The 453,967-nt window shown below is 72.3% G+C and carries 403 protein-coding genes, 9 pseudogenes and 2 riboswitches (2 of these 414 running past the window's edge); of the genes and pseudogenes, 212 read left to right on the top strand and 200 right to left on the bottom strand.

Annotated elements, in window-relative coordinates; translation table 11 throughout:
* A protein-coding gene (locus tag OHB01_RS29365) for an ATP-dependent RecD-like DNA helicase (protein ID WP_142651012.1) crosses the window boundary here: on the top strand, positions 1-1,805 show its 3' portion. 442 nt of this gene lie to the left of the window's left edge; the window shows 1,805 of its 2,247 coding nt (coding positions 443-2,247); the start codon falls outside the window, past its left edge; its stop codon occupies positions 1,803-1,805.
* Between the two features lie 53 nt (positions 1,806-1,858).
* On the opposite strand, the gene OHB01_RS29360 is transcribed toward OHB01_RS29365, so the two are convergent.
* The gene (locus tag OHB01_RS29360; protein WP_142651011.1) at positions 1,859-2,950 is read right to left on the bottom strand and encodes a hypothetical protein; all 1,092 of its coding nucleotides are present in this window, start codon (positions 2,948-2,950) and stop codon (positions 1,859-1,861) included.
* Between the two features lie 315 nt (positions 2,951-3,265).
* On the opposite strand from OHB01_RS29360, the gene OHB01_RS29355 reads away from it, so the two are divergent.
* The 5 genes from OHB01_RS29355 (at position 3,266) to OHB01_RS29335 (ending at position 7,940) form a co-directional block, all read left to right on the top strand.
* Entirely contained in the window at positions 3,266-4,393 is a 1,128-nt protein-coding gene (locus OHB01_RS29355; RefSeq protein WP_328854267.1) for a cytochrome P450, read from the top strand.
* Positions 4,390-5,178 carry an isocitrate lyase/phosphoenolpyruvate mutase family protein gene (locus OHB01_RS29350; protein ID WP_328854266.1) on the top strand — a complete coding sequence of 263 codons (789 nt, stop codon included), beginning with the start codon at positions 4,390-4,392 and terminating at the stop codon, positions 5,176-5,178. Before OHB01_RS29355 ends, OHB01_RS29350 begins: the two co-directional genes overlap by 4 nt.
* Positions 5,179-5,386: 208 nt before the next feature.
* On the top strand, positions 5,387-6,541 hold the full coding sequence (locus OHB01_RS29345; protein ID WP_260617479.1) for a L,D-transpeptidase: 1,155 nt from the start codon (positions 5,387-5,389) through the stop codon (positions 6,539-6,541).
* Between the two features lie 59 nt (positions 6,542-6,600).
* Positions 6,601-6,933 (top strand): ArsR/SmtB family transcription factor, encoded by a 333-nt coding sequence (locus OHB01_RS29340; RefSeq protein ID WP_142651008.1) that lies wholly within the window; start codon positions 6,601-6,603, stop codon positions 6,931-6,933.
* Positions 6,934-7,034: 101 nt separating this feature from the next.
* Positions 7,035-7,940 carry a TIGR03620 family F420-dependent LLM class oxidoreductase gene (locus tag OHB01_RS29335; RefSeq protein ID WP_142651007.1) on the top strand — a complete coding sequence of 302 codons (906 nt, stop codon included), beginning with the start codon at positions 7,035-7,037 and terminating at the stop codon, positions 7,938-7,940.
* A gap of 15 nt (positions 7,941-7,955) precedes the next feature.
* Here the strand turns inward: OHB01_RS29335 and OHB01_RS29330 are convergent, their stop codons facing one another.
* Positions 7,956-8,135, bottom strand: coding sequence for a hypothetical protein (locus OHB01_RS29330; RefSeq protein WP_142623945.1), 180 nt, complete (start codon positions 8,133-8,135; stop codon positions 7,956-7,958).
* 267 nt (positions 8,136-8,402) lie between these two features.
* On the opposite strand from OHB01_RS29330, the gene rox reads away from it, so the two are divergent.
* A complete protein-coding gene (gene rox, locus OHB01_RS29325; protein ID WP_147944902.1) occupies positions 8,403-9,902 on the top strand; it encodes a rifampin monooxygenase in 1,500 nt (499 codons plus the stop codon).
* On the opposite strand, the gene OHB01_RS29320 is transcribed toward rox, so the two are convergent.
* On the bottom strand, positions 9,897-10,517 hold the full coding sequence (locus tag OHB01_RS29320; protein WP_221890001.1) for a class I SAM-dependent methyltransferase: 621 nt from the start codon (positions 10,515-10,517) through the stop codon (positions 9,897-9,899). The two genes, rox and OHB01_RS29320, sit on opposite strands and share 6 nt — an antisense overlap.
* A gap of 70 nt (positions 10,518-10,587) precedes the next feature.
* Here OHB01_RS29320 and OHB01_RS29315 point away from each other — a divergent pair, with 70 nt between their 5' ends.
* Together OHB01_RS29315 and OHB01_RS29310 are read left to right on the top strand one after the other, a co-directional pair.
* Positions 10,588-11,025: a MerR family transcriptional regulator gene (locus OHB01_RS29315; RefSeq protein ID WP_142651003.1), complete on the top strand. Its 438-nt coding sequence runs from the start codon at positions 10,588-10,590 to the stop codon at positions 11,023-11,025.
* Positions 11,026-11,040: 15 nt separating this feature from the next.
* Positions 11,041-11,187 carry a hypothetical protein gene (locus OHB01_RS29310; RefSeq protein WP_328854265.1) on the top strand — a complete coding sequence of 49 codons (147 nt, stop codon included), beginning with the start codon at positions 11,041-11,043 and terminating at the stop codon, positions 11,185-11,187.
* A 113-nt stretch (positions 11,188-11,300) separates the two neighbouring features.
* Here the strand turns inward: OHB01_RS29310 and OHB01_RS29305 are convergent, their stop codons facing one another.
* The 4 genes from OHB01_RS29305 to OHB01_RS29290 form a co-directional block, all read right to left on the bottom strand.
* Positions 11,301-12,062, bottom strand: a complete 762-nt coding sequence (locus tag OHB01_RS29305) for a mitomycin antibiotics/polyketide fumonisin biosynthesis protein (RefSeq protein WP_142651002.1) — start codon at positions 12,060-12,062, stop codon at positions 11,301-11,303.
* A gap of 98 nt (positions 12,063-12,160) precedes the next feature.
* The gene (locus tag OHB01_RS29300; protein WP_142651001.1) at positions 12,161-12,478 is read right to left on the bottom strand and encodes a MerR family transcriptional regulator; all 318 of its coding nucleotides are present in this window, start codon (positions 12,476-12,478) and stop codon (positions 12,161-12,163) included.
* Between the two features lie 62 nt (positions 12,479-12,540).
* Complete coding sequence (locus tag OHB01_RS29295; RefSeq protein ID WP_142651000.1) at positions 12,541-12,981, bottom strand: Hsp20/alpha crystallin family protein; 441 nt, start codon at positions 12,979-12,981, stop codon at positions 12,541-12,543.
* A gap of 137 nt (positions 12,982-13,118) precedes the next feature.
* Entirely contained in the window at positions 13,119-13,568 is a 450-nt protein-coding gene (locus OHB01_RS29290) for a carboxymuconolactone decarboxylase family protein (RefSeq protein WP_142650999.1), read from the bottom strand.
* A gap of 82 nt (positions 13,569-13,650) precedes the next feature.
* Here OHB01_RS29290 and OHB01_RS29285 point away from each other — a divergent pair, with 82 nt between their 5' ends.
* Positions 13,651-14,535: a sigma-70 family RNA polymerase sigma factor gene (locus OHB01_RS29285; protein WP_142650998.1), complete on the top strand. Its 885-nt coding sequence runs from the start codon at positions 13,651-13,653 to the stop codon at positions 14,533-14,535.
* Positions 14,536-14,692: 157 nt separating this feature from the next.
* Here the strand turns inward: OHB01_RS29285 and OHB01_RS29280 are convergent, their stop codons facing one another.
* The 3 genes from OHB01_RS29280 to OHB01_RS29270 form a co-directional block, all read right to left on the bottom strand.
* Positions 14,693-15,841, bottom strand: coding sequence for an epoxide hydrolase family protein (locus OHB01_RS29280; protein WP_142650997.1), 1,149 nt, complete (start codon positions 15,839-15,841; stop codon positions 14,693-14,695).
* A gap of 290 nt (positions 15,842-16,131) precedes the next feature.
* Positions 16,132-17,208 (bottom strand): radical SAM protein, encoded by a 1,077-nt coding sequence (locus OHB01_RS29275; RefSeq protein ID WP_147944904.1) that lies wholly within the window; start codon positions 17,206-17,208, stop codon positions 16,132-16,134.
* A gap of 396 nt (positions 17,209-17,604) precedes the next feature.
* Positions 17,605-18,516: a hypothetical protein gene (locus tag OHB01_RS29270; protein ID WP_142650995.1), complete on the bottom strand. Its 912-nt coding sequence runs from the start codon at positions 18,514-18,516 to the stop codon at positions 17,605-17,607.
* 64 nt (positions 18,517-18,580) lie between these two features.
* On the opposite strand from OHB01_RS29270, the gene OHB01_RS29265 reads away from it, so the two are divergent.
* The 3 genes from OHB01_RS29265 (at position 18,581) to OHB01_RS29255 (ending at position 20,002) form a co-directional block, all read left to right on the top strand.
* Positions 18,581-18,904 (top strand): multidrug efflux SMR transporter, encoded by a 324-nt coding sequence (locus OHB01_RS29265; protein ID WP_328854264.1) that lies wholly within the window; start codon positions 18,581-18,583, stop codon positions 18,902-18,904.
* A 106-nt stretch (positions 18,905-19,010) separates the two neighbouring features.
* On the top strand, positions 19,011-19,688 hold the full coding sequence (locus tag OHB01_RS29260; protein WP_168066420.1) for a TetR/AcrR family transcriptional regulator: 678 nt from the start codon (positions 19,011-19,013) through the stop codon (positions 19,686-19,688).
* On the top strand, positions 19,685-20,002 hold the full coding sequence (locus OHB01_RS29255) for a DUF952 domain-containing protein (RefSeq protein ID WP_142650993.1): 318 nt from the start codon (positions 19,685-19,687) through the stop codon (positions 20,000-20,002). The genes OHB01_RS29260 and OHB01_RS29255 overlap by 4 nt, the downstream gene beginning before the upstream one ends.
* Before the next feature lie 118 nt (positions 20,003-20,120).
* Here OHB01_RS29255 and OHB01_RS29250 read toward each other — a convergent pair whose 3' ends face one another.
* Positions 20,121-20,426, bottom strand: a complete 306-nt coding sequence (locus OHB01_RS29250; protein ID WP_240971988.1) for a hypothetical protein — start codon at positions 20,424-20,426, stop codon at positions 20,121-20,123.
* On the opposite strand from OHB01_RS29250, the pseudogene OHB01_RS29240 reads away from it, so the two are divergent.
* Positions 20,425-21,806, top strand: a pseudogene (locus OHB01_RS29240) (MFS transporter). The gene OHB01_RS29250 and the pseudogene OHB01_RS29240 sit on opposite strands and share 2 nt — an antisense overlap.
* Positions 21,770-22,168: a VOC family protein gene (locus OHB01_RS29235; RefSeq protein ID WP_142650991.1), complete on the top strand. Its 399-nt coding sequence runs from the start codon at positions 21,770-21,772 to the stop codon at positions 22,166-22,168. The pseudogene OHB01_RS29240 and the gene OHB01_RS29235 overlap by 37 nt, the downstream one beginning before the upstream one ends.
* Positions 22,169-22,198: 30 nt before the next feature.
* Here OHB01_RS29235 and OHB01_RS29230 read toward each other — a convergent pair whose 3' ends face one another.
* Positions 22,199-22,906, bottom strand: a complete 708-nt coding sequence (locus OHB01_RS29230) for a helix-turn-helix domain-containing protein (protein ID WP_185949074.1) — start codon at positions 22,904-22,906, stop codon at positions 22,199-22,201.
* Between the two features lie 278 nt (positions 22,907-23,184).
* On the bottom strand, positions 23,185-23,679 hold the full coding sequence (locus tag OHB01_RS29225; protein WP_168066416.1) for a GNAT family N-acetyltransferase: 495 nt from the start codon (positions 23,677-23,679) through the stop codon (positions 23,185-23,187).
* Between the two features lie 112 nt (positions 23,680-23,791).
* Between OHB01_RS29225 and OHB01_RS29220 the strand changes: the two genes are divergently transcribed.
* Positions 23,792-24,115 (top strand): VOC family protein, encoded by a 324-nt coding sequence (locus OHB01_RS29220; RefSeq protein ID WP_142650989.1) that lies wholly within the window; start codon positions 23,792-23,794, stop codon positions 24,113-24,115.
* A gap of 20 nt (positions 24,116-24,135) precedes the next feature.
* Here the strand turns inward: OHB01_RS29220 and OHB01_RS29215 are convergent, their stop codons facing one another.
* Entirely contained in the window at positions 24,136-24,897 is a 762-nt protein-coding gene (locus OHB01_RS29215) for an SDR family oxidoreductase (protein WP_142650988.1), read from the bottom strand.
* A gap of 160 nt (positions 24,898-25,057) precedes the next feature.
* Here OHB01_RS29215 and OHB01_RS29210 point away from each other — a divergent pair, with 160 nt between their 5' ends.
* Positions 25,058-25,870 carry a helix-turn-helix domain-containing protein gene (locus OHB01_RS29210; RefSeq protein ID WP_142650987.1) on the top strand — a complete coding sequence of 271 codons (813 nt, stop codon included), beginning with the start codon at positions 25,058-25,060 and terminating at the stop codon, positions 25,868-25,870.
* A 292-nt stretch (positions 25,871-26,162) separates the two neighbouring features.
* Here the strand turns inward: OHB01_RS29210 and OHB01_RS29205 are convergent.
* Positions 26,163-27,164 (bottom strand): annotated as a pseudogene (locus OHB01_RS29205) (helix-turn-helix transcriptional regulator); the annotation flags it as partial.
* On the opposite strand from OHB01_RS29205, the gene OHB01_RS29200 reads away from it, so the two are divergent.
* Entirely contained in the window at positions 27,063-27,500 is a 438-nt protein-coding gene (locus tag OHB01_RS29200) for a carboxymuconolactone decarboxylase family protein (protein WP_328854263.1), read from the top strand. The pseudogene OHB01_RS29205 and the gene OHB01_RS29200 sit on opposite strands and share 102 nt — an antisense overlap.
* A gap of 31 nt (positions 27,501-27,531) precedes the next feature.
* A complete protein-coding gene (locus OHB01_RS29195; RefSeq protein ID WP_147945350.1) occupies positions 27,532-28,134 on the top strand; it encodes a YdeI/OmpD-associated family protein in 603 nt (200 codons plus the stop codon).
* A 123-nt stretch (positions 28,135-28,257) separates the two neighbouring features.
* Here the strand turns inward: OHB01_RS29195 and OHB01_RS29190 are convergent, their stop codons facing one another.
* Positions 28,258-29,295 (bottom strand): helix-turn-helix transcriptional regulator, encoded by a 1,038-nt coding sequence (locus OHB01_RS29190; protein ID WP_147945351.1) that lies wholly within the window; start codon positions 29,293-29,295, stop codon positions 28,258-28,260.
* Between the two features lie 135 nt (positions 29,296-29,430).
* Between OHB01_RS29190 and OHB01_RS29185 the strand changes: the two genes are divergently transcribed.
* Positions 29,431-29,853 carry a VOC family protein gene (locus tag OHB01_RS29185; protein ID WP_328854262.1) on the top strand — a complete coding sequence of 141 codons (423 nt, stop codon included), beginning with the start codon at positions 29,431-29,433 and terminating at the stop codon, positions 29,851-29,853.
* A 16-nt stretch (positions 29,854-29,869) separates the two neighbouring features.
* Positions 29,870-30,982, top strand: coding sequence for a winged helix DNA-binding domain-containing protein (locus tag OHB01_RS29180; protein WP_328854261.1), 1,113 nt, complete (start codon positions 29,870-29,872; stop codon positions 30,980-30,982).
* Between the two features lie 235 nt (positions 30,983-31,217).
* Here the strand turns inward: OHB01_RS29180 and OHB01_RS29175 are convergent, their stop codons facing one another.
* From OHB01_RS29175 to OHB01_RS29165, 3 genes are read right to left on the bottom strand one after another with little or no spacing between them, the layout of a single operon-like run.
* Entirely contained in the window at positions 31,218-32,018 is an 801-nt protein-coding gene (locus OHB01_RS29175; protein ID WP_328854260.1) for an ABC transporter permease, read from the bottom strand.
* Positions 32,018-32,791, bottom strand: coding sequence for an ABC transporter permease (locus tag OHB01_RS29170; protein ID WP_328854259.1), 774 nt, complete (start codon positions 32,789-32,791; stop codon positions 32,018-32,020). Before OHB01_RS29170 ends, OHB01_RS29175 begins: the two co-directional genes overlap by 1 nt.
* A 1-nt stretch (position 32,792) precedes the next feature.
* Positions 32,793-33,728 carry an ABC transporter ATP-binding protein gene (locus tag OHB01_RS29165; protein ID WP_221890000.1) on the bottom strand — a complete coding sequence of 312 codons (936 nt, stop codon included), beginning with the start codon at positions 33,726-33,728 and terminating at the stop codon, positions 32,793-32,795.
* Between the two features lie 197 nt (positions 33,729-33,925).
* Here OHB01_RS29165 and OHB01_RS29160 point away from each other — a divergent pair, with 197 nt between their 5' ends.
* On the top strand, positions 33,926-34,375 hold the full coding sequence (locus OHB01_RS29160; protein ID WP_142650978.1) for a universal stress protein: 450 nt from the start codon (positions 33,926-33,928) through the stop codon (positions 34,373-34,375).
* A gap of 110 nt (positions 34,376-34,485) precedes the next feature.
* Here OHB01_RS29160 and OHB01_RS29155 read toward each other — a convergent pair whose 3' ends face one another.
* The gene (locus OHB01_RS29155; RefSeq protein WP_142650977.1) at positions 34,486-35,229 is read right to left on the bottom strand and encodes an ATP-binding protein; all 744 of its coding nucleotides are present in this window, start codon (positions 35,227-35,229) and stop codon (positions 34,486-34,488) included.
* A gap of 200 nt (positions 35,230-35,429) precedes the next feature.
* Here OHB01_RS29155 and OHB01_RS29150 point away from each other — a divergent pair, with 200 nt between their 5' ends.
* A complete protein-coding gene (locus OHB01_RS29150) occupies positions 35,430-35,828 on the top strand; it encodes a DUF3224 domain-containing protein (RefSeq protein WP_142650976.1) in 399 nt (132 codons plus the stop codon).
* A gap of 100 nt (positions 35,829-35,928) precedes the next feature.
* On the opposite strand, the gene OHB01_RS29145 is transcribed toward OHB01_RS29150, so the two are convergent.
* Entirely contained in the window at positions 35,929-37,269 is a 1,341-nt protein-coding gene (locus tag OHB01_RS29145; RefSeq protein ID WP_328854258.1) for an FAD-binding oxidoreductase, read from the bottom strand.
* 269 nt (positions 37,270-37,538) lie between these two features.
* On the opposite strand from OHB01_RS29145, the gene OHB01_RS29140 reads away from it, so the two are divergent.
* The gene (locus OHB01_RS29140; RefSeq protein WP_328855872.1) at positions 37,539-38,429 is read left to right on the top strand and encodes an RNA polymerase sigma-70 factor; all 891 of its coding nucleotides are present in this window, start codon (positions 37,539-37,541) and stop codon (positions 38,427-38,429) included.
* Positions 38,430-38,937: 508 nt separating this feature from the next.
* Here OHB01_RS29140 and OHB01_RS29135 read toward each other — a convergent pair.
* Positions 38,938-39,363, bottom strand: a complete 426-nt coding sequence (locus OHB01_RS29135; RefSeq protein ID WP_168066530.1) for a VOC family protein — start codon at positions 39,361-39,363, stop codon at positions 38,938-38,940.
* Between the two features lie 258 nt (positions 39,364-39,621).
* On the opposite strand from OHB01_RS29135, the gene OHB01_RS29130 reads away from it, so the two are divergent.
* Positions 39,622-40,158, top strand: coding sequence for an HIT family protein (locus tag OHB01_RS29130; protein ID WP_328854257.1), 537 nt, complete (start codon positions 39,622-39,624; stop codon positions 40,156-40,158).
* Between the two features lie 75 nt (positions 40,159-40,233).
* On the opposite strand, the gene OHB01_RS29125 is transcribed toward OHB01_RS29130, so the two are convergent.
* Entirely contained in the window at positions 40,234-40,965 is a 732-nt protein-coding gene (locus OHB01_RS29125) for an alpha/beta hydrolase (protein WP_328854256.1), read from the bottom strand.
* A gap of 614 nt (positions 40,966-41,579) precedes the next feature.
* Here OHB01_RS29125 and OHB01_RS29120 point away from each other — a divergent pair.
* Positions 41,580-42,905 carry an ISL3 family transposase gene (locus OHB01_RS29120; RefSeq protein WP_328709300.1) on the top strand — a complete coding sequence of 442 codons (1,326 nt, stop codon included), beginning with the start codon at positions 41,580-41,582 and terminating at the stop codon, positions 42,903-42,905.
* Positions 42,906-42,986: 81 nt separating this feature from the next.
* Positions 42,987-44,336: a nitroreductase/quinone reductase family protein gene (locus OHB01_RS29115; RefSeq protein ID WP_328854255.1), complete on the top strand. Its 1,350-nt coding sequence runs from the start codon at positions 42,987-42,989 to the stop codon at positions 44,334-44,336.
* 87 nt (positions 44,337-44,423) lie between these two features.
* Here the strand turns inward: OHB01_RS29115 and OHB01_RS29110 are convergent, their stop codons facing one another.
* A complete protein-coding gene (locus tag OHB01_RS29110; RefSeq protein ID WP_142651733.1) occupies positions 44,424-44,900 on the bottom strand; it encodes a MarR family winged helix-turn-helix transcriptional regulator in 477 nt (158 codons plus the stop codon).
* Between the two features lie 41 nt (positions 44,901-44,941).
* On the opposite strand from OHB01_RS29110, the gene OHB01_RS29105 reads away from it, so the two are divergent.
* Positions 44,942-45,889, top strand: a complete 948-nt coding sequence (locus OHB01_RS29105; RefSeq protein WP_147944933.1) for an alpha/beta hydrolase — start codon at positions 44,942-44,944, stop codon at positions 45,887-45,889.
* A gap of 41 nt (positions 45,890-45,930) precedes the next feature.
* On the opposite strand, the gene OHB01_RS29100 is transcribed toward OHB01_RS29105, so the two are convergent.
* On the bottom strand, positions 45,931-47,166 hold the full coding sequence (locus OHB01_RS29100) for an MFS transporter (RefSeq protein WP_328710088.1): 1,236 nt from the start codon (positions 47,164-47,166) through the stop codon (positions 45,931-45,933).
* Positions 47,167-47,350: 184 nt separating this feature from the next.
* Here OHB01_RS29100 and OHB01_RS29095 point away from each other — a divergent pair, with 184 nt between their 5' ends.
* A complete protein-coding gene (locus tag OHB01_RS29095; protein WP_142651730.1) occupies positions 47,351-48,238 on the top strand; it encodes a LysR family transcriptional regulator in 888 nt (295 codons plus the stop codon).
* 210 nt (positions 48,239-48,448) lie between these two features.
* Here the strand turns inward: OHB01_RS29095 and OHB01_RS29090 are convergent, their stop codons facing one another.
* Positions 48,449-48,868, bottom strand: a complete 420-nt coding sequence (locus OHB01_RS29090) for an ester cyclase (RefSeq protein ID WP_168066528.1) — start codon at positions 48,866-48,868, stop codon at positions 48,449-48,451.
* Positions 48,869-48,949: 81 nt separating this feature from the next.
* Entirely contained in the window at positions 48,950-49,072 is a 123-nt protein-coding gene (locus OHB01_RS29085) for a hypothetical protein (protein ID WP_328710089.1), read from the bottom strand.
* A 281-nt stretch (positions 49,073-49,353) separates the two neighbouring features.
* On the opposite strand from OHB01_RS29085, the gene OHB01_RS29080 reads away from it, so the two are divergent.
* Both OHB01_RS29080 and OHB01_RS29075 read left to right on the top strand, forming a co-directional pair.
* On the top strand, positions 49,354-49,776 hold the full coding sequence (locus OHB01_RS29080; RefSeq protein ID WP_328854254.1) for a hypothetical protein: 423 nt from the start codon (positions 49,354-49,356) through the stop codon (positions 49,774-49,776).
* A 2-nt stretch (positions 49,777-49,778) separates the two neighbouring features.
* Positions 49,779-50,615, top strand: a complete 837-nt coding sequence (locus tag OHB01_RS29075; RefSeq protein ID WP_328855871.1) for an aminoglycoside phosphotransferase family protein — start codon at positions 49,779-49,781, stop codon at positions 50,613-50,615.
* On the opposite strand, the gene OHB01_RS29070 is transcribed toward OHB01_RS29075, so the two are convergent.
* Positions 50,534-51,133, bottom strand: a complete 600-nt coding sequence (locus OHB01_RS29070; RefSeq protein ID WP_328854253.1) for a helix-turn-helix domain-containing protein — start codon at positions 51,131-51,133, stop codon at positions 50,534-50,536. The two genes, OHB01_RS29075 and OHB01_RS29070, sit on opposite strands and share 82 nt — an antisense overlap.
* A gap of 112 nt (positions 51,134-51,245) precedes the next feature.
* Between OHB01_RS29070 and OHB01_RS29065 the strand changes: the two genes are divergently transcribed.
* Entirely contained in the window at positions 51,246-52,196 is a 951-nt protein-coding gene (locus OHB01_RS29065; protein ID WP_328854252.1) for a DUF2218 domain-containing protein, read from the top strand.
* Positions 52,197-52,217: 21 nt separating this feature from the next.
* On the opposite strand, the gene OHB01_RS29060 is transcribed toward OHB01_RS29065, so the two are convergent.
* Complete coding sequence (locus OHB01_RS29060) at positions 52,218-53,099, bottom strand: NmrA family NAD(P)-binding protein (RefSeq protein WP_328854251.1); 882 nt, start codon at positions 53,097-53,099, stop codon at positions 52,218-52,220.
* A gap of 441 nt (positions 53,100-53,540) precedes the next feature.
* On the opposite strand from OHB01_RS29060, the gene OHB01_RS29055 reads away from it, so the two are divergent.
* Both OHB01_RS29055 and OHB01_RS29050 read left to right on the top strand, forming a co-directional pair.
* Positions 53,541-54,005: a ribosomal protein L7/L12 gene (locus OHB01_RS29055; RefSeq protein ID WP_328854250.1), complete on the top strand. Its 465-nt coding sequence runs from the start codon at positions 53,541-53,543 to the stop codon at positions 54,003-54,005.
* 53 nt (positions 54,006-54,058) lie between these two features.
* The gene (locus tag OHB01_RS29050) at positions 54,059-55,138 is read left to right on the top strand and encodes a tyrosine-type recombinase/integrase (RefSeq protein ID WP_328854249.1); all 1,080 of its coding nucleotides are present in this window, start codon (positions 54,059-54,061) and stop codon (positions 55,136-55,138) included.
* Positions 55,139-55,239: 101 nt separating this feature from the next.
* Here OHB01_RS29050 and OHB01_RS29045 read toward each other — a convergent pair whose 3' ends face one another.
* Positions 55,240-56,061: a MerR family transcriptional regulator gene (locus OHB01_RS29045; protein WP_142651724.1), complete on the bottom strand. Its 822-nt coding sequence runs from the start codon at positions 56,059-56,061 to the stop codon at positions 55,240-55,242.
* Positions 56,062-56,198: 137 nt separating this feature from the next.
* Between OHB01_RS29045 and OHB01_RS29040 the strand changes: the two genes are divergently transcribed.
* The 3 genes from OHB01_RS29040 to OHB01_RS29030 all read left to right on the top strand — a co-directional run bounded on the left by OHB01_RS29040 (position 56,199) and on the right by OHB01_RS29030 (position 58,732).
* On the top strand, positions 56,199-56,606 hold the full coding sequence (locus tag OHB01_RS29040) for a YciI family protein (RefSeq protein ID WP_142651723.1): 408 nt from the start codon (positions 56,199-56,201) through the stop codon (positions 56,604-56,606).
* The gene (locus OHB01_RS29035; RefSeq protein WP_328854248.1) at positions 56,603-57,748 is read left to right on the top strand and encodes an RNA polymerase sigma factor; all 1,146 of its coding nucleotides are present in this window, start codon (positions 56,603-56,605) and stop codon (positions 57,746-57,748) included. Before OHB01_RS29040 ends, OHB01_RS29035 begins: the two co-directional genes overlap by 4 nt.
* A 225-nt stretch (positions 57,749-57,973) precedes the next feature.
* A complete protein-coding gene (locus tag OHB01_RS29030; protein WP_142651721.1) occupies positions 57,974-58,732 on the top strand; it encodes a MerR family transcriptional regulator in 759 nt (252 codons plus the stop codon).
* A gap of 97 nt (positions 58,733-58,829) precedes the next feature.
* Here OHB01_RS29030 and OHB01_RS29025 read toward each other — a convergent pair whose 3' ends face one another.
* Both OHB01_RS29025 and OHB01_RS29020 read right to left on the bottom strand, forming a co-directional pair.
* Positions 58,830-59,045, bottom strand: a complete 216-nt coding sequence (locus OHB01_RS29025) for an SRPBCC family protein (protein ID WP_260617525.1) — start codon at positions 59,043-59,045, stop codon at positions 58,830-58,832.
* A gap of 241 nt (positions 59,046-59,286) precedes the next feature.
* Positions 59,287-59,904, bottom strand: a complete 618-nt coding sequence (locus tag OHB01_RS29020) for a metalloregulator ArsR/SmtB family transcription factor (protein WP_328854247.1) — start codon at positions 59,902-59,904, stop codon at positions 59,287-59,289.
* A gap of 97 nt (positions 59,905-60,001) precedes the next feature.
* Between OHB01_RS29020 and OHB01_RS29015 the strand changes: the two genes are divergently transcribed.
* On the top strand, positions 60,002-60,739 hold the full coding sequence (locus OHB01_RS29015; protein ID WP_168066524.1) for an HAD family hydrolase: 738 nt from the start codon (positions 60,002-60,004) through the stop codon (positions 60,737-60,739).
* 64 nt (positions 60,740-60,803) lie between these two features.
* Here the strand turns inward: OHB01_RS29015 and OHB01_RS29010 are convergent, their stop codons facing one another.
* The 6 genes and pseudogenes from OHB01_RS29010 to OHB01_RS28985 all read right to left on the bottom strand — a co-directional run bounded on the left by OHB01_RS29010 (position 60,804) and on the right by OHB01_RS28985 (position 69,071).
* The gene (locus tag OHB01_RS29010) at positions 60,804-61,568 is read right to left on the bottom strand and encodes a GNAT family N-acetyltransferase (RefSeq protein ID WP_222709702.1); all 765 of its coding nucleotides are present in this window, start codon (positions 61,566-61,568) and stop codon (positions 60,804-60,806) included.
* A gap of 8 nt (positions 61,569-61,576) precedes the next feature.
* On the bottom strand, positions 61,577-63,004 hold the full coding sequence (gene purB, locus OHB01_RS29005) for an adenylosuccinate lyase (RefSeq protein ID WP_328710096.1): 1,428 nt from the start codon (positions 63,002-63,004) through the stop codon (positions 61,577-61,579).
* Positions 63,005-63,179: 175 nt separating this feature from the next.
* Positions 63,180-63,350 (bottom strand): annotated as a pseudogene (gene rpsO / locus OHB01_RS29000) (30S ribosomal protein S15); the annotation flags it as partial.
* A gap of 9 nt (positions 63,351-63,359) precedes the next feature.
* Positions 63,360-64,724 (bottom strand): MFS transporter, encoded by a 1,365-nt coding sequence (locus OHB01_RS28995; protein ID WP_142651717.1) that lies wholly within the window; start codon positions 64,722-64,724, stop codon positions 63,360-63,362.
* Positions 64,721-65,395 (bottom strand): ArsR/SmtB family transcription factor, encoded by a 675-nt coding sequence (locus tag OHB01_RS28990; RefSeq protein ID WP_142651716.1) that lies wholly within the window; start codon positions 65,393-65,395, stop codon positions 64,721-64,723. Before OHB01_RS28990 ends, OHB01_RS28995 begins: the two co-directional genes overlap by 4 nt.
* A gap of 367 nt (positions 65,396-65,762) precedes the next feature.
* On the bottom strand, positions 65,763-69,071 hold the full coding sequence (locus tag OHB01_RS28985) for an efflux RND transporter permease subunit (RefSeq protein WP_142651715.1): 3,309 nt from the start codon (positions 69,069-69,071) through the stop codon (positions 65,763-65,765).
* Between the two features lie 111 nt (positions 69,072-69,182).
* Between OHB01_RS28985 and OHB01_RS28980 the strand changes: the two genes are divergently transcribed.
* The 4 genes from OHB01_RS28980 (at position 69,183) to OHB01_RS28965 (ending at position 71,589) form a co-directional block, all read left to right on the top strand.
* Complete coding sequence (locus tag OHB01_RS28980; protein ID WP_260617523.1) at positions 69,183-69,752, top strand: MarR family winged helix-turn-helix transcriptional regulator; 570 nt, start codon at positions 69,183-69,185, stop codon at positions 69,750-69,752.
* An 81-nt stretch (positions 69,753-69,833) separates the two neighbouring features.
* Complete coding sequence (locus OHB01_RS28975) at positions 69,834-70,607, top strand: SDR family NAD(P)-dependent oxidoreductase (protein ID WP_142651714.1); 774 nt, start codon at positions 69,834-69,836, stop codon at positions 70,605-70,607.
* A 159-nt stretch (positions 70,608-70,766) separates the two neighbouring features.
* Entirely contained in the window at positions 70,767-71,312 is a 546-nt protein-coding gene (locus OHB01_RS28970) for a hypothetical protein (RefSeq protein WP_142651713.1), read from the top strand.
* Between the two features lie 106 nt (positions 71,313-71,418).
* Positions 71,419-71,589, top strand: coding sequence for a hypothetical protein (locus OHB01_RS28965; RefSeq protein WP_328710099.1), 171 nt, complete (start codon positions 71,419-71,421; stop codon positions 71,587-71,589).
* 62 nt (positions 71,590-71,651) lie between these two features.
* On the opposite strand, the gene OHB01_RS28960 is transcribed toward OHB01_RS28965, so the two are convergent.
* Positions 71,652-72,116 (bottom strand): MarR family winged helix-turn-helix transcriptional regulator, encoded by a 465-nt coding sequence (locus OHB01_RS28960; RefSeq protein ID WP_142651712.1) that lies wholly within the window; start codon positions 72,114-72,116, stop codon positions 71,652-71,654.
* Between the two features lie 78 nt (positions 72,117-72,194).
* On the opposite strand from OHB01_RS28960, the gene OHB01_RS28955 reads away from it, so the two are divergent.
* Positions 72,195-72,575 carry an ester cyclase gene (locus tag OHB01_RS28955; RefSeq protein WP_142651711.1) on the top strand — a complete coding sequence of 127 codons (381 nt, stop codon included), beginning with the start codon at positions 72,195-72,197 and terminating at the stop codon, positions 72,573-72,575.
* A gap of 77 nt (positions 72,576-72,652) precedes the next feature.
* On the opposite strand, the gene OHB01_RS28950 is transcribed toward OHB01_RS28955, so the two are convergent.
* Positions 72,653-73,465 (bottom strand): hypothetical protein, encoded by an 813-nt coding sequence (locus tag OHB01_RS28950; protein ID WP_328854246.1) that lies wholly within the window; start codon positions 73,463-73,465, stop codon positions 72,653-72,655.
* A gap of 117 nt (positions 73,466-73,582) precedes the next feature.
* Between OHB01_RS28950 and OHB01_RS28945 the strand changes: the two genes are divergently transcribed.
* The 4 genes from OHB01_RS28945 (at position 73,583) to OHB01_RS28930 (ending at position 77,915) form a co-directional block, all read left to right on the top strand.
* Positions 73,583-74,215, top strand: a complete 633-nt coding sequence (locus OHB01_RS28945; protein WP_142651709.1) for a TetR/AcrR family transcriptional regulator C-terminal domain-containing protein — start codon at positions 73,583-73,585, stop codon at positions 74,213-74,215.
* A 182-nt stretch (positions 74,216-74,397) separates the two neighbouring features.
* Positions 74,398-76,482: a cellulose binding domain-containing protein gene (locus OHB01_RS28940; RefSeq protein ID WP_142651708.1), complete on the top strand. Its 2,085-nt coding sequence runs from the start codon at positions 74,398-74,400 to the stop codon at positions 76,480-76,482.
* Positions 76,483-76,561: 79 nt separating this feature from the next.
* Complete coding sequence (locus OHB01_RS28935) at positions 76,562-77,023, top strand: MerR family transcriptional regulator (RefSeq protein ID WP_142651707.1); 462 nt, start codon at positions 76,562-76,564, stop codon at positions 77,021-77,023.
* Positions 76,935-77,915: an aldo/keto reductase gene (locus OHB01_RS28930; protein ID WP_142651706.1), complete on the top strand. Its 981-nt coding sequence runs from the start codon at positions 76,935-76,937 to the stop codon at positions 77,913-77,915. The genes OHB01_RS28935 and OHB01_RS28930 overlap by 89 nt, the downstream gene beginning before the upstream one ends.
* 164 nt (positions 77,916-78,079) lie before the next feature.
* On the opposite strand, the gene OHB01_RS28925 is transcribed toward OHB01_RS28930, so the two are convergent.
* Positions 78,080-78,907 (bottom strand): MarR family winged helix-turn-helix transcriptional regulator, encoded by an 828-nt coding sequence (locus tag OHB01_RS28925; RefSeq protein WP_205831113.1) that lies wholly within the window; start codon positions 78,905-78,907, stop codon positions 78,080-78,082.
* 340 nt (positions 78,908-79,247) lie between these two features.
* Between OHB01_RS28925 and OHB01_RS28920 the strand changes: the two genes are divergently transcribed.
* The 3 genes from OHB01_RS28920 (at position 79,248) to OHB01_RS28910 (ending at position 82,234) form a co-directional block, all read left to right on the top strand.
* Entirely contained in the window at positions 79,248-79,679 is a 432-nt protein-coding gene (locus tag OHB01_RS28920; RefSeq protein ID WP_142651705.1) for an Rrf2 family transcriptional regulator, read from the top strand.
* 405 nt (positions 79,680-80,084) lie between these two features.
* Positions 80,085-80,501 (top strand): nuclear transport factor 2 family protein, encoded by a 417-nt coding sequence (locus OHB01_RS28915; RefSeq protein WP_142651704.1) that lies wholly within the window; start codon positions 80,085-80,087, stop codon positions 80,499-80,501.
* A gap of 377 nt (positions 80,502-80,878) precedes the next feature.
* The gene (locus OHB01_RS28910; protein ID WP_328854245.1) at positions 80,879-82,234 is read left to right on the top strand and encodes an FAD-binding oxidoreductase; all 1,356 of its coding nucleotides are present in this window, start codon (positions 80,879-80,881) and stop codon (positions 82,232-82,234) included.
* Between the two features lie 22 nt (positions 82,235-82,256).
* Here the strand turns inward: OHB01_RS28910 and OHB01_RS28905 are convergent, their stop codons facing one another.
* From OHB01_RS28905 to OHB01_RS28895, 3 genes are all read right to left on the bottom strand, one after another.
* On the bottom strand, positions 82,257-83,696 hold the full coding sequence (locus OHB01_RS28905; protein ID WP_142651702.1) for a PLP-dependent aminotransferase family protein: 1,440 nt from the start codon (positions 83,694-83,696) through the stop codon (positions 82,257-82,259).
* 96 nt (positions 83,697-83,792) lie between these two features.
* Entirely contained in the window at positions 83,793-84,536 is a 744-nt protein-coding gene (locus tag OHB01_RS28900) for an alpha/beta fold hydrolase (RefSeq protein WP_142651701.1), read from the bottom strand.
* Positions 84,533-85,165, bottom strand: coding sequence for a LysE family translocator (locus OHB01_RS28895; RefSeq protein WP_142651700.1), 633 nt, complete (start codon positions 85,163-85,165; stop codon positions 84,533-84,535). Before OHB01_RS28895 ends, OHB01_RS28900 begins: the two co-directional genes overlap by 4 nt.
* A gap of 330 nt (positions 85,166-85,495) precedes the next feature.
* Here OHB01_RS28895 and helR point away from each other — a divergent pair.
* Positions 85,496-87,640 (top strand): annotated as a pseudogene (helR, locus tag OHB01_RS28890) (RNA polymerase recycling motor ATPase HelR).
* A 99-nt stretch (positions 87,641-87,739) separates the two neighbouring features.
* Here helR and OHB01_RS28885 read toward each other — a convergent pair.
* A complete protein-coding gene (locus OHB01_RS28885; RefSeq protein WP_142651699.1) occupies positions 87,740-88,552 on the bottom strand; it encodes a class I SAM-dependent methyltransferase in 813 nt (270 codons plus the stop codon).
* Between the two features lie 9 nt (positions 88,553-88,561).
* Positions 88,562-89,017, bottom strand: coding sequence for a GbsR/MarR family transcriptional regulator (locus tag OHB01_RS28880; protein ID WP_142651698.1), 456 nt, complete (start codon positions 89,015-89,017; stop codon positions 88,562-88,564).
* 415 nt (positions 89,018-89,432) lie between these two features.
* On the opposite strand from OHB01_RS28880, the gene OHB01_RS28875 reads away from it, so the two are divergent.
* The gene (locus tag OHB01_RS28875; RefSeq protein ID WP_328854244.1) at positions 89,433-90,965 is read left to right on the top strand and encodes an FAD-dependent oxidoreductase; all 1,533 of its coding nucleotides are present in this window, start codon (positions 89,433-89,435) and stop codon (positions 90,963-90,965) included.
* A 347-nt stretch (positions 90,966-91,312) separates the two neighbouring features.
* Here OHB01_RS28875 and OHB01_RS28870 read toward each other — a convergent pair whose 3' ends face one another.
* The gene (locus OHB01_RS28870; RefSeq protein WP_328854243.1) at positions 91,313-94,525 is read right to left on the bottom strand and encodes a DUF222 domain-containing protein; all 3,213 of its coding nucleotides are present in this window, start codon (positions 94,523-94,525) and stop codon (positions 91,313-91,315) included.
* Between the two features lie 1,131 nt (positions 94,526-95,656).
* Entirely contained in the window at positions 95,657-96,400 is a 744-nt protein-coding gene (locus OHB01_RS28865) for an SDR family NAD(P)-dependent oxidoreductase (protein WP_142652749.1), read from the bottom strand.
* 199 nt (positions 96,401-96,599) lie between these two features.
* Here OHB01_RS28865 and OHB01_RS28860 point away from each other — a divergent pair, with 199 nt between their 5' ends.
* Entirely contained in the window at positions 96,600-97,529 is a 930-nt protein-coding gene (locus tag OHB01_RS28860) for an RNA polymerase sigma-70 factor (RefSeq protein ID WP_328854242.1), read from the top strand.
* Between the two features lie 256 nt (positions 97,530-97,785).
* Here OHB01_RS28860 and OHB01_RS28855 read toward each other — a convergent pair whose 3' ends face one another.
* Positions 97,786-98,784, bottom strand: coding sequence for a helix-turn-helix transcriptional regulator (locus OHB01_RS28855; protein ID WP_142648535.1), 999 nt, complete (start codon positions 98,782-98,784; stop codon positions 97,786-97,788).
* Between the two features lie 71 nt (positions 98,785-98,855).
* Here OHB01_RS28855 and OHB01_RS28850 point away from each other — a divergent pair, with 71 nt between their 5' ends.
* From OHB01_RS28850 to OHB01_RS28840, 3 genes are all read left to right on the top strand, one after another.
* Positions 98,856-99,635, top strand: coding sequence for a DeoR/GlpR family DNA-binding transcription regulator (locus tag OHB01_RS28850; RefSeq protein ID WP_328854241.1), 780 nt, complete (start codon positions 98,856-98,858; stop codon positions 99,633-99,635).
* A gap of 773 nt (positions 99,636-100,408) precedes the next feature.
* The gene (locus tag OHB01_RS28845) at positions 100,409-101,617 is read left to right on the top strand and encodes an MFS transporter (protein ID WP_260617321.1); all 1,209 of its coding nucleotides are present in this window, start codon (positions 100,409-100,411) and stop codon (positions 101,615-101,617) included.
* 56 nt (positions 101,618-101,673) lie between these two features.
* A complete protein-coding gene (locus OHB01_RS28840) occupies positions 101,674-101,934 on the top strand; it encodes a winged helix-turn-helix domain-containing protein (protein WP_328854240.1) in 261 nt (86 codons plus the stop codon).
* Between the two features lie 24 nt (positions 101,935-101,958).
* Here OHB01_RS28840 and OHB01_RS28835 read toward each other — a convergent pair whose 3' ends face one another.
* Genes OHB01_RS28835 through OHB01_RS28825 form a run of 3 tightly spaced genes read right to left on the bottom strand, consistent with a single transcriptional unit; the run spans position 101,959 to position 104,705 of the window.
* A complete protein-coding gene (locus tag OHB01_RS28835) occupies positions 101,959-102,564 on the bottom strand; it encodes a GNAT family N-acetyltransferase (RefSeq protein WP_328854239.1) in 606 nt (201 codons plus the stop codon).
* Entirely contained in the window at positions 102,561-104,033 is a 1,473-nt protein-coding gene (locus OHB01_RS28830) for an APC family permease (protein WP_328854238.1), read from the bottom strand. Before OHB01_RS28830 ends, OHB01_RS28835 begins: the two co-directional genes overlap by 4 nt.
* Before the next feature lie 30 nt (positions 104,034-104,063).
* Positions 104,064-104,705 carry a GOLPH3/VPS74 family protein gene (locus OHB01_RS28825; protein ID WP_168066036.1) on the bottom strand — a complete coding sequence of 214 codons (642 nt, stop codon included), beginning with the start codon at positions 104,703-104,705 and terminating at the stop codon, positions 104,064-104,066.
* 604 nt (positions 104,706-105,309) lie between these two features.
* On the opposite strand from OHB01_RS28825, the gene OHB01_RS28820 reads away from it, so the two are divergent.
* Positions 105,310-105,849 carry a hypothetical protein gene (locus tag OHB01_RS28820; protein WP_205830400.1) on the top strand — a complete coding sequence of 180 codons (540 nt, stop codon included), beginning with the start codon at positions 105,310-105,312 and terminating at the stop codon, positions 105,847-105,849.
* A 70-nt stretch (positions 105,850-105,919) separates the two neighbouring features.
* Here OHB01_RS28820 and OHB01_RS28815 read toward each other — a convergent pair whose 3' ends face one another.
* On the bottom strand, positions 105,920-106,783 hold the full coding sequence (locus OHB01_RS28815; RefSeq protein ID WP_142648528.1) for an SDR family oxidoreductase: 864 nt from the start codon (positions 106,781-106,783) through the stop codon (positions 105,920-105,922).
* A gap of 146 nt (positions 106,784-106,929) precedes the next feature.
* On the opposite strand from OHB01_RS28815, the gene OHB01_RS28810 reads away from it, so the two are divergent.
* The 7 genes from OHB01_RS28810 to OHB01_RS28780 all read left to right on the top strand — a co-directional run bounded on the left by OHB01_RS28810 (position 106,930) and on the right by OHB01_RS28780 (position 114,723).
* Entirely contained in the window at positions 106,930-108,468 is a 1,539-nt protein-coding gene (locus tag OHB01_RS28810; protein WP_328854237.1) for a pentapeptide repeat-containing protein, read from the top strand.
* 118 nt (positions 108,469-108,586) lie between these two features.
* Positions 108,587-109,471 (top strand): ABC transporter substrate-binding protein, encoded by an 885-nt coding sequence (locus OHB01_RS28805; RefSeq protein ID WP_328854236.1) that lies wholly within the window; start codon positions 108,587-108,589, stop codon positions 109,469-109,471.
* Entirely contained in the window at positions 109,462-110,469 is a 1,008-nt protein-coding gene (locus tag OHB01_RS28800) for an amino acid ABC transporter permease (protein WP_328854235.1), read from the top strand. Before OHB01_RS28805 ends, OHB01_RS28800 begins: the two co-directional genes overlap by 10 nt.
* A gap of 17 nt (positions 110,470-110,486) precedes the next feature.
* The gene (locus tag OHB01_RS28795; protein ID WP_142648556.1) at positions 110,487-111,239 is read left to right on the top strand and encodes an amino acid ABC transporter ATP-binding protein; all 753 of its coding nucleotides are present in this window, start codon (positions 110,487-110,489) and stop codon (positions 111,237-111,239) included.
* On the top strand, positions 111,236-112,873 hold the full coding sequence (locus tag OHB01_RS28790) for an N-acyl-D-amino-acid deacylase family protein (RefSeq protein WP_142648525.1): 1,638 nt from the start codon (positions 111,236-111,238) through the stop codon (positions 112,871-112,873). Before OHB01_RS28795 ends, OHB01_RS28790 begins: the two co-directional genes overlap by 4 nt.
* Positions 112,870-113,718 (top strand): serine hydrolase, encoded by an 849-nt coding sequence (locus tag OHB01_RS28785; RefSeq protein WP_328854234.1) that lies wholly within the window; start codon positions 112,870-112,872, stop codon positions 113,716-113,718. Before OHB01_RS28790 ends, OHB01_RS28785 begins: the two co-directional genes overlap by 4 nt.
* 93 nt (positions 113,719-113,811) lie before the next feature.
* Positions 113,812-114,723, top strand: a complete 912-nt coding sequence (locus OHB01_RS28780; protein ID WP_142648524.1) for a LysR family transcriptional regulator — start codon at positions 113,812-113,814, stop codon at positions 114,721-114,723.
* A gap of 51 nt (positions 114,724-114,774) precedes the next feature.
* Here OHB01_RS28780 and OHB01_RS28775 read toward each other — a convergent pair whose 3' ends face one another.
* Positions 114,775-115,206 (bottom strand): SPW repeat protein, encoded by a 432-nt coding sequence (locus tag OHB01_RS28775; RefSeq protein WP_205830399.1) that lies wholly within the window; start codon positions 115,204-115,206, stop codon positions 114,775-114,777.
* A 264-nt stretch (positions 115,207-115,470) separates the two neighbouring features.
* Here OHB01_RS28775 and OHB01_RS28770 point away from each other — a divergent pair, with 264 nt between their 5' ends.
* A complete protein-coding gene (locus tag OHB01_RS28770; protein WP_142648523.1) occupies positions 115,471-116,388 on the top strand; it encodes a DMT family transporter in 918 nt (305 codons plus the stop codon).
* Here the strand turns inward: OHB01_RS28770 and OHB01_RS28765 are convergent.
* Positions 116,300-117,442, bottom strand: coding sequence for an MGDG synthase family glycosyltransferase (locus tag OHB01_RS28765; RefSeq protein WP_328855870.1), 1,143 nt, complete (start codon positions 117,440-117,442; stop codon positions 116,300-116,302). The two genes, OHB01_RS28770 and OHB01_RS28765, sit on opposite strands and share 89 nt — an antisense overlap.
* Positions 117,443-117,495: 53 nt before the next feature.
* Between OHB01_RS28765 and OHB01_RS28760 the strand changes: the two genes are divergently transcribed.
* The 7 genes from OHB01_RS28760 to hpnH all read left to right on the top strand — a co-directional run bounded on the left by OHB01_RS28760 (position 117,496) and on the right by hpnH (position 126,040).
* Positions 117,496-118,269, top strand: coding sequence for a polysaccharide deacetylase family protein (locus OHB01_RS28760; RefSeq protein WP_142648522.1), 774 nt, complete (start codon positions 117,496-117,498; stop codon positions 118,267-118,269).
* Positions 118,270-118,441: 172 nt separating this feature from the next.
* On the top strand, positions 118,442-119,293 hold the full coding sequence (gene hpnC / locus OHB01_RS28755) for a squalene synthase HpnC (RefSeq protein ID WP_142648521.1): 852 nt from the start codon (positions 118,442-118,444) through the stop codon (positions 119,291-119,293).
* A gap of 97 nt (positions 119,294-119,390) precedes the next feature.
* On the top strand, positions 119,391-120,284 hold the full coding sequence (locus OHB01_RS28750; RefSeq protein ID WP_328710114.1) for a phytoene/squalene synthase family protein: 894 nt from the start codon (positions 119,391-119,393) through the stop codon (positions 120,282-120,284).
* Positions 120,281-121,621 carry a hydroxysqualene dehydroxylase HpnE gene (hpnE, locus tag OHB01_RS28745; RefSeq protein WP_142648519.1) on the top strand — a complete coding sequence of 447 codons (1,341 nt, stop codon included), beginning with the start codon at positions 120,281-120,283 and terminating at the stop codon, positions 121,619-121,621. Before OHB01_RS28750 ends, hpnE begins: the two co-directional genes overlap by 4 nt.
* A complete protein-coding gene (shc, locus tag OHB01_RS28740) occupies positions 121,618-123,513 on the top strand; it encodes a squalene--hopene cyclase (protein WP_142648518.1) in 1,896 nt (631 codons plus the stop codon). The genes hpnE and shc overlap by 4 nt, the downstream gene beginning before the upstream one ends.
* Positions 123,510-125,036, top strand: a complete 1,527-nt coding sequence (ispH, locus tag OHB01_RS28735) for a 4-hydroxy-3-methylbut-2-enyl diphosphate reductase (protein WP_142648517.1) — start codon at positions 123,510-123,512, stop codon at positions 125,034-125,036. The genes shc and ispH overlap by 4 nt, the downstream gene beginning before the upstream one ends.
* Positions 125,036-126,040: an adenosyl-hopene transferase HpnH gene (gene hpnH / locus OHB01_RS28730; protein WP_142648516.1), complete on the top strand. Its 1,005-nt coding sequence runs from the start codon at positions 125,036-125,038 to the stop codon at positions 126,038-126,040. Before ispH ends, hpnH begins: the two co-directional genes overlap by 1 nt.
* Here hpnH and OHB01_RS28725 read toward each other — a convergent pair.
* Positions 125,968-126,570 (bottom strand): hypothetical protein, encoded by a 603-nt coding sequence (locus tag OHB01_RS28725; RefSeq protein ID WP_168066015.1) that lies wholly within the window; start codon positions 126,568-126,570, stop codon positions 125,968-125,970. The genes hpnH and OHB01_RS28725 overlap by 73 nt on opposite strands.
* 38 nt (positions 126,571-126,608) lie before the next feature.
* Between OHB01_RS28725 and OHB01_RS28720 the strand changes: the two genes are divergently transcribed.
* A complete protein-coding gene (locus tag OHB01_RS28720) occupies positions 126,609-126,887 on the top strand; it encodes a hypothetical protein (RefSeq protein WP_185948986.1) in 279 nt (92 codons plus the stop codon).
* A 56-nt stretch (positions 126,888-126,943) separates the two neighbouring features.
* Here the strand turns inward: OHB01_RS28720 and OHB01_RS28715 are convergent, their stop codons facing one another.
* Entirely contained in the window at positions 126,944-127,729 is a 786-nt protein-coding gene (locus OHB01_RS28715) for an SDR family NAD(P)-dependent oxidoreductase (protein ID WP_261985944.1), read from the bottom strand.
* Between the two features lie 102 nt (positions 127,730-127,831).
* On the opposite strand from OHB01_RS28715, the gene OHB01_RS28710 reads away from it, so the two are divergent.
* The 3 genes from OHB01_RS28710 to ligD all read left to right on the top strand — a co-directional run bounded on the left by OHB01_RS28710 (position 127,832) and on the right by ligD (position 129,634).
* Positions 127,832-128,065: a ribbon-helix-helix domain-containing protein gene (locus tag OHB01_RS28710; RefSeq protein WP_142648514.1), complete on the top strand. Its 234-nt coding sequence runs from the start codon at positions 127,832-127,834 to the stop codon at positions 128,063-128,065.
* The gene (locus tag OHB01_RS28705) at positions 128,062-128,511 is read left to right on the top strand and encodes a hypothetical protein (RefSeq protein ID WP_142648513.1); all 450 of its coding nucleotides are present in this window, start codon (positions 128,062-128,064) and stop codon (positions 128,509-128,511) included. The genes OHB01_RS28710 and OHB01_RS28705 overlap by 4 nt, the downstream gene beginning before the upstream one ends.
* Positions 128,512-128,665: 154 nt before the next feature.
* A complete protein-coding gene (ligD, locus tag OHB01_RS28700) occupies positions 128,666-129,634 on the top strand; it encodes a non-homologous end-joining DNA ligase (RefSeq protein WP_142648512.1) in 969 nt (322 codons plus the stop codon).
* Between the two features lie 49 nt (positions 129,635-129,683).
* On the opposite strand, the gene OHB01_RS28695 is transcribed toward ligD, so the two are convergent.
* Positions 129,684-129,917: a hypothetical protein gene (locus tag OHB01_RS28695; protein ID WP_142648511.1), complete on the bottom strand. Its 234-nt coding sequence runs from the start codon at positions 129,915-129,917 to the stop codon at positions 129,684-129,686.
* Positions 129,918-130,097: 180 nt separating this feature from the next.
* Between OHB01_RS28695 and OHB01_RS28690 the strand changes: the two genes are divergently transcribed.
* Positions 130,098-131,312 (top strand): sensor histidine kinase, encoded by a 1,215-nt coding sequence (locus OHB01_RS28690; protein WP_328854233.1) that lies wholly within the window; start codon positions 130,098-130,100, stop codon positions 131,310-131,312.
* The gene (locus tag OHB01_RS28685) at positions 131,309-132,073 is read left to right on the top strand and encodes a response regulator transcription factor (RefSeq protein WP_328854232.1); all 765 of its coding nucleotides are present in this window, start codon (positions 131,309-131,311) and stop codon (positions 132,071-132,073) included. The genes OHB01_RS28690 and OHB01_RS28685 overlap by 4 nt, the downstream gene beginning before the upstream one ends.
* Here the strand turns inward: OHB01_RS28685 and OHB01_RS28680 are convergent.
* The 3 genes from OHB01_RS28680 to OHB01_RS28670 are packed head-to-tail and all read right to left on the bottom strand — an operon-like array spanning position 131,988 to position 134,461.
* On the bottom strand, positions 131,988-132,710 hold the full coding sequence (locus OHB01_RS28680) for a haloacid dehalogenase-like hydrolase (protein ID WP_328854231.1): 723 nt from the start codon (positions 132,708-132,710) through the stop codon (positions 131,988-131,990). The genes OHB01_RS28685 and OHB01_RS28680 overlap by 86 nt on opposite strands.
* Positions 132,707-133,312 (bottom strand): TetR/AcrR family transcriptional regulator, encoded by a 606-nt coding sequence (locus tag OHB01_RS28675; RefSeq protein WP_328854230.1) that lies wholly within the window; start codon positions 133,310-133,312, stop codon positions 132,707-132,709. The genes OHB01_RS28680 and OHB01_RS28675 overlap by 4 nt, the downstream gene beginning before the upstream one ends.
* 45 nt (positions 133,313-133,357) lie before the next feature.
* Positions 133,358-134,461, bottom strand: a complete 1,104-nt coding sequence (locus OHB01_RS28670; RefSeq protein ID WP_328854229.1) for an enolase C-terminal domain-like protein — start codon at positions 134,459-134,461, stop codon at positions 133,358-133,360.
* Between the two features lie 103 nt (positions 134,462-134,564).
* Between OHB01_RS28670 and OHB01_RS28665 the strand changes: the two genes are divergently transcribed.
* Together OHB01_RS28665 and OHB01_RS28660 are read left to right on the top strand one after the other, a co-directional pair.
* A complete protein-coding gene (locus OHB01_RS28665) occupies positions 134,565-136,331 on the top strand; it encodes a thiamine pyrophosphate-dependent enzyme (RefSeq protein ID WP_328854228.1) in 1,767 nt (588 codons plus the stop codon).
* Between the two features lie 4 nt (positions 136,332-136,335).
* On the top strand, positions 136,336-139,338 hold the full coding sequence (locus tag OHB01_RS28660) for an FAD-binding and (Fe-S)-binding domain-containing protein (protein ID WP_142648504.1): 3,003 nt from the start codon (positions 136,336-136,338) through the stop codon (positions 139,336-139,338).
* Here OHB01_RS28660 and OHB01_RS28655 read toward each other — a convergent pair.
* Positions 139,335-140,378 carry a family 2 encapsulin nanocompartment cargo protein polyprenyl transferase gene (locus tag OHB01_RS28655; RefSeq protein WP_260617317.1) on the bottom strand — a complete coding sequence of 348 codons (1,044 nt, stop codon included), beginning with the start codon at positions 140,376-140,378 and terminating at the stop codon, positions 139,335-139,337. The two genes, OHB01_RS28660 and OHB01_RS28655, sit on opposite strands and share 4 nt — an antisense overlap.
* Positions 140,379-140,487: 109 nt before the next feature.
* On the opposite strand from OHB01_RS28655, the gene OHB01_RS28650 reads away from it, so the two are divergent.
* Positions 140,488-141,423: an aldo/keto reductase gene (locus OHB01_RS28650; protein WP_142648502.1), complete on the top strand. Its 936-nt coding sequence runs from the start codon at positions 140,488-140,490 to the stop codon at positions 141,421-141,423.
* 15 nt (positions 141,424-141,438) lie between these two features.
* Here OHB01_RS28650 and OHB01_RS28645 read toward each other — a convergent pair whose 3' ends face one another.
* From OHB01_RS28645 to OHB01_RS28630, 4 genes are read right to left on the bottom strand one after another with little or no spacing between them, the layout of a single operon-like run.
* A complete protein-coding gene (locus tag OHB01_RS28645; protein ID WP_240971535.1) occupies positions 141,439-142,107 on the bottom strand; it encodes an ABC transporter ATP-binding protein in 669 nt (222 codons plus the stop codon).
* Complete coding sequence (locus OHB01_RS28640; RefSeq protein ID WP_221889932.1) at positions 142,100-143,041, bottom strand: ABC transporter ATP-binding protein; 942 nt, start codon at positions 143,039-143,041, stop codon at positions 142,100-142,102. The genes OHB01_RS28645 and OHB01_RS28640 overlap by 8 nt, the downstream gene beginning before the upstream one ends.
* Complete coding sequence (locus OHB01_RS28635; protein WP_328854227.1) at positions 143,025-145,532, bottom strand: FtsX-like permease family protein; 2,508 nt, start codon at positions 145,530-145,532, stop codon at positions 143,025-143,027. Before OHB01_RS28635 ends, OHB01_RS28640 begins: the two co-directional genes overlap by 17 nt.
* Positions 145,529-148,231 (bottom strand): FtsX-like permease family protein, encoded by a 2,703-nt coding sequence (locus OHB01_RS28630; RefSeq protein WP_222709661.1) that lies wholly within the window; start codon positions 148,229-148,231, stop codon positions 145,529-145,531. Before OHB01_RS28630 ends, OHB01_RS28635 begins: the two co-directional genes overlap by 4 nt.
* Before the next feature lie 136 nt (positions 148,232-148,367).
* Positions 148,368-148,491: riboswitch (cobalamin riboswitch) on the top strand.
* Between the two features lie 113 nt (positions 148,492-148,604).
* Between OHB01_RS28630 and OHB01_RS28625 the strand changes: the two genes are divergently transcribed.
* From OHB01_RS28625 to OHB01_RS28560, 14 genes are read left to right on the top strand one after another with little or no spacing between them, the layout of a single operon-like run.
* Positions 148,605-150,107 (top strand): cobyric acid synthase, encoded by a 1,503-nt coding sequence (locus tag OHB01_RS28625; protein WP_328854226.1) that lies wholly within the window; start codon positions 148,605-148,607, stop codon positions 150,105-150,107.
* On the top strand, positions 150,104-153,655 hold the full coding sequence (gene cobN / locus OHB01_RS28620) for a cobaltochelatase subunit CobN (protein ID WP_328854225.1): 3,552 nt from the start codon (positions 150,104-150,106) through the stop codon (positions 153,653-153,655). Before OHB01_RS28625 ends, cobN begins: the two co-directional genes overlap by 4 nt.
* The gene (locus tag OHB01_RS28615) at positions 153,652-155,601 is read left to right on the top strand and encodes a putative cobaltochelatase (RefSeq protein WP_328854224.1); all 1,950 of its coding nucleotides are present in this window, start codon (positions 153,652-153,654) and stop codon (positions 155,599-155,601) included. Before cobN ends, OHB01_RS28615 begins: the two co-directional genes overlap by 4 nt.
* Positions 155,602-156,216, top strand: a complete 615-nt coding sequence (gene cobO / locus OHB01_RS28610) for a cob(I)yrinic acid a,c-diamide adenosyltransferase (RefSeq protein WP_147944620.1) — start codon at positions 155,602-155,604, stop codon at positions 156,214-156,216. It begins immediately after the preceding gene.
* Between the two features lie 7 nt (positions 156,217-156,223).
* Positions 156,224-157,546 (top strand): cobyrinate a,c-diamide synthase, encoded by a 1,323-nt coding sequence (locus tag OHB01_RS28605; RefSeq protein WP_328854223.1) that lies wholly within the window; start codon positions 156,224-156,226, stop codon positions 157,544-157,546.
* Positions 157,543-158,277: a precorrin-2 C(20)-methyltransferase gene (gene cobI / locus OHB01_RS28600; protein WP_142648494.1), complete on the top strand. Its 735-nt coding sequence runs from the start codon at positions 157,543-157,545 to the stop codon at positions 158,275-158,277. Before OHB01_RS28605 ends, cobI begins: the two co-directional genes overlap by 4 nt.
* Positions 158,274-159,083 (top strand): precorrin-4 C(11)-methyltransferase, encoded by an 810-nt coding sequence (cobM, locus tag OHB01_RS28595; RefSeq protein ID WP_328854222.1) that lies wholly within the window; start codon positions 158,274-158,276, stop codon positions 159,081-159,083. Before cobI ends, cobM begins: the two co-directional genes overlap by 4 nt.
* A complete protein-coding gene (locus tag OHB01_RS28590) occupies positions 159,080-160,225 on the top strand; it encodes a cobalt-precorrin-5B (C(1))-methyltransferase (protein WP_142648492.1) in 1,146 nt (381 codons plus the stop codon). The genes cobM and OHB01_RS28590 overlap by 4 nt, the downstream gene beginning before the upstream one ends.
* A 5-nt stretch (positions 160,226-160,230) precedes the next feature.
* Complete coding sequence (gene cbiE, locus OHB01_RS28585) at positions 160,231-161,430, top strand: precorrin-6y C5,15-methyltransferase (decarboxylating) subunit CbiE (protein ID WP_328854221.1); 1,200 nt, start codon at positions 160,231-160,233, stop codon at positions 161,428-161,430.
* Positions 161,427-163,112 (top strand): precorrin-3B C(17)-methyltransferase, encoded by a 1,686-nt coding sequence (cobJ, locus tag OHB01_RS28580; protein ID WP_142648490.1) that lies wholly within the window; start codon positions 161,427-161,429, stop codon positions 163,110-163,112. Before cbiE ends, cobJ begins: the two co-directional genes overlap by 4 nt.
* Complete coding sequence (locus OHB01_RS28575) at positions 163,091-163,321, top strand: 4Fe-4S binding protein (RefSeq protein WP_187280773.1); 231 nt, start codon at positions 163,091-163,093, stop codon at positions 163,319-163,321. The genes cobJ and OHB01_RS28575 overlap by 22 nt, the downstream gene beginning before the upstream one ends.
* Positions 163,318-164,424 (top strand): HoxN/HupN/NixA family nickel/cobalt transporter, encoded by a 1,107-nt coding sequence (locus tag OHB01_RS28570; RefSeq protein ID WP_222709662.1) that lies wholly within the window; start codon positions 163,318-163,320, stop codon positions 164,422-164,424. The genes OHB01_RS28575 and OHB01_RS28570 overlap by 4 nt, the downstream gene beginning before the upstream one ends.
* Entirely contained in the window at positions 164,421-165,008 is a 588-nt protein-coding gene (locus tag OHB01_RS28565) for a precorrin-8X methylmutase (RefSeq protein ID WP_142648487.1), read from the top strand. The genes OHB01_RS28570 and OHB01_RS28565 overlap by 4 nt, the downstream gene beginning before the upstream one ends.
* On the top strand, positions 165,005-165,874 hold the full coding sequence (locus OHB01_RS28560) for a sirohydrochlorin chelatase (RefSeq protein WP_142648486.1): 870 nt from the start codon (positions 165,005-165,007) through the stop codon (positions 165,872-165,874). The genes OHB01_RS28565 and OHB01_RS28560 overlap by 4 nt, the downstream gene beginning before the upstream one ends.
* A 9-nt stretch (positions 165,875-165,883) precedes the next feature.
* Here the strand turns inward: OHB01_RS28560 and OHB01_RS28555 are convergent, their stop codons facing one another.
* Entirely contained in the window at positions 165,884-166,729 is an 846-nt protein-coding gene (locus tag OHB01_RS28555; protein ID WP_328854220.1) for an NAD-dependent protein deacetylase, read from the bottom strand.
* Between the two features lie 30 nt (positions 166,730-166,759).
* Positions 166,760-167,368: a YceI family protein gene (locus OHB01_RS28550; protein ID WP_261985948.1), complete on the bottom strand. Its 609-nt coding sequence runs from the start codon at positions 167,366-167,368 to the stop codon at positions 166,760-166,762.
* A gap of 37 nt (positions 167,369-167,405) precedes the next feature.
* On the opposite strand from OHB01_RS28550, the gene tsaA reads away from it, so the two are divergent.
* Complete coding sequence (gene tsaA, locus OHB01_RS28545; protein WP_261985949.1) at positions 167,406-167,825, top strand: tRNA (N6-threonylcarbamoyladenosine(37)-N6)-methyltransferase TrmO; 420 nt, start codon at positions 167,406-167,408, stop codon at positions 167,823-167,825.
* A gap of 13 nt (positions 167,826-167,838) precedes the next feature.
* Here the strand turns inward: tsaA and OHB01_RS28540 are convergent, their stop codons facing one another.
* On the bottom strand, positions 167,839-169,818 hold the full coding sequence (locus OHB01_RS28540) for a DUF222 domain-containing protein (RefSeq protein ID WP_328854219.1): 1,980 nt from the start codon (positions 169,816-169,818) through the stop codon (positions 167,839-167,841).
* Complete coding sequence (locus OHB01_RS28535; protein ID WP_328854218.1) at positions 169,797-170,195, bottom strand: hypothetical protein; 399 nt, start codon at positions 170,193-170,195, stop codon at positions 169,797-169,799. Before OHB01_RS28535 ends, OHB01_RS28540 begins: the two co-directional genes overlap by 22 nt.
* A gap of 1,798 nt (positions 170,196-171,993) precedes the next feature.
* On the opposite strand from OHB01_RS28535, the gene OHB01_RS28530 reads away from it, so the two are divergent.
* Positions 171,994-174,822: a glycosyl hydrolase family 95 catalytic domain-containing protein gene (locus OHB01_RS28530; RefSeq protein ID WP_221889930.1), complete on the top strand. Its 2,829-nt coding sequence runs from the start codon at positions 171,994-171,996 to the stop codon at positions 174,820-174,822.
* Between the two features lie 85 nt (positions 174,823-174,907).
* On the opposite strand, the gene OHB01_RS28525 is transcribed toward OHB01_RS28530, so the two are convergent.
* The 3 genes from OHB01_RS28525 to OHB01_RS28515 form a co-directional block, all read right to left on the bottom strand.
* The gene (locus tag OHB01_RS28525) at positions 174,908-175,783 is read right to left on the bottom strand and encodes a universal stress protein (RefSeq protein WP_142648483.1); all 876 of its coding nucleotides are present in this window, start codon (positions 175,781-175,783) and stop codon (positions 174,908-174,910) included.
* Between the two features lie 152 nt (positions 175,784-175,935).
* On the bottom strand, positions 175,936-177,444 hold the full coding sequence (locus tag OHB01_RS28520) for an alpha-N-arabinofuranosidase (RefSeq protein ID WP_142648482.1): 1,509 nt from the start codon (positions 177,442-177,444) through the stop codon (positions 175,936-175,938).
* Positions 177,445-177,577: 133 nt separating this feature from the next.
* Complete coding sequence (locus OHB01_RS28515; protein ID WP_328710131.1) at positions 177,578-178,129, bottom strand: GNAT family N-acetyltransferase; 552 nt, start codon at positions 178,127-178,129, stop codon at positions 177,578-177,580.
* Between the two features lie 134 nt (positions 178,130-178,263).
* On the opposite strand from OHB01_RS28515, the gene OHB01_RS28510 reads away from it, so the two are divergent.
* Entirely contained in the window at positions 178,264-179,109 is an 846-nt protein-coding gene (locus tag OHB01_RS28510; RefSeq protein ID WP_328854217.1) for a hypothetical protein, read from the top strand.
* Between the two features lie 4 nt (positions 179,110-179,113).
* Here OHB01_RS28510 and OHB01_RS28505 read toward each other — a convergent pair whose 3' ends face one another.
* From OHB01_RS28505 to OHB01_RS28495, 3 genes are all read right to left on the bottom strand, one after another.
* Entirely contained in the window at positions 179,114-181,384 is a 2,271-nt protein-coding gene (locus tag OHB01_RS28505; RefSeq protein WP_142648480.1) for a family 43 glycosylhydrolase, read from the bottom strand.
* A 154-nt stretch (positions 181,385-181,538) separates the two neighbouring features.
* Positions 181,539-182,168: an MBL fold metallo-hydrolase gene (locus OHB01_RS28500; RefSeq protein ID WP_142648479.1), complete on the bottom strand. Its 630-nt coding sequence runs from the start codon at positions 182,166-182,168 to the stop codon at positions 181,539-181,541.
* A 69-nt stretch (positions 182,169-182,237) separates the two neighbouring features.
* Positions 182,238-182,744, bottom strand: a complete 507-nt coding sequence (locus OHB01_RS28495) for an HPP family protein (protein WP_142648478.1) — start codon at positions 182,742-182,744, stop codon at positions 182,238-182,240.
* A 115-nt stretch (positions 182,745-182,859) separates the two neighbouring features.
* Between OHB01_RS28495 and OHB01_RS28490 the strand changes: the two genes are divergently transcribed.
* A complete protein-coding gene (locus OHB01_RS28490; RefSeq protein ID WP_187280747.1) occupies positions 182,860-183,456 on the top strand; it encodes a CBS domain-containing protein in 597 nt (198 codons plus the stop codon).
* On the opposite strand, the gene OHB01_RS28485 is transcribed toward OHB01_RS28490, so the two are convergent.
* Complete coding sequence (locus OHB01_RS28485; RefSeq protein ID WP_328710134.1) at positions 183,457-184,347, bottom strand: universal stress protein; 891 nt, start codon at positions 184,345-184,347, stop codon at positions 183,457-183,459.
* A gap of 16 nt (positions 184,348-184,363) precedes the next feature.
* Positions 184,364-186,043: a GAF domain-containing protein gene (locus OHB01_RS28480; protein WP_142648475.1), complete on the bottom strand. Its 1,680-nt coding sequence runs from the start codon at positions 186,041-186,043 to the stop codon at positions 184,364-184,366.
* A gap of 176 nt (positions 186,044-186,219) precedes the next feature.
* Here OHB01_RS28480 and OHB01_RS28475 point away from each other — a divergent pair, with 176 nt between their 5' ends.
* The gene (locus OHB01_RS28475) at positions 186,220-186,678 is read left to right on the top strand and encodes an OsmC family protein (RefSeq protein WP_142648474.1); all 459 of its coding nucleotides are present in this window, start codon (positions 186,220-186,222) and stop codon (positions 186,676-186,678) included.
* On the opposite strand, the gene OHB01_RS28470 is transcribed toward OHB01_RS28475, so the two are convergent.
* Positions 186,645-187,448, bottom strand: a complete 804-nt coding sequence (locus tag OHB01_RS28470) for an SAM-dependent methyltransferase (RefSeq protein ID WP_260617314.1) — start codon at positions 187,446-187,448, stop codon at positions 186,645-186,647. The genes OHB01_RS28475 and OHB01_RS28470 overlap by 34 nt on opposite strands.
* Before the next feature lie 35 nt (positions 187,449-187,483).
* Positions 187,484-188,248, bottom strand: coding sequence for an IclR family transcriptional regulator (locus OHB01_RS28465; RefSeq protein ID WP_147944409.1), 765 nt, complete (start codon positions 188,246-188,248; stop codon positions 187,484-187,486).
* A 70-nt stretch (positions 188,249-188,318) separates the two neighbouring features.
* Between OHB01_RS28465 and pobA the strand changes: the two genes are divergently transcribed.
* From pobA to OHB01_RS28430, 7 genes are all read left to right on the top strand, one after another.
* The gene (gene pobA, locus OHB01_RS28460) at positions 188,319-189,509 is read left to right on the top strand and encodes a 4-hydroxybenzoate 3-monooxygenase (RefSeq protein ID WP_142648472.1); all 1,191 of its coding nucleotides are present in this window, start codon (positions 188,319-188,321) and stop codon (positions 189,507-189,509) included.
* Positions 189,506-190,174: a protocatechuate 3,4-dioxygenase subunit beta gene (pcaH, locus tag OHB01_RS28455; protein WP_142648471.1), complete on the top strand. Its 669-nt coding sequence runs from the start codon at positions 189,506-189,508 to the stop codon at positions 190,172-190,174. Before pobA ends, pcaH begins: the two co-directional genes overlap by 4 nt.
* On the top strand, positions 190,171-190,662 hold the full coding sequence (locus OHB01_RS28450) for a protocatechuate 3,4-dioxygenase subunit alpha (protein WP_142648470.1): 492 nt from the start codon (positions 190,171-190,173) through the stop codon (positions 190,660-190,662). The genes pcaH and OHB01_RS28450 overlap by 4 nt, the downstream gene beginning before the upstream one ends.
* Complete coding sequence (gene pcaB, locus OHB01_RS28445) at positions 190,652-191,821, top strand: 3-carboxy-cis,cis-muconate cycloisomerase (protein ID WP_205830394.1); 1,170 nt, start codon at positions 190,652-190,654, stop codon at positions 191,819-191,821. The genes OHB01_RS28450 and pcaB overlap by 11 nt, the downstream gene beginning before the upstream one ends.
* Positions 191,818-192,585 (top strand): 3-oxoadipate enol-lactonase, encoded by a 768-nt coding sequence (gene pcaD / locus OHB01_RS28440; RefSeq protein ID WP_142648469.1) that lies wholly within the window; start codon positions 191,818-191,820, stop codon positions 192,583-192,585. Before pcaB ends, pcaD begins: the two co-directional genes overlap by 4 nt.
* Positions 192,582-192,974 (top strand): 4-carboxymuconolactone decarboxylase, encoded by a 393-nt coding sequence (pcaC, locus tag OHB01_RS28435; protein WP_142648468.1) that lies wholly within the window; start codon positions 192,582-192,584, stop codon positions 192,972-192,974. The genes pcaD and pcaC overlap by 4 nt, the downstream gene beginning before the upstream one ends.
* Before the next feature lie 66 nt (positions 192,975-193,040).
* Complete coding sequence (locus tag OHB01_RS28430) at positions 193,041-194,381, top strand: MBL fold metallo-hydrolase (protein ID WP_142648467.1); 1,341 nt, start codon at positions 193,041-193,043, stop codon at positions 194,379-194,381.
* 83 nt (positions 194,382-194,464) lie between these two features.
* On the opposite strand, the gene OHB01_RS28425 is transcribed toward OHB01_RS28430, so the two are convergent.
* Both OHB01_RS28425 and polX read right to left on the bottom strand, forming a co-directional pair.
* Positions 194,465-195,568 (bottom strand): class I tRNA ligase family protein, encoded by a 1,104-nt coding sequence (locus OHB01_RS28425; RefSeq protein ID WP_328854216.1) that lies wholly within the window; start codon positions 195,566-195,568, stop codon positions 194,465-194,467.
* Between the two features lie 10 nt (positions 195,569-195,578).
* A complete protein-coding gene (gene polX / locus OHB01_RS28420) occupies positions 195,579-197,297 on the bottom strand; it encodes a DNA polymerase/3'-5' exonuclease PolX (RefSeq protein WP_328854215.1) in 1,719 nt (572 codons plus the stop codon).
* A gap of 176 nt (positions 197,298-197,473) precedes the next feature.
* On the opposite strand from polX, the gene OHB01_RS28415 reads away from it, so the two are divergent.
* Together OHB01_RS28415 and OHB01_RS28410 are read left to right on the top strand one after the other, a co-directional pair.
* Positions 197,474-198,622 (top strand): sensor histidine kinase, encoded by a 1,149-nt coding sequence (locus tag OHB01_RS28415; RefSeq protein ID WP_142648464.1) that lies wholly within the window; start codon positions 197,474-197,476, stop codon positions 198,620-198,622.
* Positions 198,619-199,224, top strand: coding sequence for a response regulator transcription factor (locus OHB01_RS28410; RefSeq protein WP_142648463.1), 606 nt, complete (start codon positions 198,619-198,621; stop codon positions 199,222-199,224). Before OHB01_RS28415 ends, OHB01_RS28410 begins: the two co-directional genes overlap by 4 nt.
* A gap of 14 nt (positions 199,225-199,238) precedes the next feature.
* Here OHB01_RS28410 and OHB01_RS28405 read toward each other — a convergent pair whose 3' ends face one another.
* The 3 genes from OHB01_RS28405 to OHB01_RS28395 all read right to left on the bottom strand — a co-directional run bounded on the left by OHB01_RS28405 (position 199,239) and on the right by OHB01_RS28395 (position 202,827).
* Positions 199,239-200,246, bottom strand: coding sequence for an acetamidase/formamidase family protein (locus tag OHB01_RS28405; RefSeq protein WP_142648462.1), 1,008 nt, complete (start codon positions 200,244-200,246; stop codon positions 199,239-199,241).
* On the bottom strand, positions 200,243-201,637 hold the full coding sequence (locus tag OHB01_RS28400) for an APC family permease (RefSeq protein ID WP_142648461.1): 1,395 nt from the start codon (positions 201,635-201,637) through the stop codon (positions 200,243-200,245). Before OHB01_RS28400 ends, OHB01_RS28405 begins: the two co-directional genes overlap by 4 nt.
* A gap of 83 nt (positions 201,638-201,720) precedes the next feature.
* Complete coding sequence (locus tag OHB01_RS28395; protein WP_328854214.1) at positions 201,721-202,827, bottom strand: substrate-binding domain-containing protein; 1,107 nt, start codon at positions 202,825-202,827, stop codon at positions 201,721-201,723.
* On the opposite strand from OHB01_RS28395, the gene OHB01_RS28390 reads away from it, so the two are divergent.
* On the top strand, positions 202,828-203,280 hold the full coding sequence (locus OHB01_RS28390; RefSeq protein WP_260617313.1) for a MarR family winged helix-turn-helix transcriptional regulator: 453 nt from the start codon (positions 202,828-202,830) through the stop codon (positions 203,278-203,280).
* A gap of 18 nt (positions 203,281-203,298) precedes the next feature.
* The gene (locus OHB01_RS28385) at positions 203,299-204,561 is read left to right on the top strand and encodes a cytochrome P450 (protein ID WP_328710137.1); all 1,263 of its coding nucleotides are present in this window, start codon (positions 203,299-203,301) and stop codon (positions 204,559-204,561) included.
* A gap of 7 nt (positions 204,562-204,568) precedes the next feature.
* Here the strand turns inward: OHB01_RS28385 and OHB01_RS28380 are convergent, their stop codons facing one another.
* The 4 genes from OHB01_RS28380 to OHB01_RS28365 all read right to left on the bottom strand — a co-directional run bounded on the left by OHB01_RS28380 (position 204,569) and on the right by OHB01_RS28365 (position 208,772).
* Positions 204,569-206,179 carry a peptide chain release factor 3 gene (locus OHB01_RS28380; protein WP_142648458.1) on the bottom strand — a complete coding sequence of 537 codons (1,611 nt, stop codon included), beginning with the start codon at positions 206,177-206,179 and terminating at the stop codon, positions 204,569-204,571.
* Positions 206,180-206,316: 137 nt separating this feature from the next.
* Positions 206,317-207,132 carry an MBL fold metallo-hydrolase gene (locus OHB01_RS28375; protein WP_147944402.1) on the bottom strand — a complete coding sequence of 272 codons (816 nt, stop codon included), beginning with the start codon at positions 207,130-207,132 and terminating at the stop codon, positions 206,317-206,319.
* Complete coding sequence (locus OHB01_RS28370) at positions 207,129-207,737, bottom strand: TetR/AcrR family transcriptional regulator (RefSeq protein ID WP_147944401.1); 609 nt, start codon at positions 207,735-207,737, stop codon at positions 207,129-207,131. Before OHB01_RS28370 ends, OHB01_RS28375 begins: the two co-directional genes overlap by 4 nt.
* Before the next feature lie 57 nt (positions 207,738-207,794).
* Positions 207,795-208,772, bottom strand: coding sequence for an ArsR/SmtB family transcription factor (locus OHB01_RS28365; RefSeq protein WP_328854213.1), 978 nt, complete (start codon positions 208,770-208,772; stop codon positions 207,795-207,797).
* 63 nt (positions 208,773-208,835) lie between these two features.
* Between OHB01_RS28365 and OHB01_RS28360 the strand changes: the two genes are divergently transcribed.
* Positions 208,836-209,816 carry an aldo/keto reductase gene (locus OHB01_RS28360; RefSeq protein ID WP_328854212.1) on the top strand — a complete coding sequence of 327 codons (981 nt, stop codon included), beginning with the start codon at positions 208,836-208,838 and terminating at the stop codon, positions 209,814-209,816.
* A 537-nt stretch (positions 209,817-210,353) separates the two neighbouring features.
* Entirely contained in the window at positions 210,354-212,636 is a 2,283-nt protein-coding gene (locus OHB01_RS28355; protein ID WP_328854211.1) for an HNH endonuclease signature motif containing protein, read from the top strand.
* On the opposite strand, the gene OHB01_RS28350 is transcribed toward OHB01_RS28355, so the two are convergent.
* The 6 genes from OHB01_RS28350 to OHB01_RS28325 form a co-directional block, all read right to left on the bottom strand.
* Positions 212,597-213,910, bottom strand: a complete 1,314-nt coding sequence (locus OHB01_RS28350; protein WP_328854210.1) for a hypothetical protein — start codon at positions 213,908-213,910, stop codon at positions 212,597-212,599. The two genes, OHB01_RS28355 and OHB01_RS28350, sit on opposite strands and share 40 nt — an antisense overlap.
* A gap of 261 nt (positions 213,911-214,171) precedes the next feature.
* Positions 214,172-215,347: a lipid-transfer protein gene (locus tag OHB01_RS28345; RefSeq protein ID WP_142648450.1), complete on the bottom strand. Its 1,176-nt coding sequence runs from the start codon at positions 215,345-215,347 to the stop codon at positions 214,172-214,174.
* Complete coding sequence (locus tag OHB01_RS28340) at positions 215,344-215,769, bottom strand: MaoC family dehydratase (protein WP_142648449.1); 426 nt, start codon at positions 215,767-215,769, stop codon at positions 215,344-215,346. Before OHB01_RS28340 ends, OHB01_RS28345 begins: the two co-directional genes overlap by 4 nt.
* The gene (locus OHB01_RS28335) at positions 215,766-216,710 is read right to left on the bottom strand and encodes a bifunctional MaoC family dehydratase N-terminal/OB-fold nucleic acid binding domain-containing protein (RefSeq protein ID WP_328854209.1); all 945 of its coding nucleotides are present in this window, start codon (positions 216,708-216,710) and stop codon (positions 215,766-215,768) included. Before OHB01_RS28335 ends, OHB01_RS28340 begins: the two co-directional genes overlap by 4 nt.
* A gap of 152 nt (positions 216,711-216,862) precedes the next feature.
* A complete protein-coding gene (locus OHB01_RS28330) occupies positions 216,863-217,693 on the bottom strand; it encodes a phosphoenolpyruvate hydrolase family protein (RefSeq protein WP_142648447.1) in 831 nt (276 codons plus the stop codon).
* Between the two features lie 13 nt (positions 217,694-217,706).
* A complete protein-coding gene (locus OHB01_RS28325; protein WP_142648446.1) occupies positions 217,707-218,948 on the bottom strand; it encodes a Tm-1-like ATP-binding domain-containing protein in 1,242 nt (413 codons plus the stop codon).
* Between the two features lie 113 nt (positions 218,949-219,061).
* Here OHB01_RS28325 and OHB01_RS28320 point away from each other — a divergent pair, with 113 nt between their 5' ends.
* Positions 219,062-220,456, top strand: coding sequence for a PLP-dependent aminotransferase family protein (locus OHB01_RS28320; RefSeq protein ID WP_328854208.1), 1,395 nt, complete (start codon positions 219,062-219,064; stop codon positions 220,454-220,456).
* A gap of 99 nt (positions 220,457-220,555) precedes the next feature.
* On the opposite strand, the gene OHB01_RS28315 is transcribed toward OHB01_RS28320, so the two are convergent.
* The 10 genes from OHB01_RS28315 to OHB01_RS28270 all read right to left on the bottom strand — a co-directional run bounded on the left by OHB01_RS28315 (position 220,556) and on the right by OHB01_RS28270 (position 232,348).
* On the bottom strand, positions 220,556-221,314 hold the full coding sequence (locus OHB01_RS28315) for an SIS domain-containing protein (RefSeq protein WP_328854207.1): 759 nt from the start codon (positions 221,312-221,314) through the stop codon (positions 220,556-220,558).
* Positions 221,315-221,326: 12 nt separating this feature from the next.
* Positions 221,327-222,070, bottom strand: coding sequence for a GntR family transcriptional regulator (locus tag OHB01_RS28310; protein WP_142648444.1), 744 nt, complete (start codon positions 222,068-222,070; stop codon positions 221,327-221,329).
* On the bottom strand, positions 222,064-222,930 hold the full coding sequence (locus tag OHB01_RS28305) for an ROK family protein (RefSeq protein ID WP_328854206.1): 867 nt from the start codon (positions 222,928-222,930) through the stop codon (positions 222,064-222,066). The genes OHB01_RS28310 and OHB01_RS28305 overlap by 7 nt, the downstream gene beginning before the upstream one ends.
* Positions 222,927-223,751 carry a carbohydrate ABC transporter permease gene (locus tag OHB01_RS28300; protein WP_142648442.1) on the bottom strand — a complete coding sequence of 275 codons (825 nt, stop codon included), beginning with the start codon at positions 223,749-223,751 and terminating at the stop codon, positions 222,927-222,929. The genes OHB01_RS28305 and OHB01_RS28300 overlap by 4 nt, the downstream gene beginning before the upstream one ends.
* Positions 223,748-224,650 (bottom strand): carbohydrate ABC transporter permease, encoded by a 903-nt coding sequence (locus OHB01_RS28295; protein ID WP_142648441.1) that lies wholly within the window; start codon positions 224,648-224,650, stop codon positions 223,748-223,750. The genes OHB01_RS28300 and OHB01_RS28295 overlap by 4 nt, the downstream gene beginning before the upstream one ends.
* A complete protein-coding gene (locus tag OHB01_RS28290) occupies positions 224,647-225,831 on the bottom strand; it encodes an extracellular solute-binding protein (RefSeq protein WP_328854205.1) in 1,185 nt (394 codons plus the stop codon). Before OHB01_RS28290 ends, OHB01_RS28295 begins: the two co-directional genes overlap by 4 nt.
* 300 nt (positions 225,832-226,131) lie before the next feature.
* Positions 226,132-227,757: a beta-1,3-glucanase family protein gene (locus OHB01_RS28285; protein ID WP_328854204.1), complete on the bottom strand. Its 1,626-nt coding sequence runs from the start codon at positions 227,755-227,757 to the stop codon at positions 226,132-226,134.
* 163 nt (positions 227,758-227,920) lie between these two features.
* Complete coding sequence (locus OHB01_RS28280; protein WP_142648439.1) at positions 227,921-229,102, bottom strand: steroid 3-ketoacyl-CoA thiolase; 1,182 nt, start codon at positions 229,100-229,102, stop codon at positions 227,921-227,923.
* Positions 229,103-229,190: 88 nt separating this feature from the next.
* Complete coding sequence (locus OHB01_RS28275) at positions 229,191-229,478, bottom strand: hypothetical protein (RefSeq protein ID WP_142648438.1); 288 nt, start codon at positions 229,476-229,478, stop codon at positions 229,191-229,193.
* Positions 229,479-229,552: 74 nt separating this feature from the next.
* Positions 229,553-232,348, bottom strand: coding sequence for a helix-turn-helix transcriptional regulator (locus OHB01_RS28270; protein ID WP_328854203.1), 2,796 nt, complete (start codon positions 232,346-232,348; stop codon positions 229,553-229,555).
* 153 nt (positions 232,349-232,501) lie between these two features.
* Between OHB01_RS28270 and OHB01_RS28265 the strand changes: the two genes are divergently transcribed.
* On the top strand, positions 232,502-232,849 hold the full coding sequence (locus OHB01_RS28265) for a hypothetical protein (protein ID WP_328854202.1): 348 nt from the start codon (positions 232,502-232,504) through the stop codon (positions 232,847-232,849).
* Between the two features lie 464 nt (positions 232,850-233,313).
* On the opposite strand, the gene OHB01_RS28260 is transcribed toward OHB01_RS28265, so the two are convergent.
* From OHB01_RS28260 to OHB01_RS28250, 3 genes are all read right to left on the bottom strand, one after another.
* The gene (locus OHB01_RS28260) at positions 233,314-233,943 is read right to left on the bottom strand and encodes a TetR family transcriptional regulator (protein WP_147944392.1); all 630 of its coding nucleotides are present in this window, start codon (positions 233,941-233,943) and stop codon (positions 233,314-233,316) included.
* Positions 233,944-234,061: 118 nt separating this feature from the next.
* Positions 234,062-235,228, bottom strand: a complete 1,167-nt coding sequence (hsaA, locus tag OHB01_RS28255; RefSeq protein ID WP_142648434.1) for a 3-hydroxy-9,10-secoandrosta-1,3,5(10)-triene-9,17-dione monooxygenase oxygenase subunit — start codon at positions 235,226-235,228, stop codon at positions 234,062-234,064.
* Between the two features lie 29 nt (positions 235,229-235,257).
* Positions 235,258-236,064, bottom strand: coding sequence for a TetR/AcrR family transcriptional regulator (locus OHB01_RS28250; protein ID WP_142648433.1), 807 nt, complete (start codon positions 236,062-236,064; stop codon positions 235,258-235,260).
* 111 nt (positions 236,065-236,175) lie between these two features.
* On the opposite strand from OHB01_RS28250, the gene OHB01_RS28245 reads away from it, so the two are divergent.
* The 3 genes from OHB01_RS28245 to OHB01_RS28235 are packed head-to-tail and all read left to right on the top strand — an operon-like array spanning position 236,176 to position 240,387.
* Positions 236,176-236,766 (top strand): NADPH-dependent FMN reductase, encoded by a 591-nt coding sequence (locus OHB01_RS28245; RefSeq protein WP_142648432.1) that lies wholly within the window; start codon positions 236,176-236,178, stop codon positions 236,764-236,766.
* Position 236,767: 1 nt separating this feature from the next.
* Positions 236,768-238,510 (top strand): ABC transporter ATP-binding protein, encoded by a 1,743-nt coding sequence (locus OHB01_RS28240; protein WP_142648431.1) that lies wholly within the window; start codon positions 236,768-236,770, stop codon positions 238,508-238,510.
* Positions 238,507-240,387 (top strand): ABC transporter ATP-binding protein, encoded by a 1,881-nt coding sequence (locus tag OHB01_RS28235; protein ID WP_328854201.1) that lies wholly within the window; start codon positions 238,507-238,509, stop codon positions 240,385-240,387. Before OHB01_RS28240 ends, OHB01_RS28235 begins: the two co-directional genes overlap by 4 nt.
* 183 nt (positions 240,388-240,570) lie before the next feature.
* Here the strand turns inward: OHB01_RS28235 and OHB01_RS28230 are convergent, their stop codons facing one another.
* From OHB01_RS28230 to OHB01_RS28220, 3 genes are all read right to left on the bottom strand, one after another.
* Positions 240,571-240,909 carry a TraR/DksA family transcriptional regulator gene (locus tag OHB01_RS28230; RefSeq protein WP_142648429.1) on the bottom strand — a complete coding sequence of 113 codons (339 nt, stop codon included), beginning with the start codon at positions 240,907-240,909 and terminating at the stop codon, positions 240,571-240,573.
* 37 nt (positions 240,910-240,946) lie between these two features.
* On the bottom strand, positions 240,947-241,231 hold the full coding sequence (locus OHB01_RS28225; protein ID WP_168066021.1) for a TraR/DksA family transcriptional regulator: 285 nt from the start codon (positions 241,229-241,231) through the stop codon (positions 240,947-240,949).
* 217 nt (positions 241,232-241,448) lie between these two features.
* The gene (locus OHB01_RS28220) at positions 241,449-241,814 is read right to left on the bottom strand and encodes a hypothetical protein (RefSeq protein WP_142648427.1); all 366 of its coding nucleotides are present in this window, start codon (positions 241,812-241,814) and stop codon (positions 241,449-241,451) included.
* A gap of 191 nt (positions 241,815-242,005) precedes the next feature.
* Between OHB01_RS28220 and OHB01_RS28215 the strand changes: the two genes are divergently transcribed.
* Complete coding sequence (locus tag OHB01_RS28215) at positions 242,006-242,428, top strand: hypothetical protein (protein ID WP_328854200.1); 423 nt, start codon at positions 242,006-242,008, stop codon at positions 242,426-242,428.
* A 42-nt stretch (positions 242,429-242,470) separates the two neighbouring features.
* Positions 242,471-244,717: a protein translocase subunit SecD gene (gene secD / locus OHB01_RS28210; protein WP_328710150.1), complete on the top strand. Its 2,247-nt coding sequence runs from the start codon at positions 242,471-242,473 to the stop codon at positions 244,715-244,717.
* A gap of 98 nt (positions 244,718-244,815) precedes the next feature.
* Here secD and OHB01_RS28205 read toward each other — a convergent pair whose 3' ends face one another.
* Positions 244,816-245,541 (bottom strand): glycoside hydrolase family 25 protein, encoded by a 726-nt coding sequence (locus tag OHB01_RS28205; RefSeq protein ID WP_142648424.1) that lies wholly within the window; start codon positions 245,539-245,541, stop codon positions 244,816-244,818.
* A gap of 12 nt (positions 245,542-245,553) precedes the next feature.
* Positions 245,554-245,699, bottom strand: a riboswitch (cyclic di-AMP (ydaO/yuaA leader).
* A 276-nt stretch (positions 245,700-245,975) separates the two neighbouring features.
* Between OHB01_RS28205 and OHB01_RS39980 the strand changes: the two are divergent.
* The 3 genes and pseudogenes from OHB01_RS39980 to OHB01_RS39970 all read left to right on the top strand — a co-directional run bounded on the left by OHB01_RS39980 (position 245,976) and on the right by OHB01_RS39970 (position 247,357).
* Positions 245,976-246,420: pseudogene (locus tag OHB01_RS39980) on the top strand (undecaprenyl diphosphate synthase family protein).
* Positions 246,417-246,791, top strand: a pseudogene (locus OHB01_RS39975) (oxygenase MpaB family protein); the annotation flags it as partial. The pseudogenes OHB01_RS39980 and OHB01_RS39975, both read left to right, overlap by 4 nt.
* 254 nt (positions 246,792-247,045) lie before the next feature.
* Complete coding sequence (locus tag OHB01_RS39970) at positions 247,046-247,357, top strand: hypothetical protein (protein ID WP_419197602.1); 312 nt, start codon at positions 247,046-247,048, stop codon at positions 247,355-247,357.
* 303 nt (positions 247,358-247,660) lie between these two features.
* Here the strand turns inward: OHB01_RS39970 and OHB01_RS28190 are convergent, their stop codons facing one another.
* Together OHB01_RS28190 and OHB01_RS28185 are read right to left on the bottom strand one after the other, a co-directional pair.
* Positions 247,661-247,915 carry a hypothetical protein gene (locus tag OHB01_RS28190; RefSeq protein WP_222709631.1) on the bottom strand — a complete coding sequence of 85 codons (255 nt, stop codon included), beginning with the start codon at positions 247,913-247,915 and terminating at the stop codon, positions 247,661-247,663.
* 9 nt (positions 247,916-247,924) lie between these two features.
* The gene (locus tag OHB01_RS28185) at positions 247,925-248,071 is read right to left on the bottom strand and encodes a hypothetical protein (protein WP_187280743.1); all 147 of its coding nucleotides are present in this window, start codon (positions 248,069-248,071) and stop codon (positions 247,925-247,927) included.
* Between the two features lie 231 nt (positions 248,072-248,302).
* Between OHB01_RS28185 and OHB01_RS28180 the strand changes: the two genes are divergently transcribed.
* From OHB01_RS28180 to OHB01_RS28170, 3 genes are all read left to right on the top strand, one after another.
* Positions 248,303-248,875, top strand: coding sequence for a flavin reductase family protein (locus tag OHB01_RS28180; protein WP_142648423.1), 573 nt, complete (start codon positions 248,303-248,305; stop codon positions 248,873-248,875).
* 1,273 nt (positions 248,876-250,148) lie between these two features.
* Entirely contained in the window at positions 250,149-250,328 is a 180-nt protein-coding gene (locus OHB01_RS28175) for a hypothetical protein (RefSeq protein WP_328710151.1), read from the top strand.
* On the top strand, positions 250,307-252,541 hold the full coding sequence (locus OHB01_RS28170; protein ID WP_328710152.1) for a DUF222 domain-containing protein: 2,235 nt from the start codon (positions 250,307-250,309) through the stop codon (positions 252,539-252,541). Before OHB01_RS28175 ends, OHB01_RS28170 begins: the two co-directional genes overlap by 22 nt.
* Positions 252,542-252,887: 346 nt before the next feature.
* On the opposite strand, the gene OHB01_RS28165 is transcribed toward OHB01_RS28170, so the two are convergent.
* Complete coding sequence (locus tag OHB01_RS28165) at positions 252,888-253,769, bottom strand: IclR family transcriptional regulator (protein ID WP_142648420.1); 882 nt, start codon at positions 253,767-253,769, stop codon at positions 252,888-252,890.
* A 334-nt stretch (positions 253,770-254,103) separates the two neighbouring features.
* On the opposite strand from OHB01_RS28165, the gene OHB01_RS28160 reads away from it, so the two are divergent.
* Both OHB01_RS28160 and OHB01_RS28155 read left to right on the top strand, forming a co-directional pair.
* On the top strand, positions 254,104-255,030 hold the full coding sequence (locus tag OHB01_RS28160; protein WP_142648419.1) for an aminoglycoside phosphotransferase family protein: 927 nt from the start codon (positions 254,104-254,106) through the stop codon (positions 255,028-255,030).
* A 208-nt stretch (positions 255,031-255,238) separates the two neighbouring features.
* Positions 255,239-256,924: an alpha/beta hydrolase gene (locus OHB01_RS28155; RefSeq protein WP_147945215.1), complete on the top strand. Its 1,686-nt coding sequence runs from the start codon at positions 255,239-255,241 to the stop codon at positions 256,922-256,924.
* Between the two features lie 61 nt (positions 256,925-256,985).
* Here OHB01_RS28155 and OHB01_RS28150 read toward each other — a convergent pair whose 3' ends face one another.
* Complete coding sequence (locus OHB01_RS28150; RefSeq protein ID WP_142648417.1) at positions 256,986-257,570, bottom strand: TetR/AcrR family transcriptional regulator; 585 nt, start codon at positions 257,568-257,570, stop codon at positions 256,986-256,988.
* Between the two features lie 48 nt (positions 257,571-257,618).
* Positions 257,619-258,905 (bottom strand): C39 family peptidase, encoded by a 1,287-nt coding sequence (locus OHB01_RS28145; RefSeq protein ID WP_142648416.1) that lies wholly within the window; start codon positions 258,903-258,905, stop codon positions 257,619-257,621.
* Positions 258,906-259,156: 251 nt separating this feature from the next.
* Here OHB01_RS28145 and OHB01_RS28140 point away from each other — a divergent pair, with 251 nt between their 5' ends.
* Entirely contained in the window at positions 259,157-260,044 is an 888-nt protein-coding gene (locus OHB01_RS28140; protein WP_142648415.1) for a D-alanyl-D-alanine carboxypeptidase family protein, read from the top strand.
* A gap of 162 nt (positions 260,045-260,206) precedes the next feature.
* A complete protein-coding gene (locus OHB01_RS28135; protein WP_328854199.1) occupies positions 260,207-261,763 on the top strand; it encodes a M28 family metallopeptidase in 1,557 nt (518 codons plus the stop codon).
* Between the two features lie 53 nt (positions 261,764-261,816).
* Here OHB01_RS28135 and OHB01_RS28130 read toward each other — a convergent pair.
* Both OHB01_RS28130 and OHB01_RS28125 read right to left on the bottom strand, forming a co-directional pair.
* Positions 261,817-262,086, bottom strand: a pseudogene (locus OHB01_RS28130) (lytic polysaccharide monooxygenase); the annotation flags it as partial.
* A gap of 33 nt (positions 262,087-262,119) precedes the next feature.
* Positions 262,120-263,001: a DMT family transporter gene (locus tag OHB01_RS28125; protein WP_205830385.1), complete on the bottom strand. Its 882-nt coding sequence runs from the start codon at positions 262,999-263,001 to the stop codon at positions 262,120-262,122.
* A 167-nt stretch (positions 263,002-263,168) separates the two neighbouring features.
* Here OHB01_RS28125 and OHB01_RS28120 point away from each other — a divergent pair, with 167 nt between their 5' ends.
* From OHB01_RS28120 to OHB01_RS28065, 12 genes are all read left to right on the top strand, one after another.
* A complete protein-coding gene (locus OHB01_RS28120) occupies positions 263,169-263,780 on the top strand; it encodes a TetR/AcrR family transcriptional regulator (protein WP_142648412.1) in 612 nt (203 codons plus the stop codon).
* Positions 263,777-264,928, top strand: a complete 1,152-nt coding sequence (locus OHB01_RS28115) for an FAD-dependent monooxygenase (protein ID WP_328854198.1) — start codon at positions 263,777-263,779, stop codon at positions 264,926-264,928. The genes OHB01_RS28120 and OHB01_RS28115 overlap by 4 nt, the downstream gene beginning before the upstream one ends.
* Positions 264,929-265,023: 95 nt before the next feature.
* Positions 265,024-266,367, top strand: coding sequence for an MSMEG_0569 family flavin-dependent oxidoreductase (locus OHB01_RS28110; protein WP_142648410.1), 1,344 nt, complete (start codon positions 265,024-265,026; stop codon positions 266,365-266,367).
* A 7-nt stretch (positions 266,368-266,374) separates the two neighbouring features.
* Positions 266,375-267,202: an amidohydrolase family protein gene (locus tag OHB01_RS28105; RefSeq protein ID WP_205830384.1), complete on the top strand. Its 828-nt coding sequence runs from the start codon at positions 266,375-266,377 to the stop codon at positions 267,200-267,202.
* 28 nt (positions 267,203-267,230) lie between these two features.
* A complete protein-coding gene (locus tag OHB01_RS28100; protein ID WP_142648409.1) occupies positions 267,231-267,746 on the top strand; it encodes an MSMEG_0572/Sll0783 family nitrogen starvation response protein in 516 nt (171 codons plus the stop codon).
* A 4-nt stretch (positions 267,747-267,750) separates the two neighbouring features.
* On the top strand, positions 267,751-268,815 hold the full coding sequence (locus tag OHB01_RS28095) for an MSMEG_0568 family radical SAM protein (RefSeq protein ID WP_205830383.1): 1,065 nt from the start codon (positions 267,751-267,753) through the stop codon (positions 268,813-268,815).
* Positions 268,816-268,822: 7 nt separating this feature from the next.
* Complete coding sequence (locus OHB01_RS28090; protein WP_147945209.1) at positions 268,823-270,268, top strand: MSMEG_0567/sll0787 family protein; 1,446 nt, start codon at positions 268,823-268,825, stop codon at positions 270,266-270,268.
* A complete protein-coding gene (locus OHB01_RS28085; RefSeq protein ID WP_328854197.1) occupies positions 270,265-271,119 on the top strand; it encodes a carbon-nitrogen hydrolase family protein in 855 nt (284 codons plus the stop codon). The genes OHB01_RS28090 and OHB01_RS28085 overlap by 4 nt, the downstream gene beginning before the upstream one ends.
* Positions 271,116-271,952: a carbon-nitrogen hydrolase family protein gene (locus OHB01_RS28080; RefSeq protein WP_142648406.1), complete on the top strand. Its 837-nt coding sequence runs from the start codon at positions 271,116-271,118 to the stop codon at positions 271,950-271,952. The genes OHB01_RS28085 and OHB01_RS28080 overlap by 4 nt, the downstream gene beginning before the upstream one ends.
* Positions 271,949-273,031 (top strand): MSMEG_0565 family glycosyltransferase, encoded by a 1,083-nt coding sequence (locus OHB01_RS28075; RefSeq protein ID WP_142648405.1) that lies wholly within the window; start codon positions 271,949-271,951, stop codon positions 273,029-273,031. Before OHB01_RS28080 ends, OHB01_RS28075 begins: the two co-directional genes overlap by 4 nt.
* A gap of 10 nt (positions 273,032-273,041) precedes the next feature.
* Positions 273,042-273,665 (top strand): HAD-IA family hydrolase, encoded by a 624-nt coding sequence (locus OHB01_RS28070; RefSeq protein ID WP_142648404.1) that lies wholly within the window; start codon positions 273,042-273,044, stop codon positions 273,663-273,665.
* 2 nt (positions 273,666-273,667) lie between these two features.
* Complete coding sequence (locus OHB01_RS28065; RefSeq protein WP_328855868.1) at positions 273,668-274,405, top strand: VOC family protein; 738 nt, start codon at positions 273,668-273,670, stop codon at positions 274,403-274,405.
* On the opposite strand, the gene OHB01_RS28060 is transcribed toward OHB01_RS28065, so the two are convergent.
* From OHB01_RS28060 to OHB01_RS28050, 3 genes are all read right to left on the bottom strand, one after another.
* Positions 274,406-274,981 carry an NADPH-dependent FMN reductase gene (locus OHB01_RS28060; protein ID WP_142648403.1) on the bottom strand — a complete coding sequence of 192 codons (576 nt, stop codon included), beginning with the start codon at positions 274,979-274,981 and terminating at the stop codon, positions 274,406-274,408.
* Between the two features lie 106 nt (positions 274,982-275,087).
* Positions 275,088-276,227, bottom strand: a complete 1,140-nt coding sequence (locus OHB01_RS28055) for an acyl-CoA dehydrogenase family protein (RefSeq protein ID WP_142648402.1) — start codon at positions 276,225-276,227, stop codon at positions 275,088-275,090.
* Complete coding sequence (locus tag OHB01_RS28050) at positions 276,224-279,733, bottom strand: indolepyruvate ferredoxin oxidoreductase family protein (RefSeq protein WP_260617311.1); 3,510 nt, start codon at positions 279,731-279,733, stop codon at positions 276,224-276,226. Before OHB01_RS28050 ends, OHB01_RS28055 begins: the two co-directional genes overlap by 4 nt.
* A gap of 163 nt (positions 279,734-279,896) precedes the next feature.
* On the opposite strand from OHB01_RS28050, the gene OHB01_RS28045 reads away from it, so the two are divergent.
* Positions 279,897-280,385: an Lrp/AsnC family transcriptional regulator gene (locus OHB01_RS28045; protein ID WP_142648401.1), complete on the top strand. Its 489-nt coding sequence runs from the start codon at positions 279,897-279,899 to the stop codon at positions 280,383-280,385.
* On the opposite strand, the gene OHB01_RS28040 is transcribed toward OHB01_RS28045, so the two are convergent.
* From OHB01_RS28040 to OHB01_RS28015, 6 genes are all read right to left on the bottom strand, one after another.
* A complete protein-coding gene (locus OHB01_RS28040) occupies positions 280,372-281,898 on the bottom strand; it encodes a serine/threonine-protein kinase (protein WP_328854196.1) in 1,527 nt (508 codons plus the stop codon). The two genes, OHB01_RS28045 and OHB01_RS28040, sit on opposite strands and share 14 nt — an antisense overlap.
* Before the next feature lie 126 nt (positions 281,899-282,024).
* On the bottom strand, positions 282,025-283,746 hold the full coding sequence (locus OHB01_RS28035; RefSeq protein ID WP_328854195.1) for an amylo-alpha-1,6-glucosidase: 1,722 nt from the start codon (positions 283,744-283,746) through the stop codon (positions 282,025-282,027).
* Between the two features lie 29 nt (positions 283,747-283,775).
* Positions 283,776-284,582, bottom strand: a complete 807-nt coding sequence (locus OHB01_RS28030) for a carbohydrate ABC transporter permease (protein WP_328710161.1) — start codon at positions 284,580-284,582, stop codon at positions 283,776-283,778.
* Positions 284,579-285,607: a sugar ABC transporter permease gene (locus OHB01_RS28025; RefSeq protein WP_328854194.1), complete on the bottom strand. Its 1,029-nt coding sequence runs from the start codon at positions 285,605-285,607 to the stop codon at positions 284,579-284,581. Before OHB01_RS28025 ends, OHB01_RS28030 begins: the two co-directional genes overlap by 4 nt.
* A 14-nt stretch (positions 285,608-285,621) precedes the next feature.
* Positions 285,622-286,899: a sugar ABC transporter substrate-binding protein gene (locus OHB01_RS28020; RefSeq protein ID WP_328854193.1), complete on the bottom strand. Its 1,278-nt coding sequence runs from the start codon at positions 286,897-286,899 to the stop codon at positions 285,622-285,624.
* Between the two features lie 814 nt (positions 286,900-287,713).
* Positions 287,714-288,292, bottom strand: a complete 579-nt coding sequence (locus OHB01_RS28015) for a TetR/AcrR family transcriptional regulator (protein ID WP_185948994.1) — start codon at positions 288,290-288,292, stop codon at positions 287,714-287,716.
* Positions 288,293-288,495: 203 nt separating this feature from the next.
* Between OHB01_RS28015 and OHB01_RS28010 the strand changes: the two genes are divergently transcribed.
* Entirely contained in the window at positions 288,496-289,929 is a 1,434-nt protein-coding gene (locus OHB01_RS28010) for an MFS transporter (RefSeq protein WP_142648725.1), read from the top strand.
* Positions 289,930-289,948: 19 nt separating this feature from the next.
* A complete protein-coding gene (locus OHB01_RS28005) occupies positions 289,949-290,851 on the top strand; it encodes an oxidoreductase (RefSeq protein ID WP_147945266.1) in 903 nt (300 codons plus the stop codon).
* Between the two features lie 17 nt (positions 290,852-290,868).
* On the opposite strand, the pseudogene OHB01_RS28000 reads toward OHB01_RS28005, so the two are convergent.
* The 7 genes and pseudogenes from OHB01_RS28000 to OHB01_RS27970 all read right to left on the bottom strand — a co-directional run bounded on the left by OHB01_RS28000 (position 290,869) and on the right by OHB01_RS27970 (position 303,878).
* Positions 290,869-292,553, bottom strand: a pseudogene (locus tag OHB01_RS28000) (AMP-binding protein).
* A gap of 58 nt (positions 292,554-292,611) precedes the next feature.
* Positions 292,612-293,883 carry a TIGR02679 family protein gene (locus OHB01_RS27995; RefSeq protein WP_142648728.1) on the bottom strand — a complete coding sequence of 424 codons (1,272 nt, stop codon included), beginning with the start codon at positions 293,881-293,883 and terminating at the stop codon, positions 292,612-292,614.
* Complete coding sequence (locus tag OHB01_RS27990; protein WP_328854192.1) at positions 293,880-298,463, bottom strand: SbcC/MukB-like Walker B domain-containing protein; 4,584 nt, start codon at positions 298,461-298,463, stop codon at positions 293,880-293,882. The genes OHB01_RS27995 and OHB01_RS27990 overlap by 4 nt, the downstream gene beginning before the upstream one ends.
* Positions 298,460-300,028, bottom strand: coding sequence for a DUF2398 family protein (locus OHB01_RS27985; RefSeq protein WP_328854191.1), 1,569 nt, complete (start codon positions 300,026-300,028; stop codon positions 298,460-298,462). The genes OHB01_RS27990 and OHB01_RS27985 overlap by 4 nt, the downstream gene beginning before the upstream one ends.
* Positions 300,025-301,659 carry a TIGR02677 family protein gene (locus OHB01_RS27980; protein WP_142648731.1) on the bottom strand — a complete coding sequence of 545 codons (1,635 nt, stop codon included), beginning with the start codon at positions 301,657-301,659 and terminating at the stop codon, positions 300,025-300,027. The genes OHB01_RS27985 and OHB01_RS27980 overlap by 4 nt, the downstream gene beginning before the upstream one ends.
* Positions 301,660-302,117: 458 nt before the next feature.
* On the bottom strand, positions 302,118-302,978 hold the full coding sequence (locus OHB01_RS27975) for a haloalkane dehalogenase (protein WP_142648732.1): 861 nt from the start codon (positions 302,976-302,978) through the stop codon (positions 302,118-302,120).
* 84 nt (positions 302,979-303,062) lie between these two features.
* Positions 303,063-303,878, bottom strand: a complete 816-nt coding sequence (locus tag OHB01_RS27970) for an SDR family oxidoreductase (protein ID WP_328854190.1) — start codon at positions 303,876-303,878, stop codon at positions 303,063-303,065.
* 529 nt (positions 303,879-304,407) lie between these two features.
* Between OHB01_RS27970 and OHB01_RS27965 the strand changes: the two genes are divergently transcribed.
* Both OHB01_RS27965 and OHB01_RS27960 read left to right on the top strand, forming a co-directional pair.
* Positions 304,408-305,865 carry a family 43 glycosylhydrolase gene (locus OHB01_RS27965; protein WP_328854189.1) on the top strand — a complete coding sequence of 486 codons (1,458 nt, stop codon included), beginning with the start codon at positions 304,408-304,410 and terminating at the stop codon, positions 305,863-305,865.
* Positions 305,866-306,046: 181 nt separating this feature from the next.
* The gene (locus OHB01_RS27960; protein WP_328854188.1) at positions 306,047-308,500 is read left to right on the top strand and encodes an N-acetylmuramoyl-L-alanine amidase; all 2,454 of its coding nucleotides are present in this window, start codon (positions 306,047-306,049) and stop codon (positions 308,498-308,500) included.
* Positions 308,501-308,555: 55 nt separating this feature from the next.
* Here the strand turns inward: OHB01_RS27960 and OHB01_RS27955 are convergent, their stop codons facing one another.
* Entirely contained in the window at positions 308,556-309,209 is a 654-nt protein-coding gene (locus OHB01_RS27955; protein ID WP_328854187.1) for a hypothetical protein, read from the bottom strand.
* Between the two features lie 251 nt (positions 309,210-309,460).
* Here OHB01_RS27955 and OHB01_RS27950 point away from each other — a divergent pair, with 251 nt between their 5' ends.
* From OHB01_RS27950 to OHB01_RS27940, 3 genes are all read left to right on the top strand, one after another.
* Positions 309,461-310,774 (top strand): hypothetical protein, encoded by a 1,314-nt coding sequence (locus OHB01_RS27950; protein WP_328854185.1) that lies wholly within the window; start codon positions 309,461-309,463, stop codon positions 310,772-310,774.
* A 117-nt stretch (positions 310,775-310,891) separates the two neighbouring features.
* Positions 310,892-311,473, top strand: a complete 582-nt coding sequence (locus OHB01_RS27945; RefSeq protein WP_328854184.1) for a hypothetical protein — start codon at positions 310,892-310,894, stop codon at positions 311,471-311,473.
* A 113-nt stretch (positions 311,474-311,586) separates the two neighbouring features.
* On the top strand, positions 311,587-311,814 hold the full coding sequence (locus OHB01_RS27940) for a hypothetical protein (protein ID WP_142617569.1): 228 nt from the start codon (positions 311,587-311,589) through the stop codon (positions 311,812-311,814).
* Positions 311,815-312,004: 190 nt separating this feature from the next.
* Here the strand turns inward: OHB01_RS27940 and OHB01_RS27935 are convergent, their stop codons facing one another.
* Entirely contained in the window at positions 312,005-313,042 is a 1,038-nt protein-coding gene (locus OHB01_RS27935) for a glycoside hydrolase family 11 protein (protein WP_328854183.1), read from the bottom strand.
* Positions 313,043-313,389: 347 nt separating this feature from the next.
* Positions 313,390-313,788 (bottom strand): ACT domain-containing protein, encoded by a 399-nt coding sequence (locus tag OHB01_RS27930; RefSeq protein ID WP_328854182.1) that lies wholly within the window; start codon positions 313,786-313,788, stop codon positions 313,390-313,392.
* 678 nt (positions 313,789-314,466) lie between these two features.
* On the opposite strand from OHB01_RS27930, the gene OHB01_RS27925 reads away from it, so the two are divergent.
* The gene (locus OHB01_RS27925) at positions 314,467-316,026 is read left to right on the top strand and encodes an alpha-L-arabinofuranosidase B (RefSeq protein ID WP_142648740.1); all 1,560 of its coding nucleotides are present in this window, start codon (positions 314,467-314,469) and stop codon (positions 316,024-316,026) included.
* On the opposite strand, the gene OHB01_RS27920 is transcribed toward OHB01_RS27925, so the two are convergent.
* The gene (locus OHB01_RS27920; protein ID WP_142648741.1) at positions 315,933-316,379 is read right to left on the bottom strand and encodes a hypothetical protein; all 447 of its coding nucleotides are present in this window, start codon (positions 316,377-316,379) and stop codon (positions 315,933-315,935) included. The genes OHB01_RS27925 and OHB01_RS27920 overlap by 94 nt on opposite strands.
* On the bottom strand, positions 316,376-316,762 hold the full coding sequence (locus tag OHB01_RS27915) for a PadR family transcriptional regulator (RefSeq protein WP_260617330.1): 387 nt from the start codon (positions 316,760-316,762) through the stop codon (positions 316,376-316,378). Before OHB01_RS27915 ends, OHB01_RS27920 begins: the two co-directional genes overlap by 4 nt.
* Before the next feature lie 115 nt (positions 316,763-316,877).
* On the opposite strand from OHB01_RS27915, the gene OHB01_RS27910 reads away from it, so the two are divergent.
* From OHB01_RS27910 to OHB01_RS27890, 5 genes are all read left to right on the top strand, one after another.
* The gene (locus tag OHB01_RS27910) at positions 316,878-317,447 is read left to right on the top strand and encodes a TetR/AcrR family transcriptional regulator (protein WP_142648742.1); all 570 of its coding nucleotides are present in this window, start codon (positions 316,878-316,880) and stop codon (positions 317,445-317,447) included.
* 19 nt (positions 317,448-317,466) lie between these two features.
* Complete coding sequence (locus tag OHB01_RS27905) at positions 317,467-318,642, top strand: GDSL-type esterase/lipase family protein (protein WP_142648743.1); 1,176 nt, start codon at positions 317,467-317,469, stop codon at positions 318,640-318,642.
* A 230-nt stretch (positions 318,643-318,872) separates the two neighbouring features.
* Positions 318,873-320,222: a TrkH family potassium uptake protein gene (locus OHB01_RS27900; protein ID WP_142648744.1), complete on the top strand. Its 1,350-nt coding sequence runs from the start codon at positions 318,873-318,875 to the stop codon at positions 320,220-320,222.
* 1 nt (position 320,223) lies between these two features.
* A complete protein-coding gene (locus OHB01_RS27895) occupies positions 320,224-320,877 on the top strand; it encodes a potassium channel family protein (RefSeq protein WP_240971594.1) in 654 nt (217 codons plus the stop codon).
* Positions 320,878-321,104: 227 nt separating this feature from the next.
* Positions 321,105-322,145 (top strand): PP2C family protein-serine/threonine phosphatase, encoded by a 1,041-nt coding sequence (locus tag OHB01_RS27890; RefSeq protein WP_147944220.1) that lies wholly within the window; start codon positions 321,105-321,107, stop codon positions 322,143-322,145.
* 29 nt (positions 322,146-322,174) lie between these two features.
* Here OHB01_RS27890 and OHB01_RS27885 read toward each other — a convergent pair whose 3' ends face one another.
* Positions 322,175-322,456 carry a MarR family transcriptional regulator gene (locus tag OHB01_RS27885; protein WP_419197553.1) on the bottom strand — a complete coding sequence of 94 codons (282 nt, stop codon included), beginning with the start codon at positions 322,454-322,456 and terminating at the stop codon, positions 322,175-322,177.
* Between the two features lie 123 nt (positions 322,457-322,579).
* Between OHB01_RS27885 and OHB01_RS27880 the strand changes: the two genes are divergently transcribed.
* The 8 genes and pseudogenes from OHB01_RS27880 to OHB01_RS27845 all read left to right on the top strand — a co-directional run bounded on the left by OHB01_RS27880 (position 322,580) and on the right by OHB01_RS27845 (position 330,602).
* Positions 322,580-324,091, top strand: a complete 1,512-nt coding sequence (locus tag OHB01_RS27880; protein ID WP_328854181.1) for an MFS transporter — start codon at positions 322,580-322,582, stop codon at positions 324,089-324,091.
* 160 nt (positions 324,092-324,251) lie between these two features.
* On the top strand, positions 324,252-324,461 hold the full coding sequence (locus tag OHB01_RS27875) for a hypothetical protein (protein ID WP_142648748.1): 210 nt from the start codon (positions 324,252-324,254) through the stop codon (positions 324,459-324,461).
* Between the two features lie 75 nt (positions 324,462-324,536).
* The gene (locus OHB01_RS27870) at positions 324,537-326,303 is read left to right on the top strand and encodes a thiamine pyrophosphate-dependent enzyme (protein WP_147944223.1); all 1,767 of its coding nucleotides are present in this window, start codon (positions 324,537-324,539) and stop codon (positions 326,301-326,303) included.
* Between the two features lie 209 nt (positions 326,304-326,512).
* Complete coding sequence (locus OHB01_RS27865) at positions 326,513-327,766, top strand: MFS transporter (protein ID WP_142648750.1); 1,254 nt, start codon at positions 326,513-326,515, stop codon at positions 327,764-327,766.
* Between the two features lie 135 nt (positions 327,767-327,901).
* A pseudogene (locus tag OHB01_RS27860) lies at positions 327,902-328,372 on the top strand (NAD(P)-dependent oxidoreductase); the annotation flags it as partial.
* Entirely contained in the window at positions 328,367-328,798 is a 432-nt protein-coding gene (locus tag OHB01_RS27855; protein WP_328710889.1) for an NAD-binding protein, read from the top strand. The pseudogene OHB01_RS27860 and the gene OHB01_RS27855, both read left to right, overlap by 6 nt.
* Entirely contained in the window at positions 328,795-329,592 is a 798-nt protein-coding gene (locus tag OHB01_RS27850) for an SDR family NAD(P)-dependent oxidoreductase (RefSeq protein WP_328854180.1), read from the top strand. Before OHB01_RS27855 ends, OHB01_RS27850 begins: the two co-directional genes overlap by 4 nt.
* 62 nt (positions 329,593-329,654) lie before the next feature.
* Positions 329,655-330,602, top strand: a complete 948-nt coding sequence (locus OHB01_RS27845) for a hypothetical protein (protein WP_147944226.1) — start codon at positions 329,655-329,657, stop codon at positions 330,600-330,602.
* 108 nt (positions 330,603-330,710) lie between these two features.
* Here the strand turns inward: OHB01_RS27845 and OHB01_RS27840 are convergent, their stop codons facing one another.
* Positions 330,711-331,568 carry an AraC family transcriptional regulator gene (locus OHB01_RS27840; protein ID WP_328854179.1) on the bottom strand — a complete coding sequence of 286 codons (858 nt, stop codon included), beginning with the start codon at positions 331,566-331,568 and terminating at the stop codon, positions 330,711-330,713.
* A gap of 106 nt (positions 331,569-331,674) precedes the next feature.
* On the opposite strand from OHB01_RS27840, the gene OHB01_RS27835 reads away from it, so the two are divergent.
* The 7 genes from OHB01_RS27835 to OHB01_RS27805 all read left to right on the top strand — a co-directional run bounded on the left by OHB01_RS27835 (position 331,675) and on the right by OHB01_RS27805 (position 342,994).
* Complete coding sequence (locus OHB01_RS27835) at positions 331,675-332,721, top strand: LacI family DNA-binding transcriptional regulator (protein WP_205830447.1); 1,047 nt, start codon at positions 331,675-331,677, stop codon at positions 332,719-332,721.
* A gap of 305 nt (positions 332,722-333,026) precedes the next feature.
* Complete coding sequence (locus OHB01_RS27830; protein WP_328710176.1) at positions 333,027-335,219, top strand: alpha-galactosidase; 2,193 nt, start codon at positions 333,027-333,029, stop codon at positions 335,217-335,219.
* Positions 335,220-335,265: 46 nt separating this feature from the next.
* Positions 335,266-336,621 carry an ABC transporter substrate-binding protein gene (locus OHB01_RS27825; protein WP_147944227.1) on the top strand — a complete coding sequence of 452 codons (1,356 nt, stop codon included), beginning with the start codon at positions 335,266-335,268 and terminating at the stop codon, positions 336,619-336,621.
* Positions 336,622-336,807: 186 nt separating this feature from the next.
* Complete coding sequence (locus tag OHB01_RS27820) at positions 336,808-337,761, top strand: carbohydrate ABC transporter permease (RefSeq protein WP_187280723.1); 954 nt, start codon at positions 336,808-336,810, stop codon at positions 337,759-337,761.
* A complete protein-coding gene (locus OHB01_RS27815; RefSeq protein WP_328710177.1) occupies positions 337,758-338,669 on the top strand; it encodes a carbohydrate ABC transporter permease in 912 nt (303 codons plus the stop codon). Before OHB01_RS27820 ends, OHB01_RS27815 begins: the two co-directional genes overlap by 4 nt.
* Positions 338,670-338,845: 176 nt before the next feature.
* Positions 338,846-341,527, top strand: a complete 2,682-nt coding sequence (locus tag OHB01_RS27810) for a hypothetical protein (protein WP_328854178.1) — start codon at positions 338,846-338,848, stop codon at positions 341,525-341,527.
* Positions 341,528-341,653: 126 nt separating this feature from the next.
* The gene (locus tag OHB01_RS27805) at positions 341,654-342,994 is read left to right on the top strand and encodes a glycosyltransferase family 4 protein (RefSeq protein ID WP_328854177.1); all 1,341 of its coding nucleotides are present in this window, start codon (positions 341,654-341,656) and stop codon (positions 342,992-342,994) included.
* On the opposite strand, the gene OHB01_RS27800 is transcribed toward OHB01_RS27805, so the two are convergent.
* The 3 genes from OHB01_RS27800 to OHB01_RS27790 are packed head-to-tail and all read right to left on the bottom strand — an operon-like array spanning position 342,952 to position 345,048.
* Positions 342,952-344,220, bottom strand: coding sequence for a cytochrome P450 (locus OHB01_RS27800; protein ID WP_142648758.1), 1,269 nt, complete (start codon positions 344,218-344,220; stop codon positions 342,952-342,954). The genes OHB01_RS27805 and OHB01_RS27800 overlap by 43 nt on opposite strands.
* Before the next feature lies 1 nt (position 344,221).
* Positions 344,222-344,422 carry a ferredoxin gene (locus tag OHB01_RS27795; RefSeq protein WP_142648759.1) on the bottom strand — a complete coding sequence of 67 codons (201 nt, stop codon included), beginning with the start codon at positions 344,420-344,422 and terminating at the stop codon, positions 344,222-344,224.
* Positions 344,419-345,048 (bottom strand): helix-turn-helix domain-containing protein, encoded by a 630-nt coding sequence (locus OHB01_RS27790; protein WP_328854176.1) that lies wholly within the window; start codon positions 345,046-345,048, stop codon positions 344,419-344,421. The genes OHB01_RS27795 and OHB01_RS27790 overlap by 4 nt, the downstream gene beginning before the upstream one ends.
* 125 nt (positions 345,049-345,173) lie before the next feature.
* On the opposite strand from OHB01_RS27790, the gene OHB01_RS27785 reads away from it, so the two are divergent.
* From OHB01_RS27785 to OHB01_RS27770, 4 genes are all read left to right on the top strand, one after another.
* Positions 345,174-346,304 carry a sensor histidine kinase gene (locus tag OHB01_RS27785; protein ID WP_328854175.1) on the top strand — a complete coding sequence of 377 codons (1,131 nt, stop codon included), beginning with the start codon at positions 345,174-345,176 and terminating at the stop codon, positions 346,302-346,304.
* A gap of 200 nt (positions 346,305-346,504) precedes the next feature.
* Complete coding sequence (locus OHB01_RS27780) at positions 346,505-347,656, top strand: glutathione-independent formaldehyde dehydrogenase (protein WP_328854174.1); 1,152 nt, start codon at positions 346,505-346,507, stop codon at positions 347,654-347,656.
* Positions 347,657-347,796: 140 nt separating this feature from the next.
* On the top strand, positions 347,797-348,702 hold the full coding sequence (locus OHB01_RS27775; RefSeq protein WP_328854173.1) for a D-isomer specific 2-hydroxyacid dehydrogenase family protein: 906 nt from the start codon (positions 347,797-347,799) through the stop codon (positions 348,700-348,702).
* A gap of 528 nt (positions 348,703-349,230) precedes the next feature.
* Positions 349,231-349,707 carry a hypothetical protein gene (locus OHB01_RS27770; RefSeq protein ID WP_328854172.1) on the top strand — a complete coding sequence of 159 codons (477 nt, stop codon included), beginning with the start codon at positions 349,231-349,233 and terminating at the stop codon, positions 349,705-349,707.
* 116 nt (positions 349,708-349,823) lie between these two features.
* On the opposite strand, the gene OHB01_RS27765 is transcribed toward OHB01_RS27770, so the two are convergent.
* The 5 genes from OHB01_RS27765 to OHB01_RS27745 all read right to left on the bottom strand — a co-directional run bounded on the left by OHB01_RS27765 (position 349,824) and on the right by OHB01_RS27745 (position 355,205).
* Positions 349,824-351,035: a fumarylacetoacetate hydrolase family protein gene (locus OHB01_RS27765; protein ID WP_142648765.1), complete on the bottom strand. Its 1,212-nt coding sequence runs from the start codon at positions 351,033-351,035 to the stop codon at positions 349,824-349,826.
* A complete protein-coding gene (locus tag OHB01_RS27760; RefSeq protein ID WP_142648766.1) occupies positions 351,032-352,213 on the bottom strand; it encodes a mandelate racemase/muconate lactonizing enzyme family protein in 1,182 nt (393 codons plus the stop codon). The genes OHB01_RS27765 and OHB01_RS27760 overlap by 4 nt, the downstream gene beginning before the upstream one ends.
* An 8-nt stretch (positions 352,214-352,221) precedes the next feature.
* Positions 352,222-353,052: a carbohydrate ABC transporter permease gene (locus OHB01_RS27755; RefSeq protein ID WP_142648767.1), complete on the bottom strand. Its 831-nt coding sequence runs from the start codon at positions 353,050-353,052 to the stop codon at positions 352,222-352,224.
* The gene (locus tag OHB01_RS27750) at positions 353,052-353,864 is read right to left on the bottom strand and encodes a carbohydrate ABC transporter permease (RefSeq protein ID WP_222709616.1); all 813 of its coding nucleotides are present in this window, start codon (positions 353,862-353,864) and stop codon (positions 353,052-353,054) included. Before OHB01_RS27750 ends, OHB01_RS27755 begins: the two co-directional genes overlap by 1 nt.
* Positions 353,865-354,065: 201 nt before the next feature.
* Positions 354,066-355,205, bottom strand: coding sequence for an ABC transporter substrate-binding protein (locus OHB01_RS27745; protein WP_168066064.1), 1,140 nt, complete (start codon positions 355,203-355,205; stop codon positions 354,066-354,068).
* Positions 355,206-355,468: 263 nt separating this feature from the next.
* Between OHB01_RS27745 and OHB01_RS27740 the strand changes: the two genes are divergently transcribed.
* Entirely contained in the window at positions 355,469-356,236 is a 768-nt protein-coding gene (locus OHB01_RS27740; RefSeq protein ID WP_142648770.1) for an IclR family transcriptional regulator, read from the top strand.
* A 171-nt stretch (positions 356,237-356,407) separates the two neighbouring features.
* Here OHB01_RS27740 and OHB01_RS27735 read toward each other — a convergent pair whose 3' ends face one another.
* Complete coding sequence (locus OHB01_RS27735) at positions 356,408-357,751, bottom strand: Ig-like domain repeat protein (RefSeq protein WP_168066066.1); 1,344 nt, start codon at positions 357,749-357,751, stop codon at positions 356,408-356,410.
* Between the two features lie 788 nt (positions 357,752-358,539).
* Here OHB01_RS27735 and OHB01_RS27730 point away from each other — a divergent pair.
* Positions 358,540-361,500 (top strand): immunoglobulin-like domain-containing protein, encoded by a 2,961-nt coding sequence (locus OHB01_RS27730; RefSeq protein WP_168066068.1) that lies wholly within the window; start codon positions 358,540-358,542, stop codon positions 361,498-361,500.
* Between the two features lie 90 nt (positions 361,501-361,590).
* Positions 361,591-362,283: an endonuclease V gene (locus OHB01_RS27725; RefSeq protein WP_142648773.1), complete on the top strand. Its 693-nt coding sequence runs from the start codon at positions 361,591-361,593 to the stop codon at positions 362,281-362,283.
* A gap of 24 nt (positions 362,284-362,307) precedes the next feature.
* Here OHB01_RS27725 and OHB01_RS27720 read toward each other — a convergent pair whose 3' ends face one another.
* The 6 genes from OHB01_RS27720 to OHB01_RS27695 form a co-directional block, all read right to left on the bottom strand.
* Positions 362,308-362,616, bottom strand: a complete 309-nt coding sequence (locus OHB01_RS27720) for an MTH1187 family thiamine-binding protein (RefSeq protein ID WP_142648774.1) — start codon at positions 362,614-362,616, stop codon at positions 362,308-362,310.
* A 69-nt stretch (positions 362,617-362,685) separates the two neighbouring features.
* On the bottom strand, positions 362,686-363,171 hold the full coding sequence (locus OHB01_RS27715; protein ID WP_142648775.1) for a DUF6194 family protein: 486 nt from the start codon (positions 363,169-363,171) through the stop codon (positions 362,686-362,688).
* Between the two features lie 124 nt (positions 363,172-363,295).
* A complete protein-coding gene (locus OHB01_RS27710) occupies positions 363,296-364,153 on the bottom strand; it encodes a universal stress protein (RefSeq protein ID WP_142648776.1) in 858 nt (285 codons plus the stop codon).
* A gap of 210 nt (positions 364,154-364,363) precedes the next feature.
* Positions 364,364-365,752 (bottom strand): cellulose binding domain-containing protein, encoded by a 1,389-nt coding sequence (locus OHB01_RS27705; protein WP_142648777.1) that lies wholly within the window; start codon positions 365,750-365,752, stop codon positions 364,364-364,366.
* 220 nt (positions 365,753-365,972) lie between these two features.
* Positions 365,973-366,182 (bottom strand): hypothetical protein, encoded by a 210-nt coding sequence (locus OHB01_RS27700; RefSeq protein ID WP_142648778.1) that lies wholly within the window; start codon positions 366,180-366,182, stop codon positions 365,973-365,975.
* Between the two features lie 152 nt (positions 366,183-366,334).
* Positions 366,335-367,027, bottom strand: coding sequence for a hypothetical protein (locus tag OHB01_RS27695; RefSeq protein ID WP_419197596.1), 693 nt, complete (start codon positions 367,025-367,027; stop codon positions 366,335-366,337).
* A 32-nt stretch (positions 367,028-367,059) separates the two neighbouring features.
* Here OHB01_RS27695 and OHB01_RS27690 point away from each other — a divergent pair, with 32 nt between their 5' ends.
* Entirely contained in the window at positions 367,060-367,251 is a 192-nt protein-coding gene (locus OHB01_RS27690) for a hypothetical protein (RefSeq protein ID WP_142648780.1), read from the top strand.
* Here the strand turns inward: OHB01_RS27690 and OHB01_RS27685 are convergent.
* From OHB01_RS27685 to OHB01_RS27675, 3 genes are all read right to left on the bottom strand, one after another.
* Positions 367,236-367,988, bottom strand: a complete 753-nt coding sequence (locus OHB01_RS27685; RefSeq protein ID WP_260617332.1) for a sulfite exporter TauE/SafE family protein — start codon at positions 367,986-367,988, stop codon at positions 367,236-367,238. The genes OHB01_RS27690 and OHB01_RS27685 overlap by 16 nt on opposite strands.
* Before the next feature lie 68 nt (positions 367,989-368,056).
* Positions 368,057-368,500: a protein-tyrosine phosphatase family protein gene (locus OHB01_RS27680; RefSeq protein ID WP_142648781.1), complete on the bottom strand. Its 444-nt coding sequence runs from the start codon at positions 368,498-368,500 to the stop codon at positions 368,057-368,059.
* Positions 368,501-368,570: 70 nt separating this feature from the next.
* Positions 368,571-368,822 (bottom strand): hypothetical protein, encoded by a 252-nt coding sequence (locus OHB01_RS27675; RefSeq protein ID WP_142648782.1) that lies wholly within the window; start codon positions 368,820-368,822, stop codon positions 368,571-368,573.
* A 163-nt stretch (positions 368,823-368,985) separates the two neighbouring features.
* Here OHB01_RS27675 and OHB01_RS27670 point away from each other — a divergent pair, with 163 nt between their 5' ends.
* The gene (locus tag OHB01_RS27670) at positions 368,986-370,035 is read left to right on the top strand and encodes a LacI family DNA-binding transcriptional regulator (RefSeq protein ID WP_142648783.1); all 1,050 of its coding nucleotides are present in this window, start codon (positions 368,986-368,988) and stop codon (positions 370,033-370,035) included.
* A 22-nt stretch (positions 370,036-370,057) separates the two neighbouring features.
* Here OHB01_RS27670 and OHB01_RS27665 read toward each other — a convergent pair whose 3' ends face one another.
* The 4 genes from OHB01_RS27665 to OHB01_RS27650 all read right to left on the bottom strand — a co-directional run bounded on the left by OHB01_RS27665 (position 370,058) and on the right by OHB01_RS27650 (position 375,029).
* Entirely contained in the window at positions 370,058-371,428 is a 1,371-nt protein-coding gene (locus OHB01_RS27665; RefSeq protein ID WP_142648784.1) for a GH1 family beta-glucosidase, read from the bottom strand.
* A gap of 85 nt (positions 371,429-371,513) precedes the next feature.
* Positions 371,514-372,353 (bottom strand): carbohydrate ABC transporter permease, encoded by an 840-nt coding sequence (locus OHB01_RS27660; protein ID WP_142648785.1) that lies wholly within the window; start codon positions 372,351-372,353, stop codon positions 371,514-371,516.
* The gene (locus OHB01_RS27655; RefSeq protein ID WP_260617333.1) at positions 372,346-373,251 is read right to left on the bottom strand and encodes a carbohydrate ABC transporter permease; all 906 of its coding nucleotides are present in this window, start codon (positions 373,249-373,251) and stop codon (positions 372,346-372,348) included. Before OHB01_RS27655 ends, OHB01_RS27660 begins: the two co-directional genes overlap by 8 nt.
* 458 nt (positions 373,252-373,709) lie before the next feature.
* On the bottom strand, positions 373,710-375,029 hold the full coding sequence (locus OHB01_RS27650) for a sugar ABC transporter substrate-binding protein (RefSeq protein ID WP_142648786.1): 1,320 nt from the start codon (positions 375,027-375,029) through the stop codon (positions 373,710-373,712).
* A 904-nt stretch (positions 375,030-375,933) separates the two neighbouring features.
* Here OHB01_RS27650 and OHB01_RS27645 point away from each other — a divergent pair.
* Positions 375,934-376,959: a zinc-dependent alcohol dehydrogenase gene (locus OHB01_RS27645; protein WP_142648787.1), complete on the top strand. Its 1,026-nt coding sequence runs from the start codon at positions 375,934-375,936 to the stop codon at positions 376,957-376,959.
* Positions 376,960-377,053: 94 nt separating this feature from the next.
* Here OHB01_RS27645 and OHB01_RS27640 read toward each other — a convergent pair whose 3' ends face one another.
* A complete protein-coding gene (locus OHB01_RS27640; RefSeq protein WP_142648788.1) occupies positions 377,054-377,821 on the bottom strand; it encodes a sulfite exporter TauE/SafE family protein in 768 nt (255 codons plus the stop codon).
* A gap of 150 nt (positions 377,822-377,971) precedes the next feature.
* Between OHB01_RS27640 and OHB01_RS27635 the strand changes: the two genes are divergently transcribed.
* The 3 genes from OHB01_RS27635 to OHB01_RS27625 all read left to right on the top strand — a co-directional run bounded on the left by OHB01_RS27635 (position 377,972) and on the right by OHB01_RS27625 (position 380,817).
* On the top strand, positions 377,972-379,285 hold the full coding sequence (locus OHB01_RS27635; protein ID WP_142648789.1) for an alpha-amylase family protein: 1,314 nt from the start codon (positions 377,972-377,974) through the stop codon (positions 379,283-379,285).
* Positions 379,286-379,409: 124 nt separating this feature from the next.
* Entirely contained in the window at positions 379,410-379,970 is a 561-nt protein-coding gene (locus OHB01_RS27630) for a hypothetical protein (protein WP_142648790.1), read from the top strand.
* Between the two features lie 340 nt (positions 379,971-380,310).
* Positions 380,311-380,817, top strand: coding sequence for a pyridoxamine 5'-phosphate oxidase family protein (locus tag OHB01_RS27625; RefSeq protein WP_142648791.1), 507 nt, complete (start codon positions 380,311-380,313; stop codon positions 380,815-380,817).
* A gap of 230 nt (positions 380,818-381,047) precedes the next feature.
* Here the strand turns inward: OHB01_RS27625 and OHB01_RS27620 are convergent, their stop codons facing one another.
* Positions 381,048-381,488 carry a GNAT family N-acetyltransferase gene (locus tag OHB01_RS27620; protein ID WP_260617339.1) on the bottom strand — a complete coding sequence of 147 codons (441 nt, stop codon included), beginning with the start codon at positions 381,486-381,488 and terminating at the stop codon, positions 381,048-381,050.
* Between the two features lie 280 nt (positions 381,489-381,768).
* On the opposite strand from OHB01_RS27620, the gene OHB01_RS27615 reads away from it, so the two are divergent.
* Positions 381,769-382,992 (top strand): beta-ketoacyl-[acyl-carrier-protein] synthase family protein, encoded by a 1,224-nt coding sequence (locus tag OHB01_RS27615; protein ID WP_142648856.1) that lies wholly within the window; start codon positions 381,769-381,771, stop codon positions 382,990-382,992.
* A gap of 8 nt (positions 382,993-383,000) precedes the next feature.
* Here OHB01_RS27615 and OHB01_RS27610 read toward each other — a convergent pair whose 3' ends face one another.
* Positions 383,001-383,777, bottom strand: coding sequence for a hypothetical protein (locus tag OHB01_RS27610; RefSeq protein ID WP_240971589.1), 777 nt, complete (start codon positions 383,775-383,777; stop codon positions 383,001-383,003).
* 106 nt (positions 383,778-383,883) lie between these two features.
* Here OHB01_RS27610 and OHB01_RS27605 point away from each other — a divergent pair, with 106 nt between their 5' ends.
* The 5 genes from OHB01_RS27605 to OHB01_RS27585 all read left to right on the top strand — a co-directional run bounded on the left by OHB01_RS27605 (position 383,884) and on the right by OHB01_RS27585 (position 388,042).
* Entirely contained in the window at positions 383,884-384,927 is a 1,044-nt protein-coding gene (locus tag OHB01_RS27605) for an AAA family ATPase (RefSeq protein ID WP_142648793.1), read from the top strand.
* Positions 384,924-385,844, top strand: coding sequence for a DUF58 domain-containing protein (locus OHB01_RS27600; protein WP_142648794.1), 921 nt, complete (start codon positions 384,924-384,926; stop codon positions 385,842-385,844). The genes OHB01_RS27605 and OHB01_RS27600 overlap by 4 nt, the downstream gene beginning before the upstream one ends.
* Positions 385,841-386,788, top strand: coding sequence for a VWA domain-containing protein (locus OHB01_RS27595; protein WP_328854170.1), 948 nt, complete (start codon positions 385,841-385,843; stop codon positions 386,786-386,788). The genes OHB01_RS27600 and OHB01_RS27595 overlap by 4 nt, the downstream gene beginning before the upstream one ends.
* A gap of 80 nt (positions 386,789-386,868) precedes the next feature.
* Positions 386,869-387,483 (top strand): class I SAM-dependent methyltransferase, encoded by a 615-nt coding sequence (locus tag OHB01_RS27590; RefSeq protein ID WP_147944249.1) that lies wholly within the window; start codon positions 386,869-386,871, stop codon positions 387,481-387,483.
* 7 nt (positions 387,484-387,490) lie between these two features.
* The gene (locus OHB01_RS27585) at positions 387,491-388,042 is read left to right on the top strand and encodes an RNA methyltransferase (RefSeq protein WP_142648797.1); all 552 of its coding nucleotides are present in this window, start codon (positions 387,491-387,493) and stop codon (positions 388,040-388,042) included.
* Between the two features lie 164 nt (positions 388,043-388,206).
* Here OHB01_RS27585 and OHB01_RS27580 read toward each other — a convergent pair whose 3' ends face one another.
* Entirely contained in the window at positions 388,207-388,770 is a 564-nt protein-coding gene (locus tag OHB01_RS27580) for an EF-hand domain-containing protein (RefSeq protein WP_142648798.1), read from the bottom strand.
* A gap of 71 nt (positions 388,771-388,841) precedes the next feature.
* Between OHB01_RS27580 and OHB01_RS27575 the strand changes: the two genes are divergently transcribed.
* The 6 genes from OHB01_RS27575 (at position 388,842) to OHB01_RS27550 (ending at position 394,733) form a co-directional block, all read left to right on the top strand.
* Complete coding sequence (locus OHB01_RS27575; protein WP_328854169.1) at positions 388,842-389,903, top strand: SDR family oxidoreductase; 1,062 nt, start codon at positions 388,842-388,844, stop codon at positions 389,901-389,903.
* A complete protein-coding gene (locus tag OHB01_RS27570; RefSeq protein WP_328854168.1) occupies positions 389,900-391,570 on the top strand; it encodes a fatty acyl-AMP ligase in 1,671 nt (556 codons plus the stop codon). Before OHB01_RS27575 ends, OHB01_RS27570 begins: the two co-directional genes overlap by 4 nt.
* Positions 391,567-391,863, top strand: coding sequence for an acyl carrier protein (locus tag OHB01_RS27565; protein WP_205830452.1), 297 nt, complete (start codon positions 391,567-391,569; stop codon positions 391,861-391,863). The genes OHB01_RS27570 and OHB01_RS27565 overlap by 4 nt, the downstream gene beginning before the upstream one ends.
* Positions 391,864-391,976: 113 nt before the next feature.
* Entirely contained in the window at positions 391,977-392,774 is a 798-nt protein-coding gene (locus OHB01_RS27560) for a glycerophosphodiester phosphodiesterase (protein WP_221889937.1), read from the top strand.
* Between the two features lie 138 nt (positions 392,775-392,912).
* Positions 392,913-394,262 carry an MFS transporter gene (locus tag OHB01_RS27555; RefSeq protein ID WP_328854167.1) on the top strand — a complete coding sequence of 450 codons (1,350 nt, stop codon included), beginning with the start codon at positions 392,913-392,915 and terminating at the stop codon, positions 394,260-394,262.
* Positions 394,263-394,388: 126 nt separating this feature from the next.
* Positions 394,389-394,733 carry an RNA polymerase-binding protein RbpA gene (locus tag OHB01_RS27550; RefSeq protein WP_030509898.1) on the top strand — a complete coding sequence of 115 codons (345 nt, stop codon included), beginning with the start codon at positions 394,389-394,391 and terminating at the stop codon, positions 394,731-394,733.
* Positions 394,734-394,900: 167 nt separating this feature from the next.
* Here the strand turns inward: OHB01_RS27550 and OHB01_RS27545 are convergent, their stop codons facing one another.
* The 3 genes from OHB01_RS27545 to OHB01_RS27535 form a co-directional block, all read right to left on the bottom strand.
* The gene (locus tag OHB01_RS27545) at positions 394,901-395,761 is read right to left on the bottom strand and encodes a universal stress protein (protein WP_328710195.1); all 861 of its coding nucleotides are present in this window, start codon (positions 395,759-395,761) and stop codon (positions 394,901-394,903) included.
* A 119-nt stretch (positions 395,762-395,880) separates the two neighbouring features.
* Positions 395,881-398,070 carry an MMPL family transporter gene (locus OHB01_RS27540; RefSeq protein WP_328854166.1) on the bottom strand — a complete coding sequence of 730 codons (2,190 nt, stop codon included), beginning with the start codon at positions 398,068-398,070 and terminating at the stop codon, positions 395,881-395,883.
* Between the two features lie 23 nt (positions 398,071-398,093).
* Entirely contained in the window at positions 398,094-398,642 is a 549-nt protein-coding gene (locus tag OHB01_RS27535; RefSeq protein ID WP_142648804.1) for a TetR/AcrR family transcriptional regulator, read from the bottom strand.
* An 872-nt stretch (positions 398,643-399,514) separates the two neighbouring features.
* On the opposite strand from OHB01_RS27535, the gene OHB01_RS27530 reads away from it, so the two are divergent.
* Both OHB01_RS27530 and OHB01_RS27525 read left to right on the top strand, forming a co-directional pair.
* Positions 399,515-399,679 carry a hypothetical protein gene (locus OHB01_RS27530; RefSeq protein WP_328710197.1) on the top strand — a complete coding sequence of 55 codons (165 nt, stop codon included), beginning with the start codon at positions 399,515-399,517 and terminating at the stop codon, positions 399,677-399,679.
* Positions 399,658-402,564, top strand: coding sequence for a DUF222 domain-containing protein (locus OHB01_RS27525; protein ID WP_328854165.1), 2,907 nt, complete (start codon positions 399,658-399,660; stop codon positions 402,562-402,564). The genes OHB01_RS27530 and OHB01_RS27525 overlap by 22 nt, the downstream gene beginning before the upstream one ends.
* Here OHB01_RS27525 and OHB01_RS27520 read toward each other — a convergent pair.
* Entirely contained in the window at positions 402,561-402,860 is a 300-nt protein-coding gene (locus OHB01_RS27520; protein WP_142648807.1) for a helix-turn-helix domain-containing protein, read from the bottom strand. The two genes, OHB01_RS27525 and OHB01_RS27520, sit on opposite strands and share 4 nt — an antisense overlap.
* A gap of 328 nt (positions 402,861-403,188) precedes the next feature.
* Positions 403,189-404,034, bottom strand: coding sequence for an SDR family NAD(P)-dependent oxidoreductase (locus OHB01_RS27515; protein ID WP_142648808.1), 846 nt, complete (start codon positions 404,032-404,034; stop codon positions 403,189-403,191).
* A 124-nt stretch (positions 404,035-404,158) separates the two neighbouring features.
* On the opposite strand from OHB01_RS27515, the gene OHB01_RS27510 reads away from it, so the two are divergent.
* A complete protein-coding gene (locus OHB01_RS27510) occupies positions 404,159-405,094 on the top strand; it encodes an RNA polymerase sigma-70 factor (protein WP_205830453.1) in 936 nt (311 codons plus the stop codon).
* A 158-nt stretch (positions 405,095-405,252) separates the two neighbouring features.
* Here the strand turns inward: OHB01_RS27510 and OHB01_RS27505 are convergent, their stop codons facing one another.
* Complete coding sequence (locus tag OHB01_RS27505; RefSeq protein WP_142648809.1) at positions 405,253-406,209, bottom strand: SDR family NAD(P)-dependent oxidoreductase; 957 nt, start codon at positions 406,207-406,209, stop codon at positions 405,253-405,255.
* Here OHB01_RS27505 and OHB01_RS27500 point away from each other — a divergent pair.
* The gene (locus OHB01_RS27500) at positions 406,208-406,654 is read left to right on the top strand and encodes a hypothetical protein (RefSeq protein ID WP_205830454.1); all 447 of its coding nucleotides are present in this window, start codon (positions 406,208-406,210) and stop codon (positions 406,652-406,654) included. The two genes, OHB01_RS27505 and OHB01_RS27500, sit on opposite strands and share 2 nt — an antisense overlap.
* Positions 406,655-406,672: 18 nt before the next feature.
* Here OHB01_RS27500 and OHB01_RS27495 read toward each other — a convergent pair whose 3' ends face one another.
* The 3 genes from OHB01_RS27495 to murQ form a co-directional block, all read right to left on the bottom strand.
* Positions 406,673-407,485 (bottom strand): DUF1206 domain-containing protein, encoded by an 813-nt coding sequence (locus tag OHB01_RS27495; RefSeq protein ID WP_142648810.1) that lies wholly within the window; start codon positions 407,483-407,485, stop codon positions 406,673-406,675.
* Between the two features lie 78 nt (positions 407,486-407,563).
* Positions 407,564-408,592 (bottom strand): serine hydrolase domain-containing protein, encoded by a 1,029-nt coding sequence (locus tag OHB01_RS27490; RefSeq protein ID WP_142648811.1) that lies wholly within the window; start codon positions 408,590-408,592, stop codon positions 407,564-407,566.
* 46 nt (positions 408,593-408,638) lie between these two features.
* Positions 408,639-409,544, bottom strand: coding sequence for an N-acetylmuramic acid 6-phosphate etherase (gene murQ, locus OHB01_RS27485; RefSeq protein WP_328854164.1), 906 nt, complete (start codon positions 409,542-409,544; stop codon positions 408,639-408,641).
* A gap of 29 nt (positions 409,545-409,573) precedes the next feature.
* Here murQ and OHB01_RS27480 point away from each other — a divergent pair, with 29 nt between their 5' ends.
* Entirely contained in the window at positions 409,574-410,680 is a 1,107-nt protein-coding gene (locus OHB01_RS27480; RefSeq protein WP_147944981.1) for an exo-beta-N-acetylmuramidase NamZ domain-containing protein, read from the top strand.
* A gap of 2 nt (positions 410,681-410,682) precedes the next feature.
* Here OHB01_RS27480 and OHB01_RS27475 read toward each other — a convergent pair whose 3' ends face one another.
* From OHB01_RS27475 to OHB01_RS27430, 10 genes are all read right to left on the bottom strand, one after another.
* On the bottom strand, positions 410,683-411,564 hold the full coding sequence (locus OHB01_RS27475; RefSeq protein WP_142648814.1) for a GNAT family N-acetyltransferase: 882 nt from the start codon (positions 411,562-411,564) through the stop codon (positions 410,683-410,685).
* Entirely contained in the window at positions 411,561-412,568 is a 1,008-nt protein-coding gene (locus OHB01_RS27470; protein ID WP_142648815.1) for an ABC transporter ATP-binding protein, read from the bottom strand. The genes OHB01_RS27475 and OHB01_RS27470 overlap by 4 nt, the downstream gene beginning before the upstream one ends.
* Positions 412,565-413,578, bottom strand: a complete 1,014-nt coding sequence (locus OHB01_RS27465) for an ABC transporter ATP-binding protein (protein ID WP_142648816.1) — start codon at positions 413,576-413,578, stop codon at positions 412,565-412,567. Before OHB01_RS27465 ends, OHB01_RS27470 begins: the two co-directional genes overlap by 4 nt.
* 5 nt (positions 413,579-413,583) lie before the next feature.
* On the bottom strand, positions 413,584-414,516 hold the full coding sequence (locus OHB01_RS27460; RefSeq protein ID WP_142648817.1) for an ABC transporter permease: 933 nt from the start codon (positions 414,514-414,516) through the stop codon (positions 413,584-413,586).
* Positions 414,513-415,547: an ABC transporter permease gene (locus tag OHB01_RS27455; RefSeq protein ID WP_147944983.1), complete on the bottom strand. Its 1,035-nt coding sequence runs from the start codon at positions 415,545-415,547 to the stop codon at positions 414,513-414,515. Before OHB01_RS27455 ends, OHB01_RS27460 begins: the two co-directional genes overlap by 4 nt.
* Positions 415,544-417,364, bottom strand: coding sequence for an ABC transporter substrate-binding protein (locus OHB01_RS27450; protein WP_142648819.1), 1,821 nt, complete (start codon positions 417,362-417,364; stop codon positions 415,544-415,546). Before OHB01_RS27450 ends, OHB01_RS27455 begins: the two co-directional genes overlap by 4 nt.
* Before the next feature lie 138 nt (positions 417,365-417,502).
* Positions 417,503-419,059: a glycoside hydrolase family 3 protein gene (locus OHB01_RS27445; protein ID WP_142648820.1), complete on the bottom strand. Its 1,557-nt coding sequence runs from the start codon at positions 419,057-419,059 to the stop codon at positions 417,503-417,505.
* Positions 419,056-420,075, bottom strand: coding sequence for an N-acetylglucosamine kinase (locus tag OHB01_RS27440; protein ID WP_142648821.1), 1,020 nt, complete (start codon positions 420,073-420,075; stop codon positions 419,056-419,058). Before OHB01_RS27440 ends, OHB01_RS27445 begins: the two co-directional genes overlap by 4 nt.
* Positions 420,076-420,149: 74 nt before the next feature.
* Positions 420,150-420,374 carry a hypothetical protein gene (locus tag OHB01_RS27435; protein WP_142648822.1) on the bottom strand — a complete coding sequence of 75 codons (225 nt, stop codon included), beginning with the start codon at positions 420,372-420,374 and terminating at the stop codon, positions 420,150-420,152.
* 59 nt (positions 420,375-420,433) lie between these two features.
* Positions 420,434-421,390, bottom strand: a complete 957-nt coding sequence (locus OHB01_RS27430; RefSeq protein WP_142648823.1) for an SDR family NAD(P)-dependent oxidoreductase — start codon at positions 421,388-421,390, stop codon at positions 420,434-420,436.
* A 99-nt stretch (positions 421,391-421,489) separates the two neighbouring features.
* On the opposite strand from OHB01_RS27430, the gene OHB01_RS27425 reads away from it, so the two are divergent.
* From OHB01_RS27425 to OHB01_RS27410, 4 genes are all read left to right on the top strand, one after another.
* Complete coding sequence (locus tag OHB01_RS27425) at positions 421,490-422,449, top strand: AraC family transcriptional regulator (RefSeq protein ID WP_147944985.1); 960 nt, start codon at positions 421,490-421,492, stop codon at positions 422,447-422,449.
* A gap of 160 nt (positions 422,450-422,609) precedes the next feature.
* Entirely contained in the window at positions 422,610-423,188 is a 579-nt protein-coding gene (locus tag OHB01_RS27420; protein WP_328854163.1) for an MFS transporter, read from the top strand.
* 315 nt (positions 423,189-423,503) lie between these two features.
* Entirely contained in the window at positions 423,504-424,106 is a 603-nt protein-coding gene (locus tag OHB01_RS27415; RefSeq protein WP_142648826.1) for a copper chaperone PCu(A)C, read from the top strand.
* The gene (locus OHB01_RS27410) at positions 424,099-425,316 is read left to right on the top strand and encodes a Dyp-type peroxidase (protein WP_142648827.1); all 1,218 of its coding nucleotides are present in this window, start codon (positions 424,099-424,101) and stop codon (positions 425,314-425,316) included. The genes OHB01_RS27415 and OHB01_RS27410 overlap by 8 nt, the downstream gene beginning before the upstream one ends.
* A 338-nt stretch (positions 425,317-425,654) precedes the next feature.
* Here OHB01_RS27410 and OHB01_RS27405 read toward each other — a convergent pair whose 3' ends face one another.
* The gene (locus OHB01_RS27405; protein WP_142648828.1) at positions 425,655-426,380 is read right to left on the bottom strand and encodes a YcnI family protein; all 726 of its coding nucleotides are present in this window, start codon (positions 426,378-426,380) and stop codon (positions 425,655-425,657) included.
* A gap of 102 nt (positions 426,381-426,482) precedes the next feature.
* Positions 426,483-427,073, bottom strand: a complete 591-nt coding sequence (locus OHB01_RS27400) for an MFS transporter (RefSeq protein ID WP_328854162.1) — start codon at positions 427,071-427,073, stop codon at positions 426,483-426,485.
* A 478-nt stretch (positions 427,074-427,551) separates the two neighbouring features.
* Here OHB01_RS27400 and OHB01_RS27395 point away from each other — a divergent pair, with 478 nt between their 5' ends.
* A complete protein-coding gene (locus OHB01_RS27395) occupies positions 427,552-429,414 on the top strand; it encodes a cytochrome c oxidase assembly protein (protein WP_142648830.1) in 1,863 nt (620 codons plus the stop codon).
* Positions 429,415-429,468: 54 nt separating this feature from the next.
* Here the strand turns inward: OHB01_RS27395 and OHB01_RS27390 are convergent, their stop codons facing one another.
* Together OHB01_RS27390 and OHB01_RS27385 are read right to left on the bottom strand one after the other, a co-directional pair.
* Positions 429,469-431,256 (bottom strand): DEAD/DEAH box helicase, encoded by a 1,788-nt coding sequence (locus OHB01_RS27390; RefSeq protein WP_419197552.1) that lies wholly within the window; start codon positions 431,254-431,256, stop codon positions 429,469-429,471.
* Between the two features lie 117 nt (positions 431,257-431,373).
* The gene (locus OHB01_RS27385; RefSeq protein ID WP_328854161.1) at positions 431,374-432,873 is read right to left on the bottom strand and encodes a vWA domain-containing protein; all 1,500 of its coding nucleotides are present in this window, start codon (positions 432,871-432,873) and stop codon (positions 431,374-431,376) included.
* A 174-nt stretch (positions 432,874-433,047) separates the two neighbouring features.
* On the opposite strand from OHB01_RS27385, the gene OHB01_RS27380 reads away from it, so the two are divergent.
* Complete coding sequence (locus OHB01_RS27380; RefSeq protein ID WP_328854160.1) at positions 433,048-434,211, top strand: MFS transporter; 1,164 nt, start codon at positions 433,048-433,050, stop codon at positions 434,209-434,211.
* Here OHB01_RS27380 and OHB01_RS27375 read toward each other — a convergent pair.
* Both OHB01_RS27375 and OHB01_RS27370 read right to left on the bottom strand, forming a co-directional pair.
* Positions 434,132-435,598: an acyltransferase family protein gene (locus OHB01_RS27375; protein WP_142648831.1), complete on the bottom strand. Its 1,467-nt coding sequence runs from the start codon at positions 435,596-435,598 to the stop codon at positions 434,132-434,134. The genes OHB01_RS27380 and OHB01_RS27375 overlap by 80 nt on opposite strands.
* Positions 435,599-435,808: 210 nt before the next feature.
* Positions 435,809-436,486 (bottom strand): winged helix-turn-helix transcriptional regulator, encoded by a 678-nt coding sequence (locus OHB01_RS27370; protein WP_142648832.1) that lies wholly within the window; start codon positions 436,484-436,486, stop codon positions 435,809-435,811.
* 289 nt (positions 436,487-436,775) lie between these two features.
* Here OHB01_RS27370 and OHB01_RS27365 point away from each other — a divergent pair, with 289 nt between their 5' ends.
* A complete protein-coding gene (locus OHB01_RS27365) occupies positions 436,776-438,443 on the top strand; it encodes an MBL fold metallo-hydrolase (RefSeq protein ID WP_142648833.1) in 1,668 nt (555 codons plus the stop codon).
* A gap of 254 nt (positions 438,444-438,697) precedes the next feature.
* Entirely contained in the window at positions 438,698-440,092 is a 1,395-nt protein-coding gene (locus tag OHB01_RS27360) for a lectin (RefSeq protein WP_142648834.1), read from the top strand.
* Positions 440,093-440,220: 128 nt separating this feature from the next.
* Here the strand turns inward: OHB01_RS27360 and OHB01_RS27355 are convergent, their stop codons facing one another.
* The 5 genes from OHB01_RS27355 to OHB01_RS27335 are packed head-to-tail and all read right to left on the bottom strand — an operon-like array spanning position 440,221 to position 445,651.
* Positions 440,221-441,039 carry a sugar phosphate isomerase/epimerase family protein gene (locus OHB01_RS27355; RefSeq protein ID WP_260617337.1) on the bottom strand — a complete coding sequence of 273 codons (819 nt, stop codon included), beginning with the start codon at positions 441,037-441,039 and terminating at the stop codon, positions 440,221-440,223.
* 17 nt (positions 441,040-441,056) lie between these two features.
* A complete protein-coding gene (locus OHB01_RS27350; protein WP_142648836.1) occupies positions 441,057-442,286 on the bottom strand; it encodes an ABC transporter substrate-binding protein in 1,230 nt (409 codons plus the stop codon).
* A complete protein-coding gene (locus tag OHB01_RS27345; RefSeq protein ID WP_142648837.1) occupies positions 442,273-443,214 on the bottom strand; it encodes an ABC transporter permease in 942 nt (313 codons plus the stop codon). Before OHB01_RS27345 ends, OHB01_RS27350 begins: the two co-directional genes overlap by 14 nt.
* Positions 443,211-444,209 carry an ABC transporter permease gene (locus tag OHB01_RS27340; protein ID WP_142648838.1) on the bottom strand — a complete coding sequence of 333 codons (999 nt, stop codon included), beginning with the start codon at positions 444,207-444,209 and terminating at the stop codon, positions 443,211-443,213. Before OHB01_RS27340 ends, OHB01_RS27345 begins: the two co-directional genes overlap by 4 nt.
* On the bottom strand, positions 444,206-445,651 hold the full coding sequence (locus OHB01_RS27335; RefSeq protein WP_142648839.1) for a sugar ABC transporter ATP-binding protein: 1,446 nt from the start codon (positions 445,649-445,651) through the stop codon (positions 444,206-444,208). The genes OHB01_RS27340 and OHB01_RS27335 overlap by 4 nt, the downstream gene beginning before the upstream one ends.
* A 321-nt stretch (positions 445,652-445,972) precedes the next feature.
* Here OHB01_RS27335 and OHB01_RS27330 point away from each other — a divergent pair, with 321 nt between their 5' ends.
* The gene (locus OHB01_RS27330; protein WP_142648862.1) at positions 445,973-447,136 is read left to right on the top strand and encodes an ROK family transcriptional regulator; all 1,164 of its coding nucleotides are present in this window, start codon (positions 445,973-445,975) and stop codon (positions 447,134-447,136) included.
* A gap of 116 nt (positions 447,137-447,252) precedes the next feature.
* On the opposite strand, the gene OHB01_RS27325 is transcribed toward OHB01_RS27330, so the two are convergent.
* Both OHB01_RS27325 and OHB01_RS27320 read right to left on the bottom strand, forming a co-directional pair.
* Complete coding sequence (locus OHB01_RS27325) at positions 447,253-447,894, bottom strand: hypothetical protein (RefSeq protein WP_328854159.1); 642 nt, start codon at positions 447,892-447,894, stop codon at positions 447,253-447,255.
* Between the two features lie 131 nt (positions 447,895-448,025).
* On the bottom strand, positions 448,026-451,976 hold the full coding sequence (locus OHB01_RS27320; RefSeq protein ID WP_168066072.1) for a ThuA domain-containing protein: 3,951 nt from the start codon (positions 451,974-451,976) through the stop codon (positions 448,026-448,028).
* Between the two features lie 298 nt (positions 451,977-452,274).
* On the opposite strand from OHB01_RS27320, the gene OHB01_RS27315 reads away from it, so the two are divergent.
* Both OHB01_RS27315 and OHB01_RS27310 read left to right on the top strand, forming a co-directional pair.
* On the top strand, positions 452,275-452,679 hold the full coding sequence (locus OHB01_RS27315; protein WP_328854158.1) for a hypothetical protein: 405 nt from the start codon (positions 452,275-452,277) through the stop codon (positions 452,677-452,679).
* Positions 452,669-453,967, top strand: partial view of an MMPL family transporter gene (locus tag OHB01_RS27310; protein WP_328854157.1) — the 5' portion only. Its footprint extends 972 nt past the window's final position; only the first 1,299 of its 2,271 coding nucleotides appear in the window; it begins with the start codon at positions 452,669-452,671; its stop codon lies beyond the right edge, outside the window. The genes OHB01_RS27315 and OHB01_RS27310 overlap by 11 nt, the downstream gene beginning before the upstream one ends.

Here is a 453,967-nt window from a genome sequence, read left to right as displayed (position 1 = left end):
TCGCCGCGGCCTGGGAGGAGCAGAAGATCATCAAGGAGGTGATGATCTTCCTGCAGGGCGTCGGGGTGTCCACCTCCATCGCCGTGCGCATCTTCAAGCAGTACGGCGAGGACTCCATCGACGTGGTCCGCAAGGAGCCCTACCGGCTCGCCGACGACGTGTGGGGCATCGGCTTCAAGACCGCCGACACCATCGCCCAGGCCGTCGGCATCCCGCACGACAGCCCCGAGCGGGTCAAGGCCGGGTTGCGCTACACGCTGTCGCAGGCCGCCGACGACGGCCACTGCTATCTGCCCGCCCCCAACCTGGTCGCCGACGCCGTCAAGATCCTTGAGGTGCCGCCCGACCTGACCACCGCCTGCCTGGAGGAGCTCGTCGCCGAGGAGGGCGTGGTCCGCGAGGAGATCCCCGCCAGGGGAAACGGCGAGCAAGACGACGAGAGCACCGTCCCCGCGATCTACCTCGTCCCCTTCCACCGCGCCGAGCTGTCGCTGGCCGGCACCCTGCGCACCCTGCTGACCGCCGGCCACGACCGGCTCAAGGCGTTCGCCGACGTGGACTGGCCGGCCGCCTTCGACTGGCTGCGCGGCCGCACCGGCGCCGACCTCGCGCCCGAGCAGGCCGAGGCCGTACGGCTCGCGCTGACGGAGAAGGTGGCCGTGCTGACCGGCGGCCCCGGCTGCGGCAAGAGCTTCACCGTGCGCTCGGTGGTGACGCTGGCCCGCGCGAAGCGGGCCAAGGTCATCCTCGCCGCCCCGACCGGCCGGGCGGCCAAGCGGCTGGCCGAGCTGACCGGCCACGAGGCCACCACCGTGCACCGGCTGCTCCAGCTCCGCCCCGGCGGCGACCCCACCTTCGACCGCGACAACCCGCTCGACGCCGACCTGGTCGTCGTGGACGAGGCGTCCATGCTCGACCTGCTGCTGGCCAACAAGCTGGCCAAGGCGGTCGCCCCGGGCGCGCACCTGCTGTTCGTCGGCGACGTCGACCAGCTTCCCTCGGTCGGTGCCGGAGAGGTGCTGCGCGACCTGCTGGCCGCCCCCGGCATCCCCCGGGTGCGCCTGACGCAGATCTTCCGCCAGGCGCAGGAGTCGGGCGTGGTCGTCAACGCGCACCGCGTCAACACCGGCCAGCACCCGCTGGTCCGCGAGTTCCCCGACTTCTTCCTGTTCTCCTGCGAGGAGCCCGAGGAGATCGCCGCGCTGACCGTGGACGTGGTCGCCCGGCGCATTCCCCGCAAGTTCGGGCTCAACCCGCGCAGGGACATCCAGGTGCTGGCGCCCATGCACCGCGGCGCGGCCGGCGCCGGCGCGCTCAACATCGCCCTGCAGGAGGCGCTGACCCCCTCCCGCGAGGGCATGCCGGAGCGCCGCTACGGAGGGCGGGTCTTCCGCGTCGGCGACAAGGTCACCCAGTTGCGCAACAACTACGACAAGGGCGCGGCCGGGGTGTTCAACGGCACGGTCGGCGTCGTCACCGCCATCACCCCCGAGGAGAGCAAGCTGACCGTGCTGACCGACGAGGACGAGAACGTCGACTACTCCTTCGACGAGCTCGACGAACTCGCCCACGCCTACGCGGTCAGCATCCACCGCTCCCAGGGCAGCGAGTATCCGGCGGTCGTCATCCCGCTGGCCACCAGCGCGTGGATGATGTTGCAGCGCAACCTTCTCTACACCGCCATCACGCGTGCCAAGAAGCTCGTGGTCATCGTCGGGTCGCGGCGGGCGCTCGGCCAGGCCGTACGCACGCGGGGGGCGGGCCGCCGCCACACGGGGCTGACCCACCGCCTCCGCGTGCCCTGATCCGCCGTGCCCTGATCTCTCACGGCCTGGCCGGCGCGCCCGCCCCTGCCTGGTCAGTACACCGAGGTGTACGTCACGAACGACGCCTCGTTGACCCTGGTGGTGGCCTTGTAGCAGGCGACGTCGCGGACGTAGACGTCGGAGCCCGCGGTCGTCCACAGGGTGAGCAGGTTGCAGAACTCAGGACCTGGCCCGTACGCCGTGACCTGCACGTTGTTGGGCAGCGCCCCGACCTTGGGGAAGGTCACCAGGCGCAGGCCGAGGCCGGCCGACTGGACCGTGTTGACCGCGCCGGGGTAGTTGAAGTTGATCTGCGGGGGAACCGGCGCGTACGGCCCGGGGTTGGCCGGGACGTTGTCGAAGGTGTAGGCGAACAGCTTCGGCGGCGCGAACGCTCCGGTGATGGCCCGCTCACGCTGGTAGGTGAGGGTCCAGCCGGTGTCGAGCGGGTTGACGGTGGCGTCGTGGCACAGCACCTGGATCTTCTGCCCGGACGGCGCCCAGCTCCAGGCGCCCACCTTGCACCGCGCCGGCTGGGTCGAGTCCACCGCCGTGACCTGGATGTCGCCCGCCGCCACGGACGAGCCCAGCCCGGGCAGCCAGACGGTCCACACGCCGGTAGAGCCGGGGAAGACGGCGTTGGCGCCGAGCGAGGAGTTGTAGTCGGAGGCGATGGAGCTGCCGTCCCAGTAGACGTAGCCGAACGCCTGCGAGGCCGAGGACAGCGCACCGCTGCTGCTGGCGAAGACGAGAGAGAACAGCGCCTTGGCCGGGCCTCCGCCGAACCGGTAGCACCGCACCACGACGATCTCGTCGGGGCCGGACTGGCCCCACTTCTCGATCTGGCACCACTCGGCCGTCTGCGAGATCGCGGTCACGTGCGCGATTCCGCCCGTGGGGATGCCGATGTTCGGGAACCGCACGTAGTACTCCCCGGGGACGCCGGGGGAGACGGTGACCGCGCCGGACGTCCAGCTGCCGGCCTGGTAGGACAGGTTCGGCACGCCGGAGCTGGTGTCGACGTAGGCGAACCCCCACACGTCGGGAACCGCCGCGTTCGCGGCCCCCGCCCCGGCGACGGCGCCGCCGCCGACCAGCGCGCACAACAGTAGTAATCGGGTGAACACGGAGTGTAACAGACGCATGCCGTCCTCCATCGCGGTGGTGCCCAGTGGGCGTACGAGATGTCGACGCCGGGTTTCCGGCGCGTGGTGCCCGTTCGTGGAGCCGTGGAACGTTCTAGTGGGGCGCGGGGATCACCAGCGGCCTCCCGCCCTGTGATAACCCGGGGACCGCTCGTTGAGAAGACCCAATGGCCCAGACCTCGCACATCGCACATTTAGGCGTGAAACGTTCATCTTTCGACGGTCGCCGAAAGATCACGGCCCTAGCCTGCCGGGGAGACGACGACCACCATCGGAAGGGGGGAGGGGGCGGCCTCCACGCGCCCCCGGCCACCGATGACAGCAGATCAGCCCGCCACACCGGAACGGCGGCTCACCCGGCACGCGGACGTGCGCGCCGTGCTCGCCGATCCCCGCTTCCTGGTCCCCGCCGCCCCCGCCGCGCAACCGGGATCGGGGATGGCGTGGCTGCGGGGAGCGGTCAGCAGATTCAGCAACGGAGCCGAGCACGCCCACCGCCGCGCGCGTGTCGCGGAGTTGATCGACGCCCTCGACCCCGTACGGCTGCGCCGCGAGGCCCGCGAGCGGGCCGTGGCCGAACTGGCGGGCGGCGCCCGGGTGGACGTGATGGCGAGGATCGCCCGCCGCGTCCCGGTCGGCGTCCTCGCCACCGCGCTCGGTGTACCGCAGGGCCGGCGGGAGGAGGTGGCCGAGGCGGTGACGGCCATGGCCGCCGCCTACCACCTCCCTCCCGCGCCCAGTACGACGACCGGCGCCGCGTCTCCTGAGGCTGCGTCTCCCGGGGCCGCGTCTCCCGGGGCTGTGTCTCCTGACAACGCGGCGGTGGCCGTGCTGGCCGGCGCGCTGGGCGACGGGCTGGGCGACGGGCGACAGCCGGACCCCGGCCTGCTGGCCGCGGTGGCGGCGGCGCTGATCCAGGCGTGCGACGCCACCGCCGGCCTGGTGGGCAACACCCTCGCCGTCGTGACCCGCCTGCCCGCCGACCTGTCCGTACGGTGGCCGGTCGAGGCGCTGCTCACCGAGACCCTCCGATGGGACCCGCCTGTACGGCTCACGCGCCGGGTGGCGGCCGAGGACGCCACGGCCGGAGGAGTCCTCGTGCCTGCGGGTGCCGTCGTCGTGCTGGACCTGGCGGCGGCCAACCGCGACCCCGAGGTCTTCCCCGACCCGCACCGTTTCGATCCCGCCCGTTTCGATCCCGCCCGTGTCGACGCCGGCCGTGTCGACTCGGATGGTCGGGGCGGCGGGCATCTGGGGTTCGGCAGCGGGATCCGGCCCTGCCCGGGGGAGGGGGCCGCGCTCGCCCTGGCGGCGGGCGTCGTGGAGGCCGCTCTCGCGCACCGCCTCGCCGACCCCGAGATCCCCTACGAGCCGTCGCCGAACCTGCGCGTCCCCGCCTGCCTCCACCTGGAGAGCGCCGCCACCGTGAAAGGACCCCGATGAGCACCCACGCCGAAACCTTCCGTGCCCTTCACCACGCGAACCAGCCGCTGGTGCTGCCCAACGCGTGGGATCACGCCTCGGCGGCGGTCATGGCCGCCGCCGGGTTCGCCGCGATCGGGACCACGAGCCTCGGTGTCGCCGCGGCCGCGGGCAAGCCCGACGCGACCGGCGCCACCGCGGCGGAGACGCTGGCGCTGGCCCGGCGGCTGGCCGGGCTGCCGTGCCCGGTGTCGGTGGACATCGAGGGCGGCTTCGCGGACACGCCGGAAGGGGTGGCCGAGATCACCGCCGAGCTGGCCGGGCTCGGCGTGGCCGGCGTCAACATCGAGGACGGCCGGCCGGACGGGACGCTGGCGGACCTCGGCGAGCGGTGCGAGACGATCGCGGCGGTCAAGACGAAGGCGCCGGGGCTGTTCGTCAACGCCCGCACCGACACCTACTGGCTGGGCGCCGGGGACCTGGCCGCGACCGTCGGACGGCTGCGGGCCTTCGCCGAGGCCGGGGCCGACGGGGTGTTCGTCCCCGGGGTCGCCGGCGGCGACGACATCCGGGCGCTGGTGGAGGCGGTCGACCTGCCGCTCAACGTGCTGTTCCTGCCCGGCCGTCACACCGTCGCGGGTCTGGCCGCGCTCGGCGTGCGCCGGATCAGCACCGGATCGCTGTTGCTGCGGGCCGCACTGCATGCGGTGGCCGAGACCGCCCGGGCGGTCGCCACGGGTGAGCGGATCCCCACGGGCTTTCCCTCGTACGAGGACGTGCAGGTCCTCGCCACGACGGGCGCATGACCCGCCGCTTGATCAGACTTGACGCGCACCTTACCGTTTCTTGGGACGGGCACAGTGAACAGCGACCGAAATGTGACCTAAGCACCGGAGAAAATGCCAACATAGGAGGCAACCCCGAATAAGGTCTTATGGTGCCCTTCGCGCTCATGGGGGAGTAGTTGTGCTGAGCACTGGAAGTCGTTCGAGGTGGCCGATCGCCGGAGTCGCCGTGGTCTTGGCCGCATCTCTGTCGGCATGCTCCGGTGGATCCAGCACGCCGGACTCGACGGGCGGGAACTCCGGCGACGCCGCGCCCGCCATCCCGGCCCCGAAAATCACGATCAGCCCGGCGACGGGCAGCGCGAAGGTGCGCCCCGACAAGACCGTGGTCGTCACTGCCTCGGACGGCGAGCTGGAGGAGGTCACCGTCAGGGCGGGCGGCAAGACGCTCGACGGCGAGTTCGACTCCACGCACACCAAGTGGACCTCCAAGGAACCGCTGAAGCCCTCCGCCAAATACACGGTCTCGGCCAAGGCCACCGGCGAGGGCGGCCCGGCGACCGCGACCAGCCGCTTCACCACGCTCAAACCCAAGGTCGGGCTGGAGGTCGTGGACGTCACCCCCGGCATCAAGGGGGAGACCGTCGGCGTCGGCATGCCGATCATGGTCAGGTTCAACGCGCCGGTGCAGGACAAGGCCGCCGTGGAGCAGGCCCTGGAGGTGGACGCGGAGAAGCCGGTCAAGGGCGCCTGGCGGTGGATCGACGACAGGTACGTCATCTACCGCACCGCCAAATACTGGCCCGCGCACCAGAAGGTCAAGTTCACCGCGCACCTGACCGGTGTGAAGGCCGGGCCGGACACGTACGGCATGGAGGACCACAGCACCACCATCAAGATCGGCGCCGCCTGGATCAGCTCGGTCAGCACCAAGACCCACATGATGGTGGTCCGGCGCGACGGCAAGGTCGTGCAGACCATGAAGATCAGCGCCGGCATGGCGACCACCCGCGAGTACACAACCACCAGCGGCATCCACCTGACCATGGAACGCGGCAACCCGGTCACGATGATCTCCCCGGGCAAGAAGGAGGGCGACCCCGGCTACTACAAGGAGGTCGTCAACCACGCGGTGCGCATCTCCAACAGCGGCGAGTACGTGCACAGCGCGCCCTGGTCGGTGGGCTCGCAGGGCCGGGCCAACGTGAGCCACGGGTGCATCAACGCCAGCCCCTCCCAGGCCAAGTGGTTCTACGACAACTTCCACCGGGGCGACGTCGTCAAGATCGTCGGTACGAACCGGATCCTGGAGTGGAACAACGGCTGGGGCTTCTGGCAGATGCCGTTCAGCAAGTGGCAGCAGGGTAGCGCCCTCGAATCGTGATGCCCTCGCTTGCATCGAGGAATCCCGATACCTCGGTGGGTGGGCGGTAGCCTGGGTTCATGGCGGAGACCGTGGCATTGCCGGATCCCGGGCTGGTGGAGGCGTTGCGTGCGCTGTCGAACCCGATGCGGTTGCAGCTGCTGATGTGGCTGCGTGAGCCCGAGCGGCACTTCCCGCTGGAGGAGGCGATCGCCGACCCGGCCGAGGTCGGGGTGTGCGTGAGCCACATCCAGGCCAGGACGGGTCTCGCGCAGTCGACGGTGTCGGCCTACATGGCCGAGCTGCAGCGGGCGGGCCTGGTGAAGGCCACGCGGGTCGGCAAGTGGACCCACTACAAGCGCGACGAGCAGCGCATCGCCCGGCTCGTCGCCACGCTCGGAGAGACCCTCTAGAAACCGTGACGCCGGATGGCGTGGCCCTAGCGTGGACCTTCATATCGAAGATCTGCGATACTTCGATATGTTGATATGAGGCGAGCGTGAGGAGATCACCGATGGGCGACCTCGGCGGCCTGGACCTAGGCGGGTTCGGCATCTACACCTTCGACTTCGAGCATCAGCCCGCCGCGCTGATTCGCGAGTCGGTCCAGGAACTGGAGGATCGAGGATGGCCCGCGTTCTGGATCCCGGAGCTGGTGGGGCGTGAGGCGTTCACACACGCCGCTTATCTGCTGTCCTGCACCCGGCGGATCACCGTGATCAACGGCATCGCGCAGATCTGGTCGCGCGAGGCCCCGCGGGCGTACGGCGCCGCGCTGCTCCTGGCCGACGCCTACCCCGGACGGCACGTGCTCGGCCTGGGATTCGGCGGCGTGCCACGGCCGGGGACCACGCCGCTCGCGGCGATGGCCGGATATCTCGACGAGATGGACGCGCTGACGACGCCCAACCCGCTGCCGCGCACGCCGATGCGCCGCATCCTGGCGGCGTACGGGCCCAAGATGCTCGAGCTGGCCCGTGAGCGCTCCGCCGGCGCCCTCACCTACCACGTCACGGTGGCGCACACCGCCCGGGCACGGGAGATTCTCGGGCCGGACGCGTTCCTGGGCGTCGAGCACGCGGTGCTGTTCGAATCCGATCCCGCACGGGCCCGCGCGACCGCGCGCGAGCACCTCCACCGCTACCTGAACACACCGTACAACATCGCCAAATTCCGGCGGCTGGGCTACACGGACGAGGACTTCACCGGCGGCGGCAGCGACCGCCTCGTGGACGACCTGGTGTTCTGGGGGGACCTCGACACGATCGTGACCAAGCTCGGCGCCCACCGCGACGCCGGAGCCGACCACGTCGCGATCCAGGTCATCGGCGTCGAGCCGGGGAAATCCGCGATGCCGCACTGGCGGATGCTCGGCGACGCGCTGCTGCCCCAGCAGGCCGGCGTACGGCGCACGGCCTGAGGGGCGGCCGGGGTCCTACTGCACGCCCCACTTCATGAGGGCGAAGGCGCCCACGATCTTCAGCGCGACGAGCGCGATGACCACGCAGAACACGATCAGCGCGGGGCGGTGCTCGAAGTGCTTGCCCTCCTTCAACGGAGGCCGCTTCGCCACGCGCTCGGCGATGCGCTCTTCGATGGGTTTGCGGTGGAACATGAAGGCAGATTACTACCCGTGCCGCCCGGCCCATCTCCGATCACCGGGAGCGGCGGGCCGCCGCGGCCGGGTCGTGATCAGAGGGCGGGGAAAAGGATTGGACGAGATCGTGATCGGGCTTGTAGCGTGCCGTCGACCGTGACACCGCCCGAGGAGGTGAGACCCATGAACGCTGTATCGATGTGGGTGCTCCCCCTTCCCGTCACGGCCGGGCGATCGACGTAGGTGTCGCCGGGAGCGCCGAGGCACTCCCGAAAGGCACCACCTATGCGTACTTCATTCACCGGCGACCCGTCTCCCGCCTCCGATGCCGATCACGCGCCCGCGTACGACGTGGTCATCGCCGGGTGCGGGCCGACCGGCGCGATGCTGGCCGCCGAGCTGCGGCTCCACGACGTGCGGGTGCTCGTCGTGGACAAGGAGACAGAGCCCAAGTCGTTCGTCCGCATCGTCGGCCTGCACATCCGCAGCATCGAGCTGATGGCCATGCGCGGACTGCTGGAGCGGATCCTCCCGCACGGGCGACGGCGCCCGGCAGGCGGCTTCTTCGCCGCCATCGACAAACCCGCGCCCACGGGCCTGGACTCCGCGCACGCCTATCTGCTGGGCATCCCGCAGCCGGTCATCGAGCGCCTGCTCGAAGAACACGCGACCGAGCTGGGCGCGCAGGTCCGGCGCGGCTGTGCGGTGGCCGGTTTCGAGCAGGACGACGAGGGCGTGACCGTCGAGCTGTCCGACGGGCTACGGCTGCGCTCGCGCTATCTCGTCGGCTGTGACGGCGCGCGCAGCACGGTGCGCAAACTGCTCGGCGTCGGCTTCCCCGGCGAACCCTCGCGGAACGAGACGCTGATGGGCGAGATGCACGTGGGGGTGCCGCAGGAGGAGATCACCGCCACGATGGCCGGCATCCGCGAGACCCCGAGGTCGTTCTGGCTCAGGCCGTTCGGCGGTGGTGTCTACAGCGTCCTCGTCCCCGCCCTGGGAACCGGTGACCGGGCGGAACCGCCCACCCTCGAGGATTTCCGGCAGGCGCTGCGCGCCATCGCCGGAACCGACTTCGGCGTGCACTCCCCGCGCTGGCTGTCCCGCTTCGGCGACGCCACCCGGCTGGCCGAGCGTTATCGGGCCGGGCGGGTGCTGCTGGCCGGCGACGCGGCGCACATCCATCCGCCCATCGGCGGGCAGGGCCTCAACCTCGGCGTCCAGGACGCGGTGAACCTCGGCTGGAAACTGGCCGCGCAGGTCCGCGGCTGGGCGCCGGACACCCTGCTCGACACCTACCAGGCCGAACGCCGCCCGGTCGCCGCGGACGTGCTGGACAACACCCGCGCCCAGCGGGAACTGATGTCCCCCGAGCCGGGCGCGCAGGCCGTACGCAGGCTGCTCACCGAGCTGATGGACTTCGAGGAGGTGAACCGATATCTCATCGAGAAGATCACCGCGATCGGCGTCCGCTACGACTTCGGCGAGGGCCCCGGCCTGCTCGGCCGCCGTCTGCCCGACATCGAGGTGAAACAGGGCCGCCTCTACGACCTGCTGCGTCGCGGGCGCGGCCTGCTGCTGGACCGCACCGGACGCCTGACCGCCGGCGGCTGGCCGGACCGGGTCGACCACCTCGCCGATCCTGCGGCGGCGCTGGACGTTCCGGGTGTCCTGCTCCGGCCCGACGGCCACGTCGCCTGGATCGGCGACGACCAGCGGGACCTGGACGTCCACCTCCGCCGCTGGTTCGGCGAGCCCGCCGGCTCACGTGGGGACCGGTCATGACGGCCCGCCGGCCGGATTGACGGCGAGCACACACGCGGCGGGCGGGTCGAGGTCGAGGGTCTCGACCCGCGGACGGGTGAACCCGGCCCGGGTGAGCAGGCCCCCCAGCTCCTGCGCGGCCCGGGCCGTGGTGTCCCGGGTGGCGCCGGGACAGCGGGGCTGGCTGACGAGCGCGATGCGCCCTCCGGGGCGGAGCAGGCGGCGCAGCTCGCCGAGCCGCTCCACCGGCTCGGGCCAGAACCCCACCGAGTTGACCGCGAGGATCGCGTCCAGCGGGTCGCCGAAGCTCGGCAACTCCGCCACGGATGCCTGCGTGAGGTGCACGCGGCCGGCGCGGATGGCGGCGGCGTTGCGGCGGGCCGCCTGCCGCACCATGGCCTGCGAGTGGTCCACGCCGAAGACCTGGCCCCGCACGGCGCGGGCGGCGAACGCGGCGATGGCGATGCCGGGGCCGAAGCCGATCTCCAGCACCCGGTCGGTGGGCCGCACGTCCAGCAACGCCACCGCCCAGACGTTGCGCTTGCGGTTGGAGGGGCGAAGGGCGAACAGCCACCCGTTCGCCCACCCGACGACGCCCCTCGGGCGATGCGCCTGGCCCACCAGATATCCGATCACGCGTTGCTTGAAAGATGTCCCTGTTGTCCGCATGCCCGCCAGTCAACGGCTTCAAGTACGCTTGAAGTCAATGGACGAGCAGTTGACGATCGGCGAGCTGGCGCGCCGCACGGGCGTCGCCACCTCCGCGCTGCGCTACTGGGAGGAGCTCGGCCTGCTGCCGCCGCCCGCCCGGGTCTCGGGGCAGCGGCGCTACCCGCCCTCGGCGGTCGGGCTGGTCGGCCTCATCCTGATGCTGCAGGACGTCGGGTTCACCCTGCGGGAGGCCAAGGCGTTCGTCGACTCCCGTTCCCTGGACGACGACGGCTGGCGGGAACTGTACGAACGCAAGCTCGCCGAGCTGGACCAGCGGATCGCCCGGGCGCAGGTGGCACGCACCGCCATCGCCCACGGCCTGGCCTGCCCGCACGAGAAGATCTTCGAGTGCCCCAACTTCGCCAAGGGGATCGAGGCGATCCTCGCGGGAGGCACTCTCAAAGAGGTCCACGAACAGATCCACTCGGACTGACTCCCGCCGCTCACGATGGCCCGCTCGACGACCTCCGGGATCATCTCACCGCAGGAACTGGTGCGGGGTCGGCCCCCCAACCTGCCCGGTCAGGCTCGGGCCGCCGAGTCCGGCGAGCAGCTCGCGCAGCAGATCGGAAAGCTGCTCGCGGCGTTCGCGTGACCTGGCGAGGCGAGCCAGTGCACGGTCTCGGCGATGTCCTGCGGCGACCCCGCCCGGCCGGTGTGGGTCTGCCCGGCCGGCATCGCATCGGCGGGCCGGGCCGTCGCGGCCGGTCAGCCGCCGAGGCCGAGCCGTACGGCCCGGGCGAGAGGGGTGGCGTCGCCGGCGGTCAGCGGCTCGGCCAGGAAGAACGGCATCTGGGACATGAAGCGCGGCCGGGTGCCGTGATGAGGCTGAGCGGCGTGGACGAGGTGCGGATGGCACAGGTAGACATCGCCGGGCAGTCCCGTGGCGAGTGCCTCGGGGCGGTGCGCGCTCGCCTCGTCCAGCACCGGGCCGGAGGCGAAGAACTCCAGCCCCTGCTCGCCGTACGGTTCCAGGACGCGGACCGTGTCGAGATGGGAGCCGACCCTGATGCGGGTGGGCGCGTCGCCGGGACCGACCTCCGACAGCAGCGCCAGCACGAGCATCGTGCGGGACGCGAGAACGACCTTCCCCCAGGCGCCGTCCGGTCCGGGGTCGTTCTGGTCGATGTGCCAGCCGGTGTCCCCGGCGTCGTCGGGGTGGGGGAAGCGCACCGGCGTGTTGCCGATGGTGCCGCGCGGCGCCCATCCGTCCTTGCCCGCCACGAGGTCCAGCGCCTCGGCGAGTGCCGGGGCGCGCATCGCCTCTCCGAACGGGCCCCGCCCCGCGGGGTCGGGGGCGGCCCACACCACCGGCTTCGTCCAGTCTTCCGGCCGGTCGGGGGACAGCCCGATCTGCCGCCACAGCAGGTCTCTGATCCGGTCGCCGGTCTCGCGCGGGAACGCCTGCTCGATCTTGAGGAAGCCCTCGGTGACGAAACGGTCGAGGTCGGCGTCGGTGAAAGCAACCATGGCGGGACGCTAGCGAGGCCCGGCGACCGATGTCGACCGATTAAACCCCTCGGCGTGAGCCCATCGGCGGAACCCCTCGGCTTGAACCGCTCGGCGCCTCATCCGCCGAGCTCGGACAGGCGGCGCAGGGCCGCCTCCAGCTCGCCGGTGAGGCGCGCGACCTCCCGCTCCAGTTCGAGGATGCGGCGGATGGACGCGAGGGTCATGCCCTCGGTGACGAGGCCCACCACGTAGCGCACCTGTCCGATGTCGTGGCGGGAGTAGCGCCGCTGCCCGCCGGCCGACCGGCGGGGCCGGACCACCGCGAACTCGTCCAGCCGGCGCAGGAACGCCTGCTGGACGTCGAGCATCTCGGCGACCTGGCCGACCGAATACAGAGGCGCGTGCTCGTCGTCGATGGGCAGGCGGGGCATCATCACCTCCGGGTACGGCGGCGGGCCGGCGTACCAAGGACGCCGGCCCGCGGGTGGTCGGGTGCTCAGGCCTTGATGGCCCTGCGCTCCCCGCTCCTGATCTCGATCTTGCGCGGCTTGGCCTGCTCCAGGACCGGGATCCGCAGCGTCAGGACTCCGTTGTGGTAGCCGGCCTCGATCCGCTCGCTGTCCAGGTGCTCCGGCAGGTAGACGCGGCGGGTGAACTGCCCCATCGTGCGCTCCCTGACGAACACCCGGTCGTCGTCGCCGAGCTCCTCCTCGCGGCGGGCGCTGACGGTCAGCACGCCGCGGTCGACGGTGACGTCGATGCTGTCGGGATCGACGCCCGGAAGGTCGAACCGGAGCACGACGTCATCCTTGCGGCGGACGCCGTCCAGGGGCATCACACCCCCGCCGCCGTCGGTCGCACCGAACGCGGAGCGGGCGATGCGGTCGAACTGCCGCTCGAACTCCTGGACGAAGGGGTCGATCGACGTGAGCAGCATCGCAACCTCCTTCTTGTTACTCCCATAGGAGGAAACCTTCTACTTCATTTATAAGTTACTTGCGCGCAGGATGCAAGCTGTCCGGACGGCGGCGCCGCGACCTCGGGTTCGCGCCGCAGCGGCGTCTCCGCCCGGCGTCACCAGGCCTTGCCGGCCGGCTCCCGGACCGTACGGTTGATCCGGTTGAAGAAGTTGGTGAGCGCGATGTTCAAGATGATCGCCGACAGCTCACTCTCGTCGAAGTGGGCGGTAGCGTCGTCCCAGATCTCGTCGGTCACGCCCGGCGCGCCGTCCTGGATCCGGGTGGCGGCCTCGGTCAGCGCGAGCGCCGCCCGCTCGGCCTCGGTGAAGAACGGCGCCTCGCGCCAGGCGACCACGTTGTGCAGCCGCTCGTCGGTCTCCCCGTGCTTCTTGGCCGACGCGACCCCGGCGAACACGCAGGCGCTGCAGCCGTTGATCTGGCCGGCCCGCAGGTGAACCAGTTCGAGGACGCGCGGGTCCACGCCGCTGGAGTGGACGGCCTTGAACAGGTGCTGGATCGCGGTGGTCACGTCGGGGTTCGCCGGGCTCTTCATGCGTGCTTCCATCGGTGGTGCTCCTTCGTCGGTTACCTCGGCCCGTCCGGGCCCGTCATCCCCATGACGGAGCAGATCCGAGGGAGGTAACAACATGTCCGACACCAGCCCCGCGGACCCGGTGACCGAGGCGTTCGAAGCCCAGCGCGACCGGCTGCGCGCGGTCGCCTATCGCATGCTCGGGTCGCACGCCGACGCCGAAGACGTGGTCCAGGAGGCCTGGCTGCGGTTGTCCCGCCAGGACACGGCGACCATCCACAACGTCGCCGGCTGGCTGACCACCGTGGTCGGCCGGATCAGCCTCGACGTCCTGCGGTCGCGTCAGGCCCGGCCCGAGGCGTCCTACGACGACCGGCTGCCCGCGCTCGTCGTGACGGTCGACGCCGGCCCGGCGCCCGACGACGACGTGGCGCTCGCCGACTCGGTCGGGCTGGCGCTCCTCGTCGTCCTGGAGTCGCTCGGGCCGAGCGAGCGGCTGGCGTTCGTGCTGCACGACCTGTTCGCGGTCTCGTTCGACGAGATCGGCAAGATCCTCGGCAGGTCCACCGCCGCCGCCAAGATGCTCGCCAGCCGCGCCCGCAGGAAGGTGCAGACGGCCGAGCATCCGGCTGCCGGCGGACGAGAGCAGCGCGAGGTGGTCCAGGCGTTCCTCGCGGCGGCGCGCGACGGCGACTTCGAGGGGTTGCTGCGGGTGCTCGACCCCGAGGTGAAGCTGACCGCCGATCTCTCTCACGGTGTGGTCGTCGTCCTCGGCGCCACCGAGGTCGCCGCCGGCGCGCAGAGCCGCATGGCCGCAGGCCTGGCCGTGCGAGGCCGGGCGGTGCTCGTCAACGGCCTCCCCGGGTACGTGGCATGGCGCGAGGACGGCGCCCCGCTGTCGGTCATGGCGTTCACCATCACCGGCGGCCGGATCACCGACATCGCGATCGTGGCCGACCCGGCCAAGCTCGCGGCCATCGACCTGCCGCAGCCGGAGTGAGCCCCCACCGGAGATCGGCTCCACGTGCGCTGTGTCTTCCGGCTGCGCGGCGTCGTCCGGCTGCGCTGTGTGTCCTCGCTGCGCTGTGTCTTCGCTGCGCTGTGTGTCTTCGGGCCGCAAGGTGTCCGCGGCGCGCGCGGCCGTACCCGCCTGCCGCCTACCGGGCCTTGAGTTTCCGGAAGAAGTCCCGGATGTCGGCGACCAGGAGGTCCGGTGCCTGCAGTGAGGCGAAGTGCCCGCCGCGGGGGAACCGCGACCAGTGGACGACGGTGTTGGACAGCTCGGCCAGCCCGCGGATCGCCCGGTCGCCGAGGAAGTTCGCCACTCCCGTCGGCACCGGCGGGGGCGCGGGCCGCCGGCCCCACGCCTCCGACGCGGTCTCCAGGTACATCCGCGCGGCCGACCCCGCCGTGGCGGTCAGCCAGAAGATCGTGACGTTGGTCAGGATGGTGTCGCGGTCGACGGGGGTTCGCTCGGTGCGGGTGGGATCCCAGTCGACGAACCACTCCAGGTTCCAGGCGAGCTGGCCGGCCGGGGAGTCGTTGAGCGCGTACGCCAGGGTCTGCGGCCGGGTGGACATCTGGGTGGCGTAGCCGGAGCGGCCGTACCACCACGCCTGGTTCGACCTGGCCTGCTCGCGCTCGTCATCGGTGAGCCTGTCCAGCTCGCCGGGGCCGATCGGTGTCGAGGCGGTGGCCAGCGCGTTGACGTGCACGCCGATCACGCGCTCCGGCGCGATCCGGCCGAGCTCGGGGGAGACGATGCTGCCGAAGTCGCCCCCTTGAGCGCCGTACCGCTCGTATCCCAGGCGCCGCATGAGCTCGGCCCAGGCCCGGGCGACGCGGGCGGCCCCCCAGCCGGTCTCACGGGTCGGCCCGGAGAACGCGAAACCCGGCACCGAGGGCGCGACGACGTGGAAGGCGTCCGCCGGATCCCCGCCGTACGCCCGGGGGTCGGTCAGCGGCCCGAGGATGTCCAGGAAGTCGTACACCGTGCTCGGCCAGCCGTGCGTGACGATCAGCGGGGTGGCGCCGGGCTCGGGGGAGCGTACGTGCAGGAAGTGGACGTTCTGGCCGTCGATCTCGGTGGTGAACTGCGGCACCTCGTTGAGGCGGGCCTCGTGCTCGCGCCAGTCATAACCGGTGCGCCAGTGGTCGACCAGCCCCATGAGGTAGTCCTTGTTCACCCCGTAGGACCAGCCGACGCCGGGAAGCTCGTCGGGCCAGCGAGTGCGGGCCAGACGACCGGCCAGGTCGTCGAGATCGGCCTGCGGGATGTCGATGCGAAACGGTCGTGGTGTGCTCACGGCGTCAGCCTGCCCCGCGTGGAGGACAGCCACCGTCCTCTACGTCCGGCACGAAGCGGATGAAAAACGCCACGGCCGGGACGCTCTGACCGCGGGCCGGGGCGATGCGGGCAAGCGTGCCGATTTCCGACGCCGTCCACAACGGGTCGTCCACAACGCGTCGTCCGTCCCGTCGCTTGAACGGCCCGGTCCTGCCACGGCCTGGTGCTGCCACGGCCTGGTGCTGCCACGGCCTGGTGCTGCCACGGCCCCGGGCGGTACGGGACCGGTGGCCCGGGCCGCCTGGGGAGTCAGACGAGGGCGAGCTGGCGGGCGGGGGACCGGCGCCGCCGCCACCGCCGGGCGTCCCTGCCGATGCCGTAGGTCTCGGCGAGGACGCGCACCTGCTCGGCGATCCGCCGCCGGTAGCCGTCCTCGGCGACCTGGCCCTTGCCGTACAGCGCCTGGTAACGCGGCACGAGACCGGGGTGCTCACGCTCCAGCCACCCCATGTACCACTCCCGCGCGCCCGCGGGCAGGCGCAGCACGACGGGCGTCACGCTGACCGCGCCCGCCTCGGCCGCCCGCCGTACGGTCGCCATGAGGTGATCGGTGGAGTCGGTGATGAGCGGCAGGATCGGCGCCATCAGCACACCGCAGGGGATGCCTGCGTCGTTCAGCGTCGCGCAGATCTCCAGGCGCCGCTGCGGTGTCGCGGCCCCCGGCTCGACGGCGCGCCGCAGGCGGTCGTCGACGAAGCCGACCGACACCAGGGCGCCGACCTGGGTCACCTTCGCGGCGTCGCGTAACAGGTCGAGATCACGCAGGACGAGGGGGCTCTTGGTGAGCACGGTGAACGGGTTGGCCGCGTCGGCGAGGGCCCGGATGACGCCGGGCATCAGGTGGTAGATCTCCTCGGCCGGCTGGTAGCAGTCGCCGGTGAGACCCAGCGCGACCGGCTCGCCGCTCCAGCGCGGGGAGCCCAGCTCGCGCCGCAACCGCCGGGCCAGGTCGGTCTTGACGACGATCTTCGTGGAGAAGTCGCGGCCCGGATCCAGCCCCAGGTAGCGGTGGCCGCGCCGGGCGGTGCAGTAGCCGCAGCCCGACTCGCAGCCGCGATAGGGGCTCGCGCCGTACATGAAGGGCAGCTCGGCCGCCTCGGGGACCCGCTCGATCGCCACGCGTGCCGGCACCTCATAGCAGGTGATGCCGTCGAAGACGCGGGTGACGGCCTGCCGCTCGATGCGCGGGCGTGCGGGCCCCTCGACGACGAGCGACTGCTGCTCAGGCTGCCCGGCCTGCGCGGACCGTCTCGACTGTCCAGGCCGGGGACTGGGCTGCGCAGGGTGCCGGGTCTGGTGCTGTTCGGACGGTGCGGGTTGTCGCATGGGCTGCCCGGGTTCCTGCACCGTCTGCTGCTGCCCGCGTGGCCGCGCAGCGGGCTGGTCCTCCGCACGGGAAGTGGCGTCGCGACGCATGAGGTTCAGTAGAACACGCATTCGACGCTCACGCCAAGTGTCCACGCCCGCACGCGCCCCGCCCGTGCAGGCCCCGCGACGGCCGGGGCCGGCGGGGGTGGTCGAAGCTCGGCGCTTGGAGCACGGCGGCCTGGCGAGGCGGTCGGGCGTGGCGGTCGGCGCGGCGCGGCGCCCGGGGCCGCGGAGGGGTCAGCCTTCGAGGAGTGTGGCGATGGCTTCGGCGCCGCCTTGGTCCAGCCGGCTTGGGAAGCCCAGCAGATCCGGGTGGCGGTGGCGTAGGGCGGCAATCAGGCACAGTGACGTGAGCTACAGCGGGAGCGTGGCCCTGACCTGCCAGCCGTACGGCGTGGGCCCCGCGCTGGCCCGGCCGCCTACCTCCTCGGCCCGTTCGACGAGCGAGCGCAGGCCGACGCCGGGCTGCCACGACGACGCCGGGGTGCCGTCGTCGCGCACGGTGATGGTCAGGTCGGGCCCCAGGCCGTCATGCAGCTCGCGCTGGAGCCGGACTCGTTCGGCCGCTGTCGCCTCCACCACGGCGGTTCGGGCTTGCGAGACCTGCCGGCTGAGCATGGTGGCGTGCAGGGCGACCGCCAGTGGGGTCGCGACCAGGTCGAGAGCACGGCGGTCGGCGGCGTGCAGGGCGTGCTCGCCCGCGCGTAACCCGACCACCAGGGTGCCGACGGTCTGGCCGCCGTACAGCAGGGGCAGCTCGGCGTGCTCGGCGGCGGGTGTTCCCGAGGGGACCGGCTCGGGCAGCCCGTGCAGGGCCAGCCAGGGCAGCCGCGGCGCGGTACGGGTTCTGTCGAGCGCTGCGGCGAGGTCGTCGTCGTGCTGCAGCCGCTCGCCGATGCTGGCCGCGGCCGTCCACGGTTCGGAACGCAGCCCGTACAGGGCCCGGTCGATCAGGCGCTGGAAGGCCGGCCGTACCGGTGTGGATCCGATCGCCACCACGATCGCCACCACGATGGCCGCCGCGATCGACACGCCGCGATCGGCGTTGGCGGGCACCAGCAGCGACAGTCCGGTGACGATCCCGGCATAGGCGGCGATCACGGCCGACACCGCCAGGCCGTACAGCAGGGCGCGTGAGAGCACGAGCCGGATGTCGAGCAGCCCGTGCCGCACGATCGCGATCCCGACAGCGGCGGGGAACAGCACGAACGACAGCAGCAGCGGGATCGGGCCGACAAGCCTGGAGCCCCTGGTCGGCCCGCCCATGGCTTTGCCGCGCCATGGAGCGTAAAATTGGGACAAGCGTACCGTTTTTATCAATGGGGTTCCCATGGCCTGGCTCCTGCTCGTCGGCGCGATCGCCTCGGAGGTCCTGGCCACCTCCGCGCTCAAACTCAGCGACGGCCTGACCCGCTGGGGCTGGACCATCGTGGTCGCCGCCGGCTACATCGCCTCGTTCCTGCTGCTGGCCTGGGCGCTCAAGCTCCGCATGCCCGTCGGCATCGCGTACGCGGTGTGGGCGGGCACCGGGACCGCGGCGATCGCGCTGATCGGCGCGTTGTTCCTCGGCGAGAACATGAACCTCGTGAAGGCGGCCGGCATCGCCCTGATCATCGCCGGGGTCGCCGTCCTCAACCTCGCCGGCGCCCACTGATCGATCGGCGCCGGTCGTTTGACCCGGCGGCGCGTGCCCGCTAAGCGTGATCCCTACGGATCCCCGGCCCGCGGGGAGCCCCGACGATCCAGGGGAGGAACACGGCGTGCCCGATCAGGACCGGCCCGCACCCGTCCCGGCGGCGGCCCGCTCACGCGGCGTCGCCGCGCGGGCCGTCGCGCCCGTCTCGTCCCAGCCGCGGCGCCCGCAGGAGCGTGCCGTACGCCGCAGGGAGGCGCTGCTGGACGCCGCCGTCGACCTGCTCGGCGACGGCGGGTTCGCCGCCGTGACGCACCGGGCCGTCGCCCGCCGGGCCGGGCTGCCCCTCGCCGCCACCTCCTACTACTTCACCAGCCGCGACCAGTTGCTGGCCGAGGCGTTCGCCCTGCTGGTCGAGCGCGAACTGGCCCGCATGCGGGCGGCGGTGGACCACCTCGCCGGCCGTACGCCGCTCGCGGTCGCCGAGACGCTCACCGGCGTGTACGCCTCCGACCGGCTGCGCCAGCTCGGCCTGTGGGAGCTGTACCTGCAGGCGGGCCGCGACCCGGCGCTGCAGGCCATCGCCCGCGCCTGGACCGACGGCTGCGACGACATCGTCGCCGCGGTGCTGGGCGGCGCCGGCTACCCCTGCGGGCCCGGGGAGGTGCGTTTCGTCGCCGGGCTGCTGTCGGGACTGTGGGTGGAGGAGGTCGTCGAGGCCCGCCCCGACGGCAGGCAGCGGGCACGGGAGGCGGTGGCCCGGGCGCTGGCCGCGCTGGCCCCGCCCGCTAGGGTCGGCTCATGATCTTCCATCTCGCGCTGGCCGCCGACTGGGACGCGGCCGTCCCGGCGGGCGAATACCGCGTCTCCACCCTCGGCCGGACCCTGGAGGAGGAGGGCTTCATCCACGCTTCGGCCGACCTCGGCCAGGCGCGCGGTGTGGCGGGCCGCTACTACGGGCACGTCACCGAGCCCCTGGTGCTGCTGGAGATCGACGAGGACCGGCTCGGCTGCCCGGTCAGGCTGGAGGTGCCCGAGGGGGCCGACGAGGCGTTCCCCCACATCTACGGGCCGATCCCGGTGGCCGCCGTCACGGCCGTCACGCCCTTCTCCCACTGACCCGCCGGCGTCCCGACACGTCCGGCCACCGCCCGCCGTGGTCCTCGGTCGTGACCGGCACGGCCGCCTGCCCCGCCTTCGCCGAGCCCCACGTCACCGGCGTGGTCGCACGAGATCGTCAGGCGGGGCAGGCGAGTGCGGCGGGGACCTTGGCGAAGGTCTCCTCCACTAGGTTCAGCAACGCGTCGCGGCCGCCGTGGCCGCCCTGCACCGTCCACCGCAGGGAAGCCGTGCGCCAGGCGGCCACGAAGATCTCTACGGCCAGCCGGACGCGCACCTCGTCGACATCGGCGCGGCCGCTCACCACATTGACCAGGGCCAGGGTGGTGTCGTGGCAGTAGCCCAGGCTGTGCGCCTGCAGCGCGGGGACGGCTTCCGACAGCTCGCGGGCGGCCAGGAAGCGGCGATCCCAGTCGGGGTCCATGGCGCTCAAGGTGGTGTTCAACGCCACGCGGAGTGCCTCGATGAGCGGGCCGTCGATCACGCTGGCGGTGGTGCTGCTCGCCTTCATCAACGTGCCGATGTCCATCTCCGGTGCAGCCGTGGCGCCGCCCGGCATCGGCGCGGACCTGCATACCGCGGGCGCGCCGCTGCAATGGGTCATGAACGCCTACAACCTGACGTTCGCCTCGTTCATGCTGGTGACCGGGTCAGCGGCCGACCTGGTGGGACGCCGCCGCATCTTCCTGGCCGGCGCGGGGCTGTTCGCCGCCGGTTCGCTGGCCTCGGCGGCCGCCCCCGGCATCGTCCTGCTGGACCCGGCCCGCGCCCTGTCGGGCATCGGTGCGGCCGGGGTGTTCGCCAGCGGCGGTGCGATCTTGGCCACTACCTTCGACGGCGCGGGCGCACCCGCGCGTTCGCGGCGCTCGGCAGCGCCGCCGGGCTCGGAGTGGCGGTCGGGCCGGCCCTGTCGGGCAGGCTGGTCGGCGCGCTGGGCTGGCGCGCCACCTTCGGGCTGTACGCCGCTTTGGCGGTTGTGGCGCTGGCCGGCGTCGGTTACGTCGCCGAATCGCGTGCCGAGCAGCGTCCCCGCCTGAACGTGACCGGCGCGGTGGTGTTCGTCGCCGGCCTGGGCGCGTTGGTTCTGGGCGTGGTCCAGGGCCCGGAATGGGGCTGGGCCAGCGCCGGTACGCTCTCGCCGCTGGTCGCCGGCGTGGGCCTGCTGGTGGTCTTCGTCGTCCTTCAGGCGCGTGCCTCCGCCCCGCTGCTCGACCTGTCGCTGGTGAAGAACCGCCGATTCCTGGCGTTGTGCATGGTGCCCGTGGTCGCGGCGTTCGGCTTCGTGACGCTGCTGACCTACCTGCCCACGTACCTGGTGGGTGCGAGCGGCTTCTCCCCGCAGCGCGCCGGAACGATGCTGCTGTTGATGACCGCACCGGTGCTCCTGGCTCCGCCCCTGGCCGGTGGGCTGGTGAACCGGGGCATGCCGACCCGCGTGCTGATCACGATCTCCTTGGCGTTGCTCGCCGGCGGAAACGCCTGGCTCACCGTGATCGGCCCGGACACCTCCGCCGCCGTCATCGCCGGGCCGCGCTGCACGGAGCGGCCGCCGTGTGCGCCGCAGGCACGGTGGCCATCGCCGCGGCACTGGCCCGGCCACACCACGACGTCGCCGCAACCCCCGACCCCGGCGCCGTCCCCCTGCCTGCCGAGGTCACCTCTGACCAAGCATCGTGACACCGCGCCGCATCGACGCGCGTGCGCCACCCCGGCGCGTGTCCGATACGTTCAAGACGGCCGGCCCGCCCGTCTCCTAGCGTGGGCGTCATGGCACCGACGTTCGATCTCATCGGCCTGGTCGTGACCGACATGGCCGCCTCCCTGTCCTTCTACCGCCGGCTCGGGCTGGACATCCCGCCCTCCGCCGACACCGAGCCTCACGTCGAGGTGACCCTTCCCGGCGGGCTGCGTCTCGCGTGGGACACCACGGAGACCGTCCGGTCCTTCGACTCCTCCTGGTCGCCCGCGAGCGGCGGGCCCCGCGTCAGCCTCGCCTTCCGCTGCGACACCCCCGCGGAGGTCGACCGCCTGTACGAGGACCTCGTCGCGGCCGGCTACGAAGGACACCTCAAACCGTGGGACGCGTTCTGGGGGCAGCGCTACGCCGTCGTGCACGACCCGGACGGCAACGGCGTGGACCTGTTCGCCGCCCTGCCCACCACCTGACGGGCTCCACCGGGCCGGAGGGCCCGGTGGTCAGCGGATCAGCGCGCCGAGGGTCACGCCGGTCAGCGACCTCACCTCACGAGACAGGTGGGCCTGGTCGGCGTACCCGGTCACGGCGGCCACCACGGCCGGCGGCGTGCCCCCGCGGGCCAGGTCCACCGCACGGTTCATCCGCAGGATGCGGCCGAGCGTGCGCGGCCCGTACCCGAACGCGTCCAGGCACCGGCGGTGCAACCGCCGTTCGCCGACACCCGCGTCCGCGGCGATCCGCGCGACCGGCAGGCCCGCGCGCACGCCCTCGACGACCGCTCCGACGAGAGCGGCGTCGACGCGGCGGGGCGCCGTGCCCAGGCGGCGCGCCGCCTCCTCCTCCAGCACCGCGCCCAGACGTGCGAGAACGTCGGCGGCCTCCCCGGCCCGCTCCGCCAGCCGCCGCGCCTCGGCGCCCGGCCACAGGTCGGCCAGCGGCACCCGCTGGTCGCGCAGCTCGTGCGCCGGGACCCCGAAGACCATCGGGCCGGTGCCCGGGCCGAAACGCAGCCCCACATAGCGGGCGCCGGGCCGGTCGGTCACCACGTGCGCGGCGGTGTCCGGCCCCGCCACCAGCAGCGCGCCGTCCGCCCAGATCACGTCCATGCACCCGTCCGGCAGCACCCGCCGCTCACCGGCCGCCGAGCCGGGGGAGGTGCTCCACCACAGCACCGCGTCCGGCACCCGCGAGGCCCTCTCCCGGTACATGCCTGGCATTATCCCTCGTGCGCGGCTCCCCCTACGAAAGGATCAGCAGGTCGCAGGCGGGGATCAGCGGGGATTGCCCGCCCGCAGCCGGCCGACGTAGTCCGTCACGGCCCGGTCGAGATCCCACGCCAGGTCGCCGTGGAAGATTTCGGGCGCGCCGGGCGCGAGTCACCGCCGCTGATCACGAACCGGGGGCCCGGCCGCACGCACCCACTTCACCGGCCGAAGCGTACGTGCCGTGATCGGCGCGACCGTCGGCGAGCGGCCGGGGATGGGCGTCACCCGCCGCCGGCGCCTCTGGCCATCACGTATTTGCGCAGGTCGGGGTCGCGCGGATGGAGTGCGTACTCGCCCGTCTCGCGGAATCCGAGCCGCCGGTAGACGCGTTCGGCGGGCTCGTTGCCCGCGATCACCCACAACTCCACCCGGGACCGGCCCGCCTCGCGCGCCCAGGCCACCACCTCAAGGGCCAGACGCTCGGCGATCCGCCCACCCCGTGCCCGGGGACGCACCCACATGCCGAACAGCTCGACGGCCCCGGCCCGATCCGCCGGCACGCGTCCCGCGGCCACTCCTACCGGGCCGTCCGCGTCGAACGCGGCCGCCTTGACGCCGTCTTCGGTCCACGCGCGCCATCGGGCCTCGTCGTAGGCCCGTTCCTCGGCCAGGTCGCCGTGGAAGATTTCGGGCGCGTCGGCGAGCGCCGCCAGGCGCAGCAGCCGCCAGGTGCGCCAGTCCTCGCCACTGAGACGGCGTACGACAACCGGGGTCATGCTCACGCTCCCTCGCTCTTCCTCGCAAGATCCCCCTTCTGCCATGGTCGAGATCCGGCCCGGCCCGGACAACCGGGCCCGGCCTGATCGGTCCGTACGCCGAGAGGGAGCTATGAGCATTCGCCTGGGTGGCGTGGTCATCGACGCCAACGACCTCGACGGGCTCGCCGCGTTCTGGAGCCGCCTGCTGGAGCGGGACATCACCCGCCGCGAGGACGACTGGATCAGCCTGGGCCCCGGCCTGGCCCTGCAACGCGTCCGCGAGCCCAAGACCGTGAAGAACCGCGTCCACCTGGATCTGGTCGCCGACGACTTCGCCGCCGCGGCCGCCCGCGCCGCCGCGCTCGGGGCCACCCCGGTGGGGGAGATGCACGAGGATCTCTGGCAGGTCTGGCGGGATCCCGAAGGCAACGAGTTCTGCCTCTGCGTGTCCTGACGTACGGGACCGTCCGGGGCCTACCGACGGCCCGGGAGCGTCGCGAGCGCCTTCGACCGCTGCGCGACCAGATCGGCGTACGTGCCGTCGCGCTCGGCCCACCGGTGCATCAGCACGCCCTTGACCAGGATCTCGTGGGGCGTGGGGTCGGTCTGGAGCAGGTCCATCACCTCGGTGGCGAACGCGGCGAGGTCGAGCGCGCGGGGGTTGATCCGCGCCTGCTCGGGCGTGGTGGCGACGGCCGGGGGAACCAGCTCGGCCACCTCGACGCCCGTGCCGTCCAGCTGCGCGCGCAACGCCTCGGTGTAGGCGTGCACACCGGCTTTCGACGCCGCGTACGTCGGCATGAGCGGGAACGGCAGGAACCCGATGCCCGAGCTGACCGTGATGACGGCGCCGGCGCCGCGCCCGACCAGGTGCGGGGTGAACGCGTCGATGACGCGGATGGTGCCGAGCAGGTTGGTGTCGATCGTCTGCTGCGCGACGCTGAAATGCGCGGGATCGCGCAGGTCCTCGGGGATCATGACCCCCGACATCGTCACGATCGTGTCGAGGCCCGGGTGACCGCGGAGCACCGCGTCGCGGGCACGATCGACACTGTCCTGGTCGGTCACGTCGATGGGAACGGTGCCGAACCCCTCGGCCGCGAGCCGGCCGAGCAGGTCCGCTCGCCGGCCGCCGACGATCACGGAGCTGCCGGCCGCGGCGAAGCGGCGGGCGAGTTCGAGCCCGATTCCCGACGTGGCGCCGGCGATGAAGACGGTGCGGTTGGTGATGTCCATGGATTTCTCCTGCTCAGGGCGGGTCGGTGGCAAGGCCGGTCGGCGCTGCGCCGCGGCGTCTTCAGTGTCGATTCGCGCTCCGGCCGGGGGCAGTGCCCCCGTCTTCCGGGGTCCTGTCAGGGCCCCCTTGGTCAGAAAAGTCCGAAATACGATGGCGGGCATGACCGACGACCGCGCCAACCTGCTCGGCGACTACCTCCGCGCCCGCCGGGCCCTGGTCACCCCGCAGCAGGCCGGGCTCGCGCCGGGGCCGAACCGGCGCGTACCCGGGCTCCGCCGTGAAGAGGTCGCCATGCTCGCGGGCATCAGCGCCGACTACTACCTGCGGCTGGAGCGCGGCCGCGACAAGAATCCCTCAACGCAGGTGCTCGAATCGCTCGCGCGGGTCCTGCATCTCGACGAGGTCGAACAGGAATACCTTCTCGGCCTGGCCGCCGCACGCCCGAAATCCCGGCGGCGCAGGAAGCCCGAACGCGTCCCCGCGCGGTTGCACCAGCTCCTGGCGAGCGTGCAGGTTCCCGCCTTCGTGGAGGGGCGCGCGTTCGACGTGCTCGCCTCCAACCGGCTCGCGGTCGCGCTCTCTCCGCGCCTCCAGCCCGGGTACAACCGGCTGCGGTCTCTGCTGCTCGATCCCGAGGAGCAGGCGTTCCAGCAGGACTGGACACGCTCCGCGGAAGGCTTCATCGCCGCCTTCAGGAAGTACGCCGGGGACGACATCGACAACCCGCGGTTCGTGGAACTGGTGGGCGAGCTCGCCCTGTCGAGCGAGCGCTTCCGTACGCTCTGGGCGCGCCACGACATCCGCACCCTCGACGGCGGCACCACCACCGTCAACCATCCCATCATCGGCGAGCTGCGCCTGCACCGGGACAAACTCCCCGTGGACGACCTGCTCCTGGTGCTCTACTACGCCGATCAGGGCAGCGAGAGCGACGAGAAACTCCGCCTCCTCGCCTCCATGGCCTCTCGTTAGCGGACGAGTCACCAACCGCCACGTGCCGGCCGTCTCGCCGCTGCGCGGGAGCCGGAGAACAAGCAGGCGAACCGCGCGCGGCGGAACTCTTCCGCGACTGGAGGGCCGGAAACTCCCGGAAAACGCCCCGAAAGGCGCCAAGAAGTGCCAGAACGAAACGGAAACCCGTCAGTGCGCGAGCGAGACACCTCCTCGTCGCTGACGGGTTTCCGCGATGCCACGCTCGGTCACCGACCTGCTCACCGGGCACCAGCCTGCGGGCCTCGTCGGCCGGTACGGCCAGGCGCACGGTCACCCGCACCGGATAGGGCCTCCGCGCGATGCCCGTACCGACCGTCTGCGCCGGATCCGGCGGGTCGGGCAGGGCCGCGGCCCGCCCGGTGGCGGCGGCGTCCACGATCCGATCCGTACGGAACGTGCGCCAGTCCTGCCGCGTCAGGTCGTAGGCGAGCAGATACCAGCGGCGGCCCGTGTAGATGAGCCGATAAGGATCCACGTGTCGCGTGGACGTCGTCCCGGCGCCGTCGCGGTAGGCCAAGCGGGTGCGTTCGCCGCGCCGGCACGCGGTGGCCAGATCGAGCAGCAGCGCGGGGGAGATCTGGCCGTCGTCGGGGTGCGCGGTGTGGGTGAACGCGCCGTCCAGCTCGCCGAGCCGGGCCGCGATCCCGGCCGGCAGCACCTGGCGGAGTTTCAGCAGCGCCGACAGGGCCGCCTGGTCGCTTCCCGAGACCCCGCTGAACGCGGCGGTGCGCAACCCGACGGCGACCGCGAGGGCCTCCTCCTCGTCAAGGATCAGCGGCGGAATGCCGGCCCCTGGCCCGAGGTGATAGCCGCCCCACGGACCCATCTCCGATTCGATGCCATAGCCGAGCTCACGCAGCCGGGCGATGTCCCGCCGCACCGTCCGCTCGGTGAAGCCGGGCGGCGAGATCCGCGCACGTCCACGACGGCCGCGCCGACAGCAAAGACAGCAGCCGCAGCAGCCGCGCCGAGGTGTTGACCACGGCTCACAGTCTGCTCGATAACCAGGACCGTTTCTGACCGGGTCATCCCGTAACGTCGCCGGCACGGCCGAGAACCTCCCGGCCGGAAAGTCCACGACGACGATGACCGCTGCCGGGGTGCCTTGGAATGACGGGCCCCGGGCGGGGGCGCACGCGACAGACGAGGGGCACAACCCATGGAAGCACGCATGAAGAGCGTGGCGAACCCCGACGTGACCACCGCGATCCAGCACCTGTTCAAGGCCGTCCACGCCGGTGGCGTGGACCTGCGCGTGCTCGAGCTGGTCCATCTGCGGGCCGGCCAGATCAACGGCTTTAGCGCCTGCGTGTACGCCGGGGTCGCGTCGGCGAGGAAGCATGGGGAGAGCGACGAGCGGCTGCACGGTGTGGTGGCCTGGCGGGAGGCGCCGTTCTCCAGTGAGTCCGAGCGGGCGGCGCTCGCGCTGACCGAGGCCGCCACCCGGATCCAGGACGGCGCGCCGGGCGTGACCGACGACATCTGGGACGACGTCACCGCCCAGTTCGGCCGGAACGAGCTGTCCGCGATCATCCTCAACATCGCGCTCACCAACTTCTTCAACCGGATCAACCACACGCTCCGGGAACCGGCCGGCACGGCCTGGTGACGGCGGGCGGATCACCAGGGGGCACACGACGATGAGCGACGAACTCCCGGAACTGACCGTCACCGACGCCCGGGCCTGGAGGGAGTGGCTCGGCGAGCACCACGACGGCTCGGCAGGGGTGTGGCTGGTCCTCGCCAAGCAGAACACGACCCGGCCCACCAGTCTGACGTACGACCAGGCGCTCGACGAGGCCCTGTGCCACGGCTGGATCGACGGCCGGCTACGACGGCGGGACGAGACCACCTTCTTCCGGCGCTTCACCCCTCGCGGACGGCAAAGCGCCTGGTCGGAGCGGAACGTTTCCATCGTCACCCGCCTGATCGGCGAGGGCCGGATGCACCCGGCCGGAACCGCCGAGGTCGAACGCGCCAAGGCCGACGGCCGCTGGGAGGCGGCCTACGCGGGCCAGGCCGGCATCGAGGTGCCCGCCGACCTGGCCGCCGCACTGGCCGCCGATCCCGGAGCACAGGCGATGTTCGACATCCTCACCGCCCAGAACCGCTACGCCGTCCTCTATCGGGTCGCCAACGCCAAACGCGCCGAGACCCGGGCCCGCCGTATCGCCCAGTTCGTCGGCATGCTCGCCCGCGGCGAGACGATCCACCCGCAAAAGCGCACCCTCGACGATCGCTGACCCGCACCGGGGCGGGCAGCACTCCGCGGGGCGCCTCGCCACAGGCACCCGGCCCATCCCGGCAGACGACGAGGGGGCCGGTGTAGGGGCGGCTGAGGGTGAAGCCGGCGGCCGGTGCCCTGACTACGACGCCGGGGGCGGGTCGAGGCGGCCGGGGAGCGGGGACGCGGACGCGCCGCCCGCGGCCCTGGCATAACGGCGGGCCAGGTGCGCGAACGCCTCCCTCAGCTCGGCCGGGCCGACGACCTCGATCTCGGCGTCGAACCTGCCGATGGCGGCGGCCAGGCCGTGCCACGACCACGAGCCGAGGACGAGCCGGCAACGGCCCGGGCCCAGCTCCTCCACGACACCGTCCCGCACGTACGCAGACACCACGGCGGCAGGCAGGCCGAGGACCACCTCACCGCGGCAGAGCCAGTCACCCGACCCGTCGAAGCCCCGGAACCTCTCGGCCACGAAAGCGGCCACATCACCTCCGGGCACCTCGCGCGACGCGAAACGCGGCCCCGTGGGGGAGCGCGGCGCCATCCGGTCGGCACGGAAGGTGCGCCAATCCTCCCGGTCGAGATCCCAGGCGACCAGATACCAGCGCCCACCCCAGGTGACCAGATGATGCGGCTCCACCCGGCGCGGCGGCGCCGGCACCCCGCCGTCACCCGCTTGCGGCGAGAACGCGGCCGCGTAGTCGAAACGCAGCACCTCACCGGCATGGACCGCCGCGCTGAGCGCCACGAGCACGCTGCCGTCGACCCGTACGTCCGGCCGCGTCGCGGGCCGCTCGACGGCGGTGACCTGGAAGGTGTCGATCCGGTGACGCAGCCGCGCGGGCATGACCTGCCGGACGGTGTTCAACGCACGCGCCGCCGCTTCCCCGACGCCGGCGCCCGTCGTGGTGACCGTCTGAAGCGCCACGGCCAGGGCGACGGCCTGATCGTCGTCGAACAGCAACGGGGGCAGCCGCGAACCGGCCTCCAGCTGATATCCGCCGTCGGGCCCCTTGAAAGTCGTGATCGGATAACCGAGCTCACGCAGACGGTCGACGTCACGGCGGACCGTACGCGTGCTGACGCCCAGCCGCCCGGCCAGCTCCTCACCCGACCAGTTGCGGCGGGCCTGCAGCAGCGACAAAAGCGCGAGCAGCCGCGCGGACGTCTTCGGCATGACACCCATCCTGCTCAAGAAGAGGACGCATGCTGTCCGCTACCCCTGAAACCGTGAGGTCATCGACGCCGGCCGACGACGCATGCCCGGCCGCTTCCGGCGTGTGTACGACAGATCGCAAGGCGAGGAGCCACCATGTCCATCACCACCACGACCCACCTGAACTTCCACGGCGACGCCCGCGCGGCGCTCGGCTTCTATCACTCCGTCTTCGGCGGAAACGTCGTCGCCATCACCTACAAGGACGCGGGCAACCCCCAGAACCCCGGCGAAGCGGACTGGGTGATGTGGGGCCAGGTGACCGCGGACAACGGCTTCCACGTCATGGCCTACGACGTGCCCTCCCACAAACCCTGGAACCCGGGCGAGAACGCCGTCTTCGTCTCCGTACGCGGCGACGACACCGACGAGATCACCGCCCTGTGGCACAGGATGGCCGCCCGCTCCACCATCGTGCGGCCGCTCGAACCCGCGCAGTGGGCACCACTCTACGGCATGCTCAAGGACCCCTTCGGCGTCGTCTGGGTCCTCGACGTCGCGGCCCCCTACAACGGCTGAGCACACCCGCGACGCCATGACCGTCCTCGACAACCGCGCGCTCAACCGCGCCACGCTCGCCCGGCAGTTCCTGCTCGACCGCACCGGCGCACCGGCACTCGACGTCATCGCGCACCTGTGCGGCATGCAGGCACAGGAACCGCAGGAGCCGTTCGCCGGACTGTGGTCGCGGGTGCGCGACTTCCGCCCCGCGACCCTGGACGGCCTGCTGACCGGGCGGCACGTGGTGCGCACCCACCTGATGCGCCGCACCGTCCACCTCGTCACCGCCGCCGACGCGCTGGCCTGGCGCTCCCGGCACGACACCATGCTGCGCCGGCGGGTGCTCACCACCTACCGCCGGGAACTTGCCGGGCTCGACCCGGACGAAGTGGCGGCGGCCGGCCGGGAGGTCATGGCCGACGGACGGCCCCGCACGATGGCCGAGCTCGTCGACGCGCTCGCCGTCCGCCGGCCCGCCCCACCACGCAGGGCCCTGGGCGAGCTGCTCGTCGCCGCGCTCATCCCCATGGCCCAGCTGCCCCCGCGCGGACTGTGGCGCACCAAAGCGGGGGTACGCAACCTCCCCCTCGCCACCTGGCTGGGACGCGACATCGCCCCGCTGCCTGCGGACGGGTCCGACCCGGCCGGTCAGGCGCTGGTCCGCCGCTATCTGGCCGCCTTCGGGCCCGCCACCTCCGCCGACCTGCGCGCCTGGTGCGGCCTGGCCGGGCTGCCCGCCGCGGTCGACGCCGTACGCGGAGAGCTCGTCGCCTTCCGCGACGAGCGGGGCCGGCAACTGCTGGACCTGCCCGACGCGCCGCGCCCCGACCCCGGCACCCCCGCCCCCGTGCGCTTCCTGCCGGCGTTCGACAACGCGATCCTCGGCTACCACGACCGCAGCCGCATCGTGGACGACGCCCACCGCGGCCTGTCGGTCGCCGGCGCCCGCGTCGTCCTGGTGGACGGCCGGGTCTCCGCGACCTGGGACACCACAGCAGGTGCCACAGCCGGCACCGTGACCGTCACCCCGCTGCGCCGCCTGTCGCGCTCAGAACACGCCGCCGTCATCGAGGAGGGGAGGTCGCTGGCGGCGTTCCTGTCGGACGGCGACAGCGACCGCGTACGGATCGACCCGTCCGCCGCCTGAGCGCCGGAACGACCGAACGCCGGAACTTTGGCGCCGGCGGCGGGCGTGGCGCGGCGGCGCCATCGGCCGCGCCCTGTTCACCACCGGGTTCACCGCCAGGTTCGCATCATGTGCCCGACATCGTGTGGCGGACATCGTGTGGCGGACATCGTGTGGCGGACATCGTGTGGCCGACATGGGGTGGCCGACATGGGGTGGCCGACATGGGGTGGCCGACGTCGTGTGGTTCACATCGTCAGTCGCACAGCACCCGGGTCAGGCGCCGGGAGGCGAACCAGACCCCCGCCACGGCCAGCGCGGCCAGGTAGACCGCATGCCCCACCAGCCCCCACCCCAGCACACCCATGCACAGGCCCCGCACCAGCTCCACCGCGTGGTAGAGCGGCGTGACCTGGATCAGCACCTCGACCCCGACCGGATAGTCCTGCACAGGGGAGAACGTCCCGGAGAACAGGAACAACGCGAACTGCCCGGTGCCCATCAGGTCGAAGTCCTGCCAGCCGCGCATCAGCGTGCTGACCGCCATCCCCAGCCCGCCGAAGGCCAGCCCCACGAGCACGGTCGCCGGAAACGCCGCCACCGCCCAACCGGGCTCGGCCAGCCCCATCGCCACCATCACGACCAGGAAGATCACGGTGTAGAGCGAACCCCGGACGATCGACCACACCAGCTCGCCCACCGCGACCTCGACGGGCCGCACCGGCGTCGCCAGCACCGCCTCGAACGTCTTCATGTATTTCAGCTTGAAAAAAAAGTTGTACGTCGTCTCGGCCAGGGCCCCCGACATCGCCGACACCGCCAGCATCGCCGGCGCGACGAACGACGCGTACGACATGGTCCGCCCGTCCACCGTCAGGTCACCGACCAGCGCGCCGACGCCGACACCGATCGACAGCAGATACAGCAGCGGCTCGAAGAAACCCGACAGCAGCACGATCCAGTACGACGGCCCGGAGCGCAGCGCCCCTACGTTGCGGCCGATGACGGCGCCCACCCGGCCGGGGGAGATCCGGGACGCCACCAGCGTCGTCACCATCAGTCCTCCAGCCTCCGGCGGAACGCCCGCACCGCCAGGAAAAGACCCGCCGCCGCCCACACCAGCAGATAGCCCACATGCGCCGGAACCGGCCATGCCGTCGCACGGCCGAGCGTCGCCGCCCGGCACAGCTCCACCGCATGCCACAGCGGCGAGGCGTACGCCAGCGGGCGCAACACCGGCGTGAGCTGCTCGACCGGGAAGAACACCCCCGCGAACAACGTCGAAGGAAGAGCCACCAGCCGAAACACCAGGGAGAAGTAACTGTCATGGTCGATCGTGGCGGCGAACGCCGTCACCGGCGCGGCCACCGACACCGTCAGCAAGGCGCACACCAGCGGGGTGACCAGCGCCCACGGCGAGTGCAGCCCGCCGAAGAACACCACCACGACCAGGAAGGCCACGACCGCGATCGCCACCCGGAACACCAGGTAGAGCAGATGCCCCCGGACCATGTCCATCGGCTCCACCGGTGTGGCCCGCATCGCGTGATAGGCCCTGACCCACTTGAAGTCACCCAGCACCGAATAGGTCGACTCACCCACCGCGATCTGGAAGGCCGTCGAGGCGAGCACGCCCGGCACGATCCACGACAGGTAATCGACCCCCTGCACCCGGCCGATATAACCCCCCACGCCGATGCCGATGCTCAGCAGGAACAGCACCGGCAGCACGAACGAGGAGAACACCGACGCCTGCCACAGCCGCCGGTAAAGGGTCAGGTGCCGCTCCAGCACCGCGATCGTCGGATGCACCCCATGCGTCACGGCCATCTCAGTCCACCAGCGTCCGGCCCGTCAGATGGAGGAACACATCCTCCAGCGTCGACCGCCGCACCAGCACACTCGACGGCTCCAGGCCGCGCCGGTGGACCTCGGCGAGCGCGGCGTCGCCGTCGTCCACGTAGACCAGCACCCGGTCGGGCAGCGGATCGACCCGCTTGCCCACCCCCTCCAGCGCCGCCGCGTGTCGCGGCCCCGCCTCGGGCATGCCGGGGAACCGCAGCTCGACCACCTCGGCCGTCGAGTAGGTCTCGATCAGCGACCTCGGCGACCCCTCCGCCACGATCCTGCCGCCGTCCATCACGACCAGCCGGTCGCACAACTGCTCGGCCTCGTCCATGTAATGCGTCGTCAGCACCAGCGTCGTGCCCCGCTGCTTGAGCCGGAACAACCGCTCCCACAACAGGTGACGGGCCTGGGGGTCCAGCCCCGTCGTGGGCTCGTCGAGCAGCACGAGATCGGGGTCGTTCACCATCGCCCGCGCGATCGTCAGCCGCCGCTTCATGCCTCCCGACAGCGGCTCCACCTTCCCGCCCGCGCGATCGCCGAGCTGCACGAACTCCAGCAACTCGTCGGCCCGCCTGCGGCTCTCCGCCCGCGACAGCCCGAAATAACGGGCGTACGTCACCAGGTTCTCCCGCACCGTCAGGTCGGGATCGAGATTGTCGAGCTGCGGGCACACCCCCAGGCGCGCGCGGATCCTCGGCCCGTCGTGCACCGCGTCCATGCCCAGGATCCGCAGCTCACCGGTGGTCGGCGTGGACACGCACCCGATCATCCGCATGGTCGAAGACTTGCCGGCCCCGTTGGGCCCGAGGAAACCGAACGCCTCTCCCGGCGCAACGTCGAGATCGATCCCGTCGACAGCGGTGAACTCCCCGAAGCGTTTGACCAGGCCGCGCGCGTAGATCAAAGGTTGATCGGCCACGATCCGAGACCCTAACCAACGGCCCCGACATTTCCGCAACAGGTTATCCGCGCCGCCCGGACCGGCCCCGCCCCGCCTCCCCGGCGGCACGCGAAAACCGCCGCGCGCCACCACCGGCTCCGCCCGAGATCACTGGAGATCCGTCCGGGCCCGGGCCCGGATGCGGCCGCCCCCGGGGGAGCCGTACCCTGACTTGCGTGAACACGTTCGAGCTGGGCACCGACGGCCCCCGGGTGATCCTCGTCGGCATCGACGGCTCGGAGACCTCCCTGCGCGCCGCCGCCTACGCCTGGGGCCTCGCCCGCCGCCAGGGTTCGCACGTCGTCCTCGTCTACGTCGCCAACCCAGGGGCGATCACCACGATGGTCCCGGCCGCGTCGGCCTCGGTGATCGAGGCGGGGGAGGAGATCGCCACGGACCTGCGCGCGCAGGTGGAGCTCTTCGCCAAGACCGCCCACTCCCGTGTCGACTACACCTTCCGCACCGAATACGGCGACGCCGCCGGCGTCCTCGCCAGGATCGCCGACGAGATCCGGGCGGACGCCGTCGTGGTGGGCGCCTCCACGCAGGCCGGTCACCGTTTCATCGGCTCGGTCGCGCTCCGCCTGGTCCGCACCGGCCGCTGGCCGGTCACCGTCGTCCCCTAGGCACCACACAACAGGCACCACACAACAGGCACCACACAACAGGCACCACGCAACAGGAGCCGCGCGGCAGGCATCGCGCGACGTGCCGGGGGATCAGACGTGCCAGGAGATCAGCGGCGCTCGGGCGGCCCGGACACGTCCAGCGCCCGCAGGCCCTCCAGCACCCGCAGCAGCGTCGCCTCGTCCGGGCCGTCATCCCGCACGCCCACCGGATGCCGCCGCACCCGCCGCGGCAGCATCCCCGGCGGTGCCTCCACAACGGTCTCAACAGCGGTCTCCGCAACCGTCCCCGCAGGCACTCCCGCCGACGTCACATCAGCGGCGGCCGCGTCCTGCGGGCCCGCAGCCGGAGCACCCGCCGTCCCCGGCGAGCGCGCCTCCTCCGGCGGCGCGATGGCCAGCTCACACCACACGATCTTGCCGCGGTCCGGCGCCGAATAATGACCCCACCGCCGGGCCAGACTGCCGACCAGCACGAGCCCCCGGCCGCTTTCGCCCAGCTCACCCCCCGCGTCGCCGTCCGGCACCGGCTCGCGGTCGCTGACATCCCACACCTCGATGAACAGGCTGCGCCGGCCCGGCGCCACCCGCACCCGCAACGCCACCGTACGCAGGGCCACCGGGAACATCGACGAGGCCATCGGCGGGCTGACCACGGCGTCCGTCGCCCGCACCGCGTTCGTCACCAGCTCGGAGACGACCAGCTCCGCCGTCTCGGCCAGATCCGCGAGCTCCCACCCCCGCAACTGGCACCGTACGAACGCGCGTGCCCGGCGCGGGGCGGTCGCGGCCGACCCGAACACCTTGTACGCGGTCCTGCGGCCCTCCTGGGAGGGAAAAGGCGAGATCAGCATTGCGATGGAAGGCCCTGGACGGACCGGCCGGCGAGGACCGGGACGGCCGGTCGGGGAACACCCATGCCTCCGATCATCTGTCATGAGCGGCTGCAAGGTGGCGGGCTTCACGGCATTCGCCTAACTTTCTCCTCCCGATCATCACCCCGGCGCCGCCCTACCTGACGGAAGATGACAGGAACACGCGGCACGCTGGGCACATGAACGGACACGCCACCGGCACCTTCGACATCACCAACTGGACCGAACTGGCCACCGAGGAGAAGGAGGGCGCCACCTTCGGCCGCAACGCCATCGCCAAGACCTTCCACGGCGACCTCACCGGCACCAGCACCACCGAGATCCTCACCGTCGTCACCCCCGAAGGCCCCGCCGCCTACGTCGGCGTCGAACACTTCGACGGCACCCTCCACGGCCGCAAGGGCACCTTCGCGCTCCAGCACAGCGCCGGCAGCCACAACGGCGAACAGTGGCTGAAATGGCAGGTCGTCCCCACCAGCGGCACCGGCGAACTGGCCGGCCTCACCGGCGAGGGCACCATCCGCGTGGACGGCGACGGGCACCACTACCTCCTCGACTACACCCTCCCCGAGGACTGATCACCCCCATCCGGCCACCCCCATCCGGGTGGCCGCCGGCGCATGGCGAAACCCGCCGGCAGACCACCACACCGCCGCCTGACGCGCCCGGCAGGGCGGCCTACCGAGGCCGCACGTTGTGGTTGCGGGCGAACAGGTTGCCGGGGTCCCACTGGCGCTTGACCGCCGCCAGCCGCTCGTAGGTCCGCGGCGGATACACCGCCGCCACATCCTCCTCGCCCGCCGAGGCGAGGAAGTTCACGTACGCGCCGCTCACGTGGGGCGCGAGCCTGCCCCAGATCGCCTCCAGGCCCGGCAGCGCGGCCTCCACGACCGGCGCCGGCCCCGCGACCGTGGTCCCGATCATCAGCTCCGCCCGGCGATGCGCGTACGCCGTGGCGTCGCCGGGCACCCGGGCCACCGCGCCGCCCAGGCTGCGTACGGAGATGAACGGCGCCCCCTCCGCCGCCCCGGCCGCGGCGAGGATCCGCAGGGCCTCGGGCACCGACTCCCTCCCGACGAACCCGCTCCGGGTGAACAGGCGGATCCCCGGCGGCGCGACGAGGCCGTCCACGAGCGTGTCGGCGTACGGCCGCAGCGCCACATCGTCGGCGATCACCGTGCCGAGCCGCCGGATCGGATCGATCGCCCGGGCAGCGAGGTGCGGGTCGTCCCCGTCGAAGGCGACCTGCACCTCGATCGGAGCCAGAGGGCCACCGGCCAGAGGATTGGCGAGGTTCGCGATCGACGTCAGCTCCTCCGGCGCCGCGCGCAGCAGGTCGGCCCACCCCTGGAGCACGGCGGCGGCCTCCTGCGCGGGGAAGGCGATCTTCCCGAAGAAGACGTCCGTCGTCGGATGCGCCGCGAACTCGAACGCGGTCACGATCCCGAAGTTGCCACCGCCACCCCGAAGAGCCCAGAACAACTCGGCGTTGTCCTCCACGCCGGCCCGCACGACCTCTCCACCGGCGGTCACCACCTCGGCGGCGACCAGGCTGTCCAGCGCCAGGCCGTGCTTCCTGACCTTCCAGCCGATGCCGCCGCCCAACGTCAGCCCGCCGACACCGACGCTCCTGGTGTCGCCCGAAGAGATCGCCAGCCCGTGCGGGGCCAGAGCGGCCGCCACCTGACCCCAGGTCGCGCCGCCGCCGATCCGCACGATGTGCCGCTCCTTGTCGACGACCTCGACCGTCGCGAGCCCGCTCAGATCGATCACCACGCCGCCGTCGTTCGTGCCGAAGCCCGGGAAGCCGTGACCGCCGCCCCGCACGGACAGCACAAGCCCCGCCTCCGCTGCGAATCTCACCCCCGCCCGCACATCCCCGACGCTCCTGGGCCGCAGGACACAGGCCGGACTGCCCTGCACCAGCGCGGTCCGCCCGGCCGACGCGTACTCCGCCGCTCCCGGTTCGATGACGTCGCCGCCGAAGTCACGGCGAAGGGTCTCAAGCGCTGCGTTCATGACTCGTGTGCTCCTCACTCGCGATGTGCCGCGCCGAGCACCGGCGCGGCGTCCTGACGAGCAAGAGATCCCGGCCACCCGAAACCTGTGACGGCACCGTCGTGTGACGTGCGTCACCCATCCCTGGTGTCACAAAGCGGCGAGCGCCGGGATCGTATGGACGCAACGGCCGAGAACCAGCAGACGAGAACCAGCAGACAGGAAACCCGCGCATGAGCGAGAGACCAACGCACGCACCCCAGCCGCTCGGCGACCGGACGGAGCCCGCCATGGACCGCGCCGTGGACCACGCCGTGGACCCGGCCACCGCGGCGTTCGTCGCCCACCGCAACCTGCTGTTCACCGTGGCCTACGAGATGCTCGGCTCGGCCGCCGACGCCGAAGACGTCCTCCAGGAGACCTGGCTGCTGTGGGCGGGCGTCGACCTCCACGCCGTACGCGACCAGCGCGCCTACCTCGTGCGCATCACCACCCGCCAGGCCCTCAAACGACTCCGTACGCTCGGCCGGCGCAGGGAGTCGTACGTCGGGCCGTGGTTGCCCGAGCCGTTGCTGACCGCGCCGGATGTGGCCGAGGACGTGGAGCTGGCCGAGAGCGTGTCGATGGCGATGCTGCTGGTGCTGGAGACGTTGTCGCCCACCGAGCGGGCGGTGTTCGTGCTGCGCGAGGTGTTCGACCTGGACTACGACGAGATCGCCGACGCCGTCGGCAAGAGCCAGGCCGCCGTCCGCCAGATCGCCCACCGCGCCCGCTCCCACGTCGCCGCCCGCCGCCCCCGCGACACCGTCACCCCGGACCAGACCCGCCACGCCCTCCAGGCCTTCAAACAGGCCGTCGAGACCGGCGACCTGCAACGCCTGCTCGACATCCTCGCCCCCGACATCGTCTTCCTGGCGGATGGCGGGGGACTCAAGCAGGCCGCCCCGACCCCCATCGTCGGCGCCGACCAGGTGGCCCACCTGCTGAGCAGGCTCGCTCCCGCGGCCTCACTGCAGCCCGCGCACGTCAACGGCCACCCCGCACTGATCATCCGGGCCGACGGCCACGTCGACACCGTCATCACCGTACGTATCGACGACGGCCTCATCACCGGCCTCTACGCCGTACGCAACCCGGAGAAACTGTCACACATGGAGCGGGAGATCACTGTCACCCGCTGAACCCGCCGCTCACGCGGGGGAGAGGACCGCACCGGTACGGCGAATCACGTCGTAAGGCTCGGTCGCCCACCCGATCAACCGCCTGACGATCTCGTTCAGGCCGCGGCCGAGCGCGTACTCGACATGCGGCGGCACCTCGGCACACGCGGCACGGCCGATCAGCCCGGGGGAGAGGTCACAGTACGTAACCGACCGGCCGGCCGCACCGCAGCGGGAGGCAGACAGAGGGAGCGGCCGGCCGGTTGCCGGGCTCGCCGTACGTCCCGGCTTCGGCGCCACACCAGCCGGCGCGGGCGCGGGCCCGCTCATCGCGAGCACGCGAGCGCGAGCACCGGTCGGATCGTGGGAGACGGCGACGCCTCGAGACGCGAACCGGAGGAACCAGAGGAGTGGCCGAACCAGCCAACTTGACATAATGTACATTATCGAGCAACGCCGGAAGGGGCTGTGGCCTGGGATTCAGGTGCGCGTGACGCCCATGCCCGCGCGGTCACCGCGGCGGAGGCCGTCAGCCGAGTTCCTCGGCCAGCGCGACGACGATTCCCTCGGGCCCGCGCAGGTAGCAGAGCCGGTACGCGTCCTCGTACTGCACGACGTCGCCGACGAGTTCGGCGCCGTGAGCACGCAGGCGCGCGATGACCTCGTCGATGTCGTCGACGGCGAACATGATGCGGCGGATGCCCAGCGTGTTCGCCGGGGCGTCCCGCGGCACACCGGCGATCGCCTCCGGCGTGTGGTATTTCGCCAGCTCGATCCGCCCGTGGCCGTCCGGGGTGCGCATCATCGCGATGTCGACGCTCTGGTCGTCGAGCCCGACGAGGCGTGCCGCCCACGGCCCTTCGATCAGCGCCTTTCCCTCCAGCTCCATGCCGAGTTCCACGAAGAAGGCAATGGCGGCCTCCAGGTCGTCGACGACGATGCCGACGTTGTCCATGCGCTGGATCGTCACGATGGTCCCTCCTCTGTCGCGGTCACGGGCACCCCTGGGACGGAGCCGGCGCCGAATTCCCGACACCCAGATCCAAGATCTTTCCTGCCGGACGTATACGCATCCACGGATGCGACAAATGCCTCATCACTCCCTATACCGGACAGAAGGTGAATTCTGTCCGGTATAGGGAGTGATGTCCGCTCTTTCCATCGATGGCCGGATACTGACTGATCAGCCTCATGGTCCGCTTATGGTGCGACCATGAGCACCCACGACAGCGATCCGTTGCCCCAGGGAAGAGAACCCTTCGATCTCGCCGGCTACGTCCGGCGCACCAGAGGCCGTCCGTGCTTCATCTGCGCCATCCTGGCGGGCGCGCCCGGCTACGACCTTGAGCAGATCGTCTTCGAGGACGAGCACCACGTCGCTTTCCTGGATCGCTACCCCACGATGCCCGGCAAGGTCCTGGTGGCTCCCGGCGCCCACGTGGAGCATGCCGTCCGGGACCTTGACGAAGACGCCTACCTGCGGCTGATGCGGACGGTCCGCCGAGTCGCCCTGGCGGTCGAGGCGGTCGTCCCCTCCGAACGCACCTATCTGTTGTCCTTGGGCAGCCAACAGGGAAACGCCCACCTGCACTGGCATATCGCTCCCCTGCCTCCAGGAACTCCGTATGAGCAGCAGCAGTATCACGCTCTGATGACCGAGAACGGCGTGATTCCCTGGTCGGCGCAGCAGGCGGCCGACCTTGCCGGCCGCCTGCGCGCCGTCCTGTCCGAGGCCGGCGTGGACAGGTGACGACCGGCACGCGGTTGCCCAGTGCGCGTCGCTCCCCCGCAGGCCGGCCTGCTCACGCGTGACGAGGCGGTGGGTTCAGGCGAGGTGCCGTTGGAAGAAGCGCAGTGAGCTGTCGATCTCGGACTCGGGGAGCTCGCCATGCCTGCCGGGGTTGGCGTGCAGGGTCTTGTCGGCCGAGGCGAAGGCGTCGAACAGTGCGAGGCCCTGGGCCCTCGGCACCCGTTCGTCGTCCCATTGCAGCAGGAACCGCACCGGCACGGTGACCCGTGCGGCGGCCTCGGCCGACGCCGGCGCGCCGCCCAGGCCCAGCACCGCACACCGGATCCGGGGCTCGGCGGCGACGAACGGAACGCCGAGGCCGCATCCCAGCGACACGCCCCAGTAGCCCACCGGGCCGCCGCCGACGTGGTCGAGCCGGCGGAGCGCCCGGAGCACCACCCGCCATTCCGGGACGGTCTGGCGGGCCACGAGCGCCTGGAAGGCGGCGATCAGCGGAGCGAGCTCCTCCCCCGCCGCCACGCGAGCCTGATTCTCAGTAGCGATCTTGTCGTACCTCTCGTCCGTCGGACGGTCGCCGTGGCCGGGCACGTCCACCGCGGCGACGGCGAAGCCGCCCTCGGTGACGTAGCGGTGCGCGCGGGCGAGGATGTCGGGGTCCTTCTTGTGCCGGCCGCCACCGTGGCACATCAGGATGAGAGGACGAGCGCCTGTGGCGTTTTCCGGTGTCCAGAGCACGCCGGGGAGTGCATCGAGGGTGAAGAGTTGTTCGGTGACGCCGCCGGACGACGTGCAGGAGATGAAGCGCACAGCGTTTCACGCCTTTCGAGGATGCCTTTTCGCGGGCACTCCCCTAGGCGATGAGAAGGAGGGAGTCCCGACCTGTCACAGCGTTGATCGGTCTCACCTCCCTGGTTCGCCGCGATGCGCGGTGACGGTGAACATATCACGGCAGGACGGCCTGTCCCCCGCCATGTTGTGAACCGGGACGGATGCGATGTTGCCGCATTCCCGAGGTGGCGATAACGTGAGCTTCGTGACTGCCGGGTCGGCCATGGGCCACAAGCGAGTGAGGCACCCGGCCACGGCGTGAGGGCCGGGCGGGCGCGAGGCCCGCCGCATCTTCGACCTCGTGATCTGAAATTCTTTCGACCGCGTATCGGCGCGGCCTGTCGCGTCGGCGCAATTCGCCGCCGCGCCGTCTCCTATGCCGCCGCGCGCGTTTCCGTCATTCCTTCACCACCGCCTGCGCTGATGCGGCGAGGCGGTCGGTTCGCCATGCCGGCTCATCGAACTTGATCGGGGTTGAGGCGAGGCTGCGCCTGCTCGCGCGGCTGCGGGATGGATTGCCTCTTGAGGGAGCTCGCGGCTCCCGTTGATCATTTCTGTTATCTACGCAGAAGATCAACAGAAGAGCCGCGAGCATGGTCAACGATACGACCCGGCTGCTGGGCCTGGAGGGCCTGGCCGTCGTCGACGTCGTCGCAGCAGGTGAAGACAGCAGGCAGGGGCCGATCGTGCATCTGGTCACCGCCGACGAGAGCGCTCGGGCCTGCCCCGAGTGCGGGGTGTTCGCGGCCCGGGTCAAGGAGTGGGTGACCACCCGCCCGCGTGACCTACCGGTCGCGGGCCGCCGCTGTGACCTGCGCTGGCGTAAACGCCGGTGGTACTGCGACGAGCCGGCCTGCCCGAGAGGGACGTTCACCGAGCACGTCGCACAGGTCCCGGCCCGGGCCCGGCTGACGGTGCGATTACGCCAGGCCGCCGGGGAAGCCGTCGCCGACCGTGGGAGGACGATCGTGCAGTCGGCTCGCGACCACGGCGTGTCCTGGCCGGTGGCCTGTGCGGCGTTCACCGCGCACGCCCAGCGGGTGCTGCCCGGTCAGCCCGCCCCCGTCACGGTGCTGGGGATCGATGAGATCCGCCGAGGCCGGCCCCGCTGGACCTGGGATGAGACCACCGGCACCTGGCAGACCGTCGTGGACCGATGGCATGTCGGCTTCGTCGACCTGTCCGGCGGGCAAGGCCTGCTCGGCCAGGTCGAAGGCCGTACCAGCACTGCTGTCACCGGCTGGCTCGGCCAGCGTACTCAGGCCTGGCGTGATGGCGTGACCTTCGTCGCGATCGACATGTGCACCATCTTCAAATCCGCCGTCCGGGTGGCGTTACCGCAGGCCAGGCTGGTGGTCGACCACTTCCACATCGTGCAGCTGGCCAACGCCGCCGTCACCGAGGTCCGCCGCCGCGTCACCGTCCAGGTGCGGGGCAGGCGCGGGCGCAAGGGCAACCGCGAATGGGAACTACGTAACCGGCTGACCCGCTCGGCCGCCCGGATGCACGGCTCGCAACTCGACCCGATGGTCGATGACCTGATGGCGCTACCGAGGCGGATCGGAGTGCCGATCCTGGCCGCGTGGAACGCCAAGGAAGACCTGCTCGACCTGCTCGCCTTGGCGCGCACCCACCCCGATCGCTCCGTCGTCGCCGGCCGGCTGTTCCGCTTCTATGACCGCTGCGCCGCCTCCGGCCTGCCTGAACTGGAACGCCTGGCGAGCACGGTCGAGACCTGGTGGCCCGAGATCCTCGCGTTCATCCACACCGGCATCACCAACGCCGGCTCCGAGGGCACCAACCGCGTGATCAAGACCGTCGCCCGCGACGCGTACGGCTTCCGCAACCCCGAAAACCAGCGGTTACGCACCCGCTGCGCCACCACCCGACGAAGCCGCGGATTCCTCAACCCCGCTTAACTTCGAAGAGCCGCCATGCCCGGAAAAGCCCCGCATCAAGAAAGTCCGGCATCAAGAAAGTCCGGAACAAGAAAGCAGACAATGCCGCACGACTTCAATCAGCAGATCATCAAGGAATTCCGCGCCAACCGTGGCAAGGTGGGCGGCCCTTTCGAGGGGGCCAGGCTGCTCCTCCTGACCACCACCGGCGCACGTTCGGGGGTCCGCCGTACGGTCCCCCTGGGCTACCTGGATGACGAGGGAGGCCGGATGCTGGTCATCGCCTCGGCAGGCGGTGCGCCGCGCCACCCGGCCTGGTATCACAACCTGCGTGCCGATTCCCGCGTCACCGTGGAGACCGGCATCCTCACGATCGAGGCGGAGGCCGCCGTTCTGGAGGGCGAGGAACGCGATCGGCTGTTCGCCCGGGCGGTCGAAGCCGATGCCGGCTGGGCCGACTATGAGGTGCGGTCGGGCCGCGTGTTGCCCGTCGTGGCGTTGACCCCGCGCTCCGTTTCCTTCTCGGACCTGCCGGAAGGCGCCCCTTCGCCGCGTGACGGGGATCGTCTGCGCGTCGCTCAGGTCCCCGCCGCCTCCGGCGACCGCGCGGCCGTGATGACCGCGATGCAGTCCCTGTTCACCGGTGCACCGGCGCTCGGTGGCGATGCGACGCCCGCGCTGGCGCACACCGGAGGCGTTCCGGGGCTGTGGGTCAGCGCGGCGGGAGGGTCGGCTGCCGGGGACGGCGTCACGCTGTACGTGCACGGAGGCGGTTTCGAGCGTGCCCAGCCGGCGCTGGAGCCTCTCATGGCCTGGCGGCTGTCGGAGGCCACCGGGCGTCCCGTGTTCAAGGTGGACCAGCGGCTGGCGCCCGCCCATCCGTATCCCGCCGCGTTGGACGACGTGGTGGCGGTGTATCGGAGCCTTTTGGAGCAGAGGGTGCCGGCCGATCGGGTCGTCGTGTGCGGCGAGTCGTCGGGCGGGACGCTCGTCCTGTCGGCGTTGCTGGCGCTCAAGGAGGCGGGTGATCCGCTGCCCGGTGCGGCGATCGCGGTCTCCCCGCTGACCGATCTGACCTTGTCGAGCCGGTCCCTGGACGTCAACGAGGGCGGGGATGTGATCGATCGCCGGGTGGCCGAACACGTCACCGCGCAGTATCTGGCCGGAGCGCCCGCCGATCGGGCGCCCCAGTCTCCGCTCCACGGGGATCTGCGCGGCCTGCCGTCGCTGCTGCTCGTGGCCGGGACCGCCGAGGTGCTGCTGGACGACACGCGGCGCTTCGCGGCGGCCGCCGCGGCCGCTGATGTCGACGTGACCGTGGACCTGTACGAGGGCATGCCGCATGCCTTCCATGCGAGCGTGATGGCGCAGGACCCGCCTGCTGTGGCCATGACGTTCCTGCGCCGTCTCGCGGACTGGGTCGCCGGCACCCGGGCGGGGAGGGCGAGGTGACGCCGATCCGCCCGTGAAGATGCCTCTGACCGCCCGATCGGGACGAGCCGGCATCGTTCCCGGCCGATCGGGCGGCCGGGGCTCGTCTCAGCCTGTGGGCATGCCGATCTGGCCGCGTTCGAGCAGGGAGCGCAGCGTGGCGAGGACCTGCCGGGTGGCCTCCCCCGGGGAGCCGTCGAGGGTGTCTGCGACCAGGTCGGCCAGCGCGCCGGTGACGGTGGCCTCCGCCGCGTCGGCGAGCCGCGTGCCGTCGTCGGTCAGGGCCAGCAGGGAGGAGCGGCGGTCGGCCGGGTTGGGCCGGCGGACGACCCATCCGCGTTGTTCGAGGCGGTCGACGCCCTTGCTGGTCGCGCCGATGCCGACGGCGAACTCGGCGGCGAGGTCCGCGACGCGGGACCCGGGGTGGTCGCGCAGATAGCGCAGGGCCTCGAACTGGGAGGTGACGATGCCGTGCCGTTCCCGCAGCCGGTCGTTGAGGGCGTTGTAGAGGCGTGTCTCGCATCGGACGAGATCGGAGAAGAAGCTCTGGAGGCCGGCTGGGTCCCCGTTCGATTTAGATGCCACGGCATATAGTGTACGGGCATCTACTTCTGGCGGGAGCACCCATGAGCAAGCAACAACGCGCCCGGATCGACGCGATACTGCGACGGCCATGGCCCGAAGGGCCCCGGTCGGTCGAGGCCCTCCGAGCCGGCTTCACGGCGCTGATGGCGCAGATGATCGTGCCGGACGCCGTGCGCGTCACGCCGACGACGCTCGGCGACCGGCCCGCATTGCATGTCGAGCCGGACGAGGAGCGCCGCGCCGGGACGATCCTCTACTTCCACGGCGGCGGCTGGGTTTTCGGATCCCCCGAGACCGCGCTGTCGCTGACGGGAAACCTGGTGGTCAGGACCGGCTTCGCGGCCTATTCGGTGGACTACCGGCTGGCCCCCGAACATCCGTTCCCCGCCGCGATCGACGACAGCGTGAGCGCCTACCGCGCCCTTCTCGACAGCGGCGAGGACCCCTCGGCCATCGCATTCGCCGGGGACTCCGCGGGCGGCGGGCTCGCGGTCACCACCTGTCTCGCCGCGCGTGACGCGGGTCTTCCGCTGCCCGCCGCCATCGTGGCGTTCTCCCCCGGCCTCGACGCCACCCGTACGGGCGAGAGCATGGACACCAAGGAGGGCATCGACCCGATCTTCACCCGGGAGGCCCTCGAACACACGGGGGCCATGTATCTCGGCGGGGCCGACCCGCGGCAGCCTCTGCTCAGCCCGGCCGTCCTCGCCGATCTGACCGGGTTTCCCCCGATGCTGCTTCAGGTGGGCACCAACGAGGTCCTGCTGGACGACTCCACGCGCCTGGCCGCGCGGGCCCGGGCGGCGGGAGTGGACGTGATCCTGGACGTCACCGCGGGCGTGCCGCATGTGTTCCAGTCGTTCGCCGGGGTCCTGGACGAGGCGGACGAGGCGCTGGACCGGGCGGCCTTCTTCCTCGGCCAGCGCATCCGCGCCGGGGGCGTGCCGCGCGCGTTCTCCCCCGCCGGGAGCCGCTCGGCCGGGTCGTGATCGGCCGGGTCGTGATCAGCCGGGTCGTGATCAGTGGGTGTTCACGCCCGGTCGGCCGTCTGCGCGGGGGCGGACGCCGGCGCGTCGCCGAGGACGGGGCGGGTGGCCCTCCGGCGGGTGGCGAGGGTGAGGAGCAGCGAGGCCGCGGTGAGCGTCACGCCGAACCAGACGACGCTCGTGACGCCGAGGTGATCGGCGAACAGACCGCCGAACAGCGCGCCGAGTGCGATGGAGGTGTTGTACGCCATGGTGTTGAGCGACATGGCGGCTTCGAAGGTGTCGGGTGCGGCGGCCTGGGTGAGGTTGACCTGGGAGAGCTGGACGACGCCGAAGGAGACGCCCCAGAGCACCAGCGTGACGACCGCTCCTGCCTGCCCGTGCGCGATCGTGAGCAGCAGGAGCAACGACGTCACGAGTCCCGCGCAGCCGGCGATGAAGCTGCCTCTGAGGCTCTTGGTCACCGTGTAGCCGGCGACGAAGTTCCCGGCCGCGCCGCCAGCGCCGTACACCATCAGCGCCGCGGTGATGAAGAAGGGCGTGGCGGACGCGCTGTCCTCCAGGTAGGGGCGGACGAACGTGTACGCGCCGAAGTGGCCGAGCACGAAGAGCACGATGGTGAACAGCACCAGGCGCAGCGGCACGTTCTTCAGCGGGAGGCCGAAGACCTCTCGTACGGAGACCGCGTTCGTCGACGGCAGTGACGGGATGACGGTGACGACGGTGAGGAGGACCAGCGCGCTGAGGCCGGCCCAGATGAGGAAGGTGGTGCGCCAGCCGGTGAGGCTTTCCAGGACGGTTCCCAGCGGGATGCCCACGACGGCGGCGATCGAGATGCCGGACATCACGATCGCGGCGGCCCTGCTCGCGTGGCGTTCGGCGACGAGGCGCATGGCCATGCTCACGCCGATGGCCCAGAACACTCCGCTGGCGAAGCCCATGACGAGCCGGGTCGTCAGGACCAGCGGATAGTTCGGGGAGATCGCGGTGATCGTGTTTCCCACGGTCAGGATCGCCAGGAGCGTGGACAGCAGGACGCGCCGGTTGACGCGCCTGGTCCACGCCACGATGAAGGGCACGCCGAGCCCGGCGGAGACGCCGTACAGGGTGACCATGAGCCCGGCGGCGCCCACGGATATGCGCAGGCTCGTGCTCATCGGGGTGAGCAGGCCGACGGGCATCAGCTCGGTGGTGAGGAAGGCGAAGAGGCTGGCGGTGATCGCCGCGACGCCGAGCCATGCTCTGGCGGTCGAGTGCGGGTGTGTGCCTTGGGTGGCCATTGGTGTTCTTTCTGGTTGGTCGATCGCCTGCCGGCCGGGTGCGTCGTTCGGCCACGCGGCGCGGCGGGAGAGGAAGTCGGCGGCGCGGGGCCCGGTGGCCGCCGCCTTCAAGGGTGCGCGATCACCGATTGATGAGTCCAACACATAGTTTTCATCGACATCGATCGTGGTTCATCATGGTCGGGTGGAGCTGCAGCAACTGAGGTATGTCGTGGCGGTCGCGGAGACCAGGAACTTCACCCGGGCGGCCGAGCGCTGCCGTGTGGTGCAGTCGGCGCTCAGTCATCAGATCGCCGCGCTTGAGCGGGAGCTGGGCGCGCGGCTGTTCGAGCGGACCAGCCGGCGGGTGCGGCTGACGCCTGCCGGGGAGGCGTTCCTCACGGCGGCACGGGAGTGCCTGGAGGCCGCGGACCGCGCGCGGGCCGAGGTGGCGTCCGCCGCCGGGGAGATCCGCGGGCGGCTCGCCGTCGGCACCATCCCCACGGTGGCGGCCGTCGATCTGCCGGTCGCCCTGCGGGAGTATCGGCGGCGTTATCCGAGGGTGCGCATCACGCTCACGGCGGCGGGCAGCGACGAGCTGGTCGAGCGGGTGCGGCAGGGCGCCGTCGACGTCGCGTTCCTCGGCCTGCCGCCGCGTGCGGAGCCCAGGGGCGTCAGGAGCCGCCGTCTCGGTGGCGGCGAGCTGGTCGCGGTGGTCGCGCCCGACTATCACCGGGTGGAGACCGAGGCGGACCTGCGGGGGCTGGCGGACGAGCCGTTCATCGACTTCCGTGTCGGCGCGGCGGGCCGGGCGCAGTCGGACGAGGCGTTCGCGGCCGCGGGGGTGCGGCGTGAGGTGCCCTTCGAGGTGTCGTCCGCCGATCTCATGGTCGATCTCGTACGGCAGGGCCTCGGCGTGGGCATGCTTCCCGCCGCATACGCGCCGCGCTTTCCCGACCTGCGCGTCATCCGCCTCCGTGACGCTCCCACGCGGGTGGAGCACATGATCTGGGACAACCGGCCGTCTCCGGCGGCCACGGCCTTCCTTGAGCTGATCGACGCCGATCACTCCGCACTTTTGCCAGTTACATGATTACGCTCGAAGGCGGAGCGGCCTCGTCCTGCCCGGCGATCCCGACTTCCGCGCCGTCTTCGCGAGTTACATCGAGTGGGGCACCCGTCTCGCCCTGGCGAACCCCCAGCCGGGCGCCCGTCCCCCGCTGGGGCTGGGGTGTGGCCCCGCCCTGCTCCCCCGCCTCCTGATCCCAACCTTCTGATCCCACGTCGTGAGATCCTCGGCGGGTCACTCGGGCGGCACGCCGAGCTGGGACAGCAGTTCCATCTGGTCGAGATAGACGCGCATGCTGACGATCAACCCGTTTTCGACCGTGCAGACGTAGCAGGAGCGGATGTTCACCGGACGGCCCGTCGGCGGGATGACCTTGCCGCCCGGCCCCCGGTAAGGCCCCTTGTGGGTGCCGACGAACACGACCTCGTCGATCGTCGTGTCGTCGGTGTCGAACGACTCCAGGACCACGGTGTGCACGTCCGGGAACGCCGCCCAGAACTCCTCCAGGTAGGAGCCGAGTTCCTCGCGGCCCTCGGCGAGGCCTTCGGGGCTGAGGATGGCCGCGTCGGGGCTGACCGTGCTGAGCAGCGCGTCAATGTCATGCGCATTGAACGCGGCGTTGTATCTGTCGCGCACCCGGCGGGCTTCACCCACGATGTCGGCCCTCCCTTATCGGTGGATGCCCTGTGAGCGCGCCGCCGCGCCCGTCTCAGCGCAGTTTTTGCCGGGCCCTGTTCACGGCTGCCACTCATCGGGATCGTCCTCGGCTCGTACGGCGAAGCCGCCGCGGCCGTCGAAGACCACCGTACGGACGACGTCGAACCCATCCGACGATCGCGGGCGGCGCAGGCGTCTCACCGTGGCGTGGATGCCGACCTCGGGGACGCGGGCACGGCCGGGCCGTAGCGCGTTGCGCTCCAGGGACGCGGCGAGGTCGGGCTCGGTGGCCTGCCAGTCCGCCGCGTCCGCGACAAGACCCAGCAGCCGGTCGGGGCGGCCGGCCTCTTCGAGCCTTCAGTCTGCTCTCGTCGCGGCCGGTGACCGCCACGCGGTGGCCGCGGCCGAGGAGCAGCCGCGCGGTGTGGGCGCCGATACCGCTGGTCGCGCCGGTGATCCACACCATGGGTACAGTCGAAGGAATGGAATCTCTGTCCGGAGACCACACCGGTGATCCCGCCGGCAACCGTTCGGACATTCGCGACTTCCTGACCAGGGCCTCGGTCGCGATGCTCCGCGCCGAAGCGGGACGTGCACCACACGACCGGGCCCTGCGTGAGCTCGTCGGCGAGCTGTCCACGCTCAGCCTCGACTTCCGCACCATGTGGGCCAGTCACGACGTCCGGATCCGTCTCGAAGGCGGCAAGCGGCTGGACCATCCCGAAGCCGGCCGTCTGGAGATGACCTTCCGCTCCCTGAACCTGCCCCTGCCTCAACGGGCCGTCCACGAGCTGGTCATCTACACTGCCGAGCCGGGCACACCCTCGGAGGACCGCCTCAAACTCCTCGCCGGTTGGACGGCGCCGCAGACCTCCCCCACACGATCCGTCCGGTCGGGCGTGTGAGCATGGCCGTCCCGGAGCGCGGGGAGGAGGAGCTGACCGGCGGCGGGGTCAACCGGGTCGTCCGGGTGGGGGGCACGGTGCGCCGGCCGGCCCGCAGGTGGACGCCGGTGGTGCACGCCCTGCTGGGCCATCTGGCGGCGGCCGGGTTCGGCGGCGCGCCGAGAGCGTACGGGTGTGACGGTGAGGGCCGGGAGGTGCTGGAGTTCGTCCCGGGTGAGGTGCCGGACTATCCCCTGCCGGCGTACGTGATGACCGATGAGGCGCTGGCCGGGGCGGGGACGTTGCTGCGGGACTACCACGACGCGACGGTTGGGTTCGCGCCGCCGGAGGACGCCGAGTGGTACTTCCCGCCGCGCGCTCCGGCGGAGGTGGTCTGTCACGGTGACGTGGCGCCGTACAACTGCGTCTTCCGGGAGGGGCGGCCGGTGGCGTTCATCGACTTCGACACCGCGCATCCGGGGCCGCGGGTGTGGGATGTGGCCTATGCCGCGTACCGGTTCGTGCCGTTGCACGATCCGAGTCGTGATGAGAGTGCTCCCGGGGTGGCGGAGCAGGCGCGGCGGCTGCGGGTGTTCGCCGACGCCTACGGGCTCGGCGCGGCCGGCCGGGAGGCGCTGCCGCGGACGGCGCGGGCGCGGCTGGCGCATCTGGTGGCCCACATGCGTGCGGAGGCGGCGGCGGGTCATGAGGCGTTCGCCGCGCATGTCGCCGAGGGGCACGACCTGCTGTATCTCGCCGACAGCGCGCATGTCGCGCGTCACGAGGCGCTGTTGCTGTCGGCGCTGTCGGCGCTGTCGCCGGAGGGGACGGGCGGCAGGGTGGGGATGTCGGCGGGGTAGAGCGACAGCAGCAGCCCGTACGGCTCGCCGCCGGGCGGTGGGGTGCGCCCGGGAGGGGGCGGGAGGTCGCGGAGGCGGGCGATGAGCGCGTCGGCCTCCTGCCGGGTGAGCCAGAGGTGGTTGAGCTGGGTGTGCTCGGGTTGTTCCGGCCGGGCGGGGAGCATCTCGGCGAGGGCGGCCCTGATGAGGAAGCCGGGGCCGGGTTCGGCGTCCTTGTGCAGCCGGAAGCCGCGGCTGACCAGGGTGAGGGTCTGTTCGGTGCCGCCGCGTACGTGCCGGGTGCCGGCGAGGCGGACGATGCCGGCCTCGCGCAGGACGCGGACGTGGTAGGCGATGGTGCCCTTGGCGGCTCCCAGTGCGGTGGCCAGTTCTCCCAGTGTGGCGGGGCGCTGGCGGAGCAGGTTGACGATGCGGTGACGGACGGGGTGGCCGAGTGCCTTGAACTGCTCGGGGGTGCGCAGCTCCAGGAGGCCGGGTTCGCCGCCGGGGCGCTCCCCCGTCGTCTTGTCGTCGTTCACGTAAGAAAGTGTCGAGGATGGTCGACGCTTTGACAAACCGGCGAGCCGCCCACCACAATCGCCGGACCGGAAGCGTCGAAAAATATCAACGCTTGTCACATGGAGGAAGCCGATGCCTCATTCGACGGCGCACGTCGTCACCGACAGACCCGAGCGCTACATCAAGCAGCTCGTGTCGCACATGAGCCACAAGGCGCGGGCCGTGCTCGGCGGCGACGGCCGCGCGGTCATCGAGGTGCGGTCCGGGCGGTGCGTGCTGCGGCCGCACGGCGGCGGACTGGAGATGATCGCGACCGCCGCCGACGCCGAGTCGCTGCTCGGCGTGCAGGATGTCGTCGCCCGTCACCTGCTGCGGTTCGCCACCCAGGAGGATCTCGTGGCCGACTGGTCGCCCCCGGTCGCGGGCGACGCGGCGTGGCACGTGTCCCCCGTCGTGGACGACTACCTGCTCACCCACTGCTCCCCCGCCGACGATGTGCTCAACGACCTGGTGGTCAGGACGCGGGAGGAGACCGGCGGCGCGGCCGGGATGCAGGTCTCGCACGACGAGGGCGCCCTGCTGACGATGCTGGTGCGCCTGTCGGGCGCCCGCCTGGCCGTGGAGGTGGGGGTGTTCACCGGCTACTCCTCCATCTGCATCGCCCGGGGGCTGCCGCCGGACGGGCGGCTGCTGGCCTGCGACGTGAGCACGGAGTGGACGTCGATCGCCAGGAACTACTGGGAGCGCGCCGGTGTGGCCGACCGCGTCGACCTGCGGATCGGTCCGGCGCTGGAGACGCTGCGCGCGCTTCCCGCCGAGCCGGCCATCGGTTTCGCCTTCATCGACGCCGACAAGCAGAGCTACCCCGACTACTACGAAGAGGTGGTCACCCGCCTCACCCCGGGCGGGCTGGTCGTGGTGGACAACGTGTTCCAGGGCGGGCGCGTGTTCGACCCTGCCTTCCAGGGGGACGCGCAGGTGGCCGTACGCCGCCTGAACGAGACGATCGCGCGGGACAGCCGGGTGGAGTCGGTGATGCTGCCGGTGCGGGACGGGATCACGATCGCCCGGCGGATCGGCTGATCCGCAAGGGCGTGTGCGGGGTCAGCCGATCACGCGGGCGAGGAACTCCTCGTAGGTCGTCGGTGTCGCGGTCTCGGCATCACGCGGCTGGGTCATGACGATCCGGCGCTCGGCGACGTCGAGGGTCATGGCGGTGGTGCCGTCCGCCATGTGCGGGGAGAACCCGGCGGCGAGAAGACGCTCGCGCATGGCGGCGGCGTCGATCTGTTCGTAGCGCGCCCCAGGTCGTCCGACCGCCTGTCCGATCGCGGCGACGATCTCGTCGAGCGTGATGTCCCGGGGGCCCTGCAGTTCGAGCGTGCGGGTGCCGGCCCTGCGGCGCCCGGTGAGAAGATCCGCGGCGACGGCGCCGATGTCGGCCGTGGCGATGGCCGGGAGAGGGAGGTCCCCGGGGATGAGCCCGTGGGCGGTGCCGGTGGCCCGCACCTCTTCGATCATCGGCAGGGTGTTCTCCATGAACCATCCGGCCCGCAGGTGGGTCACCTCCACACCGGTCAGGGTGTCGAGCGCTTCTTCGAACGGCCGCAGCCCCCACACCGGGCCACGGGCACCGGCGTAGCTCGCGGCCCAGGCGCTCAGGCCGACGATCCGGGTGAGGCCGTCGAGATCGTCGAGCGCGTGACGATAAGCGCTGATCACGCGCCGCTGGTAGGCGGGGAAGTCAGTGCTGCCGGGGATGAGGCCGGGTGCGATCATGACGAACGCCGTGCGGGCATCGGCGAAGGCCTCCCGGAGGCCGTGGGGGTCGTCGGGGCGTACTTCGGCCGCTTCGGCGCCGCGCTCCGCGAATCGCTGAAGCCGGCCGCGGTCGCGGCCCAGCACCCGGATCCGGTGTCCGGCGGCGAGCAGTGCCTCGGCGACGGCGGAACCGGTGTTGCTGGTGGCGGATGCGACGACGATCATGAGTGCTCCTCGCGTATGGGATCTTCGATGCGTCGACGACCGGCGTGCGCGCGGGCCGGCGGTCAGCCGGCGGCGCGGGCGCCGAGAAGTGCGAGCCGGGCGGCCGAGGGCGTGCCCGCCTTGGCCGCTCTCACGATCAGACGCTGCCCCGGATCGTCGGGCAGGCGGAGAATCTCCTCGATGACGACTTGCCGGCCATCACCCCTCCATCATGTCTCGTCGCCCGGTGGCCTGGTCGCGCCCGGCACCCTGCTCGGCGGGGCCCGCGCCGCTCGCGCCGCGTGCCTGTCCATGTCGTGGTCAGGCACGCGACGGCGGCACGGCCTCGGCCCTGAGACGGCCGGGAGACGGCCGGGAGACGGGACGGGGACGGCCCCGAGACGAGACGGCGCTCGTCCGGAAGGGCTGACTGTTCCATGGGGCGGGGCTTACGATCATCACATGTTCGGCTTGGGCACGGTCGAGGTGTTGGTCCTCGCCGTCATCGTGATCGCGCTTCTCGGTGTGGGTCTCGCGGCGGTGCGGGCCGGCGCACGCCCCGCCGGGCCGCTGACCTGGCGCAGCCCGGGCCTGCTGCCGCCGGTCTCGGCCGACCTGCAGCACCGGGTGCGGGAGCTGTACGGCGAGAACAAGAAGATCGAGGCGATCAAGCTGATCCGCGAGCAGACCGGGCTCGGCCTGAAGGAGGCCAAGGACCTGGCCGAGGCCCTGGCCGCCGGACGGCCACTGCCGGTGGCGCCGGGCCAGGCGCGGCCGGACCTGGCGTCGCGGGTGCGGGAGCTGAAGGCGGCCGGGCGTGGCGAGCAGGCGGTGTTCCTGGTGCGCGGCGAGACGGGCATGGGCCAGGCGGAGGCCGAGCGGTTCGTCGACGCGATCGACGTCACCGGCGCGGCCGGCGAGGCGTAGGAGACCCGCTACAACGGTGTCCGCTGTCGGTGCGGCTCGGTACGGTGTCGATCATGCTGCCCGTACAGGTGAACAGGCTGACCGTGCAGGAGGCCGGGGACCGCTATGTGGAGCTGGTCCGCGCCAAGACGGTGACCGGTGCGCTGTCGCCCGCCACGGCCGAGGTGTACGCGCGTGACGTGGCCACGTTCGTACGGCTGGCCGGGCCGGGCCGGGTGCTGGACGACCTGACCGGTGAGGACGTCGACGCGGTGCTGCTGGCCTTCGCCCGCAAGCCCGACGAGCGCAGGAAGCATGACGGACACGAGAAGAACACCGGGCAGAGCGCGGCGTCGCAGGCGAGGTTCCGCCGGTCGGTGTCGGCGTTGTTCCGGCACGCCACGTCGGCGGGCTGGGTGCATCTGGATCCGATGGCGGCCTCGTCGGTGCGGGCGCGCGAGCGGGGCGGGCTGCGGCCGGAGCGCCGCGCGCTGACCCGGGAGCAGGCCGAGGGGCTGATCGAGGCGGCGGCCTCGCCCGCCGCACCACCCGCGAAGGCGGCCGGTTCGGGGGCGGGGCGGCGCAGGCGGGCCGACCAGCGGACGGAGGTGCGCGACGCGCTGGTGGTGCTGCTGCTGACCACGCTGGGCCCCCGGGTGTCGGAGCTGGTGCGGGCCAACGTGGAGGACTTCTACACCAACGACGGGGTGCGTTACTGGCGCATCTTCGGCAAGGGCGGGCGCACCCGGGACGTTCCGCTGCCCGAGGCCGTCGCGGCGGCGCTCGACGCCTACCTGGCGGTGCGGGCCGGCGGGGACGGTGAGAAGGCGCTGCTGCTGTCGTGGCGGGGCAGGCGGCTGGCGCGGGGCGACGTGCAGGCCGTCATCGACCGGGTGCAGCGGCAGGTGGAACCCGGGCGGCGCCGGGCGGTGACGCCGCACGGGTTACGGCACACGACGGCGACGCACCTGCTGGCCGACGGCACGGACATGGACGCGGTGCGGCGGGTGCTGGGCCACAGCGACCTGTCGACGCTCGGCCGCTACCGCGACGACCTGCCCGGGGAGCTGGAGGTGGCGATGGGGTCGCACCCCCTGCTGCGCCGCCGGCGCGGCCGGGCCGTACGGGACGACCAGGGCGGGCCGGACACCTGACGCCGGGGTGGTCAGGCGGTGCGCACGGGCCGGCGCGGGATGGTGCGCAGCGCCGCGGGGTCGCTGGAGTCGCTGTCGTGGACGCCACCGAGGCGGATCGTTCATCGGTCGTCCTCCAGGCCGATCATCAGGTGGGTGACCAGCCGCTCGGGCGGGGTGGTCGCGGGGTCGGAGACGTACGCCTCGCGGAGCGGGCCGGTGGGGGCGTGCCCGCGTTCGGCGCACCAGGCGAGCAGTGCGTGGGCGGTGAGCGGGATCTGGTCGTAGGGGCCGACGTGCGCGGCGACGGCGAACGTGCCGCCAGGCAGGGTCTCGGGGGCGGCGCCGGGCACCTGCGGCAGGCCGGTGCCGGTGAGGGCGACGGCGACGGGGATCAGCTCGCCGTAGTCGAGCGGGAACAGCCCGACGAAGGCGGGTGCCGGCGGCGCGGCGGCCAGCAGGCGGGCGACGCAGGCGGAGGTGGCGCGGCCGATGTCGCCGGGGGTGGCCACCAGGTCGCGGACGACGACCGCGGGGCGCGGCGGTTCGGTGACGAGGGTGACCTCGGCGCCGGGCAGGCCGGTGGCGAGGATGCGTTCGAGGCTTTCGAGGGTGCGCCTGCGGCGGGCGAGCTCGGCCTCCTGGTCGTCCCTGACCCGGGCGAGCGCGGCGGCCGCGGAGCCCGAAACGTCCGGTCCCCCGTCGTTGCCGGACAACACCTCCGCGATGACGGGCAGGGGCACGTCGAGGGAGCGCAGCAGGCCGATGACGAGCGCGTCGCGCGCCTGGGCGGCATGGTAGTAGCGGTAGCCGCTGGCGGGGTCGATCCAGGCGGGTTCGAGCAGCCCCATGGCGGCGTAGTGGCGCAGTTGCTTGACGCTGAGCCGGGCGAGGCGGGCGAACCGCCCGATCGACAGGAGGTCGTCGTTCACGTGCCCCAGCATGGCCTGTCTCCCCGTGTGAGGGTCCACGGCCGGATATCGCGCGGAAATCGCCGTGCCGGGTGTCGAGAATGTGCTGCCGGCTCCGTCCCAGGGACAGCAGCGGCCACGACAGGGCCGCCCGACGAAGGAGAAGCACGATGAAATACCTGATCCTCAAGCACTACCGGGGCGGCCCGGCCCCCGTCGTCGACTACGGGACGATGGACACCTGGACGCCGGAGGAGGTCGACGCGCACGTGCAGTTCATGCGTGACTTCGCGGCCCGCCTGGAGGAGACGGGCGAGTTCGTCGAGGGCCAGGCCCTGTCACCCGAGGGCGCGTTCGTACGGTATGACGGCGAGGGGCGCCCGCCGGTGACCGACGGCCCGTTCGCCGAGACCAAGGACCTCATCGCAGGCTGGATGGTCATCGACGTGGACTCCTGGGACCGCGCGGTGCAGCTCGCCGGGGAGCTGTCGGCCGCCCCCGGCCCCGGCGGCAAGCCGATCCACGAGTGGCTGGAGGTCCGGCCGTTCCTCGCCGAGCCGCCCACGGTCACCGAGTGAACGAGTCGCTGCTGCGGGAGCTGGTGCCCGCGGTGATCGGTGTCCTCGTCCGGCGCGGAGCCGACTTCGCCTCGGCCGAGGACGCCGTGCAGGAGGCCCTGATCCGGGCGCTGGACACCTGGCCCGCCGATCCCCCGCGCGATCCGAAGGCCTGGCTGGTCACGACCGCCTGGCACAGGTTCGTCGACGCCGCCCGCGCCGAGGCGTCGCGGCGGGGCCGGGAGCTGGCCGTGCAGGCCGAGCCTCCGTCCGGTCCCGCGCCCGCGACGGACGACACGCTGCGGCTGTACTTCCTGTGCGCGCACCCCACGCTGCCGCACAGCTCGGCCGTCGCCCTGACGCTGCGCGCGGTCGGCGGCCTGACCACGCGGCAGATCGCGGCGGCCCACCTCGTCCCCGAGGCGACCATGGCGCAGCGGATCAGCCGGGCCAAACGGCGGATCGCCGGGCTGCCGCTCGACCAGCCCGGCGATCTCGGGACGGTGCTGCGCGTGCTCTACCTGGTGTTCAACGAGGGGTACGGCGGAGACGTCGACCTGGCGGCCGAGGCGATCCGGCTGACCCGCCAGCTCGCCGCGCTGACCGGCGAGCCCGAGGTCGCCGGGCTTCTCGCGCTCATGCTGCTGCACCACGCGCGGCGGGCGTCGCGCACCGGCCCGGGAGGCCGTCTGGTGCCCCTCGCCGAGCAGGACCGGTCGCGCTGGGACACGGGCAAGATCGCCGAGGGGGTGGCGATCCTGCAGGCCGCGCTGGCCCGCGACCGGCTGGGCGAATACCAGGCGCAGGCCGCGATCGTCGCCCTGCACGCCGACGCCCGCAGCGCCGCCGAGACCGACTGGGTGCAGATCGTGGAGTGGTACGACGAGCTGCTGCGCCTGACCGGCAGCCCGGTGGTGCGGCTCAACCGCGCGGTGGCGGTCGGCGAGGCCGACGGGCCGCACGCGGGCCTGGCGGCGCTGGACGGCGTGGATCCCGGTCTGCCGCGCTACGCCGCGGTGACGGCCTACCTGCACGAACGCGCCGGCGATCTCCCGCTGGCCGCCGAGCTGTACGCCGAGGCCGCCCGCGCCGCCACCAGCGTGCCGGAGCGCGACCACCTCACGCGGCAGGCCGCGCGGGTGCGGCGGCTGCTCCGGCAGTGAGCACCCTCGGCGAGCGCTCCTCGGCGAGCACCGCCGGGGGCTCCGCGCGCCCCCGGCGGCGTGTGTTCACGGTCCGGCGCCGGGCGGAGATCCGCACGAGGGAGGGGATGACCCCGGTGGCCACAGGCACGACCGCCACGGCGGGGATTCCGCGCGGCGGCGGATCCGGGTTGACCCTCACGTAACGAGAGGCCGCAGGCTTGGCCCCGGAAGGGAGGAGAGCCCATGGGCTACTCGGTCGGCCAGGTCGCCCGCTTCGCCGGGATCACCGTGCGGACGCTGCACCACTACGACGAGATCGGGCTGCTGCGGCCCAGCGAGCGCACCGCCGCCGGATACCGGCGCTACAGCGAGGCGGACCTCGACCGGCTGCAGCAGGTGCTGTTCTACCGGGAGCTCGGGTTCTCCCTGGAGGAGATCGCCGTCGTCCTCGACGACCCGGGCACCGACCCGGTGACCCACCTGCGCCGCCAGCACGAGCTGCTGCGGCGCAGGATCGGGCGGCTGGAGGCGATGGCGGCGGCGGTCGAACGTGCCATGGAGGCGAGGAAGATGGGGATTTCCCTCACGCCGGAGGAGCGGTTCGAGGTGTTCGGCGACTTCGATCCCGCGCAGTACGCCGAGGAGGCGGAGGAACGCTGGGGCGGCACCGGCGCGTTCGAGCAGAGCCGCCGCCGGACGGCCCGCTACACCAAGGACGACTGGCGGGCCATCACGGCGGAGACCGGCGAGGTGCTGCAGGCGTTCGCGGCGGCCTTCACCGAGGGAGAGCCCGCGGACGGCGAGCGCGCTATGGACCTGGCCGAACGGCACCGCGCGCACATCACCCGCTGGTTCTACGACTGCACCTACGAGATCCACAAGGGTCTCGGGGAGATGTACGTGGCCGACCCGCGGTTCGCGGCCAACTACGAACGGCTCGCCGAGGGCCTGAGCCACTGGGTCCGCGACGCCATCCACGCCAACGCGGCGCGGCACGCCTGACCCCGGGGTCCGGCCAAAAGATCCAGGGAGGGGTCGATCCAGACAGGGGTCGATCCAGACAGGGGTCGATTCAGGGAGGGGTCGATTCAGGGAGGGGTCACAGCACGGCGGCCAGCGAACCGGTCATCAGGTGGCGCCACCCGCCGTCCATGATGGAGCGGGCCCGCCGCTGCATCTCGTTGCCGGGATCGAAGCCCTCGTGCGTGAGGAACAGCCGGGTGCCCCGGCCTTCGGGTTCGAGCGTCCAGGTGATCGTCCAGTCGGCGCCGGCGGGGCTGGCCGGGTCGGCGTCGCGCCAGCCCAGGCGGAGCATGTGTTCGGGCTCGAAGGCCAGCACCTCGGCCTGGACGGTGGCGGCTGGACGGTGCCGGAGAACCCGGTGCCGGGCATGGCCGTCCCGCGCATGGCGTAGCGGTGTCCCACGCTGAGGCGGAAGTCGCCCGGCATGAACCACCGCGCGAGCAGGTCGGGGTCGGTCAGGGCCCGCCACACGCGGGCGGGCGGGTGCGCCAGGTATTCGTCCAGGCGCAGCACGGTCGGGTCGTCGGCGTCGTTCATGGCCTCTCCTCGTCGTGGTCCGCGTGGTGGCCGCCGCCGCTGCCGTACGGCGGGACGCCGGCGCTTGCCGTCGCGGTGTCCGTCGTCGTGCCGCCGGTCGTTTCGGTGTCCGAGGTCCCGGTGTCCGAGGTCCCGGTGTCCGAGGTCCCGGTGTCCGAGGTCCCGGTGTCCGAGGTCCCGGTGTCCGAGGTCCCGGCGTCCACGGTCTTGGTGCCGTCGGTGTCGTTGTCTGCGGTCTCGGTGTCGTCGAGCAGGTGGCGCAGAGCCGACAGCCTGTCGCGCCAGAACCGTTCGTAGGGGTCCAGCCAGTCGCGGACCCGGACGAGCGGAACGGGCTCCAGGCTGTAGAGCCGGCGCCTGCCGTCCCTGCGTTCGCTGACCAGTCCCGCCTCACGCAGCACCCGCAGGTGCTCGGAGAAGCTGGGCCGGGCCATGGCGAAGCCGGAGGCCAACTCCTGGACGGACCGGGGGCCGCGCTCGCGCAGCAGGCGCAGCACCTCGCGCCGCACCGGGCTGGCGAGCGCGGCGAAGATCTCGTCCTCCGAAGGCGGCGGCGGAGACGGCGCCGATGACGGCCGTGCCCGCGGCCCTGCGGTGGTGGGGGTGACGTCCACGGCATCATCATAGGTAGGAAATCTCCTACCTGTCATCATCGGGGCCTTCACTGACAGGAAACGCGCCGGAAACACGACCCAGTCAAGATGGGGACTCGTGATCAGGGCCATTCTGTTCGACCTCGACGAGACCCTTTTCGATCATCGCCGGGCGGTCGCGCACGCCGCGACCCGCTGGACCGAGTCGGTCTGCCCCGGTCATGAGCTGCTGCCGGAGGCGCCGGCGCTGTGGCTCGACCTGGAGGACAAGCACGTGCCCGCGTGGCACGCCGGGGAGTGCTCGTTCGCCGAGCAGCGGCGCCGGCGGCTGCGCGAGTTCTGCCGCCGCCTCGGGCTGCCCACGCCGTCCGACCCGGACGCGGCCTTCGCCGCCTTCCTGACCCACTACGAGTCGGCCTGGACCGCCTTCGCCGACGTGACCGAGGCACTGGACGCGCTGGCGGCCCTCGATGACGCCCCCACGCTGGGCGTTCTCACCAACGGCGTGGCCGTCCAGCAGGAGGCCAAGCTGCGCAGCATCGGGCTGATGGACCGCATGGAAGTGGTGCTGACCCCCGACACGCTCGGCGCGTTCAAGCCCGCCCCGCAGTGCTACCACAAGGCCGCGGCCAAGCTCGGCCTGCGCCCGCAGGAGGTGCTCATGGTCGGCGACAACCTCCTGCTCGACGCGGTCGCCCCCACCCGTGCGGGCATGCACGGGGTGTGGCTCGACCGCTACCGCGCCGAGCCCGGCGCCTCCTCCCCCGGCGTCACGAGGATCACCACCCTGCGCGACCTGCCCGGCGTGCTGGCCGCGCTGCGCCCGCGCCTGCTCGGCCCGTCACGCGCCGCCTGAAAGCCCGGACAGCGCCCTCGAACCGGGCCCGCAAACCGGCTTGCCCGCACCGCGCGGGGCCCGGTCAGGTACGCAGGCCCGCGGCGGCGACACGGCGGCGGGCGAAGCCGAGCCGTTCGTAGACGACGACGGCCGCCCGGTTCCAGTCGTCCACCATCAGCGCCACGCGGCCGTGTTCCGCGATCAGCGCGGCGGCCACGAACCGGCACACCCGCTCCCCCAGCCCGCGTCCCCGCGCCGGTTCGGCCGTCGCGACCCCGGCCAGCAGGCCCACCGTCGGCGCCGGCCACGCGTCGGCCGCGACCGCCAGCAGGGCGCCCGAGCCGTCCCGGACCCCGGCCCAGCGGCGTACGCGCGGCAGGCCCGGCACGGCGTAGGAACTGGGGTTGGCGGCGGCGAGCAGCGCCGTCACCTCCGGGGCGGCGGAGTCCGCCAGCCAGGAGGCCGCCCCCTCCGGGCCTGTGACCTCGCCGCCCGTCACCTGTGAGCGGGGTGGGGCGAGCTTCTCGGTGCCCATCCAGGAGAAGTGCCCGGCCAGTTCCAGTTCGGGCATGCCCTCGATGACCCGTTCGATCAGCTCCGCGTCGCCGAGGGGCCGGTAGGACGGGCCGCACTCGGCCAGGGCATGCCGTACGAGCCGGACGGCCTGGGCGGCCGGGCCCCGCACCACCAGGCGGTCGCGCCGCGACACCTCGGGGCTGGCCACCGCCACCGCGTCCCCATGCGCCCACGCGCGTACGCCGGGCCGCATGCCCTGGGCCGCCCACACCACGAGGTCGTCGTCGCCTGAGGCGGCGACGACCTCGGCCTCGCTCACCAGTTCGCGCACGCGTGTCCCTACAGGATCGCGCCCGGGACATAGGCGGCGTCGCCGGGATGGCGCGCGGTGATCTCACCGATCCGCGCGGTCACGGCGGCCACCTGACCCGCGGCCGCGCCGGCGAAGGAGGCCCGGTCGGCCAGCAGCGCGTCGAGCTCGGCGCGGCCGAGCGGGAAACGCTCGTCGGCGGCCAGGCGGTCGAGCAGCTCGTTGCCGGCGCCGCGCGAGCGCATGGCCAGCGCCGAGGCGACCGCGTGCTCCTTGATGATCTCGTGGGCGGTCTCGCGGCCGACCCCGGCCCGCACGGCCGCCATGAGCATCTTGGTCGTGGCGAGGAACGGCAGGTAGCGGCCCAGCTCGGCCTCGATGACCGCCGGGAACGCGCCGAACTCGTCCAGCACGGTCAGCATGGTCTCCACCAGGCCGTCGAAGGCGAAGAACGCGTCGGGCAGCGCGACCCGGCGGACGACCGAGCAGGACACGTCGCCCTCGTTCCACTGGTCGCCGGCGAGCTCCCCGGCCATCGAGGCGTACCCGCGCAGGATCACCGTCAGGCCGTTGACGCGCTCGCAGGAGCGGGTGTTCATCTTGTGCGGCATCGCCGACGAGCCGACCTGGCCCTCCTTGAAGCCCTCGGTGACCAGTTCGTGCCCGGCCATCAGCCGGATGGTCTTGGCCAGGGACGACGGCGCGGCGGCCAGCTGCACCAGCGCGGTCAGCACGTCGTAGTCGAGCGAGCGGGGATAGACCTGGCCGACGCTGGTGAAGCGGCGGGCGAACCCCAGGTGCTCGGCGACGCGGTCCTCCAGCTCGGCCAGCCGGTCCTCGCCGCCGAGGAGGTCGAGCATGTCCTGCGCGGTGCCGACCGGCCCCTTGATGCCGCGCAGCGGGTAGCGCTCCAGCAGGTCCTCAAGGCGTTCGTAGGCCACCAGCAGCTCGTCGGCGGCGGTCGCGAACCGCTTGCCGAGCGTGGTCGCCTGCGCGGCGACATTGTGCGAGCGGCCCGCCATGACGGTCGAGGAGTGCTCGGTGGCCAGGCGGCCCAGGCGGGCCAGCAGCGCCACGACCCGCCCGCGCACCAGCAGCAGGCTGTCGCGGATCTGCAGCTGCTCGACGTTTTCGGTCAGGTCGCGGGAGGTCATGCCCTTGTGGACGTGCTCGTGCCCGGCCAGGGCGTTGAACTCCTCGATGCGGGCCTTCACGTCGTGCCGCGTGACCTTCTCCCGCTCGGCGATGGAGGCCAGGTCGACCTGCTCGGCCACCTTCTCGTAGTCGGCGATCGCCTGCTCGGGCACCTCGATCCCGAGGTCGGCCTGGGCCTTCAGCACGGCGAGCCAGAGCCTGCGCTCCAGCACCACCTTGTGCTCGGGGGACCACAGGCGGGCCAGCTCGGGCGAGGCGTAACGAGCGGCCAGGACATTCGGGATACGCGGCTTGGCATTCACGTTGGCCCAGTCTATTGAGGCCGCTTCCTCCGGCTGTCCGCAGGTGCCGCACACGCTCGCCGCACTCTCGGGGACGGGCACGGCGGGCGGGATCGGCGGGCGGGATCGGCTCGGCCCGCGCGCGCCGTACGGTGTGGCGGCAGGGCAGGGGAACACGCATCGGTCCCGCGCCTCACAGACCACGGCGGCCGTGGTGGTCGTGCTTGTGGGTCTTGAGGTGCTCCATGAGGTCGCTGATCCGCTTGCTCAGAAGCGCGATCTGGACCTCCGGCGACCCGGTGTCACCCTCGCTGGTGCCGTACTCGCTGATGATGGACTTGGTGGTAGCGGCACGCGACGGGCTCACGTGATGGGCTCACGTGATGGGATCGGCCGCCGGGGACCGCTGCGCGCCCCGGCCGCGCAGACGGTCCATCTCCCGCCACTGCGGCAGCAGCGCGGCCAGATTGGTGGTCAGGAAGTACGCCGCGCCGGCCGCCAGCAACACCGGCACGAGACCGGACCACGCCACCGCCGCCCCGGCGATCAGCCCACCCAGGGGGATGCCCGCCCACGCCATCGCGTCGCCCAGCGCGTTGACCCGGCCGCGCAGGCCGGGCGGCACCCGTTCGAAGGCGATCGCCCCCAGGATCGGGTTGAGGAAGCCCCCGCCTGCCCCGCTGACCACGAACACCGCCAGCACCGCCCACATCGGCACGTCGGCCGCCAGCACCAGGAACCGCGGCGCCCCGGCCAGCAGGAACCCGGCGAAGAACACGACCCGGCGCGGCATCCGGTGTGCGACGGCCGCCGCGACCAGGCTCCCCACGACCGCCGTCGCGCCCCACACGCTATTGCTCAGCCCGATCGCGGTCGGGCCGTTGCCGGACCGCTCGGCCCACACGGGCAGCAGCACGGTGCCGAACGCCGCGTCCAGCAGGTTGGTGATCCCGATCATGACGATGATGGTGAGCAGCAGCAGCTCGCCGCGCAGGAAGGCGAAGCCCTCGCCGAAACGCCGCCAGTAGCCGGACTCGGCTGCGGCCGGAGCGTCGTCGGCCGGGTGGCCCATGCCGCGCGGCAGGGCGAACGCGATGATCAGCGAGCCGAGGGCGAAGCACACGGCGTTGAGGACCAGGCCGGTCAGCGGCCCCAGCAGCGCCACCATGAAGCCGCCGGCCGCCGGGCCGAGGGTCGAGGCCAGCCGTTCGGTCACGCCGGACAGTCCGGTGGCGCGCTCCAGCGGCACCCCGGCGCGCTCGGCGGCCTCCGGGATCATGATCTCCTTCGCCAGGTCCCCCGGCCCGCGTACGGCGCCGATCACCGCGACCAAGGCCAGCAGCACGGGGAAGGTCAGCAGGCCCGCGGCGTGCAGCAGGGGGATCGCGGTGGCCGCGGCCGCGCTGATCGCGTCGGTGCTCCAGGAGACGACCCGCGGGCCGGCCCGGTCGACCAGCGGCCCGGTCAGCGCCTTGACCACCACGTACGGAGTCATCTCGCAGAAGGCCACCAGCCCGGTCTGGGTGGCGCTGCCGGTCGTGACCAGCACGAACCACGGCAGTGCGACGGCCGACACCCGGGTGCCGGTCAGCGCGACCGCCATGGCCGCCAGCAGCCCGCCGAGCGGGCGCAGCCTCCGCGCGCGGGAGCCGAAGGTCGCGCCCTTGCTCGCGCCCTTGCTCGTGTTCTCGCCGGTGTCCGTGCGCGTGCCCCTGTCCGTACGCGCGTCCTGGCCCGTCATCGGGGGTCGTCTCCCCGCGCGACGCCTTCCGGAGCGGTGTCTTCTTGAGCGGTGTCTTCCCGATTGGAGGGCGCGTCCAGTTCGGGCAGGATCTGCACGATGACCCCCACCCGTTCGGCGTCCGCCGGGGCACCGGCCGCGTCCGGGCTGTCGCGGCGGTAGCGGGCGATGACCGCCCACAGCTCCTCGCGCAGGGTGGTGGCCTCCTGCGGGGTCAGCCGCAGCGGCATGTCGCTCATGTCGGCCGCGGCGCGCCAGTCACGGGGCATCGTCTGCAGCTCGTTGATCGTCCGCTGGGTGCGCATGGCGTAGATGGCGGCGACGGACTGCAGGTAGGCCAGCGTGGCCTCGGGCTCCCGCTCGGCCAGCTCCATGTCGTCGAACTGGGTGGATCGATGGACGGCGCGCCACCAGCGTTCCCGTGCGTTGCCGCGCGTGGTGTCCTCCTCGACGAATCCCGCGGCGGCGAGCCGGCGCAGGTGATAGCTGGCCGCGCCGGAGTTGATGTCCAGCAGCTCGGCGAGGCGGGTGGCGGTCGACGGGCCGTGCTTGCGCAGCAGGCCGATCACCTGCACGCGCACCGGGTGGGCGAGGGCGCGCAGTCCTTTGGCGTCGAGGACGACCGCGTCCTCCGCGAGCGGGTTCCGGGGGGTGTCACCGTGATCGGTCATGCCGACACCATAAACCGCAAACAGTTCTTCGCAAAGACTTCTTCGCGAAGAACTGTTTGCGGTTGGTTGTGACAGGCCGGCGACGATCATCGCCGGGCGGTCGCCAGGGATGGCCGTGATCCAGCCGGAGCCGGTGAGGTCGGCTCCGGCCAGGCGGGAAGGGCCGGCCAGGCACTCGGCCCGCAGGTCCACGCTCGGATCACTGGAACTGGTTCACTGTGTCCAATCCGCTGTGTCCAATCCACTGGGCCCAATCCACTGGGCCCAATCCACTGGGCCGGTTCACTGATCCCGGTTCACTGGGGCGCGGCTCGCGCGGCCCGTTTCACCCGGCCCGTTTCACCCGGCCTGATTCACCCGGCCTGATTCACTGGGCCGGTTCGAGGGCCTCCTTGCCATACACGGTCAGCTCGTCGTCACCCGAGGCGGGCGGCTTCGGCGTACGGCGCATGCGCTCCTTGAGCCGCTCCACCATCGTGTAGAGCGTCGGCACCAGCACCAGCGTCAGCAGCGTCGAGGAGATCAGGCCGCCGATCACGACGATGGCCAGCGGCCGGGAGATGAACCCACCCGAACCGGTCACGCCCAGCGCCATCGGGGTGAGCGCGCAGATCGTCGCGATCGCGGTCATCAGGATCGGGCGAAGCCGCCGCCGGCCGCCCTCCATGACCGCCTCCACCACGCCAAGCCCCTGCTCGCGATACTGGTTGATCAGGTCGATCAGCACGATCGCGTTGGTGACGACGATGCCGATCAGCATCAGCATGCCGATCAGCGCGGGCACGCCGAGCGCCGTGTCGGTGGCCAGCAGCAGCCCGATCGCGCCGGTCGCCGCGAACGGGATCGACACCAGCAGGATCAGCGGCTGCACCAGGCTGCGGAACGTCGCCACCATGATCATGAAGACGATCGCCACCGCGAGCAGCATGGCCAGCCCCAGGTCGGCGAACGCGTCCTGCTGCTGGGAGCTCGCCCCGCCGATCTTGTACGTCACCCCGGCCGGCAGCGTCAGCGTCTTCAGCGTGTCGGTGACCTTCGTGGTGATCGCGCCGAGGTTGGACGCGTCGGCGGTGCCGGACACCGTGGCGGTGCGGTCGCCGTCCTGCCGGGTGATCTGGGTCGGGCCGTCGGCCTTCACCACGTCGGCGACGTCGCCGAGCTTCACCAGGCCCGTCGCCGTGGGGATCTCGAGCTTCCTGATCGCGGCGATGTCGTCGGGCGCGTCACCGGCGGCGCGCAGGATCACGTCGCTGGAGCGGCCGCCGACGTCGATCGAGCCGACCGGCGCGCCGCGGAACGCCTGCGCGACCAGCTGCCCGATCCCGGCCTCGGTCAGGCCCCTGGCGGCGGCCTTCTCCCGGTCCACGTGCACCTCGACCCGCGGGACGCTGTCTTCGAGGTTGGAGGCCACGTCGCGCAGTCCGTCGATCTTGGCCATGGCGTCGCGCACCGTGGTGGCCGCCGTCTTCAGCGCGGCCTGGTCCGAGCCCTGCACGATGACCTGCACCTGGTCGGAGTTGAACCCGCCGCCGCTGCCGCCGACCGTGACGTCGCCGATCCCCGTCAGGCCCTTGAGACGCTGCCGCAGCCGGTCCTCCAGCGCGGAGGTGTCCTCGCCCTCCTTCAGCGTGACGGAGAACGACGCGCGGTCCGCGCCGCCGCCCACCCCGCCGAGGAAGCGGTTGCCGCCGCCGACCGTCACCTGATAGGACTTCACGCCCCCGTCGGCCTCCAGCACCGCCTCGACCTTCTTGGCCGCCGCGTCGGTGGTCGCCAGGTCGGTGCCGGCCGGCATCCGCTGGCTGATCTGCGTGGTGTCGTTGCCCGAGTTGTCGAGGAAGTTCGTCTTCAGGTTGGGCGCCAGCGCCATCGTCGCGGCGAACACCACCACCCCGATCAGCACGGTGACCAGGCGCCGCCGCGTCGCGAACCGCAGCACCGGCAGGTAGATCCGCTGCAGCGGGCTGCGCAGCTCCTTGCGTTCGGCGTCCTCGCGTGCGGCCTGCATCTCCTGCGGGGTGAGCGACGGCGCCTTGAGGAACCAGTAGGCCAGCACCGGGATGACGGTCAGCGCCACCAGCAGCGACGCCAGCAGAGCCACGGTCACCGTGATGGCGAACGGGCTGAACAGCTGCCCCACCATCCCGCCGACGAAGGCGATCGGCAGGAACACCGCGACCGTCGTGAGCGTCGAGGCGGTCACCGCGCCGGACACCTCGCGTACCGCGCCGAGGATCGCCCGCCGCTTCTCCTCGCCGTAGGCGAGATGGCGTTTGATGTTCTCCAGCACCACGATCGAGTCGTCGACCACGCGGCCCACGGCGATCGTCAGCGCCCCCAGCGTCAGCAGGTTCAGCGAGTAGTCGCCGATCCACAGCGCGATCAGCGCGATCACCACCGACAGCGGGATCGACACGGCCGTGACCAGGGTCGAGCGGACCGACAGCAGGAACACCAGGATCACGAGCACGGCGAACGCGAGGCCCAGCAGGCCCTCGGTGGTGAGATCCTCGATGGACCGCTCGACGTACGGCGCCTGGTCGAACACCACGGTCAGCTCGGCGGTGTCGCCGAGGGCCCGGGTCAGGTCCGGCAGCGCGTCGTTCACCGCGTGGGAGATCTGCACGGCGTTGCCGTCGGGCACCATCGTGATCGACACGCCGAGGCTCGGGGTGCCGTTGGTGCGGGTGAACGTGGTCGCGGAGGCGTCCACGACCTTGATGTCGGCCACGTCCCCGAGCTTGACCGGCTTCGGCCGGGCCCCGGCGGCGCGGGCCTGCGCCGCAGCCGCTGCCGTGGACGTCCCCGGCACGGCGGCGCCGCCTTGTCCCGCGCCCTGCCCTCCGGCCCGGCCCGCCGTCTGTCCGGCGGCCTGACCCGGGGTCGCGCCGCCGCGCTGCCCGGCCGCGGCGCCCTGACCACCCGCCGCGGGCGCGAGGGGGGTCAGGTAGAGGTTCTCCAGGTCCTTCACCGTACGGACCGGGTCGCCGATCTGCACGGTCAGCGACTTGCCGTCCTCGGTCAGCGTGCCGGCCGGGATGGAGACCCCGTTGGACCGCAGGAGATCGGGAATGGCCGCGGCCGACAGCCCCAGCAGGGCGAGCCTGCCCTGGTCGGGGGTGATGACGACCTGCTGCTCGGCGGCGCCGCTGACGGTGACGTCGCGGACGCCCTCGATCGACTGCAGCTCTGGCACCATGATCTTCTCGATCTTGTCGGCCATGGCGTGCTGGTCGCCGCCGTCGCCCACCGCGATCGCCATCACCGGGATGTCGTCGGTGCTGCCCGCGACCACCTGCGGATCGACGTCGGCCGGAAGCTGCGCCTTGATGCGGCTGACGGCCTGCTGCATCTTTCCGATCATCTGGTCGATGTCGGTGCCGTACTCATACGCCACCTGCACCTGCGACATCCCTTCGCGGGATGTGGAGGTGATGTCGGTGACGCCGGCGATACCCTGGAACGCGCTCTCGATCGGCTTGGTGACCTGCTCCTCGACGATCTCGGGAGCGGCACCCGGATAACTCGCCACCGTGAACGCCGCCGGGAACTCCAGCGACGGGAAAAGCTGTTGTTTCAGCGAGGGAATCGCGAACAAGCCGAAACCCGCGAGCACCACCGCAATCATGATCACGAGAGTGCGGTTGCCAAGGCTCAGCCTGGCCAAGGAGGTCATGCGAGCTCCTGACATCGGGGGAAACTATTTTCCCAAGCCTAACACTTCGCATCATGCGAACATTCAGCGGTCGCATTAACGGCTGGTAACCTCTTGACCCGAGAGGTGACAGTGAACGACAGCCCAGCCGAGCGGCGCACCGGAACCGGTGCGGCGTCCGCCCCCCGCCCGCAGGACGCCCCCGCCACCCACGGGGAGATCGGGGAGGACGCCGAGCGCGGGTGCCTCATCACCCGCCTCGCGGAACTGCAGCGCAGCATGGGCCGCTTCTTCGCCCGCGACCGCTCGATGCCGCTGCTCGCCTCCACCCTCACGATGCAGCAGCTCAAGGTCGTCATGTTCCTGTCGTTCGCCGGATCCACCTCCGGGCAGGAGCTCGCCCGCCACCTCGGCGTCGGCCTGGCCACCGTCACCGGCATCGTCGACCGCGTGGTGGCCCAGGGCCTGGCCAGCCGGCACGAGGACCCCCACGACCGCCGCGTACGCCGGGTCGAGCTCACCGAGGCCGGGCGGCGGCTCACCAGCGAGATCGTCGAGGCCGGCACCGGAGGCTACATCCGCCTCCTGCGGCGCCTCGACACCGAGACCCTGCGCACCATGGAGACGGTGATGCGCAAGATCGAGGACGTGATGCGCGAGATGCACGCCGAAGACGCCGACCCGACCGGCCCGACCGCCTGACCTGCTCCTCGGCCTGCCTCTCGTCTCGCCCTCCGGCCCGTCCGCCGGGCCCGCCCCGGCCTGCTGGTACCTTCCGGCGACATGCCGACCTACATCGAGGAACTCTTCTCACTCACCGGCCGGGTCGCCCTCGTCACCGGAGGCAGCTCCGGCATCGGATACGCCATCGCCGAGGCGCTCGGACGCGCCGGAGCGGCCGTGGTCCTGGTCGCCAGGCGGCAGAAGGAGCTCACCGAGGCCGTCGACCGGCTCCACGGCCTCGGCGTGCGCGCCGCCGCCATCAGCGCCGACCTCGGCGACCGCGCCGGCGTCGCCCGCGTGTGCGAGGAGGCGGGCGGCTTCTTCGGCGAGATCGACATCCTCGTCAACGACGCCGCCAACAACATCAGAAAGCCCATGGCAGAGCTGACCCCCGGCGACTACGACCAGACCATCGCCGTCAACCTCACCGCGCCGTTCCTGCTCGGGCAGCACTTCGGCCCCCGCATGGCCGCCCGGGGCCGGGGCCGCATCATCAACATCGGCTCCCAGCAGTCGATCAGCGCATTCGGCGACAGCGGCGTGTACGGCACGGCCAAGGCCGGCATCTGCGGGCTGACCCGCTCCCAGGCCGAGGCGTGGTCGGCGCGCGGGGTCACCAGCAACACGCTCATCCCCGGCTTCATCCTGACCCCGCTGACCGCGCCCGCCCAGGCCGTGCCCGGACGGGTGGAGCAGATGGCCGCCCGCACCATGACCGGCCGCAACGGCGTCCCCGACGACTTCCGCGGCGTGGCCGTCTTCCTCGCCTCCGACTCCTCGTCGTACGTCACCGGCCAGGCCATCTGCGTCGACGGCGGCTTCAGCGTCCACTAGAAGCACCGTCCACCAGAAAGCACCGTCCACCAGAAAGCGCTGTCCACCGGAAGTCCGCTGGAAAGCGCGGCCCCGGTTGACCTGCGGGTTTCCGGGGCCGTGGCCGACCGCTGATCGCTACTTGGCCCCGCGCCGCAGCTACCGGGTTCCAGGCCGGGTATGAGGGTCACGTCCCGGCGCAACCGGACGAGCGACAGCGAACGCCGGGGCAGGAACAGGAAGGCACGCACCGAGATGTCCCGCTCCCGCGCGCGCGACCCGCGCGACACCAAGGTCCCCGCGCAGGTCTCCGCGCTGGGCCGCTCGACCCGGCGGCTGGTCGTGGCCGCGCTCGTGATCGCCGCGGCGGGGGTCGTGGCCGCCCAGCCGGCGACGGCCCGCGTCGCCCCGCACCACTCCCGCGCGAAGCTCGGTGTCACGCGCACGCCCGGTCCGGGCGGAGGCGGCGGGCAGATGGGCAGAAGAGGACGTACGGGCGGCGGCCAGGTCATCAGGGGCGGTCGTGCGGGCGGTGGCCAAGGGCAGTCCGGCGCGGGCCATTACAACCAGAACCTGACCGGCGTCATCAGCCCCGCCTTCGTGCGGGGCCGGGCGCAGCAGGCCATCACCGACCACGGCAGGTTCGACGTGGAGGCCGGCTTCTGCGCAACCGACCCGGACATATGCTCGATCGTCCAGGACATGCCGATCCGCCACAGCTCGTGACGCGACGGGACCGGCGCGCTATCACCGGATCGCGATCCTCGTCGCGGCGCTGATCTCCGCCGAGGCCGGGGCCGGCGCGATCACCCCGGAGGAGTACGAACAGGGCATGGAGCAGTTCCGCGTCGCGGTCCTCGGCGCCGACCCCGGACGCTTCCCGGCCCTGGCCCACTTCGCCCGCGACATCCGCCCTCTCGGGGCCGACCGCCGCGCCGCGTTCGAGGAGATCCTCGCCGCCCACCTCGCCCAGATCGAGACCCAGGTCAAGACCCAGGTCTAGACGGGTCGAGGCGGGGATCAAGGCGCGGGCATGAGCCCGGCCTCACCGTCGGGAACGGGCTGCTATTCGGCGCGCATGCGTCCGACCTCGGATTGGAAGACCTCCTGCGTACGGCTCAGGAAGGTGGCGATCAGCTCCAGCTGCTCGTCGGTGTAGTCGTCCATCGCCCCCCGCCACGCCTGGACGAACGGCCGGAACACCGGCGCGACGTCCTGCGCCGCCTGCCGCACCTGGAGCGTGACCATGACCTTGCGGCGGTCGGAGCCGTCGCGCTCGCGCCGCACGTAGCCGGCCGCCTCCAGCCGGTCGATCACCCCGGTGACGGACGCGGTCGTGATGCCCGCGCGCCCGGCCAGTTCGCCGGCCGTCATCGGGCCGTCGCTGAGCAGGTTGAGGCAGTGCAGGTCGGTCGTGTTCACGCCGATCCGTTCGGCCGCGGCCTGGCTCATCGCGACCGACCACGCGCCCGTGCGGCGCAGCCCGTCGAGCAATTGGTCCATGAGCTCGGCGCGCCTTGACACGACCACACCAACTCCTTAGCCTTCCAAATATCTAGGAAACCTAGAGATATGACTCTCTAGTGACTAGTTTAGCGGGAGGATTCCATGATCAAAGACGTGATCAAGCGCTTCTACGACGAGGTGCTCAACGCCGACGACCTCGATGTCGCCGACGAGATCGTCGGCCCGGACTTCGCACCCCGCGCCGGTTCCGTACGCGGCCCGGAGGCGCTCAAGGAGACCGCCCGCTACCTCCGCAGCGCGGTGCCCGACCTGCACTTCGACGTCGAAGACATGATCGCCGAAGGCGACCGGGTGGCCACCCGGTGGACGCTGCGCGGCACGCACCAGGGCGACTTCTTCGGCTTCCCCGCCACCGGCGGCCCGCTGGAGGTGCACGCCTGCGTCGTCTTCCGGCTGGAGGACGGCAAGGTGGCCGAGATCTGGCCGGTCATCGACTCCAGCTCGCTCCCGCGCGCCGCGTGACGCACGTCGTGACCTGATCCCGGCCCCGGGGAGCTCCGGCCGGCCCGCCGAAGCCCCCCGGCGGGCCGGCCGGGCACTCATTGCATCCGGGGGGCGACCGATTCGGCGGAGACGGTGACCTCGACGGTGATGTACGGATTGTCCGGCCCCGGGAGCCGCAGCCCGCGTGTGAACTCCTCCACGTCGTCCGGCATCACCTTCGGCTGAACGACGACCTTGACCCGCCCGGTCTCCTCATCCGCGTACGCCGTCATCGTGGCCACCTCGGGACGGGATCCGAGCCGGGAGACGACGGCGTCCTGCACCCGCCGGAGCTCCGCGGCCGAAAATCCCTTGCCGCCGATCAGGGTGACCTCCAGTGGAAGGGTCCTGGCCAGCTCGATCGCCCGAGCCGGGATGCGGCCCTTGAAGCCGACGCGCAGCCCCCGCTGGTCGTCGACGTATCGGACGCCGGAGATCTCATCAGGGAACTGCGCGTTGAGCTTGTCGATCACCCGTTGGTTGGACGACTGCGAGCCGAACCGGTCGATGGCCTCCTCGTAGGAGAGCCCCTCCGACCTGGCGATGGCGCCCAGGTCGACCAGCTCGGCGTACGGAATGCCGTCGATCGTCACCTCCGGCTCGGTCGCCGCCGGGTCGTACCCCTCGAAGTCCGTGGGCCTGGGCGACGAGGTGGCGGCCATCCGGGCCGCGTACCGCCGGACCACCTCCTCCAGAGGCCGGCCCGACTCCGCCGCCTCTCGCTTGAGCCGCTCCAGGGTGGGCCGATGCGCCGCAGGCCGGCCGGCACGCGGCAAGACGATCGTCTCGGTCCCGCCCACGGTGGACACCGGACCGGCACCGGACCGGCCGCAGGCGCACACCATCACGAGCAGTGCGATGACGGCCAAACGCGATCTCTTCATACCTCAGGGACGCGCCACCGGCCCGGCGGGTTCAACCGAGCGGTTCCCTATCAATGATAGGTAACTCTATCACTGATAAGGTCTGGCGGGGAGGTGCCGGAAATGGCTCTGGACAAGCAGCGGATCGTCGCCGAAGCGGTCGCGCTCCTCGACACGGAGGGTCTCGACGGCGTCACCACGCGCAAACTGGCCGCCCGGCTCGGCGTACAGTCGCCGACCCTCTATTGGCACTTCCCGAACAAGGCCGCGCTGGTCACCGCGATCGCCGAGGCGATCCTGGAGCAGCAGTTCCCCGAGCCGGAACCGGCCGCGCCCGAGGAGCACTGGCAGGACTGGCTGATCGGCCTGGCCGGGCGGCTGCGCCGCGCGCTGCTGGCCCACCCGGACGGAGCCCGCATCATCGCGGTCTCCCCGCTGTCCCTCAAGATGGCCGGCATCTCGGAACTGGCGATGAGCACGCTGGTCGGGCGTGGCATACCCCTGCCGCAGGCCCGCCTCATCGTCTTGACGGTGTTGCGCTTCACCGTCGGCTACGTCCTGGAGGAACAGGCCGGCCGTCCCGACGCGGAGGCCCTCGACGGCTTCGACATGGCCGCGTACGCAGCGGCGCACCCCACCGTCATGGCCGGTGTGACCGAGTATTTCCAGCCCGGCCGCACCGTCGACGACCTGTTCCGCGACTGCGTGGAGCTGATCGTCCGCGGTCCCGCCGCACAGACCGGCCCCGCGTCCTGACCTTTGAGGCGCGGGAGTCCGCGTGAAAGCCGATCCCGGCACCACGGAATTCCGCGTGAAAGTTGCACGACCCGCCTAACTCCGCCGCAGCTCAGGGCCCTGCCGAGGGGCCTCCGCTTGACCGTTTCAGTACGTCCTGATCACGATCGCACGAGCAAGATCCTCAAGAAAAAAGGGACGTAATGAGCACCCTGCGCATCGCCAGGCCGGCCATCGCATTTGTCACGGGCGCAGCGGTGGCCGCCCAGGTCCTCACCGGCGTACCCGCCGCGACCGCCGACACCACGCCCGACACCGTGCCCGGCACCACGCCCGTCACCGTCACCGTCAACACCCGCGCGGGCCTGGCCGCCGTGTCCGACACCGCCGTGGGCACCAACCACGCGATCTGGGACAGCAACCTCGGCACGAACGAGACCGCCGACCTCCTCAAGGCCGCCGGCGTGAAGATGCTGCGCTACCCGGGCGGGTCGTACTCCGACATCTACCACTGGAAGACCCACACCGCCCCCGGCGGCTACGTCGCCCCCGGCACCGACTTCGACACCTTCATCAGCGGAGCCAGGCGCACCGGCGCCCAGCCGATCATCATCGCCAACTACGGCACCGGCACCGCTCAGGAGGCCGCCGACTGGGTCGAGTACGCCAACGTCACCAAGAAGTACGGCGTGAAGTTCTGGGAGATCGGCAACGAGAACTACGGCAACGGCCATTACGGCGCCGACTGGGAGGCCGACGACCACGCCGACAAGAGCCCGGCCGAATACGCCAGGAACCTCATCGAGTATTCCGACGCCATGAAGGCCGTCGACCCCACCATCAAGATCGGCGCGGTGCTCACCACCCCCGCCAACTGGCCCGACGGCATCGTCGCCGAAGGCGACCAGGCCACCTGGAACGCCACCGTCCTGTCGATGGCCGCCTCGAAGATCGACTTCGTCATCCTGCACTGGTATCCGCCGTACAGCGACGCGGCCGACGTCCTCACCAAGACCGCCCACATCCCCGACATGATCTACCTGGTCCGCAAGCAGATCGCCAAGCACGCCGGCGCCCGCGCCGGTGACATCGGCATCGCGGTGACCGAGATCAACAGCGGGATCGCGCCGAACACCCAGCCCGGCGCGCTGTTCGCCGCCGACGCCTACGCCGGCCTCCTGGAACAGGGCGTCTTCACCGTCGACTGGTGGAACGTCCACAACGGCATCGGCACCGTCACCACCGTCGCCGGCCAGACCGACTACGGCGACTTCGGCATGCTGTCCAGCGGCGGATGCTCCGGCGACACCTGCGAACCCCCGCTGAACACGCCCTTCGCCCCCTACCACGCGCTGTCCATGATCAGCTCGTTCGCCCGCCCCGGCGACCGGTTCGTCCGCGCCGCCACCGACGAGCCGCTGGTCGCCGCGCACGCCGTACGCCGCGCCGACGGCGACCTCGCCGTCCTGCTGATCAACCGCGACCCGGACGCCGAACACCAGGTGAAGATCGACTACGCGGGATTCGCCCCCGCCGCCGGAGCGCCCACCGTGCAGACCCTCACCAACGGCGCCACCTCGATCAGCACCGGCCAGACCGGCACGGCCACCGCCCAGACACTCCCGCCGTACTCGCTGACCACGCTGGTGCTGCACCCGGCCACCGCCACCACCGGCGCCCCCACCGCCCCCGGACAGCCCGCCGCGAGCGGCGTCACCGACAAGACCGCCACGATCACCTGGCCCGCCGCCCAGCCCGGCGCGAGCCCCATCGCCAAGTATGAGATCCACCGCCAGAACGGCGCCGTCACCGAACAACTCGGCGAGACCTCCGGCACCTCCTTCACGGTCCGCAACCTCGTCCCCGGCACCCGCTACACGGTCAACGTCATCACCCGCGACACCGCCGGCCGGGTCTCCTGGGCCTCCCCGCCGCTCACCTTCGCCACCGGCAGCCCCGACGAGAGCTCCTGCTCGGTACGCCTGACCGACACCAACGACTGGGGCAACGGGTTCGTCGCCACCGTGGACGTCACCAACACCGGCACGGCCGCCATCGACGGCTGGACGCTCCACTTCACCTGGCCCACCGCCTGGCAGAGCGTCAGCAGCGGATGGAGCGCCAACTGGACGCAGACCGGGACCTCGGTGACCGTCACCAACACCCCGGACAACGGCAAGCTCGCCCCCGGCGCGAGCACCTCCATGGGCTTCGTCGGCGCCTACAGCGGCCCCAACGTGTTCCCGACCGCCTTCACCCTGAACGGCACCCTCTGCACCGCACAGTGAACCTCTCCACCGCACGTGAACACAGCCCCATGATCGCCGACTTGACTTAGAGCGCGCTCTAACTCCCAGACTGGTCCCCATGGACGAGGGCATGACCATCGCGCAGGTAGCGCAGCGTACCGGCCTTACCGCCCACACGCTGCGCTACTACGAACGCACCGGACTCATGCTGGAGCCGCCGCCGCGCGGCGGCAACGGCCACCGGCGCTACACCGAGCGGGACGCCGAATGGATCGCGCTGCTCACCCGCCTGCGGGCGAGCGGCATGCCCATCGCCGCGATGCGCCGGTACGCCGAGCTCGTCCGCAGGGGCCGGGACACGTACGTGGCCCGCAAGGAGATGCTCGAGGCCCACCGGGCCGACGTGATCGCCAAAATCGAGCAGCTTCGAAGCGATCTCGAGATCGTCGACCAGAAGATCGATCTCTACGCCGCAAAATCAGGGGAGAAGAATGAAGCAGCACACACTCGGCCAGGGCCTCCGCACCTCGGCGCTCGGCCTTGGCTGCATGGGGATGAGCGACTTCTACGGCCCGGGTGACGAGGCCGAATCGATCCGCACTCTCCACCGCGCGCTCGACCTGGGGATCACCCTCCTCGACACCTCCGACGCGTACGGGCCGTTCACCAACGAGAGGCTCGTCGGGAAGGCGATCGCCGACCGGCGCGACCAGGTCGTGCTGGCCACCAAGTTCGGCATCGAGCGCCTGCCCGACGGCACCCGCGTGGGCATCAACGGCCGCCCCGACTACGTACGCCGCTGCTGCGACGCCTCGCTGGAGCGGCTCGGAGTCGACCACATCGACCTGTACTACCAGCACCGCATCGATCCAGGCGTCCCCGTCGAGGAGACCTGGGGTGCCATGAAGGAGCTGGTCGAGGCCGGCAAGGTCCGCCACCTCGGCATCTCCGAGGCCGCGCCCGCCACCGTGCGCCGCGCGCACGCCGTCCACCCGGTCACCGCGGGACAGTACGAATACTCGCTGTTCACCCGGGACATCGAGAACGAACTGCTGCCCACGCTCCGGGAGCTCGGCATCGGCCTGGTGGCCTACAGCCCCCTCGGACGCGGCCTGCTGACCGGCGCGTTCACGAACACCGGGGAACTGTCCGGCGACGACTTCCGCCACCACAACCCCCGCTGGCAGGGCGACAACTTCGCCGCCAACCAGGCCCTCGTGGCCAAGGTCGGCGAGATCGCCGTTACGCTCGGCGCGACCCCGGCGCAGGTGGCCCTCGCCTGGGTGCTCACCAGGGCCGGGGACGACGTCGTGCCGATCCCCGGCACCAAGCGGGTCGTCCGGCTGGAGGAGAACGTCGCGGCCCTGGACGTCAAGTTCGAGCCGGAGCACCTCGACGCGCTCGACTCCCTCGCCGGTCAGGTCGCCGGTGAGCGGTACGACCCCGCCGGGATGAGCACCCTCAACCACTGACCGGCAACCGGGGAGCCCCGCGCCGGGCTCCCCGGTTGTTGAGGGCTGGTCTTTTTGGAGTTGATCTTGGTTTTCCAGCAGTCTGGCGCCTTTACAAAGTAGATCTGATCTATGCGAGCGCTCGCCGAGGCCGCACCGATGGTCAGGAGCTACTCAGTGCCCCCTCAGTCATCGGCGGCCTGCACGGCGGCGGCGATCGGTTCGAGCCCCGCGATCAGCTCGTCGAGCTCGTCCGCGCTGAGCACGTCGTACGCCGGAGCCGCCAGCTCGTCGGTGAGGGCCTCGATTCGCCGCCTGGTCTCCCTGCCGGCGTCGGTGAACCCGCCGGCGGCGTCCACGAGGCCGCGGTCGCGGAGCCCGTCGACGACGGCCGCCAGCCGCGCCTTGGGCAGGTGGTGGATCCGGCCGAAGTCCTCCGCCATCATCCCGAGGGACAGAGCCATCAGGACATGGGCCTCGGTGCCGCCGATACCGTGGGCGACGAGGGCGGCGTTGTGCCCGTCTCCGCGGTGCTCCCGCAGCAGCGTCGCCGCGTGCCACAGCCTGGCCACCGGCTCCTCGGGCACGTCGAGCGCCCGGAGCCCCGCGTACAGCGGCCTGCCCTCGGGCGGCGCGCTGACCGCTGCTCGGGTGGCGAGGTCGGCGATCCGCACCAGGGCGGGAAAGCCGGCCCACTCCCCCAGCAGTTGCCGCAGGGCGGTGGCGCTGGCCTGCTCGCGTACGGCGATCGCCTCCTCCGGAGTGATCTTCCCCCACACCCAGGGGATGTGGCGTGCCACCTCGCCCTCGGCGAAGTTGTAGAAGACCGCGTGCACCACCTCTGCCGGCGCCGCCCCCAGCGGTGCGGCCCGGCCCGCGAAATACCCGTCCCAGTAGTTGCGCATGCCGAGGGCCAGGAACGCCTCGTTCACCACCTCGGAGAAGGTGACGGTGCCGATCGGCTCGACGAGCTCGAACATGCGGTGGACCTTGGCCGGCGGGTGAGACAGCATCGGTCGGCATCTCCCTTTTGGTCGTGGCAGCACCCTCGTGGGTGACCGCTCACCCAAGCTACGAACGGCGCGGCCCGGATCCGACACCTCCGCCGGACGGCCGGTCTCGAAGACCGAGGTTTTCTGAAACCGCAGGAGGCCGGTCGTCGCTCGCGAGCTGCGTGCGGCCGAGCGCGCCGCTTTCGTTGCCGCCTTCCTGAGTTCGCCTTTCGTCGGCGGCGTCTCCATGGCCGGCCGATGCCGCGGTACAGCGCGGACGGGGGCCGGCACCGCAGAACTTGCCGCATGCGGTTGTAACATCTATGGTTACGACCAGAGTCGGGGAAAGGCGGAGTTCGACGTGAGCGCCAACAGCAGACTGACCATCGCGGCGCATGCCCTGACATGGATCGGCCTGTATCAGCGGCGTGGCCACGAAGTCGCCACCTCCGAGCAGATCGCGACGAGCGTCAACACCAATCCGGTGGTGATCCGCCGCCTGCTGGGCGAGCTGCGCAAGGCCGGTCTGGCCGAGTCACGGCGGGGGGCGGGGGCAGGCTGGGTGCTCGCGCGAGACCTGGCGGCGATCACCCTGCTCGACGTCTACCAGGCGGTCGAACCGGGACCGCTCTTCGCCCTGCATCCCGCGGCACCGGACCCCGAGTGCGTCGTGGGCCACGGCATCGGACCAGTGATGACCGCCGTGTACGACCATGTGGAGGCCGCTCTGCGCAGGGAGCTGGCCAGGACGACGCTGGAGGACGTGCTGCAGGACGTCTTGAAAGCCTCCTGATCCGGACCGCCGGCTTCCCTGACCGAAGGTGATCGCACTCCGCACATCACCGATGTAACCGAAATGGTTACATCAAGAATCGGAGCGCCTCATGGGACAGCCGGACGAGGCGCCGAATCGGCGAAGTGGCACGCCTTCGACGCTCCGGGGCGTCTGAGCCGCGCACGTGCGACCGCCACCGGCGCAACGCCTGCGACACAACGACACAGCAAGGAGTGAGTCATGAAGAGCCGAATTCGGGCTCCCGACAGTCCACCTCGGCGCGCCGCGTGAAGGCGGGGCGCTCATGCAGTGCGGCGGGCCGCTGAGCGGCACGCACTGGCTGTTCCAGGGCTGAGGCCCGACCGGCACCTCAGGCAGACGAAGAGACAGCAGACGAAGAGACAAAGGACAAGGACAACGACGATGGCGACAGATGCTCAGACCTCGCGGACCGTGGCCGAGAAGTTCCTGGAGCGCCTCGGCAGGCAGGACCCCGACGGCATCCAGGAACTGTTCGCCGAGGAGATCGACTGGCACGTCCCCGGCAGTGACGCGCTGCCCTGGACCGGGCGCCGTACGCGCCGGGAGGAGGTCGCGCCGTACTTCACCACGATGTGGCCGCACTTCGCGCACGGCAGGAGCAAGGTCGTGCTGGAGCGCGTCATCGTCGACGGTGGCGACGTGGTGCTGCTGGCGGTCTTCACGCATACCGCCGTGGCCAGCGGCAAGGAGTTCACCACACCGGTGGCCATGCACCTGGCCGTCGAGGACGGCCGGATCGTTCGCATGCACCTGTACGAGGACACGCTGACCGTCGCCGAGGCGTTCAACGCCGCCTGAGCGGGAGAGCACTCAGGTCCCCGCGGCACGGCCGGACGTGTACGTAGAGGGTCGGCCGAACACGGCCAAAACCGGATCGGACAGCAGAACTCGCCCTACGGCATGCTCCGCATCATCGTCGCGCTCATCCAGAACGGGCTGTACGCACATCAGGGATGGTCCGCGCCCAGCGCGGGCCACCCCTGAGATCGTTCGTCGCTCAGAGCCGACCAGCTGACGGTCGACCCTCGGCACTGGGCCCCGGCCCGAGGCCGGATTGTTCGCTCATGTCGAGCTCGCGCACGGTGGGGCACCACTCGGTCACCGGAAATTGGTCCTGAATACGCCCGCAGGATCGGATCTTATCGAGGGTACCGATTCCTGCCAGGCTGAGGGACATGACGACAACGGCAACGCGTTTCGACGGCCAGGTGCTCACCCCTGGCGACACCGGCTACGACACCGCCCGCACCATCTGGAACGCCATGATCGACCGGCGTCCGCGAATGATCGTCCGCGCGGCGAGCGTCGCCGACGTGGTCACCGCCGTACGGCTGGCCCGCGAGCAGGACCTCGAGATCGGCGTGCGCTGCGGCGGCCACAACGCCGCCGGCTTCGCCGTGCCCGACGGTGGTCTCATGATCGACCTCACGCCCATGGGCGGCGTGCGGGTCGATCCGGCCCGCCGCCGGGCACGGGTGCAGGGCGGCGCGCTGCTCGGTGCGCTGGACCGGGCGTCCCAGGCGTACGGCCTGGCCACCACCGCAGGCAACGTCTCCCACACCGGCGTCGGCGGGCTCACGCTCGGCGGCGGCATGGGCTGGCTGGCCCGCCAGTATGGCCTGGCCTGCGACAACGTCGCCTCCTACACGGTGGTCACCGCCGAGGGCGACGTGGTCACCGCGAGCCGCACCGAGAACCCCGACCTGTTCTGGGGCCTGCGCGGCGGTGGCGGCAACTTCGGCATCGTCACCGAATTCGAGTTCCGGTTGCACCACACCGGCACGCGGACGCTGGTCGCCGAGTCCGACTTCCGCGCCGAGGACGCCGTCCCGGTCATCGAGCGCTGGCGCGACCTGAACGCCGTCGCGCCCCGGCAGGCGACGTTCACCGCCAGCGTCGCGAGCTCTCCCGCCGGCCCGATCGCCACGCTGGGGTTCGTGTGGGTCGGCGACCCGGACGAGGGCCGCCGGCTGCTCCCCGCGATGGCCGCGCTCGGGCGTCCGATCGCCTCCCGCGTCACCACACCGTCCTACCTCGAACTGCAGCAGCGCGACGACTCCACCGGCGGCCACGCGTACCGCCGCTATTCCACGGGGCACTACCTGCGGAGCTTCCCCACCGCGGCGATCGAGGCCTTCCTGCTGCGCGGCCGCTCCGACCTGACCGCGAGCCCGGAGCTGCCGGGCGTCGGCCTGCAGGCTCACGGCGGCGCGATCAACGACGTCCCGGACGCGGACGCGGCGTTCAGCCACCGCGGCACGATGTTCGAGTTCGGCGCCGGCGCCCGCTGGACCGACCCGGCCGAGGACGACGCCAGGATGGGTGCGGCCCGCGCGGCCGGCGCCTCGCTCGAGCCGTACGCCAGCGGCGTCTACGTCAACTCGTTGTCGGCCGACGAACTGGCCGACGGGAAGCGCGGCGTGCGGCGGGCGTACTCGGCGGCGAAGCTGGCCCGGCTGACCGCTTTGAAGACCGCCTACGACCCGGCGAATGTGTTCCACCTGAACCAGAACATCCGCCCGGCCCAGTGACGGCGGCGCTGTGACGGGCCCGTCAGGATCCGTCCCGGATGGCCGCCGCCAGCAGCGCGACCCCCTCGGCGATGGCGCTCTCGCTGAGGATGGCGTAGCCGAAGATCAGGCCACCGGGCCCGCTACCGGAGATCCGGAACCGCCCGACGCCCTGGATGCGGAGCCCGCGCCGGGCGGCGGCCGCCACCACCGCCACCTCGTCGAGGCCGGGCGGGAGCCAGGCGACCACGTGCTGCCCGGCGGCGATCCCGGCCGGTCGCAGATCCGGCAGCTGCGTGCGCAGCGCGTCCAGCAGCGCGTCACGCCGGCGCCGGTAGACCGGACGCATCCGGCGCAGGTGACGGTCGAACTCGCCGCGGCCGAGAAAGTCGGCGAACGTCAGCTGGTCGATGACCGACGAACCCCGGTCGGCGAGCAGCTTCGCCGACGCGACGTCGGCGACCAGGTGAGCGGGCACCACCATCCAGCCGAGCCGCAACCCCGGCGCGAGCGTCTTGCTGGCCGTGCCGCAGTAGACGACATGCTCGGGCGCCAGGCCCTGCATGGCGCCCACCGGAGACCGGTCGTAGCGGTACTCCGCGTCGTAGTCGTCCTCGATCACGATCGCGCCGCGGCGTCTCGCCCAGCGGATCACCTCGGCCCTGGCCGCAGACGACAGCACCCCGCCGGTCGGCCACTGGTGCGACGGCGTGAGGACCAGCGCGTCGGCGTCGACCAGGTCGAGGGCCTCGACCTGAACGCCGTCCGGGCCCACCGGGATGCCGACCACGTCCAGACCCGCGGCCGCTGCGAGCACCCGGGCGTCGTCGTCGGACGACGGGTCCTCCAGGGCGATCCGCCTGGCGCCGCGCCGCGCGAGCACCTGGATCAGCAGCGAGATGCCCTGCCCATAGCCGTTGCAGACGACCACGTTGCCGGGGTCGGCCAGCGTGCCGCGCACCCGGTTGAGGTAGTCGCACAGGGCCTGCCGCAGTTCCGGCACCCCGCGCCCGTCGAGGTAGACGAACCGGTCGTTGGGTGTGGTGGTGAGCACGGTGCGCACCGAGCGCAGCCAGGCGGCCCGCGGAAACTGCGACACGTCGGTGCGCCCGTATCCGAAGTCGATCCTGAAGCCGGCACCACGGGGGTCCGGCTGCGCCGTCGCCGCCCCAGTGCCTGCGTCGGCTTCGGTAGCGGCCGGCGGCATCGACACGGCGACCTGGGTGTAACCCCCCGATCGGCTGGCGAGGTAGCCCTCGGCCACGAGCTGCTGGTAGGCCTCCACGACCACCCCGCGAGAAACCCCGAGCCCGGCCGCGAGCGTGCGGGTGGGAGGCAGCGACGCGCCCGCACGCAACCGGCCGGCCCGGATGCTCGCGCGGATGGACGCCTCGATCTGCCGGTGCAGTGGCACCCCGGCGTTGCGGTCCAGTTCGATGAGCAGGTCCTCGGCCGGGCCGGAGCCGGTCCTCAATCGCCCCACGGGATCGGACCCTACCGGGCCGGCGCTGTCGGGGCTCGTGGCGGATGTGTTCGTTTTGTGAGGTTGTTCGACAGCCGAGCGCCTTTACAAAGTAGATCAGGAGAGGAACTCGCCGAGCAGACGGGTGACCTCGTCGGGGCGCTCCAGGCTCGGCAGGTGACCGGCCCAGTCGAGTTCGAGCAGTGTGGCGTCCGGCAGCCTCTCGGCCAGGTGACGCCCGCTCTCCCGGAAGTACGGCAGGTCGTGCCCGCCGGTGACCACCAGCGTGGGCGTGGTGACCACCGTCAGGTCGATCGGGTCCCTGCCCCGTTCGGGCTCGGGATCGGCGGCGAGCTGTACCTCGAACGCGTGCCGCTGCATCGCGGCCAGCCGCGTCCTGACCGGCTCGTCCGCCTCGGGACCCAGCCACGTGCGGACGTTGAGGTCCACCGCTCCTCCAACGTCGCCCGCCTCTATCAGCCGGTCCTCCTCCGTCCCGAACGCTTCCAGGTCGGGGGTCGGAGGCAGGCCGCAGCCCGCGTTCAGCAGCACGAGCCGCGAGACGAGGCCGGGATGCCCGGTCGCGAGCTCAAGCGCGACCCGCCCGCCGTACGACGATCCGACGAGCCCGACCTGGCGCAGCCCGAGGGCGGCGAGCAGGTCCGCCACGTCGCCGGCGTCCGTGTAGGGCCCGTCGGCGACGCACGGCGTGCGCCCGTGCCCCCGGAAGTCGAGCCGGATGACGCGGAACCGCTCGCCCAGCGGCTTCCACTGGGGATCCCACATGCCCGAGTCGGCGACGCCGGAGTGCAGCAGGACGACGGGCTCGCCGGAGCCGCTTTCCTCGTGCCAGACGGTCATCGGGCCTCCAAAGCGACGCGGACGCCGAGGGCGACCAGGACCGTCCCCGACACCTGTTCCAAACGGCGGCGGACCGCGGGCCTGCCGAGCACGGCGCCGGCCTGGCCGATCAGCCAGATCACCCCGACGTACCAGGCGACGTCCACGACCACCCAGATCACCGCGAGCATGGTCAGGGTCAGCGGCACATTGGCGCCCTGGGGCACGAACTGCGGCAGGAACGACATCGCGAACACGGCCGCCTTGGGATTGGCGCCGCAGGTGGCGAGCCCCAGGCCGTACGAGCGGCGCCATCCGCCGCGCGCCTCTCCCCCACCGTACGGCACGCCCGGGTCGAGCGCCTCCGGCGCCCGCCGGGCCTTCCACAGCGACTGCACGCCCATCACGATCAGCAGCGCGGCGCCCACCGCCTTCATGACGCCGTAGGCGACCTCCGAGGCCAGGACCAGCGCGGACAGACCGAACACGGCGGCCATCGCCCACAGGAAGATGCCCGTTTCGTTGCCGAGGAGCGCCGCCACACCGGACGAGCGCCCGGCCCTGAGCGTCTGTCTCAAGATCACCGCGGTGCTGACACCCGGGATCATCGCGAGCAGGAAACACGAACCGACGAAAGCGATCCAGATCATGCGCTCATGGTTTCGGCCGGGCTCCGAGCCCCGCAACCGCATTACCAGCCGGTGCACCGCTCCGTGAGGTGGCTGTGCCTCCCCGGCGCGAGAAGGAGAAAAGGGGACTGTCCATCCCTTTCCACCTTCAACGTATAGCGTCCAGGGGGGCTTGCGGCAAGGCCCCTGCCGTGCCCCACAATCATCGGCCGGAAGCAGCGCCTGCGGAAAACGGGGGACGCGACGTGCGCGTTGCCGTCGACGCATGGGCCGCGCGGGGACTTCGTCACGCCGGTTCGGGCGCCTTGGTGCGTTGAACGGTCGCTAGCGACCCAGATCGGAGCTGATGACGTGAACCCGCTGCCCACCAGCGCGTTCGACCTTCCCGGCCACCTCTCCCACAAGGCCGATCCGAAGTTGGTCGCCGCCGACGAGCGGCACTTCGCGGCCATCGCGGAGAGCCTCGAACAGTCGATCGCCGACCTGGCCGGTCGCCTCGACGCCGAGCTCAAGGCGCCCGGCGGCAAGGGCAGGCAGGCGATGGACCGGGACTTGGAGGTCCATCGCCTGACCGCCCGCCTGCGCGTGCTGCGTCGTTTCGGTCTCGACCTGTGCCTCGGACACATGGTCGGCGAGGACGATCCCGAGCCCGTGTACATCGGACGGCTCGGCCTCACCGACAGCGCCGGTCGCCGGCTGCTGCTCGACTGGCGCTCCCCCGCGGCCGAGCCGTTCTTCGGCGCCACACACGCCAATCCGATGGGTCTGGCCAGCCGCCGCAGGTATCGCTGGACCCGGGGCCGGATCAGCGACTACTGGGACGAGGTGTTCACCCCGGACGGGTTCGAAGGGCACGCCGCGCTCGACGACCAGTCCGCTTTCATCGCGAGCCTGGGCGGCAGCCGGTCACCGCGGATGCGCGACGTGCTCGGCACCATCCAGGCCGACCAGGACGCCGTCATCCGCGCCGGGTCCCGGGGCGCCCTCGTCGTCGACGGCGGTCCGGGCACGGGGAAGACCGTCGTCGCCCTGCACCGCTCCGCCTATCTCCTCTACTCCGACCCTCGCGTCGGCCACCGCCGGGGCGGCGTACTGTTCGTCGGCCCGCACCAGCCCTACCTGGCGTACGTCGCCGACGTCCTGCCCAGCCTCGGCGAGGAGGGTGTGCAGACCTGCACCCTGCGGGACCTCGTCCCCGAGGGAGCGGCCGCGACGGTGGAGACCGACCCGGATGTGGCCCGCCTGAAGTCGTCCGCGGACCTGGTAAAGGCGATCGAGCCTGCCGTCAGGTTCTACGAGAATCCGCCCACCACGCCGATGACGGTCACGACCCCCTGGTCAAGCATCCCGGTCAGCGCCGACGACTGGGCCGAGGCGTTCGACGCACCCGACCCGGGCACTCCCCACAACGAGGCGCGTGACCAGATCTGGGCGGAACTGCTCACCATCCTGGTGGACAAGCACGACGGCGACGCGCCGGCCGACCTGGTCCGCAAGTCGCTGCTGCGCGACAGGGAACTGCTCACGACCTTCAACCGCGCCTGGCCGCTGATCGAGCCGGCCGACCTCGTCGGAGACCTGTGGTCGGTGCCCGCCTACCTGCGGTTGTGCGCACCGTGGCTCAGCCCCGACGAGGTGCGGAAGCTGTAGCGCGCGGACGCCCAGGCCTGGACGGTGTCCGACCTGCCGCTCCTCGACGCGGCGCGGCAGCGGCTCGGCGACCCGGAGGCGTCGCGACGCAGGCGACGCAGGGAGGCCACGCTCGCCGCCCAGCGCGAGCACATGGCGCAGGTCGTCGAGAACCTGATCGAAGCCGACGACGACGGCGAGGGCCTGGTGACGCAGCTGCGCCGGGAGGACCTGCAGCGCAATCTGGTCGACGAGTCCGAGCTGCCCGCGCCCGACCCGGACCGGCTCGCCGGACCGTTCGCGCACGTCGTCGTGGACGAGGCGCAGGAGCTCACCGATGCGGAGTGGCAGATGCTGCTGCTCCGCTGCCCGTCCCGGAGCTTCACGATCGTCGGAGATCGCGCACAGGCCAGGCACGGGTTCACCGAGTCGTGGCAGGAACGGCTCAAGCGGATCGGGCTCGATCGGATCGAACTCGCCTCCCTGAGCATCAACTACCGGACGCCGGAAGAGGTCATGGCGGAGGCCGAGCCGGTCATCCGGGCCATGCTCCCGGACGCCAACGTGCCGGTCTCCGTCCGCAGCAGCGGCGTCCCCGTCAAGTACGGCTCGCTTTCGGAGCTGCGCTCGATCTTCGACAGTTGGCTCGCCGCCAATGCCGAGGGGACCGCCTGCGTCATCGGCCATCCCGCGTTCCAGGGCAGCGCGCGCGTCCGTTCGCTGTCCCCGGAACTGTCGAAGGGGCTCGAGTTCGACCTGGTCGTCCTCGTCGACCCGGAGAAGTTCGGCGAAGGCATCGAAGGGGCGGTCGACCGCTATGTCGCCATGACCAGGGCGACCCAGCGGCTCGTCATCCTCACGAGCTGACGTCTCGCCCGCGTACGGCGTCGATGCCGCGATGCCCGGGCTCCGACGACGGTGCCGCGCCCGCCCCTCCCGCTTGCCGCCACCGCCGGTCGCGCGGGCTCAGAACCGATAGCGGAGAATGCGTGCCCCTTGCCGGGACAAGGCCGTGCTGCGGGCCATGAGACGGCTCAGCGCGCGCAGGGGTTGCGGGAACAGGGCCGTTTCCGGTGCGCGGGTGACGAACTGCTCCTCGACCAGTTCGAGGCCGGCGTGCCAGGACTCCGGTTCGTGCGGGTCGTCGAAGCCCTGGGCGGCCTTGACGCCGAGCGCCTTGATCGTCGGGTGATATTTCATCGTCCAGGCGGCGAATCGCGTGTAGCCGTTGAGCGCGAGCTCGCCCGAAGGGAAGTGGCCGGTCAGCGCCCGGGTCAGCGACTGGAAGGAGTCGCCGGTCATGAAGGGGAACACCCCCTCGGCGACGATCATCGCCGGGCGGTCGCCGGGGACGGCTGTGATCCAGTCTGTACTGGTGAGGTCGGCTCCGACCAGGTGGGAAGGGCCGGGCAGGCACTCGGCCCGCAGGTCCACCACTTCCGGGAAGTCGATGTCGTACCAGTCGACGCCGGGCGGCGGAGCACAGCGGAACACCCGGGTGTCCAGGCCGCAGCCCAGGTCGAGCACCACGCATCCGGGATGAGCGGCCATGAAGGCGCGGACGACGTCGTCGAGCTTCTTGGTGCGCAGTGCCGTGCTGACGACGAGGCTGGGCTTGACCTTCAGCTTGCCGAAGTCGTAGTCGATGGTGTCTGCCAGGTCGGCGGCGAGCGTGTCGCCGAGGATCGGGCTGGGCCGTACGGCGTCCAGGGCCTTGGCGTAGAGAGTGAGGAGCGACGTTTCCTGGATCAGCCCGAGCTGGGGGTGCAGGCGGTGCATGGGGATTCCTTAACGGTGTAACGGATGACGGGCTGCGAGGTCCTGCAGCCACGTCAGGGAGTCGTGGGCGGCCTTGATGCGCTCGGTGCGGTGCCCCTCGCCGCCCACGATGTCGAGCCCTTCGTCGGCGATCTCGCCGAACGCGCTCAGGCTTTCGAGCTTGCGCTGGATGACCTTCTGCCAGGCGTCGTCTTCGATGCGGTAGTAGGAGACGCGATCGCCGGGCCTTCTCACCTTCTTGACCAGGCCGATGGCCGTGAGGAAACGCATGTTCGAGGTGAGCGAAGCCCGGCTGGCCTGGATGACGTCCGCGATCTGGCCGGCGGACTGCTCGGCCGGATCGCAGATCATGAGCCAGCCGAGGATGCGCCCGGTGATGGGCGGCAGCCCCCACTCCTCGACGCAGAAGGCCGCCACCCGCTCCACCCAGCGGAGCAGCCGGTCCTGCTGTGCCTCAGTGCTCATCGTCGCGTCCTCCCTTGTCGATCGCGTGCCGGTTCCGTGTGCCGGTTCACTGTGCCATGGCGGCCACCGTCTCGGAGGTGGGTGTCGGGGTGATGTCCGCGAGGCACTTGGGCTCGCCCGCGCAGCGGGTGACGAGGCCGTTGAAGGCCACGCGTTCCATGGCGTGCTCCATAACTGGTTGCTAGTTGTTTCAACTCTGACTGAAATGTCTATCAATGTCAATCTTTGCTTGGAACGACCCTCGATCGCCCGCGGCGGCGACCGCGCGGACTCCGACCCGAATCCGGCCTGACGCGTCCGCACACAGGTTTGGAGCATTGCTCCACATGGAGTACGGTTCCAGTGTTGGAGCGATGTTCCAAACGCTGCCCTCTGAGAGCCTCCGCCGGGCGGCCCTGGTCGAAGGAGCCTCGACGTGTACGACGTGGTGATCGTGGGGGCCGGCCCGGTGGGCCTGTTCCTCGCCGGTGAGCTGGCGCTGGCGGACTGCTCGGTCCTGGTGCTGGAGCGGGACGAGGAGCCGTCCACACCGTGGAAGACGCTCCCGCTGGGGATGCGGGGCCTGAACCCCGGATCGATGGAGACGTTCTACCGCCGCGGGATGCTGGGAGAGCTACTGAAAGGCTCGGGCGCCGACGGGGCGCAGGTCGGCGCGGACCCCGGCGCGCGGGAGGCGCCCGCGCCTCGTGCCGTGAGCCATTTCGCGGGCATGCCGCTCGACCCGGCCGGCATCGACACCGCCGCCCTTCCGTTCCGGCTGCCCGGCCCGGCGATGGAGGGCATCATGACCAGCCTCGACGCGGTCTGCACGGTGCTGGCCGAGCGGGCGGCCCGGCTCGGCGTACAGGTCGTGCGGGGTGCTGCCGTCGAGGCCGTGACCCAGGACGGCGACACCGTCGTCGCCCGCGCAGGCGGGCGCGACCACCCGGCGCGCTGGCTCGTGGGATGCGACGGCGGGCGCAGCACGGTGCGCGAGCTCGCGGGCTTCCGCTTCGCCGGCACGCCGCCGCTGTTCACCGGCTACGTCGCCCACGTCACCTTCGCCGATCCGCATGCGCTGCGCCTGGGCTTCACCCTGACGCCGACCGGCATGTATCTGCGGACGCCTTTCGATGGACATCTGGGCATGATGGATTTCGACGGCGGCGCCTTCGATCGCTCGCAGCCGTTGACGCGCGAGCACCTTCAGACGGTCCTGCGCCGGGTCTCCGGCACCGACGCGACCATCACCGAGGTGCATCTCGCCTCCAGCTTCACCGACCGCGCGATGCAGGCCACGACCTACCGGCACGGCCGCGTCCTGCTCGCCGGCGACGCCGCCCACATCCACTCCCCGCTCGGCGGCCAGGGCCTCAACCTCGGCATCGGCGACGCCGTGAACCTCGGATGGAAGCTCGCCGCTACCGTCCACGGCACCGCGCCGGACGGCCTGCTCGACACCTACACCTCCGAACGCCACCCCGTCGGCGCGGCGATCCTCGACTGGTCACGCGCCCAGGTCGCGACCATGAACCCCGGCCCCAACGCCCCGGCCCTGCGACGCCTCGTCCACGATCTGCTCGCCACCCGCGACGGCACCACTCACGTGTTCCGCAGCACCTCGGGACTGTTCCATCGCTACGACCTGGGCGATGAGCACCCACTCGTCGGCCGGACCGCCCCGGACTTCCACTTCGCCGACGGCACCCGCCTCGGCGACCTGCTGCGCGAAGGACAGGGCGTCGCGCTCGACTTCACCACCGGCCAGTGCCTGCACGACGCGGCGACGAGCTGGAAGGACCGGATCCGCTACGCGGCCGGGCCGGTGCGCGACGACCTCGGATTCGGCGCCCTACTGATCCGGCCCGACGGCGTCGTCGCTTGGACCGGCGGACGCGACCCCGACCGCGAGGCGTTCCGGCACGCTGCGGCCCGCTGGTTCGGCGACCCGACCCTCATCGCGGCTTAGGAAGGGCTCGGCGCGGCCGAGGAGGCCCTGCAGACGAAGGCGCTACAGACGAAGGTTCTACGGACGAAGGTTCTACGGACCAAGGCACTGCAGAGCAAGGGCAGGTGACCCTGGCGCTCAAGAAGCGCCGCCTAACCCTGGCACTCCAAGAAACTCCGCGGGTCGATCCGCGGCGTCGGCGAGCGGGCTGATCCGCAATCGGGCGGCCGAAGTGGCGCGCCAATGGAACAGCGATGGAACAACGGCACGCTGTGAAGCGACCGTCAGGAACCGGTACTCCCCGCGCACGCTTCTTCCATGAACGGTTTCTCCCTTGAACCCGTGCCGAGCGAGGCGTCGTCAAGTCGTCAAAAGGGCGGTGTCTCGAGGTCGCGCTGGATGAAACTTGCTCCCGATTCGTCCTGTGATGTGCCGTTGTCCTGCGCTTCCCTGCCGCGACTGTCGGCATCGGCTGTCCGCTTTGTCTGCCTGCCCGCTGCTTGTGCCGGGGTTTCTGCGGGGGTTTGTGCTGGTGGGGTGGTGGGAGGGCATGGTGGGGCCATGATCGTGTCTGGTGCTCCGGGGAGGTCGGCGGGCAGGCGTTCGGGTGGGGCGTCGGGCCAGGTGCGGGGCTGGGGGTCGGGGACGGGCTGGATGATCTTCGGGAGTGGGCTGCGGTAGGGGTGTCCGAGTGGGCTGGTCCAGATGATCAGGTGGGGGCCTGCGGTGGTGACGCGCCAGCCGCCGAGGTGCTTGGCGCGGTGGTCGTGGCGGCAGGCCAGGTGGAGGTTGGCGGCGGTGGTGGCGCCGTTGTCGGCCCAGGCCTGGATGTGGTCTTGGTCGGTGCGGGTGGCGGGCATGCGGCAGCCCGGCCAGGAGCAGACCCGGCCCCGGATCTGGACGTATCGGCGTAAGGTCGCATCGGCATGACGCCGATCAGCCCCGTTCGCCGTGTTCGCCACCCCAGCGGTACCGGCCGCGCCCGCCGAGCTTGCGGCATTGACCACGTCAGCAGTGTTCGCCACGCCTGCCGCGTTGACCACGTCAGCCATGTTGGCCGCGCCTGCGGCGCCTGTGGTGCTGACTGCGCCTGCCGTGTTCGCCGCGCCCGTCGTGTTCGCCGAGTCCGCGTTAACCGTCTCAGCCGCGCCTGCGGCGTCCGCAGTGTCAGCCGTGCCCGCCGCGTTGATCATGTCGGCCGCGTTGGCCGCACCAGCCGAGTTCGCCGCGTTGACCGCGTCAGCCGTGTTGGCCACTCCCGTCGTGTTGGCCGCGCCCGCCGAGTCCGAGTTGGCCGTGCCAGCCGCGCCTGTGGTGTTGACTGCGCCTGCCGTGCCAACCGCGTCCGTGGTGCTGACTGCGCCAGCGGTGTTGGCCGTACCCGCCGTGTTGGCCGTGTCGGCCGAGTCTGCCGGGTCGGTCTGTTCGCCCAGCATGGCCGGGTCACCCGATCCCTCTGGGGCGTGCGCTGCAGCCGGGTCACAGGATCGGCCCGGGTGAGGTGCTGCTGCCGGGTGGGGTGATCCGGTTCGGTCGGGTGATCCGGTTGCGGGGGTGGTGCCGAGCTGGGCGTGGGCTTGACGGGTGAGGTCGGCGATGAGGGGTGCCCAGGCGCCGGTGGTGGCCGGTGCGGCGGCCAGCCGGTGGAGCTGGGTGAGGGTGATCTGCAGCTCGACGATGCCGCCGCGTCGCATGTCGCGGGGTGGCCGTTGGGCGGGCGGGCAGGGGCGGTGCCGGGTGATGCCGGCCAGGAGCAGGTGTCCGTCGTCGGTGCAGATGGCATAGCGCCACTGCCCGCCGAGCATGCCGGTGACGATGCGGCGTGCCTGGGCGGCGTGGACCATGCCCCAGCCGGGCAGGTGCGCCGGGTGCTCATCGTGCCCGAGCAACGTCGTCAGCTCCACCCGTATCTCCGGCACCGACCACGATGTCGCGCCGGGCCCCCCACCAAGGCGGCCCTGCGACCGCTGAGGCTCCCCGCACCCGCGCTCACCCTTCGGCTCCGGCTCCGGTGCGGCGCTCTGGTCGTGCCCTCGCTCAGACTCCGGCGCGCCCCTCCGCCCGTGCGTGTGCCCGTCCTCCGGTTCGGGTGCGGCGCTCTGGTCGTGTTCGTACGCGGGCGTGGGTCCGGTGCCCTGGCCGTGCTCACGCTCCTGCCTAGGTTCGGGTGCGCCCCTCCGCCCGTGCGCGTACGCGTTCCCGTCCTCCGGCTCGGGTGCGGCGCTCTGGCCGTGCTCGTGCTCGTGCTCCGGCTCCGGCGCGGGTGCCGTGACCCGGTCGCGCCCGCGCTCGTGCTCCGACTCGGACCCGGTGCTCAGCCTCCGCTCGTCCTCCGACTCTGGTTCGGGTGCGGCGCTGTTGTCGTGCCCGCGCCCGTGCTCTGGTTCTGGTGCGGTGCTCCGGTCGCGCTCGTACGCAGGCGTGGGTTCGGTGCTCGGCCTCTGCCCGGTCTCCGGTTGTGGTGCGGTGCTCTGGCCGTGTCTACGCTCCGGCTCCGGAGCGACCCTCCGCCCGTGCCCGTGCCCATCTTCCGGCTCGGGTCCGTTACCCGACCTCCGCTCGTAGTCGCGCTTGTGCTCGGGCTTCGGCTCGGGTCGGGAGCCCTGCCTGGGCTCGTGCTTCGGCTCGCCTGCGGGGGTGCCGGCGGGGCTGGCGGTAGTGCCTGCGGGAGCCTGAGGGATGCCGGTGTGGGTGTTCGCGGGGCTGTCAGGGGAGTCGGCCGAGCCGGTGGAGCTGGGGATGTCGTCAGAGGTGTCGCCGGGGGTGGGATCGCCGGGTTCCACGAGAGGGTGGGCCAGGACATGGGTGACGATCTGCTCGTCGGTCAGGCCTTCGAAGGTGCCATCCAGGCTGCCCAAGAACAAGTCCGCGCGGATGTGATCGATCGGGCGGCGGTCCCCGGCGCGTTTGCAGGCGCGGGCCAGCTCATCGATCCGCTCGCACCCGGCCACCGCCCGCTCCACCGGCAGGTCCAACCCGGACACGGTCGCGGTACCGTCATCATTGCGCGTGCCGGCCACCCGCCGCCTGCGGACCGCCTCGGTATAACGCTTTTCCGCCCAATCCGGATCGATCGCGAGCACCATGCGCTGAACGTGCTCGACCAGCTCGCCCACCGTCCACCCCGCCGCCCGAGGCACCAGGCGCTCGCAAACCCAGCCGGCCTGGGCGTCGGTCAACCCGCTCGTCCAGCGGATGAAAGCCACCGCCCGCGGCTCATCCAACACCCCCTCCAGCATCGCCTCACCGAGCACCGGCAGGCGGCGATGCAGATTCCACGCCAGCTCGAACGCCGAATCCGCGCGGCGGCGCGACCACACCAGCGCCGCCCGCGCCTCATCCGGGGCGAACTCCTCCGGTGTTTGCAGGCGGACCACGCTGTCGCCGGACCACGCCTCACGCAGCCCGACCTCCAGCAGCACCCGCAAAAACCACGCCCGGTCATGACAGGACTGCCGGTAGGCCGCCTTGAGCACCTCCACAGTGTCGAACCCCGACACCCGCTCCACATCGATACCCGCCAGCACCCCCGCAAGCTCGGCCCCCGGCGGGACCACCGCCAGCCCATCAGGAATCGCCACCGGCACCCCACCACCGCCCCCGGCCTGGGAGGACACACCGCCCACCGCACGCACCGGACGTGTCGGGCCGACTGGGCCCGTCGGGCATGCTGAAGGTGCCGGATCCACCGGACGTGTCGGGTCCGCAGAGCGTGCCAGGCGAGGCGGCCGCGGCGCGCGTGCTGGACTTGTCGGGTCCGTCGGGCGTCCTGGACGTGCCGAGGGCACCGGCGGTGCCGGGCACTGCCCGGCGGCAGCGGACGGCGAGTGCGGCGCGGACACGGCGGTGAACCCCCCAGGAGCACAGACGAAGGCAAACAACGGCTTCCCGACCGCCCGGACCGGGACTTCCTTCAACAGACTCGGCTCAACACACGGCGTATGGCCAACGGCCCGCCAGCTAGGCTCACCTGCAACGGCTACCCCAAGCCTACCTCGAACACACCATCGAATCAAACCCTGACCTGGGCAAATATGGAGCCCCAGCCCGGCGATGCGAGGCAGTCCTCGATGCAACGCCCCGTCCAGAGACGGCTCGCAAAGCCTTCCAGGCTGTCGTCGCGGCGTGCAGTCCAGGTGTACGGGCCGGGTGTGCAGGCCGGGTGTGCAGGCCGGAAGGGGCACCGGCAACGCAGGCTCTATGGAGGCGGGAGAGGTGGCGCCCAGCACGAGGGCACCGCGACGGCCAGAAGCGTTGTGCCCGGAGATGATTCGCAGAGGCTTCCGGGCTGTCGCCAGGGGCGTACGGTCCAGGTGCGCGGTCCGGACGTGCAGGCCGGAAGGGGCACCGGCAACGCGGGCTCTGTGGGGGCCGGAGAGGTCACCTCCTAACAGGGGGCATGGTGAGCGGCCGGAAGGAGGTTGCGTCGGCTACGCGGGCTCCGTCAAGGCTGGGGAGGTCGCGCCGCGCACGGGGGGCGTTGACGGGCCGGAAGCGTTGTGCCCGATACCGGGCCCCGCGGGCATTCCGAGCTTGCGGAATGTGCACGGACGGAGCGGGCTCGGCGAGGACCGGAGATGCCTTCCGGAGCGGTCACCGACCGGCTCAAGACTCGCCAACACCCCACAGGCGTTTTCCGGCGCGGTACCGGACACCGCGATGCCGACCAGCGCGTGGCGGTTTACATCACACAGGATGCCAAGGCTCGGCGGTCACCATCCGACGGGGCCGAGGCGGTCGGTGAAGATTCCGCTCGGCCCGTCGGGGCCGATCATCGCGAGTCCGACGATCGAGTCGGTGCCCTCGGTGACCGTCAACTGACCGGTGTGGTTGTTCATGTCGGTGGCGGCGAACGTGTGGTTCGCGACCTCCCCGGGAGTGGTGGCGTTGAACTTGATCTCCGGGAGTGCCTGGGCGTACCGGACGGTGATCATGTTCAGCGCCGCCTTCGACGACGTGTAGGCGAGTTCGTGCATCTTCGAGATGGGCTGCTCCGGATCGGTCACGACCGCGAAGGACCCGGCGGCGCTCGACACCATCACCACCCGAGGGTTGTGCGCCGCCCGCAGCAAGGGAAGGAACGCGTTCGTGACCCTGATCGGTCCGTAGACGTTGACGTCGTAGACGGAATGGATCTCGTCCACCGTCGTCTCCGCGGGCGGAGTGACCATTCCCGGCGCGCCGGCGTTGTTGATCAGCACGTCCAGGTGGTCGGTGTGCTCGCGGACGAGCCGTACGGCACGGGCCACCGACGCGTCCGAGGTCACGTCCAGCGGGACCATGACCACGTCGACGCCGTCCGCGGCCAGCTTGCCTGCGGCCGCCCGTCCCCGGCTCTCGTCGCGCGAGCCGAGGAAGACCGTCCACCCCTCCGTACCGAGCCGGCGGGCCGCTTCGAGACCGAGGCCCTTGTTGCCACCGGTGACCAGCGCGAAGGTCCGCTCCGAGTTCGTCATTCGTCCTCACTCCTGTGGAGTCGCGTGCCACCCGGCTTGTCCGGGCGGCGTCCTGACGAACACGAGATGCCGGTGCCCCGCCGCCTGTGACAGCTCGGGTCGTGTGACGTACACCACCTGTCGCCGCGGTCACAGAACGCCGAGGATAGGCGTCTTGTGCGTGTAAGGCGCAGGCGAGTGCGATCGGGGAGGAGCCGTGATGGGCGAGGGACAGGTGGGCGCGGGCGAGCCGTACGCGCATGGGGAAACCGTGGACCCGGCCACCGCGGCGTTCGTCGCCCATCGCAACCTGCTGTTCACCGTGGCCTACGAGATGCTCGGCTCGGCCGCCGACGCTGAAGACGTCCTCCAGGAAACGTGGCTGCGCTGGGCGGGCGTCGATCTCGGGACGGTGCGGGATCAACGCGCCTATCTGGTGCGGATCGTCACCCGGCAGGCGCTGATGCGGCTGCGCGCGCTCGGCCGACGTAGGGAGTCGTACGTCGGGCCGTGGTTGCCCGAGCCGTTGCTGACCGCGCCGGATGTGGCCGAGGACGTGGAGCTGGCCGAGAGCGTGTCGATGGCGATGCTGCTGGTATTGGAGACGTTGTCGCCCACCGAGCGGGCGGTGTTCGTGCTGCGCGAGGTGTTCGACCTGGACTACGACGAGATCGCCGACGCCGTCGGCAAGAGCCAGGCCGCCGTCCGCCAGATCGCCCACCGCGCCCGCTCCCACGTCGCCGCCCGCCGCCCCCGCGACACCGTCACCCCGGACCAGACCCGCCACGCCCTCCAGGCCTTCAAACAGGCCGTCGAGACCGGCGACCTGCAACGCCTGCTCGACATCCTCGCCCCTGATGTCGTCCTCCTGAGCGACGGCGGCGGGATCAAGAAGGCGCTGACCCACCCCATCGTGGGGGCAGGCAAGGTGGCTCGTCTTCTTACCGCAGGCCTGGACAGGTTCGGCGACGGCGTGTCGGTCGAGCCGGTGCAGGTCAACGGCTATCCGGGCCTCGTCATGCGGATCGGCGGGGAGATCGACGGCGTCGTGGCGATGCGGATCGAGGATGGCCTCGTCACCGGGGTCTACTTCGTCCGCAATCCCGCCAAGCTGACGCATGTGGAACGCGAGACCGCACTGAGCCGCTGATGCGCTGTCCGCGCCGGTCCGGCCACCGCGCCCGGCCACCGCGCCCGGCCACCGGGCGCGACCAGCGCGTGTGCGGCCAGCGCGTGTGCGGCCAGCGCGTGTGCGGCCAGCGCGCGGGGACGGCGCGTGCGGGGCAGGGTGTACGGGGGCAGGGTGTACGGGGGCAGGGTGTGCGCGGCCGACGCGTGCGGCGACGGAGTGTACGGGGGCAGGGCGTTTGGGGCCGGGCGCCATCCGATCAGAGAGCTTGGGCGGCTCAGGGACCTTGGGTGGCGTCGTCCTCGGGCGCCGTGCCGTACAGGCGGGACAGGTCGGCGACGGCCTCGGTCATCATCGCGCGCAGCTCGGCCGGCTCCAGCACCTCGACGAGCACGCCCATGCGCAGGAACAGCCACCTGGCGTGTGTGAGGGACTCGATCGGCAGCGTCAGCCGCGTCCAGCCGCCAGGCTCCGGCTGCCCGTCGGCGAGCGCCTTGTCGACGACGTCCTGCCCGACGGTGTATCGGAACAGGTCCTCCGCGCCCGGCGCGAGCCGCACCACCGCCTCGGCCGTGTACATGCGTGAGGCGAAATCCGCGGCGAAACCGCGCCAGAACTCGGCGAGGTCGAAGTCCTGCGGCCGTTCGAAGCGCTCGGGCAGCACCTCGGCCTCGATGATCCGGCCCACCCGGTAGGTGCGCACCGTGCCCGAGCAGGCGGCCGCGAGATACCAGGAACCCCCCTTGAGAACCAGCCCGTAGGGATGCACCAGCCGTTCCACCTCGGTCGGCCCCCATCGGCGGTAGCGCAGCCGGAGCACCCGCTCGTCCCAGACCGCCTCCGCGACCTCGGTGAGGAACGGCGCCTCGTCGGCGCTGCGATACCAGCCCGGCACGTCGAGGTGGAACCTCTCCCGCATCCGGGCCGCATGCGAGCGCGGCTCGGGCGGCAGCGCTGCCAGCAGCTTCAGCTCCGCCGCCGCGGCGAAGCCGGCGAGCCCGAGCTCAGCGGCGGGGCCGGGCAGCCCGGCCAGGAACAGGGAGGACGCCTCCTCCACGGTCAGCCCGTTCAGCCGGGTACGGTAGCCGTCGAGCAGCCGATATCCGCCGAGCGGCCCGCGGTCGGCGTAGACGGGCACGCCGGCGGCCGAGAGGGCCTCGACGTCCCTGTAGACCGTGCGGACCGAGACCTCCAGCTCTTCGGCGATCTCCGTGGCGGTCATCCTGCCGCGTGTCTGCAGCAGGAGCAGCAGGGACAGCAACCGGCTCGCACGCATGGTGACCAGTCTGCCACCTTTACAAAGTAGATTTATTTGCTTTCGCACATGAGCTGTGTTCAAATGCACGCATGGAAAGTGCCGATCGGATCCGCGCGATCATGAACGCGCTGCGTACGTCCGACAGCGTCTCCGTGGCCGAGCTGGCGCTGGCGTACGGCGTCTCGGAGATGACCATCCGGCGTGACCTGGACGAGCTCGCCCAGCAGGGGGTGGTGCGGCGCGTCCGCGGCGGCGCCCTGAGCCTGCTGCTGCGCGGTGAGGAGCCGCCGTTCGGCGTGCGCGAGCGGGAGGCGATCGACGCCAAGCGCCGCATCGCCGCCGAGGTCGCCGGCCTGCTCGCCGACGGCGAGGCCGTACTGCTCGACGGCGGCACTACAGCGCTCGAAGTCGCCCGAGCCGTGCGCGAACGCCGCCTGACCGTCCTGCCGCTGGCACTGCAGGCGGCACAGGAACTGGCCGACGCACCCCGCATCCGCCTCGTCCTGCCCGGCGGGGAGGTGCGGCACGGGGAGATGAACTTCGTGGGCCCGCTCACGGAGACGTCGATCAAGGCCCTCCGGTTCGACACCGCGGTGATCGGCTGCTGCGGCCTGTCGGCCGAACACGGCCTGACCGCGCACGATCTGCCCGAGGTGGCCATCAAGCAGGCCGCGATCGCCTCGGCCCGCCGCGTCGTCGTCGCGTGCGACTCGGGCAAGTTCACCCGTACGGCCTTCGGCGCCGTCTGCGGCCTCGACCGGCTCGACGTGGTCGTGACCGACGAGCACATCCCCCGAGATCAGCACGACGCCCTCACCGCCGCGGGCGTCACCGTACGCACCGTTCCCGCCTCCGTTCCGGTCGGCTGACCATCGCCCCCGCTCCCTGGAACCGGCGCCATCGGTGTCGCGGCCTGCCGACGTCCAGGTGTCTCCCCAGATCACACCGGGCGCCGGACCTCGTCGCACCCACGTCGGACCAGCGCCGGACCGCATCGCACCCACGTCGGACCGCCCCGGCACGCTGGACCGCGCCGAACTGCGTCGCACCCGTGTCGCACCCGTGTCGCACCCGTGTCGCACCCGCGGTCGTCCCACGTCGGACCGCGCCGGACCGCGCCGGACCACCTTGCACCCACCTCGGACCGCGGTCGGACCGCGCCGGACCCGCATCCGGCGCGGGGCGACTCCGCGGCGCATACGGCTTCGGGAACACGCCCCGAGGCCACATCGGACACAGGCCGGGCGGACATGCGAGGGGGGCAGTATTTCCCAGAGCCCTTCCCAAGAGCCCTCTCCCCACTTCCCCAGAACCCTCTCTCTTCTTCCCAGAACCCTCTCCCCTTGGGAGCCCCGCCTTCCTGAATCCCATGGAGCTCCGGATCCGGGTCGTCCCCGGGGCCGGCATCCCGGCGCGCCGGAAGCCCGCGAACATCTCCTGTGATCGTTCGCACAAGTCGCCGGCACATCCGGCGTCGCGATCCCGCCCCCGCCTCCCCACCCCGCCATCCCGCCCCGCCATCCCGCTCTGCCATCCCGCTCTGCCATCCCGGCCGCGACGACACCCGCTACGACACAGACGACGACATAGATGAACGTTCCGGCGTAAACCTCCCAGCCGCCCCGAGGAGCACCACATGGTCATGTCCGCCTCCACTCGCCCGGCGCTGCTGCGCGCACGCGTGGCCGTCTACGGGCTGTTCCTGCTGTCCGGCATGGCCATGGGCACGTGGACCAGCCGGATCCCCGCCATCAAGGCGGCCCTCGGGCTGAGCGACGGCGCGCTCAGCCTGGGACTGCTCGCCATCGCCGCCGGGGCCATCACCGGCATGCAGGTCGTCGGCAGGCTGGTGGACCGCTACGGCAGCTACCGGACCCTGCTGCCGGTGGCCGTCGCCCAGGGCCTCGTCCTCGTGCTCCCCGCCTACATGCCGAACCTGCCGGCGCTCGCGCTGTCCCTGTTCGTGTTCGGCGCGGTCTACGGCACGCTCGACATCGCGATGAACGCCAACGCCGTGGTGGTGGAACGGGCGTACGGGAAGTCGATCATGTCGTCCTTCCATGCGGTGTTCAGCGTCGGAGGGTTCGTGGGGGCGTCCGCCGGCGGCATGTTCGCCCACGCCGGGACGAGCCCCGGCGTCACCTTCGCGGCGATGGGCGTGGTCATCCTGCTCGTCGCCCTGCTGAGCGCCCGCTGGGCGATGCGCGACGCCCCGGCGCGGGAGGCGGCGAAGACGGGCTCCCCCGAGGCACGGCCCGCAGGCCGGCGCGTCGGCGGCACGGTGCTGCTCCTCGGCGTGCTCGCGTTCTGCTGCATGATCGGCGAAGGCGCGGCGGCCGACTGGAGCTCGGTCTACCTGCGCGACGACCTGGGCTCCTCCCCCGGCTTCGCCGCCGCCGCGTACGCGGCGTTTTCGATCATGATGACGGCGGGCCGGTTCGCCGGGGACCGCCTCGCCGCCTGGCTGGGGCGGGTCACGCTGGTGCGCTGCTGCGGGGGGCTCGCCGGGGCGGGTCTCGCGGCCGGGATCCTCATCGACGAGCCGGTCGCCGGGGTCGTCGGATTCGGCCTGTTCGGCGCGGGTCTTTCGTGCATCGTCCCGCAGGTGTTCTCGGCCGCCGGGCACCGCGACCCGGCCCAGTCGGGGCGGGCGCTCGCCGCCGTGGCGAGCCTCGGCTACACCGGTTTCCTGGCCGGTCCCGTTGTCATCGGCGGCCTGGCCGAGGCCGTCACCCTGCCGTACGCGCTGCTGGTGCCCGCCGTGCTCGCGTTGTTCGTGGCTTTCACCGCTCCGGCGCTGCGCTCGCCCCGACCCGCCCCCGACCGCCGCGCCGAGCCCGCCCACGGCTGAGATCCGCGCCGCGTACGGCGAGGGTTGGATCGGGCGGGGCCGGGCAGTGGAGGGGCGTGGCCGTCAGCAACGATCCCGAGGGACCGGCTCCCGCACACCGGCGGCTCACGGCGATGCTCCGGGAGGAGATCGTCCACGGCCGGATCGAGCCCGATCGCCCGCTGCCGTCGGAGGAGTTCCTCGTGCGCGAGTACGGCTTCACCCCGGAGGACGTACGCCGCGCCGTCGAGACGCTCAGCGGAGAGGGCCTCGTGTACACGGTGGAGGGACAGGGGGCGTACGTGTCCACGCGTGCCGAGGAGACGGGCGGCGGCTGACCGGCCCCCGCCCGTCCCCCACAACTACGCCTGTGCGCCCTGTGCCGGCGAGCCGGGCTCTCGCCACATGGGGTACATGACCGGGCCGCCGGGCAGCCGGACCAGCTCGGGCATGTCGACGTAACCGTGCCGGAGGTAGAGCCGCCGGCTCGCCTCGCTGCTGGCCTCCAGGTAGGCCGGGATGCCCTCGGCGTCCAGCTTGCGGTGATGCTCCTGCAGCAGCCGGGTGCCGAGGCCGCGGCCGATCCTCGCCCGCTCCAGCGCGAGGAACGCCAGGTAGTGGTGCGGTTCCTGGGGGTGGAGCTTCTCCGTGATCTCCCCGAAGAGGCGGTAGCGCTCGGCGTTCTCGCCCGCGAAGGACGCGATCGCCTCCTGCTCTCCCGGGATCTCGGGGAACGGCACGGTGAACCAGACGGCCACACCGGCCAGTTCGCCCGACTCGTGGATGCCGTAGACGTCGCCGTGTTCGAGCGCGTGCGCGGACCACATGGTGAAGAACCGCCGCTGCATCGGCAGCCGGTCCTCGGCCCGCGGGATGAGCCACCGGGTGATCTCGTCGGTGTGGAAGGTCTCAGCGATGAGCCCGCCGGCCGCCGCGGCGTCCGTCATGCGGGTGATCTCGATCGTCACTTGGCGCCCCCGCCGACGGCCTGGGCGCCCAGGCCGATGTTGGCGTACACCTCGGGCCTGGACGACTTCAGCACCCGGCCCCAGATGAGGCCGAAGACGATCGCGACGATGAAGATGCCGGGCAGGATCCAGCGGAGGATCGAGTCGGGCTCGACCCCGAGGACCGTGTCGAAGTTGACCAGGGTGAGCGCGATGATCACGCACAGCGCCACGATCGCCAGAGCCGGGGCGATGCGGGTGCGCCAGGTCGTCTCCCCCCGCGCGTCGCGCGAGAAGAACACGATCACCGAGATCGAGGTGACGGTGAGCAGGGTCAGCAGCCCGAGGCCGCCGAAGGTGCCGAAGATGAAGAACATCTTGGTGACCGGGTCGAGGCCGGAGACCGCGTAGACGACGATCACGATCAGGCCGAGCACGGTCTGCAGCAGCGACCCGGAGATCGGGGCGGCGGTGCGGGCCGAGGTGCGGCCGAAGATCGAGGGCAGGACGTTCTCCCGGCCCAGGGCGAAGATGTAGCGGGCCGTGGTGTTGTGGAAGGCGATCATGCAGGCGATGCTGCTGGTCACGAACAGCACCGAGCCGATCGTCGAGACGGCGCCGCCCAGGTGGAGGGCGGCCTGGTTGAAGATGAGCTCGGTCCCCTGCTCCGAGGCGGCCTTGACGATGCCGTCCGGCCCGGTCGGCACGGTCTGCGCCCAGGCGGAGAACGCGTACAGCAGGGCGATGATCGCGATGCCGAGGTAGGTGGCGATCGGCACGGTCCGGTGGCGGTCCTTGGACTCCTCGGCGAAGACCACCGACGACTCGATGCCGGCGAACCCCGCGACGACGGTGGCGAGCGCGGCGCCCACGCCGGGCACGAACAGGGCGCCGGGGGTGAAGCCCTCGAAGCTGAGGCCCGCCGGGGCGGCGTGGACCACGTCGCCGAGGTCGAACAGCAGCACGATGGCGATCTCACTGACGAGCAGGACGGACAGGATCTTTCCGTTGACGTCCACCCGCAGCAGGCCGAGCACGCCGGTCAGCGCCCAGGCCACGAGCGCGATCACCCACCACGGCGGCGAGCCGCCGAACCAGTCGACCAGCAGCGGCTCGGCCGCCGATCCGATGATTCCGTAGAGGCCGAGCTGCAGCGCGTTGTACGCCAGCAGCGCCACCCAGGCGGTCGCGACTCCCTGGGTGCGGCCGAGGCCCTGGGCGGCGTAGGCGTAAAAAGCGCCCGCGTTCACGACGTGCCGGGCCATCGTCACATATCCGACGGCGAACAGCGCGAAAACCGCGCCCAGCATCAGGAATGCGAACGGGACACCGATGACGCCCGTCACCGTGTATGCCGTGGGAACCGAACCCGCGACGACCATAAGCGGCGCAGCGGCGGAGATAACGAAGAACACAATGGACGGCACGCCGAGCCGGTCCTCTGCCAGTGCGGCGGTGACGGCACTCGGCCGTTGTTGTGTGAGGGACACCTGAAAACTCCGTGTGAGGGGGGGTGGAGGTCACCGGCGGCTGATGACGGCCTGGCCGACGGCGACCTTGGTCTGGGCGATGAGTCTCCGCAACTGCATGGGGAGCATGGCTGTCGCGGCGGCCTCGAACCGGGGATCGTGCTCGGAGAGGACCCGCTGGGCGCAGCCGGCCGCGGCCAGGAGCCCCAGGAGTACGCAGTCGCGGTCCACCGGCGGCTTGCGTCGCTGGATGGCGAGGTTCAGGCGGGCGAGCGGCCACGCGGCGGTGTTCATGTCCGCGGGGGCCGCGGGCTGCTGTTTCAGCAGGTGCCTGACCGGGGGCTTGAGCAGCTTCGCGGCGATCATCCTGGCGGTGACGTCGGCGTAGATCGTCCGGGCGAAGAAGAGGAGCCACGTGCCGATCGGGTGGTGCGGCTCGGCGATGACGTGCCCGAGCACCGCGCTGGTGAGCGGGTCGCCCGTGGCCTTCTGGACCGTGGCGTAGAGGCGTTCGGGGTCCGCCGCGAAGTCGAGCGCCACACGCTCGGCGAGCATCAGTTCGCCGAGGATCCCACCGGCCAGCGTCAGCCCCGTGAGCCGGGAATGTAGCAACGGATGGCCCGTCACATTGTCGTGCAGGACAAAGTACAGGTCATCGACAAGGGACGGGCTCGAAAGATCGCTTTCAGCCACGGTCGGCGATGATATAGGCGAAATGTTCCATCTGTCATCGCGCAAATTCACGTTTCTGCGATCTCCCGCGGAATAGGAGAATTGTTCCAACCGGAACTTAGTTTTCGGCCAATGCGCTTACGGTCCGCCTCCGGCAGGGTCACGGCCGGGCGACGGAATCAGGCCGCAGGCACGCGCGGCGAAGGCCGGCGATCGGGCCGAGGGGACGAACGGCCCGCCGCCCGCGATGAGCATGCCGTGCCCCTCGGCCGCACCCCTCGGCCGCACCCCTCGGCCGCACCTCTCAGCCGCGCCTCTCAGCCGTACCCCCAGGCCGTGCCTCTCAGCCGCGCCTCTCAGCCGTACCCCCAGGCCGTGCCTCTCATCGGAGCAGGGCGTTGGCCAGAATCGTGAGAAGGATCGACGCCACGATCGAGACGATGATCATCACGAGGCAGCCCGCCGCTCCCCCGAGTGGCCGAATCTTGATATTTCCGGGCATGGCGTCCTCCCCCGCGACCCTTCCCGCGCCTACCCAGGTAAATCTGCCCAGATGCGCCTATCCCTGGCACTCATGCCGAACCAAGCCCGGTTTGTCGGTTTTGTCGCCGGGCATCGACGGCCTATGACCATCCAGGACGACAGGGGCGCGGCGGCCCTGGCCCGCGCCCAGGGGCTCTTCAACGTCGCGGGCGGGCTGTGGCCGCTGCTCCACCTGCAGAGCTTCGAGAAGGTGTTCGGCGCGAAGACCGACCGGTGGCTGGAGCGCACCGTCGCCGGGCTGCTCGTGGGGATCGGATGGACGCAGATCAGGGCCGCGTCCACGCCCGGCGGCGCCGACCACGCGCGCCGTCTCGGCGTCGCCGCGGCGGCGACACTGCTCGCCGCCGACCTGATCTACGTGCCCACGGGCCGCATCCGGCCCACCTATCTGCTCGACGCTGCCGCCGAGGCCATGTGGCTGCGCGCCTGGCGGGCCCGTGCCGTACGGCCGGAGCCTCCGTCCACCCGCGCGGGCGCGGCGTTCGCCGCGGCGGCGGCACTGGCCGCGGGGTGCGTCACGGGCGGCGTGCTGGCCGCGCGCCTGCTGCGGCGGCGGCGGGCGGAGCCGGACGAGTCCGAGCTCACCCGTGCCCGATACATCCGCCACCCCGCCGCGCGGTGACCACAAGTCGCTGTTAACACCGAATTACGGACCACGACGAGAGGCGACGAGAGACGGAGCGGACCCGCCGTCACCCGGGCAGGGTCTCTCCGCCGATCGGGGCGAGGACCTCACCCGTGTAGTACGACGACAGCCGGTTGGCGGCGAAGAACACGTACGAAGGGGCGATCTCGTCCGGGTCGGCCGGCCGGCCCATCGGCACCTGCTCGCCGAACTTCTCCGCCTTCTCCTCGGGGAACGTGGACGGGATGAGCGGCGTCCAGACCGGGCCGGGGGCGACGGCGTTGATCCTGATCCCCCGCTCGACCAGCACCTGCGCCATGGAGTAGGTGAACGCGTTGATCGCGCCCTTGGTGGCGGAGTAGTCGATCAGGGTCTTGTTGCCGCGCAACCCGTTGATCGACGAGGTGTTGACGATCGAGCCGCCCTCGGGCATGTGCCGCAGCGCGGCCCTGGTCACCCGGAAGTAGCTGTGGATGTTGACCGCGAAGGTGCGCTCCCACTGCTCGTCCGGCAGCTCCTCCAGTGACCGCACCGGCGTCTGCGTGGCCACGTTGTTCACGAGCACGTCGATCCCGCCGAGCTCGCGGACCGTGCGTTCCACGACCTCCTCGCAGTGGCGGGCATCGGCGAGGTCGCCCGGGATGGTCACGCAGCGGCGGCCCTCCTGCTCCACCAGCTTCCTGGTGTGCTCGGCGTCGTCGTGCTCGGTCAGGTAGGCGATCGCGACGTCCGCCCCCTCCTTGGCGAACGCCACGGCGACGGCCCGCCCGATGCCGGAGTCGCCGCCGGTGACGAGGGCGCGCTTGCCCGCCAGCAGGTCACGTCCGACGTAGTCGCGCATCTCGTCCCTCGGCTCGGGCGTCATCCCGCCCGTCCGGCCCGGGTACGGCTGCGTCTGCGGTGGCGGTGTGGAGTTCGGCTGCTCAGGCATGCGGGTCGGCTACCCCTGACCGTCCGCGGCAAACGGCCGGCCGCCGCGCAGCCGCGGTCACGGTCACGCTCGCCCGATGGATACACACTGTTACCTATCCATCACGCTTTACTATAACCAGAACCGACATCGGGTATGACGTTGCCATGACATCACGGTCGCGGTTCGCTCCGCTCGATGTGGTCTGGAGGACGTGCGACGCCGTGCCCGAGTGCCTGGGCATCGCCCACGAGCCGTACGGCAGATGCCTGGCGCACCTCACGCCGGCCGAGGTGGCGGCGTTCCTGCGCGGCCTGGCGCCCGGACAGTCCCTCGACCTGCGCGGCACCCTCCTGTCGGAGGACCTGATCACGCGGGTCCTCGACGGCGTGGAGCGCCGCGTCGGCAGGGCGAGGTTCGACCGCGCGGTCTTCACCGGCCCGGCCCGCTTCGGCGAGGTCGTCTTCGCCGCCGACGCGAGCTTCGACCACGCCAGGTTCGACCGCCTCGCCTCGTTCTACGGCGCCCGCTTCCTCTGCAACGTCTCCTTCCGCGAGGCCCGGTTCCAGCGCGAGTTCTCCCTGCACGGCGCGCGGGTGCGCGGCCATGCGGCGTTCGACCACGTCACGGTGCGCGGCGACGCTCTGTTCGGCGCGGCCCTGTTCGGCGCGGCACTGGTCGGCGAGGCACTGGTCGGCGGTCCGGGGAACACCCGGTTCCAGAGGGCCTCGTTCCACCGGGCGCAGTTCCACGGGTTCGCCGTGTTCGACGGGGCCGTCTTCCACGGGGACGCCGCCTTCCGCTCCGCCCGGTTCCACCGGGCCGTCTCCTTCCGCGACGCGGACTGCGGGGCGAGCGCCGAGTTCCAGGGCGCCCACTTCGAGGGCGCGGCCTACCTCGGCCCGATGCGGATCGCGCGGCGCCTGTCGCTCGCGGGCGTACGGGCCTGCGCGCCGTTGCACATCGACACCGGCGGGTGCCGTGTGGTGCTGCGCTCGGCGGCCGTCCTGGGACGGCTCGCCGCGCGGCTGTCCGACGCCGAGATCGACCTGCACGGCGCGCGGGTGGCCGGGCTGTCCGACGTCACCCGGCGCTCCGGCCGGCTGCGGGTGACCTCGCTCGACGGCCTCGACGCGGACGCGCTCACGCTGACCGGGGCGGACCTGCGGACGTGCGGGCTCGGCGGGCTGCGCCGCCCCGAGGGCCTGCGCCTGCGGGAGTGCGTGTTCGCCGCGCCGCCGGGCGGGCTCGGGCTGCGCCTGGGCTGGCCGCCCGTACGGTGGTGGAGCCGCCGCCGGGTCATCGCCGACGAGCGCCTGTGGCGGGGCTGGGGAGCGCAGGGCTCGGACGGGCCCGCACCCGACCCGGCGCGCCTGGCCGTGCTGTACGAGCGGCTGGGGCCGGGCGTCGACGACGCGCGGGTCGCGGCCGACTTCGCGTTCGGCGCCATGGAGATGCGGCGGCAGGGCAGCCCGCGCGGCCTGATGCGGCTGCTGCTGTCGCTCTACTGGCTCGCCTGCGGGTACGGCCTGCGCGCGGGGCGGGCTCTCGGATGGCTCGCGCTGGTGGCGGCCGTCGCCGCGGGCGCGGTGTGCTGGGCCGCCGGGGTGCGCCCGCCGGACAGGCCCGCCGTCCAGCGTGCCCGGGTCGGTGTCGTACGGCCCGTGGCGTCCTTCTCCCACGCGGCGCACGGGCTCGCAGGCTGAGGACGAGCAGGGGAGCATCGAAGACTTCGATGCTGAGGACCACAAGCGTTCACGATTGTTACCGCCGTTACCTCCTGTCGCCAGCATAAGCTCAATCGTTCGCAAAGCAGGAGGTTCCATGACAAAGCGCCTATATGTGGCCATAGTCGGCGCGCTGGTCGTGTCGGCGCTCGCCGGCGGCTGCGGGCGTTCGTCGTCGGGGACCGCCGCGGGCGACAGCGCGGCGGCGACGACGGGCAAGACCGCCAAGGACCTGGTGCCCGAGGACGTGCGCGAGTCGGGCACCCTGCGGGTCGCGACGTCCGAGGGCTACCCGCCGATGGAGATGTACAAGAAGGGCACCCAGGAGCTCACCGGTGTCGACCCCGACCTCGGCGCCGCCATCGCGGCCAAGCTCGGGCTGAAGTTCTCGATCACCAACGCGGCCTTCGACGGGCTCATCCCCGGCCTCCAGGGCGGGCGCTGGGACATCGTGATGTCCTCGATGAGCGACACCGAGGAGCGGCGCGCGGCGGTCGACTTCGTCGACTACTTCAACGCCGGCGGCGCCATCATGGTGAAGAAGGGCAACCCGGACGGCATCAGGAACCTCGACGACCTGTGCGGCCGCACGGTGGTGCTGGCCAAGGGCAGCTCCAACCTCGCCATCGGCGAGAAGCAGAACGAGAAGTGCGCCACCAAGATGAAGATCATGCAGAGTGAGGACGCGCCCACCGGCCTGCTCTCGATCGACTCCGGGCGCGCGGTGGCCACGATCGTCGACTACCCCGTCGCCGTCATGTACGCCAAGGACACCGGCAAGTACGACGTGCTGCCCGAGCAGTACGACGCCGGTCCGTGGGGCATCGCCATCGACAAGCGCAAGGCGGCGCTGCGCGACGCGGTCGCCAAGGCGATGGAGGAGCTGCAGGCCGACGGCGGCTACAAGGCCGTGCTCGACACGTACGGCGTGACCGCCAACGCCGTCGACGGCGTGCTGGTCAACACCCAGCCGTGGAAGTGACGCCGGAGAGGGCGGCCGGCGTCGAGCTGCCGATCGAGGCCGTGCGCCCCGTGCGGCCCGGCCGGTGGCTGGGGGCGGCCGTCGCGCTCCTCTTCCTCGTCTGGCTGGCCTACACGATCATCGTCAACGAGAACCTGCACTGGGACGTCATCGTCGCCTTCCTGGCCGACGGCAGGATTCTCGGCGGCCTATGGGTCACGATCCAGCTCACCGTGCTGTCCATGGCCATCGGCCTGGCCCTGGGCGTGCTCGCCGCCGTCATGCAGCTGTCGGACAACCCCGTGCTGCGCGGCACCTCCGCCCTCTACACGTGGTTCTTCCGCGGCACGCCGCTTCTGGTGCAGCTCATCTTCTGGTTCAACATCGGGCTGGTCTTCCCCACCTTCGCGGTCGGCGTGCCGTTCGGCGGGCCCAAGCTGATCGAGTGGCAGGCGAACGCGGTCATCACGCCGTTCACCGCCGCGCTGCTCGGCCTGGCCATCAACGAGGGCGCGTACATGGCGGAGATCGTCCGCGCGGGCATCCGCTCGGTCGATCCGGGCCAGCGGGAGGCGGCCGAGTCGCTCGGCATGTCGCACCGGCAGGTGCTGCGCCGCGTGGTGCTGCCGCAGGCCATGCGGGTGATCATCCCGCCGACCGGCAACCAGTTCATCTCGATGCTGAAGACCACCTCGATGGTCTCGGTGATCGCCGGGGCCGAGCTGCTCACCGTGGCGCAGCGCATCTACCTCGGCAACTTCGAGGTCATCGCGATGCTCGTGGTCGCGTCGATCTGGTATCTCGTCCTCACCACGATCGCCAGCGTCGGCCAGCACTTCGTCGAGAAGCGGTTCGAACGCGGCCACGTGCGGCTGTCCTCCCGGATCCGCAGCAACCTGTCGCCCCTGCCGTCCAAGGAGGCGCTGCCGTCCGAAGAACCCCTTCCGCCCAAAGAACCCCTGCCGCCCAAAGAACCCCTGCCGTCCAAGGAGCCCCGGTCAGCCGAGGAGACGATGTGAGCACCCCTGACCAGCCGATGGTGCGCATCCGCTCCGTCCGCAAGCGTTTCGGGTCGCTGGAGGTGCTCAAGGGCATCGACCTCGACGTCCCCGCCGGTCAGGTGGTGTGCGTCGTGGGCCCGTCGGGGTCGGGCAAGTCGACCCTGCTGCGCTGCGTCAACCGCCTGGAGAGCATCGACTCGGGGCGGATCTGGGTGAACGGCGAGCTGATGGGCTACGCCGAGCGCGGCGGCCGGCTGCACGCGCTGCGCCCCCACGAGCTGTCGCGGCAGCGGCGCGGCATCGGCATGGTGTTCCAGCGCTTCCACCTGTTCCCGCACCGCACCGCGATCGAGAACGTGATGGAGGGGCCGGTCACCGTGCTGGGCACGCCCGCCGCCCAGGCGAGGCGGCAGGCGGAGGAGCTGCTGGAGCGGGTCGGCCTGGCCGACCGGGCCCACCACTACCCGTCCCAGCTGTCCGGCGGCCAGCAGCAGCGGGTGGCCATCGCCCGCAGCCTCGCCATGCGGCCCAGCCTGATGCTGTTCGACGAGCCGACCAGCGCGCTCGACCCCGAGCTCGTGCAGGAGGTGCTGGCCGTCATGCGGGACCTCGCGGCGACCGGCATGACCATGATGGTCGTCACCCACGAGATGAACTTCGCCCGCGAGGCCGGCGATCAGCTCGTGTTCATGGACGACGGCGTCATCGTCGAGCGCGGCGACCCGCGCGAGGTGCTCGCCGCGCCCCGCCACGAGCGGCTGCGCGCCTTCCTCGGGCAGGTCCAGTGAGCGGCTTCGACCTGCTGATCCGGGGCGGCCTGCTGGTGGACGGCACCGGCCGCCCGGGCAGGCCCGCCGACGTCGGTGTCACCGCCGGGAGGGTGACCGTGCTGGCCCCGGGCGAGGCCCCGGCCGGGAGCGCGGCCCACAGCGCGGCCGAGGTGGTCGACGCGCGCGGGCAGGTGGTCTCCCCCGGCTTCGTCGACGTGCACACCCACTCCGACGGCGTCACGCTGCTCGGCGCGGAGGGCGGCGGCTCGGCGCTGGTGCGGGCCCCGGTGCTGGTGCGGGCCTCGGTGCTGCAAGGGGTGACCACCGAGATCTGTGGCAACTGCGGGTCCGGGCTCTTCCCCGCCCTGCCGGAGCGGCTGCCCGCCATGCGGGCCGAGACGCGGATCACCTTCGGCGGCGACGTCGGGGCGTACGCGAACTTCGCGAGCTTCGCCGCCGCGCACGCCGGGGTGCCCCGGGCCAACCATCTGGCCTCGCTCGTCGGCCACGGCACGCTCCGGGCGGGCGTGCTCGGGCCCGTCGACCGGCCCGCCCGGCCCGGCGAGCTGCGCACGATGTGCGCGCTGCTCGACGCCTGCCTGGCGCAGGGCGCGGCCGGGCTGTCCACCGGCCTGATCTACACGCCTGGATCGTACGCGGGCACCGACGAGGTGGTGGCGCTGGCGGCGGTGGCCGCCCGGCACGGCAAGCCGTACGTCACCCACCTGCGCGACGAGATGTCGCGGGTGGAGGAGGCGCTGGAGGAGGCGGTCGAGATCTCCCGGCGCAGCGGCGCGGCGCTGCACGTCTCGCATCACAAGACCGCGGGCCGCTACGCCTGGGGCCGCACCGAGCGCACGCTGCCGCGCATCGCCGCGCTGCGCGCCGAGGGCATGGACGTCACCTGCGACGTCTATCCCTACACGGCGGGCAGCACGGCGTTGTCGGCGATGCTGCCGCCGTGGGCGAACGACGGCGGCCTGGGGGCGCTCACGGCGCGGCTCGGCGACCCCGCGCAACGCGACCGGATGCGCCGGGCCATCGCCGAGGGCGTGCCCGGCTGGGAGAACACGGTCGGCAACGGCGGCTGGGACCGGATCTCGGTGGCGTGCGCGCCCCGCCACCCGCAGACGGAGGGCAGGACCATCGCCGACCTCGCGGCCTCGGCGGGCGCCGACCCTCTCGACGTGGCCGCCGATCTGCTGGTGGCCGAGGCGGGCGAGGTGACGATCATCAGTCACTCGATGGTCGAGGAGGACGTGCGGCGGGTGCTGGCGGCGCCGTACGCGATGATCGGTTCGGACGGCGTGCCGAAGCCGGGCGGGCGTCCGCACCCGCGCTGGGCGGGGACGTTCCCGCGGGTGCTCGGCCGGTACGTCCGGGAGCTGGGGCTGTTGCGGCTGGAGGAGGCGGTGCACAAGATGACCGGGATGGCCGCGGCGCGCTTCGGGCTGACCGGGCGCGGCGTGATCCGCGACGGCGCGCACGCCGACCTGGTGGTGTTCGATCCGGCGACGGTGGCCGACCGGGCGACGTTCACCGACCCGCTGCTGCCGCCCGCCGGGATCGGCGCGGTCGTCGTCGCCGGTGCGGTCGTGGTGCGCGACGGCGAGGAGACCGGCGCCCGGCCGGGAAAGGTGCTGGCCCTGTGACCGGCGACGTGACGCATGGGGCCGGACGCGGCCCGCTGGAGGAGGCGGCGGCCGCCTGCCCGGGCACGCTGGCCGTCTGCGTCCCCGGGACGCTCGCCCTGAACGACGACGTGGTGCTGCCGCTGGCCAGTACCGGGAAGGTGCTGCTGCTCGCGGCGCTCGCGCAGGACGTGGCGGCGGGCGTCGTGGACCCCGGCGAGCGCGTGAGGCTGCTCGACGAGGACTACGCGGGCGGGTCGGGCCTGCTGACCGGCCTGTCGGCGCGCGACTGGACGGCCGGCGACCTCGCGCTTCTCACCGCCGCCGTCAGCGACAACACCGCGACCAACGCGCTGCTGCGGCGGCTGGGGCTCGGCCGGGTGGACGCGGCCGCCGCCGCGCTCGGGCTTGCCGTGACCCGGATCCACGACAGGATCCGCGAGCCCCGGCTCCCGGAGCATCCGCCCTCCTTCGCCACGGGGACGGCGCGCGAGCTGGCGGGCCTGATGCGGTCGCTGGCATGCGGGCGCCAGCCGTGGCAGCGGCTGCTGCTCGGCTGGATGGCGCACAACACCGACCGCGCGCTGGTGCCCGCGCTGCTCCCGCACGAGCCCGAGGACCGCGAGCTCCCGGCGGTCCTGCCGTACGCCGCGGGGGTCTGGGTGGCGAACAAGACCGGCACGGACGCCGGGACGCGGGCCGACGTGGGCGTCATGGCCGGGGTGCGGTGGGAGGGCTACGCCGTGCTCGCGCACGGTCCTGCGGGCCGTGAGCACGGCCTGGTCGAGGCGGTCCGGCGGGCGGGCCTCGCCATCGCGGCCACCGTCCTGCCCCCGGGTAACAGGCCGGGTGATCAGGCCGGGTGATCAGGCCGGGTGACCGCGCCGGTCGACCGCGCCGGGCAACCAGGGCGCGGTGCATCCGACCAGGTCTGATGCGGGGTCACCGATACTGGGGGAATGCTCAGCAGTCACCGCCTCAAGGTGCTCCTGGAGGTCTTCAGGACCGGGAGCATCGCCGGAGCCGCCAAGTCCCTGCGGCTGTCGCCCTCCGCCGTCTCGCACCAGCTCGCCCGGCTGGAGGAGGAGGCGGGGGTCGGGCTGGTGGAGCGGGCCGCGCACAGCCTGCGGCTGACCGCGGCGGGGCGTCGCCTCGCGGGGCGGGCGCAGGAGGTGCTCGACCTCATCGAATGCGCCGAAAAAGACCTGCTCGCGCAGGCGCGGGCGGACGCGGGGCAGCTGCGCATCGGGTTCTTCGCCTCGGCCGGCTATCGCCTGCTGCCGATGGCGTTGTCGTCCTTCACCGCGCGCCACCCGGGCGTCGAGCTCGATCTGGTGCTCGGGCAGCCCCACGAGCTGCTGCCCGACGTGGAACGCGGCGAGCTCGACGTGCTGGTCGTGTTCGAGCACGCCCTGGATCCGTGGAAGGCGCCGAAGGGCGTCGAGGTCGTCCACCTGTTCGACGAGCCGCAGCTCCTCGTCATGCCGCTCGGCCATCCGGCGGGGCACCGGCCCCGAGTGCGGCTGACCGACCTGGCCGACGAGCCGTGGATCACGACGTTCGGCACCGAGACCCCGGTGTCGGTGCTGGAGCGGGCCGGCGCGCTGGAGGGGATGACGCCCACCATCCGCTGCCGCAGCGACCACTACGAGGTGACGCTCGGCCTGGTGCGGGCCGGGCTCGGCGTGGCCCTCGTGCCGAGCCTCGGCGTGCAGGGCGCGGCGGGCATCCAGGTGTGCCAGGTGGACGGGCCCAGGCTCTACCGGCGGGTGGGCGCCGCGCTGCGCCCCACCAACCCCAATCCCGCGCTGCGCGCGTTCGTCGACTACCTCAGGGACGCCTCGGCCCGCCTCAGCGTGACCCTCCGGTAGGCCGGGCACGCGGCGCCCTGCCCACCGGGTGGTGGGCAGGGCGCCGATCGGTCACCAGTTCCCGAGCCTGCGGCCGCTGTGCTCGCCACGCTCGTGCCGGCGGTACGCCTGCGCCATCGCCAGCGTGGCGGCTCCCAGCGCCACGGTCACGATGCCGATCGCGACGTTGTTCCATATGGTCGTCGCGGTGGCCTCACGTCCCGCGCGCAGCACAAACGGCGAGATGATCGCCCACACGCCGAGCAGCGGGAGAAGCCAGCCCATGCCGTAGGTGCGCCCGAAGGCGGACGCGAGCCCCAGGGCGAGGGCGCTGATCACGAGGCCGGTGATGAGGTTGTTGACGGTCATGCCCCGGAATCCGAAGAACCCGACGATCCATGGCGATAGGGCCAGATACAGGCCGGCCAGGAAGGCTAGCCCCTCCAGCACCTGGGCGGGGGCCGTCGAGCCCGCCCGATCGTACGTCTGGCGTAGCTCGCTCACGTCGGGATGACGCTCGAGGCCGGTGGGTCCAACCATGTCTGGTTCCGCCTTTCCTGCTGCGTGCGTTTGTGTCGACGGCCATACCCCACAAAATCCCGGCATTCTCGAATTCGATTAATATTCCCGCATTTATTTGGTAATCGCCGGACAAATACGTTCGGGAGCGTTCAAGGCGACATGCGGCGGGAATGGCCGGGCAGGGTAGTGATAGGGCCTTCGACGGGAGGCTCCGCAACCAGAGCCGGAGACGGGACGCTGGGGGTCATGATCGCTGTAGTCCTGGCCTTGCTCGCCGCGGCGGCCAACGCCGTCGCGTCCGTGCTGCAGCGCCGGGCCGCCCGCAGCGCCCCGGCCGACGAGGCGTTCCGGATCGGCCTGATGTGGGACCTCATGCGGCGGCCCACCTGGCTGGGCGGCATCGCCGCGCTCATCGCGGGCTTCCTGCTGCAAGCGGCCGCGCTGACGACCGGCGGGCTCGCGCTCGTCCAGCCCCTGCTGGTCGCGGAACTGCCGATAACGATGCTCGTCGCGGGCTGGATGTTCCGGGCTTGCGTCACTCCCCAGACGTGGCTGGCGGTCGGCGCGCTGACGGTGGGACTGGCCGGGTTCCTCGTTTCGGCGTCGCCCACTCCCGGTGACCGGCTCCCCGGCATGCTGACCTGGGTCGTCTCGGCGGGTGTGACCGCCGGGCTGCTCGCCTGCTGCGTGGCCGCCGCGATCGCCTGTGGCGGGCCCGCCCGCGCGGTGCTGCTCGGGGTCGCCGCCGGGCTCGGCTTCGCCTACACCGCCGTGCTCATGAAGCGGACGGTGGAGGAGTTGCCGGCGGGCCTGCGGACGCTCGCCGGCTCCTGGTCGCTGTGGGCCATGGTGGCGGCCGGTCTGTGCAGCCTGTTCCTGCTGCAGAACGCCCTGCACAGCGGTCCGCTCGTCGCCGTGCAGCCCGCGCTGACCGTGACCGACCCCGTGGCGAGCACGGCGTACGGCGTGGCGATGTTCGGCGAGGACATCCGCACCGGTCCGTGGGTGCTGCCCGAGCTGACCGGCATGGCCCTCATCCTGTACGGCAGCGTGCTGCTGTCGAAATACGCCCCGCTCAGGGAGCAGGCTCGCATGGCCGGGGCTCATCATCGCGGAGCGGGAGGAGGTCCGGGAGAAGAAGGGACTCGGCCGGCGCCGTGGTGAACAGGACGGCCGCCCGCGCGATGAGCGCGGCCCGCCCGGGCAGGCCGGGTTCGAGCCGGTCGAGCGCCCGCAGCAGGTCGGCACGGCGGCGCGCGTGGACGCTGACCCCGGCCCGCGCCATCGCGAGCACGCCGTCCCTGCCGTGCCCGGCGATGGGCCGGTGGGTGACGACCGGCACTCCCGCCGCGAACGCCTCCCGGCAGGTCAGCCCGCCCGCGTTGTCCACCAGCGCGTACGCGGAGGCGAGCAGGCCGGCCAGGTCGTCCCGCCAGCCGAGGGCGATCCCCGCACGGCCCAGCAGGCGGTCGAGGCGGCGGCGCAGCCGCTCGTTGCGCCCGCACAGCACGACGGGAATGTAGCGGCCCGAGCGGGCCAGGAGCCGGGCGGTCGCCGCGACCCTGCCGACTCCCCAGGACCCCGCGCAGACGAGCACGATCCGGTCGCCGTCGCGCAGGCCGATGCGGGCCCGCGCGTCCGCCGGCGCACCGGCGCACGCGAATTCCGGACGGACGATCGGGGCACAGCGGAAGGCCGGCCGGCCGACGGCGGCCGTCACCGCGAGGGCAGTGGACGTGTCCGGACACAGGTAGCGGTCGTTGCCGGGGTGCAGCCAGAGGCGGTGCACGGCGAAGTCGGTCAGCACGACCACGCTCGGCACGGCCAGCCGTCCCCGCTCGCGCAGGTGCCCGGCGGCCTGCGCGGCCACGTGGAAGACCGGCACCACCAGGGAGGGCCGCACGCGGCGCACCGCACGGGCCAGCCCGGCCGCGGCCACGATCGTCAGCGGCGAGGTGGAGGGGGCCCGGCGGGAGACGAAGAACACGCGGTAGACCAGCGCGTACAGCCACGGCGACCGCAGCATGACCGCGCGATACCACCAGCGCAGGAGCGCGCCCAGCCGCAGCGGCAGCAGGGCGAGCACGTCCACGACCTCCGCGTGCATGCCGGCGGCGGCCAGGCGGCGGGCCAGTTCGGCGGCCACGGCGTCGTGGCCCGCGCCCATAGAGGCGCTGACGATCAAAGCCCTGCCGCTCATGCTCGCGACGTCCCTCATGCTCACGACCCTCCTTCCCGGGCGGGGGGAGGCGTGACGGACACTGGAACGCGATGAGACCTCACGCGCTGGTCGTCGCCGGGCTGGCCCTGCTCCACGCCGGGCCGGGGGCCGCCTGGCTGCCCGCGGTCCGCCGCCTGCTGCCGTCGCTCGCGGGCGAGGGCGATCCCGGGCATGTCGCGCTGACCTTCGACGACGGGCCCGACCCGCGGTCGACCCCGCTGTTCCTCGACGAGCTCGACCGGCTCGGATGCCGGGCGACCTTCTTCGTCCTCGGCGAGATGCTCGACCGCCATCCGGAGCTCGGGCGGAGCATCGCGCGGGCCGGGCACGAGGTGGCCGTGCACGGCTGGCGGCACGACAACGCCCTGCTCACCCGGCCAGGCCGGGTCGCGGCCGAGATGGGCAGGGCCGCGCGCCTCGTCGCCGCCGTCACCGGCACACGCCCGTCGTGGTACCGCCCGCCGTACGGCGTGCTGAGCGCCGAGGCGCTGGTCGCGGCGCGATGGCACGGCCTGCGGCCGGTGCTGTGGACGGCCTGGGGCGAGGACTGGACGCGCCGGGCCACGCCCGGCTCGGTGCTGCGCACCTTGGAGCCCGGCCTGCGCGGCGGGGCGACGCTGCTGCTGCACGACTGCGACCACACCTCCGCCCCGGGTTCCTGGCGCTCGGCGCTGGGCGCGCTCGCCGGCGCGGTCGCGCGCTGCCGCGCCGCCGGACTGCGTGTCGGACCGCTCGGCGCCCACGGCGTGGGTGTACCCGGCGGCGGCGCGCGGCCCCACCGGCTGCCTGCGCCGGCAAGCTTTTACCTGCGGCCGGAAGCATAAAAACGCGGAAAAAGGGACGCTCACCTTTGGCGCCCTTCTCCATCACATTTTTGCGCTTTTTTCCGAACATCACCTGGCCGGGCACGCCGCTTTTCCCGTCGGATTGCCCACGTAAAAGCGCCCGCCCGATCTGTCGGGGTTTGTGGTGAATCGCGGTGGAGATTCTTCAGGCATGTCCGCAGCGGACGTACGCGACGCCGCGCACCGGGAGAACTTCCCGGTGGCCTCCCGCCTGCTCCCGCGCGCGTACCGCCGCGACCTGATGGCGGTGTACGGCTTCGCCCGATATGTGGATGACGTCGGCGACGAGGGTGACCCCGCCGAGCGGCCCGCCCTGCTCGACGAGGTGGAGGCCGACCTCGGCCGCCTGTACTCCGGAGGGAGCCCGCGGCTGCCCGCCGTACGCGCACTGGGGCCGCTGGTCGCCGGGCGGGGCGTGCCGCGAACGCCCTTCCTCCACCTCGTGGAGGCCAACCGGCGCGACCAGACGGTGCGGCGCTACGACACCTTCGCGCAGTTGCTGGGCTACTGCGAGCTGTCGGCCAACCCGGTCGGGCGGATCGTCCTGCACGTCTTCGGCGTGGCCACCCCGGAGCGGGCGCGGCTGTCGGACCGCATCTGCTCGGCGCTTCAGGTGATCGAGCACTGCCAGGACGTGGGCGAGGACCACGCCCGCGGCCGCGTCTATCTCCCCGGCGAGGACCTGCGCAGGTTCGGCTGCCGCGAGGCCGACCTGGACGCGCCGCGCACCTCCCCGCGGCTGCGCCGGGCCGTGGCGCTGCAGGCCCGCCGCGCCGCCACCCTGCTGGACGAGGGCATGCCGCTGCTGGAGACGCTGAGCGGGTTCGCCCGCACCGCGGTCGCCGGGTACGTCGCGGGCGGCCGGGCGGCGCTCGCGGCGCTGGAGCGGGGCCGGCACGACGTCCTCGGCGGGGCGGTCCGCGCGCGCCGCCGCGCGGTGCTGAGCGAGTGGGTGCGCGTGCTGAAGGAGGTGAACGGTGACGGTTCCCGGCGCGATTCCTGATCCCGTTCCCGATCGCCCGCCCGGCCCCGCTCCGCATCGCGCGGGGGACGACCCGCCCGGTCCCGCGCCGCGCCCCCTCACGCCCATTCCCGTGCCGATGCCGGCAGCGGTGCCCGTTCCCGTCGCCTACCGGTACTGCGAGCGCGTCGTCCGCACCCGCGCGCGCAACTTCGCCTACGGCATCCGCCTGCTCGCCCCGCCCAAACGCCGTGCGCTCAGCGCGCTCTACGCCTTCGCCCGGCGGATCGACGACATCGGCGACGCGGCCGGGCCGGTGGACGCGCGGCTGTCGGCGCTGGAGCAGGCCCGCGCGGGCCTGCGGGCCGCGCACCCGGATCCCGCCGACCCCGTCCTGGTGGCGCTGCGCGACACCGCCACGCGTTTCCCCGTCCCGCTTGAGGCGTTCGAGGAGCTGATCGACGGATGCGCCGACGACGTCGCGGGCGCGTGCTACCAGTCGTACGAGGACCTGGTCGGCTACTGCCGGGAGGTCGCCGGGTCGATCGGTCGGCTGTCCCTCGGCGTATTCGGCCTCGCCTCCGGGGTGGCGAGCGGTGACCGCGCTCTGCGGCGTGCGGCGCGGCTGGCCGACTCCCTGGGGGTGGCGCTCCAGCTCACCAACGTGCTCAGGGACCTGCGCGAGGACCGCTGCGCGGGCCGGGTATATCTGCCCGCCGACGACCTGCGCAGGTTCGGCTGCACGCTCGACCTGGACGCGTCGGGGGCGTTCACCGATCCGCCCGAGCGGCTGGCGCGTCTCGTCCGCTACGAGGCCGGCCGGGCGCTCGGCTGGTACGCCGAGGGGATGCACCTGGTCCCGCTGCTCGACCGGCGCAGCGCGGCCTGCACGGCGGCGATGGCGGGCATCTACCGGCGGCTGCTCGCGCGCATCGCCGCCGACCCCGGCCAGGCGCTGGCCGGGCGCGTGTCGCTCACCCCGTGGGCGAAGGCGATGGTCGCGGCGCGCGCGATCACGGGAGCGGCCAGATGAACGGCCCGAGGGACGTCGCGCCCGTCGCGGTGGTGGGCGGCGGCCTCGCCGGCATCACCGCGGCCCTCGCGCTCGCGGAGGCCGGATGGCCGGTGACGCTCTACGAGGCGAGGCCCCGGCTCGGCGGGGCCACCCACTCCTTCGCCCGGGGCGGCCTGACGGCCGACAACGGGCAGCACGTCTTCCTGCGCTGCTGCACCGCCTACCGGGGGCTGCTCGACCGGCTGGGCGGCACCGGGCGGGTGCGCCTGCAGGAACGCTTCGACGTACGCGTGCTCACCCCGCACGGCGGTCGGGGACGGCTGCGCCGGGCCGCGCTGCCCGGGCCGTTCCACCTGCTGCCCGCGCTCGCGGGCTACCGCCTGCTGTCCCCCGCCGACCGGCTGCGCGCGGTGCGCGGCGCGCTCGCGCTGCGCGGGCTCGACCCGGCGGAGCCCGCCCTCGACCGGGCCGCGCTCGGCGGCTGGCTGGCCGACAACGGCCAGCGGGAGGCCGTGCGGCGGGCGCTGTGGGACCTGTTCGCGGTGGCCGCGCTCAACATCCCGGCCGACGAGGCGGCGCTGGGACCGGCGGCGATGGTCTTCAGGACGGCTCTGCTCGGCCGCGCCGACGCCGCCGACATCGGCGTGCCGTCGGTGCCGCTCGGCGAGCTGCACGGCGGTGCCGCACTGTCCGCGATCACCCGGCTGGGCGGGCAGGTGCGGCTGGCGGCGAAGGTCGACAGGGTCCTGCCGGGGCCGGCGATCCGCGTGGGCGGCGCGCGCGTCGGCGCGTCGGCCGTCGTCGTCGCCACCCCGCACGGCCAGGCCGCACGGCTCGTGCCCGCGGAGGCCGCGCCGGACCGGGACGCCTGGGCGGGCCTCGGGGCGAGCCCCATCGTCAACGTGCACGTCGTCTACGACCGGCCCGTCATGCGGCTGCCGTTCGCCGCCGTCGTCGGCTCGCCGGTGCAGTGGATCTTCGACAGGACCGCCTCGGGCGGCCTCACCCGGGGCCAGTATCTGACGGTCTCGGTGTCGGCGGCGCGGCACTGGATCGAGGTGCCCACGGCCGCGATGCGCGAGGTGTTCCTGCCCGAGCTGGAGCGGCTGCTCCCCGCCGCCCGTACGGCGAGGGTCGTGGACCTGTTCATCACCAGGGAGCGGCGGGCGACCTTCCGGCAGGTCCCGGGCAGCGGGGGGCTGCGCCCCGGCGCGGCCACCCGGTGGCCCGGGCTGTTCCTCGCCGGCGCGTGGACCGACACGGGCTGGCCCGACACGATGGAGGGAGCCGTGCGCAGCGGTCTCCAGGCGGCCCGCCTCGCCAGGCGGCATCTCGAACGGGAGCACACCCGATGACCGGCGTCACCGCTGGGGTGGCCACCAGCGCCGCCCGCGCCGCGACCGCCCTGAAGGCGGCGCGCGATCACCTGCTGGGCCTGCAGTCACCCGAGGGCTGGTGGAAGGGCGAGCTTCAGACCAACGTGACCATGGACGCCGAAGACCTCCTGCTGCGCGAGTTCCTGGGCGTGCGGACCGCGGAGGAGACCGCCGAGGCCGCCCGGTGGATCAGGTCGCAGCAGCGCCTTGACGGCCCGCGTTCCGGCACGTGGGCGAACTTCCACGAGGGTCCCGCCGACCTGTCCACCACCATCGAGGCGTACGTCGCGCTGCGCCTCGCGGGCGACCCGCCCTCGGCCCCGCACATGCGCGCCGCGGCGGCGTACGTGCGAGGGGCGGGCGGCATCGAGTCGGCCCGGGTCTTCACCCGGATCTGGCTCGCCATGTTCGGGCAGTGGCGGTGGGAGGACCTGCCGGTCATCCCGCCGGAGATCATGTTCCTGCCGCCGTGGTGCCCGCTGAACGTGTACGACTGGGCGTGCTGGGCGCGGCAGACCATCGTCCCGCTCACGATCGTGACCGCGCACCGGCCGGTCAGGCCGCTGCCGTTCGGGCTGCCGGAGCTGCGTACGGGACGGCCCGCGCCGCGGCCCCCGCGTACGGGCTGGGACGCGGCGTTCGCGGCACTCGACCGCGCCCTGCACCGCTACGAACGGCATCCGGTCGCCGGGCTCCGCCGCGCCGCGCTGCGGCGGGCCGTCGAGTGGGTCGTGGCACGGCAGGAGGCCGACGGCTCGTGGGGCGGCATCCAGCCTCCCTGGGTCTACTCGCTGATCGCGCTGCACCTGAGCGGATACGGCATCGACCACCCCGTCATGCGGGCCGGCCTGGCCGGCCTGGACAGGTTCACCATCAGGGAGGACGGCACGCGCCGGCTTGAGGCGTGCCAGTCGCCGGTCTGGGACACCGCGCTCGCGATGACCGCCCTCCTCGACGCGGGCCTGCCCCGCGACCATCCCGCGCTGGCCCGGGCGGGCGAGTGGCTGCTGTGCGAGGAGATCAGGGGGCCGGGCGACTGGGCGGTGCGGCGTCCCGGTCTCGCGCCGGGCGGCTGGGCCTTCGAGTTCGACAACGACGGCTATCCCGACGTCGACGACACGGCCGAGGTCATCCTCGCGCTGCGCCGGTTGCGCCGGCCCGACGCCCGGCCGGCCCTGGAGCGGGGGCTGCGCTGGATGGCCGGGATGGCCTGCCGCGACGGCGGGTTCGCCGCCTTCGACGCCGACAACACCCGCGAGCTGTGCCTGCGGCTGCCGTTCTGCGACTTCGGCGCGGTCATCGACCCGCCGTCTGCCGACGTGACCGCGCACGTGGTCGAGGCGCTCGCGGCCGAGGGGATGGCCCGCTCCCCCGTCGTACGGCGGGCGGTGGTGTGGCTGCTGCGGGCGCAGGAGCCCGACGGCTCGTGGTTCGGCCGGTGGGGGGCCAACCACGTGTACGGCACGGGGGCGGTGCTGCCCGCCCTCGTCGCGGCCGGGGTGCGGCCGCAGGCCCCCTGCGTACGGCGGGCCGTGGCGTGGCTGGAGGCGCACCAGCACCCCTGCGGCGGCTGGGGCGAGGACCTGCGCTCCTACCGCGACCCCGCGTGGATCGGGCGGGGCGAGCCGACCGCCTCGCAGACGGCGTGGGCCCTCATCGGCCTGCTCGCGGCCGGGGAGCGGGGCCCGTGCGTGGACCGGGGCGTGGCCTGGCTCGCCGACAGCCAGCGCCCGGACGGCACCTGGGACGAGCCCTACTACACCGGGACGGGCTTCCCCGGCGACTTCTACATCAACTATCACCTGTATCGGCTCGTCTTCCCGTTGAGCGCGCTCGGCCGTTACCTGCACGCCGGGGAGGAGCCGTCATGACGGACCTGATCGTGTGCACCGCGCTGGGGATCGAGGCCAGAGCCGTCGCCCGCGGGCTGCGGCCCATGCCCGATCACCTCCGGGTCCGGGTCGTCCGGATGGGGATGGGGCCCGAGCGGGCGGCGCGGGCGGTGGCCCTGCTCCCGCCGGGCGCCGCCCTCGCCGTCACCGGCTTCGGCGGGGCGCTCCACGACGGCCTGCGCCCCGGGGACGTGCTCGTCGCCACCGAGGTGCGCTCGGGAGACCAGGTCTGGCCGTGCCCGTCGGCTCCGCTGCTCGCCGGGGAGCTCGCGCGCGCCGGGCTGCCCGCCCGCACCGGCCCGCTCGTCACCTCCCCGCGCATCGTGACGGGCCGTGGCCGCCGGGCGCTGGCACGCGAGGGCGCGTACGCCGTCGACATGGAGAGCGCCCCGCTGGCCGCCGCCGCGGGCGCCCGGCCGTTCGCGGCCGTGCGGGTCATCGTGGACACCCCCGGCGCCCCGCTGCTGAACCTCGCCACGATGGGCGGCGCGGTCGCCGCCCGGCGCACGCTCGCCCGGATCGGCCCGGTGCTGGCGCGGTGGGCGGCGGCGACCGGCCCGCGCCGGGTCCTGCTGGCCTCGCCCCGCTCGTTCTGCGCCGGGGTCGAACGGGCCATCGAGATCGTGGAGCGCGCGCTCGACCGCTTCGGCGCGCCCGTGTACGTGCGCAAGCAGATCGTGCACAACATCCACGTCGTACGCGACCTGGAGCGGCGCGGCGCGGTGTTCGTCGACGACCTGGCCGAGGTGCCGGAGGGCGCGGTCACGGTCTTCTCCGCCCACGGGGTCGCGCCCGCCGTACGCGAGGAGGCGGGGCGGCGCGGGCTGCGCGTCATCGACGCGACGTGCCCGCTGGTGGCGAAGGTGCACGCGGAGGCCCGCAGGTTCGCCGCGCGAGGCGACCTCGTCGTGCTCATCGGCCACGCCGGGCACGAGGAGGTCGAGGGCGTGCTCGGGGAGGTGCCCGGCGCGGGCGTGCTGGTCGAGGACGAAGCCGGCGTGGCGGACGCGGTCGCGGCCGTGCCGCCGGGGCGCGGGGTCGCCTACCTCACCCAGACCACGCTGGCGGCCGACGAGGCGGGGCGGGTCGCGGCGGCCGTACGGCGGCGCTTCCCCGACGCCGAGGGGCCGCGCGGCGACGACATCTGCTACGCGACGACCAACCGGCAGCACGCGGTGCGTGCCGTCGCCGAGGAGGCCGACCTGGTGCTGGTCGTCGGGTCGGCCAACTCCTCCAACGCCCTGCGCCTCACCGAGGTCGCCGCGCGCTCCGGCCACGGCGGGGCACCGCTCGCCCGCCTGGTCGACGGGCCCGGCGACGTCGCGCTCGACTGGCTGCGCGGCGCGCGGACGGTCGGGGTGACCGCCGGGGCGTCCACCCCCGGCGCGATGGTGGACGCCATCGTGGCCGCCCTCGGCGGGCTCGGCCCGCTTGAGGTGGAGGAGCGGCGGGTGACCGAGGAGAACGTCGAGTTCACGTTGCCGAAGGAGGTGCGGCCCTGATGCCGATGCCCGTACGCCAGAGTCTGCGCGTCGGGGCCTACATCCTGGCCCAGCGGCTGCGCCGGCGGGAGAGGTTCCCGCTGCTGGTCGAGCTTGAGCCGTTGTTCGCGTGCAACCTGAAGTGCGCGGGCTGCGGGAAGATCCAGCACCCGGCCGACGTGCTGAAACAGCGCATGCCGGTGGAGCAGGCGGTGGCCGCCGTCGAGGAGTGCGGCGCCCCGATGGTGTCGATCGCGGGCGGGGAACCGCTCATGCACCCCCAGATCGCGGAGATGGTCGAGGAACTGGTGGCGCGCAGGAAGTACGTCTTCCTGTGCACCAACGCGCTGCTGATCCCGCGCAAGATCGACCGGTTCACGCCCTCGCCGTACTTCGCCTGGGCGGTCCACATCGACGGCCTGCGCGAGCGGCACGACGCGTCGGTGTGCAAGGAGGGCGTCTTCGACGAGGCGGTCGCGGCGGTGCGCGAGTGCCGGCGGCGCGGCTTCCGCGTCACCACCAACACCACGTTCTTCGCCGGGGACAGCCCGCGCACCGTGATCGAGGTGCTCGACTTCCTCAACGACGACCTGTGCGTCGACCAGATGATGATCTCGCCCGGGTACGCGTACGAGAAGGCGCCCGACCAGGACTGCTTCCTCGGGGTGCGGCAGACGCGGGAGCTGTTCCGCGCCGCGTTCGCGGGCGGCAACCGCAGACGCTGGCGGTTCAACCACTCGCCGCTGTTCCTCGACTTCCTGGAGGGGAAGGCCGACTTCCCGTGCACGGCCTGGGCGATCCCGTCCTATTCGGTGTTCGGCTGGCAGCGGCCCTGCTACCTCATGGCCGACGGGTACGCCCGGACCTACCGGGAGCTGGTCGAGGAGACCGACTGGGACGCCTACGGCCGGGGACGCGACCCGCGCTGCGCCAACTGCATGGCGCACTGCGGCTACGAGCCGACGGCGGTCTTCGCCACCCTCGGCTCGCTGCGCGAGTCCCTGCGCGCGCTGCGCGGCACATAGGAGCCGGGGCGCTCATGGATGCGGAAGACGGGGTGCCGAGGCGCTATCCGGTGGAACTCCGGCAGCGGCGCCGTCGGCCCCAGCCCCAGATGAGGCCGCGCACCCGGCGCGCCGGCAAGGTAGCGGCGCAGGATCTGCGCACGATGCTCGGACGGGATCTCCTCGAGCAGGATCGGACACTCGCGGCCCTGACGGCGGAGCGCGGCCTTGCCGCCCGCGGCCTCGACGTCGCGCACCCAGCTCGCGTCCGGCCCGAGCATCGAGACGAGGAAGTCGGCGCCGCGGTAGTGGGTGACCGCGAGCACGACCGCGGCGAGACCGGGAACACATGGAAGGACCAGCAGCCAGCCCAGCAGCGGGGCCGGACCGACATCACCCGAGGTGTCCCGGACGGTCAGTGCGGCGATCGCGACGCAGAGCGCGATCCCGAGCAGCCCGATCGCCAGCGGGAAAGTCCAGCGCTTACCGGCGCGGGCCGCCCGGATCGTGCCCATCCAGCCCAGGAGTCCCAGCGCCCCGACCACAGACACCGTGGCGCAGGGTCCGTTACTTCTTCGCCGAGCCATCGGTGCGCATGGCCGTCTGCGGCACACTCGACCGCGCCAGCCGGCGGATCGCGCCGCTGATCACCGTGCCCGGAGAGGTGAGCGAAACGCAGGCTCGCGTGATCGCGAAGGCCCTCGCCTTCGGCTACTTCGCCGCACTCGAGCAGTGGTACCTCGACGGCGGCAACCGGCCTATCGCCGAATACGTCGAGGAAGGCATGCGGCCACTACGCGGCATCTGGAGCGCACCGCATCCGTCCTCCGAGCGCGATCACCCCAGCGTCTCGGCGCCTTCCCATTGAGTTCCTTTACGATGTAGATCATCCTATCGGGATGGTCGTACACCTCGGAGGAACGCTCAGGGGCGGCCGAAGCGGCGGGCCAGGATCCGGAACGCGCCGGGCGCGGCCCCGTGCAGGCGGGCGGGCACCCGCAGCCAGGCGGGGACGTACACCTCGGCGCGGTCGCGCTCGACCGCCGTCGCGATGGCGCGGGCCACCCGCTCCGGCGGGACGGGCACCGGCCTGCGGCGCGTGTACGGCCTGCCGCGCCGGGCGAAGAACGGCGTGTCGACGACCCCCGGCACCACCGCCGTCACGCCGACGCCCTTGCCCTCGACGCCGTTCACGTCGACCGCGGGCAGCTCGTAGCGCAGGCTCTCGGCGAAGGCCAGCAGGCCCGCCTTGGTCGCGGCGTACACCGCCTCCTCCCGCACGCCCACCACGCCGGCGATCGAGGCGACGTAGACGAGGTGGCCCCGGCCGCGCTCCAGCATCCCGGGCAGCAGCAGCCGGGTGAGCTGCACGTGGGCCGTCAGGTTGACCGCGATCATGCGTTCGGCCGTGCCCCCGGACATGCGCGGGAGCGGCCCGCTCCAGCCCTCGCCCGCGCACGCCACCAGCACGTCCACCCGCCCGGCGCGTACGGCGAGGTCGGCGGTGGGGTCGGACAGATCGGCGGGCAGCGTCTCGCCGCCGGTCCGCGCGGCGACGCCGTCGAGCGCCTCCTGATCGCGCCCGGACAGCACCAGCCGCGCGCCGCGCGCCGACAGCTCCAGCGCCGTGGCGGCGCCGATGCCCGACGACGCCCCGGTGACGAGCACCCGTGCCCCCGCCAGCCGCATCCGCCCCGCCCCCCTCGTCACCCGCTCGTCACCCCGCTCGTCACCCGCTCGCCCAAGGGTGTACCCCCGCGGTTTCCGCGAACCGGTGGACCACCGATGGTATGACTGGGTAGCCTGCCAAGTATGACCAAGAAGATTACGATCTCTTTGCCGGACGAGCTGGCCGACGAGGCGCAGGCGTCCGGCAACGCCTCGGCCTACATCGCCGCCGCGCTGCGGGAACGGCGGCGCATCCAGGGCGACCTGGCCATCATGGCCGATTTATGGGGGCCGGGCTGGCAGGACGGCATCACCGATGACGACAGTGCCCGCGCGGCGCGCCTGGTGACCGGCGACGCCAAGGCGGACGCCGCGTGACCGACCCCGTCCCACCGGCCGGCGTCCTGTCCGGCCACGTGCTGGACCTCGACGCCGTCGTCCACCTGATCGAGGGCAAGAGCATGTACGGCAGGGCCGTCGTGCGGCAGTCCTCGGCGCACGGCGTCACCCTCCTCGTCCCCGCGCTCGCCGTCCAGGTGTTGTCGCTCGGCCCCATCCAGCCCCGGCTCGAACGCTTCCTGCGCATGTCGATGGTGGTCACCGGCGCGCTCTCCCCCGGTGACGCCGTCGAAGGCGGGCCGTACGCGCAGACGATCATGACGAGCCTGCGGCGCCACCGGCCGGCCGCCGCGGACGCGCTCCTGCCCGACGTCCTGGTGGCCGCCCACGCGGCCGTCCACGCCATCCGCCGCGACTGGCGGATCATCACCGCGACCCCCTACCTCTACGAGGGCATCGACGTCCGCCTGGAGATCCTTCCCTAGATTTGCGACCAGGCCCTGCGATGCGGCGGCCGGTCAGCGGCAGAGGGATCGACGGCGGGCGAACCATCGCCTGGCGGGAGCCGTCCGCCCATGACCGCGTACACGTCGCCGCAGGTCAGGGGTACTGCCTGGGAGGCGGGGGTACCAGCAGGGCATGGCCGCCCTTCCGGCGTACGCGCCGATGCTGGCCCGGCTAGGGCCGCTGCCCTCGCCCGGCAGCGAGTACGCGTACGAGATGAAGTGGGACGGCGTCCGCGCCCTCGGCTACGTCGAGGACGGCACGCTGCGGCTGGTCTCGCGCAACGGCAAGAACGTCACCGTCGCCTATCCCGAGCTCGCCGGACTGGCCGCCGCCACGGGCGGGCACGCGGTGGTGCTCGACGGGGAGATCGTCGCGTTCGACCAGCAGGGCAGGCCGTCGTTCGAGGCGCTGCAGCCGCGCATGCACCAGCGCGACCCGCTCAAGATCAGGCAGCTCCTCGGCACCACACCCGTGACGTACCTGCTGTTCGACGTGCTGCACGTCGACGCCGCGACCACGATCGCGCTGCCCTACACCGAGCGGCGGAGCCGCCTGGAGGACCTCGTCCACACCGGGCCCCACTGGGCCGTCCCGCCCTACTACACCGGCTGCGGCGAGCACGCGCTGGCCGACTCCCGGCGGCTGGGGCTGGAGGGCGTCGTGGCCAAGCGGCTCACCTCGCCCTACCGCCCCGGCCGCCGCTCCCCCGACTGGGTGAAGGTGAAGAACTTCCGCACACAGGAGGTCGTCGTCGGCGGGTGGCGGCCCGGGGAGGGCCGCCGGGCGAACACCATCGGCTCGCTGCTCGTGGGCGTCAACGACGACAGCGGGCGCCTGCGGTACGCCGGCAGCGTCGGCACCGGCTTCACCGACGAGGCGCTCCGGCGGCTCGCCGAGCGCCTGGCCCCGCTGCGGCGGGACACGCCCCCGTTCGAGGGCATCACACGTGAGGAGGCCAAGGGCTGCCACTGGGTGGAGCCGGTCCTGGTCGGCGAGGTGCGGTTCGCCGAGTGGACGGGCGAGGGGCGGCTGCGCCACCCCTCGTGGCGGGGCCTGCGCGACGACAAGGAGCCAAGCGAGGTCGTCCGCGAGGAGGGCTGAGCCCGCGCCTGCTCACGTGCCGTGTCATGCGGCACAGCGCCGCCGCGGGTCACGCGTCCTCATCGCGCCGCCACGCGGCGGCGAGGACGACGACGCCGACGACCGCGACGAACAGATCGGCGTAGATCTCGTAGCCGGTGAGGAAGCCCAGGCGCGGGATGACCTGGCGGTTGAAGACGTTCAGTATCGCGCCCCAGAACGGCTGCACGGCCAGGTGGTCGATGGTCCCGCTGATGCCCGCGGCGACCAGGAACGCCCCGGCGAGCCTGATGACTTCACGCATGCCGCCGACGCTAGGGACCGGCCCGCCCGGCGGGGATCGGGCGTCGGCATGCTCCCGTACGGCGAAGGTCGCGGGCGCGCGGCGTGCCCGCCGACCGAAGTCGGACGTCCGCCGACTTCGGTATGGTCCTCGCGCTCGGCCGTTCGCAGGCCACGCGCCGGGTCGTAGGCTGCGGGGGATATGGATGCCCCCGCCGCCCCCCGGCACCGGCGCAGCCGGCGCGACCGGTTCGTGGACACGGCGATGTTCATGCTGGCCGTGGCCTTCGGCTTCTACACGTCGGTGGAGCGTCTGCACACCTCGCCCCTGCCGCCGGCCTGGCTGTTCAGCCTCGACCAGGCCGTGGGCATGCTCGGCTGCGCGGGGTTGTGGCTGCGCCGCAGATGGCCGGTCGGGCTCGCGGTGACGCTCGTCGTGCTGTCGGCCGTCTTCGAGATGATCGCGGGCCCGATGCTGGCCGCGCTCTTCTCCGTCGCGGTGCACCGCCGTCCGCGGACCTCGGGGATGGTGTTCGCGCTCAGCGTCGTCGCCGCGGTCGTCTTCACCTGGCTGCGCCCCGACCCGGACATGCCGCCGCTCGCGCTGCTGACGCTGGGCCTGGCCCTCCAGGGCGCGGCGGCCGGCTGGGGGCTGTTCGTCCACCACCGGCGGCGGCTCGTGCTGGCCCAGCGCGACCGCGCGGCCCGGATGGAGACCGAGGCGAGGCTGCGGGCCGAGCAGGCGCAGCACCAGGTCCGCGAGGCCATCGCCCGCGAGATCCACGACGTGCTCGGCCACCGGCTTTCGCTGCTGAGCGTGCACGCGGGGGCGCTGGAGTTCAACCCCGGGGCCGATCCCGCCGACGTCGCCCGGGCGGCGCGGGTGATCAGAGAGAGCGCCCACCAGGCCCTGCAGGACCTGCGCGAGGTGATCGGCGTGCTGCGCGCCCCGACCACCGAGCACGCGCCCACCCTGGCCTGCCTGGAGGAGCTCGTCGCGGAGTCGGGCCGGGCCGGCATGCGGGTCGAGTTGCGCGACGACCTCGGCGTGCGCGAGGCCGCCGTCCCCGGCCGGGCGGGCCGCGCCGCCTACCGCGTCGTGCAGGAGGCCCTCACCAACGCCCGCAAGCACGCGCCGGGGGCGGCGGTCCGCGTACGAGTGTCGGGGGCGCCCGGCGAGGGCCTGACGGCCGAGGTGGTCAACGACGCTCCCGCCGCCGCGCCGGAGGCCGCCGGTGGGGGCCATGGCCTGGCCGGCCTGGCCGAGCGCGTCACGCTGGTGGGGGGACGTTTGGAGCACGGACCGGCGCACCCGGATGACAGCGGCCCGAGTGACGGCGACCCGGATGACAGCGGCCCGGGTAACGGCGGCCCGGGTGGCTGGCGCGTGCGGGCCTGGCTACCGTGGCCGCCATGACCCTCCCACCGCATGCCGTGCCACCGCATGCCGTGCCACCGCATGCCGTGCCGCCGCATGCCGTGCCGGAGTCCGCCCCGATCGGCGTGCTCATCGCCGACGACGACCCCCTCGTCCGGGCCGGGCTGGAGATGATGCTCGGCGGCGCACCCGACATCCGCGTCCTCGCCCAGGCCGGGGACGGGGCCGAGGTGCTGCCGCTGGCCGGCCGGCACCGCCCCGACGTGGTGCTGATGGACATCCGGATGCCGGTGATGGACGGCCTGGCCGCCACCGAGGCGCTGCGCGCCCGCGACGGCGCGCCCGAGGTGATCGTGCTGACCACCTTCGACGCCGACGAGCACGTGCTGCGCGCCCTGCGCGCGGGGGCCGCCGGGTTCCTGCTCAAGGACACCCCGCCGGGCGAGATCGTGGACGCCATCCGCCGGGTGGCCGCCGGTCATCCGGTCCTGTCCCCGGCGGTGACCCGGCGGCTCATCGCCCGAGTCGCCGAGGACGGCCAGGACCGGCGCCGGGCCCGCGCGCGGGAGCGCCTGGCACTGCTCAACGACCGGGAGCGGGAGGTCGCGGTGGCGGTCGGCCAGGGCAGGCCGAACGCCGAGATCGGCGCCCTGCTGCACCTCAGCGTCCCCACCGTCAAGACGCACGTGTCGAGCGTCCTGGCCACGCTCGGCCTCAACAACCGTGTCCAGATCGCGCTGCTCGTCCACGACGCCGGTCTGCTCGACGATCCGCCCGATCCAGGGACCACAGGACGGTGACCTCGTCGCCCAGCTCGGCCCGCACCCGCTGAAGGGTGCGCGGGCTGGGGTCGACCAGGCACCGCTGCGCGGCGGCCCGCAGCAGCGGCAGGTCGACGGCGCTGTCGGTGTAGGCGTGGGCCAGCGGCATCGTGACGCCGATCTCCCGCAGGCGGCCGGGCTTGGCCGCGCCGTAGCAGCCGCGCACCGGCGTGAAGGCGTGGCGGCCGCGGCGCAACTGCGCGGCGATCACCTCCACTCCGTCCAGGCCCAGGCTCCGGCAGACGGCGGTGGCGAGCGGGTCGGCGCAGGCGGTGGCGACGACGACCCGGTCGCCGGCGTCCAGGTGCGCCCGGAGCCGGTCCAGCGCCACGGCGATCCGGCGGGGCTCGGCGGTGTGCGCGACGGCGAACTCCTCCGCCAGGGCGCGGAACCGCTCCGGCGGCACCCCGGCCGTGGCGAGCCAGACGAATCCCGCCGTCGCCCGCCGCCTGGTGGGCGGCAGGAAGAACAGCGGCACCAGCACCACCGCCGCGGTCAGGGCCGCCGCCGCCCGCAGCGGGCGGCGCAGCAGCAGCATGCGCAGGAAACGCCCGAAGGAGTCGCCGCGTACGAGGGTGTCGTCGAGGTCGAAGACGACGACGGGCCGGCCGGTCATCGGCGCCCCCGGCTCTCCGGCAGGCCCAGCATGCCGAGCAGGACCTCCAGGACCTCGTCGGACGACCGCGCCCCGGTGGCGGTCGGCAGCGCGCTCCAGATCCACAGCTGCGCGAGCCCGTGCAGGGCCGCCCACAGCGCGCCGGTGACCTGCCGGATGTCCGCCGCCGGGTTCCACCCCTCCGCCTGGCAGGCGCCCACCAGCGCGGCCAGGGTGTCGAACACCGTCAGGCTCGCCCCGGCCAGCTCCGGCTCCTGCGGATCGACCAGGTCGTGCCGGAACATCAGGGCGAACATGCCGGGCTGTTCGAGCGCGAACCCCACGTACGCGCTCGCGGCCGCCCGGAGCCGCTCGACGGCGCCGGCCTCCGCGGGGAGGGCGCCGAGGGCCCGCTCCCCGCGTGCCGCCAGGTCGCCGAACCCCAGGGCCGCCACCGCCGACAGCAGGGACGCCCGCCCGGAGAAGTGCCGGAGCGGCGCGCCGTGCGACACCCCCGCCGCCCGTGCGATGGCGCGCAGGGTGACGGTGCCGGGGTCGCCCTCGTCGACCATCCTTCGCGCGACCGCGATCAGGTGGTCGCGCGGGCCGATCTCTCCATCCATGTAGACAGTGTCTACACCCTGGATGTAGACACTGTCTACATGACGTCAGACCACGCGATACCGCTCGGCCGCGCCGGCGCGCAGCGTCAGGCCGTGGCCCGGCGCGTCCGGCGGGCGTACGGCACCGCCGGTGGGGTCGGCCGCGCCGTCGAACAGGTCGCCCTCGATGCGCACGTGGTCGTGGAACCACTCCATGTGGCGCAGGTTGGGGGTCGCCGCGGCGACCGGCGCGTGCAGGTTGGGCGCGCAGTGCGCCGACACCTCCAGGCCGTGCCCGGCGGCGATCGCCGCCGCGCCGGACCAGCCGGTGTAGCCGCCGCAGCGGGTCGCGTCGATCTGCAGGCAGTCGACCGCGCCCGCCGCGCACATGCGGGTGAAGTAGACGAGGTCGCCGCCGTACTCGCCCGCCGCGACGTCGGCGTCGGACCGCTCGCGCACCAGGCGCAGCCCGGCCAGGTCGTCGGAGGACACCGGCTCCTCGAACCACCGCACGTCGTGGTCGCGCATCCGGCGTTCCAGCCGTACGGCCTGTTTCGCGCCGTAGCCGCCGTTGGCGTCCACGTACAGCTCGGCGGCGTCCCCGATGACACGGCGGGCGAGCGCGACACGGTGCAGGTCGCGGGCGGGCATGGCGCCCGCGGACTCCCCGATCTTGATCTTGACGCGGGGGATGCCCTGCTCGTGCACCCAGTGCGCGAGCTGCGCCGTCGTGACGTCGTCGTCGTAGGTGGTGAACCCGCCCGAGCCGTAGACGGGCACGGACGGCCCGGCCAGACCGAACAGGCGGGCGAGCGGCACGCCGAGCAGCCGGGCCTTGAGGTCCCAGATCGCGACGTCGACCGCGGAGACCGCATACCCGGCGACGCCCGTACGGCCCGCGTTTCGCACCCGGCGGACCATCGCGGTCCACAGGCCCGGCACGTCCATGGGGTCGCCGCCGCGCACGACCGGCGCGAGCAGGTCGGTGACGACCCGCGCGGCGGCGGCGGGCGCGTAGGTCCAGCCGAGCCCGGCCGCCTCGCCCGCGTCCGCGCGGACCACCACCATCGTGGTCGCGTCCCAGCTCAGCGTGCCGTCGGCCTCCGGACGGTCGGTCGGCACGCGGTACGCCGACACGTGAAGGTCCCCGATCACGAGGTGGCTGCGCACGCGCGTCCCCCTACCCGGGCGTGACCCCGGGACTCCGGATCGGAGGAAAGATTTTCCCTGGGGCGAGTGTTCGGCTTCCCATTCCAAGGGCAGCGCGCCACATATGACGGAAATCGCCTCAGAAATACTCATCAGGCGGCTCGCCGACTGGGGTGTCGACACCGTCTTCGGGCTTCCCGGTGACGGCATCAACGGCATCATGGAGGGGCTGCGCCGCCACTCCGACCGCGTCCGGTTCGTGCTGGTGCATCACGAGGAGGCGGCCGCCTTCATGGCGGCGGCGCACGCCAAGGCCACCGGTCGCATCGGGGTGTGCCTGGCCACCTCGGGCCCCGGCGGGATCCACCTGCTCAACGGCCTGTACGACGCCAAGCTCGACCACCAGCCGGTGCTGGCCATCACGGGCATGCAGGAGACCAGCGTGCTGGGCACCGGCTACCAGCAGGAGGTCCACCTCGACCGGCTCTACGAGGACGTGGCCGAATACAACCTCGTGGTGGACAACCCGGCCCAGCTCCCTGGTGTGGTGGACATCGCGATCCGCACGGCGTACGCGCGCCGCGGGGTGGCCCACCTGTGCCTGCCCAACGACGTCCAGGTGGCCCCCGCCGACGCCGACCCCTACCAGCACGTCGCCCCCGCGCGGCCGCCCGCGACCGCCCCCGTCTACCTGCCCCCGCCCGGCGTGCCGCGCCAGGAGGACCTGCGAGCCGCCGCCGAGGTGCTCAACGCGGCACGGCGGCCCGCGATCCTGGCCGGCGCCGGCGCCCTGCACGCCCGCGAGGAGGTGCTGGCCGTCGCCGAGACGCTGGGCGCGCCCGTGATCAAGACGCTTCCCGGCAAGGCGGTCATCCCCGACGACTCGCCATACGCGGTGGGCGGGATCGGCCTGCTCGGCACGAAGCCGGGCGAGGAGCTGGTCGAGGACTGCGACACCCTGCTGATGGTCGGCACCAACTTCCCCTACACCAAGCACCTGCCCGAGCCCGGCAGGGTGCGCGTCGTGCAGATCGACGCCGACCCCGCCCGCGCGGGCGTGCGCATGCCGACCGAGGTGCCGATGATCGGGGACGCCAAGGAGGGGCTGGCCGCGCTGCTGCCGCTGCTCCACCGCAACGACGACCGGGCGCACCTGGAGAAGTATCAGAAGGCCATGGCCGCGTGGCGGGAGAACATGGCCGCCCTGGAGAACCCGGAGCGCGCCCCGATCGCCCCGCAGTATCTGATCGGCTGCGTCGACCGGGCCGCCTCCGGCGACGCCATCCTCACCTGCGATTCCGGCACGATCGCCACCTGGGCGGCACGGCACTGGACGATCCGCGGCGACCGCGAGTTCTACCTGTCGGGCAACCTCGCCACGATGGCCCCCGGCCTGCCGTACGCGATCGCGGCGCAGCTCGCCCACCCCGACCGGCAGGTGATCGCGTTCATCGGCGACGGCGGCTTCGCGATGCTCATGGCCGAGTTCCTCACCGCGGCCCGGCTCGGCCTGCCGATCACCGTCGTGGTCAACAACAACGACTCGCTCGGCCAGATCCTGTGGGAGCAGATGGTGCTGGGATACCCGGAGCACGGGGTCAGGTTCGGCGCGCCGGCCTCCGACTTCTCCGCCTGGGCCCGCTCCTGCGGCGGCTACGGCCGCAAGGTCACCGACCCCGCAGAGGTGGACGAGGCCGTACGGCAGGCCCTCGCCCATCCGGGGCCGGCGCTGGTGGACGTGGACGTCGATCCGAACGAGCCGCCCATGCCGGGCAAGGTCGCCCGCGACCAGGCGGTCAGGTTCGCCGAGGCGTTCCTGAAGGGGCAGCCGCACAAGGCGGCCATCGCGACGACGCTGTTCAAGGACAAGATCTCTCAACTGGGGCGGTGACGCCATGTCGGACCAGGTGCTCGTTCCTCCGCCGGTGACGACCCGGCCGCGGCGCCCGTACGTGCGGGTGCGCGACCTCGAACGGGACCTGGCCGCCCGGGTGGACGGCGAGGTCAGGTTCGACCCGGGCAGCCGGGGCGCCTACTCCACCGACGGGTCGAACTACCGGCAGGTGCCGATCGGGGTGGTGGTGCCGCGCACGGTGGACGCGGCGGCCGAGGCGATCGCGGTCTGCCGGGAGCACGGCGCGCCCGTCACCTCACGGGGCGGGGGGACGAGCCTGGCCGGTCAGACCTGCAACACCGCCGTGGTGATCGACTGGTCGAAGTACTGCCACCGGCTGGTGTCGGTGGACGTGGCGGCGCGCACCTGCGTGGTCGAGCCCGGCATCGTGCTCGACGTGCTGAACCGGCTGCTGGCCGACACCGGCCTGATGTTCGGGCCGCGCCCGTCCACCCACGCCCAGTGCACGCTCGGCGGCATGATCGGCAACAACTCCTGCGGCTCGACCGCCCAGGCGTACGGCAAGACCGCCGACAACGTCGCGCGGCTGGAGATCCTCACCTACGACGGCCAGCGGATGTGGGTGGGGCCGACCAGCCAGGAGGAGTTCGACCGGATCGTCGCCCAGGGCGGGCCGAGGGCGCGGATCTACCGCGAGCTGCGCGCGATCGCGGACGAGCACGCCGACGAGATCCGCCGCCGCTTCCCCGACATCCCCCGGCGGGTGTCGGGCTACAACCTCGACCAGCTCCTGCCCGAGGCCGGGTTCGACCTGGCCAGGGCCCTGGTCGGGTCGGAGGGCACACTGGTCACGGTGCTGCGGGCCGAGCTGCGCCTGGTGCCCGCGCCCAAGGCCGAGTGCCTCGTGCTGCTCGGCTACCACGACATCGGCGTGGCCGCCGAGGCCGTGCCGCGCATCGTCGGCCACGGCCCGCTCCAGCTCGAAGGGGTGGACGACAAGCTCGTGGACTTCGAGCGGCGCAAGCACATGCATCCCGACGCCCTCAAGCGGCTGCCGGAGGGCGGCGGCTGGCTCATGGTCTCCTTCGCCGGCCGCTCGCAGAAGGAAGCGGACGCCAAGGCCCGCGGCATGCTGAAGGAGCTGAAGGACAGCGAGCACGCCCCGCACGTCTCCTTCTTCGACGACGCGAAGATCGAAAAGGAGCTGTGGGAGGTCCGCGAGTCCGGGCTGGGCGCCACCGCCCGCGTGCCCGGCATGCGCGAGACGTGGGAGGGGTTCGAGGACTCGGCCGTCCCGCCCGACCGGCTCGGCGACTACCTGCGCGACCTGCGCCGCCTGCTGGAGGAGTTCGGCTATGGCGACGCCTCCCTGTACGGGCACTTCGGGCAGGGCTGCGTGCACACCCGCATCCCGTTCGACCTGGTGACCGCCGACGGGGTGGCGGCCTTCCGTGCCTTCCTCGAACGCGCCGCCGACCTCGTCGTGTCCTACGGCGGCTCGCTGTCGGGCGAGCACGGCGACGGGCAGGCCCGGGGCGAGCTGCTGCCGAAGATGTTCGGGCCTACGATCATGACCGCATTCGAGCAGGTCAAGGCCGTCTTCGACCCGGGTGACCAAATGAACCCCGGCAAGGTCGTCGCGCCGTACCGGCTGGACGAGAACCTGCGGCTCGGCCCCGGGTGGACGCCCGCCGACCCGCCCGTCCACTTCGGCTACCCGGACGACGAGGGCAGTTTCCAGCGGGCCGTGATGCGGTGCGTGGGCGTCGGCCAGTGCCGCCAGCACACCGGCGGGGTGATGTGCCCGTCCTACCGGGCCACCGGCGAGGAGGAGCACTCCACCAGAGGACGCGCGCGGCTGCTGTTCGAGATGCTGAACGGCCACGCCGACTCCGCGGTCAAGGACGGCTGGCGTTCCACCGCCGTGCGCGACGCGCTCGATCTGTGCCTGGCCTGCAAGGGCTGCCGGCACGACTGCCCGATGCAGGTCGACATGGCGACGTACAAGGCCGAGTTCCTCGCCCACCACTACGCCCGCAGGATCAGGCCGATGGACCACTACGCCATGGGGTGGCTGCCGGTGTGGGCCCGCCTGGCCGCGCTCGCCCCGGGCCTGGTGAACGCGCTGGCACACGCGCCCGTGCTGTCGGGCCTGGCCAAGGGCCTGGCGGGGATCGAACCGGCCCGGCCGGTGCCGGACTTCGCGCCGCTGCGCTTCAGCGACTGGTATCGGCACCGCGGGCCGCGCGGCGGGGGCGAGCGGGGGCCCGTGCTGCTGTGGCCCGACACGTTCACCGACAACTTCCACCCGCACATCGGCCGCGCCGCCGTCTGGGTGCTGGAGTCGGCGGGCTACCGGGTGCTGATCCCGCCGCGCACGCTGTGCTGCGGCCTGACGTGGATATCGACCGGCCAGCTCGGCGTGGCGCGGCAGGTGCTGCGCCGCACCCTGCGCACCCTCGCCCCGGCGCTGCGCCGCGGCATCCCGATCGTGGGGCTGGAGCCGAGCTGCACGGCGGTGTTCCGGGCCGACGCGCCCGAGCTGTTCGCGCACGACCGGGACTTCGCCCGGCTGCGCGAGCAGACCAGGACCCTCGCCGAGCTGCTGAGCGCGGCCGGCGGGTGGGAGCCGCCCCGCATCGACCGGGACGCCGTCGTCCAGCCGCACTGTCACCACCACGCGGTACTCGGCTTCGACACCGACAGGGACCTGCTGTCCCGCGCCGAGGTGCGGGTGGAGGCGGCGGGCGGCTGCTGCGGCCTCGCCGGGAACTTCGGCTTCACCGCCGGGCACCTGGAGGTGTCGACGACCTGCGCGGAGCACGAGATCCTGCCGGCCGTCCGCGCCGCCGACGCCCGCACGGTCGTCCTCGCCGACGGCTTCAGCTGCCGTACGCAGATCGAGCAGGCGGGGGTGGGACGCCGGGCGGTCCACCTGGCGGAGCTGCTGGCGGCCGGGGTGCGCGGCACCCCGTTGAGCGAACGTCCCGAGTGCCGCATCGCGCGCAGGCCCGGCCCGGCGCGGGTGCTGGGGACGCGTTAGCGGTCGCGGTCGGCGGCCAGGCGGGCCAGGGCCTCCAGGCCCGCCGCCGGTCCCGGCGCCAGCTCCGCCGACCGCAGCGCCTCCATCGCCTCGGACAGCAGGTCGTCCACCCTGGCCAGGCACCACGCCCGGCCGCCCGCCTCTTCGACGAGCCGCGCGGCCCGCGCGAGGTCGGCCTGGGCGAGCGGGCGGCGATACAGCGCGGCGAGCGCGCCGCCCGCTGCCGTGCCCGACGTCAGCGCGGCGACGACCGGCAGGGACTTCTTCCGGTTGCGCAGATCGGAGTGGACCGGCTTGCCGGTGACGGCCGGGTCGCCCCAGATGCCCAACAGGTCGTCCACGATCTGGAACGCCAGCCCCACGCGCTCGCCGAACATCCGCAGGAAGGACACCTGCTCGCTGGTGGCGCCCCCCGGGAGCCCGGCGGCCTGCAGCGCGCCGAGGGCGCAGGCGCAGCCGAACAGCGCGCCCGTCTTGCCCTCCGCCATGCGCACGCACTCCCCCAGGCTCACGTCCGACCGCTCCTCGAAGCCGAGGTCGGCGCTCTGGCCGTCCAGCAGCGTCTGGACACACCTGGTGAGCGTGCGCACGCTCGCGCCGGCGGATCGGCCGCTCCCGGCGAGCACGGCGAAGGCCAGCGTCAGCAGGGAGTCTCCGGCCAGGATCGCCTCGGAGCGCCCGAAGACGTTCCACACCGTCGGGCGGTGGCGGCGGACCGCGTCGCCGTCCATCACGTCGTCGTGGACGAGGGAGAAGTTGTGCACCAGCTCGACCGCGACGGCGGCCGGCAGCGCGGCGTCCGCGTCCGCGCCGACGCCCTCGGCCGCCAGGAGCGTGAACGCCGGGCGCAGCGCCTTGCCGCCGTCCGCCCGCAGCGGCCGCTCCCGCGCGTCCCACCATCCGAAGTGGTAGCCCGCCATCCGGCGCATCGGCGCGGGCAGGGTGTCGACCGCATGGCGCAGGGCGGGCTCCATCAGGTCGCGCGTCCGGGCGAGCACCTCCGCCGTGGTGCGCACTCCCTCTGCAACCGGTTCCGTCACGCTCCCACCACCTCGGGCTCGAGTGGACACACAGGCCGGCTGGACTTGTCGGCATACCCCGGCCGCCCCCGCGCCACACGTGCCTCCGAATCCCCATAGCGTGGTGCGCATGCGGAAGTGGGTGCAGGAGATGGGGCTCGGGCTCGCGGCCGTCGGGCGGCCCGCGTACATCACGCTGGGCAGGGACGAGGACCTCGGCAGGGACCGTGACGTGGCGGCGATGCGGGCCCGCACGTGGGAGGTGCTGGACGCCGCGTGGGCGGCGGGCGTGCGGTACGTCGACGTGGCCCGGTCCTACGGCCGGGCGGAGGAGTTCCTGGCGGGCTGGCTGGCCGACCGGGGCATCCGGCCCGGGGAGATCGAAATCGGGTCGAAGTGGGGATACGAGTACGTCGGCGGCTGGCGCATGGACGCCGCGCGCCACGAGGAGAAGGACCTGTCGGCCGCCCGGCTGCGCCGCCAGCTGGGCGAGACCCGGGAGCTGCTCGGCGAACACCTGACGCTCTACCAGATCCACTCCGCCACGGTGGAAAGCGGGGTGCTCGACGACGAGGAGGTGCTCGGCGAGCTGCGCGCCCTGCGCGCCGGGGGCGTCGCCGTGGGCCTGTCGACCACCGGCCCCCGCCAGGCCGCGACGATCGACAGGGCGGTCGCGACCGGGCTCTTCGACACCGTGCAGTCGACCTGGAACCTGCTGGAGCGCTCGGCGGGCGAGGCCCTGGCCCGGGCGCACGCCGCCGGGCTCACCGTGATCGTCAAGGAGGGCGTGGCCAACGGCAGGCTGACCTCCCGGGGCGCGCCGCCGGCGCTGGCGGACGCCGCACGCGAGCGCGGCGTCACCCCCGACGCGCTGGCGCTCGCCGCCGTGCTCGCCCGCCCGTGGGCGGGGATCGTGCTGAGCGGCGCGGCCACGACCGCCCAGCTCGCCGAGAACCTGACGGCATCTGCCGTGACCTGGGACGACGAGGCCGAGAAGGCGCTCGCCGGGCTGGCGGAGGACGCCGAGACCTACTGGGCCCGCCGCGCCGCCCTCCCGTGGGCCTGAGCCCCCGGGTCTTTTTCAGGGCAGGAACTCGCCGTCCTTCAGCTCCAGCACGCGGTCGGCGAGACCGACGAGGCCCTCGTCGTGCGTGGCCACCAGCACGGTGACGCCCTCGCCCCGGACGAGCACCCGGAGCAGCTCCATGATCTGGCGGGCGGTCTGGGAGTCGAGCTGACCGGTCGGCTCGTCGGCCAGCAGCAGGCGGGGCCGGTTGGCCAGGGCCCTGGCGATGGCCACGCGCTGCTGCTGGCCGCCCGACAGCTCGTAGGGCCGCTGCTCGGCCTGGCCTGCCAGCCCGACAAGGGACAGCAGCACGTTGACCCGCGCCTCCCGTTCCTTGGCGGGCACCCGGGCCAGCCGCAGCGGCACGCCCACGTTCTCGGCGGCCGACAGCACCGGGATCAGCCGGAACGACTGGAAGACGAACCCGACGACGTCGCGCCGCAGCCGCAGCAGGCCCTCCTCTGGCAGCTCGGGCACGGCCTGCCCCGCCACCCGCACCTGGCCCTCGTCGGGCCGGTCCAGGCCCCCGACCAGGTTGAGCAGCGTCGTCTTGCCCGCGCCGGAACGCCCGCGGATCGCGACCAGCTCGCCGGGGTTGGCCTCGAAGGAGACCCCTCTGAGGGCGCGCACGCCCGCGGGATAGGTCTTGCGCAGTCCCTCTACGACGACCAGCGGCTCACTCATCGGTCTCCTCATCCACCCCGGAAGGCCACACCCCGATGTGGTCGCGTTCGAGCTCCAGGCGCACCCGGTGTTCCATCGACAGGGCGTTGATGAACTCCCTCGGCAACTGCAGGCGCCCGGCCCGGTCCAGCACCGCGTACTCCTCGGCGACCACCCTCCCGTCGGAGGAGGTGCGGCGGAACGTCTCGCTGGAGGTGCGGCCGTCGCGGATGCCGATCGTCCGGTCGACCTGCTGCGACACCATCGGGTCGTGGGTCACGACGACGGTCGTGACGCCCAGCTCCCGGTTGGCGTGGCGCAGCACGCCGAAGACCGTCTCGGCGCTCTCGCTGTCGAGCTCCCCGGTGGGCTCGTCGGCGAGCACCACCTCGGGCGCGTTGGCCAGCGCCACGGCGACGGCCACCCGCTGCTGCTCGCCGCCGGACATCTCCCCGGGCCGCCGGTCCGCGCGGTCCGCCATTCCCGTCAGCTCCAGCAGCTCGTCCGTACGCGACGACCTGGCCCGCCGCGACGTGCCGCCCGCCAGCCGCATCGGGAGCATGACGTTCTCCCGCGCGGTGAGGTACGGCAGCAGGTTGCGGGAGGTCTGCTGCCAGACGAAGCCCACGACGGAACGCCGGTAGCGGAGGCGGTCGCGGGGGGTCATGGACAGCAGGTCGATCCCGGCGACCCGGGCGAGCCCCGCCGTCGGCACGTCGAGCCCCGACAGGATGTTGAGCAGCGTCGACTTGCCCGACCCGGAGGCTCCGACGACCGCCACCAGCTCGCCCCGGCCGATGAGCAGGTCGAGACCCTGCAGCGCGACCACCTCGACCGCGGCGGGCCCCTCGGTCTTGTAGATCCGCACGAGGTTGTCGCACAGGATGTGGGCGTCCGCGCCGAACACGGGTCCGCCCCGCGTGGCCCGGGCCTCCAGGTCAGCCAGCGTGTCCACGTCTTCCTCCCCAATAGGCGCCCGCGAGGGCGACGGCGGCGACCCCGGCGGCCAGAGCACCCGCGACAACGCCGGGCAGCGCGGGCAGGAGCGCGCCGCCCGACAGCGCGCCCTGGCGCCCGCCCGCGTACGCCGACAGGTCGATTCCGATCAGCGCGGGCATGGCGAGCCCGGCCGCCAGCCCGGCGACGGCGGTCAGGACGAGCAGCGGGGCCGCCTCCAGGACGGTGACCAGCCCGGCCTGCCTGCGCGTGAGGCCGAGGGCGCGCAGCAGCCCGAGGTCCTCCGCGCGCCGGGCCGCGCCCCCGGTCAGGGCGATCGCGACGGCCGCCAGCGCGTACGCGGCCAGCGCCGCGGCGGCGACCCGCAGCGCGGCGGTCAGCGCCGCCGTCAGCGGCGCCCCGGTGATCTCGGCGAGCGCGCCCGCCACGGTGGTCATGTTCGCGCCGGACGGGAGCAGCGGCCTGACCGCTTCGGGGTCTCCCGCGATCAGCAGCGTGTTGACCTGTGCGGGAGCGCCGGGCAGCACGATGAGGGCGCCGTCGCCGGCCGCCACCCCGGGCATCGCGTCGACGGTCCCCGCCGGGGTGACCGTCGTCCGCGCGGGCCAGCCGACGTCGAAGCTCCCCGCGGCCGACAGGTCGCGCGAGACCAGCGCGCCGCTGCCCGGCGGCGGCAGGCGGAGCGGGCTGCCCGCGACCAGCCGGTGGTAGGCGCCGAGATCGACGGCGACGACCGTGGCCGGCCGCCCGCCGAAGCCCACCTCGGCGACCGTCGTGCCGACCGCGGCGGGGACGACGGCCCTGACGCCGGGCGCGTGGGCGATCTGCTCCAGCGTCTCCGGCGCGATGCCCTCCGCGCGCTCCACCCTGATCTCCGCGCCGGTCCGCTCCCAGGCCGCCTGCCGCTGGGCCTCCTCCAGCCCTCCGGCGGTGACCATGCCGTACGCCGCGAGGGCGACGGCCGGCAGCAGCGTGAGCACCGGCAGCGCGGCGCTCGGCACGGCCCGGGCGGCGGCGAGCCCGAGGAACGGCACGGCGCCGCTGCGCCGGGCGGCGGCCCGGAAGGCGAGGTGGATCAGGGCCGGGCCGGCCCGCAGCACCACCAGCGCGGCGGCCAGCGCCAGCAGCACCGGCCCGGGCGCGAGGAACGCGTCGCCCGTGCCGAGACCGCCAGTGCCGAGACCGCCCGTGCCGAGCCCGCGAGTGCGCAGAAGGTGCACGCTCGCCACCGCGAGCGCGAGCACCAGGAGCTCCAGCACGATGCGGCGCAGCGCGTTCCCCGACCGCCGGCCGCCGGACCGGACCAGCGCGGCGGCGCAGGCGATCGCGATGGTCCCCGCCGCCAGCGCGGCAGGTCCCAGCCGCGCGACCGCCGTCGGGGCGCCCGGCACGAAGCCCGCGGCCGCCTGGCCCGCCGCGGCCGCCGGCACCGCCACGAGCGCGACCGCTCCGCCGCAGGTCAGCATGGTCCGGGCGAGGGACGCGCCGCGGGCGCGCATCAGCAGCAGGTCGCCGCGCACCCGCCCGGCGAACAGCAGCACGGCCAGGGCCGTGGTGCCGAGGCACACGACGGCCAGCCCGCTCAGGAACACCGTGATGAGCGCCCGCGTGAGGGCCAGCCGTTGCAGGTACTCCGCCAGGATGCGGTCGAGCCCGGTCGACAGGGTGACTTCGAGGTCCTGCCTGCCCAGGCGGCGGCCGAACTCCGCCGTGTCGGCGAGCACGGCCGCCGCGTTGCCCGCGCCGATGCGCTCCTGCGCCGGGGTGACGAGCCATCGGAAGAGGATGGGCAGCTCGGCGCCCGCGAGGCTGTCGCCGTCGGCGAGCGCGGTGACGATCAGGTCGTCGTCCATGGCGAGCGGCACGCGGTGGTGGATGACGTAGGTGAGCTCCGGCTCCAGCGCCCAGAACCGGTCGGCGGGACGCACCGGCTCGAACAGCCCGGTGACCTTCACGGTCAGGTCGCCGAGGCGGAGCGTGTCGCCCGTTCTGATCGACATCTCCGTGGCGGCGACCGCGGGGACGGCCACCTCGACGCGGGTGCCGGAGCCGCGGCCAGGTGGGCCGCCCTTGACGTACCGCACATGCCGGCCCGCCCCTGAGACCCATTTCAGCGTCATATACCGATGCGCCCGGTCGTCGATCAGGATCGGCGACGAGGTGGCGAAGTCGTAGAGCCGGCCGGGATCGGCGACCTCCCGCAGCGCCGTTGGGAGCAGGGCGCGCCAGGCGGTGTCCGCCTTGGCCACCTGCTTCGTCGTCCGCATCCCCCTCGGGTCGAACGGCCGGCGGGTGAACTGGACCGCCAGCGAGGCCGTCCCGGGCGGGGCGGAGCCGACGGCCGACCTGGCCGCCGCGTCGAGGGACGACTCGACCATGCGGGGCAGGGCCGAGACGACCAGGGCGGCGCCGAAGACCAGCGCGGCCAGCAGCGCGGCCACACCCTTGTGCACTCCCAGAAGCCCGTGCACTCCCGGCAGGCGGATCATGACGCCTCCCCCGCACGCAGCACGGCGGCCGGCTCACGGCGGTGCAGCGACCGCGCGAGCCCCGCCACGATCGCGAGGAGCACCGCGAGGATCGCGACGGCGAGCGCCGCCACCTGTGGCCACGGCACGTGGAGCGACACCGGCAGCCCGCCCGCGGTCGCGTATCCGGCTGACACCATCGGCGGCACCACCGCGGCGGAGACGGCCACGGCGAGCGCCACCCCACCGGCCAGCGACAGCCCGATCACGAACGACTGCTCGGCCGCGAGCAGGCCGAGCGTCTGCCGGAAACTCACGCCGAGCGCGCCGAGCACGGCGAACTCCCCCCTGCGCTCGCGCGCCGAGACCGCCGTGTTGACCAGGAATCCCAGCACGGCGAACGCCAGCGCCGCCGCGAAGCCGAGCAGCAGCGCGCCCTGCAGACCGGCCGCCGTGGGGTCGTCCCGGTAACCGGCGGTGAGGGCGGCCGCGTCCACGATGTCCCTGCCGCGTCCCGAGGCGGCCAGGGCATCCCGAGTGGAACCGTCGGCGGCCAGCCACCACTCCGTCACCTGCCCCTCGGCGCCCTTCCCCCGGAACGCCGTGAGGTCGGCGAGCAGGGCCGGGGTGCCCTCGGGCGTGCCGGGCATCGCCGTGACGACGCCCACGACCCGGACGGGGATCGCCGCCGTGCCCGCGGTGATCCTGGTGGTGTCCGCCAGCCCGGGGGTCACCACGACCGGGAGCGGTCGCCCGGCGGACCCGGTGATCCGGGAGGCCAGCGTGGCCGGCGGCAGTTGCGACAGGTCGGGGCGCAGCAGCAGCACCCGGCCCAGATCCGCCGCGTCGGCGGCGATCAGCGTGGCGTCCGCGCCGTCGGCGACGACCGTGGCGCGGTGCGCGGGCACGGCCGCCGCGACCCCCGGCAGCCTGGTGAAGGTCCGGGCGTCGTCGCCGGGCAGGGCCGGGACGCGCAGCGAGGATCCGGCGACGTGCCTGGCCCGGTCCTCCTGGGCGGAGCGCCAGGTCGCGGCCGTGGTCAGGGACAGCACGCCGATCGCCGTCGCCATCGTCAGCAGCAGCGCCGGGCCCGAATAGCGGGCCGGGCGCCGGCTCACCTGCCGGGCGGCCACGGCCGGGCCGAACCCGGGGCGTCGCCGCGTCGCCCGCTCGGCGATCTTCGCGACGGCGGGCACCAGCCGCAGGGCGGCCATCCCGCCGCAGAGCAGGGCGAGCGCCGGCCCGGCCCCGACGAGCGGGTCGAGCCCGAGCTCGCCGCCGAGGCGCGTCGTCTCCGCCGCGTCCTGGCCGCGCAGGCGCCAGATGGCGAGGGCCGCCAGGACGAGCAGTGCCACGTCGGCCCCGGCCCGCTGCACCAGGCCGGGCCGGTCGGCGCGCCCGCGCGCCGCCTGCTCCTCGACGTACGTGCGGCGGGCGGCGAGCAGGGGCGGCGCCGCCAGCATGGCGGCGCAGGCGAGCGCGACCACCGCCGCCACGGCGAACGTGCTGCCGTCGGGCGCGCGGGGCGGCTCCACGCCGGTGGCCTCGATCCAGGGGAAGGCGCTCAGCAGCCGCAGGAGGACGGGTGCGAGGAACGGCGCCGCGGGCGCGCAGGGCAGCGCGATCAGCAGCGCCTCCCCCGCCGCCATGGCGGCGAGCCGCGGCGACCCGCCGCCCCTCGATCGCAGCAGGGCCGTCTCCATCCGGCGGTGTTCGGCGAGCAGCCGCGCGGTCAGCGCCAGCGCGTACGCGGCCAGCACGAGCAGCTGGAGCACCGGCACCAGCATGGTCGAGCGGGCGACCAGCGCGCCGTGGTCGAGCCGCAGCAGTGTGCCGGACAGCGTCTCGGTGACCGTGCACCGGGGGCAGCCGGACCGTACGTCGGCGGAGATCCCGGCGACCGACGCCGAGAACGGCCGCAGTCGCTCGGGCGGGAGCCGGCGCAGGTCGGGCTCGGCGAGCCAGCGGGCCGAGGCGCCGGCCGCGAACCGGTCGAGGAAGACGCCGGCCGGCACGACCATGGGGCCTCGGGAAGTGAAGTCGGCGGTCTGCGTGCCGTGGCGCAGCAGGTCCTCTCCCGTCCAGCGCGGGTCGTCGGGGTCGCGCAGCCGGAAGACGCCGGAGACGCGCACGCGGGCCGGCTTGCCGTCCAGGCGTCCGACGACGGTGAACGTGTCGCCGGTGGAGACCCTCATCGCCCGCGCGGCCGGCTCCGAGAGCGCGACGGCCGTATCGCCTGCCGTCCCCGCTGTCGTTCCCCGCGCCGTCCCCGCGGTCCCTTTCCGCGTGGGCCATCGGCCGCTCACCAGGTCGGCCTGGCCGTCCAGTCCCTCGTACGTGGCGAACCGGGTCAGGACGGGCTGACCACCTTTATCTCGTCCCCTCAGCGCGTAGGAGGCGGACTCGACGCGCGCGGTGACCCGTACGGGCACCTCGCCATGGGCGTGGGCGATGCCCGCGCGGACGGCCTGGTCGACCTTCGCGAAGTCCCCGGACGTGACCGAGGAGGTGACGACGGTGGCGGTGGCGGCGAGCGGTGCCGTGTCCAGGGCCCTCCGCACGCCCGCCTGGCTCGCCGACCCCGCGTGCAGCAGCAGCGCCGCGATCGCCGTGGTGGCGAGCAGGATGGAGCCGAACGCGGCCGCCAGCAGCAGCGGCTCGGCCAGCGCACGTCGGATCACCAACGGCAGCCGCCCCAGCACTGCCCTCCCCCGTTTCACCCGGGCATCATGGCAAAGCCGATCCGGGCACACCACACCGGCCCGACATACGTAGCGATTCCGATATATCCGACAGACCGTACTTGCGGGACATCCGGCACGAAGGTGTAAGTTGACCCCGCAAGCGACGGACGCGGAGGAAGCCGGTGTGAATCCGGCGCGGTCCCGCCACTGTCACCGGGGAGCGAACCTCACCCACGCCACTGCCCAGCACGGGCGGGAAGGCTGAGGGGAGCGCTGATCCGGGAGCCAGGATACTCCGGCCGTCGGACCTTCTACCGGGGGCGCGGATACCCCCAGGGGGGACATGCCATGGCCCGGACAGGCCTGCGCAGACGCGCCTCACTGCCGGTTTCGCGCTCCACCTGCTGACGTGGCCGGCGGCGGCCTGCTCGTGGCGGGCACGACCTCCGACGCGGGAAAGAGCGTGCTGGTGGCCGGCCTGTGCCGGTGGCTGGCCCGGCGCGGCGTACGGGTCGCGCCGTTCAAGGCGCAGAACATGGCGCTCAACTCGATGGTCACCGCCGACGGCGGCGAGATCGGGCGGGCCCAGGCGATGCAGGCCGTGGCGGCCCGGGTCGAGCCCGAGGCCGCGATGAACCCGGTGCTGATCAAACCCGCGGGCGATCGGCACTCCCACGTGGTCGTGCTCGGCCGCGCGCACGCCGACGTGGACGCCATGTCCTACCGCGACCACAAGATGCGCCTGCTCGACGTCGCCCTCGACGCGCTCGACGGCCTGCGCCGCCGCTACGACGTCGTGATCTGCGAGGGCGCGGGCAGCCCCGCCGAGGTCAACCTGCGCGACCGCGACATCGCCAACATGGGCCTGGCCCGCGCCGCCGGCCTGCCGGCGCTCGTCGTCGGCGACATCGACAGGGGTGGCGTGCTCGCGCACTTCGCCGGCACCATCGCCGTGCTCGACCGGCACGACCAGCGGCACATCGCGGGCTTCGTGGTCAACAAGTTCCGCGGCGACCTCGCGCTGCTGCGGCCGGGGCTCGACTGGCTCACGGAGGCGACCGGCCGGCCGTGCCTCGGCGTGCTGCCGTGGCGCTCGGGCCTGTGGCTCGACGTGGAGGACTCCCTCGACCTCGACAGCCGTCCCGGCCTGCTCACCCCGCCGGTGGGACGTGACGTGCTGCGCGTGGCCCTCGTGCGGCTGCCGCGCATGTCCAACGTCACCGACGCCGACGCGCTCGCCGCCGAGCCGGGGGTGAGCGTCCGCCTCGTCACCACCCCCGCCGAGCTCGCCGACGCCGACCTCGTCGTGCTGCCCGGCACCCGCGCCACCGTCGGCGACCTCGCCTGGCTGCGCGAGCGCGGCCTGGACGAGGCGCTGCGCCGCCGCGCCGCCGAGGGCCGCCCGGTGCTCGGGATCTGCGGCGGCTACCAGATGCTCGGCACGGTCATCGACGACGAGGTCGAGAGCCGGGCCGGCCGGGTGCCCGGCCTCGGGCTGCTGCCTGCCCGGACGGCGTACGCGCCGGGCAAGGTGCTCACGCTCGCGGAGGGCGAGTGGCGGGGTCACGTGGTCGCGGGCTACCAGATCCACCACGGCCGGGTGACCTTCGACGGCGGCGAGCCGTTCCTCGACGGCTGCCGGGCCGGGCAGGTGTGGGGCACGACCTGGCACGGCCTGTTCGAGCGCGACGGATTCCGCCGGGCCTTCCTCGCCGAGGTCGCCGCCGTCACCGGCCGGGCCTGGCTGCCCGGGACCGGAACGTTCGCCGCGCACCGGGAGGCCCGCCTCGACGCCCTGGGCGACCTCGTGGAGGAGCACCTCGACACCGAGGCCGTGTGGCGGCTCATCGAGCGCGGCGTGCCCACCGGCCTGCCCATCGCCGAGCTCACGCTGCGGGAGGACCGTCCATGACGACACCGCCGAGGATGCTGCTGCTGTCCACCGCCGACACCGAGCTGCTCGCCGCGACCCGGAGCGGGGCCGGCTGGCGGGTCGCCAACCCCGCGCGTACGGCCGCGGAGGACGTGCCCGCCCTGGTGGACGGCGTGGACGCCGTCGTCGTCCGGCTGCTCGGCGGCAGGCGCTCCTGGCCCGAGGGACTCGACGCCGTGCTCGCGGCCGGGCTGCCCACCGTGGTCCTGGGCGGCGAGCAGGCCCCGGACGCCGCGCTGATGGCCCTGTCCACCGTGCCGTCCGGGGTCGCCGCGCAGGCGCTCGCCTATCTGGCCGAGGGCGGCCCGGACAACCTCGCGGAGCTGCGCCGCTTCCTGTCCGACACGCTCCTGCTGACCGGCGAGGGCTTCGCGCCGCCCCGGCCCACGCCCGAGTCCGGCGTACGGCCCGGCCGCGCCCGCCGGGAGGGCCGCCCGCTGGTCGGCGTGGTCTACTACCGGGCGCACGAGCTGTCGGGCAACACGGCGTTCGTCGACGCGCTGTGCGACGCCGTCGAAGCGGCGGGCGCCGACGTGCTGCCGGTCTTCTGCGGATCGCTCCGGGGCGCGGGTGACGACCTGCTCGACCTGCTGCGGCCCGTGGACGCGCTGGTCGTCACCGTGCTGGCCGCGGGCGGGGCGGTCGCCGCCGCCGCGAGCGCCGGGGGCGACGAGGACGCCTGGGACGCGGGGGCGCTGGCCGCCCTCGACGTGCCGGTGCTGCAGGCGCTGTGCCTGACCACGCCCCGCGCGGTGTGGGCGGACTCCGACGCCGGGCTGTCCCCGATGGACGCCGCGATGCAGGTGGCGGTGCCCGAGTTCGACGGGCGCCTGATCACCGTGCCGTTCTCGTTCAAGGAGGACGGGCCCGACGGCGTGCCGGTCTACGTCGCCGACGCCGAGCGGTGCGCCCGGGTGGCCGCGCTCGCGGTCGCGCACGCCCGGCTGCGCCACGTGCCGAACGCGGACAAGCGCCTGGCGATCGTGCTGTCGTCCTATCCCACGCGGCACTCCCGGGTCGGCAACGCCGTCGGGCTCGACACCCCGGCCTCCGCCGTCGTGCTGCTGCGCGCCCTGCGCGACGCCGGATATGACGTGGGCGACGCGCCCGACGACGGCGACGCGCTGATCCACGCCCTGATCGCGGCCGGCGGCCACGACGTGGAGTGGCTCACCGAGGAGCAGATCGAGGCCGCCCCCGCCCGCGTGCCGCTGCACGCCTACCGGGAGTGGTTCGCGGCGCTGCCCGGCGACCTGCGCGACGCGGTGACCGCCCACTGGGGGCCGCCGCCGGGCTCCCTCTATGTGGACGGCACCGACATCGTGCTCGCGGCGCTGCGGTTCGGCAACGTCCTGCTCGCGATCCAGCCGCCCCGGGGATTCGGCGAGAACCCGGTCGCCATCTATCACGACCCCGACCTGCCGCCCAGCCACCACTACCTCGCGGCGTACTGGTGGCTGGCCCGCGAGTTCGGCGCGCACGCGGTCGTCCACCTCGGCAAGCACGGCACGCTGGAGTGGCTTCCGGGCAAGGGGCTCGGGCTGGCGGCGTCGTGCGCGCCCGACGCCGCGCTCGGCGCGCTGCCGCTGGTCTATCCGTTCATCGTCAACGACCCCGGTGAGGGCACCCAGGCCAAGCGGCGGGCGCACGCCACCGTCGTCGACCACCTGATCCCGCCGATGGCCAGGGCCGACTCCTACGGCGACCTCGCCCGCCTGGAGCAGCTCATGGACGAGCACGCCACCGTCGCCGCGCTCGACCCGGCCAAGCTGCCGGCCGTACGCGCGCGGATCTGGACGCTGATCCAGGCCGCCCGGCTCCACCACGACCTGCACGTGGACGAGCGGCCGCAGGACGCGGAGTTCGACGACTTCCTGCTGCACGTCGACGGCTACCTGTGCGAGATCAAGGACGCGCAGATCCGCGACGGCCTGCACGTGCTGGGCCAGGTGCACACCGGTGAGGCCCGGGTCGACCTGGTGCTCGCCGTGCTGCGCGCCCGCCAGGTCTGGGCCGGCGCCGCCGGGGCGCTGCCCGGCCTGCGCGAGGCCCTCGGCCTCTCCCCGGACGCGGGTACGGCCGAGGTGGACGCGTTCGAGGCCGAGGCGCGGCGGCTGGTCCAGGCGATGGAGGACCACGGCTGGGATCCCGCGGCGGCCGGCACGGTCACGGACCACGCGGAGGCCGCCCGGGTGCTGCGCTTCGCCGCGACCGAGGTCGTGCCCCGGCTCGACCGGACGACGGACGAGGTGGCGCATGTGCTGCACGCGCTCGACGGCGGATATGTGCCCGCCGGTCCTTCCGGGTCGCCCACGCGCGGGCTGGTCGGCGTGCTGCCGACCGGCCGCAACTTCTACTCCGTGGATCCCAAGGCCATCCCGTCACGGCTGGCCTGGGAGACCGGCTCGGCGCTCGCGGCCTCGCTGGTCGAGCGCTACCACGCCGACACCGGCGAACATCCGCGCACGGTCGGGCTCACGGTCTGGGGCACCAGCGCGATGCGCACCCAGGGCGACGACATCGCCGAGATCATGGCGCTGCTCGGCGTGCGCCCGGAGTGGGACGACGCCTCCCGCCGGGTGACCGGCTTCGCGGTCATGCCCGCCGAGGAGCTGGGCCGCCCCCGCGTCGACGTGATCGTGCGGATCAGCGGATTCTTCCGCGACGCGTTCCCGCACGTCGTGGCGCTGCTCGACGAGGCCGTCCGCACGGTCGCTGCGCTGGACGAGCCCGCCGAGGTCAACCCGCTGCGCGCGCACGTCCACGCCGACCTCGCCCGGCACGGCGATGAGCGCCGCGCCACCAGCCGCGTCTTCGGCTCCAAACCCGGCGCGTACGGCGCCGGCCTGCTGCCGCTCATCGACGCCCGCAACTGGCGCGACGACGCCGACCTCGCCGAGGTGTACGCGGTGTGGGGCGGCTACGCGTACGGCGAGGGCCTCGACGGCCGGGAGGCCCGCGCGGACATGGAGGCGGCGTTCCGGCGCATCGACGTGGCGGCCAAGAACCAGGACAACCGCGAGCACGACATCGCCGACTCCGACGACTACTTCCAGTACCACGGCGGGATGGTCGCCATGGTCCGCCACCTGACCGGCCGGTCCCCGGCGGCGTACGTGGGCGACTCGCACGTCCCCGACGCGGTGCGCACCCGGACGCTGGGCGAGGAGACGCGGCGGGTGTTCCGGTCGCGGGTGGTCAACCCGCGCTGGATCGCGGCGATGCGGCGGCACGGCTACAAGGGCGCGTTCGAGATGGCGGCCACGGTGGACTACCTGTTCGGGTTCGACGCCACGGCCGGGGTGGTGGACGACTGGATGTACGAGTCGCTCGCCTCCTCCTACGTCTTCGACCCGCAGGTGCGGGAGTTCATGCGGGCGTCCAACCCCTGGGCGCTGCGCGGCATCGCCGAACGGCTGCTGGAGGCGGCCGACCGCGGCCTGTGGGCCGAGCCGTCGCCGCAGACCCTCGACGGGCTGCGGGCGACGTACCTGGAGATGGAAGGCGACCTGGAGGCGGGCAAGTGACCGTGGGATACCCGTTCAGCGCGGTCGTCGGGCACGACGACCTCAAGCTGGCGCTGCTGCTCAACGCGGTGTCGCCCGCGATCGGCGGCGTGCTCGTGCGGGGCGAGAAGGGCACGGCGAAGTCGACCGTGGTGCGGTCGCTCGCGGCCCTGCTGCCGCGGGTGGCGGTGGTCGCGGGCTGCCGGTTCTCCTGCGACCCCGCCGCGCCCGACCCGTCGTGCCCGGACGGCCCGCACGCGAACGGCCTGTCCCCGCACCCGCGCCCGGCCCGGCTGGTGGAACTGCCGGTGGGCGCGTCGGAGGACCGCGTGGCCGGGTCGCTCGACCTGGAGCGGGCGCTGACCGAGGGCGTCAAGGCGTACGAGCCGGGCCTGCTCGCGGCGGCCCACCGGGGCGTGCTCTACGTGGACGAGGTCAACCTGCTCCACGACCACCTCGTCGACCTGCTGCTCGACGCGGCGGCGATGGGCGTGGCCCACGTGGAGCGCGAGGGCGTGTCGGTCCGCCACGCGGCCCGCTTCCTGCTGGTCGGCACGATGAACCCGGAGGAGGGCGAGCTGCGCCCGCAGCTCCTCGACCGGTTCGGCCTGGCCGTCGAGGTTCGCGCGTCCCGCGACCCGGCGGAGCGGGCCGAGGTGGTGCGCCGCCGCCTCGCCTTCGAGGCCGACCCGGCCGGCTTCGCGCGCGCGTACGCCGGTGGGGAGCACGATCTCGCCCTGCGGATCGCGGCGGCGCGCGACCGGCTGCCCGCCCTGGCGCTTCCCGACGACGCGCTGCGGAAGATCACGGCGGTGTGCGCGGCCTTCGACGTCGAGGGGATGCGCGCCGACCTCGTGATGGCGCGTACGGCCGTCGCCCTGGCCGCATGGGAGGGCAGGGATGAGGTCACCTCCGACGACGTACGGACGGCCGCCCGGCTGGCGCTCCCCCACCGGCGCCGCCGTGACCCGTTCGACGACCCGTTCGACGACCCGTTCGACGACACGGGCGGCCAAGGACTAGACGAGGAGCGGCTGGAACAGGCACTGACCGACGCGGATGACACGCCGGATAAGGGGCCTGATGGCGGGCCGGACGACGGCGGGCCCTCGGGCGGCGGGGGCGGCGAGCAGGCACCCGTGAACCAGGCCCCCGTGAACCCTGGTGCCCCCTACCGGACCCGGCTCCTCGCACCGGACGCGGCGGGCCGGGGCGGGCCCGCCGGACGGCGCGGGCGCACGACCGGCGAGTCCGGCCGCACCGTCGGCGCCCGCACCCCGGACGGACGGCTGCGCCGGCTCGACCTGGCGGCCACGCTGGCCGCCGCCGCGCCGCACCAGCACAGGCGGGGGCACGAGCGCGGCCGGGCCGGCTCCCGCCTGGTGCTGCGCCGCGAGGACCTGCGGGAATCCCTGCGCGAGGGGCGCGAGTCGAACCTCGTGCTGTTCTGCGTGGACGCGAGCGGGTCGATGGCCGCGCGGGCGCGGATGCGCGCGGTGAAGGGCGCCGTGCTGTCCCTGCTGCTCGACGCCTACCAGCGCCGCGACAAGGTCGGACTGGTGACCTTCCGGGGCGCGGAGGCGATGGTCGCGCTGCCGCCGACCTCCAGCGTCGATCTGGCCTCCGGCCGGCTGGCCCGGCTCGCCACCGGCGGGCGCACTCCGCTGGCCGCCGGGCTGCTCCGCGCCGAACGGGTGCTGGCCGCCGAGCGGCTGCGCGATCCCCGCCGCCGTCCGCTGCTCGTGGTCGTCACCGACGGGCGGCACACCGCGGGCCCCGACCCGGTCGCCGCGGCCCGGCGGCTCGCCGGGGTCGCGAGCGTCGTCGTCGACTGCGAGCACGGCCCCGTACGGCTCGGCCTGGCCGGGCGGCTCGCCGCCGCGCTCGGCGGGACCGCGATCCGGCTGGAGGAGCTGGCGGCCGATCATCTGGCCGCGGTGGTGCGTGACGTCAGGAGGGTGGCGTAGATGCCGCAGGGCAGACCGGCCGACGTGCCGGACGACGGGCTGACCACGCGCGAGCGGCGCAACCGCCCGCTGGTCATCGTGCACACCGGGGAGATGAAGGGGAAGTCGACGGCCGCCTTCGGCCTGGCGCTGCGCGCCTGGAACCAGGGCTGGCCCGTCGGGGTGTTCCAGTTCGTCAAGAGCGCCAAGTGGCGGGTCGGCGAGGAGGCCGCGCTGCGCGCCCTCGGCCGCCTGCACGAGCAGACCGGCGAGGGCGGCCCGGTGACCTGGCACAAGATGGGCGAGGGCTGGTCGTGGATCCAGCGGCCCGGCACCGAGGCCGGCCACGCCGCCGACGCCCGCGAGGGGTGGGCGCAGATCAGGCGCGACCTCGCCGCCGAGACCTACGGCCTGTACGTCCTGGACGAGTTCACCTATCCGATGAAGTGGGGCTGGATCGACGTGGACGACGTCGTCGCGACCCTGCGCGCCCGGCCCGGCCGCCAGCACGTGGTGATCACCGGCAGGGACGCCGATCCCCGCCTGGTCGAGGCCGCCGACCTCGTGGTGGAGATGACCAAGATCAAGCACCCGATGGACGCGGGGCAGAAGGGCCAGAGGGGCATCGAATGGTGACGCGCGCATGGTGACGATCCCCCGGCTCGTCGTCGCCGCCCCCGCCTCGGGCGCGGGCAAGACCACCGTGGCGACCGGGCTGATGGCGGCGCTGACCACGCGCGGCCTGGCCGTCTCGCCGCACAAGGCGGGCCCCGACTACATCGACCCCGGCTATCACGCGCTCGCCACCGGCCGCCCCGGCCGCAACCTCGACGCGTACCTCGCCGGGGAGGACCTGGTCGCCCCGCTGTTCGCGCACGGCGCGCGCGGCGCGGACGTGGCGATCGTCGAGGGCGTGATGGGCCTCTTCGACGGGCGTGCCGCCACGTCCGAGGCGTCGACCGCGCACGTCGCCCGCCTGCTCGACGCGCCCGTGCTGCTCGTGGTGGACGCGTCGTCCCAGGCGGCGTCCGTCGCGGCCCTCGTGCACGGCTTCGCCACCTTCGACCGGTCCGTACGGATCGCCGGGGTGGTGCTGAACCGGGTGGGCTCGGCCCGCCACGAGGAGATCCTCCGCGAGGCGCTGCGGCCCCTGGGCGTCCCGGTGGCCGGGGCCCTGCCGCGTGAGGCGGCCGTGCACGTGCCGTCGCGGCACCTCGGCCTGGTGCCCGCCGCCGAACGCGACGCGCAGGCACGGCAGGCCGTCGCCGCCCTCGGGGCCCTGGTCGAACGGCACTGCGACCTCGATCTCGTGCTGCGCCTGGCCTCGGCGGCGTCGCCGCTCGCGGTCACGCCGTGGTCGGCCGCCGACGCGGTGGGAACCCCGGTGCCCGGCCGTCCCGTGGTCGCGGTGGCCGCCGGTGCCGCGTTCACGTTCTCCTACGCCGAGACTGCCGAACTGCTGGCCGCCGCCGGTGCCGAGGTGGCGTACGTCGATCCGCTGCGCGACGAGGCGCTGCCGCCCGGCACCCGGGCCCTGGTGATCGGCGGCGGATTCCCCGAGGTCCACGCCGCCGACCTGGCCGCCAACACGCCGCTCCGGGAGCAGGTCGCCCGGCTGGCGGCCCGCGGCGCGCCCATCGTGGCCGAGTGCGCGGGCCTGCTCTACCTGGCCGCCTCGCTCGACGGCGCGCCGATGTGCGGCGTGCTGCCCACGCGGGCGCGGATGACCGGCCGGCTGACGCTCGGCTACCGCGAGGCCGTACGGCCCGACGGCACGGTCGTGCGCGCCCACGAGTTCCACCGCACGGCCTGCTCCCCGCCCGCCGGGGACCCCCCGGCGTACGTGCTGCCGAAGCGGGAGGGGTTCGTCCGGGGCGGCGTGCACGCCTCCTATCTCCACCCCCACTGGGCGGGCACGCCCCGCCTGGCCCCCGAGCTCGTACGGGCCGCCGGGACCGCCGCATGAGGCCCGTGCTGACCGGGGTGGGCGTCGGCCCGGGCGACCCCGACCTGGTGACGGTGAAGGCCGTGCGCGTGCTGCGTGAGGCCGACGTCGTGGTGGTGCCGGTCGCCGACACCGGCGAGGAGGGCCGCGCCGAGCGGATCGTCCGCGCCCACACCGGGCGGGACGTGCTGCGGCTGGAGTTCGCCCTCAGCGATCCACCGGGGAGCGGCCCGCGCCGCGCCGCCGCCTGGGACGCGGCTGGGGCGGCCGTCGCCGCCACGTACGACACCGGCGCGCGGACGGTCGCGTTCGCGACGATCGGCGACCCCAACGTCTACAGCACCTTCACCTACCTGGCCGAGACCGTGCGCGGGCTCGTGCCGGAGGTGGAGGTCCGCACGGTCCCCGGCATCACCGCCATGCAGGCGCTCGCCGCGAGCAGCGGCACCGTCCTGGTCGAGGGCCGTGAGTCGCTCGCGCTGATGCCGCTGACGGCGGGGCTCGACGCCCTGCGCGGGGCGCTCGACGCCCACGACACCGTCGTCGCCTACAAGGGAGGACGCATGCTGCCCCAGGTCCTGGCCGCCGTCCGCGACTCCGGCCGCATCGGCGGCGCGGTGTACGGCGCGTCGCTCGGGCTGCCGGAGGAGGACGTGCGGCCCGCCGCCGGGCTCGATCCGGACGAGGCCGGGCCCTACCTGTCCGCGCTGCTGGTGACCCGGAAGCGCACGGGCCGGGGAGGCCGGCTGTGACCGGGCCTGTTCCGAGGGGCAGGGTGACCTTCGTCGGGGCGGGGCCGGGCGCGCCCGACCTGCTCACGCTGCGCGGCGCGGCGGCCATCGCCGAGGCCGACGTCGTGATCTGGGCCTCCAGCCTGGTCCATCCCGGCGTGATCGAGCACGCCCGCGACGGCACCCGGGTGGTCGACTCCGCCGCCGTGCCCCTGGAGGAGGCCGTCGCCCTGTATGAGGAGGCGGCCCGCGACGGGCTGCGCGTGGCCCGCGTGCACTCCGGCGACCCCGCCCTGTGGGGGGCGGTCCAGGAGCAGCTCGACCGGTGCGCCGCGCTCGGGCTGGAGACCGAGGTCGTGCCGGGGGTGTCCAGCTTCACCGCCGTCGCCGCCGCCGTACGGCGGGAGCTGACCGTGCCGGAGGTCGCGCAGTCGGTCGTGCTCACCCGGCTGGAGGGCGGCAAGACGCCCATGCCCGAGGGCGAGACCGTGCGGGAGTTCGCCGCGCACGGCACGACGATGGCGCTGTTCCTGTCGGCGGCCCGCGCGGGCCGGTTGCAGGAGGAGCTGCTGGCGGGCGGCTACCCGCCCGAGACGGCGTGCGTGGTCGGCTACCGGGTCACGTGGGAGGACGAGCTGGTGCTGCGCTGCCGCCTGGACGAGCTGGCGGCGACCATGCGCGCCCACCGGCTGTGGAAGCACACACTGGTGCTGGTCGGGCCCGCGCTGGAGGCCCACGGCACGCGCTCGCACCTCTATCACCCCGGTCACTTCCACGGCCACCGCCGGTCCGACCCTGCCGCCCGCCGAGCATTGCGGGGATCATGATGAGCGAGACCCCAGAACTGCGCGAGCCCGACCTGCCGCGCACGATGCGGGTGCGCAAGCGGGCGCTGCGCACCGGATGGACGACCGGCACCTGCGGGGCCGCCGCCGCCAAGGCCGCCAGCATCGCGCTCGCGCACGGCGACACCCCGTCCACGGTGGACACGCCGCTGCCGGGCGGCGGCCGGGTGACGCTGCCGGTCGACTCCTACGACGTGGCGGACGCGAAGGCCACGGCCGTCGTCGTCAAGGACGCGGGGGACGACCCCGACGTGACCCACGGCGCGCACCTGACCGCGACGGTGTCGTGGCGGCCCGAGGCCGGCATCGAACTGGACGGCGGCGTCGGCGTGGGCGTGGTCACCCGGCCCGGCCTCGGCCTGGAGGTCGGCGGCCCGGCCATCAACCCGGTGCCCCGGGCACAGATCACCCAGGCCGTCGGCGAGGTCGTCGACCTGGGCCGGCGCGGCGTCCGCGTGATCATCAGCGTGCCCGAGGGCGAGCGGATGGCCCGCAAGACCACCAACGCCAGGCTCGGCATCATCGGCGGCATCTCGATCCTCGGCACGACCGGGATCGTGCGGCCGTTCTCCACCGAGTCGTGGCGTTCCTCGGTCGTGCAGGCCATCGACGTGATGGCGGCGCAGGGTGAGCGCACGCTCGTGCTGTCCACGGGCGGGCGCACCGACCGCGCCGCGATGCGGCTGCGGCCCGACCTGCCGCCCGTGTGCTTCGTCGAGGTCGGCGACTTCACCGGGGCCGCGCTGCGCCGGGCCGTCGACGCGGGGCTCACCGACGTGCTGTTCGTCGGCATGGCCGGCAAGCTGACCAAGCTCGCGGCCGGGGTGCTGATGACCCACTACACCCGGTCGAAGATCGACAAGGACCTGCTGGCCCGGGTGACCCGCGAGGCCGGCGGCGGCGAGTCCCTGGCCGGGCGGGTCGGCGAGGCCAACACCGCCCGGCACGCGTACGAGCTGTGGGAGGCCGCCGGGCTGCTCGAACCCGCCGGGCGGGTGTTGTGCGCCCGGGTCAAGGACGTGCTTGAGCGGTTCTGCGACGGCGCGCTCACCGCCTCGGTGATCATGGTCGATCCGGACGGGAACGCGCCGGTCGCCTCCAGCGCGGAGGCACCCGGGTGGTGACGCGGATGGTGACGCGGATGGTGACGCGGGTGGTGACCGTCATCGGCGTCGACGGACGGCCGCTCGCCTCCTGGGCGGCCGCGCGGCTGGCCGAGGCGACGCTGGTCGCCGGCGCCGCCCGTCACCTGGACGCGCTGTCCATCCCCCGGCAGGCGGAGCGCGTCGTGCTGGGGAACGTCACGGCGGGCGTGCGGGCCCTCGCGGGCCACGACGGCCCGGCCGTCGTGCTCGCCTCGGGCGACCCCGGGTTCTTCGGCCTCGTCCGCCTGCTGCGCGAGCACGGCCTGGACGTCGAGGTCGCGCCCGCCGTCTCCTCGGTCGCGGCGGCCTTCGGCCTGGCCGGGCTGAACTGGGACGACGCCGTCGTGGTGAGCGCGCACGGGCGCGACCCCCGCCGGGCGGTCAACGCCTGCCGGGCGCTGGCGAAGGTCGCCGTGCTCACCGCCCCCGGCGCGGGTCCCGCCGAGATCGGCGCGGCGCTGCGCGGCTGGCCGCGCCGTCTCCTGGTCGCCGAACGCCTCGGGGCCGCCGATCAGCGGGTCACCCCGTGCACGCCCGAGGAGGCCGCCGGGAGGGAGTGGGCCGGCCCCAGCGTGGTGCTGTGCCTGGCGGACGGCCCGTCTCCGCGTGGCTGGGCCGCGCCGCCGAACCCGGCTCCGGAACGGTGGGGCCTGCCCGAGGAGCGCTTCGAGCACCGCGACGGCATGATCACCAAGGCGGAGGTGCGGGCGCTGGCCCTCGCGCATCTCGGTCCCCGCGTGGGCGACCTGGTGTGGGATCTCGGCTGCGGCAGTGGTTCCGTGGCCGTCGAGGCGGCCCGTTTCGGCGCCGCCGTCGTCGCCGTCGACCGCGATCCCGCCCAGTGCGACCGCACCCGCCGCAACGCCGCCGCGTACGGCGTCGAGGTGCGGGTGGTGCACGGCGCGGCCCCCGGCTGCCTGGCCGGGCTCCCCGCCCCGGACGCCGTGTTCGTGGGCGGCGGCGGGCCGGGCGTGGTGAGCCACGTGGCGGCCCTCGGCGCGCGGGCCGTGGTCGTCGCGCTCGCCGCCGTCGACCGGCTGCCCGCCGTACGCGACGCGCTGGCCACGGCGTCGTACGAGGTCGGGGGCGTGTCGCTGGCGGCGAGCAGGTTCGGCGCGCTGCCGGACGGCGCGACCAGGCTCGTGGCCGCCAATCCCGTCTTTCTCGTGTGGGGGCATCGATGACGGTCATCGGACTGGTCACCGCGACCAAGGCGGGCCGGGCCGCCGCCGCGCTGCTGGAGCGGGCGTGGCCGCACACTCGGTCGTATCCGGTGGCCGACCTGGCGCGGGCCTGGCGCGAATGCGACCGCATCGTGTGCTTCCTCGCGACCGGCGCCACCGTACGGCTGATCGCCCCGCTGCTGGGCGGCAAGCACGAGGACCCCGGGGTGGTCTGCGTGGACGAGGCGCGCCGCTTCGCCGTGGCCCTGATCGGGGGTCATGGCGACGGTCATAGTGGGGGTTCCAACCGGCTCGCGCACGAGGTCGCCGACGTGCTCGGCGCGACTCCCGTCGTCACCACCGCGACCGACGCCACCGGGACGGGCGCGCTCGACACGCTCGGCCTGCCGGTCGAGGGCGACGTGGCGGCCGTGACCCGTGCGCTCCTCGATGGTGAGGGCGTGACGCTCACCGCCGACGCCACCTGGCCGCTGCCGCCCCTGCCCGTCGTCGCGGCGGAGACGCCGCGTCCGCCGTGTGTCGTGGTCACCGACCGGCTCGTGGAACCGCCCCGCCCGGCCGTCGTCGTCCGGCCGCCGAGCCTCGTCGTCGGCGTCGGCGCGAGCCGGGGCGTCGCCGCCGAGGAGGTCCTCGCGCTCATCCGTGAGGCGCTCGCCGATGCCGGGCTGTCGCCCCGCTCGGTCGTCCGCCTGGCCACCGCCGACGTGAAGGCGGACGAGGCCGGGATCGTCGAGGCCGCCCGCACGCTCGGCGTGCCGCTCGTCACCCACCCCGCCGAGCGGCTCGCCCGGGTCGAGGTGCCGCACCCCAGCGAGGTCGTCCGCCGGGCGGTCGGCACCCCCAGCGTGGCGGAGGCCGCCGCGCTCGCCGGCGGCGGCGAGCTCGTGGTGCCCAAGCGCAGGTCGGCGATGGCGACCGCGGCCGTCGCACGGCTGCGGCCCCGCGGCAGGCTCGCGATCGTCGGCCTCGGCCCCGGCGCCCGCGACCTGATGACCCCGCGCGCCGTCGCCGAAGTGCGCCGCTGTGGCTACCTCGTCGGCCTCGACCAGTACGTCGACCAGATCCGCGACCTGCTGCGCCCCGGCACGCGTGTCATCGCGTCGGGCCTCGGCGCGGAGGAGGAACGCGCCCGCACCGCCGTACGGCTGGCCCGCGAGGGGCACGCGGTCGCGCTCGTCGGCAGCGGCGATGCGGGCGTCTACGCGATGGCCGCGCCGGCACTCGAATTCGCCGACGACACCTTCGATGTGGTGAGTGTGCCGGGGGTGACGGCCATGCTCGCCGCCGGCGCGCTGCTCGGCGCGCCGCTCGGCCACGACCACTGCGCGATCAGCCTGTCCGACCTGCACACCCCATGGGAGGCGATCGAACGGCGTGTGCGGGCGGCGGCCGACGCCGACCTCGTCGTGGCCTTCTACAACCCCCGCTCGCGCGGGCGCGACCGGCAGCTTCCCCGGGCGCTGGAGATCCTCGCCGAACGGCGCGGGCCCGGCACCCCGGCGGGAGTGGTGACCGACGCGACCCGCCCCGGGGAGAGCGTCACGCTGACCACGCTCGGCCGGCTCGACGTGTCCGCCGTGACCATGCGCAGTCTCGTGATCGTCGGCGCCACGTCCAGCAGGGTCGTGGCGGGCCGCTTCGTGACGCCGAGGGGGTACGCGTGGCAGCCCTCGCCTACCTAGTAACCGAGGCGTGCGCCGGATGCGGCGCCTGCCTGCTCACCTGTCCCGAGCACGCGATCCGTCCCAGTGGCCGGCCCGGTGATCGGCCCGGTGATCGGCCCGACAGCCGGCCCGGCGCTTCGCTCGTCGTGCTCGACAGCCGGTGCACCCGCTGCGGCGAGTGCGCCGAGGTATGCCCCGTCGACGCCGTACTGGAGGTGCGGGCGTGAGTGTCGAAACCCACAGTGTCGAAACCCACAGTGTCGAATCCCACGGGGCCTGGACGCCCCGCGAACGGGCCAGGATCGGCGGCATCGTCGCCGTCGTCGCCGCCCTGCACATCGCGGGCTGGGCGCTCTACCTCTACTACGCGAACGGCCTGGCCGGGGCCGGGGCGTTCGCGGGCGCCGGGACGCTCGCCTACAGCCTCGGCGTCCGCCACGCCTTCGACGCCGACCACATCGCCGCCATCGACGACACGACCCGGCTCATGATGCAGCGGGGCCGCCGTCCCGTCGGCGTCGGCTTCTTCTTCGCCCTGGGCCACTCGACCGTCGTCCTGGTGCTCGCCATGATCGTCGCGGCCGCCGCGGGAGCGGCGGCGGCCGGGGACGGCGTCGAGGAACTCCGGCACGTCGGCGGCCTGGTGTCCCAGGTGGTCGCCATGTCGTTCCTGCTGCTCGTCGCCGTCCTCAACGCTCTCGTCCTCGCCGGGGTGATCGGCCTGTGGCGCCGGATGACACGCGGCACGCTCGACCGGAACGAGCTGGAGGTGCTGCTGCTCAACCGCGGCCTGCTCAACCGGATGCTCGGCCGCCGGGCGCGCGGGCTGATCCGGTCGTCGTGGCACATGTATCCCGTCGGCATCCTGTTCGGGCTCGGCCTGGAGACCGCCAGCGAGGTCACGTTGCTCGCGCTGTCGGCAGGCACGGCGGCGCAGGGCGGGCTGCCCGCCCTCGCGGTGCTGACCCTGCCCCTGCTGTTCGCGGCCGGGATGACCGCCTGCGACACCGCCGACAGCCTGCTGATGTCGCGCGCCTACTCCTGGGCGCACCGCAGCCCCGCCCGGCGGCTCTACTACAACGCGGCGACGACCGGGATGACCGTCGTCGTGGCCGCCTTCATCGCGAGCGTCTACCTCGCCGGGCTGCTGACCGAGGCAGCCGGGACCGGTGGGCTCGGGGGACTCCGCGGACCTCTCGCGGCGTACGCGTCGCTCGCCGAGCACTTCGAGATGCTCGGCTACGTCATCGTCGCCGCATTCGCCGTCGTCTGGGCGGGCGCCGCCATCGTGTGGCGGCTGTCCGGGCTCGGCCGGAGGTACGCCGAATGAGGATCGTGCACCCCATCGAGGCGAGGTCGTACGAGATCCTGCGCTCCCGGGCCGACACCTCCGGGCTGCCGCCGCTGACCCGCGCCGTGACCGAGCGGGTCATCCACGCGAGCGCCGACCTCGGCTACCTGGCCGACCTCGTCGTCTCCGCCGAGGAGGACCTGCGGCGGGCCGCGGACGCCCTGCGCGCCGGCGCCCCCGTGGTCACCGACGTCGAGATGGTCGCGGCCGGGATCACCGCCGTCGCCCCCGTCTGCCACGTACGCCGGGCCGTCGCGCGGGACGGCCTGACCCGCAGCGCCGCCGCCGTCCACCTGGCGTACGACGAGGTGGGCCCGGGGGCGGTGTGGGCCGTGGGCAACGCTCCCACCGCGCTGGAGGAGATCCTGCGCCTCGGCGTCCGCCCCGCGCTCGTCGTCGGCCTGCCCGTCGGGTTCGTCGGCGCGGCCGAGAGCAAGGCCGCCCTGCGCGCGTCGGGACTGCCCGCGGTCAGCAACCGCGGCGAGAAGGGCGGTTCGGCGGTCGCCGCCGCCGCCGTCAACGCACTTCTGTACGCCTCAGAAGATCGGGAGGATCCACTATGACCGGCTCGCCGGCGCTGCTCCTCGTCGGCCACGGCACGCGGGACCCGGCCGGAGTCCGCGGCTTCCACCTGCTGGTCGAGGAGGTGGCCGCCCTGTCCCCCGTCCCGGTCGCCGGCGGGTTCATCGAACTGTCCTACCCGCCGCTGCGTGAGGCGGTCGCGACGCTGACCAGGGCCGGGCACACGAGGCTCGGCGTGGTTCCGCTCGTGCTGGTCGCGGCCGGGCACGCCAAGGGCGACGTGCCCGCCGCGCTGCGCCGGGAGGCGCTCCGCCACCCCGGCCTCGGCTACGCGTACGGCAGGCCGCTCGGGCCGCACCCCACCCTGCTCCAGTTGCTCGACGAGCGGCTCGACGCGGTGCTCGACCCGTCCGAGCGCCCGGAGACCACCGTCGTGCTCGTCGGCCGCGGCTCCTCCGACCCCGACGCGAACGCCGAACACGTCAAGGTGGCCCGGCTGCTGTGGGAGGGACGCGGCCTGGCCGGAGTCGAGCCCGCGTTCATCAGCCTCGCCGATCCCGGCGTGCCGGCCGCGCTCGAACGGGCCCGGCTGCTCGGCGCCCGCCGGATCGTCGTCCTGCCCTACTTCCTGTTCAGCGGCGTGCTCCCGGACCGTACGGCCGAGCAGGCACGGGAGTGGGCCGCGGCGCACCCCGAGGTCGAGGTGCGCTGCGCCGACGTGATCGGGCCCGCGCCCGCGCTGGCCGGCCTCGTGCTGGAGCGCTACCACGAGGCGCTGCGCGGCGACATCCGGATGAACTGCGACACCTGTCTCTACCGGGTGCCGTTGCCGGGCCACGAGCACCGGGTGGGCGCCGCCCAGCACCCGCACCACCATCCCGATGACCCGGCGCACGTGCACGCCTAGGAGAGGCTGCTAGGAGAGGTTGCGCAGGAGGGTGGTGAGGGTCGTGCCGAGCGGGGCGTCGAAGGTCATCAGCGCCTCCCCGTCGCCCCGGGTCGGCCCCTGGTTGATGATCGCGACGGGAATCGAACGGGCGGCGGCGCGCCGGACGAACCGGTAACCCGACATGACGGTCAGCGAGGATCCCAGGACGAGCAGCAGACCGGCCCGCTCGGTCAGCGCGTAGCACTCCTTGACCCGTGACGGCGGCACGTTCTCGCCGAAGAACACCACGTCGGGCTTGAGCACGCCGCCGCAGCCCCCGCAGTCCACGGTGCGGAACGTCTCGATCTCGTCCGCGTCCAGGACGGCGTCGCCGTCCGGGTTGATCATCTCCGAGCTGGCCTGCCAGCCGGGGTTGGCGGCCCGCAGGCGCCGGTCGAGCGCCTCCCGCGAGCTGCGCTGGCCGCAGCCCAGGCAGCGCACCCGGTGCAGGCTGCCGTGCAGTTCGACGACCTCGCGCGCGCCCGCCGCCTGGTGCAGGCCGTCGACGTTCTGCGTGATGACCCCCGCGACCAGGCCGCGACGCTGCAGCTCGGCGACCGCCCGGTGCCCGGCGTTGGGCGCGGCGTCCACGATGTGACGCCACCCCAGGTGGCTGCGTGCCCAATAACGCCTGCGGGCGGGGGCGCTGCTCACGAACGTCTGGTAGGTCATCGGCTCGGCCCTGCGCCTGCGCCCGGTCTCACCGCGGTAGTCCGGGATCCCCGACTCGGTCGACAGACCGGCCCCGCTGAGGATCACCACCTCGCCGTCGGCCACGAGATCGGTCAGCAGTCCCAACCGCTCGGCAATACCCGCGTCGTGTGCCACAGTCACGCATCCATGGTGCCCCAACCTGCGCACAGGTCAGCCCCGCCCCTCCCCCAGCCGTACGTCGAAGATGACCTCGACCTCGTCGCGCAGCTTGAGCGCTCCGAAAAACGCGGTGTAGGGGCGGATGCCCCACTCGGACTGCACAACGGTGGCCCGGCCGCGGGCCCGTCCCTCCTCGATCGCGCCGTACACCGTGACCGGCCGCGTGACGCCTGCGATGGTCAGATCCCCGTCGATGTGGAACGCGTCGGGATCCCCCTCGACGCGGGTCGAGCGGAACGTGACCAGAGGGTGTCGATCCGCCTTGAGGACCTTCTCGCGCATGTTCTTCTCGATCTCTACCCGGTCGGAGTCGGTGAGCGGCTTGACCCCGCCCGTGCCCTCCCTGACCCGCATCGAGGCCACCTCGGCCTCCAGCGTCACCCGGCAGCCCGCCGGGTCGTCCGGCGTCACCACGGCCTCGCCCCGCCACCGGGTCACCTCGATCGTCAGATCGTGCCCGGCCTTGGCGCCCAGCCCGGCGCGCCCGGTGAGGACCAGGAGCCGGCCGGACCTCGGCCCCAACGCGTACGTGCCCGCCTCGACGTCCATTTCGTGGGCATTCCCACGGAACGGGCCGGGGATGTCGGTGCCGGATGACATGGTGGGCATCCGATCCCCCCCCAGAAGGAGATGGATCATGAGCGAACCCATGTCGTTCACGCTGCGGCCCGTCGGAGTCGTACGCTCCACGCTTACCGATCGCACCGAAGCTCCCCGGCAGGGGCGTGAGGGCGCGCCGGACGCCTGGCTGGAGATCGATCCCGCAGTCGGGGAGGCCCTCGACGGGATGACAACGGGCGACGAGGTGCTCGTCCTCACCTGGTTCCACCAGGCCGACCGCGAAACCCTGCGGGTCCACCCGCGCGGGGAGACGAGCAACCCGCTGGCCGGCGTGTTCGCCACCCGCTCCCCCGACCGCCCCAACCCCATCGGCCTGCACCGGGTCACGGTCCTGGAGACCGACCCCGCACGGGGCCTGCGCGTGCATCCACTGGAGGCCATCGACGGCACACCTGTGATCGACATCAAGCCCGTGCTCGACGCGACCGAGCGGTGACACCCTTCCGCCTTTACGTTGTAGATTCGCTTGACACGCGCCGGATTCTGCCCAGGCGGTGGTAGGTGAAGGCCCAGCGGTCTTCGCCTTCTTTGCGGCGGGTGTAGCGGTCGGGGTGCTGGTAGCGGTCGCGGTTGTGGAACTGGCAGGCCGGACCGAGGAGCTTCAGGTCGGTGAGGCCGCCGGTGCTCCAGTTGTCGGCGTGGTCGATCTGGCACATGGTCGCTGGGAGCGGGCAGCCGTCGACCCAGCACGTGGCATACCGGGCGAAGATGGCCCGGCGCTGGGCAGGAGTCGCCAGGCGGACCTTGCGGCCCATGTCCAGGACCTGCCCGTCGGCGTTCATGACGATCCGGACCAACGTGCTGGTGCGGGCGAGGCGGTGCACGCTGGAGACGGGCAGCACCTGCCCGGTCGCCAGCAACAACCCTGGCGCGGTCCCCGGCGCCATCCCCAACGACGCACCAAGCGACAACACCCCGGGCGGCCCGCCTGCCGACGCTCCCAGCGCCGTCCCCAGCGTTCCCGGTATGTCCTGGCCATGCCGGTAGTCCCCCGCAGGCCCAGGCCCGGCGTGGGTGTGACGTGCGTAGGCGTCCTCGGGAGGAGGATCCGGCCGCGCTGCCTCCGAGGGTGCTGCCTCCGACGGCGGCGCATCCCAAGCCGCCGCGCCTGAAGACGCTGTGTCCGAAGGTGCTGTGTGCGAATGCCCGCCACCGGCGGCGAGGCATGCTGACCCGGCCCGCGTGGCGTGCGGTGCTCCAGACTGGACCGCAGCGCGGTCGCCGTCGCCGCCTGTGGCGGGCGCGGTCTCGTGGCGCTCGGCAGAGCTGGTGCTGACGGTCTCTCCGCCCTCGGCGGAGGCGATGCTTGCAGTGTCGCGCAGCTCGCACTCGCCGGGCCGCCGCTCACCGGCATCGCTACCCGTACCGGCACCTGCCTCGGCCTCGGCAGTGTCGAACTCGTCGGCTTCGGCGGGCGCAGGGGCGCCAGTGTTGTCGGCGTCGGGACAGTCGGTGCCGCCCGCAGCGCCGGGGTCGCCCATCACGCCGGAGGTGGCGCCCTCGGCCCCGGTGGGGTCGTCGGCGCTTCCGGCGTCGCTGTCGCAGTCGCCGGTGGCAACAGCCTCGCTCGGGGCCTCGGAGCTTCCGGCGGGGTCGGGAGCGTAGTCGCTGGGGGCGCTGTCGCCGAGGTCCGCCAAGTAGTGGCTGACGTCGTCGGCGGTGGCCGGGTCGGCGGGGTATGGGTCGTCGGCGGTGGGGTCGGTGGTTTCGGGGTCGGTGGGGAGGGATTCGGCGCTGACCACGACGAGGAGCTCGGTGACGATCTTCTGCTCCAGCAGGGCGATCAGCGCGTCCGCCTGACGTACCGTCAGCGGGCGGTCATCCCCCTGCGCCCTCAGCTTGGCGTACGCCTGCAACAACGCCATCAACCGGGCGCCGGCCTCACGCGGCAGGTAGAACTCCCCTTCCACGCCGCCGCCCTTGCCCGGGCGGACCCGCAGGAACCGCCGCCCGTAATCGGCCCGCTCATCCCGCTCTTCCCCATCGGGGTCCAGCACCGCCCGCAGATGGCGGCCGGCCTTGGCGACCTCCGCCGCCCCGGCCTTGCCCGCAAGGTCCACCAAGATCGGCTCCGCCAGGCCGGCCTGCTCATCCGATAGTCCGGCCACAGCGGCGCAGATGGCCTCCACCACCCCCGCCGCCAACTCACCCGTGGCGAACTTCTCCCGCACCTTGGGGAGGCGCTGCAGTTCCGCCCCCAACGTGAGCAGGCGGCCCGCACCACCCACCGTCATCCCCCCACTGGTGCGCAACCAGCACCGGGTGGAGGCATGCCCATGCTGCCTGGCCTGCCCCGCACGATGCACCCGCCCCACCCGATCGGCCAGCGCGCAGGTGATCCGATCCCGGGCGAACAGCAACTCCTCCGCCTCGGCCAGGCACACATCCACGTCATCGGGAAGCGGCGTCAGCGCCAGCTCTTGGGCCACCTCACGAACCGACCCCACCACCACCCACGACGACCGCACACCACCCCGACCCCGACCACGGCCACGATCACGCCCACCCACACCGCCGGAAGCACCCCCACCCGCACCGTCGGAAGCACCCGCACCCGCACTCGGGCCGGCCGCGCCAGGACCATCCGCGCCGGTGCCGTTCGTGCCAGCAGCGCCCGCGCCATCGGCAGCACCACGCGCGGCACCAAAGCCAGCGCCATCCGCGCCAGCGGCATCTCCACGGGCGGCACCCGCGTCAGGGCCATTCGCGCCAGCGGCAGCCGCACCATCACAAGCCCCGCGCACGGCACCGGCGGCAGCCGCGCCAGCGGCAGCCGCACCATCAGCATCCCCTCCACGGGCGGCATCGGCGTCAGATCCCGCACTGTCGGCGGCCCAACGCGCGGCGTTCGCGTCAACGCTGTCCGTGCCAGCACCGCTCATGCCAGCGGCATTCGTACCGGTGGCAGTCCCACGCGTGGCGTCCGCGTTGTCTGCCTCTGCGCCGTCGACAGCTCCACACGCGGTATCCGCGCCAGCGCCGTCCATTCCAACGGCATTCGCACCGGCGGCATCCCTACGCGTGGCGTCTGCGCTGTCGGTATCGGTGCCTGGGACGTCCGTGGTCTCGGCGCCTGGGGCGTCCGCCTCCGAGGCATCCGTGCTTGCGGTTCCGGGTGCGTCGGCGGGCCGCCGGGGCTCGAAGTTGATGATCGGGAAGGGATCGCGGGCGGATGAACCGTCGGACGACCACAGCGGCGAATTGGCGATCAGACGGTCCCACCAGCCGTCGTCAGGGGTGTTCGAATGAGGGGTGCGCTCGGTATCGATGTCGAACAGATCCATGACACCCCCATCAAGAGATTAGAAAACTTGTATTAATTCTCTCGCGCCCTTGAGGCTAGTTCAAGATCAACTAGCAATCTCTTGGGATCACAGATTAGGGAGACCTTCCTGGTCGCGGCAGGGTTCGCCGCGGGCGGGCGAGCCCACGCCAAGAGATGCGGCCGACGCCCCTGAAGGCGACCCCGGAGACGACCCCGGAGACGACCGCGAAGGCGGCTACGAAGACGGCGACGGCGGCGGCCACAGAGATGCCCCGTTTGAGGTGGTCCGTCGAGGCTGTCCAGGATCGCGCCGAGGGAGCCCACGACGAACACACCGCCGATCTCGCTCCGAGGCATACCGAACAAGAACCGGCGTTTGCACCATTACCGATAGATCGGCACGAATATTGGGAACAAAAACGAAACGGTCGCCACAACGCTCTCACTTGACGGGATCCACATCTTTCCCATGTCAGGAGAGGCGGCGACCGGCAAATAGATGAGAGGATTCAGCAACGCTGAATAATCCGCCATTCCAACCGCAAACGCGACATCGGAGCCGAGCGCAGGGATTTCCCGCGCGAGATGCGATTCCGGTGGCGTTCGAATGGAATGCGGACCGTGCCGCCCGCGCCTTACCTCAGGCGTTCGAGCCGGGTTCGGGGCAGGCGGGACCTGTTCCCAATGCGCCGGTCGTCGCCCGGCCATTCGCGCCGGCCCCAGCACACGCCAGATCGTGTTAGCGCTAACATTTCGAGCTCGTCTTCGCCCTCCTCCACATCGAGAGATCGGCCGGTGGTGGTGGAGCGGAGCAAAGCCCAGGCGTGGGCATGGTGTCAAGTGGCGCGATACGCACACTCAAACGAGGAACTCGGCCCAAGGGCCACATCAGGGAATCTCGGCACTCACGGGCGAGCACGGCGCATGAAACTTTCATCCGATGACTGCGTTCCCCGATCAGACCGGCTGCAAGGCGGATCCGGGATCGGGGGCGATTTATGCGACGCCGAACCGGCGGAATCCTGCTCTTGACACAATTCGCCGGGTTTTTCACACTGAGCCCCGAGGCGGTCTCCCGTTGTCCGGTGGTGGTGCGCGGGGCGGAGAGCCGCCGTTCGCGACGCCCTCATGGTGTGCGCTCCCTTTCCCGCAAGCATGGCGTCCAGCGCTGAATGCCTCCGCGCTTCCCTTTGCCCGAAGTCATGGAGGCACGGGCGCACGCGCCGGTCGGTCACCTTCCGGTTCCCTCACCTCTGCCATCCCCAGTCGAATCGATTCCGAGTGTCACTGACCCCCATGGACTTGGAGAGCTGAATTGTCTGACTTCACCCGACGGCAAGTGCTGCGATTCGGCGCGGTCGGAGCCGGCGCCGCGCTGGCGCCGTTCCAGTGGACGGCGGCCGCCCGGGCCGCGGTGGCGGTCCCTCCCGAGGTGAGCGCCGCCAACGACCTGGCCCTCTGGTACGACGAGAGCGCCGGCACCGACTGGCTGCGCGCACTACCGATCGGCAACGGCCGGCTGGGCGCGATGGTGTTCGGCAACGTCGACACCGAGCGGTTACAGCTCAACGAGGACACCATCTGGGCAGGCGGGCCGTACGACCAGAGCAACACGAGGGGCGCGGGGGCTCTCGGGCAGATCCGGCAACTGGTCTTCCAGAACCAGTGGAGCCAGGCCCAGAGTCTCATCGACCAGAACATGCTGGGCAACCCCTCGGCCCAGCTGGCGTACCAGACCGTCGGCAACCTGCGGCTCGCCTTCGGCAGCAGCAGCGGGGTCTCGGACTACAGCCGGGTCCTGGATCTGACCACCGCCACCACGACCACGACGTACCTGCAGAACGGCGTGCGCTACCGGCGTGAGGTGTTCGCGAGCGCGCCGGACCAGGTGATCGCCATCCGCCTCACCGCCGACAGGGGCGGCTCGATCACGTTCTCCGCGACGTTCGACAGCCCGCAGCGGACCACGCGCTCCAGCCCGGACGGCACGACGGTGGCGCTCGACGGCGTGTCCGGCGACCAGCGAGGTCTGGCGGGCAAGGTCAGATTCCTGGCGCTGGCCCGGGCCGTCGCCAACGGCGGCACGGTCAGCAGCTCCGGCGGCACGCTCCAGGTTCGCAACGCCGACAGCGTGACCGTGCTGATCTCCATCGGCTCCAGCTACGTGAACTACAGGGACACCAGCGGTGACTACCAGGGCATCGCGCGAGGCTATCTCAACGCCGCCAACGGCAGGACGTACGACGACCTGCGCGCCCGTCACGTCGCCGACTACCAGCGGCTGTTCGGGCGCACCACACTCGACCTCGGCCGCACCTCGGCGGCCGACCAGCCGACGGACGTGCGGATCGCGCAGCACGCGAACACCAATGATCCGCAGTTCTCGGTGCTGCTGTTCCAGTTCGGCCGCTACCTGCTGATCTCCTCCTCACGGCCGGGGACCCAGCCGGCCAACCTCCAGGGCATCTGGAACGACTCCCTCAGCCCGTCGTGGGATTCCAAGTACACGCTGAACGCGAATCTGCCGATGAACTACTGGCCCGCCGACACGACGAACCTGTCGGAGTGCTACGAGCCGGTGTTCAGAATGATCAACGACCTCACGGTCACCGGCGCCCGCACGGCTCAGGTCCAGTACAACGCCGGCGGCTGGGTCACCCATCACAACACCGACGCGTGGCGCGGCAGCTCGGTCGTCGACGGCGCGTTCTGGGGCATGTGGCAGACCGGCGGCGCGTGGCTGGCCACCATGATCTGGGACCACTACCTGTTCACCGGCGACGTCGACTTCCTCCGGCAGAACTACCCGGCGATGAAGGGCGCGGCGCAGTTCTTCCTCGACACGCTCGTGCAGGAGCCGAGCCTGGGTTATCTGGTCACGAACCCCTCGAACTCCCCGGAGCTGGCCCACCACTCGGGTGTCAGCGTGTGCGCCGGCCCGACGATGGACAACCAGATCCTGCGCGACCTGTTCAACGGCTGTGCCAAGGCCGGCGAGGTCCTCGGCACGGACGCGAGCTTCCGGGCGCAGGTCCTCGCCGCCAGGGACCGGCTTCCTCCGATGAAGGTCGGCTCGCGCGGCAACATCCAGGAGTGGCTGTACGACTGGGTAGAAACCGAGCAGAACCACCGGCACATCTCCCACCTGTACGGCCTGCACCCCAGCAACCAGATCACCAAGCGCGGCACCCCCACGCTCTACAACGCCGCGCGGCGGACCCTCGAACTGCGCGGCGACGACGGCACCGGCTGGTCGCTGGCCTGGAAGATCAACTACTGGGCGCGGATGGAGGAGGGCGACCGGGCACGCAACCTGATCGGGCTCCTGGTGAGGACCGACCGGCTCGCGCCGAATATGTTCGACCTGCATCCGCCGTTCCAGATCGACGGCAACTTCGGCGCCACCTCTGGCATCGCGGAGATGCTGCTGCAGAGCCACACCGGCGAGCTGCACGTGCTGCCCGCGCTGCCCTCGGCGTGGCCGAACGGGAAGGTGCAGGGCCTGCGGGGCCGCGGCGGCTACACCGTGAGCGCTACCTGGAGTTCCAACGGGACCACCGAGATCCTCGTGAAATTCGACCGCACCGGCACGGTCAACGTGCGCAACCGGAGCTTCACCGGCACCTACCAGGTGGTCGACGCCGAGACCGGCGCCGCCGTCTCCGTCACCAAACCCGAGGCCGACGTCATCGCGCTACCCGGCCAGGCCGGCCGCACCTACCGTCTGACCGGGTCCGGCGGCGGCAGCACCCCCACCGGTTATGTGCGGATCGCCAACGCCGCCACCGGCCTGGTGCTCGACAGCGGCGGCAACGTGGCCTCGGGGTCGAACCTCAAGCAGTGGAACTGGGACGGCAGCACCAACCTCCAGTGGCAGCTCGTCGACCTGGGCGGCGGCTGGTATCGGATCGTCAACCGCACCAACGGCATGGTGGCCGACAGCTGGGGCAACTCCGCCAACGGCGCCAACGCCAGGCAGGCCCCCTGGAACGGCGGCAACAACCAGCAGTGGCGCCTGAACGATCTCGGCAACGGCCGCTATCAGATCGTCAACCGCGGCACCGGCACCGCCCTCGACGGCATGGGCTACACCGCCACCGGCTCCGCCGTCGGCATGTGGACGCCGAACAGCAGCCCCAACAACCAGTGGACGATCATCGCCGTGTGACCGAGCCGGGCAGGACGGAAGGGAGTGCCAGGGGCGGCAGCGGATCCTGCTGCCGCCCTGCGGATCCCCGCGCACCGAATGCGTTTCATTGCCGGCCCTCGCCGTCGCGGGGCCGTACGACCGCGACGGGGCAGTGCGCGCGGTGCAGTACGGCATGGCTGACCGAGCCGATGAGCGCGCCGCGCACCCCGCCCAGCCCGCGGGAGCCGACGACCACGAGGTCGGCGACCAGCGAGGCGTCGGCCAGCGCCGGGGCCGGGTGGCCGCAGACCGCCGACTCGACCAGCGGGACGTCCGGGTGCTTGTCGCGCCACGGTGCGAGCCGCAGCCGCGCCGCCCGGCACTCGTTGTCGTAGATCTCCTGCAGCGCCGTTCCATAGCCGACGGCGAAGGGGGAGAACGCCGGCATCTCCCAGGCGTACACCGCGTGCACCCGCCCGCGCCGCGCCCGGGCCTCCTCGAAGGCGAACTCCAGGGCCGCCTCCGAGTGCGGGGATCCGTCGAAGCCGACGACGACCTCGTGGTATTCCTCCCGGTGCGGTTTGCGTACCACGACGACGGGGACCTCCGCGTGACCGGCGAGGCCGAGGCCGACGGAGCCGAGGATCAGGCCGGAGAAGCCGCCCATCCCCCGGCTGCCGACCACGAGGGCGTCGGCGCCGGCCGATGCGGCGCGCAGGGTCTCGACCACCGTGCCCTCGGCGAGCTCCGTGGTCACCTCAAGGCCGGGGGCGAGCTCCCGGGCGCGGGCGGCGGCCGCCGCGAGCACGCCTTCGCAGAACTCGCTGTAGGACTGGGCGAAGCCCTCGACGGCGTGGAACGGGTATTCGTGCGCCCACGGCTCGCGCACGTGGACGATCTTCAAGGTGGCCCCCCGGCGCCGCGCGTCGTCCGCCGCCCACTCCAGTGCCGCCGTCGCTGGGCTCGATCCGTCGACGGCGACGACGATCTGTCCGGCCATGTACGTCTCCTCCTGTGCTTCAAGCGGTACGCGGACGCGCGCGGGGGTTGATCCTCCCGGGCACCATCGCACCGTCTCCGCTGCCCGCGGCGCAGCAGACGAAAGTCCTCAAGCCGAGGGACTTCCGCCCGCGCGCCGCGCGCGGGAGGAGTTCAGGACCTCGTCAGCCTGATCACGTTCCAGGAGACCGGCGGCAGCACGATCCGGAGCGGATCGCTCTGGTGGTTCGTGTTGGGGCGGGGCGCCACCCGATCGGGGTCGTCGGCGGTGTTGCGGGCGTAGACGTCCTCGTGGGTGAGCGTCGTCGCCTCGGCGATCCGCACGGCGCCGGTGCCCGAGACCAGCGCCCTCGCGTCGAGCTCCAGCTCCACCGGCTCGTCCGTCGACCTGTTCACCACGAACAGCGTCGTCTCCGTCTCGTCCCGGGTGGCGACCGCGTGGAGCACGGGCACCGCGCCGAACTCGGCCGTCTCGTACGTCGGGCAGACGGGCTCGACGCGTACGACGTCGCCCTTGGCGAGCCGCGCCGCCTGCGCGAACGGGTGGAAGGTGGTCTGCCGCCAGGCCCGGCCGCCGGGCTCGGTCATGATGGGCGCGATCACGTTGACGAGCTGGGCTAGGCAGGCCGCCGCGACCCGGTCGCTGTGCCGCAGCAGTGTGATGAGCAGGCTGCCGAAGGCCACGGCGTCGGCGAGGTGGTAGTGGTCCTCCAGGAGCGGCGGCGCGACCGGCCAGTCCTGCCCGGGCTCGGCCGCCTTGACGCGGCTCAGGTACCAGACGTTCCACTCGTCGAAGGAGACGGAGATCTTCTTGCTGGAGCCGAGCCTGGCCCCCACCTGGTCGGCGGTGGAGACGACCGTGGAGATGAAGTGCTCCATGTCGCTCGCGCAGGCCAGGAAGCCGGCGAGGTCGCCGTCCTTCTCCTCGTAGTAGGCGTGACAGGAGATGTGGTCGACCAGGTCGTAGGTCTCCTCCAGGACGGTCGCCTCCCAGGTGCCGAAGGTCGGCATGGAGGAGCCGGAGCTGCCGCAGGCCACCAGTTCCAGACTGGGGTCGACCATGCGCATGGCCCGGGCGGTCTCGGCGGCGATCCTGCCGTACTCGTGGGCGGTCTTGTGCCCGATCTGCCAGGGGCCGTCCATCTCGTTGCCCAGGCACCACATGCGGATGTCGTGGGGGTCCTTGGTGCCGTTGGCGATGCGCAGGTCCGACAGAGTGGTGCCGGACGGGATGTTGCAGTATTCGAGCAGGTCGACGGCCTCCTGCACGCCACGGGTGCCGAGGTTGACCGCCATCATCGGCTCCAGCCCCGCCAGGCGGGACCACCGCATGAACTCGTCGATCCCGATCTCGTTGGTCTCGGTGCTGTGCCAGGCGAGATCGAGCCGCCGGGGGCGCCGCTCGCGCGGGCCGATGCCGTCCTCCCAGCGGTAGCCGGAGACGAAGTTGCCGCCGGGATAGCGCACGGTGGTCACGCCCAGCTCGCGGGTGAGCGCGAGCACGTCGCCGCGGAACCCGTTCTCGTCCGCCGTGGGGTGGCCCGGCTCGTAGATGCCGGTGTAGACACAGCGGCCGAGGTGCTCGACGAACGTGCCGAACGTGCGGCGCCGTACGGGGGCCACCCGATGGGCGGGGTCGATGGTCAGTTGTGCCTGGAGCACGCGGGATCTCCTTCACCGGACAGGGGCTCGCGGGGCGATTGTTAGCGTTCGCATGGTGTTCGGTCAAGATTTCGGTCCGGAAAACTCGGCTATTGAGACGCATGCTGTTATCGCTAACAGTCACCGGGCGGCGTCATGACGACCCACCCCAGGGAATACCGTCCCCGGCCCTGGGGCAGGTGCCGCCACGCGCGGTCTTGTAGCCGTGGCCCTGCGAGCAGGTCGTCAGATCCAGAACCCCGACCGTCTGTCCCCCGCTATCCTCACCTGTGAGCTGGAACCCAAGCTTCCGGTAGAAGCCCTCCGGCCCACCCTCTCCCGGCTCCCACGTGACGTACATCTGCGTGCCGCCACGACGCCTGATTTCGGCGGCCACGGATTCGACGGCGAAGCGCCCGACTCCGCGCCCCTGTTCGCCGGCCGCCACGTTGAGCCGCCACAAGCCGGATCGGAAGTCGATCCCCTTGCCGTCCCAGTCGATGTCCAGGAAAGGCATGAGGAAGCCCACCGGACGGTCGCCGTCGAGGATGAGGCGCGGCCACGCCACTTCCCGATGCACGTAGGCCTCGGCCAGTGACTTCGCCACAGGCGAGACGAAGCGCTCCTGCTCGGGGCGAACCTTCACAGCAATAGCCGTCTCGACGTTGGCGGGGGTTACAGGCGCAAGGCGGAGTTTCACATTCACATGGAAACCGTAGGCGTCCTCCGCGTACGGCCCGCCCGGACATCGCCCCCAGCGCGACGGGCACACCGCGAATGCCCGGCATCGGGCTGGGCATGCTCTCGTCAACGAAACCTCTGGTGGCGGGAGCGCGCATCGTGACTCGCGGCGTGACAGGCGGCCGGGCGGGCCGGGCCGGGTGGGCGCTCGCCGTGCTGGCCGCGCTCGGCCTGCCGGCGGGCGCGTGCGGAACCACCCCCGGAACCGGCCCGGGAACCAGCCCAGGGACCGGCACGGCGACCGGCACGGCGACCGGCACGGCGACCGGCACGGCGACCGCCCTGCAGAGCGGCCCGGCCGCCACCCCGACCCCATCCGCGGGCTCCCTCGTGGCGGGCCGTTACCAGCCGTTGTGGCCCTTCGCCGAGGAGAAACAGGCGCGGGACTGGCAGGAGAGCTACCGCTCGGGCGGCCACCAGCCCTGGCACCTGGACGCCGAGCGGACCGCGCTGTCCTTCACCCAGGGGTTCCTCGGGTTCACCGGTGTCGACCAGGTGGTCGAGCGTACGGTGACCGGTGCGGACGCGCGCGTCTCCGTCGGCGTCCGCGGCGAGGGCGGCGGGCGGCCGGGCATCGCCGCCGTCGTCCACCTCGTCAGGTTCGGCACCGGGCCGGACGCGCCGTGGGAGGTGGTGGGCACCGACGACACCACCTTCTCCCTCACCACTCCCCGGTACGGCGCCCTCGTTTCATCCCCCGTCAAGGTGGGCGGCACGATCACCGGAGTGGACGAGAGCATCCGGGTGCAGGTGCGCTCGACCGGCAGCGCCCGCCCCCTCGGCGAGAGCTGCTGTGCCTCGGCCGGAGGGGAGGACGCCCTCTGGTCCGCCACCGTGACCTTCCAGGCGGCCCCGGGCAGCACGCTCACCCTCGTCGCAAGCACCGGCGGCCACGTGGCGGAGGTCGAGCGCTTCGCCGTCACCGGCGTCCGGGTCGCGCCATAGGACGTTACTTCGCGTGGACGACGACGCTGCCGTTGGCCGCGTCACCGGCTCCGTTCTGGTAGATCACGTCGCCGGTCCGCTCGTCCCAGATCCGGACGGCGAAGCGGTCGACGCCGTCCCCGTCCCGGGTGTCGCCGTCGCGGGCGACGACCTCGAAGCCGTAGCGCCCCGCGCCGCCGACCGTCCCGATGCCGCGATAGCGGATCTCCCCGCCCGACACCACGAGCCAGTCGTACGCCGTGGACCGGAAGTCCAGGGGCCCGGCCTGGAACGAGAACGTCGTCGCCCCGATCGGCACCGCCGTGTGCTTCACGTACTTGGCCACGATCCCGAAGGTGGCCCGGCCGGTCAGCGCGGGGTTGGCGCGGTAGGCGCCCGCGGGCGAGTCGATCCAGCCGCCGCCGGTGACGAAGCCGGAGCCACGGTCGTACACGACCACCGGACGGCCGGTCGCGGTGGTGGTCGCGCCGTCGTCGTCGGCGACGGTGACGACGGGCTCGTTCACGCCCGGCCTCTTGTAGGTGTGCCGCGCCGTGCAGGTCCCGTCGCCGACCGTGCCGGACGCGGTGGTCCCGTCCTTCCAGTCCACCGTGCAGGTGAGCACGTCGTTCGCCCCCCGGTCGGTGACCGGGACCGTGAGGGTCACGCGCGTGCCGGCCTCGACCGGCTTGGCAGGCGTCACGACGTCCCCGGCCTCGGGGGCGGCGTTGGCGACGGTCACCTTCGCGGTGTCGCGGCTGCGGCCGGAGGTCAGCGTGACCGTGTAGGTCCCGTCGTCGTCGCAGGTGACGGCGGTCTCGGCGGCGCCGGAGTCCGAGAAGGAGCAGGTCGCGCCGGAGCCGGCGTCCTCGCCGGGCGTGTAGCTCCACTTGGCCGCGCCGGTGGCCGATCCGGCCAGCCGGATCGGGGACCCCTCGCGGCCCTCGGCGTCCGGCCCGGCGTTCGCGACCGACACCGGATCGACGCTCTCCAGCGTCGGCACGACCTTCTCGATCAGGCCGTTCGCGTCGAACTCCATCCGGTCGATCGTGGTCTCCCGGTGGGTGCCGTCGCCGCCGGGGATGGCGAAGCGGTGATAGGCGATGTACCAGTCGTCGGTGCCGGGCACCCGTACGACCGAGTGGTGGCCGGTGCCCTTGATCCCGAGGGACAGGTCCTTCCGCAGGATCACGCCCTGTTCGGTCCACGGGCCGAGCGGCGAGGCGCCGGTGGCGTACGCGACCTGGTAGTTCTCGTCGCGCGTGTCGTTCTCCGACCACATGAAGTAGTAGATCCCGCCGCGTTTGAAGACGAACGAGCCCTCGTTGTAGCCGCTCGGCTTGTACGTCCTCACCTTGGCGGGGTCGAACGACACCATGTCGTCGTTCAGCGGCACCTGGTAGGAGTTGCCGTTGCCCCAGTAGAGGTACGCCTGGCCGTCGTCGTCGACGAACACGTCGGAGTCGATCATCTGGCCGCTGTAGGTCCCGGCCGCCACCAGCGGCCTGCCCAGGGCGTCTTTGAACGGCCCCGCCGGCGAGTCGGACACGGCGACGCCGAGGTGTTTGGCGGTGTTGCCGGTGGCCATGCCGCCGCTGAAGTAGAAGTAGTACTTGCCGTTCCGCTCGGCGATCGTCGGGGCCCAGGCGCTGTTGTCGGCCCAGGTCACGTCGGGTCCGAGGTCGAGGACGACGCCGTGGTCGGTCCAGTGGACCAGGTCCTTGGACGAGAACGCGTGGAACTGCGTGCCGCTCCATCCGGCGAAGCCGTCGGTCGTCGGATACATGTAGAACGTGTCGCCGAACACGGTGATGTTCGGGTCGGCGTACAGGCCGGGGAGCACCGGGCTCTTCATCACCCGCGCCTCGACCGTCCACGTCCGCCGCGCGCCGTCGCCGCCGGTGACGGTGTAGGTGACCGGCTCGGACAGGTCGCGTGCGGTGCCGGAGGCGGGTTTGACGCTCGCTCCCGGGACCAGGGTGAGCTCGGGCGCGAGCCGGGTGAGGTCGGTGCCCTCCTTCACCGGCAGGACGATCCTGTCGTTCCCGCCGTCCACGATCGCCGGGACCTTGAGCTCGGGCAGCGTGACCGCGCTGACGGCCGCCGTGCTGCCGGAGGCCTGGAGCACCTCGGCCGCCGGCAGCGCGTGGTCGTGGTCGTCCACCTCACCGGCGAAGTAGGGGCCGGCCGCGTGCGCCGGGGTGACGATCGGGCCCGCGACCAGGGACAGCGCGGCGGCGGCCGCGAGAGCGAGGCGAGGGAGGCGTGGGAGGCGTCGTCGGGGGGTGCTGTGCATCGTCTCTCCCGGCCGGCGGCTCGCGCCCCTCGGCCTCGTTAGCGCTAACTTCGAGACCCACGCCACCCTCGTGAACCACGGGGGCGGAGTGAATCGGTCTCGTGAGTGTCGGCCGCGAGGCGCGTGATCGTCAAGACCCGCGCGATGCCTGGGGTCAGTGGCCCCGGCGGATCCACTCGTCGAGGTGCGGCAGCTCGGCGCCGATCGTCGTGCTGTCGCCGTGGCCGGTGTGGACGACGGTCTCGGGCGGCAGGGTCAGCAGGCGGTCGCGGATCGAGTCGATGATCACGCCGAAGTCGGAGAACGAGCGGCCGGTCGCGCCGGGACCACCCTGGAACAGGGTGTCGCCGGTGAAGACGACGCCCAGCTCGGGCGCGTAGAAGCAGCAGGCGCCGGGCGAGTGCCCGGGAGTGTGGAGCACTTCGAGGCGGGTGCCGGCGACCTCGATGACCTGCCCGTCGGACAGCTCGCCGTCGGGCTCGCGGTGGGGGTGGGTGAGCCGCCAGACCGGCAGGTCGGCCGGGTGCAGCAGGACGGGCGCCCCGGTGGCCTCCGACAGGTCCGGCGCGACCCGCACATGGTCGTCGTGGGCGTGGGTGGCGAGGATGGCCAGGACGCGCCGGCCCGCGATCACGTCGGTGATCGCCTTGACGTCGTGGGGCGCGTCGAACACCACGCACTCGGCGTCGTCGCCGAGCACCCAGACGTTGTTGTCGACGTCGAAGGTCTGGCCGTCCAGGCTGAAGGTGCCCGACGTGACGGCATGGTCGATACGGGCACTCACTTGATGATCACCACCGTGCGGAACATGACCTTATTCTGCACGTGATCCGGGGGAACCCACGACCGGGGGTCACGGCCCCTGCCGCTGGTCCTCCGCCGTACGGGAGGGTTTGGGCGGCAGCACCGGCTCCAGGCGGAACATCCCGGCCGACACCTCCTCGTGCGGGGGCGCGGCCCCCCGTCTGCCGGCCACCGCCACGAGCAGGTCGGTCACGGTGACGAGGCCCTGCAGGGTGCCGCAGGCTCCGATGACCGGGACGACGTCCACGCCCGACTCCAGCATCACGGCCGCCACCGAGGAGAGCGGCGTGTCGGGCGACACGTGCGGGCATCTGCGCCCGCTCAGCAACTGGCGCACCTGGCTGCTCGACTGCTCCGCGGGACCGCCGGACCAGTGCGCCGCGATGTCCTCCCGCGTGAGCACGCCGAGGATGCGGGAGCCGGAGTCCACGACGGGCAGATGGTGCATCGACCCGCGGCGCATGAGTTCCCAGGCCATGAGCGGGGACTCGTCCGGCTTCACGGTCACGAGCACCCTGCTCATCACGTCGGCGGCGGTCATGCCTTCTACGGTCATCGTTCCTCCCTGCGCCATCTCCATCCGACCACGTGGGCGGGGGCGCCGCACGGGCCCAAAGACCCGACCGCCGGGGACCTCCGGCACCTGCCCGTACGGCCGGGGCGGCGGTGGAATGACCACGACGGCGACAGACGGGGGGTGGGCCATGCTGGCCGGTGAGGTCATGAGCAGCCCGGCGATCACGTTGCGCCCCGACGACTCCGTGCGGCGGGCGATCCGGGTGCTGTACGGCCACGACATCACGGCCGCCCCCGTGCTCGGGGAGTACGACGAGCTGGTCGGCATGGTCAGCGAGATCGACCTGCTGTGCGGCGCGTTCGCGCCGGGCGACGCGGCGCCCCGCACCGTGGAGGGCGTCATGTCGCGCCAGGTGAGCACGGTCGAGGAGACCACGGACGTGCGGGTGCTGACGGACCTCATGGTCGCGAAGCGGATCAAGAGCCTGCCCGTGCTGCGCGACGAGCGGGTCGTCGGGATGATCAGCCGCCGCGACCTGCTGGCGCTGCTGGCCAGGTCGGACGAGGAGCTGCGCGAGGCCGTCCTGGCCGCCCTGCGCGAGCGCTACCCCTCCGACGCGCCCTGGGAGGTGGTCGTGCGCGACGGCGAGATCGACCTGCGGGGTCCCGAGGGCCAGGGCCCCGAGCACGTGGCCGACCTGCTGGAGCGGACCGTCCCCGGGGTGCGGCCGGCCCGCCTGCTCCCCCGATGATCAGCGCGCCTTCACCACGGCGACCGGGCAGTGCGCGTGGCCCAGCACGGCGCGGCTGACCGAGCCGAGCACGGCCGCGGTGAAGGCGTTGCGGCCGTGGGAGCCGACCACGAGCAGGACGGCCCGCGACGACGCCTTGATGAGCGCGGAGACCGGATGGTCGTGGACCATGTCCAGCTCGGTCTTGACGTCGGCGTATCCGCTCTGCAGCGGCTCCAGCTCGCCGCGCGCGTAGTCCTCCGCGGCCCGCCGCATGGCGTCCAGGTCCATCGAGATCACGGGCCCGTACGGCACCGGCGGCTCCCAGGCGCAGACGATCCGCACCCGGTGACCGCGCAGCCGCGCCTCCTCGAAGGCGTACGTCAGGGCGGGCCCGGACTCCTTCGAGCAGTCGAACCCCACCACGATCTCGGCCCCCGCCTCCGGGGGCGCCGGCCGTACGACGACGACCGGCACGGCCACGTGCCCGGCGACGTGGTTGCCCACCGAGCCGAGCAGCATGCCGGGGAAGCCGCCCGCGCCATGGCTGCCGAGCACCACTTCGGCGGCGCGGGCGGCCTGGTCGCGCAGGACGCGGCCGGGACGCCCCTCGACGAGCACCGTCGTCACGTCGAGGCCGGGGCGCCGGTCCCGGGCGACCCACTCGGCGTGGGCGAGGATCTGCTCCCCGGTGGGCGCCATCCTGTCGTAGCTGTCGGGGATCGGATAGCGCGGGCCGTCGTACGGCAGGCGCTCGACGGCGTGGACCACCCGCAGGGGCAGGCCCCGCAGGGCGGCGTCGTCGGCCGCCCACTCCACCGCCCGGGTCGCCCCGGCGGACCCGTCGGTGCCGACGACGACCGGATCGACGCCCGGATCGACGCCCGGATCACTGATCGGCTGCTCGGTCATGGCGTAGTGCCCTCCCTCAGCGTGTCGAGCAGGGTGGTGACGGCAACGGGACGCTCCAGCACAGGCGTGTTCCCCCGGCGGCGCCGGGCCCGGCGGCGCACGACCCGCCCAGGCTCTCGGCGCGGTCGCACAGGTTGCGCAGGCCGCTGCGGCGTCCCCGCGGCGGGATGCCGACCCCGTCGTCCTCCACGAGCAGGGTCAGCCGGTCGTGGTCGAGGCAGACGGTGACGGCGGCGCGGGTGGCGTGGGCGTGCCGCACCACGTTGGAGATCGCCTCCCGCGCCACGGCCAGCAGGTGTTCCCCGACGGGGGCGGGCACGCGGGTGTCGAGCTGCCCGTCCATGCGCAGGGCCGGCAGGAAGCCGAGGGGCTCCCGGGCGCCCTCGACCAGCTCGACGAGCCGGGCGCGCAGCCCGGGGGCGCCGGCCGGGGTGCGCAGGGCGAAGATCGTGGTGCGGATCTGCCGGATCGTGCCGTCGAGCTCGTCGATCGCGGTCCGCAGCCGCGCGGCCGCCTCGGGGTGGTCCACCAGCCGCGTGGCGCCCGTGAGCGTCATGGCGATCGCGAACAGCCGCTGGATGACGACGTCGTGCAGGTCCTTGGCGATGCGGTCGCGGTCTTCCAGCAGGACGAGCCGTTCGGCGTCCCTGCGCGCCTCGTCCAGTTCCAGCGCGACCGCCGCGTGCCCGGCGAAGGAGTGGACCATGCAGACCTCCGCCTGGCTGAACGGGACGCGGCCGGGCCGCCTGCCGAGCGACAGCACTCCGCGCACCTCTCCGGGGGCGCCGAGCGGCACGGCGCAGGCCGCTCCCGTCTCCGCGCCCGCGGTGAGGAGGTCGGTGTCGCCGAGATCGGTGATCACGCGGGGTTCCGCGTGGGCGAACGCCTGCCCGGCCAGCGAGCCCTCGACGGGCAGGCGGTGCGGCCGGGGCGGGCCGGGCACGCCGTCCGCGATCGCGACCCGCAGCGTCCGGCCGTCGTCCTCGGGCAGCAGGATCGCCGCCGTGTCCGCGCCGGCCATCCGCCGGGCGCGGCGGGCGATCAGGGTCAGCACCCGCGGCGTCCGCGCGCCGGACAGCAGGCTCCTGGTGATCTCCGCCGACGCCTGGAGCCAGGTCTCCCTGCGGCGGGTGTCCTCGTACAGGCGGGCGTTCTCGATCGCCACCCCGGCGGCGCTGGCGAAGGCCACGATGATCGCCTCGTCGTCCTCGTCGAACTCCCCTCCCCCGCGCTTCTCGGTCAGGTAGAGGTTGCCGAACAGCCGGCCCCGGACCCGTACGGGCACGCCGAGGAAGCCCGTCATCGGCGGGTGTCCCGGCGGGAAGCCGTACGACGCGGGGTGGTCGCGGATGCGGGCCAGCCGCAGCGGCCGGGGTTCCTTGATCAGCAGGCCGAGCAGGCCCAGGCCGTGGGGCCAGTGCTCGATGCGGGCGATCTCCTCCTCGCTCAGCCCGGCGGGGACGAAGCGGGCGAGGGTGTTGTCCTCGCCGATCACGCCGAGCGCGGCATATCGGGCGTCGGCCAGCGTGGCGGCGGTCTCGGCGATCCGGTGCAGCACGGTCTCGAGATCGAGGTTGCCGCCCACCGAGACGACCGCCTCCAGCAGCGCGTGGGCCCGGTCACGCGTCGACAGGACCGCCTGCAGCCTCGTGTGCAGTTCGGCCAGCAGCCCGTCCAGGTGCGTCTGCGGGATCATGGTCCGCTCCCTCGTGGGCGCCACGCATGCCCCCCACACTTGGAGTCTCGCAAACCGGACACTCCGGACTCGCGCTCTTTGCCAGGTCGCGACCGGCTTCTTACGGTGCGTATGCGCCTACCCGCCGTCGGTCACGGACATACTCGGATTGAGGCGAATCGACGCGGGGGTGCGTCATGAGTGAGCCGCGCGACGGCGTCATCCAGGTCGCCTGGCGCGGAGCCGACCGGTTCGACGTACGGATCCGGCGCCACGTGGTCCGCGCCGACCGGCCGCCGGACGTCGGCGGGAGCGACACCGGCCCCACTCCGGCCGAGCTGTTCGTGGGCAGCGTGGCGGCCGGCGTCGCCTGCTGTGCCGAGCGCTACCTGCGCCAGCGGCAGCTGCCCGCCGGGGTGGGCGTCACCGCGCGGTACGGCCTCGGCGTCTGCCCCGGGCGGATCGACCGCATCGAGCTGTCGGTGGACGCCCCGGGGCTGCCCGAGGGGCTGCGCGCCTCGCTCCTTTCGGTGCTGGAGCACTGCGCCGTCTGCACCACGCTGCGGGTGCCGCCGCGGGTCACGTTCGAGGTCCGCCGGTCCGTGCCCGAGAACCCCGTCGCTCAGGCCAGCCGGCCCACACCGCCGAGGACGTAGCCGCCCCTGCTGTGCCGGACGAGGTCGCTGTCGTTGCGCCAGTCGGCCACGTCGACCAGCCCCGGCTCCACCACCTCGAATCCCGTGAAGAACCGGGCGATGTGCTCGGGCGTGCGGTCGCGCAGCGCGGCCGTCGACTTCTCGTACACCTCCCGGGCCTCGGTGATCGTGTCGTCGCTCAGGCGGCCCTGGGTGCCGTGGGAGATCACGAGATAGCTGCCGGGGGCCATGCGCTCGCGGAAGTAGGACACCACCCGCTCGGCGTCGTCGTCGTCCACGAAGTGGAGCACGGCGACGAACAGCACGGCCACCGGCTTGCTGAAATCGATCAGCTTCTTGGTGATCGGGCTCTCGACGATCCGGTCCGGGTCGCGCATGTCGGCCTGCACCACGCCCGTACGGCCACTGCCGGTGAGCAGCGCCTGGCCGTGCGCGGCGACGACGGGGTCGTTGTCGACGTAGACGACGGTCGCCTCGGGATCGACCTCGTGGGCGACCTCGTGGACGTTGCCCTGCGTGGGGATGCCGGTGCCGATGTCGAGGAACTGCCGGATGCCCGACTCGCCGAGGAAGCGGACGGCGCGGCCGAGGAAGTCGCGGTTCTGCCTGATCACCAGGCGGCCGTCGGGGCCGACCAGTTCGAGCAGCTTCTCGGCGGCGGCCCTGTCGACCGCGAAGTTGTCCTTGCCGCCCAGCCACCAGTCGTAGATCCGCGCCACGCTCGGCGTGGAGAAGTCGATGGCCTTCAGCGCTTCCTCGTCCCGGCTCACCCGCGATCCCCTCGCCTTTTCGCTTTGCGACGATCTTACGGGCGGGCCAGGGCGGCCCGGTAGTCTCCGGCGATGCCGGCCGCGACGGCCAGCAGCGGATCGACCAGGCGGGGCAGCTCGCGCACCCGTCTGGAGGAGACCACGATGCCGACGGCCGCGACGGGCCGGTCGCCGACCAGCACCGGCGCGGCCGCCGAGCAGGAGCCGAGCGTCATCTCCTCGTGCGTCGTGGCGTACCCCTGGGCGCGCACCTGGGTCAGCTCGCGGGCCAGCCGGCCCGGCTCGGTGATGGTGTGGGGGGTCGGCCGCTCCAGCGGCCTCGACAGGTAGGAGCCGACGAACCAGCCCGGTTCGTAGGCGAGCAGCGCCTTGCCGACGCCGGTCGGGTGCATGGGCAGACGCGTACCGGTCCGCGACACGATCGGCACGGCCCGCTTGCCGTACACCTTGTCGACGTAGAGCACTTCGAGCCCGTCGCGCACCGCGAGGTGGACGTTCTCCCCGGTGCCGCCGAACAGCTCCTGCAGCCAGGGGTGCGCCACCTCCTGCAGCGGGTCGGGAGCGAGCTGCCCGAGCTCCCACAGGCGGCGGCCGATCTGGTAGCGCCCGTCGGCGCCGCGGCGCAGGGCGCGCCACTCCTCCAGCTCCCCGGCGAGCCGGTGGACGGTGCTCAGCGCCATGCCGGTCCGTTCGGCGATCTCCGTCAGCGTGAGCCGCGGGTGGTGGGCGTCGAAGGCGCCGAGGATGGCCAGCACCCGGGACGTCACGGAACGCCCCGGATCGCGTGCGCCGCCGGCCATATGACTCCCTCTTCCACTCAGTAGAAGCAAAGCCTACGCGAGACGGCGGCTGCTTCCCGATGCTTTAGCCATGCGAACTCAGGTCGGGATCATCGGAGCCGGGCCGGCCGGCCTGCTGCTCTCCCATCTGCTCCATCTGCGCGGGATCGAGTCCGTCGTGCTCGAACGCCGCAGCAGGGAGTACGTCGAGCGGCGGGTGCGGGCGGGAGTGCTCGAACAGGGCACGGTCGACACCCTCATCGAGGCGGGGGTGGGCGAACGGATGCGGCGGGAGGGCCTGCCCCACCACGGCATCGAGCTGCGGTACGGCGGAGCGGGCCACCGCATCGCCTTCGAGCGGCTGGTGCCCGGTCGCTGCATCACCGTGTACGGCCAGCAGGAGGTCGTCAAGGACCTGATCGCCGCGCGCCTGGCGGCCGGGGGCGACATCCGCTTCGAGGTGGACGACGTGGCGGTGCACGACATCGGCACCGACCGGCCATACCTCACCTTCACCGGGGCGGACGGCGCGGGCGAGCGGCTGGACTGCGACGTGATCGCCGGGTGCGACGGCTTCCACGGGGTGTCCCGGCCGTCGATCCCCGAGGGCGTGCTGACCGAATATCAGCGCGACTACCCCTTCGCCTGGCTCGGCATCCTCGCGAGGGTGAAGCCGTCGTCGGAAGAGCTGATCTACGCGCGGACCGAGCGCGGCTTCGCGCTGCACAGCATGCGCTCCCCGGAGATCAGCCGGTTCTACCTCCAGGTCGCGCCCGACGAGGACCTCGCCGAGTGGCCCGACGAGCGGATCTGGTCCGAGCTGCGGGCCCGGCTGGAGACCGTGCCCGGTTTCACCCTCGCCACCGGGGAGATCCTCGAACGGGGGATCACGCCGATGCGCGGCTTCGTGGCCGAGCCCATGCAGTACGGCAGGCTGTTCCTGGCCGGGGACGCGGCCCACATCGTGCCGCCGACCGGCGCGAAGGGGCTCAACCTCGCGGTGGCCGACGTGCGGGTGCTGACCGAGGCGCTGGCGCGGTTCTTCGCCGACGGCTCGACGGAGGCGCTGGACGGCTATTCACAGGCCTGCCTGCCCCGGGTGTGGCGGGCCCAGCACTTCTCGTGGTGGATGACGACGCTGCTGCACACGTTCGAGTCCGACGACGCCTACGCCAGGAAGCTGCAGACCTCCTACCTCGACTACGTGACATCCTCCGAGGCGGCCGCGACGACGCTGGCGGAGAACTACGTGGGCCTGCCCTACCAAGAGGAGAAGCCATGACACATCCTCCTTACCTGCACCCGGACTACGCCAGCACGGTCCTGCGGGCGCCGTCCCGGCCGCCGCTGGAGATGAAGGAGGACCCGGAGGCGGCCGAGCTCACCGGCCCGGTCTTCGGGCACGGCGAGGTGGATCCGCTCGACGCCGATCTGACCGCGGGCCACGCGGGCGAGCCGCTCGGCGAGCGCATCATCGTCACCGGGCGCGTCCTCGACGCCGCGGGCCGGCCGATCCCCGGCACCCTGGTCGAGGTCTGGCAGGCCAACTCCGCCGGGCGGTACGCCCACCAGCGCGACCAGCACCCGGCCCCGCTCGACCCCAACTTCACCGGCGCGGGCCGGTGCCTGACCGACGACGAGGGCCGCTACCGGTTCGTCACGATCAAGCCGGGGGCCTATCCCTGGCGCAACCACCCCAACGCCTGGCGGCCCGCGCACATCCACTTCTCGGTGTTCGGCACGGCGTTCACCCAGCGCCTGGTGACGCAGATGTACTTCCCGGGCGACCCGCTGTTCGCCTACGACCCGATCTTCCGGTCCATTCCGGACCCGGCCGCCCGTGAGCGGCTCGTCGCCGCGTTCGACCTCGACGTGACCGAGCCGGAGTGGGCTCTCGGCTACCGGTGGGACATCGTGCTCGGCCAGACCCCCATGGAGGACGCGTGACCACTCCCTCGCAGACCGTCGGGCCGTTCTTCGGGTTCGCCCTGCCGTACGCGGCCGACTGGGAGCTCGTCCCCGAGGGCCATCCGGGGGCGGTCACGATCACCGGCGTGGTGCTCGACGGGGCCGGTGAGCCGGTGCCCGACGCCCTGCTGGAGCTGTGGACCGGAGAGCCCGGCGAGCGGGGCGCCCTCAGCCGGAAAGGCGCCGGGGCGTCCGGCTTCGGGCGGTGCGGCACCGCGCCCGACGGCTCCTACCGGTTCCGCCTCGCGCCGCCGTCCCGGCCGTACGCCGCGCTGCTGGTCTTCGCGCGGGGCCTGCTCAAGCCGGTGCGCACCCGCGTCTATTTCGCCGACGCGCCCGACCCCCTGCTCGGCTCCCTCGACCCGGCCCGCCGCGCGACGTTGCTCGCCCGCCCGGAGGGGCAGGACGTCTACCGGTTCGACGTACGGCTGCAGGGCGAGCGGGAGACGGTCTTTCTTGAGTTCTGATGTGGGGTTGCTCTCCCCGGTGTGGGCGGGCACGGACGTCGCGGCGGTCACCGGCGACGACGCCTGGCTGCGAGCGATGCTGGAGGCGGAGGTGTGCCTCGCGCGGGCGCAGGCCCGTCTCGGCGTCGTCCCTGAGCGGGCCGTCGCCGCGATCGCCGAGGCGGCGCGTGAGGACCGTCACGACGCCGCCGATCTCGCCCGCCGCGCCAGGGACGCGGGCAACCCGGTCGTGCCGCTGGTCAGGGACCTGCGGGCCGCGGCCGGCGAGGCGGGGCCCTGGGTGCATCACGGCGCCACCAGCCAGGACATCCTCGACACCGCGGCGATGCTGGTCGCCGCGCGGGCCCGCGAGGTGATCCTGCGCGACCTCGATCGGGTGCTCGCCGCGCTGGCCCGGCTGGCCGCCGATCACCGGGACACCCCGATGGCGGGGCGCACGCTCGGGCAGCAGGCCGTGCCCACCACGTTCGGGCTGAAGGCCGCCGGGTGGCTGGCCGGCTGCCGCGACGCGCGCGACCGCCTCGCGGCGGTTCGGCTGCCGGTGCAGCTCGGCGGCGCGGCCGGCACCATGGCCGGGTACGGCGAGCGGGCGCTCGACCTGCTGCCGCTGTTCGCGGCCGAGACCGGGCTGGCCGAGCCGGTGCTGCCCTGGCACACGCTGCGCACGCCGGTGACCGACCTGGCCGGCGCGCTCGCCGCCGTGACGGGCGCGCTGGGCAAGCTCGCCACCGACGTGATCCTGCTGGCGCAGAGCGAGGTGGGCGAGGTCGCCGAGCCCGCCGCGCCGGGCCGGGGCGGTTCGTCGGCGATGGCGCACAAGCGCAACCCGGTGCTCGCCACGATGATCAGGTCGGCGGCGCTGCAGGCGCCCGCGCTCGCGCAGATCGTGCTCGCCGCGCGGGTCGCCGAGCACGAGCGGCCCGCCGGGAGCTGGCACGCCGAGTGGCAGCCGCTGCGCGAGTGCCTGCGCCTGGCAGGCGGTGCGGCGGAGACGGCCGCCGAGCTGACCGAGGGGCTGGAGGTCTTCCCCGGGCGCATGCGGCACAATCTCGATCACCTGCGCGCCGTGCTGGCCGAGCACGGGGAGGACGGCGGCGTCGGGCAGGCGCCCGCGCTCGTCGACCGGGCGCTGGAATGGTACACGAGGAAAGACCGATGATCCTGAACCACCGATTCGACGGGCCGCCGGACGCCCCGGTCGTCGTGCTCGGGCCCTCGCTGGGCACGACGCTCGGCCTGTGGGAGCCGCAGCTTCCCGCGCTCACGTCCACCTGGCGGGTGCTCCGCTACGACCTGCCCTGCCACGGCGGATCCCGGGCCGCGTCCGGATTCACGCGTGATCTGACCGTGGACGATCTCGCCGGCGGCGTGCTGGCGCTGCTCGACCGCCACGGCGTCGAGGCCGCGGCGTACGCCGGGGTGTCGCTGGGCGGGGCCGTCGGGACCGCTCTGGCGCTGCGTGCGCCGGATCGGATCGCGAGCCTGGTCCTGTGCTGCACCTCCGCCCGCTTCGGCACGGCGGACAGCTGGCGCGAGCGCGCCGCGCTGGTCCGCGCCGAGGGCACCGAACCCCTGATCGAGGCGACGCGGGGCCGGTGGTTCACTCCGGGATTCCCCGACGCCGAGCGCTACCTGGACATGCTGCGCGGCGCGGACCCCGAGGGATACGCCGCGTGCTGCGACGCCCTGGCGGTCTTCGACGTACGCGACCGGCTCGGCGAGGTCCGCGCGCCCACTCTGGTGATCGCCGGAGCGGACGACCCGGCGACCCCGCCGTCGCACGCGGAGGTCCTGGCCGAGGGCATCCCGGAGACCGAGTTGCTGGTCGTGCCGGGGGCCGCCCACCTGGCCACCGTCGAACGCCCGGACGTCGCGACCCCGGCGATCACCGAGCACCTGACCACCCGCTGGAGGACGGCATGAGCTACGACGACGGCATGCGGGTGCGCCGCGAGGTGCTGGGCGACGCGCACGTGGACCGGGCGCGGGCGCGCACCACCGAGTTCACCGCGGACTTCCAGAACCTGATCACCCGGTACGCCTGGGGGGAGATCTGGACCCGGCCGGGGCTCGACCGCCGGACCCGCAGCTGCATCACGCTCACCGCCCTGGTGGCGGGCGGGCACCTGGAGGAGCTGGCCATGCACGTGCGGGCCGCGCGGCGCAACGGGCTCACGACGGTCGAGATCAAGGAGGTGCTGCTGCAGACCGCGATCTACTGCGGGGTGCCGGCCGCCAACGCCGCGTTCGCCGTCGCCCAGCGGGTGCTCGCGGAGGAGGTCTCGGAGGAGGTCCCGGAGGACGCCTCATGACGCCTGGGAGGAGGTGAAGTCCTTCTCCCTGGGTACGGGTGCCTCACGAGCAGAGGAGGGACCTGAATGATCGAAATCATCCCCGTCGAGACCCCCTCCCTTGGCGACCGCGGCTACCTCGTCACCGACGGGAAGGTCGCCTTCGTGGTGGACCCGCAGCGGGACATCGACCGGGTGCTCCGCCTGGCCGAGCGGCGCGGCGTCGAGATCCGCCACGTCTTCGAGACCCACGTGCACAACGACTACGTGACCGGCGGGCCCGCCCTCGCCTCGGCCACCGGCGCGGACTACCACGTCAACGCGGCCGACCCCGTGGAGTTCGACCGGTGCCCGATCGAGGACGGCGACGTGGTCGAGATCGGCCCGCGCACGCGCCTGCGTGCCGTCGCCACCCCCGGCCACACCTTCACCCACCTGTCGTACGTGCTGGAGTGCCCGGACCGGCCGCCCGCCGTCTTCACCGGGGGCTCGCTGCTGCACGGCACGACCGGGCGGCCCGACCTGCTCGGCCCCGAGCACACCGGCGCCCTGGCGCGCGCCCAGCACGCCTCGGCGCACCGGCTGGCACGCGAGCTGCCGGCCGAGACCGGCGTCTTCCCCACCCACGGGTTCGGCAGCTTCTGCTCGGCCGCTCAGTCGGACGTCACCGAGTCGACCATCGGCAGGGAACTGCGGGTCAACCCGGTCCTGACCCGCGGCGAGGACGAGTACGTGAAGGCGCTGCTGGCCGGGCTGGACGTCTATCCGGCGTACTACGCGCACATGGCCCCGCTCAACCTGGCCGGGCCCGACGCGCCCGACCTGTCGCCGCCGCGCCACGCGGACGCCGCCGAGCTGCACCGCCGCCTGCGGGCAGGCGAGTGGGTGGTGGACCTGCGGTCCCGTACGGCTTTCGCGTCCGGCCACCTGGCGGGGACGCTCAACTTCGGGCTGGACGGCAACCTCGCCGTCTACCTGGGCTGGCTCCTTCCCTGGGGGACGCCGGTGACGTTGCTGGGCGAAACGCCCGGGGACATCGCGCGGGCCCAGCGTGAGCTGGCGCGGATCGGCATCGACCGCCCTGCCGCGGCCGCCACCGGAGGACCCGCCGAGTGGGCCGGCGACGACAAGCCCGCGTCCATGCCGTCGGCGACGTTCGCCGACCTGGCCGCCGTACGCCGCAGCCGCCCGATCGTGGTCCTGGACGTGCGCCGTGAGATCGAGTGGCGCGGGTCGCACCTCCCGGGGGCGATCCACATCCCGCTGCACGAGCTGCCCGCGCGGCTGGGCGAGGTGCCGGACGGCGAGGTGTGGACGCACTGCGCGAGCGGCTACCGCGCGTCCATCGCCGCCTCGATCCTGGCCGCCGCCGGGCGTGACGTGGTGGCCGTGCACGACGCGTACGACGGCCGGGCCGCGGCCGCGTAGAACACCGCGTAGTTCGGGCAGCCCAGCTCAGGCAGCCCAGCTCAGGCAGCCCAGCTCAGGCAGCGCAGTTCAGGCAGCGCGGATCAGCCGAGCGCGAGCACCGCGATCACGGTGCGGGCGGCCTGCCCGCCCTCCTCCTCGGCGATCTCCAGGGCGGTCGCGACGTCGAGGTCGTCCAGCAGGGCGCGCACCACCGCCCGCTCGCCCGTGCCGGAGGCCGCGGGCCGCCCGGCCGCGGTGCGGGAGGCAGCACGGTGGAGACGCTCCAGCCGGGCCTCGGCCTTCTCCAGGTCGCCGGGGCGGTAGTCCCAGTCGTCCGCCCACGGGTGGCCGAGGAGCAGCAGGCGTACGGCGCCGGCCGGATGGTGCCGCAGGAGATCGGCGGTGAGGACGAGGTTGCCCGCCGACTTGGCCATCTTGGCGCCGTCCACCCGCACCACCCCCACGTGCAGCCAGGAGCGGGCGAACGGCCGCACACCGGTCACCGCCTCGGCCATCGCGGCCTCGTAGGCGTGGTGGGGGAAGCGCAGGTCGGCGCCGCCCGCGTGCAGGTCGAGGGCGGGGCCGTACGTCGTCAGCGCCATGGCCGCGCACTCGGCGTGCCAGCCGGGCCGCCCGTCGCCCCACTCGCTCGGCCAGCCCGGCTCGCCCTTCGCCGACGGCCGCCAGACCGCGACGTCCGCCGGGTCGTCGCCGTCCGCCGGGTCGTCGCCGAACTCCGCCAGGAGGCGGGCCGCCTCCTCGGGGCCGAGCCCGGCCCGCTCACGCACGCCCGCGCCGCGGAAGTACACCGCGCCGTCCCTCTCGTACGCGTGGCCCAGCTCCAGCAGGGCACGGGCGAGCGCCACCACCTGCGGCACATAGGTGTGCGCCCGCGGCTCGTACGTCACCGGGTGCACGCGCAACGCGGCCATGTCCCGGTCGAAGTAGAACTGCTGCACGGCGGCGAAGCTGTCGTAGGGGCGGCCGGCCCGGCGCGCCGCCGAGGTCAGCACGTCGTCCACGTCGGTGACGTTGCGGCAGACCTCGACGGGCACGCCCACGTGCCGCAGCACCCGCACCGCCACGTCGGCCCACACGAACGTCCGCGCGTGACCGAGATGGGTCGTGTCGTAGGGCGTGATCCCGCACACGTACATCCGGGCGCGGCCCACCACGGGCAGCGGCCGCCCGCCGATCGTCAGCATGAAACCCCCTTCATCCCGGGCGGAGGAACTCCCGCAGCCGATCCAGTGGCCACGTGTTGATTACCCGGTCGGGGGTGAGCCAGCCGCGCTGCGCGGTGCCGACGCCGTATCGCATCACGTCGAGGTGCGGCACGGCGTGCGCGTCGCTGTCGATCGAGAACAGCACGCCCATGTCGGCGGCCCGCCGGACGAGGTCGGAGGGCAGGTCGAGCCGGTCGGGGAAGGAGTCGATCTCCAGCGCCGTCCCGGTGCGCACGCAGGCGTCGAACACCCTGGTCCAGTCGGCGTCCACCGGCTCGCGCCTGCCGATGATCCGCGCCGTCGGATGGCCGATGATCTTCACGTACGGGTTCTCGCAGGCCCGGATCAGCCGCCGGGTCATCTCCTCGGGCGGCTGGGTGAAGTGCGAGTGCACCGAGGCCACGCACAGGTCGAACCCGGCCAGGAACTCCGGCGGCCAGTCGACCTCGCCCTCCGGGCCGATGTTGAGCTCGCACCCGTGCAGCAGCGTCATGTCGTGGCGGGCGGCGCCGAGGCGGCGGAGCCGTTCGCGCTGGGCCAGCGCCTTCTCGTCGGTCATCCGCTGCATGAACAGGTTGGGCGCGTGGTCGGTCACCGCATAGTAGGCGTAGCCGCGCGCCGCGGCCGCCTCGATCATCTCCTCCAGCGGCGCGAGCCCGTCGGTCAGGTCGGTGTGGGTGTGCAGGTCGCCGCGGATGTCGGCCAGGGTCACCACCTTCGGCAGCTTCCCTGCGAGCGCGGCCTCGATCTCCCCGGTGTCCTCGCGCAGCGTCGGCTCGATCCACGGCAGGCCGAGCATGCCGTACACCTCCGCCTCGTCGGCCGAGGTGATCTTCTCGCCGGTCGCCACGTCGAACACGCCGTACTCCGACAGCTTCAGCTTGCGGTGCACGGCGATCTCCCGGGTGCGGATGTTGTGCGCCTTCGAGCCGGTGAAATACTGCAGCGCGGCGCCCCAGGAGTCCCTCGGCACCACCCGCAGGTCGACCTGCAGCCCCGCCGTCGTGCGGACCGAGCTCTTCGTGTCGCCGTGGGCGATCACCTCGGTGACGTACGGCAGCGTGGTGAAGGCCGCCATCAGGGCGGCCGGGTCCTTCGCCGTGGCCAGCACGTCGACGTCGCCGATCGTGTCCTTCATCCGCCGCAGCGACCCGGCGTACGCGCACCGCTCGCAGCCCGGCACGGCCGACAGCGCGGGCACGATCTCCTCGGCGACCGCCATCGCGGTGCCGATGTGCACCCGGCTGCCGGTCTTGCGCATCACCTCGATGCCGTGCAGCAGGTTCTCCTCGGTCTTCGGCCCGAAGCCGTGCAACCCGCGCAGGTCACCGGCGCGGATGGCGTCCTCCAGCTTCTCGATCGAGTCGATCCCCCGCTCCTGATAGAGCAGCATGGCCTTCTTCGGCCCGAGCGTGGGGATCGTGGTCAGCATGCGCACCCCGGCGGGGATCTTCGTCCGCAGCTCCTCTAGCCGGTGGATCGACCCGGTCCGCAGGTATTCCTCGATCTTGGCGGCGATCGACTCGCCGACGTTCGGGATCGCCCGCAGCTCGGCCGCGTCCATGCCGTCGATGTCGCGGCCGTAGCCGCCGACCGAGCGGGCCGCCTTCTCGTAGACACGCACCTTGAAGGCGTCGCCCCCGGTGATCGCGATCAGGTCGGCGTACTCCTGCAGCAGCCCGGCGACCTCCTCGTTGCAGCGTCTCATCACAGGCACCCCCAGGCCAGGCTGCGACGTGTCCCGGGGCCCCTTCCAGGTGCGGAGGTCCCCACCGGCTGTGACCGAAGACCCAGGGACCGGAGGCCCAGGGACCGAAGGCCCGCGTGACCCAAGATCCGCCTGACCTTGTCCGGTTCGGCCGGAAGGCGACCATAATGGCGACCATGACGGAATCGGCGGCGAAGCCCGTGCGGCTGCCGGGCCGGTTGCTCGTCGCCGCGTTCGGGCTGACCGCCCTGCTGCTGATCTCTCCGGCCGCGGTCGCCGCGTCGGTGGTGCCGGCGTGGCCCGCCTGGACCCTGGTGGCCGCCGCGGGGCTGTCGTTCGCGGGAGCCGTGCTGACCACCCGCCTGGACCGCCCGGACGTACGGCCGGTGACGGCGGCGTTCGTCGGGCTGCTCGCGGCGGTCGTGGTGGCGGCGGCCCTGGCCTACCGGGAGGACGGCTGGCAGACGCTGTTCTCGCTGCTCGCCGTGGCCGTGGCGCTCGTGCTCCCGGTCAGGGCGGCGCCCGCGCTCGTCGCCGTCACGGCCGTGCTGGCCGCGGTCGTCCCGGTGCACAGCTCGGTCGGCGAGGCGCTGTGGGGCGCCGGGCTGACCACCTTCCTCGCCGGGATCACGACGTACGGCTTCCGCCGGATGGGCGAGGTGATCGCGGAGCTCGCCCGGACCCGGGAGGCGCTCGCCGTCGCCGCCGTCTCGGCCGAGCGCCTGCGCTTCTCCCGTGACCTGCACGACCTGCTCGGCCACACGCTCTCGATGGTCGTCGTCAAGGCCGAGGCCGTACGCCGGCTGGCCCCGCGCGACACCGAGGCGGCCGTGCGGCACGCCGCGGACATCGAGACCATCGGGCGGCAGGCGCTGACCGAGGTGCGCGAGGCGGTCACGGGCTATCGGGACGCGAGCCTCGCCTTCGAACTCGACAGCGCCAGGGCGGCCCTGGAGGCGGCCGGCATCGAGTGCGTGGTGAAGGAGTCGGGGCCCGCGCTGTCATGGGAGACCGACATGCTGCTGAGCTGGGTCGTCCGTGAGGGGATCACGAACGTCGTGCGGCACTCCGGCGCCCGGCGCTGCGTCATCACGCTGCGCCGCGACCGCGACCCGGTGCTGGTCGAGATCAGCGACGACGGCCCCGACGACGACAGTGACGACGGCATGGGCGGGAAGGACGGCAGCGGCCTGCGCGGGCTGCGCGAGCGCCTGGCCGTCGCGGGCGGGCGGCTGACCACGGCCCGCACGCCGCGCGGCTTCGTCCTCACCGCCGAGATCCCGCACGCGGGCGTGGACGACGACGACCGGAAGGACGGCCTGTGACCCGGGTGCTGATCGCCGAGGACCAGACGATGATGCGCGACGCGCTCACCGTGCTGCTCGACCTGGAGGACGACTTCGAGGTCGTCGCGCAGGTCTCCACGGCGGGCGAGGTCGTGCCGGCCGCGCTGCGGGTCGAGCCCGACGTGGCACTGCTCGACATCGAGATGCCCGGCGGCAGTGGTCTCGACGTCGCCGCGGACCTGCGGGATGCCCTCCCGGAGTGCGTGGTGGTCATCGTCACGACGTTCGGGCGGCCCGGTTATCTGCGCCGGGCGCTCGACGCGGGCGCCCGGGGCTTCGTGGTCAAGGACCGGCCCGTCGGCGAGCTGGCCCAGGCGATCAGGCGCGTGCTGGCGGGCGAGATCGTGGTCGATCCCGCCCTGGCCACCGCCGCCCTGAGCGCCGGGCCCAACCCGCTGACGCCGCGCGAGCGCGAGGTGCTGGCCGCCGCCGCGGACGGCTCGGCCGCCGCCGACATCTCCCGCCGCCTCTACCTGTCGGAGAGCACCGTACGCAACCACCTGTCGGCGTGCATCACCAAGACCGGCACCCGCAACCGCATGGAGGCCGTACGGGTCGCCCGCCACAACGGCTGGCTGTGACCCTCGGCGACCTCTCAGCGGCCGAGGTACTCCTCGCCGAGGGCGCGCAGGCGGGCGTGCGCGGAGCCGTACACGTCCGGGCCGCCCAGGTAGGCCTTGGGCAGCTTGGCGACCATCGTGTAGTTGGTGTCGCAGACGTTGCCGACCGGGGCCTGCCCGCCCTGGCTGACGAGCTGGTAGGCGTCCAGCTCGTCGAGACCGGTGAGGGAGGAGGTCCAGGTGACGAGGTCGTGCTGGCTGATGCGGTAGGCGTCCTCCAGCGGCCGGGCCGAGCCGGTGGACATGATGTGGTGGTCGTCCTCCAGCCGGGGCCACGGCGTGCCGACGCCCTTGATCAGCTCGACGGCGACGACGGTGTTCATCGCGGCCTCGACGGCCGTGCCGCAGACCTCGCCGTGGCCCTGCCGGCAGTGTCCGTCGCCGATGGCGAACAGCGCGCCCGGCACGTTGACGCCCAGATAGACGGTGACCCCGGCACGCAGCTCGGGGGTGTCCATGTTGCCGCCGTGGGCGTCGGGGGTGATCGTCATCCGCGCCTCGGCGGCGGCCGGGGCGACGCCCACGGTCCCGTGCATCGGGTCGAGCGGCATCTCGACGGCGAAGTCGCCCCGCCGGGCGCGGTAGCGCACGGTCCGCTTCCCGGCGTCCACCTCGTACATCCACACGACCTCCTCCAGCGGCGGCTGGAGGGTGGCGGTGGTGTGCGTGCTCGTCAGCGCCCCGAAGTGCGGGAACGTCGTGGAGACCGCCCAGTCGCGGGCGGGCTCGATCGAGACGAAGTGGAGGGCCAGCGTGTCGCCGGGCTCGGCCCCCTCGACGTGGAACGGGCCGGTGACCGGGTTCAGGTAGGGGAACTCGCAGACCTGCGAGGGAAGGTCGCCGGGGCCGCGCACCCGGCCGCCGAAGCAGTCCTCGGTGTACAGCTCGAGCACCGTGCCCGGGGCGACGGACTCGACGGCCGGACGACCGCCGAAGGTGTACGCCAGGTCGTCGGGACGGGGACGGTAGGACACGACGTTCACTCGGTGGCCTCCGGGGTGACGGCGGACAGGGTGGGGCGCCGGCCCATCATGTAGGAGCCGGCGAGGATCACGACGCCGATCGCCAGCCAGACGAATCCGAGCACCTGGGCGGCGATGCTGGCGTTGATCACGACGTAGAGCAGGATGAGGAAGCCGATCGCGGGGGCCACGAGGTGCCGCCACCAGTCACGGCTGCCGTTGCGGACGACGTAGTGGACGACGACCGAGACGTGCAGGGCGAGGAACGCGGTCATCGCGCCGAAGTTGACCAGCGAGCCGAGCAACCCGATGCCGTCGTCGCGCGTGCTCATGTACAGGCCGAGGGCCAGGGACACCGCGGCCACCAGGAACGTGGCGTTGACCGGCACCTTGTGCTTGGGGTGCACCTTGCGGAGGAACGCCGGGAGCTGGCGGTCGCGGGCCATGGCGAACAGCAGGCGGGAGGTGGCCGCCTGGGCGACCAGGGAGTTCGCGAACCCCCAGGCGACGGCGGTGGCGACGGCCGTGAGCACGCTCAGCCAGTGGCCTCCGGCGTACTCGGCGGTGTCGTAGAACGCGTTGTCGCCGCCGTGGGCGAGGAGCTCGGCGCGGTTGGGGGCGAGCAGCGCCGCCACCCAGGTCTGCGCGACGAACAGCGCGCCGGCCAGGACGAGGGCGAAGACCATCGAGCGGCCCAGGCGCCGGGTGCTCTCGCGGCTCTCCTCGGCGAGCATCGAGATGCCGTCGAACCCGAGGAACGACAGCACCGCCACGGACACGGCTCCGAACGCCAGCGGCCAGGAGAACGTGGAGGAGTCGAACAGCGGGCTGAGCGCGGCGCCGTGGCCCTTGCCCTGTGCCAGGGCGACGATCCCGACGATCAGGAAGATCGCGAGCACGATCAGCTCGGCGACCAGCATGATCTTGTTCATCCGGGCGGTCATCTCGATGCCGAGGTAGTTGACCACCGTGTTGAGCACGATGAAGGCGATCAGCCACACCCAGATCGGCACGCCGGGCACGAACGACGTCATGGCCGAGCTCGCCACGAGGTACAGCAGCGCCGGCACCAGCACGTAGTCGAGCAGGATCACCCAGCCCGCGAGGAAGCCGACCGGGGCGGCGATGCCCCGGCCCGCGTACGTGTAGACCGAGCCCGCCATCGGGAACGCCCGCGCCATCTGGGCGTACGACTGGGCGGTGAACGCCATCGCGACCATGCCGATCACGTAGGCGAGCGCCACCATCCCGCCGGACGACTGGAAGACGCTGCCGAAGATGCCGAACGGCGCGATCGGCACCATGAAGATCAAACCGTAGATGAGCAGGTCGGCGAAGCTGAGCGAGCGCTGCAGCTCTTGTTGGTAACCGAAGCGCTCGACGCTGGGCGCCGTTGGCTGTGGGGAGGACATGGATCCCGCTCCTAAACGCACATGGGGGCAGAGCCGTACGATAGGGGCAATCCTTGAAAACGAAAAGGTTTCTAGTGGAAGTTTTACATGGGGTACATAAACGGCGTGACGACCTCGAAGTCCAGCCCGTCGGCCCTGGCGAGGTACACCCGCTGCCGCACCCGCCCCTCGGCCAGCGTGAGCGGGCCGCGCCCGGAGACGATCGTCGTGCCGTCGGCGACCGCCTCCACGGCGGGCACCGCCAGCGTGCCCGCGCGCCGGGCCAGGGCGGCCAGCATGAGCACACCCTCGTAGCAGCCGTGACCATGCCCGTTCAGCAGCGGCGCCTCCGGGCCGAACATCGCCGTGTAGCGCTCGGCCAGGGCGAAGTTGGCGGCGGTCACGATGCCGCCGAAGTACCCCATCGCGGCGTAGAGCCCGCCGGTCGTGTCGCCGCCCGCGGCGAGCAGCCCGTGCTCCTCCAGCGCGCCGCACAGCCGCGCGCAGCCGAGACCGCTGGCGGCGAAGGCCCGGTTGAACGCGATCAGGTCGCTGCCGATGAGCGTGAGCAGCACGGCGTCCGGCCGCGCCGCGGCCACCTCCTCGAGCAGCCGGTCCGTCGCGGCGGTGCCGGGCGGGACGAGCCGCTCCCCCACGACCGTCGCGGACCGGGCGCGCAGGTGCCCGCGGGCCGAGGCGTGCACCAGGCGGGGCCAGACGTAGTCGTTGCCGAGCAGGAACCAGCGCCGGGCCTTCCGGTGCCCGACCAGCCAGTCGATCCCCGGGGCGACCTGCAGCGACGCCGGCTCGCCGAGATAGTAGACGCCCGGACGCCGGGCGCCGCCCTCGTACGGCGGGGTGTAGACGAACGGGGCCGCGCCGCCGAGCGCCTGCTCGACCGCGATGCGCACGTCGCTGGCGTGCGTGCCGACGACGGCCTGGACGGCGCCGGAGAGCACCAGGCTCCGCACCTCCGAGGCGACCGCGGCCGGACCACGGCCCCCGTCGACGAGCACGAGCTCGACCGGCCTGCCCAGCACTCCCCCGGCGGCGTTGACCTCCCGGGCGGCCAGCACGGCACAGTTGATCGCTCCGGGCCCGAGCAGACCGAGCACACCGGAGACCGGCACCACCAGCGCGACCCGGAGCGTGTCCGCGGGCAGCAGGTGTGCCTCAAGAGAGTCGATGACGACTGTGACAGGATCGGCCACGTGCACGAGTATCCCCCCACCGAACAGGTGACCGGCCTCGGGTCGTCGCTCGCCTATCTGCTGAGCCGGGCAGAACGCAGCGTCAACCGCGGCCTGGCCGCCGTGCTCGCCACCGAGGACGTGACCGTCGAGCAGTGGCGCATCCTGCAGGCGCTCGCGGACGGGCGCGGGCACTCGATGGGCGACCTGGCAGAGGCCGCGCTGATGCCCCACCCCACGCTGACCAAGGCGGTCGACCGGCTGGTGGACCGCGCGGTCGTCTACCGGGGACACGACCCGGCCGACCGCCGCAAGGTCGCGGTCTTCCTCGCCGACCGGGGCCGCGACCTGCTCGCCCGCCTGGAGGCGGGCATCGCCGAGCACCAGCGGGGGATCATCACCGCGTACGGCCCGGCCCGCACCGACCGCCTGATGCGCGACCTGGAGTCGCTGCTGGCCTCCCTGGAGGACTGACATCGAAGTGAGGTAGGCATGAGCACTTCCGGCACGGCACGACCCGTCGACCTGTTCGGCGCGGATCTGGTGCGCGACCCGTTCGAGGGCTACTCGCGCCTGCGGGAGCAGGCCCCGATGGTACGCGGCTCCTTCCCCGGCCTGGACTCCCCCGTCTGGCTCGTCACGCGGTATGACGACGTCAAGACCGTGCTGGGCGACCGCAGGTTCGTCAACAACCCGGCCAACGTGCCGGGTGCGAACGTGCACAACATCCGCGAGCAGCTCATCGAGGCCCGGGGCATTCCCCGCGAGTACGCCCCGTACATCCTCGACAGCGTCCTCGACTCCGACGGCGACGACCACCTCCGGCTGCGCAGGCTCGTCTCGCGCGCCTTCACCGCACGCCGGGTGGCGGAGCTGCGGCCCCGGGTCCAGGAGATCACCGAGGACCTCCTCGGCAGGCTGCCCGGCCACGCCGAGGACGGCGTCGCCGACCTGATCGAGCATTTCGCCTACCCCCTGCCGATCACCGTCATCTGCGAACTGGTCGGCATCCCCGAGGAGGACCGCCCGCTGTGGCGGGAGTGGGGCAGGAGCCTGGTCTCACTCAGGCCCGGAGCGATGGCCGAGCCGCTGCGGCACATGGTGACCTACATCCGGGAGCTGATCGCCCGCCGCCGTGCCGAGCCCGCCGGAGACCTGCTGACCGGCCTGATCCGCGCCCACGACGAGGACGGCGACCGGCTCACCGACACCGAGATGGTCACCATGGTCCTCACGCTCGTCCTCGCCGGGCACGAGACCACCGCCCACCTGATCGGGAACGGCACCGCCGCCCTGCTGACCCACCCGGACCAGCTCGCCGCGCTGCGGGCCGCCCCGGAGCTGCTACCGCGCGCCGTGCACGAGCTGATGCGCTGGTGCGGGCCCGTCCAGGGCACCCGGATCCGGTACGCCGCCGAGGACGTCGAGTTCGGCGACATGACCGTGCGCCGGGGCGAGCCGGTGATGGCGGTGCTGGTGTCGGCCAACTACGACCCCCGGCGCTTCGACGACCCCGACCGGCTCGACGTCACCCGCGAGCCCGACGGGCACAAGGAGGTCCACGTCGGCTTCGGCCACGGCCTGCACTACTGCCTGGGCGCGGCGCTGGCCCGGCAGGAGGGCGAGGCGGCCTTCGGCGCCCTGCTGCGCCGTTATCCGGCGCTCGAACTGGCCGTCGCCCCGCAGGACCTCGACCGGCAGTTCCTGCCCTTCTCCTGGCGCCTCGCCCGTCTTCCCGTACGCCTGGGGGCGTGAGCGGACGTCAGGGGGACGTGCCGGGGACGGCCTGGCCGGCGATCAGCGGTTCGAGGGTGAGGCCCTCGTGCTCGCGCTGGATGGAGCGCATGCGCCACTGATCGGTGAACACGGCGAGCAGGGCCTGGTCGCGGCTGCGGATCAGCACCTCCGCGCCGCGCTGGCGCCGCAGCACCTCCGCGGACTCGGCGTCGGTGCGCAGGGCGAGGCCGTACTCCAGCCGGTCGAGCACGATCTCCGCGCCGAACTCGGTGGCCAGGCGCTGCTCCACGACCTCGAACTGCATGGGCCCGACCGCCGCGAGCACCGGGGCCTGGTCGCCGCGCAGGTCGGAGCGGAGCACCTGGATCACGCCCTCGCCGTCGAGCTGGTCGATGCCGCGGCGGAACTGCTTGGCCTTGGCGGTGCTGCGCGACCGGGCCACGGCGAAGTGCTCGGGGGCGAAGCTGGGGATGGGCGGAAACTCCACCGGCGTCCCCTCATAGAGGGTGTCGCCGGGCCGCAGCGCGGTGGCGTTCACCAGCCCGACCACGTCTCCCGGGTACGCCTCGTCGATGGTGGCGCGCTCCTGGCCGAACACCGACTGGGCGTACTTGGTGGCGAACGGACGGCCGGTGGCGGCGTGGGTAAGCACCATGCCGCGCTCGAACCGGCCGGAGCAGACCCGGACGAACGCGATCCGGTCGCGGTGGGCGGGGTCCATGTTGGCCTGCACCTTGAAGACCAGGCCGGAGAACGGCGCGTCCAGCGGCCGGTCCGCGCCCTCGACGTCCGGGCGGGGCGCCGGGGCGGGGGCGAGGTCGACGAGCACGTCCAGCAGCCGGGCCACGCCGAAGTTCGACAGCGCCGCGCCGAACAGCACCGGCGTGGACTCGTGCGCCTCGAACGCCTTCTGGTCGTGCTCGGCCCCGATGGCGGCGAGCAGGTCGGCCTCCTCCCCCGCGCGCACCCAGTCGGCCCCGAGCTCGGCGGCGGCCTGCTCGGGGGTCAGCTCGGTCTCCAGCGCCTTGGTCGCGCCGCCGGGCGTGCGGGTGTAGCGGACCGCGCGGCCCTGCAGCCGGTCGACCACGCCGTGGAAGTTCCCGGCCGCGCCGATCGGCCAGGTGACCGGCGTGGGACGCAGCCCGGTGCGCTCCTCGATCTCGTCCAGCAGCTCCAGCGGCTCCCGGCCCGGCCGGTCCCACTTGTTCACGAACGTGATGACGGGGATGCGGCGGTGGCGGCAGACCTCGAACAGCTTCATGGTCTGCGGCTCCATGCCCTTGGCCGCGTCGAGCAGCATGACCGCGCAGTCGACCGCGGCCAGCACGCGATAGGTGTCCTCGGAGAAGTCCGCGTGGCCGGGCGTGTCCACCAGGTTGAACACGTGGCCGCGATAGTCGAAGCGCAGCGCGGCCGACGTGATGGAGATGCCGCGGGCCCGCTCCATCTCCATCCAGTCGGACGTCACGCCCCGCCGCCCGGCCTTGCCGTGCACGGCTCCCGCCTGGGTGATCGCCGAGGCGTGCAGGGCCAGCGCCTCGGTCATCGTGGACTTTCCCGCATCCGGGTGGCTGATCACCGCGAACGTGCGGCGCCTGGCCGCCTCACTCGCGGCGGCGCTGGTGGCGGTGCTCATCGCCGCGTCCCCCTGTCGGCGCGGGCGCGGGTCGTCGTGATGCGGTCGTACGTGCAGGCCATCCGTGCTCCCAAACAGCATGAGGACGGTTGAGGTTACCGCACGCCGGAGGATGCGAAGGATCTAGACGGCCCGGCTCACTCGCCGGGGGACGTGAAACGGCGCAGCTCCCACGGATCGTGGGCGGAGAAGACCTCCACCTCGTCCGCGTGGTCGCGGACCAGGGCGCGCAGCCGGTCGCGGTTGCGCAGCCGCAGCTCGGCGTCGACCTGCGAGCCGGTCTGCACGAAATCGAGCAGCGGGTGCGGCTGCGGCTCGTCCGCCCGCAGCTCGCCGTGGTAGAAGTACGCGTCGCCCGCGTGCAGCAGCCACCGGCCGCCGTCGCGCACCGCCACCGCCGCGTGCCCGGCCGTGTGCCCGCCGAGCGGCACCAGCAGGAAGTCCGCCGGCAGCCCGTGCGGCAGCCGTACGCCGCCGAAGCCGAACCACTCCTCGCCCGCGCCGGTCCCGTACGTCTCCCAATGGGGCCCATGGGCCCAGTGCGCCGGCCGGTAGCGCCTGCTGGGGGCCTCGGCGAGCGCCGCAGTCAGTTCGTCCTCCAGGACGTGCACCCGGGCGCCCGGGAAGTCCGGCAGGCCGCCGGAGTGGTCGACGTCGAGGTGGGTCAGCAGGACGTGCCGCACGTCGGCGGGCGCGTATCCGAGCCGCTCGACCTGCCGCACGGCGGTCTCGGCCGGATCGAGCACCGGCTCGACCATCTCGGTCCAGTCCGCGGCGAGCGAGCCCGCCGGGTCGCGGACGTCGCCGAGCCCCAGCCCGGCCTCCACGAGCACCAGGCCGTCGCGATCGGTCTCGACCAGCAGGCAGTGCGCCACCGCGTGCGCGGACGGCATGCCGTCGTCGATGGGCTCGAGCTTCCGCATCGAGCCGCAGTTGAGGTGATGGATCTTCATTCGGAGTCCTTTCGCGCAGCGGCATCGGCGGCGTCGGCGACCATGCCCCCGACCATGCCGCCGATCCGTTGCGTGACCGAGTGGATGACGGCGGTGTCGCGGCGCACACGGGCGAGCAGGAGCGCTCCCTGCAGCGACGACAGCACCAGGTCGGCGACCGCCTCGGGGTCGTCCACGCCGTGCCCGCGCAGATAGCCGGCCAGGCCGCGCAGCCAGGAGGCGTACGTCGTGTCGCAGGCCGACCTGATGGGCTCGCTGTCGCCCGCGGCCTCCAGCGCGACCGTGGCCACCGGGCAGCCCTCCTGGAACCCCGACTCCTCCAGGTCGCGGGCGAGCAGATCGCCGATCCGGGCGACTGCCTCGGCGGGGCCGGAAGCGGCGGCCACGGCCGCGGCCATGCGCTCGCCCAGCTCACCGCCCGCGATCGCCACCGCCTCGGCGGCCAGCTGCTCCTTGCCGTCGGGGAAGTGGAAGTAGAGCGAGCCCTTGGGCGCCCGGCTCTCCGCCAGCACCTGGTTGAGGCCGGTGGCGTTGTAGCCCTGCCGCTGGAAGAGCCCGGCGGCCGTGCGCAGGACCCGCTCGCGCGTGTCGTTCCTTCGCGTCATGCCGATCAGACTAGACCGGTCTACATAGTTTCGGCAAGATCCCCGTTCAGAGCGCGTCTACGGCGCCTGGTCCTCCCCGGCGAGCTGTTCGCCGAGGCCGGTGCGGCGGTAACGCAGGCGGCGGCCGTCCCGTTCGCCGGTGACCAGGCCGGCGTCCCTGAGCGTGGTCAGGTGGTGCGAGGCGGTCGCCGGGGCAAGCCGGAGGGCGGCGGCCACCTCCCCCGTGCCGGCCGGTTCCGCCAGCAGGGCGAGCACGGCCGCGCGGGTCGGGCCGAGCAGGGCGGCCAGCGCCGCCGGCGGTTCGGCCGGCGCGGGCGGGTCCCACAGCCGGCCGTGGCCGCGCGGCGCGTACCACAGGGCGCGTCCCGACGGGGTGCCGGTCATCGTGTACACGTGCGGGCCGGTGAACCCGGTCGGCAGCAGCGTGAGCGGGTGCCCGTCCAGGCCGAACTCGCCGTCCTTGTCGTACGCCAGCCGCAGCGCCCCGCCGTCCCAGTCGAGGCGCGGGTGCAGATCCGTCAGCAGCGCCCGCGGCCCGCGCTCGGCGGCCAGCAGCCCGCGGCGGGTCACCTCGCCCTCCGCGAGCGCGCGCAGCCGCGGCCAGCTCGGCGCGATCGCCGTCGAGAAGTAGCGCCGGATCTCCCGCACCGTCACGGCCAGCGCGCCCGCCGGGTCGGTCGCGAACCGCTCGATCTCCGGCGGCGCGCGGTGCCCGGCCCAGGCCCGTTCCACCTCGGACACGACCCGGTCGAGCGGCGTGGCCGCCACCACCCGCAGCTCCTGCTCCAGGGTCGGGCGGGTGACGGGCGGCGCCGGGGTGAGGAAGTCCGGCACGTAACCGCTGGGGCCCGGGACCAGCGGACGGAGCGTGGTCAGTCCTCGCAGCAGCGGCTCGGCCCGGGCCCGCCAGGACGCGGGGACCAGGCGCGCCGAGCGGGAGCGCAGCGCGAGGCAACTGGCCACGACCTCCGCCATCGGGCTGTGCGCGAACCTGAGCCGCAGCAGGTCGGCGGGGGCGAGCTCGATCCGGATCACCCGTCCATTCGAGCATGCTCGAACGGTTAACGGACAGCGGCCCCGCGTTCCTACGGTCGGCGCATGGAATACACCCGTTTGGGGCGGACCGGCCTGCGCGTCAGCCGGATCTGCCTCGGCACCATGAACTTCGGCTGGCAGATCGGCGAGGCCGAGAGCCACGCGATCCTCGACCGGGCGCACGACGACGGCGTCAACTTCGTCGACACCGCCAACATGTACGGCAGCGAGACCGGCGACGGCCTGAGCGAGCGCTTCATCGGCCGCTGGTTCGGCAAGACCGGCCACCGCGACCGGATCGTGCTGGCCACGAAGGTGTACGCCCCGATGACCGACTGGCCGAACGACGGCGGGCTGTCGGCCCGGCACATCATCGCCGCCTGCGAGGCGTCGCTGCGCCGCCTGGGCACCGACTGGATCGACCTTTACCAGATGCACCACGTGCAGCGGGACACGCCGTGGGAGGAGATCTGGCAGGCCATGGAGACGCTCGTCGCCCAGGGCAAGGTGCGATATGTGGGGTCGTCCAACTTCGCCGGCTGGCACCTCGCCCGCGCCCAGTCCGCGGCCGACCGGAGGAACTTCCTCGGCCTGGTCTCCGAGCAGTGCAAGTACAACCTGCTCACCCGGCACGTCGAGCTGGAGGTGCTGCCCGCGGCGATCGAGCTGGGGATCGGGATCCTGCCCTACTCGCCGCTGCACTTCGGCGCGCTGTCCGGGGCGCTGCGCAAGCAGCGCGAGGGCGCGGCCGGTCGCAGCGTCCTGCACGCCCCCGAGCGGGTCGAGCCGCACCGGGCGGCGATCGAGGAATACGAGAAGCTCTGCGCCGATATCGGTGCGGAGCCCACCACGGTCGCGCTCGCCTGGCTGCTGTCGCGGCCCGGAGTGACCGCCCCGATCATCGGGCCGCGCACCCCCGGGCAGCTCGACCTGCCGCTGACCGCGCTGCGCACCGAGCTGTCCGCAGAGACCCTGGCCTGGTTGGAGGAGCTGTTCCCCCCTGTCGGCAACGGCGGCCCCGGCCCCGAGTCCTGGGCCTGGTGATCCCGCGCCCATGAGCCTCACCCAGTCGCGCACGCGGGGCGGTACGCGGGGCCGTACGCGGAGGCGGATGCGAGGCCGTACGCAGGGCCGTACGCGGAGGCGGATGCGGGGGCGGCGGCCGGGTCCGTCGGCACACTTCAGGATGGAAACGCCCCCGCCCGGCGCTCGTCCGGCCTTTTCTGCCTTTTCTGCCTTTTCTGCCTTTTCTGCCTTTTCTGCCTTTTCTGCCTTTTCTGCCTTTTCTGCCTTTTCTGCCTTACGAGCCTTTCGGGCCGGTCCATGCCCTGCTCGATTTCCTGCCTGCCGCCTTATGTCCCGTACGTGCTTATGCGAATGTCCCGCAGGCGCGCTTTGCGGCTTTCATGACCCGCCTGAAGCTCCAACTTAGCCCCTCGGCGAGTTGCCACTCACGGAAAAGAGGTGAGAGAATTAATACAAGTTTTCGAATGACTTGAGGAGGGCGAGATGGATCTGTTCAATCCAGACCCTGATCGCCCTCGTCGTGCGAATAGTTTCGACGACGGCTGGTGGGATCGGTTGACCGCCAATTCCCCGCTGTGGTCGTCCGACGGTTCATCCGCCCACGAGCCCTTCCCCATCATCGGCTTCGAGCCCCCGCAGCGTGCGAGCCGTGCCGAGGACGAGGGCGACACTGGCGCTGATGGCGACGCCGATAGCAGCACCAGCGATGACGCCCCCGGTGCCGGTCAGGGCAAGGGCCGGTCGTCGTGGGTGGTGGTGGGGTCTGTTCGTGAGGTGGCCCAAGAGCTGGCGCTGACGCCGCTTCCCGACGACGTGGATACCTGCCTGGCCGAGGCGGAGGAGTTGCTGTTCGCCCGTGACCGAATCACGAGTGCGCTGGCCGATCGGGTGGGGCGGGTGCATCGTGCGGGGCAGGCCAGGCAGCATGGGCATGCCTCCACCCGCTGCTGGCTGCGCACCAGTGGGGGGATGACGGTGGGCGGTGCGGGCCGCCTGCTCACGTTGGGGGCGGAACTGCCGCGCCTCCCCAAGGTGCGGGAGAAGTTCGCTGCGGGTGAGTTGGCGGCGGGGGTGGTGGAGGCCATCTGCGCCGCTGTCGCCGGACTAACCGACGAGCAGGCCGGCCTGGCGGAGCCGATCTTGGTGGACCTGGCCAGCAAGGCCGGGGCGGCGGAGGTCGCCAAGGCCGGCCGCCACCTGCGGGCGGTGCTGGACCCCGATGGGGAAGAGCGGGATGAGCGGGCCGATTACGGGCGGCGGTTCCTGCGGGTCCGCCCGGGCAAGGGCGGCGGCGTGGAAGGGGAGTTCTACCTGCCGCGTGAGGCCGGCGCCCGGTTGATGGCCTTGTTGCAGGCGTACGCCAAGCTGAGGGCACAGGGGGATGACCGCCCGCTGACGGTACGTCAGGCCGACGCGCTGATCGCCCTGCTGGAGCAGAAGATCACCGCCGAGCTCCTCGTCGTGGTCAGCGCCGAATCCCTCCCCACCGACCCCGACAACACCGACACCAGCGACTCTGCCCCCGACGACGACGCCGACCCCGCCGCCGACCTTGCTGACGGCGAGGCCGACGACACCGTCTCCGACCCGATGAGCGGCCCCGGTCACGCGAGCGGCGCAGACGACCCCGACGACTTCGACGCTGCCCAGGCCGACGACACCGGCGGCTACGCCCCCAATGAGACCGGAAGCACCGAGGACCCGAGCCAGGGTGACGACACCGTCTCGGGCGAAATGGGCGACCACGATGATGCGGGCGGCACCGACGCCCCCGATGGCTCAGACGAGTTCGACACTGCCGAGGCCGCCCCCGCCACCGCCCCCGCCACCGCCCCTGCCGCCGACTCCGCCATCGACCCTGCCCCTGGCTCCACCGATGCCACGACCGGACTTCGCGACATGGAGTCTCGCGACTATGGAGTCGGTGAGCGCGAGGCCGGTGAGCGGCGGCCCGGTGAGTGCGAGGCCCGTGACCGGCGGCCCAGCGAGCGCGAGCTGCGCGACACCGCGAGCACTGCCTCTGCCGACTGCGACATAGCGCCCTCGGAGGCGGCGCGGCCAGACCCTCCTCCCGAGGACGCCTCCCCACGTCACACCCACGCCGGGCCCCGGCCTGCGGGGGACTGCCGGCATGGCCAGGGCACGTGCCCGTGCGACGGCCAGGCGCGCTGCTCGCGTGCGACGCAGGCACCGGGGGCACCGGGGCCATCGGGAACGGCGCCCGGCGGGCCGGGACCGGAGCCGGAGACACCACCCGGGAGGGCATCGGGAACAGCACCGGGAGCCGGGCGAGGAACACCGGAGACCGCGCAAGGAGCGACGCAAGGCGCGTCACCGGGAGCAGCGCCGGGGGCGTCGGCAGGCGTGCTGCCCGGGGCACTGCTCGGACCAGCGCTGGTGGCATCGCTGGGGGCGTCGGTGGGGATGGCGCCGGGGTTGTTGCCGGCGACCGGGCAGGTGCTGCCCGTCTCCAGCGTGCACCGCCTCGCCCGCACTTCCACTCTGGTGCGGATCGTCATGAACGCCGAGGGACAGGTCCTCGACATGGGCCGCAAGGTCCGCCTCGCCACCCCCGCCCAACGACGGGCCATCTACGCCCGGTACGCCACCTGCTGGATCGACGGCTGCCCACTCCCGGCGACCATGTGCCAGATCGACCACGCCGACAACTGGAGCACCGGCGGCCTGACCGACCTGAAGCTCCTCGGCCCGGCCTGCCAGTTCCACAACCGCGACCGCTACCAGCACCCCGAGCGCTACACCCGCCGCAACGTAGGCACTGACCGCTGGGCCTTCACCTACCACCGCCTGGGAACAGCCCGGCGACTACGGGAATGAGGCGGGGGAGTGAGGAGGGGCGACGCACGGGGGGCACCGACCGCTGGGCCTTCACCTACCACCGGATCGGGATCAGGCGGCGGTGCTACGAGAGCGACTGAGCCGCGCCGACCACGAAGGACTCCAGCCGGTGCAGCAGCGCGGCCATCTCGCTCTCGGGCAGGCGGGTGGTGTCGGCGTTCAGCTCCACCCCGAGCGTGCCCTTCCAGCGCATCAGGGCCACGCAGAAGTCGCAGCTGCGCTTGTCGGTGCCGGGGACACTCCAGCTCGGACTCCCCGTCCGCGCCGCCGCCGACACACGGGTCCTCGCCGGGGCGCAGGTCGTTGAAACAGCACGACGGGAACATGGGGACCCCCCGGTCGGCGCTCATCCGGTCGATCATCGCGTTCAGGGCCAGCGAGTCGAAACGGGCCCGCCGGTAGGACGCGAGAACCGCCGGATAGGCGCTCACGAGGGTCTCGGGAAGGCTCTCGCAGGGCCCGAGGGTGAACAACCCCAACTGGTTGAGGCTGGTGACCAGGTCCCGGCTCCGGTCGTTGAAGCGGTTGTGCACGATCGGGGTGATCGCGCACACCTCGTGGCCGGTCAGCTCGCGCAGCAGCATGGCGACCGCCACGAGCAGGACGGTGGCGGTGCTGACGCCGGCGCGGCGGGCCAGCACCTGGCCGGCGCGGTTGAGCCGGGGCGACGACAGCACGGCCCGCGCGTATCGCGGCGTCGCGCCCGCTCCGGCCGCTTCCGGGAACATGGCGGACGGCACGGTGTGCGGAGCAGCGTCTCCCACTGCGCGAACCACGACGTCGGCCGCGTGCCAGTCCGCGACGACGTGGTTGAGCACCAGCGCCACATGTGTGGCGGCGCCGTCGCAGACGACGAGACCGGCGCGCAGCGGCTGCTCGCCGTCGCCGAACGAGCGGCCGGCCAGGCAGGCGACGAGGTCCGCCGCCGCGCCGTCCGCGGCGTCGCGTGCCACCTCGACCGTCTCGATCGGCAGGGTCCCGGCCGCCGCCACCTCCTGGTACGGCCCCTCCGCGCCGAGCCGTACGAGCGATCGCAGGGCGTCGTGCCGGCCCATCACCTGCGCCAGGGCGGCCGCCACGGCCCGGGGACTGCGCGGGCCGCCCGCGCCCGGGACGGCGAGGAGCCGGGGCACGTTGAAATAATGCGCGCTGTCCGGCCCGACCTTCTGGATGGCCTCCCAGATGTCCCGCTGCCCCCATGCGAGCTCCGCCGTTCCGGAACGATCGGCGGCGAAGTCCGCAGAAAGCCGCATGGCTCTCCTTTATCGAACGCGGGCGGGTGGATCCGGAAACGCTCCAACGAAGGCTAGGTTTGCGCTCCGCGCCGGTCAAGATTCGGCTTTGACCATTCGGGAAACGCTCTCACGTCACCCCCGGGATATGGGCCCGCCGAAAACAGGGCAAGAACTGCGCGTGAAAATCGCCGTCATCGAAGCGGAACTGACGGGAGTGAATTTCCCTCGTGGAACTTCGGCGCCCCTATCCTTTAGCGCGGGGCGGCCGGCTGCGGGTGTTCACCGGTCCGTCCCGAGGACCAGGCCGCTGGTGGGCACGCCGGTGCCGGCGGTCACGATCACGTTGCGCACGCCTTCGGGCTGGTTGACGCTGGTGCCCCGCACCAGCCGCACCGCCTCGGCGATGCCGTTCATGCCGTGCAGGTACGCCTCGCCGAGCTGGCCGCCGTGGGTGTTGAACGGCAGCCGCCCGCCGAGCTCCAGGTTGCCCTCGGCCACGAAGTCCTTGGCCTCGCCGGGGGCGCAGAAACCCAGCTCCTCCAGTTGCGGCAGCACCAGCGGCGTGAAGTGGTCGTACAGGATCGCCGCGTCCATGTCGGCGGGGCCGAGGCCGCTCTGCGCGTACAACTGCCGCCCGACCAGCCCCATCTCGGGGATGCCGGTGATGCGGGGACGGTAGTAGCTCGTCATCATGTGCTGGTCGTCGCCGGAGCCCTGGGCCGCGCCGAGGATGACGGCGGGCGGGTGCCGCAGGTCGCGCGCCCGCTCGGCCGAGACCACGACCAGCGCCTGCCCGCCGTCGGTCTCCTGGCAGCAGTCGAGCAGGTGCAGCGGCTCGGCGATCCAGCGCGACGCCTGGTGGTCTTCGAGCGTGATGGGCCGCCGGTAGAACCAGGCCGCCGGATTGGTCGCGGCGTGCGTCCTGTCGACCACGGCCACCCGGCCGAAGTCCTCGCTGGTCGCGCCGTACTCGTGCATGTAGCGGCGGGCGAACATGGCCACCCACTGGGCGGGCGTCGACAGGCCGAACGGGGTGAGCCACGCGTACGCCGCGCCCTCGGCCCCCGTGTCGGCCGGGTCGCCCGCCTGGCCGAGGCCGTAGCGCAACCCGGAGCGCTCGTTGAAGGCCCGGTAGCAGACCACGACGCCGGCGACGCCGGACGCGACGGCCAGCGCCGCCTGCTGGACGGTGCCGCAGGCCGCGCCGCCGCCGTGCGGGATGCGCGAGAAGAACGTCAGGTCGCCCATGCCGGTGGCACGGGCGACGTGGATCTCGGCGTTGGTGTCGGCGGTGAACGTCACCATCCCGTCCACGTCGGACGGCTTCAGGCCGGCGTCGGCGAGAGCCGCGAGCACGGCCTCGCAGGCGAGCCGGAGCTCGCTGCGGCCGGAGTCCTTGGAGAACTCGGTGGCCCCGATGCCGGCGATCGCCGCCGCGCCCGAAAAGCCGCTCATGTCACGTCCTTCGCGGGAAGCCGTACGGCGACGGTGCCGGTGACGTGGGCGCCCAGGCCGTTCTCGCCGCGTACGGCGATCTCGACCCGGTGGTCGTCGTCGTGCTTGGCGGTGACCGTGCCGGTCAGTGTCATCGTGTCGCCCGGGTAGTTGGGCACGCCGAGCCGGATCTTGATGGCCTTGACGACGGCGGCCGGGCCCGCCCATTCCGTGACGTACCGGTCGACCAGGCCGTTGGTGGTGAGGATGTTCATGAAGATGTCCTTCGACCCGCGCTCGGCCGCGAGGCCGGGGTCGTGATGGACGTCCTGGTAGTCGCGACTGGCGATCGCGGTCGCCACGATGAGCGTGCGGGTCAGCGGGATCGGCAGCGCGGGCAGCTCCTCCCCCACCGCCACCTCCTCGTACGTCCGCCCGTTCATGACACGTCCCCGAGCTGCGGGCGGAACACGGGAAGCGACAGGCCGGGATCGGCGTCCAGCCAGTCGAGGACGACGGGCATGCCGATCTCGACCTCCCCCGGCTCCACGCCGATGAGGTCGGTGACGAGCCGTGTGCCCTCCTCCAGCTCCACGAGCGCGACGATCAGCGGATAGCCGAACGCCGGGTGGCGGGGGTGATGGTTGACCACGAAGCTGTAGACCTGCCCGCGGCCCGACGCCTCGGCGGTGTCCCACTCGAACGAGCCGCAGTGCGGGCAGCAGGGGCCGGGCGGATGGCGCAGCGTCCCGCACCCGGCGCAGCGCTGGATCACCAGCCGGTGCTCGCGCGCCGCCTCGAACCAGAACGCGTTGTCGCGGTTGATCACCGGCCGCGGCCGCGACGCCTTCGGGGCCCGCTCGCCAGGGGAGGACGCCTTCGGCCGGAACCACAGCAGGCGCCAGCGCTGGACGGCGACGACCTCGCCGTGCTGGTCGGTGTAGGTGCGGACCGTCGTCACGAACCGGCCGGCGCCCAGCGCGGTGCTCTTCTCCGGGGAGATCGACTCCACCACCTCGCGGACGCTCACCCGGTCGCCGACCACCAGCTCGCGGTGGAACTCGAACTCCGAGTCGGTGGCCACCACCGAGGTGTAGCCGTCCTTCTCCAGCAGCGCGTACAGCTCCTCGGCCCCCGGCGCTCCGCCGGCGCCTCCCCCATCGGGAGCCCGGGCGTACCCGCGCATCGTCCACGCCTGGGTCATCGACGCGGGCGCGACGATCCCGGTGCGGCCGGTCGCGCGGGCGGCGTCCTCGTCGAGGTAGATCGGGTTGCGGTCGCCCATCGCCTCGGCCCAGTGCCGGATCATGGGCGCGTTCACCGGGTCGGGCCCCTCCTGCGGGGGAAGGATCTCCCGTCCGGCGAAGTCCTCGTAGGCGGTCATCGGTCCTCCACACCGGTCTGCACGCCGGTCTGCACGCTGTCCAGACGTTAGTCAGCGGGACCCGCCGGCGATCCGGCGAATCCCGCTGACCGGGAGCGGAGTGAGACCGAGTGAAGCGGAATGAGGCCGAGTGAGGCCGAGTGAGGGCCGGGTCAGGCGGGACCGAGCCGCAGGCTCTTGAACTCGGTCGCCTGGGCGGCGATCGCCTTCTCCGTGGGCAGGCGTTCCATCGACGACGCCCCGAAGAAACCCGCGATCCCGTTCGTGTGATCGAGCACGAACTGGGCGTCCTGCGGCTCGGCGATGGGGCCGCCGTGGCACAGCACGATGACGTCGGGGTTCACCGCGACGGCGGCGTCGCGCATCTCCTGCACCGCGGCGGCGGCCTCGTCGAGGGTGAGGGCGGTCTCCGCGCCGATGCTGCCGCTCGTGGTCAGCCCGACGTGGGGCACGAGAACATCGGCTCCGGCCTCGGTCATCGCCGCCGCCTGCTCCGCGTCGAAGACGTAGGGGGCGGTGAGCAGGTCACGCCGCCGCGCCTCCCTGATCATCTCCACCTCCAGCCGGTATCCCATCCCGGTCTCTTCGAGGTTCTGCCGGAACTTGCCGTCGTACAGCCCCACGGTGGGGAAGTTCTGCACGCCGGCGAAGCCCATCGCCTTGAGCTGGTCGAGAAACGGGCCCATGAGCCGGAACGGGTCGGTGCCGCATACCCCGGCCAGCACGGGGGTGTCGCGGACGACCGGCAGGACCTCCCTCGCCATGTCGACGACGATCGCGTTGGCGTCGCCGTACGGCAGCAACCCGGCGAGCGACCCGCGACCGGCCATGCGATAGCGGCCCGAGTTGTAGATGATGAGCAGGTCGGCCCCGCCCGCCTCGGCGGCCTTGGCCGACAGGCCGGTGCCCGCGCCCGCGCCGATGATGGGCCGGCCGGCCCGTACGGTGGCGCGCAGGCGTTCGAGAGCTGTCTCGCGGTTCATCTCAGTCTCCAGTTCAGCGTGCGGAGTCGGACGCACGGATGAGGCGGTGCAGCGCTTCCGCCGCGGCCCGGCCGAATCCCGGGTCGTTGATGGCGGCGTCCACGTCGTGGACGGGGACGCCGGTGTCCTTCAGGGCGTCCCGCAGCGCGGTGAAGCAGGCGGCGTCGGCGTCGGGGTCGGCGAAGGGCCCGCCTTCGACGTCGATCCCCGAGACGCCCTTAAGCGGCAGGAAGACCTCCACCGGCCCGGTGGCGCGGCCGAGCTTGCCGCCGATCCTGGCGCCCAGCTCGGCCATCTCCTCGCGGGTCGTCCGCATGAGGGTGACCGTGGGGTTGTGCACCAGGAACTTCCGGTCCGCGAACTTCTCCGGCACCGTGTCCCGGGGCCCGAAGTTGACCATGTCGAGCGCGCCGACGCTGACCACCTGCGGGATGCCGGCCCGCCCTGCCGCCTCCAGCCGGTCCGGTCCCGCGGTGAGGACGCCGCCGACGAGATCGTCGGCCAGCTCGGTGGTGGTCAGGTCGAGCACGCCGTCGAGCATGCCGGAGGCGGCGAGGGCCTCCATCGCCCGCCCGCCGGACCCCGTGGCGTGGAAGACCAGCACCTCGTATCCGAGGGCGGTCAGGTGGTCGCGGGCCTCGTCGACGGCGGGCGTGGTGAGCCCGAACATCGTCGCGCCGATCAGCTTCCGGTCGTCGCCGGTCCCCGTCTCGCCACGGACCCGGGCGTACCGCTGGGCCATCCCGGCCATGGCGGCGGCGGCATTGCCGAGCACCGCCCGCGAGAGCCGGTTGATGCCGGAGATGTCCACGACGGAGTACATGAGCGTGACGTCCACGTCTCCGACGTACGGGCGGACGTCGCCCGAGGCCATGGTCGAGACCAGCAGCTTGGGCACACCGACGGGCAGGGTCTGCAGCGCCCGGGCCGCGACCGACGAGCCACCGGAGCCGCCGATCGCGAGCAGGCCGTCGAGGCGGCCCTCGTCGTACAGCCGGCGGACGACCACGGCGGCGCCGGTCGCCATCGTGTCCATCGCGGCGCCGCGGTCGCGGCCGGCGCGGAGCCCGTCGAGGTCGGCGCCCGCCGCCCGGGCCACCTCGTCCGCGCCGACGTCGGCGTGCTCCGCCCCGGCGGCGAAGGTGCCCACGTTCACCAGGAGCACGTCGCAGCCCGCCTCTCGCAGCCGGTCACGGACCCAGAGGTACTCCTCGGTCTTGGTGTCCAGCGTTCCCAGCAGCACTACCGTCGCCACCGCGGCCTCCTGTCGTCGTCGACCTGCCCGTACGGTCGAGAATGTCCGGCAGCGGCCGAACCGGCCAGGCCAATCACGCAGAATTGGTCCACGCGTACAGGGGGGACGGTGAGATGGCACGCGCGGAACACGTCGACAGTGCCGCGTTGGCCCGCCTGCTCGGGGGCTGGCGGGCGGACGACATGCCGCTGCCGCACGCCCTCGCGGACGCGCTCGACGAACTGGTCGCAGGCAACGTGCTGGTCGAGGGGGCCGCGCTGCCGCCGCAGCGCGCGCTGGCCGCCGCGCTGGGGGTCTCCCGCGGGACCGTCGCCCAGGCGTACGCGGAGCTGGCCGCGCGGGGGCGGCTCACGTCACGGCAGGGATCCGGGTCGCGGGTCCGGCGCGACCGCAGCGCGGGCGGCGGCGACCACGTCGTCGACGGACGGCTGGCGTCCTTCGGCAGCACCCGCCGCCTGGCCGAGCTCGACCTGTCCAGCGGCGCCCTGCCCGCCCTGTCGCTGGTGCGGGAGGCCGTGTCAGCGGTCGACCTATGCGAACTCGACGTCTATCTCGCCGGCGACGGCTACTACGCGGCGGGGCTGCCGCGTCTGCGCGCGGTCGTCGCCGAGCAGTATCGCGCGCAGGGGCTGCCGACGGAGGCGGATCAGATCCTCGTCACCTCCGGCTCCCAGCAGGCCGTCTGGTTGTGCGCGTCGTCCCTGGTGACGCCGGGAGACGAGGTCCTGGTCGAGGAGCCGGGCTACCGCGGCGCCATCGAGGCGTTCCGTACGGCGGGGGCGCGGCTGACGGCGGTGCCCGTGCGGGCGGACGGCCTCGACCTGGATCACCTCGACCGGGTGGCGCGCCGGGCCGCTCTGCTCTACTGCCAGCCCGCCGCGCACAACCCCACGGGGATCAGCCTGCCCGCGGCGGCCAGGGAGCGGCTCAGCGAGATCGTCGGCAGGCACGGCCTGCTCACGATCGAGGACCGTTCCTGCGCCGACCTCGTCCTCGACGACCGCGGGGTGCGCCCGCCGCTGCCCGATCCGCCCGGCCCCGGCCTGGTGATCCGGATCGGCACCGCGTCCAAGCTGCTGTGGGGCGGGCTGCGGGTCGGGTGGATACGCGCGGAACGCCCGATGATCAAGCGGTTGACGCAGGCCAAGGCGGCGCTGGACCTGGCCGCTCCGGTGCTCGACCAGATGGTGACCGCCGAGCTGCTGACGCAGGCGGACCGGGCCCGGCGGGAGCGCACGCGGCGCCTGCGGGCCCATCTCGCCGACGCCGTGGCGGTCCTGGCCGAACGCCGCCCGGCGTGGCGGTGGACACCGCCGAGCGGCGGCACGGCGCTGTGGATCGACACCGGGACCGACGCCGTCGCTCTGGCCGAGCGCGCTCGCAGGAGAGGCGTGCTGGTCACCGCAGGCCCGGCCTTCTCCCCCGCGAACGCGCAGCGCTCCCGGATCCGGCTGCCGTTCTGGCGGCCCGTGGACCAGTTCGCGCACGCGGTCGACCTGCTCGAATGAGCGACGGCGCCGGTCACAGTGTCATCTCATCCGGGTCATCTCACCCGGGTCATCTCACCCGGTCACTTCATCGCCGGGTCACTTCATCGCCGGGTCACCTCAACGCTGATCGCGGGCCTCGGCGGCGAGCAGGCGGCGCCGGTGGTCGGCGAACACCTCGTCATTGGACGAGACGGTCGCACCGGGCACGGTCGGGGAGACGAACGTCGGCACCACGACGCCCCGGCCGGCCAGCACGGCGGCCGTACGGGTCACGATCTCGTGGCTGACCACGCTGGCCACCACCGTCGAGGCGCCCCCTGTCGGACGGTCCCAGCCGTCCACCTCGATGATGGCGTCCTGCACCGGCACGCCGGTGTCGATCGTGACGTCGCAGATCTCCGCGATCCGCTTGCCGCTGGAGTGCTCGGCCGGGCGTTCCAGATTGGCCACCGAGGTGACCGCGACGGTGAACAGCCCGCGCTCGGCCGCGTACATGGTCGCCTCGACGGGCGCCGCGTTCCTGCCGCCGTGGCTGTAGACCACCATCACGTCGCCGGGGGCGAGCGGCTCGTGGTCCAGATACTGCTTGATGTATCCCTCGGTGCGCTCCAGCCAGAGCAGCTCGCGCACGCCGCCCGGCCCCAGCACGTTGTGCCACATCAGCCGGGGATCGGTGAGCGGGTGGATGCCCGCGAAGCTGCCATACCTGGGGAAGGCGTCCATGGTGGGGATCACCGAGTGGCCGCTGCCGAACAGGTGGATCAGGCCGCCGTTCTGGATGGCGTCCGCGCTGCGCTCGGCCACGGTCGCCAGCGCCTCCTCCTGTGTGGAGGCGAGCCGGTCAAGGATGGTCATCAAGGTTCGGGTGTAACTCACGGACGTTTCCTTTCATGGGGTCCGCAACGCCAGCCGCACGCGGTATCGGTCTCCGCGCATGACGCTGCGTACGTGTTCGAACGGGCCGTGGGCGTCGAAGGTGAGGCGTTCGACGTAGAACGCGTGCGCGCCCGCGGCCACTCCGAGGGTCGCGGCGTCCTCGTCGAGGACGCCGCCGACCGTGAAGGTCTCGACGGCCTCGCGCGGGACCAGCCCGTACTTCTCGTTGAGGGTCTGGTAGAGCGACCGGTCGGTGAAGTCGATGTCGTCGATACCGGGGAACCGGTCGAGCGGGAGGAGCGCGGTCTGCACGCCCACCGGCCGGGTGCCGTCGGTCCTGAGCCTGCGCAGCCGCAGCATCCGGGCGTCCGGCGGCAGCTGCATCTCGGGGGGCAGGTCCTCCTCGCCCGCCGTGACGACCGACTGGCCGAGCACCCGCGAGCCCGCGCTGTGGCCGAGCTGCGCGAGCTCGGCGGTGAACGACGTCACCCACCGCGCGCCGGCGGTCAGGCTCGTGTCGCGGACGAAGGTGCCCCGGCCCTGTTCCCTGACCAGCACCCCGCGGTCGACCAGCCGGGCCACCGCCTGCCGGACCGTGACGCGGCTCACGCCGTACGCCTTGCCCAGCTCGTCCTCGGTCGGCAGGCGCTGGCCGGGCACCCATTCGCCGGCGTCGACGCGCTGCTGGAGGCTCCGTTCGACCTGCAGATAGAGAGGGACACCCGAGGTGGGGTCCAGCCCCTTCACGATCACCATTCCTCCGTTCTGGCGATGAGGAGTGCCCCCACGACGCCCGCCCGGGAGCCCAGTGCGGCGGGCCGCACCGGCACCCGGCGGCCGTCGGGTGAGGCGAACCTCGCGACGTGCCGCTGGAGCGGAGGGCCGAGGACGTCCATCGCGTCGGCCAGCCCGCCGCCGATGAGAATGATCTCGGGATCGATCGTGCTGGCGACAGCCGCGACTCCCCGGGCGAGGCGGGCGGCGTACGCGTCGAGCGCGGCGCACGCCCGCTCGTCTCCCGCGCGGGCCGCCGCCATCAGGGCGGGGCCGTCGCGCAGCGACGAGCCGGACGCGGCCCGCTCGAACGACCCGTGAACAGGGCCGTGAACAGGGCCGTGAACAGGGCCGTCGAGAGGGCTGTCCGGCACGTCGGCGGGCAGCCAGCCCCACGAGCCGGCGCTGCCGTGGACGCCGCGCCAGATCCGGCCGTCGATCAGGAGGGCGCCGCCGATGCCGGTGCCGACGGCCAGCAGCACGGCGGACCTGGCCCCCTTGGCCGCGCCTTCGGCGGCCTCGGCGAGCAGCGTGAGGTGGCCGTCCAGGGCGAGCCGTACGGGCGCGCCGAGGCGGGCCTCCATGTCCTCCCGCAGCGGGCGGCCCTCCAGCCACGGCAGCGCGGGGACGAACACCGGCCGGTCCTCCCCGGAGGTCCCCGGCAGGCCGATCCCGACTCCGGCCGGCCGGGCGATTCCCGCGCAGAGCGTGGTCACCTGGGCGAGGAACGCGTCGTAGGAGCCGGCCACCGGGGCCGTGACGAGTTCGCCGCGTCCGTCCGGCGTCTCGGCCAGGACCCGTACGGAGGTGCCGCCGACGTCGATGCCGACGTACGTCGTCATCCCTTCACCCCCGTCCGGGAGATGCTCTGGACGAACACGCGCTGGGCGAGCAGGAACACCACGATCGTGGGCACGCTGGCGATCAGCGCCCCGGCCATGACCACGTTCTGGTACTGCACGCTCGTGCTGTAGGACAGCAGGCGGCTCAGCGCGAGGACGACGGGGAACTTGTCGTCCGACTGCAGGATCGACAGCGGCCACAGGAAGTTGTTCCAGTAGAAGACGAAGGCGAAGATCGCGAGGCTGACCAGCGCCGGGCGCAGCAGCGGCGTGACGATCTGCCAGACGATGCGCCCCTCCGAGGCGCCGTCCAGGCGGGCGGCCTCGATCAGCTCGTCGGGGACGTCCGCGATGAACTGCCGCATCAGGAAGATGCCGAAGGCGTTGGCCAGCCAGGGCAGCATCACGCCCATGTAGGAGTCGGCCAGGCCCATCGTGGAGACCAGCCAGTACAGCGGCACCAGGGTCACGATCGGCGGCAGGAACATCGTCGCGACGACCGACCAGAAGAGCAGGTCGCGGCCCCGGAAGCGATACTTCGCGAACACGAAGCCCGCCATGACGCTGGTCACCAGCACCGACAGCGTGGAGACCCCGGCGATCAGGACGCTGTTGGCGAAGGCGCTGCCGAAGGGGACGGCCTGGAAGACCTCGCCGAACGCGGAGAACGTCACGTGCGACGGGAACCAGGTCGGCGGCGCCTTCTGGAGCTCCTCCGGGCCCTTCAGCGCCGAGATCACCATCCAGTAGAGCGGGAACAGCGGCACCAGGATGACCAGCCCGAGCGCGAGCGCCGTGGCCGCGCGTGCCGTGCGCCTCATGACCGTCCCTCCGCCGCCGTACGCCTGCGCATGGCCGCGAGGACGACTCCCGTGACGGCCACCAGCACGAGCAGCAGGCTGAAGGCCATCGCGCTCGCCTGGCCCGCCATGCCGTTCTGGAACGCCGCCCGCTGGATCGCGTACGACAGGACCGTGGTGCTCTCGGCCGGCCCGCCCTGGGTGAGGATGTAGACGGGGTCGAAGACCTGGATCGCGTTGATCGCGGCGATCAGCACGATGAACGTCGTCGTACGGCGGAGCAGGGGCAGCGTGACGCTGAACGTCTGCCGCCAGAAGCCGGCGCCGTCGATGCGGGCCGCCTCGTACACGTCGTCGGGGATCTGGGTGAGCCCCGCGATGACCAGGATCGTGTAGTAGCCGGTCATCTGCCAGACGTGGAAGATCACCAGGGAGAACAGCGCGGTCCCGGGGTCGCTCAGCCAGGCGGGCGAGTCGATCCCGAGGGCGCCGAGCGCCTGCGAGATCGGGCCGTAGTCGGGCGCGTAGAGCGCACCCCAGACGATCGCGATGGCCACCGTGGGGATCACGTAGGTCGAGAACAGCGCGGCCCGCGCCACCGCCTTGCCCGCCGTCTTCGGGAAGTAGAGCAGCATCCCGAGCGCCAGGGCCAGCGGAACCGTCGTCACCAGGACGAGCACGACGTAGACCAGGGTGTTCCCGAGCGCGTTCAGGAAGTCGTCGCTGTGCAGCAGGTCGGCGTAGTTGCCCAGGCCCCGCCACGTCATCTGCGTCAGCGGCGTGTACATCGACCAGTCGTGCAGGCTGATCCAGAAGGTCAGGGCGATCGGCACGGCGACGAACAGGACGATCACCGCCATCGCCGGCGAGAGGAAGGCTATCGCCGCCCCTCGCCGGGCGTGCCCCCGAGCAACGGTCATGCCCCGGCCTTGGCCAGGATGCTGGCGACCTCACTCTGCGCCGCGGTCATCGCCTGCTGCGCGGTCTCCTTGCCGAACACGATGTTCTCGATGTGCTTCTGCACGGCCTGGCTCATGGCCTCGCCGCCCAGCACCGTCGGGAACGGCTTCGCGTTCGGCAGCTCGGCGACGTACGCCGCGATGAACGGGTCGGACAGGTCGGCCTTGTGCGCCGTGAGGTCGCTGGTCCTGCTGGGCAGGATGCCCATCGACATCAGGATGTCGCCCATCGCGGACGAGCCGCTCTTGCCGCTGTCGGGTCCGTTGAGGAACTGGAGGAACTTCCACGCCGCGTCCTGCTTGGCGGGCGAGGCCTTGCCGTTCACCATCGTCAGCCAGGAGTAGGACACCCCCGCCGAGGCCGTGCCGTCCGGACCGACCGGCACCGGCGCCACGCCGACGTCGGAGTAGCGGTCGCCCATGGCCTGCTTGAGCGCGCTCTGCCACCAGTTCGCCATGATGATCATGCCGGTCTTGCCGTTGACGAAGTTGTCGAGGTAGGGCCCGGTGGTGTTGGCGTTGGCGCTGCTCATGGACGGCTGGGTGGCGCCGCTCTTGATCAGGTCGGCGTAGAGCTGCGCGGCGGCCACGACCTTCGGGTCGTCCAGCTTGGGCGTGCTGCCGTCGAGCAGCTGCCCGCCGTTGGAGTCCACCAGCGACAGCCAGGGGTGGACGGCGCCCGAGGCCCAGCTCGTGATCACGCCGAAGCCCTGCTGCGTCACCTTGCCGCCGTCGCGCTTGGTCAGCTTAACGGCGTCGGCCTTCAGCTCGTCCCAGGTCTTGGGCGGCGCGGGGATGCCCGCCTCGGCGAACAGCTTCTTGTTGTAGTTGAGCGCGTAGAGGTCGACCTCGTTCGGATAGCCGCGCACCTGGCCCTGCTTGGTGACGTCGTCGACCATGTTGCCCGGCCAGGCGGCCTTGACGTCCGCGGCCACGTCCGAGGGGGCGGGGGCGGCCAGGCCGTCCCGCACCAGTTCGGGCAGCCAGAGGTCGTAGATGCCCGCGATGGTGGGGCCGTTGGGGCTCGCGCCCTGCGTCCTCAGCGTGCTGAGCAGGTTCGCGAACGGGACCGCCCGGATGTCCACCGTGACATCGGGGTTCTTGGTGTGGAACGCGGCGGCCGCGGCCTTGAGCGCCGTCACCTGTTCGGGTCCCCAGTGGGTAAGGAATGAAATCGTCTGCGGTCCGCCGGCCGCTCCGTTGTCCGCTGAGCCGCCACATCCGGCGAGCGCGAGCGCCAGCACGGCACCTAGTGAGATCGCTCCGACAGTTCTCAAGGGGGTCTGCCTCCTCCCCGCTGTACGCCGCCGCCGACCGGGCGTCGTTACATCGTTAGGTTGTTATAACGAATTTTTGCCGCGAGGGGAAGGGCTGCGGGCGAGGACGTGAACGAGCGAGCGGCCCGGCGGTTGCCGCCGGGCCGCTCTTTCACCTCTGCCGGGTCACCGCATGACGAAGCGCTGGGCCGCGGTGCCGTTGCAGTCGTAGATCTGCAGGCGGGTGCCGTTGCCGGTCGCACCGCCGGGCGAGTCGACGCACCGGCCCGACTGGGGGTTCTGGATCGACCCGTCGGCCCGCAGCACCCAGTTCTGCGCGCCGGTGTTGTTGCAGTCGTAGAGCTGCAGCGGGGTGCCGTTGGCGGTGCCACCCGACCGCACGTCGAGGCAGCGGCCGAGGGTGCGCAGCGTCTGCCCGCTCCAGGTCCAGAACTGGTCCTTGGCGTAGGACTGGCAGTCCCACAGCTGCACCGCCGCGCCGTTGCCGCCGGTGTCGTCGCCCGCCACGTCGACGCACTTGCCGCCGGGGCCGATGATGTTCGCGCCGGACGGGCCGCCCGTGCCCCCGCCGAAGCTCCCGATCGTCATCCCGGCCGACGACGGGTTGGGCTGGTCGATGACCGGGGCGAACCCGCCGACGTCGTCGTAGGAGAAGCCGTAGGCCAGGCCGTTCAGCGAGTGGGCGTGGATCGTCTTGCTGAACAGGTTCGACGCGGACTGGCCGTAGAACTTCGTGGCGTCCGTCGTCGGCTGGGTGTCGTACATGACCCGGCCGGTCGTCGAGAGCGTCGCGCGGTTGAGCGCGGCGCAGACCCGCGCGCCCACCGCGAGGATGGCCGCCTGGTCGGGCTGGTTCGGCGGCTGCATGCCGCCGGCGCACGCGAAGACGTCGCTCGTGGCCGGTTTGGTGAGCGTGCCGATGACGGCGCCGGACGCGTTGCGGAACGTCCAGTTCGCGCCGCTTGTGGTGCCGGTGAAGGTGCCCAGCGACGTCTGCACGGTCAGCGGACGCGTCTCGTAGTAGGACCACACGCCGTTCACGTAGGAGTCGAGGTACGTCGAGGGGAACAGGCCCTTGGCGATGGCGTGGACGGGTGCGAGCACGCGCAGCGGGAGGCCGTCGGAGGCCCGGGTCGTCGTCAGGGCCGACCACGGCGACCCCAGGCCGGCGAACGCGTTGAGGATGGCGGCGCGGTCGCCGGCGATGCCCTGCGTCTGGGTGTTGCCGGAGGCGTCGGTGACGCCGACCGTCAGCGGGAAGCCGAACATGTCGACGGTGGTGGAGTTGATGAAGATGCCCGCGCCGCCGTTGCTCGTCCGGGCGAACTCGGCCCAGTCGTAGAGGATGCCGGCGTTCGGGTCGCTGTCGACCCAGGGCGCGGGCTCGACCAGCCCGTTCGTGGTGAGGAAGAAGCGCAGCTTCGCGCCCATCGACACGTAGACGCGGCCGCCGGACAGGTTCGGCGGCAGCGTGACGGTCGTGCGGGCGCCGGTGCCCGGCCCGGGGATCGCGATGTCCGGCGCGGGAACCGGCCCGTTGGGGATCGACGAGGGGAAGGAGTAGGCGCGCCACGTTCCCGAGGCGTCCACATAGCCCTGCTGACCGGTGATCGAGTTGCGGGCGACGACGTAGACGTACGTCGCGTCGCCACGGCCGGAGTTGTTGGTGATCGTGAAGGGCAACTGCGTGACGGCGGCGTTCGCCCGCTGCCCGGCGGCGAGGACCACCGCCTGGGCCAGCAGGACGACGGCGAGCAGGGCGCGCCGCCATCGCCGCGACGACATGTGCATCTCTCGGCTCCTCTGGGGGGTGAAGGGCGTAGACGAGCTGTGAGAGCGCTCTCAGACATGTAACTTTACTGTTAACTGACCACCCGTCAATAGGCATCTGACACCTGTCATGCCGCCGCCGGGAGCCAAGACCACTCGGGAGAGCGCTTTCCGATCCGGTTGCTCAGACGCGTTCGATGACGGTGGCCGTGGCGTGCGCGCCGCCGGCGCACATGGTCACCAGGGCGGTCGAGCCTCCGGTGCGCTCCAGCTCGCACAGCGCCTGGGTGAGCAGGCGGGAGCCGGTCGAGCCGACCGCGTGCCCGAGCGCGATCGCGCCGCCGTTCACGTTGACCCTGTCCATGTCGGCGTCGAACGCCCGCGCCCAGGACAGCACGACCGAGGCGAACGCCTCGTTGACCTCGACGAGGTCGATGTCCGGCAGCTTCATGCCTGCCTTGCGCAGCACGTGCCGGGTCGCGTCGATGGGCCCGTCGAGGTGATAGCAGGGATCGGAGCCGACCACGCCGGAGGCGACGATGCGCGCCCGCGGGCGCAGCCCGAGGTCGCGCGCCCGGCCCGCGCTCATCAGCAGCACCCCGGCCGCGCCGTCGCTGATCTGCGAGGAGTTGCCCGCGGTGTGGATGCCGCCCGGTATCACCGGCCGCAGGCTCGCCAGTGCCTCCCTGCCGGTGTCGCGCAGCCCCTGGTCCCTGGTGACGACGGCGGTCTCCCCCGTCGGCCCCTCCGGTCCCGTCACCGGCGCCTCCACCGCGAGGACCTGGCCGTCGAACCTGCCTTCCGCCCACGCCCGCGCGGCGCGCCGCTGGGAGCGCAGGCCGAGCGCGTCGGCGTCCTCACGGGTGATGCCGCGCCGCTGCGCGATCCGCTCGGCCGCGGTGAACTGGTCGGGCAGGTCCAGCGACCAGGACGGCGGGAACGGGCTGCCAGGGCCCGCGGTGACCGCGGCGCCGAGGAAGACCCGGCTCATCGACTCGATCCCGCAGCCGATGCCGACGTCGATCGCCCCGGCCGCGATCAGCCCGGCGACCAGGTGGACGGCCTGCTGGCCGGAGCCGCAGGCACAGTCGATCGACGTGCAGGCCGTGGTGTACGGCAGGCCCGCGTGCAGCCATGCCTGGCGGGTGACGTTGTTGGCCTGCTCCCCCGCCTGGGTGACGCAGCCGCCGATCACCTGCTCGACCGTCTCGGCGGCGAGGCCGTTGCGCTCGATCAGTGCCCGGTGCACCACGCCGAGCAGCTCGGCCGGGTGCAGCCCGGACAGGGCGCCGTACCGCTTGCCGACCGGTGTGCGCACCGCGTCGACGATGACGGCCTCGAACGGGGATGCCACCTTCAGCGTCATGAGGAGAGGCTAGAAATCTTCTCCGGTGCGGACACGTCCAGGTCCCGCTCAGTGGTGCGTGCCCGCGATCGCGAAACAGGGACCGGAGTCAGGCATGAGCGGACACCTCCACCATCGCGAGCACGTCGACGGTCACGCCGACGCGGGCGGCCGCCTGGGTGGCCTGTGCGATGTGGTCCTTGAACGCGCGTGCGTGCGGCTCGGTGTCGAAGACCGCGACCGTGTGCATCTTGCCGGTCTGCGCGTCCCGCATCCAATAGCCGCTGACGAAGCCCGGCCGCGCGGCGGTCTCGGGCACCACGGCGGCGCGCAGCGCCTGTTCCTGCTCGGCCCGCCGGCTCTCGTCGGCGGACCAGATCCCTACAACCGCGTGCATGGCCCGCACGCTATGGCCGGGACCGGCGCCGGGCATCCGTGCGACCACTCATCCGCGGTACCTATCCGTGTGCCCTATCGTGTGCCCTCTCCGTGTGCCCTCTCCGTGTGCCAGGAGGCGATCCGGGCCCGCGACTCGAAGCCGAGCTTCACCAGGATGTGCGCGACGTGGTTCTCGACCGTGCGCACGGACAGGTAGAGCCGCTCGGCGATCTGCCGGTTGGACAGCCCTTCGGCCACCAGGGCGGCGATCTGCCCCCAGCGCGGGGTCAGCGGGCCGGCCGGCGGCGTGACCACCACTTCGGCCACCGCTTCTGCCGCCCTTTCGGCCACCGCTTCGACCGCCGCCTGGAGCGTCGCCAGCCCCAGCCGCCGCGCCAGGTCACCGGCGGCGTCGAGGTGCTCGCGGGCGGCGGCCCGGTCACCCTGGTCAAGCGCCGCGCGGGCCAGTTCGAGGTGGACGTGTCCGGTGGCCGGCGCGAACCCCAGTGCGAGGCTCGTGGCCAGCGCGACGCGCAGGTGCTCCCCGGCGGCCTCCGCGTCGCCGAGAAGCCGGGCGAGCCGGCCCAGCCGCAGTGCCACCGGACCAAGCCCGGGGCCCAGCGGATCGGCGATCACCTGCCGGTCGGCGAACGTCAGCAACTGCGTGTAGACCCACGCACCGGTCTCCCGGTCGCCGAGCGCGACGCACACGTCCGCCATCCCGGACATCGCGACGACCCACTCCCGGGCGTGCCGCGGGAACGCGCCGAGGTGCGGGACCAGCGACGGCCACATCGCCCGCACCTCGTCGATGCGGCCCATGTGCGTCAGCACGTTCACGTGCCAGGCGCGGGACAGGAACGGGCCCTGCTCGGTGAACGCGCGCACCGCCCGCTCCACCGGCTCGTATCCCTCGCCGGTGAGCTGCGCGAGCGCATCGGCATAGATGAGGTGGAAGAATTCGGCCCCCTCGTGCCCGGCGCGCCGGCCCCGCGCCTGCCCCTCCGCCATCAGCTCGGCGGCCAGGGCCAGCCGGCCCTCGCTGAACGCGACGGACGCACGCACCAGCGTCAGCCGCCACGTCCACAGCGGCTCGCGCAGCTGGTCGACGGCGCCCGCGAACTCGGCCAGCTCGGTGTCGAAGGGCACCCGGCGGCCCAGCTCGGCGAACGCGCCCAGCCGCCACAGATGGCCCCAGGCCGCGTACTCCGGGCGGCCGACCTCGCGGCCCAGCCGCACCGCGCGCTCGCCGAGCGAGAGCCGCTCCAGCACGTGCCCCGCCCCGGTCAGCTCGGTGCCGCGCGCCTGCAACGCGAGGAACACCGCGTCCGGGTCGCCGCACGCCTCGGCCTGCTGCAGCGCGCGGCGCCCCACGTCCGGCTCGCCGCCGTACGTCGCCTCCGGGCCGGGGCCGAACGGGTCGGCGGTGACGACCAGTTGGGCGAGGACCCGGGCGCGGCGCACCGGCTCGGTGTCGCCGAGCAGCGGCAGCGCCGCCCGGCACAAGGCGTGGATCCGCGGGGTGACCGAGGAGTCGGTGACCCCGCGCAGGACCGTTGCCGCGTCCGCGAGCACGGCCGCGTCGCCCGCGGCCCGGCCCAGGTCGGCGGCCTCCTGGCAGCAGCGCCAGGCGGCGTCCACCGCCCCGGCGCGGAACTCGCAGCCGGCGAGGTCGAGCAGCAGCCGGGCCCGGGTTCCGTCGTCCGCCCGGGGAAGCAGGCCGAGGGCGGCCCGATACTGGTATGCGGCGTCCTCGTACGCGAGCCGGCCCCGGGCCCGCTCGGCGGCGCGCAGCGTGACCGTCAGCGCCTCCGCCTCGCCGCCCTGGCGCAGGTGATGCGCCACGGTCTCGATCGGGCCGTCGGCGACCGCCGCAGCGGCGCGCGCGTGCAGCTCCTGCCGGTCGGCAGGCCCCAGCTCGGCGTAGAGCACCTCCTGGGTGAGCACGTGGTCGAAGCGCAGCACGGGCCCGTCGGCGACGAGCACCCCGGCGTCCAGGGCGGCGTCGAGGGCGGCGTCGAGGGCGGGGCCCAGCCGCGTGACCGTCTCGTCGCGCGTCAGGCGCACGGTCGCGGCGAGGGTGGCCGCGTCGAACTCCCGTCCGTGTACGGAGGCCCGGCGCAGCAGGAACCGGGTATCGGCGGGAAGCGCGTCCAGCCGCCGGCCGATCGTCGCGCGGATCCCGCGTGGGAGCCGCTCGCCGGTGCCCGCCAGCCGGGCCAGCTCCACCACGAACAGCGGGTTGCCACCGGACCGTTCGCCGATCGCGCGCAGCGTCGCCGCGTCCAGCGGGCCCGCCGCGGCCCTGGTGGCCAGTTCGGTGACGTCGCCGGCGGCGAGCGCGCCGAGGCGGATCCGGTGCGCCCCGCGCTCCCGGCCCACCGCGCTGAGCACCTCGTGCCGGTCCGTGCCGGCCTGCCCGTCGCGGAACAGCGCCAGCAGCATCAGCGGCAGGTCCGCCGCCTCGGACGCGACATGCTGCAGCAGGCGTAACGAGCCGAGGTCGGCGGCGTGCAGGTCGTCCAGGACGAGCAGCAGGCCGTCACCGGTGGCCCGGTCGCGCAGCGCCTCCACGACCGCGTCGAACCGCCGATATCGGGTGACCGAGGCGTCGGCGGGCTCGTCGAGGCCGGTGGCCGGGGCCCGGATGGCGTGCAGGATCTGCAGCCACGGCCGGAACGGCGCGCCCGGCTCGACTTCGAGACAGGACCCCCAGGCGGTGGCGTGCCCGGCGGCTCGTGCGCGCCGGGTCAGCGCGTTCGCGAACGCGGTCTTCCCGGCGCCGGCCTCGCCCTCGACCAGGACGACGGTGCCCGATCCGGCCCGCACCCCGGATAACCGGGTCTCCGCCTCGGCCAGCTCACGCCCACGCCCGACAAGCTCCGTCACACGAATACCGTACGGGCAGCCGGCCGCCGAAATGATGTGTCCAATCAGTACGTCGAATGAGTATGCCGGATGAGTGTTTTCCCGGACGACCACCCGGCTCCGTGCGACCTACGGTCCCGGCATGGATGACCGTTCCGTCGACCGGGAGCTGCCATGAACCCGACCCTCAAGTGGGGCCTCGCCCTCGCCGTACTGCTGGGCCTGCTGGACATCGCCGGCGTGTCCGGTCTGTGGGCCGACGAAGGACCCCCGGCCGCGCTCGCGATCGGCGGCGGGGTGGTCGGGGTCATCACGATCGTGGCCGCGGCGCTCGCCCGGCGGCGCGGCGCGATCCCTGTGGTGATCGGCTCCCGGGTCGTCTCCGCACTGCTCGGCCTGCCGGTCTACTGGGCGGACGACGCCCCGGACTGGTCGAAGATCGTCATCGGGATCGCGATCGCGGTCACCGCGGCCGCGATCGTTCTGCTCGCCGTCGGCCGCCGGGCACCTCAGCCGGCCTGAGTCCCGTCCAACCGCCTGATCGGAGAACCGCGTGATCGCCAGAGTCGCACGGTGGGAACCCATGCCCACCGACGACCGTGACTGGGTCGTCGAAGCCGCCGCCTCCGTCCCCGGGGTGCGCGCCACCTACCATCTGCTGGACCCGGCCACCGGCAACGGCCTGTCGATCGCCGTTTTCGACGACGACGAGGCCGCCGCCGCGGCCGGCGAAGCGATCCGGCGCCGGGCCGCCGAGATCGGCTGGAACGACCAGCCCCGGCCGCGCTTCACCTCCGAAACCTTCTACCAGGTCATTCGCGGCACGCCGAGAGCCTCACCCGCGTACGGAACGTCGTGCGCGGGCGGTGAGGACGGGAGCGGCGACGGCCGCCGCGAGCACCATCGAGCCGAGCCCGAACCCCGCGAAAAGGTACGTGAGGATCTCCGGCGCCACGTCTGCAGCGTATGTGCCCGGAGCCGATCGGTCAGGGGGAAACTGGGCCGGCCGCCGCGTTCGACCGGGGCGCGAGCAGGAGCCGGCAGGCGATCCGGATGTCGCTCTCGGTGTCGGTGACCGACGCCCTGCCGTTGAGGCTCATCTGCAGCACGCCATACCAGCACTGCATCAGCAGCCGGATCAGCGTGACGTCGGTGACGGTGGGCTCGGCGACGCCGAGCGTGCGCAGGACGATCTTCCGGAACGTCCGGTCGATCCGGCCCACGTCGGCCACCGCGGCGGCGTTGGCGGCGCTCGCCGACTGGAGCATCGCGGTGGCGAGCGCGGGGCGGCGCAGCAGCCGCCTGCTGGCGAGCACGAGCACCTCGCCGACGGCGTCCTCGGGCGTCATCCCCGGCTCGGGCCGCGGGAGGCTCTCGCCGAACCTGTCGACCTGTTCGGCCAGCACCGCGGTGAACAGATGCGTCTTCGAAGGGAAGTAGCGGTAGAGCGTGGCGATCGCCACGCCGGCCTCCTTGGCCACCTCGTGCATCTGGACGCGCTCCAGTCCCTTTTCCGCGCCCAACCGGGCGGCGGCGCGCAGGATGCGCAGGTGACGGGCGCGCTGCTCGGGTGAGCTCGGCTCGGCCGGCGCCCTGACCTCGGCGATCCTCGGCACGTCTCCCCCCTGGTCCTTCGTCCGTCGCGACGACGATACACAGCGGAGCTTCCCCGGCCGCCAGTGGTCCATACCACTCAGTGGGACGTACGGGCCGGTCAGACGCCCGGGAATGCCCTCAGATCAGGTTGTCCTCGACGGTCAGGCCGAACTCGCCCCTGCCGTACATCGCGAGTGCCCGCTCGACGTCGTTGGCCACGTGGACGCTGCCCGCGTGGGCGTCGCGCCAGGCCCGCTCGATCGGGTTGCCGCGGCTGAGCGAGTTGCCCCCGGCGGTCTTGAACAGGATGTCGATGGCCTCCAGCGCCCGCTCGGTGGCGCGCACCTGGTCTCGGCGCACCCGCAGCCGCAGCTCGGCCGGGATCGTCTCGCCCCGCACCGCGTGCTCGTACACCTCCCGCACGTTGCGGTCGGTCTGCAGGATCGCCGCGTCGATCTCCGACGCCGCCCGGGCGACCGCGACCTGCGCGAACTGGTCCTCGGCGAACCGGCCGCCGCCCAGGCTGAGCCGTACGCGGTCGCGCATCGCGGTCACGTACGACCGGTAGCAGCCGACGGCCATCCCGATGACCGGGGCGGTGATCGTGGTGGTGAACACGGTGCCGAACGGGATGCGGTAGAGCGGGCCGGTGTTCACCTTCTGGCCGGGGCCGCGCAGCTGCGCCATGTCGTGGTTGCGCATCACGCGGTGGGCGGGCACGAAGGCGTCCTCGACGAGGATGTCGTTGCTGCCCGTGCCGCGCAGGCCGATGACGTCCCACACGTCCTCGATCACGTAGTCGGAGCGGGGCACCAGCACGGTCAGGAAGTCCACCGGCCTGCCCTGGTCGCCGAGGACCAGGCCGCCCAGCATCGCCCACGACGCGTGCTCGCAGCCGGAGGAGAACCGCCACCTGCCGGACAGCCGGTAGCCGCCCTCGGCGGGCACGAGCCGCCCGACCGGCGCGTACGACGAGGAGATGAGCGCGTCCTGGTCGCTCCCCCACACCTCGTCCTGGGCGGCCTCGTCGAACAGGCCGAGCTGCCAGGGGTGCACGCCGAGCACGGCGACGGTCCAGCCGGTGGACCCGCACACCGCGGAGATCTCCCTGACCACCTCGTAGAAGCTCACCGGGTCGCTCTCCGCGCCGCCGTACCTCTTGGGCTGCAGCATCCGGAACACCCCGGCCCGGGCCAGCTCCGTGATCGACTCGGCGGGGACCCGGCGGTCCTCGTCGGTGGACCGGGCCCGTTCGGCGATCTTCGGCAGCAGCGTGCGAACCGCGTCGATGACCTCGTTGCTCATGGGGGAGTTCTCCGTGTCACGCTCGTCGGTCAGTTGCCGTCCATGATGGCGGTGCCCTGTTCTCCGACGCGCAGCCGGGCGGCGATGCCGTCGAGGACGCTGTCCAGACCGAGCTCGAACTGCCAGTCGTCGTCGTCCTTCCTGACGCCCTGGCGGATGTAGCGCTCGAAGGCGGGATAGCGGCCCGAATCCAGCAGCCACCTCATCCGGGACGAGTAGAGGGTGCGCAGGTCGTCCATCTTCTCCGCGCCCTCCTTGCGCATCAGCCTGTCCATCCTGATCCGCGAGGTGGTCGCCCCGGTGACGAACGCGGTGACCGTGCCGATGACGGTCATCGCGGTGTCGGCGTCGAGGCCGAGGCCGTCCAGCGACGCGAGCAGCCGGTCGAGGCGCGCGACGAAGTTGGGGGTCAGCGGCCCGGAGCCGGCCGTGGTGTCCACCAGCCAGGGATGGCGCAGGATGAGGGCGCGCAGCCGCAGGGCGGATACGCGCAGGACCTCCCGCCAGTCGCCGCCTTCACCGCCGCCTTCACCGCCGCCCTCACCGGCTCGCGCCTCCTCGGCGTAGACCCTGTCGACCATCAGCTCGATCACGTCGTCCTTGCCGCGCACGTAGCGGTAGAGGCCCATGGTGGCGACGCCGAGCCGCTCGGCCAGGCGGCGCATGGAGACCGCGTCGAGCCCCTCGGTGTCCGCGATCTCCACGGCCGCCGCGCCGATCTGCGCGTGGGTCAGCGCCGCGCGGGGAGGCCGGGCGGGGCGCTCCATCCGCTCCCAGATGGACTCGCGGACCGCGCCGGTCACGTCGTCAACGCCGTCCGTCTTGTTCCCGGCCATCGTCGTGCTCCTCCCGCTTCGCTGTGTACATCGTACTCGGACTTGTACATCGTACGCATCTGCGCGTACGGTGTACCCGCCGCGTACGGCGTACTCACCTCGGGAGGAATCATGTCCGGAGAAGACCGGCTCAACGTGGGAATGATCATCGGCAGCGTCCGGGACGGGAGGGTCGCGCCCCTCGTCGCGAACTGGTTCGCCGCTCAGGCCGAGCGGCGCGACGACGTGGCGCTCGACGTCATCGACCTGGCCGAGACCCGGCTCCCCGACGGGCTGCGCGGGCACCTCGGCGGCGAGAAGCCGGAGGAGGTCGTCGGGCTGCGGCCCCGGGTGGAGGCGGCGGACGCCTTCGTCGTCGTGACCCCGGAGTACAACCGCAGCTTCCCCGCCGCGCTCAAACTGATGATCGACAGCTATCACCGGGAGTGGGCGGCCAAGCCCGTCGGATTCGTCTGCTACGGCGGCATGTCCAGCGGCCTGCGGGCCGTCGAGCAGCTCCGGCTTGTCTTCGCCGAGCTGCACGCGGTGACGATCCGCGACTCCGTCGCCTTCCAGAGCCCCTGGACGCTGTTCGACGCGGAGGGGAACTGGCCGAAGGACCCCGCGGGCCCGGAAGGCGCCGCCAAGGTCATGATCGACGAGCTCGTCTGGTTCGGCCGGGCCCTGCGCCAGGCGCGGGCGGCGCGGCCGTACGGGGGCTGAGATGGGTTCCCTGCTCCGCTCCGGCCTGCGCCCGCATCGCGGCGCGGTCGCCCTGATCGGCGTGCTCCAGATCGCGCAGGCGCTCGCCGCACTCCTGCTGCCCACGATCAACGCCACGCTGATCGACGACGGCGTGCTGCGCGGCGACACCGGGCTCATCCTGCGTCTGGGCGGCGTCATGGTGGCCGGGACGCTGGCCCAGGTCCTGTGCTCGGCCGTGGTGGGCGCGCTCGCGGCCAGGACCGCCGCCGCCGTCGGTCACGAGCTGCGCGCGGCCGTCTACGCGAAGGTCCAGTCGTTCTCCTCGCGGGAGGTGGGCCGCTTCGGGGTGCCGTCCCTGATCACCCGGACGATCGGCGACGTGCAGCAGGTGCAGACGCTCGTCTTCATGGGGCTGACCGGCCTGGCCGGCACGCCCATGATCTTCCTCGGCGGGGTGGTCATGGCCCTGCGCCAGGACCTGCGCCTGTCCACGCTGCTGCTGGTCGCGCTGCCCGCGCTGTCGGCCGTCCTGTGGGTGATCCTGCACCGGCTCACCCCGCTGTGGCAGGCGACCCAGCACGGCGTCGACCAGGTCAACCGGCTGATGCGCGAGCAGATCACCGGCGTCCGCGTCGTGCGGGCCTTCGCCGCCGAGGACCGCGAAAGCGCCAGGTTCGCCGAGGCCAACGACGCGCTGCTGGGCCTCGCCGTACGCGCCGCGCGGCTGGTGGCCCTGATGTTCCCCGCCGGGATGCTGATCGGCAACCTGTGCGGCGTGGCGGTGGTCTGGTTCGGCGGGCATCTCGTCGGCGACGGCGTCACCCCGGTGGGCTCGCTGGTGGCGTTCCTCAACTACCTGGCCGTGATCCTGGGCTCCGCCCTGCTCGCGACGTTCACCGTCCTGGCCGTGCCGCGCGCCCGGGTCTCCGCCGTACGGGTGCGGGAGGTGCTGGAGACCGGGACAGAGCCGGACGCGTCACCGGCTCACAGCAGCCCCGCCCGGCGGGACCGGATCTGGATGGGCGAGGTGGAGGTCCGCGACGCGCACGTGCGCTATCCGGGGGCCGAAGAGCCGGTGCTGCGGGGCGTGCGCCTCCGCGTCCGCCCCGGCGAGACCGTCGCGGTCGTCGGCTCCACCGGCTCGGGCAAGACGACCCTGCTGAACCTCGTGGCCCGGCTGGTCGGCCCGGCCGCCGGGCGGGTGCTCCTCGACGGGACGGACCTCGCGTCGCTGCCGCCCGAGGAGCCGGCCGGCGTCGTCGCGCTGGTGCCGCAACGGCCGCACCTGTTCTCCGGCACCGTCGCCGCCAACCTCAGGTACGGCAGGCCGGAGGCGACCGACGCCGAGCTGTGGCACGCGCTGGAGGTGGCGCAGGCGCGCGACGTCGTGGAGGCGCTGCCGGAGGGCCTGGAGACGCCGCTCGGCCAGGGGGGCGCCTCGCTGTCCGGCGGCCAGCGGCAGCGCCTGACGGTGGCGCGGGCCCTGGTCGCCCGTCCCCGGGTGCTGCTCCTCGACGACCCGTTCTCCGCCCTCGACCCGATCAACGAGCGCGCGCTCGCCGACGCGCTGGCACGCGAGACCAGCGACGTCGCCGTCGTCCTGGTCGCCCAGCGGATCTCCTCGGCCCGGCACGCCGACCGGGTGGTCGTGCTCGACGAGGGCCGCGTCGCCGGAGAGGGGACCCACGAGGAGCTGATGGCCTCGTGCCCCGCCTACCGCGAGATCGTCTTCTCCCAGACAGGTCAGGAGGTGGCCGCATGACGGCCCCCAGCCGTGGAACCGTCCGGCGTCTGCTGGAGACGGCCCGCCCCGAACTGCCGCTCGCCGTGGCCGCCCTGGCCTGCGCGGCCGCCGCCGTGGCCCTGAGCGTGGCGGTCCCCCGGCTGCTCGGCGCGGCCACCGACCTGGTGCTGCCGGCCGTGTCCGGGCACCGTCAGGTGGACTTCGCCGCCACCGGCCGGATCCTGCTCGCCGCCCTCGCCTGCTACCTGGCCGCGTTCCTGCTCACCCTCGCCCAGCAGCGGACGACCGCGGCCATCGCGCAGCGGCTGGTGTTCCGGCTGCGGGAGCGGACCCAGGCCAAGTTCGCCCGGCTGCCGCTGGCCTACTTCGACGAGCGGGAGCGGGGCGACCTGCTCTCCCGCGCCACCAACGACGTCGACAACGTCGGTCAGACGCTCCAGCAGGTGCTCAGCGTGGTGGTCACCGCGCTGCTCACGCTCGCCGGCGTGCTGGTGATGATGGTGTGGACCTCGCCGCTGCTCGCCCTGGTGTCGGTGCTCATGGTGCCGCTGTCCGTCGTGGCGGCCAGGGTGGTCGGCGGCCGGGCCCAGCCGCGGTTCGCCGAGCAGTTCGCGGCCACGGGCCGGCTCAACGCGCACGTCGAGGAGACCTACACCGGGCACGCCCTCGTGAAGGTCTTCGGCCGGCGGCGCGAGGCCGTGCGCGAGTTCGGCGAGCGCAACGACGCGGTGTTCCGCGCGGGGTTCCGGGCGCAGCTGCTGTCGAGCCTGATCGGCCCGTCGATGTCGCTCGTCATGAACCTCAACTACGTGCTCGTCGCGGTCATCGGCGGCCTGCGGGTGGCGGCCGGCTCGCTGTCGATCGGCGACGTGCAGGCGTTCGTCCAATACTGCCTGCAGTTCGGGCAGCCGGTGAACCAGGTCACGTCGATGTCCACCCTCCTGCAGTCGGTGCTCGCCTCTGCAGGGCGGATCTTCGAACTGCTCGACGAGGACGAGGAGGAGGAGGAGCCCGTCGCCGACCCCGTCCACCTGCCTGCCACGGCCACCGGCCGGGTGACGTTCGAGAACGTCTCGTTCCGGTACGTGCCGGACCGGCCCCTCATCGAGGACCTGTCCCTGGTCGCGGAGTCTGGGCAGACCATCGCCATCGTCGGCCCGACCGGCGCGGGCAAGACCACGCTGGTCAACCTGCTCATGCGCTTCTACGACGTCACGGGCGGGCGGATCACGGTGGACGGGGTGGACATCGCCCGGGTGCCCAGGCAGGAGCTGCGGACGCGGATCGGCATGGTGCTCCAGGACACCTGGCTGCGGCACGGCACGATCGCCGGCAACATCGCGTACGGCGCCGGAGACGTGCCGCGCGAGCGGATCGTCGAGGTGGCCAGGGCCACGGGCGTCGACCACATCGTGCGCACACTGCCCGACGGGTACGACACGGTGGTCGACGACGACGGCGAGGGTTTGAGCGCGGGTGAGCGGCAGCTCGTCACCATCGCCCGCGCGTTCCTGGCCGATCCCCCGATCCTGGTGCTCGACGAGGCCACCAGCGCGCTCGACACCCGCACGGAGGTGCTGGTGCAGCGGGCCATGACCTCGCTGCGGGCCGGACGCACCGGGTTCGTCATCGCCCACCGCCTGTCGACCATCAGGAACGCCGACCTGATCCTCGTGATGGACGAGGGACGGATCGTCGAGCAGGGCACGCACCACGAACTGCTCGCGGCGGACGGCGCGTACGCCCGGCTGTATCGCGCGCAGCTTCCCGGGGCCCAGCTTCGCGGGGCCCAGCTTCCCGGGGCCCAGCTCCCCGGGCCCGGCTCCCCGGGGCCCGGCCGGAGCGGTCAGCTGTGTGAACCGCCGTCCACGCGGACCTCCACGCCGTTGAGGTAGGCGCCGTCCGCCGAGGCGGCGTACGCGATGGTCCCGGCGATGTCCTCCGGGCGGCCCGGCCTCGGATGAGCGTCACCTGTGCTCAATCCCATCTGCGGGCCGGGAGGCCGAGCGCCGATCCCACCGTGGCAGAACCCGCGCCCGGCCGCCCCCGCCCTCCCGCTCAGTGGGAGTCCCGCCGGGTCACCGGGTCTCGTGGCGCCGCTGGCAGGCGATGCAATACCGGGCCAGGGGCCGGATCTTCAGGCGGCCGAACGGGATGGCCCCGGCGCAGTCGGCGCACCGGCCGTAGCTGCCCTCCTCGATCCGCTCCAGCGCCCTGCGCAGCTCGGCGACCGCCCGCTCGGTGGCGGCGACGTCGGCGAGCAGGGCGAGCCTCGCGGTGTCGTCGTTGCCGCCGTCGACGGCGGCCCGCAGGTCGCGCAGCTGCACCTCCCGCCACTGGAGCTGCTCTTCAAGGTCCGCGCGCATGGCCTGCGTCTGCGGCTCGCTGATCGCGGTGAACTCGTCACTGGTGGTCATCGTCGAGGTCCTTTCGAGTGTTCTCGACTGTGGGCCGTCATGCCGACAACCGGGTCTCTCCGGCGCATGACGCGCAGACCTGCACGTGCGGCATGCGCCGGAGCCGGTCGAGCGGCAGGAACGCCTCGCATCGGGTGCAGGTGCCGTAGAGGCCGCGCTCCATCCGCTCCAGAGCCGCCTCGATCTCGGCGACCTCGATCGTGGCGGCCTCGCCCACGGCGGCGTGGAGCCGCTCCTCGAGCAGCGTGCGCAGCTCGGACATCTGCGCGGAATACCGCCGGCACTCCTCCATGAGGAGACGCGGCGACCTGATCTCTGCCATAGGCGGCATCACTCCAGGTGAAAGATGATGTGGGCGCGCGGGCGCGCGCCTTCGGCGCACCGGGGCTGCCGGTACGCGAGACGAGTACGCGAGACGAGTACGCGGGAACGGCCCGCGTACGACGGTGATGGGAAGGCTTCGCCCGTGACAGGGCGCGGCTACGCGAAATCCCGTGTCGCAGCGCTCATGTCACAGGGCGCGGATTACAGCGCTTGTCTCAGATGGCCTGTGGCGGGCTGCGCGAGCCGGCGGTGCGATGACCGGTCTGCTGGGGGCTGAGGACGATGTCCTCGTGATGCCGGGCGGGCCCCGGCGGGGTTACGGGTGCCGCGGCCACGGCGACGCGCGGCCGGAACGGGAACGGCAGGTGCTCGGCACCGGCGGCGCTCGTGGGCAGGGTCGCCGACTGCGGCGTCCACGCCCCCGGCGTCCACACCTCGGCGGCGGCCTGCGGCGCGCGCTGGGCGGGATCGCCGCCATACCAGGCGGGCGTGGAGGCGACCAGTGCGAGGGCGAGCATCAGCAGGCCCACCACCAACGTGAAGGCGGTGGACCCGCACGTGCCACGTCGCAAGGTCGCCATGTGACCGACCATAACCCACCTTCGCGAAACGGTCATCCGCGTTTCCTGCGCCCGTGTTCTGTGCCCGTTTCTGTGCCCGTTTCTGGGCCCGTTTCTGGGCCCGTTCCTGGGCCCGTCTCCCGCGGGCACGCTCACCCGGAACCGGCTACGGTGGCCGCAAGACCGGGCGGACGCGGGAGGGGGAGACCGTCGTGCGACGTGGGCTGACCGCCGCGCTGCTGCTCCTGCTGCACGCGATCCTCCTGACCTCCGGCGGCACGCCGGCGTCAGCGTCGGCGCACGCGCCGGCGTGGGGGACGGTTCATCGCCCCGCCGCCCGCCACGTCGTGGCGGCACCGGCGCGTGACAGGGCACGGCTCACGCACACACGGCTCATGGGCACGCGCGTCTGCGCCCCTGCCCACGCCACGCGGCCGGCTCAGGGTGATCCGGCCCGCGTCCGGACGGGCGGGGCCGGCTCCGGCGCCACCGGCGGGCCGGTCGTGCTGCCCAACCCCGCGGTGCCGCGCGGCGGCACCCGGGTCACCCGGGCCGGTCCGCGTCACGACGGCCCGCCCGCCCAGCGCACGCGTCGCGCCGCCGCGGCCCGCGCCCCTCCCTCCACGGCGTACTGAGACCGCTCTCACTCGTCCCACTCGTACGCCTGTGGAGGCTTCATGTCCCGTGCGCCCCTGTGGCGCGCGGTGGCGGCGCTCGCCGTCATCGCGATCTCACTGCTGCTCGCTCTCACCATTGCGCCGCGCCTCGGCCTCGACCTGCGCGGCGGCACCCAGCTCGTCTTCGAGACGAGAGACTCTCCCACGGTCAAGGCGGACGCCGACGCCGCCGACCGTGCCCTCGACGTGCTCCGGCGCCGGGCGGACGCCCTCGGAGTCGTCGATCCCACCCTGGTCCGCTCCGGCGAGAAGCGGATCATCGTCGAACTGCCCGGCGTGCTCGACCCGCGCGAGGCCGCCGCGGTCATCGGCAAGACCGCCCAGCTCAACTTCCATCCGGTGCTGAGCGCCGCCGAGGAGGGTGACACGGACGCGATCGCGGACGAGAGCGGCCGGAAGCTGAAGCTCGGGCCGGTCGCGCTCAGCGGGGCCGGTGTCGCCGACGCCGCCGCGCGCAGCGACCCCCAGGCGGGGCCGGGCTGGTTCGTCACGATCGATTTCAAGGAACCCGGTCCCTGGCGGAAGCTGACCGGCGAGGCGGCCTGCGCGCCGCTCGGCGACCACAAGCGCCGCGTCGCCATCGTCCTCGACAACGAGATCATCTCCTCGCCGCAGGTGGACGAGTCGATCGCCTGCGGGGTGGGGATCGGCGGCGGCACCACGCAGATCACCGGGTCGTTCACCCCGCAGGAGGCGCAGAACCTCGCGGTGCTGATCAAGGGCGGCTCGCTTCCGGTGCCGCTTGAGCTGGTCGAGCAGCGTACGGTCGGCCCGACCCTCGGCGCCGACGCCATCGCGGCGAGCGCCAAGGCCGGCGTCGCCGGGGTGATCCTGACCGCGGTGTTCATCGGCATGGTCTACCGGCTGGTGGGCGTGCTGGCCGCGGTCGCGCTCGCCTGCTACGGCCTGATCTCGTACGCCGGGCTCGTGGCCATGGGGGCCACGCTCACGCTGCCCGGCCTGGCCGGGTTCGTCCTGGCGATCGGCATGGCGGTGGACGCCAACGTGCTGGTCTTCGAACGGGCCAGAGAGGAGTTCGGCGACGCGCCCCGGCGGGGCCTCAAGGCGGCACTCGACCGGGGCTTCAAGAACGCCTGGAGCGCGATCGCCGACTCCGGCATCACCACCCTGCTCGCCGCCGGGCTGCTGTTCTGGCTGGCCTCGGGGCCGGTGAAGGGCTTCGGCGTGACGCTGGCCATCGGCGTGCTGGCCTCGTTGGTCTCGGCCATGCTGATCACCCGGGTGCTCACCGCCGCGCTGATCGGCAGGATCGGCCCGCGGGCGTCCGGCATCGGCTCGATCGGCCGGGTCAGGACGTGGCTGACGCGGCGCGACCCGGACCTGATGCGGCGCGGGCGGCTGTGGCTCGCCGTCGCGGCCGGGCTGCTCGTGGTCGCGGGCGCGGGCCTGGTCACCCGCGGCCTCAACTACGGCGTCGAGTTCACCGGCGGCCGGATCGTGGAGTTCGGCACGAGCAGGCCCGTGGACGTCGCGGCGGCCAGGCAGGCGGTGGCGGACGCCGGGTTCCCCTCGGCCGTCGTGCAGCGGTCGGACGACGCGCTCTCGGTGCGCACCGGGCAGATCAGCGCCGACGACGTGGTCCGCATGGAGGAGGCGCTCGACCGGCGCGTGGGCGAGGTCGCCAAGCAGCGCGACGAGCTGATCGGGCCGAGCCTGGGCGAGGAGCTGCGCCGCAACGCGATCATCGCGCTCGCTGTCGCGCTCGCCGCACAGCTCGTCTATCTGGCGTTCCGGTTCCGGTGGACGTTCGGCACGGCGGCCGTGGCGGCGCTGTTCGTGGACGCGGCCGTCGTCGTCGGCGCGTTCGCCTGGATGGGCAGGCCGATCGACGGGGTGTTCCTGGCGGCGATGCTCACGATCATCGGTTATTCGGTCAACGACAAGGTCGTGCTGTTCGACCGGGTGCGCGAGCTGTGGCCGGTGCGCCGCCGCGAGCCGTTCGGCCGGGTGGTGAACGCCGCGATCCTGCAGACCGCGCCGCGCACGGTCAACACCGGGCTCGGGGCGCTGTTCATCCTGGCGGCGCTTGCGGTGTTCGGCGGCGACTCGCTGCGCGACTTCGCCGTCGCCCTCCTGATCGGCATCGTCGCCGGCACGCTGTCGTCGTCGTTCGTGGCCGGGCCGGTGGCGATCGCGCTGGAGCGGCGCTCCGGCCAGGCGCCGCCGGCTCCCGCCGCGCCCCGGGTCAGGCCCGTACGCCGCGACGACTCCGGCGCGGTGGTCTGAGGCCGGTACGGCTCCCGGCGCGTCCCCCCGGGGCGGGCGATCCGCCCCGGGGGGACGCCGGGCTGTCGGCGGCGCTGCCAGCGGCGTTATCGGCGGCGTTATCGGCGGCCGAGCGCGCGCAGCTGGGCGGGCGTCAGCGAGGAGACGTTCTGGTCGATGGGCTCATCGGTGTACTGGTGGATGGCCCAGGTCTTCCAGTCGGCGGGCGGCGTGATGTCGCCGGGCGCCTTGCTGTAGTGGGCCACCCACAGCGGGTACTGGCCGAGGCCGCGGCCGTACTTGTTGGCGAAGTTCCACCCGCTGTAGAACATCGGCCTGGTGCCGGTCTTGGCCGTCACATACTCCAGCCAGGTCTTGGCCCACTTGTTGACCTGCTCGACGGACTCGCCGTCCGCGGTCTCCAGGTCGAGGACCAGGATGTCGCCGGGCTTGCTCGGCTGCGAGTTCACCACGCTGAGGAAGTGGTCGGCCTCGGCGATGGGGTCGTTGGAGGGGTGGCCGTAGTGGTAGGCGCCGCGGACGATGCCCTTCTTGGCCAGCTCCCGCCAGTGCCGGGGGAAGGACGAGTCGACCCAGTCGGTCCCCTCGGTGGCCTTGATGAAGCCGAACTGCGCGCGGCTGTTCATCCAGTCGTGGTCGGCCTCGTAGCCGGAGACGTCCTGACCGTACGTGTGCGGGTTCGCGTACGCCGGGGCGGCGGGCAGAGCCACGGCCGCGGTGATGCCGGCCGTGGCGGCCGAGACCGCGAGGGTCGCCGCCGCGAGGGCGGAGCGCAGGCGCCGGCGCGAGTGCCGGCCCCCGAGGGAGAGCCGATGGGTGGACATGACGAGGTTGACTCCTTGCTTCCATGCCGCCTACCGGGTTAGCTGACGGGTTCGGGCAGGAAGTGCCCTACGGGCGCATCTGGGGGCCTGCGCTCCGATTCACCCCAAAGAGAGTGGGTCCCCGGCTCCACATGACGCGGATTCGGCGGCCGCGCGGTCATGGGACCACGCGGACCGGGCAACGACACGGCAAGGGATGGGTCGCCGGAGGCGGGTCGTTACCCCATACCGTGTGCCCTAAAGGTACACAATTCACCAGAATGGTGTAAACAGGACAAAACACGCCTTTACCTGGCACAACGCGGCAGCACCTGGTCCGGACCCGCTTGAAGTAAGGGCCGTGGCTAACAACGGTAAGTAGTCGATCTCTCACCGACTGTGCAAGCCTCGTCGCCGTGAGGGTGAGAAGCGTCCCCCGTCATGTGGCGTGCGTCATGGACGGGAACGGCAGGTGGGCCGCGCAGCGGTCCCTGCCCCGCACCGAGGGGCATCGGGCGGCCGAGACCGCTGTCCACGGCGGCCGCCGCGACATCGTCGAGGCCGCCAGGTCGCTGATCCGCGACGGCGTGCCGCCCGAGCAGGTCACCGAGGAGAGTTTCGCCCGTCGTCTGCCCCACCCCGACATGCCGGAGGTCGACCTCGTCATCCGCACCTCCGGCGAACAGCGCATCTCCAACCTCATGCTCTGGCAGGTGGCGTACGCCGAATGGGTCTTCCCCCCGGGTGCTGTGGCCCGACTTCCGTGCCGGGCACTTCTGGGAGCGCCTGGAGATCTACCGGCGGCGCCACCGCCGGTTCGGCGCCACACCGGCACCGATCTCGGCACCGGTCTCGGCACCGGTCTCGGCACCGACACCGACAGGAAAGGGACGTCGATGAGTGACGCAGCACCGGGATCCATGCTCCACGAGCTGACCCGGCAGACGCGCTGGGGGCTGGTGGCGACCCGGGCCATCGTCCTGGAGGCCGCGCACCCGCAGATCGGCGCGGCGCTGATCACCAACTCGACCTTCGTCGCGCACCCGTGGCGCCGGCTGCGCAACACCGTGCTCAGCGCGCAGCGCATGGTGGACCCCGACATCCGGGTGCGGCAGCGGGAGGCGGCCCGGCTCAACCGCCTCCACGCGCGCATCACCGGCACCGACGCCGAGGGCCGCCCGTTCAACGCCGCGGACTCCGAGGCGCGCGCCTGGGTGGTGGCGACGCTGTTCGAGTCCACGGTCACGATGTGCCGGTTGAGCGGCGAGTCCCTCGACGGTCCGGTCCTGGAAAGGCTGTACGCCGAGTTCCAGTCGTTCCTCACCCTCATGGACCCCTACGGGGGCAGGCTCCCAAGGCGGGGGCGCTCCTGCGCCTCCTCACACCCGGCCCGGAGGCGGCCGGCACCGCCACCACCTCCGCGGCCGCCGCCGGGGGCTCCGCCGTACGATCCGCCGCGCGGTTCTTCTCCGAGGTCCTCGACCAGACCGGCGACGGCCACCTCGACTGGCCCGACCTCGCCGCGATGGCCAGGGAGATCGCCACCCGCCTCGACCTGGAGACTCAGGACGAGGACCGCCTGTTCGCGGCCTTCGCCGACTGGTGGCGGGAGCTGCAGCAGGAGCTGGACACCGACGGCGACGGACGCATCACCGGCCACGAGTACGCCGCGGCCTCCGCCGCCCTGGCCGGCCCGGCGCTCATCAGGATCGCCGAGGTACTGTTCGACGTCACCGACACCGATGACGACCAGACCATCGATGTGAGGAGTACCGGTCTCTCTTCCGTACGGCGTTCGACCACGACTCGGGCGACGACGATGATGACGGGCGGCTGACCCGGGGTGAGTTCGTCCGCCGGTTCCTCGGCTTCATGGCGGGCCGCCGGCACTCCGGCGGCTACGACCAGATGTTCGCCCAGGCCTGACGCGCTGTCGCCGCGGCCGAAGTCCAGGTCCCTGCCCGTGCGTGCGAAGGCGTAGAAGCGCTCGACGGTCTCGGCCGGCGCGCCCGCCGGGACACCGATCCGGCCCGCCAGCTCGGCGAAGGTGTCCGCCCGGAAAGCGATGCCCTGGCCGTAGAAACTCCTGCGGCACCGGCATGCCCGGCATGATCTGCGCGAACGGATAACGCGCCCGTGCCTAGGCGTCCATCACGAACCAGGCCGGGACGTGCCCGCCCGCGCCCTGGTCGTGCACGAAGTTCACGTACGGCACGGACTCGTCGGTGAACCTCCTGCCGTCCGCCGAGACGATGATCGACGGCGGGATGCACCGCTCGGACACCAGCGCGATCGTCTCCCCGGCCGGGTGCGTACGGCCCGCTGTCGTACGCGGCCAGCGCGGCGGCCATGCCTCCGCCCCCGCTGCCGACGATGACGAGGTCGAACTCCTCATCCCACGCGGTCACCGCTCCTCCTTCCGCGTGTTGCCCCGCGACCAGCAGGGCGGGGTGTCCGGCTTCGCAGCGGGGAGCATCTCCCGCTCGGAGTGCAGCACGCCGTGCTCGGTCGTGAGTTCCCGTAGGGTCGACTCATAGGTCAGCTCCGTCATGGTCCATGCCGAATCACCGGAGTGCCGGACTCGTGACGCTAACTGGACAGACACACCGAATAGGGCGATCATCCCGATGAGCGAGATCGGGACAGGCAGGCTCGGTGACCTGCCCGGACCACGCTCCCGCCGGTACGTGCCTTCGGTTGACCGGGATCCCCTTGCGGGCCGCACATGAGGGGGTTTGTAAGTTCGTCACCTGAGGCATCGACACGCACGCGAGGTGAGTCCATGACCGCTGTACCCGCCGACCCCGAGTTCACCGAGCCGGCACCGCCCACACCCGCCGAGTTCCGGCGCGCGCTGGGCATGTTCGCGAGCGGTGTGACCGTGGTGACGGGCCTTGACGACGGCGAGCCCGCCGGTTTCGCCTGCCAGTCGTTCGCGTCGGTGTCCCTCGAACCGCCTCTGATCCTTTTCTGCGCCGACCACAGAGGCCGCGCCTGGCCGCGCATCAGGAGGTCGGGCCGCTTCTGCGTGAACGTGCTCGGGGAGGACCAGGTCGATCTCTGCGGCCGGTTCGGGTCCAGTACGGGCGCGAAGTTCGCGGGCCTCGACTGGGACCTGTCGCGATGGGGCACCCCGTCCTTGCGGGGAGTGCTGCTGCGCGTCCACGGCGAGATCCGCGACGTGCACGTCGCCGGCGACCACGACGTGGTCATCGGCCACGTCAACGAGCTCGAACCCGTCGTCACCGAGCAGCGCCCCATGCTGTTCTTCCGCGGCCGGTTCGGCCTCGACCAGGACGACCCGGCCGCCGCCCTCGGCCCCAACCTGTGGGGCTGGGGCGACCATTGGGGTTGATGATCCCCTCTTCTCTACGGCCCATACAGCGAGCCGCACCCCCTCTTCAACGACCCGCACCCGCCTCGCCGGCCGAGCACCCCAAGCCGCATGACACGAGTCCGTGGCGCGCGCGGTGCCGGCCGAGCGCCCCTCACCCGTATGACGCAGGTCATGGCGAGCGGTGCCGGGCAGCAGCTGCGCCCCGCCTCGCCTCGCCTCGCCCCGCCTCGCCGTACGGATATCCCTCACGGGCCGCATGATGCGGGTCATGGCAGGCGGTGCGGAGGCAGCAGCCGTACCCCACCTCTCCTGACAGGCGCCCCCCGCCACTTGGTGCAGGGCGCGGTAGGTGCTGCGCCGACCTCAACAGCCCCTTTGCCCCGCTTGCCTCGCCGGGCGGACGCGCAGCGCATCATGCAGGCCACAGCAGTGGTGCACCGCCAGCAGCAGCGCCCGTTCCCCCCTCACCGACGGGCGGCCGAACTCGTCCGCACACCGCACGCCGTCGAACGCACCTCCGCGTTATCGAACGGACCTGCGCACCGTCGAATACGCATAAGCGTCGTCGAATGCGCCGTTGTCGCCCGATTCCGAGCAGCATCTTCACCGCCTTCGGGGAGGCCCTCAGACGGCCGACACCCCCTTCCCTGGATAACTTGCGGCCCCAACCGTTCGCTTCGCACGGTTGCCACTCGCTCACGGAGTGTGAGAGAATCCATACATCAGTTCGAATCAATCGAGGCGGGTGTGATGGATCTGTTCGACATCGATCCTGAGCGCCTTCGTCATTCGAACGGCCCTGATGACGGCTGGTGGGACCGTCTGGTCGCCAATTCGCCGCTGTGGTCGTCCGACGGCTCGTCCGCCCGCGAGCCCTTCCCGATCATCAACTTTGCGCCCCGGCAGCCCGCCAACGCGTCCCGCGCCGCAAGCACGGACGCCCCAGGCACCGATACCGGCAGCGCAACTAACGACGGCGCGGATCCCACAAGAGGTGCTGCCGCCGGTACGAATGCCGCTGGCGCGAACGCCGCGCGCTGGACTGCCAACAGCGCGGGATCGGACACAGGTGCCACCCACGGGGCTGCCGATCGTGCGGCTGCCGCCGGTGCGGACGCCGCTGGCGCGGATGGCGCTCGCGCGCACGCCGCGCGCGGGGCCGCCGACAGTGCGGCATTCGCCGGTGCGAATGTGGGTGGCGCGAACGGCGCTAGCGCGAATGCCGCCCGTGAGACTGCCGAGGACGCGACTCCCGCCGGTGCGAATGGCTCCGGCTCTGGCGCTAGCGCGGATGGCACTGGCGCGGCCGGCTCTGGCGCGGGCGGCTCTGGCTCGGGTGCGGGCGCAGGTGCGGGTGCTTCCGGCGGTGTGGGTGGGCGTGATCGTGGCCGTGGTCGGGGTCGGGGTGGTGTGCGGTCGTCGTGGGTGGTGGTGGGGTCGGTTCGTGAGGTGGCCCAAGAGCTGGCGCTGACGCCGCTTCCCGATGACGTGGATGTGTGCCTGGCCGAGGCGGAGGAGTTGCTGTTCGCCCGGGATCGGATCACCAGCGCCCTGGCCGATCGGGTGGGGCGGGTGCATCGTGCGGGGCAGGCCAGGCAGCATGGGCATGCCTCCACCCGCTGCTGGCTACGCACCGCCGCCGGGATGACGGTGGGCGGAGCTGGCCGCCTGCTCACCCTCGGCGCGGAACTGCCCCGCCTCCCCGTCGTGCGGGAGAAGTTCGCTGCGGGTGAGTTGGCGGCGGGGGTGGTGGAGGCCATCTGCGCCGCTGTCGCCGGACTAACCGACGAGCAGGCCGGCCTGGCGGAGCCGATCCTGGTGGACCTGGCCGGCAAGGCCGGGGCGGCGGAGGTCGCCAAGGCCGGCCGCCACCTGCGGGCGGTGCTCGACCCCGATGGGGAAGAACGCGATGAGCGGGCCGATTACGGGAGGCGGTTCCTGCGGGTCCGCCCGGGCAAGGGCGGCGGCGTGGAAGGAGAGTTCTACCTGCCGCGTGAGGCCGGCGCCCGGTTGATGGCGTTGTTGCAGGCGTACGCCAAGCTGAGGGCACAGGGTGATGACCGCCCGCTGACGGTGCGCCAGGCCGACGCGCTGATCGCCCTGCTGGAGCAGAAGATCGCCGCCGAACTCCTCGTCGTGGTCAGCGCCGAATCCCTCCCCACCGACCCCACCAACCCCACCGACCCCACCGACGACAACCCACACCCCGCCGACCCGGCCACCGAAGAGACCGACCCGGCCACCGAAGACCCTGCTGACCCTGCCGCCGACGACGAGGTCAGCGACCACTTCTCAGACCTCGGCGACAGCGCCCCCAGCGACTACGTCCCCGACCCCGCCGGAAGCACTGACGAGCCGAGCCAGGCCGACGACACCGCCGACCACGCCGAAGACGCGCGGGACGCCGAGGACTTCGAGGAAGGCCAGGACGACACGGGCGACCCGACGCCCGCTGACGCCGACGACCTCGACACCCCGGAGGAGTTCGCCACTGCCAAGGCCGGGACCGAGGCAGATGCCAGTGCGGGAAGCGATGCCGGTGCGGGAAACGATGCCGCTGCCCCAAGCGCTGCGCACGCCAGTGCCGAAAGCACCGACGACGCTCGCGAGCCCGCACAGACCGGCCTCGGTGACGTGCGCGAAGCCGCGGCCGACCCCGCCACTGATTCCGCCACCGCGCCTGTCACCGGCCCCTCCCCTGGCTCCGGCTCCGGTTACGCCGCGACCCGACTTCTCGATGAGGAGTTTCGCGGCTGTGGAACCGGTGAGCGTAGGGCTCGCGAACGGCGGCCCGGGGAGTGCGACCCGCCGGAGGCGGCGTGGCCGGATCCTCCTCCCGAGGACGCCTCCGCACATCACACCCACGCCGGGCCTCGGCCTGCGGGGGACTACCGGCATGGCCAGAGCACCTACCGGTGCGACAGCGAAGCGCACTGTCCCTACGCGACGCAGGCGCCGGGGACGCCGGGACTGTCGGAAGCGACACCCGGCGGACCTGGACCGGAGCAGAAGACACCACCCGGGAGGGCATCAGGAACAGCACCGGGAGCCGGGCGTCGGACGCTGGGGACGGCGCAAGCAGCGGCGCAGGGGGCGTCATCGGGAGCAGCTCCGGGAGGGGCGGCAGGCACGCTCCCCGGGACGGCGCAGGAGGCTGCGCAGGGAGCGGCTCCGAGTGCGTCGGCGGGCACGATGCCCGGGGCGATCCTGGGGTCGGCGCTGGGAGCGTCGGCAGGCACGCTGCTGGGTGCGTCGTTGGGGATGGCACCGGGGACAGCGCCGGGGTTGCTGCCGGCGACCGGGCAGGTGCTCCCGCTCTCCAGCGTGCACCGCCTCGCCCGCACCAGCACGTTGGTGCGGATCGTCATGAACGCCGAGGGACAGGTGCTGGACATGGGCCGCAAGGTCCGCCTGGCCACCCCCGCCCAACGCCGGGCCATCTACGCCCGGTACGCCACCTGCTGGATCGACGGCTGCCCACTCCCGGCGACCATGTGCCAGATCGACCACGCCGACAACTGGAGCACCGGCGGCCTGACCGACCTGAAGCTCCTCGGCCCGGCCTGCCAGTTCCACAACCGCGACCGCTACCAGCACCCCGACCGCTACACCCGCCGCAAAGAAGGCGAAGACCGCTGGGCCTTCACCTACCACCGGATCGGGAGCAGGCGGCCGCGCGAGTGAGGCGGGGGCACGGAGAGGTGGGCCGACGCGCGGACAGGCCCGGTGACTACGCGAGTAAGGCCGGAGGCACGGGGTGGGCGACGCACGGGCCTGCCCGGGCGACGAACGGACAGGCCCCGGAGGCTGCGGGCGTGAGGCGGGAGCCACAGTGGGCAACGCACAGGGCAGGCCCGGGCGACGCGCGCCGCAGGGCTCGGCGGCTGCGCGTCTGTACGGAGCCGGACTGGTGTGCCGGACCGGGGCCGGCTCGCACTGGGTCGTGCAGGTCAAAGGCCGTGCAGATCAAAGGCCGCGCAGATCAAAGGCCGTGCGGGTCGGAGCGCGTGCAGATCAGCGGGCGTGTGGATCAGAGCCAGTCGCCGTTCTGGGCGACGGCGAGCAGGCGGTTCATGGGCCCGGAGGACCAGGTCTCATCGGCCACCCGGTGGAGGGCGCGGGCCCTGCGCTGGGACGCCAGGCCGGGGAACAGGGCGAGCGAGACCTGACGCGCGGCGTCGGCCACGAGCGGGGCCACCTGCTCCAGCGGGGTGCGGGCGTCGCCGACCAGGGAGATGCCGGCCACGGGCCCCTCGTGACCGCGTACGGCCGCGGCGACACAGGAGATGCCGGGGAAGCGCTCCCCCCGTTCGAAGGCGAGCCCGCGGCGCTGCCGGATGCGGTTGAGCTCCTGATGCAGGGTGCCGATGTCGCCGATCGTCCGGTTGGTGAGGCGGCTGATGTGCCCGTCGATGAGCGCCTCCACCTGCTCGGGTTCCAGCCAGGCGAGCATCGCCTTGCCGAGCGCGGTGAAATGGGCGGGTGCCCGGCCTCCGACGCGAGTCGGCACCGACAGGGCGAAGCGCCCGCCGACCTTGTCCAGGTAGTAGACCTCGGCGCCGTCGAGCACGGCGAGGTGCACGACCATCCCGGTCCTGATCTGCAGGCGGTGCAGCAGCGGCGCGGCCGCCTCGCGGATCTCGCCGTGGCCGCCGTCCCGGCCGCCGAGGCCGAGCGCCCGTTTGCCCAGGCTGTAGCCGGACGACGTGTGGTCCAGCCAGTCGAGCCGTACGAGCTGGTCGAGGATGCGATGAGCGGTCGAGCGCGGGAGGTGGGTGCGACGGGCCACGTCCTCAAGGGTGAGGCGGGTGGAGCGACCGGTGAACGCGTCCATGATCAACGTCATCCGTTCGACCATCGACTGCGGCAGCGGCGCGGGCGTCGCCGCCTCCTCGGCATGGAGAGCGGTCATCACACCTCCCAGAACTGAAATGAATTCTCGCTTCGGAATCTAGCAACGCAGCACGCCCCCGGAAAGGGGCGCCAATATGCTGGGCTCCGTCCGGTTGCGGGCGGCGGGACGAGCAGCGGCAGGGACGCAGGGCGTCCACTAGAAGGTTTTCTGCCATGCGTGTCCGGTGATCGACGAGGGCGCGGGAGTCGAGGTCGCCGACGCGTGGGGCAACGGGCGCAATGCGATCCTCGCCGCCGGCCCGGCACCCGCGACGGGCGATAGGCTGCCCGGTGCCGCTCGGCAGGGTGAGGGGATGCCTTGACACAGACGTCTGCCCGATGATCGGGCCCCGATGACCGTCTCCTATCGCATCGACGTTCCCGACGCGTTCGCCGCGTCCTACGGCGGGCGCGGCGCCGAGGAGCGTGCCTGGATCGCGGAGCTTCCCCGCGTGGGGGGCGAGTTCCTGGAACGCTGGCGACTGAGACCCGACGGCGCGGCGGCCCATGGCATGGCCTCCCTGGCCCTGCCCGTGATCCGGGCCGACGGGACACCCGCGGTGCTCAAGCTTCAGCGGCCCCGGGAGGCGACCGCCGGTGTGGCCGCCGGCCTGCGGGCGTGGAACGGCGACGGCGTCGTACGCCTGCTCGACCACGACGAGCGGACCGGCACGCAGTTGCTGGAACGGCTCGACTCGGCCCTGCCCCTGTCGGCGGTGGCCGACGACCTCACGGCCCTGCGGATCCTGGCCGAACTGCTGGCCCGTCTGACCGCGGTGCCCGCGCCCGAGGGGATGCGGGGGCTGGCAGGGGTCGCCGCCGCCATGCTCGACCAGGTCCCGCGTGCCGTACGCGCGCTGCACGACCCGGCCGAGCGGCGGCTGGTGCGCGTCTGCGCGTCCGCCGTGGCCGAGCTGGTGGGCGAGCCCGGCGACCGCCTGCTGCACTGGGACCTCCACTACGACAACATCCTCGCCGGGGAACGGGAGCCGTGGCTCGCCATCGATCCGGAACCGCTGGCCGGCGATCCCGGGTTCGAACTGCTGCCCGCCTTGCGCAACCGCTGGGACGAGGTGGCGGCCACCGGCGATGTCTCCCGCGCGGTGCTGCGCCGCTTCGATCTGCTGACCGAGGTCGTCGGGCTCGACCGTACTCGGGCGGCCGGCTGGACCCTCGGACGCGTGTTGCAGAACGCGCTGTGGGACGTCGATGACGGCAGGACGGCGCTCGACCCCGTGCAGGTCGCCATCACCACGACGCTGCTCCCCCGGTGGGGCTGACGGCTGGGAGCACCACGAGCACCTCGTCGGGGGGAACCGGCCGGTCTCGGCGTGCAACGCGTACCGCGCCGCGAGGCCGATCAGCACGGCGGCGGAGCCGCTCACGCAGGGACGCCCGCAACGTGACCCGTTCGTGACCTTGATAACCTGCCTGCTCCGATGAGCCATGCGGTAGGCCATTGAACAGATGCGTGGATCGGGGAGCTTGATGGGGGAACGACAGCGGCTGCGTCTCAACGCGCCGCTGGACACGGCCGGGATCGTCCTCGCCGCCGCCTTCTTCTCCCTGTCTCTCACGCCGTCGCTGCTGCCCCGGCCCTGGACGCTGCAGGGGATCATCGCGGGCGTCCTCGCCGCCACCGGCTATCTGGTGGGAGTGCTCGCCGCCGCACTCGTACGCCCGGCCGCGACCCGGCTCCCGGCGCGGTGGCGCGCGGCATGGCAGCGCACGGGAAGGCGGCGGGTCCGGCGGCTGGTCGCGACGTTCGGCTGCGGTCTCGGCGCGGTCTCGCTGGTCCTGGGTGTGCGCGCGCAGCGGGACATCTACGTGCTGATGGGGCTGAAGCCGCCGGAACGGCTCAACTACCTGGGCGTCCCGCTGATCGCGGCGGCCCTGTTCTTAGCCCTGCTGGCCGCCGCCCGGGCGCTGCGGATCGCGGCGCGGGCGCTGGGCCGCCTCCTCGGGCGGCGGTTCCCCGCGACGGCCGCGCGGTTCGCCGCCGGTCTCGGGGTGGGCGTGCTGGCCGTCTTGCTGACCGACGGGATCCTCACCGAGGCCCTGCTCAAGGGGGCCGATCACAGCTTCGCCGCGATCAACACCGAGACCGCTCCCGGCATCACCCCGCCGACGGCCGCCACGCTGTCGGGCAGCCCCTCCTCACTGGCCTCCTGGGCGTCCCTGGGTCTGGAGGGCCGCGCCTTCGTCGCGCAGGCGCCGACGGTGGGCGAGCTGAGCCAGTTCACGGGGCGGCCGGCCGTTCCCCCGATCCGGGTCTACGCGGGGCTCGACTCCGCCGCGACCGTACGCCAAAGGGCCGCCCTGGCCGTACGGGAACTGGAGCGCACCGGCGCGTTCGGCCGCAAGGTGCTCTGCGTGATCACGACGACCGGCACCGGCTGGGTGGACCCGCAGGCGGCCGCCGCCCTGGAGTTCATGTACGGCGGAGACACCGCGCTGGTCTCCATGCAGTACTCCTATCTGCCGAGCTGGCTGTCGTTCCTGGTGGACCGCGAGCGGGCCAGGGCGGCCGGGCGCGAGCTGTTCGACCAGGTGTACGCCCGCTGGTCGGCGCTGCCCGCCGGGCACCGGCCCAAGCTGCTGGTCTTCGGGGAGAGCCTGGGGGCGTTCGGCGCGGAGTCGGCGTTCGACGGCGACCGGGACCTGCGTGAGCGCACCGACGGCGCGCTGCTCGTCGGTCCGCCGGACAGCAGCGCGCTGTGGCGGCGGCTCGTCGACGACCGGGACCCGGGCAGCGGGGAGACGCTGCCCGTCTACCGGAACGGCGAGACCGTGCGCTTCGCCAACCGTCCCTCCGACCTGGACGCGCCCGCGTCGCCCTGGAACGCGCCGCGGGTGGTCTACCTGCAGCATCCCTCCGACCCGATCGTGTGGTGGACGCCCCGGCTCATCCTCGCCCGGCCCGACTGGCTGGAGGAGCGGCGCGGCGACGACGTGCTGCCCTGGATGCGGTGGTATCCGTTCGTGACGTTCTGGCAGATCACGGCAGACCTGGTCTTCTCCCTCGACGCGCCGCCGGGGCACGGCCACGACTACGACGGCGAGGTGATCGCGGCGTGGGCGCGGATCGCCCCGCCGGACGGGTGGGACGACGCGCGGACCACGGCCCTGACCACGCTGCTCGCGAAGCGTACGGCAGGCTCGGACGCCGGATGAGCCTCCCCGGGCGGCGCGGTGGATATCGCAGTGAGTATCGCAGTGAGTATCGCGGTGGGCATCACAGCGAGTCGAGCCAGCCGATCAGCCGGGCGCCCTCGCGCGTCATGATCTCGGGGTCGCGCAGGGCGTTGGCCAGCAGCGACATGCCCTGATAGCCGGCCACCAGGGTCAGGGCGAGGCCGTCGGGCTCGGGCAGGCCGAGCTCGCGGAACTGCTGCTCGACCCAGTCGAGCAGCAGCCGGATGACCCTGCCCGCCTCCGCGTCCAGGCCGCCCTCGTCGCGTTTGTCCAGCTCGGCGGCGAGCGTGCCGGTCGGGCATCCGTAGCGGGCCGCGACGTCACGCTGGCCGACCCAGGTCTCCACGAGGCCCTTGAGCCGCTCCCGGGGGTCCGGCAGCCGCTCCAGCCGTTCGGTGAGATCCCGCAGGTGGCGGGCGTGCTCGTCCAGCGCCGCGGCGACGAGCTCGTCCTTGGTCTTGAAGTAGTAGTACACGTTGCCGACCGGGACGTCGGCGGCGCGGGCGATGTCGGCGATGGTCGTGCGCTCGGCGCCCTGCCGGTGCACGACCTCGGCGGCGGCGGCCGTCAGCCGCCGCCGCTTGGCGCTCGCGGCCCGCACCCGGGCGTTCGTCGAGTCAGTCACCCGACTCACTATAGGGCGGGTCCCCAATGGGCCGGGCTGTAGGGCGGGTCACCAGTTGGCCGGCAGCCCCGGAGTGGTGGGCGGCAGGGGGCGGTTCTTCGGGTGGATGACGTACACGATCCCGCCGCTGCCGGTGCTGCGGAGCCAGACGTTCTCGAAGTTGGCCCGGGGGTAGACGTGGCGCACCGCGTCGTTGTCCGGCGATGCGGGGTCGTTGGCGATCACGTCGCCGTCGGCCGTGAAGCCGATGATGACCATGAGGTGGCCGTTGGTGCTGTATCCGGCGCCGGGCAGTTCCTCGGCCTTGAACGACTGCGAGGTGACGACCGGGATGCCGGCCCGGATCAGCCGCTCCATCTCGGTCAGCGAGCGGAGCCGGGTGACGAACCCCTCAAGCCCATATCGCCCGGCGTAGGCGGCGTTGAACGGCCAGTTGCCCGCTCCCTCGTACGCGTAGTCGTAGGTGTATCTGGCGGCGTAGTCGACCTCGGGGTCGGGGTCGGCGGGGTCCACCCAGGAGGTGTCCTGCTCGCTGGGCCACTTGCCCCAGTAGCCGAGGACCATGGTGGTCGAGGTCGGGCTGCACCATGCCTCTCCCCCGCCGTCCCACTCGGGGTAGTGGCCCTCGTGGACGTTCTGCGAGCGGCGGGGCACCGGCAGCTCGACGCCCCAGGCCGTGCCGCCGGGACTGACCGGCACGGTCGCCCGGTCGGGCACCGCGGAGGCCATCGCGCCGAGCGTGCGCACGACCGGCTTCACGGCCGAGCCGGGCGTGCGGTAGAGGGTGACGCGCAGCTGGTAGGAGGTGATCGCCTTGCCCGCCGCGGCCACGAACGTGTCGACCGAGACGGTGCCGTCGGCGTCCCGCTGCCCGGACAGCGACGTGCGGCGGATGTCCTCGTCGCCGTACGCCCAGCGGCCGAGCACGTACCACTTCGTCTGCCCGGCGGCGTGGCGGCCGCGCATCTCGACCTGCAGCCAGCTTCCGGCGGGCACGTCGGCGTTCCAGGAGGCCACCAGCTCGGTGGCGGCGAAGCCGATGGGCCGCTCGGGGCCGGTCCACCGGGCGTACTCCCAGGTCTTGGTGCCGAGCGCGTCGGTGTAGGAGGTCGTGCCCACGGGGGCGGCGAACGACAGGGTGTCGCCCGCCTTCACGCCCTCACGCAGGCCGGGGCCGAAGTGGGCCCGCTGATAGACGACGTCGACGGCGGACTTCGGCGGGGGCTTGGCCGCGGCCTCGGCGGCCGTGGAGGTGACGGTGAGAGCGGAGGTCGTCAGGAGGGCGGACAGGAACACGGGCAGGAACGCAGGCAGAAACGCGGTCGGCACGCGCATGCTTCACCTCGGGGTCTCGTCGGCGCCCTCGACGCTAGAGACCCCGGCCCGCCCGGCGCATCGGCAGGAATACGTATCCGCACCCGCGCTTTCGCGCGGACGCGCGCCTGGGCGGAACGCGGTCCACAGTTCAGCGGGAACGGGTCCGAGAATTCCCTTCGATCTCTCACGTCACAGGCGTTTCGCCGCTTTGCTGATATTTTGCGAACTTTCGCCTTACCTGCCCGAATATTCATGGCACGCTGATTCGCATGTTCGCCCCAAAGTTCTCCCTTGGTGTCGCCATGGTCGCCTTTGCCCTGGCCACCGGGGTGGCATCACCGGCTCTCGCCGCTCCCACCCCGGCCTCCCCCCGCCTGACGCAGCACGTTTTCACGGACGCGCCGGCCGTGCACGGGCGGGCCGTCTATCTGTGGGACGCCACGACCGGGCAGGACCTGCTGGACAAGAACGCCGGCAAGCGCATGCCGGTCGCGAGCCTCACCAAGATCATGACAGCGTACGTCGTGCTGCGGGACGCCAAGCTCGACGACAAGGTCACGATCAAGCGTGAGGACCTTCAGTACGCCTGGGACAACGACGGCTCGACGGCCGACCTGGAGGCCGGCGACACCCTGCCGGTCAGCGAGCTGCTGTACGCCCTGCTGCTCCCCTCGGGCGCGGACGCGGCGCACGCCCTGGCCCGCGTGTACGGCCCCGGCGTGCCCGGTTTCGTGAACAAGATGAACGCCGCCGCACGCCAGCTCGGCTTGAAGGACACCCTGTACGTGAACGCCGACGGGCTCCCGACGTCCCACGGCGACGGCTACTCCACGGCGCGCGACCAGGCCAGGCTCGCGGCGATCGCGCTGAAGAACCCGGTGTTCAAGAAGGTCACCTCGACCAGCGAGCACTCGACCGACGACGGCCGGTACGACTGGTCCAACACCAACCACATGCTCGGCCTGCCGGGCGCGATCGGCGTGAAGACCGGCTCCACGGACGCCGCCGGGTTCTGCCTGGCGTTCGCCGCCGACCGGAACGGCCACCGGCTGATCGGGATCATCCTCGGCGAGAACGTGGCCAACCGCCGCTGGGACACCGCCGAGACGCTGCTCGACTGGGCGACCGACAACCTGACCTCCCAGCCCTCCGCATAGAGCCCTCCACCTAGAACAGGGCGCGGGCGCGCAATACCCCGGCGGGCCAGAAAACAGGGTCTTTCCGTATCGGTCAAACCCAGTTAAGTTCCCGATCAGTGCCCATCGGGGGGTGGGCCACTGAGACCGTTCGGACCGTCATTGGACCCGAAGGAGAGCCCAATGCGCGCCTCGCTCGGCATGCGGGCCGCCGTCGCCATCGCGACGTCCGCCCTCGTGCTTCCCCTGCTGCCGGCCGCGCCGGCGAACGCCGATCCCGACCCCGGGAAGATCGCGCAGACCGTGGTCGCGTCGGCGGTGAAGAAGCACCTGCGCAAGCTGCAGGACATCGCGAACGCCAACGGCGGCACGCGCGCCGCCGGCACCCCCGGTTTCGCGGCCTCCCGCGACTACGTCGCCGGAGTGCTGAAGAAGGCCGGATACACGGTGAAACTGCAGGCGTTCGAGTTCCCGTTCTTCAAGGAGAACTCCACCGCGCTCCTGCAGCGGACCGCGCCCTCCCCCAAGACGTACGCGCCCACCCCGCCGGACGGCAGCAGCGTCGGCGAGTTCGCCACGATGACCTACTCCGGCTCGGGAGACGTCACGGGCGCCGTCGCCGACGTCGACCTCATGCTGCCTCCCGGGCCCGAGGCCAACGCGTCGACCTCCGGGTGCGAGACGAGCGACTTCGCCGGCTTCCCCGCGGGCGCGGTCGCGCTGGTCCAGCGCGGCACCTGCACCTTCCAGGTGAAGGCGGAGAACGCGCAGGCCGCGGGCGCCTCCGCGGTGATCATCATGAACGAGGGCCAGCCCGGGCGCACCGACACCCTGCAGGGCACGCTGGGCGAGCCCACCGTGCACATCCCCGTCGTGGGCGTGAGCTTCGCCGTCGGCCAGGAGCTGTCGGCCGCCGGCACCACGGTGCGCGTGACGACCGACACCACCAGCGAGATCCGTACGACCCACAACGTCATCGCCGACTCCCGGTGGGGCGACGCGAACAGGGTGGTGCAGCTCGGGGCGCACCTCGACAGCGTGCTCGCCGGGCCCGGCATCAACGACAACGGCTCGGGCAGCGCCGCGATCCTGGAGGTCGCCACGGTGCTGGGCAAGATCCCGACCCGCAACAAGCTGCGCTTCTCCTTCTGGAGCGCCGAGGAGCTGGGCCTGCTCGGCGCCGAGCACTACGTCGCGAGCCTGTCCCCGGCCGACCTGGCGAAGATCAAGCTGTACCTGAACTTCGACATGGTCGGCTCCCCGAACTACGCGCTGAAGATCTACGACGGTGACGACTCCGACGCCACCGGCGCGGGTCCCGGGCCGGAGGGCTCCGCCGAGATCGAGAAGCTCTTCGAGAAGTACTTCGACGCCCTCCACCAGCGCCATAACGGCACCGACTTCGACGGACGGTCGGACTACGGGCCCTTCATCGCGGCCGGGATCCCGTCCGGCGGGACGTTCACCGGCGCCGAGGGCGTCAAGACGGCCGAGGAGCAGGCGATGTTCGGCGGCACCGCCGGCCAGGCGTACGACCCCTGCTATCACCAGGCCTGCGACACCATCGCCAACATCAGCGACAAGGCGCTCGCGCTGAACACCGGCGCGATCGCCACCGCCGCGGCCGTCTACGCCTTCAGCCGCGACCTGCCCGGCCCGGACAACCGCACCACCGCCGCCGCCGCGCGCACCACTGCGGCCACCACAGCCGCCGCGGGCGGCACCGCCGCGACGCGATGAACCACGCGGGCCCCGCCGGACGACGTCCGGCGGGGCCCGTTTCGCGCCGGGTGTCAGCTCGTGAAGTTCACGTCGCTGCAGAAGAAGAACGTCTGGTCCAGGTGCGAGGCCTGCCAGATCGTGCAGACCACGGCCCGGCCGCTGCGGCCCGAGGCGCTGAGATCGACCGGGTAACAGTCGGCGGGGGCGTACCTCCCGGTCTTGGTGAGCAGCTGCAGGTCGTTCCAGCCCACCGCCTGCCGGGTCGGGGCGAAGCCCGGCTTGGTGACATAGACCATCAGGTAGCCGGCGCCGTGATGGGCCTGGTCCCACAGTTTGATCGTGAAGTCGTTCCGCGGTGCCCTTTCGAGCGCGACTCAACCGGGGTCGGGCGAGGCCTGCTGGCCCTGCTCCGACTTCGCCAGGAACGGCGAGCGGCCGAGGATCACGATGCCCACCACGAGCGCCACCAGACCGCCGACCTCCCCGGCGAGGGCCGGGGGATCGACGCGCAGGCGCTCGCCGAACATCGCGACGCCCAGGACGATGCCGACGATCGGCTCGGTCGCCGTGGTGGCGGGCAGCGAGACCCGCAGCGGCGCGGCGTCGAACGCGCTCTGGTTGAGCAGGATGCCGGTCACGGCGATCACGGGCAGCAGGTAGGGCTCCCAGGAGGTGAACAGCGCCGCCGGTCCTTCCGCGAGCGTCAGCAGGGACCCGCGGGTCAGCGCGTCCTGGAGGCCGTACAGCGCCCCCGCGGCGGCGGCGAGCAGCATCGCCTTGGTCTGCAGGGGCGCCCGCAGCGCCACGGCGACCATGCCCGCGGCCACGCCCGCCACGACCAGCACGGCGATCCACACCATGGAGCCCGACGCCGATATCCCGCCGCCCTGGGGGCGGCCGGCCAGGAGGAAGGCGGCCACGCCACCGCTGACCAGCACCGCGCCCAGCCACTCCGCCGCGCCCAGGCGCTCCTGGTAGAACAGGGCCGCCGCGGCGAGGGCGAAGATGAGGTTGGTCGCCAGAAGCGGCTCCACTGAGGCCACGTCGGCACGTTGCAGGGCCAGTGCGCCGAGGACCTGCCCGCCGACCATCGCGCCGATCCCCGCCAGCCACACCGGTTTGCGCGCCAGGTCGAACAGCAGGCGCACGTGCAGCATCTCGCCCAGCGGCTCGGTGTAGGCGACGTGCTGCTGCGCGACCCAGCCAAGGCCGAGGAGGGCCGCGGCCGCCAGGCCGAGAAGCACCGTGACGATCACGTCGGTCACTCCCCTCGGCGGCGGTGGCGGTCATGTATCCGCCCATCCCCCGCCACAGCGGCCTCATGTCCGGTGATATGGTTTTGGTCAATCGTCCAAATCATTCGTCCAAGGCGAGCGTCCAAGGCAATCGTTCAAGGCGAGCGCCCAGGGGGGAGCACGGAGAGATGGCGGAGGCATCCGCGGACCGGGGCAGGACCACGCGGCAACGGCTGCTCGGCGCGGCCGCGGCCCTGATCGCCGAGGCCGGCTGGGGCGCGGTCAGCACGCGAATGGTGGCCGAGCGTGCCGGGGTCGCCCCCGGGGTGGTGCACTACCACTTCGCGTCGCTGCCCGATCTGCTGATCGCGGCCTCGACCGGGGTCGCGCGCATGATGCTGGAGGAGCTCACCGCGCGGCTGGCGGAGCAGCCCGATCCCGAGACCGGCGTCGAGTGGCTGCTGGGCGAGCTGTCCCGTTACACGGGCACCGATCCCGCCTCGCTGCTGCTCGTCGAGATGTACCTGGCCGCCGCCCGGCTGCCCGAGCTGCGCGACCGGCTGCACGAGATCGTCGCCGACTCCCGCACGCAGATCGCCTCCTGGCTGCGGGATCGCGGCCACGCCGATGACGCCGACGCCGTCGCCGCGGTCCTGGTCGCGGCGGTGGACGGCCTCATGCTGCACCGCGGGCTCGACCCCGATCTCGATTTCACCGCTCTGGCCGGGCCGCTGCGGGCGCTGGTGCGTACGGATCGAACGGATCGAACGGATCGACACGAGGAGGGCAGCGGGACATGAAAGCGATCGTCTGCGGCGCCGGGATAGCGGGCACGGCCCTGGCCTGGCACCTGGAGCGCGACGGCTGGGGCGTCGAACTGGTCGAGCGCGCCCCGGTGTTCCGCGAGGGCGGATACATGATCGACTTCTATGGCCCGGGGCTGGAGGCGGCCGAGCGGATGGGGCTACGCCCCGGGCTGGAGGAGGTCCGTCACCCCGTCAACGAGATCGGTTACGTCGACGGCTCCGGACGGGAGACCAGCCGTCTCGTCGTCAAGGCCGGTTTCGCCGAGGTGGTCAGCCTGCTGCGGGGCGACCTCGCCCGCGTGCTCGCCGAGCAGGTGCGCGCGCCGGTGCGGTACGGCACGACGGTCGCGGCCGTCCGGCAGGACGACAGCGGCGTCGAGGTCGAGCTGACCGACGGCACCCGGCGCGAGGCGGACCTGCTGGTCGGCGCCGACGGCGTGCACTCGCGGGTCAGGGAGCTGGTCTTCGGCCCCGAGGAGCGTTTCATCCGCTATCTCGGCCACCACGTCGCCGCGTACGTGGTCGAGGACGAGGACCTCAGCCGGCTCGTCGGCCCGCGCTACCGGATGCTGACCGTGCCGCATCTGATGGCCGGCGCCTACGCGGTGGGCGAGGACCGGCTCGCCCTGCTGTTCCTGCGCCACGAGCCCGACCCCGCCGTTCCCGCCGATCCGGCCGCCTCGCTGCGCGAGCACTTCGGGCATCTCGGCTGGATCATGCCCGAGGTCCTGGGCAGGTGCCCGCAGCCACCGGAGCTGTACTACGACCAGGTCACCCAGGTCGAGGCGCCGCAGTGGAGCAGCGGCCGGGTGGTCCTGCTCGGCGACGCCTGCCAGGCGGTCTCTCTGTTCGCCGGGCACGGCGCGTCGCTCGCGGTGGCCGCGGCGTGGGTGCTCGCCGGCGAGCTGCGCGCGGCCTCCTCCGGTGACCTGTCCCCCGCGCTCGATCGGTACGCGGCGCGCATGCGGCCGGTCGTCACCGACGTCCAGGCGTTCGGCCGCCGCTTCCTCCCCTGGATGGCGCCACCGAGCCGCCTGCGCATCACGGCCCGCGACTGGATGCTCCGGCTGGCCTCCCTTCCCGGGGCAGACCGGCTCTTCATGAACTCCTTCACCCCCGGCGGGCACCGCCTGATCACATGACGCACCGGACGGCATCACGCGGTGTGACGCACTGGTAACGGAGTTTTATTCCGGATGCCGTGGTCCGGTAATCCGGGCGGACTGAAGTAGCCGTCATGGAATCGGCGGCAGAGCCCAGCACACCGGCCGGCACACCGCGGATCGCCGGCGCCCACTATCCGGTCGCGGTCGTCGGCGGCGGCCAGGCCGGGCTGTCGATCAGCCACTGCCTGGGCCGGCGCGGCATCGAGCATGTCGTCATCGAGGCACGGCGGATCGGCCACGAGTGGCGTGAGCGCCGCTGGGACTCCTTCTGCCTGGTCACCCCCAACTGGCAGTGCGACCTGCCGGGCTTCCCCTATCGCGGGCCCGACCCGGACGGTTTCATGGTCCGGGAGGAGATCGTCCGCTATCTGGAGGACTACGCCGCCTCCTTCGGTCCCCCGCTCGCCGAGGGCGTGCGCGTCACACGATTACGCAGGGCCGCGAGCGGGACGTTCGAGCTCGCGACCACCGCCGGGGATCTGACCGCCGACCAGGTCGTGGTGGCCACCGGCCCCTACCACGCGCCCGCCGTACCCCGCCTGGCCGAGCGGCTGCCCGCGGAGATCACGCAGGTCCACTCCTCGCGGTATCGCCGTCCCGGACAACTTCCCGAGGGCGCGGTGCTCGTGATCGGCACCGGGCAGTCGGGCTGCCAGATCGCCGAAGACCTGCATCTGGCCGGGCGGCGGGTCCACCTCGCCGTCGGGAGCGCGCCCCGGGTCGCCCGCTTCTACCGGGGCCGGGACTGCGTGGCGTGGCTGCACGACATGGGCCACTACGCCAGGACCATCGACGAGTTCGACGACGCGGACGCCGTACGCCTGCGGGCCAACCACTACGTCACCGGACGCGACGGCGGGCGCGACATCGACCTGCGGGCCTTCGCCCGCGACGGCATGCGCCTGTACGGCCGGCTGACCGGCGTCACCGGCACCACGCTGGAGTTCGCGGACGACCTCAAGGACAACCTCGACAGGGCCGACGCGGTGGCCGAGGGGATCAAGGACGCCATCGACGCGTACATCGCCGATCGCGGCATCGACGCCCCCGCCGAGCCCCGCTACGTGCCCGTGTGGGAACCGGGCGAGCCGGTACGCGCCCTCGACCCGGCGGCGGCCGGGATCACCTCGGTCGTCTGGGCGACCGGGTTCACCCGCGACCACCGCTGGATCGAGATCCCCGCCTTCGACGGCCGGGGCTATCCGATGCACTGGCGCGGCGTGACGAGCTGTCCCGGGCTGTACTTCCTCGGTCTGCCCTGGCAGCACACCTGGGGCTCCGGCCGGTTCGAGGCGGTGGGCCGGGACGCCGAGTTCCTGGCCGGTCACATCGAGGCGTCGCGGCGGCTCGCCGACGTCTGCGGCGCGCTGACCGGCGCGCCCGCCGAGCTCTCCCCCGCGCTTCCGGTCGGGTGAGAAGCCGATGACCTCCGACATGATCTGCGACGCGCACCGGCACATCGGCGTGCTGCCCGCCCATCCCTTCTACGGCGGCCCCGCGGTGAACCCCGACGTGACCGCGCGGGCCACGGTCAAGCAGCTGATCGCCGACCTCGACGCGGAGGGCACGGAGCGCGCGCTGGTGCTGCCCAACTACGGCGTGCCCGACCCGGCGGTCGCCTTCGCGCTCAACGACCTCGTCCTGGAGGCGGCGCAGGCCGACGACCGGATCCGCGCGGGGCTGTGGGTCTCGCCGCTGCCGCGCGACGAGGAACGCACCACCCGCGCCCTCGCCCTGGCGGGCGAGCGGGGCGTCCGGGCGCTGAAGCTCAGCTTCCTGCTCGGCGGACGGCCGGCCGACCCCGCCTGCCGTCCGGGGCTCGACCGGATCTTCGCCGCCGCCGAACGCCACGGGCTGGTGGTGCACGTGCACACCTCGCCCGGCGCCGCCTCGGACGTCGACGAGGTCGGACACCTGGTCGAGTGGTACGCCGACCGCGTGCCGGTGCACCTCGTGCACTTCGGCGGCGGGATGAGCGGCCACATCAAGCTGGCCGGCTCCCGGTTCTTCGACTGGATCGCGGCCGGCAAACGCGTCTACACCGATCTGTCCTGGGCCATCGGCTTCGCGCCGTACTGGCTGGCCGGGGAGATCGAGCGGCGCGGCATCGGGCACGACCGCGTGCTGTTCGCCAGTGACCAGCCGTGGGGCGACTTCGCGGGCGAGCACGCCCGGATGCGCGCCGCGGCCGGGGACGGCGAGCTGGGCGCGCTCGTCTTCCGCGGCACCTTCGCCTCCCTTTACACCTGACCCCGCTCACCTACGCAAGGAGAAGCACATGACCGTCGACATGACCGACCTGGAGAAGAAGAGCATCGAGGAGATCCCCCACCCGTCCCTGCCCGAGGGCTCCACCATCTACGGCACGACCAAGGTCTTCCCCGACTACAAGGCCGAGAACGGCGAGTCGTACTTCACGCTCGTCCACGGCATCGCGCACGAGTCGTCGGTCAGCTTCGTGGCCGTGCTGCAGGCCACCCGGGCACTGCGCAAGGGCTTCGAGACCGCCATCTACTTCTACGGCCCGGGCTCGCTGAACTGCCTGGCCACCCGCGGCTTCCCGACGACCGGCAACTCGGCGTTCCCTGGCGAGCACAACATCAACAACCAGCTCAAGACGTTCATCGCCGAGGGCGGGAAGGTCTACTGCTGCCGGTTCGGCCTGTCGCTGCACGGCGCCCGCGAGGAGGACCTCATCGAGGGCGTGATCCCCACCCACCCGCTCGACGTGCAGGACGCGCTGATCCACTACGCCCGCAAGGGCGCCATCATCAACTCCACCTACCAGCTGTAGTGCCGTGACCGTCGATCTGCGGATCATGACCCGCGCCGAGCTGGCCCTGCGCGGCGTGGCCTTCGACACGCCCGTACGCCGGCCGGACGGCGCGGGGCCCAGCGGCGACGGCCACGTCCTGGTCGACGGCGTGGGCGCGGCGCTGCCCATCGATCCCGGCAGCCCCTACACGGTGCGCGACGGCATGGTCTGGCTCGGCGACCAGGACACCGGGGTCTCCCTGGTGCCCGTGCGGCGGCCGAGGTTCTACGACCTGACCACCGCGGACGGCGTGCCGTACGAGAAGATCGCCCGGCTGCACGGCGCGGACGTGCTCGCCACGACCGTCGTGCAGACGTGCATCAGGTATGGCGAGGCCGACCGGTGCCGCTTCTGCACGATCGAGGAGTCGCTGCGGTCGGGCGCCACGGTCGCCGCGAAGACGCCCGCCCAGCTCGCCGAGGTGGCGGAGGCGGCGGTGCGGCTCGACGGCGTACGCCAGATGGTGATGACCACGGGCACGACCACCGGGCCCGATCGCGGCGCGCGCACGCTGGCGCGGTGCGTGCGGGCCGTGCTGGACGCCGTGCCGCGCCTGCCGATCCAGGTGCAGTGCGAGCCGCCGGGCGACCTGGCCTGGATCGGCGCGCTGCGCGAGGCCGGGGCCACCGCGATCGGCATCCACGTGGAGTCGCTGGACGAGGAGGTGCGGCGGCGCTGGATGCCGGGCAAGTCGTCGGTGCCGCTCGCCGAATACGAGGCCGCCTGGGACGAGGCGGTCCGGGTGTTCGGGCGCAACCGCGTCTCGACGTACCTGCTGGTGGGGCTGGGTGAGGACCCCGACGAGCTGATCGCGGGCGCGGGCCGTCTCATCCAGCGGGGTGTCTACCCCTTCGTGGTCCCGTTCCGCCCGATGCGGGGCACGCTCGCGGCCCGTGACGGGATCGGCGCCCCCGATGCCGGCCTGCTGACGTACGTCACCGAGGGTGTGGCGGCGCTGCTGCGCGCGGCCGGCATGCGCGGCGCGGACCAGGGGGCGGGCTGCGCCGCGTGCGGGGCGTGCGGCGTGCTGAGCGCGGCGGGCGGGTGAGGCGACGATGCTCCTCGACGGCGACACCCAGGCGCCTGCACGGGAAGAGGCGCAGGACATCCTCGCGTTGCTCGGCGACCGCAGCACGCTGGCCCGGCGGCCGCCCATCCGGATCGAGCAGGCCGACGCCGCCGCCGTCCGGGCCTACCGGCGGCTGCGGCACGAGGCGTTCGTCCGGGAGCAGGGGTTGTTCGAAGGGCACGACCTCGACGACAGGGACGACGATCCCCGCACGATCACGCTGGTGGCCAGGGACGCGGCGGGCACGGTGGTCGGCGGCGTTCGGCTCGGACCGGCCTGCGACGGCCCCGACATCGGCTGGTGGACGGGCGGGCGGCTGGTCGCGGCGCGTGGATCTGGCGGCATGGGGGTGGGCGCGGCGCTGGTGCGGGCCGCCTGCGCCCGCGCCGAGGCGGAGGGCGTGCTGCGGTTCGAGGCGACCGTGCAGGTCAGGGCCGAGGCGTTCTTCCGCCGCCTCGGCTGGGCCCGGGTGCGGCCGGTGACGGTCGCGGGTGCGCCGCACGTGCTGATGCGCCACCCGATCGGCCGGATCGAGGGACAGGCGGCAGCGGCCAAGTCGGCGCTCGGGCCGCTGCTCGCCGTCCTCGCCGGGCAGGGCCCGCACGCCCTGGGCGGCCCGGGTTTCGTCGGCGACGACGCTGCGCCGGTGCCCGGGGGCGACCTGGTCGCCGCCTGCGACGCCATCGTGCCGTCCATGGTCGAACGCGACCCGGAATGGGCAGGCTGGTGCTCGGTCCTGGTCAACCTCAACGATCTGGCCGCGATGGGCGCCGCCCCGGTGGGGCTGCTCGACGCGCTCGCCGCCCCCGGCGCCGCGCACGCCGCCCGGGTGCTGGACGGCCTGGCGCGGGCCGCCCGCGCGTACGGGGTGCCGGTGCTCGGCGGGCACACGCAGCTCGGGGTGCCGGCCGCGCTGTCGGTGACGGCCCTCGGCCGCGCCGCGCGTCCCGTGCCGGGCGGCGGCGGACGCCCCGGCCACGCCGTGCGCCTCACGGCCGACCTCGGCGGCGGCTGGCGCGCCGGATATCGGGGCCGCCAATGGGACTCGACCACCTCCCGGCGTACGGACGAGCTGCGGGCGATGCTCGGCGCGGTCGCGGCCGGCCGCCCCGCCGCCGCCAAGGACGTGTCGATGGCCGGGATCGCCGGCACGCTCGGCATGCTGGCCGAGGCGGGCGGCTGCGCGGCCGTGCTGGACGTGGCCGCGGTGCCGCGCCCGGCGGCCGCCTCCATGGGCGACTGGCTCACCTGCTTCCCCGGCTTCGCGATGCTCACGGCGGACCAGCCGGGCGCGTCCGCGCCCCCGGCGGGACCGGCCGTCTCGGCGGTGTGCGGGGAGTTGACCACCGGCCGCGGCGTCTCGCTGCGCTGGCCCGACGGAGAGGTCACGGAGGCCGTCGGCGGCCCGGTGACCGGATTGGGGACCGCGTGAGCGCCCTGCGCATGGCGGCGGTGTCCGCCGCGTTCGGCCGCGACCTCGGCGAGGACGTCGCGATCGTCGAACGCCTCGTCAAGGAGGCCCGCAACGAGGACGTACGGCTCCTCGCGCTGCCCGAGGCGTGCCTCGGCGGCTACCTGCTCAGCCTGGACGGCGACGCCGCCGACGCCGGGCCGCCCCCGCTCGCCGTGGACGGCCCGGAGATCCGGCGGCTGGCCGCGCTGGCCGGTGACATGGTCGTGATCGCGGGCTACTGCGAGGACGGCGGCGACGCCCGCTACAACAGCGTGGTGTGCGTCAGCGGCGACGGCGTGCTGGGCAACCACCGCAAGGTGCACCAGCCGCTCGGCGAGAACGCCAGCTACGCCTCGGGCGACGGCTTCCATGCCTTCGACACGCCCGTCGGCAGGATCGGCATGATGATCTGCTACGACAAGGCGTTCCCGGAGGCCGCCCGCGCGCTGGCCCTCGACGGCGCGCAGATCGGGGTGTGCGTGTCGGCCTGGCCGGGCTCGCGGACGAACGCGGCACCCGATCTGGAGCGCGACCGCTGGAAGCGGCGCTTCGACCTGTTCGACCGGGCGCGGGCGCTGGAGAACCAGATCGTGTGGCTGTCTGCCAACCAGGCCGGGACGTTCGGGTCGCTGCGCTTCGTCGGCAGCGCCAAGGTCGTGGACCCCGGCGGCGAGATCGTCTCGGCCACGGGCGTCGGGCCGGGCATGGCCGTCGCCGAGATCGACGTGCCGCGGGCGCTGGAGACCGCGCGCCGGTCGATGGGCCATCTGCGCGACCGCCGGCCGGAGGCATACGGGACGGCGTACGGCACGGCGGGGCTCGCGGGGTGAGCGTTCTGCGGATCGCCGCGGCGGCCGCCCACTTCGGCCGCGACCTCGCCTTCGACCTGGCCCGCATCGCCAAGCTGATCGGCGACGCCCGAGCCGCGGGCGCCCGGCTGCTCGTGCTGCCCGACGCCGCGCTCGGCGGCTACCTCGCCGACCTGCGCAGGCCGGACCCCGAGGCGCTGCCGCCCGCGCTGAAGCCGGACGACCCGGCGATCGCGCGGGTGGCGGCGCTGGCCGCCGAGATGGTGGTGTGCGTCGGCTTCTGCGAGGACGGCGGCGACGTCCGCTACAACGCGGCGGTGTGCGTCAGCGGCGACGGTGTGCTCGGCCTGCACCGCAAGGTGCACCTGCCCGCGGGCGAGACCGCGGCCTACGCCCCGGGCGAGCGGTTCGACGCCTTCGACACCCCGGCCGGGCGGATCGGCATGCTGATCGACTACGACAAGACCTTCCCCGAGTCGGCCCGCAGCCTCGCGCTCGACGGCGCGCAGATCCTGGCCTGCCTGTCGGCCTGGCCCGCCAGCGTCACCAACCGCGCGCCCCGGATGGCCCAGGACCGGCAGTCGCGGCTGTTCGACCTGTACGACCAGGCGCGCGCCGCCGAGAACCAGGTCGTGCTCGCCTCCTCCAACCAGACGGGGGTGATGGGCGGCATGCGGTTCCTCGGCCAGGCCAAGGTCGTCGGGCCGGGCGGCGACGTGCTCGCCCGCACCTGGTCGAAGGCCGGGCTGGCGGTGGCCGAGCTCGACGTCGCCGCCGAGATCGACCGCGCCCGGCGGATCCTCCATCACCTGCACGAGCGCAGGCCGGGCGTCTACCGGGAGGTGCGTGCGTGAGAATCGCCCTGCTCAGCTACTCGACCCGGCCACGCGGCGGGGTCGTGCACACCCTCGCCCTCGCCGAGGCGCTCGCGGCGGCGGGACAGCACGTGACGGTGTGGACGCTCGGCCGGGGCGGCGACTCCGGCTTCTTCCGCCCGGTCGATCCCGCCGTCCGGCTGCGCGTCGTGCCGTTCCCCGACATCCCCGGGGAGGGCGTCGGGCCGCGGGTGCTGCGGTCGATCGCGGTGCTGCGCGGGGCGTTCGCCGCGGAGGCGGCCTCCTATGACGTCGTGCACGCCCAGGACTGCATCAGCGCCAACGCGGCGGGCCACTGCGTGCGGACGGTTCACCACGTGGACCACTTCACCACCACGGAGCTGGCCGTCTGTCACGAGCGCGCCATCGTCACGCCGTACGCGCACGTCTGCGTGTCGGAGGCGGTGGCGGCCGAGCTCAAGGCCGGGTGGGACATCGCGGCGACGGTGATCCCCAACGGCGTGGCGTACGAGCGCTTCGCGTCCGCCGACCCGGCGGCCGTCGCGCGGTGGCGCGGGTGGCTGGGCGCCTACGTGCTGACGGTCGGCGGCATCGAGCCGCGCAAGGGCTCGCTCGACCTGCTGGAGGCGTACGCGCTGCTGCGGGACGCGCGCCCGGACATCCGGCTGGTGATCGCCGGAGGCGAGACGCTCTTCGACTACCGCGACTACCGGGCGCGGTGGGATGCGCGGGCGGCGGAGCTGGGCGTCGAGCCGCTGGTGCTCGGCCCGGTCCCCGACGCGGAACTGCCGCCGCTCGTTGCGGGCGCCGCCGCCTTCGCCTTCCCGTCGGTGAAGGAGGGCTTCGGCCTCGCCGCGATGGAGGCCCTGGCGGCGGGCGTCCCGCTGGTGATGCGCGACCTGCCGGTCCTGCGTGAGGTCTTCGGCTGCGCCGCGCGCTTCGCCGTCACGCCCGCCGGGCTCGCCGACGAGCTCGCCGACGCCCTCGCCTCCCCCGATCCCCGCAGGCGTACGGCGGGGCGGGAGCTGGCCGCCCGGCACACCTGGCAGGCCGCCGCCGAACGGCACATCGCGCTGTACGAGTCGCTCGCGTCTTAGGCTCGGATTTGTGACCAGGGAATTCGACGCGGTGCTGTGCGACTTCGACGGAGTCCTGAAGTTCGTCGATCTCGGCCGGCAGGCGGAGATCGAGCGGGCGTACGGGGTGGAGCCGGGGACGGTGGCCCGGGTGACCGGCGAGTCGGCGCTGGCGGTCCCGGCCCTGACCGGGCTGGTGACCCGCGAGGAGTGGCTGGAGTCGGCGGTTCCCGTCCTCGCCGGGCTGGTTGGCTCGGCCGCACGGGCGAGCGCGCTGGCCGCCGAATGGGTGGCCGCCCGCACCTGGGTGGACGAGGAGGTCGTCGCGCTGCTCGCGCGGGCACGCGCCCGCGTCCCGGTCGTGCTCGTCAGCAACGCGACCTCCGAGCTGGCCGCCCACCTGCGCGAGCTGGAGCTGCACGACGCCTTCGATCACGTCGTGAGCAGCTACGACGTGGGGGTGGCCAAGCCCGACCCGCGGATCTTCGAGATCGCCGCCGGTCGCGCCGGAGCGCCGTTGGAGCGCTGCCTGTTCGCCGACGACCGGCCGGAGAACGTCAGGGCGGCTTCGGCCCTCGGTATGACCGCGCTGCTCTACCGCGCCCCGGCCGACCTGGAGAAGGCGCTGCTCCCGCTGTTCGAGGAGGCTTCGTGACGATGGTGCGGCGGGTGCTGGCCTTCGTGGACCGGCCATGCGAGCGGTTCGAGGAGGCGGCGGCGTTCTGGACCGCCGTGACCGGCACGCGTCTGTCCCCGCGCCGGGGCGACGACGGGGAGTTCGCCACGTTGCTGCCCGAGTCGGGCGACGCCTGGGTGAAGATCCAGGCCGTGGGCGACGGGGGCGGCGCCCACCTCGATCTGGAGGTGGGCGACGTCCGGGCGGCCGTGGCCAGGGCCGAGGCGCTCGGCGCCGCCGTCGCCGCCGACCACGGCGACTGGGCGGTGCTGCGCTCCCCGGAGGGCAGGGCGTTCTGTCTCGTCTCCGGAGAGGTCCCCGGAGAGGTCCCCGTAGGAGGCACGACATCGGCACGGCGGCCGCCCGTCTTCGCCGGCACCCGCCTCGACCAGGTCTGCCTCGACATCGCCCCCGGCGCGTACGAGGAGGAGGTGGCCTTCTGGGCGGCGCTGACCGGATGGTCCCCGCGTCCCGGGTCGCTGCCCGAGTTCACGGTGCTGGCCGCGCCGGGAATGCCGGTGCGGATCCTGCTGCAGCGGCTCGGCGAGGGGCCCGGCCGGTCGGCCCACGTCGACCTGGCCTGCGCCGACCCCGAGGCCGCCCGCGCGCTGCATGAGCGGCACGGCGCGGCGTTCGTGGCGCGGGGGCGGCGCTGGATCGTCATGCGCGACCCGGCCGGTGGGATCTACTGCCTCACCGAGCGCGACCCGGAGACGTGATCAGGCGGCGGGGCGCAGGTGCCGCAGCGCGGGGGCGAGCCGGGCGAGTTCATCCAGCATCGTGTCCGCCGCCGTGTTCATCACGTCGTTGGGGTGCAGGCGGCCCTCCTCGTCGAGGAACTGGGTGACGAAGGGGATGGAGACCGCGTCGAACACGGGCACCATCTTGAGCGTGGTGACGACCTGCTTGAGCATCTGCACCGCCCGCGTGCCCGCGGCGACGCCGCCGTAGCTGACGAATCCGACCGGCTTGTAGTGCCACTCGTGGTGCAGGAAGTCGAGGGCGTTCTTCAGCACGGCGTTGAAGCCGTAGTTGTACTCCGGCGTGACGAACGCGAACGCGTCGCCGCGCTCGATAGTGGCGCTCCACTCCTTCGTGTGCTGGTGGACGTACTGCCGGAGCCGCGGGTGGTTGGGCTCGTCCATGAACGGCAGGTTCACCTCGGCGAGGTCGACGAGCTCGACCTCGAAGGCGTCCTTGGCGACCGCGCGCTCGTGGAACCACTCCGCCACCGGCAGTCCGACGCGCCCGGGACGCGTGCTGGCGATGACGATCTGCAGAACGGGCTTAGCCACAATTCCCCCAAAACATCACGAAACGGGGCATAACGCCCCTAATAGTATGCCGTGATCGTTAAGAACACCGGCCGAGGCGTGTGGCTTCCCGCTCCGCAGGTAGATCTCAGCGGGCGAGATGGCGGCTGATGACGAGGCGCTGGATCTGGTTGGTGCCCTCGAAGATCTGCATGATCTTAGCCTCGCGCATGTAGCGCTCGACGCGGAACTCGCGCGTGTAGCCGTACCCGCCGAAGACCTGGACCGCGTCGGTGGTGACCCGCATCGCGGTGTCGGTCGCGACGAGCTTGGCGACACTGGCCTGCCTGCTGTACGGCAGGCCGGCGTCGCGGCGGCGGGCCGCGTCGAGATAGGTCGCCCGGGCGCAGTCCACCCCGGCGGCCATGTCGGCGAGCAGGAACCCGAGCCCCTGATGGTCGATGATCTTCTTGCCGAACGTCTCGCGCTCCTTGGCGTACGCCACGGCCTCGTCGAGCGCGGCCTGGGCGAGGCCGACGGCGCAGGCGGCGATGCCCAGCCTGCCCGAGTCGAGCGCGCCGAAGGCGATGGGCAGGCCCTGCCCCTCCTCGCCGATGAGGCGGTCGGCGTCGATCAGCACGCCGTCCCAGTGGGCGGTGGTGGTGGGGATCGCGTGCAGGCCCATCTTCTCCTCGGGGCGGCCGAAGGTCAGGCCGTCGGCGTGACCGGGGGCGAGGAAGCAGGAGACGCCGCGCTGGCCGGGGCCGGTGCGGGCGAACAGCGCGTAGAAGTCCGCCAGGCCGCCGTGGGTGATCCACGCCTTGGTGCCGGTGATCCGGTAGCCGCCCTCCGTCTTCTCGGCCTTGCAGGTCAGGGCCGCCGCGTCCGACCCGGCCTGGGGCTCCGACAGGCTGTAGCCGCCGATCCGCCGCCCGGCGAGCATGTCGGGCAGCCAGCGCTCCCGCTGCTCCGGCGTGCCGTACACGGCCAGGGGCAGGCACGAGAGCGTGTGGACGCTGACCGCGACCGCGACGGCGGCCCACCGGGCGGCCAGCTCCTCGAGCACCTGCAGATACACCTCGTACGGCTGGCCTCCGCCGCCGTACTCCTCCGGGTAGGGCAGGCCGAGGAGCCCGGCGGCGCCGAGCGTGGCGAACAGGCCCTCGGGATAGGTCTCCGCGCGCTCGTGCTCGTCGACGCGGCGGGCGAGCTCCTTGTCTGCGATCTCACGGGTCAGGTCGATGAGGTCCCGGGCGTCCTCGCCGGGCAGCAGGCGGTCGACGGTCACGATGACTCCTGGAGGAAGGGCTCGTGGGCGGACTCGTGGGCGGGCTCGTTCAGCTCGGCGAGAAGGGTGGCGGCGCGGTCGCGGAACTCCGCGACACGGGCGAGCTTGATGTCCTCATACCCCCGGATCAGGTCCGGCAGGGCGGCGATCTCCGCGACGGCCGCGGCGGTCGCGGGGGTGAGCCGGTCGAGCGCGCGCCGCATCAGCTCGCGATACTCCACGACCAGCGTACGCTCCACCCGGCGGACGGCGGCGTGCCCGAACACGTCGAACGCGGTGCCGCGCAGCACGCGGGCGGCCCGCAGCCCGCGGAACACGACCCCGGCCGACCGGCGCAGCCTGATCTTGCGCTTGAGGCCCATCGCCCGCAGCAGCGGCGGATGCAGCAGCACCGACACGGTGGCCCCGGGGCCGAACTCCCGCTCGCGCCGGGCCCGTTCCACCGGGTCGAGGTGCAGCCGGGCGACCTCGTACTCGTCCTTGTAGGCCATGAGCTTGTGCAGCCCCCGGGCGTACGCGAGCCCGATGCGCGCGCCGGCCTCCTCCCCCGCCCGCTCGGCGGCCAGCGCGGCCACCTCGCGCACGTCCTTTTCGTACGAGCGGGCGTAGGCGGCGTTCTGGTAGCCGGTCAGGTCGGCGATGCGTACGGCGAGGGTCTCCTCCAGCCCGTCGGCGACGGGCGGCGCGGCCGTCTCCTGCCGGGGGAAGCCGGCCCCGAACGCGGCCCGGGACACAGCCGGGAACGCGGCCCGGGACACGGCCTCGTGGTCGATCACGGCGGCGCGCCCCCAGCGGAAGGCGGCCAGGTTCTGCTCCACGGCTGCACTGCTGGAACCACCGTTGAGGCGGATGGCGCTCTCGATCGCGTCGGCCGAGATCGGGATGCAGCCGTGCTGGTAGGCCGCGCCGACGAGCACGAGGTTGGCGGGCATGTGGTCGCCGAACAACGCCTCCGACAGCGCCCCGGCGTCCAGGTGCAGGACGTCCTCCGAGGCGGTGGCCGACGCGATGCGGGCGACCGCGTCCCCGGGCCCGGAGAGCGCGGCGCGGCCGGTGACCATGGCGGCCGTGGGCACGATCGCGGTGTTCACCACGGCGACCGTGCGCCCCGGAGCGGCGACGGCGAGGGTGTCGTCGGCGGCGGCGCCGAGCACGTCGAAGCAGACGAGGACGTCGGCGGTGCCGCGGGCGGCGCGGACCGAGCCGGTGATCGGCCGCGGCGAGATCCGCACGTCGCTGACGACCGGGCCGCCCTTCTGGGCCAGCCCGGTCTGGTCGAGCCCGGCGGCGTGCAGGCCGTCGAGGTGGGCGGCCATCTGCAGGATCTGCGAGACGGTCACCACGCCCGTGCCGCCGATGCCGGGCATCCGCAGCAGCACCGAGCGGTCCGGGAAGCGCGACACGGGCTCGGTCAGCGTCACCGGCGGCGGTCCGGGCACCGGACGCGAAGTCCGGGGACCTGGTTCGACGAGCAGGAACGACGGGCAGTCGCCCTTGAGACAGCTCAGGTCGGAATTGCACGACGCCTGGTGGATGCGGGTCTTGCGGCCGAACTCGGTCTCCACCGGCTGCACGGACAGGCAGGTGGAGGCGTCCCCGCAGTCGCCGCAGCCCTCGCACACCCGCTCGTTGACCACGACCCTGGCCGTCGGCGTGGGCAGTTTGCCGCGTTTACGCAGCCGCCGTTCCTCGGCCGCGCAGCGATCGTCGTGGATCAGCACGGTCACCCCGTCGATCGCGGCGAGCTCCTTCTCCACCTCCGCGAGATCGTCGCGGTGCCGTACGGACGCGATCGGGGCCAGCCGGACGGCGCGGTAGGTCTCCGGCTCCGGCGTGGTGACCACGATCCGGCGCACGCCCTCGGCGGCCAGCGACCGCGTCAGCGCCGGGACATCGAGGCGGCCCTCGGCGCGCTGCCCGCCGGTCATCGCCACGGCGTCGTTGTAGAGCAGCTTGTAGGTCATCGAGACGCCGGCCGCGACGGCGGCACGAATGGCCAGGGAACCGGAGTGGTGGAAGGTGCCGTCACCGAGGTTCTGGGTGAAGTGGCGGTCGGAGGTGAAGGGGGCAAGGCCGAACCACTGGGCGCCCTCGCCTCCCATCTGCGTCATGCCGACCTGCCTGCCGCGCCCGTTCCCGTCCAGGGCGATCATGGCGTGGCAGCCGATGCCCGCGCCCACCAGCGTGTCGTCGGAGGCGCGCGTGGAGGCGTTGTGCGGGCAGCCCGAGCAGAAGTACGGCGTGCGGGCGGCGACCAGCGGGAGCAGACGGCGCTTCTCCCTGCCGGTGGCCGGGCCGCGCGTGAGGACGGCCGCCTGCCGGGGAAGGCGGTCCGGACCGAGGCAGGTGGCGAGCGCCCCGGCCACGTCCTCCGCGCCGAGCGTGCCGCGCGCGGTCAGCAGTTCCCGGCCGAGGACGTCGGGACGCTGACCGGTGTCGTACAGCGCCTGCTTGAGGTGCCCTTCCAGGAACGGCACCTTGTCCTCCACCACGAGCACCCGGTCGAGCCCGTCGGTCATGGCGGCGAGATCGTCGTACGCGAGCGGGAACGGCATGGCGAGCCGGATGAGCCGCAGGCCGAGGTGGTCCATCGCGGCCTCGTCCAGGCCGAGATCGGCGAGCGCGCGCAGGACGACGGCGTAGGAGGTGCCAGACGCGAGCAGGCCCGTCGTGGCCCGCGGCGCGTCGTGGGTCACCCGGTTGAGGCCGTGCGCGCGGGCGTACGCGCGGGCCAGGCCGAGCCTGCGGGTGAGCATGTCGTGCTCGGCCTCCAGCGAGGCCGGGCCGACCAGGGTGGGCGGTGCCCCGCGGTCCACGCGTTCCGGCGCCGGGACGCCGGTGCGGATGGTCTCGCGCAACGCTCCGAGGTCGACGGTGGCGGAGGAGTCGGCGACGTCGGCGACGATCTTCAGCCCGGCCCAGAGGCCGGTGGCCCGCGACAGCGCCACCGCGTGCAGCCCGAGCTCGACGACCTCCGCCACGGAGCCGGGGGCGAGCAGCGGCATCGACAGGCTCTGGCACATCGGCTCACACGAGCTGGGCACGGTCGACGACTTGCTGCCGGGGTCGTCGCCGATCCACGCCACCGCCCCGCCGAGCGGCGCGGTGCCGGCGAGGTTGCCGTGCCGGATCGCGTCGGCGGCCCGGTCGAGGCCCGGGTTCTTTCCGTACCAGAACCCGGTCACCCCCTCGTGCCTGCGGCCCGGCACCTGGGCGAGGAGCTGGGTGCCCGCGACCGCCGTGGCCGCGAGCTCCTCATTGAGGCCGGGCCGGGCCACCACGCCCGCCTCCTCGAGGAACCGCGCGGCCCTGGCCATCTCCAGGTCGACCCCGCCCAGCGGCGAGCCGGGATATCCGGAGACGAAGACCCGGGTGTCCAGCCCGCGCTCCGCGTCGAGGCGGCGCTGCTCCAGCGTCAGCCGTACGAGGGCCTGGACGCCCGAGATCAGCACGGTGCCGCGCTCGGCGGCGTACTTGTCGTCGAGCGTGACGGGAGGCCTGGACACGGCGAACCTCCTGGGGTCGGGGAGTGACCCACAGCACACCAACCCTCTGGGCGTACGCGCAAGCATCACGCGAGAACCGGCCGATAAGACGCAAAAAGATGGAGAAGTCCGCCTCGGGCGGCTACGGTTCTTTGCGTCGGCGCGGGTCGGAGAGGGAGATGCCATGGCGGAGATCGACGACATCGACCACCGGCTGCTGCGCCTGCTGCGCGAGGACGGGCGCAGGACGTTCTCCGAGATGGCCGCCGAGATCGGCCTGTCGGTGGCCGCCGTCAAGCGGCGGGTCGACCGCCTGAGGGAGATCGGCGTCATCACGGGCTTCACCGTGCGGATCGACTACGCCAAGCTCGGCTGGGGCATCGAGGCGTTCACCGAGCTGCGCTATCCGGGCACGACCCCGGTCGGCAAGATCGTCCGTACCGCCACGGACGTGCCGGAGGTGCAGGAGGTGTTCACCATCGCCGGAGACCCGGACGCGCTCATCCACGTCCGGGTCCGCGACCTCGGGCACCTCCAGCAGGTCATCGACCGCCTGCGCCGCGCGGGCGACGTGACCGGCACCAAGACCCTGCTCGTGCTCGGCACGTGGACCCGCGACCTCGGGCCGGTCGAGGACCTCAGTCGTCGTCCTTCCGGTCCTACCGCCCGCTGATGCCGGTGGCGTTCAGGAAGTCGACCAGCGGGCCGTCGGCGATCCTGCCGGCCTGACGCGCCTGCCGGAGCTTGATCAGGATGTCGCGGACGCGCCGCGCGGCCTTGTCGCTCCTGTTTCCTCCCCGGCCTCTGCCCGGGCCTCTGGACATGTCCCTGGCCGTCTTCCTGATCGCCTCGTGGGCGTCGCGGGCCAGCCTCGGCTCGATGCCGCCCCGCCGCTCCTGCTCCTGCAGGGCGTGCTCGAAGGCGGCCAGCCACTCCTGGTAGTTGCGGTAGACGGGGCGTGCGGGCGGCGTGGGAGACGGCTTCGGGGACGGTATCGAGGACGGTTTCGGGGATGGTTCGGAGGATGGCCGTGGTGACGGTGTCCTGGTCGCCCGCGTCGGGCTGGGCGAGACCCTCCCCGGTGACGTCCCGGTGGGGCTGGGCGCCGCGGCCGCGGGCTCCGCCTGCCCTCCGCCGTCGGACAGGGCCGCCACCCCGATCGTGACCACGGCGAGTCCCGCCACCGCAGCGCCGAGCCGGAGGAGCGTGCGCCGCTCGGGCGACATCCCCGCCGTACGGCCCGCCGGGCCGACGGGCGGCGGGGTGTCGAGCAGCGGGGCGTCGAGCAGCGCCGTGTCGCCCGCCCGCGCGCCGCCGGCGTACGGTGCCGGAGGCGGAGCGGGCGTTCCCGCCTCCCACGCCGGCCGTCCGGCCGAAAGGGCGACGGCCGCGAGGATCCGGCGGGCGACCTCGGCGTCGGCGGGCCGGGCGGCGGGGTCCTTGGCCAGCAGCGCCATGATCAGGCGCTCCAGCTCGGCGGGGATGTCGGGCCGGTGCCGGCCGGGCGGCACCGGGGCCTGGTGGATGTGCTGATAAACCAGCTCGGGGGCCGACCCGGTGAACGGGGGGTGCCCGCACAGCAGCTCGTAGCAGACGCACCCCAGCGCGTAGAGATCGCAGGCGGAGCCGCCGCCCCTGCCGTCGATCTGCTCGGGAGCCAGGTAGGCGGCGGTGCCGACGACGGTGCCCACCATGGTCAGCCGCGCCGCCTCGGTCGCCACCTGGGCGACGCCGAAGTCGACCACCTTGAGCAAGCCGCTCGCGGTGAGGTGCAGGTTGGCGGGTTTGACGTCCCGGTGCACGACCCCGGCGCGGTGCGCGGCGTCCAGGCCGGCGGCGGCCTGGCTCATGAGGTGGCACGCCTCCGCCACGCCATAGCTGCCCCGGTCCTGCAGCTCGGCGGCCAGGCTGCGGCCGGTGAGCAGCTCCATCACCAGGTAGGGCCGCGCGTCCTGCTCGCCCACGTCGAGCACCGTCACCACGTTCGGGTGGACGACGCGGGCGGCGGCCCTGGCCTCGCGGGCGAAGCGCTCCCGCGAGGCGACCCCGGCGACCTGCGGCGTGAGGATCTTCACCGCCACGGGACGGTGCGCCCGCAGGTCCCGGCCGCGCCAGACCTCGCCCATCCCGCCCTGGCCGATCAGCTCCTCCAGCTCGTAACGCCCGCCGAGCGTGGACGGCACCACGTCCCGCACCTCCTCATGGCCCTCATGGCCACGCGCGCCCCTGATGATCGGGAGCCAACCTATCCTCTCGGGCAGGCCAGGTGAGAACGGCCGGAACCCCGTGAACAGGACGTGACGGGGCGGCGACTACGCGGGGGTGTCCGCCGGCTGGGCCCGCTGCTCGTGTCGCCGTTCGCCTCGCTGCTCGTGTCGCCTCTCATGGGCGGCGGCGAGGATGAGGTAGGCGCTGGCCGTCCAGGTGTAGGCGCGGTCGCGCAGCCCCTCGCCGGTGCGCGCGTCGAAGTTCTCCGCGAAACCGGACCGCTCGCAGAGCCCGCGGAAACGGGCGCTGATCTCGTCGGCGAGCTCGGCGTGCCCGGCGCGGCGCAGGCCGTCCTCGATGAGCACTGTCGAGGGGGCCCAGATCGGCCCCCGCCAGTAGCCGTCGTCCTGGTAGTGCTCGGACTCGGGGTGCTCGGTGGCGGGCCCGAACGCGGTCAGGTGCGCGGCGATGCGTGCGGCGAGCGCCGTGTGCACCGGCTCGGGGAGCTCGTCGCCGAGCACGATGGGCATGAGGTCGAGCAGGCTGGAGCTCGGCCAGGTGCGCCCGGAGCGCGCTCCACGGGCGACGAAGCGGTCCCCCGTCCACAGCTCGGCGAGCAGCGCGTCGCGCATCCGGTCGGCGGCGCCGGACCAGCGGGCCGCCGCGGACGGGTCCGGGGCGCGGCGGGCCAGCTCGCGCATCTGCAGGACGAGGAACGCGGCCAGGTCGGCGGTCTCCACGACGCGTTCGGGGTCGAAGGTGGTGGCGTTGTCCCAGCCGCTGTCGTTGCCGTGCTGGTAGTGGGGCAGTTCGCGGCCCGGGACGCGCCGCGCCGTGAGCCAGAATCCCGTCCAGCGTTCCAGCAGCCGGTAGACCTTCTCCGGCTCGGCGGCGGGCGGGAGGTGGCGCAGTGCCCAGCCGTGGATGGGCGGCTTGACGAAGTTGTAGAGGATCTCCGAGTGGGTGACGGAGTCGGGCAGCGCGCCCGCCTCGTCCTGGTGGTCGAAGGGCAGCCGGAACTGGTCCCACGCCAGGCCGGGCAGGCCGTCCGCGAGGGCGATGGCGTTGAAGCAGTGGTCCCAGCTCCACACCTTGTCCATCCAGTGCTTGGACATCAGCACGGCCGGCCGGGTGACGAACCCGGCGGGGCGCACGGTCGCCGACCACAGGACGTAGGCGGCCAGCTCGGCCGCGGGCGTCCGGTCGCTGCGCCAGGGGGCGACCGCCGCCGTGAACGCGTCGAACTCGGCCCGCGCCGCCTCGGCCACCCGCTCGAAGTCGTCCGTACGTGTGTAGGGGGCGCGGGCGGTCTCGTACTCCTCGACGGCGATCTCCCACTCGCCGCTCAGCACGACGCCCCGCTCCGCGGTGCCGAGCGCCTGCGTGCCCCGCGCCTCGGCCTGCCCGGCGAGCACCGTCACCCGGTAGCGGCGGCCGGTCTGGTAGACGGTGAAGACGAACGAGCCGTCCGCCGGGTCCTGGTAGAAGTACGGACCGCTGAACGGCGTCAGGACGGGGTCGGCGGCCAGGAGGCTCAGCCCGAGGCCCCGGCCACGCAGCCGCACCGTGTCGGCGTTCTCGTACGCGAGGTCGATCCGGCCGTCCGCGCGGCTCCAGGTGAGCCGGTGGGGCGTGGCTGTGACCTCGCTGTCCGCGGACGGCGCCAGCCGCAGGATCGGATGCATGCCGGTCTGATGGGAGACCAGATGCACGTCCCGCGCGTAGGTGTTCTGGGCGACCACCGGCGAGAAGCCGAACCAGGAGCCGCGATAGCTGAACGGGATTTCCCGCAGGGAGAACACCGGGCCTGAAGCGGCGACGGTCATGAAGAGGGGGTCCCTTCTCGAAAAGAGGCTCAGTCCTTGACGGCGCCGGCGGTGACCCCGGCGGCGACGTAACGCTGAGCGACGATGAGCAGAACGGCGGCCGGGATGGAGGCGACCACGGCGGTGGCCATGATGGCGTTCCACTCCTGGTTGTTGTTGCCGATGTAGTGGTAGATGCCGAGCGTGATCGGCTGGTGGGCGCCGCCCTGGTCGAGGGTGGAGGCGAAGACGAAGTCCGACCAGGCCCACAGGAACGCGAACAGCGACACCGTGATGACCGAGTTGCGGCTGACCGGCAGCACGATCGAGACGAACGTGCGCAGCGCGCCCGCGCCGTCCACCCGGGCCGCCTGCATCAGCTCCTCGGGGATGCCGGACATGAACGTGGCGAGGATCAGCACGGCGAACGGCACCGCGAGGGTGGAGTCGGCCACGATCAGCCCGGGGACGGTGTTGAGCACGCCGGTGCTCAGGAAGATGGCGTAGAAGCCCATCGCCATGATGATCCCCGGGATCATCTGGGCGATGAGCAGCACGAAGCTCAGCACGCCGCCGCCGCGCGGGCGCAGCTTGGCCAGCGAGTATGCCGCGGGCGCCGCGATCACCAGGGTCAGGGCCACGGTGCCCAGCCCGACGACGAGGCTGGTGGCGAGGTAGGGCCCCTGCTGCTCCAGCACCGCGCGGTAGCCGTCCAGCGTGCCGTGCACCGGGAACCAGTAGGGCGGCGACTTGCGCATGTCCTGGTCGCGGGTGAACGAGACGTTGATCATCCAGTAGACGGGGAACAGCATCACGGCCGTCAGCGCCAGCCCGACGGCGGTCTTCAGCCGCCTCATGCCGTGCCCTGCCTTCGCTGCGTACGGATGTAGACGAGGCCGAAGACCAGCGCGATCACGATCAGCAGGTTGCCGACCGCCGCGCCGGGTCCGAAGGACGGCAGCAGGTTGCCGAAGCCGAGCCGGTAGGACCAGGTGGCCAGCGTCGTGGACGCGTCGCTCGGGCCGCCCTTCGTCATGATCCAGATGATGTCGAACACCTTGAGCGTGTAGACCAGCCCGAGCAGCAGCGTGATCGCCGAGACCGGCCGCAGCAGCGGGAACGTCACCCGCCAGAACCGCTGCCAGCCGGTCGCCCCGTCCAGGGCCGCCGCCTCGTGGATGTGGGAGGGGATCGCCTGCAGCCCGCTGTAGAGCACCACCAGGTTGAACGGGATGCCGATCCAGATGTTGGCGATGGTCACCGACCACAGCGACCAGTCCGGCGAGGTCAGCCAGTTGACCGGGCCGACGCCGACCCAGCTCAGGGCCGCGTTGACCACGCCCGACTCGCTGTTGAGCATCCACGACCAGGTCGAGGACGACACGATCAGCGGCAGCAGCCACGGCACCAGGAACAACGCCCGCAGCGTCGCCGACAGCCGGAAGTTGCGGCTGAAGAACACCGCCAGCGCAAGCCCGATGGTGAACTGGAAGGCCAGCGACACCACGGTGAACACCACCGTGTGCCACAGCGCCGGGCCGAAGGTGGCATCGGCGAACACCTTCGCGTAGTTGGCGAACCCCGTGAACGGCGCGTCCCCCTGCACGAACGAACGCACCGTGTAGTTACGCAGGCTCAGATCGACGTTGCGATACAGCGGATAGACGTAGAACGCGAGCAGATAGACGACGACGGGCGCGAGGAACGCCCATGCCGCCCACTGCCCCGTCGCCTGCCTACCCGTTGCCCGCTGCTTTCCAGGCGCCCGCTCCCCTGCCGCCTGCTCTCCCGTAGCCCGCTTTCCTGGAGCCCGCTTTCCTGGAGCCCGCTTTCCTGTTGCCTGCTTTTCTGGCCGGGTGCGCGCCACCGGAGTTCGCGTCAATCGGCTCGTGCTCATTACTGGGTCGCGCTCGCCGCCGTGGCCTGGGCCGCGGTCAGCGCCTCCTGCGGCGACTGCGACCCGCTCATCGCGGCCTGCATCGCCTTCCACATCGGCTCGGAGATCTTCGGATACTTCGTGCCGAGGTTGTCACTGGTGCGGCCCTTGGCCGCCTTGACCGCCTCCACCCACACCTTCAGCTCGGCGTTCTGCTCGACCTGCTTGGCCTGCACGTCCTCCGTCGGCGCGATGTACGACAACGTGGTCGTGGTGGTCAGCGAGTTGTCCGTGCTGGTCAGACAGCTCACGAGCTTCTGCGAGGTGGCATAACGCGCGGTGTCCGACTGCACCGGGATGCTCACGAACTCACCACCGGTCGGAGCGGGCGCGGTGCCGCCGTCCTTGGCGGGGATGGGGATGATGCCGTAGTCGAAGCCGGTCTTCTTGGCGTTGGCGAGCTGCCAGGTGCCGTTCTCCCCGAAGGCGAAGTCACCGGTCGCGAACTCCTGCCAGCTCGTGGTCTGCGTGTTGTTGATGACCGAGGTCGGCGCGTAGCCCTTCTTCACCCAGTCGGCCCACAGCGACAGCGCGGAGACACCCTCGGGCGAGTCCAGTTTCGTGAGGTTCGCGCCCGCGCCCCAGAACCAGGGCAGGAACTGGAAGCTGCCCTCCTCGGTGCCGATGCCCGCGAACGTGATGCCCTTCTTGCCCGCCGCCTTCACCTTCTCCAGCGCCGCCGTCAGCGACGCCCAGTCCTTCACCGACTCCGCGTCCACCCCGGCCTTCTTGAGCACGTCCTTGTTGTAGTAGAGCGCGAGCGTGTTCGCCCCGATCGGGACGCCGTACGTCTTGCCGCCGAGCTGACCGGCCGCCAGCAGGTTCGGCTCGATCGACGCGACGTCGAGATTGTTCTCCTCGGTCGTCGTCAGCACGCCGGCCTCGGCCAGCGTCGAGACCACCGGGTTGTCCACGATCAGCACGTCCGGCGAGTTGCCCTGCTGGGCCGCCAGCAACGCCTTGTTCGTCAGGTCGGTGGTGTCGTAGCCGGTCCGCTTGATGGTCACCCCGGCCTGGGTCCCGCACTGCGTGAGCAGCTTCACCCAGTCGGAGGAGTCGTCGAACTGCGGGTAGGGGTCCCAGATCGTGTAGGTCCCGCCACCGGCGGCCTGGCTCGCACCCGCCGAAGATGCGCCGGTGCCGTCGGGCTGTGACGAACAGGCGGCCAGCCCGGTGGCGGCCGCGAGGACCACCGCACCCATCCCGGCCGCACGCCGGCCGCTCGACCCTGGTCTCATGACGTGACCTCCTAGCGTTACGCGCCTGTTCCCGATCGGAGTCGAATCGGTTCGGCGAATCGGTTCGCCGACGATAGGCCCGCCCCGGTGCACCCGTCAATGGGGTACGCGGCCTGATTTCCGGGACGCCCGCCTGGAGGGAGCGCGCCGACATGATGACGACGATGTGCCGGAGAGGTTTCCGGTGCTTGACCGTTCGCGGCAGCGCCCTTATCGTCCGGTCGAATCGGTGCGCGAATCGATTCGACGCGTCCCGATCCCCGACCTCACTCACCGGGCAGGGGGCCGTCGCGGGTGAGCGCGGCCGGCCGGCGGACAGATCGGCGGACGACTCGGCGCCCCTGCCCGAATGGGACAGCGCATGGCCGTACCCTTGCCCGGGCGAGCACGCAGGCGCACGCCTCGCCCCCTTTCTCGCCCCGTCCGCGTGACGGCCGCGCTCCTCCTCGCCGCCGTGCCGGCGCACGCCCTTCCGGCGGACGGCGCCGCCGAACCGGCACTCGTCCTCCACTACGACTTCGACGGCGACCTGTCGAGCGGCGTCGTCGAGGACCGCTCCCCTCCGGCCTGGACGGGACCCTGTCCAATCCGGGCTCCGCCACGACCGCCGTGGGTCCCGACGGCACGCAGGCCCTGTCACTCCCCGGCGGGCCGACCGACTGAACGACCGCCCCTTCGTGACGATCCCGAACGGCCCGGCATCATCAGATGCGCTGAAGGTGGTCAAGCCGCTCGCCGGCAGCACCGGCGGCGACGTGTACATCTACATGACCGACATCTACCGGAGTTTCCCCTACGAGTGGCCCGGCATGGTTCAGGCCGGGCGGGCCCGTACGCCGTCGAGGGCCATGCCCAGCACCCGCTCGCGCTGATCCTCGTCGACGAACCCGGCTCCGGTGATGCCGGAGACCATCCGCAGGACGTCGTCGAAGGTCACGTCGCCGCGGATCACCCCGGCCTCCCTCGCCCGGTCGAACAGCGGCTGCCCCGCCTCGTACATCGCGACGCGGCTCGACCGCATCATCTCCGAGTCGCGGTTGAGCGCCTCGTAGATGGCCCGTTTGGTGGCCGCGTAGTCCACGAACCGGCGCAGCCAGGCGGCCAGCGCCTCCCACGGCGGCAGGTCGGCGGCCTGCCGCGCGGCGTCGCACAGCTCGTCGATCTCGTCCAGGTAGACGCTGTCGAACAGGTCCTGCCGCGTGGGGAAGTTGCGGTAGAGCGTGCCGATGCCGACGCCGGCGCGCCGGGCGATGTCCTCCAGGGACGCATCCGTCCCGCGCTCGGCGAACGCCTCCCGCGCGGCGGCGAGCAGCGCGTCGAAGTTGCGCCGCGCGTCGGCGCGCTGGGGACGCCGCACCCTCGTCCGGGGGCCTTCGGCCGCCTTCTCGTTCACCGGTCTCCTCCCGAGGTTGAACCGGAGGGTTACCTCCGCTAATGTGGAGGCACGCCTCGACTTTAGCAGGCGGGCATTCGCGTTCGCGTCCCCCCCTGTGTCAACGCCCCCTGATCGTTCGCTTTGTCATGCGCCGTCCCCTCAACCGGGGCGTCGTCACCGGCGCGCCTCGTCGTGCCGGTTCCTCCTGTCGAAGGATCTCGATGTCACGCACCACCTCGCCGCAACGGCTGACCTTCCTCGCATTGGCAGCCGCCGTGGCCTCGTTCTCTCTGCTGCAGTCCCTGGTCAGCCCCGTGCTGTCCACCATCCAGCACGACCTCCACACCAGCCAGAGCGCGGTGACCTGGGTGCTCACCGCCTGGCTGCTGTCCGCGTCCGTCGCCACGCCGCTGCTGGGCCGCATCGCCGACATGATCGGCAAGGACCGCACGCTGCTCGTCGGGCTGGCCGCCATCGCGCTCGGCTGCGTCGTCGCCGCCGTCGCCCCCAACGTCGGCGTGCTGATCATCGCCCGGATCATCCAGGGCCTCGGCGGGGCCGTGTTCCCCGTGTCGTTCGGGATCGTGCGCGACGAGTTCCCCGCCACCCGGGTGCCCTCGATCGTCGGCATCCTGTCGGCCGTCATCGCGGTCGGCGGCGGCGTCGGCATCGTGCTCGCCGGCCCGATCGTGGACGTCGCCGGCTGGCGCTGGCTGTTCTGGATCCCGGCGATCATCGTGGTCGCCACCGCGTTCCTGGCGTACCGCAACGTGCCCCGGTCGCCGGTGCGCACGCCCGGCCGGGTCAACTGGGCGGCCGCGGCGCTGCTGTCCGGATGGCTGGTGGCGCTGCTGGTCCCGCTGAGCGAAGGGTCCGCCTGGGGCTGGGGTTCGGCCGCCGTCGTCGTGCCGCTCGCGGGCGCCGTGGTGCTGTTCGCCGCGTGGATCACGGTCGAGCTGCGCTCCCGCGACCCGCTGATCGACATGCGCATGATGCGGCTCCCGGCCGTGTGGACGACCAACCTGGTGGCCCTGCTGTTCGGCGCCGGGATGTTCGCCTCGTACGCGTTCCTGCCGCAGTTCATGCAGATTCCGGTGGGCGTGACCGGCTACGGATTCGGATCGAGCGTGACCGAGGCCGGGCTGCTGATGCTGCCCATGCTCGTCACGATGGCCGTCGCCGGCACCGTGAGCGGCCCGCTCTCGCGCGTCGCCGGGGTCAAGGCCCAGCTCGTGTGGGGATGCGCGCTCGGCGCGCTGTCGAGCGGCGGCATCGCCCTCTGGCACGACCGGCCCTGGCAGCTCGCCGTCGCGACCGCCGTCTTCGGTCTCGGTCTCGGCCTGGCCTACGCCTCGATGACCAACCTGATCGTGCAGAGCGTGCCGGCCGGCCAGACCGCCGTCGCCGGCGGGATGAACACCAACATCCGCACCATCGGCGGCTCCATCGGCACCGCCGCGATCAGTGCCCTCGTCACCGGCCACCTGCGCCCCGACGGCCTGCCGTACGAGTCGGGCTTCACCACCGCCTTCCTGGTGATGGCCCTGACCCTGGCGGCCACCGTCGCCGTTGCGCTGCTGGTGCCCGGGGCGCGCCGCCGTACGGCGCTCGCCGCCGAGGCGGCCGAGCGGGTCCCGGCGGGCGCGGCGCGCTGAAGATCAAAAGGAGATCATCATGCAGAGGACATGGCTCGTCACCGGCGCCTCCCGGGGCCTGGGACACGCGCTCGCTCACGAGGTGCTCGAACGCGGCGACCGCCTCGTGGCCACCGCCCGGCGGCCGGAACGGCTGGACGACCTCGTCCGTGCCCACGGCGACCGGGTGCGCGCCGTCGCGCTCGACGTCACCGACGCCGCCGCGGCGCAGCGGGCCGTACGGCTGGCCGTCGAGGAGTTCGGCTCGCTGGACGTGCTGGTGAACAACGCGGGGTACGCGAACTCCTCGCCCATCGAGGAGACCTCCGACGAGGACTTCCGGGCGCAGTTCGAGACCAACCTGTTCGGCGTCGTCACCATGACCAGGGCCGCGCTGCCGGTGATGCGCGCGCAGCGGTCAGGTCACATCCTGCAGATCGGCTCGGTGGGCGGCCGGGTCGGGGGCACGCCGGGGCTCGGCGCCTACCAGTCGGCCAAGTTCGCGGTCGAGGGGTTCTCCGAGGTGCTGAACAGCGAGGTCCGCCCGCTGGGGATCACCGTGGTCATCGTCGAGCCCGGCGGGTTCCGTACGGACTGGGGCGGCTCGTCGATGCGCATCCCGCCGGTGGGACCCGACTACGAGCAGACCGTCGGCCGGGTCAACGCCTTCCGGCGCGAGGTGGACGGCGCCCAGCCGGGCGATCCCCGGCGGGCGGCCAGGGTGATCGCCGGGCTGGTCGACGTGGGCGAGCCGCCGCTGCGGCTGCTGCTCGGCTCCGACGCGCTGCGCCTGGCCGAGCAGGCGTCCCGCGCCCGCGCGGCCCAGGCGGAGCGCTGGGCCGCCGTCAGCCGTTCGACCGACTTCGACGGCGTCGTGGGGCTGACCGAGGAGCCGGTCGCCCGCCTGCTCGGGCACGGGTCATCGGCACCCGGGGGACGCTGACGCCTCCTCCGGCAGGGTCAGGACCGCAGCTCGGGGAACTGGTCGTCCCGCCACTCCCCGGACAGCTCGGTGCCGGCCTGCGCGGCGTCGCTCTCCCTGGCCCGCAGCTCGACCCTGCGGATCTTCCCCGAGATGGTCTTGGGCAGCTCGGCGAACTCCAGCCGGCGCACCCGCTGATAGGGCGCGAGCCTCTCACGGGCGTGCCGCAGGATGGCCGCGGCGGTCTCCCGGTTCGGCTCCCAGCCCGCGGCCGGCACCACGTACGCCTTGGGCACGGCGAGCCGGATCGGGTCGGGGGCGGGCACGACCGCCGCCTCCGCGACGGCGGGGTGCTCGATGAGCACGCTCTCCAGCTCGAACGGCGAGATCTTGTAGTCGGACGCCTTGAACACGTCGTCGGTGCGTCCCACGAAGGTGATCGAGCCGTCCGCGTCCCGGACCGCGACGTCGCCGGTGTGGTAGAGGCCCCCGGACATGGCCCCTTCCTCACCGTCCAGATAGCCGGTCATCAGGTTGACCGGGCGGGCGGCCAGATCGAGGCAGATCTCGCCCTCGTCCGCCGGCCGGCCGGTCACCGGATCGACCACGACGACCGGGACACCGGGCAGGGGCCGGCCCATCGAGCCGGCCTTCACGGGGACGCCGGGCGTGTTGGCGATCAGCGCGGTCGTCTCGGTCTGGCCGTACCCGTCGCGGACCGTCAGCCCCCACGCCCGCTCCACCTGGGCGATGACCTCCGGGTTCAGCGGCTCGCCCGCGGCGACCGCCTCCCGCAGGCTGCCCGGGCCGTCGCCGAGGTCGGCCTGGATGAGCATCCGCCAGACCGTGGGCGGCGCGCAGAACGTGGTGACCCCGGCCCGGCGGATCTGCCCGAGCAGGGCGGCGGCGTCGAAGCGGGAGTAGTTGTGCACGAACACCGTCGCCTCGGCGTTCCACGGCGCGAAGAAGCAGCTCCAGGCGTGCTTGGCCCAGCCGGGCGAGCTGATGTTGAGGTGCACGTCGCCCGGCCGCACCCCGACGAAGTACATCGTCGTCAGGTGGCCGACCGGGTAGGACACCTGCGTGTGCCGCACGAGCTTGGGCCTGCTCGTCGTCCCCGAGGTGAAGTAGAGCAGCAGCGGATCGCCGGGCGAGGTCCGGGCCTCGAACGGCTCCGGCTCGGGCGTCGCGTAGGCGTCGCCATAGCGGAGCCACCCGGCCGCCTCGCCCACGCAGACGCGGCCGAACTCTCCCGGCACGCCGTCGAACTTGTGCGTGTCGGCCGCGTTGGCGATGACGTGCCGGACCCGCCCCCGCACCACGCGGTCGGCGAGGTCGGCCGTGCCCAGGGCGGTGGTCGCCGGCATGATCACCGCGCCGAGCTTCATCACCGCCAGCATCGACTCCCACAGCTCGACCTGGTTGCCGAGCATCAGCAGCACGTGGTCGCCCGCGCCCACCCCCTGAGCGGCCAGCCACGCCGCCACCTGGTCGGAGCGGCGGGCCATCTCGTCGAAGGAGTAGCGCCGTCCTCCTCCACGATCCACAGCGCCGTACGCGGGTTTCCCCGGGCGATCGCGTCGAACCAGTCCGTGGCCCAGTTGAACCTGTCGCCGAAGACGGGCCAGGCGAACTCGCGTGCCGCCCGCTCGGGGTCCTCCCTCAAGGAGAGCAGCAGGTCACGGGCTTCCCGGAAGACATGGGTGCTGGTCGTCTCGCTCACGGTGACTCCTTCGTCGCGCAGGCCACGGAGGTCAACGTACGACCGTGCCTCGCGCGTGTCACCCCCCAAGATCCGCCAGCAGGGGCTCGGCGACGGCCTCCTCGTAGACCGCGATCCCCTTCTCGCGCATAGAGTCCCCGAGGGCGGGATCCCAGGGTGCCGGCACCGGCCGCCCGGTGAGCCGCAGGTGCTCGTCACCTTCGAGGAGATCGCCGAGGTTCGCGAGACCCGCGAGGTAATCTGCGGCGGTCATGCGCCAGGGTTCCGCGCCGTAGCGCCGCGCCACGGCACCGGCCATGTCCACTCCCGGCCAGTCGAAGTCGCCGTGGTAGCGCAGCCGGGCCCCGCCGTGTACGGCTGTCCCCGCCAGCCGGTGGAAGGCCGTCGAGGGGCGTCCCTCGGTGCAGACGAGGGGCGGGCAGTCCGGCCCCAGCTCGGCGGCCGCGCGCCGCAGCACGGCCGGGTTCTCGCACACGTGCACCACCGGGGCGCGCAGGGTGATGGCGAAGGTGCCGAGCTGGTGGAGCGTGACCTGGAACGGCGTGCCGAAGCGGGCGGCGGCGGTCAGCCACTCCCCCAGCCCCTCCCCCTCCGCCGGCAGGTTCAGGACGAGGATCCGGCTGGCGAGGTCGTCGACGACCACCTCGTAGCGGTCCCACAGCTCCCGGCGTTCCTCCGCCGTGCCCGGGGCCGGAACGCCCGCGCGTATCGCCAGGGCCCGCAGCACCAGGGTGGACAGGCCGGCCGGATGGTCGAGGGTCTTGGGATGACCAGTGATCTTGGCGGCCAGCCCGGCGAGGGTGATCTCCGCGTCGTCCTCGGGTCGGGTCGTGAGGAACTCCAGGACACGGGCGGCCCTGGCGAGCGTCCCGGCCGTGCGCGGGCGGCCGGCGAGCCGGCTCGCGGTGCCGTCGCGGCTCACCGCGTCGAGCCACTCGCGGTACCACTCCGCGCTCTCGTACAGCAGGCTCTCCATCGCGGGCCGCACGGCCTCGTCGCGGGCGGCCCGGGCGAGGGCCGCCTCTCGGGGGCGGTTCCGCAGCGGCGGGCCGAGCGTCTCCAGCAGGTCGACCAGGCCAAGGCCACCGGTCCCGGCGCGTACGACGGCGTCGAGCTCGCGCAGGGTGACGCCGATGCGCTTGACGCCGGGTTCGCTGTAGCGGCCGGTGATGCCGATGAGCGCCTTGCGCTCCGCCTCGTCGGGATCGCCGACGCCTATCGAGCCCTCCAGGGTGCCGCCGTTGCCTTCCAGGCGGCGCCGCGCGGCCTGGAGCAGGCGGCGATACTCCGGCCCCCGGTAGCGCTCCACCGCTTTCGCGGCCATGGTCATACGCCGGCCTCCACCTCGTCGGGTTCGTCGTCGCCGTCGGCGGCGAGGAGGGTGCCCTCGGTCAGGGCGGGGGCACGGCGGCTCGGCCGGAAGCCGAGCAGCGTCTCGGCCAGCTCCTCGTTGCCGGAGAACCCGGCGTCGGCGTCGATGGTCTGGGCGCCGTCCCAGAGCATCAGCATCGCCGACACCGCGTGCGCGCTCTTGTCGTGGTGCATGTCGTAGTGCGCGGCCATCGGCACGGTGTCGAAGTGGATCCACAGGTCGTGGCCGGTCATGAACAGATCGAGGCCGAACTTCACGGTCAGGCCCAGCAGCTCGGGCTTGTAGCGGTCGTCGATGCCGGCGAACGCCTCGTCCAGCGCGATCATGCGCGGGCACGTGGGCTTGGCGGACGAATAAAGGGCGTTGGCCGCGGCGAACAACGGGAGGTGGATGGCCGCCGACTTCTCGCCTCCGGACATCTCCTCGTGCTTGGCCCGGGTGAGCTTGACCTCCTTCTCCCCCGGCACGGCCAGCACCAGCTCGAAGCCGTACCAGGTGCGGTAGTCGAGCACCTCGGCCAGCGCCTGCCTGTACGTGGCACGCGGATGGGCGGCCCGGTAGTCGCGGATCATCTCCCGCAGCAGGCCGCGCAGCTCGGCCAGCCCGGCCGCGCCGAGCCCCTGCGCGTCCCTGTCGAGGAGCCGCGACACCGCGACCTGCCGGTCGTTCAGCCGGTCGGAACGGCCCCATCGGATGCCGATCCTGGTGCCGGACGACATGGGCCGTGACCGGGTGTCCTCGTTCATCCCGCGCACCAGGTCGCGCGCGGTGCGGACCCGGTCGTGCACCTGCTGGGCGAGCGCGGTCAGCAGCTCGTCCTCCAGCACGGTCCGCTCCCGCTCCTCCAGCAGCATTCCCTGCTCCTGGACGCGGTCGGCGACGCGCCGGGCGAACGCGGCGACCGGGTTGCGGCCGCCCTCGTCGCTGACGTAGACCATGACGACCCCGGTCGGGTCGTGCTCCAGGCGGTAGTCCTCGGCACAGCCGTCGAGCGCGTCCTGGAACGTCCGCAGCGAGCCCGACAGCCGGCTCGCGGTGTTCTTGAGCGCGCTCTCCCCGGGCACGCGGATGTCGGCCATCTCCGCGGCGAAGGCGTCGAGCAGCGCGGCCACGTCTCCCGGCAGCACCCGGCCCACCAGGGCGGCGGGATCCGGCGGCAGGCCGCCCCCTGCTCCGTCTCCTCGGGCTCCTGCTCCGGCCCCTTCCGCAGCGCTCTCCCCGTCTCCCTCCCCCGTGCTCTTTCCGGCGGCGGAGCGGGCGGACAGCTCGGCGGCCACCGACGCGGCCGCCTCCGCCGGTTCCGGCCAGCCGACGTGGGCGGGCCACGGCGCGGTGGCGGTGACGCCGAGCAGCGGGCGCAGCTCCGGATGCGCGTACGGCCCGAACGCCGCGACGTGCTCGAAGAGGTGGCCGAGCGCCTGGCCGAGGGACGCCTGCCCGTGTTTGAGGTCGTTCTGCGCGACGATCAGCGCCTCGTTCTCCCGCGTGGCGGTGGCGGCGTGCTCCCCGCAGCGCTTGCGAACCTCGGCGAGGCGGCGCTCGGTCTCGTCGATCTGGGCGAGCACCTCGCGCAGCGGCGCGTCGAGTGCCTCCTCGCCCGCCCTGAGCTCCTCGGCGTCGGCCCGGTGCTCCCGCTCCTTCTCCTCCAGGGCGCGGGAGTCGGCGTCGTGCCGCTCGCGCTGCCGGGCGATGGCCGCCTGCCGCGACGCGAGGTCCCGCTCCTCGGACGCGGCCCGCTCGCGGCCGTCGTGCAGCCGCTGCGCCGTCGTGAGGAACTCGTCCACGGCCCGCGCGACCGCGTCGACCTCCTGTTCCGCGACGGGCATGCTCCGTTCCGCCGCGACCTGCCGCAGCCGCCTGCGTGCCGCGTCGACCTGCGCCACCGCCGCGTCGAGATCGCGGCGGCGGTCCGCGAGCACCGACCGCGCCTGGGCCAGCAGCGCGGACTCGCGGGAGACGCGGGTGACCGCCGCGACGACCTCCGTGACGGACGGCAGCTCCCGCCGGGCCCGGGCGAAGTCCGCCAGGCGGCGGTTCGCGCGGGCCAGGTCGCGCTCGGCGTCCTCGTGCGCCCGGATCGTCTCGCCGATCGTCTCGTCATACTCGGCGAGCCTGGCCGCACGGCGGTTCGCCCGGTTGGTGGCGCCGATGTATTCGGGTGACGACTTGGGCCGGGCGCCGAGGAGGAGCCCGAGGCCGAACTGGGCCCGGATGGTCACCGTCGGCACCGGTCCGCCCCGTCGTTCTCCCTGCCGTTCTCCCTGCCGTTCTCCCTGGCGATCCGCCTGCCGATCCCCGGGCCGATCCCCCGGCCGATCACTGTGGGGTGTGATCGCGTCGGCGACCACGACCGACCTCAGCACGTCCGCGACGACCGCCGCCGGCACGAGGTCCTGCTCCTCCGGCACGAGGACGTCGGCGAGCGTACGGCCGGACGGGCGGCTCTCCTCGGGAAGCGGGAGCAGGTAGCCGTCGGATTCCAGGACCGCGACGGCGTCGAAGGTGTGCCGCGCCTCCGGGTGCACCCAGGCGGTCAGCAGCCCCGCGCCGTACAGTGCGCCTTCGAGGCCGGCCGCCTCCTTCTCGTCGAGGCCGTCGGCGAACCGGACGAGCCGCCACAGCGGCGCCCCCGGCCGCCCGTCCCGGTCCGCCGTTCTGCGGTCGTCGTGCGGCGGCGCCTCGTCGCGTTCGGCCGCGATCTCCTCGCGTTCACGACGCAGGCGGACGAGGTCGGCGGCGAGGTCGCGCACCCGGGCGGACAGGCGTTCGGCGGACCTGGCCGCCTCCGTCCGCCGTTCCTCGGTCCGCACGCTGTAGACCTCGGCCAGGGACGGCGCCCCGGCGTCTCCGGCCTGGGCGAGGGCCTCCGCCAGCGCCGCCACGTCGGCGGGGCCGGCCACCGCCTCGTCTCCCGGAAACTCGCTGCGCGGGGACTCGTTGCCCGAATCACTTCCCGGAGACCCGCTACGCGCGGACTCATTGCCCGGGTCACTTCCCGGGCCCTCATCTCGGGGGGCCTCATCTTCCGGAGCCTCTGCCGGGCGGGCCCAGCGAGCGGCCCAGGCGTCGAGCGCCTCCCGCGCCCGGTCGCGTGCCGTCACCAGCGCGGCATCGGCGGCCTCGCACCGCGATTCCCGTTCCTCGACGTCCTTGTCCGCCTTGTCCCTGTCGGCCTCCGCTCGCAGGCGGTCCCGCTCCGCGCCCGACACCCTGGCGATCTCGTCGCGGACCTTCGCGACGTCGTCCTTGCGGGCGGTGGCGCGTGCCCGCGCCGTCGTGAGCAGGTCCGCGCCCGTGTCGGCCGGGCCGTCCCCGTCGTGGGCGATCCCGGCCCGCTCCGCCGCGTCGGCGAGATCGGTGGCGTGCCGGACGATCGCCGCCCGCGCGCCCTCCAGCCGCTCCGCGAGCTCGCCCGCCTCCCCTTCGAGTGCGGCCAGGTGATCGGCGCCGTCCGCCAGCCGGGCGCGCTCGCGCTCGATCTCCTCGCCGGTCTTGACGATCTGGCGGCGGCGCAGCTCCAGCTCGCTCCGCGCACGGTAGGCGTCGTCCGCACGCAACGCGGCGAGGCGGCGCTCCAGCCCTTCGCGTTCGGCCTCCGCCGCGGAGGCCGCCGTCGCGGCGGCCTGGCGTGCGGCCGCCGCCCTCGTGCGCGCCTCCTCGGCGCGCACGAGCGTGCGGGCGTGCTCCACCGCGCCGTCCATCTCGGTCTGGATGCGGGCGAGCCGGGCCTTCGCATGAGTGCGCAGGTAGGCCACGTAGTCGGTCAGGAACGCGCGTACGGCCGCGTCGGCGACCGCGAAGTCGTCGAACTGCTTCTGGACCGCCGCGAGGTTCTCGAAGTCGCGGGCCGCCTGGTCGACGAGCTCCTCGTCGACGGGGCTGAGGCCCGAGGTGAGCGTGCCCGAGACCTTGTCGGGGTCGAGGTCCTTGGCCAGCAGCGGGCGGCGCAGCGCCAGCAGCAGGTCGAGGAGCTGCGTGTAGCGCTCCCTGCCCAGCCCGAACAGCCGGGCGTCCACCGCGTCCCGATACTGGGTGGCGGTCTCGCAGTGGGCGTCCGGGCCGAGGACGGCCTTGAGCTGCCGCTCGGTGAGGGGCCGGGAGTCGGGCGCGAGCAGCCCGAAGTCGACACCGAGGCGCTTGTCGGTGACGAAGAACGAGGTCCGCACCCCGTCCCTGTGCCGGTGCGCGCGGATGCCGATGATGAGCGTGACGGTCTCGTCGGTCGCGTCGGGCTCCGCCCCGATCTCGCGCCGGGCGAACTCCATCCAGACGTAGCCGTACTCGGCTTCCTGGCCCCGGTAGAGCAGGTTGGACTTCATCGTGCGGTTCTCGCCGCTGAACGGGTCGAGCCGCCGTGCGTCCGCCACGCCGTCGAGGATGAACGGGAAGAGCACCTCCAGCGCCTTTGTCTTGCCCGAGCCGTTGTGCCCGCGCAGCACCAGACGCCCGTCGGCGAAGGCGAACTCCTCGTCCACGTAGTCCCAGACGTTGATCACACCGGCCCTGCTGGGCTGGAACCGGTCGCTCGGCGGCGTCATCGCCCCTCCTCCTGCGTGAACGAAACCTCCTGGCCGGCCGCACCCTGCCTCCCGGACGGACCCTGCCCCCCGACCCCACCCTGCGCCTCGGACGAACCCTGCGCCCCGGACGGACCCTGCTGCGCGGACGATCCCTGCTGCGCCGTGGTGTCCGGCTGCGCTGGGATGTCCGGCTGCGGTGAAGTGTCCTGCCGGGCAACCGGCTCGGGCAGCGCCACCAGCGCCAGCTGACCGCCCGATGTACGGGTGGGCAGGGCGGCCCGGATGTTGCGGTATCGCAGCGCGGCGGGCAGGACGAGCACGCCGCCCGGCACCGGCCTGAGCAGCAACAGGTCCGCGAGGAACCCGATGACGGCGTCGAGCAGTCCACGGGGATCCTGCTGCCAGGCGGAGGTGAACGAGGCCGCCCCGAACTCGTCGTACAGCTCGGTCGTCATCGTCTCCAGGCGGCTGCGCGACACGAACGGCGCCTCGGCGGGCAAGGGCCGGTCGTCGGGCGACGACGGCTCGGCCTCGGACGGAGACCAGGCCAGCTCGGCGACGACTCCGTCGCGGGGCAGTCCCGCGTCCATCCGCGCCACGAGATCGGCCTGGTCGTCGGCGAGCGCGGGAACGGGCAGCGGCTCCGGCACGTGCTCGGGGTCCTCCAGCAGGTCGGCGATCTTCGCCAGCAGCAGCCCCGCCGCCCGGCTCACCGCGTTGCCCCGGCCCGGGAACGGCCGGTCGGTGAAGACGCCGCCCGGGTCGGCGAGCATGACGCCCTCCGCGCGCCGCTCCAGGACCAGGCCGGTGAACCGTACGAGGTCCTCGGCGAGGCCGGGGGCGCGCAGCGCGTCGGCCACATCGGGCTCGACGTCCGCGTAGTAGACCACGGGAAACTCGACGAGCAGCCGCCGCGCCCTGCGGGCCGGGTTCGTGTGCGGCGGCTCGTGCACCAGACCGGCCGCGCTGGTGAGGTGCTGGACCGGCCGGGCCGGCTTGAACAGCACCGCGCAGATGTCGTGGTCGATGTCGTAGAGCGCGTCGCCTCGCTCGGTGTCGCGCGCCCACCACTCCAGGCTGCCGTCGGACAGCCGGAGCGCGCCGCGGTCCACCAGCCAGCCCAGCACGTCGACGACGGCGGCCTTGTGCGACCCGATCGCGGGGTCGAAGCCGAGGCCGTCGATGGAGTTGGCCAGCGGCGTGAAGACCCGCACCAGGTCGGCCAGGCTGATCTCGATCCGGGAGCGCTGGAACGACCCGAGCACCAGGCACAGGTACGCCAGCCGGCGGCGGTCGAACGGCTTGCCCTTGCGGGAGAAGATCGAGCGCTGCGTCTCGTCCAGGACGTCGAGATGGCGGACCAGCCGCACGTGGTGGGTCGTGGCGATCAGCGTGTAGCCGAGCAGCTCGCGGAAGTCGCGCGTCATCTCGTCGGCCCAGCGCAGCACCTGGTCGAGCACACCGGGACGCGGCCGGTCCTTGGTGATCAGGTCGCAGGTCAGCACGCGGCGGACCGCCTGCTGGTAGGAGCCGAGGTCGGCGACGGAGACGCCGGCCGCGACCCGGGTGCGAGGCGTCGTCACCGGGCACCCCCTGCTTCCAAAGCTCGTGCTTCCAAACCCCGTGCCTCCAAACCCCGTGCTTCCAAGCCCTCCGCCCTCGAACCCGCTGCTTCCGAACCGGCCATTCCCGAGCCCGCCACGGGCGTCCGCCCGGCCAGCTCGACCCGGAACCCGGGCAGGTGGAGGAGCCCCTGCGTGGTGCGTACGGTGCTTCCGGTGTCGCACGGCACGAGCCGCACCATCACGGCGTCGTTGGCGCCTGACCCTCTCCTCAGGCGGCCTGCGACGACCGTGCGGCCCTCCAACGCCCGCGTCATCAGTTTCAGCAGCACCCGGGTCTCGGACTCGTCGAGCACCCTGCCGTGCGCGCCCAGCTCGGTCAGGTGACCGGCGGCCTCGCGCTCGGCCGCGCGTTCCGCGGCCTGCTCGCGCCGCAGCGCCGCCCGCGCGCCGGGGTTGCCGCGCACCGGCGTGGGCACGCCCGGCGTGGGCGCCTTGCCGCTGCGGAAGAGCGTGACCGACACCTCCACCCCGGGCGCGTCCCACCAGGTGGCCCGGGGCGAGATCTGTTCGGTGTCCTCGTGGGCCGTGCCCAGGTGCCGCGCGCTGCGCAGGTTGAACGCCGCGCCCATGAGCGCGTGGGCGGCGCCCTCGTCCGGGGCGTTCCAGACCCACTCGGCCAGGTGCCGCAGCTGGGTGGCCCGGTTGACGCCGCCGCGCTGCGCCTCCGAGATCTGCCGCAGCAGCGCGATCACCCCGGACACCGCGATGCGCGTCGCGTTGCGCAGCTCCGCCGCACGCGACTCCTCCGGCCCCTCCGGGGCGAACCACGCCCGCAGGACCGACCAGCGGCGGCGCCAGTCCTCCAGCCGTTCGTGGCGGTCCATGAAGGGCCGCTCGTCGGCGGCCGCCGCCCGGTCGAGCAGCGAGGCCAGGCCGCTCGCCTCGACGTCGCGTACGGCGGTGGCCAGGCGGGGCAGATAGCGGTCGAGCTCCGCCATGAACTCGGACATGTGCGTCAGCAGGGCGTTCTTGTAGCGCAGGAACGTCTCTGGGGAGGCGTCGGTGGAACGGATGATCTCGCCCAGCGTCACGTGGAAGTGCGCCGAGCGGCGCCCCATGTCCTCCATCACCGAGTCGAGCCGCGACAGCCGCCGGTAGACCTGCTCGCCCTCCCCCGCGCGGTTGGCCGCCGCGAGGGCCTTGAGGTCCTCCAGGATGTCGGAGAAGACCAGCCGCGACAGGTTGGCGTCCTGGATGCGGGCCGCGAGCAGCCCCTCGACCGAGGTGTACGCCCAGTAGCCGAGCTCGCTGAACTGGTAGACCGACTGCCTGTTGCGATAGCGGACGAGGTTGCCGGCCCGGGACGCGTCGTCGAACCGGTGCAGCACCCCGTCCGCGTGCAGGGCGTCGAGCCGGTCGCGCAGGTTGCCGTCGAACGTGGGGACCTCGTCGTGGAGCCGGGCCAGCTCGCTCAGGGCCGCCTGCACCTGCCCGGCGTCCACCTGCACCTGGTGGACCTCGCGCAGCCGGTCCATGGCCCGTAGGACCCAGAGATAGGCCACATGGTCGTCGCGCCTGGTGAAGTTGAACAGCCTGAACCGATCGCTGATCGCCAGCGAGTCGAGGTCCAACGCCCTGCGGTCCGCCATCCGGTCCCCCCGATCCGTGTCACCAAGCCGCGTCACCGAGCCGCGTCACCGAGCCGCGTCACCGAGCCGCGTCACCGAGCCGGGTCACCGCTCCGTGTCGCACCCACCCGATCGCGGAGTCCCGCCCACCAGGAGAGACGGGCGGGGCTCCGCGTGCCGAGAAGACCGTATTGGAGGGCACCGACAGTTGCGACTCGCGCGCGGCGGAGGACCCGCGGGGCTCAGCCGACGGAGAGGGGGCGACCGCCGGTCCGGAAGTCCATGCCGCCGCTCGACGACGTGACCGGCGTAGCCGGACCGGACGTCGCCGAGCGTCACGCGCCGGACCACCTGCCGGACCACCTGTTCGTCCCGAGCCGGTTCAGGACCGCCCTGACGTCCCCGGCACGCCGCGAAAACGCCTGGTCAAGGCTGCCCTGTCCCGAACCGCCCGGGAAGCCTCCACGCCGGCGAGGGTGTCACCGGAGCCCGTGCGCCTCGGCCCAGTCCGCGACGGCCGTGGCGATCAGCTCCGGGTGGTCTTCCGGGGTGTGGTGCCCGGCGACCTCGTCGAACCGCCGGATCTCCAGGCCGGCGAAGGTGGCCGCACACCAATCGATCATGTCCTGGTGCACCATCGTACCGGGTCCGGGCGCGAAGGCGAGCAGCAGCTTCGGCACCTGCGGGCTGGCGGCCAGCCACGCGTCGTACGCCTCCACGCGTGCCACCACGTCGGCGGGCTCACCGCCCAGCGGCATCGAGCGCGCCCACCGCAGCAGCGGCAGGCGGCTCTCCCGCGTCGGGTACGGCTTGCGATAGACGGCCAGGTCACCGGGGTCCATGGGAACCGCGACGGTGCCCGGCAGCCCCTGTTCGATGAAGGCGTCGTCGTCCAGGATCATCTTCTCCCCGACACCCTCGGTCTTGATCGCCGCGAACAGCTCCCGGCCTCCTTCGGGGAACTCCTCCCAGGTCATCGGCTTGACGATGGTCTCGGTGACGGCGATGCCCCGCACCCGGTCCGGGTGGCGGGCGGCCCAGTCGAAGGCCAGCGCGCCGCCCCAGTCATGGCCGACGAGGACGACGTCGTCCAGGCCGAGCGCGTCGAACCAGGCGTCCAGATAACGGGCGTGGTCCGCGAAGGTGTACGCGATGCCGGGCTTGCCGGACTCACCCATGCCGATCAGGTCGGGGGCCAGCCGGCGGCCTCCGCCGATCGCGGGGATGACGTGCCGCCACAGGTGGGACGACGTGGGGTTGCCGTGCAGGAAGACCATCGGCGCCCCGGTGCCGGTGTCGTGGTAGTGGATGGCGGAGTCGAGAACGTGCTGAAGCGGCACGACAGGTCCTTTCGAGGGTGAGCAGCGTTGTTCGTTTCCGATCGGGCTGGGCCGGGCTCATCGGAAGGTCGGGCTCGGCCGGGCTCATCGGAAGGCGGCGGCGTTGCGGCCGGCCCAGTCGGCGAAGGACCGGGGAGCACGGCCGAGGACGCGCTCGACGTCCGGGCTCACCCGCCGCTCCGCGTCCACCGGCTCCCCCAGGATGGCGAGCGTCCCTTCGACCACCTGCTCGGGCATGAACCCCAGCATCTGCGCCCGCGCCTCCTCCCTGGTCTGCTCGGCGAACCGCACCGGCGTGCCGATCGCGGCGCCGATCGCCGCCGCGCGTTCCCGCGGCGTGGTCGGCGCGGGGCCGGTCAGCTCGTAGACGCGGCCGGCGTGCCCGTCCTCGCGCAGGACGGTCGCGGCGACCTCCGCGATGTCGGCCGGGTCGATGGTCGGCAGGCCGACGTCGCCGAACGGGGCGGCGGCCGTACGGCTCGCGCGGATGGGCTCCGCCCAGGCGTAGGCGTTGGAGTGGAAGCCGCCGGGCCGCAGGATCGTCCACTCCAGGCCGGACCGGCGCACCGCGTCCTCGAACGCGACGGGGTGGCGGTAGAACTCCGGCCTGGTGCCCGCTCCCTGCGAGGACAGCAGGACGACACGCCTCACGCCGCCCGCCCGGGCCGCGTCGAGGATCGCCTGCGGGTCCTGACCGGCCACCAGCAGGAACAGCGCGTCGGCGCCGTCGAAGGCGTCCTTGAGCCCGGCGGGATCGTCGAGGTCGCCCCGCACGTGCCGTACGCCCTCGGGCAGGTCGGCGGTGCGCCGGGAGACGGCGGTCACCCGCTCACCCGCGGCGGCGAGCAGGGCGACGACCTGGCCGCCGACGTTTCCGGTGGCACCCGTGACCACGATCATGATTGCTCCTCAGCAAGTTAGTTAGTTGACCGACTGAGAAGAACCGTAGCGACCGACGGAGCTCCTGTCGAGTCCAAGTGAGCCGACCGACTCAGAAGCCGGAGAGCGGCTCCGGTCCGGCCGTGCCCGGCATCTCGTTTCCCATGAGCACGGATATAAATGGCGATCAAGCCGGCTGAAACTTACACCGCCCTTGGTCGCGGACAATGCCTCGCCTCACCGTGGAACCACGGCGGCCGGTCCGGGCCGGGAAATCCGGAAAGACGGACGGCACCGGCCCCGCGACAAGAGTTTCCGGCGCGTTCTCAGCGGTCGCGCGCATTCGACCGGGCAGGCGCCGCATGGTCCGGCCTCGGATGACGGACCTTGACGACCCGGGAGCCGCCGCTGACACTGGGCGGCGACCTCCCGGAAACACCCTTGCAAAAAGGAGCGCCGGACGACCCGGATTGTTAGCGCTCACATAATTGCGTTCTCCTATTCATGTCCATTCACCCACCGCATCGCGTTCCGACGAGAGGCACGCCCCATGGACACCTCCGTACGCTCTCCCGCGTGGCCGCGCCGCGTCCTCGCGCTGGCGATCCTGGCGCTGCTCGCGATCTGTCCATCACTGGTGGCCGCCGGCCCCGCGCACGCGGCGTCCATCGACACGAGCGCGTCGTACGTGCTGGTCAACCGCAACAGCGGGAAGGCGCTGGACGTCTACAACAAAGCGACGAACGACGGCGCGCCCCTGGTGCAGTGGGCCCGCAACGACGGCGCCAACCAGCAGTGGCAGTTCGTCGACTCCGGCGGCGGCTACTACCGGCTCATGTCCCGCCACAGCGGCAAGGTCGTCGACATCTCCGGCCGCTCCACCGCCGACGGCGCCGACGTGATCCAATACACCGACAAGAACGGCACCAACCAGCAGTTCCGGGTCGTCGACACCGACAGCGGCTATGTCAAGCTGATCAACCGCAACAGCGGCAAGGCCCTCGAAGTGTGGGAGTGGTCCACCGCGGACGGCGGCCGCATCTCGCAGTACACCGACCTCAACGGCGCCAACCAGCAGTGGCAGCTCGTCAGGCTCGGCGGATCAGGCACGCCGACGCCGCCCGTCTCCTACCCCGACCCGGGCTACGTCACCGGTGACGTCAACACGCACGACCCCGAGGTGACCAAGAAGCCGGACGGCACCTACCTGCTCGCCTACACCGGCAACGGCATCCGGCTCAAGACCTCGACCGACCGCACCAACTGGCGCGACGCGGGCGCGGCGTTCCCCGGCGGGGCCTCCTGGGCGCACGCCTACACCAACGGCGGCAACGACCTGTGGGCGCCGGACATCACCTACGTCAACGGCCGCTACTACATGTACTACGCGGCCTCGACGTTCGGCTCCAACCACTCGGGCATCTTCCTGGCCACCAGCACGACCGGCGCTTCGGGGTCGTGGACCAACCAGGGCCTGGTCATCGAGTCGAACACCTCCGACGACTGGAACACCATCGACCCCAACCTCGTCATCGACGACCAGGGCCGCTGGTGGCTCGACTTCGGCTCGTTCTGGTCGGGCATCAAGATGGTCCAGCTCGATCCGGCCACCGGCAAGCGGCTGGACGGCACGATCCGCAGCATCTCGGGCCGCAACGGCGGCGCGATCGAGGCGCCGTTCATCTACCGGCACGGCGGCTACTACTACCAGTTCGTCTCCTTCGACCTGTGCTGCAGGGGCGCGTCCAGCACCTACCGCATCATGGTGGGCCGCTCCACCTCGATCACCGGCCCGTACGTCGACAGGAACGGGACGGCGATGACGTCGGGGGGCGGCACGCAGGTGCTGGCCGGGCACGGGAGCATCCACGGCCCCGGCCACCAGGCCGTGCTCGCCGACAACGACGGAGACATCCTCTTCTACCACTGGTACGCCGACGACGGCTCCTCCCGCCTGGGCATCAACAAGCTCGGCTGGGACAGCGCCGGCTGGCCCTACGTCTACTGACCGCGGTGAGAACGCGAAGACGTGATCGACAGGCGAGGATTTTCATCTGACTCATCCTGTCTGGCGAAAAGTTACGATCTCGACGAGATTTGCGTGGCGCTCTGGCGTACGGCGGCACGCAGAGGTGTGATTGCCCCTGCCTGATCACCCCCACAGGCATCCGAGAAGGGGTCGCACAACGTTGAGAACTCCACATCGAGGCGTCGCCGTCGCGGTAGCCGCGGCGGCGGCGCTGTTCCCCGCCGCGCCGTCCGCCCTGGCCTCCACCGCCGCGGCCGGGCCGCGGGTCTCCTGCACGGCGACGCTGTCGGCGCCGACACGCGACGCCGCCTTCGGCGAGGCGGCCAAGGCGACGGGCGCGCCGGAGCCGCTGCTGAAGGCCGTGGCCTACATGCTGTCCCGCTGGGACGACCACCAGGGCAAGCCGAGCTCCGACGGCGGCTACGGCGTGTTCGACCTCGGCGACCGGGCGCCCGAGGCGTGGGACGGCGCGGACAGGGGACGCGCGTCCGCGGCCACGAGCCAGATCGCGGCGGCGTCCGAGCTGACCGGGCTGACGGCCGACGCGCTGCGCCGCGACCCGAACGCCAACATCTGCGGCGGGGCCGCGCTGCTGGCGTCCTACCACGACGGCGGCGACGGCCTGAATTCCTGGCGGGACGCGGTGGCGCGGTTCGGCGCGAAGAACGACTTCGTCCGGCAGGTCTACCAGACCCTGCGCAGCGGCCAGAGCCGCGTCACCGCCGACGGGCAGCGGGTCACCCTCGCCGCCGACGAGTCGGTCGCCCTGCCCGCCGCGAAGCTCGCCGCCGACGCCGGGGTCGACTGCCCGGCCGGCCTCGACTGCGAGTGGCTGGAGGCGCCGTACGCCAAGGGCTCCCCCACCCTGCCGGACGGCACGACCGACTATGGCAACCACGACCTCGCCGACCGCACCGGGCCGGGCGGGCCGGAGATCGACTACATCGTCATCCACGACACCGAGGGCTATTTCGACCCCTCCGTACGGCTGGCGCAGGACCCGACGTACCTCGCCTGGAACTACACGATCCGGTCCTCCGACGGCCACATCGCCCAGCACCTCGACGCCAAGGACGTCGGCTGGCACGCCGGCAACTGGTATGTGAACATGCACTCCATCGGCATCGAGCACGAGGGCTTCGCCGGGACCGCCGCGTGGTTCACCGAGTCGATGTACCAGACCTCGGCCGCGCTGGTGAAGCACCTCGCGCAGAAGTACGGCGTCCCGCTCGACCGGGCGCACGTCATCGGTCACGACCAGGTGCCCGGCACCGTCCTCGGCGCCACCAAGAGCATGCACTGGGACCCGGGGCCCTACTGGGACTGGGACCACTACTTCGACCTGCTGGGCGCCCCGATCGGCGGCGACCGGAAGACCACCGCCGACGTCGCCCCGGGCGACGTGGTGGAGGTCCGCACCGGCTATCAGGACAACCCCCAGCCGGTGACCGGCTGCGCCGCCGCCTCCCCGCCCTCCCCCGACTGCGTCCAGGGAGCGGGCACCAACTTCCTGCCCCTCTACCAGTCGCCCTCCGAGACCGCGCCCCTCGCCGCCGACCCCGGCTGGAAGCCCGGCTCGACCGCGGGCACGACGTACGCGAGCGACATCAGCGCCCGCGTCGTCTCCGGCCACAAGTTCGTCGTCGCCCAGGTGCAGGGCGACTGGCTCGGCGTGTGGTGGGCCGGCTCCCTCGCCTGGCTGCACAACCCCGCCGACCGCCCCGTCGTGGTCCGTACGCAGGCCAAGACGGTGATGGTGAAGTCGGCGACGACCCCCGCCGACGTCTACGGGCGGGCCTATCCCGAGGCGTCCGCCTACACCGGCACCGGCATCCCGGTGCAGGCGCTGTCGCCGCTGGAGTACAAGATCCCGGCCGGGCAGACGTACGCCGTGAGCGACGACGACGTGGTCACCGACTACTACCGGGCGACCACGTTCGACGGGTCGGGCCCCGGCGACCGCACCGACCTCAAGGGCCAGGACCGGTACTACCAGCTCTGGTACGCCCACCGGCAGGTCTTCGTCCGTACGGCCGAGGTGGACCTGCACGACGCCCAGCCGTCGCCGGTCTCCAGCACCGCGCCGCCGGTGATCAGCGGGGCCGTCAAGGTCGGGGGTGAGCTCACCGCCTCCCCCGGCACCTGGTCGCGGCAGGTGGCGGGCTTCACCTACCAGTGGTATGTGAACGGCGCGGCGGTCCCCGGGGCCACCGGGCCGACGTACCGTCCCGGTGTCCGGGACCTCGGCAAGAAGGTGCTCGTCGAGGTGACCGTCGACGACCCGTACTTCACCGCCGCGTCGGCACGCTCGGCGGCGACCGCGCCGGTGGCGCCCGGGACGTTCACCTCGGCCGAGCCGCCCACCGTGAGCGGAACGCCGAAGATCGGCCGCACGCTCACGGCGTCCCCCGGCACCTGGACGCCCTCGCCCGACAAGGTCGCCTACCAGTGGCTGCGCGACGGTGTCCCGGTCAAGGGCGCCACGGACCGCACCTATCACCTCAAGGGCCACGACCGCGACGCCCGCATCGCCGTACGGGTGACCGTGTCGGCGAAGGCCTACGCGAAGGCCACCGCCACCTCGGCGGCGACCCGGCCGGTGACCGCCCACTGAAAGCACGGCGGGGCCGGGGAGGCTCTCCTCCCCGGCCCCGCCGTCAGGCGTGCCGTCAGGGGTGGCGCGGGTAGGCCTTGACGAGCTTCGCGGCGGCCTTACGCGCCAGCGTCATGGTGTCCTTCCAGTGGTTCGCGCCGACGCTGATCCCCTGGACGACGGCGACCGCCGATCGGTGCCGGATCACCACGTAGTCGAAGTGGTACAGCTTGGTGCCCTGCCCTTCGTATACCGGGTTCGAGTCCTGGACCTCGAAGGCGTAGGCCTCCTGGCCCAGTTTGCCCGGCGCACGCTTGACGATCTTCACCATGTTACGCCGGTCGCCCGCGCCGTCGCAGGCCGTGGCGACCCGCTGGGCGGCGGAGGTCATCTTCTTGAGCGTGGCGGCGTCGCCCGTGTAAAGGCGCTCCCCTCCGGAGATCCGCCACAGGACGAGGGCGCTCTGCGCCGGCCGGTCGAACACCGCGTCGAACGCCCGCGCGGCGGTCAGGCAGCGGGCGTCGTCCATCTCAAGCCCGGTCAGGTCGAGCCGCTTGAGATCCATGGGCACCGTGCCCCCTGCCTTGCCGAGGTCCTTCGTCGTGACCAGCAGCTTCTTGAGTTGCGTACGGCTGAGCGGCTGGTCGGACGCCGCCGAGGCCGGGACCACGGCGGCGAGCGAGGCGGCGAGCGTCAGTGCGGTCACGGCGATCCGGGCAGGGTTGTTCATGCGGACGTCCTTTGCCGGTCGGGGGGAAACCTTGATCACATACTGACACCGACCGGCCGCGACCCGGGGGTATCGGGCCATTCTGGTGAAAAGTGACGCGCGAATGTCGCAAACACGGGATCGCCCTTCACGAAACCCCGTGGCCTTTCCGCTCGGATAGAGTGAGCTTTCTCATGGGATTTCCCGGCATACTGTGACGCGCAGCGCATTGCGAGGAACCGCTTTCCCTGCTCGCACTTCAGGAGCCGACGATGGACGACGAGATTGAGCTGATCAGCGACGGCGATGGCCTGGCGGTCATCGGGAATCCGGCGGCCGTGGACCGTTTCCTCATGTCCGAGGGACTGCCGTCGAAGGATCTCGGACTGAAACGGCTCAGATCCGCTCTCGGCGCCGGGGCCGAAGCCGTACAGGTGGGGTCCGATATAGCCGCCAAGGCGGGCCGTTGGGTGAAGCTGACCGAGAAGTCCGCCCAGGCGATGAAAAAGTACACCCTGATGAAGGGGTCGAAACGGGACGTCAGCCGAGCCGTGCTGACGGAGAACGGAAAGATCAAGGGACTCATGGAGATCGTGAAGCCCGGATCGTTCCTGACCAACCCGGCGGTCCTGGCCGGTGCCGCGGGGCTCATGGCGCAGCTCGCGATGCAGCAGACCATGGAGGAGATCACCGACTATCTCGCCGCCATCGACGAGAAGGTCGACGACGTGCTCCGCGCGCAGAAGGACGCCGTGGTCGCGGACATGATCGGAGTGGACCTCCTGATCGAGGAGACCATGACCATCCGGGAGCAGGTGGGCCGGGTCTCCGAGGTCACGTGGTCGAAGATGCAGGCCACGCCGGTGACGATCGCACGGACCCAGGCGTACGCGTTGCGTCAGCTCGACGCTATCGCCGAGAAGATGGACGACAAGGCCAAGATCGGCGACCTCGCCAAGACGGCCAAGGAGGCCGAGGTCAAGGTCCAGGAGTGGCTGGCCGTTCTGGCCCGCTGCTTCCAGTTGCAGGACGCGATCGCCGTGCTCGAACTCGACCGGGTGCTGGAGGCGTCTCCGGAGGAGCTGGACGAGCATCGCCTCGCGCTTCGAGCCGCACGGCAGAACCGCCTGGAGCTCATCTCCCGGTGCACCGAGCACCTGCTGGCCCGTATGCAGGCGGCCGCCGCCGCGGCCAACACGAAGGTGCTGCTGCACCCGACCACGGTCCCGGCCCTGGTGCAGTCGAGCAACCACGTCTCGACCGCCGTCGTCGACTTCCACGGACGGCTCGGGATCGAGCGCGATCGGCAGTCGATGGACGCTAGGCGATGGGCGGACGCGGCCGCGGAGGTGCGCGACAAGGTGCTCGAGACGGGAGCGGAGGTGCGCGACAAGGTGCTCGAGACGGGAGCGGAGGGCCTCGACGTCGCCGTGCAGCTCGGCACGGAGACGTTCGGCCGGGCCAGATCCGTGATGGGCAGGCTCTCCAGCGAGATCGCCGAGCGGGCGCTCCGCCAGTTCGGGGACGCGACAGGCGCACCGAAGCGGCCCGACGGGCCCGGCCCGGCGGAGAAAGCGACACCATGATCGTGTGGCCGGGACCCACATGGGTGGAGAGAGCTTCCACCGGAGGGTAGGAAACCACCTCAGCCGACGTCAGCGACGTTTGGCGTGCGCATGACTACTCCATGTAACCTCCTGGCCATGACGACGATCAATCGGGGGACGCTCCTGGAGCTGGTCCGCAACCGCCCCCTGCTCGCGGCGGAGCTCCTCGGGGACGCCTTCGCCACCGGCGACGAGGAGCCTGCCGGCGGAAAGGCGCTTCTGTGGCGGTTTCCCCGTCAGGACCACATGAGCCAGGACCGCATGAGCCAGGACCACGTGGGCCCCGACCACATGAGCCCCGACCACATGAGCCCCGACCACATGAGCGAGGACGGGCCCGTCCTCGCCGCTCGTTATCGCGAGATCGTGGCCGATGCGCGCAGGGCCCGCGCACATCGGGCGGAAGCCGTGCTGGCGGGGCTGATCGCGTTCCTGCGCGCCCGCGTCCGTGAGGATCTGGACCAGGCGCGCAGGAACGCGGACGCCGGGGAGCCCGGCTCGCACAAACTGGAGCGGGACCTGGCCGCGAAGCGGAGCCGTCTGGATTACCTGGAATCCGTGCTCGTCAAGGAGCTCTACCTGGCGATCGAGGAACACGCCCAGGCGGAGCATCTGCTGAGGCTGGAGGCGTCCGCGTACAACTGGCACGCCGATTATCAGGAAGCCTGGCGACCCTGACCGGCGGCCGGCCTCCCGTCCCGCCCGCCGCTCGGGGGTAGCGCGGAAAGGCGGCGGCCCCAAGACCGGGGGTTGGTTGTGACCAGTTCCGCGAGCAGCACATACTTGACGAGATGAAGCCAGCCAGCGGCGCGTCCCGCCGTCACCTGCCCACCAGTCCCTTCAAGCCCCCGCCCCCCGCTCCGCCTGTCGAGCAGTTCAGTGTGAACGACCAGGTCAGCCATGATTCGTACGGTCTCGGCGTGGTCGTGGAAGTCGAGGAGGGGGTGGCTGTGGTCGTCGATTTCCGATCGCAGCAGGAAAGAATCCTGACCCCGTACAAGAAGCTCCACAAACTCTGAGACAGGTGCACCGCGGGCGAGGCGCGTCGCGCGAGCACGGCTCGCCGCGGCACGCCGCCGGACGCCCACGCGGCCGTCCCCGGCCTGCTGGAGTACGCGCCCCAGCGCCCCGCAGCCGAGCGCCGGAAGCACAGTGGCGCGGCGGCCGTCGGCCGCCGCGCCATGAGGTGCGGAAGGTGCGGGTGCGGGATCAGCCCGCGCTACAGGAGACCGTCGGCCATGTCCAGTTGCCGTTGTGCTGGATGGTCACGCCGAAGTTGTTGCCGTTGCCGTTCGGCTTGGCGATCATCACCTGCGAGCTGGGCCAGTTGGCGTTGGTGTTCCAGGTGGCGATGATCTTCGCCGGGTTCGGGACGTTCATCGTCACGGTCCAGTTGTTCGAACCGCTGACCGAGACGTTGAGGTTGTAGCGGTCGCTCCACGACTGGCCGGCGGACAGCGTCGCGGTGCAGCCACCGCCGCCGCCACCGCCACCGCCGCCACCGCCACCGCCACCGCCGCCACCGCCGCCACCGCCGCCGCCGCCACCGCCGCCGGAGGTCTCGCCGAGGGTGATGTTGGAGTTGCCGCTGCTCTGGTAGCCCTCGGTGGCGAGGATCTGGTAGTCGTGGCTGCCGAGCGACATGCCGGCGCGGGCCCAGGCGTCGAAGTGGTTGCCGATGGTGATGGTGCCGCCGGTCCGCTTCTGCTGCCGGACGCTCCAGTACTGGTTGAACGTCCGGGTGCCCTCGATGGACGGCTGGTTGTAACGCGTCGTCTGGTAGATGTCGTACGTGCCGCCGTCGGAGGTGACGGTGCCCTTGTACGTCCCGGTGGGCCGGTAGGTGCCCCAGTTCTCGACGATGTAGTACTCCACCAGCGGGTTCCTCGTCCACCCGTACAGCGCCAGGTAGGCGTTGCCCGAGGGGTTGAAGCTGCCCGAGTAGGTCACCGTACGGCGGCCGCCGGTGCTCCAGCCCTTGCCGGCGACGAAGTTGCCGGTGTTGCGCCAGGAGGTGCTGTAGTTTCCGCCGGAGCCCAGCTCCATGGAGACCGTGCCCTGGCTGTCGGTCCAGAACGAATAGAAGTACCCGTTGTTGGTGCCGGTCTGGTTCGTCGTCACGGCCGCGTTGGCGACACCGGGCAGCAACGCCACGGCCGCGGCCAGCGCCACCGCGCAGACACGGGCGATGAGCACCCTGACGCGGCCGGGTCTATGGCCTAACGATTGGGCGGGGGCGTCGATCATGCGCGCTTCCTCCTACTGAAGCCTGACGGGTGGTCAGACGGCGTACGGCGACTCTGCGGGGCGCGTAAGCGGGCGGGTGGTGGCGGCCATCCCACGACGGTGCCGTACGCCTACGCTTCCGAAAACTATCGGAGCTTTGACGAAAGTATCGGATCGAGATCGCACAGTTGTCAATGATTCCCGTAACGCTGCCGAAACCTTGGGGTGAGGGGAATCGCCATCAGACCTGGTGAGAGGCGTCCGCCCATTCGGTAAGGATTTCGGCGACACAGTCAGAACGCAGGTCAACGTCCTTGAAAGTTTCAAACCCGCAGGTCGGGCCGCATCAGCGCGGGCGGCGTCCGAGGTCAGGCGGAGCGGCGCGCGAGGTCCTCCAGCAGGGCCACCGCGTCGGCGACGCGCTCGTAGGGCACGAAGAGATGGTCGTGGTGGAAACCCGCGACGACGTTGCAGCTCAGGCCGACAGCGGCGAGCTCCCGCGCGACGGCCGCGGTCAGGCCGACCGCCTCAAGCGCCGAGTGGACGCACAGCGTGATCCAGCCCGCGACGTACTCGTACGCCAGCCCGGCGGCGTCGGCCTCCTGCTGCGGCAGGACCAGCGTCAGGCCCTCCTCCTCGGCGACCGTGACGACGGGCCGGGCGCCGGCGGGAACGCCACCGTCCACCGTGGTGAACACGTAGCGGCCCGGGTTCAGTCGCGGCCGCATGCCGCTCAGCAGCATGCGCAGGTCGGTCTCGCCGGTCACACCCGGCACCGTACAGGCAGCCCGCGCATCGCCGCGTAGCACCCCGGCGGCCATGGGCCAAAGCCATGCCGGGGCGCGCCGGGGCGCGTCCGCGATCGCACCGCCGTGGCGGCGACGCATGGCCAAGCCAGGCCCGCCGCGGATCGACACCCCGCGACGCGGCCGGGTGATCGCGATTAACGGATGTTATCCATAACATTCAGCTCCGTCGTTCGGATCGGAAACGACAGGATGAGACGCCCGCGGTCGGCGGGCGGGGCGGGCGTCTTCCCGCCACTGTGGGCCATTCCGGCGGGCCGGTCAAGGCCGGTAAAGGGTCGAATGACGGCATAGGCACGTCGGTCCTGAAACTTTCACGACTTTGCGGAGCCGCCCGGCGCCCAGAGGCAGACCTGACATCACGAAACATTCACTGAGCAGGGACAACACGACAGAGTCAACCCGAGACCGGTCGCGGTCCCTCACCCTGGGGAATCGGCCGTCGACAAACACCCGCATGGCGCGGGTAAACGTCCCATCGGCCGAATTGGGGCCTTGACGGAGACGGGCAGGACGCCAAAACTGAGCGCACCGATCCCCATACACGACTGTGAGACGGCGGGCTCACAGCGACAATTGTTAGCGCTAACACTTCACTGGCACGAGGCACGCCACCAAAGGAAGGCACGGAAAGCCATCATGATTTTCCGATCAGGGCACCTGAAGAGGACGGCGCTGTCCGCGGGCGCGGCGATCACGCTCGCCGCCGGCCTGCTGGCCGGCCTTTCCGCACCGTCCGAGGCCGCCACGCAGGGGCCGTGCGACATCTACGCCGCGGGCGGCACGCCGTGCGTGGCGGCGCACAGCACGACCCGCGCTCTGTATGGCAACTACAACGGCCCGCTTTACCAGGTGCGCCGTTCCTCCGACAACGCCACCCGCGACATCGGCGTGCTGAGCGCGGGCGGCGTCGCCAACGCCGCGACGCAGGACTCGTTCTGCGCCGGCACCACCTGCGTGATCACGATCATCTACGACCAGTCCGGCCGCAACAACCGCCTCACCCAGGCGCCTCCCGGGGGGTTCTCCGGCCCGGCCGCGGGCGGCTACGACAACCTCGCCGTCGCGACCGCCGCGCCGGTCACCGTCGGCGGCCACAAGGCGTACGGCGTCTACATCTCTCCCGGCACCGGCTACCGCAACAACAACACCAACGGCGTGGCCAGAGGCGACCAGCCCGAGGGCATGTACGCCATCTTCGACGGCACCCACTACAACAACGGCTGCTGCTTCGACTACGGCAACGCCGAGACCAACAGCCGCGACAACGGCAACGGCACGATGGAGGCCATCTACTTCGGCAACAACAACTACTGGGGCTACGGCGCGGGCAACGGCCCCTGGATCATGGCCGACCTGGAGAACGGCCTGTTCTCCGGCGTCAACCAGCACTACAACGCGGGCAACCCGAGCATCAGCCACCGGTTCCTGACCGCCATCCTCAAGGGTGAGCCCAACCACTGGGCCATCCGCGGCGGCAACGCCCAATCGGGCGGCCTGTCGACCTTCTACAACGGAGTGCGGCCCAACGTCGCGGGCTACAACCCGATGAAGAAGGAAGGCGCCATCATCCTCGGCATCGGCGGCGACAACAGCGTCAGCGCCAGGGGCACCTTCTATGAGGGCGTGATGACGTCCGGTTATCCGTCCGACGCCACCGAGAACGCGGTGCAGGCCAACATCGTCGCCGCCGGATACGCCACGGCGTCGGGCGGCGTCCAGAACGGCACGCTCACCCCCGGCTCGGCGATCTCGCTGCGCGCGACCACACCGGGCTACACCGACCGCTACATCCGGCACCAGAACGACAACGCGATCACCTCGGTGATCACCTCGTCCAGCTCCACGCTGGACAAGAACGACGCCACCTGGATCGTGCGCAGCGGCCTGGCCAACAGTTCGTGCGTGTCGTTCGAGTCGAGGAACTACCCCGGCGACTACCTGCGGCACAGCTACTACCAGCTCTACCGGCAGCGCGACGACGGCAGCTCGCTGTTCGCCCAGGACGCCACCTTCTGCCCGCAGGCGGGCAAGAACGGCCAGGGCACGTCGTTCGCCTCCTACAACTTCCCGAACCGGTTCCTGCGCCACTACAACAACACCGTCTACATCGCGAGCAACGGCGGATCGAACGCCTTCGACAACGCCAACCAGTGGAGCAACGACGTGAGCTGGGTCGTCTCCCAGCCCTGGGCATAGCTCCCGGCTCCCCCGCACGACCGATGCCGCCCCCGGCCACCGGGGGCGGCTTTCCCGTCGTGGGACCTCTTCCCGCGTCCACACCCCGCCGCGAGCGGGAGCACGAGCAGGAGCCGGGCCCGCCGCGCGGGCAGGCGGGGCGGCGGGGCGTCGCGATGGAACCCGGTCGACAGCGCCAGCGCCGGGACCAGGGCAGGCAGGAGCGAGCAGGCCCAGCGCACCGCGTTCTCCCACCCCGTCATGGGCGGCGGCACCAGCACGCAGGACAGGACGAGGACCGCGACGGCCAGCAGCCGCAGCCACCGCCGGTAGCGCTCCTCGAGCACGCTGCGTTCGTCGTGGCGCTCGCTCATGCCGGCCCTCCCGCCTCGCTGAGCCCCTTACTGAACCCCTGTCTGGGCCCCTGTTTGAGCCCCTGCCTGAGCCGCAGCCGTTCGACGGCGCGGCGCGCGTTGTCGGCCAGCCGTACGGCCTCCTCCTCCAGCGCCCGCGCCCCCTCGTCGGTCAGCCGGTAGTAGCGGCGCAGCCGTCCCTGCCGCACCTCCTCGCGGTCCGCCTCCACCCACCCGTCGGCGGCGAGCCGGTCGAGCACGCCGTACAGGGTGCCGATCTTGAGGTGGACATGCCCTCCGGAGAGCCGCTCGACCTCCTGCGCGATGCCGTAGCCGTGCCGCGGCTCGTCGACGAGTGCGGTGAGAACGAGGAACGCCGGTTCCGTCATCGCCCGTGATGTCACCACTCCAGAATATATCGGCATCCATGATATTCAAGTGGACCGCACATCGAAGCGCGATTTGCCTATAGGCATTAGGAAATTACATAATCGTTGAAGGCAACGTAGGGAGAGGGTAGTGGCGCGTGCGGGACTGACCACGGAACGCCTGATCAGGGCGGGAGCGGAGCTGGCCGACGAGGTCGGCTTCGAGCATGTGACGATCTCGGCGCTGGCCCGGCGGTTCGGCGTCAAGGTCGCGAGTCTGTACTCGCATGTGAAGAGCTCGCATGACCTCAAGACCGGGATCGCCCTGCTGGCGCTGGAGGAGCTCGCCGACCGGGTCGCCGACGCGCTGGCCGGGCGCGCCGGCAGGGACGCCCTGGCGGCCTTCGCCGCCGCCTACCGCGACTACGCCCGGGAGCATCCCGGCCGCTACGCCGCCGCCCGGTTCAGGCTCGACCCCGAGGCGGCGGCAGCCAGCGCCGGTGGCAGGCACGCCCAGATGACCCGGGCCATCCTGCGCGGTTACGACATCGCGGAGCCGGACCAGACACACGCGGTGCGGATGCTGGGCAGCGTCTTCCACGGCTACGTCGACCTGGAGATGAGCGGAGGCTTCAGCCACACCGCCGTCGACCCGGACGAATCGTGGTCCTGGATCGTCGACTCCCTCGACTCCATGCTGCGCAACCGGACCACGCCCTGATCACGAACAGGCTGAGGCGATGAGCATCGAACACGACCGAATCACCACACCCGTCACCGCCGACCTCCTGCGCGGCGCCCTCGACGTGGAACGCACGGCGCACGGCCTGCTGCCGCACCGGCTGCCCGCCTGGGCCCGCCGGCAGATCCCCGACGGGCAACTGGCCATGGCCGAGGCCCAGCCGTCCGGCGTACGGCTGGCGTTCCGGACCCGGGCGACCACCGTCGAGCTCGACGCGCTGCCCACCAAGAGGGCCTATCTGGGCCTGCCCGCCCCGGCGGACGGCGCCTACGACCTGCTCGTCGACGGCCGCCTCACGGCCCAGGCGACCGTGAGCGGCGGCAACGTCCGGGTGATCGACATGGCCACCCAGTCGGTCGAGCTGCGGGAGGGGCCTCCGGGAACCGCCCGGTTCGCCGATCTGCCCGCGCGCGACAAGACCGTCGAGATCTGGCTTCCGCATACGGAGATCACCGAGCTGATCGCCCTGCGCACCGACGCCCCGATCGAGCCGGCGCCGGACGGCGGGCGCAGGGTGTGGCTGCACCACGGCAGCTCCATCAGCCACGGCTCGAACGCCGCCCACCCCACCGCCATCTGGCCCGCCCTCGCCGCCGCCGCGGGCGGAGTCGAGCTGATCAACCTGGGGTTCGGCGGCAGCGCGATGCTCGACCCGTTCACCGCCCGCACGATACGGGACACCCCCGCCGACCTGATCAGCGTCAAGATCGGCATCAACATCGTCAACGGCGACGTGATGCGCCTGCGCGCGTTCACCCCCGCGGTCCACGGCTTCCTCGACACGATCCGCGAGGGACACCCGGCCACGCCGCTGCTGGTCGTGTCCTCCATCCTGTGCCCGGTGCAGGAGGACACCCCCGGCCCGCTCGCGCCCGACTTCCAGGGCGGGACCGTGCGGTTCAGGGCCACGGGCGACCCGGCCGAGCGCGCCGCCGGGCGGCTGACGCTCAACGTCGTACGCGACGAGCTCGCCCGGATCGTGCTGCGGCGGGCGTCCGACGACCCGCACCTGCACTACCTCGACGGCCGCGACCTTTACGGCGAGGCCGACTACGCGGAACTGCCGCTGCCCGACGAGGTGCACCCCGGCCCTGCGGGACATCGCCGCATCGGCGACAACTTCGCCCGGCTCGTGTTCGGCGCAGGCGGCCCGTTCGCGGCCACGTCCGGCTGATCGGAATTCCCTCCGGCGGTGACAGCCCCGATGTGCCCGGGCGGAAAGGTGCTGTTACGGTAGGCCGCGGTGTGCCGGGAAGTCGGGTCGGCGCCGTCGTCCGCTGCCCCCACGGAGGTCTCGGTGGTATCGCAGTCGGCCCGCCGCCTCGGCCACGGGCGCGGGATCCCCGCCCGACGTGGCCGCCCGCGCGGACGCGTACGGGACCGCGACGGCGGAGAGCCTCGCGCATGAAGCTGTTCTGGGCCATGGTGGCGCGTTTCAACCAGCCGGCGCAGGTGATCACGACGGTGTTCGGGGTGACGATCATCCTGGGGACCGTCCTGCTGTCCAGCCCGCTCGCCACGGCCTCCGGAGTGCCCGCGGACTGGCTCACCGCCCTGTTCACCGCGACGTCGGCGGTGTGCGTGAACGGGCTGACCGTCGTCGACACGGCCACGCACTGGTCGGCGTTCGGCGAGGTGGTCATCGCCGTGCTGATCCAGGTGGGCGGTCTCGGCATCATGACCCTGGCGACCGTCTTCACCCTGCTCGTCTCGCGCAGGCTGGGCCTGCGGGCCCGGTTGTCCGCGCAGGCCGAGACCCGGGTGCTCAACGGCAGCGACCTGCGCCGCGTCGTGGGCAAGGTGGTGCTGTTCAACCTGACGTGCGAGGCGGTCGTGGGAACCGTCCTCACGCTCAGGTTCGTGCTCGGCTACGGCGAGCCCGTCGGGCGCGGCCTCTACCTGGGCCTGTTCCACGCGGTCTCGTCGTTCAACAACGCCGGTTTCGCGCTGTGGCCCGACAGCCTTATGCGGTTCGCCGCCGATCCCTGGGTCTGCCTGACCGTCGCGGCGGCGGTGATCGTGGGCGGGCTCGGCTATCCCGTGGTGTTCGAGCTGCGCCGATCCTGGCGCCGCCCGAGCCGCTGGTCGCTGCTGACCCGCATCACGCTCACGGTCACCGCCGTCCTGCTGGCGGGCGGCACCCTGGTCTTCCTCGTCACGGAGTGGACCAACCCCCGCACGCTCGGGCCGATGGACGAGCACGGCAAGCTGCTCGCCGCGTTCTTCACCGCCGTCATGCCGCGCAGCGCCGGGTTCAACAGCCTCGACATCACGCAGATGCACCCCTCAAGCTGGCTCGTCACCGAGCTGCTGATGTTCGTCGGCGGCGGCAGCGCGGGCACCGCGGGCGGCATCAAGGTCACCACGCTGGGCCTGCTGACCTTCATCGTCTGGGCCGAGCTGCGCGGCGAGAGCCGGGTGAACATCGGCCACCGCCGCCTCACCGAGGCCGCGCAGCGGCAGGCGGTCTCGCTGACCGTGCTGAGCGTGGCCCTGGTCGCGCTCTTCACCTACGTCCTGCTGGTGCTGTCGCCGCAGTCCCTCGACCACGTGCTGTTCGAGGTCGTCTCAGCCTTCGGCACGACCGGGCTGTCCGTCGGCGTGGCCTCGGCCGCCTCCCCCGCCGCGCAGGTGCTTCTCACGCTGCTGATGTTCGTCGGCCGGATCGGCCCGCTCACGCTGGGCTCCGCCCTGGCGCTCAAGGAGCGCGGACGGCGCTATGAATTACCGGAGGAGGAGGTCATCGTTGGCTGACATGAGAAACGACCCCGTGGCCGTGATCGGTCTCGGCCGCTTCGGCACCGCGCTCGCCCTGGAGCTGGTGCGGCGCGGCACCGAGGTGCTCGCCATCGACCACCGCCCCAAGGTGGTGCAGAGCCTCGCGGGCCAGATCACGCACATCGCCACGGCCGACGCCACCGACCCCGAGGCGTTGCGCCAGCTCGGCCTGCCGGACTTCTACCGCGCGGTGTGCGCCATCGGCAGCGACCTGGAGGCGAGCATCCTCACCTCGTCGCTGCTGGTCGAGATGGAGATCGACGACATCTGGGCCAAGGCCGTGAGCCGGCAGCACGGCCGCATCCTCAGCCGGATCGGCGTCCAGCACGTGGTCTTCCCCGAGCACGACATGGGCGAGCGCGTGGCCCACCTGGTGAGCGGGCGGCTGCTCGACTACATGGAGGTCGACGAGAACTTCGCTCTGGTCAAGACCCTCCCGCCCAAGGAGTACGTCGGAGTGCCCCTCGGCGAGTCGAGCCTGCGCCGCAAGTACGGGGTGACGGTGGTGGCGGTCAAGCGGCCGGACGAGGAGTTCACCTACGCCACCGCCGAGACCGAGCTCGGCTATGGCGACGTCATCATCGTGTCCGGCCGTACGGACCAGGTCGAACGCTTCGCGGAGCTGCCGTGACGGCGAGCGAGGAAGGCCGGATGTCCTGCTTTACCGGCCACGGCGTCACGAATTCGAGTAACGTCACTACTCGTAGTGATCAGGTGGGGCCCGCCGCGACTTGACCGTCCGGCCCGAAATGGTGCCATCCGTCGCGGGCATAGGGGAGTGTCGTGTTCACTACGCGGGAAAGAGTAAAGCCACCAAAGGAATCATGTGCTGACGTGGGGGCCGGCTATGGAGTCGCGATGAGTTCCCAGAGCATCTTGCGTGCGTTGCCGTTCATCGCGATTCTCCTGGTCGTCATCGTCGACCTGATCACCGGGCCGGGGGTGGGCTTCCTGCCGCTCCTCACGCTGGGCCCGGCCTTCGCGTCGGTCGCGGGCAGCGTGCGCCGCACGGCCGTGGTGGGGCTGCTGGCCCTCGTCATCTGCGTCCCCCTCGCCGTGTACGACGGCCTGCTCGGCCGTACGAGCAACAATCTCACCCTGACGGCGATCGTCGGCGTCACCGGCGCGAGCATGCTGGCCAGCCGCCTGCGCAACCGGCGCGAGCGCGAGCTGGCCAACGTCCGGCTGGTCGCCGAGGCGGCCCAGCGGGTGCTCCTGCGCCCGGTCCCCCGCCGCGCGAGCGACCTGCGGATCGCGCTCTCCTACACCTCCGCCGCGGCGGAGGCCCAGATCGGCGGCGACCTCTACGAGGTGGTGACCACCCCGGAGGGCGTGCGGATCCTCATCGGCGACGTGCAGGGCAAGGGCCTGGAGGCGGTGGAGACCGCGGCGTGGGTGCTCGGCGCGTTCCGCGAGGCGGCCTACGACCAGTCCGAGCTCGCCGGTGTGGTCGAGCGGGTGGAGACCAGCCTGGCCCGGCACCTGAGCGGCGAGAAGTTCGTCACCGCCATACTCGCGGAGGTGCACGAGGGGGAGATCTCGCTGCTCAACTGCGGCCACCCCGCCCCGCTCGTGCTGCGGCGCGACGGCGGCGTGTATTTCGCGGAGCCGCAGGAGGAGGCCCTCCCGCTGGGGCTCGGCGGGCTCGGCTCGCCGCGGCCCAAGCCCCACCGGGTGCCGTTCGAGGAGGGCGACCAGATCCTCTTCTACACCGACGGCGTGATCGAGTGCCGCGACCGGCAGGGCCGCTTCTACCCGCTCACGGAGCGGGCCCATCTGCTGCGCGGCACCGATCCCCAGGTGGCCCTCGACGGGCTGCGCGCCGACCTGCTGCGCCACGCCGGCGGCCCCTTCCCCGACGACGCCGCGATGCTCCTGCTCCGTCGTCATCCCGGATGAGCGGGCTCTCCGCCGGCCTCCTCTGACCGCTATCGGCCCGGGCGCTCCCGCGCGCCCGCCGTCGCGCGCTCGGTCATGGCGACCGAGCGGCGCAGAAAGTCGTGGATCACCGCGAGCTGCTCGTCGCTGTAGTCCTCCAGCAGCTCGTCAAGCGTCCTGACGCCGGCCTCCATCGAGGCGTTGATGGGCAGTTCGTGCTCCGGGATCGGCTCGATGATCACTCTCCGCCGGTCCCCGGCGTCGCGGACCCGGCGGACGTACCCCGGCTTCTCCAAGCGGTCGATCACGCCGGTGACGGCGCCGCTGGTCAACCCGGTGAGCTCGGCGAGCTGACCGGCGGTTATCGGCCCCTTCCTGCTTGCTCTGCAAAAGAGACTACTTCGGCCGGGATCCCGGGGCCCTCCTCGATCCCCGGCAGTCAGGAGCGTCGTTCCATGTCCGTCACGTCACAGGACGCGCGAGCGTCCGGTCCCGAGGCAGGGCCGAGCGCCAGGCGGTGGCCCGCGCTCCTGGTCGTCCTCCTCGCCGCCTTCATGGACCTGGTGGACAACACCATCGTCACCGTGGGCCTGCCGGAGATACAGAAGGACCTCCGGGCCACCGACGCCGACCTGCAGTGGGTGGCGGCCAGCTATGCCCTGGCCTTCGCGCTCATGCTCATCACCGGCGGCCGCCTCGGCGACGTCTTCGGCCGCAAGAAGACCTTCCTCGCCGGCATCGTGGGCTTCACGATCGCCTCGGCGCTGGCGGGGGCCGCGCAGGGCCCCGAGACCCTGATCGGCGCGCGCGTCCTGCAGGGCGCGCTGGCCGCGGTGATGATCCCGCAGGTCCTGACCTACATCCAGGTCGGTTTCAGCGCCGCGGAGCGTCCCCGGGCACTCGGCCTGTACGGCATGGTCCTGGCCCTCGCCGGTGTCAGCGGGCCGCTGCTGGGAGGTCTGCTCATCGACGCCGACCTCTTCGGCTGGGACTGGCGCACCATCTTCCTGATCAACGTTCCGATCGGTGCCGCCGCCTTCCTCGGCACCGCCGCGCTCATGCCCGAGTCCCGAGCCGAGCACACGCGCCGGCTCGATCTCGTCGGCGTCGTGCTCATCACGCTCGCCCTGGTGGCGGTGTTCTACCCACTGGTGCAGGGCCGCGAGCTCGGCTGGCCTCTGTGGACCTTCATCTCGATGGCGGCCGCTCTCCCCCTGCTGGTCATCTTTGTGGCGTACGAGCGGGGCAGGACCCGCAGGGACGACTCCCCGCTCGTCGACCTCGGCCTGTTCCGGGAGCGCGGCGTCATTCCCGGCCTGGTGGTGGCCTTGGTCTTCTTCACCGGCGGCAGCTTTTTCTTCGTCCTGACGCTGCACCTGCAGATCGCGCTCGGCTACACCCCGCTCCGCGCGGGCCTGACCTTCCTCCCGTTCGCGTTCGGCGTGATCATCGGCTCGGGGGCGGCCACCCGGCTCGCCCCGCGTGCCGGCCGCCTGGTGGTCGCCGTCGGCTCCGTCGTGATGGGGGGCGCGGTGGCCGGCATGATCTACACCCTGCACCGCAACGGCGCCGGCCTCAGCCCCTGGAATCTGCTTCCCGCCATGGTCGTCGCCGGCATCGGCCTGGCCTGCGTCTCGGCGACCCTCGTGAACATCGCCCTGGCCCGGGTCTCCGCGCGCCACGCGGGCTCGGCCTCCGGGGTCGTGAACACGACGGTGCAGCTCGGCTCCGCGGCGGGAATCGCCGTCATCGGCACCGTCTTCTTCAGCCTGCTGGCAGGCAACGCCACGGAGACGGCGGCCACCGTCGCGGTCTTCCTCCGCTCGAGCGAGCAGGCCCTGTGGGTCATCGTCGGCCTGCTGGGGGTGAGCTTCCTGGCGAGCTTCCTGCTGCCCTCCGGCCCCGTGAAAACCGGGCAGGCCGGGCAGGCCGGGCAGGCCGACGATACCCGTCGCGAGGCGACGTGATGCGCCGGTCTGCCGCACCCCAAATCCCCGTGACCTGCGGCGTCGTTTACGCGTACGGGTGCCGGGAAGGGCCCATCGGGCGAGCCGTTCGATGCCGGATCACGAAGGTGTCGATCACGAAGGTGTCGATGACGCAGGTGTCGCATACGAGGTGTCGATCATGAACGTGCAGAGCACCGTGGTGAAGCGCGCGGGCGACACCCTGACGTCGGCGATCGGCAGCGTGGCGGGTGCCGTGGCCGATCCGAAGGGCGCCCTGAAGCAGGTCAGGTCGGTCGTGTCGTCCCCGAAGCGGCTGGCCGTCGCCGCCGGTCTCGTCTCCGCGTACGCCCTCGGCTGGTGGTGCGGCCACCGTGCCGCCTCCCGCTGACCGGGACCGTCGCGGAACGCTGAACGGGATCGCCGCGGAACCCGCCCGTACGGTCGAATGCAATCGGAGGCGGACATGACCGAGATCGTGGGTGAGAGCCTGGCCCGGCGGCTGGTGGAGTGGGGGGTCGACACGATCTTCGGGCTCCCCGGTGACGGGATCAACGGCCTGATGGAGGGGTTCCGCCGGCACCGGGAGAAGCTGCGCTTCATCCTGGTGCACCACGAGGAGGCCGCCGCGTTCATGGCGACCGGCTACGCGAAGGCGACCGGCCGACTCGGCGTGTGCGCCGCGACCTCGGGGCCGGGCGCCATCCACCTGCTGAACGGCCTGTACGACGCCAAGCTCGACCACGTGCCCGTGCTGGCCCTGACCGGCATGCAGGAGACCTCGGTGCTGGGCACCCACTATCAGCAGGAGGTCCACCTCGACCGTCTCTATCAGGACCTCGCCGCCTACAACCTGATGGTCACCAACCCGCAGCAGGTGCCCGGCGTGGTCGACCTCGCGGTGCGCACCGCGCTGACCAGGCGGACGGTGTCGCACCTGACCTTCCCCAACGACATCCAGGTGGCGCCCGCGAGCGAGGACCCCTACCGGCACGTCAGCCCCGGCACCCCTCCCGCGAGCCTGACGACCTGCTCTCTCCCGCCGCTGCGGCCGGTCGAGGAGGACCTGGCGCGGGCGGCGGAGGTGCTGCGGCAGGGCCGGAAGATCGCCATGCTCGTCGGCGTCGGCGCGCGGCACGCCCGCGAGGAGGTGCTGGCGGTCGCCGGCAGGCTGGGCAGCCCGATCGTGAAGACCCTCCCCGGGAAGTTCGTGGTGCCCGACGACCATCCGCTCACCACCGGCGGGCTCGGCCTGCTCGGCACCGCGCCGAGCGAGGAGCTCATGGAGGAGTGCGACACGCTGCTGATGGTCGGCACGTCCTTCCCCTACGGGAAGTACCTGCCGCCCGAGGGGCAGGCCCGGGTGGTGCAGATCGACGCCGATCCCGCCCTGCTCGGCATCCGGCGGCCGACCGAGGCCCCGGTCGCCGCCGACGCCAGGCTCGCGCTGCGGGCGCTGCTGCCGATGCTCGGCCCGGCGAAGGAGCGGTCGTTTCTGGAGAAGTACCAGCGCAGGATGGACGCCTGGCGGCGCGACATGCGGGCGCTGGAGGACCCGAGCCGTGATCCGATCGCCCCGCAGTACCTCATGGGCTGCGTCGACGAGGCGGCCTCCGGCGACGCCATCCTGACCTGCGACTCCGGGACCATCGCGACGTGGGCCGCGCGGCACTGGACGATCCGCGACGGACGGGAGTTCTACCTGTCGGGCAACCTCGCCACGATGGCCCCCGGCCTGCCGTACGCCATCGGGATGCAGCACGCCTTCCCCGGCCGCCAGGTGATCGCGTTCGTGGGCGACGGCGGGTTCGCCATGCTCATGGCCGACTTCCTCACGGCCGTGCGGCACGACCTGCCCATCAAGGTCGTGGTCAACAACAACAACAGCTACGGGCAGATCCTCTGGGAGCAGATCATCCTCGGCTACCCCGAGTACGCCGTGCGGCACCGGCGGCCCGAGGCCGACTTCTCCGCCTGGGCCCGCGCCTGCGGGGCGTACGGCGCGAAGATCAAGGACCCGAAGGACCTGCCGGGCGCGATCCGGGAGGCACTGGCGCACGACGGGCCGGCGCTGGTGGACTGCGACGTCAATCCCAACGAGCCGCCCATGCCGGGCAAGGTCAGGTATGAGCAGGCCAAGCACTTCACCGAGGCGTTCCTGCGCGGCCAGCCGCACAAGGCGGGCGTGCTCGCCACGGTCGCCCGCGACAAGATCAACGAGCTGCTGTCCTGACGGTCGCGGGAGCCGGTCGGAGTCGGCAGGGGCGGGCGCGAGGGCCGCCGACCGGGTCATCGCCGCCTACGATGTACGTCGCATCACGGGCCTGACCCGGCTCGGTGTGAGGGAGCTCACATTCCCAACATTTCGAGATTTTTGGAACTAAATCCGGGGCGCGGCGGTTACAACCGTTCGAACTATTTCGAACCATAGCCGGAGCCACGATGACAAGTCGCCTGCACGAACGACAGCACGCCCTCGACACCCCGGCGGTGAGACGCCGCGGCCTCCCGGCCCTGCCGCGCGCGGCGGCCTTCTGGCTGGTGGCGGGCACCACGGCCATCCTGCTGTCCGCTTCGAGCGCGCCGAGCCCCCTTTATCCCGTCTATCAGGCCGAGTTCGGCTTCAGCGCCCTCACGCTGACGGCGATCTTCGCCGTCTACGTGCTCGCGCTGCTGGTCAGCCTGCTCACCGTGGGGCGGCTGTCCGACTTCCTCGGCCGCCGCCCGGTCCTCGCCGTGGCGCTGGTCGCCGAGGCGGCCGCGATGGCCGTCTTCCTCGGCGCGAACGGCGTAGCCGCCCTTGTCGCCGCCCGCGTCGTCCAGGGCCTCGCGACCGGCGCCGCGATCGGTGTGGTCGGTGCGTACCTGCTCGACCTGCAACCCGCCGACGGCTCGCGGCTGGGATCGCTCATCAACGGCGCGGCCACCACCGCGGGCCTGAGCATCGGCACGGTCGGGAGCGGGGTGCTGATCGAGTACGCGCCGCACCCCACCCGGCTGATCTTCGTGATTCTCACGGCGGCGTTCGTCGTCCTCGCGATCGCGACGGCCGTGCTTCCCGAGACCGTCGAGCGGACTCCCGGCGCCGCCGCCACGCTGCGCCCGAGGGTGCTCGTCCCCGCGCCGGCCAGGCGCGCGTTCCTGCGCGCGGTCCCGGTCATGCTCTCCACCTGGATGCTCGGCGGCCTGATCTTCTCCGTCGGGGCGTCGCTGCTCGGCGCGGTGTTCGGCGAGCACAACCACGCGGCGATCGGCCTCGTCCTCGGCGCGCTCGCCGCGGTCTCGGCGCTCGTGTCGGTGCTGCTCAGGAATCGCGCGCCGGAGCGCCTCCAGCGCGAGGGAACGGTGCTGCTCCTCCTCGGGACGATCCTGCTGATCGTCGCCGTGGCGTCGTCGTCGCTGCCCCTCTTCGTCGTGGCGGCGCTCGTCGCGGGCGCCGGGTGGGGGCCGGCGTACCTCGGCGCCTTCCGGACGGTCAGCCAGCTCGCGGCGCCGCACGAGCGGGCCGCGCTGATCTCGGCGATCTACGTGGTGAGCTATCTGGCGTTCAGCATCCCGGCGCTGGTCGCCGGGGTCGCCATCACCACGCAGGGCCTGCGGGGCACCTCGCTGGTCTACGGCGCCGTCGTCGCCGTCGTGGCCGCCGCAACCCTCGTCTACGAGGCGCTGAGCCGGCGCGAGCCGGCCGCTGCGTGACGACAGCGACGGCAACGGCGACGACGACAGCGGCGGCGACGGCGAGGGCGGCACAATCGTTCAAGACCTCCGCCGCGCCGTCGCCTACAACGGTCCCCGGCGTGCCGCCGCCGCGGCACGGGACGTACGCAGGGAGGCGAACGGATGGACGTGGGCTTCGTCGGTCTCGGGATCATGGGTCAGCCCATGGCGCTCAACCTGGCCCGGGCGGGAACCCCTCTCGTGGTGTGGAACCGTACGGCCGCCAGGGCCGAGCCGCTGCGCGCCGCGGGCGCGCGGGTTGCGGGCAGCGCGGCCGAGGTGTTCCGGCGGGCGCGGGTGGTGATCCTCATGCTGGCCGACGAGGCCGCGATCGACGCGGTGCTGGAGCGGGGCACGCCCGCCTTCGCCCGCAACGTCGCCGGCCGGATCGTGGTGCACATGGGCACGACCTCACCCGCCTACTCCGCGGAGCTGGAGACCGACGTGCTCGCGGCCGGGGGCCGCTACGTCGAGGCGCCGATCTCCGGCTCCCGGGTGCCGGCCGAGCAGGGGCGGCTGGTGGCGATGCTCGCCGGCCGCCCGGACGCCGTTGAAGAGGTCCGCCCGCTGCTGAAGCCGATGTGCGTCAAGACGGTGGTGTGCGGGCCCGCGCCCAAGGCGCTGCTGACCAAGCTCGCGGTCAACATCTTCCTGATCACCACGGTCACCGGCCTCGCGGAGTCGCTGCACTTCGGCGAGCGCCAGGGCCTCGACATCGAGCTGCTCGTCGACGTGCTCAACTCGGGCCAGATGGCGAGCGACATCTCGCGGGTGAAGGCGGTCAAGCTGGCCGGGCGCGACTTCGCCCCCCAGGCCGCCATCGCCGACGTGCTGAAGAACAACCGGCTCATCGCCGAGGCGGCCCGTGGGGCCGGCATCGCCTCACCGCTGCTGGACGTCTGCCATAGCCTCTTTGGCGAGACCCTCGCGCTGGGCCACGCCGACCTGGACATGGCCGCCGTCGTCCACGCGATCGAGGCCAGGACGGACGGGGAAGGAGCACGCCGATGACCTCTCACCCGGTCGTCATCGTCACCGGAGGGACGCGCGGGATCGGCCGCAGCACGGTGCGCCGCCTGTGCGCGGACGGGTTCGGCGTCGTCTTCACCCACTCCGGCTCCGACACGGACGCCAAGGCGCTGGAGGACGAGCTCGGCCGCGACGGCGCCCTCGTCCGCGGCGTACGGCTCGACGTGACCGGGGAGGACGCGCCGGAGCGGCTGTTCGAGCTGGCCGAGGCGGCCGGGGAGGTCACCGGCCTGGTCAACAACGCGGGGGTGACCACCAGGATCGGGCCGTTCACCGGTCTGACCGACGCCGACCTGCGGCGGGTCGTCGACGTGAACCTGGTGGCGCCCGTGCGGCTGTGCCGGGAGGCGGCGCGGCGCTGGACCGCGTCTGCGTCCGCGTCCGCGTCGTCGTCCGCGTCGTCGTCCGCGTCGTCGTCCGCGTCGTCGTCCGGGAGGGTGATCGTGAACGTCTCCTCGGTCGCGGCGCGCACGGGCTCGCCGCACGAGTACGTCGCCTACGCCGCGACCAAGGCTGCGGTCGAGACGCTGACCGTGGGCCTGGCCCGGGAGCTCGCCCCGGCCGGCATCCGGGTCAACGCCGTCGCGCCGGGGACGATCGACACCACGATCCACGCCCGTTCCGGAGAGCCGGGGCGGGCGGAGCGGGTGGCGGCCCGCATCCCGATGGGGCGTCCGGGCAGGCCGGAGGAGATCGCCGAGGCGGTCGCCTGGCTGCTGTCGGACCAGGCGTCGTATGTCACCGGCGCCGTGCTCAACGTCGACGGCGGGCTCTGAGTGCCCGTCCTGACAGGACGCGACCACCATCCTTGATGTCGGCATCGTGCGAAGATGTCGGGATGCTGTCTCGAATAGCGCCGGCCGCCGTGGTGGCCGGCGCGACGTTCATGATCATCCCCCAGGCCGAGGCCGCGACGGCCCCGCCCGTGATCCGTTATGCGGGTCTCGGGGCCTGCCTCCAGTCCGACGGCGGCCGCCAGCCCTGCGGCCCGTTGAAGCTCTGGCTGAGCGACGGCCGCGTCGTCGCGCTCCCCGGCGCCCGCAGGACCGTGGCACCCGGCGAGTACACCGTCGCCGGCGTCGTCGCCGTCTCCCAGGACGGCGCCCACGCCGCGTACTTCGCGGGCAAGGACGGCGTGCTCACGATCTGGGCGGCCGCCACCGGCAAGACGCGCGAGGTGCCCACCGTCACGTGGCCGGACGACCTCCGGATGGACGCGCTCACCCTCTCCCCTGGCGGCCGGTTCCTCGGCATGCGCGGGGTGAACGCCTCCGAATGGGAGGTGAATCGCGTCGCGGACACGACTACGGGGAAGGTGTTCAGCCTGCCGAGGGGATACCAGACCTGGGACTTCAGCCCGGACGGCAAGCGCATGATGGCGGGCGACAACCGGAGAGCGGTGCTCTACGCGACCGGCACGTGGTCGGTGACGTTACGGCGGTCCGTCTACATGCGGGGTGATCTCGGCCCCGACGGCGTCACCGTGGCCTCCCCGAAGTGGACGAAGACCGGCGGTTCGGTGAAGAACGTGGTCGTCACCCGCAACCTCGCCACCGCGAAGAAGAGCAGCATCCCCATCCGGCTTCACAAGGGCGAGACCGCCCTGGCGGCCCGCTGGGACAGGGCGGGCCATCTCGACGTGCTGACCCGCTCCGATCGTCACGTGAACGGCGACCTGCGCAGGACGCACACCTGGTATCGGGTGAACCGCACCACGCACCGGCTGCGCAGGCTCGACTCCTTCGTCATCCCGTCCTCGGTGGGAGGCTACGTCCTCGCCCAGTGACGGCCCGGAAGGCCGACACATGCCACCTGGGCTCAGAAGCCGACGCTGGAGATGATCGCCGGCACGAACCGCGCAACGCACCCAGCCGATGGAGTACGGCGCCGATCGTCAGGCGAGCGCGGCGGTCCACTTCGCGGGCGTGAGGCCGTAGGCCCGCTTGAACATGCGCGACATGTGGGCCTGGTCGGCGAACCCGGCGAGCTGGGCCGCCTCGGCCAGGGGCGCGCCGTCGCGCAGCAGCCGCCGGGCCAGGTCGAGTTGCCGCATCGTGCGGAAGCGTGTCGGGCTGGTGCCGAACGCCTCACGGAACTGCCGCGCGACCGTCCACCGGTCGAGGCCCGAGACCTGCTCGAAGTCCGCGAGCGTGTGCCGCGTCGTCGGGTCGTCGGCGATCAGGTCGCGCACCCGGGTCAGCGCCTCCAGCGCCAGCGGAGCCCGCCTGCCCGGCCTCGCGGAGGAGTGACGTACGAGCGTGCGGACCACCCGGAGCGTGAGCGTCAGCCGTTCGGCCTCGTCCAGCGGGTCGTCGATGTCGCGCAGCCACGCGGCGAGCGCGGGATCGGCGTCGCGCCGCGCGATCACGGGGTCGGCGACGAACGGCAGCGGCGCCCCGCCCAGCGCCTCCTGGACCAGGGCGGGGTCGAGGTAGATGATCCGGTAGCCGAACCCCTCGTCGGTGCCCGCCACGCCGTCGTGCGGCTCGTCGGGGTGCAGGACGTGCCAATCCCCCGGCAGGCAGTGCCGCTGCTCACCGCGATAGCGGAACGTCTGCACGCCCCGCAGCGTCATCCCGATCGCGTACGTGTCGTGGCGGTGCGTGGAGAATCCCTCGCCGTCGAGACACGCCTCAAGCCGCTCGATGCCCGCGGCGCCGGAGCCGAACCGCAGCCGGTGGCCGGGCCGGGTCCCGCCGTCCGGCAGATGCCGGCGCAGGTCCGCACCGCTGTCCGGTGACTCGTGCCGCACGCGCCGAGACTACCGGCGTCCGCGGCCGTCGTACGGACCGGGGACGTGTGATCGCTCGGTCGCGGCGGTTTTGACCCCGGCTCGCCCCACCGATCACGATGGGGGCGTGAACGAAACCCCTGTCGAGGTGCCCGCGCCGCGTCCCGGCCGGGAGCCGGTGCCGAGCATCCGCGACGTCGCGGCGGCGGCCGGCGTGTCCCGCCAGACGGTGTCCCGGGTGCTCAACGCCTCGCCCAAGGTGAGCGCCGAGACGCGGCGGACCGTCATGGAGGTCATCGAACGGCTGCGGTATCGGCCCAACCGGGTGGCCCGGGCGCTGGGGTCGGGGCGGGCGCGGGGCGTGACGGTGGTCACCTCCGACACCATGCTGTACGGCTACGCCTCGACGCTGCAGGGCATCGAGGAGGCGGCCCGGGTCGAGGGCCTGGCCGTCGGGGTGCGAGTGGTCGAGTCCGACCGGGAGAGCGACGTCCGCAACGCCGCCGACTACGTCAGCGATCCGAGCGCCGGGGGTGTGATCGTGATCGCGTTCGACGCGGCCGGCATCGCCGTGCTGCGCGCGCTCCCCGAGTCGCTGCCCGCCGCGGCGGCGATCGAGCCCGGCGTGCCCGTGGTCGGCCGCCCGGCGATCTGCCTCGACGAGCAGCAGGCGTCGGCCGAGGCGACGCGCCACCTGCTGGCTCTCGGGCACCGGACCGTCCACCACGTGGCCATCCCGTCGGAGTCGGAGCACAACGGACGTCTCGCGGGCTGGCGTCGTGCGCTGGACGAGGCCGGGGCGGCCGTCCCCCCGGTGGTCCCGGCCGGCTGGGACGTGCGGTCGGCGTACGAGGCGGGGCGGGCGCTGGCCGCCGACCCCGGCGTTACCGCGATCCTGTGCGGCAACGACGACATCGCGCTGGCGGTGCGCCGCGCCCTGTTCGAGGCGGGCAAGGACGTGCCGGGTGACGTGAGCATCGTGGGCTTCGACGGGGTGCCCGGCTCGGCGTACTGGACGCCGGCGCTCACGACGGTGGAGATGGACTTCGCCGGGCTGGGCCGCGCCACGGTGGCGGCGGTGCTGGCCGAGCTCGCCGGGGAGCCGCAGCCTGCCGTGTCGCTGACGCCGCCGCGGCTGGTGGTGCGCGAGTCGACGGCGCCCCCGCGCGGGTAAGCCGGGTTCACGGGGCGGTGCCCCACGGCCGCGCCCTCGCGTCGCCCGCCGCTGCGCCCTCGCGCAGCCCGCCGCCGAGGTGGCGCTGACGATCGGCCCGGGCGCGTCGCCGGATGTTGTTAACAACACCGTAACGGGCCCTTCCCCTTACTGATGTGACCGGTCACACTCGCATTCGTGCGGATGTGACCGGTCACACGCATACAGGGGAAGGGCTCGCCCGCCGCCGTTCTCCCCGCGAGGGGCCGTCGCCCGCACGCCGCAATGACCTCCGGAGAACCCGGCGCGATCGTCAGGAGACGCAGGTGAACGCACGGCACACCGAGACCAGCCTGGTGTGGGGGCACTCGGCACTGCGGGTGGTGATCGCCATATCACCCGACGGTGTGGTGAGCATCCGCGAGCTGGGCGCGGGCGACCCGGGGCCGAGGCCGCCCGCCCAGCCGCTCGTGGAGGTGCTGCTGGCTGGACAGGGCCGCGCACGGGCCTCCCACCGCTTCTCCGACACCGCCGTGGGCCGCCGCTTCACCTACGTCGGGGCCGAGCAGGCCCGCGACGGGCGGTGGCACGAGCTGCGGATCACCCTCCGCGACGAGCACACCGGTCTGGAGGCGCACGCGCACCTGCGCTCGGCCGAGGGCGTGCCGGCCGTACGGTCCTGGACGACGATCACCAACCGGGGCGTCCGGGAGGCGGTGGTGCTGGGCGTGACCTCGTTCGCCGCCGGGTTCCCGGCCGGCTCGGCCGACGGGCTGCAGGTCGTACGCGCCGACAGCGAGTGGCTCGGCGAGAGCCGCTGGCGCGTACGCCCGCTACGTGAGGAGATGGCCGACCTCAACCTGCCGCTGCACGGCCAGGACGGCCGGGGCCGCCTGGCCGTCACCAGCACGGGCGCCTGGTCGACCGGGCAGCACCTGCCCACGGCGGGCCTGCTCGACCCGCACTCGGGCCGGGCCTGGCTGTGGCAGATCGAGCACAACGGCCCGTGGCGGTGGGAGATCGGCGAGCGCAGGGACGGCGTCTACGTCGCGTTGCTCGGCCCCACCGACATCGACCACCAGTGGCACACCGTCCTCGCCCCCGGCGAGTCGTTCACCACGGTCCCGGCGTCGGTCACCGTCTCCTCCGGCGGGCCGCACGGTGCCTATGACGGCCTGCAGGGTGCCTATGACGAACTACAGGGTGTCTATGACGGACTGCATGGCGCGGCCGCCGCGCTGACCGCCCACCGCCGCGCGCTGCTGCGCCCTCATCCGGACCGGACCCGCCTGCCCGTGGTGTTCAACGACTACATGAACACCCTCATGGGCGACCCGACGACCGCGAAGCTGCTCCCGCTGATCGACGCCGCCGCCGAGGCGGGCGCCGAGGTGTTCTGCATCGACGCCGGCTGGTACGACGACGACGGCGACTGGTGGGACAGCGTGGGCGAGTGGCAGCCGTCCCAGACGCGGTTCCCCCGGGGCATCGAGGAGGTCCTCGGCCGCATCCGCGAGCGTGGCATGATCCCGGGGCTCTGGCTGGAGCCCGAGGTGATCGGCGTGCGCAGCCCGATGGCCGACAAGCTGCCCGCCGAGGCGTTCCTGCAGCGCGGCGGCACGAGGATCGTCGAGCACGGCCGCTATCACCTCGACCTGCGGCATCCGGCCGCCGTCGCCCACCTCGACGAGGTCGTCGACCGGCTCGTGGAGCAGCTCGGCGTGGGCTACTTCAAGCTCGACTACAACATCGACCCCGGCGCGGGCACCGACGTGCACGCCGTCAGCCCGGGCGCGGGGCTGCTCGCCTGCAACCGGGCCCATCTGGCGTGGCTGGAGGCGGTCCTCGACCGTCATCCCGGCCTGATCCTGGAGAACTGCGCCTCCGGCGCGATGCGCATGGACTACGCCCTGCTGTCGCGGATGCAGCTCCAGTCGACCAGCGACCAGCAGGACCCCCTGCGGTATCCGCCGATCGCGGTGGCCGCTCCCCTGTCCGTGCTGCCGGAGCAGTCCGCGAGCTGGGCCTACCCCCAGCCGGACATGGACGACGAGCGGGTCGCCTACAGCCTGTGCACCGGCATGCTGGGCCGTCTCTACCTGTCCGGCCACCTGCCCACCATGACCGCCGCGCAGCGCGAGTCGGTCAGGGCGGCCGTCACCGCCTACCGGGGCATCCGCGCCGGCCTGGCCGAGGCCGCACCCGTCTGGCCGCTGGGTCTCCCGGGCTGGGCCGACCCCTGGCTCAGCCTCGGGCTCGTCACCCCCGGTCACACGTACGCCGGGGTCTGGTGCCGTACGGACGAGCCGGCGGCGGCCTCGCTGTCCCTCCCGCACCTCGCCGGACGCCGGGTGGACGTCGAGGTCGTCTATCCCCGCCATCTGCCCGCCTGGGACGTGGAGTGGGACCAGGAGCGGGGCCGGCTCACCCTCACCAAGCCGGTTTCCGGCCCTTCCGCCCGAATATTGCGTATTTCACCCGTCTCATCATCCTCGCCCGTTTCATCCCCCCTGCTCTGAAATCCCGGGCCTGCGGTCCGGGCGCCCCCGGAAGAGAGATCGACCCATGAAGAAATGGCAGACCCTGGCGGTCGTCGCCGCCCTCGCCGCGGGGGCCGCGGCCTGCAGCGACCCCTCCGTGGACCCCTCTGCGGACCCCTCTGCGGACTCCGCCGCGCAGGCCGGCGGCACCGCGGGCGGTTCGGCCGCAGTCACCTGGCCCGAGCCGACGGCCAGGCTGGACGGCGTCACCCTGACGATCTGGGCCGCGCAGAACAGCAACACCGTGCCCAAGCAGGTCGTCGACGCGTTCGGCAAGGCCACCGGCGCGAAGGTCGACATCGTCACCATCCCCGACCCGTACGAGCAGGGCGTGCAGACCAAGGTCGCCACCGGGGACAAGCCCGACCTGGCGTTCTGGCAGCCGACCGCGTCCATGCTCACGGCCGTCAACGCCAGGGCCAACCTGCAGCCGCTGGACCAGGCCCCCTGGCTGTCGAAGCTCGCGCCGCAGCTCAAGGACATCACCGGGATCCTGGACGGCACGCGGTACGCCGCCCTCATCACCAGCCCGGCCGTCGAAGGCGTCTACTACAACAAGGAGGTCTTCGCGGCCAACGGGATCACCGAGACCCCGAAGAACTTCGACGAGATGATCGAGCTCGGCCGCACGCTCAAGGCCAAGGGCGTCACCCCCTTCTACGAGATGGCCGGCGACCGGTGGGCCACGCAGTGGTGGGTCCAGGTGCAGCTCGCCGACGCCGCCAGGGACGGGCTCTGGGACAAGATCAACAAGGGTGAGGAGACGTTCTCCAGCCCGGTCGTGCTCGACGCGATCAAGAAGTACAAGTCGCTGATCGACGAGGGGCTGTTCAACAAGGACATCAAGACCGCCACGTTCGAAGACCAGGGCAAGGCCCTGCTCGACGGCAAGGCGGCCATGGTCGTGCAGGTCAACTCGTTCTTCGGCCAGCTCCAGGCGACCGCCGACACCGCCACGCTCGACAAGAGGATCGGCTTCTTCCCGATCTCCCCCAGCGGCAACGTCGGCACCTTCATCCCCGACCAGTCCAACGCCCTCGTGGCGTTCAAGACCGGTGACGCCAAACGCGAGGCCGCCGCGCGCCAGCTCCTTTCGTACTGGATGGGCCCCGGCTACAAGGACTTCGTCGCCGACCGCAACACCGTGTCCCTGGAGACCGACGTGCCGAGCCCGGCCTCGGTGCCCAAGGCGCTGCAACAGGTGCACGACTCCCTCGGCGAGGCCGTCGGCTCCATGCAGGCGCTCGCCGTGGCCAACCCGGACCTGTACATCAACCTCGCCGACATGATCACCGGCACCATGACGCCCGAGCAGGTGGCCTCCGCCACCCAGGAGCAGTTCGCCCAGCTCGCCAAGGCCGCCGGCGCGGCCGGTTTCTGACCCACGAGAACACCCGCCCGAGGACACCCGTAAAGGACACCCGCCCGATCCACACCCGCCCGACGACCCGCGCCCACCGCCAGGTTCATCGCCAGGTTCATTGACAGGTTCAACGACAGGTCTATCGACAGGGCGCGGAGACCGCGGCTCGCCCGCCTCTCCGCGCCCGGCACCTGAGGACATGCCATGCTGACTGCCACGGACACCCCCGTCCCGGACCGGCCGCTCGCGCCGCCGCCCGCCCCGCGCGGTCCCGCCGGCCGCACCCGCCGCAGGCCGGACCGGACCCACCCGATGTGGTTCATGGCCCCGGCGCTCGCGATCCTGCTGGTGTTCTTCTTCCTGCCGACCGCGTTCAACTTCGTCTACGCGTTCACCGACTGGTCGGGCTTCAAGAGCGCCATCCGACCGGTCGGGTTCGACAACTTCGCCGACCTCGCCTCCAGCGGCACGCTGTTCTCCGCGCTGCGCATCACCGTCGCCTACGCCGTGCTCGTGGCGGTCTTCCAGAATCTCTTCGGGCTGGGCCTGGCTCTCCTGCTCGAACGGGACACCTGGGTCAACCGCACGCTGCGGGTCTTCTTCCTCATCCCGGTGCTGATGTCGGCCCTGGCCGTCGGCTACGTCTTCCAGGCGCTGCTCAAGCCCGAGGGCAGCCTCAACCAGCTCCTGTCGCAGCTCGTCCGGCACGACGTGGACTACGCCTGGCTCGGCGACACCCGATGGACCATCGTCGTGGTCGCCGTCGTCCACGCGTGGAAGTGGATGGGCCTGTCGATGCTCATCTATCTGGCCGGGCTCAAGACGATCCCGGAGGAGATCATGGAGGCGTCCCGCATCGACGGCGCCTCGCGCTGGCACGCGTTCCGGCGGCTGCGCTTCCCGCTGCTCGCCCCCGCGATCACGTTCAACGTCGCCACCGCCCTGCTCGGCTCCATGAACGGCTTCGACATCGTGCAGGCCACCACCGGCGGCGGCCCGGCACGGACGACCGAGATCCTCAACATCTTCATCTACCGGACCTTCGGGCAGGGCCTGTTCGCCCAGGCCACGACCATGAGCCTGGTGCTGTTCCTGCTCGTGTCGCTCATGGCCTTCCCCGTCATCCGCATCCTGCGCAAGCGCGAGGAGATCCTGTGACGCCGCACTCCCCCGCCCGCCGCAGCCCTGCCCGCCAGAATCCTGCCCGCCAGAGCCCTGCCCGCCGCAGCCCCGCCGCCTCCGGGCGTGTCTCGTTCGCGACCCGCCTGCAGCCGTTCGCCGCCACGGCGCTCGCACTGGTCACCATCGGCATCCCGTTGTGGCTCGTCGTGGCGACCGCGGGCAAGTCGCGGGGCGAGGCCCTCATCCCGAACCTCACCCCGCCCGCCCACTGGCACCTGCTGGAGAACCTGGGCGAGGTGTGGCGCGAGGGCGAGGTGCCCGCGGCGTTCTTCGGCAGCCTCCTCGTCGTGGTGCCCGCCGTGATCGGCGTCCTGCTCTTCGGGTCGATGGCGTCCTGGATCCTCGCCCGGCGCGCCACCCGGCTCAACGCCGTCCTGTACGCGCTGGCCATCAGCGGCATCATCCTGCCCCCTGCGGTGGTCACGGTCGTGCTGCTGCTGCGCCAGCTCGGCCTCGCCGGCAGCGCCGTCGGGATGATCGGCGTCTACATGGGCATCTACATGTCCACCGTGATCTTCTTCGTCACCGGTTTCGTCCGCACCATCCCCGTCTCGCTGGAGGAGGCCGCCCAGATCGACGGGGCGGGGCCGGTGCGCGTTTTCTTCCACGTCGTGCTGCCGCTGCTGCGGCCGGTGCTGGCCACCGCCACGATCCTCGTCTGCCTCTACGTCTGGAACGACGTCTTCTACGCCTTCTTCGTGGTGGGCGGCCGCCTCGACACCCTGCCGCTCAACCTCTTCCGCGTCGCCGGCGCGGGGCTGTATCTCAACAACTGGCACCTCATCTTCGCCTACGTAATCCTCATGAGCCTGCCGCTCGTCGTGGTCTTCGCCGTCGCCCAACGCAAGATCATTTCCGGCATCACCAGCGGCGCCGTGAAGTGAGCGCCATCACGTGAGCGCCTCCGGCCGGCCACGGCCGGCGCTGTTTTCGCCTCCCGGCGGTGCCCGCCGAGCCCGCCGTACCACCCCCGCCGTATCACCCCCTCCGGGGCGCCCGCGCGTCCCGGTGACAGGAGAGGACACCCATGCACCGACAAAGGTCATTCCGGCGTGCCCGCGTGACGGCCGTGACCACGGCCCTCGCCGCCGCGGCCCTGAGCACCGGGCCCGTCGCCGGACCGGCGGGCGCGGACACCGCCGCCGAAACCGCCCCCGGAACCGCCGCCGAAACCGCCCCCGGAACCGCCGCCGGAACCGCCGCCGGAACCGCCGCTGGAACCGTCACCGACACCGCCGCCGCCGCCGACGTCGTCGCGGTGGACTTCGCACAGCGCACCGGGCCGGTTCACGGCGGCGCGACCGGCATGCTGTACGGCCTGTCCGACCCCGGAGTCCCGGGAGACCCCCTGATCGCCGGTGCCCGGCCGCGTACGGTCGCCCAGAAGGCCCCGGACGGCGACCAGCATCCCAACGGCGACGCGCTCAAGATCGCGGACGGCTTCTTCGCCGCGGGCGGGGAGGAGATCGTCGTCTACATGCAGGACGTCTACAGCAAGTGGCCCTATGAGAACCTCGGCATCGACGACTACCTCGCCAAGGCCGACGCGATGGTGCGCAAGGTCGTCGCGGAGCGCCCGCGGGACAAGGACAGGTTCGTGTGGGTGCCGTTCAACGAGCCCGACGGCATCTGGTATCAGAACTGGTCCACGATGAAGCAGAAGTTCTTCGCCGACTGGAAGGCGGTCGTCGAGCGCATCCGCTCCATCGACCCCGGCGCCCGCATCGTCGGCCCCAACGAGGCCCGCTACAACCCCGGCCGCCTGCGCGACTTCCTCACCTGGGCCAGGGACACCGCATGCGGCGGCAGGAGCTGCCTGCCGGACATCATGGCCTGGCACGAGCTGTCGCACGGCAGCCTCGCCGCCTACCGGGGCCACTACGCGGACTACCGGCAGATGGAGCGCGACCTCGGCATCGGCCCGCTGCCGATCAACATCGACGAGTACGGCAACCGGCGTGACATGTCCGTGCCCGGCCAGATGATCCAGTGGATCGCCATGTTCGAGGACACCAAGGTGGACGCCGACATGGCGTTCTGGACCTACGCCGGCAACCTGTCCGACCACGCCGTGCGCACCCGCCAGGCCAACGGCGCGTGGTGGCTGCTCAAGTGGTACGCGGACCTGACCGGGCAGACGGTGAAGGTGACCCCGCCGCGGCCGGACGTCCCCGACACGGTGCAGGCCCTCGCGGCCGTCGACCCCTCCGTACGGCGGGGCACCGTGCTGGTCGGCGGCGGCGCCGCGCCGGTCCGGCTCGACGTCTCCGGGCTCGACCCGGCGGTCTTCGGCAGGCAGGTCGACGTCGTCGTGTCCAGGACGACGTGGACCGGATATGAGGGAGACGCGACGCAGCCGCCGGTCGTCGCGGCCACCCGGACCACCCTGCACGACGGCACACTGCGGGTGGACCTGCCGGGCGGCGACGTGATGGCCGCCTACCGGGTCACGATCGTCCCGTCGAGTGGCGGGGCGCCCGCGGCCGACGCGCCGTGGAGCGTCTCGGTGGAGGCCGAGTCGGCCACGCTCACCTCGGCCCAGGCGTACGACCAGGACACCACGGCCGACCCGCAGCTCTACGCGACCTCCGGCAAGCGGGACGTCGGCTCCATGAACACGGCCCGCTCCGCCGTCACGTTCCCGATGACCGTGCCGCGCGACGGCCGCTACCGGCTGGGGATCTTCCAAGGCGCGAACAAGGCCCCCGGCAGGCACGCGCTGTTCGTGGACGGGAAGCTCGACCGGATCGTGCAGTATTCGGCCGACCTCGGCTGGACCTACCGCGGCCGCACCGACGTGGAGGTCGAGCTGACCGCGGGCACGCACGAGTTGTCCCTGCGCACCAGCACCGACGGCACGACCCCGCTGCCGGGCAGCGACGTCACGCTCGACAGATTCGACCTCACCGAGATCACCGGCCCCGAGCGGGCGGCGTACCCGGCCGACGAGGCCCGGCTGTCCGGCGGCGCGGGCGTCGTCCGCGAGGGCAGGGGGCCCGCCGTCACGCTCGGCGGCGCCGCCCGGGCCACGTTCTTCGCCGCCGTGAGCGAGGACGGCTACTACGACCTGACCTTCTCCTACAAGGCGGCCCGGGCGGGCGATCTCGACGTCCGCGTCGACGGGCGGCGGATCGCGGGTGTGCGGGCGACCCGCCCGGGCGAGGCGGCCTCCCGGGCCCGCGTCTATCTCCCGGCCGGCGTCTCGGTGGTAGAGGTGGGCGGCCCGGCCGGCCTGCGGCTGCGCGGCCTGACCACGGTCAGGGCCGAGGAGGCGGACGCCGCGGCCCACCGGATCGAGGCCGAGCAGGCACAGCTCGCCGGAACGGCCCGCGTGGTCACCGTCCCGGCCACGAGCGGCTCGAACGCCTCCGGAGGCGCTTATGTGGGCGACCTCGGCAACGGCGCGGGCAACACGCTCACCCTCACCAGGCCCGCCGGGTTCGGCCCCGGCGAGTACGTCCTCGTGGCCCACTACGCCAACGCCGACAGGAACACCGGTCACCCGTACAACACCGACGTGATCAGCCGGTTCCTCGACATCACCGAGACGGGCGGGGCGACGACGCGCGGCGTGTTCCGGCACGACTACGCGTGGGACAACTTCTGGTCCCAGGCGACGCCGCTCACCTTGACGACCCCCTCCGGGGCACTCGTCCTCGGCAACGCGACGGCGTACGCGCCCAACCTCGACCGGCTCGAGCTCGCGCGGCTCGTGCTGGAGGTCGACAACAGGGCCACGTGACCGGCCCGGCCCGCCGTACCCCCGTGCGGTGGGCCTTCCTCCCCTCGCGCCCACACGAACGGAACGACCGGGGTGTCTCCGGGGCCGTCTTGGCCGGGCGCGGGGTGAGCGGCTAGGTTCGCGCCCATGCCCTCCGCCGATCACGTCTCCCCCGGCGTCCGCGTCTACGCCGTCTGCTCGGAGGTCCCGCCCGACGTCGTCGGCGGGCTGGGCCGCTACGCCGAGCGGATCATGGACGCCCTGCGGGATGCGGCGGCGCCGGTCGTGGTCTTCGGCGCCATGGCCCGCCGTGGCCCGGCGCCCCGGACGGAACGCCGGGGCGACGTCACGCTGCACCGCCTCCCCACCCCCGGTTACGGCCGGCGCGAGGGCTCGGGCGTACGCCGGCTCGCCAGGATCGCGGGACTGCTCGCGTTCAACGTGCGGGCGGCCGCCCGGATCATGGCGGCCGAGGCGGGACGGACCGGGGCGGTCGTCGCCGTGCACGACTGGATGGGCTGCGTGGCCGGGATCCTGTGCCGTGTGCTGGGGCGGCTGCCGGTGGTGTTCCATGTGCACACCCGCGAAATGAACGCCTGCGATCCCGGGCGCCGGTCGGCGTACGCCGTCCTCCTCGACCTTCTGGAGACGGCCCAGGCGAGGACGGCGCGCCTGATCGTCGTGCCGAGCGTCCGCATGCGCGACGGCCTCGCCGCCCGCGGCTGGCCCGCGGACCGGATGGTCGTCGTGCCGCACGGCTTCGAGGATCCCGATTTGCTGCGGCTGGCCGGGCTGCCCGGCGGCGACCGCGACCGGATACGCGCGGAGGTGCGGCGGCGCTACCTGCCCGGCGGGCGGGGCCGGCTCGTGGTGTTCGCGGGGCGGCCGTCGCCGCACAAGGGGGTCGGCACGCTGATCCGGGCGGTGCCGCGGGTCGTCGCCGAGCACGGCGACGCGCGGTTCGTGCTGATCGGCGCCGCGGCCCCGCAGACCGGCGACGCCGAGACGGTGGCCCGGCTGATCGAGCGGACGCACACCCGCGGGCACGTGGTCGCCGGCAACCGCTTCCTCGCCCCCGCCGAGGTGTTCGCGCACTTCCTGGCCGCCGACGTCTGCGTCTTCCCGTCTGTGTACGAGCCGTTCGGCCTGGTCGCGGTCGAGGCGATGGCCCTGGCCCGCCCGGTGGTCGTCGGGCCGGGCTACTCGCCGGAGGTCATCGGCGACGGCGCCGTCCGCTGCGCCGCCGACGATCCCGGCGAGCTGGCCGCGGCCCTGCTGCGCCTCCTCGGCGACGCCGGGGAGGCGGACCGGCTCACCCTGCGGGGAGCCGCGTACGTGCGGGAGCGCTACAGCTGGGCGCGCACCGCCCGGCGCACCCTGGAGGCGTACGCCGTCGCCGCGCGCCGCCGCGGGGACGTGACGACGGCCGGGCCGCCCGGCGGTGGTCAGCCGATGCGGAGAGGAAGCGTGCGCGGTCCCCGCACCTGACCGGGGGCCCAGGTCACCGCCGAGGGGTCGGCGAGGCCGAACACGGGGAGCCGCTCCAGCCAGACCTCCAGCGCGACCCGGAGCTCCATGCGGGCCAGATGGGAACCGACGCAGCGGTGGATGCCGAGGCCGAACGCCACGTGCCGGTTGATCTCGCGATCGATGATCACCTCGTCGGCCCGGTCGAACTGCGCGGGATCACGGTTGGCGGCCGGGAACGACAGCAGGATCCAGTCGTCGGCCTTCATGTCGACGCCGCGCCAGTGCATGTCCTCCTTGACCAGCCGCGCCATCGTGACCGGCGCGTACGCCCGGAGGAACTCCTCCATCGCGGTCGGCAGCAGGGCCGGCTCGGCGACCAGGCGCTCGCGGTCGGCCGGGGTCTTGGCCAGGTGCCACAGCGAGGCGCCGATCGCGCTCCACGTCGTGTCGATCCCGGCGATGAGCAGCAGGGCCATCGTGCCGGACACGTGCGAGGGTTCGAGCTTGCGGCCGTACAGCTCCGCGTCGATCAGATAGGTGGTGAGGTCGTCGCGCGGATTGGCGACGTGGTCGCGGATCTGCTCCAGCAGGTAGTCGAACAGCTCCGCCATGTTCGCCATCCGCTGCTCCGGCGGCAGGTTGACGCCTTCGAGCGCGTGCTCGACGAACTCCCGGAATTTGGGCCCGTCCTCGGGCGGGAAGCCCAGCATGTCGGAGATGACCCGCATCGGGATGTGCTGCGCGTAGTCACGGGCGGCGTCGACGATCTCCGCGCCCTCGAACCCGTCGATCAGCGAGTGGCAGAACGCCCGCGCGGCCTCCTCCCGCTTCGCCACCTCCTTCTTGGTGAACGCCGGGAGCAGCAGCTTGCGCGCGTCGTGGTGGAACGGCGGGTCGGAGGAGATCGGCGGCACGGCCCCCACCGGCGCGATCTCGAGGGGCGGCCGGTAGTTGCTCATGACGACCGCCCGGGAGGAGAAGCGCTCGGTGTCGTACGCGATCGCCGCGACGTCCTCGTATCGCGTCGGCAGCCACCCGCCGCCGAACCTCTCCGTACGCGCGATCGGGCAGCGCGCCCGCAGATCGTCCTGGATGGGGTACGGATCGGCGGCCCACTCGGGCTCCATGTGGGAGAAGTCGGTCGTCCAGTCGGAGACCGGGCCGGTGATGATCTCGCTGCGCACACCGAGGGGCTGCTCCTCCCCCTCCCGGAAGTCGCGGACGAAGCGATCGTCGACGGTCATCTCAGGCCTCCTCGGCGAGGACGATCGCCTTCTCCGGGCAGTTGGAGGCCGCGACCCGCGCAGCGCGCTCGCCACCCGGCGGCACGAGGCCGTCGCCGGCGACCTGGCCGTAACCCTCGTCGTCCTCGGTGAACAGGTCGGGCGACAGGTCGTAGCAGCGGCCGTGTCCCTGGCAGCGCGCGGGATCGATCTGCACTTTCACTGGTGTTCCCCTTGTTTCGGTGGCGTCCGCGGAGTCGGGTCGGTCGGGGCGATGGCGGCGACGAGGCGGGTCAGCAGGGCGGTCCACTCCTCGTCACCGACGGCGTGCAAGTCCGGGGTGAGCAGCGCGCTGCCCATCGCGAGCAGGAGGCACAGGTGGGCGACGGCGCCGGGTGAGAGCGCCGGATCGATCTGGCCGTCGTCCTGGGCGGCGCGCACGAGCCCGGCGAGCCAGCCGGCCCGCTCGCCGACGTAGTCGTGCATCGGGCGGGCGACGTCCTCGTCGCGGCGGGCCGCGACCAGCGCCTCGGCGATCAGGGAGCCGCGGGCGTCGGGACGGCACGGGAGCCGGCGGCCCACGGCGACGAACAGCTCCGCGACCGGCAGGCCGGGGTCGGCGGCCAGCATGTCGGCCAGCAGCCGCGGCCCGTGGGCGCGCAGCGCGGCCACGATCAGCTCGGCCTTCGAGCCGAAGTGCGCGTACAGGGCGCCGTTGCTCACACCGGCCGCCGCGGCGATGTCCGCCACGCGCGTGCCGTCGTACCCGCGCCGGGCGAACACGTCGACGGCGGCGAGCAGCAGCCGCTCCCGCGTCTCGGCGGCGGTGACACCAGCGATCCGGCCCACCAAAGAATTAAATGGTCGTTCATTTGATTGCGTCAAGACCACGCCCGCCGGCATGTAGGTAATCGCCGGGCAAAAAAGGAAGGTCAATGGGCCAGAGCACCGGATAAAAGTCGCAAAATAGCAGAGTGTTGAACAAATGGGACGCACATCGCGACTGGCTCGTCGACGTGGCACTGGCCGCGGCCGTCATCGCGTTCACCATCCCCACCACGCTCACCGGCTACAGCTTCTCCCTCTGGGGCGGTGCGCCGGACGCTCTCGAGATCGTGGCAGGGGTGCTCACCGCGGCGGCCATGATGGTGCGGCGCCGGACCCCCTGGCCCGCGATCATCACCTCGGTGGTGTGCGCCTGCGTCACCGGGCAGGTCGTGCCGATGATCCTCGCCGTCTTCTCGATGACGGCCGAGCACCGCGTGCGCCGGTGGCAGTACATCGCCCTGGCCCTGACGGTCTTCTACTTCGCCGTCGACTACCGCAGCCCGCACAGCGACCACTCGGTCTACCTGAACCTCGTCCGCGCGGTGACCCTCATCTATCTGCCCGCGGTCGTCGGCACCTGGGTCAACGCCTACCGCCGGCTCATCCGGGAGCTGCGTCTCGGCGTACGCGAGCGCGAGGAGATCGCCGCCTCCGAGGAGCGCCGCAAGATCGCCAGAGAGATGCACGACACCGTCACCCACGCGGTCACCGCCATGGTGCTCAACGCGGGCATGGCACGCGACGCCACCGAGCCGGACGAGATCCGGTCGCTGACGGCGACCATCGAGGACAAGGGCGTGCAGGCGCTCGGCGAACTGCGGCAGCTGCTCACCGTGCTCCGGCGCGACGAGGGGGACCTCGCCGAGGGCACCGACGCCATCGCCCGGCTCGTCGGCGAGGCGAAGGCGAGCGGGCTCAAGGTCGATCTCCGCCTCCACGCTCCCCCGGGGGCGTTGCCACGGCAGGTCTCGCACGCGTGCTACCGCCTGGTGCAGGAGGGGCTGAACAACGTGCGCAAGCACGCGCCGGACTCCATCGTCAAGGTCACCTGCCAGGTCACCGGCGACGAGGTGGACGTCTCCGTGGTCGACACCCCGGACCACGCCAACCCCGGCGCGAAGGCGGTCAAGCCGGCGCCCTCCCTCGGCGGCGGCTACGGCCTGGCCGGCATAAGGGAACGCGTCTTCCTCGCGCAGGGCCGGTTCTCCTCCGGCCCGACCCCCGAAGGCGGGTTCGCCCTCGCCGCCCGGCTTCCCCTCCGGGTCTCCCACGATTGAAGCGGTTTTTCCCTCATCCAGTGGGGTAGGTGCCTGTCGTACCCACGGGTACGGCGGGCACCTGAGCCCGAAAACGCAGCGGCCCGGAGCGCAGTGGCCGGTCCGCACGGGCCCGGCTCGCATCGACGCCGGGCCGCCGTCGCGGAAGCGGGGCGGCACGCCGCTTCGCACGCGCCAAACGATCTCGTTTGAGGGTAGCCATGAAAGCCGTGGTCTACGAAGGCCCCCGGCGGGTCAGCGTCACCACCGTGCCGGACGCCCGGATCGAACGGCACACCGACGCGCTTGTCCGCGTCACCACCTCCAACATCTGCGGCTCCGACCTGCACATGTACGAGGGCAGGACCACCTTCGAACCCGGCCGGGTCCTCGGGCACGAGAACCTCGGCGAGGTCGTGGAGATCGGAGACGCCGTCGACCGCGTCAAGGTCGGCGACATGGTGTGCCTGCCGTTCAACATCTCCTGCGGCTTCTGCGCCAACTGCGAGCAGGGCCTGACGGCCTTCTGCCTGACCACCAACCCCGCACCGGGCCTGGCCGGCGCGGCGTACGGCTACGCCGACATGGGTCCGTACAACGGCGGCCAGGCCGAGCTGCTGCGCGTGCCGTACGGGGACTACAACTGCCTCGTCCTGCCCGAGGACGCGTGGGAGAAGCAGACCGACTACGTCATGCTGGCCGACGTGTGGCCCACCGGCTGGCACGCCACGGTGCTCGCCTGCGTGCATCCGGGCGACACCGTCGTGGTCTACGGCGCGGGCCCGGTCGGGCTGATGGCCGCCTACTCCGCCCTGCTCAGGAACGCGAGCTGCGTGATGGTCATCGACCACCATCCGGACCGGCTGGCCAAGGCCGAGGAGATCGGCGCGATCGCGATCGACGACTCCCGGTCCAGCCCCGTCGACCAGGTCCTCGAGCTCACCCAGGGAATGGGCGCCGACCGCGGCTGCGAGTGCGTGGGCTTCCAGGCGCACGATCCGGAGGGCGGCGAGCACCCCAACATGACCCTGAACAACCTGGTCAAGTCGGTCAAGTTCACCGGGTGCATCGCCGTCGTCGGTCTGTACGTCCCCCGCGACCCCCGCGGTGGGAACAACCTCTACAAGCGAGGCGAGGTGTCCATCGACTACGGCACCTTCTGGACCAAGGGCCAGACGATGAGCACCGGCCAGTGCAACGTCAAGAACTACAACCGCCAGTTGTGCTCCCTCATCCACGAGGCCGGCGCCCGGCCGTCCTGGATCGTCTCCCAGGAGCTGGGCCTCGACGACGCCCCCGAGGCGTACGCGCACTTCGACGCGCGGGAGAAGGGCTGGACCAAGGTGGTGCTGCACCCGAACGGGTTTCCCTGACCGCGCGGCGGTCGCCCACCTGGCGTCGCGCCCCGATCACGATCCGCCGGACCCCGTGATCAGGCGAAGCGGACGGACCCTACTCTTGGGGAGGAAAGCCGCGCCAGGGAGGCGTTCGGCGCGACCAGGAAGGGACGGGCGTGCTCACCGTCTGCGTTGCCCCGGCGGACCCGCCGCTGATCGTCGAATCCGTCCGTGCCGCCGGAGGCGAGGTCGTCGGCGATCCCCACCGGGCGGAGGCGCTGGTCTGGACCGACCCGCGGCCGGAGGGCGTGCGGGATTACCTGACGCCGAGCGTGCGCTGGGTCCAGCTCCCCTCCGCGGGTGTCGAACGGTGGACGCGGGAGGGGCTCGTCGACTCCACCCGCGTCTGGTGCTCGGCCGCGGGAGCGTACGCCCCGCAGGTCGCCGAGCACGCCCTCGCCCTGCTGCTCGCCGGGGTGCATCGGCTGGCCGCCGCCGCCCGCAGCCGTACGTGGCACCGCGACCAGCCCGGCACGCTGCGCGGGAGCACGGTGGCCGTCGTCGGCGCGGGCGGGATCGGCAGAGCCGTCATCCCCCCGCTGCGCGCCCTGGGCGCCGGCGTCATCGCGGTCAACCGCTCGGGTGAGCCCGTCGAGGGCGCGGACGAGACCGTGCCGTTCGAAAAGCTGGCCACCGTCTGGACCCGCGCCGATCACGCCATCCTGGCCGCGCCCGCCACCCCGGAGACCTACCGGATGGTCGGGCGTGACCAGCTGCGGGCCCTGGGCCCGCACGCGTGGCTGGTCAACGTGGCCCGGGGCGAACTGGTCGACACCGACGCCCTGCTCGCCGCGCTGCGCGCCGGGGAGATCGGCGGCGCCGCCCTCGACGTCACCGACCCCGAGCCGCTGCCGGACGGGCACGGCCTGTGGGCCGAGCCGAACGTGCTGGTCACTTCGCACAGCGCCAACCCGCAGGACCGCCTCACCGAGAGCCTCGCCGAACGGGTGCGCGAGAACGTCGCCCGCTACCTGCGCGGAGAGCCGCTCCTGGGCCGCATCGATCCCGTACGGGGCTACTGACACGACACTGCCGACGCGGGCCCGCTGACCCGGCAGCCCGCACGGTTCGCACGCTCTACGCGGGCGGAGCGAGCGCGGTTTGCGAGCGGCCGGGGCAGTTTTACGCGCGGCCTGGCGCGCGCGGCTCGCACGGCACGGCAGGCGTGGTTTACGCGGACCGGGCGGGCGCAGCTCTCGCGGCGCGGGAGGCGCGGGAGGCGCGCGGCAGGGGCAGACGCGGTTCGCGCGGATTGTGCGGGTGCGGCGAAGATCGCCGGATGGTCTCCCCCAGCCCGTCGCGAGGGCGATTCGCGCTCTTCGCGCTCGCCGCCGCCATCGTCTGCGTCTGCTTCCCGCTGGCCGAACCGGCTCTGTGGAACGCCGACGGGAGCCTCAGGTCGAAGCTCCTCATCATGTTCGACCAGGCCGTGGAGCCGGTCGCGATCTTCGTGCTGGCGCTGCCGCTGGGAGCGCTGGTCGACCGGGCACGGCCCCGGTCCGTGCTTGTGCTGTCGGCGCTGCTGGGAGCGGTGGCCTTCGTGTCCGTCGATGAGCGCGCCCGCGTACGTCCCGCCCGTCCTCGGGGCGCTGGCGGCGCTGCTGCTGCACCGCAGGCTCGGGGCCTTCCGTCTGGCCTGGTGGGCCCTGATCGTGACCGGACCGTTCACCCTGTTGCTCGCCCTGTCCGGCACCGGGCCCGGGTGGGTCTGGTACGTCCTCGGGGCGGCCGTCCCGGCGACCGGAAGGCTGGTCGCCTCCGTCGCCCTGCTCAGTCATCGGCAGGCAGTCACGCCCCACCGGCTGCTCGGACGGACGGGCGCCGTGCTGGTCGTCCTCACCAGCGTGGCCGACGGCGTGGCGGGCCTCTTGGAGAGGCCCGCGGAGGGGCTGGCCGAGCTGGGCGGCGTCGCACCTGCGGCCCTCGCCACCCTCGCCGCGCTCGCCGCCGCCGTCCCGCTGCTGCGGGCCCGGCGATCCGCCGATCACGTTGCCACACGGCCGCCTATCCCGGAGCGTGCCGGCTGACGGACCGTGGTGGCAGGACGAGCCCGGCGGCCACCTGGGCTCCCGTCACTCCTGCGCCGGCGGCGAGGCGACCAGGCGCGGCGCCGGCCGTGTGGTGGAACGACCGACGACGATGATCACAGGAGTCCCCTCTTCACGAGATTCCCCATGAGATCGCGGACTCCGAAGTTCCATGGCTCGCACTCCTCGGCGTGCCGCACGCGGTTCACCAGGGTGCCGAGCGCGCCGGAGCTGATCCTGACGATGTCGCCGACCTTGTGCGTGAACCCCTCGCCGGGGCGGTCGCGGTCCTGGATCGGCGCGAACATGGTGCCGAGCATGAGGACCGCGCCGTCGGGATAGTGATGATGCGGGCCGATCATCTGCCGCACCAACGCCTCCGGATCACGTGACATCCGCGCCATCTCCGAGACGGTCTCAAGGCGGAAGCCGTCCACGCCCTCGATGTCCAGGCCCACCACGAGGCCGCGTACCCGTTCCAGGTCGAACCGCTCGTCGAAGAGCCGGATCAGCGGCCCCAGCGCGCACGAGGCGTTGTTGTCCTTCGCCCTTGGCAGCAGCAGCGCGGATCGGCCCTCGACATCACGGAGGTTCACGTCGTTGCCGAGGGTCGCCCCCACGATCCGGCCGCTCGACTGGACGATGAGCGCCACTTCGGGCTCAGGGTTGTTCCAGGTCGAGGCGGCGAGTACGCCGACGGGGACCGCGGTTCCCATGGCCGAGAGGATCTGACCCTTGGTGAAGATCTCGGCATCCGGTCCGATCCCGACCTCCAGGTACTGACTCCAGATGCCCTCGGCGACGAGGAGATCCTTCAGCCGGGTCGCCTCCTCCGAGCCCGGTGACAGGCCGTGCAGGTCGGCTCCGAGGCCGGCGAGGATCCGCTGGCGAATGTCCGCCGCGAGCAGCAGGTCGCCGCGGGCCCGTTCTTCGATGATGCGCTCGATCATCGAGACGGCGAAGGTCACCCCGGCGGCCTTGAGCGCCTGGAGGTCGACCGGTGCGAGCAGCCAGGGCCGGGTGCGGTCCCGGTCCGCGGCTCCGGTGTTGGCGAGCACGTCACCGAAGCTGCCGACCCGCCGGCCGTCGAGCCTGGACACCACCGCGGCAGGGTCCGGCAGTTCACAGACGTCGCGGATCGTCGGGAACTCGGCACTGATGTCGAAGACGTCGCCGTCGCGGACGACGATGGGTGACGGCCCTTCGACGCCGGGATCCCAGATCCGGCCGATCAGGATGCTCTCCTCGGCGTCGTCCGGCAGCGCGTCGGCGGCCGTGCCGAACCAGTCGGCCTCGGCGGGGTACGCCTCGGACGATGCCCGGCTCATACGTCATCTCCCAGGTTGAAGAAGGACCGCTCGTCCGAGGGCCGGATGTCGAAGACGGCGTCCCGGAACATCCGCAGGGGGTGGGGTGTGAAGGGGTGCCGCGCGATCGCCTCGAGATCGAGTTCGATGCCGAGTCCGATCCCTGTCGGGATGATGACGTCGCCCTCCTTCGTGAGCACGAGTCGTTCGTTGGTGATCTCCGGGCGCCATGGCACGTCGGTCGCCATGATTTCCAGGTATCGGAAGTTGGGCAGGGTCGCCCCGAGTTGCAGTGTCGCCGCGGTGCTCAGCGGCCCGCTGGGATTGTGCGGGGCGAACCCGACGTAGCTGGTCGCGGCGAGCGTCGAGATGAAGGCCAGTTCGGCGATGCCGCCGGCGTGCGTCACGTCCGGCTGGACGAAGTCGACCGCCTGGCGGGCGATCGCCGGCGCGAAACCCTGCCGGCCGAACCATCGCTCTCCGGCGGCGATGGGCACCGGAGACGCCCGGCGGATGTCCACGAGGGCGTCGAGGTTGTCCGGCGGGCACGGCTCCTCGAACCACACCGGGTCGAACTGCGCGATCTCACGTGCGACCTTGATGGCGTGGCGGACGTCGAACCGGCCATGGCCCTCGATGAACAGCTCGACGTCGCGCCCGACGGCAGAGCGGACAGCGTCGATCTGCGCGAGCACGCGGTCCAGCTGCCGGGATGTGATCGTCAGGTCGAAATTCTCGAAGGGATCCCACTTGAGACCGCGGAAGCCGCTGTCGACGGTCCTCCTCGCGGCGGCCGCGTAATCCTCCGGCGTGACGGCTCCCGAGAACCAGCCGTTGGCATAGGCGCGAACGCGATCCCGGGTGGCGCCGCCGAGAAGCCGGGAGACCGGGACACCGAGCTCCCGTGCCGAGATGTCCCACAGTGCCATTTCGAGCGAGCTCAGCGCGGTCATGATGACCGGGCCGCCTCGCCAGTACCAGTCTCTGGCCAGCTCGTACAGGATGCCGGAGATACGGGTGGGATCGAGCCCCACCACGGCTTCGGCGACTTCGGCGATGGCCCCCTGGACGGCGCGCTCCTTGCCCTCCAGGGTCGCTTCGCCGAGTCCGACGATCCCCTCGTCGGTGGTGACGCGGACGATCACGAGATTGGTGCGGTAGAAGTCGACGACGAGGGTGTCGACCGAGATGATCTTCATGCTCCCGTTTACCCCTTCACGGCGCCGGCGGTCATGCCGGCCACCACATGCCTCTGCGCGAACAGGTAGAAGACGACGGCGGGCAGCGTGAACATGAAGGCGACCGCCATCACCGTCTGGATCGGCGTGCCCAGCTCGCCGATGAAGTTCGCGATCCCCACCGAGGCAGGCTGCTTCCCGGGCGTGAAGATGAATGTCACGGCGAACACGTACTCGTTCCAGGCGTGGAAGAACGCGATGACCGCGGTGGCCGCGATGGACGGCGCGATCAGCGGCACGTTGATGCGCGTCAGCACCGTGAGCGGCCGTGCTCCGTCGACACGCGCGGACTCCTCCAGCGCGCGCGGTATGCCGTCGATCGCACCCTTGAGAATGAGGGCGACGATCGGCAGGACGAAGGCGGAGTTGACCAGGATGAGGCCGCCCAGGGAGTCGAGCAGGCCGAACCGCCGGAAGAGCGAGAACAGCGGCACGACCATGAGCGCCTCGGGAAGCATCTGCGTGAACAGCAGAAGCACGGTCACGACGGCCTTGCCCCAGAACGAGAACCGCGAGAGCGCGTAGCCGAGCGGAATGCCGAGCCCGATCGAGAGGACCGTCGTGCCGACGGCGATCACCAGGCTGTTACGCAGCCAGCCCAGCGCCTTGCCTTCGGCCAGCGCGTCGATGAAGACCCCGAAATGGGAGAAGTCGGGGACGAGCCGAGCCTTCGCGGCGAACAGATCCGAGTTGCTCGACAGCGCCGTGACGATCATCCAGTACAGGGGGAAGACGGCGACGCCGAGCACGACGAGAACGCCGAGGATGCGCAGGGTCAGACCGATGCGAAGCGGCCTCATCAGCGGGCCTCCCTTTCGGCGGCGCGGGCGACGAACCGGCTGCCGGCGACGACGATGAGCGACACGACCACGCCGACCATGCCGATCGCCGCCGCGGAACCGAGCTGCTTGGAGTCGAAGGCCTGTGAGTAGAGGTCGATGACGAGCGTCTCGGTCGCGCCGACCGGTCCCCCCTTGGTCATCAGCCAGATGAGCTCGAACCGCCGCAGCGACCAGATGGTCATGAGGATGGCGAGCAGTCCGATGGTGGGCTTGATGACCTGCCAGGTGACGGCGCGGAAGGTCCACCACCGCCCCGCGCCGTCCACCGTCGCGGCCTCGGTCAGGTCCGAGGGCACGGACTGCAGCGCGGACAGCAGCACCACCGAGGTGAACGGGAACAGCTGCCAGATGGTCGTGGCGAGGATCGCCGGGAGGGCGTACGTCGGGCTGTCGAGGATGGCGCCGCCCGGGACGCCGAGGCCGACCGCGTCCAGGAAGCGGTTCACGATCCCGTAGTCCGGGTTGAGCATCCACGTCGCGATGAGCGCGACCGCGATGCCGGGCGCCGCCCACGGAATGGTGACCAGCGCGCGCGCCCACCCCCTGCCGCGGAATCCTTTGTTGAGAAGCAGGGCGACGGCGAGCCCGGATCCCACCGCGCCGACAACACACACGATCACGTAGATGAAGGTGGTGAGAAGGGTGCGGCGGAAGTCCTTGTCACCGAAGATGTGGGAGAAATTGTCCAACCCCACCCAGGTGCTGTGCGTGGGATTCAGCAGCGACGTCCGCGTGAAGCTCAGGAAGATCTCCTGAACCAGCGGAACCACCTGGAAGACGAGGATGAAGACGGCGGCGGGCGCCAGGAAGAGGTAGGGGGTCCATTTGCTCCCCCGTGGGCTGCCTCGACGCCGGGTCTCGGTTCGAGACCCTGAGGTTCGCTGTTGTTTCTGCACAGTCATCGCGTTCGGTCCTTGTACGGGTAGGACGCCGCCGGCGCGAGGCGTGCTCGCGCCGGCGGTCTCGTCCGATCAACCGACCAGTTGGGTCGCCTGCTCCTGGGCGCGGTCCAGCGCGGTCTTCAGGTCGACCGTGCCCTGGAGCGCCGCGATGACGTTCTGCACGACGATCTTGCGGATGTCCGGCGTCTTCGCTTCGAATCCCAGGACGATCTGGGGCAGGCTCGATTCGGTGAGGTCGTCGAACACCTTGAGGAACGGCGTCTCCTTGAGCTTTTCGGCGCTTCGCTGGGTGACCGTCGCCACGCTGCTCGCGCCGAGGATCTCCTGCAGCTTCACCTGGTTGGCCGGCTCGAGCGCCCAGCGGATGAAGGTGGCGGCCGCCTCCTTCGACGGACTCGCCTCGTTGATGACGATGGGCGCGAGGATCGCACCCTGGCTGCGGACCGGGAACGGGATGGGCGCGACGCTGAAGTTCAGATCGGGGTTCTGGCCGCGGGTCGCGGTCACGTAGCCACCGTTGTTGAGCTCCATGCCGACCTTGCCCTCGGCGAACATGCGGCGGAACGTCGCCGCGTCCGCGCCACGCGGGATCACCTTCGCGTCGTACAGGTCCTTGTACGCCTGCAGGCCCTTGAGGTTCTCGGGCGAGTTGATGGTCAGGTTCTTGCCGTCCGACCACTTGCCGCCGAAACCGTAGACGTAGTTGAAGATGTCCTGCCAGACACCGGCCTCCTCGGCCTCCGTCTGGCGGAACGCCAGGCCGTAGACGTCGCCCTTGGTCAGCGACTTCGCCGTCTTGACGAACTCCTCGTAGGTCGTCGGCGGCTTCGGGATCAGGTCGGCGTTGTAGAACATCGCGTAGTTCGACGCCTCGAAGATGATCCCGTCACGCCTGCCGTTGTGGACCATGAACTGGTCCGGCTGCTTGAGCAGGTCATACTTGCTGACGTCGATCAGGTCGTCGAGCGGCGCGATGAGGCCGGCGTCCGAGGCGGCCTCGAACTCGGGCATGTCGAAGCGGATGAGGTCGGGCCCCTTCCCGCTGCCCATCTGGGTCAGGACGGTCTGGCCGAAGGTCGGGTACGGCACCGCCGCGGCGGACACCTTGATCGCGCTCTGGCTCTTGTTGAAGTCTTCGAGCCACTCCGTGAGCAGCGGCCCGCGACCGGGGTCGCCGAACGTCGAGGCGGCGAAGGTCAGCGTGGTCACGCCGCCGGATCCGCTGCCGGAATCACTGTCAGAGCCGCAACCACTCAGGAAGGCGACGGCCGTACAGATGAGACTGGTCGCCACAGCCAGGCTACGGCGAACGCGATGTTGCTCCATTAGTTACTCCCATTTCCAACCGTTCGTTCCCCCCGAAACGCCGTTTTCTGCAACGATCGTAGCGACATGTGCAACGCTGTCAAGAAGTGCACGGTTGCGTGCCCTATGCTCTACATTGCGCATAGTGCAACGCAGGGAGGGCAGTAGTGGCACAATCCATCCAGCGTGCGATCAACCTGATCCGGGTGGCAGCGGAGCATCCGCTGACGCTCACAGAGGCCTCGGACGTGCTCGGCGTCCACAAGTCCACGGCTTTGCGGATCTTGCAAGCGCTCGAGGCCGCACGGTTCGTACGCAAGACAGGAGCGGGGACCTACGTGTTCGGAAGCGGGCTCATCGAACTGTCCGAGCTTGCGCTCAGTTCGATGGACCTGCGCCAGCTCGCGTCCGCGCATCTGCGCCGGCTCCAGCGGCAGACGGGCCATACCGTCCACCTGGCGCAGCTGACCGGCGACGAGATCATCTATATCGACAAGGTCGACAGCCCCGCGTTCGACGCGGTGAAACTACCGTCTCGGATCGGCCGGGCCGTCTCACTCTATGCGAGCGCCGTCGGAAAGGCGATCCTCGCCTACCTCCCCAGAGAGGACCGCGATCGCCTGCTCGCGCACGTCACGTTCGAGCGGCACACCGACACGACCATCACCGATCGCGACTCCTTCGAAGCCGAACTCGCCCAGGTCCGCGAGCAGGGCTGGTCCGTCGACAACGGCGAGCACGACGCCTACGTCATGTGCGTGGCCGCACCGGTCAGGGATTCCCGGGGCAAGGTCGTCGCCGCCGTCTCCGTCACCGCGATCGAGGTGATCGAGACCTTGGACCAGTTGAAGGAGAAACTTCCGCTGGTGCTGGAGACCGCGGCGCTGATCTCGGAAGAGGCCGGATACACGCCGGAGCCGCCGTCGGCGAGCTGAGTCGCGGCCTGTGGAGCATTTCGAGGTGCCGTCGGCGTTGGCCTGACACGCCGACTTCTCCCAAGACCTCCCCAGGCCGCGGGCTCGGATCGTTCGGAGGCCTTGCCGTGGCGTCCCCGCAGGTGAGAGGCGCCACGGCAAGGCCTCGCCGGATCGGCGGGATGAATCAGATCAGTCGACGGTCACCTGCGTGCTCTGTGATGCGTTGAACAGTTTGTCGCCCGGGTAGCGGGCGACGACGGGGTTGTCGAGAAGCGCGCGGTCGACGGCCTTGCGGAAGGTGGCGACACCGTTCTTGACCGGCGCGGATCCGAGGTGGGTGTCACCGGCGTAGAACTCGACCTTGCCGGTCGGGGAGGCGACGTTGGCGGTCACGGCGCCCACCGCGGCGGTCGCGGTGAGCCTGACGTTGTGGGAGTTCCCGGCGGGCGCGGCGGTGACGTCCAGGCCCGTCGTGGTGGTGCGGAACGCCACGTCACGCAGATAGAAGTCGAGCATCGGACGCCAGACATGCCAGGTGTGCATGCCGTCGACGTAGTACTCCTTGATCTCGACGCCGGCGGACCGCAACGCCTCGGCGCGCGTGTGCAGGCTCTGGGCACTGGTGCCGTCCTGCCGTCCGGTGCCGAAGAGGAGGCCGCCGGGCACCGTCTTCAGGCGGTCGATCTGCGCCTGCGAGGCGGCCGGCCCGCCGATGCTCCAGGCGGCGTCGTAGGCGAACAGGTCGGTGTTGTCGTACATGATGGTGAACGCACGACTCCCGCCCGCGGAGAACCCGCCGAACGCGCGGTCCTCCGGCCGGGTCGAGACGTGGTAGTTCTGCTCCACGAACGGGATGACGTTGTTGCGCAGCTCGTCGGCATACCCCTGATTGCCACCGGGCAGGCCGTTGAAGTCGGTGGACACGACCACCATGGGCTGCGCCACGCCGTCCTTGATGGCGTTCTCCACGATGTGGTGGGCCACGCCCTGCATCGTCCAGGCGATCGAGCTGTCCCCGGCGCCGTGGCTCAGATACAGCGTGGGGTAGGGCGTCGCCCGGTTGGGGTCGTAACCGTGCGGCGTGTAGACGACGATGTCATGCACCCCGGCCGGGTTGGTCGACAGCGGCGACGGATACCGCCGCGACTCCAGTTTCCCGGCCTCATGGGCTTTGACCGGCGCCTGGTAGCCGTTGTCGTAGGTGGGGAACTTCTTGCTGCCCGGCACGTAGATCGTGCTGCGCACCGCACCCGGCGCGCTCGGGTACTGGGGCTGCACTTCCCACCGGTTGGCCGGGTCGTCGTGCAGGGCGCAGCCGGTGGCCTCCACGTCGGTGCAGTCGTGGGTGAAGGCGTAGCGGAACGTTCCGGCGGGTAACGGGACGGTGATCTCCCATATCCCGTCGGCGCCGAGTTGCATGGGCAGGATGCGCCAGGGAGTGGCCGCGGTGTCGCCCGGCTGCCACTGTGACGGCGCGTGGTTGTCACCGACGTTGTCGGGCTGAGCGAAGAACCAGTCACCGTAGATTTGCACGCTGTCGACACCGGCGGGTGCCTGGTATCGGAACGTCACCGCGTACCCGGTCGGGGGTGCGTCGGTTTTGACCAGGGTCGGCCCCAGCGGCTTCGCCGGTGCCGCCGAGGCCGGAGGCGCCGACACCCCCACTCCCGTCACTGCGGCCGCGACAGTCAGGCCGGCCAGAAGCGACCTCAGCCTTCTACCTCGTTGGGTCCTCGGCGAACGATGGGGATAGGCGACCTGCACGTTGCTCTCCCTCCGAGAGTGAAATGTGGTCAGACGTAACGAATCGGACCTGACCGTTGCCGTGATCGTATGTGGGCACTCAACGATGTCAAGAGAAAATTGCATATGAGGTTTCAGGCGTTGCAGCATACGCAATGCAGCGCGCCCCGCTCGATCGGCAGCAGGTCCTCGATCTGCACTGACCGCGACGAAGCCACGACCCGGCCGAGATCTTTAGCCTAGTCCAGAGCGACTTTCATCTATTGACTCACAAAGTTTGCTCATGTTAGCGCTATCTTTCGCTGCGCCCGAAGGTTATGGTCGGCATTCAAGACCCGGACACCTGCGTCATATGGACCAACACCCCCAGTTCACGCCGTCCCCCCACAACTGACAGCGAGGTGACCCTTGCCTGTGCTGCCCTCGTCCCATCGGGGCGCTCGACGGGGCCTGATCACGCTTGGCCTCGGCACGCTGACCACTCTTTCCGGGCTTCGCCTCTCCGCGCCCGCGGCCGGCCCCGCCCCGGACAGGGCCGTGCCTCACGTGTCCACGGCGACCGGATCAAGGAGAATCGATTGAGATCGCGACAGCAAGGATCGCGTCGCAGACCGGGCCGAACGGGGAGAGGTGTCGCGGGCCTGGCGCTGGGTGCGCTTCTCTCGGTCTCGCTCGCGGCGACGCCTTCACAGGCTGCCGAGGAGCAGCTCGACGAGGGCCTGGTGCACCACTTCGCCCTCGACGAGACCAGTGGGACGACGCTGGTCAACTCGGGTAGCGCGGGCCCGGCGGCGAACGCCACGCTCGTGCATCCGGAAAAGGCGACCTTGACCGGCGATGGAGTCAGGTTCAACCCCGACTCTTACGAGAGCGCACTCGACGGTGCGTACGTGGCTCTGCCGGACGACATCACCGCCGGCATGTCGAACCTCACCGTCGACTATGACGTGTGGATCGACCCGGCGAACGTCGGCGAGCACCAGATGTGGAGCTTCGGCGCGAAGTCCGGCTCGTGTGACGCCGACACCGGCGCTCAGGGCTCCATCTTCGCGTCCAACACCCAGCGGTTCCGCATCGCGGTGGGTTCGGCGAACCTCCAGCAGAATCGGGTCCGCATGCCCGAGGGAGCCTGGACGCACGTCACCTACACCCAGTCGCTCAACGCGAACGGCGCGAGCTGGACCGGCCGGCTTTACCTCGACGGCGTGCTGCACGCGACGGCGACGAACCTGACCACACCGCCGTCGCTGAACGCCGCGGGGACCAACTGCAACTTCCTCGCCCGCTCGCAGACGTCGGGCCACTACTCGTTCCGCGGAACGATCCGGGATTTCCGGGTCTACGACCGGGCAGTGAGCCTCGACGAGACACTCGCCCTGGCGGAAAGGACCGTCTCCGATGGCGTGCGCGCCGACGCCGAGGCCATCGATCTCGGTCTGACCAGCGCGATCGTACGCGACATCGTTCTGCCCAAGGTGGGCTCCGTGGCGGGCTCGGCCATCACGTGGACGAGTTCTGACCCGTCGGTCGTCGAGGTCCGCACCCCGCCGGCCCTCCCCAGCGCACGCAAGGTCGCGGTGATCGGCAAGATCACCCGGCCCGCGCGGGGACGGCCCGACGCGACGGCCACGCTCACGGCGACCGTCCGCAAGGGCGCCCAAGAGGTCACCACACGGGAGATTCCCATCGTGGTGAAGGCCGAGTTCGACGACGCGCAGGCGGTCGACCGTGACGCATCCGACCTGACCCTGCACGCCGCCGACCACGTGCGGGGAAACATCGACCTCCCCGCCACCGGCGAGTTCGGCTCCGCGATCACCTGGAAGTCGACCACCGACCTCATCACCCCGACGGGTGAGGTGACCCGCCCCGCCTTCGGCCGTGCGGACGTCGACGCCGTCCTGACGGCGACCATCACCAAGGGCTCGGCCTCGAAGACGAAGTCGTTCCCGGTGACCATCACCGCCATGCCCCGGTCCGAGGAGTACGAGCGGTACTTCATGGGGTACTTCAAGGGCGAGGGGATCGCCGACGGCGAACAGATCATGTTCGCGACGTCCAACGGGAACACCGCCCTGGACTGGACCGGTCTGACCGGAGGCCGGCCGTCGCTCATCTCGCAGCTGGGCGACCAGGGCCTTCGTGACCCCCACATCGTCCGCTCCCCCGACGGCGACACGTTCTACATGATCGCCACCGATCTGAACTGGTACGACCAGGGCGGATACGCCATCAACGACACCCAGTACATCGAGGTGTTCGAGTCGCACGACCTCGTGCACTGGACTCCCCAGCGACACGTGAAGATCGCGCCCGACAACGCGGGCAACGCCTTCGCACCCGAGTCGCTGTGGGTCGACGAGATCGGCGCCTACGCCGTCTTCTGGGCACAGTCGCTGTGGAACGACCCGGTGAACCGCACCGGTCAGGGGAACGCTCAGATGTGGTACGCCACGACGCGCGACTTCCAGACGTTCTCGGATCCGCAGGTGTGGCAGAACCCGGCCCCGCTGTCACGGATCGACACGACCGCCATACGCGTCGGCGACTACTACTACCGCGTGACGAAGAACGAGGCCGGCAACCAGGGCTCGGACATCTTCTCGGAGAAGCACACCGACTTCCTGGACAGCGACATCGACCACTGGACGTTGGTCGCTCCGGCTCTGGGGCGCACGACGTGGGTCGCCAACCAGGGGTACGAAGGGCCGATCATCTTCAAGGCCAACCCCGGCGACACCTCCTGCCCCGGCCAGTTCTACCTCTGGGGTGACCGGTACACGAACGGCGGCGGATACCAGGCCGCATGCCACGAGAACATCGAGGCTCCGACCTGGAACGCCAAGGCGCTCACGATGACCAACGCGGGCGTGGCCCGTCCGCGGCACGGCACCGTGATCCCAATCACCCTCCGCGAGTGGAACGACATCCGCGGGATCCCGAACAGCGACGTCACGACCACCACCGAGGTGGCTGTCGAGCCGTACGCGACCGGGGCCCAGACGACCACGGCCACCGCCACGGTCGAGGCGGCCGACGGGTTCGAGACCGGCGGTCAGGTGCGGTTCAGCGTCGGCTCGTGGTCGAAGCTCGCCCACCTGAAGGACGGCACGGCCACGGTCACGCTGCCGGCGGATCTGCCTGCGGGTGCCCGCACGGTGAAGGCCGAGTACCTCGGCTTCGACTACCTGAAGGCATCGGAAGGCACGGCGTCGTTCCAGGTGCCGTCCGGCCAGAACGCCGTCAAGGTCAAGGCGAAAACCGCGCCCGCGTCGGTCGTCCGCGGGAACACGTTCGCGCTGGACGTGACCGTCGGTCCGGCGGGCGGGCAGAAGAAGAACGCTCCGACCCCGACCGGCGAGGTCACCGTCACCTTCGGCGGCACCGTGCAGGTCGTGCCGCTGGCGGACGGCGAGGCCGTCGTCACACTGCGGACCGCCGATCTGCAGCGCGGGGTCTACCCGGTCCACGTGGCCTATTCCGGCAATCCGACCTACCGGCCCCACGCCGCCGACTACCAGAAGTTGACGGTGCGATAGCCGGCGAGTGGCGGGCCGGCGACCTCGTCTCGCCGGCCCGCCACGAGCGCCCTGTGCGGGTCGGCGACCACGGCGTCTATCGTTCCCGGCATGAAGGTCTGTTCCATCGCCGCTCCGGCCTCGGCGGAGGAGGCGGAGGCGATCCAGGACGCCCTGCGGCCCAGGCTGGACCTGACCGGCCCGGGCCCCCGCGACCCCGCCCTGGTGGCGGGGGTGGACGTGGCCTACGCCGGCGACCTGCTGGCCGCCGCGGTCGTGGTGCTCGACGGGGCGAGCCTGGACGTGGTCGAGCAGGTGACGGTGCCGGGACGACCCGCCTTCGGCTACGTGCCCGGCCTGCTCGCCTTCCGCGAGCTGCCCAGCCTCGTCGAGGCGCTGGAGCGGCTCACCGTCACGCCCGACCTGATCGTCTGCGACGGGTACGGCCTGGCGCATCCCCGGCGGTTCGGCCTCGCCTGCCACCTCGGGGTGCTCACCGGCCTGCCCACGATCGGCGTCGGCAAGACGGCCTTCGTCGGCTCCTTCGAGCCGCCCTGCCGGGAGCGCGGCTCGTGGAGCGAGCTGCTTCTGGACGGCCAGGTGGTCGGCCGGGTGCTGCGTACCCAGGACGGCGTGAAGCCGGTCTTCGTCTCCGTCGGCCACCGGGTCGACCTCGACACCGCCTGCCACGACGTGCTGGCCCTGACCCCGCGTCACCGGCTTCCCGAGACGACGCGCGCCGCCGACCACCTGTCCCGTTCGGCGCTGAAGGCCGCCCTGGCCGGCTCCTCCGCCATCACCTGACCGTGGCCCACGCCCCGGCCCGGGTCAGGAGGCGCCTTCGGCCAGGTGGCGTTCGACGGTGGCGACCTTGGCGTCGAGCCTGCCCTCACCGGCGCGGGCGTCGGCCTTGAGCACCAGGCTGACGCGGGAGCAGCGGGCCTCCACGGCGGCGACCGCGTCCTTGACGACGGCGAGCACCTCGTCCCACGTCTCGCCCTCGATGGTGGTGAACATGGCGTCGGTGCGGTTGGGCAGCCCCGACGCGCGGACCACGCGCACCGCCTCCGCCACCATCTCGCCGACGTCCTCACCGGCGCCGATCGGCGTGACGCTGAACGCGACGAGAACCGACATGGAACCTCCTCGGAGATCGCATCCCCGGCCACGCTAACACCCGCCACCGGGCGGCGGCGGGCGCGGGGGTCACGCCCGGGTGGTGCACTCGCCCGTCCTGTGGCGGGCGGCCGCGCGGGTGTGCGCGCCGGTGAGGAGAGCGCGCACCTGCTCGGCGGTGCCGTCGCCGGGGTTGAGCACGCAGACCCACGACTGGGTGGCGTACAGGGGATGCGGCAGGATCCGGTCGGGCACGCGGTAGTCCAGCGCCTCGTGGTGGTCGGCGTGGGCGGCCGGCGGATAACCGAGCAGCTCCTCGAACACGGCGCGGCCGACCCCGATGTTGACCCGGAACACCCCGGGCCGGTTCAGGTCGGAGGCGGTGTCGAACCCCTCGTAGTCCTTCACGACGATGGTGGCGAAGGGCATCTTCCGGTTGGCCGGCTCGTCGTCGGGGTCGTAGTAGAAGAAGGTGTCTCCCCATGCCGCCTGCGGGGCGCCGTTGTCCTCCGCGGCGGTGAAGGCGACGACACCCGGCAGGCCGGACACGAATGCGATGACGTCGTTCTCGGTCACACGAGGTCCTTTTCTCGCTGGATTCCTCCTTCAAGTTTCTCATTCAAGTCCTTTATAAGGCTTTTCCGGGAAATCCGCTGACGACCGTGCGTCAACCCTCAAGTCGGGGGTGGAACCTCCGCGCTCAGCTCCGGGGAGCCCGCACCACGGCGACGGGGCGGTGCGCGTGGTGCAGGACCGCCCGGCTCACCGAGCCGAGCACCGCCGCTCCGACGGCGCCGCGCCCGCGCGACCCCACGACGAGCAGGTCGGCCTTCTCCCCCGCCTCCACCAGTGCGGTGACCGGATGCCCGCAGACGGCCCGCATCTCGGCGGCGACGTCGGGATACCGGTCCCGGTGGGCCCGCAGGGCCCCCGCCACGTAGTCCTCCTGGGCCTTGCGCACCTCGTCGACGTCGTACGCGATCTCGGGAGCGAAGGGGTGCACGGGAAGCTGCCAGGCATACACGGCGAGCAGGCGGCAGTCGCGCAGCCGCGCCTCCTCGAACGCGTAGGTCAGAGCGGTGGCGGCCTCGTCGGAGCCGTCGACGCCGACGACGACAAGCCCGTGGGGCGCCGACACCCCGGCCCGCACCACGACGACGGGGACGTCGACCTGACCGGCGACGTGCATGCCGACCGACCCGAGGAGCATGCCGGTGAACCCGCCGTGGCCCCTGCTGCCGATCACGATCTCCGCGGCGTTCCCGGCCTCCTGACGCAGCACCCGGGACGGGTCGCCCTCGATCATGGCGGTGGTCACGCGTACGGCCGGGTGGGTCTCGCGCACGGCCTGTTCGGCCTCCTCCAGGATCCGCCGGCCGGCCCGGTCGAGCTGGTCCTCGATCGGGATGGGATAGCGTGCGATCTCGTACGGCAGGCGGTCCACCGCGTGGACGATCCGCAGCGGCAGGCCCTTGCGTGCCGCGTCGCCCGCTGCCCATTCCACCGCGGCGGCCGCGGGGCGTGATCCGTCGGTGCCGACGATGACGGGTTCGGCCATGGCTCCTCCTTGTGCTCCTGCCTCCATCCGACCGCCCGCGCGACGTCCGGGGCAGGGCCGCTGGTCCCCGCCCGGCGGGACCTTTCTCCTCCCCGTGTCAGGGTTCATGGGCGGGCATGACGCGGCCGGCTCGCGCGGCGACGAGGCGCGCGCGCCGGCCGGAGGTCGGGAACGGAAGCCGGGAGCAGGCCCGAGAGTCAGGAGCAGAACTCAGGAGCAGGTGAACCCGCTCGCCCCCGGTGAGGAGGGGCCGGACGCCTGGAAGCCGAAGCTCGCCGACGCGCCGGGCGCGAGGTTCGTCGCCCACGAAGGCGCCTTGGCCGTCCAGCGGGTGCCGCCGGCGGTCACGGTCGCGCTCCAGCCGCTGACGAGGCTCACTCCGGACGGCATGTCCCAGGTGACCGTCCAGTTCTGCCAGGTCGTCGTGCCGGTGTTCTTGACGGTGACGTTCGTCGTGAAGCCGTCCTGCCAGGAGCTGGCCACCTGATAGGTCACCTGGCAGGTGCCCGGATTCGCCGACGGCGACGGGCTGGGGCTGGGCGACGGGGAGGGGGACGCGGAAGGAGAGGCCGACGGCGACGCGGACGGGGACGCCGAGGGCGAAGGGGAGGCCGAGGCAGACGCCGACGGCGACGGGGACGGCGAGCCGCTGGGCGTGGTCGTGGTGTAGCTCGCCGCGGTGTAGTCCGCGCCGCACTGCGATCCGCAGGACGCGGGCAGGGAGAAGCTGTAGACCCGGCCGCCGTTCAGCAGCGCGTCGGACGCGTCGCGCACCCGGATCTGGAACTGCGTCGCGCCCTGGGTGACCCCGCCGATGATGTACGACTGGCCCATGTCGGAGTTCATCTGGGCCTGCTTCCAGGTGCCGTCGGCGTAGTACTCCACTCCGTGGATGCCGTTGGGCAGGTGGGAGACGGCGATCGCGGGCCACCACGCCTGCGCGCCCTTCATGAACCCGATCCTGATGTCGCCGCTGTAGCCGGGCGCCGGGACGAACGACCAGGTCACGTGGCGGTTGTTCCAGTGGTTCGGGTACATGTCCCCGACCGGCGCCCCGTTCTTGACGAACTTGTTGAGCGACGGCTTCGACAGGTCCAGGTGATACCGGTCGTCGCGGCACCAGCCGTTGGAGTCGCCACAGCTGTCCGCGACGAGCATGGTGAGCGTCGCGCCGTTGTACGCGTCGGAGACCCACGAGCCGTTGCGGCAGAACGCCTGGCCGGGCGCGCCGTCGTTGACGCCGGTGCAGTAGTCGGAGATCGTCACCTGCACATACCGGCCGCAGTTGAGACCGTTGTTCCACAGCCCGGCCTTGGACGCGTTCGCGCCGGTGAGCGGCCGGGGGTAGAAGGAGTAGTCGCCGGGCGTGTCGTACACGTTGAGCGCGACGAAGTCCTGCGAGTCCAGCTCCGACTGCGGCAGCCCGCAGCCGCCGTACGGCGAGCCGAGGGCGTCGAAGTAGGTGGCGCTGCCGGTCACCGGCGCGGGCGGATCGTCGACGGCGCCGGCGGGTGACGCGGCGGGCCAGGCGGTGAGCAGCACCGCGGCGACGGCTGCCGCCCATATGCGGCGTCGGACGGAGGTTGGGCGGCCGGTCATCGGGCTCCCTGCGCTTACGGTCGGGCGTGGGACGCGCAGATCGTGGCGCGGGGCGATGGCCCGGTCAAGGCATGCTCGCGGGTCGGCCCGGTGAGCTGGGCGATCCTCAGTGAGTGCCTGCAACTTTCAGCAGCACACCAAACCGAAGACGCGCGTGATGCACACCGAGGCGCGCGCCCGGCTGACCGGGGTGTCCTCGGGGTGACCGCCGCCGCGGCGCTCAGCGTGACTCGTGCAGCCGCGCCAGGTCGCTCTCCATCTTGGCGATGACCCGCTGGTACCCCTCCCAGCCGTACAACCGGAACAGCTCGGACTTCATGCGGAGCGTCTCCTCCTGCACCGCCTCTGGACCCTGGCGGCGTAGGGCGTCGAGTGCGAGACGCGCCTGCCTCTCCCGCTCGGTGGTTCCGGCGAGATCCTCGCGTCTCATCTCAGGAGTAGGCATGGGGCTCTGCCCTCCGGGTCTGGACGAACGGTGCCTACACCTGACGCGCCTCGACGGCCCTAGGTTGACCGCTGTGAGAAAAACTTTGAAACATGTGCGTACCGGCCGGTAGTGAGACCGGTTTCGCCGATGACCGGTCAGGGCGCCTCGCCGCCGGGGACGTCGACCGCGATCTCCCCGCCCAGCCGGTGACCCCCGCTCAGCGCCAGGTTGTCGCCGCTCCAGAACCTCCCCGGGTCATACCAGTTGGGACGGCGGTCGGCGGGCAGCAGGCCCATCGCCTCGTACGTCACGGCGACGACCTCGGCACAGTAGGCCGTCTCCAGCGCACGATCGATCGCGCCCTCCCCCGCGCCGTCCTCCGTACCTCCACGGGCACCTTCCGCCGCGCCGATCCGCGCCGCGCGGCGCAGCGAGGGCAGCCGCCCGCGCAGCCAGCGCCCGGCCAGGCGGGCCGTGGACGGGAACGGCGTGCCGTCCAGCCGCGCGATCGTCCGCAGGACGGCATCCTCCATCTCTCTCGTGGCGGACGGCTCGAGCTGCCGCAGCCAGGCGCGCTGGCCGTACCTGGCCGCCCAGACGCGGACCGCGTCGCGCAGGTCGTGCAACTGGACGCCGCGCTGGTGCGTGCCCGACCACATGTCGGGCAGCGACCGGCCGAGCTCGGCGTGCCACATGAGCGGCGGCAGGTCCTCGATGACGACGGCCATGCCGACGTGGTTGACCGGGCTGTTGGTGGTGACCTGGATGGCGCGGTCCGGTGCACTGCGTCCGCGGAACACCCAGACGTCGCCCGTGCGGGCTAGTTCGAGCGCTTTGTCGAGACTTATCCGCGTATGAGCCACGGCAGTAGCCTAGGCACATGCGCTGGTGGAAGATACTCGGTCTGGCGGCCTTCGCGGGGGTCGCGGCGACCGGTGTCGTGATCGCCCGGGCCGAGCGGCGGCGGCGTGCGTACACGCCGGAGGAGATCCGGGAGCGCCTGCGTGCCCGGCACGCCGAGGCCGTCGCCGCGGCGGAGCAAACCGGGATCGCCGCTCAGCCGCCGCGGTAGGCGTCGACGCCGAGCTTGACCGCGACCGCGAGGCCGCACAGGGCCGCGGCGATCCGCAGCGTCTGGCCGGGCAGGCGGCGCGCGACCGCCGGGCCGAGCCAGCCGCCCGCGAGGAACCCCACGGCCAGCGGGCCCACCGCCGCCCAGTCGACCGGGCCGAGCAGGGCGAACCAGACGGCCGCGACGGCGTTGGCGAGCGCCGAGACGATGTTCTTCACCGCGTTGACACCCGCCGCCGGCCGGTCGAGCGCCGCCGCGAGCACGGCGAACATGATGATCCCGCCCGCGGCGCCGAAGTAGCCCGTGTAGACGGCGACGCAGAAGACGCCCGCGCGCAGCGCCAGACCGCTCTCCCCGCCGAGGCCCACCTGCCCGGGACGCTGCGGGCGCAGCAACAGCAGCAGCGAGGCGCCCGCGATCAGCCACGGGGCGACCATCTCGAACGTCCGCGACGGCGTGACCAGCAGCAGCCCGGCGCCGGCCGCGCCGCCCAGCCCGGCGGCGAGCCCGAGGCGGCCGAGGAGACGTCCCTGACCTGCCAGCTCGGGCCTCGACCCGGCCGCCGCTCCCACGCCGGTGAAAAGCAGCGCGACCGTGTTGGTGACGTTCGCGGCCAGCGGCGGCAGGCCGAAGGCCAGCAGCGCGGGGTACGACACGATCGTGGCCAGGCTCACGACCGTGCTGACGACTCCTGCGACCAGGCCGATCCCGGCCAGCTCCAGCACGTCCACAAGCACAGAGGCACCCAACCATACGGATTTCGGACGACCGCTACCGGCCTCCTCCTCCCGGCGCCCGGCGTCCGTCAGAGGGCGGGAAAGCGCAGCACCCAGCGGCGCTGCCAGGGTGTCTCCACGGCCCGCGGGTGATATTCGGCCCGGGCCCAGGCGACGGCCCGGTCGGCGGGCAGGCCCGACAGGACGGCCAGGCACGCGATCACGGTGCCGGTGCGCCCGACTCCCCCGCCGCAGGCGACCTCGACCCGGCGGCCCGCCCGCGCGTGCGCGTGCAGCTCCCGGATGCGGCCGATCGCGTGCTCGTGGTCGCGGGGCAGGAGGAAGTCGGGCCAGTCGATCCACTCGTGCGGCCAGGTGAGGGCGTGGTCGTGCTTGTCCCTGAGCCGCCGGCCGCCCAGGTAGAGACCGTGGTCGGGCAGGGCGCCCGGCGGCGTGGGCCTTCTCAAGCCGCGGCCCCGCACCGGGGTGCCGTCCGGGAGCCGGATGGCGCCGGGAAGATCATCGATGGCCATGCCTCATCCTCCCCTCCGAGGTGGCGGCCTTGCAGGCGATTTCCGGGCTCATCCGGACGCGAGGTCGAACTCAGCGCCGCTCCAGCCACTCGACCCGCCCCGCGAGCTCGCCGTCCACCGTGACGGCGAGCATGTTGTCGGCTCCCGCCAGGAGCCCGCGCGTGCGCAGCGCCTCGCGCAGCGCGATGGTCGGAGTGAATCCGAACCACTGGTGCGGGGTCGCGCCGCTCTCGCTCTGGAAGGCCGCGTCGAAGGCGTCCAGGTCGGCTTCCGTGACGGCCGAAGGGCCAGGTGGTCGGGCATCAGAGACGCCCTTCCTCACATGTCGTCCGAGTGACGGCGGCCTCGCGCCGTGGCGTTCCCGTGGCCGCTCCGGCGGCACGCAGGCGCAGCCCGAATCATGCCATTCCGGCCCGTCCCCAACGCCGTCCGGCCGTCCGCGCGAAACCGGAGAGCGCTCTCCACCTCGTGCTATAAATGGCTGCATGAGCACCGATCTCCCGCGCACGTCGGGAGCCCCCACGCTGGAGGATGTCGCCCGTGTGGCGGGAGTTTCCCGGGCGACCGTCTCGCGTGTGATCAACGGGATCCGCAACGTCGCGCCGGACATCCAGGAGGCGGTGCACCGCGCCATCGAGACGACCGGCTATGTGCCGAACCGGGCCGCCCGCTCGCTCGTCACCCGCCGTACGGGGGCGGTCGCGCTGGTCGTGTCGGGCGCGGGCGACGCGAAGGGCGGCGAGCCGTTCGAGTCGCGCGTCTTCGCCGACCCGTTCTTCGGCCGGGTCGCCAGCGGCGTGGTGGGATATCTGCGGCCCCGGGGCATCCATCCGGTGCTGATGCTCGCGGACTCGGCGCAGACCCGCGACGACGTCGTGTCCTACCTGCGGCAGGGCAGCGCCGACGGCGCGCTGGTCGTCTCGACGCACGCGGAGGACCCGCTGCCGAAGCTGCTGGTGGACGCCGCGCTGCCCGCCGTGCTGTGGGCGCGGCCCGCCCGGCCGATCCCGATCAGCTTCGTCGACCTCGCCCACCGGGCCGGCGCGGCGCTCGCGGCCGACCGGCTGGTGGCGCGCGGCTGCCGCCGGGTGGCCACCATCAGCGGCCCCTTCGACGTGCCCGCCGCGCAGGACCGGTTGTCAGGGTTCCAGGAGGCCATGGCCGGGCACGGCCACCCGTACGTGCCGGCCGTGGAGGGCGACTTCATGCCCGCGAGCGGAGAGGCCGGCATGCACCGGCTCATCAAGGAGCACCCGGACATCGACGGCGTCTTCGTCGCCAACGACCTCATGGCGCAGGGCGCGCTGCTCGCGCTGCGCGACCTCGGGCGCCGGGTGCCCGAGGACGTCGCCGTCATCGGGTTCGACGACAGCGCCGCGGTGACCTGCCGCCCGCCGCTGACGACCGTGCGCCAGCCGATGGAGGACATGGCCGCCGAGATGGCCCGCCTGCTGCTCGCGCACGTCGCGGACCCGGACTTCCAGGTCACCTCGGTCATCGTGCAGCCGACGCTGGTGGTCCGCGAGTCGGCCTGACGGACCACCGGCGCCGCGTCCGTCACGCCACGCGCAGCCCCTTGCTCGCCTTGACGATCTCGGCGTAGCGGTGGCCGCTCGCCTTCACGGTCCGCGCCTGCGTCTCGTAGTCGACGTGCACCAGGCCGAACCGCTTGTCGTATCCGTACGCCCACTCGAAGTTGTCCAGCAGCGACCACGCGAAGTAGCCCGCCACCGGCGCACCCTGTTCGATGGCCCGGCCGCAGGCCGCGATGTGGTCCTCCAGGTAGGCCAGGCGCTCCGGGTCGTCCACCGTCCCGTCGGGGCCGACCGTGTCGCGCCAGGCGGACCCGCTCTCGGTGACGTACAGCCGGGGCGCGGCGTACTCGCGGGCGAGGCGCACCAGCAGACGCTCCAGACCGGTCGCGTCGACCTCCCAGCCCATGGCCGTGGTCGTCGCCCCCGGCACCTCCAGCTGCCGCGCGTACGGCACGGGCCCCTCGGGGTCGGCCGTCACCACCTGGCGGAAGTAGTAGTTGACGCCCAGGTAGTCGAGCGGCGCGGCGATCGTCTCCAGGTCGCCCGGCCGGATCGGCAGGTCGACGCCGTACACCGCGAGCATGTCCTCGGGGTAGCCGCGGCCGGTCACCGGGTCGAGCCACCAGCGGTTGACGTGCCCGTCGAGGCGGCGCGCGGCGGCGTGGTCCTCCTCGCCGTCGGTCGCGGGGTCGATCGGGCTGAGGTTGTTGACGATCCCGATCGACGGCGTGAGCCGCGCCGCCGCCCGTACGGCCTGCACCGCGAGGCCGTGGCCGAGGTGGAGGTGATAGGAGGTGCGGACGGCCGCTTCCAGGTCGCGCACCCCGGGGGCCATGGAGCCCTCCAGGTGGCCGTGCCAGGAGCAGCACAGCGGCTCGTTGATCGTCGTCCAGTCGGCGACGCGGTCGCCGAGCCGTTCGGCCACGACGGCGGCGTAGTCGGCGAAGCGCTGGGCCGTGTCGCGCTCGGGCCAGCCGCCGCGGTCCTGCAACGCCTGGGGCAGGTCCCAGTGATAGAGGGTCACGAACGGCCGGATGCCGGCGTCGAGCAGGGCGTCGACGAGGCGGTCGTAGAAGGCGAGCCCGCGCGGGTTGACCGGTCCCGTGCCGTCGGGCACCACGCGGGGCCAGGCCACCGAGAAGCGGTAGGCGTCCAGGCCGAGCTGTCCGAGCAGGCCGACGTCCTCACGCCACCGGTGGTAGTGGTCGCAGGCCACCTTCCCGGTGTCGCCGCCGTCGATCGCCCCGGGCACCTCGCAGAAGGTGTCCCAGATCGAGGGCAGCCTGCCGTCTTCGAGGGTCGCGCCCTCGATCTGGTAGGCCGAGGTGGCGACGCCCCAGACGAAGTCGGTGAAAGCGGTTACATCGGGGACATGGCCGCGCTGCGGCTCCATTCGCTGGTTCTCCTTGATTCGGGGGTATCGATTCGGGGGTGTCGATTCGGGGGTGTCGATTCGAGGGTGATGGATCACGGAAGGGTCACTTGACGGCGCCCGCGGTGAGCCCCTGCACGAGGTAGCGCTGCAGCAGCAGGAACCCGGCCACCACGGGGACGCTGACGACCAGGGAGGCCGCCATGATCTGGTTCCAGTAGACGTCGTTCTCGGTGGCGTACCCCTGGAGGCCGACGGCGAGGGTGCGGCTCGACTCGTCGGTCATGACCGACGCGAACAACACCTCTCCCCAGGCGGTCATGAAGGCGTAGATGGCGACGGCCACGATGCCGGGGGTCGCGGCGGGCAGGACGACCCGCAGCAGTGCCCCGATAGGGCCGCTGCCGTCCACCTGGGCGGCCTCGTCCAGCGCCGTCGGGATCGAGTCGAAATATCCGGCCAGCATCCAGATCGAGAACGGCAGCGAGAACGTCAGATAGGTGATGATCAGCCCGGTGCGGCTGGCGTACAGCTCGACCCCGATCGCGGTCCCGAGGTTCACGTAGATCATGAACAGCGGGAGCAGGAAGAGGATGCCGGGGAACATCTGCGTCGACAGCACGGTGACCGAGAAGATCCGGCGTCCCGGGAAGCGGAAGCGGCTGATCGCGTACGCCGCGAAGATCGCGATGAGCACCGAGACCAGCGCGGCCACCGACGCCACGATCAGGCTGTTGGCGAAGTAACGCGCCAGCGGGACCGTCCGCCACATGTCGGAGAACGGCCGCAGCGTGATCGTCGTGGGGATCCAGTGGAAGTCCCCCTGCACGTCCTGCAGCGGCTTGATCGCCGAGGTCAGCATCACGTACAGCGGGGTCAGGGTGAACAGGCCGAGCAGGCCGAGGCCGGCCCACCGCGCCCACGGCAGCCAGCGGGGGTCACGCATCGCTCCTCCTCCGGGACGTCGCCACCAGATACACGGCGGTCACCACCAGCAGGAACAGCAGGAGCAGCACCGACATGGCCGATCCCGAGCCGAAGTTCCAGGTGACGAACGAGCTCTGGTAGATGTGGATCGAGATCAGGTCCGCCTCGTGCGGCGCCGACTTGCCGAACAGCACGTACGGCGTGTTGAAGTCGTTGAACGTCCACAGGAACAGCACCAGGACGAGCACCTGGTTGACGGGGCGCAGCATGGGCAGCGTCACCGCGCGCAGCCGCCGGCCCCAGCCCGCGCCGTCGATCGCGGCCGCCTCGTACAGGTCGCCGGGGATGTTCTGCAGCCCGGCCATCAGCACGAGGAAGGCGAACGGCCACGACCGCCAGACGCAGACCACGATGAGGGACCAGAAGCTGTTGGACCCGATCAGCCAGAACGGCCGCTCGCCGAACAGGTGCAGCTGGTCGACGAGCACGTGGTTGACCAGCCCCGAGTCACGCTGGAGCAGGAAGCTCCAGGTGATCACCCCGGCGTAGACCGGCAGGGCGTACGGCACGAGGAACAGCGCGCGCAGCACGGCCCTGCCCCGGAACGAGCCCTGCATGAGCACCGCGCCGCAGATGCCGAGCAGCCACGACAGCCCGACGGTGAGCAGGGTGAACACGACGGTGACGAGGAACGAGTGCAGCAGCGAGCGGCCGACCGCGCCGTCGAAGTCGACGGCGACGCTGTAGTTGTCCAGCCCCGCGAACGGCGCGGCCGACCAGTTGCGCAGGAAGAACTGGGTGAGCTTCAGGAAGCTCATCCCGATGCCGATCAGCATCGGAATGAGGTGGACGAGCAGTTCGAGCAGCACGGCCGGGAGGATCAGCAGGTAGGGCAGGGCGGCGCGGCGCACCCGCACCGGCACCCGGTCCGCGAGCCCCCGCCTCCGGCCGCCGGGAGACGGAGGTCTCCCCGGAGAAGAAGGCGTTTCCGGAGACGTGGAGCCTCGTGGCGACGAAGGCTTTTCCGGGGGTGCGGGCCTGCGTGCCGCGCCGGGCCGGGACGCGGTGGACGACGTGATGGACGACGTGATGGACGACATGGCGGACGACATGGCGGACGACATGGCGGACACCGCAGCCGGATCCGGTGCGGGCTCCGCATGGGGGGAACGCGTGCCGCCCGATGCCGTCCTGGTGCGCCCGGCAGGGGCATCGGTCAGGGTTTGGCCGTCTTCTGCCCCGGCCACCTCGGCCGGGCACAGCGAGAAGCCGTCCTCTTCAGGGGACGGAGGAGTCACGGACTTCCTCTCGATGTCGAGGGTCTGCGTCGGGGCGCCGGGCGGAGGCTCCGCCCGGCGCCGGGTCACCGGGCCGCTCAGCCGCCCATCTGCTGGTCGGCCTCGGTCAGCTTCGCCTTGACGGCATCGGCGGTGACCGGCTTGCCGCTCGCGACGTCGGCGAACAGCTGGTTCATCGCGTTGCCCACGAGCGTCTCGAACTGGCTCTCCTGCGCCACCTGCGGCAGCGGCGCGGCCGTGCTGGACAGGATCTGCTGGAACGTCTTGATCGTCTCGCTCTCGAACGCCGGGTCGTCGTAGGCGTCCGTGACGGTCGGCAGCGAGCCGTACGCCTTGTTGAGGTTCTGCTGGGTCTGCTTCGACGTCATGAACTGGGCGAACTTCAGTGCCCCGTCCTTGTTGGCGGCCGTCTTGAACACGGCGAGGTTGATGCCGGCGACCATCGCGTTGACCTGCTTGCCGCCCTGCGACGGGTCGGGCAGCGGGATCGGGGCAAGGCCGTAGTCGTCCTCGGTCCAGCCGGCCTGCTTGAGCTGGGTGGCGATCGACTGCCACATCAGCATGCCGGCCTTGCCGGAGACGAAGTCCTGCACCGCCTCGGTGCCGTTGGCATACTCTGCGTTGCTCGGGTTGACGATCTTGTGGACGGCCATCAGGTCGAGGTACTGCTTGATGGCCGCGACCTCCTGGTCGGAGTCGAACTGCGGCTTGCCGGAGGCGTCGAACAGCTCCGCGCCGTGTTGCTGGCCGAAGATGAAGGCGTGGTGGGAGTTCTCGCTGACGCTCGCGCCCTCGACCGCCAGGCCCCACTTGCCGTCCTTGGTCAGCTTCTTGCCGTCCGCGATCAGCTCGTCCCAGGTCGCCGGCGGCTTGTCGATGCCGGCCTCCTTGAACATCTTCTTGTTGTAGAAGAGGCCGTAGGTCATGCCGTAGATCGGCACGGCGGTGGGCGGCTGGCCGGGGGCGCCGGTCGCGGCGAGGCTGGGGCCGAGGAAGCGCTCCTTGCCGCCGAGCGTCTTGAGCAGTGCGTCGTCCCAGGGCACGAACGCCCCGGTCGCCTGCAGCGAGGCCGACCAGGTGTTGCCGATGTTGACGACGTCCGGGCCCTTGCCCGACGTGGTCGCGGCGAGGATCCTGTTGAGCAGGTCGGCCCACGGGACGACCTCCAGGTTCACCTTGATCCCGGTCTCCTTGGTGAACCTGTCCAGCTCGGGCGTGAGCACCTCCTTGTCGTTCTCCAGGCTGGTGCCCTGGTTGGACGCCCAGTAGGTGATCGTCTGGGCCGCGCTCCCACCGGCCGAGCCGGCCGTGGACGACGAGTCGTCGGCGCCGCAGGCCGTCGCGGCGAGCACGAGGGCTCCGGTGACGGCGAAGAGATATGGCTTGCGTCTGCGCACGGGTGTTGTCCTCACTCTTGCGGTGCGACCGCCCGCCCGTGAGGGCGGGGCGGCCTGGGGGGTGAACAGTCCTCACGCCGGTGACGGCCCGGTTCCGGACGGCACGAGCCGTCACAGCGCACGCCGATGAACTGCGCGCGTCGTGGCAACGCGTGCCGACGAACAGCGCGCCGTCACAGCGCGGTCCTGCGGCAGCACTGCGGACGGCCCCGCCGCCGCGGGAGTCGTCCCAGGTGAGGGGGTGCCGGCCAGGCGAGCACCGGCTCTCCTCACCGCCGTCGGCTTGGAGAGCGCTCTCCAAGCAGGAGAGTGTCGCGGAAGGCGGAGAGTGTCAAGGGGCGATCCTCCGCCGCACCCGCACGGCCGACCGGCCCGGTTCGGTTTCTCCTAGATGACCTGCAGGTTTCCCCGGTGTTGAGCGCCGGCCTTGACAGGGCGGCCGTCAGGCTTCACGCTCTGGGAAAGCGCTCTCCCGTCCGCTGTTCCCGCTGTTCCCTCTGTTCCCGCTGTTCCCGCTGTTCCCGCTGTTCCCTCTGTTCCCGCTGTTCCCGCTGTTCCCGCTGTTCCCTCTGTTCCCTCTGTTCCCGCTGTTCCCGCTGTTCCCGCTGTTCCCTCTGTTCCCGCTGTTCCCGCTGTTCCCACATCTCCGCTCGAAGCTCTCCGCAGCTCCACCGAAGAGGGGCCGCCGTTTCCCCACCACACGCCGGGCACGTCCCCGGCCATCCCGGCCGCCGGCCGCAGCACCGCCCCGCCCGGCCGTACGCGCCCGTCCGCAGCACACGTGACCCGGCTCGATGCGTCGAGCCGGCGGCGGCAGGTGCCGTACGTCCGGATCGGGCGCGGGGTTACGATCAAGAAAACGGACGGATCAAGGGGGAGCGGCGATGACGCGAGGGACCAGGCCGTGAGGGCAGCCCGGCTGCACAAGGTGGGCGACATCCGGCTGTCCGAGGAACCTCGCCCACAGCCCGGGCCCGGCGAGAGCCTCGTGCGGGTCACCGCCGTCGGCCTGTGCGGCTCCGACCTGCACTGGTATTCCGAGGGCGGCATCGGCGACGCGGTGCTGGACGATCCGCTCGTCGTGGGGCACGAGATCGCCGGAGTGATCGAGGGCGGCCCACGTCACGGCACGCGGGTCGCGGTCGATCCCGCCATCCCCTGCGGCCGGTGCGTGGTGTGCGCGACGGGATATGGCAACCTGTGCCCGGACGTCCGCTTCGCCGGGCATGGCACGCTCGACGGCGGCCTGCGCGAGTATCTCGCCTGGCCCGACGACCTGCTGCACCCGCTGCCCGACGCGCTCTCCGCCGCGGATGGGGCCATGCTCGAACCGCTCGGTGTGGCGATCCACGCCGTGGATCTGGCACACGTGGGGCTCGGGGCGCCCGTCGCCGTCGTCGGCTGCGGGCCGATCGGGCTGCTGGTCATCCAGCTCGCCCGGCTCACCGGCGCCTCGACCGTGATCGCCGTCGATCCCCTGCCGCACCGCCGCGCGGCCGCCCTGCGGCTCGGCGCCGACCACGCCCTGTCCCCGGAGGACGCGGGACCGGCCGCATGGACCGATAGCGACGGGCTCGACGGCCTCGGCGTACGGGTGGCCTTCGAGGTGGCGGGCAACGACGACGCGGTGCGCACGGCCATGACCGCGGCGCGGCCCGGCGGCCGGGTCGTGCTGGCCGGCATCCCCGACGAGGACCGCACGTCGTTCCCCGCGTCGCTGGCCCGGCGCAAGGGCCTCACGCTCGCGCTGGTCCGGCGGATGAACCTCACCTATCCCCGGGCGATCCGCCTCGTCGAGAACGGGTCCGTGGACGTGTCGTCCCTGGTCACCGACCGCTTCCCGCTCGCGGCGACGCCGGACGCCTTCTCAGCCGCCGTGTCCCGGCGCGGGCTCAAGGTCGTGGTCGAACCCACGCCCGCCGCGCCCTGACGCCGCAAACCGGGCAGACACGGTCGAGTTGCCAGTCACGCCGACGCTGCCGCGACGACACGCGGGATCGCGTCGGCTCGCAGGTCGGGCGATCTCATCGACTGAGGAACTGGTCGTACCCGAGCTTGGCGACCAGGGCGGCAACCACGCACAGCAGGACGACGCGGACGAACCCCGCTCCCCGGTTGAGCGCCATGCGCGCGCCGATCTGCGCTCCGGCGATGTTGCAGACGGCCATCCCCAGGCCGAGCGCCCACACCACGTGGCCCTGCGCGGCGAAGACGACGAGCGCCCCGAGGTTGGTGCCGGTGTTGACGACCTTCGCCGTGGCGGACGCGTGGACGAAGTCCATCCCGAGGATCGAGGTGAACGCGATGAGCAGGAACGTGCCGGTGCCCGGCCCCACGATGCCGTCGTAGTAGGCGATGCCGACGCCCGCGACCGCGACCCCCGTCACCACCCGGGCACCCGTACGCAACTGCGGGTGGGGCAGGCGGCCGAACCCCGGCCGCAGCGTCACGAACGCCCCCACGCCGAGCAGCACGACCATCACCAGCGGCTTCAGCACGTCCGCGTCGAGCAGCGCCGCCGAGGCGGCGCCGAGGCCGGCGAAGGCGACCGCGAGCGCCGCGGCCGGCACCGCCACCGCCCGGTCGAGCTTCGTCTTGCTCGCGTAGGTGATGGCGGCCGAACCCGTCCCGAAGATCGCGGCGGACTTGTTCGTCGCCAGCGCCTGGACCGGGGTGAGACCGGCCAGCAGCAGCACCGGAAGCTGGAGCAGTCCTCCCCCGCCCACTACGGCGTCCACCCATCCGGCGGCCACGGCGGCGAGAAGCAGGAGCACCACCTGTCCGGCACCCATATGGCTCCATTCCCCCTTTTTGTATCCATTTGACGGATCCGACGAGCGAGCCTATCGGGCGGCGGGCAGCCCGGGTGGAGGGGGCGGCGACGCGGGAGGGGGCGGCGACGACGACACTGTGATCAGAGGGACGAACGGTGAGGAGCTGATGTGACGTCGTGGAGCGACCACGCGATCTGGTGGCATGTCTACCCGCTGGGTTTCACCGGCGCCCCGTTGACGGCGCCGCCCGAGGGAGCGCCGGTCTCGCATCGGCTGCGGCGTCTGGAGAACTGGCTCGACTACGTCGTGAACCTCGGCTGTTCCGGTCTCCAGCTCGGCCCGATCTTCGCGTCCGAGACGCACGGATATGACACGGTGGACCATTTCCGCGTCGATCCCCGGCTCGGGGACGACGACGACTTCGACCACCTGGTGGCGCAGGCGCGGCGGCGCGGGCTGCGGGTCCTGCTCGACGGCGTCTTCAACCACGTGGGCAGGGGGTTTCCGGTCTTCGCGCGGGCGCTCGCGGAGGGGCCGGACTCCCCCGCCGCCCGCTGGTTCCGTCCCGGTGACGGCGCGGGCGGCTTCGCCGTGTTCGAGGGCCACGACCACCTCGTGGCGCTGAACCACGCGGAGCCCGCCGTCCTCGACTACGTCGTACGAGTGATGGGCCACTGGCTCGACCGCGGCGCGTCCGGCTGGCGGCTCGACGCGGCCTACGCGGTGCCGCGCGCCTTCTGGCGGGAGGCCGTCACCCGGGTGCGGCGGGAGCATCCGGACGCCTGGTTCGTCGGCGAGGTGATCCACGGCGACTACACGGCGTACGTGACCGAGGGCGGGCTCGACTCGGTCACGCAGTACGAGCTCTGGAAGGCCATCTGGAGCTCGCTGAACGACGGCAACTTCTTCGAGCTCGCCTGGGCGCTCGACCGGCACAACCGGCTGCTGGAGGTGTTCGCGCCGATGACGTTCGTCGGCAACCACGACGTGACGCGCCTGGCCAGCAGACTCACCGATCCCCGTCACCTGGGGCACGCGCTGGCCGTCCTGCTGACGGTGGGCGGGGTGCCGAGCCTCTATTACGGCGACGAGCAGGCGTTCCTCGGGATCAAGGAGGAACGCGCCGGGGGCGACGACGCGATCCGGCCCGCCTTCCCCGACGACCCGGGCGACCTGCCGCCGGACGGCATGCCCGTCTACCGGCTGCACCAGCGGCTGGTCGGCCTGCGCCGCCGGCACCCCTGGCTGGTCCGGGCGCATACGAAGGCCGAGCACGTCGCCAACCGAGCCCTCGCGCTGCGCAGCCAGGGACCGGAGGGGGACGTCGTCACGCTGCTCAACATCGGCGACGACGCCTACCGCTTCCCGGTGGACGTCTCCGGCCTGACCGTGGCGGACGGCTGCGCCGGTGCGGGCGGGGCGGACGGGGATCCCGCTCTCGTGCCCGCACACGGCTGGCGGATCCTTGTCCACAAGCCGTGACCGTACGGCACGGTGCTCGCGGCGCGTGCGAGACCATCGGACCGTGAACCGCGTCCTCGCCCCGCTGTTCGACGGCGTGACCTACCGCAGGTGAGCCTGCCTGATCGTCGGCGGGGCGCTGCTCATGCCCTACATGATGGCCGGAGAGGTCGCGACGGCGTTGTGGCGTCCGACCGGCGATCCGCTGCTGCCGGTGCAGCCGTTGATCTTCATCGGAGTGCTCCCCGCGGTGGCCGTGACCGGGCTGCTCCTGCCGATCCGGGCCTTCGAGGCCGCGGCCGCCCGGGTCGCGCTGGAGACGATCGAGACCTCCGCCCGCAACGCGCTGGACGAACTCGACCACGTCATCGGCGTGCTGCGCGAGGGCGCGGGGCGGGCCTCGCCGGAGCCGTCCCTCGACGACCTTCCCACGTTGCTCGACGCCGCCGTCACCGGAGACAGACCGGTCGTCCGGAGGCTCGGCGACCTGTCCGGCGTGCCTCCCGTGATCTCCCGGGAGGCCTACCGCGTCGCGCAGGAGGCGCTGACCAACGCGATCCGGCACGGCACGGGCCCCATCGAGGTGGACGCCGGCGTCCGCGATCGCGTCCTGGAGATGCGTGTGCGCAACGAGGTCGGTGCGAGTCGTCGGCGGACCCTCACCGGATCACATCGGCGCGGCAGGAGCGGCGGCACAACGTCCTGACCAAGCTGAACGCTCGGGACCGCACGCAGGCGGTGGTCGCCGCCTACGAGTCGGGCTTCGTCTCCCCCGGCTGAGCCCCGTTCAGGCCCGGCTGATGCAAGACGAACCGCGTGGCCCGGCGCGACCGCGGGAACGGCACGCAATCTCACCCGGCCTGACCGGCCGAGGGAAGCGCCGCGAGCCTGATGACGCCGGCGGCGGCCCGGTTCGGCGGTGTGGCTGGGCTGTCATGGCGGTGGGCACCGGAAAAGTTGGGAATTCGGGGGCCGGCGGATGTCGAGAATGCTCCGACGGCTCCGTCCCTGAGGTGGATCACGACAACGACCCTGGAGGGACGGCTATGCGAGCGAGCGAGATCATCGAGATCCTGGACCGGCCGATCAGCCGAGAGCTGCTGGCACGCGACGTGACCCGGCTGGCCTACGTGGCCAAGGACGGCACGCCCCGGAACGTCCCGATCGCGTTCACCTGGAACGGATCGGAGATCGTCATGTGCACCACGAAGAACGCTCCGAAGCTCCCGGCCCTGCGCGAGAACCCGATGGTCGCCCTGACGATCGACACCGAGGTGCACCCGCCCAGGATCCTGCTGATCCGCGGCCGGGCCCAACTGGACGTCGTCGACGGTATCCCGGACGAGTACCTCCAGATGAACGGCTCGTACACGATGACGCCCGAGCAGCGGGTCGAATGGGAGGCCGAGGTCCGCTCGCTCTACGACGGCATGGTCAGGATCGTGGTGACGCCGACATGGGCGAAGCTGATCGACTTCGAGACGACCCTGCCGAGCGCGGTCGAGGAGCTGGTGCGGCGGCGGGCCGAGCGTGAGCGCCTCGCCCGCCGGTGACCGAAGGTCCGTTCGACGAGACCAAGGGCCTCGTCGCCGACCGGATGATCATCGACGTGGGGTCCCGGGACCGCGCGGCCGGCTCGCCGGGCGCGTGTGGCCGGACGACCTGCCGGGCGACTCCCAGGCCGGCTGATCGGCCTGGCGAAGGTTCCTCGACGGCGCGCCGGCACCTCCCGGCAGCACAGCCAGGTACGTGTCGAGCTCCTGCGCGAACGCGCCCGGAGGACCTAGAGGCTCCGCGGGTCGCGCACCCGCAGGCCGAAGGCCGACAGGCCCTGCTCGTGGTGCTCGATCAGCCCGAGGCGGCGGTAGAAGGCGTGGTTGGCGGGGCCTTCCGAAGTGGATTCGTGGTCGGTGGTCAGGACGAAGTAGCGGCAATGCGCGTACCGGTCCTTGAGGTGCTCCAGCAGCCGGCGGCCGACGCCCTTGCCGTGGTGCCGGGCATTGACCAGCAGCTCCTGCACATAACAGACGATCTCGTCGTCGGACACCGTCCGTGCCAGGCCGAGCAGTCGGCCCGACTCGTCTCTGGCGGTGATGACCAGGTGCGAGTTGGCCAGGCTCCGGCACACCCGAGCGATATCGCGCGTCCATGGGTGCCAGCCGACCGAGTCGTAGAGCTCGAACACCTCCGCCTCGTCGAACGCCGTCTCCTGAGCGATGATCACCAATTACGGGCCTCCCTTATCTTTTCGACGTATAGCGACGTATCCGAGCCTATTGCCCTTCAAAAAGACGTCCACGAGATTCGCATGCCGCTTCACGGCAGGCGGACCACGGCCCGGTGCCGAGCGGGGGCGGGCAGCACGGCATCCACAAATCTTCCGCGGCTTTTTGGTTGATCATCACGCCTGACCGAAATGGTGGCGCTGCGGCAGCGTGAGATCCGGAAAGCGCACCGCGATGGAGAACCAGCCGGTGCGGCCAGCACAGAGCAGGGGGTCGTCGATGGGAGACGGGATCAGGACGCGGGTGTCGGTCACCGGGCTGGGCGCCACCACGCCGCTCGGCGGGGACGTGGCCGCCACCTGGGCGGGCCTGCTGGAAGGACGGTCGGGCATCCGCCTGATCCAGGACGACTGGGCCGAGGGCCTGCCCGTACGGATCGCCGGCCGGCTGCAGGTGGACCCCGCCGAGGTGCTGGGCCGGGTGGCGGCGCGGCGGCTCGACCGCTGCCAGCAGGCGGCGCTGGTCGCCGCGCGGGAGGCGTGGGCGGACGCGGGCGCGCCCGGTGTCGAGCCCGAGCGCCTCGCCGTGGTGATCGGCACAGGGGTCGGCGGCGTCCTCACCACGCTGACGCAGAACGAGATCCTCGAAAGGTCGGGGCCGCGCCGGATCTCGCCCTACACGGTGCCGATGCTGATGCCCAACGGACCGGCGGCGGTGGTCAGCATCGAGCTCGGCGCGCGCGGAGGCGCGCACACGCCGGTGAGCGCGTGCGCCACCGGCGCCGAGGCGATCGCGATGGGCCTCGACCTCATCCGGCTCGGGCGCGCCGACGTGGTGATCGCGGGCGGCGCGGAGGCGTGTGTCCACCCGCTGACCCTGGCCGGGTTCGCCCAGGCCAAGGCCGTGTCCCAGCGCAACGACGCGCCGCAGGAGGCGTCGCGGCCGTTCGACGTGGGGCGCGACGGCTTCGTGCTGGGCGAGGGTGCCGCGCTGGTGGTGCTGGAACGCGAGGAGTTCGCCGCCGCCCGCGGCGCCCGGGTGCACGCCGCCCTCGCCGGCGCCGGGGTCACCTCCGACGCCCACCACATCACCGCCGCCGACGCGGCGGGACAGGCGCGCGCGATGCGGCTCGCCCTTGCCGACGCCGATCTGGACGCGCTCGACGTGGGCTACGTGAACGCCCACGCCACCTCGACGCCCACGGGCGACCTGACCGAGAACGCCTCGATCGCCGAGGCGATCGGCACGCACCCGGCGGTCACCGCGATCAAGTCGATGACCGGTCACCTGTGCGGCGCGGCCGGGTCGCTGGGCGCGATCGCCACCGTGCTCGGCCTCCGCGACGGGGTGATCCCCGCGATCCGCAACCTCGACGTCCCGGACCCGGAGGTGAAGCTCGACCTGGTGGCCGGCGCGCCGCGCAGCGGCCGATGGACGGCCGGACTGGTGAACTCCTTCGGCTTCGGCGGGCACAACGCGTCGCTGGTGTTCACCAGCGCCTGACGGGTGCGTCAGATGGGGCCGCGGCCGTCGAAGAGCTCGTCCGGCCAGGGGCTCTCGCTGCCGTCGCCGCTGCCGGACGGGCCGGGAGTGGGCTGCTGCGGCTCGGGCGAGGCGGGCTCGGGCGGCGGAGTGGGCACGAACTGCGTGTTCGGCAGCGGCCGGGGCGGCTCCGGGTCCTCCTCGCTGCGGAACAGCAGCATCCAGGTGACCAGCAGCAGCGCGAGCACGAGCGTGGCCAGCAGCGTCGAGGCGAGCACGACCGCGCGCCGGGTGGCCACCGGCGGCGGGGGCGGCGCGGGCGGGGCGGGCAGCGCGGGAGTGCGGTCGCCCAGCCAGTAGTGCGCGAAGTCGGGCCCGTGCCGCCGCCCGATCAGCGTGCCGGACACGGGGACCGGGTCGAGGAACCGCTCGGCCCCCGGCCCGTTCGGCACGTACGGCACGGCCACCCAGGGCGCGGGACCGCCCTGCATCGCCAGCACGGGAGGCGTGTCGGGGGGCACCCGGCCGCGCACCCGGTCGACCAGGGAGGCGCCCCACCCGCGTACGCCCATCCAGCCTTGTGCCTGCCTGGCCGCGTTGCTCTGCGCCTCCTTGATCGCGGTGACGAACCGGTCCCTTGCGGCGGCGTCGAGGGCGGCGCCGCTGGACAGGACGGCCACCGACACCACCCGTCCGTCCGGCGCCTGGCCCAGGTAGACGAGCCCGGCCGGGGCCGTCTGCAGACGCGCCTGCAGCGCGAACGGCCCCACGTGGGGCGGATCGCCGTACTGCAGCGGAGTCACCATCACCCACATGAAAACACACGGGCGCGTCAGGGGGTGTGGCACGCGCCGGGACGGGCAAATGGGAGAGAAATGGATTCTCCAGCCGAGTCACGATTGAATAACGAGCATGACCGTTGCCGATGAACGCAGTGACCCGGAGCCCGGCGAGGGCGTGACGGAGCAGGAGGAGGGCGAAGCGCGGCTGGACGCCCTGCGGGAGGCGCTGGCCGAGGTCCGGCGAGTGATCGTCGGCCAGGACCACATGGTGGAGCGGCTGCTGGTGGCGCTGCTCGCCCGTGGGCACTGCCTGCTCGAAGGCGTCCCGGGGGTCGCCAAGACGCTGGCCGCCTCGACGCTGGCCACCGTCGTGGGCGGCACGTTCGCCCGCATCCAGTTCACCCCCGACCTGGTGCCCAGCGACATCGTCGGCACCCGCGTCTACCACCCGAGCTCGGAGCGGTTCGACGTCGAGCTCGGGCCGGTGTTCGTCAACTTCCTGCTCGCCGACGAGATCAACCGCGCTCCGGCGAAGGTGCAGTCGGCCCTGCTGGAGGTGATGGCCGAGCGGCAGGTCACGCTCGCAGGGCGCACCCACCCGCTGCCCCGGCCGTTCATCGTGCTGGCGACGCAGAACCCGATCGAGTCGGAGGGCGTCTACCCGCTGCCCGAGGTGCAGCGCGACCGGTTCCTGTTCAAGGTGCGCGTGTCCCACCCGAGCGCGCACGAGGAGCTGGAGATCCTGCAGCGGATGAGCGTGCGCCCGCCCGTGCCCAGGCCGGTGCTCGACCCGGCCACGCTGGTGCGGCTGCAGGACCTGGCCGAGGAGGTCTCGGTGCACCAGCTCGTGGCCGACTACGTCGTACGGCTGGTCATGGCCACGCGCGCCCCGGTGGACTACGGCCTGGCCGACCTGCAGGACACGATCGAGATCGGGGTGAGCCCCCGGGCGACGCTGGGCCTGATCGCGGCCGGGCGTGCCCTGGCCCTGCTGCGCGGGCGCGACTACCTGCTGCCCGACGACGTCCGCGACGTGGCGGTCGACGTCATGTCCCACCGGCTGATGCTCACCTTCGACGCGCTGGCCGACGAGGTGGACCCCGACGACGTCGTACGCCGGGTGCTGCAGGCGGTGCCGCCGCCGCTCGTCGTGTGGAACCAGGGCATGCGATGAGCGGGGCGAACCCCGACCAGGCGCTGCGGCGGCTGGAGCTGACGGTGGTGCGGCGGCTCGACGGGCTGCTGCAGGGCCGCCACCAGGGCCTGATCCCCGGGCCGGGCAGCGAGCAGGGCGACAGCCGCGTGTACGTGCCCGGCGAGGACGACGTACGCCGCATGGACTGGGCGGTGACGGCGCGCACGACCGTGCCGCACGTGCGCGACCTGATCGCCGACCGGGAGCTGGAGACCTGGGCGGTGGCCGACCTGTCGGCCAGCATGGAGTTCGGCACGGCCGACATGTCCAAGCGCGACCTCGTCATCAGCGCCGTCGGGGCGATCGGAATCCTGGCCGGCCGGGTGGGCGACCGGTTCGGCGCCTACATCCTGTACGGCGACGACGTGCACCGCTATCCGGCCAAGCCGGGCCGGCCCCGGCTGTACGCTCTGCTGCACTCGCTGCTGAGCGCGCCGCCCGCGCAGGGCGCGGTGGACCTCGGGGAGGCTCTGGAGATGATGGCGACGGCGCACCGCAAGCGCGGGCTGCGGGTGATCGTCTCCGACTTCCTCGACTCGCCCGACTCCTGGGAGCCGCCGCTGCGCCGCCTGGCCGCGCGCCACCAGGTGCTCGCCGTGGAGATCATCGATCCCCGCGAGCTGGAACTGCCCGATGTCGGGTTCGTCACCCTCGCCGACCCCGAGACCGGGCGCTCGCGCGGCGTCCACCTGTCTCAGTCGCTCAGACAGCGGTACGCCGAGGCGGCGGCCGGTCAACGGCAGGACACCCGGGCGGCGCTGCGCCGGGCCGGGGCGGCCCACCTGGTGCTGCGCACCGACCGCGACTGGGTTTTCGACATCGCCGAGTTCGTGCTGCGCCAGCGGCGGGCCTCCCATCTGCTGCGCCGCGCCGCGAACAGGAAGGCGGGCGCATGACCTTCCTCGCCCCCGGGTGGCTCTGGCTGTTCGTCCTGGTCGCCGCGCTGGTCGCGGCGTACGTCGCGGCGCAGTTCGCGCGCCGCCGCTACACCGTGCGCTTCACGAACCTCGCGCTGCTGTCGCTGGTGGCGCCCGAGCGGCCCACCTGGCGGCGGCACGTGCCGGCCGTGCTGTTCCTCGTCATGATGAGCCTGCTGGTCCTCGGCGCGGCCCGGCCCGCGGGCGAGGTGAGGGTGCCCCGCGACCGCGCCACCATCATGGTCGCCGTGGACGTGTCGCTGTCGATGGAGTCGGCGGACGTCCCGCCCAGCCGGCTCGTCGCGGCCAAGCAGGCGGCCCAGCAGTTCGTGAAGGACCTGCCCGAGCGGTTCAACGTCGGCGTGGTGGCCTTCGCCCGATCGGCCGCCGTCGTGATCTCCCCCACCACCGACCACGCGGCCGTCAACACCGCGATCTCCAGCCTGACCACCCGGCCCGGCACGGCGATCGGCGAGGCCGTGTTCAACTCGCTCGACTCGATCAGGTCGTTCGACCAGCGGGCGGTCACCGATCCGCCCCCGTCCGCCATCGTGCTGCTGTCGGACGGCGACAACACCTCCGGGCGTTCGGTCAACGAGGCCATCGAGGCGTCGGTCAGCGCGAAGGTGCCGGTCTCCACGATCGCGTACGGCACGCCCGACGGCACGGTGACGATCGACAACCGGGCGGTGCAGGTGCCGGTGAACAAGACCACGCTGAAGTCGCTGTCGGACGGCACCGGGGGCCGGGCCTACACCGCCGAGTCGGGCAGCGAGCTGCGCGACGTGTACACACAGATCGGCACCTCGCTCGGCTACAAGGTGGTGCACCAGGAGATCACCCAGCGGTTCCTCGTCGCGGCGATCGTCGCGGGCCTGCTGGCCGCCATCGCGGCCATGCTCCTCGGCGCCCGCATCCCCTGACCGCACACGGCACGATCCCGGCGGCAGCGCCCCCGCAGGCGCGGAGATCACCGGTCTCCGGCGTTGGTACGTTTGGGCACGTGGCCCATTACTTCGAGGAGAGTCCCCAGGCGGCCAGCCGGCCCGGTTCGGTCGCGCTGGTCCTCCCGGATCTGCACCTGCGGCTGGAGACCGACCGCGGGGTGTTCTCCCCCGAACGCGTCGACCCGGGGACGCGGGTGCTGCTGGAGACCGTCCCGCCGCCCCCGGCCGAGGGCGACCTGCTCGACCTCGGCTGCGGCTACGGGCCCATCGCGCTGACGATGGCCTCACGGGCGCCGAAGGCCACGGTGTGGGCCGTCGACGTGAACCGGCGTTCGGTGGAGCTGTGCGCGCGGAACGCCGCGAGCGCCGGCCTTGACAAAGTAAGGTCGGTGCATGCTGACGAGATGCCCGAGGACGTCAGGTTCCGGGCCATCTGGTCGAATCCTGCCATCCGGATCGGCAAGGCCGCGCTCCACGAGATGCTGACCCGGTGGCTCGACCGGCTCACCCCCGACGGCAGCGCCTATCTGGTCGTGCAGAAACACCTCGGCTCCGACTCCCTGCAGCGCTGGCTGGGCGACCGGGGCTGGCCCACGTCCCGGCTGGCCTCCCGGTCGGCCTACCGCGTCCTGCGGGTCGACGCCCGCACCGCAGAAATTCAGGAGCGATGACCGCCCGATGAGCACTCCCAACCCGCGCAGGCAGCTCAAGCCGACCGACGTCAAACGGCTCAACCGCACCTGGCGCCGCAACACCGAGGGCCGTCTCGCGCTGATCCTCGAATCGGTGACCGGTCCGTTCAACATCGGATCGATCTTCCGTACGGCCGCCGCCTTCGGCGTGGAGACGATCTGGCTGGCCGGCAACGCCACCCCGCCCTCCAATCCCAAGGCGCAGAAGACCGCGCTCGGCACCGACCGGCTGGTCGAGTGGCACGAGCCGGTCCCGGTCGCCGAGGCCGTACGCGCCGCCAGGGAGGACGGCTTCCGGGTGGTCGCGGTCGAGCTGACCGGCGACGCCGTTCCCCTGCACGAGGCCAAGCTCGGCGGCGACGTCTGCCTGGTGCTCGGCAGCGAGGACCACGGCTGCTCCCCCGCCTGCCTGGAGGCGGCAGACTCGGTGGCCTACATCCCGCAGGTCGGCAGGGTCGGCTCGGTCAACGTGGCGGTCGCCGCGGCCATCTCGATGGCGGAGGCCCGGCGGCAGGAGTGGGCGTCGGCGGCCGGATAGCCGGCGTCCAGCCCCGGGCGCGCCAGGCGGTGAGGCCCGCGGCCCGCGCCGGCCGCGAGCCTCACCGCGTGTCTTTCGAAGTCGCGAGCCCCGCCACGCGCCTGAAAGTCGCGCGCCTTCAAGGGCCCGGGCCTCGCTCCGCGCCCCGGACCGCCGTACGGCGGTCAGCCCAGCGCGGGGAGCGGGCCGAACAGCCAGTTGCCGCGAGATTCCGGGTCGGGGCTGCGGAAGAACTGCTCGTTGGCCACGTGCAGCTCCTGCCGGCTCAGTGAGCCGTTGCCGTCGAGGTCGAGACGCTCGAACGCGACGGCGGCGTTCGCCTCCGACAGGCGGAAGGCGCTCTCGGCCATCCGCAGGTATTCGATCCGGGTGATCCGCCCGTCCCCGTCGGTGTCCATCAGGTCGTAGAAGGCGTCGGCGACCGGCGCGATATGGGTGTGGTAGCCCGTGCCGGGCTGGGTGACGAACCGGTAGAACCCGGCCGTGAACTCCTTCAGCTCGACGCGCTCGTCCCCGTCGGCGTCCATGGGCAGGGTCACCTCGTCCCACAGCCTCGCGTACCGCTCCCGGACCCGCCGCGACTCCGTGGAGCCCGGTGCGAACCCGAACGCGTTCACCAGCCGGTCGGCCGAGGCGGTGTAGTCCATCTTGTCGACGGTCCCGTCGTCGTCCACGTCCAGAAGCGTGAACAGATGAGCCAGCTTGCGCTGCTGCAGGTCGTTGAGCATGCACCCTCCCTGATGTCACTGTGAGCGATCGTGACTTTACCTTCCGCTACCTCTTGTGGGAAGGTGCCGTGGTGCGGGTTCACGTGATCGACGGGGCCAACGGCTTCGTGGCCTCTCATCTCATCGGCACACTGCTGGCCCGGGGCGAGGAGGTGATCGCCCTCGCTCGCGCGTCCGCCGAGGTGGTGCGCCGCCGGGTCGCGGACGCGCTGCGCTGCCTCGGCCTCGACGAGTCCCCGGCGGGACGCCTGCGGGTGCGCGGGCTGGCGCTGGACGAGCCGGACCTCGGCCTCCCGGTCACCGAGGTCTTCGCCGAGCCCTGCGTCTACTGGCACGTCGCCGCGCTCGTCACCTTCTTCCCACGCCGCGAGGAGGAGCTCCTGGACGTGAACGTCGCGGGATCGGCCAACGCGCTGGCCACGTACGAGCGGCACGCCCGGCCCGGCTCGCGCTACATCCTCGTCGGGACGGCCTACCAGTGCGGGCTCGACACCGAGGGCCCCGTGCCCGAGGACTGGCCGTCGCAGGCCCCGCCGGACCGGTTCCGGAACTTCTACGAATACTCCAAACGGCAGGCGGAGATCGCGCTGGCCCGGTCGCGGTCCGTCCGCGAGGGCGCCGCCCTGGTGGCCCGGCTGGGCGTGATGGTCGGGCACTCCCGCACCGGGCGGGCGCTGACCGACTACGGCCTGTACGACTTCCTCCGGGTGATCGCCTTCTTCGCCCGGCGCACGCCGGGGGAACGGGTCCGCCTGCCCTGCCACCCGGACGCCAACCTCCATCTGACCCCCGTCGACACGACGGTCTCCCGGCTGGTCGCGCTCGCCGCCGCCGACCGGCCGTCCCCGATCTCCCACGTGGTGAACGGAGCCACCGTGCGGGTGCGCGACCTGTTCGAGGTGATCAACGCCCGCCTGCCGATCGAACTGGTCGCCGCCACAACCGAAGAGATCCGCGACAGGCCGTTCGGCCGGTTCGAGGCGGTGGTCAACATGCGGGCCAAATACACCGCGACCTACTTCCGGCACCACTACGACTTCGCGTGGCGGCACGCGATGGCCCCACCCGCCGTCACTCCCGCGACCCTCGACCGGCTCGTCTCCTGGTACGTACGGGAGGGACTGCCCGAATGACCGATTTCGTGACACACGTACGGAACCGCGTCAGCGACGATCGGGAGTTCGTCTTCGTGCGGGACGACGGCGGCACGGACCGGCTCACCTTCACCGAGCTGGACCGGCGGGCGCGCGCCACCGCCGTGTGGCTCGCCGCACACGGCCTGACCGACGAGCCGGTGCTGCTGCTCTACCCGGCGGGGCTCGACTTCACGGTGGCGTTCCTCGGCTGTCTGTACGCCCGGGTGCCGGCGATCCCCGCTCCCCTGCCGGACGTGGGCGCACCCCATGCGAACCGCGTACGGACGCTGATGCGGGACGCCGGCGCGCGGCTGGTCCTGACCGATCACGCGCACGCGTCCGGGTTGTCCGATCTTTCGGCCCGCGTGCCCGACACCGCCCCCGCCGATCCGGACGCCTGGGCCCCGCCGGCCATGTCCGCAGGAACCCTCGCCTACCTGCAGTACACCTCCGGCTCGACCAGCGACCCGCGCGGCGTCGAGGTCTCGCACGGCAACCTGCTGCACAACCTGGAGCTGTTCCGGCTGCTGGCCCGCAGGCCGTTGCGGCGGCTGGCCGGGTGGCTGCCGCACTACCACGACATGGGCCTGGTCGGCCTCCAGCTCCAGGCGCTCCACGCGGGCGCCGACCTGGTGTTCATGTCGCCCGGCGCGTTCGTCGCGCGGCCGGTGCGCTGGCTGGAGCTGATCACCCGGTACGGCGCGGACTGGACCGTGTCGCCGGACTTCGGGTACGCCTGGTGCACCCGAAGGATCACCGACGAGCAGCTCGCCGGGCTCGACCTGTCCACGCTGGCGATGGCCATCAGCGGAGCCGAGCCGATCCGGGCCGCCACGCTCGCCGCGTTCGAGCGGCGGTTCGCACCGGCGGGCTTCCGGCCGGCCACCTGGAATCCCGGCTACGGCCTGGCCGAGTGCACCCTGATGGTCACCTGCGTGCCGCAGGGGCAGGGCGTGACCGTACGGCGGTTCGATCCCGCCGCGCTGGAACGGCACCGGGCGGTCCCGGCGCCCGAGGGGACGCCCCTGGTCGCCTGCGGGCCGGTCTCCGGGCTCGACCTGCGGATCGTCGATCCGGACGGCCTCCGGCCCCTCGCCGACGGCGAGATCGGGGAGATCTGGGTCTGCGGCCCCAGCGTCGCCCTCGGCTACCGGGGCCGCCCGGCGGAGACCCGCGCGACCTTCCACGCAGGCTTCCACTCGGGCGACGGCCGCTGGCTGCGCACCGGCGACCTGGGGTTCCTGCTCGACGGCCAGCTCTACGTGACCGGGCGGATCAAGGATGTGATCATCGTCAACGGCCGCAACCTCTACCCGCAGGACCTGGAGGAGGCCGCCGCACGGGCCAACCCGGCCGCGGGCCGCAGCGCCGCCTTCGGCGTACGACGCCACGACGGCGGGGAACACGTCGTCCTGGTCCAGGAGATGCGGCGGGGACAGCCGGGCGACCTCGGCGAAGCGGCCGACCGGATCATGGATCGGGTGACGCGGGAGTTCGGCATCCCGCTGAGCCTGCTGCTGGTGCCTCGTGGCGCGGTGCGGCAGACCACCAGCGGCAAGCTCCGCCGCCGGCACATGCGGGAGCTGTTCCTCAGCGGCCGCCTCACCCCGCTGCACGCCGAACTCGAACCCGCGGTCAACGACCTGCTTGAGACCGTCGCATGAGCGCCGCCTCCGCTCCGATGTCCCCCGATGCCCTGCGCCGATGGCTGATCGAGCGGGTGGCCGCCTATCTCGGCCTGCCGCCCGCCGATATCGACCCGACGGTGAAGCTCCGCACGTACGGCCTGGACTCGGTCCACGCGCTCGGCCTGTGCGTCGACGTGGAGGAGACGGTCGGCGTGCTGGTCGAGCCGACCATGCCCTGGGACCACCCGACGATCGACGACATGACCGCCCATCTGGCCGATCTCCTGCCGGAAGATCGAACCGTACAGGCCCCGCCGGACCCGGAGTGAACCGCGACACGGTGAAGCGGAACTTCCGCCCCGAAGATGACAATGGACTCTTGTGACGCAAATGTTCACCTTGGCGCGCTGACTGTTTCGCCGGAACCCGGCATACTCCTCTCGTGCATCGCCGTTTCGCGTTCCTCGACCACCCCGGACCGCTCGCCTTCGCGCATCGAGGCGGAGCGGCGGAGGCCCGCGAGAACACCATGGCCGCCTTCTCCCGGGCGGTCGAGCTCGGCTACACCTACCTGGAGACCGACGCGCACGCGACCGCCGACGGCGTCCTCCTCGCGTTCCACGACCACACCCTCGACCGGGTCACCGACCGCACCGGCCGCATCTCGCGGATGCCCTACCGTGAGGTGCGCGAGGCCAGGATCGGCGGCCGGCACGAGATCCCGCTGCTGGAAGACCTGCTCGGCACCTGGCCGGACGTACGCTTCAACATCGACGTCAAGGAGAGCGCCGCGATCGCGCCGCTGGCCCAGGCGATCCGACGCACCCGCGCGTACGACCGGGTGTGCCTGACCTCGTTCTCCGACGCGCGGCTGGCCCGGGCCCGGCGGGCGATCGACCGGGAGGTCTGCTTCTCGCTCGGCCCGCGCGGCCTGGCCGCCCTGCGTACGGCCGCGATGGGAGGCGGGTACGGCCGGCTGCTGTCCGGGCTCGCCCGGGCGGGCGTGCCGTGTGCGCAGGCGCCGATCGGGTTCCGCGGCCTGCGGGTGACCACCCGCGCCCTCGTGCGCACCGCGCACGCGATCGGGATGCAGGTGCACGTGTGGACGGTGAACGACCCGGTGACCATGGCCCACCTGCTCGATCTCGGCGTCGACGGGATCATGACGGACAACATCAGCGGCCTGCGCGACGTGCTCAAGTCGCGCGGGCAGTGGCACCCCCGCCCGGCTGAGCCGTGACCACGGACCATCCCGCCCGGCCCGGACCACCCCGCTGACGCCGTCTGTCCCCCGGCTCACCGACCCTGTCCCCTGACGAAACCGGCCTGCGCCGACCTCCCGGCCCCCGGCGACGCTCCACCCCCGTGAGGAGAGACCATGACCGCTCCCCAGGTCGTCCACGAGGAGACCCCCGGCACGCGGCGGCGCGAGCAACGTGGCTGGTACTGGTACGACTGGGCGGACTCCGCGTTCCAGACGACCGTCCTGACCGTCTTCCTCGGGCCGTACCTGACCACGATCGCCACGACCGCGGCGGGCGGCGAGGGCGGCTTCGTGGCGTTCCTCGGCCTCGACCTGCGGCCCAAGGCGTACTTCACCACCATGGTGACGATCTCGGTGCTGCTGCAGATCGTGATCATGCCGGTGGTCGGCGCGCTGGCCGACCACACCGGCCGCAAGAAGCAGATTCTGGGGGTCTTCGCCTACCTGGGCGTGGTGGCCACGCTCGGCTTCTACTTCGTGTCCGGTGACGCCTACCTGCTCGGCGGCGCGCTGTTCCTGATCGCCAACGTGACCTTCGGCGCGGCGCGCGTGGTCTACGACTCCTTCCTGCCGCAGATCGCCGGGGCGGAGGAACGCGACGAGATCTCCAGCAGGGGGTGGGGCTTCGGCTACCTCGGCGGCGGCCTGCTGCTCGCGCTCAACCTGGTGATCTACCTGTTCGCCGACATCGAGACGGGCCTGGCGGTGCGGATCAGCCTGGCGTCGGCGGGCCTGTGGTGGGGCGCGTTCACCCTGATCCCGATGCTGCGCCTGCGCAACCGGCGGGTGCCCGTCCACGAGGCGACCGCGGTGCGGGCCGTGGCGGGCAGCGTCCGCCAGCTCGGCCGTACGATCGCCGACCTGCGGCGCTACCCCCGCACGCTGCTGTTCCTCGCGGCCTACCTGGTCTACAACGACGGCGTGCAGACGGTGATCAGCTTCTCCGCCACGTACGCCGACCAGGAGCTGGGCCTGGGCCAGACGCACCAGATCGGCGCGATCCTGATGGTGCAGTTCATCGCCGTCGGCGGCGCGCTCGGGCTCGGACGGCTCGCGCTGAGGTTCGGGACCAAGCGCACGGTGCTGGCCAGCCTGGTGGTGTGGACGGTCGTCGTGGGCGTGGCCTACTTCCTGCAGAAGGGCTCGGCCGTCCAGTTCTACGCGATCGCCTTCGCCATCGCGATCGTCATGGGCGGCACCCAGGCGCTGTCGCGCTCGATGTACTCCCTGGTGATCCCGCCCGGCCGGGAAGCGGAATACTTCAGCCTCTACCAGATCAGCGACAAGGGGTCGGCGTTCCTCGGGTCGCTGGTGCTCACACTGGCGCTCCAGGTCACCGACAGTTACCGCACCGCGATCGTCTCGCTGGTGGTGTTCTTCGTCCTCGGATTCGTCCTGCTCAGCGTTGTCAACCTTCCCCGGGCCATCCGTGAGGCGGGGAACGAGGTGCCCGACCACATCTGAGACCAGTGGGACGGAAAAAGCGCGATTGGATCAGGTCTCCGCTGGGAATCCACACACGGTATCAGGCGTTGTACGCGGTGGCGAACGAACCCCTCGAAGGCGGGGACCTCAGGAGGCTTAAAGACTATGGGCGAGCGTGCACTTCGCGGTACCCGGCTCGGCGCGACCAGCTACGAGAACGACCGCAACACCGACCTGGCCCCGCGCCAGGAGGTGTCCTACACGTGCCCGAAGGGCCATCTCACCACCGTTCCGCTCGCCGTCGAGGCCGAGATTCCCACGACCTGGGAGTGCCGTCACTGCGGCAGCCCGGCACTGCGGGTGGACGCTGAGCAGCCTCAGCAGAAGAAGGCGAAGCCCCCGCGGACCCACTGGGACATGCTGCTGGAGCGCCGCTCGATCGAGGACCTCGAAGAGGTGCTGAACGAGCGTCTCGCCATTCTGCGCGAGCAGCGACGCAAGAGCGCGTAGGGCGCCGGCAAACGCCCCCGGCGGCCCGGACGAACCGGGCCCGCCGGGGGCGTTCGGCATTTCCGGGCCACTCTGTTCTTCGGGGCGCTCTGTTCGGGGCGCTCTGTTCGGGGCGCTCTGTTCGGGGCGCTCTGTTCTTCAAGGCTGCGGGGTTCGGCACGGACCGCTCAGCCGGTGGACGCCGAGGTGCGGACGACGGCCATGGGGCCGGTCGCGTGGTGGATCATGGCCTGGCAGACCGACCCGAGGACGAGGCCGGTGAACCCGCCGCGCCCCGCGGAGCCGATGACGAGCAGGTCGGCGCCCGCCGACGCCTGCCGCAGCACGTCCACCGGATGTCCCCGGACGACCTCCTCGACGATCTTGACGTCGGGGTAGAGCTCACGGCGGCCGGCGACGGCCTCCCTGACCATCCGCACCTCGACCTTCTCCTCGTCGAAGTCGTCGGGGAGCGGCGCGAAGCCGCCGCCCGCCTCCAGCGGACTGTAGGCGTGCACCACCCGCACGCCGGTCCCGCGCAACGCCGCCTCGGCGAAGGCGAAGTCGAGCACCTTGCCGCACGCGGGCGACGCGTCGATGCCCACCACGATCTCCGGCCGCGGCGCGGAGGGCACCTCCCGCACGACGACCACGTCGCACGGGGCGTGACCCACCACGCCGTACGCGACCGAGCCGAGCAGCAGGCCGCGGAAGCCGCCGAGCCCGTGGTTGCCGACCACGAGGAGATCGGCTTCCATGGCAGCCTCGACGAGCGCCGGGCGCGGGTCGCCGGCCAGGATCGCGGTGTCGATCGGCACCCCGGGCGCCTCCGCCTGGGCCCGCTCGGCGGCGGCGCCGAGCACGGCGGCCGCGCCGTCGCGCATCCACGCGGCGACGTCCGTGTACGGGCCCTGCTGGGCGGTCGAGCACGCCCAGGCGGGGATGGCGTTGGCGATGCGCAAGGGGACGCCGCGCAGGGCGGCCTCCCGGGCCGCCCAGCAGACGGCCTCCATGCCGGCGTGTGAGCCGTCGACACCCACGACGATCATGACGCCCTCCCCTCGTCCGGTCCCTCCATCACATCGTTCCCCGCCGTGCCGTACGAGCATCGAAGGTCCCGCAGGGGCGGGACCTCCGGCCCCCGGCGCCCTCTACGACACCCCCGCTCCTACAACAGGGCGCGCTCCGGCTCGACGGCGGCGCGGGTGGTGAGGTGGTGACGCAGCCGCTCGCCCTCGACGTCGAGGTCGGGAAGCGCCCGGTCCAGGACGCGGGGCAGCCACCATGCGGCGCGGCCGAGCATGGACATCACGGCGGGGACGAGGGTCATCCGGACCACGAAGGCGTCCACGAGCACACCGACGGCCAGCGCGAAGCCCATCGACTTGATGATCGGGTCGTTCATGAACACGAACCCGCCGAACACCGCCGTCATGATCAGCGCCGCGGCGGTGACCACCCGCGCGTTGTGCCCCATGCCGTTGATCGTCGCCTGGCGGGGAGTGTCGCCGTGCACGTAGTCCTCGCGCATCCGCGAGACCAGGAACACCTCGTAGTCCATGGCCAGGCCGAACAGGATGCCGATGAGCAGGATCGGCAGGAAGCTCACCAGCGGGCCCGGCACGTCCACGCCCAGCAGACCGGCCAGGTGACCCTCCTGGAAGATCCACACGGTGATGCCGAAGGTCGATCCGACGGTGAGCAGGAAGCCCAGCGCCGCCTTCACCGGCACCAGGATCGAGCGGAAGACGAGCATGAGCAGCAGCACCGACAGGCCGACCACCAGCAGCAGGTAGACCGGCATGGCGTCGGCGAGCTTGTCGGAGACGTCGATGCCCACCGCCGTCGCGCCGGTGACGGCGATCTCCGCGCCGCCGATCGTGGCGACCTTGGCGCGGATGGCGTGCACGGCGTCCTCGGTGGCCGCGGCGGTGGGCCCGGCCTTGGGGATGATGGTCAGCAGCGCGGTTGTGCCCGCGGCGTTCGGCTGCGGCGGGGCCACGGCCAGCACACCGGGGGTCTGCTGGATCAGCTTGGCGGCCTCCCCGGCGGCGGCCGTCGTGGCCGCGCGGTCGGCGGCGGTGACCACGGCGATCAGGCGGGCGTTGAAGCCCTCGCCGAACCCCTCGCTGGTCAGGTCGTACGCCTCGCGAGCCGGAGTGCCCGGGGCGGCGGTGCCCGCGTCGGGCAGGGCCAGCCGCAGGTCCTGGGCGGGCAGCGTCAGCGCGCCGAGGCCGAGGACCCCGGCCAGCAGGATCGGCACGCGCAGCCGGGTGACCACCCGCCCCCAAGTGTGTCCGAAGCCGGCGTGTCCGAAGCCGGCGTGGCCGAAGCCCCGGCCGCCCGCGTCCGCGTTTTCGCCGGTGCGCTGCTTGCGGGGCAGCACCCGGGCCCCGGCGTACGACAGGAAGGCGGGCAGCAGCGTGAGGGCGACCAGCACGGCGACGGCCACGGTGCCGGCGGCGGCCAGGCCCATCACGCTCAGGAACGGGATGCCGACCACCGACAGACCGGCGAGCGCGATGACCACGGTGGCCCCGGCGAACACGACGGCCGATCCGGCCGTGCCGACCGCCCGGCCCGCGGCCTCCTCCGGCGCCACGCCCTCGGCCAGGAACTGGCGGTAGCGGGAGGTGATGAACAGCGAGTAGTCGATGCCGACGGCCAGGCCCAGCATCAGCGCCAGCACCGGCGTGACGGAGGTCAGCTCGACGAGGCCGCTGAGCGCGAACAGGCCGCCCATGCCGGCCCCCACGCCGATCAGCGCGTTCAGCAGGGTCATCCCGGCGGCGACCAGCGAGCCGAAGGTGACGATCAGCACCACCGCGGCGATCACGACGCCGATCCCTTCGGACCCGCCCACCTCCGGCGCGGCGTTCAGGACCTCGCCGCCGTGCTCGACCCGCAGCCCCTTGGCCGATGAGCCGGCCTTCAGGTACGCCGCGCGCTGAGCCTCGGTGACGTCCTTGGCCCCGCGGTCGAACTGCACCTGCACCAGGGCGTAGCGGCCGTCGGCGGAGACGGCGCCGGACTTGAAGGGGTCGAGGGCGGCGACGACGCCGGGGATGCCGGCGGCCTCCTTGACCACCGGTGCGACCTCGGCCGGGTCCAGCTTCCGGCCCTGCGGAGCGGCGACGACGATGGTGCCGGTGGCACCGCTGGCCTGCGGGAACTCCTTGGCCAGGGCGTCCAGCGCCCGCTGCGACTCGGTGCCGGGCATGGCGAACTTGTCGCCGGTCGGGCCGTGGAACGCGGCGGCGGCCAGGCCCAGGACCACGAGGAGCAGCAGCCACACGGCGGCCACGCGCCCGCGTCTGCGGAAGGAGAACCGGCCCAGCCGGTACAGCAGGGTTGCCACAGCAGATCTCTTTCTTCGGGAGGTCAGTCGGCCGGCAGGCCGAGCGTGCGCGACGCACCGCGGGTCAGCTCCGCGCGCAGCGTCTCGTCGGGGAGCGCGAGCTCGCTGGCGCTGGTCAGGATGATCCCCAGCATGGCCATCCAGGCCCAGACCCGGGCCTGGGGGGCGGCCGAGCGGCCGGCCAGGGCGTCCGCCAGCCGTTCGGTCAGGCCGTCCACGTCCGGCAGCTCCGGCCGGTTGATCAGCGCGTCGACGTCCTGCAGCAGGATCTTCACCTGCAGCCGGAAGCGCAGCGACAGGTCGACGAGCCCGGCGACGGCGGCACGGGCCGCCTCCTCGCCGTCGAGCCCGGCGATCCTCTCCTCCAGCGCGGCGAACTCCGGCCCGACGGGGGCCAGCAGCTCGGTGAGAATCGCGTCCTTGTTCGTGAAGTGGTAGAGCAAGGACGCCTTGGAGCAGCCCGCGTCCGTGGCGATGTCCTGCAGGGAGGTGCCGCGGAAGCCGTGCGCGGCGAACAGCCGCACAGCCGAGTCCAGGATGTCCGCCCGCGTGGTGGTTGCGGAACGTGCCATGCGGACACCCTAACTGACCGATCGGCCAGCTTTTGACCGATCGGCCAGTAATCGACCCCGAGCCGCCCACCTGCGCCCCATGCCGGCCGCCGCCCGGCACCTCTCAGCACCCTGTACAGCAGGTCTCCGTCGGCCCCCTATCCGCTGAACGCTGACCAGCTAGGCGGCCGACGCCCCCTTTCCCTCGGCGATCTGAGGCTCCAACCCTTCGCTTCGCACGGTTGTCACTCGCTCACAGAGTGTGAGAGAATCCATACATCAGTTCGAATCGAGCGAGGAGGGTGTGGTGGATCTGTTCGACTTTGATCCTGAGCGCCTTCGTCATTCGAACGATGCCGACGGTGAGTGGTGGGACCGTCTGATCGCCAATTCCCCACTGTGGTCGTCCGACGGCTCGTCCGCCCGCGATCCCTTCCCGATCATCAACTTCGGGCCCCGGCAGCGCGCCGACGCATCTGTTGTCGAGAGCGTGGACGACCCGAGCGCGGACGCCCCAGGCACGCATACCGACAGGGCAGATAGCGACGGCGCGGATGCCACGAGTGGGGCGGCCACCGGTACGTATGCCGCTGGCATGAGCGGTGCTGGCACGGACGGCGCTGACGCGAACGCCGTGTGTTGGACCGCCGACAGCGCGGGATCTGACGCGGGCGCCGCCCGTGGGGCTGCCGATCGTGCGGCTGCCGCCGGTGCGGACGCCGCTGGCGCGTATGGCGCTCGCGCGCACGCCGCGCGCGGGGCCGCCGACAGTGCGGCATTCGCCGGTGCGAATGTGGGTGGCGCGAACGGCACTGGCGCGAATGCCGCCCGTGAGACTGCCGAGGACGCGACTCCCGCCGGTGCGAATGGCTCCGGCTCTGGCGCTAGCGCGGATGGCACTGGCGCGGCCGGCTCGGGTGCGGGCGCAGGTGCGGGTGCTTCCGGCGGTGTGGGCGGGCGTGATCGTGGTCGTGGCCGTGGTCGTGGTCGGGGTCGTGTGCGGTCGTCGTGGGTGGTGGTGGGGTCGGTTCGTGAGGTGGCCCAAGAGCTGGCGCTGACCCCGCTGCCCGACGACGTGGACATGTGCCTGGCCGAGGCGGAGGAGTTGCTGTTCGCCCGCGACCGGATCACCAGCGCCCTGGCCGACCGGGTCGGCCGGGTCCACCGAGCAGGGCAGGCCAGGCAGCATGGGCATGCCTCCACCCGCTGCTGGTTGCGCACCAGTGGGGGGATGACGGTGGGCGGTGCGGGCCGCCTGCTCACCCTCGGCGCGGAGCTGCCGCGCCTCCCCGTCGTGCGGGAGAAGTTCGCCACGGGTGAGCTGGCGGCCGGGGTGGTGGAGGCCATCTGCGCCGCTGTCGCCGGACTAACCGACGAACAGGCCGCGCTGGCCGAGCCGATCCTGGTGGACCTGGCCAGTAAAGCGGGGGCGGCGGAGGTCGCCAAGGCCGGCCGCCATCTGCGGGCGGTGCTGGACCCCGATGGGGAAGAGCGGGATGAGCGGGCCGATTACGGGAGGCGGTTCCTGCGGGTCCGCCCGGGCAAGGGCGGCGGCGTGGAAGGAGAGTTCTACCTGCCGCGTGAGGCCGGCGCCCGGTTGATGACGTTGTTGCAGGCGTACGCCAAGCTGAGGGCGCAGGGGGATGACCGCCCGCTGACGGTACGTCAGGCGGACGCCTTGATCGCCCTGCTGGAGCAGAAGATCGCCGCTGAGCTCCTCGTCGTGGTCAGCGCCGAATCCCTCCCCACCGACCCCGAAACCACCGACCCCACCGCCGACCCGGCTACCGAAGACACCGACCCGGCCACCCAAGACCCCGCCGACCCCGCCGCCGACGACACCGACCCCACCGACCCCACCGACCCCACCGACCCCACCGACCCCACCGACCCCACCGACCCCACCGACCCCACCGACCCCACCGACCCCACCGACCCCACCGACGACAACCCATACCCCGCCGACCCGGCCACCCAAGACCCCGCCGACCCGGCCACCCAAGACACCGCTGCCCCTGCCGCCGATGACGACGTCAGCGACCATCTCGTAGACCTCGGCGACAGCGCGCCCAGCGACTACCTTCCCGACACCGCCGGGACCACTGACGAGCCGAGCCAGGCCGACGACACCGCCGACCACGTCGACGACACGCGGGACGCCGAGGGCTTCGGGGAAGGCCGGGACGACACGGGCGACTCTGCTCCCGGCGAGGCCGGGGCAGATGCCGGTGCGGAGAGCGCCGACGACACCAACGCCTACGCCCCCGACGCCACCGGAAGCGCCGACGACCTGAGCCGGGCCGATGACGCCGTTTCCGGCGCGTTGGGCGACCCCGGCGCTGCGGGCGGCGCTGACGACCCCGACATCCCGGAGGAGTTCGACACTGCCGAAGCTGAGGCCGAGGCGGATGCCGGTGCCGGGAGCGCCGATGACACCGCCCCTGCACCCGCCGAGGCCGACGACGTCAGCGACGACCTCGCGGACCTCAGCGACAGCGCCCTCAGCGGCCACGCTCACCACGCGACCGGAAACCCCGAGGCCCCGAACGAGACCGTTGTCACCGGCGACTGCGACGGCGACGCCGAAAGCACCGACTCCTCAACCGACTCCCCCTATGCCACGAGCGGGCTTCGCGACGGGGAGTCTCGCGGCTGTGGAGCCGGTGAGCGCGGGACCGGTGAGCGCGGGACCGGTGAGCGCGGGACCGGTGAGCCTGGGGCCGGTGAGCGGCGGCCCGGCGAGTGCGAGCCGCGCGACACCGTGAACACCGCCACTGCCGAGGGCGACCACACCGCGAACGCCGCCTCCCCCAAGGGCGACGAGACCATCAGCACCCGCTCTGCCGAGCGCGACGAGACCGCGCTCGGCAAGGGCAGAGACGGCGACCGCGCCGCGACTCAGGCAAGAGCACCGCACGCCACCCGGCACGCGTCAGCATGCCCAGCCGACGGTGGCGAGCATGGGCCCACAGCACCTTCGCACGCTGCACCTTCGGACACAGTACCTTCGGGCGCGACGGCTTCGGACGCACAACCATCGCAGGCAGCGCCTTCGGAGGCGGCGCCTTCGGAGACAGCGCGGCCGGATCCTCCGCCCGAGGACGCCTCCGCGCCTCACACCCACGCCGGGCCTCGGCCTGCGGGGGACTACCGGCATGGCCAGGGCACGTGCCGGTGCTGCGGCGAGGCGCGCTGCTCCCGCGCGACGCAGGCGCCCGGGACGCCGGGACTGTCGGGAGCGACACCCGGCGGACCTGGACCGGAGCAGAAGACACCACCCAGGAGGGCATCAGGAACAGCACCAGGAGCCGGGCGTCGGACGCTGGGGACGGCGCAAGCAGCGGCGCAGGGGGCGTCATCGGGAGCAGCTCCGGGAGGGGCGGCAGGCACGCTCCCCGGGACGGCGCAGGAGGCTGCGCAGGGAGCGGCTCCGAGTGCGTCGGCGGGCACGATGCCCGGGGCGATCCTGGGGTCGGCGCTGGGAGCGTCGGCAGGCGCGCTGCTGGGGGCGTCGTTGGGAATGGCACCGGGGACAGCGCCGGGGTTGCTGCTGGCGACCGGGCAGGTGCTGCCCGTCTCCAGCGTGCACCGCCTCGCCCGCACCTCGACTCTGGTGCGGATCGTCATGAACGCCGACGGGCAGGTGCTCGACATGGGCCGAAAAGTCCGCCTGGCCACCCCCGCCCAACGCAGGGCCATCTACGCCCGCTACGCCACCTGCTGGATCGACGGCTGCCCGCTCCCGGCGACCATGTGCCAGATCGACCACGCCGACAACTGGAGCACCGGCGGCCTGACCGACCTGAAGCTGCTGGGCCCGGCCTGCCAGTTCCACAACCGCGACCGCTACCAGCACCCCGAACGCTACACCCGCCGCAACGTAGGCGAAGACCGCTGGGCCTTCACCTACCACCGGATCGGGAGCAGACGGCCGCGCGTCTAACTCGCTTGGTGAAGGGGCTGGAACTGGACACTGAGCCGGACCTCAAGGGCTTCGGCGAGACGCTCCAGCATGGGAAGGATGGGCATGGTGCCGCCGGCCTCGAAGCGGGCGACAGCAGGTTGCTTGAGACCCGCGCGCTCGGCCAGCTCCGTCTGCGTCAGGCCGAGCTCCTCCCGACGTCGCCGCACCGCGTCACCGAGTTCGAAGCGGAGGCGAGCGGCCTCATAAGCGGCTCCGGTGCCTGGACGACTCATGATCTCGGCGCGTTTGTCCGACCATGCCTTGCGCTCGCCCATGTCGATCACTCCCCGTCCGCCGTGTGCGCCTCCGCGATACATCGCCGCATCGCCCGCACAGCTCGCTCGATCTCGGCCATCTCCCGCATCCGCTGTTTGTACAGTCCCTTTGCGGAAGGCCGTAAGCAGAATGATGCGTCTTCCCGGCGCGATCCAGTAGGTGATGGGAACCGCGTCCCGGAAGAGATGGAACCAAAGGTTCGAGCAGCGGGCAGCCCACGCCGCTTCTAAGACGTGGGCTGCTGCGATCTTGTCTCAGTCGAGCAGCATGGTGCCGGTCCGGCCTGCGACGGTGATCGGGCTCTGGGGCTGCGGCCTTCCGCCTGTGTCAGCGGGCTTCGAGGTTGCCGTGCGCCTCGATGGAGAGGTCCTGCCAGTCGGACCAGGTCTTGAGGCGGGCGGCGTATGCCTGCTCGATCAGCGGGTGGAAGCCCTTGCCGAACAGCACCCGCAGCGGCGGGTTGTCGGAGTCCACGAGCTTCAGCAGTGCCTGCGCCGCGGCGGCCGGGTCGCCCGCGGGCAACTTCCCGGTCAGCGCCCCGAGGCGCTGACGGAGACCGTCGTACGCCGGGTCGGGCGTGGCCATGTGGCCGTTGGCCAGCGGGTCGGGGTTGTTGCCGTTCCGGGTGGCGAAGCCGCCGGGCTCGATGATGGTCAGCTTGACGCCGAACTCGGCGACCTCGCCGGCGAGCGCCTCGTTGAGGCCCTCCAGGGCCCACTTGGAGGCGTGGTACGCGCCGCCGAGCGGCATCGCGATCACCCCGGCGGCCGAGGACAGCTGGATGATGTGCGCCGAGCGCTGCTCGCGCAGGTGGGGCAGCGCGGCCTGGACCACCCAAACCGCGCCGAACAGGTTGGTTTCGAGCTGGTCGCGCAGTTCCTGTTCGGTGAGCTCCTCGATCGCGCCGACCTGGGCGTAGCCCGCGTTGTTGACGATGACGTCGAGCCGCCCGAAGTGCTCCTTGGCGCGCCGCACGCTCTCGAAGACGGCGGCCCTGTCGGTCACGTCCATCTCCAGGAGGAGCACCGCGTCCCCATAGGTGTCGGCCAGCGCCTTCAGGCTCGCGGTGTCGCGGGCGGTGGCGGCGACCTTGTCGCCGCGCGACAGGGCGGCCTCCACGAAGTTGCGGCCCAGGCCGCGGGACGAGCCGGTGACGAACCAGACCTTCTGCATGGCGTGCTCCTTGTTGCTGCGTTCAGCCGTTACAACCCCCTGGACGAGACGGCCGGCGCAGACATGAGATCGCCCGAGTGTGACCTGCGGCACAATGTCACCTTTGTCCGGCATGGTGATATCAATGGTCGGCGTGACCCGCGTCGAGGAGTTCCAGGAACTGAGGCCGCTGCTGTTCGCGATCGCCTATCGCATCCTGGGCAGCGTGAGCGAGGCCGAGGACGCGGTGCAGGAGGCCTGGCTGCGCTACGAAGGCTCCGCGACCCAGGCCGAGTCGCCCAAGGCGTTCCTGTCGGCGACGGTGACGCGGATCTCGATCGACGTGCTGCGCTCGGCCCGCGTGCGGCGCGAGGCGTACGTCGGGCCGTGGTTCCCCGAGCCACTGCTGACCGACCCCTACCAGGACCCTGAGCGGTCGGCGGAGCTATCCGACTCGTTGTCGATGGCGGCGCTGATCCTGCTGGAGCGGCTCAGCCCGCTCGAACGCGCCGTCTTCGTGCTCCGTGAGGTGTTCGCCTTCAGCTACCGGGAGATCGCCGACGCGGTGGAGCGGTCGGAGGCGGCCTGCCGCCAGCTCGCGCTGCAGGCGCGCCGTCACATGGACGCGGGCAGGCCCCGCTTCGAGGCGGATCGCCAGGCGCGCGACCGGCTCGCCGGGCGGTTCCTCCACGCGATGCGGGAGGGGGACGTCGCGGGGCTGCGGGAACTGCTGGCCGCCGACGTCCAGCTCGTCAACGACGGCGCCGGCAAGATCGGGAGCACGATCCCCCTCTTCGGCGCCGCGAGGGTCGCCCGGGTGCTGTCGGTCACCATCCCGCCGTTCGCCCGGATCGGCGCGGTGCTGGAGGCGCACGAGGTGAACGGCCAGCCTGGCTTGATCATCCGCGACCGCGAGGGCCGCGTCTTCAACGTCTGGACGTTCGACATCCTCGACGGACGCATCCAGACCATCCGCTCGATCGTCAATCCCGACAAGCTCGCCCACCTCGGCCCCGTCGCCGACGCCCACGCGGTCATCCGCGAGAAGAAGCAGACCCGGCGCGACCAGCGGACCTCTTGATCGGCGGGCGACCACAGCGGCGATCCTGGCGTTGTCGGCCGCGCTGCGGCACCGCCGTCCGACGCGGCCCCCGCACGCGCCGGACGGCGAGAGGCGCTCCGGCCGGCGCGGTGACGCGGGCGCCGGAAACGGCGAGCCCGGCCGGAGAGCTCAAGGATCTACAGGTCGAGCAGGTCCGCCGACACCTGCCAGAGGAGGGTGGCGGCCTCCGGGTCGACCGCGTACGCCGCGACGCCCCGGCCCTCGCCCGACTCGACGACCTCCGCCTCCTGGTTGTCCTCGAAGTAGCGTCCGCTGACGCCCTCGACCAGCGGCGAGGCGGCGAGCAGCACGGAGGTGGCCGCGCCCTGCTCGGTGTTCTTCCACGTCACGCCGGTCGAGCTGCCCAGCGCGCGGCGACGCTCGATGTAGTCGGGCTCCAGGTGCCGCTGCAGGCCGGTGGGGATGCCACCGGGCATGAGCGCGTTGACCGCGATGCCGTCGCCGGCCCACCGCCGGGCGGCCTCGACCGCGAACAGCACGTTGGCCGTCTTCGACTGCCCGTACGCGAGCCACGGGTCGTACGGGCGCTCGTTGAAGTGGATGTCGTCGAAAACGACCGGCGAGCGCAGGTGGGCGCTGGAGCTGACCGACACGACGCGGGCGCCGCCGGCCGCGGCGAGCGCCGGGCGCAGGCCCGTGGCCAGCGCGAAGTGACCGAGGTGGTTGGTCGCGAACTGCAGCTCCCAGCCCTCCGGCGTCCGCGTCTCCGGGCAGGCCATCACGCCGGCGTTGTTGACCAGGATGTGCAGCGGCCCTTCCCACGCCGCGACGAACGCCGCGACGGAGGCCCGGTCGGCGAGATCCAGCGGCGCGACGACGACGGACGCTCCTGAGGTCGTGGCGGCGATGTCGTCGGCGGTCCGCTTGCCCGCGTCGAGGTCGCGGACCGCGATCGTCACCTCCGCGCCCGCCGCGGCAAGCGCCCGCGCGGTCTCGACGCCGATGCCCGACGCGCCGCCGGTCACGATCGCCCGCCGCCCGCGCAGGTCGATCCCCTCCATGACCTCGGCCGCGGTGGACTGCCCATTGAACGGCGTGGTGAACGGCGTGGTGATGCGGGTGGTCTGAGTCATGTTCGTCCCCGTCCCCTACGGCGGCGGCCCTTCTGGGGCGCCGGCCGCGGCCTACCGCAACGAGCTGGCGAAGCTGTGCGACGCGGCGGCCGAGCTCGTGGCCGAGATGCCGCCCGACGAGGCGATGCGCACCTGGATGGACCGTTTCATCGACTACCTGGCGACCAAGCGGGGCATGGCCGACGCCCTGCGGGCAGTGATCGCCTCCGGCTCGAACCCGTACGCGCAGAGCCGCGACCGGCTGCTCGGCGCGATCGGCACGCTGCTCGACGCGGGCGCGGCGACCGGGGTCCTGCGGCGGGACGTGCCACCCGAGGACGTGCTCACCGGCGTGAACGGCATCTGCCTCGCCGCCGGGGAGGCCGCCCAGCGCGAGCAGGCCGGGCGCCTGCTCGACCTGCTGATGGACGGCCTGCGCCGCGGGGCGCCGGGCGCGCCGGCCTGAGCAGAGGGCCTGCGGCACTCACACCCGGTGCCAGCGGGCCTCCGCGAAGCAGTAGACGGCGAACAGCACCAGGCCCACGGCGACCACGACGAGCAGCCAGGGACCGGCCGGGGTGTCGGCGAGCGCCTTCACCGCGCCGTCGACGCCGGCCGCCTTGCCGGGGTCGTACGTGAGGGCGGCCCGGCCGATCAGGACGCCGGCGGCCAGCGCGATGACGCCGCGGGCGATGTAACCGGCCTTGCCGAGCTTGACGACGACACCACGGGCCCGGGGCTCGGTCACGTTCATGTCCTTCATGAACTTCGCGGTCCAGCCCGCGTAGATCCAGAAGGCACCGAGGGCGAGCACGCCGAGCGCCATCAGGCCGACCAGGAACTGCCCGCCCGGCAACTCGAACAGCGTCTTGGTGACGTCCTGCGACTTGCTGTCGGACGAGGAGGCCGGCTGGTTGCGCGTGAGCAGCGCCACGATCGAGAACACCAGGGCGGCGTAGACGACGGCCTTGGCCGCGGCCTGCACGCGTTCCTTGACCCCGGGAGTGCCCCAGACGGCCTCGGAGACCTGCCAGATCGTCAAAGCGGCCAGGCCGGCCGCCATGACCCACAGCAGGGGGTCGCCCAGGGGCGCGTCGCGGACGATCTGGAGCGCGCTGCTCTTGTCGGCCTGCCCGCCGCCGCCGAAGGCGATGTGCAGCGCGACCAGGCCGATGATCGCGTAAAGGACGCCCCGGGCGGCGAACCCGGCCTTGGCGAGCCTCTCCAGCACGGGGTGATCGGCCGCTCTGCGGGCCGCCCCCTCGAGACGGCGGCCGGCCTGATGCGCGGTCGTCATCGCGGCTCCTCTCCTCACGATCGGTCCGGGTGACCGGTCACCCACTGGGCGGTCACCTACTGACCAGGGAGAGGAGGATCAAACATCGGCCAGACGCAGGGCCTCCGCCGCGACGGCGTGCCGGAGGTCGCGGATGCCGGGGCGGCCCCGCAGCGGGTGGACGTTGTTGGTGAGCAGCACGACGGTCAGCCGGCGGACGGGATCGACGACCAGCGACGTGCCGGTGAAGCCCGAGTGGCCGAACGCGCCCGCGAGGGGCCCCACGGTGGCCGGGTCGTCGATGCGCACGCCGAGCCCCTGCCGGAAGGCGGCGCCGGGCACGCCCTGGTCGCGCAGCATCTCGGCGGTCCAGGAGGGCGACAGGACCGGCCCGCCGCCGGTGCGCAGCGCCTCGCCGAAGCGGGCGAGGTCGGCGGCGGTGGAGAACAGCCCGGCGTGCCCGGCCACGCCGCCCAGCGCGTGGGCCGTCTCGTCGTGCACCTCACCCCGCACGCACGTGCCACGTTTGAACTCGGTGGCGACGGCCAGGCCCGGCTCGACCGGCCCGTACGTCGTGGTGCCGAGCCCGAGCGGCCCGGTGACCCGTTCGCGCACGAGCACGTCCAGCGGCGCGCCGCCGGCGGCCTCCGCCACCCGCCCGGCCGTGATCATGCCGACGTCGGAGTACCGGTGCGTCCCCGGCGGCCCCTGCACGGGCGTGGACAGCACCAGATCCCAGCGGGCGTCCTCCGGCTCCTTCTCCACCCGGCGGCTCGCGGGCAGGCCCGCCGAATGCGTCAGCAGGTGCCGCACGGTGATCTCGGGGCGGTGCCCGTAGAACCGGGGCAGCCGTACGGCCACCGGCTCGTCGAGGTCGAGCACGCCCTCCTGAGCCAGCGAGACCAGCACCGTGGCCGTGAACAGCTTGGTCACGGAGGCGAGGTCGAACAGCGCGTCCATGGTCACGGCCGGTCGTTCTGGCAGCAGTTCCCCGGACGGGTCGGCGTATCGCACGGCCTCGCCCACGGCGGCCTCGGCGACCGTGCGCCCGTCAAGGGCGATCACGGCGACCGCCGCCGAGGCGACCTCGGGCACGGCCGCCCGCAGGACGTCTTCGAGCGCGGACATCCCGTCAAGAGCTGCGTTATCGGGCACTGTGTTATCGGGCACTGTGTTATCGGGCACTGCGCAGCGCCGGGCCGAGCCGGTTGCCGTGCGCCGCGAGCAGCTTCCGCGCCTCGTCGGCGCCCACCCCGCGCTCGATCATCACGACGGCCGTCTTCACGTCGCGTCCGGCGCTCTCCAGGACCTCCCGGGCCCGCAGCACCTGCGCGCCGGTGATCTCGGAGACGATGCGGGCCGCCCGGTCGACGAGCTTGGAGTTGCTGGCCACGACGTCGACCATGAAGTTCCCGTACGTGCGGCCCGACCTGATCATGGTGATCGTGGAGATCATGTTGAGGACCAGCTTCTGGGCGGTGCCGGCCTTCAGCCGGGTCGAGCCGGTGACCACCTCGGGCCCCACGATGACCTCGATGCCGTGATCGGCGGCCAGCGTGAGCGGGGTGCCGGTGTTGCAGGCCAGGCCCACGGTCAGCGCGCCGAGCCGCCGGGCCTGCTCGACCGCCGCGACGACGTACGGCGCGCGCCCGCTGGCGGAGATGCCGACGACGGAGTCGAGCGGGCCGACGTGCTTGTCGCGGATCACGGCGGCGCCCGCCTCGGCGTCGTCCTCGGCGCCCTCGACGGAGCGCACGAGCGCGGCCTCGCCGCCCGCGATGATGCCCTGCACCAGGTCGGGGTGTGTGCCGAAGGTCGGCGGGCACTCGGACGCGTCGAGCACCGCGAGCCGCCCGGAGGTGCCCGCGCCCACGTAGAGGAGCCTGCCCCCGTCGGCCATCCGCGCGGCGATCGCGTCGATGGCCGCGGAGATCGCCGGGATTGCCCGGCCCACCGCGGCCGGGACGGCGGCGTCGGCCGTGTTCATGAGCCGCGCGATCTCCTCCGTCGGGAGCGTGTCGATCCCGCTGTAGCGGGGATCGCTCTGTTCGGTGGCGAGAGCGGCGAGTGAGTGCGTCATGGTCGTGGTTCCTCGGCTTCGGAGACTTCATGGATCGCGTGCGTACGGGTCTTGAGCTGCTGGTGAGCGCGCCGAAGGCCGGGCGGCGACGGGTGGGCCTCGTCACCAACCCCACCGGAGTCCTGCCCGATCTGACCGCCGCCGCACCGGCACTGCTGGCCGCCGGAGTGCCCGTGACCACGGTGTTCGGCCCCGAGCACGGCCTGCGCGGCACGGCCCAGGCAGGCGGTGGCGAGGGCGACACCGTCGACCCGGTCACCGGCCTGCCCGTGCTGGACACCTACCAGAGGACCGGCGGCGAGCTCGACGCGCTGGTCGCCTCGTCCGGGGTGGACGCGCTCGTCTTCGACGTGTGCGATGTGGGCGCGCGCTTCTACACCTACGTCTGGACGATGTACGACCTCATGGGCTCGGCGGCCCGGCTCGGCCTGCCGTTCACCGTGCTCGACCGGCCCAATCCGATCGGCGGCGCGGTGGCCGAGGGCCCGGTGCTCGACCCGGCGTTCGCGAGCTTCGTCGGCCGTGCCCCCCTGCCCGTACGGCACGGCCTGACGCCGGGCGAGATCGCGTTGTCGGTCAACCGGTCGCTCGGGTGCGAGCTGGAGGTCGTGCCGATGGAGGGCTGGCGCAGGGAGTGGCACTTCGACCGCACCGGGCTGCCCTGGGTGATGCCGTCGGCCAACATGCCGACCCCCGACACCGCCCTGGTCTATCCCGGCACCGGGCTGCTGGAGGGCGTGAACGCCGCCGAGGGCCGGGGCACGACCCGGCCGTTCGAGCTGGTCGGCGCGCCGTACGCGGACGGGCGGTTCGCCGCCGCGCTGAACGACCTCGGCCTGCCCGGCGTGCGCTTCCGCGACACGTGGTTCACGCCGACGTTCGGCAGGCACGCGGGCGTCGTGGTGCGCGGCGCGCAGCTCCACGTGACCGACAGGGCTGCCTTCCTGCCGGTGCTCACGGGCGTGTCCGTCCTGCACGTGCTGCGCGCCCTCTATCCGGACGACTTCGCCTGCGAGCCGTTCCTCGACCTGCTGTGGGGCTCGGCGTCGCTGCGCGAGCACCTTGAAGCGGGCCGCGACCCCCGGGGGCTGTGTCCTCCGCCGGGCCCGCCCCGAGGCGAACTGCTGTACGACTGACATCAGCCCAGCGCGCGGCGGTAGAGCCAGAACACCCGCTCGGCGCGGGCGCCCACCGCCCGGGAGTAGAAGCGGAGCGGGCCCACCCAGCCGATCTGCGCGGACGTCTGCCCGGCGGCGGCCTGCTCGTCGAGGCAGCGGCGCAGCAGCACCCGGCCCACGCCGAGACCGCGGGCGGCAGGCGCCGTGCCCATCGGCCCGAACCACAGCGGCCTGGCGCCCCAGGCGGCGAAGCCGAGGATCTCCCCGTCGCGATAGGCCCGGTCGCGGTAGGCATAGTGGAGGCCGGTGGCGTTCTCGGCCTCCCAGGCCCACTTGTCGTTCCACTGCTCGCGGACGAACGCCGCGACCGCCGCGCGCTCCCCCACGGGGGCCGCGGTGACGGTGACCCCGGCGGCGGCGAGCTTCGCCAGGTCGGCCTCGTGCTCGGCCTCGTCGTAGCGGGCGGGCAGGTCGGCCGTCATGTTCCAGGCCACGCGATACTGCTCGTATCCCAGGCGCTCGGCCAGGCAGGCGGCCGGGGTGTAGCGCACGTCGATGCCGGGCCAGGCGTAGCAGGGCGGATTGCCGGCGAACCTCGCCTCGGCCGCGCCGTGCCCCCGCATCCACTCCTCGGCCGCGCCGACGAGCGCCCGCCCGATGCCCCGGCCCCGGGCGGCGGGGTCCACGGCGATCAGGTCGATGTGACCGGCGCCGTCCGCGCCGATCGACGCGAACACGGCGCCGTCCCGGTCGCGGGTGGCCAGGACGGTCCACACCCGGTCCTCCGGCGGGCCCGCCAGGTGCCGTACGACCAGGGGGGCCTCCTCGGCGTCGGCCCACAGCGCGGCAGCGGCCAGGCGCTCCAGCGACTCGTCGGCCTCGGCCGGGAGGATGTCCGTCACTCGCCCACCCCCACCGGGATCACGCTGCGCCGCCTCGGGTGGAAGCAGGCGTACTCCTGCTCGATGTCCTGGTCGCGGGCCAGCACGGGCATCTCGTTCGCGCAGCGTTCGGTGCTGAACGGGCAGCGCCGGGCGAACAGGCAGCCGGCGTCGGGCTCGCCCTCCCGCTGCATCTCCTTCGGCACGACCCGCTCGGCGCCCGGCCGTTCGAGGCCGTGCAGCACCGGGATGGCCGACAGCAGCGACTGCGTGTACGGATGGACCGGGTCCGCGATGATCTTCTCGGTGGCGCCCCGCTCGACGACCTGGCCGCGGTAGAGCACGTACAGCTCGCCGTCGTCGCCGATGTAGCGGGCGGTGGCGATGTCGTGGGTGATGAACAGCACGCCGACGTTCAGCCGCTCGCGCAGGTCCTTCAGCAGGGCGAGGATGCCCAGGCGCAGCGACACGTCGATCATCGAGACGGCCTCGTCGGCGACGAGCACCTCGGGGTCCATGGTGAGCGCGCGGGCGATCACGACACGCTGCCGCATGCCGCCCGAGAGCTGGTGGGGATAGCGCGGGAGCACGTAGCCGGGGTCGATGCCGACCATCGCCAGCAGCTCCGCGGCCCGCCCGTCGACCCACGACCTCGGGCGGCCCGTCTGCTTGGCGCGCAGTTTCAGCGGCGCCTCCAGCGTCTGGTGGATCGTCCGGGTGGGGTTGAGCGCCGAGTACGGGTCCTGGTGGATGAGCTGGACGCGGCGGAAGTACGGCTGCCGCCTGCGGTGGCTGAGCGACGACATCGGCACGTCGTCGATGACGATCTCGCCGGCGTCGTGGCTCTCCAGCCCGGCGATGATGCGGCCGAGGGTGGTCTTGCCGCTGCCGGACTCGCCGATGAACGAGACCGCGCCGCCCTTGGCGATGGCGAAGTCCACGCCGCGCAGCGCGGGCACCTCGCGGGCGCCGAGCACGCCGCCGCGCTGCTTGAAGACCTTGGTGATCCCGGTTCCCGTGATCACACGAACTCCTTCCGCTTGATCAGCGTGAGGTGGCGGTCGGCGGCGTGGCAGGCGACGGTGCGGCCGTCCCGGTTGACGGCCACGGGCTCGTCGGTCTCGCACACCTCCATGCGCCGCTCGCAGCGGGCGCGGAACACGCAGCCCTGCGTGGGCAGCGTCCCGAGCGTCGGTGGGCGGCCGGGCAGCGCCCGGGCCAGCGACAGGTCGCCCGTCAGGCGCGGGATTGCCCTGATCAGGCCCTGCGTGTACGGGTGCCGGGCCTCGCCGAGCACCTCGGTCACCGGGCCGTGCTCGACCACCCGGCCGCCGTACATGACGGCGAGGCTGTCGGCGACCTCGGCGACCGCGCCGACGTCGTGGGTGATGACGAGCGTGGTGAGCGCCCGCTCCTCGTGGACCTCGCGGATGATCCGCAGGATCGTGGCCTGGGTGATCATGTCGAGGGCGGTGGTCGGCTCGTCCAGAACGACGACCTTGGCGTTCAGGACGAGCGCGAGCATGATGCCGACCCGCTGGCGCATGCCGCCGGACAGCTCGTGCTGGTAGGAGTCGAGCACCCGGGCGCCGTCCATGCCCATGCGGGCCAGCAGGTCCTTGGCGTCGCGCACCAGCCCCCGCAGGTCCTCCACCTCGTGGGACCGGCCGAGGTCGAGCAGCTGCTTGCCGATGGTCTTCAGCGGGTTCAGCGAGTTCTGCGCGGCCTGGAAGACGTATCCGACCTGGCGACCGCGGGCGCGGCGCAGGTCCTCGCCGCGCAGCGTCAGGACGTCGCCGAGGCCGTCGATCTCGACACTGCCGGCCGCGATCCTGCCGGGCGGCTGGACGGCGTTGAGCAGGGAGAGCGCGAGGGTCGACTTGCCCGAGCCCGACTCGCCGACGACGCCGGTGATCGTGCCGGGGGCGAGGGTGAGGTCGACGCCGCGTACGGCGGGCAGCTCGCCCGCGGGCGTCTTGTAGACGACCGTGAGGTCCCGGATCCGGACCCCGGGGGCGGCCGTTTCATTAGACATCAGGGCTACTCCTCCCGCAGGCGGGGATTGAAGATCTCGTCCATCGCGTCCACGATCAGCACGATGCCCAGCGTGAGCAACAGGATCGCGATCAGCGGGGCCAGCAGGTACGGCAGCGCGGCGGGGGTGGTGAGCGCCCCGCCGTTGAACACGGCGAGGTTCAGCATCACGCCCCAGTTGTTCGACTCGAACGGCAGCACGCCGAGGAAGAACAGGCCCACCTGGGCGTACACCGCGCCGGTGACGGCGATGAGCATGTTCATCGCGATGTACGGCGCCATGCTCGGCAGCAGTTCGCGGCCGATGATGTGCCGGGTGGGCAGGCCGAGCCCGCGGGCGGCCTCGATGAAGCCGCGCTCGCGCAGCGACAGCGTCTGGGACCGCACGGCGCGGGCGATGCCGCCCCAGCCGAGCACGCCGAGCACCAGGCCCATCTCCAGAGGGCTCTCGAACTTCCACACCGTGGACAGCACGAGCAGCAGCGGCAGGCCGGGGATCGCGAGGTTCATGTCGGTCAGCCGCATCAGCAGCGAGTCCCACCGGCCGCGGTGGAAGCCCGCGACCAGGCCGATGAGCGTGCCGAGGGCGACCGTGATGACGGCCGTGGCCAGGCCGGTGAGCAGCACGTAGCGCGCGCCGGTGACGACCAGCGCGAGCACGTCGGTGCCCTCGAAGTCGGTGCCGAAGGGGTGGGCCAGGCTCGGCGGCGCGTACAGCGCGTTGTCGTCGCGCGGCAGCTGGGCGGGGTAGAGCAGCGGCCCGGCCACGCCCATGAGCGCGAACAGGGCCACGATGACCACCCCGGCCATGCGGCTGGGCTTGCGCCGCAGCACCCGCCACACCCCGCGCCAGAAGTTGCGCCGCAGCGTCGCCCGGGTGGTGCCGGCGGGCAGGGCGCCGGGGCTGATCGTCCCTTCCGGGTTGACGATGACGGTCATGCCGCGCCTCCGCTCCTGACCCGGGGGTCGATCACCGTGTACAGCAGGTCGGCGACGATGTTGGCGACGACGATGCCGACCGTGATCACCAGGAACGTGCCGCCCATGAGCGCGTAGTCGCGGCTGCTGATGCTGTTGACGAGCAGCAGGCCGAGGCCCGGGTAGTTGAAGATCTCCTCGATGAAGATCGAGCCGCCGAACAGCATGCCGATCGACAGGGCGAGGATCGTGAACAGCGGCAGGATCGCGTTGCGCGCGAGGTACCGGAACACGAAGCCCCGCTTCAGGCCGCGCAGCTCGGCCGCGAGGATGAAGTCGTCGCCGAGCACGGCGACCACGTTCGACTTCATCGCGAGGATCCACCCGCCATAGCTGGCCAGCGTGTACGTGACGACCGGCAGCACCGCGTGATGGATCAGCGAGCCGATGTATCCGGCGTTGAAGCCGGGGACGAACTCGACGTCCACCGGGCCGCCGGACGGCATGATCGGCCACAGCGTGGCGAAGATCGCGGTGAGCAGCAGGCCGATGACGTACACCGGCACGCCGTGCAGCAGCGAGCCGGACAGCGCGAGCATGTCGCCGAGCTTGCCCGACCGCTTGATCGCGGCGTAGACGCCCATGGTGACGCCGAGCAGGAAGCTCAGCAGCGTGCCGGCGAGGACCGGCAGCACGGTCCACCGGGCGGCGTGCCCGATGAGCGTGGTGACCTCCACGCCGGGCGTGCTGAGCGAACGCCCGAGGTCGAGGTGGAGCAGCGAGCCCATGTAGCCGACGTACTGCTGCCACAGGTTGCCGGTGGGCAGGAAGCCGTACAGGACGGCGGTGGCCCGCTCGGCCTGCTCGGGCGACATGCCCTTCTGGATCAGGCTCTCGTACTGCCCGAGCACGGGGTTGCCGGGGATCTCCCGGATGATGACGAAGCTGATCGTGGCGACGACCCAGATCATGGCCAGGCCGCGGACCAGGTGGCCGCCGATCTTCCTGGCGATGGCGCCCAGCCGGGGACGCCCCGGAACGGCGTGCGTCATGCCTGCCCCTTCTCCGCTTTCCTGATCATCCCGAGCTGCATCCACACGCCGGACGACAGCCGCAGGGACTGGTCGTCGTCGGGCGGGAACGCGGTGTAGCGGGAGGTGTTCACGAACTGGGTGTTCACGTAGTCCCAGAGCTGGACGACCGGAAGCTGCTCGTTGGCGACCTTGGCCAGGACGCCGACGATGCGCTTCTGCTCGTCGTGGGACGCGTAGTTGAGCCTGCTGGTCAGCTCGCCGGGGTCGACCATGCCGGCGGTGCCCGCGTCGACCTTCTCCGGGCCGCCCATCCAGTTGCCCTCGGTGCCCGGCGCGACGTGGCGCAGCCTGCCGCCGAACATCTGCCAGCCGTTCGCCTGGCCGAACAGCCGCTGGAAGATGTTGTACGGCGAGGGGCCGAGGCCGATCAGCCAGAACCCCAGGTCGTACTTGCCGTCGGCGAGCTCGCCCAGATAGAGCGTGTAGTCGGCGGCGGTGACCACGCTCGCGTCGATGCCGTGGTCCTCGAGCTGGCTGGTGATCGACTTGGCCGCGGCGACCCAGTCGGAGAACGACGCGGGCACGTGGATGCGGACCTGCCACGGCCTGCCGTCCGGCAGGGTCCAGTGGCCGCCCCGCTTGGTCATGCCGGCCGCCTTCAGCTCGGCGTCGGCCTTGGCGGGGTTCACGCGGTACTGCTCGAGCGAGTCGAACGCGTCGCCCAGCCAGGCCCGGGCCGCCTCGGCGTGGATGCCCGAGGTGGTGACGGCGGGGGTGCCGCCCTCCGGAGAGGCGATCTTCGTGACCTGGGCGCGGTCGATCAGGTAGGCCATCGCCCGCCGCACGTGCACGTTGTCGTACGGCTTGCGCGCCTCGTTGAACGCGAGGGAGACGGCCACCGGCGAGTAACCCTTGACGATCTTGCTGCCCTTCGCCTGGCGGATGCGCTCCATGACGGCGGTGGGCACGGAGGTGAAGGGGGCGTTGTCGAGCCGGCCGGCGATCAGGTAGTTCCAGATCTGCTCGTTGCCGGTGTAGTTGAGGATCTTCACCTTGTCCGGCACGATGTTCTGCCGCGCGTAGAAGTAGGGGTTGCGCGTCAGCAGCGCCGCGCCGGGGTTCACCCGTTCGAGCACGAACGGCCCGGCGGACACGTCGTGACCGGGGTCGAACGCGATGACCGTCTCCGCGAGCCCGGTGATCTTGTTCTTCGCCTTCTCGGCCGCCGCGCCCTTGCCGTGCTGGGCGACCTTGAGCGTCTGCCAGAAGTCGGCGGGCAGCAGCTTCCCGAAGACGTGCGCGGGCACGACCACGGTCGACAGCAGGTTGGCGAGGAACGTCGAGCTGCGGTTGGCGCCCTGGGTCACCCGGATCGTCTTGGGATCGACGACCTGGATGTCGGCGGCGGCGCCGGCCGCCTTCGGGTCCAGCGCGTACGCCGTGCCGCCCTGGGTGTAGGCGAGACCGATCGAGACCCGCACGTCATCGCTGGTCACCGGCTTGCCGTCGGACCACCTGGCGTCCGGCTGCAGGCGGATGACGACCTCCGACCGGTCCGGGGACACGCTCCAGCTCTTGGCGATTGCCGGGTAGAACTGGTTGGGATCGGTGGGGTCGTTCTTGGGCCACGCCAGCGCCATGCCGTTGTATCCCGAGAAGACCGACCCGACGGGGTTGAACGGGTTGATCGGCGCGCTCGCGTTGATCTGCTTGCTGCCGTCGATCGTGGTGTACACGCCGCCGCCCTGCTGGGCGGTGTCCGTCGTCCCGGTAGTGCCGCAGGCGGTCACGGTGACGATGGACGCCACCGCCATGATCGCTGCGAGTCGCTTCATGGGCTGCTCCTGGTTCCCGATTGCCTGGACAATACGGGCGCTCTCGGGATGGAGTCAATTTTTTCCACGAGCAGACAAGGCTATGGAGATAATTTTTACCCGAGGCCACCACCTGCGAAGACATCGTCATGAGGAGGGTCAGACGCCCCCGGTGAGCCACCGCGCCGCCGCCCGCGCACAGGCCGTCGAGTTGCCGTGCGTGGCGAGGTAGAGCCGGCCGGCGGGCGGTCCCGGGACCCCGGTCTCGACCACGACCGCGTCCGGGCGGGCCCGCAGCGCGTCGTCGAGGAGCCGCCGCATCCAGGCGTGCCGTACGGCGTCGTGGACGGCGATCACGAGGGGGCGCCCGGTCTCGCTCAGGTCGGGCAGGCGCCCGTCCTCGTGCACCTCGGCCGTCACCGTCCCGGGGAGGATCTCCTCGATCGCCTGGCCCAGTTTCAGCGGGGTCGCGCGGCCGACGGCCTGGCTGGGCCGCGCCGCCAGGTGCACCACCAGCGGCGCCTTCGTCAGCGGCGTCACCGCCTGGTCGGCCGGGGTGGCGCGCAGGGCGGCCGTCGCCGCCGCCAGGCCGAGGCCCTCGTCGGCGTCGCGGGCCACGGCGGCTCTGGCCTCGGCCTGCGCGTCGTACCACGCGGCCAGGTCGCGCACCCGGCCCGCCGCCTCGGCCAGGCGTTCCTCCGCCAGCCGTCCCTCGCGGACCGCTCGGGTGATCGCGTCGCGCAGCGCGTACACGCTCTCTCCCCCGGCCGAGGACACCCCGACGCAGATCGCGTCGGCCCCGGCGGCCAGCGCGCGGACCGCGATCTCGCCCGGCTCGTGCAGGGCGGCGACCGCGCGCATCTCGATCGCGTCGGTCACCGCGAGCCCGTCGAACCCCAGCTCCTCGCGCAGCAGGCCGGTGAGCACCTCCCGGCTCAGCGTCGCGGGGAGCGTGTCGACGGCGGGGACCAGCAGGTGACCGCACATCACGGCGCGCACCCCCGCCGCGATGGCGGCCCGGAACGGCGGCAGGTCGCGCCGTTCGATCACCTCGCGGGAGGCCCGTACGGCGGGCAGCGCGAGGTGGGAGTCGGTCACGGTGTCGCCGTGGCCGGGGAAGTGCTTGGCGCAGGCGGCGACCCCCGCGCTCTGCAGTCCCTCGATCCACGCGGCGCCGTGGCGGCCGACCTCCTCCGGGTCGCAGCCGAAGGACCGCACGCCGATGACGGGGTTGCGGGGGTCGGCGTTGACGTCCACCACGGGGGCGTAGTCGAGGGTGACGCCCGCGGCGGCGACCATCCGGCCGATCTGCCGCGCCACCCGCCGGGTCAGCGACACGTCTCCGGCGACGCCCAGTGCCATGTTGCCCGGCCAGGAGCTGCCGGTGGCGGCCTCCAGCCGGGTGACGGCGCCTCCCTCCTCGTCAACGGCGACGACCACGTCCGGCCGCTCCCGGCGCAGCTCGGCGACCAGGGCGGCCGTCCCGGCGACCGCGTCTCCGTTCGCGGGGCCGGCAGAGGCGCCTTCTCCGGTGCTGTCAGCGGCGCCGTGACGGACGCCGTCACGGACGCCGTCACGGTCGACGTTGCGGGCGAACAGGACCACGCCGCCCAGCCCGTCCGCGAGCGCCCGCCGCAGCCACCCGGGCGGCTCGGTGCCCTCGAAACCGGGCTGGAGCACGGCCATCGCCATCCGGTCCAGCTCGCCGCCGATCATGCGACCTCCTGCCCGATCAGCACGCGGTGCGCCTCGGCGGCACGGGGGTCGCCGGGGAGGGCGGCCCGCACCGCGAGCGCGGCGGCGCCCGCCGCGTTGTCCCGGGCGCGCACCAGCACGGCCCACCTGCCCAGCTCGGCCCGGACCAGGTGGGCGAGCTCGGTCGGCTCGGTCAGCAGCGACCCGGCGAGCACCAGCGGCCCGCCGCCCGCCTGGTCCGGGCCGCCCTCCGCCCGCGCTCCCCTCCCGCGGTCGCACTCCCCCGCCACGACCCGTGCCGTACGGCACAGCCTGCGGGCCGCCTCCGCGACGATGCCGCGCGCCACCTCGTCGCCCTCGCGGGCGGCGGCGTCCAGCACGGGCGCGAGCGTGCCCAGCCAGGCGGGCCCCGACTCGGCCACCCGCGCGTACACGGCCGCCACCAGGGCCTGGGTGAGCGCGGGCCCGCCGTCGTCGCCGGCCACCCCTGGCCCGAGGACGGCCTCGGCCACCCGGGCGACCAGCACGGTGGGCGCGCCCCGGCCGTCGACCGCGTTCAGCGCCGCGGCGGCGGCCCGGCGGCCCAGCCACACGCCCGACCCCTCGTCGCCCAGGAGCCAGCCGAGACCGTCGGCCCGCCGCACGATCCGGCGGTCGCGGACGCGGGCGCCGATCGCGCCGGTGCCGGCCACCAGGACCACGCCGTCCGGCTGGTCGGTGGCGCCGGTGAAGGCGACGAGCACGTCGGCGACCACCCCCGGACGCCCGGCGAGCCCCGCCTCCCGCCAGGCCCGCTCCGCGACCTCCGCCGCGCGGGCGGCTCCGGCCAGGCCGAACACGCCGCCCGCGACCCGCGCGGGGTCGAGGCCCTCCAGCGCGCCGAGCAGCGCGGCGCGCAGGTTGGCGGCGGGGTCGGGGACCGAGATCGCGTTGGCGCCGCCGGCCCGTCCCCGCCCGGCGATCTCGCCCGACTCGGTGACAACGACGCAGCGCGTGCTGGTGCCTCCCCCGTCCACCCCGACGAACAGAGCCCCCACGGCCGCTCCTTTGTAGATACCTTCCATCAACCTACAAGGCGATGGAAATCTTCTACAACGGCCGGGATGCCAGCTTATTTCTTGCTGTCGGTGAGATCGACGAGTGCGGTGGCCGCCCGGAAGAACTTGTTGCGGCCCAGGTCTCCCACGGTCTTGACGTGGAAGGCCTTCTTCAGCAGCTCCGCGTCCTCCGCGCTCACTCCGGCCAGCGCCTCCACGGGCGCCTTGACGATCTCGTCAAGGGTCTTGTCCTCGTATTCGCGGTCGAGCAGCTTCGCCAGGTCTGCCGATACAGCCATGGTTCCCCCTATCGAACACGCCCCCCGATATCTCTTGAAGTGCCCAAACGGCACATTTCCTAAGCCGCCGCGATCACGGAGCTCCCGTAGTCCCACAGGCGATCCGCCGCGTCGGGGTCGAGCGCGTGGGCCGCCACTCCGCCGGGGATCCCGGGGGCGGCGGGCGGGGCCTCCTGGTTGTCCTCGAAGTAGCGGCCGGTCACGCCCTCCACCAGGGGCGAGGCCGCCAGCAGCACCGACGCCGCCGCGCCCGCGGCGACCGACTTGAGGTAGGGCTGAGGGATGATCTCGCCGTTCTCGTCGATCGCGCCCATCTCGCGCATCATCGCTTCGTCCATGTGGCGCGTGAGGTTGGTGAGGATCCAGCCGGGGTTGAGGGCGTTCGCCGTGATTCCGTCGGCCGCCCACCGGCGCGCCCCCACCGCGAGCAGGACGTCCGCCGTCTTGGACTGCGCATAGGCCGTCCACGCATCGTAGGGCCGGCGCTCGAACTGCGGGTCGTCGAAGTCGAACGGCGCGGCGAGATGGGCCCCGGAGCTGACGACGACGATCCGCGCCCGGCCCGCCGCCCGCAGGCTGTCGTACAGGCCCAGGGTGAGGGCGAAGTGTCCGAGATAGTTCGTCGCGAGCTGCAGCTCCCAGCCCTGCGCGCTGACCTGGCGCACCGGGAGCGCCATGATTCCGGCGTTGGCGACCAGCACGTCGAGCGGGCCGCTCCAGTCGCGTACGAACGCCGCGACCGACGACAGGTCGGCCAGGTCGAGCGCGGCCGACCGTACGGTTCCGGGCGTGTCGGCGAAGGTCGCCGCGATCCGCGCCCCCGCGGCGGGATCGCGGGTGGCGATGGTGACCTCCGCGCCGGCCTCGGCCAGGACCCGGACGGTTTCGGTGCCGATGCCGGAGGAGCCGCCGGTGACGACGACGCGCCGCCCGGACAGATCCACCCCCTTGATGACCTCTTCGGCCGTGGCGTGCGAGTGGAACGGAGTGGTGATGCGAGTCGTTTCGCTGTGCATGAGGCCACGCTAGAAGTCCTGCTTCGGACTATCTATGCTGGAAAGTCCGTAGAACTTTATCGGTCGTCCATTCGTCTCGAGTCGCCCCGGGGGAAGCAGATGGATCCGCTCGAAGACGTGCTCGCGCTGCTGGGCACCAGAGCGCACCTGTCCACGGGAATGACGGCGGGCGGCAGCTGGGCGGTGCGCTTCGAGCCGCCGGACGGCGTGAAGTTCAACACCGTCCGGCGCGGCCGGTGCTTCCTGAGCGTCGAGGGCCTCACCGCCCCGATCGCTCTGGAGGAGGGCGACTGCTTCCTGCTGACGCACCCCCTCGCCTTCACGCTCTTCAGCGATCCTCACGCCGTCCCGGTCGACGCCGGACCCCTCTGGACGGCCGCGGGAGACGGCCTCCCCCATGTCGGCGACGGCGTGGACACGTTCCTCCTCGGCGGCCGCTTCTCGTTCGGCGACCGCGCGCGGGTGCTCCTGCTCGACGGGCTGCCGCCGGTCATCCACGCGCCCGCGGGCACCGGCGAGGCGAGCGCGGTGCGGTGGGCCCTCGAGCAGATCGACGCCGAGTTGCAGGGGCGTCCGATCGGCTCGACGCTCGTGGCCGAACATCTCGCCGTGGTCATGCTCATCCACATCCTGCGCCTGCATCTGGCCCGCGAGCCCCGCGCGGGGTCGGGGTTGCTCGCCGGTCTCGCCGACCCCGTGGTCGCGGCGGCCCTGCGGTCCATGCACGCCCGGCCCGCCTACCCGTGGACCGTCGCGGAGCTGGCACGGGCCGGTGCGGTGTCCCGGTCCACCCTCGCCGCGCGGTTCAAGGAGACGGCCGGCCTCGGTCCCCTGGACTACCTCACCCGCTGGCGGATCGAGCTCGCCGCCCAGCGCCTGCGCGTCAGCGACGACACGCTCGCGACGATCGCCCTCGCCGTCGGCTACGGCTCGGAAAGCGCCCTCAGCACCGCGTTCAAGCGGATCACCGGCACCTCTCCGCGCGAGTATCGCCGTCGCTGCGCGGGCGCCGCGGCCGTCGAGGCCGCCCCGGGCCCCGCATCCCAGGCCGCCGGCTGACCCCCCGCATGCGGCGGCCTCGACAGGCCGAGGAGCAGGACGTCCGCGAGCGGCACGGCCTGCCCTGCCCAGTGCGGGCGCCCGGCCCGCCACCGCGGGAGACGCGCCTGCCGGAACGGGGACCGGGCACCCGGCGTGCGATATTGGCTGTGTCATGCCGGTGACATCGCCTCTCCGCCTTGCCCGAGCCGCCGCCTTCACCGCGGTGTGCCTCGGCCTTGGCGTGCTGGCGCACCTGTTCAACGGCGGCATGGTCGCCCCCGGCGCGCTGGCGCTGGGCCTGCCGGCGGTCTTCGCCGCCGCGCTGCCCCTCTCGGGCGGGGAACGGACGCTGCGCTCGATCCTGCCGCTGCTCGCGGCCCTCCAGGCCGTGCTGCACGTGCTGTTCGCCCTCTCGTCGCCCATGGCGTCCAGCGCACACGTCCTGTCCGGGCACGTACTCACGGGGCAGGCCATGGCCGGTCACGCGCACCTCGCGCCGGGCATCGGAATGCTGCTCGGTCACGGCTGGGCGGTGGTGCTGACGGCGGTGTGGCTGGCCAGGGGCGAGGCCGCCCTGTGGGCGCTGCTGCGACGGCTCGCCGTACGGCTCACGCGGATCGCGGCCGATCCGGCGCCGCCGGTGTTCGCACCACCCGCGTCGCCGCGTCCGGACGAGCCGAGCCTGCCGCGCTCCCTCGCGCCGCGTCACTGCGTCACCCGGCGCGGCCCGCCGGGCCTTCTCCAGCCGTCCGCCTGAGACGGCCCTCCTCACCCCGCTCCCGGCCGCGTACGGCCCGGGAGCGTCGTCAGCGATCTTTACCGGCGGAGCATGCCCGCGCATGCCCCTTCGGCGTCGGCGACCGGTCATGCCGGGCCGCCCGGCATCGCCGGGGACGGCCCGCACGGTCCGCCGCGCACGGCCTGCCTCGCATGGCTTCCGACGCCTGGTCTGCCTAGCACGGCCTGCCACGCCTGGCGTGCCGTGCACGACCTGCTTGCGGGCTCCTGCCTTCGCACGCATGGGGACGACGCCGCCCGCATGCCCGCCGGACGACCGAGAGAAGGCTTCCGCATGACCATCACGACCATCAACCGCATGCTTCCGGCGGCGCTGGCCGCCCTCCTCGCCGCAGCGGCCTGTGCCGCGCCGTCCGGCACGCCAAACGGCGCTCCCTCCGGCACCCGACCCGACACCCTGTCCGGCGCCCTGTCCGGCGCCCTGCCCGACACTGGGGCCGCCACCGCCGCGCCGGCCGCGGCGCAAGACCCGGCCGCGGCGGCTGCCCCACTGTCGATCATCGACCCGTGGGTGAAGACGGCCCGCTCCGGGATGAGCGCCGCCTTCGCCACGCTCGTCAACACCACCGGCGCAGCGGTGACCGTCGTCGCGGCGAGCACTCCCGTCTCCCCGTCCGTGGAGCTGCACGAGGTCGTCGGAGACGGCGGCACGACGACCATGCGCCGCAAGGAGGGCGGGATCGTGATCCCGGCCGGTGGCCGGCACGTGCTCCAGCCCGGCGGCGACCACATCATGCTGATGAACGTCCGCACGGCCATCGAGCCCGGCACGGAGGTGCCCTTCACGCTCACCCTGAAGGGCGGCAAGACCGTGTCCTTCACCGCGGTGGCCAAGGACTTCGCCGGCGCCAACGAGTCCTACGCCCCTCATGAGTGAGAGCGGACTTCCGGCGGGACGGCGGCTGACCCGGCGCGGCCTGCTCGCGGGCGGGGCCGTCGCCGCCGCGGCGGCGGCCTGCGCCCCGGTCTCGGCCGTACAGGAGGCGGCAGGGCGGGCGTCTGCCGGGCGGCAGACGCCCCTCCCCGGCGGTGCGGCCGTCGAGCCCTTCCACGGCGTCCACCAGGCGGGCATCGCGACGTCTCCGCAGACCTTCGCGGTGTTCGCCGGGTTCGACCTGCGGCCTGGGACCGACCGCGCGGCGCTCGCGCGCCTGATGCGGCTGCTCACCGACGACGCGCGGCGGCTGACGCGGGGCGAGCCCGCCCTCGCGGACACCGATGCCGAGCTGGCGCTGCTGCCCGCGCGGCTCACCGTCACGTTCGGGTTCGGCCCCGGGCTGTTCGAGGCGGCCGGGGCCGGGCATCTCGCGCCACGGCCGCTTCCGGCGTTCAAGGTCGACGCCCTTCAGCCCCGCTGGAGCGGCGGCGACCTGCTGGTCCAGGTCTGCGCTGACGACCGCGTCACGCTGGCGCACGCGCTGCGCGTGCTCGTCAGGGACGCCCGCTCGTTCGCGACCGTACGGTGGACGCAGCAAGGCTTCCGGCAGAGCCCGCAGGTGCGCGCGCCGGGGACGACCCAGCGCAACCTGATGGGCCAGCTCGACGGCACGGTCAACCCCCGGCCGGGATCGCCGGACTTCGACCGGGCCGTGTGGGTGCGCGACGGGTGGCTGCGGGGCGGCACCACGCTGGTGCTCCGTCGCATCCGGATGGACCTGGAGAAATGGGATGCCGCGGACCGGGCGGCCAAGGAGTTCAGTGTCGGACGGCGGCTGGACACCGGCGCGCCACTGACCGGCCGGGCCGAGGCCGACGAGCCCGACTTCGCCGCAGTCGGCCCGTCGGGCCTGCCGGTGATCTCCGAGTACGCGCACATCCGCCGGGCCCGGGTAACCGACCCGGGCATGCGAATCCTGCGCCGGGCCTACAACTACGAGGACGGCCTCAGCCCGGAGGGGCGGCCGGACGCCGGTCTGCTGTTCGCGTCCTACCAGGCCGACGTGGAGCGGCAGTTCGTCCCGATCCAGCGGCGGCTCGCGGAGGTCGATCTGTTGAACCAGTGGATCACCCCCATCGGGTCGGCCGTCTTCGCCGTACCGCCTGGGTGTGCCCCTGACGGCTGGATCGGCGAGACTCTTCTGTCCTGACCGCCCCGCGTCCTGATCGCCAGCCCTCACCGCCCAGTCCTGACCGCCCAGTCCTGACCGCCCAGCCCTGACCGCCGCGCCTGCGGCGGGCACGGCCGGGATCACGGGGCGGGATCACGGGGCGGGATCACGGGGCGGGATCACGGGGCGGGATCACTGGCAGGGTCCGGGCTGGGCCCGGCCTCGGGGCTCGCTCGGAAGGAAGGGCCCCTCCCGGCCGCCGGGTCCGCCCCGGATCTGCTCAGGAGAAGGGAGCCCCTTGTCGGCCGCGCGGCCGACAAGGGGCTCCTGTGTAGTGGCCGCCGACCCGAAAGCGTTCCGGGCGGCGGCAGGGCGGATCAGCCGCGTGAGCGGCGCAGCGCTGTGACGCCCGCCCCGGCTCCGACCAGTCCGGCGACGAGGCCCAGGCCGCCGAGCACCAGGGCCGGGGTGTTGTTCCCGCCCTGGTCCTCACTCGCCACAGCCGCGACGACGGGGGCCGCGGCCGGCGAGGCGGGGGCCTCGCCGTCCTCGTCGCCCTCCCCCTCCTCGGCAGCGACCAGCTTGAGCGTCGGCGCGGGGTGGTCGGGCTCGGACCCGTCGGCCTTCGGCGCGTCCGCCCACTTGACGACCTCACCGTTCGAGTAGGTCTGGACCGTGGGGAACGCCAGCGTGTCGACACTCTTCGGCAGCGGGCCGACCGACACCTCGAACTCCTGGAACTGGCCCGACCCGACCTTCCCGCCGGACCAGGTGATCTTCAGCACCGACTCGGTGATCGTGTCGCCCGCGTCCGAGACGACGGGCTTGGGCAGCTTGCCGCGGGTGAGCTTGACGTCCCATCCGGGCACCGGGCGAACCGAGACGAACGGCAGCGGGTTGTCGGTGGGGAAGTCGACCTCCACCTTGGTGGTCGAGGCGTTGTCACGCTCGTTGGGCACCCGGAAGGCGAGCTTCGTCCAGGAGCCCTTTACGGCGGTGCCGGGGTTGACGGTGACATGGGCGAGGGCGGGCACGGCGAGACCGATGGTGAGCGCGAGGGCACCGGCCGTGACGGTGGCCGCACGACGGACGTACGAGGTCATGGGGGTTCTCCAGTCGTCTGCGAGATTACGGAGGCGCGCGAGCATGGCCCTCTGGGAACTCGCGGGTCCCGTGGGGAGATACGCGTCGCTCGCGCGTGAAGCTCAGGAGACGAGGAGAAGCGGCGGCCCGCGGCGAACGACCGCGTGCCGCAGCACGACCGCGGCGCGGGGTGCGCGCATGGAGCCCGGCGCCGCGGGCGGTCGGGGACGTCCGGTGCCCGCGAGATCGGCCCCCCACAGCGCCAGCAGCGCGCGTGCCAGCACGGCCACCGCCCGCAGGCAGCGGACCGCCCTGGCGCCGGCCGCGCGCAGCACGGACCACAGGGCCTCCTCGCCGCGCGACAGCCACAATCCGGTGAGCAGCGCCGCGGTGAGGTGGGCGGTGAACATCCCGGTCTGCGCGGTCAGGCCGCCGTGCCAGGTGGGGTACGACGCCGCGCCGGATCCCGTCAGGTCGAGGAGGACGTGCAGGAACGCCTGGGCGCCGACGAGCAGGCCGATGATCGCCTGGGGTGACCGTTCCCGGCCCGCCGCGACGGCCGCACCGGCCGTCACCGTGAGCATCCCCGTGAGGAGCGCGGCGGGCGTCGGCCCGCCTCCCCCGGCGAACCGGTGCGCGCCGACCGCGAGGAGCACGCAGACGGCGGAGAAGGAGGCCGACCGCAGGAGCCGGAAGGAGAGCGTGGCGCGCATGACGCGGGGATTGTCTCACACCCCGGCGATCTCGGCCGGTCCACCGCCGATCTTGCGACCCAGCACGGCGAGGCGTGCCACACGATCTCGAACGGCCCGCGGTGGTGCGGGATGGGACGCGGCGCGGCGTTGGCGTGCGTCGCCGCGCTCCATCGCGCGGCGACCCGCCGATCGTGCCGCTCGCCACAAGGGACGGACCCCGCCGGCAGCGGCCTGCGTCTCGTGTCCGGCCCTGTGAGACATGCGCGAACGGATCGGCTCGCCCCCGGCGCCCCTGAGAGACCCCCGGCATCCTGCGAGACCGGCATCCCTGAGAGAGCTCCGACACCGGCCCCGAAGGGTGTTGAACATTTCAGCCCGACATAACGGCAAAATCCTGACATCGAGCGGTTTCGGACGTTCCTGCCGTTTGGGGGCTCCCCAGAAGACGACCTTTCGGCCATACTCGCAAGTGATCAACGAGCCGAGGACGCCGACGATGACACCTCCCCCGCGCCACCGCGGCGTAGTCGTCCCCGCCGTCGCCGCGACGGCGTTCGCCCTGCTGGGGCTCGCCCTGTGGTTCGGCGGCGGCAGACCGCAACCGGCGATCCAGGGGCTGCCCTCCCCCGGCGCCCTGACCACCTGGGGCCTGCCTGTCATACGCCTCGTCCACGACGCCTGCGCCGTCGCCACGGTCGGGACCCTGCTGGCGGCCGTCGTGCTGGCCCCCTCCAGCGGCCGGACCGTCATGCGGGCGGCCGGGGACTGGGCGCTCGGCTGGGCGGCGAGCGCGGCGGTCACCGAGGTCCTGACGCTGTCGGACTTCCTCGGGCTGCCTCCGGGCGACGCGCTGCGCTCCGGCGCGCTGCCCGCCTTCCTCCTCCACATCCCGCAGGGCCAGGCGTTCCTCACGGTGACGCTCGCGGCCCTGGCGGTCGCCGGAGGGACGCTCCTGCCGGATGGTCCCGTGCTGCGGCTCACGCTGCTCGCGGTGGCGCTCTTCGCGGTGCTGCCCCCGGCGTACGTGGGCCACTCCGCCTCGGCGGCCGACCACAACCTCGCCGTCCTGAGCCTGATGGCGCACGTCGCGGCCGTCGCGCTGTGGATCGGCGGCCTGTACGCCCTCGTGGCACACCTGCGCGCCGCGCCCGGGCTCACGGTCGCCGTGCGCCGTTTCAGCACGCTCGCGCTGGGCTGCTTCGCCGCCGTCGGGGCGTCCGGCGCCCTCAACGCCTGGGTGCGGCTCGGCTCGCTGCCCCTGCTGTGGCAGTCGCGCTATGGCCTGCTCGTGCTTGCGAAGATCGCCGCACTGGTGGTGCTCGGCTGGTTCGGGTGGCGGCACCGGCGCAGGACCATCGAGGCGATGGACTCCGGCGGCGCCCGTGCGCCGTTCCTGCGCCTCGCCTGCGGCGAGATCGCGGTGATGGCCGGCACGCTGGGCCTTGCCGTCGCGCTGGGACGCACGCCCCCGCCGCCCACCGAGACGGCCGTGCACCAGCACGACGCCCTGGGCTACGCCCTGCCTCCCCTCACCCCGGGCTCGCTCGTCACCGAGGCGCGGCCCGACCCGATCGCGCTGCTCCTGCTGGCCGCCGCCCTCGCGGCGTACCTGTCCGGCGTACGGCGGCTGTCGCGCGCCGCCGGAGAGGACGGGCGGTGGCCGGCCGGGCGGACCGTCTCCTGGGTGGCCGGTCTGGCCGTGATCGCTTATGCCACCTCGGGAGGCGTGGCGGCGTACGCGCCCGCGCTGTTCTCCGCGCACGCGGCGCAGTATGCGCTGCTCGGCGCCGTGGGCCCCGTGCTGCTCGTGTTCGGCGCCCCGGTGACGCTGTGGCGGCGGGTGCGTCCGGACGCGGACCCCGGCCACGGTCCCGTCGGCCGTGCGCTGTCCCACCCGGTGACGGCGCTGGCCCTGTACGCGCTGCCCTATCCGGCGCTGTATCTGACCGGCCTGTTCGGGGACGCCCAGCCGAGCCTCGCCCTGCGGCTGGCCGCGCAGACGGTGGTGACCATCACCGCGGTGCTGTTCCTCGCGGTGGCCGTCGGCGTGGACCCGCTCCCCCACGCGATCCGGCCGCAGGTGCGGGCCTGGATGCTCGCCGGGGCTATCGCCGTACGCGCGTGGACGGGCCTGGTGGTGCTGGCCGGGCCGGCGCAGGCGCCGGAGTGGTACGCGGCGCTCGGGCTGCCGTGGGCGCCGGAGCGGGCGGCCGACCAGCGGCTGGGGGCGCAGCTCGGCACCGGTGTGACCGCCGCCGTCCTCGCGGGCCTGCTCGTGCTGCTGCTGGTCCGCTGGCGGGCGGCGCGGCACAGGACCGCCGCCGCCACCCGCTCAGGCAGGTCCGTGGGCGCCCGCTGACGGGCATCCCGGGAAGGCCCTCCTGGGAAAGGCCGGGGCGGCCTCTCGGGAAGGTCAGCGGCGGCCGCGGGGGGCGCCGTCGCGGTCCCTGCGCACGATCGGCTTCCTGCCCTTGATCGTCGTGCGGCGCAGCGCCGTGACCACCTCGTCCACCGCGCCGTCCGGGATCTCGACCAGGGTGAACCGGTCGGCGATCTCGATCGCCCCGATCTCGCGCCCGCTGACCCGGGTCTCCCCGGTGATCGCGCCGACGATGTCCTGGGGACGCACGCCCGCGCTGCGGCCCGCGCCGACGAAGACGCGGCTCATCGCGCCGCCCCCGCGCCGTCCGCGCCGCTCGTCGCGGCCGGACCTGTCGTCGCGCGGTCCGCCGCGTTCGGCCCGCTGCGGGCGCGGCGTGACCTCGGGGATCTCCTCCTCGTCCGCGGCGGCGCCGGTCGACTCGTGGGCGAGCTTGACCGCCGCGAGCGCGATGTCGACCAGGTCGAACTCGTCGGCGAGCGTCTCGACCACCACGCGGAAGCGGTCGAGGTCGCCGTCCTCCATGAGGCTCTCCTGCAGGGCGGCCCTGGTCAGCTCCAGCCGCCGGGCGCGCAGGTCGGCCACCGTCGGCACCTTCTCGACCGTGATCTTGCTGCGGGTGACGCGCTCGATGGTCTTGAGCATGCGGTGCTCACGCGGCTCGGCGAGCGTGATCGCGACGCCCTCGCGCCCGGCCCGGCCCACCCGGCCGATGCGGTGCACGTACGACTCGGGCGCGGACGGCACGTCGTAGTTGATGACGTGGGTGAGCTGCTCGATGTCGAGGCCGCGCGCGGCCACGTCGGTCGCGACGAGCAGGTCGGCCGTCCCGCTGCGCAGCCGGCCCATGACGCGGTCGCGCTGCTCCTGGCCCATGCCGCCGTGCAGGGCCTCGGCGCGGTAGCCGCGGCCGTTCATGGTCTCGGTGAGGCTGTCGACCTCCTCACGGGTGCGGCAGAAGACGATCGCCGCGGTGGGGGCCTCCACGTCGAGCACGCGGCCGAGCGCGGCCGGCTTGTACGCCCGCGTCACGATGTAGGCGCTCTGCCGGATCAGCGGGGCCTCACCGGCGGCGGGCTGCTCCCGCTCGATCCTGATCCGCACCGGCTCGCGCAGGTGACGGCGGGCGATGCCGTCGATGCGCGGCGGCATGGTCGCGGAGAACAGCACGGTCTGCCGGTCCTCCGGGGTGTCCTGGAGGATCGCCTCGATGTCGTCGGCGAAGCCCATGTCGAGCATCTCGTCGGCCTCGTCGAGGACGACCATGCGCAGGCCCTTGAGCGGCAGGGTGCCCCTGCCGATGTGGTCGAGCGCCCGGCCCGGGGTGGCGACGACGACGTCCACGCCGCGCTCCAGCGCCCGCAGCTGCCGCCCGATCGGCTGGCCGCCGTAGATGGGCAGCACCCGCGTGCCGAGGTCGCGGCCGTAGCGGTGCATGGCCTCCGACACCTGTACGGCCAGCTCGCGGGTGGGCACCAGCACCAGCCCCGCGGGCTCGCCGCCGCCGTTCTCCATGGCCGCCGGGTGGAGGCCGGCGTGCAGCCGCTGGAGCATGGGCAGGGCGAACGCGGCGGTCTTGCCCGTGCCGGTCGCGGCCTGCCCGAGGAGGTCGCGGCCCTCCAGAAGCGGCGGGATGGCCTCCCGCTGGATGGGCGTGGGCTCCTCGTAACCGAGACCGGTCAAGGCCTTCAGGAGCTCGGGGCCCAGCGCCAGATCGGCGAATCCGGGTCCTTCGTCGGTCTCGTTCTCGACCATGTCCTGCTCCTGGTCCTGCTCTTGGTCCTGCTCCTGGTCCCGGCCTGTGGCGGGGCGAATGTGCACGGGACGACCCTATGGTCTTTCCGCCCTTACCCCGAACGCCGCCCCCGGCACGCGGCCCGGCGCACCGGTGTGTGCCACGGTGGGCCGGGCCGCGTGCCGCCGCCCGTCTGAAGGCCGTCAGCCCAGGTCGCGGGCGCTGCGCAGCAACGTGGCCAGTTCGGTCACGGCGGGGTCGTCGGTCCGCGCCGCCAGGCGGTCGGCCTGGTCGATCAGCTCGCCGAAGCTCCACGTCCCGCTCTTCCCGGACCACCGGCCGCGCAGGTGCTCGGCGAAGTCGGCGGCCACGGCGTCCACCTGGAGACGGACGGAGGCGCTCCCCCACAGGGCCGGGGCCAGCGCGAACACGTCGACGCTCCGGTCGGCCTCGGACGGCCGCCGGGTGTCGGGGTCGAGCCAGCGCACGGTGGCGGTGGCGAGCCGGCCGTCGGCACCCGGGCGCAGGTGCACCCGATAGAGCGCGGTGACCGAGTGGCCGGGGCCGATCTCCCCGCCGTCCTTGCTGTCGTCGCGGAAGTCCTCCGAGGTCAGCGCGCGGTTCTCATATCCGAGGAGCGCGTACGACTCGACCGCCGAGGGATTGAAGGTCACCTGCGCCTTGGCGTCCCGGGCACGCACCTCCAGGGTGGTGGTGAGCCGTTCGGTGAACGCCTTGCGCACGTCGTCTTCGGTGGAGACGTAGACGGCCGCGCCGTCGCCCCGGTCGGCGAGCTGCTCCATGAGCTCGTCGCCGTACTCGCGGCCGACGCCCACGCACAGCAGGGTGATCTTCTTGCCGGCGTGCTCGCTCACCCGGCCGAGGATGGTCTGCCAGGCGGTGTCGCCGGTGTTGGCCAGGCCGTCGGAGAGCAGGACGACGCGGTTGGTGGCGTCCTGCCTGAAGGAGCCGGCCGCGAGGCGGTATCCGGTCTCGAGGCCGTCCGCCAGGTTGGTCGATCCCCCGGCGTTCAGCCTGTCGATGGCCTCATGCAGCTCGGACCGTCGGGTGACCGCCGTCGTCTCCGCGATCACCTGGGCCTCTTCGCGGAAGGACACGATGGACACCTGGTCGCCGGGCACGAGCTGGTCGACGAGCGTGTGCAGCGCCCGGCGCACGAGGTCGAGCCTGCCGGGCTCGGCCATCGACCCGGAGACGTCCACCACGAAGGTGAGGCTGACGGGCCGCCGCTCCGACGGGTCCGGCTCGCGGGTCTGCAGGCCGACGCGCAGCAGCGCCGTCCTCCTGTCGGGCATCCTGGCCCCGTCGATGTGGACGGCGAAGCCGTCGTCCTCCGGCTCCGCGTAGTCCTGGCGGAAGGCGTTGACGAACTCCTCCGTACGCACCTGCCCGGGGTCCGGCAGGCGTCCCTCCTCCAGGGCACGGCGGGCGTAGCCGTAGGAGGCCGTGTCGACGTCGAGGGCGAAGGTCGACGGCTCCTCCGCGCTGTGCGCTCCCTCGTCCCGGTCGAGAGCGGACGGCTCGTCACCGGTGTCGTCGTGCCGGGCGGAGTCGGGGACGCCCGGCGGGGCGACCGGTGCCCGGGCCCCGGCGTCCGAGGCGGACGGCACGCCGGAGCAGGCGGCGACGAACAGCAGGGCGATCATGGTCAGGGCCGCGAGGATCGGGCCGGATTTCTTCACATGCGCCTCCAAGGTCGGTCCACTCCCTAGGACGGACCCCGGACATCCGCACGCCGCCTCGGACATCCAAGTGAGGGCGAACCGTGCCCGCCTCGTGATCATCGACGCCCGGCGCGTCACGGCTGTCCCAGAAGTCGCTTTCCGCACCGGCCCGGGAACGCATACCGTGTCATAGTGGATCTTCGGGAGCTGAGACGGGCCAGGTTCGCGGTGTCGGTCATGTTCGCCCTGCACGGGGCGGTGACCGGCGGCTTCGCCTCCCGCATCCCCTGGGTCCAGGACCATGTCGGTGTGGGGCCGGGCGGGCTCGGGCTCGCCCTGCTCGCGCCCGCGGCCGGGTCCATCCTCGCGATGTCGACCGCGGGCCGCCTCACGCACCGGTTCGGCGTGCGGGCCGTCACCCGTGCCGGGATCGGCCTGTGGTGCCTGTTCCTCGCCCTGCCCCCGATGGCGCCGGACCTGCCCCTGCTGTGCGTGGCGCTCCTGCTGTTCGGCGCGGTGGCCGGCATCGCCGACGTCGCGATGAACGCCCAGGGGGTGGAGGTCGAGCAGCGGCTCGGCCGTTCGATCATGTCCGGGCTGCACGGCATGTGGAGTGTGGGGACGCTCGTGGGCGGCGGCGTGGGCACGCTGGCGGCGAGCGCCGGCCTCGACGCCCGGCTCCATCTGGGCGGCATGGCGGTCGTGCTGTTCCTCGTGTCCCTGGCCGCCGGACCGCCGCTGCTCGACCTGCGGGCGGGTGAGGACGTGCCGGCCCCGCCCCATTTCGTGCTCCCGCAGCGCGGAGTGCTCGTCATCGGGCTGGTGGGCTTCTGCGCGGTGTTCGCCGAGGGCGCCGCCCAGGACTGGTGCGCCGTCTACCTCCGCCAGGTCGCGGGCGCGTCGCAGGCGGTGGGCGCCGCGGCGTACACGGCCTTCGCGTGCATGATGGCCGCGGGCCGGCTGTGCGGCGACGCCGTGGTGCGGCGGCTGGGGCCGGTGGCGACCGTGCGCGGCAGCGCGGCGCTGGCGGCGCTCGGCGGGCTGCTCGTCGTGGTCTCCCGGACCCAGGTGCCGGCGGTCGCCGGGTTCATGCTGATCGGCGTGGGGATCGCCGTGGTCGTCCCGCTGGTGTTCGCGGCGGCGGGCAACGTCGGGTCGTCGCCGAGCGAGGGCGTCGCGGGCGCGGCCACGGTGAGCTACGCGTCGGGGTTCGTCGCGCCGAGCGCCATCGGCGGGATCGCCACGCTGACCGGGCTTCCCGCCTCGTTCGCGCTGGTCACCGTGCTGCTCCTGGCGGTCCTGCTGGGCGCGGGCAGGCTCGCGCCCCCGGCCCGGGAGGCCGTCCAGGCGGCCTGACACCGGCCGGGCCCGCCGTACGCGTTTCCGCCGTACGGGCGTCTGCCGGAAGTGTCCGGGAGCGTACGCTGCGGGCCAGGTGACGGCCCAGGGACTGGGCGGGGCGCTCGACGGCGCGGTAGGTCAGCGCGGAGCAGGCGAGCACCACCCCGAGCAGCAGGACGCCCATGACCAGGCGTTCGGTGAGGGAGAAGCGGGCCGGGTCCGTCGTCAGCCGCCGGAGCACCTGCACGGCGAGGGGATGCAGCAGATAGACCGAGTAGCTGATCAGGCCGAGCCCCACGAGCGCGCGCGGCATCCGCCGGCGCCGCAGAAAACGGGCGGCGAAGAAGGTGGCCCAGGCCGCCGCGACCGCCGTGGACCAGCCCCAGGTGAACGCCAGCGCCTCGTCGTCGGGCATGCCCCAGCCGGGGCCGAAGGCCCACGCGGCGGCGATGGACGCCACCGGCACGCACGCCAGCGCCCATCCGCTCCTCTTCCAGCGCAGTTGTCCCTGGTCGAGCCGGTAGAGCACGGTGCCGGCGAACATGGTCGCGAGGATGGCGAGGCTCTCCCAGGCCCCGACCCGGCTGTTGGCGCCGAGCAGCACGAGAGCCAGCACGGCGGCGGCCGCGGTGCCGCACACGCGCAGCCGTCCGCGGAAGGCCAGCGACGCGGTCGCCACGAGCAGCACGACCGCCGTGATCACCACGACCTGGGCGGTGCCCGCGCCTCTCGACAGCGCGCCCGCCGGAAGCAGCCCGCCCACGGTGACGGCCGCCGCCGCGAAGGCGAGCATGCCGATGGCGCCGACCCGGTGCATGCCGGCGCGGCGCCCGCCGGCACGGGGCGCCCCCGCGTGGTGCGCGCCCAGCACGAACAGCGCGGTCACGAGCAGGTAGAAGACCATCTCGTACGACAGCGTCCAGAACACGTTGACGACGCTGACCACCTGGAGGAGGTCCTGCAGCATGGTCAGGTGCGCCAGGGCCGAGATGCCCGGGTTGTCGGCCAGCTGGTCCGGCAGCGTCGCGTACACGCCCACCGCCCCGAACACCGTCCCGGCCGCGGCGGCGACGAGCCACAGGGGATAGAGGCGGAAGACCCGGGTGATCCAGAACCCGCCGACGCTGCCGCGCCGTTCCAGCGAGACCGGCACCACGTAGCCGCTGACGAGGAAGAACACGAGCACGCCATATTGGCCGAAGTTGAACCACTGGCTCGCGCCCGCGCGCACCTCGGGAAACAGGCCGTCGAGGCAGTGCTCGAACACCACGACGAGCGCGGCCACGCCGCGTAACGCGTCCAGCCATCCCTGTCGCGGCGCCGACGACGACGGCTGCGACCGCGCGGGTGACGCCTCCTCCCTGAGACGGGTCCGGTTCCTTTCCACGGCATCGACGAACATCCGGTCAGGGTAGAGGGTCAACCTGGGTGAAACGTAAACACTCCCTGAACGCCGCCGCGCTCAGGGAGCGTTCACCTGCCTCTATGCCAGATCCGCCCTCTATGCCAGATCCGCCCTCTATGCCAGATCCGCCCTCTATGCCAGATCCGCCCTCTATGTCAGGTCCGCGCGATCGCGCGCGCCGGCGGCCGCTCTCCAGTCCCCGCCCGGCTACGAGGCGGCCCTCTCGGCAGGCGCGGAGTCATTGGCGGCGGTTCCGGCGCGGGGCAGGACCCGCAGGACGGCCTCACGTGACCCCGTGACCCGCAGGCCCCGCTCCTCGGCTTCGGCGAGGCCGAGGCCGCCGCTGAGCAGGGCCAGGACGCGGGGCGGCGGGCCGGTGACGGTGGCGTCGGCGTCCGGGTCGGCGCCCAGGCGCATCGAGACCCGGCCGGCGTCGGCGTCGATCACCACGGACTGGTCCCCGGCGCGGATCTGGATCGACGACGCCGGCCGGTCGGGCTCGTGGTCGGCGAGGAACATCCGGACGGGCAGCCGCAGCCAGTGGCCGCGGAAGGCGTCCTCGGGCCGGTGGTCGCGCATCAGAGGCACGCCCCAGCGGCCGAGCGCGTCGATCACCGGCTCCAGGCCGGCGCCGCGATCGGTGAGCCGGAACAGGGTGGCGGCGATCGGCGGCGGAGCGTCCTCGCGTTCCACGAGACCGGCGGCCTCCAGCTCGCGCAGGCGGTCGGCCAGCAGGTTGGTGGCGATCCCCGGCAGCCCCGAACGCAGGTCGGTGTAGCGGCACGGGCCACGCGACAGGAGCTCGCGCACGATCAGCAACGTCCACCGGTCGCCGACGACGTCGAGCGCTCTCGCCACGGAGCAGTACTGACCATAGGAACGCATGACCACAGCCTACCAAGCGACTTGAAACAATCACGCTGTCGCTTGACTTTCTTTTCTAAGAACTTTAGAAGTGCGTCATGACCAATCGTGAACGGCGGTCGGCCGCGAGCACGTCTCTCGGCCCGCCGCCCGTGGCTCCGGTCCCCTTCGCTCCCCCGCAAGCGCGCCGTTCGCCGGCAGGCTCGCGCAGCGCGTCGGACCCGGGCTTGTCGGCGGCGCGGGCGCCGCGACCCTCCGCCCTCGCATTCATCCGGCGCCCCGGCGGGGCGGGTTTCCTCGGAGGTTCCCGATGAACGAAGAGATCGCGGCGCTGTCCCGGGCCGCCACGTGGCCGAACGCCGACCGGCGCGTCAGGATCGTGCTGGCCGCCCAGTTCACGGCGGCCGGCCTCGACGCGGAGGGGTTCCGGTTCTTCGCGGAGCTGTCGTCGCGGACGCCGGGCGACGGGCTGCTGCTGGCGCTCGCCGGCGCCTTCCAGTCCCGGCTGGACGGCCAGGCCGAGGAGGCGATCGCCAAGCTCGACGCCGCCACCGAGCTGGACCTCGGGCTCCCCCACTACTACCGCGGGATCTCCCTGGCCGGCCTGCCCGGGTGCGCGGGACGCGCGGAGACCGTCGTCGCGGACCTGGAGTTCGTCCTCATGGTCAGGGACCAGTTCCCGCCGGGCTTCATGCGGCCCGTCCACGCGGCGCTGTCACACGCGTACGAGCTGCTCGGACGCGCCGAGGACGCCGCGCGAGCCCGGGCCCGGGGTGGTCATCTGATCACCGGCTACTGGGCGAATCCCGGGGACGGGTTCCGTTTCGTCCCCCCGCGCCTGGTCGAGCACGCTCCGGGCGTCCACGTGGCGCAGGGCTACGACTTCGCCGACGTCGGCTTCGTCGTCACCGGCACGGGTGTGGTCGCCGTCGACGCGGCGAGCACGCCGGGGCACGCGGCCGCGGCGCTCCGCGCGCTCCGCGAGGTCACCGAGCTGCCCGTCACCCACGTGATCCTCACGCATGCCCATCTGGACCATGTCGGCGGCCTCGACGCCCTCACTGCCGACGGCGCGATGGTGATCGCCCAGGCGAACTTCCCCCGCGAGCTCGCGCTGCAGAACTCCGGCCCGCCGCCGCTGGGCTACTACCTGCCCCAAGGCCACGGCCGCCAGGCCCACGTCGCCCCCGGCCTGCTGGTGGACGCCGTGGAGAAGCTGACCATCGGCGGCGTGGACTTCACGCTCGTCCCGATCGCGGGAGGGGAGACCGACGACGGGCTGGTCGTCCACCTCCCCGGCCTGGACGTGGCCTTCGTCGGCGACATGTGCATGCCCTATCTCGGCTCGCCGACCCTCGCGGAGGGCTCGCCGCAGGGGCTGTTCGACGCCATGCGGACGGTCATGGACCTGCGGCCGCGCACGCTCGTCCACGGGCATCCGGCGCTGACCGAGAACTTCCCCGTCGAGGCGTTCCCCGGCCTGCTGGCCGCACTGCGCGACCTGGAGCGGATCACCATCGCTGCGATCTCGGACGGTCTGACGCTCGCCGAGATCCTGCGGCTCGGCCACCTGCCCGACGTCCTCCGGGACCATCCCGCGGCGGTCATGCCGTACCTGGTCAGCCGTGACACCTTCGTCCAGCGGGTGCATCGCCTGCGTACCGGCTACTGGCATCACAGCGGCGAGGGCGTCGAGCAGTTCACCTCCGCCGAGCTGTCGGCCGCGCTCGACCTGCTGGGCGGCCGGAGCGCCGCGGCCTTCGCCACGGCGGGGCGGGAGCTCGCGCGGCGCGGCGAGCATCCGCTGGCCCTGCACCTCGTCGACCTGGGACTGCTCAGCCATCCCGGCACTCCCGAGCTCGCCGGCCTGCGGCAGAGCCTGCTGGAGTCGATGGTCGCGCGCAACCAGCTGCTCGACCCGTTCAAGTTCATGCACTACGCCGCACGCGCCGGCCTCGAACTGGACCCGGCCGGGTGACGGGCCGTAGCGACACCGCCTCGTGAAAGTTTCGGCTCGTCCGGCCCCGGCGGGCGGCCGGGGCCGAGGTCATCGCGCACGGGCCGGCAGGCGGGCGGGCCGGGTCTTGATCGCGTTGCCGGATCGTGTCTAAGGTCCGGGGAGCCCCGAAGCCGAAGATCGGCACTCCGTCCCCGTGACCACGTGACGCCCGACGCTTCGCCCGGCTCTGCCCATGGCCACGCCCGACCGTCCATCCCCCAGGTGAGGCACCCATGAGACGCATCCGCGCGTGGTTCACGGCCCTCGGCACGACCATCCTGCTGATCGCCGGGCTGTTCGCGCCCGCCACGGGGTCCGCCGCCGCCGTGACGCTCCATCCCGGCGTCATGTGGTACGACACGGCGGGCAACCGGCTGCAGGCGCACGGCGCCGGGTTCTTCAAGGTCGGCTCGACCTACTACATGGTGGGCGAGGACAAGAGCGCCGGTGCCACGTTCACGGCGGTCGCCTGCTACTCCTCCACGGACCTGGCCACCTGGACCCGGGTGGGCAACGCGCTGAGCCGGCAGGGCAGCGGCGACCTCGCCGCCGGGCGGATCGTGGAACGGCCGAAGGTGATCTACAATTCGGCGACCGGCCAGTACGTCATGTGGGTGCACATCGACAACTCCTCCTACAGCGACGCGCGGGCGGGCGTGGCCACCAGCCCGACGCCGTGCGGGCCGTACACCTACCGCGGCTCCTCGCGTCCGCTGGGATTCGAGAGCCGGGATCTGGGCCTGTTCAAGGACGACGACGGCACGGCCTATCTGCTGACCGAGGACCGCAGCCACGGCCTGCGCATCGACCGGCTCTCCGCGGACTACACCCAGGCGGTGAGCACGACGGCGGTGCTCGCCGACCTGGAGTCTCCGGCGATGGTCAAGGTGAACGGACGATACTTCCTGTTCGCCTCGCACCTGACCGGCTGGTCCACCAACGACAACGCGTACGCCACCGCGACCTCCCTGTCCGGGCCGTGGAGCGGATTCACCACGTTCGCCCCTCCCGGCAGCCGCACGTTCGACTCCCAGACCTCCTCCGTCGTGCCGGTGACGGGTTCGTCGGGCACCACGTACCTCTACGTCGGCGACCGGTGGAACCCGAACGACCTCAACAGCTCGACGCCCGTGTGGCTGCCGCTCACGATCAGCGGCTCCACCGCCTCGATGAACGCGTTCTACGACTCCTGGACCATCGACGCGGAGACCGGCACCTGGGCGGCCCCGCAGGCCCCGCAGAGCTTCACGCTCGTCGGCGCCCAGTCGGGGCGCTGCCTCGACGTCGCCGGCGGCGCCGCGACCAACGGCTCGACCGTGCAGATCTACGACTGCCACGGCGGCGCCAACCAGAAGTGGTCCCTCACCTCCTCCGGGGAGTTGCGCACGTTCGGCGGGACGAAGTGCCTGGACGTGTTCGACCAGCGGACCACGGCCGGCGGGACGGTGGGCATCTGGGACTGCAACGGCGGCGCCAACCAGAAGTGGACGGTCAACTCCACCGGCACCATCGTCGGAGTCCAGTCCGGCCTGTGCCTGGACGTGAACGGCAACCAGACGGCCAACGGCACCAAGGTGCAGACGTGGACCTGCAACGGCGGCGCGAACCAGCGCTGGACCCGCGGCTGACGCTCCCCGGCCGCTGCCGGCGACCAGCGCGGTCCCGGTGACGTACGTGCTCGGCTCCCGTGGTTCCCCGCCGTCGGCGGGGAACCACGGGGCCGGCTACAGCGACCTCCGGCTACAGGGACCTCCGGCTACAGCGACCTGAGGAAGGCCAGGCCGTCCGTGGCGAGGGAGTCCTGGGTCGGCGCGAGCGGCCGCCAGATGGAGGCCGCGGTGGCGATCGTCTGGTTGTGGGCGGTGAAGGACTCGATGACGAGGGGGCCCGTATAGCCCACGTCACGCAGGGCCTGGGTGAAGGCGGGCCAGTCGAAGCGGTCGGCGCCTGGTGTGCCCCGATCCGTTCCGCAGACCTGCACGTGCGCGATCCGGCCGGCCGCGGCGAGTACGGCCTGCGCCGGATCCTTCTCCTCGATGTTCATGTGATAGACGTCGAGCGCCAGGCCGCATCCGCCGGGCAGTGCTTCGAGTGCCTGCTCGACGGTGTTGAGCAGACTGGTCTCGTAACGGTTGAGCGGCTCCACCGCGATCGTCACACCTCGCTCGCCCGCGTAGCCGGCCACGGGCTCCAGGTTGTTCCGGAGCTCGGCGTAGACCGTCCGGCGCTCGTCGTCCGACATCCGCCAGGTCCTGCCGACGGAGGCGTAGGCGGGCCCGCCGATCACCGGGGAGCCCACGACGGCCGCCACGTCCACGCAGTGCCGCAGGTAGTCCTGGGTCTCCTCGACGACCCCGGCCGTGGCCGCCACGAGCTCCCGCCCCGGCGGCATGACCAGCACCACCGACGCCTTCAGCCCGTGCTCGGCCAGCAGCGCCGCGGCCTTCTGGGGATCCCAGTCGCCGGGCCGCTCCACCGGCAGCTCGATGACGTCGAACCCCCAGGCCGCGATCCGGGGAACGAGGGACGCGAGATCGTCGTCCGTCAGCGGCGACACCCACACCCACGTGTTCACTCCGAGAGGGAAAGCGCTCACCCCTTCTTACCGCCCCACTGCTCGGGGAATCCCGGCATCCCCTCACAGCCGCACAGCGCGTAGTGCAGCGGCGGCATGTTCGGCTGCAGGTAGCGGTCGAGGGTCTCCTGCGTGATCTTGGGCTGCGGCAGGTTCCACACCTTCGGCACCTCCTCACCCTTGAGGATCTTCAGGGCGGCGATGATCGGTGTGCGCCACTGGTAGGTGGGGTACGTGGGAGCGACGGCGGTGAGACCGTCGTCCTTCCACTTGCGCAGGAAGTCCTGCTGGTCTTCCCCGGTCATCGGCGGGACGGGCATGCCGGCGTCCTCGAACGCCTCGGCGACGGCCACGGAGGTGGCTCCCGAGTCCATCCAGACGCCGTCGAGCTTGCCGTGCCGCTGGATGTAGTCGTTGACGATGCCCTTGGCCTTGGCCGCGTCGCCGTCGGTGAACTCCACGCCGACGACCTGGAGGCCGCTCGCGTCGAAGGCGACCTTCGCCGCCGACCAGCGGGTCTCCAGCACGTCCACCCCGGGGCTGATGCGCAGCGCCAGGATCTTCCCGCCCGCCGGGACCTTCTCCACGAGGAACTCGGCCGCGTCGGCGCCGAACGCGTAGCCGCCGATCGGCTTGATGAACGTCACCGGGCAGTCGGTCTCGACGCCCCGGTCGAAGACGATGACCGGGACCTTCTCGCAGGCGGCCTTGACGGCCGGAGTGAGCGTCGCCGTGGTGTTGGGCGAGACGATCAGCGCGTCGCAGCCCTTGGCCTGCAGCTCGGAGATGTCGGAGATCTGCTTGTCGTCCTTGCCCTCGGCGTCGAGAGCGGTGAGCTTGGAGATCTCCTTGTGCAACGCCACCTCGGCCTGCATGGTCTTCCAGCCGACCTGCCGCCAGGGATTGTCGACCGCCGCGTTGGAGAAGCACAGGTTGTAAGGCCCGTCCTTCTTGTAGTCGGCGGTGGAGACCATCTCCGGCGCGATGGCCTGCTCCCAGGGCTTGTCCGCCGGCCCCTCCGGCGTCTGCGAGCGCATCGCGAGCTGAGCGTCGTAGTCGGCCTGGACGAAGAACTTGGACTGCTCACCGGTTCCCGAGGCCGGCGCCGCCGAAGCGGCCGCGGTCTGCGCCGTGTCCGCGCCCGTGTCGGCGGCCGTGGTGGTGCTCGGCTTGTCGCTGGTGCAGCCGCCGACGGCCAACACCGTCAGAGCCGAAGCGGCGAGGATGAGCGGTCTACGAAACCGCATGGGCGTCTCCTTTAACTTTCGGGGCATCGAGGAAGGGAAGACGGATGGCTCCTGCCGCGACGGCGGCGATGAGGATGACGCCCTGCACGGTGAACTTCAGCGCCCCGGAGACGCCGTACAGGTTCAGCAGGGTGAACAGTGCCTCCAGGGTGAACGCCCCGGCTATCGCGGCGATGACCGTGCCGCGGCCACCGCCGAGGACGACGCCGCCCAGGACGACCGCGGTGATCGCCTGGAACTCCAGCCCCTGGCCGACCTGAGCGGACACTCCGGCGAACCCGCCGAGCAGGATTCCGGCCACCGCGGCGGACAGGCCGGAGAGGATGAAGGCGATGATCCTCACCCTGGTGACCCGTACGCCGGACAGGGCGGCCGCGCGCTCGTTGTCGCCGATGGCGATGAGCGTCCTGCCGAAGTTGGCCCGCATCAGCAGCACGGCCGCGACGGCGACGACCACGAGGATGAGCACGGCCCATCCGGTCTGCCTGCCGAACATGCGGAAGGCTTCCGAGAGCGCGCCGCGCGGCGCGCCGCCCGTCCACAGGAAGACCGCGCCGGACAGCACGAGCATCATGCCGAGCGTGGTGATGAACGAGGGCACGCGCAGGAGTGTCGTCACCGCGCCGTTGACCAGACCGACGACCAGGCCGAGAACGATCAGCAGGGCCAGCACCGGCCAGGTCGCCGCCTCGTCCCCGTCGATCAGGCGGGCGGCGACGACAACCTCGACGGTGACCAGCGATCCGACCGACAGGTCGAACTCGCCGGCGACGATCACCAGGTACTGCCCGGCGGCGAGGATGACCAGGGGCGCGGCGCGCCTGACGAAGGACAGGAACCCGGCAGGCTCGATGAAGAACGGGTTGACGATCGCGATGGCGGCCAGCAGCACCGCCAGCACCGCGAGAATCGGCAGCGCACGCTTCACGTCCGCCTCCTTCCGACCAGGCCCGTACGCCGGGCGTAAACGGCGACGGCGACGACGATCACCACGCCTCGTACGACGTCCTTGAAGAAGGAGTTCACTTCCAGCTGGTTGAACACGCTGTCCAGGACGGCGAGCAGCAGCACGCCGCCCACGGTGCCCGCGACCCCGCCTCTGCCCCCGGCCAGCGCGGTGCCGCCGAGGACGACGGCGGCGATCGACTCGAGGTCGTATCCACCGTCGGTTCCCACGGTCGGGGCTCCGGCGCCGAGCCTGCTGGCCAGCAGCAGTCCCGCGATGCCGGCACAGAGCGAGCACAGCACGTGCGTGACGACGATCACCCGGTCGGTGCGGATGCCGGACAACCTGGCGACCTCGACGTCACCGCCGACGGCGTACACCCGGTAGCCGTACTTGGTCCGTCTGAGCAGGAACCAGGCGACGAAGGCGACCGCGGCCCAGAGCAACGCCGAGACGGGCACGGGGCCGAGCCGGTCGTAGCCGAGGTGCTGGAAGGACTCCGGCACCCGGCCGGCCGGGCCGTCGTAGAGGTCGCTCAGGATTCCCTTGATGATCAGCGAGACGCCGAGGGTGGCGATGAACGCGTGCACGCGCAACTTGCTGATCATCAGGCCGTTGACCAGCCCGACCAGTGCGCTCACTCCCATGACGGCGACGACCGCGAGCACGATGTTGGAGTCCTGGCCCGCCATGGTCACCGCCGCGACCAGCGAGGTGAGGCTGATCAGATAGGCGACCGACAGGTCGAGCGATCCCGCCATGATGGCCAGCGTCTGGCCCACCGCGACGATCCCGAGCGCCGCCGAGCGCTGCTGGATCCCGACGATGGTCTCCAATGTGAGGAACTGGCCGCCGTCCACGGCCACCAGCGCCCAGCCCACGAGGATCACGCCGGCCAGTGCCAGGAAGACGACACTCGTGGGGTTCGCCAGCGCGGCGAACCTGGCCCTGCGGCCGGCGAGCACGTTCGGGGTCATGCGGACACCTCGCCCGCGGCCAGGCTCATGATGGCCTCCTCTGAGGAGCCCGCGGGGAGGGTGCCCGCGATGCGGCCCTCCCGGAGCACGACGATGCGGTCGCTCATGCCGATCAGCTCGGGCAGCTCGGAGGAGATCATCATGATCGCCATGCCGTCCTCGGCCAGCTCGCGCATCAGGTCGTGGATGGCCGCCTTGGCGCCCACGTCGACCCCGCGGGTGGGCTCGTCGAACAGGAGCACCTTCGGGGCGACGGTCATCCACTTGGCGAGCACGACCTTCTGCTGGTTGCCGCCGGACAGGTAGCGAACCTCCTGCTCCTCGCGGGGCGGCTTGAGCCGTACACGTTCCAGCAGGTCCCGCACCCCGCTGCGGCGAGCGCCACGGCCCATCGCGCGGGTCACGAGCAGGGCGTTGTCGCGCACCGACTGACGCAGGGCCAGGCCCTCGCTCTTGCGGTCCTCGGTCACCAGGCCGATTCCGGCCCGGATCCCCTCGCGGACCGAGCGCGGGCGCACCGGCGTCATCTCGCCCCGGGTGAACGGCTCGGCGCCGAACAGGGCCTTCGCCAGCTCCGATCGGCCGGATCCCTGAAGCCCTGCGATGCCGACGATCTCTCCCGCGTGCAGCTCCAGGTCGATGTCGTGCAGCCGGTCGTTGCCGCCGCCGGTGACCCGGAGCCGTGTCTCCCCGGCCGAGGTGGAGCGTGGCGGGAAGTAACCGTTCAGATCGCGCCCGACCATGAGGCGGACCAGATCCTCGGACGTGACGTCCCCGGTGGCGACCGTCGTGACCAGCTTGCCGTCCTTGATGACCGTCACGTGATCGCTGAGGTCGAACACCTCGCGAAGCCGGTGAGAGATGTAGAGCACGGCGATGCCTCGCTCCTGCAGGCGCCGCACCAGCCGGTAGAGCAGTTCGACCTCGTGCTCGGCGAGCGCGGCGGTGGGCTCGTCCATCACGACGATCCGGGCGTCGAGCGACAGCGCCTTGACGATCTCCACGACCTGCTGCTGAGCGACCGACAGGCGCTTGACCGGTTGCCGGGGACCGAAGGAGTCCTCACCCAGTTCGGCGAGCAGCCGGGCGGTCGCGGTGTCCATCGCGGTCCGGTCGACCAGGCCGCGCCGCATCGGTTCCCTGCCGAGGAAGACGTTCTCGGACACGGTCCGCTCGGGCAGCAGGTTGAACTCCTGATAGATGATCGCGACGCCGGCGCGCTGGGCGTCCAGCGGATGGCCGAACGACACGCGCCTGCCGTCGATCTCGATCGTCCCCTCGTCGTGTGCGTGCACTCCGGCGAGGATCTTCATGAGCGTGGACTTGCCCGCCCCGTTCTCCCCCACGATCGCGTGGACCTCGCCCGGCACGACCGCGAGGTCGACTCCGGACAACACCCGGACGCCGAAGAAGCTCTTGCCGATGCCCGTCATGGTCAGCATCGGGTCTACTCCGCCGCGGGAACGGAAGGGAGAAAAGCCTCACGGATTCGCGTGGCGTGGCCACCCGCGGAGGCGAAGTGAGCAAGGGCCCGGCTATTGCCGTACCGCTGGGTCTGGATTCCCGGCTCGGGCACGCCGTTAACACAGGTCATAAAACTCGCTCCCGGCCCGGCACCTTGTCTGAGAGTGTCAGAACTTTAGGTGCGCCGCCTACATAGTGCCGCGAGCGTATACACGACTTATGACTTTGGTCAAGCAAAAGGGGAGTAGGGTAAAACATAAGGAAACGTCGAGCAGTAAGGAGTGCCAGTGGCTCAGGGCATGCCCGGTGGGACCGGAGCGGGAGCACTACTCTCGATCCTCCGTGACGGGCGAGCGCGTACCCGCGCTGAGCTGGTCCAGCTCACTGGTCTGTCAAGAAGCGCGGTGTCCCAGCGGATCGACGCTCTGCTGCACCAGCGCCTGATCCTGCCCTCCGAGGACACGACTCCATCGGGCGGCAGGCCCGCCACCGCCTTCTCCTTCCACCGTGAGGCCCGCATCGTGCTGGCCGCCGACCTCGGTGTCACCCACGCCAGAATCGCCGCCAGCGACCTCGGCGGGGCCGTCCTGGCGGAACGTGCCGCCGACCTGCGCATCGACCGCGGACCCGTGCCGACCTTGAGCTGGGTTCTCGACACCTTCCGGGAACTGCTCGCCGAGTGCGGCCGCCCGCTGTCGGACGTGTGCGGCGTCGGCGTCGGCCTCCCCGGCCCCGTGGACCACGCGAGCGGCACGGCGGTCAGCCCGCCGATCATGCCGGGCTGGGACGGCTTCCCCGTGCCCGGCTGGCTCGGCGAGCGGCTCGGCGTCCCGGTGCTCGTCGACAACGACGTGAACATCATGACGCTGGGCGAGCACTGGGCCGTCCACCCCGAGGTCGAGCATCTGATCTTCGTCAAGGTGGGCACCGGCATCGGCTGTGGCATCATCGCCGGACGCCGGCTGCATCGCGGGGCCCGAGGCGCCGCAGGGGACATCGGCCACATCCGCATACCCACCATCGACCAGGTGCAGTGCCGCTGCGGCTACGTCGGCTGCCTGGAGGCCGTGGCAGGCGGCGCGGCTCTGGCCGCCCGCCTCCGCGACGCGGGGCTCGACGTCGCCGATGGCCGGGATGTCGTCCGTCTGACAAAGGAGGGCAACTCTCTTGCCATCCGCTTTGTCAGACAGGGTGGCAGAGAGGTCGGCAGCGCGCTCGCCTCGATCGTCAACTTCTTCAACCCCACGCTGATCGTGATCGGGGGCGACCTGGTCGAAGCGGGCGATCACCTTTTGGCGGGCGTACGCGAAATGGTTTACGGCCGCTCGCTGCCACTGGCGACCCAGAGTCTCGGCATTCGCGCGAGCGAGCTCGGTGACCGGGCGGGCGTCACCGGCGCCGCCGTCATGGTTATCGAGCGCATCCTGGATCCCGAAACGGTCGATCGGTCATTTACTACGTGACTTCTGTCAAATACCGCCTTACCGTCTGACCTATAAATCGGACGTACGCCTCGGAATATCCGGGCCACCCCTCCGGCGGAGGGGTGGCCCTTTCCTTTTCCGCTCCCGCCGCCGGTTCAGGACTGGTTGAACAGCGACAGCGTGATGGTGGAGTGGTATTCGCCGGCGGCGACGTCGACCGGGGTGCGCAGGGCGAGGTCGGCGTTGACCTGGGAGGTGCCGATCTCGTCGGCGGAGTTGGCGGTGGAGACCAGCAGCTCCTGGCCCTCCAGACCCACCGTGGGAGCTCCGGAGCCGTCGGAGATGACGCTGGAGACCGGCTCACCGGCCGCCACCGCACCGGTGGAGGAGTCGCTCAGCAGGCGCGGCTTCCAGCCCAGGTACTCCGGGCCGATCTTCTTGCTCGGGTCGTCGGCCGCGACGAACTCGCTGGCCTGGCCCACGACCGCCCAGTACTCGCCCGCGGGGATCTCCTCGGGGGTGCGGGTGTCGGTCACGGTGACCGTCGGCAGGGTGCCGGTGAACTGGCGGGCGGTGGCGTCCGACCCGTTCTCCTCCAGCGACACCCCCGTGTTGTCGGCCACCGTCATCGACAGCTGACCGGGCGTGCTGGTGGACTGGATGTTCACCGACACGTCGACGCCGCCGGTGCCGGCGGGGTCGTCGTCGGCCGCCGCGGGACCGGCCAGGCCGGCACCCGCGAGGGCCAGACCGAGCACGGACGCGGCGAGCACCTGCGTCGCTCTGTTGATTTTCATGTTCGCTCCATCCATGGGGGGCGGGGCCGGCCTGCCGGGCGGCCGGCCCCGGGTTGAGCTACGGCGGTGACCCCGTCGTGGTGGCGTCGTCGTGGTGACCCCGTCGTCCGAGGTCACCGCCGGTGGCGTGGTCAGGCGCAGCTGATCGCGTTGTAGGCGGCGTCGTAGGTCGCGGTGACCTGCTTGCCGTCGATCGTCGCGGTCCCCTTGACCGTCGCCTTGCCCGCGCCGATCTGCCCGGCACGCGCGTTGAAGGACTGGTAGGCCTGCTTGCCCGGGGCCACGTCGGCCACGGTCTTCGAGCCGTACGGGGTGGTCAGCTCCACCGTCGCCGGCACGTCACCGTCGTTGACCGCCGTCACCGCCACGTACGCCGACGTGCCCACACAGCGGGACGAGGCGGTCACGGTCAGCGGAACGCCGGGAGACGAGGACACCGGAGTGAAGGCGAACCGCTGGTTGTCGTCGTTGCTGCAGGTCCACTGGATCAACGCGGCGCCGTTGGCCGTCGACCTGCCGTTGATGTCGAGGCACAGCCCGCTCACCGCCGAAGTGATCTGGTAGGCGTCTCCGGATGGGACGAGATAGAACCTCTGGTTGACCTGGTCCTGGTGCCCGTCGGGATGGCAGGCGTACTGGACGAGCTGGGTGCCCGTCGCCGTCGAGCCCCTCGGCACGTCAAGGCACTTGCCGCTCTTGACGTTCTTGAGCTGGTAGGCCCCCGCGGTGAAGGGAACGGCCTCCCACTGCTGCTCGCCGCCCTCCGTCGCACTCATCTGCACGATCGGGGCGTCATCTGCGGTGGAGGCGTTCTGCGGCGCGACGAACTTGCCGCTGTGCTTGGCGGAGATGGTGTACACCCCCGCGGCCCCTCCTCCGACCGTGATCGTCGTGACCATGCCGATCCACTTCGTGCCGTCGTAGCCCGAGTGGAACCTGCAGATGACCGTCCAGGTCCCTTCCTTGTCCAAGGTGTACGAGACCGGCGGGCCTCCCGGCGAGACGGCGCCCTTGGTGACCTCGAAGATGTCGCCGGCGTTCGGGTCCGGGTTGCCGCCTGGCGGCACGAGCCAGACATCGTGCGGCATCGCCGCGTCGGGCGCGTTGAAGTGCCAGGTGATGGTGCCACCGCGGGCGATCTCGCAGTTGCCGGGACTCCACGTCGTGCCCATCGCGTAGATGTCGCACGTCGTGGGGAGCGTCTTGCCGCCGTCGGCCACAGTGAAGACGACGCTCTGCGAGGTGGAGGTGTTACCGGAGTAGTCGGTGGCCCGGTAGTCGACGGTGTACTTCCCCGGAGTCTTGAACGGGACCGGCGCGTCGTAGGCGGTCCACTCTCCGCCGTTAACGCGGTATTCGACCTTCTCCACGCCGGCACAGCCGACGTCGTTGGCGGTGAGCTTGAGCGTGGCCGAGTCGATGTAGGTGTTCTGCTGGCCGGGGTGGGCCCGGCCCTCGATCTGGTTCGACACCGTCGGCGCCTGGGTGTCCTCGGCGCACGTGGTCTGGGGCTTGAACTCGATCTTGACCAGCTCCATCTTCATCGTGGAGTTGATCTGGCTGCGGCAGCAGCCGAAGGTCCAGCGCCCCATGTAGAGGGCGCCGTCGGGCCCGAACCTGGTCGGGATCACGAAGCTGTTGTTCGGCGTGCCGAAGTGGTTGACCGGCAGCCAGTCGTTGACCCGGAGCATCTGGTTGTTGTCCTGCCGCAGGCGGACCTCCTTCCAGAACCCGTTGTCGTCCCCACGGTTGGTGATCAGCCACGAGCCGTCGTAGTAGGGCGGGAAGGCGCCGGGACCGTAGCTGTCCTTGTATCGGTAGACCGGGCCGGTGACCGGCTGCATGCCGCCGGAGCCCAGGTCGCCGAAGGCCAGCGGATCCTGACTGCCCGGGTTGCCGGGGTACTTGCGCCAGATCGTCGCCGGCTTGGCGGGGCCGGGGATCTCATCCAGGCCCTGGAACGTGGGCTGCGAGCCCGTGCCCCCCGGCGGAGCCCAGGTGAGGTCGGACGGGATCTTGTCGAGCGAGCAGTCGTACTGCTGGCCGGTCGAGGAGTTGGTCGCGTAGTTCCAGCGCCACGTGGTGTTGGTCTTCGAGTTGTCGCCGACGCAGAACGGCCAGCCCTGGAAGCTCGGCTTGTCGACCAGATCCCACTCACAGGTGCCGGCCGGGGCACGATCGGCCTGGTCCACCGAGTTGTCGTGGCAGTACTCGCCGACGACGACCGTACCCGGATGCGCGGGGTCGACGTGCACCGTGAAGGGCTGCCGGAAGCCCATGGCGTAGATCTCCGGCCGGGTCTTCGCGGTCCCCGGCGGGAACATGTTGCCCTCGGGAACCGTGTAGGTCTTGTCCAGGCCGGGGTCCTCGCCGCTCGGGATGTCGTCGATCGGCTTGATGCGCAGGATCTTGCCGCGCAGGTCGGCGGTGTTCGCCGCCGTCTTGCGCGCGTCCCAGCGCTCCGAGGCACGGTGGTCCATCGGCGGGTAGCGGTTGTGGCCGGGCGCGTTCGGCGAGGTGTCGTCGCCGACGCCGAGGTAGAGGTTGCCCTCGGAGTCGAACACCAGGCCCGCGCCCCCGACATGGCCGGGGCCGTTGTCGGTGGGGCCGCCCGGGAAGCCTGACGGGTTGCCCGAGATCTTCGCCTTGGGCACGCGCAGGATCTCCCGCTCGTCGTACGGATGCGCCGGGTCACCTCCCGCCTGTGCGGGCAGGAACGCGGTGCCGTCCTCGTTCAGCGTGAAGCGGCTGATCACGTTGTAGCCGACCGTCTGCTGGTTGCCCGTGGTCGGCCAGTCGGGGTTGCGCGGGGAGTAGTAGACATAGATGTCGCGCTTGTCCGGCTTCGACAGATCGAAGCCCGGCTCCAGGCTCATCCCCAGCACGCCGTCTTCGGAGTTGCCGTGGTCGGCGCGCGTCGGGATCGTCGCGACCGTGGTCGAGTTGTTCGGCGGGCCGTTCGGGTCGTGCATCTTCACGTAACCCTGGGTCTGGTAGCCCGTCGCGGGACCGATCTCGGTCCAGTAGAGCTTGCCGTCCCGCGCCACGTCGAGAGCCATCGGGCCGTTCGCGTTGTCGACCAGGGTCGTACGGGTGAAGTTCGACCAGACGGTGCCCGAGCAGTCGGTCTTGTCCCCCTCGCCCGCGACCCAGCGCACCCCGCCGACGATCTGCTTGACCAGCGGGTTGTCGCCGCCGTTCTCGGTGTAACGAACGCCGAAGTGACCCTGCGAGGTCACCCAGGTCCGTCCGTCGTTGTAGGGCCGCTGGGTGGCGGTGCCGTCCTTGACCCTGTCGCCGTCGTAGAGCTTGCACCACGTCGTGGGGTGGTCCGCGCCCATCTTCTGGCTGCCGGTGTTGTAGGTGCGCTCGTCGAAGGTCGCGAGCACATGGTGGGTGCCCCGGACGCTGCGGACGAAGTTGTAGTGCTCGTCGGCGATCTGGTAGGTGTCGGGCAGGTCTTTGGTGGAGAGGTGGTTGTGGTCGGCGACCTGGACGGTCGCGGCGTTGCCGGTCGCCGACCCGTTCGAGTGGGCGGTCATCGTCGTGCCGATGAGGCTGTCCGGCCCGCCGTCCCACCAGTCCCACACGGAGGTGCCGGCGCCGGCGTCGGTCATGTTGTGCACGGCCGCGATTCCGCCGCTGTTCTGGGTGAAGCGGATCAACGCGTCGCGCTGGGCCTGGTCGAGGAGCGGTCCGGGCCGGCCGCCGCCTGCCCATGACCAGGATGAGTTCAGGAACAGGATCGCGTCGTATCGGGACAGGTTCTCGTCGGTGAAGATCCGGGGATTCTTGTTCGGGTTGTCGCAGTTGTTCGCGCCGCCGCCGTTGTTGTCGCAGTCCTCCCAATCGACCTCGTAGCCTGCGTCCTCGAGAGCGGCCTGCACCACAGGGCGCCCGTTGTCGATCCCATCGGCGTGCCGGTATCCGGTCGTACCGGTATAGATGAGGATTCTCTTGCTGTCCTCCGCCTTGGCAGGAGCCGCAAGGAAACCTTTGTCGGCCGTCCCGGTGCTCGTCGCAGGGGCGGCAGCAGCCTGGGGGGTGCTCTTCGCTTGGGCAGTGGTCGCCGGGGTGAGCATCTGAGCCCCTAAAGCGACCGTAGTCAGCGCGATCAGAGAACGCCTCACACTCCGCGCGGGCAGCGCGGCGTTCCGCATACCACTCACTTCCTCTCCCTATGCGGCGGCGACCAGCCCCGCGGCCGGAGCGATGTGGTTCGACCGCCCGAGGTTCAGACGTAGCGTCCGCATCTTTTATCCTTGTGTCAAGAACTTTCGTCTTGGAAAATGGAAAGTCAGTCTCAATCTGACGTTGATTCCCTCATTGCTGACGTTAGTTGTCTTGATCCAGGCGGTTTCGTCGGTTAGCGTCCCCGCTATGAGCGGGCAGAGAGTTCACCGGCGACTTCTCAGCGTCGCTGCGGCCACAGTGTCGATCACCATCGGAGCGCTGACCCTGACGGGATGCAGCGACGACTCCGGCGAGGCGAAGGCGAAGGGGCGCGACCTGACCGCGCTGCAATGCCCGATGGTGGAGACCGGGCAGAACGGGGGTGCCGACCAGTACAAGCCCGCGGAGAACGCCTTCGACACGGCGGAGCTGCTCGGTCTGGATCTGGCCGAGGCCCGTGAGAAGGCGGCCCGCCACAACTGCGAGATCGTCGTCTCGCGCGAGGACGACAGGAGCCTGCCCGTGCCGATAGAGATCGACCTGGCGAGGATCTACGTCTACACCGCGCACGGCGTCGTCAGCCAGATAGAGGGTGTCGGTGGTGGTCTCTGAGGGCGGCGGCCCGATGCGGCTTCTCACCAGGGTTTCGATGATCGCCGCAGGCCGGCGGTCACGGTGGGTCGTGATCGCGGCGTGGCTCGCGTTCGCGATGCTCGCGGTGCCGCTGCAAGCCGACCTCAACGAGCGGGCCGCCGACGAGAGCGAGACCTTTCTCGTCCGGGGATCCGAGTCCGCGGCGGTCAAGAAGATCGTCGACGAGCGGTTCCGGCTCGGCAGCGAGACGGCGGCGGTGATCGTCTACTTCCGCGAGAGCGGGATCACCCCGGACGACGGACGGCGCGCCGACACCGACGCCCTCGCGCTGTGCCGCTCCGCCGCGATCCCGAACCTGAGGATGGTCGCCACCCCATACCAGCGCGCGTGCGGCGAGGCCGACCCGCTCGACATGAGCCCGGGCGCCTCGCTGCTCACCTCACCCGACGAAACCGTCATCTTGAGCACGGTCCTGATGGCCGACGACTCGACGCCCGACATCGAGCAGGCGGTCGCGGCGATCCGCGAGGTCGTCCCGCCGGCCACCGGCGACGAGAGCGGGCTGAGGGCCTTCGTGACCGGCCGCGCCGGATTCGAGGCCGATCGGAACGCCGCGCTCGGAGGGGTCAACGGAACCCTCCTGGCGGTCACCGTCGCCGTACTGCTGCTCCTGCTGCTCGTGACCTACCGCTCGCCGCTGGTCGCTCTGGTGCCGCTGGCCGTCGTCGCCCTCGCCTACCTGGTCACCTCCGGCCTCGCCTACGGCCTCGTCGCCGCCGGGGCCACCGACATCAGCGGGCAGACGACCTCGATCCTGGTCGTGCTGATGTTCGGCGCGGGCACCGACTACTGCCTGCTGATCGTGGCGCGGTTCCGCGACGAGCTGCGCCGGACGCGGGACGTCAGAGAGGCGATGGTCGCCGCCGCCCGGCGCACCGGCCCGGCGATCGTCTCCGCCGGAGCGATCGTCATCGGCACGATGACGATCCTCGCCCTCGCCGACTTCAACGCCACGCGCGAGATGGGCCCGATCCTCGCCCTCGGCGTCGCGGTCATGGTCTGTGCCGGCCTGACGCTCCTGCCCGCGGTGCTCACCGCGCTCGGCCGGCGGGCGTTCTGGCCGGCGGTCCCCCGCCTCGATCCCGGGTCCGCACCCGCGATCACGTTCTGGGAGCGCGTCGCGGGCCTCGTCCACGCACGCCCGGGGGTGATCGCCGCGGCGGTCGCCGCCGTCCTCGCCGCGGGCGCGCTGGCCGGCCTCGGCGGGCGTCCGGCGCTCGACTTCTCCGAGTCCTTCCGCGAGGCG

It is taken from the genome of Microbispora hainanensis (genome assembly GCF_036186745.1).
In the GTDB taxonomy this organism is placed as follows: domain Bacteria; phylum Actinomycetota; class Actinomycetes; order Streptosporangiales; family Streptosporangiaceae; genus Microbispora.
The sequence above is the reverse complement of the archived record's forward strand: the minus strand, read 5'-3'. Positions and strand labels throughout refer to the sequence as shown.

What these genes read in the sequence shown, in the direction of transcription:
- OHB01_RS27925 (WP_142648740.1), top strand. Translation starts at nt 314,467, where the DNA reads ATGATTTTCCGATCAGGGCACCTGAAGAGGACGGCGCTGTCCGCGGGC.
- OHB01_RS27570 (WP_328854168.1), top strand. Translation starts at nt 389,900, where the DNA reads ATGACCGATTTCGTGACACACGTACGGAACCGCGTCAGCGACGATCGG.
- OHB01_RS28230 (WP_142648429.1), bottom strand. Translation starts at nt 240,909, where the DNA reads ATGACCACCAGTGACGAGTTCACCGCGATCAGCGAGCCGCAGACGCAG.
- OHB01_RS27445 (WP_142648820.1), bottom strand. Translation starts at nt 419,059, where the DNA reads ATGATCGGCGGCGAGCTGGACCGGATGGCGATGGCCGTGCTCCAGCCC.
- OHB01_RS29050 (WP_328854249.1), top strand. Translation starts at nt 54,059, where the DNA reads ATGCTGCCCGTACAGGTGAACAGGCTGACCGTGCAGGAGGCCGGGGAC.
- OHB01_RS29200 (WP_328854263.1), top strand. Translation starts at nt 27,063, where the DNA reads ATGAAGAGCGTGGCGAACCCCGACGTGACCACCGCGATCCAGCACCTG.
- OHB01_RS28340 (WP_142648449.1), bottom strand. Translation starts at nt 215,769, where the DNA reads ATGAACGGGCGGACGTACGAGGAGGTGGCGGTGGGGGAGGAGCTGCCC.
- OHB01_RS27545 (WP_328710195.1), bottom strand. Translation starts at nt 395,761, where the DNA reads ATGATCGTCGTGGGTGTCGACGGCTCACACGCCGGCATGGAGGCCGTC.
- OHB01_RS28635 (WP_328854227.1), bottom strand. Translation starts at nt 145,532, where the DNA reads ATGATCCGCCTGCCGGGAGTGCACGGGCTTCTGGGAGTGCACAAGGGT.
- OHB01_RS27935 (WP_328854183.1), bottom strand. Translation starts at nt 313,042, where the DNA reads ATGATCGACGCCCCCGCCCAATCGTTAGGCCATAGACCCGGCCGCGTC.
- OHB01_RS27415 (WP_142648826.1), top strand. Translation starts at nt 423,504, where the DNA reads ATGACCATCACGACCATCAACCGCATGCTTCCGGCGGCGCTGGCCGCC.
- OHB01_RS27515 (WP_142648808.1), bottom strand. Translation starts at nt 404,034, where the DNA reads ATGCAGAAGGTCTGGTTCGTCACCGGCTCGTCCCGCGGCCTGGGCCGC.
- OHB01_RS28345 (WP_142648450.1), bottom strand. Translation starts at nt 215,347, where the DNA reads ATGAGCGGCTTTTCGGGCGCGGCGGCGATCGCCGGCATCGGGGCCACC.
- OHB01_RS28300 (WP_142648442.1), bottom strand. Translation starts at nt 223,751, where the DNA reads ATGAGGCGCACGGCACGCGCGGCCACGGCGCTCGCGCTCGGGCTGGTC.
- OHB01_RS28225 (WP_168066021.1), bottom strand. Translation starts at nt 241,231, where the DNA reads ATGGCAGAGATCAGGTCGCCGCGTCTCCTCATGGAGGAGTGCCGGCGG.
- OHB01_RS28065 (WP_328855868.1), top strand. Translation starts at nt 273,668, where the DNA reads ATGGTGCGGCGGGTGCTGGCCTTCGTGGACCGGCCATGCGAGCGGTTC.
- cobO (WP_147944620.1), top strand. Translation starts at nt 155,602, where the DNA reads ATGCCGCAGGGCAGACCGGCCGACGTGCCGGACGACGGGCTGACCACG.
- OHB01_RS27680 (WP_142648781.1), bottom strand. Translation starts at nt 368,500, where the DNA reads ATGGCCATCGATGATCTTCCCGGCGCCATCCGGCTCCCGGACGGCACC.
- OHB01_RS28535 (WP_328854218.1), bottom strand. Translation starts at nt 170,195, where the DNA reads ATGCCGCCCGTGGAGGGGATGCTGATGGTGCGGCTGCCGCTGGCGCGG.
- OHB01_RS27765 (WP_142648765.1), bottom strand. Translation starts at nt 351,035, where the DNA reads ATGAGCCGGGCATCGTCCGAGGCGTACCCCGCCGAGGCCGACTGGTTC.
- ispH (WP_142648517.1), top strand. Translation starts at nt 123,510, where the DNA reads ATGACGGACCTGATCGTGTGCACCGCGCTGGGGATCGAGGCCAGAGCC.
- OHB01_RS28090 (WP_147945209.1), top strand. Translation starts at nt 268,823, where the DNA reads ATGCTCCTCGACGGCGACACCCAGGCGCCTGCACGGGAAGAGGCGCAG.
- OHB01_RS27980 (WP_142648731.1), bottom strand. Translation starts at nt 301,659, where the DNA reads ATGGCGGACCGCAGGGCGTTGGACCTCGACTCGCTGGCGATCAGCGAT.
- OHB01_RS27995 (WP_142648728.1), bottom strand. Translation starts at nt 293,883, where the DNA reads ATGACCATGGCCGCGAAAGCGGTGGAGCGCTACCGGGGGCCGGAGTAT.
- OHB01_RS28860 (WP_328854242.1), top strand. Translation starts at nt 96,600, where the DNA reads ATGGGCGAGGGACAGGTGGGCGCGGGCGAGCCGTACGCGCATGGGGAA.
- OHB01_RS28350 (WP_328854210.1), bottom strand. Translation starts at nt 213,910, where the DNA reads ATGCGGCTTTCTGCGGACTTCGCCGCCGATCGTTCCGGAACGGCGGAG.
- OHB01_RS28205 (WP_142648424.1), bottom strand. Translation starts at nt 245,541, where the DNA reads ATGTCCACCCATCGGCTCTCCCTCGGGGGCCGGCACTCGCGCCGGCGC.
- OHB01_RS28690 (WP_328854233.1), top strand. Translation starts at nt 130,098, where the DNA reads ATGGATGCCCCCGCCGCCCCCCGGCACCGGCGCAGCCGGCGCGACCGG.
- OHB01_RS28375 (WP_147944402.1), bottom strand. Translation starts at nt 207,132, where the DNA reads ATGAAGATCCATCACCTCAACTGCGGCTCGATGCGGAAGCTCGAGCCC.
- OHB01_RS27770 (WP_328854172.1), top strand. Translation starts at nt 349,231, where the DNA reads ATGAGCGCGCCCGCGTACGTCCCGCCCGTCCTCGGGGCGCTGGCGGCG.
- OHB01_RS28140 (WP_142648415.1), top strand. Translation starts at nt 259,157, where the DNA reads ATGTTCGCCCCAAAGTTCTCCCTTGGTGTCGCCATGGTCGCCTTTGCC.
- OHB01_RS29130 (WP_328854257.1), top strand. Translation starts at nt 39,622, where the DNA reads ATGAGCACCCACGACAGCGATCCGTTGCCCCAGGGAAGAGAACCCTTC.
- OHB01_RS29040 (WP_142651723.1), top strand. Translation starts at nt 56,199, where the DNA reads ATGAAATACCTGATCCTCAAGCACTACCGGGGCGGCCCGGCCCCCGTC.
- hpnH (WP_142648516.1), top strand. Translation starts at nt 125,036, where the DNA reads ATGCCGATGCCCGTACGCCAGAGTCTGCGCGTCGGGGCCTACATCCTG.
- OHB01_RS27530 (WP_328710197.1), top strand. Translation starts at nt 399,515, where the DNA reads ATGGCACTGGCGCGGCCGGCTCGGGTGCGGGCGCAGGTGCGGGTGCTT.
- OHB01_RS29175 (WP_328854260.1), bottom strand. Translation starts at nt 32,018, where the DNA reads ATGGTGACGACGCTGGTGGCGTCCCGGATCTCCCCCGGCCGGGTGGGC.
- OHB01_RS28415 (WP_142648464.1), top strand. Translation starts at nt 197,474, where the DNA reads ATGACGGAATCGGCGGCGAAGCCCGTGCGGCTGCCGGGCCGGTTGCTC.
- OHB01_RS27845 (WP_147944226.1), top strand. Translation starts at nt 329,655, where the DNA reads ATGCTGTCTCGAATAGCGCCGGCCGCCGTGGTGGCCGGCGCGACGTTC.
- OHB01_RS27805 (WP_328854177.1), top strand. Translation starts at nt 341,654, where the DNA reads ATGCCCTCCGCCGATCACGTCTCCCCCGGCGTCCGCGTCTACGCCGTC.
- OHB01_RS27350 (WP_142648836.1), bottom strand. Translation starts at nt 442,286, where the DNA reads ATGCGGTTTCGTAGACCGCTCATCCTCGCCGCTTCGGCTCTGACGGTG.
- OHB01_RS28485 (WP_328710134.1), bottom strand. Translation starts at nt 184,347, where the DNA reads ATGACCGAGCAGCCGATCAGTGATCCGGGCGTCGATCCGGGCGTCGAT.
- polX (WP_328854215.1), bottom strand. Translation starts at nt 197,297, where the DNA reads ATGAGACGCTGCAACGAGGAGGTCGCCGGGCTGCTGCAGGAGTACGCC.
- OHB01_RS29045 (WP_142651724.1), bottom strand. Translation starts at nt 56,061, where the DNA reads ATGCTGGGGCACGTGAACGACGACCTCCTGTCGATCGGGCGGTTCGCC.
- OHB01_RS28425 (WP_328854216.1), bottom strand. Translation starts at nt 195,568, where the DNA reads ATGCTGACGATCGGCGGGCGGCCGCTGCCCGTGGTGGGCCGCGCCCGG.
- OHB01_RS28995 (WP_142651717.1), bottom strand. Translation starts at nt 64,724, where the DNA reads ATGACGGGCCAGGACGCGCGTACGGACAGGGGCACGCGCACGGACACC.
- OHB01_RS27495 (WP_142648810.1), bottom strand. Translation starts at nt 407,485, where the DNA reads ATGACGACCGCGCATCAGGCCGGCCGCCGTCTCGAGGGGGCGGCCCGC.
- OHB01_RS27535 (WP_142648804.1), bottom strand. Translation starts at nt 398,642, where the DNA reads ATGGCACGTTCCGCAACCACCACGCGGGCGGACATCCTGGACTCGGCT.
- OHB01_RS27820 (WP_187280723.1), top strand. Translation starts at nt 336,808, where the DNA reads ATGCTGACTGCCACGGACACCCCCGTCCCGGACCGGCCGCTCGCGCCG.
- OHB01_RS28155 (WP_147945215.1), top strand. Translation starts at nt 255,239, where the DNA reads ATGGGGGAACGACAGCGGCTGCGTCTCAACGCGCCGCTGGACACGGCC.
- OHB01_RS27340 (WP_142648838.1), bottom strand. Translation starts at nt 444,209, where the DNA reads ATGACCCCGAACGTGCTCGCCGGCCGCAGGGCCAGGTTCGCCGCGCTG.
- OHB01_RS29155 (WP_142650977.1), bottom strand. Translation starts at nt 35,229, where the DNA reads ATGCTGATCTCGCCTTTTCCCTCCCAGGAGGGCCGCAGGACCGCGTAC.
- OHB01_RS28865 (WP_142652749.1), bottom strand. Translation starts at nt 96,400, where the DNA reads ATGACGAACTCGGAGCGGACCTTCGCGCTGGTCACCGGTGGCAACAAG.
- OHB01_RS28465 (WP_147944409.1), bottom strand. Translation starts at nt 188,248, where the DNA reads ATGGCCGGCGGCGCACGCGATCCGGGGCGTTCCGTGACGTCCCGGGTG.
- OHB01_RS27625 (WP_142648791.1), top strand. Translation starts at nt 380,311, where the DNA reads ATGCGAGCGAGCGAGATCATCGAGATCCTGGACCGGCCGATCAGCCGA.
- OHB01_RS28010 (WP_142648725.1), top strand. Translation starts at nt 288,496, where the DNA reads ATGTCACGCACCACCTCGCCGCAACGGCTGACCTTCCTCGCATTGGCA.
- OHB01_RS27700 (WP_142648778.1), bottom strand. Translation starts at nt 366,182, where the DNA reads ATGAGACGCGAGGATCTCGCCGGAACCACCGAGCGGGAGAGGCAGGCG.
- OHB01_RS27945 (WP_328854184.1), top strand. Translation starts at nt 310,892, where the DNA reads ATGACGACGATCAATCGGGGGACGCTCCTGGAGCTGGTCCGCAACCGC.
- OHB01_RS28770 (WP_142648523.1), top strand. Translation starts at nt 115,471, where the DNA reads ATGATCGCTGTAGTCCTGGCCTTGCTCGCCGCGGCGGCCAACGCCGTC.
- OHB01_RS29255 (WP_142650993.1), top strand. Translation starts at nt 19,685, where the DNA reads ATGATCTTCCATCTCGCGCTGGCCGCCGACTGGGACGCGGCCGTCCCG.
- OHB01_RS27565 (WP_205830452.1), top strand. Translation starts at nt 391,567, where the DNA reads ATGAGCGCCGCCTCCGCTCCGATGTCCCCCGATGCCCTGCGCCGATGG.
- OHB01_RS28935 (WP_142651707.1), top strand. Translation starts at nt 76,562, where the DNA reads ATGGACGAGGGCATGACCATCGCGCAGGTAGCGCAGCGTACCGGCCTT.
- OHB01_RS28680 (WP_328854231.1), bottom strand. Translation starts at nt 132,710, where the DNA reads ATGACCGGCCGGCCCGTCGTCGTCTTCGACCTCGACGACACCCTCGTA.
- OHB01_RS29195 (WP_147945350.1), top strand. Translation starts at nt 27,532, where the DNA reads ATGAGCGACGAACTCCCGGAACTGACCGTCACCGACGCCCGGGCCTGG.
- OHB01_RS27630 (WP_142648790.1), top strand. Translation starts at nt 379,410, where the DNA reads ATGCCCTACATGATGGCCGGAGAGGTCGCGACGGCGTTGTGGCGTCCG.
- OHB01_RS29170 (WP_328854259.1), bottom strand. Translation starts at nt 32,791, where the DNA reads ATGGCCGTGACGCATGGGGTGCATCCGACGATCGCGGTGCTGGAGCGG.
- OHB01_RS27365 (WP_142648833.1), top strand. Translation starts at nt 436,776, where the DNA reads ATGAACGAAGAGATCGCGGCGCTGTCCCGGGCCGCCACGTGGCCGAAC.
- OHB01_RS27430 (WP_142648823.1), bottom strand. Translation starts at nt 421,390, where the DNA reads ATGCACAGCGAAACGACTCGCATCACCACTCCGTTCCACTCGCACGCC.
- OHB01_RS27965 (WP_328854189.1), top strand. Translation starts at nt 304,408, where the DNA reads ATGGACACCTCCGTACGCTCTCCCGCGTGGCCGCGCCGCGTCCTCGCG.
- OHB01_RS27870 (WP_147944223.1), top strand. Translation starts at nt 324,537, where the DNA reads ATGACCGAGATCGTGGGTGAGAGCCTGGCCCGGCGGCTGGTGGAGTGG.
- OHB01_RS29310 (WP_328854265.1), top strand. Translation starts at nt 11,041, where the DNA reads ATGGCCCGCTCGACGACCTCCGGGATCATCTCACCGCAGGAACTGGTG.
- OHB01_RS27955 (WP_328854187.1), bottom strand. Translation starts at nt 309,209, where the DNA reads ATGAACAACCCTGCCCGGATCGCCGTGACCGCACTGACGCTCGCCGCC.
- OHB01_RS29330 (WP_142623945.1), bottom strand. Translation starts at nt 8,135, where the DNA reads ATGTTCCACCGCAAACCCATCGAAGAGCGCATCGCCGAGCGCGTGGCG.
- OHB01_RS28310 (WP_142648444.1), bottom strand. Translation starts at nt 222,070, where the DNA reads ATGGTGATCGTGAAGGGGCTGGACCCCACCTCGGGTGTCCCTCTCTAT.
- OHB01_RS29055 (WP_328854250.1), top strand. Translation starts at nt 53,541, where the DNA reads ATGTTCGGCTTGGGCACGGTCGAGGTGTTGGTCCTCGCCGTCATCGTG.
- OHB01_RS28910 (WP_328854245.1), top strand. Translation starts at nt 80,879, where the DNA reads ATGACGACAACGGCAACGCGTTTCGACGGCCAGGTGCTCACCCCTGGC.
- ligD (WP_142648512.1), top strand. Translation starts at nt 128,666, where the DNA reads ATGGCCGCCCTTCCGGCGTACGCGCCGATGCTGGCCCGGCTAGGGCCG.
- OHB01_RS28280 (WP_142648439.1), bottom strand. Translation starts at nt 229,102, where the DNA reads ATGACGCTGAAGGTGGCATCCCCGTTCGAGGCCGTCATCGTCGACGCG.
- OHB01_RS27640 (WP_142648788.1), bottom strand. Translation starts at nt 377,821, where the DNA reads ATGGGTGCCGGACAGGTGGTGCTCCTGCTTCTCGCCGCCGTGGCCGCC.
- OHB01_RS28550 (WP_261985948.1), bottom strand. Translation starts at nt 167,368, where the DNA reads ATGTCATCCGGCACCGACATCCCCGGCCCGTTCCGTGGGAATGCCCAC.
- OHB01_RS28160 (WP_142648419.1), top strand. Translation starts at nt 254,104, where the DNA reads ATGACCGTCTCCTATCGCATCGACGTTCCCGACGCGTTCGCCGCGTCC.
- OHB01_RS28765 (WP_328855870.1), bottom strand. Translation starts at nt 117,442, where the DNA reads ATGAGGGACGTCGCGAGCATGAGCGGCAGGGCTTTGATCGTCAGCGCC.
- OHB01_RS29150 (WP_142650976.1), top strand. Translation starts at nt 35,430, where the DNA reads ATGAACGGACACGCCACCGGCACCTTCGACATCACCAACTGGACCGAA.
- pcaD (WP_142648469.1), top strand. Translation starts at nt 191,818, where the DNA reads ATGATCCTGAACCACCGATTCGACGGGCCGCCGGACGCCCCGGTCGTC.
- OHB01_RS28665 (WP_328854228.1), top strand. Translation starts at nt 134,565, where the DNA reads ATGACGGAAATCGCCTCAGAAATACTCATCAGGCGGCTCGCCGACTGG.
- OHB01_RS29355 (WP_328854267.1), top strand. Translation starts at nt 3,266, where the DNA reads ATGACAGCAGATCAGCCCGCCACACCGGAACGGCGGCTCACCCGGCAC.
- OHB01_RS29185 (WP_328854262.1), top strand. Translation starts at nt 29,431, where the DNA reads ATGTCCATCACCACCACGACCCACCTGAACTTCCACGGCGACGCCCGC.
- OHB01_RS29075 (WP_328855871.1), top strand. Translation starts at nt 49,779, where the DNA reads ATGGCCGTCCCGGAGCGCGGGGAGGAGGAGCTGACCGGCGGCGGGGTC.
- OHB01_RS28180 (WP_142648423.1), top strand. Translation starts at nt 248,303, where the DNA reads ATGACCGCTGTACCCGCCGACCCCGAGTTCACCGAGCCGGCACCGCCC.
- OHB01_RS27460 (WP_142648817.1), bottom strand. Translation starts at nt 414,516, where the DNA reads ATGACCGTCATCGTCAACCCGGAAGGGACGATCAGCCCCGGCGCCCTG.
- OHB01_RS28750 (WP_328710114.1), top strand. Translation starts at nt 119,391, where the DNA reads ATGCCGGCAGCGGTGCCCGTTCCCGTCGCCTACCGGTACTGCGAGCGC.
- OHB01_RS27890 (WP_147944220.1), top strand. Translation starts at nt 321,105, where the DNA reads ATGAGTTCCCAGAGCATCTTGCGTGCGTTGCCGTTCATCGCGATTCTC.
- OHB01_RS28940 (WP_142651708.1), top strand. Translation starts at nt 74,398, where the DNA reads ATGAGCACCCTGCGCATCGCCAGGCCGGCCATCGCATTTGTCACGGGC.
- OHB01_RS28885 (WP_142651699.1), bottom strand. Translation starts at nt 88,552, where the DNA reads ATGCACCGCCTGCACCCCCAGCTCGGGCTGATCCAGGAAACGTCGCTC.
- cobI (WP_142648494.1), top strand. Translation starts at nt 157,543, where the DNA reads ATGAGGCCCGTGCTGACCGGGGTGGGCGTCGGCCCGGGCGACCCCGAC.
- secD (WP_328710150.1), top strand. Translation starts at nt 242,471, where the DNA reads ATGTCCCGTGCGCCCCTGTGGCGCGCGGTGGCGGCGCTCGCCGTCATC.
- OHB01_RS28165 (WP_142648420.1), bottom strand. Translation starts at nt 253,769, where the DNA reads ATGACCGCTCTCCATGCCGAGGAGGCGGCGACGCCCGCGCCGCTGCCG.
- OHB01_RS29145 (WP_328854258.1), bottom strand. Translation starts at nt 37,269, where the DNA reads ATGAACGCAGCGCTTGAGACCCTTCGCCGTGACTTCGGCGGCGACGTC.
- OHB01_RS29315 (WP_142651003.1), top strand. Translation starts at nt 10,588, where the DNA reads ATGGACGAGCAGTTGACGATCGGCGAGCTGGCGCGCCGCACGGGCGTC.
- OHB01_RS29235 (WP_142650991.1), top strand. Translation starts at nt 21,770, where the DNA reads ATGGCACCGACGTTCGATCTCATCGGCCTGGTCGTGACCGACATGGCC.
- OHB01_RS29275 (WP_147944904.1), bottom strand. Translation starts at nt 17,208, where the DNA reads ATGCGACAACCCGCACCGTCCGAACAGCACCAGACCCGGCACCCTGCG.
- OHB01_RS29030 (WP_142651721.1), top strand. Translation starts at nt 57,974, where the DNA reads ATGGGCTACTCGGTCGGCCAGGTCGCCCGCTTCGCCGGGATCACCGTG.
- OHB01_RS28965 (WP_328710099.1), top strand. Translation starts at nt 71,419, where the DNA reads ATGGAGCAGTTCCGCGTCGCGGTCCTCGGCGCCGACCCCGGACGCTTC.
- hsaA (WP_142648434.1), bottom strand. Translation starts at nt 235,228, where the DNA reads ATGAGCAACGAGGTCATCGACGCGGTTCGCACGCTGCTGCCGAAGATC.
- OHB01_RS28335 (WP_328854209.1), bottom strand. Translation starts at nt 216,710, where the DNA reads ATGACCGCCTACGAGGACTTCGCCGGACGGGAGATCCTTCCCCCGCAG.
- pobA (WP_142648472.1), top strand. Translation starts at nt 188,319, where the DNA reads ATGCGAACTCAGGTCGGGATCATCGGAGCCGGGCCGGCCGGCCTGCTG.
- OHB01_RS27875 (WP_142648748.1), top strand. Translation starts at nt 324,252, where the DNA reads ATGAACGTGCAGAGCACCGTGGTGAAGCGCGCGGGCGACACCCTGACG.
- OHB01_RS27660 (WP_142648785.1), bottom strand. Translation starts at nt 372,353, where the DNA reads ATGCGTGACCCCCGCTGGCTGCCGTGGGCGCGGTGGGCCGGCCTCGGC.
- cbiE (WP_328854221.1), top strand. Translation starts at nt 160,231, where the DNA reads ATGGTGACGCGGATGGTGACGCGGGTGGTGACCGTCATCGGCGTCGAC.
- OHB01_RS28560 (WP_142648486.1), top strand. Translation starts at nt 165,005, where the DNA reads ATGACCGGCTCGCCGGCGCTGCTCCTCGTCGGCCACGGCACGCGGGAC.
- OHB01_RS27850 (WP_328854180.1), top strand. Translation starts at nt 328,795, where the DNA reads ATGACCTCTCACCCGGTCGTCATCGTCACCGGAGGGACGCGCGGGATC.
- OHB01_RS28105 (WP_205830384.1), top strand. Translation starts at nt 266,375, where the DNA reads ATGACCTCCGACATGATCTGCGACGCGCACCGGCACATCGGCGTGCTG.
- OHB01_RS28005 (WP_147945266.1), top strand. Translation starts at nt 289,949, where the DNA reads ATGCAGAGGACATGGCTCGTCACCGGCGCCTCCCGGGGCCTGGGACAC.
- OHB01_RS28820 (WP_205830400.1), top strand. Translation starts at nt 105,310, where the DNA reads ATGACCATCCAGGACGACAGGGGCGCGGCGGCCCTGGCCCGCGCCCAG.
- OHB01_RS28370 (WP_147944401.1), bottom strand. Translation starts at nt 207,737, where the DNA reads ATGACGCGAAGGAACGACACGCGCGAGCGGGTCCTGCGCACGGCCGCC.
- OHB01_RS27550 (WP_030509898.1), top strand. Translation starts at nt 394,389, where the DNA reads ATGGGCGAGCGTGCACTTCGCGGTACCCGGCTCGGCGCGACCAGCTAC.
- OHB01_RS28100 (WP_142648409.1), top strand. Translation starts at nt 267,231, where the DNA reads ATGACCGTCGACATGACCGACCTGGAGAAGAAGAGCATCGAGGAGATC.
- OHB01_RS28295 (WP_142648441.1), bottom strand. Translation starts at nt 224,650, where the DNA reads ATGACCGTTGCTCGGGGGCACGCCCGGCGAGGGGCGGCGATAGCCTTC.
- OHB01_RS28985 (WP_142651715.1), bottom strand. Translation starts at nt 69,071, where the DNA reads ATGACCTCCTTGGCCAGGCTGAGCCTTGGCAACCGCACTCTCGTGATC.
- OHB01_RS28490 (WP_187280747.1), top strand. Translation starts at nt 182,860, where the DNA reads ATGACCACGACGGCGACAGACGGGGGGTGGGCCATGCTGGCCGGTGAG.
- OHB01_RS29215 (WP_142650988.1), bottom strand. Translation starts at nt 24,897, where the DNA reads ATGGACATCACCAACCGCACCGTCTTCATCGCCGGCGCCACGTCGGGA.
- OHB01_RS29025 (WP_260617525.1), bottom strand. Translation starts at nt 59,045, where the DNA reads ATGCTCCGCCTGGGCTGGCGCGACGCCGACCCGGCCAGCCCCGCCGGC.
- OHB01_RS27480 (WP_147944981.1), top strand. Translation starts at nt 409,574, where the DNA reads ATGGATCGCGTGCGTACGGGTCTTGAGCTGCTGGTGAGCGCGCCGAAG.
- OHB01_RS39970 (WP_419197602.1), top strand. Translation starts at nt 247,046, where the DNA reads ATGGCCAGGGAGATCGCCACCCGCCTCGACCTGGAGACTCAGGACGAG.
- cobN (WP_328854225.1), top strand. Translation starts at nt 150,104, where the DNA reads ATGACGACACCGCCGAGGATGCTGCTGCTGTCCACCGCCGACACCGAG.
- OHB01_RS28400 (WP_142648461.1), bottom strand. Translation starts at nt 201,637, where the DNA reads ATGTCCTCCCCACAGCCAACGGCGCCCAGCGTCGAGCGCTTCGGTTAC.
- OHB01_RS28710 (WP_142648514.1), top strand. Translation starts at nt 127,832, where the DNA reads ATGACCAAGAAGATTACGATCTCTTTGCCGGACGAGCTGGCCGACGAG.
- OHB01_RS29100 (WP_328710088.1), bottom strand. Translation starts at nt 47,166, where the DNA reads ATGGCCACCCAAGGCACACACCCGCACTCGACCGCCAGAGCATGGCTC.
- OHB01_RS27360 (WP_142648834.1), top strand. Translation starts at nt 438,698, where the DNA reads ATGAGACGCATCCGCGCGTGGTTCACGGCCCTCGGCACGACCATCCTG.
- OHB01_RS28645 (WP_240971535.1), bottom strand. Translation starts at nt 142,107, where the DNA reads ATGAGTGAGCCGCTGGTCGTCGTAGAGGGACTGCGCAAGACCTATCCC.
- OHB01_RS28120 (WP_142648412.1), top strand. Translation starts at nt 263,169, where the DNA reads ATGGCGGAGGCATCCGCGGACCGGGGCAGGACCACGCGGCAACGGCTG.
- OHB01_RS28175 (WP_328710151.1), top strand. Translation starts at nt 250,149, where the DNA reads ATGGCACTGGCGCGGCCGGCTCTGGCGCGGGCGGCTCTGGCTCGGGTG.
- OHB01_RS28360 (WP_328854212.1), top strand. Translation starts at nt 208,836, where the DNA reads ATGGAATACACCCGTTTGGGGCGGACCGGCCTGCGCGTCAGCCGGATC.
- OHB01_RS28660 (WP_142648504.1), top strand. Translation starts at nt 136,336, where the DNA reads ATGTCGGACCAGGTGCTCGTTCCTCCGCCGGTGACGACCCGGCCGCGG.
- OHB01_RS28285 (WP_328854204.1), bottom strand. Translation starts at nt 227,757, where the DNA reads ATGCACATGTCGTCGCGGCGATGGCGGCGCGCCCTGCTCGCCGTCGTC.
- OHB01_RS27760 (WP_142648766.1), bottom strand. Translation starts at nt 352,213, where the DNA reads ATGAAGATCATCTCGGTCGACACCCTCGTCGTCGACTTCTACCGCACC.
- OHB01_RS27395 (WP_142648830.1), top strand. Translation starts at nt 427,552, where the DNA reads ATGACACCTCCCCCGCGCCACCGCGGCGTAGTCGTCCCCGCCGTCGCC.
- OHB01_RS27505 (WP_142648809.1), bottom strand. Translation starts at nt 406,209, where the DNA reads ATGACTCAGACCACCCGCATCACCACGCCGTTCACCACGCCGTTCAAT.
- OHB01_RS27595 (WP_328854170.1), top strand. Translation starts at nt 385,841, where the DNA reads ATGACCTTCCTCGCCCCCGGGTGGCTCTGGCTGTTCGTCCTGGTCGCC.
- OHB01_RS28525 (WP_142648483.1), bottom strand. Translation starts at nt 175,783, where the DNA reads ATGGCCGGACAGATCGTCGTCGCCGTCGACGGATCGAGCCCAGCGACG.
- OHB01_RS28810 (WP_328854237.1), top strand. Translation starts at nt 106,930, where the DNA reads ATGACATCACGGTCGCGGTTCGCTCCGCTCGATGTGGTCTGGAGGACG.
- OHB01_RS29305 (WP_142651002.1), bottom strand. Translation starts at nt 12,062, where the DNA reads ATGGTTGCTTTCACCGACGCCGACCTCGACCGTTTCGTCACCGAGGGC.
- OHB01_RS29300 (WP_142651001.1), bottom strand. Translation starts at nt 12,478, where the DNA reads ATGATGCCCCGCCTGCCCATCGACGACGAGCACGCGCCTCTGTATTCG.
- OHB01_RS28185 (WP_187280743.1), bottom strand. Translation starts at nt 248,071, where the DNA reads ATGACGGAGCTGACCTATGAGTCGACCCTACGGGAACTCACGACCGAG.
- OHB01_RS27335 (WP_142648839.1), bottom strand. Translation starts at nt 445,651, where the DNA reads ATGCTGACCATGACGGGCATCGGCAAGAGCTTCTTCGGCGTCCGGGTG.
- OHB01_RS29105 (WP_147944933.1), top strand. Translation starts at nt 44,942, where the DNA reads ATGAGCAAGCAACAACGCGCCCGGATCGACGCGATACTGCGACGGCCA.
- OHB01_RS28250 (WP_142648433.1), bottom strand. Translation starts at nt 236,064, where the DNA reads ATGGCCGGGAACAAGACGGACGGCGTTGACGACGTGACCGGCGCGGTC.
- OHB01_RS28880 (WP_142651698.1), bottom strand. Translation starts at nt 89,017, where the DNA reads ATGAGCACTGAGGCACAGCAGGACCGGCTGCTCCGCTGGGTGGAGCGG.
- OHB01_RS28930 (WP_142651706.1), top strand. Translation starts at nt 76,935, where the DNA reads ATGAAGCAGCACACACTCGGCCAGGGCCTCCGCACCTCGGCGCTCGGC.
- OHB01_RS27940 (WP_142617569.1), top strand. Translation starts at nt 311,587, where the DNA reads ATGAAGCCAGCCAGCGGCGCGTCCCGCCGTCACCTGCCCACCAGTCCC.
- OHB01_RS28035 (WP_328854195.1), bottom strand. Translation starts at nt 283,746, where the DNA reads ATGACCGTCGCCGCTTCAGGCCCGGTGTTCTCCCTGCGGGAAATCCCG.
- OHB01_RS27710 (WP_142648776.1), bottom strand. Translation starts at nt 364,153, where the DNA reads ATGGCCGAACCCGTCATCGTCGGCACCGACGGATCACGCCCCGCGGCC.
- OHB01_RS28975 (WP_142651714.1), top strand. Translation starts at nt 69,834, where the DNA reads ATGCCGACCTACATCGAGGAACTCTTCTCACTCACCGGCCGGGTCGCC.
- OHB01_RS27720 (WP_142648774.1), bottom strand. Translation starts at nt 362,616, where the DNA reads ATGTCGGTTCTCGTCGCGTTCAGCGTCACGCCGATCGGCGCCGGTGAG.
- OHB01_RS29270 (WP_142650995.1), bottom strand. Translation starts at nt 18,516, where the DNA reads ATGGGCGGGCCGACCAGGGGCTCCAGGCTTGTCGGCCCGATCCCGCTG.
- OHB01_RS27370 (WP_142648832.1), bottom strand. Translation starts at nt 436,486, where the DNA reads ATGCGTTCCTATGGTCAGTACTGCTCCGTGGCGAGAGCGCTCGACGTC.
- OHB01_RS28380 (WP_142648458.1), bottom strand. Translation starts at nt 206,179, where the DNA reads ATGAGCACCGCCACCAGCGCCGCCGCGAGTGAGGCGGCCAGGCGCCGC.
- OHB01_RS27665 (WP_142648784.1), bottom strand. Translation starts at nt 371,428, where the DNA reads ATGGAGCCGCAGCGCGGCCATGTCCCCGATGTAACCGCTTTCACCGAC.
- OHB01_RS29060 (WP_328854251.1), bottom strand. Translation starts at nt 53,099, where the DNA reads ATGATCGTCGTCGCATCCGCCACCAGCAACACCGGTTCCGCCGTCGCC.
- OHB01_RS27400 (WP_328854162.1), bottom strand. Translation starts at nt 427,073, where the DNA reads ATGCGCGCCACGCTCTCCTTCCGGCTCCTGCGGTCGGCCTCCTTCTCC.
- OHB01_RS28240 (WP_142648431.1), top strand. Translation starts at nt 236,768, where the DNA reads ATGGGTTCCCTGCTCCGCTCCGGCCTGCGCCCGCATCGCGGCGCGGTC.
- OHB01_RS27990 (WP_328854192.1), bottom strand. Translation starts at nt 298,463, where the DNA reads ATGACGCCGCCGAGCGACCGGTTCCAGCCCAGCAGGGCCGGTGTGATC.
- OHB01_RS29120 (WP_328709300.1), top strand. Translation starts at nt 41,580, where the DNA reads ATGGTCAACGATACGACCCGGCTGCTGGGCCTGGAGGGCCTGGCCGTC.
- OHB01_RS27375 (WP_142648831.1), bottom strand. Translation starts at nt 435,598, where the DNA reads ATGTTCGTCGATGCCGTGGAAAGGAACCGGACCCGTCTCAGGGAGGAG.
- OHB01_RS28430 (WP_142648467.1), top strand. Translation starts at nt 193,041, where the DNA reads ATGATCGAAATCATCCCCGTCGAGACCCCCTCCCTTGGCGACCGCGGC.
- OHB01_RS27465 (WP_142648816.1), bottom strand. Translation starts at nt 413,578, where the DNA reads ATGTCTAATGAAACGGCCGCCCCCGGGGTCCGGATCCGGGACCTCACG.
- OHB01_RS27855 (WP_328710889.1), top strand. Translation starts at nt 328,367, where the DNA reads ATGTGCGTCAAGACGGTGGTGTGCGGGCCCGCGCCCAAGGCGCTGCTG.
- OHB01_RS27900 (WP_142648744.1), top strand. Translation starts at nt 318,873, where the DNA reads ATGAAGCTGTTCTGGGCCATGGTGGCGCGTTTCAACCAGCCGGCGCAG.
- OHB01_RS27435 (WP_142648822.1), bottom strand. Translation starts at nt 420,374, where the DNA reads ATGGCTGTATCGGCAGACCTGGCGAAGCTGCTCGACCGCGAATACGAG.
- OHB01_RS29220 (WP_142650989.1), top strand. Translation starts at nt 23,792, where the DNA reads ATGAGCATTCGCCTGGGTGGCGTGGTCATCGACGCCAACGACCTCGAC.
- OHB01_RS27780 (WP_328854174.1), top strand. Translation starts at nt 346,505, where the DNA reads ATGAAAGCCGTGGTCTACGAAGGCCCCCGGCGGGTCAGCGTCACCACC.
- OHB01_RS28925 (WP_205831113.1), bottom strand. Translation starts at nt 78,907, where the DNA reads ATGCTGTCTCACCCGCCGGCCAAGGTCCACCGCATGTTCGAGCTCGTC.
- murQ (WP_328854164.1), bottom strand. Translation starts at nt 409,544, where the DNA reads ATGACGCACTCACTCGCCGCTCTCGCCACCGAACAGAGCGATCCCCGC.
- OHB01_RS29065 (WP_328854252.1), top strand. Translation starts at nt 51,246, where the DNA reads ATGCCTCATTCGACGGCGCACGTCGTCACCGACAGACCCGAGCGCTAC.
- OHB01_RS28590 (WP_142648492.1), top strand. Translation starts at nt 159,080, where the DNA reads ATGATGAGCGAGACCCCAGAACTGCGCGAGCCCGACCTGCCGCGCACG.
- OHB01_RS27895 (WP_240971594.1), top strand. Translation starts at nt 320,224, where the DNA reads ATGAGAAACGACCCCGTGGCCGTGATCGGTCTCGGCCGCTTCGGCACC.
- OHB01_RS27580 (WP_142648798.1), bottom strand. Translation starts at nt 388,770, where the DNA reads ATGCTCAACGACCTGCAGCAGCGCAAGCTGGCTCATCTGTTCACGCTT.
- OHB01_RS27705 (WP_142648777.1), bottom strand. Translation starts at nt 365,752, where the DNA reads ATGACCGGCCGCCCAACCTCCGTCCGACGCCGCATATGGGCGGCAGCC.
- OHB01_RS28145 (WP_142648416.1), bottom strand. Translation starts at nt 258,905, where the DNA reads ATGCGCGTGCCGACCGCGTTTCTGCCTGCGTTCCTGCCCGTGTTCCTG.
- OHB01_RS28760 (WP_142648522.1), top strand. Translation starts at nt 117,496, where the DNA reads ATGAGACCTCACGCGCTGGTCGTCGCCGGGCTGGCCCTGCTCCACGCC.
- tsaA (WP_261985949.1), top strand. Translation starts at nt 167,406, where the DNA reads ATGAGCGAACCCATGTCGTTCACGCTGCGGCCCGTCGGAGTCGTACGC.
- OHB01_RS28020 (WP_328854193.1), bottom strand. Translation starts at nt 286,899, where the DNA reads ATGAGACCAGGGTCGAGCGGCCGGCGTGCGGCCGGGATGGGTGCGGTG.
- OHB01_RS27425 (WP_147944985.1), top strand. Translation starts at nt 421,490, where the DNA reads ATGGATCCGCTCGAAGACGTGCTCGCGCTGCTGGGCACCAGAGCGCAC.
- OHB01_RS29225 (WP_168066416.1), bottom strand. Translation starts at nt 23,679, where the DNA reads ATGACCCCGGTTGTCGTACGCCGTCTCAGTGGCGAGGACTGGCGCACC.
- OHB01_RS29265 (WP_328854264.1), top strand. Translation starts at nt 18,581, where the DNA reads ATGGCCTGGCTCCTGCTCGTCGGCGCGATCGCCTCGGAGGTCCTGGCC.
- hpnC (WP_142648521.1), top strand. Translation starts at nt 118,442, where the DNA reads ATGTCCGCAGCGGACGTACGCGACGCCGCGCACCGGGAGAACTTCCCG.
- OHB01_RS27970 (WP_328854190.1), bottom strand. Translation starts at nt 303,878, where the DNA reads ATGATCGTGGTCACGGGTGCCACCGGAAACGTCGGCGGCCAGGTCGTC.
- OHB01_RS27905 (WP_142648743.1), top strand. Translation starts at nt 317,467, where the DNA reads ATGAGCATCGAACACGACCGAATCACCACACCCGTCACCGCCGACCTC.
- OHB01_RS28900 (WP_142651701.1), bottom strand. Translation starts at nt 84,536, where the DNA reads ATGACCGTCTGGCACGAGGAAAGCGGCTCCGGCGAGCCCGTCGTCCTG.
- OHB01_RS28845 (WP_260617321.1), top strand. Translation starts at nt 100,409, where the DNA reads ATGTCCGCCTCCACTCGCCCGGCGCTGCTGCGCGCACGCGTGGCCGTC.
- OHB01_RS28030 (WP_328710161.1), bottom strand. Translation starts at nt 284,582, where the DNA reads ATGAGGCGGCTGAAGACCGCCGTCGGGCTGGCGCTGACGGCCGTGATG.
- OHB01_RS28945 (WP_142651709.1), top strand. Translation starts at nt 73,583, where the DNA reads ATGGCTCTGGACAAGCAGCGGATCGTCGCCGAAGCGGTCGCGCTCCTC.
- OHB01_RS28475 (WP_142648474.1), top strand. Translation starts at nt 186,220, where the DNA reads ATGAGTGAGCCGCGCGACGGCGTCATCCAGGTCGCCTGGCGCGGAGCC.
- OHB01_RS28220 (WP_142648427.1), bottom strand. Translation starts at nt 241,814, where the DNA reads ATGGCGACCTTGCGACGTGGCACGTGCGGGTCCACCGCCTTCACGTTG.
- OHB01_RS27315 (WP_328854158.1), top strand. Translation starts at nt 452,275, where the DNA reads ATGAGCGGGCAGAGAGTTCACCGGCGACTTCTCAGCGTCGCTGCGGCC.
- OHB01_RS29135 (WP_168066530.1), bottom strand. Translation starts at nt 39,363, where the DNA reads ATGGACAACGTCGGCATCGTCGTCGACGACCTGGAGGCCGCCATTGCC.
- OHB01_RS27320 (WP_168066072.1), bottom strand. Translation starts at nt 451,976, where the DNA reads ATGCTCACCCCGGCGACCACTGCCCAAGCGAAGAGCACCCCCCAGGCT.
- OHB01_RS27585 (WP_142648797.1), top strand. Translation starts at nt 387,491, where the DNA reads ATGAGCACTCCCAACCCGCGCAGGCAGCTCAAGCCGACCGACGTCAAA.
- OHB01_RS28895 (WP_142651700.1), bottom strand. Translation starts at nt 85,165, where the DNA reads ATGATCTGGATCGCTTTCGTCGGTTCGTGTTTCCTGCTCGCGATGATC.
- OHB01_RS27325 (WP_328854159.1), bottom strand. Translation starts at nt 447,894, where the DNA reads ATGAAAATCAACAGAGCGACGCAGGTGCTCGCCGCGTCCGTGCTCGGT.
- OHB01_RS28045 (WP_142648401.1), top strand. Translation starts at nt 279,897, where the DNA reads ATGGCGGAGATCGACGACATCGACCACCGGCTGCTGCGCCTGCTGCGC.
- OHB01_RS28805 (WP_328854236.1), top strand. Translation starts at nt 108,587, where the DNA reads ATGACAAAGCGCCTATATGTGGCCATAGTCGGCGCGCTGGTCGTGTCG.
- OHB01_RS28850 (WP_328854241.1), top strand. Translation starts at nt 98,856, where the DNA reads ATGGAAAGTGCCGATCGGATCCGCGCGATCATGAACGCGCTGCGTACG.
- OHB01_RS28605 (WP_328854223.1), top strand. Translation starts at nt 156,224, where the DNA reads ATGGTGACGATCCCCCGGCTCGTCGTCGCCGCCCCCGCCTCGGGCGCG.
- OHB01_RS29360 (WP_142651011.1), bottom strand. Translation starts at nt 2,950, where the DNA reads ATGCGTCTGTTACACTCCGTGTTCACCCGATTACTACTGTTGTGCGCG.
- OHB01_RS29180 (WP_328854261.1), top strand. Translation starts at nt 29,870, where the DNA reads ATGACCGTCCTCGACAACCGCGCGCTCAACCGCGCCACGCTCGCCCGG.
- OHB01_RS27450 (WP_142648819.1), bottom strand. Translation starts at nt 417,364, where the DNA reads ATGAAGCGACTCGCAGCGATCATGGCGGTGGCGTCCATCGTCACCGTG.
- OHB01_RS27500 (WP_205830454.1), top strand. Translation starts at nt 406,208, where the DNA reads ATGTTCGTCCCCGTCCCCTACGGCGGCGGCCCTTCTGGGGCGCCGGCC.
- OHB01_RS27950 (WP_328854185.1), top strand. Translation starts at nt 309,461, where the DNA reads ATGGACGACGAGATTGAGCTGATCAGCGACGGCGATGGCCTGGCGGTC.
- OHB01_RS28275 (WP_142648438.1), bottom strand. Translation starts at nt 229,478, where the DNA reads ATGCACGCGGTTGTAGGGATCTGGTCCGCCGACGAGAGCCGGCGGGCC.
- OHB01_RS28970 (WP_142651713.1), top strand. Translation starts at nt 70,767, where the DNA reads ATGAGGGTCACGTCCCGGCGCAACCGGACGAGCGACAGCGAACGCCGG.
- OHB01_RS27755 (WP_142648767.1), bottom strand. Translation starts at nt 353,052, where the DNA reads ATGAGGCCGCTTCGCATCGGTCTGACCCTGCGCATCCTCGGCGTTCTC.
- cobJ (WP_142648490.1), top strand. Translation starts at nt 161,427, where the DNA reads ATGACGGTCATCGGACTGGTCACCGCGACCAAGGCGGGCCGGGCCGCC.
- OHB01_RS29350 (WP_328854266.1), top strand. Translation starts at nt 4,390, where the DNA reads ATGAGCACCCACGCCGAAACCTTCCGTGCCCTTCACCACGCGAACCAG.
- OHB01_RS27605 (WP_142648793.1), top strand. Translation starts at nt 383,884, where the DNA reads ATGACCGTTGCCGATGAACGCAGTGACCCGGAGCCCGGCGAGGGCGTG.
- OHB01_RS29230 (WP_185949074.1), bottom strand. Translation starts at nt 22,906, where the DNA reads ATGTACCGGGAGAGGGCCTCGCGGGTGCCGGACGCGGTGCTGTGGTGG.
- hpnE (WP_142648519.1), top strand. Translation starts at nt 120,281, where the DNA reads ATGAACGGCCCGAGGGACGTCGCGCCCGTCGCGGTGGTGGGCGGCGGC.
- OHB01_RS28265 (WP_328854202.1), top strand. Translation starts at nt 232,502, where the DNA reads ATGAACCCGACCCTCAAGTGGGGCCTCGCCCTCGCCGTACTGCTGGGC.
- OHB01_RS29080 (WP_328854254.1), top strand. Translation starts at nt 49,354, where the DNA reads ATGGAATCTCTGTCCGGAGACCACACCGGTGATCCCGCCGGCAACCGT.
- OHB01_RS28505 (WP_142648480.1), bottom strand. Translation starts at nt 181,384, where the DNA reads ATGCACAGCACCCCCCGACGACGCCTCCCACGCCTCCCTCGCCTCGCT.
- OHB01_RS29210 (WP_142650987.1), top strand. Translation starts at nt 25,058, where the DNA reads ATGACCGACGACCGCGCCAACCTGCTCGGCGACTACCTCCGCGCCCGC.
- OHB01_RS27725 (WP_142648773.1), top strand. Translation starts at nt 361,591, where the DNA reads ATGAAGGTCTGTTCCATCGCCGCTCCGGCCTCGGCGGAGGAGGCGGAG.
- OHB01_RS28955 (WP_142651711.1), top strand. Translation starts at nt 72,195, where the DNA reads ATGATCAAAGACGTGATCAAGCGCTTCTACGACGAGGTGCTCAACGCC.
- OHB01_RS29285 (WP_142650998.1), top strand. Translation starts at nt 13,651, where the DNA reads ATGTCCGACACCAGCCCCGCGGACCCGGTGACCGAGGCGTTCGAAGCC.
- OHB01_RS27865 (WP_142648750.1), top strand. Translation starts at nt 326,513, where the DNA reads ATGACAAGTCGCCTGCACGAACGACAGCACGCCCTCGACACCCCGGCG.
- OHB01_RS29340 (WP_142651008.1), top strand. Translation starts at nt 6,601, where the DNA reads ATGGCGGAGACCGTGGCATTGCCGGATCCCGGGCTGGTGGAGGCGTTG.
- OHB01_RS29290 (WP_142650999.1), bottom strand. Translation starts at nt 13,568, where the DNA reads ATGGAAGCACGCATGAAGAGCCCGGCGAACCCCGACGTGACCACCGCG.
- OHB01_RS27510 (WP_205830453.1), top strand. Translation starts at nt 404,159, where the DNA reads ATGGTCGGCGTGACCCGCGTCGAGGAGTTCCAGGAACTGAGGCCGCTG.
- OHB01_RS28190 (WP_222709631.1), bottom strand. Translation starts at nt 247,915, where the DNA reads ATGAGGAGTTCGACCTCGTCATCGTCGGCAGCGGGGGCGGAGGCATGG.
- OHB01_RS28305 (WP_328854206.1), bottom strand. Translation starts at nt 222,930, where the DNA reads ATGACGACGTACGTCGGCATCGACGTCGGCGGCACCTCCGTACGGGTC.
- OHB01_RS28650 (WP_142648502.1), top strand. Translation starts at nt 140,488, where the DNA reads ATGCGGAAGTGGGTGCAGGAGATGGGGCTCGGGCTCGCGGCCGTCGGG.
- shc (WP_142648518.1), top strand. Translation starts at nt 121,618, where the DNA reads ATGACCGGCGTCACCGCTGGGGTGGCCACCAGCGCCGCCCGCGCCGCG.
- OHB01_RS27920 (WP_142648741.1), bottom strand. Translation starts at nt 316,379, where the DNA reads ATGAGCGAGCGCCACGACGAACGCAGCGTGCTCGAGGAGCGCTACCGG.
- OHB01_RS27410 (WP_142648827.1), top strand. Translation starts at nt 424,099, where the DNA reads ATGAGTGAGAGCGGACTTCCGGCGGGACGGCGGCTGACCCGGCGCGGC.
- OHB01_RS28245 (WP_142648432.1), top strand. Translation starts at nt 236,176, where the DNA reads ATGTCCGGAGAAGACCGGCTCAACGTGGGAATGATCATCGGCAGCGTC.
- pcaC (WP_142648468.1), top strand. Translation starts at nt 192,582, where the DNA reads ATGAGCTACGACGACGGCATGCGGGTGCGCCGCGAGGTGCTGGGCGAC.
- OHB01_RS29115 (WP_328854255.1), top strand. Translation starts at nt 42,987, where the DNA reads ATGCCGCACGACTTCAATCAGCAGATCATCAAGGAATTCCGCGCCAAC.
- OHB01_RS29295 (WP_142651000.1), bottom strand. Translation starts at nt 12,981, where the DNA reads ATGCTGCTCACGTCGATCGACCCCTTCGTCCAGGAGTTCGAGCGGCAG.
- OHB01_RS27615 (WP_142648856.1), top strand. Translation starts at nt 381,769, where the DNA reads ATGGGAGACGGGATCAGGACGCGGGTGTCGGTCACCGGGCTGGGCGCC.
- OHB01_RS27880 (WP_328854181.1), top strand. Translation starts at nt 322,580, where the DNA reads ATGTCCGTCACGTCACAGGACGCGCGAGCGTCCGGTCCCGAGGCAGGG.
- OHB01_RS27825 (WP_147944227.1), top strand. Translation starts at nt 335,266, where the DNA reads ATGAAGAAATGGCAGACCCTGGCGGTCGTCGCCGCCCTCGCCGCGGGG.
- OHB01_RS29140 (WP_328855872.1), top strand. Translation starts at nt 37,539, where the DNA reads ATGGACCGCGCCGTGGACCACGCCGTGGACCCGGCCACCGCGGCGTTC.
- OHB01_RS28135 (WP_328854199.1), top strand. Translation starts at nt 260,207, where the DNA reads ATGCGCGCCTCGCTCGGCATGCGGGCCGCCGTCGCCATCGCGACGTCC.
- OHB01_RS28480 (WP_142648475.1), bottom strand. Translation starts at nt 186,043, where the DNA reads ATGATCCCGCAGACGCACCTGGACGGGCTGCTGGCCGAACTGCACACG.
- OHB01_RS28780 (WP_142648524.1), top strand. Translation starts at nt 113,812, where the DNA reads ATGCTCAGCAGTCACCGCCTCAAGGTGCTCCTGGAGGTCTTCAGGACC.
- OHB01_RS27555 (WP_328854167.1), top strand. Translation starts at nt 392,913, where the DNA reads ATGACCGCTCCCCAGGTCGTCCACGAGGAGACCCCCGGCACGCGGCGG.
- OHB01_RS27600 (WP_142648794.1), top strand. Translation starts at nt 384,924, where the DNA reads ATGAGCGGGGCGAACCCCGACCAGGCGCTGCGGCGGCTGGAGCTGACG.
- OHB01_RS28685 (WP_328854232.1), top strand. Translation starts at nt 131,309, where the DNA reads ATGACCCTCCCACCGCATGCCGTGCCACCGCATGCCGTGCCACCGCAT.
- OHB01_RS28815 (WP_142648528.1), bottom strand. Translation starts at nt 106,783, where the DNA reads ATGCCTGAGCAGCCGAACTCCACACCGCCACCGCAGACGCAGCCGTAC.
- OHB01_RS29250 (WP_240971988.1), bottom strand. Translation starts at nt 20,426, where the DNA reads ATGGACCCCGACTGGGATCGCCGCTTCCTGGCCGCCCGCGAGCTGTCG.
- pcaH (WP_142648471.1), top strand. Translation starts at nt 189,506, where the DNA reads ATGACACATCCTCCTTACCTGCACCCGGACTACGCCAGCACGGTCCTG.
- OHB01_RS29335 (WP_142651007.1), top strand. Translation starts at nt 7,035, where the DNA reads ATGGGCGACCTCGGCGGCCTGGACCTAGGCGGGTTCGGCATCTACACC.
- OHB01_RS27455 (WP_147944983.1), bottom strand. Translation starts at nt 415,547, where the DNA reads ATGACGCACGCCGTTCCGGGGCGTCCCCGGCTGGGCGCCATCGCCAGG.
- OHB01_RS27520 (WP_142648807.1), bottom strand. Translation starts at nt 402,860, where the DNA reads ATGGGCGAGCGCAAGGCATGGTCGGACAAACGCGCCGAGATCATGAGT.
- OHB01_RS28320 (WP_328854208.1), top strand. Translation starts at nt 219,062, where the DNA reads ATGGCACGCGCGGAACACGTCGACAGTGCCGCGTTGGCCCGCCTGCTC.
- rox (WP_147944902.1), top strand. Translation starts at nt 8,403, where the DNA reads ATGCGTACTTCATTCACCGGCGACCCGTCTCCCGCCTCCGATGCCGAT.
- OHB01_RS28855 (WP_142648535.1), bottom strand. Translation starts at nt 98,784, where the DNA reads ATGCGTGCGAGCCGGTTGCTGTCCCTGCTGCTCCTGCTGCAGACACGC.
- OHB01_RS27670 (WP_142648783.1), top strand. Translation starts at nt 368,986, where the DNA reads ATGAGCACCGATCTCCCGCGCACGTCGGGAGCCCCCACGCTGGAGGAT.
- OHB01_RS27690 (WP_142648780.1), top strand. Translation starts at nt 367,060, where the DNA reads ATGCGCTGGTGGAAGATACTCGGTCTGGCGGCCTTCGCGGGGGTCGCG.
- OHB01_RS28235 (WP_328854201.1), top strand. Translation starts at nt 238,507, where the DNA reads ATGACGGCCCCCAGCCGTGGAACCGTCCGGCGTCTGCTGGAGACGGCC.
- OHB01_RS27330 (WP_142648862.1), top strand. Translation starts at nt 445,973, where the DNA reads ATGCCCGGTGGGACCGGAGCGGGAGCACTACTCTCGATCCTCCGTGAC.
- OHB01_RS28495 (WP_142648478.1), bottom strand. Translation starts at nt 182,744, where the DNA reads ATGACCGTAGAAGGCATGACCGCCGCCGACGTGATGAGCAGGGTGCTC.
- OHB01_RS28385 (WP_328710137.1), top strand. Translation starts at nt 203,299, where the DNA reads ATGAGCACTTCCGGCACGGCACGACCCGTCGACCTGTTCGGCGCGGAT.
- OHB01_RS28695 (WP_142648511.1), bottom strand. Translation starts at nt 129,917, where the DNA reads ATGCGTGAAGTCATCAGGCTCGCCGGGGCGTTCCTGGTCGCCGCGGGC.
- OHB01_RS28915 (WP_142651704.1), top strand. Translation starts at nt 80,085, where the DNA reads ATGGCGACAGATGCTCAGACCTCGCGGACCGTGGCCGAGAAGTTCCTG.
- OHB01_RS28115 (WP_328854198.1), top strand. Translation starts at nt 263,777, where the DNA reads ATGAAAGCGATCGTCTGCGGCGCCGGGATAGCGGGCACGGCCCTGGCC.
- OHB01_RS28675 (WP_328854230.1), bottom strand. Translation starts at nt 133,312, where the DNA reads ATGGATGGAGAGATCGGCCCGCGCGACCACCTGATCGCGGTCGCGCGA.
- OHB01_RS27490 (WP_142648811.1), bottom strand. Translation starts at nt 408,592, where the DNA reads ATGTCCGCGCTCGAAGACGTCCTGCGGGCGGCCGTGCCCGAGGTCGCC.
- OHB01_RS27610 (WP_240971589.1), bottom strand. Translation starts at nt 383,777, where the DNA reads ATGGTGACTCCGCTGCAGTACGGCGATCCGCCCCACGTGGGGCCGTTC.
- OHB01_RS27405 (WP_142648828.1), bottom strand. Translation starts at nt 426,380, where the DNA reads ATGACCTCGTACGTCCGTCGTGCGGCCACCGTCACGGCCGGTGCCCTC.
- OHB01_RS29190 (WP_147945351.1), bottom strand. Translation starts at nt 29,295, where the DNA reads ATGCCGAAGACGTCCGCGCGGCTGCTCGCGCTTTTGTCGCTGCTGCAG.
- OHB01_RS28990 (WP_142651716.1), bottom strand. Translation starts at nt 65,395, where the DNA reads ATGACCGATCACGGTGACACCCCCCGGAACCCGCTCGCGGAGGACGCG.
- OHB01_RS28795 (WP_142648556.1), top strand. Translation starts at nt 110,487, where the DNA reads ATGGTGCGCATCCGCTCCGTCCGCAAGCGTTTCGGGTCGCTGGAGGTG.
- OHB01_RS28565 (WP_142648487.1), top strand. Translation starts at nt 164,421, where the DNA reads ATGAGGATCGTGCACCCCATCGAGGCGAGGTCGTACGAGATCCTGCGC.
- OHB01_RS27800 (WP_142648758.1), bottom strand. Translation starts at nt 344,220, where the DNA reads ATGACCGTCGACGATCGCTTCGTCCGCGACTTCCGGGAGGGGGAGGAG.
- OHB01_RS28330 (WP_142648447.1), bottom strand. Translation starts at nt 217,693, where the DNA reads ATGAACCGCGAGACAGCTCTCGAACGCCTGCGCGCCACCGTACGGGCC.
- OHB01_RS28110 (WP_142648410.1), top strand. Translation starts at nt 265,024, where the DNA reads ATGGAATCGGCGGCAGAGCCCAGCACACCGGCCGGCACACCGCGGATC.